We start from the raw sequence: 461,373 nt of genomic DNA on the forward strand, positions 1-461,373 counted from the left end.
ACTAAATTAAAGTATCATGTAATAAAGCGTATGCCGGTAACGTATAACAAGTATAAATACAGGTTAACGGCCACCGGGCAGCGCTAATGCTTGCCAGTGAAACTTATAATTTAACTGCGGTTAAATTTAATGTGCTCTATAATTGTATAAAGAACGACTATTGCTTATTAAAAAACTCGGTGAGCATATGATCTAACTGGTAAGCTTTTTCGGCTACGGTTGTATCTTCAACCGTAACCTTACGTTCTGCTTTTAATGATGCGGTGGCATAATGCAACACACACATTGAAAGCAAATCCTGCTTATCTTTTACCGCATAGTTTTCCTGGTATTCTTTAATGCGGTCGTTAATCAGTTTTGCTGCCCGACGTATAATTTCTTCCTCTTCCGTATCAATCTTTAAGGGATAAACACGGTCGGCAATATTTATTTTTACAGAGATTTCTCCCATTTGAGCTTGTTCACTTTACAGTGTTACTTTTTTAGTAACACAATACACTTATCTATTTCCCGCACAAATTCGTTAATTTTTTGCTTGATGTCAAGGCTTTTTTCATTTGTGTCGGAAAATGATTTAGCCAACTTCAATACACGAAGCTTTTCTTCCAGATCGCTGTTTTTATTTTGGCTCGCACTTAAAGCCACACCTAATGATTGATTTTCGAGCTTTAGCAAATCGTTTTCTTCCTGCAAAGCCTGGCAAAGCGCAATCATGCGCTCTGTTTTTTCAACTACTATACTTAACTGATCAGTTACTGACGGCATCTTTATGAATTGGTGAACGAGTGACAGGCCTGATAAACAAGCGGATAAAACACCCTATTAAACGCAGCACCCGGCATCACAGCCCAATGGCCGTTTTGACGGCAAGCACTCACGTCATTATAGCTATTCACCCAACCGCTCATTACTTTCTTATCTCGGCTCCTGCCTCTTTTCCAAAATTATAGATAAGTTTTTGCATAATAGCATCAATTGCCTTATCAGTTAATGTTTTTTCCTCATCTTGCAACATAAAGCTCAAAGCGTATGATTTTTTACCTGCCGGCAGCTTATCGCCCTGGTAAATATCGAACACATTCACATCAGTCAGCAGTTTGCGCTCAGTTTTAAGAGCAATCTGTTTTAACTGACCAAAGGTTACCTGTGTATCTACCAGCATTGATAAATCACGGCGAACTGAAGGGAACTTGGAAATTTCTTTATACACCACTTTATTTTTACGCACCAGGTTAAGCAAGGTGTCAAAATTAAAGTCGGCATAAAATACTTCTTTCTCTACTCCTGCTTTTTTAAGCGCAGCCGGCAGCACCGAACCAAATTTAACCAGTGTTTTACCGCCCCTAAAGTTGTATTGCAACCCGTAACTCAGTTCCGACGTATTTATTTCATCCGTAGTATAGTCGGTAATCCCTAAACGCGACAGCAAACCATCCACCAAAGCCTTTAAATGATAGAATGATACTGGTGAAGCTTTCTGGTTCCATTGCTCTTGTGCTGAGGCACCGGTGACGAATACGGCAAGGCGCTGGGTTTCGGTGTATTTGCCATCCTCATAGAAATAAGCTTTACCAAACTCGTAAAACTTTAAATCGGCCTGACGACGATTTTGGTTATAAGCAACAGCCTCTAAACCCGAATACAGTAATGTTTGACGCATAATGTCCAAATCGCTGCTCAGCGGGTTAAGCAGCTTAACCGCATTATCCAGACTATCAGCATATGATGAACTGGTTAATGAGTTAGACAGTATCTCGTTAAAACCGTTGCTGCTCAGCAAGTCTGCAATGGCATTTTGTACGGTATCTTTTTCGGGCCGGGCCGAATTATTTAAAGATGCGCGTATCTGCGTAGGGATCTCGATATTGTTATATCCGTAAATACGTAACACTTCTTCAATCACATCAACCTCGCGGGTTACATCTACGCGGTAAGGCGGCACCAGTAACGATAAACCTTCGGCACTTTCGTTAATTATCTCGATGTCCAATGCTTTGATGATAGCTTTGATAGTATCCTGCCCGATAGCTTTACCAATTAACCGGTCGATGTTACGGTACGTAACCTCTACACTGAACGGTTGTACCGGCGAAGGATAGATATCAGATATTTCTGAAGATACTACGCCGCCGGCAACTTCTTGTATCAAAAGGGCAGCACGCTTTAAGGCATATACGGTAATATCAGGATCAACACCGCGCTCAAAACGGAAAGAAGCATCTGTTTTTAAACCATGGCGCTTTGATGTTTTACGTACCGATACCGGGTTAAAATATGCACTTTCTAAAAATACGTCAGTAGTCGAATCTTTTACACCAGAACCTGCACCGCCAAATACCCCTGCAATACACATCGGGCCTTCGGCATTGCCAATCATTAAATCATCGGCAGATAACTTGCGTTCTGCATCATCTAAAGTAACAAAGGCGGTACCCTCAGCATAAGTTTTTACCAGCACCTGGTTTCCGGCAATGGCATCCGCATCAAAGGCATGCAACGGCTGGCCTAACTCGTGCAAAACGTAATTGGTAACGTCGACAATGTTATTAATACTGCGTACCCCAATTACGGCCAAACGTTCTTTTAACCACTGCGGCGAATCCTGTACGGTTACACCACTGATGGTTAAACTGGCATAACGCGGACAAGCCGCCTCTGCTTCTACGGTAACAGGGATAGTACGGCTGGTATTGTCTACTTTAAAGGCAGAAACATCCGGTTTACTAATTTCGATTTTTAAGAAAGCAGCAATATCGCGTGCAGTACCTAAATGCGAGGCCGCATCAGCGCGGTTAGGCGTTAAGCCAATCTCTAACAGGTAATCATCATTCAGCTTAAAATAAGTTTTGGCGGGGGTACCTACCTCAGCATCGGCGTCCAGCACCATAATGCCGGCGTGCGATTCGCCTAAGCCAATCTCATCCTCAGCGCAAATCATGCCTTCAGAAACCTCACCCCTTATTTTTGATTTATTGATTTTAAATGGCTCGCCCTGGTTAGGATGTACGGTTGTACCCACGGTGGCAACCACTACTTTTTGACCGGTAGCTACATTGGGCGCGCCACAAACAATTTGCAAATCTTCAGCACCACCTACATCAACTTTGGTCACGCGGAGGCGGTCGGCATTGGGATGCTGTTGTGCCTCTTTTACATAACCAATCACCAGGCCTTCCAGGCCACCGGGTACAGCTTGCACTTTCTCCAGGCTCTCTACCTCGAGGCCGATGCCGGTTAATATTTGCGATATATCTTCGGGCGACTTATCAGTTTGAATAAACTCTTTAAGCCAGTTATACGAAATTTTCATTATTTAGAATAATCGGTCAAAGATAGAATTTTTTTGCTTGCAGGAAGGCTGGATGAAGGGCAAATCACCGTTTGAATGGAATGCACGGTTTATACCAATTCAAAACGGCTGTTGTTAGCCTGATTAATCAGATAAACAACAGCCGTTGAAAAATTTATGTGCGAATAAAATTTGTCGGAGAGCTACAGCGCTCCTTCTTTAATCTCGTCTACCACACCTGGATCAAGCAGGGTACTGGTATCGCCCAGGTTAGCGGTATCGCCTTCGGCAATTTTGCGCAGTATACGGCGCATGATTTTGCCCGAACGGGTCTTAGGCAAACCACTCACAAACTGTATTTTATCTGGCTTGGCGATGGCCCCAATAATGCGGGTAACCGTCATAAGAATATCTTTACGGGTCAGGTCGTCATCTTCATGCCGCTCTGGACTAATCACGAAGGCATAAACCCCCTGCCCTTTAATATCGTGCGGATAGCCGACCACGGCCGACTCTACCACGCTGGAGTGCATATTGATGGCATTTTCTACCTCGGCAGTACCAATGCGGTGGCCAGAAACGTTCAATACGTCATCAACCCGGCCGGTAATACGGTAATAGCCATCATCGTCGCGCAAACAACCATCACCTGTAAAGTACAGGTTAGCATAGGTCGAAAAATAGGTTTGGCGGCAACGCTCATGGTCGCCATAAGTAGTGCGCAGCATACCAGGCCACGGGAACTTGATACACAGGTTACCGCTTACGCCGTTTCCTTCAATCTCTTTACCGTTTTCGTCAACCAGTATAGGTTGCACGCCTGGTAAAGGCAAGCCGGCATAACCGGGCTTGAGCGGAGTAACATTGGCTACCGGCGATATCATAAAACCACCAGTTTCGGTTTGCCACCACGTATCTACAATAGGGCATTTACCATGGCCAATTTGCTCGTCAAACCAGTGCCAGGCTTCTTCATTCAAAGGCTCCCCTACCGAACCTAATTTGGTGAGCGAACTCAGATCGTATTTTTTAACAATATCGGTACCAAAGCTCATCAGCGAGCGGATAGCCGTAGGTGCCGTATAAAGAATATTCACCTTAAATTTCTCAACAATCTCCCACAACCTGCCGGCGTCGGGCCAGGTAGGCACCCCTTCAAACATCAGCGCTGTTGCGCCTTGCGACAGTGGTCCGTAAACAATATAAGAGTGACCAGTGATCCAGCCTATATCAGCTGTACAGAAATACACCTCACCCTGCTGGTATTGAAAGGCAGTTTCGAAAGTGTAGCCCGTGTAAACCATGTAACCGCCGCAGGTATGCACTACCCCTTTAGGCTTGCCGGTAGAACCTGACGTATATAAGATAAACAACATATCCTCAGCATCCATCTCTTCAGCCGGACATTCAGGACTACCCTGGGTTTCTACTTTTTTTATTTCATCTTCCCACCACACATCGCGGCCTTTAATCATACTTACGGCCGTACGGCTGCGGGTTAATACAATTACTTTTTTTACCGACGGGCACTGTACTAATGCATCATCAATTACTGATTTAAGCGGTAAATCTTTGGTGCCGCGAAAACCTCCATCAGCAGTAATGACAATATTACACTCCGCATCTTTTATCCTGTCAGCTATTGACTGAGCAGAAAATCCGCCAAAAACTACAGAATGAACGGCACCGATACGAGCACAAGCCAATACGGCAATGGCAAGCTCAGGCACCATAGGCATATATATACATATACGATCTCCTTTTTTGGCGCCGTTATTTTTTAAAACGTTTGAAAACTGACATACTTTGTCGTGCAGTTGTTTGTAGGTAAGCACACGATGGGCTTCAGTAGGATCATTAGGTTCCCAGATAATAGCTGGTCGATCACCGTTTTCTGCCAAGTGTCGATCCAAACAGTTTTCGGTTATATTTAGCTTTGCTCCCTGAAACCATTTAATGTCAGGTTCCGTAAAGTTCCAGTTTAACGTATTCTCCCAAGGTTTACGCCAGTAAAACGATTTAGCAACATCATCCCAGAATTGCTCGGGATGGATTATACTATGTTGATAAACTTGCTTATACTGCTCGAATGATGTAAATTTCATAAAAGGATAAATTGGTTTCGCAAGATAGTATTTTGTTATTGACAGTTTTTACCTGTATAGTAGTTTTTTTCTGCAATAAATTTCATCACGTTAAATACAATTCAGGTACTTAATCCTAAGAGAAACTAAACTTATTTTTTTTTGCAAACAGTATTGACTTATTGACTTAATTTCCTGATATTTGCAAACTCTTTTAGAAAAAGACACATTAAAAAGTTTTGTCATGTCAAGAATTTGTGATTTAACAGGAAAAAGCCCGATGAACGGCCATAACGTTTCAAACTCGAACGTTAAGACTAACCGTAAGTTTTATCCTAACTTAAAAATCAAGAAGTTTTATATACCTGAAGAAGATAAATGGATCACTTTAAAGGTATCTACTTCGGCAGTTAAAACCATCAGCAAAAATGGTATCACTGCTTGCATCAATAAATTTGTAAAAAAAGGATACATATAGTAGATTGTTATTGGTTGATTAAGTTATTGGTTGATTAAGTTGTTTTAAACACCTCAATAACTCAGTAACCTAATAACTCAATAACCCCTAACACCAACATAAAATGGCAAAGAAAGGCAATAGAGTTCAGGTAATTTTAGAGTGCACCGAGCATAAAGAGAGCGGTATGCCAGGTATGTCTCGTTACATTACCACCAAGAACAAGAAAAACACTACTGAGCGTTTAGAGTTGAAAAAATTCAACCCAGTATTACGTAAAGTAACCGTTCACAAAGAAATTAAGTAATTCAGTTAGTTGATTTGTTGATTGGGTTGAGCAGATAATTGTTACACACTCATTCACTCATCCACTCACTTAAACATTAACAAGATATGGCAAAGAAAGTAGTTGCAACCCTGAAAACCGGTAAAGGTAAAGAATACTCAAAAGTAATTACCATGGTTAAATCACCTAAAACCGGCGCTTATTCATTCAAAGAGCTAATTGTACATAACGATCACGTTAAAGATGCAATTGACGAAGCTAAAGCTCAGTAATTAGCCCGTTAAATTAGTATATAGAAGCCGTCTTGTTTTGCAAGAGGGCTTTTTTTATATACCAGAAAGCACGCAGCTATGGTATATTTTATCATTCGATATTCATAATTAAACGTTCGGGGTTAACAAAATCTTCTGACTTAAAGGGTTAGGGGCATTTTACTTATATTTGCACCGTAGAATAGCTTAAGCATCTGCACATCACTCTATATGGGATTATTCGATTTTTTTAAGAAAAAAGAAAGTACACCGCAGCAACAGGAGGCACTTGATACCGGCCTGGAGAAAACCAAAGACAACTTTTTTTCAAAAATCACCAAAGTTATTGCCGGTAAGTCAACCGTTGATGATGATGTACTGGATGACTTGGAAGAAGTGCTGGTTACCTCGGACGTGGGTGTTACCACTACGCTTAAAATTATTGAACGTATACAAGCCCGTGTAGCCCGGGATAAATATGTGAGCACTTCTGAGCTTAACAATTTATTACGTGACGAAGTACAGCAGCTGCTGGCTGAAAATAACAGTAACGATTTTCAGAATTTTGAATACGGTAACCATAAGCCTTATGTGATTATGGTAGTTGGCGTAAATGGTGTAGGCAAAACCACCACTATTGGCAAACTGGCTCATCAGCTTAAACAAGCAGGCAGCAAAGTGGTACTGGGCGCTGCAGATACCTTTAGGGCAGCGGCGGTTGACCAGATACAGCTTTGGGGCGACCGTGTAGGCGTACGCGTGGTAGCGCAGGCTATGGGGTCAGATCCGGCTTCGGTAGCGTATGATACCCTGCGTTCGGCTGTTTCTAACAACGAGGATGTAGCCATTATTGATACCGCCGGCCGTTTACATAATAAGGTAGGCTTAATGAACGAGCTTACCAAGATTAAAAACGTGATGCAAAAGGTAATTCCGGGTGCCCCGCACGAAATTTTGCTGGTGCTGGATGCCTCAACAGGTCAAAACGCCATTGAGCAATGTAAGCAGTTTACCGAGGCTACGGCCGTAAATGCGCTGGCATTAACCAAACTGGATGGTACCGCTAAAGGCGGTGTAGTAATTGGCATATCCGACCAATTTAAAATCCCGGTTAAATATATTGGTGTAGGCGAAGGCATGAACGACTTGCAACTCTTTGATCGTAAAGGTTTTGTAGATAGTTTATTTAAAAAGTAATCGTTTGTTATTGATTACTTTGATTAGGGGGAATATTAATTAAGTTATTTATACATAGGCTCCAAGCTCTCTTATTTGGTTGCCGTGATGCAGTGAAGACGATAAGCGCATAAATGAATACAAAGACAATAAAACAGCCGGTACAGATTACGAAACCACGCGTTAACGTAGTTACTTTAGGCTGCTCTAAAAATATATACGATTCGGAAGTTTTGATGGGCCAGCTTAAAGGGCAAGCCTTTGATGTGGTACACGAAGCCGAAAATGTTGGTCAGAATGACATTATCGTCATCAACACATGTGGCTTTATTGACAATGCCAAGCAGGAATCTATTGATACCATTTTACAGTATAGCGAACTTAAGGAGCAAGGCAAAGTAGGTAAAGTTATTGTCACCGGCTGCTTGTCCGAACGTTACAAGCCTGAATTAGAAGCCGAGATTACTAATGTTGACGGCTATTTTGGCACCAACGATTTGCAAAACGTTTTACAAAGTATTGGCGCTAATTACAAATACGAATTATTAGGTGAGCGTTTGCTTACTACCCCATCGCATTTTGCTTATTTTAAAATAGCTGAAGGCTGTAACCGCCCATGCTCTTTCTGCGCTATACCTTTAATGAGGGGCAAACATTCCAGCACTCCGATGGAGCAGCTGGTAGCGCAGGCCAAAAGCTTGGCTAAACAAGGCACCCGCGAACTGATATTAATTGCCCAGGATTTAACTTATTACGGCTTGGATTTATACGGAAAGCGTAACCTGGATGAGTTACTACGCCGCTTAAGCGATGTAGAAGGCATTGAATGGATACGCTTACAGTATGCTTACCCATCTGGCTTCCCGATGGAAATACTGGATGCCATGAACGAGCGCAGTAATATTTGCAAGTACCTGGATATGCCGTTACAACACATCAGCGATAACATGCTGAAATCTATGCGTCGCGGTATCACCAAGCAAAAAACCATTGATTTGGTGAACAGCATACGTGATAAGGTACCCGGCATTGCATTGCGTACCACCTTAATTACCGGCTACCCCGGCGAAACGGTGCAAGATTTTGAGGATATGTACAACTGGGTAGAGGCTACCCGCTTTGACCGCCTCGGCTGTTTCACCTACTCGCACGAAGAGAAAACGCATGCGCATACGCTGGTTGACGACGTGCCTGAAGAAACAAAACAAGACCGTGTAGATGCCATTATGGAACTGCAACAAGGCATTTCTTATGAAAAAAACCAGGAAAAAGTTGGCCATACCTATAAAGTACTGATTGATAAAATTGATAACGGTTACCTCACTGGTCGTACGGAGTTTGACTCGCCCGAGGTAGACAACGAAGTTTTAATTGACGCTACCCAACAATATGCTACTGTAGGCAGTTTTGTTAACGTAAAGGTTGATAATGCTGAGGACTTTGATCTTTATGGACAAATTGTAAAATAACGTATGCAAACCGGGGCATTTTAAATAATGCTTCTACTTTTGAAGCCATGGACGCTACCTGTATCGATTATCAACAAACCGGCTATTTTTCTAGAACGTTAACCGACTATTTAGACGATGTGCCCGAGCTGAAATCATTTTACAGCTACCGCCCTACCCTTAAAGGTTTTGCCGGGCTTTTAGAAAACAAAACGGTTACCGCTAACCGAAGCTTATTAGCGCAGGTGCTTACCGAGCAATACAGCAAGCCGGGTAATCCCGAAATGCCGCACCTGAGCACAGTGCAAGCTAATATTGATTTGCTGAAGGATGATAATACGTTTACCATAACCACCGGACATCAACTTAACGTTTTTACCGGCCCGCTGTACTTTTTATATAAGATTGTAACTGCTATTAAGTTATGCCGTCAGCTCGAAGCTGGTTTCCCGGATAAAAAATTTGTACCGGTGTATTGGATGGCGTCAGAAGACCATGATTTTGCCGAGATTAACTACACCAACATCGGTCAAAAAAAAATACAATGGAATGAGGCGGTGAGCGGCGCAACAGGTCGGTTAGCCATTAAAACATTCCGCGAGTGCCTTAACCAGTATAAAGGTATTTTGGGCCTGGATAACCATGCACCCGAACTTGCTCAAATAGTAGGGACGGCTTATGGCTCGCATAAAACACTGGCCGATGCTACCCGCTATTTGGTTAACGCTTTATTTGGGCAGTATGGTTTAATAGTTATTGATGCCGATGACAGCAGGTTAAAACAAGAGTTTGCAGGCGTTATTAAACGGGATATTATAGAACAAAACAGCTATAAGCATATCATGGCCAGCAGTGAGTTACTGCAAAATCTGGGTGTGCATACACAAGTTAATCCACGCGAGATTAACTTTTTTTACCTGACCGACAACTTGCGCGAACGCATTGTGCAGGAAGGCGAACATTTTGAAGTACTCAATTCGAACATTCGCTTCACTAACCAGGAACTCGAAAAAGAAATTGACGAACACCCAGACCGCTTTAGCCCCAATGTGGTGATGCGCCCCATGTATCAGGAGTACATTCTGCCTAACCTGGCGTATATTGGTGGCGGTGCAGAGATAGTTTACTGGCTGCAGCTCAAAGCAAACTTTGATTTTTATGGCATTGATTTCCCGGTTTTAATTTTGCGGAACTCGGGCTTGGTTATCCGCAAAGAAACTTCTGCCAAAGTGCAAAAAATGGGACTGGTTGCAGCGCAATTATTTGAAGATGCTGACAACTTAAAAAATGAGTGGGTTAGAAAACACACTCAACACGATTTGTCGCTTAAAGAAGAATGGCGCGAACTGCAGTGCATTTTTGAAAAGTTAAAGTTGCGTGCACACAAAATTGACCCCACTTTAGGCCCATCTGCCAGCGCGGTGCAGGCCCGATTAAAACACGCCATCAATAACCTCGAAACTAAGCTAATAAAAGCCGAAAAGCGTAATTACGAAACACACTTACGCCAAATTGAAGCTATCAAACAGGAGATATTTCCGAAAAACAGCTTGCAGGAGCGCAGCGAAAACTTTGGCCTGTTTTACGTAAAATGGGGACAAGTTTTTATTGATGAATTAATCCGCCTGTTTAACCCACTCGAGTTTAAATTTACAGTACTGTCAGAATAGTACACTGTACATATTAGTTGAAGCGTGGCAAGATAAGCACTGGCTGGTTGCTATAATCATTACAATAGCATAGTTTTACCATCTATGCAAAATGTCTTTCCTGAAGTTACTTTACGGAAGTTTACCCACGATGTTTTTATCGCCATAGGCTGCACCGAGGAACATGCCCAACTGGCAACCGATGTATTACTAAAATCGGATTTGCGTGGTATTGACTCTCATGGTGTAGCCCGACTCAGCGGGTATGTACGCCTTTGGGAAAAGCAGCGCATCAATGCCACGCCTAACATCCAGATAGTGCACGAAACCCCCACTACGGCAACGGTAGATGGCGATGCCGGGCTTGGGCTGGTGGTTGCTCCATTTGCCATGCAAGTGGCTATCACAAAAGCTCAAACGTATGGCTCGGGCTGGGTATCAGTGCGCAACTCCAACCACTTTGGCATTGCCGGCTACCACGCCTTAATGGCTGTAGAACAGGATATGATAGGTTTTGCCATGACCAACGCCAGCCCATTGGTAGCCCCTACCTTTGCAAACGAACGTTTGTTAGGTACTAATCCTATGTGCTATGCCTTTCCCACCGGTAAATATCCGCCACTCATTGTTGACATGGCCACCTCTGCAGCGGCCAATGGCAAGCTCGAAATTGCCCAACGGTCCGGCAAAGCGGTTCCCGAAGGCTGGATACAGGATGCAACCGGTCAATATACAACAGACCCACACGCGCTTAAAACAGGTGGCGCTTTATTGCCCCTGGGTAGCGACCGCGAACATGGAAGCCATAAGGGCTTTGGCTTAAGCGCTACCGTAGATATTTTATCAGGCGTATTATCTGGCGCTAACTATGGCCCTTGGGTACCACCTTTTGTGGCATTTATGGAGCCATCGTCTAATCCGCCCGGGCAGGGTATCGGTCACTTTTTAGGAGCTATGCGGGTAGATGGCTTCCGACCGGCCGATAATTTTAAAGCCAACTTGGATAACTGGATTGAACGGTTTAAATCTGCTGACACGATAAACGAGACACAAAAAGTAATCATCCCCGGCGAACCTGAACTGGAAGCCGAACAAGACAGGAAAGCTAACGGTATACCGCTGGTACAAGCCGTAGTTGATGACCTGAACACATTAGCCGACAGGTTCGGAATTCAAAAGCTACAAGGTAAATAAGATTACCTTATGCAGTTTACCTAATCACTTAAACGAAAAAAGTCCGGTAAGTTAACTTGAACTTACCGGACTTTTCTATTATTAAACTATGCCTTACAGCGACAGGATATCCACAATCCGCAGCAAGTTGGCATCTACTTCGGTATTATGCTTAATAGCATTTTCAAAAGGGGTGTACGAAATCTGATGATTAATAATGCCTATCATTTCGTGGCTATGCCCGTTTAATAAAGCCTCTACAGCAGCTACACCTACCCGGCTAGCCAATACACGATCCATACAGGTTGGATGACCACCGCGCTGCATGTGTCCTAACACAGAAACACGGGTATCATAGTTCGGGTATTTTTCTTTAACTAAACGGCCAATTTCAAAAGCGCCTCCAGCCTCGTCGCCTTCAGCTACAATTAAAATCTTAGATGATTTATCCCGGCGGCCTTGATCCAAACGCTGGTAAAGTGCTTCCAGGTTAGTTTTAGTTTCCGGGATCAGGATAGCTTCAGCTCCTGATGCGATACCGGTACGCAAAGCAATCAGGCCAGAATCGCGGCCCATCACCTCTACAATAAATAAACGGTCGTGCGACTCGGCTGTATCACGAATTTTATCTACGGCTTCAACCACGGTATTGATGGCAGTATCATAACCAATGGTAAAATCAGTTCCCTGCAAGTCGTTATCAATAGTACCCGGTAAACCTACAATCGGAATACCAAACTCATTACTGAATATTTTTGCACCGGTAAAAGTACCATCGCCGCCAATGCCTACCAAAGCATCAACGCCATAACGCTTTAGTTGCTTGTAAGCCTGCTGACGACCTTCGGGAGTACGAAACTCCTCGCTGCGTGCTGTTTTAAGGATAGTACCGCCACGTTGTACAATGTTGGCTACCGACCTGCGATCCATCGGGAATAAATCACCGCTGATCATGCCTGCGTAACCACGGCGAATACCCGTAACTTCCAGGTTATAATATAAAGCTGTACGTACTACAGCCCGTATTGCCGAATTCATACCAGGCGAGTCACCACCGGATGTATAAACCCCTATATTTTTAATTTCTGCCATTGTTTTTCTCATAAGCGGCCTTGCCGCTATCTAAAAATTCAATATAATTATTAACGTCGTACTTAGCGCCTTGCGGAGGCACCAGCACATCGCCTTTTGTATTTACAATAACGTAATACGGCTGCGAATTTACGTTAAATTTCGAAGCTTCATAATCGCTCCACTTATTACCCAAAGTTTTCACCTTTTTACCACTGAATTTAGATATGTATTGCTCGGCAGCGGGCAATTCCATCTTTTCATCTACATAAAGCTCCAGCAATACAAAATCGTTGGCTAAACGTTTATGTACTTCAGGATCGGCCCAAACATCCACCTCCATTTTACGGCAGTTAGGGCAATTCCACCCGGTAAAGTCAATTAACACCGGTTTATTTAATTCTTTTGATACCTGCAATGCCTGCTCATAGTCATACCATTCATCCAGTCCTTTATGTTTACCGCGTGTAAACAGGCTTTCGTATTTCTTTTCTTTAATAGACGTGGCCTGTGCTTTTTCTGCCGGACCGCTAACCATAAGGTTGGTTAAGTCAAAATCTTGCGTGGCCGGAGGCGGCAAAAACCCGCTAATGGATTTAAGCGGTGCGCCCCACAAGCCAGGTATCATATACATAACAAAGGCAAATACAATAATAGCTAAAAAGGTACGCGGTACCGAAACATAAGGCAGATCGCTATCGTGCGAAAACTTAATTTTACCAATCAGATATAGGCCCAATAAAAATCCTAGTGCAATCCAGATAGAAAGGAAGATTTCGCGGTCAAACCAGTTCCAGTGGTAGGCCAAGTCAACGTTTGATAAAAACTTAAGCGCAAAACCCAGTTCCAAAAACCCTAAAACCACCTTTACACTATTTAACCATCCACCCGATTTAGGTAACGATTTTAAAGCCGATGGAAACAAGGCAAACAAAGTAAACGGAACCGCCAGCGCCATTGAGAAACCCAGCATACCTAAGGCAGGTGCTAAACGCTCGCCTTTAGAAGCTGCCTCTACCAGTAACGTGCCAATGATTGGCCCAGTACATGAAAACGATACGACAACCAGCGTAGCGGCCATAAAAAACAGGCCGGCCAAACCGCCTTTGTCCGAATTTTCGTCGAGCTTGTTAGCCAACGAACTAGGTAATGTTAATTCGAAGGCACCCAAAAACGACGCTCCAAACACAATCAGCATCAAGAAAAAGAAAATATTAAATATACCGTTGGTAGCTAATGAATTTAAGGCATCAGAGCCAAAAAACAAGGTAATCAGCAAACCTAATGATACATAAATCACAATGATAGATACACCATAAATGATAGAATGCATAATACCCTTACTACGCGAACCAGCCTTTTTCGTAAAAAAGCTAACAGTTAATGGCAGTAACGGATAAATACAAGGCATCACTAACGCGGCAAAACCGCCCAGTAAACCAGCAACAAAAATTTGCCAAAGCGTTTTCGGCTTCTCGGTTTCTTTTACGCCAACAGCACCGGCCGCTTTAATAGCGGTTGGTGCTGTTGCTTTATTTACGGTAGTATCGGGTTTAGCCGGTGTTATATCGGTAAATTCGATATCGGCTGTTGAAATAGTATCTGCCTGCTTAACAGTATTGGCTAAAGCTTGAACAGGTTTAAACAGCGTTAAACCTACAAACAAGCTAAATAAAATTACTATCGCCGTACGGCTGTATCTTGATGTCATTACTGGGCGCCCCTATTTATTTTACCGGAATACTAAATTCAACTTCGTCCGGCGGCAGGCATTTATGATCGTTACAGGTCATAAACTCCAGCTTTCCTTTCACCACGTAAGGTCCGGCACCTTTCAGTTTAACTTTTTGCTGAAAAACTACCGAGTTTTCGAAATAACCTACGTTCATTTTAAAGCTGCTTTCGTATTTGGTAATTGGCTTCGGCTCAGCCACCTTGCCTATCAAAGTGTAGTTTTTGCCTGGGCTAAAAGTAAACTTGGTAGGTTGCGGCCCGCCGTCTTTTAAATTTTGAGAATAGATATGCCAGCCTTCATCAACAGTAGCCTTAACCAATATCACAGCTTCGGTGCTGCTTACTTTCTTTCCGGCATAGCTCCATTTTACCGGATCTTCAATCTGAGCAAAACTTGCGGCTGCGAAAAACACCGCTACTAACGTCAATAGTATTCTTTTCATGGAAGGGGTTATTGTTTGTTTAAAAATTCTATTTCTTTTAAGTTGTACGTATGCACATGCCCGCTGTGCATTACCAGCAAGCGTCCGACAGCATCCGTGCCTTTAATTATACCTTCAAAAACCTGCTGGTGGGCTTTAAAATGATGTGTCTCATCAAGCCAGTACAATACCTCTCTATAAGCATTTTGTATCTGACTCACCTCGCCGTTCTTAAGTTTAATATACCAACGTTCAATGTGGCTGCAAATTTGAAGCAATATATACTTTATATCATAATCTGTTTGTAAGATTTGCTTCAGCGATATGGCATTAGGCACCCAATCCGGAAAAGACGCCTGGTTGATGTTAAGCCCTATACCAATAACGGAACTTTTTATTTTCTCACCCTGTACCTGGTTCTCAATTAAAACGCCACCTAACTTTTTATCTCCAATATAAACATCGTTGGGCCATTTCATTTTTAGCCGGGTGCCTACTAACGGTTGCAGCGCGCTATAAATACCGATGCTTATCGCACTGGTAAGTAAAAACTGGTCTTTGAGCAGCAAAAAGGCAGGATAAAGCACTATACTAAACGTCAGACTTTCATTTTTAACACTATACCATTTACTTTGCTGCTGCCCGCGGCCAGCCACCTGATCTTCTGCCATAATGACCGTTCCTTCGGGCACTGGCTCAGATTTTGTAAGCATTAGTTTAAGAAAAGTATTTGTAGAGTCAACTTCTTTCAGGGTTACAAAATTTTGTCCAACAAATAGTCCCGAAAAAACGTTATTTTGCAAAGTATTATAAATCTAAGTAATAAGAATTACATTCAAATCGTTCAAAATTAAAGGTTTTTAATGGTAAAAAACAAAGCATTAAATGAATCCACTTATATTTCTGAATTAGCGATTCACGGTATTCAGGAAAAAAAAGGGAATGACATTGTCAGATTAGACCTAAGAAATATAAAAAGCTCCGTATCCGATTATTTTGTGATCTGCCATGCAGACTCCAGCACGCAGGTGCGAGCCATTGCTAACAGTATAGAAGATGAAATTTTTAAGGCTACCCAAACAGACCCATGGCGCAAAGAAGGCCTGGAGCATGGGGAGTGGATACTGCTGGATTATATTGACGTAGTAATACACGTATTTAAAACAGATAAAAGAGAATATTACGGCGTTGAAGATTTGTGGGGCGATGCCGAGATAAAGTACTATAAAAGCGCCTAACCATCAGCTTTTACCCCTAAAACTAATTTAAATTGATGGTGATGTTTGAGCTCAGAACAAGATGAAAGATAATAATAAAGCTGATAGACCAAAAAATTTCCGACGGATACCGAACAGGAGAATAACCCCGAAACCTCCCCGCTTTAACTTCATGTGGCTTTATGCTATCGTGATTTTGGCGTTACTGGTGGTGCCATATATTTTAAATGGCAGCGGTGGTAAAAAAATAGATTTTAGAGATTTTGAAGCCATGCTGCAACGTGGCGACGTTGAGCGTATAGTGGCTTACAAAGATGGCGACCGTGCTGTTGCTGAGGTTTACATCAAAAACGACAGTTTAAAAGCTAAGCAGGAATATGCCGAGTTTAAAGATAAGCGCTCATTTAACATGAGCTCGTCAAGCCCGCAGTTCTGGTTTACTGATGCTTCTTTCGACAGCATGAAACAGTCAGTTCTAAATTCTGAAAAGGACATGCCTGAGGCAGCTAAAGTGCCTATTCAATTTGAGCAGCGCGAAAGTTTACTGTCAAACTGGCTGGTACAAGGCATCATTATGCTGGTGTTGTTTGCCGGTTTATGGTTATTCATCATGCGTCGCATGTCGGGCGGTGCCGGCGGTGGCCCTGGTGGTCAGATCTTTAATATCGGCAAATCAAAAGCTACGCTGTTTGATAAAGAGTCGCAGGTTAACGTAACCTTTAACGATGTTGCAGGTTTGCAGGAAGCCAAAGAGGAGGTGATGGAAATTGTAGATTTCCTGAAAAATCCCAAAAAATATACTAACCTGGGTGGTAAAATACCTAAAGGTGCGCTGTTGGTAGGTTCGCCGGGTACTGGTAAAACCCTGATGGCTAAAGCCGTAGCCGGTGAGGCACAGGTACCTTTCTTCTCCCTGTCAGGTTCGGATTTTGTGGAGATGTTTGTGGGCGTAGGTGCATCACGGGTGCGCGACTTGTTTAAACAAGCCAAAGATAAAGCGCCGTGTATTATTTTTATTGACGAGATTGATGCTATTGGCCGGGCCCGTGGTAAAAACAATATTGTAGGTGGTAACGACGAGCGCGAAAATACACTAAACCAGTTACTGGTTGAAATGGATGGTTTTGGTACCGACTCTGGTATCATTATCCTCGCAGCTACTAACCGCCCGGATGTATTAGACTCTGCTTTAATGCGCCCCGGACGTTTTGACCGCCAGATATCGATTGATAAGCCCGATTTGATTGGCCGTGAGCAAATCTTTAAAGTGCATTTAGGCCCGTTAAAACTGGCTGAAGGTGTAGATGCGAAAAAACTTTCGGCACAAACACCTGGTTTTGCCGGTGCCGAAATTGCCAACGTTTGTAACGAAGCAGCTTTGATTGCTGCCCGCCGTGACAAAGTAGCTGTTGATATGCAAGACTTTCAGGATGCGATTGACCGTGTAATTGGTGGTTTAGAGAAGAAAAACAAGATCATCTCTCCTGAAGAAAAACGCATTGTGGCTTACCACGAAGCAGGTCACGCTATTGCAGGCTGGTTTTTGGAGCATGCCGATCCGCTGGTTAAAGTATCTATTGTACCTCGTGGTGTAGCTGCTTTAGGTTATGCACAGTATTTACCAAGAGAGCAGTTCTTACACACTACCGAGCAATTGATGGACGAGATGGTAGTATCTATGGGCGGCCGTGTAGCTGAAGACATTGTGTTTGGTCGTATCTCAACCGGTGCTTTGAGCGATTTAGAACGCATTACTAAATTAGCTTACGCCATGGTTAAAATTTATGGTATGAACAACAAGGTAGGTAACCTGTCATTTTATGACCCGCAAGGCGAATACCAGTTTAACAAACCATACTCAGATACTACTGCAGAACTGATTGATGCTGAGGTACGTGGCTTAATTGACGGTGTGTATCAACGCACCAAAGAATTATTGAACGAGAAACGCAGTGGTTTAGAGCTGTTGGCTTCTAAACTACTGGAGAAAGAAGTATTGTTCCAATCTGATCTGGAAGAATTGTTAGGCAAACGTCCGTTTGACAGCCGCACCACTTATGATAAATTTGTGAATGGTGAAGCTGCTTTAAACCCGGATGCAGACAACAATGCCATTCCGGAAAGCGTTACTAACCCAGAGACTGCCCGCATAGAAGGCAGCAAAAATTAATAGTTAATTACTTTTTATATCTTTAAAGCCACTACCTAAAGTAGTGGCTTTTTTTCGTATGAAGGACAACACTACGCCTAAAGAGAGAATGTTGAAGAAAGTGCGCAAGGCATTATTGGAGCGCCGTGATAATCCCTACCCTAATCTGGAAGATCAGCCCCTGTATGAGCAGCCGGCCGATGACGAAATGCTGGAAGTAATATTTGCAGAAGAGTTTATTGCAGCAGCCGGGCAATTTATGTTTTGTGAAGATGAAATACAGTTTATAGAATCGTTGCTTAACCTGGCCGAAGAGCGCAACTGGCATAAGATTTACTGTTGGGAACCTCAGCTGCAACAAATCCTCGACCTGTATGGATATCCTTTTTATGAAACTGATAAAGATTTTGATCAGGCCGAAGTTGGTTTTACTTTGTGTGATGCCTTGGTAGCGCGCAATGGCAGTATTATGATAACTAATGCGGGCATGGCCGGCCGTCGGCTAAGCATTTACCCATCTGTACATATAGTGCTGGCTTATACCTCGCAATTGGTGCTGGATTTGAAAGACGGGTTTAAATTGATAAACGAAAAATACAGCCGCCGCCTGCCAAGCATGATTACTACCATTACCGGCCCAAGCCGTACCGCAGACATTGAGAAAACATTAGTGTTAGGGGCACATGGGCCAAAGGAGTTGTTTGTGTTTTTACTGGATGGATAAACCATTTACTTAATTACCAGCCATTTTTAACTTTATCGCTTCCGAACAATAAGCGTTCGCTTTTGATACATAATAAAGTATGACAATACTATAACTATCTCAATATAAACCTTATACACAACGGCACTGTATTAGCAACCGCTGCTATATAATGTGGTGTTATGTTCAAAATATATCTTAAAACCGCCTGGCGAAGCTTAGTAAAACAAAAAGCTGTTTCGGCTATCCACTTAGCTGGCCTCTCGGTAGGCATTGCCGTTACCTTATTACTGGGCCTTTGGGTTTGGGACGAACTGAGTTTTAACAAATCATTTAAAAATTACGACCACATTGCCCAGGTTGAGCAAAACGTCAATAACAATGGCGAGGTGCAAACCTGGTCGCCTACCCCCTATCCATTAGCGGCCGAGCTCCGCAAAACCTACGGCAGCGATTTTAAACATGTGGTACTCTCTACGGGTACAGGCAAGCATCTCCTTTTAGTAGGTGATAAAAAACTCAGACTACCGGGTATGTTTATAGAAGCCGATGGCCCTATGATGTTTAGCCTGCACCTATTGCAAGGAGACATTAACGCATTACAGGATCCCTCATCTGTTTTAATTTCGGCATCAGCGGCTAAAGCCTATTTTGGCAATAGCAATTCCCTGCAAAAAATCATTAAAATTGATAACCAAGTTGATGTTAAAGTGGCCGGTGTGTTTGATGACCTGCCCAACAATACCAGCTTTGCCGGTTTAGCTTTTATGGCCAGTTGGCAAATCTATTTTAACAATACCGATTGGATCAAAAATACTCCGGAGCCATGGCGACCTAATGCTTTTACCACTTGGGTACAATTAGCTGATAATGCAGATATTGACCAGGTATCGCATAAAATAAAGGATGCCAAAATGCGAAACCTGAGTGGCGCACTTGTTAAGCAAAAGCCAGTTTTGTTTTTACACCCTATGGCCAAATGGCATTTGTACGAAGATTTTAAAAACGGGATCAACACCGGCGGTAGCATACAATACGTAAGGATGTTCAGCATCATCGGCATTTTTGTTTTGCTGTTGGCTTGCATTAATTTTATGAACTTAAGCACCGCCCGCTCTGAAAAGCGTGCACGCGAAGTGGGCGTACGTAAAGCCATCGGCTCAGCCAGGCAACAGCTCATTTTGCAATTTTATACAGAGTCGGCATTGTTTGTAATGCTGGCCTTTGTACTGGCTTTAATATGGGTATTAATGGGCCTACCACTTTTTAATCAGCTTGCCGAAAAGCAGATTACCCTACCCTGGCAACAACCGTTATTTTGGTTAACCTGCTTAGCACTGTCTGCGCTTATTGCATTGGTAGCAGGCAGTTACCCGGCTTTATATCTGTCGTCTTTTAAACCTGTTAAAGTGCTTAAGGGGGCGTTTAAGGCCGATTTGCTTTCTGCCGCACCCCGCAAAGTATTAGTGGTAGTACAATTTAGTGTATCGGTGATTCTTATTATTGGTACCGTAGTGGTGTTTAAACAAATCCAGTATGCTAAAAACAGGCCCATTGGTTATGATAACAACAGCTTAGTTTCTATTCCCGCATCGGCCGCCGTACAGCAGCATTTTGATGTAATTGAAAGCGAGCTGCTTAACAAACATGCCATTTCGGCCATGAGTTTAGCCGGTGCCCCGCCTACCGAAATATATTCGACCAGTAGTGGCTTTGTATGGCCGGGTAAAGACCCTGATATGAATATTGATTTCCAGACTAATGATGTAAGCTTAGATTACGGCCAAACTATTGGCTGGGAGTTTGTAGCCGGGCGAGATTTCAGCAAGAAGTTCGCCACCGATTCAACCGCTGCCATCGTCAACGAAACTGCGGTTAAGTTTATGGGCTTAGAAAATCCGGTTGGCCAAACCATTACGGCAGATGGTACACCTATTCATATCATTGGCGTAATAAAAGATATGGTGATACAGTCACCTTTCGAACCTATTAAGCCTACCATTTACGGCTTATCGGCCAATCCCGGCGGTGTGGTATTGCTTAAGCTTAATCCCAACGTTGATGCAACCTCATCACTCAAACAGATTGAAAGTATTTTTAAAACCTACAACCCGACCGGCTTATTTGAATACCAATTTGTAGATGACCAGTACGCCCAAAAATTCAGCAGCGGTCAGCGTATTGGCAAATTGTCTTTCTTTTTTGCGGCACTGGCTATTTTTATCAGTTGCTTGGGCATGTTTGGTATGGCTACCTTTATGGCCGAGCAGCGCTTTAAAGAAATAGGGATACGCAAGGTTTTAGGAGCATCAGTAGCACAGGTATGGCTGTTATTGTCTAAAGAATTTATTGTTATTGCTGTAATTGCCTTGGTAATAGCCAGCCCCATTGCTTACTATGTAATGCACCAATGGCTGCAAAACTTCTATTATCGCTCGGCTATATCCTGGTGGATATTCGCGATAGCAGGTATCAGTATCACACTGATTACCTTGGTTACAGTGAGTTATCAATCTATTCAGGCGGCTTTAGCCAACCCGGTGAAAACACTTAAAAACGAATAGGTGCTTTTTTTAAAAAGGTATAACCAACAAGGGTGAACTGATTAAATCGGCTCACCCTTGTTGGTTATAGTTGAACTTTAATAGTGAGGTTAGCCTCCTGCCATTATCACGGATTGGTTGACCACAAGCCTACCTCTTTTACAAATGCACGTTGCGGAAGCTTTAGGTTATTGATAACCAGAAAAGCCAGATCTTCGGGTTGCAATACCTTTTCTGCATTGCCATCGGTAAAGTTGGCATTGATGGTCATTTCGGTAGCAATAGTGCTTGGGTTTACTGTAGTTACGCGGACATTTGATTTCCTGACCTCCTGCATTAGTGCCTCGGTAAAATTAATGATGGCAGCTTTAGAGGCACCGTAAGCACTCATTTTAGCAGCACCTTTTAATCCGGCGGTCGAGGCCACGTTGATAATATCCCCTTTACCCTGCTGCATTATTAGCGGCAGTACCTCGTGCACCATATAATAAGTACCCAATACATTAATCCGAAACACTTGCTCCCACTCTTCTACCGGTAGCTCCAGAACACTGCCTACTTTTAATACGCCGGCATTATTAACCAGGATATCTACCATTTTTAGTTCATCCGCAAGTTTAGCTACAGCAGTTTTTACGTCGGTCAGGTTGCCTACATCTGCCGTGGCGTAGCTTACTTTAATATCAGCATAATTTTGTTTGATCTCGGCAGCAAGGTTTTCCAAGTCCTGCGCTGTCCGGGCAAGAAGGCCTAAATTTACGCCCTCGGCGGCCAGGGCAACGGCCATCGCCTTGCCCAAACCTTTTCCAGCCCCGGTTATTATTGCTGTTTTTCCTTTTAATGATTCCATGTTTATAATATTGTTTAAACTAAAGTACCTACCGGCTTTAAATGTTTAAAATCAATATAACAAACCTTTACTTAGCTGTAGTTGGTTCTATTATTTAAACTGAGGAGTTACTTAGCCCCGGGAATTTACACTAATACTGCACCGCCATCAACAAGCAATGATTGCCCGGTAGTATAAGTTTGTTTTATTAAATAAACAATAGCTCTTGCAATATCCTCCGCCTCGCCAACTCTTTTAAGTAGTAATGTATTTTCTAAGTGCTGGTAAAAATTATTGCGATCACTTTCATCAAGGTTATTCCACAAGTCAGTTTTAATGATGCCCGCAGCCACGTTATTTACCCGAATAGGTGCAAGTTCTACCGCCATAGCCCTTGTAAAAGCGTTAAGTGTTCCGCACAAAGTAGCACCCAGGCAATAGCCTTTACTTGGTCGTTGCCCAAAGCTTCCGCTCATTAATGTTATTGAGCCATTTTCGCTAATTAATTTTTTACCGTATTTAATAGCGGCAAAGGCTCCCCAAAAACGAATATTAAAAAAATCCTTCGCTTGCTCAGTAACCGTGTCATCTATTATACTCTTTGTAATATTCTCGCCGGCTGTGTATATTAAATGATCAAAGCTACCTACCCGTTCAAAAAAGCTCTTAATTTGTTCTTCCTGGCTTAAATTAACTGCGTAGCCTGTGCAATGATCAGGCAACTGTGTTAAGGCATCATCTATCCTCTTTTGATTACTGGATACAATTATTACGTTAGCTCCGTCATAGGCAGCTGCTTTCGCCGTTGCTAAGCCTAAGCCCGCGCTTCCACCTAAAATAATTACCTTTTTATCTTTTAACTCATTTTGTTTATTTGCATTTTCCATGATACATTGCTTTATTTTGACCACCCAAAATTCTGCAACGTAGTTGAACATACATTTACCAAATGGTAAAAACGTATAGCGCCTTTTACAAATGGCTGGTAGCAGGAAAGGTAATACCGGTTAAACGTTGGCAAGCTTCAATAAATCCATTTTGAACAGCAGGGTTTGCTGCAGCAGGATGAAAAGCTTTACACTTTTGGTGATAAAAATACTTGCCGCTTACCAAAGCTTGCGCACTATTGCTAACCGCTAACCAAACTTGTGTTTTTGGTGCATCAGTTAAACTATCAGGAGCACCGGCGCCGCCCATTTTGGTAGCTACCCAACCAGGCTCTAAGGCATTGGCATATATTGCAGGCTGATACCTCGCTGCAGCAAAAGCCAGCAAAACGTTATGTAGTTTAGTATCAGCGTATGCCTGATAGCCGCTCCATTTTTTGTTATCCCAAGTGAGGTCATCCATAGATGGATTACCCTCGCGATGTAGCCCAGAACTCACATAAATAAGCCGTTGAGGTAAATGTATAAGGCTTGTTAAAATATAAGGCGCTAAACTATTAACTGCAAAAAGAAGTGGCAGACCATCTACCGTGTTGCCCCGACTAACCTCACGATAACCCATACCGGCGTTATGAATTACGGCATCAAAGCTGCCAAGTTTATTAACCTTTTCTGCCAGTTCTATAGTATCCTTAATACTCGACAAATCTCCAGAAAGAACGGTTTCGGCGCCAGGCGCCGCAGATATTGCCTCAGCTGCACGAGCAGCATTGCGACCATGCAAAACAACTTGATGCCCGTCGGCAATTAACAGCTTAGCAGCCATTTGGCCCAAGCCATCTGCTGAACCGGTTATAAAAATACGAGACATATTTTTTCTTATTAATACATCGCAAATCTGCGTTTTAAAATATTTACAGCACTTAACAATTGTTAAATATCAACATAGTTTCCTTCGTATTCGACTAAGTGACTGCTGAGTTATACCCAAATAAGAGGCCACGTCGGCTAACGATACCCGTAAAGCTATATCAGCTTGCTGTGTGAGAAACAGACGGTAACGTGAGCTTGAGTCAAGCCCAAGGTAACTATTTCTAAGCTCTACTTTATCTAACAAGGCCTGCTGAGTAATATAATCAATCAGGTTTTTAAAATAAGGCAAGTTTTCATAAAGTATTAACAGCCTTACTTTACTAATAGCGAGTACTTCCACATCACAGGCTGCTACAATTTCTTCATCAGCATTTGTTTGATTGGTAAAGCTTCTTAGTATAGTGCAAAACTGATTCTCTTTAAGAAAAAAATGAGTTATCTGCTTTCCTTTATCATCAGAAATAATGATTTTTAGTACCCCTTTACAGATAAAGAACATTTCTTTACAGATGTTACCTGATTTAAAAAGAGAATTACCCTCACTGTAAACTCGGCTTTCAAATGCCTCTGTAATAAGAGCCTCATCTTTTTCACTAATATCACTAAAAAGTCGGAGGTACGATACTAAGTGCGTAACCATCATTTTGAAGTTTTTTACTGCTCTGACCGGAATTAGATAAAAAATAAAGAAGCAAATATTGTTGCTACATTTTAAAAAGCAGCAACTTTAGTAAATAAACTTACGAAAAGAAAAATCCGGCGAACGCATTTCGATTTCGTTCCGGCTTGATGCCTGTTGGGCCTCAGTTGCATACACAAACATTTGCTTCTCATAATCGGCTATGGCAGCGGTCAGGGTTTGGAATTTTCCGTTAGTCATGCTCTCTGACAAATTCAGGGCATCTAACAAACCGCTGTTTACACCCTGCCCTGCAAAAGGCGGCATTAAGTGCGCTGCATCACCAATAAGTGTGATGGGTAAAGGCCGGTTATTTTTCCAAGGCAGGCCTAAAGGCAGCTTCTTAGTAGGCAAGCCAACAAAAGAAATAGTGGCCTTTAGCAATTCGTGAAAACGCTGGTCCCAATAAGCAACCCGGTTTAAAAGAAATGAACGAACTTGGTGTGCATCCCGAAAATCTAATCCACCTGCATCTTTCCACTCTTCGGGCCTTTTTAAAATAATACCGTAGGTTAACGCGCCTTGGTTATTAGGGTTAGCTACCAGTAAAGTACCCTGGCTCGATGCCATTAGCCGGTTACCATTACACCACTGGTAAAAGGCAGGACACTGTGTTTGTGGTTCAGGCACATCGCCCTGAATAATTATTGTTCCGGTTTCTTCAATTTCGGTATCAGTAACGTAATGCCTTACTTTGGACATCCCGCCGTTGGCTACAATAACCACATCTGCCCTTTGACTGATTTGATTATCAAAGTTGAGTACCCATTGTTTATGATGCACTTTGATTTTAGTTAATTTGCTATCCCATAACACTGTGCCTTCTGCTAAGCTATTAAGTAACACAGTCCTTAAGTCGTTCCTGTTAATTTCCGGGTTATCGTAGCGGTTTTCAGGTGTAATATTCCTGGTTAATAATACATCTCCTTTTACATCAACGATAGTAATGCCTATAGGTATGGCCGCCGCAAAATACTTGTCCAGCAATCCGGCTGCTTTTAAAGCTTCTTGCCCTGATCCTATATGCAAGTCGAGCGTACCACCCCAAATTCGGGTTTGTGCATCAGTATCCCGTTCGTAAACGTTTACCAACACACCCTTTTGCTGTAATAAACGAGCCATAGTTAAACCAACCGGACCTGCACCAATAATGGCAACTTTTTTATGATGGAGTAGCATAAATGTTATAATTACTTAACTACACAAAGTTGCGCATCATCTTAAGCACAAAATAGCCATATTAGCAACAAAAATAGTCGCAAAAGACTTTACAAGATGACAGCGCAGACAGTACCATTAGTATTACTTGGCCTCGCTAGGGCCATGGGTACAACCTTGCAAAACTACCGGTTAGTTATACCCGAACAGTTTGGCAGGGGCTATTGCTCGGGCTTTGTTTTTAACGAGCATATACGCCTGCTCATTGCCAATTATGAATTATACCAAGACCTACCGTTAGCAAACCCGGATGTTGATGCTGTCAAAAAAACAATATTTTTTAAGTTTCAACATATCTTTCCGGATAAAAAGAAACATATTAGCATACCTCAGCTCCATACCCACCCATCTGTTTTGATCGGTACCAGTCGTATCAATACCGATGAAGTTATTGCTATTCATACCAACACTGCCGTTATCAACATTGAAGTGGATGCTGCCTATTTAAACCACCTGTTTGGGGCAGCGCAAAGGTCGCCGTTATTGCAAAGCCTGTTAAACAATACACAACCTTTGTTATTTGAACAAATTATTTATCCTGCGTTGCAGACTGTTGTAAACAGCATACTATCTGAGCCTATAAACCCAACGTTTGAACTGTTCTTTTTTAAAATTAAAACAGAAGAACTGGTATGCAGGCTTTTAATGGAACTTGAAAAACGGGATGAGCAACCCATTTATGCTTTAAACAATAGTGACATACAAGCCGTTTACCGGGTACGAAAGAAAATACTATACACCCTGGGTTTGCCGCCCTTAATTGGCGAATTAGCTGTTGATGCCGGCATGAGCCCAACTAAATTGAAACGTTTATTTAAGCAGATTTTTGGCGATAGTATTTTTAGTTACTATCAAAACCGCAGGATGCAGGAAGCTGCCCGCTTATTGCGGGAAGAGAAACTATCTGTATCAGAAACCGGCTATCGTCTGGGCTTTACCAACCTCAGCCATTTTTCGAGAGTGTTCGAAGGATATATTGGAATGAAGCCTAAGCGGTATAGCCGGGAGTGATTTTATAGTATGTTAAACCACGGAGACGATACAGGCTCTAAAATACCAAAAAGCCTATCCATATTTGCGATGGCAGGCTTTGAGTAAGATAATTACATAAGCTAACGGTTTACCTATAAACCCCGCAGGCTTGCCAGGCAAGACACTGCGGGGGAAGTAACCGCTACGTTACAGTTCTTTGTCGCCAATTAGTTTGGCATCGCGGGTATTTTTTTGAACGGCAATGGCCGAAAACATGCTTAAGCAAAAGGCCATGGCATAAAAGCCTTTTTCGCTTCGGGCAATGCCGGCATTCCACAAGCCAATAGTTAACAGTACCATAGAGGCAATGGTGGCAAACCAGCTCAGGCCGTAATATAAGTCGGTTACAGCCAACCCTTCCGAGCGGTCGCGCACACTTTTCTGCACGGATATCACAGCAAATAAGCCAAACAGCAGGATTGTAAAATAATAACCTTTTTCATTCAAATTCATATTTGCATTCCATAAACCGATGTTATAGCCAGCCATGCCGGTAAGTAAGGCAAACCAAGAGGCGCCAATAAAGGCTGCGGTAGGTTTAAAAGGATTTTTAACGTTTTCTCCAGTTTTTAACATTGCTGCATTTTCGTTGGTGGTGTGTTGTAGCGGTTCCATTTTTTTTGTTGATTAATATGGAAGCAAAGATGTGATGTAAGACCTGTCGAGAAAACTCAATTTTCGCAAAATACTGACGATATAATTTTTACAAATTATATCTTTACCATCAATAAATCGGCTATATGAACTCATTGTCAGACCTAATTAAATTACTTACTGTTAGCGATAAAAAGCAGTTTAAGCAGTTTTTGCATCAAAAAAACAAAAGGCAGGATGTTAAAAACTTACAGTTATTTAATTTAATAGAAACTGACGATATCGATAGATTGAATAAACTTTATGATAGCAAAAAAAATAAAGACGCTTATCATGCGCTGTGCAAAAGGCTGCAAGACAACCTGCTTATATTTTTATCGCAAAAAACTTTCGAAAACACCAACTCCGATGCTCATGAGGCATTGCGGTTACTGGTGGTGGGGCGGTTTTTGTTAGAAAATGATAATATTAAAATTGCTTTTAAGTGTTTAGATAACGCTGAAAATATAGCCGTACAACTGGAACAGTTTAACTTACTGAATGAACTTTTGCTGCTTAAGTTACAGTATGCCCACCTATCCGGAGCAGAAGATTTAGAAATACTGACTGCCCGTTTTACACGCAACCAGTTGCAGATGCAGCGCGAAGCTAAATTAAACATAGCGTATGCCTTTTTGCGGCAGCAACTACAGCAAATACACTTGAACGGCAAGGTGGTTAACTTAACCGCGCTGATGATAGCCACCATCCGGAAATATAAAATTTCGGTACAGGATCTGATGACTTATAAATCTGTTTACCAAATCCTTTTTATTGCTAACGAATATGCAGCCATACAGCAAAATTATGGATTGATTGAGCGTTATATAAACCGGACAGATCAATTTATACAGAATAAGCCAGGCGATAAGCAGGCTTATCTCTTTTATCATATTTCAATTTTGTATTACCTGGCCAACTTCTATCTCCGGCAAAGGCAATTCACTAAAAGCAGGTCGTATCTCCAAAAAATGGCGGGTTTAATGGAGACAGACCAGCGGTATTACGCGCTGTTTTATTTACGCTATAAGTTACTCCAGGCACTCAACCTGTTTTTTACCGGCTCGGCTGATGATGCCATTTCCATGTTACAAGAGTCACTTTCTAAAATAAAACTGTCGTCTAAACCCGAAGAGGTGGAAGACTTACGCATATGCCTTGCCATGTTTTTAGCCCTATGTAATGATAAAGGCAGCCTGAAGCAGCTTACCTTATTAACACGTACCGATGCCTGGTATGAAAAAAAGATGGGCATGTTATGGACTATCCGTAAAAACCTGATGGAGATGTTAATACAGGCACAGTTTGCCAACATAGACCTGGCTATGTCGCGGCTCAATAGTTTCCGGCGGCGCTATAAAAAGTATTTGCTCAAAACATCAGAAGACCGGGTATTGCAGTTTTTAAAACTGGTTGAAAAGTACTTGCTCCAACCCAATGTAGTATCTGAAACTTCTTACAAAAACGCCGTCCTCAGCTTGTTAACAAAAGAAGGCGATAGTGATATTTTTACACTAAGTTTTATTGCCTGGCTTATTGCACGGTGTGAAAAGCAAACGGCATATGAGGTGGTTTTGACTGTATTGCGTGGAGAGCGAAATAGCTTTTAGATAATTAAACGTCTGCTCAATGTAACACGAAATAATGCGATCGGGAATTCCCGTTTGACAAATAATTGTTCAAAACCAATTAAGAAACCAACTACATAACTGTCTAACCTTAATTTAAGTTCATATTTAAGCTATATAAAAACCCTTTCAAAATTGTAAAAGTTGCCGTTATTTGCATTTCAATTGATATGAACAGGTTCGGAGTTATTTTTAAGGCAGCAGATAAATATTTGCATTTTATTTATTTGTTGTACGCTGTTCCTATGGTGTATTTTATGGCAATTATTGTTCCGCCATATCAATCACCGGATGAACCTAATCACTTCTCCAGAGCTGAGCAAGTGTCAAGATTAGAATGGGTTCCGGCTTACCAAGCTAAGAGAGGACCAACAACTGATACTATTGCTAACGATCCAAAAGTGCTACATCGGAGTACCGGAGGGTTTCGGGTAAGCAAAGGTATAGCAGATACCTATCAGTTTTTCTCAGATATAAATTTCAAGCCTAACGTTAAAACAAGCAACGCTAAATTAGATGCTGCTAAAGCAATCCGTTGGACAAACGATTATCATTATAAAAATTTTGCAAACACGGCAATTTACCCGCCATTGGTTTATATCATGCCCGCTCTTGGTATCAGCGCAGGTAAGCTTCTGCATCTTGGCGTTATTAAAACGCTTTATTTGTCGAGGATTTTAAATGGTATATTTTGCGTAACACTTTCGTTTTTTGCCTTAATGCTGGCAAGGCGAAGCAAAATCCTGTTATTCATTGCTTTGCTGTTCCCCATGACATTGTTCTTGTTCGGTTCGGTCACTCAAGATGCTGTATTAATTAGCTGCTCGTTTCTTTTGGTTGCTATTATAGATCATGTAGAGTCTGGCAATGATAGAGCATATAAACCGTCACTACTGGCGGCGTTGATAATTTTAATGACCATAATTACTGTAGGTAAGCCACCCTACCTCCTACTATCGGGCGCGTTTTTGTTTTTAAAGCTTAACCCTAAACAAAAAGCGGTCACCATTTTAGTCCCTACCTTAATCGGGTTTTGTTGGCTCTGGATGATTCATTCAAACTTTGCTGTCATATTTGCACCGTCCAGCCTTAGGATCAATGCTAAATTGCAAGTTTTACACATTATGCACCACCCCTTTAATTTTTTGGGGCTATTTTTTAAATATGATGGTGGTGGAATCGCATTTTTTTGCCGAATGGTTGTTGGTGTGCTTGGCTGGCTTGACACTTTTTTTTCAAGCAGCTACTATCATATCACTTATGCTATTTTAGCATTAGGCCTATATTGCGGCATTACAAGAAACTTGAAAATAAGTAATCTTAAGTTAAACCTGGCCCTTTTTATAGTGGCACTATTAACTTTGATTGCAATATTAACTGTACAATATATTACCTGGACTGCCTTAGAATCACCCTCACTTGGTGGCATGCAGGGAAGATATTTTTTACCTATTTACCCAATGTTTGCATTAAGCTTATGCATTTCTAAGTACAACGCTAAAATTGATAAATGGCAGATAGTAGCATTCGGGTTGGTACTATTGTTTCCGATACTTACCTTTTTAAACGTAGTTACCTCTATTATCAGCCGCTACTATCTTGTTTAATATGATGCTTGAAATTCCAGCTTAACCTGTATTTCAATAGATTACTCACTTATAATGCAGCTGTTAAATATACAAGATGAATGATTATCAAAGTTTTTAGTGGATTACAGAATTCTATCTGATATACTTCCAACAAATTGTAATTTCAGAATTATCACAATGGTTAACAAAGACGAACTAAAGACATTATCTATAGTAATTCCTGCCTTCAATGAGAGTAAAACTATCAGTTTAATACTTGATAGGATTAGCTCTGTAAAGCTTCCTCGGTTAATAGAAAAGGAAATTATTATTGTAAATGATTGTTCAACAGATAATACAGAAGAGGTTATCCTTAATTACATATCTACCTATCCGTTATTAAATATTGTTTATTGTAAACACAACACAAATCAAGGTAAAGGAGCCGCCCTTCATACCGGTATATTTCGGGCTACAGGTGATTTTGTTATCATTCAGGATGCAGATTTAGAGTATGATCCAAGTGAGTATAACTTATTGCTCAGACCAGTATTGCAAGGCTTTGCTGATGTTGTTTACGGATCCCGGTTTATTGGTGGCAACCCACATCGAATACTTTTCTTCTGGCATACGATAGGGAACCGATTGCTAACCTTATTATGTAATATGTTTTCGAATTTTAACCTTACTGATATGGAAACCTGTTACAAGCTTTTTGAAACTAAGCTATTACAATCTCTTTATCTCAAAGAAAAACGATTTGGATTTGAGCCGGAAGTAACAATTAAAATCTCACGCGTTCCTAAAATCAGGGTTTACGAAGTAGGTATATCCTATTACGGCAGAACTTATGAAGAAGGTAAAAAAATAGGTTGGAAAGATGGCTTTCAAGCAATATACTGCATCTTAAAATACGGAATGTTCAAAGCAAAATAAAAACAGGATCAACCTGTGCTTTAAAACTTTCAGACTATTATCTCTTAAAATGGGTTGCTATTAATGTATAGTAGCCATTTTGTTTTTTAAAGAATGAGTAACATAGGCATCATTTTATATTGCATGTATATCTCTTTAGAAATATCAGTTTAAATCAGTGATTTAGGCTTAACTGATGGCTATCCCCGATCACTATTTTCTAATTACTCATTTTTTAAACTCTTTGCTGGGTTAGCTAAAGCGGCACGAATGGATTGTGTACTTACGGTTACCAACGCGATAGCTAATGATATCATACCTGCCAGTAAAAAGATCCACCATTGTATAGTTATTTTGTAAGCAAAGTCTTGCAGCCATCTATTCATTGCAAACCAGGCAACAGGTATTGATATGATGAACGCGATACATACTAAACGCAACAAGTCAGCAGATAATAAACTGACAATGTTATTTACACTTGCACCCAAAACTTTGCGGATACCAATCTCTTTTATACGCTGACTTGCCGTAAAGGTAACCAACCCAAACAGACCCAAACACGCTATGCTTATAGCCAAGATAGTAAATATCACAAGGATGGTTCCTTGTTTTTGTTCAGTTTGATATTGTGCAGCAAAGTTTTGATCAAGAAAGTAAAATTCAGGCTTATTCTCAATATCAAAGTTCAAATAGATCTTTTTGATGTAGTTTAACGATTCACTTACATTACCTTTAGCTATACGGACATACAAGTTATCTCTATCTTTAGCTTCTGCAGGCAATGTCATCGCCATTGGAGCAATTTTATGTTGTAGCGAATAAGTGTTAAAGTCTTTAACAACGCCAACAATGGTACGCTCTACAACATGGCCCTTCTCATCCACACCTGTACGTACCCTGCGGCCAATCACTTCTTTCCATCCTAGCTCCTTTACCAAGGTTTCGTTTACGATGATTGCATCATTTACATCACTGGTAATGGTTTTAAAAAAATTACGGCCAGCAGCCATATGGATTTGCAATGCCGGAATAAAATCTTCATCAATCTGCAGGTTCTGTATAATTTTAGATTCTGCGGTCGGTTTGCCATCAACGCCGAGATTAAAGTCTCCGCCACCAATATTATTGTTACCTATAGGGTTACCAGCCACGCCTACGGCTTCTATATGCGGATTTTGTAACAAAGCCCGTTTTAATGCATCTACCTTGCCTCGCACATCGCGGTTGTTGATATGGAAAGTAAGCGTTTGCGCTTTGTTAAAGCCCAAGTCTTTTTTATTGAAGTAATTAAGTTGCTGGTAGATAATGCACGAACCAACAATCAACACGATAGTCACTACAAATTGAAACACCACCAGCGATTGGCGAAAAAAGATAGTAGCAAGTTGACTCCCCATCTGCCTTTTCATGGCAGGAATAGTTTTAAATCCCGATAAGAATAAAGCCGGGTAGATGCCACTCAACACACCAATTACAGCCGAAAAGCAGATAAATAAGCCTATCGTTAAATATTTGCCAAATTGGAATAGCGTAAGTATTTTGCCCGACAACTGATTAAAATACGGCAGTATAAATTGAATAAGTATTGCAGCAATAACAGTAGCTATAACGGTGAGCAATATAGATTCGGCAAAAAACATCATCACCAATTGCCCTCTGTCTGAGCCGACAACCTTACGTACGCCAACCTCCTTTATGCGTACAGACGAACGCGCGGTAGTCAAATTTACATAGTTAATAATGGCGACAATCAAAATAAGCAAAGCCGTGATGCTAAACACGTACACGTAGGTAATGTTGCCGTTGGCACCCAGTTCATAACTTAAATTAGAATGCAAGTGTATATCTTTTAATGGCTGAAGCTCTAAAGTAAACTTCATTGTGCCAAGCTCATGTTTAATATATTTATTAAAGAATACCTCGCCCAATGCTTCTATTTTCTTGCTATCGGCGGCGTGCTTTAAAAGTACATAGGTATACAGATCAGCGTTACCCCAGCTATTATTGTACCCTGTAAAATAGTTACCGGGATATGATCGCAGTGCTTTAAACCTTATATGAGAATTTGTAGGTAAATCTGCAATTACGCCGGTTACCAAAGTCGGAGTATCGCCCAGTTGCAACATTTTTCCTACGGCTGACGAAATGTCACCGCCAAAAATGTTTTTAGCTAAGCTTTCTGTTAAAACGATTGAGTTGGGTTTAGCCAGTGCATTAGCTGTATTACCTGATAAAAAATGGTAAGTAAAAATATTGAAGATGCTGTTATCCGAAAACATCATGTTGCCTTCGTTAAGCGTTTTGTTGTTGTACACAATGGTGCTGCCACCTTCGGGATTAATTCGGCAAACATCTGCAACTTGCGGAAAATCTGATTTTAAGGTTGGGGCATAAGGTGGCGATGTAACCGCAATATCAAATTTACCACCCTGCCATTGTCCGTGCTGTACTACACGAAAAACAAGATCAGCTTTTACATTTTGCTTGTCGTAGCTCCACTCATCGATAACGTAAAGTGCTATCAACCCAAATGCTGTGATACCCATTACAAGACCTATGATGTTTATCAGCGAAAACATCCTGTGTTTCAACAAGTTTCTCCAAGCTATCTTTAGGTAATTTTGTATCATGGCAGCGTAGTTTACAATGTAAGCTTAAAATATGCGCCATTTATATAAACTACTAGTTATCAAATATTTACACAATACTTGATAGAACACCCGTTCGCATGCGAAACAGTAGGTGTTCGGTTTTAATACATCCATTAAAAAAGCCAAGATCAAAAGCGCTTTTAATTGATGTGATAAACAAACTGATAAATTTCCCTTAACTGCACCAACATTTGATAAAAGAGTACAAAGGAAACATCACCAGTTCTACCTATTCCGAAAAAATCATTTCTGACGCCTTTCAATCCCGAACTGTTCGGCTAAATGCAACACTCTGTGTTTTTGATAGCTTAAAGGCAGTTTTTGAAGCAAAAAAAAGGCAAACCAAGTAAAAACTCGATTTGCCTTTTATGGTAGCGGGGAGCAGGATCGAACTGCCGACCTTAGGGTTATGAATCCTACGCTCTAACCATCTGAGCTACCCCGCCGTATAAGACTCTTTTTAGTTCTTGTGCTGTGCACTTCCCTAAAAAGGTTTGCAAATATAGGATTATTTACTTTCCTTTAGAAAAAATGTTAATTTTTTGCTGCACCCGCTGCAAACCCATAGTAAACCTGTTATATGTCCGATAAAAAGAAGTTCAACCTGGAGTATGAAGTTAAATCCTCGCCCCGTATTTTGTTTAATTTTTTGAGCGAGGCCAATGGGCTTTCACAATGGTTTGCTGATAAAGTTATCCTGCGCGATCAGGTATATACTTTTACTTGGGATGATGAAGAACAGAAAGCCAAACTTATAGCATCAAAAGAGAATAAATTTGTGCGTTTTCGCTGGCTGGATGATGAGCCGCAATGCTATTTTGAGATGGAAATTTTACAGGACGAGCTTACTAATGATGTGGCCCTTTGTATTACCGACTTTGCTACCGAAGACTCGCTAACCGAGCGTAAGCAAATCTGGGACAACCAAATGGACTACCTGATGAGTGTATTGGGCAGTTAACCCATTGTAAGTCTATTAATAGTCAACCTATTACCTGTATTATTTATTATATACTAAAAGGGCTGCCAGGCCGTTTTGGGGTAATATAAGCTGCCTTTTTGCTAACGGCCGCAATTGCTTAACTTTGCCTAGTGAAAAAAGTACACCTTTTAATTCTTAAGTCGTTTATCAGGCCCTTTGTGGTTACCTTTTTCATTGTGATGTTTGTGCTGCTGATGTTGTTTTTGTTTAAATACATCGACGACCTTATTGGCAAAGGCTTTGAATGGTACATCATTCTCGAACTGATGGCTTATGCCTCCATGACTAACGTAGCCATGGCCCTACCCCTGTCAGTTTTGCTATCGTCTATCATGACTTACGGTAGTTTGGGCGAAAATTACGAGTTGGTGGCCATTAAATCGGCCGGCATATCACTTACCCGGGCTATGTATCCCATGATGGTGGTAGTTACCTTGCTGAGCATTGGCGCATTTATATTTTCTGATTATATGCTGCCCATTGCCAACTTTAAGTATTTCAGTTTACTGTATGATGTGCGGCAGCAAAAAACGGCGTTCCTGATCTCCGAAGGTGTTTTTAACAGCAGCTTTCCGGGTTACTCTATCCGGGTACAAAAAAAGGATAAAGACGGCCAGACACTGCATGGTGTAATGATATATCAAAAGCCGGAAAATTCTAACGAGATGACGGTAACGAAAGCTAAAGAGGCTGCTATGTACCGTACACCTGATGATTTATTTTTGGTACTTAAGCTCAAAGATGGCATTCGTTATGAGGAAAGTGCTCCTCCCGGCAGTTTCAATAGCCGGCAGCGTTTGATGCGCCAACGCTTTGCCAGCTCTGAACAAAAGTTTGATTTAGGTGGCTTTAAGCTGAAGCGTACTGATGCTAATGGCTGGCGTAACACTATCCAAATGATGAATTTGAAGCAGCTTACGCATTTCCAGGATTCATCCATTCGTAAATTAGGCAGCGAAAATAGTACCAACTACAGCTTGGTAACGCCTTACATTAGGTATTTTAGCGTACCTAAAAAGCCATCAGTAAGTTTGGATAGCCTTAAGCCTGTAGCGGCAAAACCTATTAAAGGCATCCCGTTAGAAACCGCTTTAACAAACGCGCTTAATGAAGCCAACTCGGTTCATGAGTCGCTCCGTACCCTGGGCGACCGTTACAAAGAAGAGTCTAAAAACATCCGGAAGTTTTCTATCGAGTATCAAAAAAAGTTCACGTTGTCGGCTGCTTGTTTGGCCTTGTTTTTAGTGGGTGCGCCTTTAGGGGCTATTATCCGTAAAGGGGGTTTGGGGTTGCCGCTGGTGGTATCGGTGATCTTCTTTTTGATATACTATATCATCAGTACCATCGGCGAAAAATCGGTTAAGGAAGGGAGCATGTCACCAGTAGTGGGCATGTGGATGGCTATTGCGGTATTAACACCTATCGGTATCTTTTTATCCTACAAAGCCGCTAATGATTCGGTACTGTTTGATATGGAATCTTACAAACGTTTCTTTAATAAACTACTGAAATACAGAAAAGCCGGAGCAACACAGCCCCCCCGTTGATTTTACAAATAGCAGACGTGTTTGGCTTGTCTAAGCACTAAATTTGCAGCCATCGGAGTCAGATACACCGTAAGACGGTATCATAAAGGCACCGCCATAATTTTTTGACTACCTTAAACACTATGTTAAATACTATACCCGAGGCCATTGAAGCCGTTAAAGAAGGGAAAATAATAATTGTGGTTGATGATGAGGACCGCGAAAACGAAGGCGACTTTTTAGTGGCTGCCCGTTATGCCACTCCCGAAGCCATCAACTTTATGGCACGTCATGGCCGCGGTTTAATTTGTGCGCCTATTACCCGCCAGCGTGCTAAAGAACTGGAGCTTGAACCTATGGTAAACCGCAACACGGCCACACTCGAAACCAGCTTTACGGTATCGGTTGACTTGTTAGGCCACGGCTGTACCACGGGTATTTCGGCATCCGACCGTTCAAAAACTACACTCGCTTTAATTAATCCGGCTACACAACCGGCTGATTTAGGTCGTCCGGGCCACGTTTTTCCGCTGATTGCTAAAGATGGTGGTGTACTGCGCCGTTCGGGCCATACCGAAGCTGCTATTGATTTACCGGTAATGGCAGGTTTAGAACCTGCAGGCGTAATCTGTGAGATTATGCGCGAAGATGGCGAAATGGCCCGTTTGCCCGAACTGCTGGTAATGGCTAAAGAGTTTGATATGGTTATTGTATCTATCAAAGATCTTATTGCTTACCGCCTGAGCAGCGAAACTTTGATTGATCGTGAGGTGGCGGTGAAAATGCCAACACAATGGGGCGATTTTGATATGATTGCTTATACTCAGCGTGACTCGGGCGAACATCATTTAGCTTTGGTAAAAGGCACCTGGGAGCCCGGCGAACCGATATTGGTACGGGTACACAGCTCATGCGTAACCGGTGATATATTTGGCTCATGCCGCTGCGACTGTGGCCCGCAATTGCATAAGGCCATGGAAATGGTAAACCAGGAAGGTAAAGGTGTAATTGTATACATGAACCAGGAAGGCCGCGGTATAGGACTAATTAATAAATTGAAAGCATACCAGTTACAAGAAAGCGGACTGGATACAGTAGAAGCTAACCTGCAGCTCGGCTTTAAAATGGACCAGCGCGACTATGGTGTGGGTGCGCAAATTATCCGCGATTTAGGTATCAGCAAAATGCGTTTAATTAGCAACAATCCTAAAAAGCGTGCAGGTTTAATTGGCTATGGATTGGAAGTAGTTGAAACCCTACCTGTAGAAATATCTCCTAACCCTCATAACGAAAACTACCTGCGCACTAAGCGCGATAAAATGGACCATACCATTTTAAGGAACCACTAATTGTATAAGAGTCTAATACTCCTGTCAGATATGTAAAAGCAAAAGCCACACTGTTTATCAGTAGTGGCTTTTGCTTTTACAGGTCATCATCATAAGCTATTCTTCGTCCTGTTCATCATCTATGGATGCCGGAGCAGTTGGAGTAGGTGTTACGGCAGTAGTTGACGTGCGCCCCCTTCTGAACAGATTACGCCAGAATTCTCTGAAACTTTCAAAATCTCTTTGATAAATTAAGCCCAAACCGTTTACATACTGCGGACGATAATCTGCCGAGATGGCGTTAATAGTAGTGGTATTTAAAGTGCGGTAAGAGTACCTTGCCCGTAACTGCCCATCCGGCCTTATTAAGTATTCCGCATTAAAGTCGGTTGTCAGTTTCCTGAAATCGGAGTTGAACAAGTTAGCTGAGTTGTTACTAAACAAGTCATTACTTCCGTTGGCATTGTACAAACTACCATTCAACACTACCCTTTCTTTAAACAAGCGTAATGATGCACTGGCATCACTCTGCGACCTGATGTTTAAATCCAAGCTTTTGAAGTTGGTTGACTGGGCGATGTAACTATTCAGCTTATTAAATACAAACTCGCTGGCTGCCGAGGTGGCTGTACCTAATACCTGCTCGTTAATATTGGTACCCGTACCCGGTGCAAATTGCCGCCTTACAATTAAACTTAAGGCCTGTTGGTTACGGTTGTTGATGTCTGACAGATAAGCACCCATATCATCCTTAATAGAAGGATTGAGCGGGAACGTAAAATCAAAGCTGATAATAGGCTGCAGCAGTGTATGGGTTAAGTTAAGCTGTGCCTGTACCAGCTCCTGCCTGGTACCCTGCGGTGATTGTAAACCTGCCGCCTGGTATAAGTTGGCAATATTGGCCCGCAACTCGTAAGTAGCTTTTAAATTAATTTCAGCGTTTGACGGGCTGCCCGTCCAGCGCAACGTACCTCCTTCATTAACCTGGAAGTTTTTGCTGATAAAGTTTTTAGCAGTAAACTCAAACTTACCCGACGAAATCAGGAAGTCACCTCTCATCTCGAAATCGCCCAAGCTGTTAATATTTAACTTTAGGCCGTTAGCAACCCCACGCCCTTCCAGTAAACCTAAGTCGGTGGTAATTCGAACTAAGGTTTTTTCATCGGCCGATAAATCAAAGTTTAGGGTAACCCCTTTAAATGCGTTAGTATTGCTGATGATTTTGGTAGAGTCGGTATGGCTCACAAACCTGATAAAATCGTACTCACCTGCAGTAGACGATGTATTTAACGGAATGTTGAATACTGTACCATCTTCTGTTTTGGCTTTGATATCAATATTCATGTTATCAACAGGCCCAGTAAAACTGAAGCGTCCGGTGCCAAATGCCGTACCATAATACAAGCGGTTATCCCTAAACGTTGTATTCAGCGCCATCAACTTAGTGGCTTGCACGTTGATATCCAATAGTGGCGTGGCAAAGTCTGACAGGTCAATTGTACCATTAGCCAATGCCTTACCACCACGAGGGTCAGTGATTACCATATCATCAATTTTGATGATACTATTGGCCACCGTAAGCTTATCATTAATAGTATAAGGCACCTTCAAATAATCAACCGTTAAACCTGTATTGCTAAGTGTAATAGAACCGTTGAGTTGCGGTTTGGACGGAGCCCCTGTAAGCTTCATATCCGCCGAGATGGTTCCCTTCAGGTTAGATACCAGCGTTTTAACAAAGGGCTGAAAGATGATGGCCTCGGTTTGGTCCATACGCACATCAAAGTCCAGGTTATCACCGGTTTCTTTATTCAAATAATAAGCGCCGGCAATATTGAGGGTCTCAAGTCCGCGGTTTAAAATGTTAAGCTTTACATTGGCGCGACTGCGCTCATTGTCCAGGTCTGATTTAATTTTCACATCGCCAACCAGCGTCTGGTTCATCGTTAGCGAATCTACTCTCAGGTCTGCATCCACACCCGGCGCTTTAAGTACCGAGGTAAGCGTTACATTACCATCTAATGAGCCATGCAATAATATACCGGCCGATTTGGTGAGCTGGTTAAGGGTAGCCATGCTGAATTTTTCAAACTCTACCTGCAATTTATCTTCGCTGTTGTTAGATACAAAGCCGTTAATGTGCACCTGTTGCTCCCCGTTGGTAAGCTCAAAGTTTTGTATCTGCGTTTTTCCGTTTTGCACTTTAATGCGTACTTGCTCCGTGAGTCGCCATTTCTGTCGCTCCAGCACTACCTCTGATGGCAGAAGTTTAAGCTTGGCCGTGGTATCGCGCCCAAACTCTACCAGTCCGTACAAGTCTAACTGGTTGGTTGCATTTTTATCAGATAGTTTAACGTTGAAGTTCAGGCTATCGTTTCGCAAAAAGTTGGTAATGTTGATATCCTTGATAAACAGGCTGTCGGTCAAATCAACCTTGCTTAAGGATAAGTTGAGATTGAGCATGCTATCGGCCGTGCTTTCATCCACAATAAAATCATGAAATACAATTTTACCGTATTTCATTGTTCGCACCAAACCACTTAAGGTGGCTGTTTTATCGGCCGAATTAAAGTGGCCTACAAAGGTACCGCCTTCAGGTATTTTTAAATCGGGCATAAACATCAGCAACAGCGGATCGAGGTTTTTAAGCTCCAGCCTAAAATCAAAGTTTTGCGGTTTAGGCTTAACTATAGAAGTTTGCAGTGATGGTATATACTTTTTAGCGATAGACTTATAATAGGATGGCAACGTAGCCAGGTCAAAACTTCCGCGGATGTTGCCATTAGCCAAGTCAGATTGTAACCCAATGGTACGATTGCTGCCAAAACCGATAGCAGTCAGCTTTAACGAATCAACCACATAGTTATCTTTTGGTGTAACTACACGGGTAGGCTGCAAGCTTACGTAACCTTGCAAGTTGGATAAATCGTTGCCGGTAAAATTAGTAGTAAGGTTTGTACTAAGGGTAATGGTATCTTTAACCAACTTAAGCTTGTTTAGCCGGGCATTGCTAATGGCGGCCGTAATTTGATATTGAGGCAGCTTACTGTTTAAATCAACATTACCATTTAGGTTGAGCTTAACATTACGATCGGCTATGTTAATTTTAGCTTTAGCCACCTTACGGACAAAGCTGCCATTTAAACTCAGGTTTTGATACTTGTAGCCTTTAAAGTCTAAATACCTGAGCTTTGCCTTTACATTAGCGGCCAAATTATTTAACGCATCACCACTGCCTTTTACCTCGGCGGTTAATGAGGTACGGCCCAGCAATTTATTATCCAGCAAAGCAGCTAGGTTAAAATTCGTAGCGGTTATTTTGCCCTGATAGGCAGGTACACCTTTGGCATTAAATTGCAGGTTTACGTTCGGATCTATACGCCCCATAAGCGTTTTTAAAACGCCATTGATATAAAAATCTTTAGGCGTACCTTTAAACTGACCGCTGTAATTAATATTACCAAATTTGGTTAGCATGTCAGGCACATGCCGGTTGGGTATACCGGTAAACCTGCTGTATAAATTATCCAGGTCGCGCTTATTGGTAGCCAGTTGGTTAAAGTTTAAAACCATGTAGGTTTTATCAATATCAGGCAAGCCTTTTAAGGTAAAGTTGCCTTTTACATAAGTAGCCTGCCCGGTAGCCACCGTTAAGTTTTGCGCTTTGATGTTGTTAACCAGGCCACTGGCCCGCCCGTTAAGATCAAACTCAAAATTGGTTTTGCCCAACGAACTGGTAAAGTAAGTAATATCCTGTGATGACAGATGCGAGCTTTTAACGTCTGCATCCATGTGTACCTTGTTGTTAAAATCGCTGAAATCACTGAACGATTTAAACCGCATCCGGAAATAATCTTTCAGATTTGAATTGGGTGTTACCAGCACCAGGTTTTGCAGCCTGATCTGGTTAGTATCAACCGTGGCATTAACTGTTAATTGTTTAACCGTAAATCCGCTTTTTTCGTGCAGGGTAAGGTTTTGCAAATGTCCTTTAAACAAATGGTTTCTTAAATCCATCCCTGTAAGCACGGTCGAAAAACGGCTTATGTCCAGGTCATTAAAGTTTACCTGGTTTTTGGTTGCCGAATCAATCAGCGCGTTTTTATACTTGAAACGAAAGTTATTAACCGCTATGCGATCAAATTTCAGGGTCCAGGGTTTGCTGGCTTTTTTAGTGGTATCGGCAGGTTTGTTAAAGTAGTCAATAATAAACTGTAGGTTGGTGGTGCTGTCTTTCTGCTTTTTCAGATATACCGAACCGTTATCTAACTGGATATCTTTAAAATTGATGTCGCGCTCTTTCAGGCTATTAAATATCGAAAACTGCGAAAGTTGCACCGTTAGTCTGGGCGTACGCAGCAGTGTGTCTTTTTGCTTATCCAGCACATATAAATCTTCGAGCACTACCGACGAGAATGGCTTGATGTACAAACTCTTGATATCGATTTTAGTATGCAGCTCGTTAGAAAGGTATTTGGCGGCTTTGCGTGCGGCCCAGGTTTGCACCGGCTTGTACTGAAAAAGTAATAACATTGTACTGACAATCAGCAGCACAATGAGTACCAGGATAAGCGCTATTTTGAGTATTTTTTTAATAATTTTGACCTTTAAAAATATCCATATCCAGTGCCCGTAATATTAGGAATTGAATCTTCATGTGATGAAACTTCGGCGGCGGTGTACGCAGATGGTGTTATGTTGAGTAACATCATCGCTAACCAAACCATACACGAAGCCTACGGCGGTGTTGTGCCCGAACTGGCTTCGCGCGTTCATCAGCAAAATATCATTCCGGCTGTTCAACAAGCAATACTTAACGCAAAAGTAAGCAAAAATGATATTGATGCAGTAGCTTTTACGCGCGGACCGGGCCTTTTAGGCTCACTTTTAGTAGGGGTGTCTTTTGCCAAGGCTTTTGCCTTAGCTAAAAACATTCCGCTCATTGAGGTTAACCACATGCAGGCGCATATCCTGGCTCATTTTATTGAAGAACCGAAGCCATCGTTTCCGTTTCTATGTCTAACCGTTTCGGGCGGGCACACGCAGATTGTACTGGTGAAAGATTATTTTGACATGGAAGTTATTGGCCATACCCAGGATGATGCCGCGGGTGAGGCAATGGATAAAACCAGTAAAATATTAGGCCTACCTTACCCCGGCGGTCCCCTGATTGATAAATATGCACGTTTAGGTAACCCGGATGCGTTTCAGTTTCCGGAGCCACAAATACCCGGTTACAACTTTAGCTTTAGCGGCTTAAAAACGGCTATCTTATACTTTATTCAAAATAACGAAGCTAAGGATCCTAACTTTGTTAAAAACAACCTGGCCGATATTTGCGCCTCGGTTGAAAAACGCATTGCCACTATTCTGCTTAAAAAACTCAGCAAAGCAGCGCAAGCTTACGGCATTAAAGATATTGCACTGGCAGGCGGTGTATCTGCCAATACGGGCTTGCGGCAAGGCCTGCTTGACCTGGGTGCCAAACACCAGTGGAACACCTTTGTGCCCCGTATGGCTTATTGTACCGACAATGCAGCAATGATTGCCATTGCCGGCTATTATAAATATCTAAAAGGCGACTTTACCGACCAGCATGTGGCCCCACTGGCCCGCATGCCATTTTAAAATATAAATATGAGTATCCCCTCTTTAATTTTTTGGTTAATTTTTGTTATTCCGCTGGTGGCTTTACTAATTTGGGTAATGCGCCAGGACAAGCGCAAAGGTGCTACCGGATTAATTGTACTGATATTAACCGTGGTGATTGCTATTGTTTACATGTATTTACGTACCGGTGGTAAGTAAGGCGTTTATACTTCAAATAATCAGTGACATTCGGGATGCTGCTGTTGAGGGTTAACTTACTAAAGATTATCCTTTCTATAAATCTTTAGTTAAACTTGTGTACTCATAAACTAAAGTTGTAATGAAGTATCTGCTCGCTTTTTTATCGGTATTGCAGTTAAGTGCCTTTGCCCAAAACAAAGCCGGACTTACCAATCAACCCGATACCTCTTTTAGCAACTACAGCGCATATTTAAACGCCAAAAAGAAATATCCGGAGATTCGCTTAGTTAAAGACAGTGTTCTGCCTTCGATACAGGATGAACGCAACATTACCTATCGCACTGTGGGCAATACATCTTTGCAGATAGACGTTTTCAGGCCTAAAAAAATAAAAGGCAAACGCCCGGCAATCATTATTATTCATGGTGGCGGATGGCGTTCGGGCAATCGCACTCAGCATTACCCGCTGGCCGAACGACTGGCCGAGAAAGGCTTTGTTTGTTTTACACCTGCCTACCGCCTGTCTACCGAGGCCCTCTACCCTGCAGCTGTGTTAGATTTAAAAGAAGCTATACGTTGGGTACGCGCTAAAGCCGGTAAATACCATGTAGACACAACGCAAATTGCTGTGCTTGGATTTTCGGCAGGCGGACAGTTAGCCACATTGCTGGGCACAACCGGCAACAATCCCATTTTTACCGACCCTCAGTCTCAATTAAAAAAATATAGCACCAAGGTTAATGCCATTGTTGATATTGATGGAACGCTGGCTTTTATACATCCCGAATCGGGCGAGGGCGATGACAGCAAATCTACATCAGCAGCCACCTACTGGTTTGGCTACAACAAAACCGAAAAGCCTGACCTCTGGCGACAGGCGGCGGCCCTTACCTATGCCGGGCCTCAAACCCCGCCTACATTATTCATCAATAGTGCTGTAGACCGTATGCATGCAGGCCGTACTGATTATATTAATGATTTAAAACAAGGTAACGTTTATACGGAGGTACGTGCCTTTCCTGACACACCGCATACTTTTTGCCTGTTCGAACCCTGGTTTACGCCGACAGTAAATTACATTACAGGCTTTTTAGATAAAATATTTCCGCATAACAAAAACGACCGCTCTGAATAGAACGGTCGTTTTCAATATATCCAATACCTTAAATTAGTAAAATTTTGGCGGCGGGTTTAGTTGTGGATTTTGGCGTTGGTGCCAATACGGGTAAATCAAATCCCGGTCGCTGGCAGCATCCAGCTTTTTAACCTGATCGGTAGTTAAGTTCCAGCCTATAGCGCCTAAGTTTTGTTTAAGCTGCTCCTCATCGCGGGCACCAATAATGATGTTGGCTACCGTTGGGCGCTGCAATAACCAATTAAGGGCAATTTGCGGAACGGTTTTACCGGTTTCTTCGGCAACTTCATCCAGCGCATCAACAATTTTATACAACAACTCAAAATTGGTAGCCGGTCCGTGTGAGCCACCCTGGCTGATGCGGTTGTTTTCGGGCACGGGCTGACTGCGGCGAAATTTACCGCCTAACCTTCCGGACGACAATGGGCTCCATACAATGGTGCTTACTTTTTGATCGATACCTAACGGCATCAGTTCCCATTCAAACTCGCGGTCGAGTAGAGAATAATAAGCCTGATGTGCTACGTAGCGAGCCCAGCCATAACGCTCAGAAACCGACAACGACTTCATTAAATGCCAGCCCGAAAAATTAGAGCAGGCAATATAGCGTATCTTACCGGCGGTAATTAAATCATCCAGCGTTTTCAGCGTTTCTTCAACAGGGGTATTACCATCAAAGCCGTGCAGGTGATAAATGTCTATATAATCTGTTTTTAAACGGCGCAGGCTGTCCTCACATTGTTTAATGAGATGCGAGCGCGATGAGCCAAAATCATTAGGCCCGTTGCCCATCGGGAAAGTAGCCTTGGTAGATAGGATTGTTTGGTGACGGATGCCCTCAATGGCCTGCCCTAATATTTCTTCGGAGGCACCACCGGAATAAATGTTAGCCGTGTCGAAAAAGTTGACGCCGGCATCCATACAAAGATTAATCAAGCGTTTGGCTTCATCAACCTGCGTATTGCCCCAGGCCTTAAAAAACTCGTTGCCACCACCAAAGGTAGCCGTACCAAAACTGAGCACCGGCACAAATAATCCGGATGCTCCTAACTGTCTGTGTTCCATTATTGCTATAAGAATTTACAGGTTTAATTCCACTTACTTACCTTGCTCTTCTTTCGGAAAATCAGCCCCAACGGTAGTTTCTTCCCAAGCATCAAAATCTTTTTTCAAAACGTCCAGTTTGTTACGGGCACCTTTTAAGGCTGCCTCGCCCAACAGTAAGCGTAATGGCGGATTGTCGGACTCTACTGCTTTAATCATGGCTTTAGCAGCACGTACCGGGTCGCCGGGCTGGTTGCCGCTGTAGCCACGGATGTTATCTTTGTTAGCACCAGCAGTTTCTTTGTAATCATCAATCACAATTTTGCTATTATTAGCCGACCGGCCTGCCCAATCGGTACGGAAACCGCTCGGCGCAATTACCGTTACTTTAATACCTAACGGCGCTACTTCTTTAGCTAAAGACTCCGAAAAACCATCGACAGCAAATTTAGTAGCGTTGTAAAAACCAACAGCCGGAAAACCTACCAAACCGCCGATAGATGCTATATTTAAGATATGTCCGCTGCGCTGCTTGCGTAAAACAGGCAGTACGGCTTTGGTTACATTAGCCAACCCGAAAAAGTTAATTTCGAACATGCGTCGCACTTCCTCTTCTTCGCTTTCTTCGATAGCACCGAAATAACCAATACCGGCATTATTTACCAGCACATCAATTTGTCCAAATCTATTTTGTATCAGCTCAACCGCAGCCGAAATTTCATCAGCTTTAGTCACATCCAGCTTTACGGCAATTGCATTATCCGGATACGCATCTACAATATCTTTTACGTCGTCTGTATTTCTTGAAGCTATTGCGGCACGATAACCTTGAGCTAAAACTTCTTTAGCCAGTTCGCGGCCAAAGCCGGTTGAGCAACCGGTGATAAACCATACTTTACTCATAGTAGTTGTTGTTTAATTTAACGTTTGTGTCAAAGTAACACACCAACGCCAAAATGTTTGTCAGTTGTTTATCAGGATGAACAAGGCGCTTGTAAAAATTTAGGATACTTCGTATAAATTCCGGTTTTAAACACTAGTTACTCATTAACTTTTTTCGACATCCTGCCGCATAAGTGATAGTAAAATTTACTAATTTGCTTTTATACCTAATCACTTATGAAACGCCACGTGCTCAGCCTAACTTTTGCAGTACTAATACCGGCTGTATTGCTTTCGTTAACATTAAACGATGATGGCTTAAACAAACTCATCAGCAATATAGAGCATTACCAAGAAACGCATCCGCAAGAAAAAATCCATTTACAATTCGACAAGCCCCAGTATGCAGCGCATGACACCATGTGGTTTAAAGGCTATATTGTAAATGCCGAAGAAAATAAATTATCGGCTTTGAGCAAGGTGGTTTATGTAGAGGCTATCAACGAACAAGACTATGTATGTAAAAGGCTGATTTTACCTGTAACCAACGGTTTGTTTAGCGGAGATATTGACCTTGAGAGTACCGTATTTCTAACAGGTAATTACCGTTTAAGGGCTTATACAAAATGGATGCAAAACTTTCCGGCAGATTATTTTTTCGATAAGCTCATCAAGATAGAAAATGATGCAACCGGTAATGCTACCAATGCAAAAGCTATAGCTGAAGACAATAAACTCACTAACAGCAATTTGCCGAACAGAACACCAGGCGACCGAGTAAATGTGCAGAATGAGGATTTAGATGTGCAATTTTTTCCGGAAGGCGGCAATCTGATTAACGGATTACGCTCTCGCTTGGCATTTAAAATGACGGCAGCAAACGGTTTGGGATATAATACAGAAGGCTATATAGAAGATACTCAACATCACAAAATCACTGATATTAATGCCGAACACTTTGGTATGGGTATTTTTGTTTTGGTACCGCAAAATGGCATTACTTATCAAGCTGTCATCAAATTAAGTAACGGCACCAGCAAAGCATATCAACTCCCCGCCGCCCAGGCTCAGGGTTACACCTTATCGGTTAGTCATGTTAACCAGGGTACTCCCAACGCCGCTAATAATGCGTTATCTGTACGGGTACAGTCCAGCATCAAATCGGCGTCCGGGCAGCCGCTTACACTTTTGGCCCAGGCTAATGGTGTTGTAAAATTGGTGAGTAAAGTAAACTTAGACGGTAACGGCACTTATTCAACATTGGTACCCGAATTCAAATTGCCATTGGGCCTGGTGCAATTTACGCTATTTGATGCCGATTACGCACCTTTGGCACAACGTTTAATCTTTGTTAATAAAGATGGATTGCTCAATGCAAGCCTGGCAACCAACCAGCCGGTTTACGGTAAGCGTCAAAAAGTTGATTTACAACTAAAGGTTAACGACAACAATAACAGCCCCGTGGTAGGCGCATTTTCGGTTGCGGTAACTACGCAAAATAAGGAAACAACTATTAACGATGAGACCACTATTAAGAGCAACCTACTGTTAACATCTGATATTAAAGGTTTTGTAGAACAACCAAACTATTATTTCAACTACAAAAACGAAAGCGAAGCCTCGGCAAAAATGAAGCAGATGGATTTACTGATGCTGACGCAGGGCTGGACCCGTTTTGCTTGGAAAGATTTACAGCAGGATAATTATGCCGAATTAAAATATAAGCCTGAGCAAAGCCTTGTTTTAAAGGGCAGAGTAATGTCGTTAAAAAATGAGCCATATAGTGGAGTTGGTATTAACTTATTTGCCCCGTCGCAACTGATGCTTAGAGATACGGTAGCCGACAGCAAAGGATTTTTTGAGTTTAGTGACCTGGACATTGCCGATACCGTAAATTTTATTGTACGGACCAAAGCCCCTAAAGCGGGTAAAAATATTAAAATACTGATTGACGACGACGTACCTGCTGTTTCAAACATAAAGTTTCGTAAGGTGGCTCCATTTATGCTTACGGCTCCATTGACAAGTTTATCAAATGGTGGTAATGATCGGCCGAATCAAGCAGTGCAAGAGTCAACACTGAAAAAAGGAGTTTTACTCAAAGAGGTTCGGGTTAAGTTGCGCATGCCACCGGTTATACCTAACTCTATAGCAGACCCTCTAATTCGGCCCGATATTGTGCTGACCGAAGAACAGACCAAAGGTAAATCGGATGTGGCGCGGCTTTTATTTGGTAAGCATGGCGGCGTAAAAATTGCAAATAATTGGATTTTTGGTACAGCGCCGCCAAGAGGCAATAATCCGCCAGAAGGCAAGATGCTCGTATATTTAGATGGCCTGCTAACAGACAATCTTGACGCTGTAAGTGCAAACAACTTAGCAGGTATACAAGTTTACCGGCACGGACCTCAGGCTACCCAAATAACTCTACAACACGGCGTTGGCGGTGGCTTTTTACCTGATTTTACTCCTCTTGAAGAAGAAGGCTATTACGGCGTGGTCGTGTTAACTACTAACAGAAAATCAGGCAGAGACATAAAAGCTGCCCCGGGTCTTTTAAATGTTAAAGGACTTGGCTATGCCGTAATTAAGGATTTTTATTTACCAAAATACGACGCTCCAAATGTTGACCGCAAAGCAGACCATCGTTCTACGATATTTTGGAAACCTGATATTATTACCAATGACAAAGGTGAAGTAAACTTAAGTTTTTACACTGCCGACACGCTTGGAAAATATTTAGTCACCTTAGAAGGGCTTGACGTTAAAGGTAACCTGGTAAGAAATACCTACAGCTTTGAAGTGAAATAAAGCAATTTTAACTGTTCGTAATATGCAAAACAAGTAAGCCGCCCTTGTACAAAGGCGGCTTACTTGTCACTTATAAAGAAACTAGAACTTATTATACTTCTTCGGTCTGGCCTTCGCCTGATACCACTTCTTTGATCTTGTTTTCCAGTTCTTCGGCTAACTCCGGATTATCAATAATCAGCTGTTTTACGGCATCACGGCCCTGGCCTAAGCGGCTATCACCATAGCTAAACCACGAACCTGCTTTTTTAATAATGTTATGCTCAACACCTAAGTCAATAATCTCGCCGGCTTTAGATATACCTTCGCCAAACATAATATCAAACTCGGCTAAACGGAACGGCGGTGCTACTTTGTTTTTCACAATTTTCACCTTCACACGATTACCTGACACCTCGTCGCTATCTTTAATTTGCGATATACGGCGAACGTCTAAACGTACCGAAGCATAAAATTTAAGGGCGTTACCGCCGGTAGTAGTTTCGGGGTTACCGAACATCACACCGATTTTATCACGCAACTGGTTGATGAAGATACAGCAACATCCTGTTTTGCTGATGGTACCGGTAAGCTTACGCAATGCCTGAGACATTAAACGGGCATGTAAACCCATTTTAGAATCACCCATTTCGCCTTCAATCTCGCCTTTAGGTACTAAAGCCGCAACCGAGTCAATTACTAAAATGTCAATAGCTCCAGAGCGAATCAGGTTATCAGCAATCTCCAAGGCCTGCTCACCGTTATCCGGCTGAGAGATTAAAAGATTCTCTACGTCAACACCTAACTTTTGTGCATAAAAACGGTCAAAAGCGTGCTCGGCATCAATAAAGGCTGCAATGCCACCTTTTTTCTGCGCTTCGGCAATGGCGTGTATAGCCAATGTTGTTTTACCCGACGACTCCGGACCATAAATTTCGATAACACGGCCTTTAGGTAAACCACCTACACCTAAAGCTAAATCGAGGGTAAGCGAACCGGTCGGGATAACCTCGATAGGCTCGATTACAGAATCACCCAGTTTCATGATGGTTCCTTTACCGTATGATTTTTCCAGCTTATCTAATGTAAGCTGTAATGCTTTTAATTTATCTGCGCTTGCGTTACTCATCTTAATTATTTTCTATAACAAATATACCTATTTAAGTTAGATTACTAAAAAAATTAGTAATTTATTTTAAGTGCTGTAAATATAAAAAAGTAAAGCTTATACAAATATTTTCAGGTTTACAGACAGATATAACAAACCCTTGAGGCTTATTGTGTCGTATAAAAGTACAGCTTATATTTTATTTTATCTTCATCACTATGCCATTAAAAAAAGGCGAGTTCATCCCGGCTATTGTTAAACGCGTTGCACGCCATAGCTTTAAGTACGGCTGGCACGGTAACTATCCTACATGGGAAGCTGCCCAACAAAAAACCACCGGCTATGATGCCAACTCCGTTTTGCAGCGGGTAAGAGCAGGCGCTTTAAAAGTAAAAGAAGGCCAGTATGCTTATGAGCGCGATGGCATCAATTACCCGAATATAGAAGTGGCCTACCCTCTGTTGGCTGCTCTGTTATGGATTGCCTCTCAAAACAACAATCATTTAAGTTTAATAGACTATGGTGGTTCACTGGGTACGTCGTACCGGCAAAACTTTCCGTTTTTAAAGCATCTGCACAGCCTGCAATGGAATTTAATAGAGCAACCTATGTTTGTAGACGAAGGCCGAAAAAACTTTGAAGATGAGCATTTACGCTTTTATTACTCGCTCAACGAAGTGTTACCGCAGCACCAACCGCAGCTTTTGCTATTTTCGAGCTCGCTGCAATATATGCAGCAACCTTACGAGCTGCTTACCCAAGCCAAGCAATCAGGCATTCCATATTTAATGATTGATCGTACAGCATTTATTGACACGCCGGAAGACCGGCTTACCATACAAAAGGTGCCGCCTGCGTTTTATGATGCCTCTTACCCCTGCTGGTTTTTTAGTCAAAGCAAAATGAATAATTTTTTGCAGGATACTTACGAACCTGTTTTTGGCTTCACCTCGGGTCAGAAAGTTGTTTTAGGCCTCGAAGAACTGGACTATACCGGGCAATTATGGAAAAGAATATAGTTAATCAACGCTTTACTCTTACTCCCTTTTTAAACCGCTTATCGGATTAGTTAAAGCTGCTTTTACAGATTGTGCGCTGATGACTAACAACGCACTTACCAAAACCCCGCCTATACCCAGCATAAGCATATACCAAGGTACCATCTGCCTGTAAGCAAACCCATTAAGCCACTTTTGCATACATACCCAGGATATGGGCAGCGCAAAGAGTATGGCAATCAATATTAACCTCATAAAATCTTTAGATAATAAAACCACCACATTACTAACACTGGCCCCTAACACTTTCCGGATACCGATTTCTTTGGTGCGTTGCTCGGCCGCGTAAGCCGCTAACCCTAGCAGGCCCAGGCAAGCAATGATAATTGCTAAAGCTGCAAAACTCATGAATAATTTACCCAAGCGCTGCTCTGAACGATAAACGGTCTCAAAACTTTCGTTCATAAACGCATAATCAAGATGCTGGTTAGGCGCTAAGTCTTTCCATGCCTGTGTTATTTGCGTTAACAGTGTAGGTAAATTGCCTGAGTTGATACGTACGCTTATAGCACCTGTATCCTCCTGCAACATCATGATAACAGGCGTAATATTATCTCTTAAAGTATTAAAGTTAAAATCATTAACTACACCTAATACTTCATAAATTTTCACTCCTCCGGTTGATGGCCTGTACAACTTTTGCCGCATCGGGTTGATAGTTATACCAAGCATACGAGCCGCTGCCTGGTTGATAATAACACCCGATGAATCGGTTTGCATGTTGTTGGCAAAGTTACGCCCTGCGGTCAACGTCATCCCCATGGTGTTTAGGTAGTGCTCATCTACATACCATATCTCGGTGTACAGCGCACTTTTAGGATCAACTTTTGGGCTGCTAAAAACAGCATCCGGATTACGGTTACCGCCTACCGGCAAAAAGCTGCTCAGTGTGGCATCGGTTACTCCGGTTAATTGCTTTATACGTTGTTGTAAGAGCCGGGCCTTTGTGCCTAAAATATTGGTATGATTAATTACCAAAACCTGGTTACGGTTAAAACCCAGATTTTTATTTTGAATGTATTTAAGCTGATGATAAATAAAAAGTGTACTAACAATTAAAAATATGGACACGGCAAACTGGAATACGACTAAGCTGCTCCGCAAGTGATTTTTCTTAAAACTTGAATAAAGCGCTCCCTTTAACACTACTGCTGGTTTAAACGACGATAAGAAAAATGCAGGATAAGCACCTGCTAATACACTAACCAACAATATCATCACCGTAAATACGGGCAATACAGTTAACAAGCTATTTAAACCAACGGTAAACTGTTTACCCGATAATTGATTAAACCAAGGTAAAGCCATCCAAGCCAGCAACAGCGCTATGATTGATGCTATTGATGTTAAAATGAATGATTCGGATAAAAACTGGAAGATTAAATGCATTTTGGACGAACCCAAAACTTTTCTGACACCAACTTCGCGGGCACGTTTGGCCGAACGGGCGGTGGCCAAATTCATGAAATTGATGCACGCTACCAGCAAGATAAATACCGCAACTACAAGCAGTATGTAAACATAAGTAATACTACCATTGGCTGCCAGCTCGAACTGCCTGTTTGATTTTAAATGGATGTCTTTAAGCGCAATTAAATTATATCGAAAATAGTTACCCATTTTTTCGAAGCTATTCATATTCATTTGCGCCGACTGCGCCTCAGTTTCTCTACGTATTAATGCCGGGAATTTAGATTGCAAGGTTTGTGCATTGGCATTGGGTTTAAGCAATACATAGGTATTTACGTTATAACTAAACCAGTTGGTTATTTTGTATTCTGGCCGGGTAGCAAATGAGATAAAAAAGTCGTAGTTGAAATGCAATTGCGAAGGCAAATCGCTAATTACACCGGTAACTTTTAGGTTTAACTGGTCTTCTGCCAGCAGTGTTTGCCCTATTGCGGCTTGCACACTTTTAAAGTATCGTTTAGCGGTACTTTCGGTAATTACCACCGTATTGGGTTCTGTTAATGCACTTCTGGCGTTCCCGGCCAGCATGGGCAGATTAAAAAATTTAAAAATTCCTGGGTCTGCATATATAATTTTTTCTTCCTGTATGTTTTCGTCTCCTTTTTTTAATCTTAACCCAAAATCGTGGTACAGGCGTACTACTTGCTGCACTTCGGGATAGTTACCAAGCAAAGCTGCCGCCAGCGGTGGCGGTGTAATGGCATAGGATGAGGCATTGCCACCAAACTTAATATCGGCGTTTACCCGGTATATGCGGTTAGCATCAGGGCTTATACGGTCATAACTAAGCTCATCAATTACATACAACAGGATAGGCAAGCAAGTGGCCAGGCCCAGGGCTAAACCTAAAACGTTGATGATAGCAAACGCTTTATTCTTTTGTAAGCTGCGCCATGCCAGCCTGATGTACATTTTATTCATGACAAGTTATTAGGAAAGGTATTTTAATGATTCTTGAACGATACATCAAAACCATCGGTCATGAAAGTAGGCAAAACAGCACCAAATCGTCTGTTAAAATATGTTAATTAACTTATTATCAATGCCGCAAGCTATCATACCTTACTATTGCCGGCATATCAAACCCTTTCCTTATTGCTATATCATTTGCGACTGAAGTAGCCCCCTTTACAAAATCAGAGTGAACGCCAATTTTGATATAGTGCTGGATGTAAACTTTCGAATATCCTAATGATGTATATTCTGTCGTTCGCGATACCCCGGCAACAAGCTATGACTTTTACAGCATACCCATAACCTCATTACTCGGACGGCAGGTGTATCTGCCAAAAAACAAAGTCCCTGCACTCATCGCACAGGGACTTTGTTTTGTATTATAGAGCGAGATACTTAGATACCCAAATCTTTCATCAGCGCATCTACCTTAGCATCTAATTGCTTTTCGGTTTCTGCATAAGCATCTTTATTAGCCAATTTGGTATTTACGCTACAATAAAATTTAATTTTTGGCTCAGTACCAGATGGTCGTGCCGACACAATGCTGCCATCCTCGGTAATAAACTGTAAAACATCAGATTGAGGCAACTCGATGGGAGTTGTGGTATTATCGGTTAAATTAGTTTCTACACGTTTTTCGTAATCCTTCAGTGCAACCACTTTAGATCCGCCCAGTGTTGCCGGCGGGTTGTTGCGGTATTTATCCATCATGGCTACAATCTCTTCGGCACCGGTTTTACCTTTTTTGGTAATCGAGATCAGTTTTTCTTTATAAAAACCGTACTCCAGGTAAATATCAACTAACGCTTCGAATAAGCTGCTGCCATTATCTTTGTAAAATGCAGTCATTTCGGCAATAAAGGCACTCGATACTACAGCATCTTTATCACGTACAAATTCACCAATCAGGTAACCAAAGCTTTCTTCGCCACCGCCAATAAAGGTTTGATTACCTTCTAACTCGGTCATCACCTCGCCAATATATTTAAAGCCGGTAAGTGTGTTATAACATTTTACATCCTTGCTTTTTGCAATAGCATCAATCAGGTAAGTGGTAACAATAGTCTTTACAATATACTCATTGCCGGTAAGCTTACCTTTTTGCTGCCAGGCCGACAACAAGTAGCTGATCAGCAAACTGGCAATTTGGTTGCCATTTAGCAAAACAAACTCATTGTTATTGTTTTTAACGGCAATAGCCACGCGGTCGGCGTCAGGGTCGGTAGCCATTACTAAATCGGCATCGGTTTCCTGTGCTTTTTTAATGGCTAAAGTTAGCGCCTCGCGCTCTTCGGGGTTAGGATAAACTACTGTAGGGAAATTACCATCAGGTGTGCTTTGCTCTTCTACCAAAATCACGTTTTCGAAACCGAATTGTTTAAGGGCTTTAGGCACCATGGTAATACCGGTGCCATGCAGCGGCGAGTATACAATTTTAAGATTTTTTTGACGCTGTATGGCTTCCGGCGATACCGACAAAGTAGTAATTGCATCTAAATACAATTTGTCAATCTCCTCACCCATTAACTCCACGTTAGCATCTTTGCGGGTAAACTTCACCTCGTCAATACTGGCAATGGCCGCAACTTCTTTCATTACGGCTTCATCGTGCGGGGCAACAAACTGACCGCCATCGGCACCATAGGCTTTGTAGCCATTGTATTCTTTAGGATTGTGCGATGCTGTAAGCATTACGCCGCTTTTACAACCCAGATGCCTAACGGCAAATGATAACTCGGGCGTTGGTCTTAACTCTTTAAAGAAGTATACATGAATATCATTAGCCGAAAACACATCCGCAGTAATACCTGCTAATACGTCTGAATTATTACGGCTGTCGTGCGCAATAGCAACTTTAATAGTTTCGTTAGGGTAAGTTTTTTTAAGGTAGTTAGCCAAACCCTGAGTGGCTGCACCAATGGTGTATTTATTTATACGGTTTGAACCCGGCCCCATTAAGCCACGTAAGCCGCCCGTACCAAATTCAAGATTTTTGTAAAAAGAATCGGTTAGCTCGGTATAAGCTTTATCATCAATTAATTTCTGAACCGCCTGTTTAACATCGGCGTCGTAATTGCCCTCAAGCCATTGGTTGGCTTTCTGAAGAATGGTTGGGTCTAATTCCTGCATATGGATTAATAATTTTTCGAAATAAATGCTACCTCAAATATGATAAATAAAAGCGAGGGTAGTATTAAGAGATGTTTAAATAGTATGAAATGATAAAAAGAACAAATAAGCCGTAAAAGTTTGTGTTAAAATTCAAGTTTTACCCGTAGTACGCATAAATATAACTATCGTTGCTGTAAACGACTTATTCCAGGACTTTTATTTTTTTAAGCAATATCAAACTTAAATGAGTACCAGTTACTTCAACCTTACTTCACCACAACAGCATCTTATAGAACTTTTTATTATTAAAAATTGTTATCAGTCACCAATTGAGAATTCTATTTATGACTACCTGCTGGAATGTTAAAACAGGTTTAATTACAGCGACTTGCATACTCGCTTGTTCAAATTTATTTGCGCAAAAAGTGGCTAACTATGCTTTCGGTAAACTTGGAACCCAAGCCTACGAGCATTTTCCGTTTTGGACGGAGGACGGTAAGCGTACCCGGATTACATACACTTATGGGAAAGACAGCAAAGACTTAACTGCAACTTATGCCGGTAAGGGTAGTTACCAGGGCACCCCCTGCTTTAAGATTACCCTGCCCAACCAGCAAACTCTTTATGTAATACCATCAGCCTACAAACTACAGGTCAGAAACGCTGCTAAAACATGCAATAAAATATCTAATTGGGAATACGAAGGTCCGGTTAATGGCGTGGGTACATACTGCGAAGTATGTACTCAGGATGAAAAAGAGGCAATGTTGCTGCTCAGGAAATGCTACCTGAAATAATTAGTCTTTTTCGGTAACCGGTTTTAGATTTTCATCATCGTGCGATGAAGTCTTGATTGCAACTTTAGCTTTAGCAGTTTTAACTTTGGCTATCCTGGCAGTTTTACTAAAAACCAAAGCAGCTTTGCCGCTTTGATAGAATTTACAAAAATGGGTAATGGGGCAAATTTCGCATTTAGGCTTACGGGCTACACAAATATAGCGCCCATGCAATATTAACCAATGGTGGGCTACACCTAACGTTTGCTTAGGTAAGTACTCTACCAGTTGCTTTTCAACTGCCAATGGTGTTTTGGCATTATTGGTGAGCCCCAAACGGTTAGCCACCCTGAACACGTGCGTATCTACTGCTATAGCCGGAAGATCAAACACTACCGAGGCAATAACATTAGCCGTTTTACGACCTACTCCCGGTAGCTTTTGCAAATCATCTAAATCAGACGGAACCTCGCCATTAAATTGCTCCAGCAACATCTTAGCCATGCCGGCTAAGTGCTTAGCTTTATTATTAGGGTAACTTACACTGCGTATGTAAGTAAATATCTCCTCTGATGTTGAAGCTGCCAGGTCTTCAACCGTGGGAAAGCGTTCAAAAAGCTTAGGGGTAATCTGATTAATCCGCTTGTCGGTACATTGAGCCGATAATATTACGGCTACCAGTAACTGGTATGGATTAGCATAATGCAGTTCGGTTACCGGGTTGGGCTGGTGACTCGAAAAGTATTCAACAAATAACCGGTAGCGTTCTTTTTTTAGCATCAGGGCACAAATATAAAAAAAGCCCTGTTTTACAGGGCTCTCAGTAGTTTGTTAACGCAAGCTTCGCGAATAATTAAGAAGGTTTTCAATAGTTTCCTTTTTTGGCTTCACCTGCAACTGGTCCAGTTCGGTTCGGATAGCATGATGAAATAACAATTCATCGGCGTCCACATACTCGGTAACATCAATTCCCTCTACCATAGCTTTGTTACTAATTGCGTTTAAAAATTTTGTAGAAGTCTCGTCCATAAGCTTTGAGTGTTTATATTACACCATAACGCTTATATATTTAAAATTATTTTAAAAGACGATATAAATTTTTATTTATTTCTCGCAATCAGTTTTTCAAGCTCAGTTCTTTGGTCTGCATCATTTTACGCAGGTTGTTAAGTGCATAACGCATACGGCCCAGCGCTGTGTTAATGCTTACTTCGGTTACGTCTGCAATCTCTTTAAAACTCATATCGCCAAAATGACGCATAATTAATACTTCTTTCTGCTCGGCAGGCAACAAGTGTATTAAAGCTTTTAAATCTTTGTGGGTTTGCTCGCGCACCATACGGTCCTCAGTACTCTCGTCGTAATGGCCCAGTACTTCAAAAATATCAAAGTCATCACCACCATTTACCAAAGGTGTACGCTTTTCGCGGCGAAAATGGTCAATCACCAGGTTATGGGCAATACGGCTTACCCAAGGCAAAAATTTACCTTCTTCATTGTACTTACCTGCTTTTAAAGTATTGATTACTTTGATGAAAGTATCCTGAAAAATATCTTCGGCCAGATACTCATCTTTTACCAGTAAATAAATAGAGGTGTAAATTTTAGATTGATAGCGGCGGATCAGCTCAATGAGCCCTCCCTCATGGCCGGCTATGTATAGATGGATTAAATCCTGATCACTCTTCAAATGAAAATCCATAGAACTTCTACTTTAAAATCAATTAATTTAAATTAAACTACGTTTTAAGTAAAGTTCTATTCTATAGGGGTTCCTTTTAATTACTATATCAAATAAAGTAAATATTGTGTTAATATGCAAATAATTTTCGCTCTTATATGTTATAACACATTATAATGACAAACCCTTAACAGCCATAAAAACATCTACTTAAATAACAATTTTACCGGCAATATTTACTCCGATTATTGGTTTATATATACGTAATATACTGATTATGTGGATTGACTGGCAATTACATATTTAGATTGATTATCGTTTAATTGGTTTAATCATCATCTTAAAATAAAGCACAATATTGTACTAAACGCCATATTAAAAATTCATTAAAATTCTTTTACAAAAGGTTGAACAATACAGCATTTGCAAAATGCTAATTTATTTAGGATTTTTGTATTCAATAAATTAAAGATCGTGGTTCGTTAATTGCACGTTTATCTGTTAAATCCGTAATCATGAACTACAATAAAATATCATGAGTTTAGAAACTGAGAAAGATCCTCAAAAACATATTATCATCAAAGGTGCGCGAGTACACAATTTAAAAAACCTGGACATTGCCATACCTAAAAACCAATTAGTAGTTATTACGGGCATGTCGGGCTCAGGCAAATCGTCGCTTGCTTTTGATACGCTATATGCCGAAGGGCAGCGTCGCTATGTAGAGAGCTTATCCTCATATGCCCGCCAGTTTTTAGGCCGGATGAATAAGCCCGATGTAGATTATATTAAAGGCATTGCACCGGCCATAGCTATTGAGCAAAAAGTAATTACCAGCAACCCGCGCTCAACCGTGGGTACCAGCACCGAAATTTATGATTATTTAAAGCTGCTTTTTTCGCGGATAGGCAAAACCATATCGCCAACCTCGGGCAAACAGGTTAAAAAAGATACGGTGACGGATGTTGTAAATTTTGCTCAGGCTTTACCCGACCACAGTATGCTAACCATACTTTGCCCCCTGCACCCGCACAACAATCGCAGCCTGAAAGAAGAACTTGCTGTATTACTGCAAAAAGGCTTTGTACGGGTTGAGTACCAGGGCAAAGTATCGCGTATTGAAAGCTTACTGGAAGATGAGTCGATAGGTAACGAATCGCTGACTACGGACGACCAATTACGCATTGTGGTTGACCGCATTACCAAAAACAATGAGGATGAAACGCTGAGCCGGTTAGCCGACTCGGCACAGACCGCATTTTTTGAAGGCAAAGGCGATTGTTTTGTACGTTACCAAAAGCCGGAAGAAGAACAGGAAGGTGAAAGCTTTTTTTGCGACCGTTTTGAACTGGACGGTATCAAGTTTGAAGAGCCTACGCCTAACTTTTTCAGCTTCAATAACCCTTATGGTGCTTGCCGCCGCTGCGAAGGTTACGGTAAAATTATAGGCATTGATGAAGACCTGGTGATTCCGGACAAAAGCAAGTCTGTTTACGATAATGCGATTGCGCCGTGGCGCGGCGAAAAGATGGGCGAATGGAACCAAAACCTTATCCGCCAGGCCGATAAGTTTAAGTTTCCGATACATCGCCCTTACAGCCAGCTCAGCGATAAAGAAAAGAAACTGATTTGGACGGGCAACAAATACTTTAGAGGTTTGGATGCCTTTTTTAAGGAGGTTGAAGAGCAAACTTATAAAATACAGTACCGGGTAATTCTGTCGCGTTACCGGGGTAAAACCACTTGTCCTGAATGCCGCGGCAGCCGCTTGCGCCCTGATGCTACGTACGTAAAAATCAGTGACCATTCAATTACTGATATTGTATTGATGCCGTTAGACAGAGCACAGCAGTTTTTTGCTGAGCTGCAATTAGACGAGCATGATACTAAAATTGGCAAGCGCCTGTTAATGGAAATTACCAACCGCATTAGCTTTTTAAATGATGTGGGCTTAGGATACCTGACACTCAATCGCTTATCTAACACGCTGTCCGGGGGCGAATCGCAGCGCATTAATCTGGCTACCTCTTTAGGCAGCAGCCTGGTGGGTTCGGTTTATGTGCTGGACGAGCCGAGCATTGGCCTGCACCCGCGCGATACACAACGTTTAATCAGTGTATTAAAATCACTGCGTGATGTGGGCAATACGGTATTAGTGGTAGAACACGAAGAAGAAATTATGCAGGCAGCCGACCACCTGATTGATATTGGTCCGGAAGCTGGTACGCATGGCGGCCGTTTAATTTTTTCGGGCACTTACGATCAGATTTTGACGGATGATGACAGCCTGACTGGCAAGTACCTGAGCGGACGCGAAGAAATTGCGCTGCCCGACAATCGCCGAAAATGGAACGACTACATTTTAATTAAGGGTGCACGCGAGAATAACTTACAAAATATTGATGTAAAGTTCCCGTTAGGTGTGCTAACCGTGGTTACCGGTGTATCGGGCTCGGGTAAAACCAGTTTGGTTAAACGCATACTTTACCCGGCTTTGCAAAAAGTTTTAGGTAACTACTCGGGCGAGCAAACCGGCACCTACGATAACATTGAGGGCGATTATGCTAAAATAGAAGCTGTTGAACTGGTGGATCAGAACCCGATAGGCCGCTCATCGCGTTCTAACCCGGTTACTTATGTAAAAGCCTGGGACGAAATCAGGAACCTATATGCTACCCAACCAGCTGCCAAAGCTGCAGGTTTAAAACCATCAGCATTTTCGTTTAACGTTGAGGGGGGCCGTTGTGACGTATGCCAGGGTGAGGGTGAAGTTAAAATAGAAATGCAGTTTATGGCAGATATATTTTTACCCTGCGAAGCCTGCAACGGTAACCGTTTTAAACAACCGGTACTGGATGTAACCTACCAGGAAAAAAATGTATCCGAGGTATTACAAATGACTATTGATGAGGCCCTGGAGTTTTTTGTTAAAGAAACCAAGATCATCAACAAACTAAGGCCATTACAGGATGTTGGCCTAGGTTATGTACAATTAGGGCAATCGTCAAACACATTATCCGGTGGCGAGGCGCAACGTATTAAGTTAGCATCGTTTTTAATAAAAGGTAATAATGCCAGTAAAACGCTTTTCATTTTTGATGAGCCTACTACCGGTCTGCATTTTGCCGACATTAAAAAATTACTCAAATCGTTTAATGCGCTGCTTGAGCAAGGCAATACCATTATTGTGATTGAACATAATATGGATGTAATTAAATGTGCTGATTGGGTAGTTGACATTGGTCCCGGCGGCGGCAACCATGGCGGCAAGCTGGTTTTTGAAGGTACCCCCGAAGATTTGCTGAAAAAAACTGAAAGTTTTACCGGCCAGTTTTTAAAGGAACGGTTAGGTAAATAGCTGTTATATCACTATTCTAAGAATACATAATGATTATAATAACGATGGGCGTTCGTAATACCGACCGCCCATTGTTATTTAAAACTGATTTTCCATCTCGTCGGCGCTCGGCCCGTAACTGCCCGGTATCGGGATATCGAGCAACCGTAAATAAACACCCAATTGCCCACGGTGATGTACAATTTGCGAAAAACTCATACGGATAACTTCGTACTTAGTCCAGACACCCAAAATATGTTCGCCATTGCGAAGCGTCCATTGGGGCAGCAACTGGTCTTCAGTAACCCGCTCCAGTTGCGTACGGCCGTTAGTTAACGAACGCTCATTGTAGGCCAACAAAGCTTCAGTATTGTCAACCACTTCCTCTTTCCAATCGTTACCGGCAAAATCAAGTTCGCTGGTGTTAATGGCCATCGCTATCCAGTTGGGCAGGTCGGCTATGTGCGAGGCCAAGCGGCGGATGGTCATGCTTTTAGGGTGGGGCTGCCAGTCGAATTGGTCGTTTGGGATGCGCTCCAGCATTTTACGCGTAGTCTGGGCTTCATCATTCAGCTCTTTCAATAGCAGGGCAATAATGTTCATGGTTATGTGGTTTTGATTTATAATTCAAAGTAACCACACGGTAGTGACAACCCTATGTCAGCAGCGTTCTATAATTTTTCAAAAAATTTTTTGGCAATGCCTTTTACCTTTTCCACTAAACTCTCAGGCTCTGCAATGCTGGCGTAATCGCCAAACATCATATACCACCGGGCAAAACCTTCGAGCGAGCTGGTCAGGAAACTCATTTCCAGCTCATCCCCTATTGCGGTTTCGCCAATATAACCATGGTAATATTTTTGCTCGCCCAAGTGCAGCGCGGCCTCTTTGTGTACGCGCAGAACCACCCGGTGCAAGTTGCGCTCCTGGTAAACATTGGCTAAGTAATCTTTCAAAGAAGGATGATCTCTTAAGATGCTATCTTCTGCAAGTTGCACATCCAGCATACGGTCAAACCTAAAATCACGGTAATCTTTCTGCAGCCGGCACCAGCCAATTAAATGCCAGTAATTGTCTAAATAAAAAACACCAACAGGTTCAACGCATCGTTCAGTATGTGTTTGGCGGTAATAAGAAAAATAGTTAAGGCCAATTACCCGGCGGATAGCAATGGCTTTCAAAATAATCTGCATCGGGTTGATTTGCTCGGGCAGCTTTGGCAAAAATCTGGCTCTTAATACCTCTATATTTTCGTCAATACCGGTTAAGTAATCCTTATCAGTATTGCGCAACACTGCTCTAATCTTGTACATGGCCGATTTAAAGCTGCTGCTATTATCCTGGTCTGTTAATTTTTCTACCAGTTTTTCGGCTGTAATAAAAGCGGTAGCTTCATCAAGCGTAAACGAAATAGGCGGCAACCGGTAGCCATCGGCCAATGAGTAACCGGCGCCTGCTTCTCCTATAATGGGCACCCCGGCTTCTTCCAAAGTTCGTATATCACGATAAACCGTCCGCAAGCTGATACTAAACCGATCGGCAATGAGCTGCGCTTTAGTTATCCTGCGCGACTGCAACTGTATCAAAATAGCGGCTATACGGTCAATCCGGTTCATTGGTTAAAAGTAGCCAAAATCTATTTTCCGGGCATTACTGATGTACTGTTTGTAATAAAATCACCCTCAATGATGCTTATAGCGCAAAAGTTACAAACAATTAACCAATTTTAACATTTAGACGCTTTTTATACTAAGCTTTTAGTTATACCTTACAGCCTCAATCCTTATCATGAAATATATACTCACGGTTATCCTGTCCTGTTTTATTTGCGGCCTTGTTTCTGCGCAAACCAATTACCACATCAACGGTTCCGTAGCCGATACTATTTCGAATGTAAAGCTGCATAACACCAGCATTATGGTGCTTAACGCTAAAGACTCTACCTTGCGCAAATTTACCCGCGCTGCTGCCGATGGCACCTTCTCTATCAATAATTTGGGAAAAGGTAAATTTATACTGGTAGCCAGTTATCCAAAATATGCAGATTATGTTGAAAATTTTGCACTCGACTCTGTACACACGTCGTATAACTTCGGCCGGCTGAGCTTGATCTTAAAATCGAAGCTTTTAGAGGGGGTAATTGTAAAAGGCACCCGCGCTGCTATTAAACTTAAAGGTGATACCACCGAGTTTAACGCATCCAGCTTTACAGTACAGCCTAACGCCAAAGTAGAGGATTTATTAAAACAGCTACCCGGCATACAGGTAGATAAAGATGGAAAGATTACTGCACAGGGGCAAGCCGTACCTAAAGTATTGGTAGATGGCGAAGAATTTTTTGGCGACGACCCTACCCTGGTTACTAAAAACATACGCGCCGACATGGTTGATAAAGTGCAACTATACGATAAAGCCAGCGACCAAGCTGCATTTACCGGGGTTGATGATGGTAACAAAACCAAAACTATCAACATCAAACTTAAGGAAGATAAAAAGAACGGCTATTTTGGTAAGGTAGATGCAGGCATCGGCACCAAGAAATTTTACCAGGAACAGGTTGCGTTTAACAAGTTTATAGGTAAAAAGAAGTTTTCGGCCTATGGTACTTTAGCCAACACCGGCAAAACTGGCCTGGGATGGCAGGATGCCAATAAATTTGGCACCTCGGGCAATAACATTGAAGTTGTAGATGGCGGAATCAATATATCTGGAGGCAATGATGAATTAGAAGGCTGGAATGGCAGATTTGATGGGCAAGGTATACCAACAGCGCGTACTGGTGGTGTACATTATGACGATAAATGGAATGCTGATAAGCAGACCATCAACGCTAATTATAAAATAGGCTCATTGGGTGTTACCGGTAGCAGCAATCAACAATCACAGAACAGCTTGTCTACGGGGCTAATCCGGTCAAACACTAACCAAAATTTTAATAATTATATTTTCAGGCAAAAGGTAGATGGTACATTGGTAATTAAGCTTGACAGTACCTCTAACTTGAAAATATCAGCCGATGCTACGTTTAAACACAGCAACAGTCAAAGTGACAATGCTGCTTCAAGCGTGCGTGGCGACAGCTCCTTAATTAATACTAATAATCGCCGATTGGATAACAAAGGCGACGAGCAGACCTTTAACTTCTCGGCATTTTATAACAAAAAATTCAAAAAGGCAGGCCGCACAGTGTCTTTTTTGGTAACTCAATCGGTTGACGAAAATAAAAACAAAGGAAATTTATTATCCGAAATTAAATACTACAACGAAAAAAGCTCGCTTGATAGTGCGCGAGTGGTTGATCAGTTTAAAGACAATAACATTCAAACATCTATTTTTAATACCAACCTTACATACTCAGAGCCATTCTCTAAAACATTCTCGCTTATAGCTAATTACGGAGTTGGAATAAGTAACAGTACAGCTGACCGCAGATCGTACAACCAATCAACACCAGGTAACTATGATGTACTGGTGCCCAGTTTGAGTAATAACTATCGCCTCGACCAGTTTACTAACCAGGGTGGTGCCGTTTTTAACTACAAAAAAGACAAAACCACCTTTAACTTCGGTACTAAGGTAGCTCTGGTGAACTTTAAACAGCTCAATAAATTCACCGATAATGAATTTGACCGGAACTTTATCAACTGGAATCCACAGTTGCTTTATATGTATCGTTTTACACAGCAAAAATGGTTCAGGTTTAATTACAATGGCAGTACCCGTCAGCCAACAATAGACCAGATACAGCCCATCATTATCAATACCGATCCACTTAACGTCACCTTGGGTAATCCGGATTTAAAGCCGTCCTTTAACAATCGTTTTTCTTTTAGCTATAGCTCTTATAAAGTTTTAACCAATCGCTCAATATGGCTGAGCGCCAGTTATAATGTTACGTCTAATCCTATTGTAAGCAACGTTACTACCGATCCTAAAACGGGTTTTACTACTAACCGGTACGTAAACCTTCCGGGCCAAAGCACGTCCAGCTATTCGGCTTACGGCGATGTAGGCATGAAGCTCAAATTTTTATTCAACGTAGAGGGAGGGATAGGTTTAAATACCAATGGCAGCACCTACTTTAACATGGTAAATAACGCGTTGAACAGAACACGTTCAAATTCTTACGGCATCAATGCGACCCTCAGACGTTATATTGAAAAGAAACTTGATTTTTACGTAAGCGGCGGGCCTACTTATACCCTAGGCGAATCATCTTTGCAACCAGGAATTAACAATAACGGCTCGGGCTTTACCATTAACCATGATGTTAATGTGTACCTGCCCGGCAAACTGCAAATTGGTTTTGATGGCGGATACGAGTACCGTGCGCCTACCCAATCATTTAACCAAAGCTTTAGCCGTTACCTGCTAAATGGTTACATCAACAAATCGTTGGTTAAAGACGAAAGTTTGAAAATACGCCTTACGGTGAACGACCTCCTGAACCAAAACCGTGGTTTTGACCGCAGATCGTCAGGCAGCTTTCTTACACAAAACACTTATACCACCATCAGACGATATTTTATGTTCTCTATAGTTTATGACTTTAATAAAATGGGCGGTGCGCCGCCAAAAAAATAACATCATGAAAAGTAAACATATCTTTATTTTATGCTTAACCTTATTAGTGCGTAAGCTATCAATAGCACAAAATGCCCACTTTACCAACAGTGGCGTTATTGAGTATGAAAAAAGCGTAAATATGTACGCTATAATAAAAAAACGCATCACCAAAGAAAACGAAAGCTTTCTGCAACCGGCCTACGAGCAGTTCCGCAAATCGCAGCCGCAATTTAAAAAGCAAACCAGTACGCTCACGTTTACCGACAACCAAACTCTGTATGTGCCCAAACCAGACGAAGGAGCCAACAACTCTTTTTTTAATTCAGCCATTGTAGCGCAAAACAATACCATTGGTACCGATTTAAATAAACAGACCAGCAGTGTGCAAAAAAAGGTTTACGAAGAAACTTTTTTAGTGAAAGACAGCCTGCGTAAAATAAATTGGAAAATAACCGACGAAACCCGCGAAATAGCCGGCTTTAATTGCCGCCGGGCTAATGCATTAATTATGGACTCTGTTTATGTAGTGGCTTTCTACACCAATGAAATTGCCGTTTCGGGAGGCCCGGAATCGTTTACCGGGTTGCCAGGCATGATTTTGCAAGTGGCCCTACCTCACGAAAACATTATTTGGCTTGCCACCAAAGTAACCGATATGGCTATACCCATAAACAAGGTAGCACCGCCAACCAAAGGTAAACCGGTAGACAATAAGAAAATGCGCGCTACGCTCGAAGACGCTATGAAAGATTGGGGCACGTATGCACAGGACGAATACAAAGCCTATCAACTATAAAATAAACCAATGCCCGAAATGCTTTAAGACTTTTCGGGCATTTGTTTTATGCCTACTTTTTAAATAACCTATATATCCTGTCTCTAAACGTATGATGGAGAGGTTCAGAAAATATTTTTTGCTCCACCATTTTAATTTGTTCTTTAAGCTGCTTGCGGCCCCGAAGCTTTACTAATTGATGAACCTGCTGCTGCCTTATCACAGTGTCACTCAATTCCGGGCATAACAGTAAACGAACCTCAAAAACTAGTTGTTCGGCAGGTGGCAACTGTTTTTGAATATAATTGTCAATCAGGCGGGTTTCAGATGCAGAAGTCTTCATAAGTCAGTGATTTTTCTTTTACTTTTTCGCGTACTTTCTCGAGGCATTTATGTTTCTGTACGGTTGCCGATCGCTCGCCCGATAAGTTAAAACGCTCTGCAATTTCCCGCATGTTCAGTTTGTCGTAATAAAAAGCCTGCAGCATATCCATACATTTTTGCCCGGCGGTTTCTAAATAGCGCAGTAAACGATTAGCGGCAGGAACAACAACAACTTCTATAGCTAAATGATCATAATCTAAAACATCTTCGCTTACCGTACCTTTCTGTTTTTGCTGACGGTGATACCATAAATGTTTGGCAATACCCAACAGATAGGCTTTCTCGCTATGCTCAATTATCACCTTACTGGCAATTGCCTTTTCGTAGTAAATTACCAGTGCATCCTGAAAAACATCTTTAGCATCGTCAAGCGTTCCACCTTTCCCTTTTATATAAGCAGCCACCGCCGAAAAAACCGACAAGTATAAATGCGTTAACCATTGTTCATGATTGATGTTACCTTTCTCCATAACTCAACTGTTAGTATAACTCTATTTTCTTAGTAGTGTACGCCACTGTTCATAAATCACCAAAAATTCAAAAATTTCAGGTGATTTGTTGTAACAGTCAGGTCATTAAATTTTCATTAAGCTTATCATAGCAATAAAACTCTATCTTACCGGCTATGTTCAACTACCTATGAATGCAGAACAAACCCGCCTGCAACAACACTATGCCGGTGAAACTAATTGGTTAAAATGGGGGCCTTATTTGTCAGAAAGGCAGTGGGGTACCGTTCGGGAAGATTATAGTGCCGAAGGTAATTCGTGGGACGCCGTTACTCATGATATGGCCCGCAGCAAAGCCTATCGCTGGGGCGAAGAAGGCATTGCCGGCTTAAGCGATGACAAACAACTGCTTTGCTTAAGCATGGCGTTATGGAACGGGCAAGACCCCATTTTAAAAGAAAGGCTTTTTGGTTTAACCAACAATGAGGGCAACCACGGCGAGGACGTTAAAGAATTATATTATTACCTGGACAGTACGCCTACCCACAGCTATCTCAAAATGCTGTATAAATATCCGCAACAGGCTTACCCCTATCAATGGCTGATTGACGAAAACCGACGGCGCAGCAAGCTGGAGCCTGAGTTTGAATTAATTGATACCGGCATTTTTAATGAGGACAAATATTTTGATGTTTTTGCAGAGTACGCAAAGCACAAAGAGGAAGATATTTTAATAAAATATACTGTTTACAACCGTAGCAGTGCTGATGCACCTATACATTTGTTGCCGCAATTTTGGTATCGTAATTTTTGGCTTGAAGGCGAAAACAAGCCCAAGATGATTTATCAGGGTAATAATACCGTGCTGTTTCATGGCGGCGATTTGGGCGATTATTTTGTTTACGCCGACGGCACACCCGAGTTGTTATTTACAGAAAACGAAACTAATAATAAGCGCCTATATCAATCAGCCAATACAGCTACATATGTTAAGGATGGCATCAACAATCGCGTGGTCAATAACCAAAAAGACGCGGTTAACGCTAACCATGAAGGTACCAAAGCGGCTTTTTGGTATCAGCTCAATGTGCCGGCTAAAGGCAGCATTACTGTAAAGCTGAGATTAAGTAAAACTAAACAGATAAATGCATTTGGCAATTTTGATCAATTATTTAACATCAGGCAAGCCGAAGCTGATCAGTTTTACAGCGACGTTCAGTTTAATACAAATACCGATGACGAAAAGCTTGTACAGCGGCAGGCGTGGGCCGGTATGCTTTGGAATAAACAGTATTACAATTTTAATGTAAAACGCTGGCTGGACGGCGACCCGCAAGAACCAGCGCCGCCCGAAAGCCGTAAACATGGCCGTAACAACCACTGGAAGCACCTCGTAGCCGAAGATATTTTATCGATGCCCGACAAGTGGGAATATCCGTGGTTTGCAGCCTGGGATTTAGCTTTTCACTGTATCACGCTTGCACCGCTTGATCCTGGCTTTGCCAAAAAGCAACTGTTGCTATTGGTTAACTCCAACTACATACATCCCAACGGCCAATTACCAGCCTATGAGTGGGATTTTGGAGATGTAAACCCACCCGTGCATGCCCTGGCGGCCTGGCAGGTTTACCAAACCGACCGCCAAATAAATTTTAAAAACGACTTTACTTTTTTAGAAGAGATTTTTCAGAAACTGTTACTCAATTTTACCTGGTGGGTAAACCGTAAAGACAGCGAAGGTAATAACATTTTTGAAGGCGGCTTTTTAGGGCTGGATAACATAGGGGTATTTAATCGTAGTGCTCCGGTGCCCGGCGGCGGCTTTTTAGAGCAGGCCGATGGCACCAGCTGGATGGCTATGTACTCGCTTAACATGATGCGTATTGCCATGGAGCTGACTGCCTATAGCCCTACTTACGAAACCATGGCCATTAAATTTGCCGAGCACTTTTTGTTTATAGCAGGCTCGCTCACTAACATTGGCGAAGATGCCCTGGGCCTTTGGGATGAGCAGGACGGCTTTTTTTACGATGTACTGCGTAAACCGGATGGCGGGTATGACCGCTTACGGCTGCGCACCCTGGTAGGCTTAATCCCTATGTTTGCAGTAATTGTGTTTGATGAGGCCCGATGGCGAAACCTGCCTAGATTAACCGAGCGACTGGACTGGTTTATGCAACAACGGCCCGACCTGGTAAATCTGGTAAGCCGCTGGAAAGATACCAAGGGCAACCAGAAACACCTTTTTTCGTTATTACGTGGCCACCGCATGAAACTGCTGTTGAAACGCATGCTGGATACCAATGAGTTTTTATCGCCTTATGGTATACGTTCTATCTCCAAAGTTTACGAGCAACAGCCCTTTAAGTATATGCTCAACAACGCCGATTATTCGGTAAAATACTTGCCGGCCGAAAGTGACAGCAGCATGTTTGGCGGTAACAGTAACTGGCGCGGGCCTATCTGGATGCCTATTAATTATTTATTGATTAGCGCATTGTATCGTTTTCACGAATATTACAGCGATGATTTTAAAGTGGAGTACCCAACACACTCGGGTAAGTATTTCACCCTGGTCGAAATTGGTGATGCCTTGGGCGAAAGACTAAAATCTATTTTCCTGAAAAATGAGCATGGCGAGCGGCCCGTTTTTGGCGGTCATCCTAAACTAAACCATGATCCGCATTTTAAGGATTACATCCTGTTTCACGAATATTTTCATGGCGATAATGGTAAGGGATTGGGCGCAAGTCATCAAACCGGCTGGACGGGACTAGCAGCCTTGTTAAGATAAAAACATAGCCGTAATAATGAAGCAAACACCGTTTAAACTGTATGTGTCTGAGTTTATTGGTACTGCCTTATTACTTGCCGCTGGTTTAAGTGTAGTCATATTTAACTGGGGCAAAGGCTCAGTAATGAATTATTACATCCCCCAACCAGGCCTGCGCCGCTTGTTTACCGGATTTTTGTTTGGCACCACCGGCTGTTTAATAACCTTATCGCCGGTTGGCAAAATAAGTGGTGCCCATATTAACCCTGCGGTAAGCATCGCCTTTTGGATGTGCGGCAAGATGCAAAAACACGCGGTATTAGGTTACGTCATCAGCCAGATGCTGGGCGCCGCTGCAGGCTGTTCATTATTGCTGCTTTGGGGCAGACAGGGTGCCAGCATAGATTATGGTAATACTGTGCCCGGCAATGCCGGCCTTGCCCCGGCGTTTGCCGGCGAAGTACTTACTACGTCAGCACTAATAACTTTACTGTACGTATTTGTGAGCAGCAAAAAGCTGAGAAATTATACACCTTTCACTATTCCGTTTTTGTACAGTTTTATGGTTTGGGCCGAGTCGCCACTGTCTGGATGCAGTACTAACCCTGCTCGCAGTTTTGGTCCGGCGGTTGTTAGTGGTGTATATACCGGTTACTGGTTGTACTGGCTGGCTCCGGTAACCGGCGTATTATTAGTAATGGGCTTTGTAAAGGCGGCTAACATACACCGGCATCATTTGATAGAAGCAGCAAGGGTAAGCTATCATCAAGAACTGTCACCGGCCGGAATAAAAACTTCGTCATAAAACAAACCAGTTGAGCATTTTAAACTTTCTATTCATAATAAAGTAAATACCCAACCCACAACATATGAATCGTTTTGAAAACAAAGTAGCATTGGTGACCGGCAGCAGCCAGGGCATTGGCGCAGCATGTGCCCTTAGGTTAGCCAGCGAAGGTGCCGATGTAATATTTAACGGCCGTACACTCGATGAACGCGGCGAAGGCTTAATGAAACAAGTAACTGACATGGGCCGTAAAGCTCATTTTATTGAGGCCGACGTGAGCAAGATGCAAAACGTTGTGCAACTGGTGCAGGATGCTATTGCCGTTTACGGCCACTTGGATATTTTGGTAAATAATGCCGGGGTAGAAAAAAACAATGATTTCTGGAACGTTACCGAAAAAGAATACGATTTTGTGATGGACACCAACTTAAAAGGCGTATTCTTCGGCATTCAGGCTTTTGTAAAATATTGTAAGGATCAGCAGCGCCCGGGTGTTATTGTAAATATGAGCTCGGTACATGAAGAAATTGTATTTCCGCACTTTGCAGCTTATTGTGCCAGTAAAGGAGCATTAAAAATGCTTACCCGCAACCTGGCTACAGAGCTTGCACCGTTAAATATGCGGGTAAACAATGTGGCCCCTGGCGCCATTGCTACACCCATCAACCAGAAGCTGCTAAATAATAAAGAGCAGTTAGATAATTTATTAGAAAACATCCCGATGCGAAAGATGGGTACACCTGAGGATGTAGCTGCCTTAGTAGCATTTTTATGTTCTGATGATGCCAAGTACGTCACAGGGTCTACCTACTTTGTAGATGGTGGCTTAACCTACCATTACGAAGAGCAATAAACGTTTTACAGGCAACCTCAGATTAATGATTAATTTGAGGTTGCCTGTTTTACATAAATCAATTAAGAGTTCACCAATCGCTTGTAATCTTCGGGCGTATCAATATCAATGGCACCTTGCTCAAAAGGAACACTGATAACTTCGTTTTTGTATTTACCCAATAGCTTTTTTGCACCCTCCTGCCCTTTTAGGGCCATCAATTCCGGAACATATTTCCGGTCAAATAATACTGGTGCTCCCTCTGTATTTTGATAGGCGGAGGCGATGATATGACCATTGTTCGCCTCTTTAGCATCAATTAGTTTTTGCAATAACATCGTATCTACAAAGGGCTGATCGCATAACATAAGCAATACATTTTGTACTGTTGGATGCTCAGCTATCAACCGTTTAATTCCGGCACTTACGGATGAAGCCATGCCCTGCTGCCAATCCGGGTTATGCACTATAGTTATGGAGGCGTTACTTAGCTCTGGAGTAATAACAACTGCTTGATTAGCGCCAACCACTACGATTACATAAGTGTTAACCAGTTTTACGGCAGCTTGCACAGCCCGGTACAGTAATGTTTGTTGCTGATAAATCAGTATCTGTTTGGGCTGCCCCATTCGCGATGATGCACCTGCCGCTAAAATGATTACACCTGTCACAAATTCTCGTGGTTTACCGGTAAGCTGGCCATTTCCTCCGAATGGATTAAGGTACTCTTTTCGCGCAGTGGCTTACCCTCCCGTTGTTGCAATACTGCCTGTATTTCGGCTAAAATAGATAGCGCAATCTCTTCCGAGGTTTCCGAACCAATGTCAAGTCCCGTTGGTCCATAAACACATTGTAATTCCTCGGTAGTAGCTTCAATGCCGTTCTCATGTAATTCTTCTAACATACGTTGCAGCTTTTTTTTAGGGCCCAAACTTCCTATGTAAGTAAGTTTTAAAGGCAATAATTGCCGCAACATTGCCAAGTCATAATTATAATTGTGTGTCATCAATACAACAGCCGTGCGATTATCTACATTAAGCTGAGGCAAAGCTTGTTCGGGTTTAGCTAAAAGAACCCGTTTAGCTTCGGGAAAGCGGGTAGCTACGGCGTAATTTGTGCGTCCATCAATTACCGTGGTGTGCCAGCCCATTACTGCTGCCATTTTTACTAACGGAATGGCATCGTTACCGGCACCAAAAACCAGCAGCGATACGGCAGGTTTTAATAACTCCACAAAACCGGTCAGCTCAGTATCTGCCTGATAGGTCTGAATGGCCGACTTACCATTGACAAGTACAGCTTCGGCGTCACTGCGTAGCTGAGTTTCCAGTCCTGGGTAATTACATCGATGCTGATACTCTTCGGTTGATAGAAATAAACAGGTACCAGGCTGGGCGCCTTTGCGGTTGGCCAGCGAGAATAGCGTAACAATAACCGCATTTTGCCGCTTACCTAAAAACTGTTTAAAGAGTTGTATAGGATGATGAGCCTGCCCGGCAAATACAGGCTCAATCAGGATGTGGATAATGCCGTTGCAGCCTAAACCTACGCCCAGCTTGGCATCGTCATCATCAGTAGTATCATAGGTAACCAGCATGGGCTGTTGCTGAGCCATTACTAAGCGGGCTTTGCGCAGGGCATCGCCCTCTAAACAGCCGCCGCTAATGGCACCGGTTAACTGCCCGTCGTCGGTAAAAAGCATGCGGGCACCTGCCCGCCGGTAAGATGACCCTTCTACTTGTACTACGGTGGCTAAAGCCGTTTGCTTGCCGGCTTGCTGCGCAACATCAAAAGCCTTTACAATATCTTCTAATTCTTTCATCCTGTAGGTAAACTTAAAAAATAACAGGAATAAGAATGTAAAGTTTAATCAATATGCCGAGACAGCACGTTTAGACTCTCGATTTTAGAATAAAGAAGTTTGCTTTCCGGCTTTAGGCGTAAAAAGCGACAAATCATACTCGGGCATTTGCCTGTCGGCCAGGTAGCGGTTGCAGGCCACGCGGTACAATTGCTGGATTGACCCGGCCACCTCTCCGTCGCCGCTCATGCGTCGGCCAAACTCGCTGTCGTTTAAATGCCCATCATGGCATTCGCGTATCAGGTTTAATACTTTCTCGGCCCGGTCGGGGAAAGTTTTGTGTATCCAGTCGGTAAATATTTCGGCAATACTACCGTTAAGGCGTACCATAGTAAAACCAGCATCAACCGCGCCACGGTTAGCTGCTGCTTTAATAATGGCCGGCACCTCGTTACTGTTAAGTCCCTGAATGATAGGTGCCGTCATCACCCTTACTGGCACACCTTTTTGCGAAAGCTTTTCAACTACATTTAACCGGCCTATAGAGGTTACCGTACGCGGTTCCAACTTTTGCCGCAGCTGCTCATCAAGTGAGGTGATGGATATATTAACATGAATTAAGTTAAGCTTAGCCAGTTCAGTAATAATATCTATATCGCGCAGGATGAGGTTGTTTTTAGTAATGATGCTTACAGGGTGCTTATACTGCAAAAACAGTTGCAGCATGCGCCTGGTAATTTCCAGTTCGCGCTCAATAGGCTGGTAGCAATCAGTATTGCCCGATAAAACGATTGGTGCAGGCTTGTAGCGGCGTTTGTTGAAATATTGTTCAAGCAATTCGGGCGCATTACGCTTTACTATAATTTTTCGTTCAAAATCAAGCCCGGCACTAAAGCCGTAATACTCGTGGCTGTTGCGTGCATAACAGTAAATACAGCCATGCTCACACCCTTGGTAGGGATTGATAGAATCGCGGTGGTGGATATCCGGACTATTGGATCTGCTGACTATTTGTCTGGGCGTTTCTTCAAAAATTTGCGTTTTGCCGTTTTGCAGCATAGGCTCGTCAAGCGCCTCAATATGCTGAGCAACATAGCTGGCTTTTAGGTACTTATTATGTGTATTTACCTGTGCACCCCGCCCCTTAAAATAATCCTCGTTCGCCGCTACTGCCATAAAACAAATTTGCTAATTTATTTAGCACGTTTGCAACTTTAAATTTTTTATTTTACAATAGGCAACGGTAAACAAAAAAGCGCCTGCAAATAATATGCAGGCGCTTAACTCTTCATGGAATTTTAGAAATTTCTTTTCAACTTAGCTTTGAGTAATTGGTTGGTGCAGCGCATGGCAAGCTTCGGCGCAAGCACGGCAGGCTTCTGCACATTGCTGGCAATGGCTATGCTCATGCTTAGCGCATTCTTCTGCACACTTACGGCAGGCCTCTTCACATAATAATAAATATTGGAGTGCTATATCTGAGTTACGCTGTAACAGCCGGCTGGCTACCAAACAAATGTCTGCACAATCCCGGTCGAGCTTTATACACGGCACCATCATCTGCACATCTTTTTCATTTAAACAAGCAGTTGCACAGTTCTCGCAAGCCAATACACAATCTAAAAGCTTTTGAATAATGTTTTGATATTGATTATTTTCCATCACTTATCCTCCTTAATTTCTATTAAGAAGATTTTTTAAGAAACAATGTTTACTTAAATTTCAATTAATAAAAAAAGGGACAAAGCCTTATAGCCTTGTCCCTCTCTTAAAACTATTAACACTTATAAATTACTGGTCATCATCGTCATCACCAGGTACACTGCTTACTACGTAGATAACTTTACCGTCAGCGTTGCGCTGTTGTTGTAAGTAAATACCATCCGGAGTAACATAATATTTTTGTCCGTCGATTTTTACTTTGCGGCTATTTTCAGGCAGCTCGTCAATTACATCACCTACTTGCGGGTAATCGTTGTTATTATTGTTATAGCTACTGTTATTGTTATACTGGCCATTATCGTTGTATTGACCGTTTTCGGTATTCAATTCGCCGTCTTTACCGGCTACACGGTAAGCTAAACGACCATTAGGTTTAGTGATAGGCAAATAATAAACTCCGTTCGACTCATAATACTGCTGACCATCAATAGTAATCGGTTCAGCATCGTTGGGCAATTGGTTAATTTCGGCACCTACCGGTGGTTCAACTACAGTATATTGATTGTTGTACTGTTGGTAATAAAACCCGTTACTGTAATAGTATTGGTTGTTACCCCAATAAAACGGATAGTATCCGTAAGGCAATACGCCGATGCTTACCCCAATGCGTGGATAATAATAGCTGTTGTAATATCCGCGGTAATTATAGGCTAAGCCACCGTACGGACGGCCGTAAAAACCTCTTACGCCACCACGGTAATAAGGGCGACCATAAAAGTAACCACGATTACCAAAACCACCGTATCCCGGACGGACTATACCACCGCGGTAGCCATAACTACCCCGAGGCACTACGCCACCGATGCGGCCGCCAAAATTAGGCCTTACACTGTAATTACCACGCGGTGCAAAACCTCCACGAGAAGAAAAGCCGCCACCCACACGGCCTCCACCGCCAAAGCTACCACCGCCGCGGAAGCCACCGCCTCCACCAAAACTTCCCCCACCATGAAAACCGCCTCCACCATGGAAGCCGCCGCCGCCTCTGCCGCCACGTTGTGCATCAGCATTAAACGCCAGCGACATAGTTGTAAGGATACTCAATCCTAAACCAACCAGATATTTGTTAAAGTTTTTCATTTTTTAAACTAACCGGAAGTTGCAGCCTCCGTATCTCCTTTTCTGCATTATTCGACTGTTTAATTCATACAGAGTTTAACGCTTTATATATTATTTTTTGAGGCTTAATTACTTATTGGTAAGCCCGTAACATTTTAGCAAAACCGCATAGTATGTTTTAAGGTTATCCAATAAAACATCATGACCATGAACATCGAAAGCAACGATAATTTAAACAATCAAGAAGACTACCTTGACACTGATAACGACAAGAGACAAGATGCCGGCAACGCAGATGCTGCCAAGTTTAATACCGACGAGCAAGAAGATGCTGTAAATGACCGGGAGGATACTCAGCACACGAACGACCAGCACCTGAACAATAACACAGGCAACACAGAACCACCGCTTACTACCCAGGGAGATAGCGCTGAGATGGAAGAAAATATGGGCGGCAGTACCAACCTGTCGTTAGACCAATTAAAGAAAGAAGGCGACCCGGAAGGGATGGACGGGAAATAAACTACAAAACAAAAGGGCCTTTGCTAAGCAAAGGCCCTTTTGTTTTTGTATAAATGGTCAAATTAATGATCGTCCTGCAGGAATTTAGTTCTGCGGTAACCAGTATATTTCACTTGGTATGTTGTACTTGCGTTTGAATACAGCGTAGCCGTAAACGTAATCAGATCGGTAGTTACACCAGAACCAGGTGCTTTGATCCCGTTTTTGGTGATCTTACCATTAGTAATTACGATAGGCTTAAACACATAAGTACCGGTGATGTCTGTGCCGGTAGGCTGCGAAAATGTACCCGCGTTTAAATCAACATTAACTAAAGTTTGGTAACCATAATCGGCTTCTTTAAGCCACATTTGGGTATTTGAGTTTGCTGCTGTATTAAAAGTGCTTACCCGGTAATAATTAGGATCACCATCATCAGCTTGGACCCAAAATTCACCAGACATATCCTGCACGTTTGTTCCGCCTGCATCAATCGTGTTTTTTCGGCATGAACTGAATGCGAAGGCAAATAATATAAATGTGTATAATATCTTTTTCATGTTATCAGATGCTGATTATTGTTTAACAAAAGTTCTTACAGCCGTACCATAACCTGGATTTATGATTACCCAAGAATATTGGCTTAGCGTACCGTTTGCGCCTGGAGTTGAGCTCTCAGTTGATGAACTGGTAGTCAATCCGTCGCTGCTTATTTGCGATGGGAGGTACACACGGTTACCAACCTGATTAAGTGCCACAGCTACCAAACTTACGTTGGCTGCCCCGCCCGGATTGTTCACAGTATATACACCAGGTCCAATCTTGGTCCAAACTGCCGATTGGCCCGTCGCAGCTCTTAAATAACTTCCTGAAAAATCATTTGCTGCAGCAGTAGCGTCTGGCGACGTTACAATAACCGTACGGCTTGAGGTAGCCGAATAACCGTCTTTGTTAACTGCGGTGTAGGTTAAAGGATAAACGCCAACTACATTAGTATTTACTGTTCCTGTAGTGGTTACTTTTAAATCGTTAGTTCCCTCTTTAGCAGTAATACCTGGGTCAGTATAAGCTCCTCCTTTAGTTACCACTACATACTGGCTTCCGGTACGAGTAAATACCGGATAATAAGTAATAGTAGACACGCCAACTGTCCCTTCAGGATAATTAAAGTTATCTTTCTGACACGAAAATATGGATAGGCACATTAGCGCCGCCCCAATAAATCCTATATATTTTTTCATGATAATATTCTACTGTGTTTAAATAAATTTATTTACCCCACCATACCGGAGTAGTAATTGGCACTTCGGCTGGTGTATTGGCATTACGGCTCCGCTCAACATCCGGAAACACCAAACGCTTAGGGAATTTACCCGAAGTTACACCGGCATTTGAGTACACCCATTGCCCCGGTACATAAGCAGCATTGGTAGAATATACCGGGCTGATAGCTGGAATACCAGTACGTTGCTGGTCGAAGAAACCCTCAAGCGTATGACCTGTGCTCGGGAACGAAACCCATTTTTGAGTAATAATTGCTGTAAGCTTTTGATCAAACGTACCTGATGATGGGAAAGGATATAAACCACCACGGGCTTGTCCGGCCTGGGCAAAAGCAGCGTTTACACCGTTGTCATACAAGGCTGCCGCATTAGCGCCACCGCCATAACGAAGATTTGCTTCTGCTTGTAAAAAGTACGACTCGGCTTTAGTGATAAAAAATACCGGATCGGTAGGTTTCTGAACTGGAGTGTTTGCGTTGGCATACTCCGGGTGAGCAGATAACGAAGCGTTAAAGTCTCCCTGATTAACAGACACAACATTTGATGTACCAAAGTATGATACTGCACGCGGGTCGTTATTTTGCTTAAGGTAACTGGCCAGGGTAGTGCTTGCTCTTAAGTTTGTAGTAGCATTAAGCGCGTAAATGTTATAAGTATAAAACGGATTACGTCTGTCAGTAGCGTCGGTGTATGATGTTACACCGGCATCTGTAGTCAAAAAGTCTGCATTTCTGGCTATCAGTTTTTGATAACCGGCCTGAGCTTCGGTTGGTTTAGCATTAATCATACGCAGGTACATTTTAAGCTCAAGCGTATTAGCAAACTGACGCCATTTGGTCATATCGCCGCCAAATACAAAATCAGCCGATGCTGCAGTTCCGGATAAATTGGCACTGTAGTTGGTAGCTAATGCAGCTTCCATTTCGCCGATTAAGCCGGTATAAATGCTGTAACCGTCGTCAAACTTAGGCTGTAAACCGTCAATGCCTTTAAAAGCTTCGGTATAAGGTACCTGGTCGTAAAGATCTACCAATGTTTCGTATACAAAGGCTTTCATTACTGTAGACATTAGGTAATACTGGTTGTTACCGCTTGCTTTAGCCTTTGTGATAGCCAACTGCAAATCGTTTAACGAACCGGCAAAAAGCTCACTATAATTAGCGTTAAGGTCTGTTCTGATAACGTTGTATGCATCAATGTTACGGTACTGGCTTGCACTGTTTGACTGTGCCCAGTACTGTGACCAAATACCACCTAATATATTCAGTTCGCCTCCAATGCGTCCGGCTGCTGATATTACCGCAGACGGGAACAGAATTTGAGGGGTAGCCGCATCAACCGAAGGGTTGTTAGGGCTAACGTTTATATCTGCAATCTTACTACAGCCAAATGATAAATATGAAATGGCGAATACTAATGCTGATTTATATAAAGTTCTTCTTTTCATGTTTTCCAACTAATTAAAATGAAACCTTTAATGATGCACCCATGTATCTTAAAGGCGGCGCAGTTCTGAACTCACCAAACTCACTAGCCAAATCTATACCTTGGTTAGATACCTCAGGGTCAATAGTTTGATTGCGTTTTGGCAACCAGGTATAAAGGTTACGGCCAAATACGCTAATCATAGCACGTTGTGCACCTAATTTAGCGGCTATTGAAGCAGGCAGGCTGTAACTTAAAGTTAACTCTCTTAATTTTACATAGGTTTTATCTAAAATCCTGTTTTGATAAGCCTGTGCCTTGTTTGAGGTTGGGTAATAATAATCGTCGATGTTGGTTTCTGTGATAGGCGTAGTGTTTTCTACATAGCTTGTTGAGCCGTTAGCAGCGGTTACAGCCTGTACAGAGTTTGGCACGATGAACGGACGACGGTCATTGTACAAAGTTTTCTGATCAGCACCTACGAAGTTCAATAAGTCGGCAGTTCCTGAGTAGAAACGACCGCCCTGGCGCCAGTCTAAAGTAAAGCCCAAAGTAAATTGTTTAACTCTGATGCTGTTAGATAAACCCATCTGGAAGTCAGATTGTGAAGTACCGTAGTTTCCTAAATCGGTAGATGTTACCGGGAAACCCTGGTTGTTTACAACAATACGGCCCTGTGGATCATATACCGGTACCGGAGCCAGGAACACGCCCAAAGGCTGACCTGCAATGGCTGCTAACTGCGCATCATATGCACTGTTTAGTACCACTTTGTTTAAGCCGTTAGGTAATTCTAACACTAAATTGCGGTTGCGGGTAAAGTTGTAATTAACATCCCAGGTAATGTTTTTAGATTTAACTGGTGTACCATGTACCGATAACTCAATACCACGGTTTCTTACTCTACCAAAGTTAAGTACTGCTGTAGTATAACCTGATGACGGAGAAGTTGATACTGGCAGGATTTGGTCCTTCTTAACACGACTGTAGTAAGTGAAATCAAATCCGAGTCTGTTACTCAAGAAATTTGCCTCCATACCCAACTCAAGTTCTGTTTGAGTTTCAGGTTTCAGGGTTCCGTTATTAAGCTGGTTACTTACTGTAAAGCCAGGTACCCCGTTAAATGGAAATGCGTTGTTACCAAAACCTAAACCAATGTTAGTTGCAGTGATGGTATTGATAATACGATACGGATCAGTATCGCTACCTGTTTTACCATAGCTGGCGCGTAATTTTGCGCTGGTAAACGTTTCGCTTTGTAAACCGAATGATTGCAGGAAGTTGTAAGCTAAGCTGGCGCCCGGATAAAAATAATTGTTTTTACCCTTAGGTAATGTTGATGACCAGTCGTTACGTCCGGTTAAAGTTAAATACAAGTAATTTTTGTAACCCAAAGTAGCCTGTGCGTAAACACCTAATAAACGGCGGTGAGTGTCAGACTCAACACTGCTTGGCTGGTTAGATGTGTTAGATAACTGGTAAAACCCAGGGATAGTTAAACCCTGCACTTCGCTGCTCAAAGTACGTCCGCCACGGTCGTTGTAGTTTACACCAACTAAACCGTTGATATTAAAATCTGAAGTTATATTTGAGTTAAATAAAGCGTTAACTTTTGAATCGTATTCAAATTGTTTGAATGAATCTTCGATAACGTTACCCACATCTGCAGCACGGGTGGCACCCTCAGGGTTGGTTGGATTAGCACCGTTCCAGCTGCCAGGAGCTGGGTTGTTTACGTTGTGCCATATTCTGTCGCCAGAGTTGTTAACGTCAACACCTTGCTGAATCTGGAAGGTTAACCATTTGTTGGCTTTATATTGTAAGTTAACGTTACCATATATCCTATCGCTACGGTAACGGCTACCGTTTTCGTAAAGTGCATAATATGGGTTTTCTGCAAACGGCGTAAAGTAGTTATCAACGTTGAAGTACTGGTTTTTATAATCGCGCAAATCACGAATAGGAATATTACCCGGAATTTGCAATATTTCTTCGTAAAAACCAGAACCGATACCAGAATCGCCCTGGCCAGTGGCGACAAAGCGCGATGCTTTGCTTACATAGTTCATCGAAGCCTCTGCTGTAAAGCCTTTATAGGTAGTTGATCCCTTTAAGCTAAAGTTGTTACGTTTGTAGCTATCATTGCTTGATGGTAAAATACCATTGCTATAAACGTTACCATAAGACATGTAGTAAGTTGACGTTTCGTTACCACCACTAACCGCTACCTGGTTGTTTAATTCCAAACCGGTATCAAAAGCATTTTTGACATTGTTTTCAACAAACGAAAAAGGCTTAAGTAACTGCGAGTTATTAACAACAGCGCCCCATGGTCTAACTACACCGTCGTATTTAGGTCCCCAGTTTCCGTTTTCAGAAATATAAGATTGAGAATCCCAACCCTGACCGAAAACCTGCTGCGGATGGTAAAACAAAGCAACATTAGTAAGCGTGGCACCAATGTTTACATCAACAGTTGGCTTGCCAATTTTACCACGTTTAGTAGTAATTAAGATTACACCGTTAGAACCTCTCGAACCATATAACGCGGTTGCCGCCGATCCTTTTAAGATACTCATGTTTTCAATAGAGTTAGGATCGATATCGTTGGCATTGTTACCAAAATCAAAATTGGCATCAGATCCCGGACGTGAGTTATCAATAGGCACACCGTCAATAATGTACAAAGGTTGATTACTACCGGTAATTGACGAAAAGCTACGGATGATAACCTTAGTTGAACCACCCGGAGAACCCGAAGTGTTGGAAATACTCACACCAGCCACTTTACCCTGAACACCACTGAACAGGTTGATAGATGATGAAGCATTAATTTCGTTAGAAGTTACCGTAGTTTGAGCATAACCTAGCGATTTCTTTTCGCTGCGTGTACCTAACGCGGTAACTACAACTTCGCCTAACTGCTTTACGTTAGGCGCCAACGCAACGTTTAATACATTACCTGTTGGTACTGCCTCTTGCGGGTTATAACCAATAAAGGTAAAAACCAACGAACCACCACTGGGTAGTTTAATTGAATATTTACCAAAGGCATCGGTTGAGCTTCCGGTTTGTGTGCCTTTAACTTTAACTACAACGCCCGGAAGCGGTTGCCCGTCATCTTTAGCAGTAACAGTACCTGTTACTGTACGGTCTTGCGCATAAGTTTGCCCAAAAAAGAGCAAAACAAAGCACAGACTCATAAGTAGAATTCTCTTCATGTTGTTAATTTAAGATCTGTCAATTCAAGGGTGATAAATGTATACCCTATTAGTTAAATAATCAAATCCAAATTAACAAAAGTTAAAAAATGTTAAGAATGTTACAATACTCCCAAAAATGGAAACGAATTCTTACTATTTATGGAAAATATTTAACAATTAGTTTTAAAACCAACAAAAATTGTACAATGTTTTGAGGTCATTTAAAGCTCTTATTATACAAAAAAGGGATGTTCTATTACAAGAACACCCCTTTAACATAATGATTTTACAGATGGTTATGGCACACGCTTAAGTGCAACTACTATCGTTCCGAAGTTACCGCTAACTGTACCAGCACTTGCTGACGCTATTTTGAGTGCAACAGCGTAGGTTGTATTGGCAACAAACTGATCAGTGATTGTAAAGTCAAAACCGGCTTTATTTTGCCCTGATGGTATAGTAACCGATGCAGGCAGAGTATAAAGTGTTGTTGGCAGTGCAACATAAGTAGTTCTATTAGCCTGAGTTAAGTGTGTAGTTAACGCACCGGCATCCGTAGTCAAATTAACCGTAACGTTTGATGGCGCTGCGGCATTGGTGCCTGTATAGTTTACATCTACATGCACCTTGTCGCCGGTTTTTAAAGTCAAGAACTCGTAACGTGCTAAAGGAACTGTAAGTGTATGTGAGCTTGTAGCGATAAACGTTGGGTTAGCAAACTCTATAATGGCACCTGCACTACCCGGAGCATCAGGACCAACAATATCAGTACTTTTTAAGCACGAGCTCATAAACAGTACAGATATTGATAAAATTATCGTATTGAAGATTTTTTTCATTGTTTAATATTTTTAACTGTTTTTATCGTGCCCAGAAAATTTTAGAAGTGTATTTATCTACACTCGGAATATTTGCTGAATTATAGCTAAACTCAGTATTCGGGTACAGTAAACGGGTTGGTAATTTATCCGGCGCAGTTGACTCAGTGGCAACTGAAGTAAACGACTCTGTTGAACTACCATTATTAACGTTTACGGGGTAACCGGTACGACGATACTCGTTCCAGGCTTCATCACCAATGATAAAGTTTAAAGCCAGGTATTTTTGGGTAATAATAGCCTCTAAACGCTGTGCATTAGTAGTTGCTTTTTCGTAGTTTACCAGGTACGAGTTAGGGTTAGCAGCCTTATAAGCAGTTACTTCGGCACTTGGGTTGCGCGCAACTGTGGCACTACCCGGTACGTTACCCGTAACCGCACCAGCTGCGTTTTTATCCAGATAAGTAAATGAAGCCAATATACCGTTATTGAAAGCCGTTGTGGCATCACCGCTAATTACACCTGTTAGCATAGCTTCGGCTTGTAAAAAGTAGCTGTCGGCAGCCAAGAAAATAGGCTGACCTGCATCCGGACCTTTAAAAATACCAGCCTGGTCGTAAGTAGTAGCGTTTGTACCCTTAAACCATGAGTTTGGTGTTTGCCCACGGCCTGCAGTAGCTAATAAACTGCCCAAAGTATTAGTAAAGCTGCCCGAATTTACAGCCGATCCGTTTTTATAGTATAAGTTTATACGTGTTGGATCACTAATTTTTTGACCGTTAAAAAAGCTGATGATATAAGGGGTAGGTACATACTGTGCACCCGCAGTTTGTGCAGCATTTGCAAATGAGTAAGCATAGCTGTTCCACATTGGATTTTGTTTACCGTTTGCGCGGGTGTAACCTGGATTGACTATAGCATCATCAGTTAAAAAGCCCTTACTGTCAAAGGTTTTATTCGAGAAAGCAACTTTGCTGCCTGCTCTGATAATCAAGCGCAATTTAAGGGTATTAGCAAACTGAATCCAGCGGTTAATCTCTACCGTAGTACTACTCGAAGAACCGAACAATGGGTCGGACGTTTTGAATTGAGATGTAGCAACGGGGTTAGCATTAAACGTGGTAATGGCTGCATCACACAAATCAGCTAATGATTTATAAATGTCAGTTGCCTTATCATATTTGGGAGTCACATTACCTCCACCTTTTAACGACTCTGTGTAAGGAACATCGTTATACTGATCTACCAAACGCTGAAAAACGAATGCTTTCATCACTTTAGCTGCCGCATTATACTGTGCAAACTGTGCCTGACCTTCGGTATTGTCAATAACATACTGAATGTCGTTAGCTACGTCATAAGAGGTATTAAACAGACCGGTTTGGTCAGTAGTTGCGTAATTGTAAGAGATGATAGCACCCCAGCCGCTCACACCACCACCATTGGCTAAATAACCAACAGTTTGCGAACCGTAAAAGTTAAAGTTTACGGTATGAGCTGCTGCATAGACGATAGATTGAGGCAGCACCAAGTCGGGCGTGCCGGTAGTTGGATCGTTAGGGTTAACGTTAACATCCAAATATTTCTTACAAGAGGTAACTGTAACCGCCGCAAGAGTTAAAATAAATAAATTTAATATCTTTTTCATTGATAAAAATCTTAGAAGGTTATTGATATAGTACCACCATAGTAGCGAGAAGGCGGCGTAGTTAATGCTGTTACACCTACACCATTACCATTGTTTGTACCATCGTTTGCACTATATTCCGGATCAGTGTACACGTTGGTTTTCGGGGTCCATATAAATAAATTACGGCCTTGGGCGCTTAAGGTAGCCGCTTTAATAAATTTAGTTTTACCTAACCATGATTTTGGCAGGGTGTAAGCCAAAGAAACTTCTCGTAATTTCCAGAAATTACCCGGAACAATATAGTTTTCGTCAATATTTCTTCTTGGGCCGGCGATAGTCCAGTAAGCTGGGCCCCCATCGTGTACAGTAATATTGGTATTGGCAACGTAAGTGTTAGTATTCGGATCCAGATATGATGAATTAGGGAACACGAAACGCTCACGGTCGTAAGCAATGGTATTAATGCCTGCACCGTTAAAGTCTAAACCAGTACCTGCGCCTTGATAAATCACATAACCTGCACGATATTCGGCAACGGTAGATAGTGATAAACCTTTGTAATTTACACCTAAGTTAAGACCGAGTATTTTAGTTGGCGAAGCATTACCAAAAGCAGTAAGTGTACTGGTACCAGACGGATAACCGGTTACACGGTTAACTATAACGCGGCCTTGATTATCACGTACATAAGCACGGCCTAAGATTGTTGGCAAAGAAGAACCTACAATACCGTAAGAACCTGGAGTACCGCCGGAAATATTTAAATTTGGTAATCCTCCAAATAATTCATCAACTTGGTTATGCAAGTAGCTAAAGTTGCCACCTACACTCACTCGCCAATCTTTAGTTTGGATGGGTACTAAATTTAATGTAGACTCGATACCATAACTACTAGTAGTACCGGCGTTTAAGAAATAAGCACCATAACCAGTGGTATTTGACACATTTGCAGTTACTGTTTGATTTTTAGTTTTCTTGTCGTAATAAGTAACAGTTGCAGTAACACGGTCCTTTAAAAAGCTCATGTCAACACCAGTTTCAAACTCATAAGTAAACTCAGGTTTAATATTTGGAGCAACAATACTATTATTTAATGTAAAACCACCTAAACCGTTAAATGGATAACCAGAACCCTGACCAAAGGTGGCATCTAAACGGTAAGCACCATAAGTACTACCTCCTAAGTTTACGTTACCTACTTTCGAGTAACCTGCACGTAATTTGATAAAATCAATTTGTTCAACGTTTTTAAGAGCGGCTATCGCATCTGTCGGCACAAAAGAGACGTTAACTCCCGGATAAAAGAACGAACGGTTATTTGCAGCTAATACAGAAGTCCAATCATTACGGCCGGTCACGTTTAAAAACAAATAATTTTTGTACGATACGTTTAATACACCGTAAACAGCTTGCTGACGGGCAAGATAATTTGCCTCACCTGCCGTAGGTTGGTTTGTACTATTGGCTAAGTTGAATAAACCAGCTTGCACCAAACCACTCACTGAAGCTGATTCGGTTTTATAACGTTGCTGACGCATCCAATAAGCAGTTACCAAGTTAAATTTAAAATCTTTTACTTGGTGTTTGAAAGTAGCCTGAAACTCATTTGTCAAACTTGCGGTGTATAAGAAAGCATCAGTTACACCACCCACAATGTCAGTTTTTTTATAGTTACCAACTTCAGGACGTGCTTTGATATAATCGTTAAAACGATAAATGTCACTGTACGTTTTAGCTGAATTATTACGAGTGGCCAAACCTGTACGGTATAATAAATCCACCCATTTAGCCGGAGAATACTTCAATTCTAAATTACCGGTTAAATAGTCGTTACGGGTTTTTTGCCTGTAATTATCAATCGTAAAATAAGGATTGTTATAATAGGCATTATAATAACCGCTTGGATCGGCATACGGATCATTTCTCCAATCTTTGTAAGTAGTACTCGGGGCCTGACCTGGTGAGTTTAACAATTGATCATAAATAGTACCCGCACCACCACTTGTTTGATCGTAACGGTTTTGAGTATAATTGATACCATAAACTGCGGTAAAGTTTTTAGTAAAATTACGAGTACCGTTGATCCTTACGTTAGCCCGGTTAAATTTATCTTTAGGCAGTGTACCTTTGGTGTCAGCATACTGACCTGAAATGAACAAAGTACCTTTATCGTCGCCGGATGATATTGATAAATCGGACTGGCTGGTTAAACCATTTTGCCAGAAATTATATTTATCATTAGTCCATGAGTAAGGCACACGCTGAATGTTGCCATTAGCCAGCGGCAAACCTAAATCAACCATCTGACCGTTGAAAGCAGGTCCGTATTGCTGATTTTCGTAGGGCAAATAAATTTGCAGATCGTTATCAGAACCCGAACCAAATTTCTTTTGCAACTGTGGAAAGAACGCTACTTGCTCAACAGTAAAAGTTTGCTGAGCTTTAATATCCATAGCTCCTTTTTTACCTTTTTTGGTGGTAATGATTAATGCACCGTTTGAGGCATCACTACCATACAAAGCTGCCGCACTGGCACCTTGCAAAACCTGGATATCCTGAACATCCTCAGGGTTTAAGTTAGATAACAAAGCGTTAGGAACAATCACGTTATCTAATACAATCAGCGCCTCGTTATTACCGGTTAATGAGCGGGCACCCCTTAAAACCACGCGGAAGTTAGGGTTAACACCTCCTGTAGTTCCCGAAATTTGCAAGCCGGGTACTTTACCAATTAAACCTGCAGCAACGTTAGTTGGCTTAGCCTGCGTTAACTGCTCTGATTTAACCGTGGTTAAGCTTACACCTTGCTGGCGTCTGCTGGTTTGCAAACCGGCTGCGGTAACAATTACCTCATTAAGTTGCTGATTATTGGCTGCTAGCGAAACGCTTAACTCATTGCCGCTGCCTAAAGAAGCAGTTAATGTGGAGTAACCTACGTAAACAAACTCCAATTTTTGTGTAGAGGCAGGTACCGCCAAAGTATACCGGCCCTGGCCATTAGTTTGGGTTCCGTTCGAACCTCCTGTAGCGCGTACGGTTACACCTGGCAAAGGCAGTCCGTCGTCTTTACTGGTTACCACACCAGTAACAGTACGCGTTTGCGCAAATACCTCCGATATACAGAGCAGCAGCAAACACAAATTCACTAGTAGAATTTTCTTCATGTGTTAATTATAAAGTCAGTTAATAGTTATGCCTAAAATAGGTGAGAATTACTACAAAATCAAGCATTTGTTAAAAAATGTTAAATTCTAACCACTTTCTAAGAACTTTCTAATAAAAGTTAAATAAAATTATTTTAGTACTATGTATTGCATAATACATTCTAAAACATATATCTTTGTATTATGCTTGTAGAGAATACTCAAACCCAAATGCGAAAAGGCATACTCGAGTACTGCATACTCTGTGTAATTGCCAAAGGCGAGATATATGCTTCGGATATCATTGCTGAGCTAAAAAAAGCCCAACTACTTGTAGTAGAAGGAACTTTATACCCGTTGCTTACCCGTTTAAAAAATAATGGACTGCTCAGCTACAATTGGGTAGAGTCTACCTCAGGGCCTCCGCGAAAGTATTATGTGCTATCAACTGAGGGCCGGCAGGTGCTTGAACACCTAGACAAAACCTGGCATGAACTGGCTTTTGCCGTGCAAACATCTATTGAAGGAAGAAAATAACGACCACGCTATATATCAATCATCATGAACAAAACAATTATCATCAATATAAACGGCACCGTTTTTCATATCGAAGAACAGGCCTACGAAATGCTTAAGGAGTACATGACCGAGGTAAAACGTCACTTTTTTAACTCGGCCGACAGCCTTGAAATTACTACCGACATCGAAAACCGTATTGCCGAGATGTTTACCGAGATACTGGCCCGCGAAAACCGCCAGGCTATTATTGACCAGGATGTTGAAGCCGTTATTGCTCAGATGGGTTCAGTAAAAGATTTTGAGTATGCCGATGATGAAGGAACTGCTGCATTTGCACAAGAACCGCTTTACAATATGGGTATTAACAGCCGCCGCCTGTTCCGCGACCCGGACGATCACTTAATTGGCGGTGTTTGTGCCGGTATTGCCAACTACTTTGACATAAAATCGGTTTGGGTACGCTTGCTGTTTGCTTTGGCATTTTTGGGCGCAGGTGCCGGTTTCTTTGTTTACATTTTGCTGTGGGTCATTATTCCTAAAGCTGTTAGCCGGGCCGATAAAATGGCCATGAAAGGCGAGCCGTTAGATTTGCAGGGTTTTAAACGCAACTTTGAAGCTGAATTAAACATGGTAGGCGGTCGCCTGGCTGATATACATCACGAAGCCCGCCCATTAATTTATAGAACCCGCGATTTTGTAGGAGACTTTTTCCATCATCTAAGGGTTTTTTTAGGTGGGGCAGGGAAAATAATTATCAAACTGCTAGGTCTCGCTATCATCTTAGCTTGCGTTGCGGGCATCATCGCCCTTGTCGTTGCTTTAGTAGGTACGATGGCTTTTGGCACTAAAAACTTTTCGCTGCCTGATAATTTTTTCAATTATCCTTACATCAATCAGGTACGTGTTGCTGTTGGCATATTGGTATTGATTCCTTTAACCGTAATAATTGTGGTAGTATCATCTGCTATCTTTAATACCACAAATGTTAACCGGTCGGCAGGGTTTACTTTGCTGATTGTCTGGATCAGCGCTTTAGCCATAATAGCCTACCATGCTTCTCAAGTTCTGGCTGAGTTCAGGGATTCGGCCGGATTTACGCAAACAGTCAATTTGAAAGCCGTACCAAACCAGACTTATTACCTGCAGCTAAATGATGTGATGTTTTTTACTCGCGAAGATAGTGCGAGGCTGGATATCAAAAATAAGTTTAAAAACCTGACTTTGACTGATAACGACGATGACGAACTTTCACCACGGTCGGTTAGAATCAGTATTGAAAAGAGCGATGTCCCTTATCCTGTTTTAGTTGAAGAGTTTACCGCTCGCGGCCGTACTTACGAACAGGCACTCAACCATGCACGTAACACACGATATGTGTTTACTCAGCAAGACTCGGTTTTAAAGTTTGATACCAAACTTCGCCGTTTAAAAGCCGGGCAGTGGCACAATGAAGAAGTAAAGCTAACTTTGCGCATTCCGCTTAAAGCTACGGTAATGGTAAACGACAAGGTAAACGAATATATATCTAATTACCTGGATGTCGGTGCTTGCTTTCCGCGTCACCGCGATCATTCGCGTACCGAGATGGCTCCTTTTATCATGACTACCGAAGGCCTGCAGTGTAAACTGGATAGTGCGATTACCGCGGTACCAAATGAAGACAACAAAAACGACAACAACGACACTGAAAAAGAAGAGGTGACAACTCTTGATACCGTTAACGAAACTAAAATTGATACCGTATATATAGACAGTACCGTTACCAAGGCTGTACCAGCCAAAAAAACGGTGATTATTCGCCGTTTACATAAAAGGTAACAAGATTTACACCCCGGCCAAACAATCAATGTTCATGATGTATCTCTGGCCGGGGTGCTAAATCTTTTATTTTATCCGCTCTCCCTCCTTCTCTTTTCAGCAATAAACTACTGATTTATAACACATTGACGCACTCCGCTTACCTGTTAAATTTTCTTTCGAAAATATTTTTCAAATTTTTGTGTAACCACAGGTGCCTTTCCTGCATCTTATAAACAAATAACCGCCCGAGTTAACATCGGGCAAATCATCAAAACAAGGTTTACAAAATTAAAAAGACCAAAAATCTTTAAGTGGATAACTATTGCTCAAAATTTACAAACACACAACACCTAACCATCATGAAATCAATCATATATAGCATACTAATCGCCGTAGCATTCGTGGCCGGAGCTAATCATGCTTTTGCGCAAAGCACTCCCCCTACCGGTAAAATTACCGGCTCGGCTATTACTGAGCAAGGTAAACCTGCCGATTATGCCACCATCACTCTGCTGCGCGCCAAAGACTCTAGCATTGTAAAAAGCAGTTTAACCAACGAAGCCGGCTTATACAATATAGATCGGGTTACTGCAGGTACTTACCTTATTAAAGCCACTATTATTGGATATGATAAGTCTATAAGCGGTACGGTAACAGTTGTCGCAAATAGTGTTATTACCGTTCCGGTGCTAAAATTACAGCCTGCTACCAGCAGCTTAAAAGCGGTAAATGTGGTAGCTACTAAACCTTTAATTGAACGTAAGATAGACCGCACCGTAATTAATGTAGAAAACAGCGTACTGGCGGCAGGCAACTCGGCTATGGAAATTTTAGAACGTGCCCCCGGTGTTACCTTAGATAAAGATGACAACATTAGCCTGAAAGGCAAACAAGGCGTTACAGTAATGATTGATGGTAAATTGACTTACCTATCGTCGGCTCAGTTGGCCAACCTGCTACGTTCAACTGATGGTAACGCTATTCAGTCTATCGAAATCATTACTAATCCTTCTGCCAAGTACGACGCAGCCGGAAACTCAGGTATCATCAACATTAAAATGAAGAAAAACCGTGCAGCCGGTACCAATGGCAGCTTTGCCGCCACCGGTGGCTATGGTAACAATCATAAAGCCAGTTCATCTTTAAATTTGAATCACAAAAACGGTAAATTAAACGTATTTGGTAATTACAGCTATGTAAACAACAAACGTCCGCAGGATATCAGACTCGATCGAGCCATCAACAATGGAGGGATAACCACTTTCTTCAATGAATCGACCGATATGCTGGGCAGTCGCAGCGCGCACAACTATAAAGTGGGCGCCGATTACGAGGTGAGTAAAAAGAATACATTGGGCGTGCAGGTTAGTGGCTACAACTCAGGCTTTGATGCCAATAGCTTTAATAATACGCTCATCAGCACCAACCAGGTTACCAACATTGCCGTAACCACCACCCGCAATACTACACTGGAAAGATACAATAACCTTACGGCTAATATCAACAACCGCCTGGTGATTGATACCTTAGGCAAAGAGTTGAGCATGGATGCCGATTATTCTTACTTTAACAACCGCCAGAGTAATAACTATACTAACAATTTCTTTTATGGTGATGGCACAACCTTGCGTACCAGTTCATTGCTACGTAACAACCTGCCCACTAAAATCAATATCGGTACTTTTAAAACAGACTATACCAACCCTATCGGTAAAACCATGAAACTGGAAGCCGGTGCGAAATTTAGCTACGTAGCTACAAATAATGATTTGCGTACCGACTCTATACTAAATAATGTTTGGGTAACCGATGCCGGTCGCACCAACCTTTACAAGTACACCGAAAATATCAATGCAGGTTATTTTAACTTTAGCAAAAGCTGGAAAAAAACATCTTTACAGGCTGGGTTACGTGCAGAGCAAACCAACTCTAAAGGTGACTCAAGAGACATTAACAACATTACCTTAATAAACGAAAGACATTACCTGAGCTTTTTCCCGAGTGCGTTTATTAACCACGAGTTTTCAGACAACCATAGTTTAGGCATCAATTACAGCCGCCGCATTGATCGCCCGAGTTACGATGATTTGAACAGCTTTGTGCAAATTTTAAATGCTTATACCTATGTTCAGGGCAACCCTAACCTTAAACCACAATATACTAACTCTTATGAGTTGACTTATACTTATAAAAAACGCTTTAACGCCACCCTGGGCTACAGCAAAACCACCGATGTGATGGTTGAAGTACCCCGCCAGTTAGACGCACAAAAGGTAACTTTTATAACCCGCGACAATCTGGCCGCTCAAAACAGCTATAACCTTAACCTGAGCTTGCCATTTACACTGGCCAAATGGTGGAATATGAATAACAACCTTACCGGTTTTTACCTGGGCTTTAAAGCCAACTCACCCGAACTGGTGCTAAACAACGGCCAGTTTGCTGCGCAGGGCAACTCTATTAATACGTTTACATTAAGCAAAACCGTAAAACTGGAAGGCACTTTCAATTACCAGTCGCCGTTAACTTACGGTTTGTTCCACATCCGTACCCAATATGGTTTGGATGCCGGTATCAGCAAATCATTCGCTGATAAAAAAGCCACCTTAAAATTTTCGGTTACCGACGTGTTTAATACCCGTCAGCAAAACCTTACGGTGCGCCAGGGCAACTTAAATTTTAACGTATTTCAGAAAAACGAAACACGCGTGGCCCGTTTAACTTTCACCTACAACTTTGGTAATGCCAAAATACAAGCCCGTAAACACAATAGCGGGGCGGATGAAGAAAAAAGCCGGGTAAAATCAGGCAACTAATCCTACGCTATTACATCAATTTATATAAAACCCTCAAACGCCTGCAAGCTTTTGGGGGCTTTATATTATTACATACATTTGAACGTTAATTGCTATTAGCCATCTACACCCGAATTTATTTAAAATACATTTTTAATGAAACGTAAATTCCCCATCCGATTATTAGGTATGCTGATTTTTGCGGCGGCCTGTAATAATAATTCCCAATCAAATAAAACACCCGACGGTGCTTTAAGTACATCAAATCCTTTCTACGCGCCCAGCAAACTACCCTTCCAGGCTCCTGATTTCAGCAAAATCAAAAATGATGATTTTGTACCGGCTATGGAAGCCGGGATGAAGCAGCAACTGGCAGAAATTGATTCTATTACGAACAACAGCGCTGCACCAACTTTCGAGAACACTATTGTTGGTATCGAAAAAAGCGGACAGTTACTTAGCCGTGTCAATCATGTTTTTAATTTACTATCGGGCGCCAACACTAACCCCGAATTACAAAAGATTCAGGAAGATGAAGCGCCTAAGCTTACAGCCACTAATGATGCCATTTACTTAAACACCAAGCTATACCAGCGAGTACAGGCTATAAATGCGCAGCGCAGCCAGCTTAAACTGGATGCAGAGTCGGCAAGGTTGCTAGAATACTATGTGCAAAAATTTGAAATTGCGGGTGCCAAACTATCTGATACAGATAAAGACAAGCTTAAAGATTTAAATAAGGAAGAAGCCGGCTTAACCGCCAAATTCACCAATCAGTTGCTGGCTGCTGCTAAAGATGGCGCTTTGTTAGTGAGCGATAAGGCAGAGCTGGCCGGTTTACCGCAAGGCACCATTGATGCTGCCGCGCAGGATGCCAAAGCCGCTAAACATGATGGCCAGTGGTTAATACCCTTGCAAAATACCACCCAACAACCTAACCTGCAATTTTTGAGCAACCGGGCTACTCGACAAAAACTGTTTGAAGCCTCATGGACTCGGGCCGAAAAAGGCGATGCCAATGATACCCGCAAAACTATTTCGCGCATTGCACAAATTCGCACTGAGCAGGCTAAACTGTTAGGCTTTAAAAATTATGCTGCCTGGAAACTGCAAGACCAGATGGCAAAAACTCCGGAAGCCGTTGAACAGTTTTTAGGTAAACTGGTACCTGCCGCCACCAACAAGGCAACGCAGGAAGCCGGAGAAATTCAAAAAGTAATTGATGCGCAAAAAGGTGGCTTCAAACTACAGCCTTGGGACTGGGACTATTACGCCGAGCAGGTACGCAAAGCCAAATACGACCTGGACGAAAACCAGGTTAAGCCCTATTTGGAGCTGAACAAGGTTTTACAAGATGGTGTTTTTTATGCCGCCAACCAACTGTATGGCATTACCTTTAAAGAACGTAAAGACCTGCCGGTTTACCAGGCCGATGTACGGGTATTTGATGTGATGGACAGCAACGGCTCACAAATTGGCCTGTTTTACTGCGATTACTTTAAACGCGACAATAAATCAGGCGGGGCATGGATGAGCAATTTGGTGGAGCAGTCGGGCCTGATGGTCACCAAACCGGTCATCTACAATGTATGTAACTTTACCAAACCGGCTCCCGGTCAGCCTGCATTAATAAGCTTTGATGACGTGACTACTATGTTTCATGAGTTTGGACATGGCCTGCACGGCTTATTTGCCAGCCAGAAATATGCCAGCCTGTCGGGCTCTAACGTAGCCCGCGATTTTGTTGAATTTCCATCACAATTTAACGAGCATTGGGCATCAGACCCTAAAGTGTTTACCCGTTATGCACGCCATTACCAAACCGGTGCTGCTATGCCACAGGTGTTGGTTGATAAAATTAAAAAGGCAGCTACTTTTAACCAGGGCTATGCCTTAACTGAAGCATTGGCCGCAGCGTCGCTGGATATGCAATGGCATACCCTGCCTGCCGGCAGCCCGCTGGAGGATGTTGATGAGTTTGAAGCAGCGGCTTTAAAAAGAACAGGCTTAAATTTACCGCAGATACCTCCGCGCTACCGTTCAAGCTACTTTTTGCACATTTGGTCTAATGGGTATGCTGCCGGTTACTATGCTTACACCTGGACCTCGATGCTGGAAAACGATGCTTACTCCTGGTTTACAGAAAACGGTGGATTAACCCGCCAAAACGGACAACGTTTCCGCGACATGATTCTTTCAAGAGGCAATACCATTGAGTACGGCAAAATGTTCCGCGATTTCCGCGGCCACAACCCGGATATTAAACCATTGTTGAAGAAACGAGGCTTGTTATAGCCATCTATCTTAAATATGATGACAAAAGAAAAGCGGATGCACTACACATCCGCTTTTCTTTTATACCCGGGTTTTGATTAGTTGCTCATAAACACGGCGTTGCCAAACAGTAGTTTACCGTTTTCCCAGAAACTGCGGAAAAGCGGATCGTCAGTTAAATAAACCAGCGAGCCTCGTCCCATCGACTGCACACCGAATAATAGGCCACTGCTCAACTTCTCTTTAGCTTTTTGCCCCACAAAGCCCGATACATAGCTATCCTTTTTTAACACGCCAACATTCACGCCGCTGTTGTCCAGGTAATCATAGATATCGTCACCCAATTTTAGCGTGTAATAATAAGACGGATATCCATAACCCAGCGGATGGGTGTTATCCAGGTACACCTTATATATAGCGCCGGGTACGTTATACCGGATGGCATCCCGGTCGCGGCCGTCATAAGCTTTTAAATCAGGAGTTTTTTTATTGGGTTTTCCATCTTTGTCATCATCCTTACTTTTAAGGGCAAATCCTTTTTTGTCGGCAAACTGACCCACAGCACCCCCCATAGCAATTAGCTTACCGCCCTCGCTTATCCACGTCTGCAAACGCTCCAATGGGAAATTACTGTACCGTCCGTCCGGGAAGATGGCTACGTCATAATCGCTCAGCTTAATACGGCTCAAATCCTGGTAGCGTACTACCGAAACGGGGTACCCGATTTGCTGTTCAAAATAATGCCATACTTCACCCATATCGTTAGCAGATACGCCCTCGCCCGACACCAGCATAACGCGTGGCTTGGCAATAAATCCTACTGCGCTCGACCCTAAGTCAGCCCCTTTATCTGCAAACCCGGTAGTCAGCGGTGTTAACTTGCGGCCTAATGAAGCAGCCAGGTCATTAACTACCTGGTCAAAATTGGTAATATGGTTACTGGCGCGTGTCAAAATTAGCGATCCGGCATTGAACTTCTTACTCCCTGCTTCAAAGGCGCCCGAACTATAACGCACTTTAATACCCTTCTGTAGTAGAGCTGCCAAAAACTTAACATCCTGTACCGATTGCCAGTTAGCCACATAAGCATAAGCACGACCATTTTGAGTGTTAGTAGTGTTATTAGACGCTACATTTAAAGACGTTGTTGCCGGCTTAACGGACTCCGTTAAGGCATATGCCTTTAGTCCGTAAGCGTAAGGTAAAGACCATGCAGTAATATCGTAAGTATTGCTATCTGCAATAAATGTTTTAGGCTCAAGTAACACGTTCAGCAATACCGCCTTAGGCTGGTAAGCGTTAATCACCATATCATTAGGGCTAACTGTATAACTCTCCGTTTTACCATTAAAGTAGTTATAGCCGTTTACCGTACGGTTTACGCCGTAGCCATATTTAATTAAATTACGGTCGAGCAATTGCGCCAGTAAAGCCAGTTTATCGGCGTTTTCATTTTTGATGATGTAGGTCTTGTAAGTTCCCGGCGGATTGGTGCGACCGTTATCAAAATACTTTTTGAACTCGTCCAGCACTTTTTGGGTGTTGTTTGATACGGCTTCAACAGTACTTAATCCGTTAGAGTGATGATGCGCAATGCGGTCGGCCAAAGTAAGCGTATCACCGCTGCGGGTAATTATCGCCAAGCCACCGCCCGGCCCACCACCCTGCTCATAAGTCATACCAATAGAGCCATTGTAAAGGGGGTAAGTATCGCCGTAAGATGGGTAAAGCAAATCAAAAACTTCCTTGGTAAAATACAGCCAGCCATTCTGGTCAAAATACTTAGCGTTGTTTTTACCAATAGTGGTTTGAAACTCGCGCTGCCAGGGTGTAATGTCTTTATGAAAAGGCTCGGCTGCTGGTGCAAAATAATAGGGGTTATTATAACTCTGCTCATGAAAATCAACATGAACCTGCGGCAGCCACTGATTGTATAAACCGGCTCTGCCCTGCACCTCTTTCTGTGTTTGCCAGGCCCAGTCACGGTTCAGGTCAAAATAATAATGATTTACCCTACCGCCCGGCCAGGGTTCGATATGCTCACGCGATGACGCATTGGGGTCAGGCTGTGCACCGCGTACCTGGTTATAAAAATTCACGTAACGGTCGCGGCCATCAGGGTTCAGGCAGGGGTCAATCACCACCACCGTATTTTTGAGCCAGGGGCGGGTACGGGTATTGGCCGGGTTCACCAGGTCATACAGTGTTTGCATGGCAGCTTCACTACTGCTGGGTTCATTGCCGTGCACGTTATAGCTCAACCAAACAATAGCAGGTGCGTTGCTCAAAGTAGCCGGTCCGTTGCTTAGTCCGGCTAAATACAGGTTATGCTGTCGTACCTCTTCTAAGCGGGCCAGGTTTTCTTCGCTACCTACCACAGCCACCATTAAAGGTCTCCCCTCGTTAGTGGTGCCGTACGATTGCAGCTTTACATTTTTTGATGCCTGCGCCACGTACTTTACATAGTCTGCTACCCGGTAATGATAAGTATACTGGCTACCCAGTGGGTAACCTAAAAATTCAGCAGGCGATTGCAGGGTTTGGGCAAAAACGCCGCCCAAAAAGCTTAAGTAAAGAACAACAAATGCGTAAAGTTTTTTCATCATGATTGTATGCAATAAATCTAATAAACAAATCCATATTTGCATGGGTAGGCTTACCTAAATATTGGTTTGCACCTTTATTTTAGGTATATTTATTATCCTTTTTATTAACATGACACCTATACAAGCGCTACATAAATACTTTGGATATACCGAGTTTAGGCATCAACAGGAAGCTATTATTCGGCAACTGCTAAATGGCGGTGATGCCTTGGTACTGATGCCTACCGGCGGTGGTAAATCGTTGTGTTACCAGTTGCCCGCTGTTTTGTTGCCGGGCCTAACCATTGTGATATCACCGCTTATTGCACTGATGAAAGACCAGGTAGATAGCTTGAACATCAATGGCATACCAGCGGCCTACTTAAATTCGGGCCAAAACAACGAGGAGCAACAGGATATTATTAACCGCCTAAAAGCCGGAAAAATCAAGCTGCTTTACCTGGCACCCGAGCGCCTGTTTAGCTCCGAGAGCCGGTTGGTTACCTTTTTAAAATCGCTGCCGATAAGTCTAATTGCCATTGACGAAGCACATTGTATTTCACATTGGGGACACGATTTCCGTCCGGAGTATTTGATGCTCTCCCATTTCAAAACAGAGTTTCCGGCTATTCCGGTTATTGCACTTACCGCTACGGCCGACAAGCTTACCCGGCAGGATATACAGGATAAGCTGGCACTGCAAAACCCAGCAGTGTTTATCTCATCGTTCAACCGGCCCAATATCAGCTACACGGTATCACCTAAAAAGAACAACTATCAGCAGCTGCTCGAGTTTTTATCTATCCGTAAAGACGATTCGGGTATTATCTATTGCTTGTCTCGGGCCTCGACCGAAGATTTAGCGGCCGATTTACGCGAACAAGGCTTTACCGCCGAGGCCTATCATGCTGGTTTGGATAACGAAATTAAGGCCCGCAACCAGGAAAAGTTTCTGCGCGATGAGGTTAAACTGATGGTAGCTACCATTGCGTTTGGTATGGGCATTAACAAATCGAACGTGCGGTACGTGGTGCATTATGATTTGCCTAAAAACATTGAAGGTTACTACCAGGAAACCGGCCGGGCCGGGCGCGATGGTTTGCCGTCAGAAGCCTTACTTTTCTTCTCGGCCGGGGATGCTTTCAAACTGCAGCGCTTTGCCAAGGTAGATGGCAATGAAGAGCAAAGCCGCATTATGCTGAAAAAGCTGGACGACATGGTCAAATACTGCCAGTTGCAAACCTGTCGCCGCCAGTATTTAATGCATTATTTTAATGAGCCCTTCCCTGAGCATTGCGGCTCGTGCGATGTGTGCCTCACTGAATTTAAAAAGTTTGATGGCACGGTGCTCGCTCAAAAAGCACTATCAGCCGTAACCCGGCTAAACCAGCGCTTTGGTACCACTTATGTTATCGACTTTTTACGTGGTTCGAAAAGCGAAAAAATACGCGAAGAACATAAGCAGCTTAAAACCTACGGCATTGGTACTGATGTAAGCAAGGCCGATTGGCAACGCTATTTTGCCCAACTCATTAATCAAGGCTTGTTACAAGTTACCGACGACCAATACCCGGTACTTAAACTAACCGATGCCAGTGAGGCTATCTTAAAAGGGAATCAAAAAGTAGAGTTTATATTAGCAGAAGAAACCGCCATGGCGGCCGAAATACAAACACCGGTTTATGAGGGCGGACTTTTGCAGGATTTAAAAACCATACGCTTTAACTTGGCCATGAACGAAAATGTGCCGGCTTACATCATCCTGTCGGATGCTGCCCTGCTTGAAATGGCTACCTACCTACCGCAAAATATGAACGAACTGGGCAATGTTTCCGGGTTTGGCGAGGTAAAACTTAAACGCTATGGCGAAGCATTTTTAAACGCCATTACCAACTATAGCCAGCAGCATGGTTTATCGTCGCAAATGAGCAGTAAGCGGACTAAGCCTGCCCCTCGCAGTAAAGCGCCTCGCTCATCCAGTGCAGGTACTACTCAGCGCGAAAGTTTCGACCTATATCGCTCCGGTAAATCTATTGCAGAAATAGCCGCACAGCGCAGCTTGTCGTCAACCACCATCGAAAGCCATTTGTGCAGTTTCATACAAACCGGTGAAATGAATGTAGCCGAAATGGTTCCTCAGCATAAAATGCAGCCTATACAAAATGCAGCCGAAAGCTACGGAACTGACCGGTTGGCCCCGCTCAAAGAAGTTTTAGGCGACGGCTACACGTATGCCGAAATTAAAGCCGTAATAAGCTGGTTAAAACGTGATGCATAGATAAAGCCCTGTAGATTTGTACAGGGCTTTAAGCTTATAATTGGTTAGTAAAAATGAGCAAGACAATTAAGCCATTTTCAGTTTTTTCTGAATATCAGCTACGTAGCTTTTAAACTTTTTATCAGTATCAATTAAATCCTCTACCGTTTGGCAGGCATAAATCACTGTAGAGTGGTCGCGGCCGCCAAAAAAGTTACCGATTGATTTTAGTGAGCTTTTGGTATGCGCCTTAGCCAGGTACATTGATATTTGACGGGCCTGCACAATTTCGCGCTTGCGGGTTTGTGATTTTACCATATCAACCGGCACTTCAAAATACTCGCAAACCAGGCTTTGTATGTACTCAATCGAGATTTCTTTAACCGAGTTTTTAACAAAGTTTTTGAGCATGGACTTAGCCAGGTTCAAATCAATCTCGCGGCGCATCAGGGTTGATTGTGCCAGTAACGATACCATGGCACCTTCCAGCTCACGCACGTTGTTATCTATGTTATGCGCTACATACTCAATTACATCATCAGGTAGCTCAATACCATCCTGATAAGTTTTGTTTTTGAGTATCGCCATCCGGGTTTCCAGATCAGGCGTTTGTAAATCGGCCGATAGGCCCCATTTAAAACGTGATAATAATCGTTCTTCCAAGCCAGCCAAATCTTTTGGTGCTTTATCCGAAGTAATGATTAACTGCCTGCCCGACTGGTGCAGGTGGTTAAAAATATGGAAAAAGAAATCCTGAGTTTTTTCTTTACCGGCAAAGTTGTGCACATCGTCCATAATCAACACATCAATGGCCTGGTAAAAGTTTACAAAGTCATTAATGTTGTTATGTTTGAGGGCATCAACAAACTGCTGCGTGAATTTCTCACACGATACATAAAGCACCAGCTTATCAGGCAGGGTACGCTTAATTTCGTTACCTATGGCCTGTGCCAGGTGGGTTTTACCTAAACCTACACCGCCATAAATCATGAGCGGGTTAAACGATGTACCTCCCGGCTTGGCGGCTACGGCATAACCTGCCGAACGGGCCAAACGATTACAATCGCCCTCAACAAAATTTTCAAAAGTATAGTTCTGATTAAGTTGCGGGTCAACATGCAATTTTTTTAAACCGGGTATCACAAACGGATTTTTGATATCTTTATTTAAAGAGATCGGAACCGGCATAGATTGATTTTTAGCCTCTGCACCGTTGCCATTAGATGGCATATTGGTGGTAAAGGGCTTACTGGATGATGATTGCTCTACCACTATATTATACTCGAGCCGGCCTTCCTCTCCCAGCTGCTTTTTAATGGTTTTACGAAGCAGGCCTACGTAATGTTCTTCGAGCCACTCGTAAAAAAATAAACTTGGTACTTGTATGGTTAGTACGCTTCCCTCCAACCGCAAGGCCTTAATAGGATCAAACCACGTCTTAAAACTTTGGGCCGGAATGTTATCTTTAATAATCTGAAGGCAACTATTCCAAACGTTAGTACTCGTTTTTTCCATACATGTTAAAGATAAAATACTGATTTCCAAAACCCAACCCCAACTTTAGTTGAGACCTTTATGGAACATCGAATATTCGAAAAAAAAGCGGATTAAAAAATTAAAAATTAAATTTGCGAAGCTGATTTTTTAATGCTATAGCAACTAAAAGTAAACAGAATTTCGCTTAAAAAAAACAATCAACACAACCACAAACACCTGACAGTCAAATCAATACAGTAAATTCCTTTGATTAGCAATGAATAACTGGCAGACAAGCGTCCCATATCTTCATACCGCTGTAAGCAAGCATCAATACTTAAGCCACAATTCAAATTTAATTCACCGTTTTAACCTAATTGATTGGCAATGCGGGCAATAATATTTTAGATACAAAGAGCCATAAACCTATAGTTAACTCTTGTGATTAAAAGCAGTATAGCTTTATATACAGCTTAATGTACACAATTAAACACCCCGGCCAGCAACAGTTACCGGTTAAAATAATTCTTCCAAATCTTTATGAATCATGCCGGCAGCCACTTCATACGGATTGTTTTCTACCTGGCTCAGATGCGTCAGTAAAGCACGGCTAAAATCGAGCGCTGTGGCATTTTCGGGCAGGCCCCTTAAAGTAGTATTTAATAAATTGGCGGTATCATCTTTTAAACGTCTTACCACGGCCCAGGCCCGGCTGCTTACATATACCTGTTGAGTTATGTTATGTTGATACTCGCTGCTTAGCTCCTGTAAGGCCAAATAATGCAGCTCGGTGGCAGATTGCCCCGCATTGCTAATGCGCACCAGCAGGTTAGCCGGGTTAATACGTTCTACTAATAAGGTAACACGTTCATAAGCTTGCAAACGCAACGGCAAGGTTTGGTTATCGGCAGCTTTTTTAAGCTCGAGTACCTGCAGGCGCTCATTCTTATCAAGGTAGGGCTTTATTAAGTAAAAAGCTACCCACACTACTCCTACACCTGCAATAGTCAGTTTCAGAATATCTAACAAAATATTGTAGATTACCATAGGTCTTACAGTGTTAAACCGAAGTCATAAATAGGTTCGGGGCGACAAAAATCTGCATTTTAACTTATATTTGTACAGATAATTTTAAATAACATGAGTATTGCTGTTGATACCGCACTGGCACCGGTAACTTTTACTGAGGGCGCCGTTAAAGAACTTAAGAAGTTAAAAGACCAGCAAGAGTTGAGCGACGATTTTGGCTTGCGTGTTGGCGTTGAAGGCGGTGGTTGTGCCGGCATGAACTACATTTTAGGCTTTGACCAGCAAAAAGAAGGCGATAAAGAATACCTGATTGATGGCATTAAAGTTTATATGCACAAGGCACACGGCATGTACCTGGCAGGTATGCAGGTTGACTTTCAGGACGGCCTGAATGCCCGTGGGTTTGTGTTTAACAACCCCAATGCATCAAGCACCTGCGGTTGTGGAACTTCGTTTGCGGTATAATTAAATAAAACTTAAACAAAACAGGCAGCTTTTTTATAAGGCTGCCTGTTTTGTTTGATCGGCTAATGCTTCGTTAATTGCCTTCTTCATCCAGTGGGTGTTGCCCATATTAAAGCTAACGCTCGAGAATGCTATCTTCCCTGCTTTATCTATCACTACGTTAGTTGGATACAAATGCAGCTTATACTTATCCGCATGGTAACGACCATTCTCAATGATATGATAATTAAAGGGCTGCTTCTTTATAAACTGCTTAATGTCATATGCTTCATCTAAAGCTATCGCCACAAACAGCACGTCCGGATTATTTTTGTACGAATCTGCCAGTTCGTTTAAATCCGGAATTTCCTGCCGGCAAGGCGGGCAATTGATAAACCAAAAATTCAGCACGATTACTTTGCCTAACAACTTTTTGGTATCAATTTTTTCATTGGTGATGTCTTTGTCTTTAAAGGGCCTTAGCATATCGCCCACCTTAAAATTTTCACTTTCGTTCGGCTTGGGCAACTGCGCTCTTAAGATTTCCTTTTCTCCATTAGTCAGCTTAACTAATACATAAGATATACTATCGGTATTGGGTTGTTTCAGGGCTTTGATAGAATAGTCGCCTGTTCTGGTTAAGCGCGACCAAACTAAATAGGGATATATGACGCCATTTTCGTCTTTGATGATACTGGACTCATTAAGAGTTACACGCTTTGTAATGGAGTTAGTTTGCGCTTTGGCGACCAACCCAAAAGCAGCGAGAATCAAATAAAGTAAACCTTTTTTCATTAACTGTATTTTGTATCAAGGTACAAATGCTAACCATAAAATACAAGCGTTATCATGCATAGCAAGGTTTATAGTTTTCACTTTATTGTATGATCATCTTCTCCCATGAAATATTTCCTAATTGTACTATTGTTTATTAGCCCCATCATTACCCAGGCCCAATTAAAACCCGGATTTGATGTACAAGAGTATTTAGAATTGCTGAGGGTATCGAGGCAGCAAACCGATACACTTAAAGGCGACCTTACTCCTCGCCCTACACATTATAAAAGGGTGTATCGATCGCCGATTGGGCCGCTGTTAAACCGTTGGGAACTATGGACGGGGAACCAATCGGCCGTTCTCAGCATCAGGGGAACCACTAAAGACCAGATTAGCTGGCTCGAAAATTTTTATGCAGCTATGGTGCCGGCTGTTGGCCAGCTTCATATCAATGATAGTACCTTATTTAAATATCACTTGGCCGATCACCCGAAAGCTGCCGTACATATTGGCTGGCTGCTCGGCATGGCCGAACTTGCCAAAACAGTAATCCCTAAAATACAAGAGCTCTACCAAAAGCAGGGCATTAAAAATATAACCATTATGGGCCATAGCCAGGGTGCAGCTATTGCCTACCTGTTAAGGTCGCACCTGGCATGGTTACAACACGAAAAGGTTATACCTGCCGATATTACTTTTAAAACGTATTGCAGCGCACCGCCCAAACCCGGCAATTTATATTATGCGTATGATTATAACTACCTGACCCGCGGCGGCTGGGGCATTGCCGTAACTAATGCTGCAGACTGGGTTCCGCAAACACCATTTACTATACAAACCCTGGATGATTTTACGGCTTTAAATCCGTTTGGCGATGTGTCTGCTGCAGTAAAAGGCCAATCTATTTTTGTAAGATTATACGTAAAGTATGTGTATAACCGCTTACGTAAACCACCATTACGTGCTGTAAAAAACAATCAAAAATATCTTGGGCATATGGTGTATAAGTTTATCAAAAAAACATTACCCCAGTTTCAGGAGCCCGAATATGCACCTACTAACCAGTATACCAGCTGTGGTATCCCTGTTATTTTGATGCCTGATGATGCTTACCGGCAAAAGTTTCCGGATAATCCTAAAAATGTATTTGTGCATCACCTGTTTTGGCCTTACTATTATTTAACCGAAAAAGAATATGCTGCGCAATGAACGCAAAGCGTTAAAACTGCTTAACTGAAGACTGCCTGGCAATCAGCGAGGCAGGCAACACCAGTTTCTGGAATTTGGTTTCGGTATTGGCCGGCTCCAGCTTGCTTAGTAATAGATTGATGGCGCTTTCGGCAATTTGTTCGATAGGTTGTGCAACAGTGGTGATAGTTGGGGTGTACATTTCAAACAAATCGTAATCATCAAAACCTACCACAGCCAAATCTAGCGGAATATTAAGCTGCATTGCCTTTGTGGCTTTTAGGCCCATGCGGCACAGATAATTGGTCAGAAATAATACCGCATCCAAATCGGGGTTAGCCTGAAAAAAGCTTTTTATTTGATCAACTATGGCGTCGTTATTTTCAACAGCTATTTTTTCAACCCTTTCCGTCATGCCATAGTGCTTCATAGCTTCGTTGTATCCCGAAAGCCTGTCCTGCATTTGTGGTTGCGTTGAGTTTAGGGTAATGAGGCCAATTTGCTTAAAACCGTTTAAAATAAGATGCTCGGTAGCTTGGTAAGCACTCTCCTTATTATCAATCATCACACTGTCAACATCCACTTCGGGCAAGTAGCGGTCAAGCAATACCACCGGTTTACCACTGGCCATAATGGCCTTTATTTCACTTCCTACTCCTTCTGGCGGTACAACAATATATCCATCAACATGCCGGTCGCGAAACATTTGCATCAGCTCGCGGGCTTTGGCTGTATCATTGCCGGTACTTGAATAAATAATTTTATAACCGTTGCGGTAGGCATTACCTTCAATCAATCGAGCTATACTGCCAAAAAACGGGTTTGCAATATCTTCTACCAGTAAACCTATAATATTGGTTTTACCTGTACGCAGGCTCCGGGCTAAAGTGTTAGGCTTATAATTTACTTCCTCTACCAAGTCAAGTACGTTTTTCACTACCTTGTCACTTATCCGCTTCTCTTTTGCACGACCGTTTAATATAAATGAAACAGTAGTAATGGATACGCCTAACTGCTTAGCAATGTCATTGATTGAAACTCTCTTTTCCAAAGTATAAGTGCAATACTGTATAAATGCACAACATACAAAATATACTGCATCTTTTAGAGCAAAAAATCATTTTAGCAAGCTCAAAACCAAGTTTTTTATATGAGGTACACTTTTTTAAGAGGTGTAATGACTACGCTATTAATTTGTGCTCATCAAAAAAACTACTTAATGCATTCTCGAGCGAGGGAAGCAACATACCACGTTCACTTTTTAAGGCAGTGTATTTTGGACGGACAGCTTTGTAATCCATGATTTGTACTGAAACCGGATTGATAAGATTGAGATTGTATCCACCGCGCCGTGCAATTTCCATAGCCAGGGCAGCCCTACTTACCGTGCCACTGTTGGCTAAATGCCATATACCCGACTCGTCATCAATTAATAAATTTAAACTGGTGTTTACCAAGTCGGGCACATAAGTAGGTGATATAAACACATCATGCTCAACCATAAACTCTTTTTGCGTTTTAAGGCTGTTAATGATGTTAACCACATAGTTTTGATGATCCCATGGACTAAACAAAATACCGGTTCGTACAATTAATGCTGATGGATCATTCTTTAAAACATACTGTTCGGCCAGTGCTTTGCTTTGCCCAAATGTATTTAGCGGGTTAACCGCATCATTTTCAAAGTAGTGGTCGTTTTTGGCACCATCAAACACCATATCGCTCGAAAAGGTGAGCAACTTGATGCCGTATAGATTGCTGAAGTAGGCTAAATTTTCGGGCCCATGAGTATTGAGCTGGTAACAGCTATCAGAAGAAATTTCGGCTTGCTCAAGCTGTACAAATGATGCCGTGTTTACAATAGCCCACGGATTAAGGCGCCCTATAGTCTCCTTAATTTGCTCACGGCTTGTTATATCCAGTTCATTTTTACTGAGCAAATGATATTTGATATTACGCATATCACACAACCGGGCAAAAGCTTTAGCCAGTGAGCTGTTTTTACCTATTATCAATAAAGGCCGCTGTCTAGTATCGGCAATGGTAACGCGCGGCTTGCTTTCGTTATAAATAACGCGCATATCACGTTCCCACCAGCCTTTAACTTTTAGTAAAGGATGATCGTAATGTTGTTTCTCGGCTAACTCTTTCAGCATTTTACCCAGTGCTGTAACGCGCGGGTAACCAGACAACACATCAAATACACCTGGCTCGTAATCGCCGTTAGGCATGGTGAGCAATCGGTTCCAACCAAAAGAGCCGAGCAGCGCCCAAGCTGTTATAGCTACTAAATTCACTTTATCCTGCTCCAGCTTTTTACCGGTTTCCCAAATACTTTGCACCCAGCGCATTTGTTCTTCACGGGTACAATGTAAATGTACTTCGGTTACAGCCATGGGCAGTTGGTAACGGTTCCATGCTTCTTTGAGTAAATTGTATAAACCGCTCGAGTTAGCATTACCTACTCTAACCACTTCTACGTCGGCATATTGATGTTTACCATTGCCTCCATAGGTATGCGGCGGAAAATGAGCAATATTTTCGTCCAAATAGCGCTCTGAAGTGAGATAATAATTAAATCCCATTACGTCAGGCGGGCACGGGTTTTCCTCAAAAAACGCAAGTTCATCACAACTAATACCATTTCTTTGAAGATACAGATATAAAGGATGCCCGAGCACCACCTTGCCACAAAGCAAATCAAAGCTTAGCCAGCGACGATTATTTTCAAAATCGGCCTGGTACTGTAGTAAGGGTGTGCTATGTATCTTTCCTAAATCTTCGGTTTGCACCAGTTTAGCTTCAGGATTGATTTTTCTGATCTGCTGCATAGCCAACACCGTAGCCTTACACTCGTTCACTAAAATTTTCAGAAAGCTACGGTCGCTGTCGCCATGCGGATGCCATAAGCCATAAAGGCCGCAAAAACGGGCGGTAGTTAAGGGCTCATTAACTGGCGTATAGTACTCCAACCACGGAAAACGCTCGGCAACTTTGGCAGCATAATCGGCCAACCCGTATACAAAACTATCTTCGAGCATATTAACATACGCCGGACCACTGCCATGGTGCACTAAACCAGCAATAGGTTCAACACCACGGTTTTTTAACTGGAGCAATTTGCTTTCGGTATTACTCCAATCAATGATGGTATTTGTTTCTGGTTGGTGCTTTTCCCAAAGCACCGGATATCTCATTTTTGTTACACCTAAGTCTACAAAGAGATTTATGTCTTCGCTTCTGCTGTAATGTCCTGAGTATACGAGTTGGTCAAGATATTGGTCGCCAACCCGGTTTATAGTGCATTCAATGCCACCCCAAAGTTCCATTTTTATTTAGTTATACAAGCTTTTAGCCGGATGATATCCATCCGGCCATTTAGAGAATTTAAGTTGGGTAGCGGCACGGATGGTAAACAACAGCATTTTATGCATATCATTTACCTTTCCTTTTACCAACGCTTATTAAACTAACATCCCAAGCTTTGTTCCTAAACTTAAATTACCTGAACAGTTAAGCGCTTAACTGGCAATAGAAAAGTCGCTATTTAAATGCCTGTTTATTAATTGCATCATGTTGCTTACTGTGTTATCCCATGATTTATCGGCCAAAAACAAATCTGTTTTAGCCAGCCATGCCGAACGATCTGCTACTTCGAGTTCGCGCTCAATGGCCTCAATAAAATCATCTGCATTCACACCTATACTTACCAATTTATGGCGACCGTAAGGATTAATTACATCCTTTATAGGTGTTGAAACTACCGGTATACCTGCTGATAAATACTCAGGAGTTTTAGTTGGGCTGATAAACTTGGTCGACTCATTAATAGCGAAAGGAATTAAGGCAATATCCCATCCTGATAGATATGCAGGAAGTTCTTGATAGCTTTTTTGCCCCATGTAGTGAATGTTACTATTGGCAGGCAAAGTAGCCGGATCAATTTTCACAACCGGTCCAATTAAAATGATCTGCCAATTTGGGCGAGCATCGGCAATGCCTTTAATTAAGTCGATATCAAAACGCTCATCCAGCACACCGTAAAAACCAAGTTTTACACCTTCAATGTTGGCTTGATCAGCAGGCTGATCTTTAACCGTACGCGCTTTCAGAAAGTGCTCTTTCTCAATACTGCTCGGAAATGGATGAATGCTTGGGTGCTGCTGCTTTTTAGCTTCATACAACGACTGTCCGCCTGTAAATACCAAATCAGCCCGGCCCAAAAGTTTTTTCTCCATTTGGGTTAACTCTTTCGGCGCATTTTTAAAGGCCGACAGTTCGTCCATACAGTCATAGATGGTTAATTTAGGAGTATGCTTTTCAGAGATAGCCAAAAACATTGGCGAGTAGTACCAAAATGCAAAATTATCCAGGTTTTTACCTTGTAAAAACTGATCAACCAAATCAGTCATCGACTCAGTAACTTCTTTGTGGCTTAAGCCCTCAGGTAAATGGGGCACTCCAACAATAATATTATTGCCACGGTTGGTAAATGATATATGTCCGTCGTCTTTGGCGTCAAAAATAGGTTCCTCCAAAATATAAACGGTACTGTATTTACTAAATCTGCTTAATAAGTGCTGCGGACGCTGATAAACAAAGTCCCAACGCAGGTGGGAAAAGCAGAGTAAGTTAGAAGGAAAAGTTTTTGAGATAGCTTTCATAGGTATACTAATATTGATGGGATTTTTATTTTATAAGCATAACAACATCAGAACTTTAATGTTTAACTTCTAATTAAAAAAGGTCATAAATAAGAAACAAATACGTATTTATACTTCGCGTATTACGTATTTTTACAGGCCTATTGATGTCTTAAATAAATAAAGCATCATTATTATTTAGTAAGTCAATCCGTTTCTGGTAGAACATATACATAACTCACATTTATTCCTTTAGTTTGGGGCGACAGGCTTAAACTATGTATTTTTCTTATTACGCTATGTTATTTCATAACACTCAAAACAATTTCACCTTCAGGCAGTTATAAAACGCTTTTAAAGCAAGAACAGGGAGCCTAAGCGGGCTCCCTGTTCTTGCTTTCATGCTATTCATATTTCTTTATATCATGCTTTACCCGGATCTGTTGATTTAAGTAAACCTTCAGGCACTTTTAAGCCACCGGTATTAAAATCAATAATACCGTTACGTTCATCCTCAATATTAGTAGCTTGGGTATATACGTCGCCGGCTATGCGGCGCTTTCTCAACTCTTTTTTAAATAAGCTGATTTGCTCGGTGCGTTCGCTATCATCCTGCGGACCACCATAGTCGGCAAAACCAAATCCGCCCCATTCGCTTACCAGCAAAGGCACCTGTTTACGAAAAAAGAACGGATCGCCTACTATTAACGGAAACGCAGCTACTCCCTCTTGCTTACCTGTTACTAAATCATCAAGCATTTCTTTCCAGCGGCTTAATTCGGGCGTATACAAATGCACCGTAAGCAAGTCACTTTTTAAACGACCTTCGTAAGAAATATGTTGCCAGCCATCATTATCAACCACCAGAAACTGCGGATACGAAATTTGCATGTAGTGATACATCTGCATGATGTAAGTGCGGGTAGCCTCGTTGGTGGCAATATCCTGCGCCCCCCAGTCCTCATTATATAAACTCCAAATAATTACCGATGGATGCGTAGCAATCAGGGCCAGCATCCGCAATAGTTCCTCTTTATGATTTTCGCGGCTTTTTTCGGTAGAACGATGCGGACTCGGCACTTCTACCCATAATAGTATACCTAATTTATCAGCCAGGTTATATATGCGCGGATCAACCCCGGCAATATGAATACGTACCAGATTACAGCCCAATGCTTTCATGGCATACAAATGCGCTTTAATTTGTTCGTAAGTGGCGGCGCTGGGCTGGTACAATATCCCATCCAAATAAATGGGTTTATTATTTAAGTAAATATTGCTGCCCCGAGCTTCAATCTTACGCAAGCCAAAATGCGATTCTATTTCGGCTACGTGCCCGTTGCTGTCTACCAGTTCGGCTATCAGCCGGTACAAGTGCGGCGTTTCGGGCGACCACAAAATAGCATCGGGTATTTCTATTACCAGCCGCTGTTCTTTTTGTCCGGCATCCAGTGCCAATTGATATTCGTCGGTAGCTATTGGCGTTTTATCATCTTGCTTACGGTGATAAACTTTCAGTCGGATGGTATATAAACCAGGGTCGTGTATACGAGTAGTTAGGTTAAAGCGTACCAGGTTATCTTCTACCACACTCACAACCCCTACCCGCGACCGCAGCCTGTTGCGCTCTACCGTTTCCAGCCAAATACTGCGTACAGCACCGGTGTAAGTTTGGTACCAGATGCCTCCCCGCTTGTAAACCGAAGATTCCTGCTTACCGCGGGTAGTATCAGCATCCATAGTACTGGCAATGCGCACGGTTAAACGATTATTTTCCTGCAATATAGCATCATCAAGTTCAAACGAAAACGAGGTGTACTCCCCAAGGTGCATATCCTCCCCTTCTATGGTTTTGAGCGGAAAGCCGTTCAGCCAGGCGCGGGTTTCATAACCGCAGGCGCCAAAGGTTAACTGCAATTGGGTATTTTGCTTATCATGCCGTTCGGGCATCAAAAATTCGCGCTCGTACCAAACAATTACCCTTTCGTGCCAGGTTTGCTTGTTTGGCTCTAAAGTAGCCATGTGTGCTTCAACACTGCCGGGCCAGTGCGCACTATCGTTATACTGGTGTGCTACGTACCATGATTCACTCATGCCACGGTCGGTTGGGTCAAGGGCAAACTTCCAGGTGCCATCAAGCAGCACAAATGAATTTGGCCTGATAACCGCACGGGGCAACGGATTTAACGCATCCTCGTCAGAGAATGATTCTTCGCGGCTTTTGGTTAAACTGTAATTAGGATGAATTAATTCGCTCATATCAATAAGTATTAAGAACTCTCAAGCTTTATGCAAATTTTATTCAATTACAACCATTAAGCCTTGATTGTTTGCCATACGGCTATCATAAACTAATCAATACTTAATTACTGATAAATAATTAATTAAAACTTTATTGTTTAAAGAAAGTATATAGAATATCTATACATCGCCGATCCGGTTATATACCAGCTCATCCTCAAAAGCATTTATATTTTAGCATCAACTTAGCATGGCCCATATAGGTTATCAGGCATCACATGAACAATTTGCGCCAAGCGCACTCATTAAATACGCTACAATGGCCGAGCAGGCAGGATTCAGAGCCATAAATTCGTCCGATCATTTTCATCCCTGGAGTGAGAGCCAGGGGCAAAGCGGCTTTTCGTTTGCCTGGCTGGGCGCTGCTATGCAAGCTACTCATATTCCTTACGGTATGGTGTGTTCGCCGGGACAACGTTATCATCCGGCTATTATAGCACAAGCGGCTGCTACATTAGCCGAAATGTTTCCGGATAGATTTTGGATAGCTTTAGGCAGCGGCGAAGCTATTAACGAAACCATCACCGGCCAAAAATGGCCTGCTAAGCCCGAACGGAACGCCCGGCTTTTAGAATGCGCTCAGATTATCCGGCGCTTGTTTGCCGGCGAAACGGTTACTCACCACGGATTGGTTACGGTAGAAAATGCTAAATTATACACCCGCCCCCAAAAACCACCACTAATTTTGTGTGCTGCTGTTACTAAAGAAACTGCTGCATGGGCCGCTACCTGGGCAGATGGTATTATAACTGTACACAAACCCCATAAACAACTGAAAGAAGTGGTAGATGCATTTCGAAATAACGGAGGCGAGGGCAAACCGATGTATCTAAAAGTGCAATTGTCTTACGCTCATCACTACGATGATGCTTTGCAAGGCGCCCACGAGCAGTGGCGGGCTAATATTTTCCAGGGCAGTGTATTGGGCGATATGCCTACCACAGCACATTTTGATGCTGCCGCAGAATTTGTAAAACCTGAAGATTTAAAAGATATGGTACGCATATCGGCCGATGCTGATGAGCATATTAACTGGTTGCAACAGGACGTTAGCCTGGGGTTTGAAAAGATTATTCTTCATAACGTTAATCGCGACCAAGAAACTTTCATCCGTGATTTTGGAAAACTGGTGTTGCCGCAATTGATGCACGACACAGACGAGGAGGACCAACAATTTTAGGTTATGGAAAAAGCGATGAATGATTTTAAATCTGGCTTACCCGATGCCAATTGCTGCAATAAAGCACAGATTACGCAAACTATTTATTTAGGATGCCATAAAGTGATTTGCAAAGCCACCAAGGTAAAAGAGAACAGCTATTTCAGGTGGGAAGTAACTTACATCAGTCAGTAACAGATAATGCATTTGAAAAATGATGAATAAGATTGAAATTTTTATCTGATGCAAAAAAGGATACTAAATAGATAATTGACAATTTTTGAAACCCTTTGCCAAAAGGTATAGTTACCCTTAGGTTAACATTATTAACAAAAAGTAAATTAAACACATTGCATTATGGGAAAAGATAATAATGGAGGATATGTTCCACCAAAGGGAAAGCCATCGGGCAGCGGTCGTGAAACACATGGATTAAAAGATGCCTTTGCAGTTACTGACCCTGAAAATGAAACCGAAATTGCTTCAAAATATACCGAAGATGGAGGCGATGAACCGGCTGAGGGTGTACCTATGCGCCACCCCAACCGCCATTTACATAAAGGTGAAGATTTAGGAGAGAACGATAATAGTAATAACGGTTAAAGCTAATACCTATGGAGATTATAGCCAAAGAAGAGTTTACAGAACTCATGAACTACAAAGGCGAAAATTGCATTTCGATTTATATGCCCACCCACCGGTCGGGCGTTGAGGTAAACGAAAAACAAGATGCTATTGTATTCAAGAATGCCTTGCAACAAGTAAACACCGAGTTGCAGAATAAAGGTCTGAATTCGCAAACCATCGAAAAGTTACTGCAACCTGGATTTGAGCTGTACAACAACAGCATGTTCTGGAATAATCAGATGAACAGCCTGGCTGTGTTTTTAGGGAACGATTTTGTAAAAGCGGTACAATTACCTTTTCCAGTAAAAGAAGAGGTTTTTGTAAATCATTCTTTTCTGGTTAGCCCGCTGCTGCCGGCTATCAGCAATAAGCAAGATTTTTATTTACTGGTGCTTAGCAAAAAAGACGCTAAGTTTTACCAGGGGAATGCCTTTGGATTGCAGCGTTTAGAGGTACAAGGCCTGCCTAATGGAATGGACGATGTAGTACATTTTGAGGAAAAAGAAGACCAGCAGTTGTTTCGCCAAGGTGGTAAAGGTGGCACCGGCAGCGCCAGCTTTCATGGCCATGGTGAGGGGCAACCGGATGATAAAGTTAATTTGGCCATTTACTTCCAGGAAGTAGATAAAACTCTATTTACCGAAGTGTTGCATGATAAACATGTGCCTTTGGTGTTGGCTGGGGTGGAATACCTTATTCCAATTTACAAAGGATTAAGTAAGTATAATTATATAGCTGAAGAAGCGATTACAGGCAACCAGGAACATGAGAGTAGCCATGTTTTGTTTGACAAAGCTTGTGAAATATTGCAGCCGTACTTTAAGCAAGAAACCAACAAGGCCCTGCAAAACTATTATAACCAAATAGCTACGCCTTTAACTTCGTCGATGCCAGATAAGGTTGTACCCGCCAGCTTTTACGCTCAGATATCAGACTTGTTTGTGTGTAAAGGTGAACATATCTGGGGTACATTTAACGAAACCGACAACGTTTTAGAAATCCACGCCGAAAAACAGGAAGGTGACGAATGCCTGATTGATCTGGCAGCTGCCAAAACGTATACCAACGGCGGAGCCGTCCATCTGTTAGAAAAAGAAAAAATGCCTAAAGAAAGCGTAATTGCTGCCTTTATGCGCTATTAACAACAATCGAGTCCGGTCGCTAATCTACTTTGCGGCTGGACTTCATTTAACAATTAAAGCAAGAGACACCATGAACCAAGAAAACAATCAATTGAAAGATCAGGCCAATAAGCCACTGGAAGAAAAAGAGGGTCTGAAAGATACTAACCTATCCGGTGAAGCTATCAGAAAAGGAGCTAACGAAGTAGACCAGTTGGATAAAATAAAACAGAACGTTTCGGATGGTGGCCGCGATGCTTATCAAGAAAAGCAGGCTGGTACGCCTCCCACTACAGAACCATCAGATGAGCAGTAAGCTAACATTTAGTGTTAGCTTACTGCATTTAATTTAAAAATCAAACTTTACGTAAGTACGTAAGCCGAGTTTAGGGGCGTCGGGGTTGGCGAGGTACGAAAAACGCCTTACCAAATCAAACCTTAACACTTTAAATATATTGCCTACACCAATACTGCCTTCCATGTAAGGCCCTCTAGCCAGTGAATAAGTGGTTGCCTGACCTAAACCATTGGTTGGGAACCGTAATAGCGACGGATCATTAGCAGGGTTGTTTTCGCTGCGTACACCGCCCCATAAACTTTTAAAGTTTATAATCTCGCGCAGCTTTAACCGGCGCAACAGTGGCACCTTGTTAAACAAAAAGCCGTTAAAGTTATGGTCAATAGTCAGGCTGGCATAGTGGTCGCTCACAAATTCCTGAAAGTTCATCAGGTTGAACGACTGAAACTGGAAAGCATAACTTTGATTAGCCCGGTGTATGTCCATCAGCGGGAAAGGCACCCTACCAAACAGGTATCCACCCTCGCCGCTTACATCAGTAAAACCTAACTGCGAAAGGTAGAAGCGCTTGCTGATGTTGCCGACTACATTCTGATAATTATAATCGCCGCCTAAAAAGTCTTTTAATCCCTGAGTATAGCGAAGGGTGTAAATTGGATATTTATCAGGGATTGGTGTACGGTACAATTTACCCTGGTAAAACTTCTCATGGGGAGCATAACGTAGTTGCGCCGAAACCTCGGTAGTATGAATCAGGTTAACATTATTTAACGCGCCGCTGGGCAGCAGGTTCTGAAACTCGAGCGCTCCGGCCGGGCTTTGGTTCCATTTTTTAAAACCGATAGCGTACGAGAAGTGGTTGAGGTATTCGTGCACATAATCCAGTTTAAAAATATCGTTGTATAACCATTGGTCATTAGCGCCACGTTTAAAGGATAGCAAAAAATTGCTCTCTTGCACAAACTCCAGTTCCTGACCGGGCACTTTGGTATCATGCTGAAAACTGGCCCTGATATAATTTTGCGGGAATGAATAAATAGATTTGTTGTTAAGCGAGTAGGTAGAACTCAAAAAGTATTTAAACTTTTGGTCGCGGGTACCATAAGCGCCATAAGTTTCGAAATAATAACGCTTGCTTAAAGCCGTAGTAGTACGGCCGCCAAGCCGGGCTCTAAAACCTTCTACCGGGTTAAAGCTGTAAAAAGTATTTACCGGCCCCATCTCAAATGGGCCAAAGTTTTTATAACCTGCCAGCACTAGAGTGGCAATATCCATGGTGCGTTTAAACGACGGGATAGTTTGCAGGCTGTCTACGTTTTTATAAAGACTGGCAGATACAGCATCTAAAGTATCCGGGCGACTATTGTTCCAATACTGATCGTCTTTGGCATCAGATTTTTGAGCATAAGTCAGCGCCGGTCCGTCATAGGTTTCTTTAGGGCGGGGCTGATTAATTTTAAAGTTGTTAATAGTTACCAAACGCTCGCCGTAAACCCCGGTACCTTTTTCTTTATTAATACCAAATTCAATTTTCAGGTTACTTTGGCTTAAATGATAACGACCATCCGCGTTTTTATCGAACGACAGGAACGCTTGCATCTGGCGTACAAAGTTAAGGTCGATATTTTTGTTGACGGTTAACACTGCGTTTTGCACCGCATAGTTGCCATCCATGGTGATATATATCTTACCCTCAAACAGTTTATTAATCGTGTTACGCGGCGTAAAGCTCAGCTCAATTAATTTAGGCGACTGGTCTTTAAGCGTATCGGTAATAAAGAACTTATAAAAATCGGGAGAGTGGTCGGCTATGGGGCTAAGCAGTTGATTGCTTAATAACGACACATTGTTATCATAGATATTGATATCCTGATACATGCGGTTAAAGTAGGTGGTGAGGCCCTGGTTATCTACAAAGTTTTCATCGTATTTAACTTGCTTGTTGGCCTCAATCACCTGCTTTTGCGTGAAGGGAACTTTGCGATAATAATTATCCGAAAGCTTCTCTTCCATATATAAAGGCAGCAATGTTTTACCGCCAATAGCAGTTGAATCTTGCTGGCGAAACATAAACTGGTAATTTTTAAATATGCGCTTGTTTTTAAACTTGTCCGACAGGTTACTGAGCGAAAATATCATACGCTCGTATTGCCGGTATTCTGCATAGTTATAACTTTCTAACTGATTTTGCTTTTTATGAGCAATCACCTGCCTGATGAGCTCGACCGCAGGGTTGTTTTTATTGGTGTATTTTTTCTTTTTGCTGGCTTTTACTACCACATCACCTAACAGGCGGCTATCTTCGGTTAAAGCAAAATTCACCTCCTGCTCTTTACCGGGGTCAATAGTTTTAACTACAGTTTTGTAACCTACGTAAGTTACCTTAACCTGGTTAAAATTATCGGTAGTTTTAAGCGTGTAATGTCCGTTGTTGTCTGTAGCTACAGCCTGGGTAGTGCCGTTAAAGCTTACCGTAACAAACGGTAATGCTCCTTTGGTTTTAACATCGGTAACTACGCCTTTAATTAATGTACCCTGTGCGTAAAGGTTAGTAAAGGTGCCTGCCAGTAGCAGCAGAAAGAATATTGTTTTAGTAAAAAGTTTCATGACCGGTAAGGGTTGAGAATAAGTGCACAAAAATGGAACGATGTTGGGACGCCGCTAACTTTCAGCATTCATTATTAAATGCTACAAAATTCTATCAGGGGCAGCCTAAGGTAGAAGTGTGCAGGCAGCACGTTCGGAGTTTTTGTGTTATAGTGAACATTGGTTTAAGTACCTGCTACAAAAGTGCACCAGGTATTTAATATTCGCAACGCTTTCAAACTGGAATTACAATTCCATTATAATTATCTTACAATTCACTTACATTTAGTCACACAAAGCACATTACGTTCTTAATTATTTACGAATAACGAAAAATAAGTTTAATCAAACGTTTGATTATTATTTTACTTAGACGTCATATGTACTTGTATCAACTGAATAAATTTGCAAAAAATAATGCGCCAACTTAATATTTATTAAGGCGTGATGTAAGCAATAAAAGAGTTTTGATATCAGTTGCGTTTTTGAGATCTACCCGAATTTTCAGCAAACAGCATCAAATCATTTTTTAAGAGCATCAAAACTTTATTATATTTAATACAACGGCAAAACCTAACCTCATGGCTCATATTATTAAGCTGCTTACAGCATTGCTTATTACCAATACTATAGTTTATGCACAGCAAAAAACAACGGTCGGTAACGCTTACCATTTTACGGATAGCGTTACGGTTAAAGTGCATCCGGTTTATGATAGCGTGAGTGGTGCGCACCGATGGTTATTTGGCAAAAATTATCGTAAAGAGTGGGCAACACCGGTAAAGTTGCCGCTTATTAAAATATCAGAAGTTTACGGTGGCTTAAAGCCTTTGCGCCAGGGTGGCGGCATGCAGTCAAAATCGTTAAGGCTGCTTGATAAGCAAGGCAAAGAATGGGTAATTAGGAGCGTTGAGAAAACGCCCGAAAAGCTGCTGCCCGCTAATTTAAAAGGAACTTTTGCGGTAGATTGGTTTGATGACGCCCTGAGCAGCCAGCATCCATTTTCGGCCCTGGTGGTGCCACCCTTAGCCGAAGCCGCCGGCGTGGCCCATGCTAACCCAGTTATTGGGGTAATGGCGCCTGATGCCGCTTTAGGCGAATACAGCAAGATTTTTGATGGCCTGGTAGTGCTGTTAGAGGAGCGGGAGCCGACAGGAAAATCAGACAACACCCTGAAAATGCTAAACGAGCTTAAGGATGACTATGATAACCGCTTCAACTCCGAACAATTTTTACGTGCTCGGATGCTGGACTTATTACTGGGCGACTGGGACCGCCACGAGGACCAATGGCGCTGGGCCAGTGTAAAGAAGGGGAAAGAGAAAGTTTACTACGCCGTTCCGCGCGACCGCGACCAGGTGTTTCACGTTAATGAAGGCATCATTCCTTCCCTGGCGGCATTATCATGGATTAGCCCCACGCTCGATCATTTTGACGGCAACATTCCGAGGGTAAAATACTCTTTATTTAAAACGCGTTTTATCCAGCCTTATCCGGATGCGCAAATAAGCTATCAGGATTGGATGCGCATTGCAAACGATTTTGTGAAAAATGAAACAGATGCCGTGCTCGAAGCAGGCCTAAAACGCCTGCCGCCCGAAGTTTATCAATTACGCCACCAGGAGTTATTAGACAAACTAAAACAACGGCGCAACCATATCCCGGCCGCCATAGACGAGTATTACCGCTTCATCAACAAAACGGTAGATCTGCGTACCAGCGATAAAAATGAGTTAATAACCATTTTAGATGCGCCCGATAAAGGTATGCGCATCCAAATTACCAAATTAAATAAGAGTGGACAACCTAAAGAGGCGTTGTTATTAGACCATGTTTACCGTCCTGAGATAACCAAAGAAATCAGGATTTATACAGAAGGCGGTAATGACCAGGTTAAAATTAATGCTGCTAACTCCCCAATTCGCATCCGTGTTATTGGCGGCAGTACCGGTCAAAAGCTTTATGATGTAGAACAAGCTAACCATAAAATCAAAATTTATAATCGGGCCGATAGTGTTGCCTTTAACGGAAATGCGCATTTAATAAGCACACACTTATCAAACGACACCTTAAATACCCACTTTGTACAAAGTAACCCATACAACGTTTGGATGCCGCTGGCTACCGCAGCCATTAATGCCGACGATGGCTTTTTACTGGGTTTAGGTTTTAAATATACCCGTCGCGAGGGCTTTCGTAAACTACCTTATGCCAGTACACAGCAGTTGTTACTTACTCACTCTTTTGCTACCAACGCCTTCCGGATACGCTATGCCGGCGAGTGGATACAGGCAGTAGGCCAGGCAGATTTTACGCTGAATGCCTTTATACAAGCACCCGATAATACACTCAACTTTTTTGGCCGCGGCAATGAAACGGTATTAAACAAATTTCCGGGCTATCGCAGATTTTATCGAACGCGTTATAATACCTTCCAGTTTGACCCTGCCCTACGCTGGCGAACCGGGCAAAACAGTACCATCAGTGCAGGGCCTTCCTTGCAATTTTATCATCTGGATTTACAGGAAAACGCCGGTCGCTTTATCAATAATACCTCGTTAATCAATGCTTATGATAGTGCTTCGATAAACCGTGATAAAGCGCATATAGGTTTACTAATTAACTATACCAGCAATCAGCGTAATAACAATATTTTACCCAGTCAGGGTTATTTTTTAAATCTAAGGTTTCAGGGCTATACCGGCCTCAATCAGTACGCCAAAGCCTTCATTCAAATCAGGCCCGAATTTATTTATTATCAAAAGCTAAACGCTAAGGGCACCATTGTTTTAACCGACCGCGTAGGCGGTGGTATAAGCATTGGTAAACCGGCATTTTACCAGTCGATGTTTTTAGGCGGACAAGGCAATTTGCTAGGCTATTTGCAAAACCGCTTTGCCGGCGACCATATGTTTTATAATAACCTGCAAGGCCGTGTTAAACTGTTTGACGTTGCCAGCTACATCCTGCCCGGCCAGTTAGGCATTACCGGGTTTTATGATACCGGCCGGGTTTGGGTAAAAGGAGAAAGCTCAAACCAATGGCACACCGGTACAGGCGGAGGTTTATATTTTGCCCCGGCAAGCTTAACCGTAATCCAGGTGCTGGCTGGTCATTCGGCTGAGGGTTGGTATCCGTACGTTTCTTTAAACTTTAGGCTATAATGGGCAAAGCTTGTTATATTGTAGTAAACTTCATCTTGAAAAACGGCTCTGATGGGGTAAAAAAGGCACATTGATTAAAAATTGATTAATTTTGCTCGCTTATCATATATTAATATGGGTATCCGGCAGTTTGAGCAAAATCCGTTTCAGCAATGCATTTCCTTTCATGTACTTTTAGACCACCTGGAAAAAATAGCGCGCGAAGAAACAGGGTATGCTGCCGAACGTGCCCAAGCTCTGCTCAATGAAGCTGTAGCTTATCCTAAACTGCGCGACGGGATGAGCGAGGGGTGGGAAATTGATGAGCATATGCCTGTCATTAAACACCTCGTAGCCGACTTATTTCCTGCCGCATTAACGCAAAATGAAATAAAGGCGGTAACTATCCCCTTTCAAAATATTCTGTTTAACCGTACCGAGCGGTTAAAAAAAATATTGCATGCTGCCGGCAACAGCTTTGACATGACCATCCGCAATTTTGATGATCATCAATTTTACGTAATGAGTTGTTGCCTTATCCTCAATGAGTTCTATCAAACGCAGCTCGATTTTGGCAAACCCATGTTTTATGATATCCCTACGGCCGAAGGGGTGATTAAACATTACCGCATTATATATAATGCAGATTTTTTAGACATTATACCTACCAATAAGGCCCGAAAGCTAACGCCGGAAGATATAACCCGGTTAGTTAACAGTTACGATGATTTAGCTTTATGGATGGAGATGTTTCCGCCAGGCAGCTACATTCTCAAAGGCTTCGCGCTTATAACGCTGTTTGATGTTACGGTAGAAAACGCCGTATCAGTTTTAAAGGGTACGCTGCTCACCAACCTTAGTGAGGTAGATGTGGAACAGGATTTTGAATCGATATTTCGTTCTATTTACCGGATTCCGGATCTGCACGTAGGCTTTACCGCCTTTGATGCCGACGAGAATAAATTTAGTAGCATTACCAACATTCGCAAAATAAAGAGCTACATACTTAATGATAGTATGGAGGCTGTTTGCACCGACATTTTAGGGCCAAAATCTTTTGCTGCCATTATGGGTAAAAGTGATTTCTTTGCCGTTTCGGACACAAAGCAGTTTTTTTTAGAACACCCGGAAAGCGAACTGGCACACCAGTTTTTAAAACAAAACATTCATAGCTTTATATTGGCCCCGGTAGTTAAAGATGGGGTAACACTGGGTATTTTGGAACTAACTTCGCCCCGGCCCCATGAGCTCAACAGTGTTAATGCACATAAACTCGATACGGTAATGCCGTTTTTAGTAAACACTATTGACCGGCAAATTTCCTTTATGCAAAACCGCATTCAAGCAGTTATACAAAACGAGTATACTACCCTTCACCCAAGCGTACAGTGGAAATTCAGGAAAGAGGCGCAAAAATATATTGAGCGCCAGGAGCATCACCTCGAATATAACTTGCGAGAAGTAGTTTTTGATGAGGTGTATCCGCTTTACGGTCAAATTGATATCAAGGGCTCATCCAACACCCGTAACCTCAGCATTCAGAAAGATCTGCATAACCAGTTGGCTGCACTGATGCTGATAGTTGAAATGATGGATGAAATGCCGGAACAGGCGGCCTACATGGAAAAACTGCAGGAATTTGAAACGCTTACACATAATTTTTTAACGCTGGTACGCACAGATACCGAGCAGTACATCCAATATTTTATCGAAAGTAAAATTCATCCGCTGCTTTACTCGCTACAATCGTCGCCCATATACAGTAAGGCTATTGCCAATTATTTTAAGCAGTTAGATAAAACCAACGGCTCTTTTTATACTTACCGCCGCAAATACCACACTACGGTTTCAATCACTAATCAAAAACTGGCATCGCTGTTAGATGCGCGCCAAACCGAAGCCCAGCAGATGTTTCCGCACTATTACGAGCGCTTTAAAACCGACGGCGTTGAACATAATTTATATATCGGCTCGGCTATTTCGCCTAAGTATGCATTTGCCAAACGGCATTTGCATAATCTGCGTTTATGGCAGCTGCAAACACTTTGCGAGATGGAGCAAGCACATCACCAGCTTAAATCTACCTTACCTTACCTGCTCGAGGTAACTACGCTAATCCTGGCCTTCAGCTCATCATTGTCGATCAGGTTCCGGATGGATGAAAAACGTTTTGATGTAGATGGCACTTACAACGCCCGCTTTGAAATAGTAAAGAAACGGATAGATAAAGCCTACATTAAAGACACCAGCGAGCGCATTTGCGAACCCGGTAAAATAACTATTGTATACGCCAGCCCTAACGAAGAAACCGAATATCGCGGATACATTAAAACCATGCAGGACCGCCGGTTATTGGGCAACAAGATTGAGGTGCTGGAGGTAGAAGATTTGCAAAGTGTTTCGGGATTAAAAGCACTCCGGATAAATATATTACACGAATAAACCCACAGAGCGAGCTACTTATAGCTTGAGACTGCTGTTTGTTAACTACCAAAACCTTTATTTTCTTTTTAAGAAAACCATTTATTTCCCCCGTGTTACTATTAAGGCTACTGTGCGTTGGCAAACAGCCGCAGTGAGTTATGCAATACTTAAATTAAAGCATAAAACTTATGGAAAACACAACCAACCAAGACCCTACAGAAAAGTATGTAAGCGAACCGTTTTCGGAACAGCAGCAGGACGCTCCGGGAACCGAAACCGAATTGCAGCCTAAAGCCGATCATGGCGAAAACTCCTACAAAGGATCGGGCAAATTGACAGGCCGCAAAGCTATTATCACCGGCGGCGACTCGGGCATTGGCCGTGCTGTAGCTATTGCTTACGCACGCGAGGGCGCCGACGTTTTAATTTCGTATTTTAATGAAGACGAAGATGCCCGACAAACTGCCAAATTTATTGAAGAAGCTGGCCGAAAGGCAGTATTGGTAAGCGGCGATATCCGCGATGAAGCACATTGCCAGAAAATTATTGATACCGCTGTGGCCGAGTTTGGTCAGATTGATATCCTGGTAAACAATGCTGCTTTCCAGATGTCGCGCCAGTCGTTGCAGGAAGTGAGTACTGAGGAATGGGACCGCACTTTTAAAACCAACATTTACCCGATGTTTTATTTGTGCAAAGCGGCCGAGCAACACTTAAAGCCAGGTGCTACCATCATTAACACCACCTCGGTAAATGCTTATAAACCCCGGCCAACTTTAGTAGCCTATGCAGCTACAAAAAGCGCTATCCAAAACTTTACCTCGAGCATGGCGCAACTGTGGGCCGAAAAAGGTATAAGGGTTAATTGCGTAGCACCAGGCCCCATCTGGACACCACTCATCCCATCTACCATGACGCCTGATGAGGTAAAATCATTTGGGCAGGATGTACCGCTTAAACGTGCCGGTCAGCCCGCCGAACTGGCCGCTGCTTATGTATTACTGGCGTCAGAAGATTCAAGTTATATGACCGGTTCTACCATACAGGTAACCGGCGGCTCTCCAACCATTTAACACATTTAGTTACACCGAATATTATGCCCCAATAGCCAGTAACACGTTGGCTATTGGGGTTTTTCTTGCCTTATACATAGCAAATCGCAATAAATAATTCGATTTTTAAAATCAAAGGCTATCTTTGCTTCATAAATTCTTAAGGGGTGCCTTGCTTTGAGCAATCAAAACACAAAGACAGGCTGAGATCATACCCATTGTTGAAGTTATCCAGTTAAGCTTTTAGCAGCCGTGTTTATTACGGTTAACAATGCTAAAGCTTCCAACAGTAAACTTCAACATGCACCTGATCCGGGTAATGCCGGCGTAGGGAGAGGTAATAAAGTTAAGTGTACTGCACGCAATTTACACCCTTAGCGGGCAGATGGTTTAACGCAATTTTTATTAACAATTGAAAAATTTTTACTTAGCACTTGTGGCCCTGCTACTACCTATGCTGGCAGCCGCCCAATTTTCTGTATCCGGTAAAATTACCGATCAAACCAACGGTGAGCCTTTAGCCGGGGCAACCGTTACGCTGCAAAACGCATCATCATTAACTACCAACAGCAGCACCAACGGCAGCTACGAATTTAACAACGTAAAAGCCGGAAATTACACCCTCAAGGTAAGCTACGTAGGTTACCAGTTATTTAATCAAAATTTAAACGTAAACGGCAACCATGTCATCAACGTTAGCCTCAACACTAATAATTTTACAGCCGAAGAGGTAACCGTAAGTGCTACCCGTGCTTCGGCTAAATCGCCGACGGCCTTTACCAACCTGCGCAAACAGGACCTAGAAAAAAATAATCTTGGGCAGGATTTACCTTATTTGCTTAACCAAACGCCATCGGTAGTTACTACATCTGATGCCGGGGCTGGCGTAGGTTATACAGGTATACGCATCCGCGGATCGGACGGTACCCGTATTAACGTAACCGTAAACGGCATTCCGCTTAACGACGCCGAGAGCCAGGGCAGCTTTTTTATTAACCTGCCAGATTTTGCCTCCTCAGTAAATAATATTCAGATACAACGAGGGGTAGGTACATCAACCAATGGTGCGAGTGCCTTTGGTGCCAGCTTAAATATTCAAACCACCACCCGACAAGATACAGCCTACGCCAACATCAACACCTCTGCCGGCTCGTACGGAACGGTTAAAAACACCGTGCAGTTAGGATCAGGCCTGCTTAACGGGCATTTTAGTTTGGATGGCCGCTTATCGCGCATTGCATCTAACGGCTATATTGACAGGGCTACCTCTAACCTGCTTTCTTATTATTTAAGCGGCGCTTATTATACTAAAAACAGCACCCTGCGTGCTAATGTTTTTGCCGGTCGCGAACGCACCTACCAAGCATGGAATGGTATACCCGATTATGTTATTGGCGACGACAGCTATGCCGCTGCCAACGGGATACCCGATAACCGCCGTTATAATGAACTGGGCTTTTTAGGTAAAAACCTGACGCCATCTTACCAGCGTTCTAACTTTTATGATAACCAAACGGACAACTATCAGCAAAACCACTACCAGCTACTATACGACAGGCAGTTAAGTGACAAGCTATCATTTAGCGGTGCTTTACATTATACCAAAGGCAGCGGTTATTACGAAGAGTATAAGATTGACCAACCAGTAACTAAATATGGCTTAACCCCGGTAATGCTAAACGGTACCGCCATCAATAATACCGACCTGGTCCGCCGCTTATGGCTGGATAACGACTTTTATGGCGTAACCTACTCCTTAAAATATCATCCGCAAAAAACCCTTAACTTAATTTTGGGTGGTGCTTACAATGAGTATAAAGGTGCTCATTTTGGCAACATTGTTTACACGGCGCAAAGTGCAGGCATCCCGCCGAATTATGAATACTACCGCGACAATGCTAACAAAAAAGACTTCAACATTTTTGCCCGCGGCGAATGGACGTTAGGTCAGGTATTATTATATGCTGACATGCAATACCGTCATATTGATTACTCCTTTTTAGGCTTTGACCGTAACCTGAACAACATTCAGCAAGATGCCAAACTAAATTTTTATAACCCTAAGGCCGGTATTACTTACAACATTGATAACAGGAACAATGTGTACGCCTCTTTTTCGGTAGGTAACCACGAACCTAACCGCGACGATTTTACCAACTCTACACCGCAAAGCCGACCCAAGCCAGAAAATCTGAAAGATTTTGAGGCGGGTTACCGTACGGCAGGTAAAAACTACAGTGCAGGCATCAACGGCTTTTATATGCTTTACAAAAACCAATTGGTGCTAACCGGTGCTTTAAATGATGTAGGTGCAGCCATCCGCAGCAACGTAAAAGACAGCTACCGTGCGGGCATTGAGGTTGATGGCCGGGTAAATATATTTTCTAAATTAACGTGGGCCGCCAATGCCACCTTAAGTACTAACAAGGTTAAAAATTACCAGCAGTTTTTGTATAACGAAGACAATGATACTTACGTGCAGCAACAGTACAGTAAAACCAATCTTGCGTTTTCACCATCTTTTATAGGCGGCAGCGAGCTTAGCTTTTCGCCAATTAAAAACGGAAGCATTGCGTTACTAAGTAAATATGTAAGCCGCCAATACCTGGATAATACATCAAACACCAACACCGGCAGTTTAACCGTTAACCCGGCAGTGGCCAACAACAAGTATGCTTATCACCGCTACTTGGATGGTTATTTTGTGAACGATATACGCCTGAATTATAACTTTAAGGTTAAAGGCGTTAAAAACGTAGGCGTAAGTTTATTGGTTAACAATATATTCAGCGCCAAATACGAATCTAACGGTGCTACTTATGCAGGCATCAGCGGTGGCTATGTAAATAACTATAACTACATTTTCCCGCAGGCGCCGATTAACTTTTTGGCAGCGCTTAATCTAAGTTTTTAACCCCACCCTGCCCTCTCCGAAGGGGAGGGTTCTTTGGATTTACAGGATTGCCGGGGATGATGAATATTAAAAAGCCCTCTCCTTTGGAGAGGGTTTGGGAGAGGTCGAGGTTATGCATTTTATAGAACTTTTAAACGAACAAATACGGCAAACTACTTTTTTAGAGTGGGTTGCCGTTTTGCTGGGTGTTGCTGAGGTATTGCTGGCGCGTAACAACAACGTATGGCTTTACCCGGCAGGTATTGGTAGTTCGGCCATCACTATTTTCCTGCTGTTAAAAGTAGGATTGTTTGCCGAATCGGCTTTGAGCGCTTACTATGTGGTAATGAGTATTTATGGCTGGTATGTATGGTCGCGTCGGGCCGGCGAACCGCCGGTTAAAATTGCATACGCTACCCGCCACGAGTGGGTTATTACCCTGCTTATCAGCTTAATCGGCTGGGGCGTTATCTACCTTATCCTACATCACTTTACCAGCTCAACCGTACCAGTTTGGGATTCTTGGGTATCGTCAACCGCATGGGCAGGTACCTGGTTACTGGCCCGCCGCCGTATCGAAAACTGGCTGGTACTTAATGTAAGTAACCTATTTGCTATCCCATTACTGTTTCATAAAAACTTAGCGCTGTTTGCTGCGCTTACTATATTTTTATTTATTGTAGCCTTTTTTGGTTATTTCGATTGGCGCCGCTTATACCTGCGGCAAAAGCAATCACCAGCTTATTAATATGATTAACACTGTTCCTCACCCATCCAGCTTTCTGCAACCCGAATGGGTAAAAACCATTCGGCAGGATGCTTTTGCTGCCGAACAAGCCGGGATGCTACAGCCTCAACAGTTAGAGCTCGTTTACGAGGAGCAATGGTTTAAACTGTTAGTGCCTAAAATATATGGTGGATTGGAAATGCCGCTACCCGAACTCATCAGGCTGGAAGAAGCTTTGAGTTGGGCCGATGGCAGTTTGGGTTGGGTAATTACGCTTTGCGCCGGTGCAGGCTGGTTTGGGGGATTTATTAACCCCGAAGCTGCCCGGCAGATATTTGCCGACCCTAAAGTTTGCCTGGCGGGCAGCGGCGCATCTACCGGTACTGCGCAGCAACTGGCCAACGGCTATAACATAAACGGGCACTGGCGCTATGCCAGCGGCGTACGCCATGCTACGCATTTCACGGCTAATTGTATTATTCAGCAAAATCAGGCCGATGTATTAGGTGATGACGGCAGTCCGGTGATATCCTCCTTTGTAATTGACCACCACCAGGCCGCGCAGGTACCGGCCTGGAAATACATAGGTATGATGGGTACTGGTAGCCATGCCTTTACAATTACCGATGCCAGCGTACCGGCCAACCGGTCGTTTACCATTGATGCATCTTCAGCGGTAATTGATACGTTGTTGTACCGCTACCCGTTTCTACAACTGGCCGAGGCTACTTTAGCAGCTAACCTATCGGGTATGTCGCAACATTTTATAGATTTATGCGGACCAGTATTTGAGCAAAAATTGAAAGAGTCGGAAAGGTTAACCGAAAAAGACCGAACAGTACTGATGGAAACCTATGCATCAATTGCGGCACAATTACAAACAGCCCGTGATGCTTTTTACCAGGCAGTAGATGCCTCCTGGACGGCCGAAATTGAAGATGAAAAAACTGCTGCAACTTTGCTATACCCCGTAAGCACAACCAGCCGTCAGTTGGCACGTGTTGCCCGCGAGAGTGTAGATAAGCTTTACCCCTATTGCGGCCTGCGGGCTGCCGCGCCCGATACCGAAATTAACCAGGTATGGCGCGATTTACACACGGCCAGCCAGCATGCACTGCTTACTTTTGAGGCATCGTAACAGGTAAAATAGCCAACTGAAATTTGAAGTAATTTAAAAATCGAGCGAGGTTTCGCTGATGAGCCGGTAGATGTCGTGCAGGTTACGGCCAAGCTCTTTATAATCCAGACCATAGCCTACCACAAATTCGTTATCAATCTCAAAGCCTACATAGCGTAGCTCTTCAATAGACGTTTCGAGCTTGCCGGGCTTAAGCAGCAGCGAGCACACCCGTATTGAGGCAGGTGATTGTAATTTTAGTTTCTCGATCAGGTAACTCAGCGTATTACCGGTATCTACAATATCTTCAATAATTACAATGTGCCTGCCGCTGATGTCAACCGTCAGCTCAATATCTTCGCGTATACGGCGGGTGGTGGACGTTCCACCGTAGTATGAAGCCAGCTTGGTAAACGTAATTTCGCACGGAATAGTAATTTGCTTAATTAAGTCGGCTACGAACAAAAAACTCCCATTCAGCACGCCAATAAAAATGGGGGTTTTACCCTCATAATCTGCATTTAGTTGTTTGCTTAGCAGGTTAATACGCTTTGCGATGGTTTCTGCTTCAATTAATGGCTCAAATGTTAAATCATCAATTTTCATGGTAGTTTATTTGAGTTTTCGAGCTAATATAACCCGGCAGCAATTAAGTTTTTGTTACTATGCTTCTATATACAATTATACATAATACTGACGTAAACGCACCACGCCAATCGATATAATTTACTGTATATTTGTACTTCGCATGATAGATTACCAGGTACATACGCTACCCAATGGCATACGTTTACTTTACAAACATGCCGCCACTAATATTACCCATACTTGCTTCCTGATTAATGCCGGTGCCCGCGATGAAGCTCCGCAAAAAGATGGATTGGCACATTTTATTGAGCACCTCTTATTTAAGCAAACGGAGCGCCGCAATACCAACCAGATTTTAAACCGGCTGGAATTGGTAGGTGCCGATTTAAACGCTTACACTACTAAAGAGTATACTTGCATACATGCCTCACTGCTTAAACAGCACCTGGAACGTGCCCTTGATTTGTTTGAGGATATTATCTTCCACTCTACCTTTCCGGAAGAAGAACTGACCAAAGAACGCGGTGTAATACTGGACGAAATTGCTTCTTACCAGGACCAGCCAGAAGAAGCCATACAAGACGATTTTGAGGGCTTATTATTTAAGGGGCATACACTAGGCAATAATATTTTAGGTACTGAGCAATCGGTGAACCAACTGGGCAAAGCCGATATAAGTGATTTTATGGCGGCCAATTACAACACCCACGAAATGGTGTTTGCCGTTATTGGCGATTACGACTTTGCAAAACTGGTAAAACTGGCAGATAAATATTTAGGCCCCGTACCCGAAAACCGTTCAACTAAAAACAGGCAAAAGCCGGCACAGGCTAAAACCGAATGGTTAGCTATCGAAAAGCCGATATCACAAACACATGGGGTAATTGGAGGCATGGCGTACCATTCATCGCATGCTCATAAAAGCGGCTTACTGCTGGTAAACAATATTTTGGGCGGCATGGGTATGAGCAGCCGGCTAAACCTCGAAATCCGCGAAAAGCATGGCATTGCTTACACCATTGAGTCTAATTATATCCCGTTTACCGACACGGGTATCTTTTCTATCTATTTTGGTACCGACGAAGAAAAATCGGCCAAAGCCATTAAGCTGATTCATAAAGAACTGCAAAAGCTGCGCGACAACAAACTGGGCACCCTGCAATTACAGCAAGTCAAGCAAAAGTTTATTGGTCAGATTGCCCTGGCCGAAGAAAACCGCCTGAGCCTGATTATTTCGATGGCCAAAAGCTTAATTGATTTTAATTGCATTGATACACTGCAGCAGGTCTTTGATAAAATAAGTATGGTAACCGCCGAACAGGTCCTCGAAATCAGTAACGAGGTATTTGATCAGCAAAAGCTGATTACGCTGCTGTTTGAGCCAAAAGAGTAAACAGCAATTAATACCTTATAAACAATGTTTGGGTTGTAACATTAAGCTGCCATGGGTAGTCTAACGTTCACTTAAACATTGTTATGACCGTAAAACCTTTCCACATCTTATTAATTGCGTTTGTTGCTTTAGCACAAACCAGCTTGGCACAAACTTTTAACAAGGCCAAAATGGATAGCCTGTTTGATGCCGTAGCAGCCAACAACCGGGCTATGCTTAGTGTAGCGCTTACTCAAAAAGGCCAGCTGGTGTATAGCCGGGCCATCGGCAACAGCTGGTTAGGCGAAAAAAATATACCGGCTACCATCCAAACTAAGTACCGCATAGGTTCAATCTCTAAAGTTTTTACAGCAGTCATGATTTTTCAGTTGGTTGAAGAAGGCAAATTGCAACTCACTACGCCGCTGTCAGAATTTTACCCCTCCCTACCTAATGCTTCTAAAATAACTATTGCCCAGTTGCTTAGCCACAGCAGCGGTTTGCATAGCTTTACCAGCGACAGCTCTTACCTAACGTGGTTAAACAAAAAGATGATACCTGCCGAAATGATTGCAAAGATTAACGTAAAACCAGATTTTGAGCCCGGCAGCAAGCACCAATACAGCAACAGCAACTTTATATTGTTAGGTTACATCATCGAAAAGCTGGACAAAAAGCCTTATGCCCTTGCTTTAAAAAACCGGATTACCAGTAAAACTGGATTAAGCAATACCTATTACGGCGGTAAAATAACGGCAGCCAATAACGAAGCTTACTCTTATTACTGGAAAGACAAATGGCTGCCTGACACTGAAACTGATATGAGTATACCCGGCGGTGCCGGTGCACTGGTATCCAACCCAACGGATCTGGTAAAATTCATGAATGCCCTATTTAACAGCAAACTGGTAAGCACCGCAAGCCTTACGCAAATGCGCACCATTAACGATGGTTACGGCATGAATTTATTTGCTTACCCGTTTGATGGGCACACGGCCTACGGCCACGGCGGCGATATTGATGGTTTCCACTCGCAGGCCGCTTACTTTCCGGCTGATGACATTGCGGTAGCCTATACAGCAAACGGAGTTAACATGAATTTAAATAACATGATGATTGGTGTATTAAGTATTGCATTCAATAAAGCGTATACCATTCCCAATTTTAAGCCTGTTGCATCATCCGCTCAGGAATTGGATCAATACATAGGCATTTACAGCAGCACTCAAATACCCATTAAAATTACAATTGGTAAAAACGAAACAACACTAACAGCACAGGCTACCGGGCAATCGGCATTTAGTTTGGATGCTGCCGGTAACCGTACGTTTAAATTTGATGCGGCAGGCATTACGCTAATTTTTGATCCGGCTAACGGGCAAATGACACTTAAACAAGGTGGCCGCACTTACTTGTTAACCAAAGCAAAGTAACTACATGCTTTTGCAATATGACATGGCATTTATAACTAAGCTGCCACTGCATTTTATATCCTTTACAGAAATACGTAATTTTGCAGCATGAAACTGCCCATTGTAGCCTATGGCGATCCGGTGTTAAGAAAAAAAGCCATTGACTTTGAAACCGAGGAAACAGCCGACCTTAAACAACTGATTGCAGACATGTACGAAACCATGTATGCCGCTCACGGTGTAGGTTTGGCAGCGCCTCAGGTAGGTATTTCCAAACGTTTGTTTGTGGTAGATGCATCACCTTTTGATGATGATGAGCCCGAACTGAAGGATTTTAAAAAGGCATTTGTAAATCCGCAAATTCTGGAAGAAACTGGCGAAGAATGGCCATTTAACGAGGGCTGCCTGAGCATTCCGGACATCCGCGAGGATGTATACCGCCAGCCGATAGTTCGTATTGCTTATTTAGATGAGCACATGCAGCCGCACGAAGAAACCTACAAAGGTTTAGCTGCCCGCGTTATACAGCACGAATATGACCATATTGAAGGCAAACTATTTACCGATAAGCTAAGCCCGTTACGTAAGCGCCTGCTCGAAAAACGCCTGAATGATATTTCGAAAGGTGTAGTTAAAGTAGAATACAAGATGAAGTTCCCTGCCGCTAAAAAAGGCCGTTAATCTTCGGTGGTTCGATAGCCGTTGTCAGTTCGTTATTAGGTATTTACAAACACAAGGCCAGCTCATTTAATTGAGCTTTCTATAATTGGTTAAGGCCTTTAGGATAATGTAAATTTATTATCTTAAAGGCCTTGATTGTTTATATGAAAAAACTCTACATTTTCGCATTATCGCTGTATACAACCGTTTCCATGGCGCAAACGGATGCTGTTAAAGCCAATATTGCTAAAAAGGCCGATGCCATGCAGGCTAAACTGGTAACCTGGCGGCGCGATTTTCATGAACACCCGGAGCTGGGCAACCACGAAACCCGAACCGCCGGTATTATTGCCAGCCACTTAAAAAGCTTAGGTATTGAGGTTAAAACCGGCGTAGCTAAAACCGGCGTAGTCGGTTTGCTTAAAGGCGGCAAGCCCGGGCCGGTAGTAGCTTTAAGGGCGGACATGGATGGCTTGCCTGTTACCGAACGTACCGCAGTGCCCTTTGCCTCTAAGGTTAAAACCACTTTTAACAACACTGAAGTTGGCGTAATGCATGCTTGCGGGCATGATACGCATGTATCAATCCTGATGGGCGTAGCCGAAGTGCTGGCCTCCATGAAAAATGATTTGCATGGTACCGTTAAGTTTATTTTTCAGCCTTCTGAAGAAGGCCCCCCGTTTGGTGAGGAAGGTGGTGCCGAACTGATGATTAAAGAAGGCGTACTGCAAAACCCTAAAGTGGATGCTATTTTCGGCTTGCACATCAACGCCCAAACTGAGGTTGGTAAAATTACCTACCGCCCCGGAGGTACCATGGCGGCCGTAAATGATATGCAGATTGTGGTAAAAGGTCGTCAGGCACACGGCGCTTACCCATGGAGCAGTATAGACCCCATCGTGGTATCGGCCCAAATTATTAATAGTTTACAAACCATTGTGAGCCGCAATTTAAACGTTACCGAAAATGCAGCCGTAGTTACCATAGGTGCTATCAACGGTGGTAACCGGTCTAATATCATCCCCGAGCAGGTAACCATGATGGGCACTTTAAGGGCCTTGAGCGCTGAGGACGAAAAAATGCTGATTGACCGCGTCAAAACTATTGCCACCAAAACCGCAGAAGCAGCCGGCGCCACTGCCGAAGTTAAAATTCCGTTTAGTGTACGCTACCCGGTTACCTACAACGACCCAAAACTTACCGAAAAGATGTTACCTACGCTGCAAGCGACAGCCGGCACCGCAAATGTGTTACTGCGCCCCGCCGTTACGGGTGCCGAAGATTTTAGCTTTTTTCAGGAAAAAGTTCCGGGACTATTCATTTTTTTGGGAGGCATGCCCAAAGGCCAGGACCCGCTTAAAACCGCAGCCCACCACACGCCCGATTTTTTTATTGACGAAAGCGGCTTCAGCTTAGGCGTTAAAGCCTTGTGTAATCTTACTTTAGATTATATGGCTGGTAAGGGTAAATGACCTTCACTTACGAATAATCTTGATTTACTTAGGTTAAAACCACGTGAGTATCATGTATAAATATACCTTCCTTATAGCTTTAATAGTAATGTGTGTTTCTTTTAAAGAGCAGCACAATACCACTCAATATGATGAAATAAAAGGCATGGAGTTAATAAAAGGTGGAATTTTTATTATGGGTATAGATAGCAATCGTCTTAAAAGCTACACCATGATATTTAACATACCGAAGGAAATTATTAAGCAGGAATATCCCGCTGTTAGAGGTGTAATAGCATCTTATTATCTGGACAAATACGAAGTTTCCAATGCTCAATATAAAGTGTTTATCGAAACCAACCCTCAATGGTCAAAGCAAAACATCCCGGATAGTTTACACGACGGTAATTATTTGAAAGAGTGGACAGGCAACGAGTATCCGAAAGGGCAAGCAAACTATCCGGTAGTATATGTGAGCTGGCATGCTGCGTTAGCATATGCCATTTGGCAGGGCAAACGCTTACCAACTGAAGCAGAATGGGAGTATGCAGCAAACAATAACTCACCCGCGCCGCTCTTTCCGTGGGGCAATCAGTTTCCTAACCCTAAGAAGCAAAATTTCATCAATTCAAATATCGGGCATCCTGTCCAGGTAACTCAATATAAAAGCAACGATTACGGAATTTATCATTTAGCAGATAATGTTTCGGAATTTGTGACAGACCAATGGCGGCAAGACAAATATGCCGAACTCAACGATATTACAGGAAAGAAATATCTATTCAATAGCGAACCTAATAGTATTGTTGTCAAAGGCGGAAATTATAACAGTCCGCCCGCTGAGTTACGCACGACCTACCGTCATAAACATAACCGGACCGAATGCAGCGGGCTAATTGGTTTTAGATGTGCAAAGTCTGTCAACAAATTATACCGACGGTAAATCATGGATTGATGAATTAAATAAAACTTCAACCTGGTTTTTATCCCGCTTTTTTCAGCATCATAAAATCATCAGTAAACAATTTTTTAAAACATGCTGTTGATATATAAAAATCACGCTATGTTACTGACCACCCAACAAGCCGCCGAATGGCAGGATATTTTATTGATGAATGCCCAGGCCACGCCACACTCTCCGTCAGAAGAAAACTTAGCCGACGATGATGACGAAAGCTTTGATGATATGATGCAGGATGAAGATGACCTGTACGAAGCCCGCAATGATGATAACCTGATAGCTCCTGGAGACGATGACCACCTGCCTGACGACGACCTACAATAAAAAGGTTAACATTTTATATTAAATTACCTTACAATTGTCAGATCATAGCGATGTGATAATCGCTGAGCTGCATTTTAATTTTTCCGGTTTTGGTATCCATGCTGCGCATTTTTTTACGGTCAATCTTGGTATCCCTACCCATAAAATTAAGCGGGATTTTCAACCGTTCGATAGCAAAACCGGCCTCCATGTAATCAGGCAAAATGTCAGCATTTTTGGCGTACTGCATCAGCAAAGTGTAAGAGCCGTCTTTACGGGTATTTACTTCCGATTGCACAATGCGCACGGCTTTGGTATCCATGTATAAGGTAACCAGTACCAAGTCTGATTTACCATCCGTCGGGATCACATTAATTACCTTAAGGTTCCGGCCGTCACGCTTTTCTGTCCCGCGGTCAACAGTAATGAAAGGATGCTTAAATATCTCATTCAGCGAAAAGTCCAGCCCGCGCTTAGGCAGCAGCACAAAATCATCCGAAGAAAAAGCCATCTTTTTCCCTTTTACGTATTTAATCTGTGCCCTTTTGGTCGGCATCTTGATAAAGGGCACATCCAGGTTAAGCGTTACCGCTGCCGAAAATTGCTTTACCGAATCCATCCGCTGTTTAATGTGCATTAAATCGGCATCCACTTTTTGTGCCTGCACCCATTGGGTACTTAATAAAAACAACAGCAAAGCCAACCTCATCATCCAATATCCTTTTTTTGAAAAGTAAAAATTCCTATCGCAGCAAATGCCGCAATGTATAATATCAAAAGGGCGTTGTTTACACCAATTTTTAACCAGTCGGTTTCGTAATAAAAAAGCTGCTGCCAGGTATCAATCAGCTTAGGGAAAAACACATTATTTAAGCCCGCCAACCCAAGCTCGGCCTTTAACAGCAAGTTGGTCACTATCAAAAACAGGGCAGCTGCAATCCAGGTTTTGGCGGCTTCCTTGATAAATACAGCAAGCGTGATGCTTACTACGCTATAAAACACCATGGCTATAGCACCAGAGGCAAACGCCCAGCAAATGCGCCTAAACGCTTCTTTAGCCTCAAAAAAGTTAAGCGTACCAATGTATACCACCAAATCGCCGGTACCAAAAACGGCATAGGCAAGGGCAAAGGTGCTCAGCATCATAAAGGCAATTACAAATACCGTAAATACAATAGCGGTAATGTATTTTGCTCCTATAAACTGCCACTTTTTTACGGCCTGCAGCATCACGGCCTGCACGGTGCCATCTTTATACTCATCCGTCATTAATCCCGAAGTAATAATCATGAGGATGAGCGGCACATTAAACCACAGCGAGTTTAACACAATGTACATAATCAGGTTACCGTTAAGCAAGGTACCCTCAAAATAGAATGACTGCCGCAGGTTGTTGAGCAATAAATCGAGTATGGCGCTGCCTTGATAGTAGGCTGTAATAAAAATTAATAGCTCAATTAGCAATATGGCGCCTAAAGCATAATAGGTTTTGCTTTGCTTAAGTATTTTTAACAGCTCGGCTTGTAGTAATCGCCTCATGAAATAGGAGTTTTAACCAGCTCTTCTAACGAAAGCTCGGGTGTACAGGATGTAACCTGTATACCTTCGGCCAGCAATTCATTTAATAAACCTGGTATTTCACTGGCATTGCAGGTTACCTTAGCATCGTTAATACCCATTTTAGCTTGGTACTTTTGAAGTACGACAGATGATGCAAGGTTTTGCGCTGTTATACTAAAGTTATGGATATGGTTATTGATTAGTTGCCCTGTAGTACCAGCATTCACAATTTTACCGCCGTCCATCACATATAAGTAATGGCAGCATTTGCTCAGTTCGCCCATTAAGTGTGATGACAGCAGGATGGCGATATTATCTTTCTCCGCCAAATCGGTAATCAAACTAATCAAAGAGGCCACGCCCGTAGGGTCGAGACCCGAAAAGGGTTCATCAAGCACCAGGTATTCGGGCTCATTTAGCAAGGCAATGGCTATGCCCAAGCGTTGCTTCATCCCCATCGAAAAATTGCGTACCGGGTCTTTACGGTTGAGCGGCAATCCGACTTTGGTGAGGTATTGATTGAGCGAAGTCGTATCAGCAGGAGCGCCCTGTATTCCGGCAAATATTTTCAGGTTATCGTGGGCACTCAAGTACGGATATAAACCGGGGCGCTCTATAATACCGCCGATTGGTTTGCTCCGTGTCGAACTTACGTCAACCGTACCGGTATCAGGCTTCACCAATCCGCACAAAATCCGGAATAGGGTAGTTTTACCGGCGCCGTTATGCCCCAGCAAACCACTTATTTGGCCGGGTTGCATCCGGATAGATACATTATCTAATGCTTTGCCTGATGTGTAAGATTTACTCAGGTTGTTTCCGGTAAGCATTATATAAAGTTTTGAAGATTAAGCTCGCGATAATTAAACTTGGGCTCGTAGTATTTTTCCATAAATGTACGCGACCAAAAATATTTGCGGAACAAGAATAAAGGATCCTTTACCATAAAATGCGGAACAAAGTGATACCACTTAATTCCTAAACGGCGGTAATATAGCTGCACCTCTTCTTCCATACCCAACTCGCGCGCGGCTACCAAAAAAGCAATGCGCTGGCATTTCGATCCTTGGTATAAACGCGCAATTTTAGGAGTAAAACCATGCACAAAGAGGTAATCCTTTATACGCTTGTAGTTCTGAAAACGCGACCAGGCATCCATAATAACCAAAAAGATATGGCTGAAAGCGAAAAGCATACTACCAAACCAAAACAAGCTAAAGAGCAATGCCTCTTCCTCATAATTTTGCCTGAATTTGTGGTAATAAAACAGCGACTCAAAAACAAACAGCAGTGATGAGTAATACAGCAGGCAGCCTACATTCCAAAAAGATACAGCGTATAAAGGTTGTTTAGGCAGCGTACGTGTTTTAATCATTTTTATAAATAACGGCTATATGTTAAGCAATTAACGCTTATTACACTTTATGCAATATAATCAGTTTTAAAAAAATCTCCTAACAGGAATACCACTAAGTTATGAAGCAATCATAACCTACTTATAACCAGTGATTCTATCCCAAGATTTCCTTAATGTCATCAGCAGACAGCGACTTAATAAAACTTTCTTCGGTAGTGATGAGCGACCGGGCTACGCCCAGCTTACGTTGCTGCAGGGCCAGTATTTTTTCTTCTACCGTATCTTTGGTAATAAATTTATAGATAAACACATTTTTAGTTTGCCCAATGCGATGGGTACGGTCTATAGCCTGCTGCTCAACCGCCGGGTTCCACCACGGGTCAAGGATAAATACATAATCAGCCTCGGTTAAATTTAGCCCCACGCCTCCTGCTTTAATCGAAATTAAAAACACCTGCGTTTTAACATCCTGCTGAAAACGTTTAACTACTTCTCCCCTATTTTGCGTGCTGCCATCCAGGTAAGTGTACTTTATATTTTGCTTGTCGAAATACTGCCGGTAAATATTAAGCTGCTTTACAAATTGCGAAAAGATGAGCACTTTATGATTGCCATCGAGCACGTTGGCCAGCGTATGCACCACATCTTCAAATTTACCCGAATCGCCTTCGTAGCTTTCGTCAATCATTGACGGGTGGTTGGCAATCTGGCGCAGTTTAATCAGGCCTTGTAATACCTGGATCTGGCTTTGGGCAAAAGTACCGTCTTCCAAGCTTTGCAACAGCTCGTTGCGATACTCCGATTTTACCTTTTCGTAAACAGCGCTTTGCTCATCGCTCATTTTGCAGTAAAACAACTGCTCGGTTTTGGGCGGCAACTCGGTAGCCACCTGTTCTTTGGTACGGCGTAGTACAAAGGGCTTTATCAGTGCTTGTAATCGGTGCGCTTTGTCTTCATCCTTCTTTTTTTCGATAGGCGTTACAAACTCATTTAAAAAAAACTGCTGGTTACCCAGTAGACCTGGATTTATGAACGACATCTGTGTCCATAAATCGTTCACCGTATTTTCGACCGGGGTACCGCTCAATATCAGTTTATGGCGGGATTTAAGCTGCTTTACCGCCTGGTACGATTTAGACGACGGGTTTTTGATATTTTGGCTCTCATCTAAAATAACATAATCAAAAAAGAATGCCTTAAATAAATCTACATCAATACGGCTGATGCCATACGTAGTAACCACTACATCATAATTACCAAAAACATCCGGCGATTTATACCTGAAAGCGCCCGTATGCACCATCAGCCTTAGCGTGGGTGTAAACTTAGCAGCCTCATTCATCCAGTTGTAAATAAGCGAGGTAGGCATAATCAGTAACGAAGTACTGGTTGCGCCAATAGCCTGGGCGTCTTCTTTATTCTTTTGCAGCAGGGCAAGGGTTTGTATGGTTTTGCCCAAACCCATATCGTCAGCCAGGCATCCGCCAAAATGGTACTCCTTTAAAAACTGGAACCAATTATAACCGGCCTGTTGGTAAGGCCTTAAACTACCTGCAAAATTAACCGGCGGCGCCACGTCTTCCAATTGTTCAAAATCGTTCAGCTTCTGTAGCTTACGGTTCATGGTAATACTGGCCAGTTCGCCTTCAGCTAAATCATTAATGAGGCCAATGTGGTGCTTGCGCAGTTTTAAATCTTTATTGCCCTCGGCAAAGCTCAGCAGGTTACCGTATTGAGCAAACCACTCCTGCGGTATCACCGCAATTTCGCCCGATGGTAACACAAACTCTTTTTTGTGATTGAGAATGTGATTACGCAAGTCTAAAAACGGAATTTGATATGGGCCAAAATGCACAATGGCATGAATATCAAACCAGTCGTTATTTTCTTTTACCTGTAAATCTATTTTACTGCTGCCAAACAGGTAACGCTTTTGCCCTTCGGGCTGCTCAATATCAAAACCGGCGGCAACTAGTTGCTCATGGTGCTGGTTAAGCCACTCAAAAACCGAAAAGGACTGGTCGGCCTCATCATTCTCCTGTTTTACTTCCAGATTTTGGAAAAGGGAGGATGAGGTAGTTAACCCCATATTTTCCAGCTGCTGCAGCTTGTTTTTCTCCCAGGTTACCGAGCGCCTGATGCGGTGAAAAATATAACTGTCGCCATTGCGGTCTATCTTAACCGATATTTGCCGGCCATCACCATATGGAAACGTGTAACCTGCATATTTAAAAAATAACTGTATTTGCGATGTCCCGCCGGCCACATAAATAGGTTTAACAACGGGCCTGGCATCATACTTTTCGGTGTTGATAGTAAAGCCCTCGGCATGTACATGATGTTTTTCAATCAGCGGCGCCACAAAGCGTTCAAAATACGATTGCTCCGCACTGCGCGGAATAGCTATATAACGCTTATTTAAAAAAGGAAGCAGCTTTTTACCCTCTACATCTTTATCAAAATAATACAAGGTTTCGTCAAGCATCATCCACCCCGGATGATTGCATATAACTTCGGCTCCTTTAAACATAAACTCGATTTTCATCCCTTGGTACTTGATCGTAGGATAATACCGTATTTCGTTATCGTCGCGTTTAAAATGGAATAGCACAGTGGCCGGTTCGGTAGCAATATGCAGTTGCTTTTCGGCCGGGTAGCCCTCTTTACTCATCAAAAAAAGTTTTTTGTCATGCATCAGGCTTAAGGCCTCGGCCATTTTCTTTTCAATCTTCGGCCTGATAACATCAAACAGTTGCTCGTTAAAAACCTTACTAAAAAACTCGTAAGGCCGTACCGGCTTCTTGTGATTTTTTTTGATGATTTGACCTTGCTCTATCTCTTCCAACAGCTTAATCAGCTTTAAATCAGCATCGCTTATGCACGAGCTAAACTCTTGGGCAGTGTTGGTAAACAGGCGCTGGTGTGTAAGCGAAAACTCGCCGTTGGGGTTAAGCTGAACTATATGCGGCTCAATTAGCCACGATAAATACTCGTGGCGGGCAAGGGCATAAATAAGCTGGCAAGGTTTGGTGCTGTCAACACGTAGCATAAATCCGGTCAAAAATTTAGGAAAGCTACATTAACAAAAATTTCAAACGTAAGCAGAATTTGCAGCAATTAAAAGCCGAAAGCCCAAAATGTTAAAAATTAACAGAATGTTAATTTTTACAGGCAATGCATCACCGTCGTTTACTTAGTTTTAGCATCAAAAATTTAAATACCGCTTTTTAATATGAACAATAGTACTTCTCCGGATAAATATGACGCCTTGGTCAAACTAAGCATGGGCGATTTTAAAGCTTTTCTGTACGACTGCGATGGTACCCTGGCCGACAATATGCCTGCCCATACCGAAACTTACATTAAAGTAGCTGCCGAAAAAGGTGTAGTAATTGATGGTGCCATTATTGATGAGTTTGCGGGCTTGCCCATTGTAAACGTGGTAGAAAAAATTAACGAGCGTTACCAAAGCAGGTTTGACCCCGAAGAGTTTAAGGCACAAAAATATAAGCTGTTTTTAGAGCAATATATTGAGCACACCCAACCTATTGATTACGTAGTAAACCACTTAAAAAACCACGCTGAATTGGTTAAAATAGCAGTAGTATCGGGCAGCAGCCGTATTGCCGTTGAAAAAACACTGCAAATTTTGGGCATAGACCATTTGGTAGAGGTAATGGTATGTGCAGGAGAAACACCGCAGGGCAAACCCCACCCCGACCCGTTTTTAAAAGCAGCCGAACTGTTGGGCGTAGCACCCGAAGAATGTTTGGTTTTTGAGGACGGCAACGCTGGCGTACAAGCCGCTGTAGCTGCAGGCATGCGCTGGATACGTATTGATAAACTGCAGGTGGGTTAATTACAATGCACCCAGCTTTTGCAGGGCATAAAACAATGTTGAGCAATGCAGGGCTTGGGTAATTTTATTTTCGGCAAGCAATTGCTTCACTTCGTCTATGGTGTATTCTTCTACCACAATGTCTTCCTGCTCGTCCAGATGCTGGCCCTGTACTTTTTTACCGCCGGTAGCCAGATAGCAATGCGTTACATTGTTTGCGGTTGACGGGTTAGCGTGCAGCTTGCACAATAATTCAAGGTCGTTAAATTCATAGCCGGTCTCCTCCAACAATTCGCGTTTCATGCCCACTATGGGTTCTTCGCCGGCCTCAATTACTCCGCCGGGTATTTCGAGAGATACTACACCTGCGGCATGGCGGTACTGCCTTACCATGATAATTTTATTATCGGTGGTAAGTGCTACCGCGTTAGCCCAATCCGGGTACTCCAACACATAATAGGCCGGTACAATGCGCCCGTCGGGCATCTGGCATTTATCGGTACGCAAGGTAGCCCAGGGGCCTTTGTGAATATATTCGGAGGATAGTACTTGCCACTTTAAATCACGCGCCATGTTGTTTAAGGTATTGCTGTATCAACTGCCTTTTGCTAATGTTTTCGAACAACTGCATATGATGTTCTTGCTCGAGCAGGTCGAGCAAAGTTATTGTTTTTTGAAGTTTGTTAAGGGTTAAATCATCATTACCGAAAGGCTCGGCACTGTAGTAAAGCAACTGAGCAAGCGTGTTTATTTTAGCTTCACTAAACCGCTTTTGATGCAGCCATCGCACAAATTCATCGTTACTAAAAGCCAGTAAGTCAGCTTCCTTTACTTCGTACTCATCATTAAGCACCTCATTGTACACCTGGCGCACTTCGTCAGGTTTATCACCAGCGGCTTTAAGACCCAGCATTTTAGCAATAGCTTGCGCAAGGCGCTGCGTTTCGTTCAAAAAATAATCTCTACGATACATCAATCAATAATTTACCAGCTGCCTGAGCTGCCGCCACCGCCCGAACTACCGCCACCGAAACCGCCGAAGCCACCGCCTCCACCGCCGCCGCCCCAATCGCTGCCACCAGAAGATCCACCCCAGCCACTGCCTCTGCTACTTCCGCCGCCTAACATATTACCTGCTAAAAACCACCAGAAAGGGCTGGCGCCACCACGGCCACCAATAATCTGGCCGCCACCACCGCCACCCCTGTTTTTAATAATGATGATAATAACGATAACAATGATGGCAATAATTAAACCCGAACCAGCTCCGCCACCATCGCTTTTACGCCTGGTGCGCTGGTTGTTATTATCTTGCGGGTCGGCCTTAAATTCACCTTTGGTGTATTTGATAATATCATCAGTAGCCAGATCGAGACCCTTGTAATAATCACCTGCTTTAAAATTGGGCTTAATATCCTGCTGAATGATTTGCTGTGTAGCCGCATCGGTTAAACTCCCCTCAACCCCATACCCGGTTTGTATGGTTACTTTACGATCGTTGATGGCTGCCAACACCAGTACTCCATTGTTTTTACCTTTTTGGCCAATCCCCCAGTTACGAATAAGCAATGCGCCATACTCGCTAATATCGTAATCACCAACTGATTTAATGAGCACAACCGCTACCTGCGTAGAGGTAGAATCATTAAACGCCACCAGTTTATTTTCCAGCTTTTGCTTGTCATCAGCCGAAAGCGTGTTGGTATAATCAGTAACCAGCGTGTTGGAACGCGGCGGAAATTGCTGCCCGAAACTTGTGAGTGTCGTTAATACGACGGTAAGCAAAAACAGTATCTTTTTCAGCATGATAAATTTGTCAGTTATTCACCGTCCATAAAGGCAATATCGTCGGGTAATTCATTAGTATCACCAGCCTGGTGCGGAAAGTATTGTTTAAGCTGTCGGCCGGCACGATCAATACCGGTAACAATGCCTTGAATAACATCTCCTTTTTTAAAGCAATCGAGCATCGCTTCTTTGGTCGAATCCCAAAAATCAGCAGGCACTACCTGGTTAATGCCCGAATCACCAATAATGGCAAACTTACGATCCTTAGTAGCCAGATAAATTAAAACACCATTACGATGTTTGGTTTTATCCATTTCAAGCTTATTAAAATAGCCGGCAGCCCTTGTAAGCGGTTCTTCAGCGCATGTATTTTCAATACAAATCCGAATTTCGCCCGATGTGCTTTTTTCTGCCCGCTCAATAGCCTGCCGTATACGTTGCTGTTCGTCCTCGTTAAAAGCCATGTTTATACAATTAGTGAATGAGTGATTTGGTGAATGAGTGAATAATATTATTGAATAAATATACTATTTAATAAATGCGAATACTTACTCAATCACTAATTCACACATTCAGTCATTGGCTTAAAACTCTACTTTAGGAGCGTTTTTGGCGGCCGCATCAGCTTCAAAATAGCCTTTAGGAGAAAAGCCAAACATTTTCGAAGTCAGGTTATTGGGGAATGTACGGATCTTGCTGTTGTAAGCTTGCACAGAATTGTTAAAATCCATACGGGCAACGCTGATGCGGTTTTCAGTACCTTCTAACTGACCTTGCAATGCAGTAAAGTTGTCATTAGCACGTAGGGTAGGGTAAGCTTCTGAGGCCACCAGTAAACGGCCTAATGCAGTGCTTAGCTGGCCTTGTGCCTGTTGAAACTGCTGCACATTTTCCGGAGTCAGTTTATTAGGGTCAACCTGTATAGAGGTAGCTTTGGCACGGGCCTCGGTTACTTCAACTAGTGTGCTTTTTTCAAAATTGGCAACCCCCTTCACTGTAGCTACCAGATTGGGTATTAAGTCGGCCCGGCGCTGGTACTGGCTTTGTACCGTTCCCCACTTGGCCTTGGTATCTTCGTCTAATTGCACAATACTATTATAACCACATGAACTGAATGACATGGCTACCATAACGAACAGGATTGCGGAAAATAATTTTTTCATGTTTTGTCTTCGTTTTTAGATTAAAGTTGAACTTTGGTATTTAGAGTACAAATGCTGTACCGTTGTTACAGTTTTTACCTATAATGTCAATACGGCAATTATGTTTTATATTGAGCATCTAATACTGTCTAAATTGAAAAAAATTAACCTTTCTCTAATTCTAATATTAACACAGGCACTTAATGTAACGGCTCAAAGCCGGAGTGTGGAGAAACTGGTGTCTTATGTAAAGCCAATCATCGGTACCCAGCGCATGGGGCATACTTACCCCGGTGCCACTGTTCCGTTTGGCATGGTGCAGCTCAGCCCCGAAACAGACAGCGTAGATTACGAGCTGAACGGCAAGTACAACCCTAAGGTTTATGAATATTGCGCCGGTTACCAGTACGAGGACAAGACCATCACCGGCTTTAGCCATACCCACTTTAGCGGTACCGGCCACTCCGATTTAGGCGACTTTTTAGTGATGCCCATGGTTGGCCCCGTAAAGCTTAACCCGGGCACGGCTGACAAGCCGGGCAGCGGCTACCGCTCGCGGTTTTCGCACCTAAACGAGGTCAGCCAGGCCGGGTACTATAAAGTGAAGCTGGACGACTATAACGTACAGGCCGAGATGACGGCCAGCACCCGCGTAGGCTTCCACCAGTATACCTTCCCGCAGTCAGGCCAATCGCATATTGTGCTCGACTTAACCGCCGGCATTTATAACTACCCGGATAAAAACGTCTGGACTTACCTCCATGTGGTTAATGACAGCCTGGTTACCGGCTTCAGGCAAACCAATGGCTGGGCTAAAAACCGGGTACTGTATTTTGCCATGCGCTTTTCTAAACCTTTTGTGAGCCATGGCTTCCGCAACGAATCGGCGCGCGAGGTATACCGTGGTTTCTGGGGTAAGTTTAACCAAACCCGCAACTTCCCGGAAATAGCAGGTCAGCGCATCAAAGCCTACTTTGACTTTAAAACCGCTGAAGGCGAAAAGGTAAAGATCAAGGTGGCGCTCTCGCCGGTAAGCATGGATGGCGCCCTGGCTAACATGCAGGCTGAGGTGCCGGGCTGGAGCTTTGAGCAAACCAAAGCCGCCGCGCAGCAGCAGTGGGAAACTGAGCTGCACAAAATAGAAGTGCAAACCAACAGCCGTGCTACCAAAGAAAACTTTTATACGGCTGTATACCATACGCTGATCAACCCCACCATTTACATGGATACCGACGGGCAGTACAAGGGCGTGGACCAAAACGTACACACGGCCAAAGGTTTTACCAACTATACCACCTTCTCGCTGTGGGACACTTACCGCGCGCTGCACCCACTGTTTAATATTATTGCGCCCGAACGTAATAACGACATGGTAAAATCCATGCTGGCCCATTACGAGCAAAGCCCCGAGCACATGCTGCCGGTATGGTCAAACTCGGGTAACGAAAACTGGTGCATGTCGGGTTACCACAGCGTATCGGTTGTGGCAGATGCCATTATCAAAGGCAATACGGAGGGCATTGATGTGAATAAGGCGCTGGAGGCCTGCGTAACTACGGCCCGCAAGCGCGATTATGAAGGCATTGGCTACTATATAGATAAAGGCTACATCCCCGACGAGCGTAACGGGGTATCGGTTTCCAGCACGCTGGAGTATGCTTATGACGACTGGTGTATTGCGCAGTTAGCGCAAAAGCTTAATAGGCAGGATATTTACCGGGAGTTTAGCAAGCGTGCCCAAAACTATAAAAATGTGTACGACAAAGCCTCCGGCTTTATGCGCCCCAGGCTGGAAAGCGGCGCCTTCCGGCCCAAGTTTGATCCGCTCACCACGATCGGACAGGGCTTTATTGAGGGCAATGCCTGGAACTATACCCTGTTTGCCCCGCAAGATCCCAAAGGACTGATTGAGCTGATGGGCGGCAATAAAAGGTTTGTACCCTACCTGGACTCGCTGTTTACCATGCACCTGCCCGATAAATTTTTTGAGGAGACGGAAGACATCACCCGCGACGGCATCATCGGCAACTACGTGCATGGCAACGAACCATCGCACCATGTGGCTTATTTGTACAACTGGACCAACCAGCCCTGGAAAACCCAGGAACGGGTGCGCATGATTCTGCCTAAAATGTATAAGCCAACCCCCGATGGTTTGGGCGGCAACGATGATACCGGGCAGATGAGTGCCTGGTTTATTTTCACCAACCTGGGCTTTTACCCGCTGTCGCCGGGTAATGAGGAATACGCCTTGGGCAGTCCGGCGGTAAACGGTGCAGTACTGCACCTGCAAAACGGCAAAACCTTTACCGTAACGGTGAAAAACCAGAGCGATAAAAACGTTTATGTGCAAAAAGTGCTGTTAAACGGCAAGCCCTTAACCGGCCTTTCCATCAAACACGCTGATATCATCAACGGCGGCGAGCTTACCTTCTACATGAGCAGTAAACACGCTTAAATATCCAGTAAAGTTCAAAACTGACTTCCACAAAGCACAATCACACACCGTGATTGTGCTTTACTGTTTTATGAGGATGACAGAACACCCGCCAGGAAATTGTGTTACCGTAGTGGTAGATTTGCTTAAGCTGCTTATCTTGCCGGTAACATGATCTATCCTAAAAATAATCCGCTAATCCATCGTTTTTTTCATCACTACATAGGGCATCTGATTAAAAGTAACTTTAAGGCCTTCAATTTTAATGCGCTGGAGATAGATAAGGATAAATCTATACTGTTACTGGCCAATCATTTTGGCTGGTGGGACGGTTTTTTACTGTACTGGCTCAATTATAAACTGCTTAAAAAAAAATTTCATATCATGATTTTAGAAGATACCGTTAAGCGGGTATTTTTTCTGAAATACATGGGGGCTTTTTCAGTAGTTAAAAACTCGCGGTCGATGATTGAGTCGCTTAACTATGCATCTGAATTATTGCAAGACCCGCAAAATCTGGTGCTGGTTTTTCCGCAAGCCAGGCTTTACTCCAACTTTGTTGATGATATTCATTTTGAGCGGGGCCTGCTTAAAATTATCAAACAGGCGGCGGGCAAGTTTCAGTATGTGTTTGCCGCTACTTTTATTGAGTACTTTCAGCATAAAAAGCCTACCATCAACGTTTATGTACAAAAGCATCCGGATACAGCTGCCGGAAACATTGATGAATTGAAAGAAATGTTTCAGCAGCATTATGAATCGGCCAAACTGCTTCAAACTCAAATTGTATTATAAACGTGATTATTGCATTAGCCATTGTTTTTATCTTCCTGATTCTGCGCTTTGCCGTAACGCTGTTCAATTTTATATCAGACCCTAAACTGCGCCGGGTTAACCGCCGCTACCACGATCTAGTATCTATCCTTATACCCGCCCGCAACGAAGAAGAAAATATACTTACCCTGCTCCAATCCATTGATGCGCAAGATTACCAGGACTATGAAGTTATTATTCTGGACGACGACTCTTCCGACGCTACGTATACTATTTGCGAGGAGTTTTCCGCTACCCGTTCACATTTCAAAGTAGTAAAAGGCGAACCGCTTAAAGAGGGGTGGTTGGGCAAACCTTATGCCTGTCATCAACTATCCCAATACGCCCGGGGCAGCTACATGCTGTTTTTAGATGCTGATGAGCAAATTTATGATGGCTTAATAAATAGCGCTGTCCATCGTATGCAGTCTAAAAAACTGGCACTACTCAGCTTATTTACCAACCAGGATATGCGCTCTTTTGGCGAAAAGGCAGTGGTTCCGTTAATGCATTATATATTGCTCAACTTATTACCCGTCCGGCTCATTTACCTGCTCAGAAACCCGGCATTTGCTGCAGCCAGCGGTCAGTTCATGCTATTTAATGCCGCGCTATACCGGCAACACCAATGGCACCGCCAGTCAAAAGACCGCGTGGTTGAGGACATTGAAATCATTAAGTTGGTTAAATTAGAAAGATTACCGGCTGAAAGTCTCTTGGCTAACGGGCTTATCAGCTGCCGCATGTATACCAATTATAATGATGCTATTAAGGGATTCAGCAAAAACTTTTTGGCACCATTTAATTACAGCATCATTGGCTTTTTATGTTACCTGGTACTGGTTATTGGCGGGCCGTTACTGGTGATTATGACGCTTAATCTGCCCCTTATTTTAATGATGTGCGGTTTAATTATATTGAGTCGTATAATGATTTCACTTACTTCGGGGCAAAATGCGTGGTTTAATAGTATCTTGCATCCGTTTCAAATGTTCAATTTACTGCTTATAGGCTTGGTGGCCATTCAAAATCAGCTCACCAACAATCATACTTGGAAAGGCCGCCGAGTATGATGCCACCCCGCAAAATCGCTGTTTCTGTTGCTGTCATTATCCTGTTTCATGTGGTGGGACTGGTTGGTTTTTTTGTACTGGCTTTAACGCCGCTGTTTTTAAAACTGGTTCCTTTCCATTTGCTTTTAATGCTGTTGGTTATTTTGGCCAACCATTACCGCCTGAATAATCGCTTCTGGGCATTTGCTCTGCTTATATTTTGCTTAGGCATTTTTGCAGAATGGATTGGCGTGCACAAAAACTGGCTGTTTGGCCGGTACCAATATGGTGGCACACTTGGGGTTAAGGTAGCCGACATTCCCTTAATGATTGGCGTAAACTGGCTGATGCTTGTTTATGCCGCAGGCGTTTTAATGCAAAGGTTTAGGCTAAAATCAATGCTTTTCCGTATTTTGATTGGGGCAGCGCTATTGGTTTTGCTGGATATTTTGATTGAACCGGTTGCCATAAAATTTGATTACTGGACATGGGTTAATCACACCGTTCCGTTAAAAAACTACCTCTGCTGGTTTGGTGTTAGCGCTGCTTTTTTGTGGATTTTTGAAAGTTTTAAATTTAAAACGCAGAGCATTGTAGCCCCGATATTGTTATTGGTGCAGTTTATATTCTTTGTATTGTTACAGATAAAGGTTTAAGCCATAAGCTTTGTACCCGCACAGACGAAGTGTTATTATATTTTGTTGTAATTTTGAATTATGGGAGCATATCAGTTAAAGGTACAGATAGATCAGGATGCGGGCTTTTGCTTTGGTGTAGTATATGCCATTGACATGGCCGAAGAAATACTGGCCGAAGAGGGCTACCTGTATTGCCTGGGCGATATTGTGCATAACGACGAGGAAGTAGAGCGTTTGAAAGCTAAAGGCTTGCGCATTATTGACCATGCCGACCTGCAAAACCTGTACAACGAAAAAGTGCTGATCCGCGCGCATGGCGAAGCGCCATCTACCTATCAGTTAGCGCTCGAACACAATATTACTTTGATTGATGCCTCGTGCCCGGTAGTACTCAAGCTGCAAAACCGCATCAAAACATCGCACGATAATAAAGAAAACATCATCATATTTGGCAAGCATGGCCATGCCGAGGTAATTGGCCTGCAAGGGCAAACTAATAACGAGGCCATCGTATTCCAGGATTTAGCAGAACTGGATACCGTAGAGTTACCGCGGCAAATTACTTTATACAGCCAAACTACCAAAAGCACTGATAAATTTTATCACATTAAAGAACAACTGATTGAGCGCGGCTACGAGGTAAAAGCTAATGACACCATTTGCCGCCAGGTATCTAACCGCGACAAAGATTTACACGCGTTTGCTACCCAGTTTGATAAAATTGTCTTTGTATCCGGCAAAAAATCATCAAATGGCAAGGTGCTGTTTGAAGTTTGCCGAAAATATAATCCTAATACTTATTTTGTTTCGGCGGTAAACGAACTTAGCCCCGACATGTTTTTGCCGGGTGATGCAGTTGGCATCAGCGGTGCTACCTCCACCCCTATGTGGTTAATGGAACAAGTAAAAGCAGAACTGGAAAAATATTAATCAACCGCACTCATCAAATTCTTAAACAGAATTTTAAATAAGGAATTTATAAGGTAAAAAAGCGCTTAATAATAAGCGCTTTTTTACCTTATTTGCTTTTGCATGAACCGCAAACATTTTATATCCTCGCTTATTCCCGTCGCTGTTGCAGCTACCTCTTTAAAAGCATCGGCTAATACCGCTATCGCTGCCAAAAAGATAGGTATACCGCCTTATTTAGAACCAGGTGATGCCATTGGCATTACCTGCCCGGCCGGTTATATAAAAACAGAAGCCGTACAACCGGCCGTGCAATTAATGCAAAGTTGGGGCTTTAACATCAAAATAGGGCAAACGGTAGGCAAGCGCGATTTTACAATGGGCGGAACTGATGCCGAACGACTGGCAGACCTGCAGCAGATGCTGGATGACCCTACCATTAAAGCTATTATGTGTGCCCGGGGCGGTTATGGTGCAGTTCATATTATTGACCAGCTGAATTTTAGTCGGTTTATGGCCAATCCGAAATGGGTGATTGGCTTTAGCGACATTACGGTGTTACATAACCATATTCATACCAACTGCCATGTGGCTACCCTGCATAGCAAAATGTGCAACAGCTTTCCGGATAATTGGAGCTTGGCTGAGCCTATCCAGGTTGAAACTATTCTGTCAATTAAACAGGCGTTAACCGGGCAAAGAATGAGCTACACTTCGCCGTCATCCACATCTAACCGTCAGGGAGCGGCTGTCGCACCATTGGTTGGAGGCAATTTAAGCATTGCAGCCACACTAACCGGGACCCGGTCGGACATCAGTACAGACGGTAAAATTCTTTTTTTAGAAGATACCGGCGAATATCTGTACAACATAGACCGTATGTTGTATAACCTGCAACGCAGTGGCAAGCTCGATAAACTTGCTGGTTTAATTTTGGGTGGCTTTAAAGTAAAGCCCGACGAACCTGATGACGAATTTGGCAAAACTTTGTATGAGGTAGTTTTAGACCGGGTAAAGAGTTATAAATTTCCGGTATGCTTTGACTTTCCGGTTGGGCATCAAAAAAACAACTTTGCGTTGAAGTGCGGAATAACGCACTCTTTAAAGGTAACTCAAACCGGCGGAACGCTTACCGAAGCTTGATGACCACGTTTAAAACACCGCGCAGGTTTTGATGTTAAAGTTTGATAGCATAAGCATACAACTGTAATTCTGTAATAAAACAGAGACTTTGACCAAGCGCATTAATGATTTTAAAGTGGGAAATACTCATCTTACTTATTTCGGGCATTGCATCGTGCACAAGGTGCGGGCAAAATAGCAAACTCGCCACAAAAAAGATATTTGCTGATGAGCACCCGGCCTTAAACAATGATACCCCGAACGTAAAGATTATTTGGGATACAGCTGCCCGGAAAATTTCGCACGATATTTATTTTGCTGAGTATGGCCGGGTACACCGTTACAACCAGGATACGCTGATACTCACTTATCATGGCGGAGGCAAAGGCAACGAATGGGATAACATCGTAATGCGCCGGAGTTATGATAACGGCAACAACTGGCAACCACCTAAAATAATTGTACCCGACAATAGCCAAAACAGGTACTACGGCTTTTCTACCCCCGAATTATTGACACTTAAGAACGGATGGCTTTTGCTAGCTTACACCGGCCGCGGCAAGCCCGACGATAGCACGCACAATAATATACAGGTAACCATCAGCAAAGATGCGGGCAGTACCTGGAGCAAACCGCTAATTGTAGCCTCGGGCCGATCATGGGAACCAGCCATGATTCAGTTGCCTGATGGTACCATACAGATGTTTTTTTCGACAGAACTGTCCAGCTCTAAAAAAGCAAGAGGCAGACATGAGCAAAAGATTGTGATGGCCTCTTCTGATGATAACGGCAAAAACTGGCAAACGCCGATTGACATTGCCTTTAGCAGTAAACGGCGTGATGGTATGGCCACACCGTTGGTATTAAAAGATGGCAAGGGTGTTGTGGTAGCCTTTGAGTCTGTTTATTATCATCAGTCGCCCTGCTTTATCTGGTCGTCGGTTGATGCGCAATGGCGCTACCGGGGTTTAGGCTCTGAAAGCAACGGCAGGCGCTGGTGCGGCACCGCCAATGTGTGGGGCGGCGCCCCTTATATGCTCCAACTGCCTACCGGCGAAATACTGATATCGGTGCAAGATGCCGGCGGCCGGCCTATAGAGCGTTATACGCAATGGAAAAAAAATACAATGCTGGTACTGATAGGCAATAGCTCGGCACGGAGTTTTTCAAATACATCATGCCCCTGGCCAAACTTACCTAACAACGAAGGCGCCTACTTTAATTCAATATTCTTAAAAAACGATAGCACCGTTTTAGCAGTAAGCACCTATAATTTTAAAGATAAACACAGTGAAATATGGTGTAAAGAAGGCCATATCAAACGCGAAATACTTAATAAGGGACAGTTAGCCAAAGTACGCTGATTATTGTATCATAAATTGCTCGAACGCTGCACTGTCACCTTTAAAAGCATCAAAATCAACGGCGTGGTTAATACCGTTAACACGGGCGGTTTCTGAATGCTGCCAAAACCACCAGTTGGTATTCTTACCGGCTTTGAGTTCGGCCTTGTTGTAATGAGCTATCCACAATTTATACTCCGGGAAATAGTCTTCCAGGTAATCTTTGTAAAAACTTAAACCGGAGTAAATGATTGGTTTGACATGAGTTTTTGCCTCTACCTGCAATAAAAAGTCTGTAAGCTGCTTACGCATTTCGGCAGGCGACTTACCGTCCAACGTTTCAATATCTACCACGGCAGGCATATCGCCGCTCTCCAGCCTTACATTTTGAAGAAAGAACCGGGCTTGCCACAAACCGCTCTTTTTTGGGCGAAAGTAATGATAAGCCCCGCACCGGATGCCTGTTTTGGCCGCCTCACGCCAGTTACGTTTAAAATAAGGATCAACGGTTAACAAACCTTCTGTAGCCTTAATAAAGGCAAAGCTAACGCGCACACTGTCCTCTTCCATCGCACGCACCTTGCGCCAGTCAATACGGCCCTGCGCATAAGACACATCAATACCATGAATGTGATAACGGGTGGGAATACGTATACCAAAGCTTTTGTACGTACGGTAATGTGTTGAGGTGCCAATGTTAAACGCCCATCGCCAGGTTGACGAAAAGAAGCCTACTACGTACCCATAGTAAAATGGAGACAACAGAATAAGCAGCGCACCTGCAATCACTTTTTTCCAGGGAAAAACAGCGGGCTGGTTTGCCTTTTTTATAACTTTAGAAGGTGCCCGCCGGGATGTTTTAGCAACTGCCTTTATAGGGGTTACTTTCTTTTTTGCAGGATCGGAACTTTTAGGGGCTGGCACCTTACAAAGTTAGCACCCAAAAGTTACACTGCCAACAATCACTTCACATCAGCATCAAATGCGCTGTTTAATATTTTGCCATTGCGTTTAGTTTGCACCCATATACGGTACTTACCCGGCTGCGGAAAAGTGTAAGGGAAACTGATTTGATGAGCACTATGCTCGTTACTGCCGGCGTTGCCGTGCTTCATGCCGGCCATTAACAACTGGTTACGTTCACCCTCATTCATGGCATCCAGGCTGGCCACCATACGGTTCACACTATCGGCAAAAACCTGGGGTGCAGGTAAATATTTATCCAGTGGCTGATGAAAAGCCATCCTATCGAGCAGTGCTTTTTGAGACCCCATAGAGTAACTGCCTGAAGGATGTAAGTGGATATATACACTGCCATCATCCTTTAAAATAACGGCGTGCGCCATCATGCCCAGGTATGGCTCAAGTTTAGCCGGTTTACGGTTTTCGTCCAGCATCTCAAAGGTAAGTTCAGTGAGCTGGCCTGCTTTTAAATCTTGCCCCGGCCTTTGCACCCATACGGCCGAGGTACCATCCTGTAATTTGGTTTCAACACCGGGCGCTCCGCACATAACTGCGTTCACGCTTGGCCGGGTAAAGTTTTTATTATTTATAGGGTTGGTTATAAAATATGTGTCGTCTTTATCAGCAATCCTGCTTAATTGTGATGGGTTGCTGGCCTGACGGTATATCGTTTCCGGTATACTCAATGTATCAATAATGGTTTCTGCAAAACCGCTTAGCCGGGTAATATCTGCATATATCCAGTATTTACCTGCGGGTAAATTTGGTATCTGCGTAACAAAAGTTACTGAATCGGCCCGGCGCGGGTGCAGGTGGGCAAATACATCCAAAGCGTCAGCTTTTACCAGAAACATATGCATCAGTTTACCATGATCGGGCACCAGGTAATTCATTTTGCGGGTAAGGTTACCTCTGCGCGAACGGCTTAATTCGTTAAGCTGAGCAGTATCGATGGTAAATTTTAACAAACCGTTTTGGTTATTTAAAGTAGTGCTGGCCTGCAATGGCCTGTACAAGTACTTATTATAGCTTGCTGCAGCGGCATTCCACCAGGAATAACCTCCCCATAAAATTAATCCCAACACCACTACAGCACCGAAAGCACCTGTTACCCTGCGGCGGCGCAAGCGCTTGGTTAACTGCTCGGTAGGGTTTAACTGGCTATCGCTTACACTCGAGCTGATAATGGTCACCATCAATATTACTAAAAAAACTGCCATGGCGAAAAGACCCCAGCCTAAGCTGGCCGGCATGGTTCTTTTAGCGGTTGATACCGCCATAACCGGCACAACCACCGTACCTTTACCTTGCGGACCGGTAATGGCAAGCTCGATACTGGAAGTACCGGTGCTCATTAACCATACTTTTATATCAAAGCGTCCTCGCTCGGTAGTCGAAGGCTCGGCAACATCGGCTTTAGGCGTACCGTCTGCGCCAGCGTACCAATATACGGGCCTGGCGCTTACGTGTGTACCTTTAGCTGCACCCTCTAAATAAACAGTTACAGCAGCGGTGCCCGGTATTACGTCGGGCGGATTGATATTGGCAATTAACTTATACGGACCGGCACCACCTTCGAAGGTTACACCGGGGCTGCCCACGTGCGCCCAGGCGTTTATACAAAGGCAAATGAGCAAGCCTACAGAAAGGAAAATCTTTTTCATGAGCTTGATGCTGCTTAACGTTTAACTGATTTCATCCAACTACCCCATACCAGGCCCAACCACGATGAAATGGTGCCAATAGCTATAGCGATACCTAATCCTTTAACCATGTCGCCTGCACTTGATACAGCGTTTGGTGCAAATGCGTAACGGTATTTATGATTTGGATCTGAGCCAAAATACCAGGATGTAGTGCCGAAAAACCAGTTACGGGCATAAGTAGTGGTTAAAAAACTGCCGAACGGCCATTGAACAGCAAATAAGATAAACACAAAGGCAATGCTGATGAGTAAAGCCTTCAATAATGATAGTCCATTGAGGCGCTGATTAAAGAGGTCGATAGCCAGCGCCGGAAATAAAAGCAATAGTGGAAAATTAAAACTTTGATAATGTGTAATGTGATTTTGTACCGGGCCCAACTTAGGCTCGGCCGGAAATAGTGGCAATACCCAAACCATTATGGCCATAAAAACCATATACACCAAGGCCATATAAGTTGCCCCCCATCGGGTAGCAGAGGCTTTAGATACCGCTACCATAAACAATGGAAACAACATGGCACTTACCACATAAAATCCGCTCGCATGCATACTTTGGCGACCTAAATACTCAGAAGCTATAGTAAACAACATCACCAGTAAAAATCCTGATGACAATGTAAAGCACCATGATAAAGTTTGCTTATTAAAATTAGCAGAACCACCTGTACGATTTTGCAGCGCCATCACGCTCACCATAGCCCCAAACTGTATGGTAATCATACCTAATAGCAACACCGTATGCGGGGGCGAGAGTATTTGCACATCCAGACCAAAGGTACTGTGCCACCAGTCATCAAATGGAGCCGAAGTAATCATGGTAAAGGCTCCCCAGATACAGAATAATGCACCTAACGAACCATAAAAAAACCTCCAGAAACGTATAGATTCCTGTTTTTCGCCAGCATGGCCGGCAAAGGTTAACCGTAAAACGTGGTAGCCGGAAAATAAGCCGGCAGTAACGGCCCCCAAGTAAGTAGCCAAATGCGGCGGCGAAAACAAACCATCGCGCCCTATACTCATGTGCCAGGATATATCCCACACCAAACCTACTACAATGCTAAACGATGCAAAAACAACAGCGTAAATATAAAAAGGCAGCGTACCGGTACGAGTAGCAGTAGTTTTAGTTTCGGCTGCGCCAGCCGGATAAGTTATAGAGCTCATTGAATTTCTTAGTCAGCTTAAAACTAACTAAATAATAGTTCTCAACAAACTATTAACTGGTAAGACTTTTCAATAATTGAAATTATAAATTGCACTAGATAAATAGGTATCCCAACAATCTAATCGCACAGTGGTAAGGTAAACCAAAATGTACTACCCTGCCCCGGCTTACTATCTGCACCGATTTCGCCCCCATGTTGTTTGATAATCTCGGCACTGATGTAGAGGCCCAAGCCTAAACCAGAGATATGATAACTCGACGATTCTACCCGGTAGTAACGGTTAAACAAGTGAGGGATCTTATCTGGAGGTATGCCCGGCCCTTTATCAATAACCGATACCTTCACCATACTGTCACACTGTTCGATGTGTAAAGTAATACATTCTGAGTCGGGAGCATACTTTACTGCATTATTTACCAGGTTGGTTACCACTTGATCTATCCGGTGTTCATCAGCGCATATTTCTAACTCTACATCACCGGTAATATTTACTTTTTGCTTACCGAGTATAGCAATTGGATTGGCACATGCGCTTAACAGCTGCGATAGTATAAAATTAGTTTTATTTAAAGTGATTTGCGTTTGCTGCAGCCTGCTCACGTTCAATAAATCCTCTATAAGCGTACTTACCCGCTGTATACTTTTGCGCGATTGCAAAATGAGTTTCGGCATCATAGTTTTGGATGGATCATCTTTCATCTTATCCATTAACTGCAGTGATGCCTTCAAGCTGGTAATGGGTGTTTTAAGCTCGTGACTGGCAATGCTTATAAAATCATCTTTTTGCTGTTGTAGGCGTTTAATTTCATCAATGTCGGTGGCCGTACCTATCCATAAATCATTTATACCAAACTCATTACGCACCGGCTGTATGCGCAGTAAATGCCATCGGTATATGCCATCGGCACCCTTTTCGCGCACCTCAAATTCACCAGGAAGATTGCTGTTTATAATAGTCCGATAAGTATCAACACAATTTTGCCAGTCGTCTGGATGTATAACTTCTCTCCAGCCTAATAACTGAGTTTGTTGTACGCTTAGGCCGGTATACTCGTACCAGCGTTCGTTATAAAAAGTAACCTCGGGTTTAGTGTTGGTAGTCCAGGCAATTTGCGGCAGGGCATTAAGCATATTACGGTACCGCCGCTCGCTGGCCGCTAACTGAGCAGTACGCGCAGTTACCCGCTCTTCCAGTTCATTGTTAAGCTGAGCCAGTTTTTCTTGTGAAACCCTTAACTCTTCAATGGTAGTCATCAATTCCTCATTGGTAGATGCCAGTTCTTCATTAATGGCCTGCATTTCCTCATTTAGCTGATGCTCTTTTTCCCGGGCTGCCTGTATTTCCAGTTTCACCCGCTCACGCTCAGAAACGTTAAGGGTTATACATTTAAGAAACTGAAGCTGCCCACTGCTGTCGGTAATAGGCGCGATAGTAATTTGCCACCACGACCGCTCAGATGGCTTACCATCAGCAGCCGGCGCATCAAACATTAGGATGGGCAACTCAACTGCCTCGTGTTTTGCCACAGCATCTTCCATCCCTCTTCTTAATCTCAAAAACTGCTCGGCACTGGCAGCATCCCACGGTTTGTAAACCTCAAATGCTGGTTTGCCGATAATATCTTCTACCGGTACCTGTGATGTGCTTTTGTACAGATTGTTTACGGCTACCACTGTAAAATGGGGCGCATTAGCCTTAACTACAGAAACCGGGCTGGCCGATTGGTGGAACAGGGCCTTGAACATCTGAGATTCCGTCGTATCCATCTAATCGTTTAATGTTAAATCATTAATATATATATAACTTAAATGTTTAAAATTCTTTTCCAGAACATTAAACCACTCTATGCCGGGCAAACCTGCACACCATTAGTATTTGTGCCATGCCGCCACCACATATCCTACGATTTCTTTGCTATAAAGTTCCCAATAATGTAAAGTTTCCGCACTCGGAAGCACTGAATACAGCCCCTGCTTTTCTACTCCGGCAATATAATGACAGGGATACGGGATTACATCGATACCGCTCTTTTTAAAAATGAGCATTGCCCGCCGCATATGAAAGTCGGACGTAACCAGCAAATAAGGCGGCGGTAAATGCCGGGCAGCCAGCAACTGTTTGGTATAAGCCGCATTTTCAATAGTATTGCGCGACTTGCCTTCAATCAATACGTTGCTGTCAGCCATGTTAAAGTCTTTTAACTGGCTTTGTACCCATCGCCCCTCACTAAATCCGTCGGGATTAATGCTGGCATTACCACCAGTAATCAGCAAATGCGATGCCTTGTTGGTAGCCTTCAATTTTAGTCCTTGTATAAACCGATCAGAGGCACTGTTGAAATATCCGCTGCTATCCTGTTTTTCTGACCCGAAACCGCCTAAAATAATAGCACAACTGTAAACCGTACCAGATTTTAATGGTGCTGCCGGATACCGCCAAAGTTTGGCATACGTATTTAATAACAGCGGAACGGAAAACAAAAACAACAGCACCAGCCCGGTAAAAAGCAATTTTATCCGCAAGCGATTATTTTTTGTTACCAATGCATAAATAAGCAACGCGATAACCCAGGTGAGAGGCAGGATGGCAATAAGTAATAATTTAGATAAGATAAACATGGGGCTGTGCCAAATATTAAATCAACGCTGCAATTTAGCAAATTATAACACCATGCTACGGCAACCCATGTACAACCTGCTTACCAAACAAAACCGGCTGATAAGTTTTGTTATTGATACCAGTACAACTTGCAAAAGGGAATAATGAGTAATAATAAAGGTAATTTTTATTCAGGCACCAGTAATGTGGTATTGCCGGTACCTAATAAACAAGCCTATCCAGAGGCGTTTAAAGATAAAAGCCGCTTAACCTACTACAGTTCTTTATTTAACAGCGTAGAGATTAACAGTACTTTTTACAAACTACCACTGGCTCGCACTGTGGAGCGGTGGACGCAGGAAACGGAAGATAATTTTAGATTCACCTTTAAACTATGGCAAGGCATAACCCATACTAAAGGCGATCCCTTTTTAAGCGAAGATCTTGCCCGCTTTATTCATATCATCAATTATGCGCAAAATAAAAAAGGAGCGCTATTAATTCAGTTTCCGCCCAGTGTTAGTCGCAACCCGATCTTGCTACACCGTTTACTTACCGAAATTAAATTAGCAGCCCCGGATGCCCAATGGCCAATAGCAATCGAATTCAGGCATCGCTCATGGTATACTGATCAAATTTACGAGATGCTTGAGCAACACGGAGCGGCTATGGTATGGCATGACCTGCCTGCATCAGCCGCACCAATACAGGTAAGCAATGTGGATTTAATTTATCTACGTTTTCACGGCCCGGAAGGCGGCTACCGGGGTAGTTATACCGATGATTTTTTGAGCGAATATGCTACTTATATTACCGACTGGCTGAGTGAGGGCAAAACAGTGTACACTTACTTTAACAACACCATGGGAGCCGCCGTTCAAAACCTGGTCACATTAAACAAATTGGTAAATAGTTGTTGTTAATAGGTTGCTATGGCACAAATGAGTTTTTTTGAAGATGCCGGGCAAAGCAAAGGCTTACCAACAGAACTGCTTGACTATTACCCCGCCCTATTTAACGCTGAGGAGAGCCAGGCTTTGCTGCAAAAGTTTATAGATACGATTACCTGGGAGCAACGCACCATTACCATGTATGGCAAACATATGGTTACGCCACGGCTTACTGCCTGGTATGGCGATACCGGTAAAAATTATGCTTACTCTGGCAATAAGTTTAATCCGTTTCCATGGACGCCCGAACTTTTAGCAATCAAAAATAGAGTTGAAACAATTGCCGGTATAACTTTTAATAGCGTTTTACTGAATTACTACCGCAACGGCAACGACTCAGTTGCCTGGCACAGCGATAATGAAAATGAACTTGGCCAACAGCCTGTAATTGCCTCGGTTAGCTTTGGACAAGTGCGCAGCTTTGATATACGGCACAAGCAAAATCATGCAGAAAAATATAGTATTAAATTAGAAAACGGATCGTTGTTGCTGATGAAAGGTGATCTGCAACAACATTGGGAACACCGTATTGCCAAATCTGCAATTGCTATGAAAGCAAGGATAAACCTAACATTCAGAATAATTAAATAATATTAGCCAATGCCTCGATGGTTACAGCTGGAGCAATTGCATCATAAAATTTTAAAAGCAGCGACTACAATATCTGATAGATAGTATCTGCAGCGTAGCAATACATCTATCCTAAAACGGCTCTCTAGTTTTTACGCTACTAATAACCCTTAATTGATATAAAAAAACGTTTCTATTAACGCTTTTTCTGTAACCTACCATTCTTTTAAGCAAAATCCCAAAATTTCGGCAACTTCAACAGTAACATTATATCTTCCCAATCTACGCCAAGCTATTAAACCTTCTACTGTAATGCAAAGGTAGCCATCCGGAAAATGGCACTTTTTGTCAAGATGCTCTTATTAATACAAGCCTAATTACATTGATTTTTGCTGGCTCGGCGATAGGTATGCTTGCTATTAAAAAGGCAAATTAGCTTTGATCATAGTGTTATTTAAACAGTAACACCGTATGTTCTATCTCTTAATAAGCTTCTTTAAATACAAAAACGACCGTTTTGACTCGCCGCGTTATAATTTAATAAAGTATAGCATATTTAAAAATATGCTGGTGAATGAGATTAGTTTCTCTAAGCATTTAATTTTTAACAGCACAAGCAAACATATTGTCTAAAAGGCAGACTACGGTGACCCTAAAATTTCTTTAAAAGAAATTACGTTTCCTGATTTTCATTAAATCTAAGAGAATTATTAAAACTTTAAGATATCATGATTTTCTCTGTTAAAAGTTTGAAATCATGGCAACGCTTGCATAACTTTATTACATATTAATTAAATAAAACTTTCTATGAAAAAGTTACTGCTTTTCTTAATCCTGTTTCAACTGTCAACATTTGTATCACAAGCGCAAGATTGCGGTCAATTTCCGGCCGGAACTGTTTGCTCTCAATCACCAAGCGGCCAACAAGCTAATTGCTGCCGTTGTATTGGTGGTGCTTTACAAAATCGGAATTTCTGCAGTGCTGCACCAATTAATAAAGGTTTGATTTTTTTAATTATTGTTGGTTTAGGCATTGGATCTTTTTTGCTTAAAACGCAAATCGGAGAAAATAAAGAATTGATTTCTTAACTCTTTAAACACCTGCTGGAAGCATTTTTACTAATACATAAATTTTGAACACAATTGGTAATAATACCTTATCCCCAAAAAAGGCAAGTATACCCAAGCCTATTAAGCTATTTCTGTTTAAGGTTGCAGCTTTTTACATTATATGGAGTTTGCTTTACTCGTTTATTTTGCAGCCTCACTGTATTGTTGATACCAACTTAACCCGCAACTTAGGCACACTTACTGCAAGTGCGGTACAATTCATTTTACCAAATCACGCTGTTAATGCAGTTCACGACACTGTAGATTCTTCAATTTTTATTGATGGAAAACTCAATATTTTCATACTCGACGGCTGCAATGGGTTTGAGTTGTACGTTTTGTATGTGGGTTTCATTTTATGCTTTCCGTTTAAAAACAAATCTACGCTTACGTATATTGGGATGGGCTTAGCAGGCATTTTTTTATTAAACATACTAAGGTGTACGATTTTGTCTTATCTCAAATTTTATGAAGTAACTTATTTTAACATCGTCCACCATTATATTTTCACTATGGTGGTGTACAGCTTCATTTGTATTTTATGGTACAAATACTTTATAAATAACCTTCGTAAAGCTGGCGTTAAAAAGCAGTTAATTTAATAGCGTCTTTACTATGATATTGCAGTTTATTTTCTAAAATCTACACTCACGTTCAGACTATAACTAAAAGCGGCGTGCATCACCAGTGATGTACGCCGCTTTTTTATAATATTTTAATTACTAACTATTCCAGCACTTCATAAACCATTACCGGGTGTGCTTTATTTTTAAGTGTCACCTCTCCTATTTTCTGGCAGCTAAAAGACGCTTTAGCTTTTTGATAGGTCTCTTCGTTAATTAAAATTTGCCCTGCTTTGGCGGCCGACTGCAGCCTTTGCGCCAGGTTAACCACATCGCCAATTACGGTATAATCCAACCTTTTTAAAGATGCCGAACCAATATTGCCCGACACCATTTCGCCGGTGTTGATGCCAATAGATACCTGTGGCTTGTATGGATGGGTGCCAGTATTAATTTCCTCCAGATCGCTCAGTTGGGTTTTGATGTTTAGCGCTGCATCGATAGCACGATCGAGATGATAATCACCGCGAAATACGGCCATTACAGCATCGCCCATAAATTTATCTACGTGTCCGCCCTGGGTTATAATTTCTTGTACAATTTTATCAAACAGCCCGTTCAACAGCGCCACTACGGTGCTGGCCGGTATTTGTTCGGTAATAGAAGTAAAGCCACAAACATCAACAAACAACACGGTGGCGTTCAACACCTCGCTTTTCAACAAACTGCTTTCAAACTCCTTGTGCGTCATAAAATTCAGCACATTTTCGTCCACATACATCTTCAGGATGTTATTCTCTTTAATAGCCTTAATTGTTTGCTGCAGTTGCTTTACATGGTCAATGGTTTTTTGCATGGTTACATCCAGGTCCTCAAAATCAACCGGCTTGCATATAAAATCAAAAGCGCCCCGGTTCATGGCCATGCGTATGTTCTGCATATCGCCATAGGCTGATACCACTACAGCCTTTAACATCGGGTTAGCCTCGGGCAAATGGCCGAGCAGTGTTAGCCCATCCATTACCGGCATATTAATGTCAGACAGGATGATATCCAAATCCGGATGCTCTTTTACTTTTTGCAGTGCTTCTTCGCCGTTGCGAGCAAAAACAAACTCATATACATTTTCGCGAATCTTACGCCTGAACTTTTGCTTTACCAGCACTTCCAGGTCTTCCTCATCATCTACCACCAGTATCTTGGCCATTATTCAGCAAGCGTTTTAAGTTTTTCTTTAAGCAGGTTAAAATCAAGCGGCTTGGTTAAAAAATCATCGGCACCGCTCTGCATGGCCTGCTGATAGTTTTCATCATCACTGTAAGCGGTAATCATCATTACTACGGGCGGTGGCGGTGCATTATAATCATGCCGTATACGGCTCAATAACTCTAACCCACTCATGCCCGGCATATTAATGTCAGACAAAATCAGCACCACTTCCGAGTGTCTTTCTTCCAGATAAGAAAGCGCCTGCTCGCCCGACAGTGCAAAATCAAACGAAATATCTCCATTGCGTATCTCTTTACGAAAACGCTGCTGGAACAGCGGCTGCACATCAGCCTCGTCATCTACCACCAATATTTTCATATCCCGGCTAATATAAATATAAGTTAATTACAGCGGCAGGCTAATTGTAAACTCGGTATATTCACCTTCAGCAGTCTCTACGTTAATTTTTCCGCCGTGCCCCTTTACTATAATGTCATAACTCAGGGATAAGCCTAAACCGGTGCCTTCGCCGGTTGGTTTGGTGGTAAAAAAAGGCTGCATAATTTTATCTTTCACATCTTCGGGGATACCGGTACCATTATCCCTTACGGTAATCACTACCTCATCTTGATGCACGCGGGTAGTTACCGAAACAGTAGGCTTATAATCGCTACCATTCAATTTCTTTTTTTGCATGGTAGCGTAAAATGCGTTGGTAAACAGGTTTAGCAATACCCGGCCAACATCCTGCGGAATGATGTTTACTTTAGGCAACCCGGCATCAAGGTGAGTAACCAGTTCGGCATTAAACATTTTGTCTTTAGCCCGCAAGCCGTGGTAAGCTAAACGCAGGTATTCATCAGCCAAAATATTAATATCTGCCGGCTCTTTTTGCCCGGTGCTGGCCCGGCTATGCTGCAGCATGCCTTTTACAATACCGTCTGCCCTTTTGCCATGGTGACGGATTTTTTCCAAATTTTGCTTAATGTCTTCGGCTATGGCGGCTGCTTCTTCGGCGTCACCTCTGGCCAGTTCTTCGTTCATCTCATCAATCAGCTCCATACTCACTTCCGAGAAGTTGTTGACAAAGTTGAGCGGGTTTTGTATTTCGTGGGCTATACCGGCAGTAAGCTCGCCGAGCGAAGCCAGTTTTTCCTGCTGTATTAGTTGCGCCTGGGTAGCTTTCAGTTCTTGTACGCTTTGTTCTAAGGCTTCTTTTTGCTGAGTAATTTCGGCAGTACGCTGGGCTACCATCATTTCCAGTTCAGAGTTTTTCTCGTTAATCTGCTCAACTTCTTTTTGCTGTTTGCGAAAAGTAGCTGCCCGGCCAAATATCCACACAAAGGCTGCCAGTACAGCAAATTGTATATACTCCTCCCACAACACTTCCCCATCCTTACTAAATATTTCGAGCAACCCATAAATGAGGGTTATTGCAATTAACGGATAATGCAAATTGATTACCGGCTTCATTTTTTTAAAGTCCGGCTCATTTTGCACGTAATATACCACACCCAATAAAACAACAGCTCCGGCTATTTCATCAAAACCATCATGCAGATAGCGCTTGGTAATTAAAAAGAGCCCTACAATAATCCAACTGAATACATTGATTAAATTACCCCATTTAAGATAGAGGTCGGTGGTTTTGGTAGCTTTACGAACATCTTTAATTAATAAGAATGCAGCCAGATAACTAAAAAAATACATGCAATTACAGTGCGGTTAGTTTGGTTACTAAAGGTAATAGTTTAAACCAATTTATTAGCATAGCATGCCATTAAACAGGCATGGCGCCAATAAAATCCGGTTTAAACAGAAGTAAAACCGTGGACTTGTTTCCAGATTACAAATCATTAAATATATTTATCCTCCTAAATTAATGTGTAATGCGCTTTGAAGAAGCAGTTAAAGATATCATTGATCAGTTAACCCGGCAATTGCCCGCACAGTTAACTTATCATAGTATTCATCACATCAAAGACGTATATCAAACGGCTAAGGCTATTGCCCGGCAGGAGGGCCTATCAGAAAATGACACCCATTTGCTACTTACTGCTGCCAGCTATCATGATGCCGGATTTTTGAAACATGCACAGGGCCACGAAGAAGAATCATGCCGGATGGCCAAGGCCGCATTGCCTGCCTATGGGTACACCAGCCATAACATTGAACAAATTTGCGCAATAATTATGGCTACCCGGATACCGCAAACACCACATAATTTAGTGGAACAAATATTAGCTGATGCCGACCTGGATTATCTAGGCCGGGACGATTTTTTCAGCATCGGAAACCAATTGTTCACCGAGTTAAAAACCGCCGGCACTATCCATACCGAGCTGGAATGGAACCGGATGCAGGTAAAATTTATGGAAGCACACCACTATTTTACAGGTACTTCTAAACGGCTGCGTGACGCTAAAAAAGAAGCGAATTTAGCGTTGGTAAAGGCTAAAATTAATTAAGTTTGCGGGTAATGAAAGGTTTAAACTTGCCGCAATGGGTTATTGATGCCTTCTATACCATAACCGGCATTTTATTTTGCGGCTTTGCACTTAAAGGTTTTTTAGTTCCCAATAAGTTTTTTGACGGCGGCGTAACCGGTATCTCCCTGCTGCTGCATGAGCTTTATCATTTTAATATTGCCTATGTAATTGTACTGGTCAATATCCCTTTCATTATCATGGGCTCTGTGCAAGTAAATCGCCGGTTTGCCTTTCGTACTCTGGCTGCGGTAATTGGCTTAGGTTTATGTTTGCAGTTTGTACATTACCCGCAAATTACGAGCGATAAATTACTGGTGTCGATATTTGGCGGCGTTTTTATGGGTATAGGTGTGGGCCTAGCCATGCGGGGCGGATGTGCGTTAGATGGCATTGAAGTATTAGCTTTATACACCGGCAAGCGGATCAGCTTTACCATCAGCGAAATTATTTTAGGCATCAACATTATCATTTTTTTAATTGCCGCCGTTGAGCTGGGTTTGCCTACTGCGTTATATTCTATCCTCACTTACTATACCGCATCGCGTACCATTAACTTTGTGATCGAAGGCTTGGAGGAATATACGGGTGTAACCATCATTTCGGGCCAAAGCCAGGTAATTAAAGAGCGCCTGGTGATGGAATTAGGCAGGGGCATAACCGTATACAAAGGAGAGCGCGGATTTTTAAAAGAAAGTTTTGATGTTAGCCAGCCGGTCGACATTGTTTTTACCGTAGTTACCCGTTTGGAAGTACGTCGCCTGCGCAACCTGGTACATGATATTGACAGCAAAGCCTTTGTATTTACCAGCAGTATTAAAGAAGCGGCCGGGGGTGTGCTTAAACGCCGGGCAAGGCACTAATACTGGCTTTTTATCTTAACGCGTTTATAAACCATACTGAGGAAGATCAGCCGGGTAACAGCAAAGATCAGCCTTTGAGATTTAAAAGAATCAGTAAAAGATTTTTACCCTTTATACGTTAAAGGCCTTAATGCCGAAACCAAAATACGTTTTTGGCATTATTACCTACAGCATTATAACTTGATGGCCTTTATCAATACCAAATTTTCTGTTTCACTCATTAACGTTTTATCTTTAAACAGTTTATGAGTAACCCCTACCTACGAAAAAAGCGCTGGAAATACCTGTTAATGTTTTTTGCCGTACTTATTGCGGCCTGCTCATTGCTATACACCAAATATTTGGTAAGAAACATTGCAAAATCAGAACGTACTCGTGCGCAGGTATGGGCGTTATCTATGAAACAGGTTTTTACCACGGTTGACGAGGAGCAACTGAATTATGTGTTTCTTGTGCGCGACAGCTTAACCGTACCAGCCATTGTAACCGACGAAAAAGGTGATTTTAAGTTTACCCGTGGTTTAGACTCTACTAAAACTTTTATTAACCTCCCACCCGAACCAGGCATTGACCCTAAGAAAGCATTAGTATACGATCTGCCATATTTTCAGCAGGAGCTTGAAAATATGAAAGCCCAGCACGAACCTATCAGGGTTAAAGTATCTGGGTTTGATAATAGCTATTGGGTAGTGTATTACAAAGACTCGCAACTGCTTACTCAATTGCGGGTATTCCCTTACATTCAGCTCACCATTATTGCCATATTTTTAATTGTAGCTTATTCGGCGTTCAGTTCATCGCGTAAATCTGAGCAGAACCAGGTTTGGGTAGGCCTGGCTAAAGAAACAGCCCACCAGTTAGGCACCCCTATATCATCATTACTGGCTTGGATTGAGTTGTTAAAGGATAAGTTTGATGCTGATGACGATCCGTTGATTGTGGAGATGGCCAACGACGTAAAGCGACTGGAAGTGGTAGCCGACCGTTTCTCAAAAATAGGCTCGAAACCCGTACTTGAACCCCATTCGGTATACGATGTGGTTAAAGACTTTGTGGACTATTTTAAAGTTCGTGTTAGCGATAAAATCAGCTTTGAGCTACATGGCGACCGCTTTTTAACAGCTGAATTGAATATTCCGCTGTTTGATTGGGTGATAGAGAACTTACTAAAAAATGCGGTAAATGCCATTGAAGCACCAGGAAATATTAAAGTTTACATTACCGCCAGTAAAGCACGCAACCAGGTTTATATTGATGTTACCGATACGGGCAAAGGCATACCACGTTCAAAATTTACTACGGTTTTCAGGCCTGGATACACTACCCGTAAACGCGGCTGGGGCCTGGGGTTATCATTAACCAAACGCATGGTTGAAAACTACCACAACGGGCATATCTTTGTTAAAGATTCTGAATTGGGCAAGGGTACTACCTTCAGAATTGTACTCAGAAATACACAAGATGATTTTGAATCCACCATCTAACGAGTACGCGGCCTTTTATGCCAATTATGTGGCCTTAGCCGAAGGTAAGGATACAAATATTTTGCACCTGCTTGCAGCGCTTAAGCAAAGCACTTTTCAAACCTTCAGCAGCATCAATCCGGACCGGCAAGATTATGCTTACGCAACAGGCAAGTGGACCATCAAACAACTACTAAATCATCTGATAGACGCAGAACGTATTTTTGCTTACCGGCTGCTTCGTTTGCTCCGCGGCGACCAGACACCATTGCCCGGATTTGACGAAAATACCTATGCAGACAACGCTGACTTGAGTAACCGCACCCTATCCGACTTGGCCGCCGAATTTAAAGCCATTCGCGAAGGCAATCTATTTCTCTATAACACCGTAACCGAGACGCAGTCGCTGCTTTCAGGTACAGCCAGCGGCTCGATGGTATCTGTTAGAGCCTTGCTATACATTATTGCCGGGCACGAACTGCACCATCTGAATATTTTAAAAGAGCGCTACCTGTAAACGGCAAAAAGCCCCTTCTTATAAAGAAGCTGCTTTAAGCATTGATGTTAATGATTGATTACCAAAAGCGGTAATTATACGAGGTCTTTTTCTTCAACGTAAGTTGCCGGCTTAGCTTTATCCAACACTTCTTTTTTCTCGATGAGGTAAGAAATAAACAAACCTAATCCGCCAAAAACAGCTACCAGACTTGCATAGATGGCTTCGTTTTCGTCCATTGACTCTTTAAATACGGTCCTGTCTAATACCGAAGCCAAAAACAAGCCTAAACCGGCACCAATCAGCAATAGCCCCCATTTTAAGTTTTGAAAAGGTGCCGATTGAGGTTTGTAACGGCGGGGGTCCATGCCACGTTCAATCATGGCCAGTTTTTCGCGTTTTGATAGATAAACAATACCGAATATCATGGCAAAAAAGCCGAGTGGTACTAAAATTCCGATGAGTTCTTTAGAGACTTCCATTGTATTTGTGTGTTTAAAATGAGTAATATAATTTGCTTTGCTCACCAACTGCGGCGATTTGTAAGCTATGACCACATCAGTTTAAAGGAGGTTACACCGGTTACCAGATTTTTTACAAAATATTTTTATCTACTTTTATTTAAAATTTCCTGTAACCTTAACTGGCGGCGTGTGGTCATAGCCGTTATATAATGCAAAGCAAGTTTTCGGATATTGAATTAATTGAGCAGACACTGCAGGGAAACCAGGCAGCCTATGCCGATTTGGTAAAACGCCATCAACGCTTTGTTTTTACTTTGGCTATGCGTTTTACTAAAACGCGCGAGGACGCGGAGGAAGTTGCACAAGACAGTTTTATTAAAGCATACCGTTCTTTGCAAAACTTTCAGGGGCAAAGTAAATTCAGTACCTGGTTGTATAGCATTGTATATACCACCGCCATGACTTTTTTGCGCAAGCGCAGATTAGATACCTCATCTATTGATGATGAAAATAATCACCTTCAACTCGAAAACCAGTCGGGCGGCTTTAAAAATGACATGGCCGAAAATAAGTCGAGGTCATACTACGTAAATCAGGCTATTGAGCAGTTGCTGCCCGACGATGCCATGATTATTACCTTATTCTACAAAGGCGAACAAAGCCTGGAAGAAATAGCTGCAACCCTGGGTATGGAGCCTAATAATGTTAAGGTTAAACTATTCAGGGCACGGCAGCGTTTAAAAGAAAAGCTGGAACGTAATTTAAAACACGAAGTGAGCGAATTGATATGAACAGTATTGAGGAAAAATTGTGGAATTATCTGGACGGAAATTGTTCACCAGAAGAGCGCGAGGCTATCAGTCATCTAATTGCCACCGACCCAACATATCAGCAAAAACACCAGGAGTTGCTGGCCTTTAACCAAGAACTCGAAAATATTGAGTTGGATGCCCCGCCGATGGCCTTTACTTACAATGTGATGGAGGCCATCCGCACCGAAGAAGCCAGCAAGCCGCTCAAAGCCAGCATTGACCATCGCATTATTACAGCAATAGCTGCTTTTTTTATAGTTACCATTGCCGTTTTACTGGTAACTGCGCTGGCCAACAGCCATACATACGGCGTGCATGAAACAGTTCAAATACCGGTTAAAGTTCAAATACCAACTTTAACAAGATACTTCTCCGGCCCTGTAATGAAAGGCTTTTTGTTTTTTGATGTAGTGTTAGCACTGTTTCTTTTTGACGGATATTTGCGTAAAAAACACATTACTACACTATAACATGACAATGCTGTACAACCTGACAATGATTATGAAAAATTGTCAGTTAGGTAACTACTAACGTATATTTTAAAAATCACGTTAGCTAATATAATCTTTTTTCAAATTATAAATACCAATTATGCAATTTTGGTATAACAATTGTTATAACATATATGAATTGGTAAACTTACCAATTTAATTGTGATAAGGTTTAGGTTGAAAGTCCCCCGGTGCAAGACTGGGGGGCTTTTTATTTTGTAGCCTATCCAACTGTTTTTTTATTATTTTCTTTCTTTTCAAGTCTTCAACATCAGCTTCTCATAACAAAGCATAACTTTGTCTGTACAAAACTATATCAGACAATATGAAAAAGTTATACACTTTATTAGTGGCTGCGTTAGCCGCGGGCCTCACATTAACTTCTCAGGCCCAAGGGTTTAAAGTACCGCAGGCAAGTTCGGCCCAAACTATTACGCAAGAATTTGGCTTAGGAAAAATTACGGTGAGCTACTCACGTCCTAACGTTAAAGGCCGCAAAATTTTTGGAGGCTTGGAGCCTTATGGTAAAGTTTGGCGCACCGGGGCAAATACGGCCACGGTAATTACCTTTACCGATGATGTAACCTTAGATGGCAACAAAGTGCCCGCTGGTGAATACGCACTGTTCACCATTCCCGACACTAAAGAGTGGACGGTTGTTTTAAACAAAACTACCAAGCAATGGGGTGCGTATGAATATAAACAAGCTGACGACTTTTTAAGGTTTAAGGTAAAGCCCGGTAAAACGCCCCAACCCGTAGAAACATTTGCCATACAATTTGAAAATGTTATGCCATCAACGGCCGACTTACATTTGATGTGGGAACGTACTGACCTGGCTGTTCATCTTACTACTGACGTTGACACCCGTGTAATGGCAGGTATTGCAACTGCCATGAACGGCGAGAAAAAGCCTTACTTTAATGCTGCAACATATTACTACGAAAATGGTAAAGATTTAAACAAAGCGTTAGAGTGGATTACCGAAGCCGAAAAAACAAACACTAAAGCACCGCATATTAAACTTTGGAAAGCCCGCATACAGTTAAAAATGGGCAACAAGGCGGCCGCGGCAGCAACAGCACAAGAAGGTGCAGCCTTAGCTAAAGAGCAGAAAAACGATGAGTATGTAAAACTGAACGAAGCGGTATTAGCTCAGGCTAAAAGCTAATCCATTTAACTGGTTTTCTATAAATCAAAAACGGGTCATGCAAATTTTGCATGACCCGTTTTTGTAAATCTTATGCCTCTGGAGCTTAAGCGCTCTGACGGCCTTTAACCAATACTTTTAAAAACACGGCAGCGCTTAATAAACCTAATACAGCACCTACCGGTATGTAAATAAAGCCACGGTTAATAATGGCACCTATAAACAAACCTGCAAGCAAGCCGATAATGTAAAAATAAGAGTCGTTGTTTTCTTCTTTTGTATGATGTGCCATAGTTTTTTAAATATCTTGTAAGCAAAAGTAGTTGATTAACCTTTGTTTACAAAACTTTGTTTATTATAAGTTGCGGCGGGCAATATTAATCAGACATCAAATAAATGAAGTTTGTGGTTTTATCTATACCATAACACCTTACATTTGTAAAGCATCATTTGCTTTTTTACAGTCACTTATCACACCAAACCATCATCATACTTAAGAATGAAAAAAATCAGGCTTATTCAACTTGCAGTAGTTTTATTTATAACTATTACTACCCTATCAGTAAAAGCACAAAAACAGCCAAGAGTAAACGCTAAAAAATCGGTTGAAGAAACGGTTGAAAAAATGCGCAAGCTTATGGTTGACCCGGACAGTGCAGCCCTGTCAGCATTGGCCTCTCCCAAATTAACTTTCGGGCACTCGTCCGGAAAAGTACAAAACAAGCAAGAATTTCTCCACTCTTTTTTAAGCGGCGACACCGATTTTACCAGCCTGGAGTTTACTGACCAAACTATCATTGTTTCGGGAAGTACGGCTATCGTACGCCATACGCTTACCGGTGCCACTAATGATAAAGGCAAGGCACCCGGCACCGTTAAGTTGCTTATTATGCTGGTATGGCAAAAAGTAAAAGGCGAGTGGCTACTGCTGGCCCGTCAGGCTGTTAAATTCCCGACCGCTTAAATTAAAATACAACCAAATTATCATTATAAAAAATGAGTAATCCATCTAACCTGTTTAATTTATCAGGCAAAACGGCACTGGTAACCGGTGGCAACAAAGGTATAGGCAAAGGCATGGCTTTGGGCCTGGCCGAAGCCGGTGCAGACATCATTGTAGTATCGGGGTCTGTAGCACTCGAAGGCAGCGACGTTGAAAGAGAAGTTAAAGCTTTAGGCCGCAATTTTAAGGCTTACCAGGCCAACTTAGGCAGCCGCGAAGGCCTTTACAGCTTTGTTAATCAATTACTGGCCGAAAACCCTCAGATTGATATATTGGTAAATAATGCAGGTACCATTATGCGTAAGCCAGCTGCCGAACACCCGGATGAGTGGTGGGACAGTGTTTTATCGTTAAACCTGGATGCACCCTTTATATTGGCACGCGAGTTAGGCAAACATATGATTGAACGCGGCAGCGGCAGAGTGATTTTCACTTGTTCTTTACTAAGTTTTCAGGGCGGTATTAACGTACCGGGCTATGCAGCCAGCAAAGGCGCTTTAGCCAGTTTGGTTAAAGCTTTATCAAACGAATGGGCTGGCAAAGGCGTTACCGTGAACGGCATTGCACCGGGCTATATTGCAACCGATAATACCGAAGCTTTGCGTAACGATCCGGATCGCAGCAAAAGCATTTTAGACCGTATACCAGCCGGACGCTGGGGCGAACCTGAAGATTTTAAAGGCCCTGCAGTATTTTTAGCATCAGATGCAGGGAATTATGTAACCGGCCATTTACTCACCGTTGACGGTGGATGGATGGGCAGATAAGTTAATCACAGCAACAACTACTTTACAACATGGAAATAAGATTTGAACATAGTAAAAAAGAAGTAAGCCGCATGACAACCGAAGAGCTTCGCGAAGCTTTTTTGGTAGAAAACCTGATGCAGGCTGATAAACTAACTACCGTTTACTCGCATTACGACCGTACCATTGTTGGCGGTGTAAAACCGGTAAACAGCGAGGTTATGCTTGACAATCATCCGGAATTAAGAGCCGAATACTTTTTAGAGCGCCGGGAGATCGGCATCATCAACGTTGGCGGTAACGGCGTTGTAGTGGCCGACGGGCAAACTTACGAACTGGACAAGTTAAGCTGCCTGTACGTTGGTAAAGGCACTAAAGAGGTAAGCTTTAAAAGCACGGATGCTGAAAACCCAGCGGTTTATTACCTGCTGAGCAACCCGGCACATGCCAACTACCCTAACCGCTTAATGACTAAGGAAGAAGCTTCTCCGGTTCAGTTGGGAGAAGTTACTACCTCTAACAAGCGTACCATTTACAAATACATCCATTTGGATGGTATACGTAGCTGCCAGTTGGTAATGGGACTGACTGTACTGGAAACCGGTAGCGTATGGAATTCGATTCCGCCGCATACACATACGCGCCGTACCGAGGTTTATTTTTATTTTGATTTGCCCGATACGCAACGCCTTTTCCATTTTATGGGCGAGCCACAGGCTACCAAAAGCATTGTAATGCAAAACCATGATGCAGTTATTTCTCCACCATGGTCGGTACATTTTGGCTGCGGAACCAGCAATTATGCCTTTATATGGGGCATGGCCGGCGAAAACCAAGTGTACACCGATATGGACCCATTAGCTGTGATAGACGTTAAATAACCTACTTAGCATCATTTAAAAAATACAATAATAAAAGAGCGGATTACCTCATCGGTAAATCCGCTCTTTTATTATTTAACTAAGCCGGCTTATTAATTAGTGCCCGCAGTAGTTTTAGGTGCCTCTTTACGAGGCAGCATATCCTGGCGCTGAGCCGTATTATACACAAACGACGCAACGATGGTAGCAGCTTGCTTTAAATCATCCTCCACTAAGCGGTCGTAAGTATCCTGGTTGCTGTGGTGAGTACGGGTATTGTAATCCATACCATCCTGTATAAACTGGAAGCCAGGGATATTAACTGCATCAAACGACTGATGGTCGGTACCACCTGTATTGCTGATGGTTACTGTTGTTGCTCCTAAATCTTTGAATGGCTCTAACCAGCTTTTAAATATTGGGCCAACGGCAGCGTTACCTTGCAAATATACACCACGTATTTTACCGGTTCCATTATCCAGGTTGTAGTAAGCCGACACTTTGCTTTGTTCTGCCTTCAGGCTATCGCGCTTACCAAAATGTGCGGCTACATAACCTCTGGAGCCAAATAAACCTTGCTCTTCAGAGCTCCATAAAGCCACACGAATAGTACGCTTAGGTTTAAAACCAATGGTTTTCAAAATACGCATCGCTTCCATCATCACGGCGCTACCAGCGGCGTTATCGGTTGCTCCTGTACCTGCATGCCACGAGTCAAAGTGCCCGCCAATCATTACTACCTGGTCTTTCAATTTTTTATCAGTGCCCGGCAGTTCGGCAATTACATTATAGCCTTTCAAATCATCAGTAAAAAACTGGGTTTGCACATCGGCCTCCATCTGTACTTTTTGACCGGCACGGAGTAAGCGTACAATGCGTAAATAATCTTCGCCGCTGGTCTCTAACTCAGGCAAAGCTGCCTTAGCAGTATCTGCGTACGAGGCACCGTTGGTAGTAAACACAGTTCCATCTGTACCACGGCCCTGGCTTAATATCAAAGCCACACCTTCCTGCTGCATAAAATTGTTTAATGCACCACGCATAGCCATTGTTTTACGGCGCGCAGCCATCATAGCGGCAAAACGCGGGTCACCGGCATCCGGGCGGCCACGACCACCAGCCGGCTGGGCGGTAGCATTAGCCATTTTATCTAACTCTTCGTCGGTGTAACGCGACAGATCAGGATTTTTACTGCGCACCAAAGGGGTAGCCATATCCATCACTACAATTTTACCGGTGAGCTGGCCTTTGTACTTACTTAAATCAGTCAAGGTATCAACCTTTACCAATACCACATCACTTTTTATAGCGCCTTTAGTACTACTGGTCCAAGCCTTAGGTATTGCAATAATCGCATGGTAATACGGAACAGTGATGGCTGCATAATTTTTGTTTACCTGCCAGCCTTTACCAAATTTACCCCAAGGCTCCAGCTTAGCATTAACCAAACCGTAACTTTTTAACTCGTTAGCGGCCCAGTTCTGCGCCTTTTTCAAACCCGGCGAACCCGATAAACGCGGACCGGCCACATCGGTTAAGTAAAAAGCCGTTTTCATTACCTGCGAATGGTTCAATCCTTCTTCGCGGATTTTTTGGGTTGCAGCCTGATCAATAGCTTCCTGAGCATTAGCTACCAAACTGACACCTGCTGTTAACAGTGAAAAGAGTAAAGTTTTTTTCATATCACGATATAGTTTGTAATCATATACTACAAACCTATTCAATCAAACAGCAAAAACAGGTAACAATTAACCAAAATCTTTGTTACAATTCGCCTAAAAATAAGATTAACAGACGAAAACTTGCTTTTTATAAGAATTTACGATGATATAAAAGGAAAATTAGCGTTCAAAATCAGTTAACCAGCAACTTATACCCCCGCCCATGAACATTGATGATCTCCACATGCGGATCGTCTTTTAAATACTTGCGAATTTTACTTAAAAATACATCCATACTCCGACCGTTAAAATAATTATCGTCGTTCCAGATATTCAGTAATGCTTCTTCGCGGGTGAGCACCTGGTTTTTGTGTATGCAAAGCAGCCGAAGCAGGGCTGCTTCTTTGGTTGATAATTTCTGTTGCCCACCGTCGGAGTTAATGATCTGCGAAGTGAAATCGAAATCGTATTTGCCGATTTTAAAATGAGTAGGCACTTCCTCGGCTTTAGGAGCATCATTTGCTGCACGCTTAAGTAAGGCATTAATGCGCAGCAACAACTCTTCAATGCGGAAAGGCTTGGTGATATAGTCATCCCCGCCCAAATTAAAGGCTTGGGTTTTATCCTCAATCATGCCCTTGGCAGTGGCAAAGATGATTGGCACATGCTGGTTTATTTTACGAATTTCTTTGCCGAGAGTAAAGCCATCCTTTTTAGGCATCATAACGTCCAGTATCAGCAAATCAAAATTACCTTTGGTAAATTCTTTAAGCCCGGCATCCCCGTCTTTACATAACACTACATGAAACTTACCTTTCAACTGCAAATAGTCCTGCAATAAAGCGCCAAGGTTGGTATCGTCTTCTACTAATAGTATTGTCTTCATGCAGTTACGTTAAATTTAAGTTCAAACTCCGAGCCTTTTTCTTTTTCTGAGCGTACACTAATCATGCCCTCCAGGCGCTTTACAATAGTATTTACATAGCTCAGCCCTAAACCAAAGCCTTTTACATCGTGCAGGTTGCCGGTAGGTACCCGGTAAAACTGCTCAAATATTTTGGTTTGCTGGTCGCGGCTCATACCAATACCCTTATCGGCTACCCTGATAATTAACTGGTTGCCCTTATTTAGAGTACTAATGGTTAACTGCGGCTCTTCGCGGCTATATTTAATTGCATTATCAACCAGGTTGTAAATAACGTTCGCAAAGTGAAGCTCATCAGCCTCTATTACCGAATCGTCGGCATTGAGATGCATATCTACCTTAGCATTGCTTTTTTGGAGTTTAAGCTGCATGCTATCCACTACATCGGCAATTAATTCGTTTACTTCCACTGGTTTCTTGTCCAATTTAAAGTCGTTTTTCTCAATACGGGCTATATTTAGCACCCGTTCAATGTGACTGCCTAAACGCTCGTTTTCCTCATAAATAATATCGGCCAGCCGGGCAACACGAGATTTATCTTGGGCAATCTCCTGGTCTTTGAGCGCCTCGCTGGCAATCATGATGGTTGATACCGGGGTTTTAAACTCGTGGGTCATGTTGTTGATGAAGTCGGTTTTCATTTCCGAAATTTTTTTCTGACGCAGGATGGTAAAGATGGTATAACCAAAACAGAAAATTAACACCAGTAACAAGCCGCCGCTAATAGCCAGCAAATAAGTCATGGTATTTAAAATATGCGAGTTTTTACCCGGAAACAGCAACATGATTTTACCCGGATCATTAATCACATCTTTAGCAAAAATGGGGGTTTGATATGTGTCGTTCGCATTAAATACAGGCTTCTCGCCTTCCAGTCCGTAAGCCTTTGAAAATATAACTGAGTCGTTACTGGCCGTGCTTACCTCGTAACTAAAGGGCAAGTTAATGCCTTTGTTACGCATTTCTAAACGCAACAGTGAGTCAATCCATAACGGGTTAATACGATCTTTTAATGGCTGATCAACTTTTTTATATTCCTCCACTAAGTTTTGCATCACCGTTACATTGCTGCTTTTAATCTGTGCTACAGAATCGTTGCGCAATAACTGCCTGATTTCATTGATGCGTTTTTCTTTAAGCTGTCGGTTATGTTCACGCTGCCAAATAGGATTAAGGCGCGGCACGCCCACCATTTGCCGGCCAAACTGCGGATCGCTGTAATAAAAATAAGTGGTATCGTATTTATGTATTTTTTTGCTGCGTTTGCTATTTGCCGGAATGTTAGTAATCTCGACCGGTATTTGTCGTTGATGAATGTTTCCCTGGTCGTCCATGTATTCTTCAACATGGATGCGCACATTTACCATACCTTCCTGCGGTTGGCCCAGCAATTCGTCATCAAACTTACTGCGCATCAATATGCGCTGCAGGCTATCGCGCAGCATGGCAATTCGGCGCACATGCCTGGCACGCTCCCTGGCCTCAGCCTCTGAAGCACTCACTACTACTGAGGTAACAGCCTGCTTACGGCTTACTAGTTTAAGCCCGTCAATGTGTATGTCATCTACTTTTTTTTTTAAAAACTGGTTGGCATCCTGGCGGGTAAGTTTAGACACTACATTGCTGAGCGCCTCGCTAACATCACGGTCAAATAGTTCAGATTGCAGTTCGTACGACTGGCGCAGAAAATAGTATTGCATGGCCATTACTCCTAACAGGGCAAAACCCATCAGGCCAATAATTAATCCTATGTTCTTTTTCTTCATTACTAAAACAAAAATAAGCTAATTAGGGCTCTGCTTATTCATTTTAACAATTTTTAACAATCAACCCTAAACATTTGATTATGAATTATTTTAGATTTGTAATACTCCGTTAAATCCTACTTTAATCATGAAAAAAAATTTATTTAAACCCGGCTTCGAATTTATTTTTTCGGCGCTGATTATAGCGGCACTGGCACTACCCCAACTATTGTTTGCACAAAAAGAACGCAAAACAAACAAGGATGTCAGGATACTGATACGCGACAAAGACACTACTTACAACGGCAAAAATCTGAAGGACCTCAGCCCCGATCAAAAGCAGGAAGCACTGGCCGAAATTAATAAGATAGGCAAAAATGCCCCCGAAGGGCGCATAGCTATGAATTTTAGAGTACGCCGTCGCAATGGCTCGGATAGTTTAATTATTGATTCAATGCATACCTTTTCGCGCTTGGCACCAAGGGTCAGAACCTTGCGCAGGCGTAGCCCGGAAGAACAATCACTATCGCGCTCTTTTGAATTTAAAATGGATACCCCGGACGATGACAACGACAGAGTAATTTTTAGAAGAAGAGGCGATGTCGAAATGTTTAATGACGAAGCGCCGGGCCGGCGCCTGATGGCTTTTAACCGCCGCAATACCCAAAACTTTAACTACAGCCACACCGATAAAGACGGAATTAGCACCAACGTGAGCTATCACGTAAGTGATGCCATGGGCCCCATATTAAAAACTATAGCTGGCGTAAATACCACCGATTTAGAATTAAGCGACCTAACACTAACCCCGCAATTTAGCGCCGGAAAAACCATGATGAGTTTTAGCCTGCCCGCCAAAGGTTTGGCCGATATACAATTAACCGACACCGAAGGTAAAGCTTTATGGAAAGACAAAGCTACCACCAGCAGCTTTAACAAAACATTTACCTGGGGACTAAACGGCGTTTACTACTTGATAGTTAAGCAAAACGGCAAAACCGCTGTAAAACGTATTTTAAAAGAAGATTAATCAGCCAAAATTTCACCTAAACAAAAAAGCGTTCAGGAACTCTAAAAAGTACTGAACGCTTTTTTTATTTAACCTGATGATTACTACTTCAGCAGTTGACTAAAGTATGGGTCGGTAAAGTCATCACTGAAATGCAGAATATGAGGTAAATGCTCGAATTCGTATTTTTGATGGGTAGTGGTGAGTACTACAGCCGGCATGCCAGCATTCAGGGCAGCTTCGGCACCTTTGGGCACATCCTCAAACACCAGGCAGTTTACCGGGTCGACCTGTAAAAGTTGGGCTGCTTTTAAAAAGGTTTCGGGGTGTGGTTTGCTCAACAGCACATCATCTGCGCTCACGAGGGCCTTAAAATAATGCCTGATATTTAAATTATCGAGTACAAAATCAATATTGAACGGTATGGCTGCCGAGGCTATAGCCATGGGTATAGCCAGTTGATGAGCCTGTTCTAAAAACGCTGCTAATCCGGGCAATAAAGCCAGGTGCGGCAGGTATTCTTCCTGGTAGCGCTTCTCTTTAGCGAAAGACAATTCGGTTTTTTCATCCTCGGTAAATTTAAGCGGACCGAATACGCGCTCCAGCACTTCTGGGTTTTTGCCGTACATTTGTGCTTTTACCTCGTTCCAGGTGAAATTGCCGCCTAACTCTTCGTTAAAAATACGTTGCCAGGCTTTGGTATGATAGTCCATATCATTAATCATGGTACCGTTCATATCAAAAATCAGGGCGTGCGGTATTGCTGTCATAGGCTGCAAATAGAGCAAAATTTGCTTACAGGCCAAATTATATCCGTAAAAAACAGCTTGATAAGCTACGCTTTACTTTTTATTAACTTTGATGCACTTAAACGTACATGAATCTGAATAAATTAATAGCCTCATGGCTGGGTGTTGGTTATATTAAAGGCGGTGGTACGGTGGCTGCCATCATTACCTGTTTACTGCTCATGTGGGCACAAAGCGCCCATTCGTTTGAGCAAGTGTGGATATTACCGTTGGCCACACTACTAATTACACTGATTGGCATTTATACCGGTAATAAGGTAGAAGTTGATTGGGGGAAAGACAGTTCGCGCGTGGTGATTGATGAGGTAGCTGGCCAGATGGTTGCTTTGCTGTTTATACCATTAACCAACCTGAACTTGCTGATCGGACTTATCCTGTTTCGCTTTTTTGATATAGTGAAACCATTAGGCATCCGCAAAATGGAAGAATTACCGGCGGGTACAGGTGTGATGATGGATGATGTGCTGGCAGGCGTTTATGCGAACATTGTTTTGCAGATTATACTGTTTGGCCTCCGGCACTTTGCTTAAGTAGTATATCAAAGCAGAAAGCTAAAAACACTATCTGCTTTGATAGTTTAATGACTACTTCACCTCTAAATTCATGCTTGATGCCATGGACTCTACCGTGGCTAAATGCTGGCGTAATTTAGGCAATGTTTTGGTTGCAAAAGCTTTCACATCAGCATCTTTAGCATTGGTGGAGGCATGCTCAAACAAAGCAATGGTTTTTTTATGGTCGGCTACCATCATGGTTACATAATTTTTATCAAACTCGGTACCTGTAGTGTTTGCCAGTAAAGGGCTGGCCGGCATAGCAGGCGCAGCAGTAGAATATCCTTTTGATAAAGCTATCTTTTTAAGCTGGGCATTAGCCAAGGTGTGATCGGTTACCATTTTAGCACCGTAAGCCTTAACGCTGGCACTCTTGCCCTTTTTTAAAGCCAGCTGTCCGGCTTTTACTTCCATCATGCCGCCCATAGCAGCATTTTTAACAAAATTTGTAGTTACCGTATCGGTAGTTTGTGCCAATGCTGCCTGACTAAAAAAGCCACCAACCATTAGCATCAATAAATACTTTTTCATAGTGTATGTGATTATATATTATCATTTACAACATTAGCCAGCAACCACAAGTTTTAACTAAAACAAAAAAAGCAACCTATTACGGGTTGCTTTCTGCTTTTATTAAACTAATAAGTTATTCTAATTAAATTTTAATAAAAAAGTCTTCGTCTTTTTTACGCACTTTAGTCATTTTACTATAAGGATCGTCTGCCGCACGGTAACCGATAGTTACAATCACTGATGAAGTTAATCCTTTTTCTTTCAGGCCTAAGATTTCGTCAAATTTAGCAGCATTAAAACCTTCCATCGGGCAGGTATCAATACTTAATTCAGAGGCTGCACCAATCAATACACCTAAAGCTAAATAAGCTTGTTTATGCGACCAATTCAATCTTTGCTCATCCGACTGACGACTGATGGCACCTAATATTGTTTTTTCAAAATCGGCTACTTTTTCACGGTCAACATGGCGTTCAGCAGCTACTTCATCCATATAACGCTTTACGTAATCTTCGTCAATTTTAGTTTCGGCAGCAAACACAATTACCTGCGATGCATCAGTTAACTGCGACTGGCCGTAAGCAGCTTCTTTTAAGCGTTCGCGTACTGCCGTATCCTCTACTACAACAAGCTCATAGTGCTGCAGCCCATAAGATGACGGTGCCAACTTTACAGTTTGTAATAAATTATCTAAAGTAGCGGCATCAATTTTTTTAGAACTATCAAACTTTTTGGTAGCATAGCGCCATGCTAATGATTGTTGTAGCGACATGGTATTTGGCTTTTGTTTTTATTTTTTGTGTTTAAACACCTAAATATATAATTAGTTTGCTTTTACAAACTACGGGAGTAAACCCTGTTGTTTCAGTTCTTTACGCCGCTGTTTTTCTAAACGCTTTTGTTCTTTACGGGCCTCTTTGTCCCGCTTCTTGATGGCATCTAATGAGTCGGCAATAGCTTCTTTCCTACGGTCTACACTGTCTTTTTTACCAAATATCCGCGAGAACAAGCCTGGTTTCTTATCCTGTTCCGGCTCGACAGGATTAGCATTAACGCCTCCTTGTTCAGTGGCACCGGGTAAAACAATACCATCTTCCGGCATATCATCCGGATCCTGGCGCATCAAACTATCAGCCACAGCAGTATCAATAGGTGCAATTTTTTGGCGGAGCGCTTCTTTCAAGCGTACACTATAAAAGCCGTAAGCGCTGCTATCAGGTTGTGTCCAGCCACGCTTAGCCATCAGGTTACCAATAAGCCTGAAATAACCATGCAAACGGTACCGCAAACTACCGTCGGGTTCAAAGGCATATAGTCCGGCTTTGGGGTTGGGCACAATGCTGGCCAAATAAATGCTCTCGCCTAAAGTAAGGTCTGCTGGTGCCTTGCCGAAATAATATCTCGACGCCTCACCAATTCCGTAAATATTACGCCCCCACTCAATAATATTAAAGTACACTTCGAGCATCCGGTCCTTAGTCATGAGATTTCCGTTCTCAATCAGCCAAACAATTAATATTTCTTCCACCTTACGGGTCAGGGTTTTTTGGCGGCTCAAAAATGCATTTTTGATTAGCTGCATTGATATCGTACTGCCACCCCGCTTAAAGCGCTTGGTTTTAATATCCTCGGCTATTGATTTACGTAACGATTCCTGCACAAAACCATGGTTAGTGTAAAATGAAGGATCTTCGGCCGTCATCACTGCATTGCGCAAATCGGGCGCTATGCTGTAAAGCGGTGTATAATTAGCATTATTGGGGCCAATAGTGCGTGGCGGCATCGGCTTACCTTTTTCGTAAGGGGTATATACAAACTCGCGGTTAAGGCGGCTCAGGTCGGTTTTGCCAAACTTTAGTATCCTAAAATCCTGTTTAGCCAAACCCGACTCAAACTGCACATCATCGGGGTTAGACATGTCCAGAAACAGGTGCATATTATAACGTAATTTGCCGGCCACTTGTATGCCTTCCAACGAGTCAAAAAGCCCTTGCGGAAACGAGTCAAAAAAGTTTTGTGCATCCTGCCAGTCAGTATGCATCTTCACCGTATAAATTTTGGTGGGACGCATCTTGTATTTAATATACGGGTGGATGTTAAGCTTTTTAAGGTGGATGACAGACGAGCTGTCTAAGGCTACATACTTATCGCCTACAAATACATTAGCATCTATAGAACCACTCGGAATCACCACATCATTAGCGGATAGTGCCGGGTGGTTGATTAAAAGATTTTTAATGGCGCAATAGGTATAAACCTGCGTTTCGTCATCCCCATGTTCTACCTTGTTAAGGCGGGTAGTCAGCGTATCAAAATTAAGCTTAACCTTAAATTTCTTTTCAATCAAAGGCAGCTCTACCTTTTTACCATCGGCGTAAAGTTTAACATCAATTTCTTTATCAGAAGGATGCAGCTTTCCGGCAAAATGCCAGGTCGATTCATGATCGTTAACATCGATGGTCGAGGTTAAATCGCCATCGTCAATTTTAGCGGTTTTGGCTAAAAGCTTTACCTGGTTACTGTCATCAGCAAAAGTGATGCGAAAGTTACTCAGGTTAAGATTATCGGGAATTTTGTATAAGACCTGGTTAATCAGGTTATCGGCCAGTTCGTTTAAGCCAGATTTAGTTTTATTAGAGGTAGAGTCTCTTTTTTTACGGAACAGGAAATCAAAGTTGCGCTGCCCATTTTTGCTCACCAGGCTTAAAAAGCCATCTTTCAACGTAACGTCCGACAGTTTGATGTTACCGGCAATCAGCGGCCAAATCTTAACGCTTACTTCAAAATGGTTAATCTGCAGCAAGCTATCGCGTTGGTCGGGCACAATGCTAATGCCATCAAACACCACCGTAGTAGCGCCAACAAACCTGGCCTTGCCTATTTTTACATCTAAATTATACTCGCGTTTGGCTTTTGCTTTAGCTTTGCTGATAGCTGTTTGCAGCAAGGCTTCGCGCTTTGAATACATCACATAACCACCCACTAAAGCAATAATAAAGAGTATACCGGCAACAATGGCCGCAATGCGCAGAATCTTTTTAACGGTAGGTCGATGCATCAGTAAATTTTATCCAAAACTAATTCTTAGTCGGCTATAAAACGATTTTGAACTTCAAATATTTCTGTAACAAAAAGTATTAGTGGCGGTTTTAGTATTTTTGCACCATTCAAATATCATGCAATTAACCACAGAACAAGTTTTACAAGCCCTGAGTAATGTTGAAGAACCTGATCTAAAAAAAGACCTGGTTACCCTAAATATGATTCAGGATATACATATTAACGGTAACAAACTCAGCTTTTCGGTGATATTAACCACACCGGCCTGCCCCTTAAAGGGCCTGATTGAAAATGCATGCCGCAATGCGATCAGTCATTTCATCAATCCTGAAATTGAAGTGAGCATTAATATGACCTCGCGTGTTACTACACAGAAAAATACAGGTGTACCGGGTGTAAAAAACATCATCGCGGTAGCATCGGGCAAAGGTGGCGTAGGTAAATCAACCGTGGCTGCTAATTTAGCTTTAAGCCTGGTTGCCTCGGGCGCTAAAGTGGGCCTGATTGATGCAGATATTTACGGCCCGTCAGTCCCTATTATGTTCGGACTGGAAGGTGCACGCCCTAAGGCAAGCCAGCAAAATGGCAAAACCCGCATTGAGCCGATTGAAAAATACGGTATTAAACTATTATCGATTGGCTTTTTTACCGACCCTAACCAGCCCGTGCCATGGCGCGGACCAATGGTATCTACGGCAGTAAAACAGTTGTTTAATGATGCTGATTGGGGCGAACTAGATTACCTGGTGGTTGATTTGCCACCCGGCACCGGCGATATTCATATCACGGTTACCCAAAGTTTCCCGATAACAGGTGCTGTTATTGTAACCACACCACAGGATGTAGCTTTAGCCGATGCCAAAAAAGGTGTAGGTATGCTGATGATGGAATCTATCAATGTGCCAATTTTGGGCATCATCGAAAACATGTCGTACTTTACCCCGGCCGAGTTGCCCGATAATAAATATTATATTTTTGGACAAGGCGGCGGTTTAAAACTGGCCCAACTGGTTAATGCGCCGTTTTTGGGCGAGATACCGTTGGTAAAAAGCATCAGCGAATCGGGCGATGCAGGCAAGCCGGTAGTATTGACCGAAGATGGCATTATGGATAAAGCCTTCAAGCATATTGCCGAGCGTGTGGCACAGCAGATAGCTATTAACAATGCCGAGGCTACCAATTATGCTGATGTCATAAATCGCTAAAAAATTAATATCTTTACTTACCTAAAATAGATAATAAAAATGAGTTTAGTTGATCAGGTAGAAGCAGCCTTAGATACCATAAGACCTTATTTAGAGGCTGACGGAGGGAATGTTTCGGTGGAAGAGATTACTCCTGATAATGTAGTAAAGCTTAAACTATTGGGTTCATGCGGATCATGCCCCATGAGTATCATGACTTTAAAGGCCGGTATTGAACAGGCTATTATGAGAGTAGTGCCCGAGATTACCGGAGTGGAGGCGATTAATTTAACAGATATTGACGACCCCAACGCGGTACTGCCCGCTAACATGAGTTAATGTTAAGTAATGTTAAACCCGCTGCTAACCTTACCTAAAATATTATTTTTGCAAACCTGAACTATTTGCGCAAAACCGGCGTAAATAACTAAGAATGGTTTATAAGTGTTAGATGAAGAAGCGTTTACTGATATGGATAATTGGCCTGTTTGCAGCATTTGCAGCCCATGCGCAGGTTGCCGATAAACCTTTGGTGCAGTTTACGGGCATTACTTACAATGCCGATAGCGCCAAAGTAATTGTTCCGTATGTTTCTATCACCAACTTGTCTAACAAAAAGTCGGTTATAATTGCCAATTATAAAGGTTACTTTTCATTTGTTGCCCATGAGCGAGATACCCTGCTGTTTACTGCAGTAGGTTTTGCTCCGCAAGAGTTGGTAATACCAATGGCTGTGGCTAATAAGAGCTATACGGTGCAGGTGTTAATGAAGCCGCAGGTAATTAATTTACCGGCGTTCCACATGTTTCCGTGGGCTACTACTGACGAGTTTAAGAAAGATTTTTTGACGATGAAACTGGCCGACGATGATTTGGAGAATGCTCGCAAAAACCTGAGCAGAAACTCGCTGGCTTCCTTAGGCAGCTCTTTGCCTCGCGACGCGAACGAAATACAATCGGCTGTGGCGCAGGATATGCACAACCGCATTCAGAACTCACACTCATTAATACCCAACCCGCTGCTTAACCCTATTGCATGGGGAACGCTTATTAAGCAAATTGCTGACGGCGATAAAAGCCGGACCGGCAATTAAGCACTTTTTAGCAGCATAAATAAGTACAGCTTATGATTAGGCTGTTTGCCTGCACAAACAAGTCAATGTTACTTTAACATAAAAGCAAAAGAGAGAGGCTCCTCATGAACATCTCTCTTTTGCCTTATAATTGAGTTTTATTATCTAAAACTTAGCAGGTCGATAGTAAACACCAAAACTGCATTTCCTGGTATAGTTCCCCGTCCTGATGGTCCGTAAGCCAATGCAGAAGGTATCATTAGTTTGATACGGCCTCCTTGATTTATTTTGGGCACACCTATTTGCCAACCTTGTATAACACCATCTAACGTGAAGTTAGAAAGCGTACCACTATCAAACACACCACCGGTAATAAACTCGCCTTTATAATTTACATTATAAACTGAGCTTAATGTTGGGTATGAACCAGTACCCGGAGTTACAATTTGGTAATAAACCCCCGATGGATCTTTTATTGCTGTTATTTTGTTAGCAGAAATATAAGCTTGTATTTGGGCATCGTCGGCCGCTGCTTGTTCGGCAGCAGTTTTTGCAGAATTATCTTTTTTGCACGCCGTTACACACAAAACCAGCATGCTGCACAATAACATTAATTTTTTCATGAATTATCTATACGGTTGTTTTAATATTAAGCTCTTTCATCTGCGCGTCAGCAATTATTGAAGGCGAATCAATCATTACATCACGACCTGAGTTGTTTTTAGGGAAAGCGATAACATCACGGATCGAATCTAAACCGGCAAAAATAGAGCAAAGCCTATCGAAACCTAAAGCAATACCACCATGCGGAGGGGCGCCAAATTCAAAGGCATCCATTAAAAAGCCAAACTGCTTTTGTGCTTCTTCGGCGCTAAAACCTAAATGCTTAAACATTAAAGCCTGCAAACTGCGGTCGTAAATACGGATAGAACCGCCACCAACTTCGATACCATTAATTACCATGTCATAGGCATTGGCCCGTACCGCTCCCGGATCGCTATCTAACTGGGCGATGTCCTCAGGTTTAGGCGATGTGAACGGATGGTGCATAGCATGCCAGCGGCCCGACTCTTCGTCAAACTCTAAAAGCGGGAAGTCGAGCACCCATAGCGGCGCGAAAACATCTTTGCTGCGCAGGCCTAAACGACTGCCCATCTCTAAACGCAATTCGTTAAGCTGCTTGCGAACCTTGTCGGTATTACCGGCTAGTATGAGCACTAAATCGCCAGGCTGGGTGTTAAACGCAGCCGACCACTTTTGCAGTTCTTCTTCGTTATAAAACTTATCAACAGATGACTTTAAGCTACCATCATCATTATGACGCATATAGATTAAACCGGTAGCGCCAATTTGCGGGCGTTTTAACCAGTCGGTTAGTTCGTCTAACTGCTTACGGGTGTAGTTGGCAGCACCTTTGGCGTTGATACCCACTACCAGTTCGGCATTATCAAACACACCAAAGTTTTTGCCTTTAACAATATCATTCAGTTCAACAAACTGCATCCCGAAACGGATATCAGGTTTATCCGAACCATATAAACGCATGGCATCAGCATACTGCATACGCGGGAAAGTATCCAGCTCAATGCCTTTAATATTTTTAAACAGATGACGGGCAAGTCCTTCAAAAATGTTCAGGATATCTTCCTGCTCAATGAACGACATTTCGCAGTCGATTTGTGTAAATTCCGGCTGACGGTCGGCACGTAAATCTTCGTCCCTGAAACATTTTACAATCTGGAAGTAACGGTCAAAGCCACTGACCATCAGTAACTGCTTAAAGGTTTGTGGCGATTGTGGCAAGGCATAAAACTCACCTGGGTTCATGCGGCTCGGCACCACAAAGTCACGGGCACCTTCGGGTGTAGATTTAATCAGCACCGGTGTTTCTACCTCCATAAAATCCAAACCGTCCAGGTAACGGCGTATCTCCTGGGCCATTTTATGGCGCAGCATCAGATTATTACGTATAGGGTTACGGCGTAAGTCAAGGTAACGGTATTTAGCGCGCAGTTCCTCGCCGCCATCGGTCACATCCTCAATAATAAAAGGTGGTATCTTAGCTTCGTTTAGCACCTCTAAACCTTCAACAGCAATTTCAATTTCTCCAGTTGGGATTTTAAGATTCTTGCTGGTGCGCTCCAGTACTTTGCCGCTTACTTTAATTACAAATTCGCGACCAAGGTTACGCCCGGCTTCGCGCAAGGTTGCATCGGTGTCAGCGTTTAGCACCAACTGAGTAATTCCGTAGCGGTCGCGTACATCAATAAATGTAGTACCACCCAAATCGCGCGATTTTTGTACCCATCCGCAAAGGGTTACTGTTTTATCTAAATCATTGAGATTTAACTCGCCACAAGTATGAGTTCTAAGCATATCACCAAATATATAAAGTTTGCAAAAGTACTTTTTACATTTTGATTTTTTCTTGTTTTTTCCATTTCCGCAATAGCAGAAAACTATGCGTTAAATTATAACATTGGCAAAAAACACTTATTATTACCGCTTAAACCCTTGCATGAACAAGCTTAGGCTTAAATACTTACTCTGCATTACTGCAGTAATAGCGACCGGATTGGTATCTCGTAAAATCACATTCATTCCCCTATGGATTGGTGATGCGCTTTGGGCGGTAATGATTTATTTACTCATGAGGATGATACTTATCCAAATCCCCATCTTTAAAATTGCTACATGGAGTTTAGCTTTTTGCTTCGCGATTGAAATTAGCCAGCTTTACCAGGCACCTTGTATTAATCACATCCGGTCAACGTTGATAGGACACCTTGTTTTAGGGCAAGGATTTTTGTGGAGTGATTTAGTGGCTTACACTGGGGGAATACTAACTATTGCAATAGTAGAAAGCATGCTCAATACTAAAGCAAGTCGTTTTTAAATATGAATACGTTTTTTCTGACTGCCTTAATAACTCTAAAAAATTTCTTTTAAACGCACGACTTTACAGGCGAAAATAACATAACCGCTAACGCCTACTATTATACTTACCTTTGAGCGTATATAGCCCAATACATGATTGCACAAACACTCAGTAACCTAAAAATTACTGCACTAAACCCTATGCAGCAAGCTGCCATCAGTGCCGCTCAAAAAAACGATATCATACTGCTTTCGCCAACAGGCTCCGGCAAAACACTTGGCTTTTTGTTACCGCTACTTGGCTTGCTTAACAAAAGCATACCTACGGTGCAGGCCTTGATCCTGGTACCATCGCGCGAGCTGGCCTTGCAAATTGAGCAGGTTTTTCGTGCAATGGGAAGCGGGTTTAAAGTAAACTGCTGTTATGGAGGCCATCCGGTTAAAATTGAGCGCAATAACCTGTCAGAACCACCCGCAGTATTAATCGGTACGCCCGGTCGCATCAGCCACCACTTGCGCCGCGAAAGCTTTAGCACTAAAACTATCTATACCTTGATTCTTGATGAGTTTGATAAAGCTCTTGAGTTTGGATTTCAGGAGGATATGGCTTACATCATTAAGCAGTTACCGGCTCTAAAAAAGCGCATGCTTATTTCGGCCACAAAAATGGATGAAATCCCTGCCTTTACCGGACTGGTTAAGCCGGTGCAGGTCGACTTTTTGTCGAATGCTGCGATAGCACCTGACCTGAAATACAAGTTAGTAACCAGCGAAGCTGCAGATAAGCTAAATGCGCTGTTTGCCTTGGTTTGTAAAATTGGTGCAAATGCAACGCTCATATTTTGTAACCACCGCGATGCGGTTGAACGCATCAGCGAACTGCTTTGGATAAAAGGATTACCGAACGACATTTTTCATGGAGGGATGGAACAGGATGATCGTGAACGGGCCTTGCTTAAATTTAGAAATGGCAGCCACCGCATTCTTATTACCACCGATATGGCATCGCGCGGGTTAGACATTCCGGAGATTGAGCATGTGGTGCATTACCAGTTGCCGCATAATGAAGAAGCTTTTTTGCACCGCAACGGACGCACCGCACGTATGCATGCTAAGGGCACGGCTTACCTGATGGTAACACCAGACGAAAAGCCGGCTTACCTGACGGAAATACCGGAAGAAGAAACACTACCCGAAAATCCCAAAGCACCAAAACCATCGCCCTGGAGCACGCTATATATTGCTGCCGGTAAAAAAGACAAAGTAAACAAAGTTGATATTGTTGGCTTATTGCTTAAAAAAGGTGGCCTCGATAAAGACGAACTCGGACTGATAGAAGTATTGGATTACTCATCGTATGCTGCGGTAAAACGCAATAAGATTGAAGGGTTGGTAAACACCATTAAAGGCGAGAAAGTAAAAAACAAAAAAGTTAAGTTTGAAATTTCAATATAAAGGCATAATAGTAGTATGAGCAATAATGATATTATGAAAAAACTCCGGGTAGCCATGAAGTTTACCGACGACGATATTGTAGCCGTTTTAAAGCTGGCCGACTTTAATGTAAGTAAAGCAGAGCTAAGCGCAATTTTCCGCGCCGAAGACCATCCTAATTTTAAGCCCTGCGGCGATCAGATATTACGCAATTTTTTAAACGGCCTGATTATCTATAAACGTGGCCCAAGAGAAAAGAAACCAGCAAAGGACACCAAATAAGTGTCCTTTGCTTTTTAACTTTAATAAATACCGGCCATTCAAACAGCCGATATCAAATTATTTTTCGGCCAGTAAATTATCCGTTAGTCTTTCAAATCCGTTTGCAAATTCGGTGTAATGTATGCCCGTTCCGGGACCACTAAAACCGGTATAAATTTTACGCACATCGCCCTTTTTATCAATAATAATGGTGGTAGGAAACGCCAAGAAGTTACTTAGCATAGGCAAACTTTTAGCAGTTTCTTTTTTGTTGTTAGTATATCCGGTAAGCAACAATGGATAAGGCACATTGAAATGGCTTTTCTCCTGTAACACAGCTTTGCGGGCCAACTCAAACTCAGCGCTACGCTCGTAGGCTAAGCCCAGCACTTCAACACCTTTTTTGTGATATTTTTTATAGTAGTTTACCAGATAGGCTGTTTCGTCCATACAGTTAGGGCACCACGAACCCATAATTTGCAGAATTACTACCTTGTTTTTAAAACGCGCATCGTTAAGGCTTACCTTTTGCCCGTTTAAATCAGGAAATGAAAATTCGATTTTTTTATACTCTGGCTTTAAAACGGTAAGCGAGTAAGCATCTGGCAACTGGGCTTTAGGGTTTTTTACTGCGGTCCATGATGTAGTACCAAACAGTCCGTCAGCCATTGTTTTTGCATCCGAAAGAGTTGCAGTAAACAAAAAAGCGTGGCCGCCATCAAAGCAGGATAAGTAGAGCTTCTTGCCGCTTAGGGTACCTTCCAGGTAACGGTAATCACCGGTGGTGGTTAAAAAGGTACCCGTTACGCGGTTGCCTTTTTGCACAAACTCGCCCACGGTAGTGTCACGTTCGGCCCCTTCGCCAAATATAGCCGACCACCTGCCAGTGATTTGATAAGCCGGAGTTGCAGGCTTCTCAAAAAAACGCCACTTTACATTGTATTGTGCTGTAAATGGTATTACGGCATCACGGTTGCCCAAGTGCCTAATCCAGTTGCCGGTTAGCGTATTGGCTTTGTGCTGCAGCTTAAACTCCGAATCGAACAAAGGCATATGGATAAAAACAGAATCACCTTTAGCTCTGATATCTTTAACCTTGAAACGCTCGCCGGCGTTAAAAATAGTTAATTGTTGCCTGCCGGCAGTATCTTTTACTTCGAAATTAAAAGGCAACTCGCCGCCGGCAGCAGGCATAAGTACGCCCCTCCAGGTGCCGGCTTTAAGCTTACTTTGTGCAAACGCACCAACACTAATTATACTAATCAATAAAAGAGCAAAGTATTTTTTCATGAATACATTATAAATTACAATGCCGGCAAAATAAACTAAAAGGAAGCAAAAAGTCTACAATTTCTATAGATTTTGACGTTTAAGAGAGATTGTTAAATTTTGGGCATAAAAAAAGAGAGCCACTTGCGAAGCTCCCTTTCCCCTAATTAATTTAAACTATTGATTAAACCCAAAACAAAGAACAAAATCATCTCAACTTGGGTGCCTGAGAATTCTCTTTTTAACTAATGTTGTAACATAGGTAGATGTTACTTTATTTTAATTTTTCAGTTAGATGCAGAGTCATTATAGTAGTAACAAAAGTGAAGCCACAAATTTAGGATGGTGCCAATTATTGTATGATCTGTAGTTATACTACAAATTGTTAAGGAAAAACCCAGACAGTTTTCTACTTAACATTCATTACTTAAACGTTTTCGTTGAATTGTTGATTATCAATCTATTGATTAACAATTTACACCACCCTTCATAGATTTAAATATCAGTATTACAACTTTTAGGTTTAATTAAAAATCAAATAAAGACTTCCAAAAATCGGCCTTTATATCAAAAATAAATTTTTAAGCAGTTTATTTTTCTTAATTATTAATGCACATTTATTTAAGCAAGCAGTTATCTGCTGTTAGGTATTTTATACAATTCCACTAAAACATACACAACACCAGTGCATTATGAATGTTTTAATATACACTTAACCATTTTGCCTACACTTTTGCCCCCCAAAGGAAACGGCGAAAGAAATGGGCAAAATTTTATATTTGGCTATGTACTTTTTGCATTCATTACTTAATTGGCTGCTGCACCAAAGCTGGCTTGAATTAACCGGTGTAATTACCGGCTTAATTTGCGTTTACCTGGCGGCCATTAACAATGTATGGAATTGGCCGTTCGCTATTGTTAATACGGCCATTTATATATTCATTTTTGCAGAAGCGGCTCTGTATGCAGATATGGGGCAAAATGCTTATCTACTTATCATCAACATTTATGGATGGTATTACTGGAGCCGACAACCCCTTAATGCACCTAAGGTACCAGTGGCGCGCATCACTCAAAAGCAGGTTTTCATATTATTGACTGTTGCTGCACTACTTACACCGGCGCTGGGCCTGCTATTGGTTCACTTAGCTCCTATATTGCATTATCAGCCTGCGGCCTATCCTTATCTGGACAGTTTTTGCACTGTAATAAGTTTAACTGCACAAGTATTTATGGCACGTAAGGTTTTAGAAAACTGGCTAATCTGGATTTTTGTAGATATTATTTATGTAGGTATTTACTTAAGCAAAGGCTTACAGCCTACCGCTTTTATGTTTGCTGTATATGCCTGCATTGCCTTGAAAGGATACCTGGACTGGCGGAAAGATTACCGGCAGCAACCTGAATTAAGTGCATAAGCTACCGGCACTTTATGTTAATAAATACTCCGGCTTGCACCACCATCAACCTGAATGGTTGTGCCCGATATGTAAGACGCCTGCCCCGAAGCCAGGAAAGCTACTAAAGCCGCAAGCTCATACGGCTCCCCTATGCGGCGCAACGGAATTTGTGCTGAGCGTTCCTTCAGTGCTTGTTCCGGATCCTGATCTGGCGGCAGGGTGTGTTTAATTCTGTCGGTTAAAATAAGTCCGGGTGCCACGTTGTTTACGGTGATGTTGTGAGGCCCTAATTCATCAGCCATCATTTTTGCCATCCCTACTACCCCCATACGCATACTGGTAGAAAGTACCGAATTAGCTAATACCGATTTTACCGAACCACTGATGATGTTGACGATACGCCCTGCTCCTGCCTTTTGCATATAAGGCAATACCAACCGGCTTAAACGGGCAAAGCTAAGCAAGTTGAGTTCGAAAGCGCTTTGCCACTGCTCATCATCAAATTTTTCAAATGGCGCAAAGGGTGGACCGCCTGCATTGTTAATCAAAATATCAATTTTGCCATGCTGACTGCCTACTTGTTTAATTAAACACTCTGCATCTTCTGCCTTAGCAACATCAGCTTTGACAAAAGTAACCTGTGTGTTGCTTAACTGTCTAATTTCATCAGCTGTTTTGCTCAGTTCTTCTTCGTTACGCGAAGCAATAATCACTATAGCTCCCTCTTGCGCCAGCGTAGCAGCGATAGCTTTACCCAAACCTTTGCTGGAAGCCAGTACTAACGCTACCTTATTTTTTAGTTTTAAGTCCATGTAATCTCCGGTATATGATAGCTACAAAGTAAATCGTGTTGTGTTGATACCCTGCTGTGTTTGTTCAAAATAAACAACAGAATGTAAGCTCCTGTTTCTTACTATCAAGGCATAATCTGTAGCAATCTGTTAACTTTACAGCTAATTACCTGTTATTATTTTATGCCGCCAAACACGCCATCTAAGCTTACGTTTACTCAAAGTTTTCAAAAACTCATTCGGAGTTTTGGCTATGCATTTAACGGTATCAAACATGCAACACTTACCGAACTTAATTTTCGTATCCATCTTGTTGCTACTTTAATAACCGTTTTGGCGGGCTATGCCTTACACATTAATAATATGGAATGGCTGTGGGTTGGACTATGCATTACGTTAGTTTTAGTAACCGAACTTTTAAATACCGCTATTGAAAGATTGACCGACCTGGTATCGCCAGCATATCACCCTATAGCTGGCCACGTAAAAGATATTGCGGCAGGCGCCGTTACCATTATGACTTTCTTTGCTATAATCACAGGTGGCGTTATATTTTTACCTAAACTAATTAATTTGATACACCATGCTGCATAAAACACGGGGCATTGTGCTTAAACAAACCGACTACGGCGAAACCAGCGTTATCGTACAAATTTTCACCGAAAAATTTGGCCTGCAATCGTATATCATTAACGGCGTAAAAAAGCCTAAAGCAAAAATTACCCGTAACATGTTGCAGGCCCTGCACCTGCTCGACCTGGTGGTATACTACAAAAATACCGGCGCCATACAACGCATTAAAGAACTCAAGAATGTGCCGATGCTGCAACACCTACCATATGACGTAGTGAAAAGCAGCATTGCTTTGTTTTTGAACGAAGTTTTATACAAAGCCATTAAACAGCAAACGCCCGATGAACAACTATTTGAATATATCTTTAGAAGCGTTGAATTGCTTGATAACTTAAAAGAAGGATTGGCTAACTTTCACCTGGTATTTATGGTGGGGCTTACCCGTTACCTTGGTTTTTATCCGGATTACTCAACCGCTGCCAATGCCGATTACTTTGATATGCGCAACGGCGTATTTACCCGTTATAAGCCCGAAAGCCCGTTATTTTTATCGCCACCACACACCCAAAACTTTTACCAGTTATTACAACATGGCTTTGATAACCTGGCCGGCATCAAACTGGCTGCTGATGAACGCCGTTACCTGATTACCCGCTTGTTAGAGTATTATGCACTGCACATTGAAGGCTTTGGCAACATACACTCACACGAAGTACTGGAAGAGGTGTTGAGTTAAAGCTGATTATTCTTAGCGCTGGCCATTCGTTTAAAAATACTATTATCGGCCTTGCCGCTTTGGTTACCAATCAGGTATCCATAAGGCTTTAAGGGATCTACATTATCGCACACCACTTTAAACATACCTAACACCGGTATAGCCAGCACCATACCTGCAATTCCCCATATGGCTTCGCCCACTACAATAATCAAGATGGTAAACAAGGGATTAAGATTTACCTGATTGCCTACAATTAGTGGCTCCAGAATATAGGTTTGGGTAAATTGCACTATAGCATAAGTAATTAACACCCCGAAAACCATATTTATATCCCCACCCTGCGCAAAAGCAATTAACACTGTGATGGCCGTACCCGTAATATTCCCGGCAAACGGAACAATCTCCAGAATACCGCATAGTATAGCAAAGAAGATAGCGCTTTTAATACCTACAATGCTAAACCCGATGCCATAAAGAATCCATAGCATCACAATCATCAAACCTAAACCGGTGAGGTATTGCTGCGTTACGCAACTGGCTTCATCAATAACCTTCTCGGCAGTAGTCTTACTTTCAACAGATACCAAACGCAAAATAAAAGTTTTAAAATGCCGCCTGAAGTAAAGAAACAAGAACACATATACCATAACCAGTACTGTACTTACCAATAAACCCAGTGTAGACATCAGGGTACCAATAGCCATTCCGGCGGCCTTTTCCATGCCGCCCGATTGCTGCTCTTTTAAAATTTGCTGCTGTTGACGTGTCGAAATACCAAATTGCGACCTTACATAATCGCGCATTTCATTAAACAGATTAGTGAGCTGCTCCTGCAGTTTAGAAAAGTCTTTTAATAAATCGCCTATCTGCCAATGCAGTAAAAAGACCAAACCTGCAACCATCAACCCAAACAGCAGTAGGCTAACTAAAGACGATATACCCCGGTTGATACCCCTACGCTCTAACCAACGGCTAAGCGGCAATAAAAGCATGGCTAGTACCGCACCAAAAGTAAGCGGCACAAGCACTGATTTGGATATATACAGAATGGCGATGCTTAAAACAAACAGCAACAATAAGCGGATGGTACGTGATAAATACAGCATAGGCAAAATAATAAACAAAAAAGGCAAGGCTAAAACAACCCTGCCTTATAAAAAATACTCTTTAGCAGCAGGCTATTGCCTGCATAATATCATCTAAGATTAATATTAAATACCGGAACCTTTGCCAGAATCGATGTTCTGGTCATCCAGCACCATGCGGCGAATGTAATCAATATTAGATTGAGGCAATTCTGAGCCGGAAAGCTGTACAGCTGTGCCATCAGGCTGCAGTTCAATATCAGCATTAATATTGTTATCTATGTGTACATGTAAAATATCGCCTTCGCGTTCTACATGGCAGGTAAGTTCACGCTCTGAATAATTTATGGTGAACTCGTATTTTCCGTCGGTGGTATTTTTGAAGCTATCGGTCATGGTTGTGATCTTTAAATAAGTAACCGATAAACAACAACGATGTTTTAGTTTACCACCATTTGCACTCTAATTTGAAGTAAAAGAACCCTTTATATCTTTTTTTAAATTTTATTTTGAAGAATTAAAAAAAGACTCTATGTTTGCAGTCCCAAAACGAACGAACATTACTTGAGTAATTAAGTTCAAAACAAGGGAGCTTAGCTCAGCTGGTTCAGAGCATCTGCCTTACAAGCAGAGGGTCACTGGTTCGAACCCAGTAGCTCCCACACAAAAAAGCCTCGATTTTTTCGAGGCTTTTTTGTTTCATTCCCATCCGCAAAATCTGACTATTTCTTAGTCAGCTTTTTTTCCAAACGAAATATATGGACAAAAGCCAGGTGCTTACATCATTAAGGATCACCCCTGATGATCCTCAATGCCTATTCTGATTATTTAATTTGCTTTTGACGTGCAGCAACCTCTTTTAAAAGCAACGGGAAAGCCGGTGTAGCCATGCCGCCATGATCAAAACCCTGGAGCTGGAAAAGCCGGGTACTCTTGTGTCCTGTCAGCTTCATCATGCGGAGCATATAGGTATTTTCCTCATACCGGCCTAACAACTCCATTTCGGCATCGCCAGTAATGAGCAGCATAGGGGGTGCATCGGCTCTTACCCAATAAAGCGGCGCATACTCGTCAATAGTAGGCTGCGTATCTTTTATTCCTTGCTCGCTCCGGATGGTAAAGTGCGTAATGCACTGCCCACTAAACGGAATAAGCTCGGCTACCTGGTTGGCATCAACATTATATTTAGCCAAATATTTTTTGTTGAGCGTGATCATCATAGCCAGGTAACCACCAGCCGAGTGCCCGCTCAGGTAAATCTGCTTATTGCTGCCGCCATACTGGCCTACATGCATAAACGCCCATGCAACCGCAGCAGCGGCATCTTCAATATAAGCAGGAGCTTTTACTTTAGGCGACAGCCGGTAGCCAACACCAATTATGGCATAACCTTTATCCATTAATGCTTTAGGTATTTCTTTAGCGCCGCCGGTTATGCCGCCGCCATGAAACCATACAATAGTGGCAAAATCTTTTACATTTTTAGGGTAATAAAAGTCGAGGGTGCATTGTGAGTCGATGTAGGCGTCTTTCTTATTATCGGCATCCGGATAATAATGGATATTTTTTTCGGTTACGTAAGTTTGCTGCGCTTGCGCCCAAAACGCCGGCAAGAGTAATAACACGATGAAAATCTTTTTCATTGCAGATAAATATAATTGCGTCTGCAAATTAGTTGCTAATCCGCTAATTACATGCATAGCATTTCAGATAGTCTAAAAAAAAGTCCCGGCTATTTGCATAACCGGGACTTTAAAGCATTATAAGAAGTGATATTAAACAAAAATTTATTTAGCAAAATAGTTTCTTAGCTCGCCGCTGTTTTCCGCATAGTTCCAACGAATCTGATCTGCTTTACGATCTCCGTTCAGGTCGGCAAAAAAGAAATCGGTATTTGCGCTTTGCGAAGTACCTCTGAGCGAATAAAAAGGCCCCGCAAAAGTGCCGTTGGTTTGCGAGAAATAGAATTTAAGCTTACCCAGATAATTTCCCGCGTTCCAGTAAACTTTATCGGCCCGCCCGTCGCCATTAACATCTGCAAAGTAAAATTGCGTATCAGATGCACCGCTTGATGCACCTGAAGTAGTGTATGAAGATGAGGCTGTAAAAGTGCCATCCCCATCAGACAGATACACGGCCGGGCTGCCCGAGTTAAGCGACGGATGCCATAAAATCTTATCTTGTTTACCATCGCCATTTACATCTGCATACCAAAATGTAGTGCTGCCGGTTGTACTCGCGCCTTCATTTGCAGCAACTACCGTTCCGCTAAAGTTACCACCCGAGGTGGCCAGGTAAACACGGGTACGCCCTGAATCGAAGGTCGAATTCCAATAAATTTTATCAGCCTTTCCGTCTCCGTTTACATCCGCAAAATTATATAATGTAGACGTACCTGCACTGGTACCTTCCGGGTTATCAATTACCGAAGCACCGAAATTACCGCCGGAGGTAGCCAGGTAAACGCAGGTATGCCCCGAGTTTTGCGTTGGGTCCCATTTAATTTCATCTGCTTTACCATCGCCGTTTACATCAGCATAATAATAACGGGTAGTGGTTAAGGTTGATGCACCTGCAGTATGCACCACTGCGGGTGATTTAAAGGTACCATCGCCGTTTGATAAGAAAATTTGCGGCCTGCCGCTATCGTAAGTCGAATTCCAGTAGACTTTATCATTCTTGCCATCGCCATCAACATCAGCAAAGTAAAACTTAGTATTAGCGTTGGCGCTTTTTCCGTTTACGTCTGCGCGTGCTCCACCTAAAATGGTAGGAACAAAAGTTGCCGTTACCGGCCAGTGGTCTGATGGCCAGAAACCATTGTAGCTGGTATTAATCACTTTCCATGAGGTAAAAGCCATATTACGGTCGCTCATTATCCAGTCAATTTTACCTGTACCGGTTGATGTCCAGCCGTGAAATGTGGGGTCACCATCACTATCGCCTAAGGCATCCACCAAATCCAAGTTACTTTTTAAATAATTAATTTCGTCAGTACCTGGCTTGGCATTAAAGTCGCCGAATACAATTTCGGGTAAGTTATCTACATTATATTGTTTGATAGCTGTTACCAGGGCCTGTGAGTTTTGTACCCGTACCGATTGAGAATCAAACTGCCAATGGCTATTACTTACAAAATACCGTAAGCCAGTGCTGTTATCTATAATAATTGCCCATGTACCAGTGTTGGTTGGCCCAATTACTACAGTACCGCTGCCTTGCATAGCAAAACGGTTGTTTTTATAAAAAATGACTTTTGGTGCACCCATGCCTGCCGACTCATCAAAATAAACACCATAGCCCAACGTAGCCATTTGCGGTACAAACCAATTTTCGAATGAGTTATCAGAAAATTCTTGCATGCCAAAAATATCCGGACTGTTATCAACAATAATTTGCCGGATGATGGACTGCCGCTCAGTAATTGACTGCGGATCACTGGCATCATTATGCCGTACGTTAAACGAAAGCACTTTAATATCGGGCTGGCCGGTAACCGTCATGGCCATATTGCCTTTGTTTAATTTAGCCTCAGTACTCAATGCAGGTACATCGCCTGCATTTTCTGCAATCTGCTTTTTACAGGCTGTTAGCATAACCGACAACATACCTGCTGCCGTTAAACTGAGCCATAAGTTTTTTTTGATCATGATAATGAAGTGAAGGTATTGGTTAAGTGTATTTGAATTTATTTAACTGTTATTAAACCGGGATACAAAATGCCATCTGTACTCATTTTCAAATCCAACAGATTGGCAATTAAGGGTGCAATATCTTCTTGACCTATGAGCGGCAATACTACACCCGGTTTTATACCTTGACCAAACGCCACAAAGCCGGTTTGAATTTCTTTAAATTCGGTGGGTAAGTAGCCATGTGTTCCCCCTTTAGCTGCAGTTAAAATATCACCTGTTGCTGTAGCGCCAAAGCTCGCACCTTGATAAGCGGCCAGGGCCATGGCAGCCGTTGGGTCGCCCTGTGCGGCAGTAAGCTGCTTTTTATCTAAAACATGAAACAACCGCTTCACACCATCGGGCAATTCGTTAAGCGCTTTGTTTACTTTTTGAAGGGATACCTTATCATTCGGATTGCGTAAATGCAAAAAGGCAGAACCACCACTGGCCTGAAAGTAAGCTTTCCAATTTTCTTTGTTAGCATCATTGTACAAACCTGCTTTAGCTAAAAGCACGTTAGGGTTAAATTGGGTATGAATATCAACAAAACCATGGTCGCCGGTAACAATAAAAGTGGTGCTTTTACTTAAGCCTGCTACCTCTACAGCATCCATAATGGTTTTGACAGCTACATCTGCAGCAGCTACTGTTGACCGCACTTTATCTCCGTCGCGGCCTTCCTCGTGCTCAAAATGATCTGTTAAGGCAATATGAACGGCTAAAAATGCAGGCTTATATTTGCGCAAAATATAGGCTGCCATACGGGCTTTGTTTTGGTCGCTGTTGTAAAAATCGAGCGTGGCGCCATACTCACCAAATTTCCCGATAGCATTTTCCTGTACTTCATCAAACAACGATTTAGGATTCGACTCATTATACAATGCCTTGATCTCGTCCTTTTTTTCACCTTTATTTTTAGGCAGTATGACATACTCTGGTAAATTATAATCAATGGGTGCACCAACGGTTACCGGCCAGCTTACGCCGGCAGTTTTTAAACCGGCATCTTTAGCAGCAGTCCATAAGGTGGGCACCTTGATATCTTTGTAATACCAAAACCATTTGCCCGAAATACCTAACGGTTCAACAGGGGTATTGTAGTAAATGCCATGCTTAGCCGGCAATACACCAGTTACTATAGTGGTATGCGATGGGTAAGTTACGGTTGGGAAGCTCCCCCTTACCCCCTCAGCGTAAGCTCCTTTTTTCATGGCCTGCCGCAGGTTAACCATTCCCCAGGATGGGTCCATGTAAAATTCAGGACGCAAACCATCTATGCTGATTAATACGACGTGCTTCTCTTGAGCTGTAAGCGTTTGAATAAATAAAAAAGCAACTGCAGTTAAAATAAATTTTTTCATGTTTAGTGATTACTTTACAGGCTGATCAAATAATTGAACCGCAAACTGGCTGTCGCCATCGGTTTCTTCTTGTTTAGTATAAGGCGAAAAGGTGCGGACACTCAGCTTATTATTTTGCACCGAAAACTTATATAAACGCATCAGTCCGCCGCCGCCATTAGGGCGGCTTTGATAATCATTTAAAAAGGTTTTGATGCTATGCCCGCTATACACATCGGTACGGTAACCTTCGCCATTGTCGCCTACGTGGCCGCAAAGCATCATAAAAAGGTTAGGATTACTTTTCAGCGCCTCGTAGATAGCCTGCCCCTGTGCATTAAAAGGCCCTTGCGGTGTATTTGAACCTTTTACTGGATTAAAATGCATAATGGAGTGGCTTACCACAATTACTTTACGCGAGATGTTCTTTTTGATGATCTCATTAGCCCAGGCGTAAAGCCCGGCCTGATCCTCGTTATGGGCATCAAACTCCAGAAACACCACCATAAAATTTACGCCGCCGGCAGTAAATAAATCATAATGGCTATCATTGTTGTTGGCGTAGTGCCCGCCATAATAGGGCCGGCCTTCAAAATGGGGCACGCCAAAATATTTATTATAGCCATTGGTAGTTCCGGTTTTAGGATACTGCGACGGAAACTGATCATGGTTACCTACGGCTAACCCATACGGTATACTTACAGGATTTTCAAGCCCATATAGTGCCTTTTGGGCCAAATACCATTCGGCGCGGTTAGTTACCGGGTCATCGCCATGCTCGGTAATATCACCCATGTGAGCCACATAAGCAATGTTTTCTTTTTGTTGATTATCTTGTATCCATTTAATCTGCGCCAAAAACATATCAAAATTACCACCCAACTGGGCCTGCGCCAGATAATATTGCGTATCGGGCAAAACCGCTATCGAAAAGTCGCCCTGTTTAACTACTGCCGGTGTACCCGGCTTATTTAAAACAGTATCTGTTAGTACAATTGTGTTATTTACCGAGGCAAATACGGCATTCGCCATTAGCACACTGCCAGCAAAAGCCAGCGCTTTAAATGTGTTCATACCTTTCATATTTCAATGTGAAAATATTAAGCATTAATAACCTGGATTTTGAATCACTGCTCCCGAACTGAGATCAACTTCGGGCTGTGGGATAGGGTATAGCAACTTATTAGTGTTTACTATATAAGTGTCGGCCGTTAAATAATTTACCTGTGTTTTTAGCTTTGCGCCAAAAGCATTTAACACATCAATGGCTCTGCCGGTGCGCACTAAGTCGTGCCAGCGATGATTTTCAAAGGCCAGTTCAACACGGCGCTCATGCGCTATCACATCACGCAGTGCAGCCTGGCTTGTGGCAGTGGCAGCAGGCAATCCGGCACGCAGTCTTACTGTGTTTAAAGGAGATAAAGGAGATTTACCCTGCTCATTTTGAACTTCGGCCAGTAATAACAATGCGTCTGAGTAACGGTAAACAGGAAAGTTATCGCTTGATCCGGTTACGGCAATTAGCGGAGGATGCTCATATTTTTTGATATAAGGCACACCAATCTTACCGGCAGCCGGTGTGTAATTTACTACACTTTTGTTAGCCGAATACGTGAACAGATCGCTGGTATTGTAAGTACCCTCAGCAATCCCGATAGATGCGTCCAGGCGCTTATCATTAGCCTCATAAGTACTTATTAAATCTTGTGTTGGGGTATTCCAGCCACCAGTTGAGCTATTATTGATAACAATACCAGTAATAATTGAAGTATTGGTACTCCGCGGTAAAAAATGAAACGGTAGCGGGTTAGGTGTTGTACCTAAAACGGTTCCTTCTAAAAACTGCACATCAAACAACGACTCTTTACTGTTTTTATTAGCCGGGGTAAACGCATCAGCATAGTTGGCATTTAATGCATACCCCATACTGCTTAAGGTGGTTAATAAGGTTTCGGCATCTGCCCATTTTTTTTGGGTGGCATAAACTTCGGCCAATAACATCGTAGCCGAACCTTTAGTAGCCTCACCGGTTTGCGGAAACTTAGCCGGGGCACTCAGTTCACTAATGGCGTCTTTTGCATCCTGAATAATTTGCGCATACACAGCATCGGCAGCAACACGTGGTAAAAAAGTATCCTCAGCTTTGGTTACTTCTTTTAAAAACAAGGGCACACCGCCAAACAGCCGCACCAGTTTAAAATAATAATAAGCTCTTAAAAATTTAGCCTGCCCGTCAATAGGCTGCTTGGTTGCATCGTCAAAATCTGCCAGCTTTAAGCGTTCTATTACAATATTGGTGCGCGAAATACCGGTGTAGCAGTGCTGCCATACGGCATTCACATAATCGTTGGTAGAGGTATTGGTAAAATTAGAAATGCTTTCGCGATACAGGTAAGCCGTGCCACGGTTACTGGGGTAAGGTTGATAAATGGTGTTATCAGACCGCATCTCGGAGGTAAAATAATCGTTCACTAACACATCACGCAGCGGTGCATATGCGGCTACCGCAGCTTGTTTAAATTGGTCGGCTGTTTTGTAAAATGAGGCATCAGTATACGAATCTTTTGGGGCGAGGTCTATATACTCTTTTTTACATGCCGTTGCCGTAAGTGCAAGCAACGCAACCATGATATATATTTTTTTCATAAAATTGATTTGAATTTTGATTGCTTATTTAAATGAGGCAGAAAGGCCAACCGAAAAAGTACGCGGAATAGGGTAAGCATTTTCATCTACACCAATACCCAGGGTTGGGTCCAGTCCAGAAAAGTTGATTTCAGGATTCATGCCCGAATATTTAGTAAGTACGAAAGCCTGTTGTAGCGAAGCATAAACCCGAAGGCCCCGTAGTATAAACTTATCTTTCAGGTTAAAACGATAGCCTAACGAGATATTTTTAGCGGTTAAATATGATCCGTCTTCCACCCACTGTGAGTTTACCTGCCGCCCCATACCGGTAGTACCGGTTTTAGTACGCGGATAAATGCCTGAGCCAGGATTTTCGGGCGAACGCCAGCGATCTGCCGCAGCGGCCAGCATCACCCGCGATCCGTCGAGGTTGGTTTGATAAGCCCACTTGGCAGCATTTAACAGTTTACCACCAACCGAAAAAGCCATGCTTATATTCAGGTCCCAGTTTTTATAGGCAAAATTGTTGGTTAAACCGCCTGTAAATTTTGGTGTTGGGTCGCCTATGAAAGTACGGTCGTTTACATCGTCAATTACACCATCACCATTTATATCCTGTACTTTGATGGTACCCACATCTGATGCACTGCCGTATTTGGCAGAGTTAGCCAGGTCGGCTGCATCTTTATATAAACCCAAGAAAACAAAGCCATAAAACTCACCTAAATGGTGCCCAACCTGCTGGCGGAAGTAATCAGATGACACGGTATTATTGCGCCGTATAAAGCCCGGATCTACCAAATCTTTGATCAAATTACGATCAATCGAAATGTTTAAGTTGGTATTCCATTTAAATTTGCCGGTCAAATTCGTCGAGTTCACCGTAAACTCATGTCCCCATAATTCTATTACACCAACGTTACTTAAAATGCTGGTAAAACCAGATGCCTTAGGGATGGGCCGCTGCATAATTAAACCATCTGATATTTTGTGGTAATAATCATAAGTGAAGTTGATGCGGTTGTTCAGGAGAGCAAAGTCAACACCAATATCAAACTGCTTATTGCGCTCCCACCTTAGTTCGCTGTTAGCCAAACGATTTATAGTTTGCCCAGCTACTGATGCACCACCAAAAGCATAATAGTATTTGCCAATAGTAGCCTGAGCATCATAATTACCAAAAAAGTTATTACCGGTAATACCATAACTGGCGCGTATTTTCATCAAGTTCAGAAAGCGGAAACGCTCCATAAATTCCTCATCGCTCACTACCCAACCGGCAGAAACTGACGGAAAATTACCATAACGCTGATTTTCGCCAAAACGGGATGAACCGTCACGGCGGATGGCACCTTGTAACAGGTATTTGCCTTTGTAATTATAATTTAACCGGGCAATGCTCGATAACAATGCATACGAATTGTAAGAACTATTACCTGCCGAAAGGCTGGTAGCTGCGGTTAGATACGGAATATCATCACTCGGAAATCCTAAACCTGTTAGCGTATTATTATAACCGGAATATTTTTGGGCAGAATAACCGACCAAAGCTTCCAGGTTATGCTCGCCAAATGATTTGTTATACACTAAGTTGGCTTCAGCAGTATAAGAGCCGTTGTCAATTGAGCTGCTGGTACCTGTAGTTTGCCCAACCGTTGAGGTTACTACACCCGATTGGAAGTACTGCCGCGTTTCGCCGCCTTTGTCAACAGCTAAGTTTGTTTTGAGGCTTAAACCCTTTATAAACTCATAATTTAAATACCCATTGGCCAGTATGCGGGTGGTTTTATAATCATCGTTGGTCAAATTAAATTGGGCCAGCGGGTTAATGTAGGCTACCATACCAGCCGAGTAAGTGTCGCGGTTGTAAGTACCATCGGCATTAAAAGGAGACTTTAACGGACTGGCCTCAAATATCCGCTCAAATAATCCGCCTACACCGTCAGTACTTAAGCGATTATTATGATCTAACCGGTAACTTGGCGCTACCGAAAAGCCCATCTTGAGCCGGTTATTCAGCGAGGTAAAATCCTGGTTAATCCGTAATGAGAACAATTTGGTACCGGTGTTAATTAATACGCCTTGCTGCTCCTGGTAACCGGCAATAACCGTTGAGGTAGATCTTTCGCGGGCAGAGCGAATTGTTACATCATAGTTTTGAATAGGCGCTGTGCGGGTTAACAGTTTAAACCAGTTTGTACCTTCGCCATACTGCTCAGGGTTAAGGTATTCGGCAGGTGTTGCTGTGGTATATCCCGGTTCGTATTTACGCGAGTCTTCAAATTTTTCTTTCATGTACTGAGCAAAGCCCCGGGCATCCATCATTTTAGGCACACGCTCACCTGGTATTTTTTGTACGCCGTAATTAGCGTTAAATTCTACCTGCGAATCTCCGGGCTTAGCATGTTTGGTGGTAATTAATACTACGCCGTTAGCTGCACGCGAACCGTAAAGTGCCGTTGCAGATGCATCTTTTAATATACTGAAGCTTTCAATCTCGGATGGGTTGATGTTATTAACGCTGCCAGTAACAGGAATACCATCTACCACAAACAGGGGCTGGTTGCTGGCATAAAAAGAAGCGGCCCCACGTATACGAAACTCTACCCCACGGCCTGGCTGGCCGCTGCTTTGCGCTATTTGCACACCGGCCGCCTTGCCCTGCAGTTGCTGTGCAAACTGCATTACCGGCATATCCTGCAGCGGCGCTGCTTCAACCTGGGTAATAGAGCCGGTTACCTCGCGCGCACGTTGTTTACCGTAACTTACCGTTACTTCCTGCAGCAGTCCGCCCGGCGAAAGATTAATATTTACTGTAGTAGTTTGATTTCCGTTTACTTTTACCATGGCCGACTCGTAGCGGTTGTAACCTACAAAGGTTACCGCCATTTTATAAGTACCTTCGGGTAAGGATACGGTATAATAACCCTCGGCATTAGTCATGGCGCCGTAAGTAGTGCCCTCAATACGCACCGAAGCGCCCGGCAAAGGCTCGCCTTTTTCGTCAATCACACGGCCGCTAATTTTGCCCGATAATTGTCTGTACAACACAATGTTACCGACCTGTGCTTTAAATCCAATTTCCTGACCTTTAAATAAGCTGGTCAGTATAGCTTCAAGCGTTAAATTGCTATAGTTAGATGACTGAGCTTTTTTGTTGCTTAAGTTTAAAAATGCTTCGTCGAAGGCAAAAACCACGTTTGCCTTTTGCTCCAGTTTTTTAATTACCGACGAAAGATTTTCATTGCCGACATTAAAATTCAGCCGTTTGTTTATATCCTGAGCTTTAGTGTCTGTAGCCTTTACGGTGACCAAACCAATGGAGAGAGAAATGGATACAAGTAAGAATGTGACACGCATAAATTGCCCCCAATACTTCGTATAAAAAATCATATTTTTGAATTGCTTTGTAATAAGTTGAAATGTTGCCAAGCGTAGCAGGTAACGGTCTGCAAACCTTTACTTGCTGATGATAAAGCCGGTTCCTGCTGCAACAGGGCCGGTTTTTTGTTTTAAGTTTAATATAGAACTGCTTCGCTGCCCTCCTTTCTGTAATGCGCATTATGCATCAGGCCAATCATTTTAAGCACATCCTCGGCTTGTAGATTACGCTTGATGCGCAGTGTAAACAAGTAGTTAAGCACACGTTTGTTACCTGCCTTTAAATTGATTTTATAGATGTTTTTAAACATTAAAGCCAGTTCTTGAAACCCTACTCGGTTTAGATAAGTATCGCCGTCTTTCCAGCTTTGACTTTCGGCTGCAGTAACCATTTGCTGCATAACAGAGCCGTTTTTACGGGTATAAGTGAGTTGCTTTCCGGGGGATAAAAAGGCAAGCAGCTTTTTGCCGTGGGTAACGCCCACCCTACCGGTTGATACCGTTACTTTTAACCCTGGCAAAGCATGGTATGCTTTGATATTAAATGAAGTGCCCAGTACCTGTACTTGTATAGGCTGGGTTTGCACCCTAAAAGGTTTACGTTGGTTATGCTTTACCTCAAAAAAGGCTTCACCTTCGTCCAGGTATACTTGTCGCAAGGAGTCGTTGAAGGTGGATGGGACGCGTACCTTACTGGCTGCGTTAACCCAAATTACCGAACTGTCGGGCAAAACGAATTGCTTTACTTGCCCGGCCTGAGTTTGTATGGTAACAAACGTTGTTTTTAATAAAACTGATGGTTGAGTAAACAGGTAGGCAAGTGTACCAATAGCTGATATAAGCAATACCGTTGCGGCCACACGATACAGGTTCCACCTGCGCGTCAATGGTGGGTTAACTACTTCTCCAATTTGCCGCTGCATAGTCAACCTAATGCGTTCACGCGACTCATCGGTAAGCGACTGTCTGTTCTCCTGCCGATATGACTTATACCAGGCTTCGATCAGCGCTGTTTCAGTTTCGTTACTTTTACCTTTAAGATAACGGCTGAGTTGATTTTTAAATTGATGTATATCCATTAGCGGCTTTTCAATAACAAGTCGTTAAAAAGCCGCCAGAGTACTTATAATTTAAATTACCATTGCGTTAATTAATTGTAAAGCATCAGAAGTGCGATAGCCAGGTAGGCGGTATTTTTTTCAGGGTGGTTTTTATTAACTACTATACGCAGTCGGCGTAATACTTCGGAGATGTAATTTTTTACGGTTTGTTCTGCAAGCCCTAATTTAACAGCAATCGCTTTTACCGAATGATTACTGCTACGTAGCTCATAGATGCGCTGCAGCATTTCGGGCATATGGCTTACAGCTTCGGCGAGGGTATGCTCAAGCTCCAAATAACCGGCATTGGCATGGATAGAATCTTCCAGTATCTCTATCCGCTGCAGAGCATCCTCCATACGCTGCCTGCTAACCTTTTGCAACCTGAAATAATCAATCACACTTAAGCGCACGGCACTTAATAAATAATATTCTAACGAAATATGGATTTCTAAAACCTGCCGCCGCTGCCATATTTTAATGAAAATTTCCTGTACAACATCCTGAGCAGCAGCTTCATCACTTAAACGACTCCACGCTGCTTTAAACATTTTTTCCCAATAGCGTTCAAACAGCTCATCAAAAGCTAAATGGTCATCCTGCTTAATTTGTTGTAGTAGCGCTGCGTCCGAAAAATGTTTCATTTTAACTAATACCACAAAGCTACATGCCCAATGTTAAGTTAACTTTAACTATTAAAAAGCAGTGTTTTTGTTACAATGAAAAAAAATCAGTTACGATATGTGTTGCCGGCAGCCAACAAAATCTGACGTTTTTTGGTAATTGCTATTTAACAGCGCTAAAATATTTCAATTACAAAAACTTACTGCCAAAACTATTTGTAATTAAGTTATGAGTACCAACTCCGCTTCGGCATCGCAACTCTATAATGTAAGCCGCGGACAGATAGAGCATTACAATATGTCTATCGGCCTGCGCCTTATTTGGTTAAATAACTGCCTGGCATTTATGTTCGGCATTTACTCGGCGCTTACTATTTTCCAGTCGGCAACACCTTACTGGCATACCAAAGCGCAAATGATGAGTGTAGTTATCCCATACATTGGTGTTGCAGTAAGTTTATTTACTTTAGTAGATGTTGTTATGGGCATTGTACGTATGGGCAACGTACTTAAACACTACAACTTGGAAGGGCAAAAAGAAATGTCGGGATTACCCATGCTGGACGGAACGGCAACTGATCGCTTTTTTCAGCGACTGTCACCAGTGGCTCAATCCATATTTTTTATGATGGTATGGCTTTATCTTATATTATACGATAAGCACATCTTTTAGATAGCCAATTACTGAAAGGTGAGAACCATTTTAACTGGCGCCCACCTTTTCACATAAAATTACATCAGGCGATTTTTTTTATTAAACGTAGGCAGCAGCCGATTCTTGAGCAGGTTGCTCTTTTTTGATGTTTATTTTTTTAGAAAGCTTTTTGGCCAATTGCTTTGACTCTTTTTCAATTTTTTTATCCAGCTTTTTCGATCCCTCTCCATATTTAACAGTTAACTCTTTTAAGTCTCCAATTAATCGGGCCTGGATTTCTTGCTTCGCTTCTTTACGTACTGACTTAAGTTGATCTTTTAATTTATCTTTCATATTATTCTGTATCTGCGCATTAACAAAAGTATATGATATTACTATCAAAGCAATATTATGTTTTTGTTAAACTTTAAGCTCAATGTTAAGAAATATTGTCGTCTGAATACTTAAAATCCATTGTCACTACGCGCTTAACATTAAGATAATATTTGTTTATTTCTTTTGTAACAGACATTCATCAGTTTCTGTGTGCTTTTGATATTTCTGTCATCTCTGATGCAACAAAAAGCCAAATTTTTAATACAATTACAAGTCCTTATCATCGGCTTTTTGATGATGCTGCCATTGCAGAGTTTAGCTCAATTAACCGAAGCAACAAATTTAAGTAAGGCACAAAATTTATCATCTTATAAACCAGACTCTGCGCTGATGTTATTAAAGCAGGTGCATGCCAGGGCGGTGTCTAATCATCAAACTTTGGTGGCAGCACAAAGCCTGCAGCAAATGGGTCAGGTATGCTATGAACAAGGTCATTATGCCCAGGCGTTAGATTTTTACCAGCATGCCGAACAACTGCTCGAATCAGAAAAACAAAAAGATAAACTTGCGGGCAACTGGAGCAAAATGGGCCTGCTCTATTATTATAACCGGCAACCCAAGCAGGCCAAAAAGTTTTATTTAAAGGCTCATGAACTTTACCGCCAAACAGGCAACAGTGAAGGCCAAGCCCAAGTTTTAGGTGAATTAGGACATCTGTTTGAAAAACAGCAACAATATCAAACGGCCTTTAGCTACCAAAAGCAGGCCTTAGCTAAGTACCGGCAGGTTGGCTCAAAGTTAGGTTTAGCCAAAATTTATGAAAACATCGGAAGTATTTATGAAGACCTGGCCCGGTACGACTCGGCCTACTATTACTTTAACCAATCAGTACAACTGTACGAAAAGCAGCAAAATACGATAGATGGCATTGAGGTTATTAATAATTTAGGCGACGTTTTTCGTAAAAGCGGGCGATATCAGGATGGGCTACAGCAATCTTACAAAGCTTACCATCTGGCGCAGCAAATGCACAATACGTATCAAATAGCTGCCGCCACTCATGATTTAGGAAAGACGTACCAATTGCTCAATCGCTTGGATAGCGCCTATTATTATGCTGAACTGAGTCGTAAATTATCTTTAGAGATTTACTCTAAAGACGGTTTGAAGCAAACATCGTTTTTACAGGTGCTTTATAACTTTAATAAACAAAACGACGAAATAGCCCGGCTTAATACCATCAAAAAAACTAATTACATTATTACCGTTGCGGTAAGCATCGTAGTGCTTTTGCTGATTATTTTGGGTGTGGTAATTTTTAGCCGGCAACGGCTCAAAATAAACGACCAGAGGTTACTGGCCGAACGCAACGAAGCTATTTTTAAAACCCAGCACGAACTGATGCAACTGGAGCTTAAAAACAAACAGCTACAGGAAGAAACCTTGCAACAGCAGTTAGAACTTAAGGGTAAAGAACTATCCTCGCACACACTCAACTTAATACGCAACAACCAACTGCTTGAGCAAATGCGCAATACTTTGCAGCAAATGGTTAAAGACGATAAACGCGACCAGAAAAAACAGATGCAGCAAATGGTGCATCAAATAAATCAGAGCTTTAACCACGAGCAGCAATGGAAAGAGTTTACCGCTGCTTTGGAGCAGGTACACCAGCGCTTTTTTGAACGCCTAAAGGAAATAAGCACAGACCTTACCCCTACCGATATTAGACTGATTGCACTAATCAAGGTAAACATGGATTCGAAAGACATCTCAGGCTTATTAGGAATATCAATGGATAGCCTGCGGGTAGCCAGGCACCGGCTGCGCAAAAAGCTCAATCTTGATCAAGGCGAAAATTTATCGGCATTTATCCAGTCGCTCTAAAACTCCCCTTAGGATCAATAAGCCTCAAGCCTTAACATTTGCTTAATGTAACGGTAACTGAATGATAATGGAGAATAATAAACTTACAAATTATTATTAGTCAGATATTTACAGATACTTAGTAACGCTTGATTAACGCTCATTGTAACGGTGTTTCCTTTTTGTAACCCCCATAAAAAGGTATTTTATTTTTGAGTAACACACCTTTGCAGTATTAAATCCGGCCGAAAGTTTTCGGATTAAAATACCCTGATATGAACAAACTGTTACAAACTTTTTTGCTGCTGACGCTAAGCATTTTTGCTGCACAGGCTACTACTATTAAAGGTCATGTTTATGACAGCAAAACCGGTGAACCCTTAACCGGAGCTACTATCTCGCTCGATAAAACAAACAAAGCAACCTCCAGCGGTTTGGACGGATCTTTTAAAATTGATGATGTAAAACCAGGCCATTACACTTTACGGGTTAGTTATATCAGTTATAAAACTACATCACTCGAGATTGAGGCTACCAAAGAGAAAGATGATTACCATCACCTTAAGTTTTACCTGGAGCCGGCAGGTAAGGATTTAGCAGTTGTTTCGGTAATGTCTAAACAAGTTCGTGGCAGCGAACGTGAGGCGCGCCGCTTAGAGCAAGTATCTGTACCTATTGCCAACATCGTTTCTGCAAGAGCTATTGAAGTTTCTCCCGATCTTACAGTAGCTAACGTTATACAGCGGGTATCGGGCGTGTCTGTTGAGCGTAATAGCAACGGTGATGCACAATACGCCATTTTGCGTGGTATGGATAAGCGCTACAACTACACTTTAGTAAACGGCGTAAAAATTCCGAGCCCGGACAACCAGTACCGCTATGTTCCGCTAGATATTTTCCCAGCTGATATTCTGGAACGTTTGGAAGTTTACAAATCACTTACCCCTAATATGGAAGGTGATGCTATTGGTGGCGCTGTAAATATGGTAATGAAATCGGCTCCCGACCGACTGCAGGTTACTGCCAACGTTGCCACCGGTTATAACCAGTTATTTTTTGACCGTAAATTTATGAGCTACGATTATGGCAGTATTAACCATAAATCGCCTTATGAAATTAATGGCCGTGCTTACCAGGCTAAACCAAGCGATTTCCATAAGGGTGTCTTTAATTACAGCCTGAAAAACCCGGCACCCAATCTGGTTGGAAACCTGTCTATCGGTCAGCGCTTTTTAGATAGTAAATTAGGCATCATTGTGTCGGGTAGTTATCAAAACACTTACCGCGGCAGTAACAGCACACTATACAGTTCGTCGGTTAGCGGTACAGATGCGTACGCCACTATCACCAGTAAAAGCGACCGAAAATATTCTGAACAGCAAAAACGCTACGGCTTAAACGCCAACGCCGACTATGTTTTCAACACACACAACAAGATAAGCCTTTATAACTTTTATGCCAGGCTTGATAATATCCAGGTACGCGATGCAGTAAGCACTGCTTACAATGGCGTTTATAATCCACAAGCCGGTAACGCCGAACTTACTTACTCAACCCGCAGCCGTTTAACGGAGCAACAAATTTACAACAGCACCCTGCAAGGCGACCATAAATTATTCGACGATCATTTTAAAATTCACTGGTCGGGCGTTTACTCATCTGCCAAAAATGACGTACCTGATAATACCACCATCAGTGTAAACGGCCTGCGCCAAAATAACGTAGACAGTCGCACCGTATTGGTCACCACAGCACCTGTTACCCGCCGTTGGGAACGTAATACGGATGAAGATAAAGCCGGTTATTTAGACCTTACCTATACCGCTAATATAGGTGGTTCGCCGGTTGACTTTAGTGCAGGTGGTTTATACCGCGATAAGCAGCGCAGCAACTTTTTTAACAACTACACTTTTGCACCGGTTACGGCAACAGACCGTTACGGTGTAAACTTTCAATCTTATACAGACGTTGCCTTATCAGTTACCAACCCTGGTGGCGGCGTAAACAATCCGCTTACTTATGATGCTTCCGAAAAAGTGGGAGCCGGTTATGGTATGGTAAAGTTTGCCATCAACAAATTACAGGTAACCGGTGGTGCCAGAGTTGAACATACCAACCAGGGTTACAATATGCTTTTTCCGGCAGGCGAATTGCGCCCTAATGGCAAACAGGTATACACCGATGTATTGCCCAGCTTAAACTTAAAATACCTGCTTAACAACAACACCCAGCTACACGCCTCTTATTATCGAGCATTAAACCGCCCCGGTTTTTATGAGTTGATTCCTGGCGGTATTGCGAATGAAGATTACAAAGAAAAAGGCAACCCCGACTTGAAACGCGCCATAGCAGACAACTATGACTTACGCTATGAATTATTTTCGCCAACGGCCGGCCAATTATTTTTAGGTGGTTTTTATAAACGCATCCAAAACCCAATTGAATACACCTTTCAGGCCGATGCTACCCGCGGCCAGGATACTTATTACACACCAGGTAACTTTGGCACGGCTCATAATTTTGGTGCTGAATTAGATTATATTAAATACTTTAATAAAGTAGGTGTTAAAGCTAACTATACCTATACTAACTCGCGTATTACAACGCCTAAAACGGCACGTCGCATTAACAGCGCTAACGGTAACATCGAAGCTTACCTAGTTGATCAAACCCGACCACTATTCGGCCAGTCGGCACATATTGCCAACGTTTCGTTACTATATCGCGATGTTAAAAAAGGATGGGATGCACAATTAGCTGCGGCCTACACCGGCGAGCGCATCAATACCATCTCTCAGTTTTTAAACAACGACTTATGGCAAAAAGCCTTTATCCAGATGGATGCCTCTGCCGAAAAGCGCTTAAAACACGGCATCACCATTTTTGTCAAAGCTAACAACCTTTTAAATACACCAACCAAGCTGTTAATTAAAGGCACCAACCCTGCCAATAATAACATTGCCGAAAACCTGGTAAGCAATGGTCAGACGCTTATCCGCAACGATTACTACAAACAGAGCTACCTGATTGGCCTCCGTTACAAATTGTAAACATCCTTTAAAGATATAACACATGAAATTTCAACACATTTTTGCAGCACTGGCCTTAGCCGCCGTAGTTTTCACGGGATGTGAAAAAGCAAACATTGATGTAGATACTACCCCGGCCGATGGCTCGGCCATGGGCGAGGTATCAGGCGTATGGCTTAAAGGCAGCACCCAGGTAATTAAAGGCGATATCGTAATACCTGCCGGCAAATCGTTAACCATAGAAGAAGGTGTGACCGTGCTGATGGACACTGTGGCCAAACCGGAAATTATTGTAAAAGGCAACCTATACTCATTAGGTACAGAGCAAAACCCGGTTAAATTTACGGTAAACGAATTTTATAAAACAGCAGCCAAAAAGTTTGGTAAGTTATGGGGTGGTATACTGGCTGCACCAAGCTGTGCCGAGTTGGTATTAGACCATACTATACTTGAATATGGTGGCAGCACCACATCAGATGCATCAACTTCTGTAAAACAGGGTTTGTATAAGGCAGTAGCCGGCGAGAACCTGCCTGCATTATGGTTCTCTAATATAAACGGCAAGCTGATTGTGCAAAACAGCACCTTCCGTAACTTTCAGGAAGACTGTACTTACATTGAGGGTGGTAAAATCATCTTTGCTAACAATGTATTTTACACTACCGGCGTAACCGGTGGCGAAGCCATGAACTTTAAATCAGGCTGCGTGGCAGACTTGGCTAACAACTTAGTTTACAGCACTAATACTAATGCCTTTAAACTTTCAAACAGCGGCGACCGCCCAACACAAGCCTACATTATTGCTTACAATAATACTATGGTAAATACCGGATGGCGCCGTCCCACAGCTAAAGGCGGCTCCGTATGGGTCGAAGCTTCTGTGCGTGCTGAGTTGTATAACAACCTTTTTGTAAATATCCGTTTTGGTATTAAGCGCGATACCAAAAAGCCCGAAGACAGCCGCTCTATTTACAGCAATAACTGGTACTACGGATACGACCAAACAACCGTTAACCAATTCCAGCCAACGGCCGAAATTATTGCAGGCACCAATGATGTTATCAGTAAAACTGCTGGCGCTAACGACCCGATGCTGGTAAATTACCCATTAAGTACCTCAACCAGTACTGCGGATTATAACACCGCCTGGGATTTCCATTTACAAGCAGGCTCGGCAGCATTAACCAAGGGCAAAACCAATTTTACACGTAATTACGCTTCGGGCATTATTGTTAACGGCGTTAATTATACCTCGCCTGCACCATCTAACTATGTAGGTGCTTACGGTATCAAATAAAAACAGTTTTAATAATTATTATCTCATTACTTTAAGCGGCGTTGTTTAATAGCAACGCCGCTTTTAAATAGCACATTATAATGCATAAGCTTACCATTAGCTATATAAGCTTTTTAGCTTTCCTTTCTGCAGCCGGCACCAGCTGCCAGCCATCTTCTGGCACTAAATTACCTCCGGGTGTTGTGGTGTCGGCACTGGTTAAACCTGTAATTGTAACCCAACAGGTAAATTATGATACCGACGATCCGGCTATTTGGTACAATGCAGCCAATCCGGCACAAAGCCTGATTATAGGTACCGACAAAAACGCCGATGGCGGCTTATATGTGTTTGACCTGGACGGTAAAATTATTGCCAATAAAGTAGTAAAAGGTTTAAAGCGCCCTAATAATGTTGATATTGCTTATGGCTTGGTACTTAATGGTCAAAAAACAGATATTGCCGTTACTACGGAGCGCATGAGTCATAAGCTTCGCATTTACGCTTTACCCGATATGAAACCGGTTGATAACGGCGGCCTGGATATGTTTATCGGCGAAAACGGTTTTGAATACCGCGACCTGATGGGCATTGCCATGTACACCGCTAAAGACGGTAAAATATATGCTATTGTAGGCCGTAAAAACGGACCGAAAGAAGATGGTTATTTATGGCAATACTTATTAACCGACAATAGTACCGGAACAGTTAAAGCAACACTGGTTAGAAAATTTGGCGCTTACAGCGGCAAAAAAGAAATAGAAGCTATTGCCGTTGATAACGAGTTGGGCTACATCTATTACTCGGATGAGCAGGTAGGCGTACGCCAGTACTATGCCGACCCTAATAAAGGTAACCAGCAACTGGCCTTGTTTGCCACCAAAGGTTTTGAGGCAGACCACGAAGGCATTTCTATTTATAAATCAACCGACACTACCGGCTATATCCTGGTATCTGACCAGGGCGCTAACCGTTTCCATGTTTTTACCCGCGAGGGTACACCGGGCAACCCGTTTGAGCATCGCGAACTGAAAGTGGTACCGGTAGCTGCTCAGCAAAGTGATGGCTCGGATGTATTAAATAAACCTTTAAACGCACGTTTTAAACATGGCCTGTTTGTAGCCATGAGCGACGACAAAACCTTCCATTTTTACCGTTGGGAAGACATTGCCGGTAAAGATTTAAATGTGAAATAAGCCTTTGCTTTAAGCAACTGCTGATTCATCAGCAAAACTTCAAAATTGCATAACCGTATGGTAGCAAAGTATAGTATATCATTAAGTTTACTAAAAAATTACCCGTTTTATAGCAGGTAATATTACCTTTGAAAACTATCAAAATACTATACTGTTATGCAATATGATGTTATTGTTATAGGCTCGGGCCCGGGCGGCTACGTTGCGGCCATACGTTGTGCGCAACTGGGCTTAAAAACTGCCTGTATTGAAAAATACAGCACCTTTGGCGGTACCTGCCTAAATGTAGGCTGTATCCCTTCAAAAGCATTACTCGACTCCAGTGAGCATTACCACAATGCTGCACATACTTTTAAAACTCACGGCATTAATTTAGATAACCTTCAGATTGATTTTGGCCAGATGGTAGCTCGCAAAAATGAGGTGGTTGCTCAAACTACCGGCGGTATTACTTTCTTGTTCAAAAAAAATAAAATTACTTCTTACCAGGGTTTAGGTTCTTTTAAAGACAAAAATACTATTGTTATTAAAAAAGCCGACGGTAGCGAAGAAACCATTACTGGCAAAAATGTTATTATCGCTACCGGTTCGAAACCGTCAAGCCTTCCGTTTTTACCTGTTGATAAAAAACGCATCATTACTTCTACCGAGGCTTTAAACCTGCCCGAAGTACCTAAACACCTGGTGCTCATTGGTGGCGGCGTTATTGGCCTGGAGTTAGGTTCGGTTTATGCCCGTTTGGGTGCCAAGGTATCGGTAATTGAGTTTATGGACTCTATTATCCCTACTATGGACAAACAGTTGGGTAAAGAGCTGCAAAAAGTGTTACAAAAACAAGGTGTTGAGTTTTACCTGGGTCACAAAGTTACCGGCGCCAGCGTAAACGGCGACGAGGTAACGGTTACCTTCGACTCACCTAAAGGTGAAAAAAAAGAACTGAAAGCTGATTACTGTATGGTAGCGGTTGGCCGTGTAGCCTATACTGACGGCTTGGGCTTAGAAAACATCGGCATTACGGTTGAAGAGCGCGGCCGTAAAATTACCGTTGACGAGCACCTCGAAACTTCGGTAAAAGGTATTTATGCCATTGGCGACGTAGTACGCGGTGCAATGCTGGCTCACAAAGCCGAAGACGAAGGTACTTTTGTAGCCGAATTGATTGCCGGTCAAAAACCACACATCAATTACAACCTTATTCCGGGTGTGGTTTATACTTGGCCTGAAGTTGCCAGCGTTGGCCAAACCGAAGAGCAACTGAAAGAAAAAGGTGTTAAATACAAGGCAGGCTCATTCCCGTTCAAAGCCAGCGGCCGTGCACGTGCCAGCATGGATATTGACGGTTTTGTAAAAGTACTGGCCGATGCAACCACCGACGAAATTTTAGGTGTACACATGATTGGTCCGCGTGCGGCCGACATGATTGCCGAAGCCGTAGTAGCCATGGAGTACCGCGCCAGCGCCGAAGATGTAAGCCGCATGAGTCATGCTCACCCAACTTACACCGAGTCGATGCGTGAGGCTTGTCTAGCTGCTACCGACAACCGGGCAATCCATATTTAAGGCATTTATTGCTGATTGATTTTTATCAATCGGTATTGATATTAAAGTTGCAAGATTATTGGTCTTGCAACTTTTTTTGTTTCCTGGTGTTTTCTATCATTGAGCAACAGCTTAAGGCATTATTTAAATGAGTGTATTAATTGATATAGGTATAGTACTGCTTACCATTGCCGGCATGGAGGCACTTTCGTGGTTTATCCATAAATATCTTTTTCATGGGCCGTTGTGGTTTATTCATAAAACACACCACCAGCAGCGTCATGGCTGGTTTGAGCTGAATGACATATTCAGCATCGGGTTTGCCTTATTGTCGTTATGGCTGATGTGGCAGGGGCGCAATGCTTATAATGCCGGCTTTTTTATAGGCTTAGGCATTACTATCTATGGCCTGATCTATTTTATTTTTCACGATTGGTTTATTCACAATCGTTTTAAGGCATTTAAAACAACCAACAGCTACCTGCTTAGCATCCGCCGGGCACACAAAATTCACCATAAATCTACGGAGAAGCTACCTTCGGAAGAATTCGGGCTACTGGTGGCCAGTAAGAAGTATTTTAAGAGATAACCGGTTCACTAACTGGGAATATATTATCATAATTAGTACGTTGCTTAATTGCCTGCTTAAGCCATCTGTAATTATCTCAATAAAATTCCGAAATTTAACCCCACTAAAGTTCACATCCAACTCCCATGCTGCAAATAGAAGAAAACGTATCTCTTAAAAACTTTAACACTTTCGGTATCGAAGCTAAAGCGCGTTATTTTGTAGAGATTAACCATGAGGAGGATTTGGCTGAACTTTTTATGGATCCGCAATGGCAGCAAATCGAAAGGCTGGTATTAGGCGGCGGCAGCAACATGCTCTTAGTAAATGATTTTAACGGCTTAGTCATCCGGCTAAATATTCGCGGCATCGAGCATCGCATCAATCACGATAATGTTTTTATTGAAGCAGGTGCCGGCGAGGTTTGGAACGAGCTGGTAAATTACTGTGTAGACCACAACTTTGCAGGTATGGAAAACCTGAGCCTCATTCCAGGCTCGGTCGGCGCATCCCCCATACAAAACATAGGTGCTTACGGTGTAGAGCTTAAAGACGTATTTGAAAGCTGCCGCGCATTCGAAATTGCCACCGGGCAAATTAAAACCTTCAGCAATCCCGATTGCCGGTTTGGCTACCGCGAAAGCGTATTCAAATCAGATTTGAAAGGGCAATACATTATCACTTCTGTTAAGTTCCGGTTATCGCTTACTCCGAAGCTCAATTTAAGCTATGGCGCTATCGAGCAGGAACTGGCAAATCGCGGCATCACGCAACCAACTATTAAAGAGGTATCACAGGTAGTAGCTGCCATCAGAGTATCTAAACTGCCCGATCCATCTACTATTGGTAATTCAGGAAGCTTTTTTAAAAATCCGGTAATATCGCAATTACAGTTTGCAGATATCCAGAAACAATATCCGCAAATAGCGCATTATCCGGCTGGCGAAAACCAGATTAAGCTGGCGGCCGGCTGGCTTATTGAACAGTGCGGTTGGAAAGGAAAAGTGGTTGGACATACTGGCACCTGGAAAAATCAGGCCCTGGTTCTTGTTAATCACGGTGATGCTACAGGGAAGGAGATCTACAATTTATCGTCGCAAATCATAGACAGTGTGTATACAAAATTTGGCGTTGCGCTTGAACGCGAAGTAAATATTATTGATTAACCTACACTGCTCTACACAATACTATACACATTTGTGTACAACCGTAATTTGAATAAAATAAATACAAGATTTGTTTTATTGATTTAGTTAATTTTTTGTCGTTTAAGAATATCGTTATTAAGAAACTGAAAAACAGCGGTTTAATAAACGTTGATTTGTTTCAAAAAATCGAACTTTCTCTCTTTTAAAGAATATTTAAGTAGGTATTTATAAAATAAAGGTACAAGACCGCTATAAAAACGGTATCATGTTTGCCAATGTATCTGTACAAAACTTTAACAGATAACAGAATGACAAAGATTGAGTTTAACGCCATGGTACTGCGCCAAGCCAGTTCATTACGCTCATACGCACTGCACTTCACTCATGACGCAGATGACGCTAATGACCTTGTCCAAGACACAATGTTGAAGGCAATAACTTACTACAATAAGTTTAAAGAAGGAACTAATTTAAAAGGATGGTTGTATACCATCATGAAAAACACATTTATTAACAACTACCGTCGCTTTGTAAAAATGAGCACGTTTGTTACTAAATCTGAAGAAATATCGTCAGCTAATTTGGTTTTCAGTTCAACCAAAAACCAAGGAGAGTCTAAATTTGTGATGGATGATATCCGTCGTGCTTTAGACCGCTTACCAGAAGATTATTATGTGCCTTTCACCATGTACTTTGAAGGTCACAAATACCACGAAATTGCCGACCACCTGACTATTCCAATCGGCACTGTTAAAACCCGTATTCACGTAGCTCGTAAATTATTAAAGAAAAATCTGAAAGCATATGACAATGGCGTTAAAAAGCCAATTTATGCCGACGAAGAATAGTCGCGAAATACAGAATTCAATACAAACAAAAAAGGTTTGCTTATTTAAGCAAACCTTTTTTGTTTAGAGAAAAGTACAAATTGACTTTAATTAATGTTTATATGTTACCCTTTCTAAGCAACTCCTTCTAATATTTTAATCGCTTCGTGCGCAACAACCTGACCCGAAATTAACGCCGGAGGGACGCCCGGTCCCGGAACAGTTAATTGCCCCGTATATAGCATATTTTTTATCTTTTTAGCTTTCATGCTCGGCTTTAAAAAAGCTGTTTGCATTAAGGTATTGGCCAAGCCGTAGGCATTTCCTTTAAAAGAATGGTAATCTGCTTTAAAATCGTTCATGGCATAACTGCGCTTCACGATGATGTGATTACGAATATTTTGACCGGTTACCGCCTCGAAACGAGTAAGCATCACATCGAAATATTTTTCGCGCATCTGTTCACTGTCTTGCAGACCGGGTGCTAAAGGCATTAAAAAAAACAAGTTTTCGCAACCTTCGGGTGCTACGCTACTATCTGTTTTAGATGCACACGATACATAAAACAGCGGTTTGGTGGGCCATTGCGGTGCGGTATAAATCTCTTTAGCGTGCAGCTCAAAATCCTCATCAAAAAACAGGTTGTGATGCTCAACATTGGTCAGCTTTTTACTCACCCCTACATAATATAATAAACTGGAAGGCGACATGGTACGGCTGTCCCAATACTGATGTGTATAATTTTGATATGGTTTACTTACCAAACTCTGGTCTACATGCTCATAGTCAGCCCCGGCAATTACAAAGTCAGCCGTAAAATCGCCCTGGGTAGTGCTTATGGCTGAGGCCTTGCCATCGTTTACACTGATGTTTTTAACTTCTGTATTAAGTTTAAACTGCACGCCATAACTTTCGGCCAGTTTTACCATAGCTTGTACAATCTGGTTCATACCTCCCTGCGGATACCAGGTACCCAGCACCAAGTCGGCATAATTCATCATACTATACATAGCTGGTGTATTTTGCGGCGTGGCACCTAAAAATAACACCGGAAACTCCAGCAGTTTAATCAGCTTAGGATTTTTAAAATACTGCCGCACATGTTTGCTCATGCTGGTAAGCAGCTGTATACCTAAGCTTTTTTTAATCAGGCTTAAATCAAAATACTCGGTAACAGAATGTGATGGCTTAAAAACGTACTCGCCCATACCCACCTGGTATTTGTACTCGGCTTGTTTTAAAAACTCCTGTAAGCCTTTGCTGCTACCGGGTTCTATTCCATCAAATAAACGGTACAGGGCGTTTATATCTGCCGGTACGTCAATCGTATCATCCTTACCGTAATAAACCCGGTAGCCTGGATCCAGGCGCTTCAGTTCGTAAAAGTCGTTCACCTTTTTGTTAAAAAGGGCAAAGTAATTTTCAAACACATCGGGCATCCAATACCAGCTTGGTCCCATATCAAAAGTAAAACCCATTTCTTGCCAAATACGCGCACGGCCGCCTGGCTGGTCGTTCTTCTCCAATATCGTTACCTGATATCCTTGTTTAGCCAGCAAAGTAGCGGCGGCCATACCAGAAAAGCCGGCACCTATTACAACAATGTTTTTCGGGGTCATTACGGTTCTACAAGGCTAAAGTAACCAAATTGTTTTGTGGCCAAACAAAACAATTTGGTATAAATTAATGTACATTTGGTATAAGCCCGCACTACCTGATGAATTTGTATGACGAAACCTGCTTCGAATGCAGTAAAATTATCACCAAGATGTATAGCACGTCATTTAGCAAGGGCATTATGGCTTTTGATAAACGGTTTCGCTATCCTATTTATGCTATTTACGGTTTTGTACGATACGCTGACGAAATTGTAGATACTTTTCATGATTACGACAAGCAGCAGCTGATTGCCAACTTTAAGGCCGAAACCTTTGTGGCCATTGAGCAAAAAATTAGCTTAAACCCGGTTTTACATTCTTTTCAGCAAGTGGTTAACCACTATAATATTAGCCATGACCTGATCGAAGCATTTTTGCGCTCGATGGAAATGGACTTGGATTTAACCGCCTGCGATGGCGAAGAGTATAAAGAATACATCTACGGATCGGCTGAGGTGGTAGGCTTGATGTGCCTGAGCGTTTTTTGCGAAAACATCCCCGAACTTTATAAGCGTTTAGTGCCTATGGCTCGCAGCTTAGGCGCAGCTTTTCAAAAAATAAATTTCTTGCGCGATGTTAAATCCGACTTCGAGGACCGGGGACGCACTTATTTCCCTAACGTTGATTTTAAGCGCTTTACAGAGCGCGACAAGCAATGCATCGAAAAGGATATTGAAAAAGACTTTGATGATGCCTTTACCGGCATTAAACTTTTACCACCCGGAACGCGTTTAGGTGTTTACATTGCCTATATTTACTACCGTCAACTGTTTAAAAAAATAAGCAGAACACCGGCCAATACTATTTTGCAGAAGCGCATCCGTATATCTGATACTCAAAAAACTGCATTATACTTTAAAGCTGTTCTGCATCAAAAGTTAAAGGTGATTTAATGAAGTGGAAACCGTTTGCAGCAGCATTAGTACTTTTTATATTAATGCTGGCAAATACTTTACATGCAGATACTCCCAGTCCTAAAGTTATACGCAAACAATTGTTAGAAGCGCTCGACCGGCGCAGCCTTACCGATTCTTTATACAATACGCTTTCGGCCGAGCCCAACAAAAGCCCGCAATATCTTTGCTATTTAGGAGTAGTGCAGGCTTTAAAAGCTAAACATGCCTGGAATCCGTATTATAAGGTTAAATACCTCAACGACTCGGAAAAGACATTACAGCAGGCTATTAATCACGAACCGGATAATATTGAAATTCGTTTTATGCGTTTCTCAATTGAACATAATGTGCCTGGCTTTTTAGGTTATGGCAAACACCTGGTTGCCGATCGTGAAGAAATGATTAAACAGCTTAACGCCAAACATTATGGCACGGCCGACAAAGATGTGGTGATAACCATCATCAAGTTTTTGTTAGATTCTAAACGCTGTACGCTCCACGAAAACGAAACGCTTAAAAAACAGTTAGCCGCTTTAAAGTGAAATACGCTTACCTGCTCATCAATTTTTTGACTATCATTTTCCCAGTACTGCTATCTTTTGATAAGCGGGTAGCTTTTTATAAAAGCTGGAAATACATCTGCCCGGGTATGGCTTTAACGGGACTGGTATTTTTGTTTTGGGATGTACTCTTTACTGTTAAAGGCGTATGGTCTTTTAACCCGGCTTATATTATAGGCCTTAAATTTTTCGACTTACCGTTAGAGGAAATTTTATTTTTTTTAACAGTGCCCTTCTCATGCATATTTATCTATGCATGCCTCAATTATTATGTAAGATGGTCTTTGCCGCAAACTATCAGCAAAACTATCTCTTTGCTGGTTATCATTTTATGTGCGGCCATGCTATCGGTGTATTACAACCGCTTATATACGGCCGTCAATTTTGGCTTTTTAATGGTGGTACTCATTGTGTTGCAGTACGTGCTTAAATCAAATTGGCTCAACCGGTTTTACATGGCATACATAGTTTCACTGCTGCCATTTTATATTGTAAACGGCATTTTAACTTCGATACCTATTGTTATGTATAACAATGCCGAAAATATAGGCAAGCGGGTAGGTACTATCCCTATCGAAGATCACTTTTACTCTATGGCCCTGCTGCTTATGAATATTGGTTTTTTTGAGTATTTTAAGCGTAAAAATAAAGCTTTAACGGCATGACCAATTTACCTGCTTACACCCGGTCGCAGCTGGCCTTGCGCAATGGGCAGGACAAACCCCAGATATGGGTAGCTTATGAGGGTAAGATTTATGATGTAACCCAAAGCCGCTTATGGCTCAACGGCAAACACTATGAACATTGGGCCGGCCAAGATTTAACCGAAGAACTTGCCGCTGCGCCACATACTGCTGATGTATTTAGTCGTTTTAATGTCATAGGAATACTTAAATAACGTACCTTACACCAAAACATACAACAACACGTTTATACTTGAAAGTAAACGTTAAAATTGCAACAAATGAGAAATTTGATTTCAGTACTGAGCAGCGTTAAAGAATTGATTATTTCTATTTTTTCTCCCGTTAGCTCTAAGCCAAGCCCAGTTTACGTACCTGTAAAACAAGTAAATAAACACCCCTTTATAAAAAACTAAAGCAGCGGAAACTGCTTTAGTTTCCCTCGTTCAGTTTACTGTTCATCTGCATTTGCAGTTGAACAGCTTTTCCTATCATTCTTCCGGTAACGCCTTAAGTTCCCATTTCGGACTCTTGTATTCAACATCTAACCCCTGATGTTTCCCGCAGTAATTCATAAAAGCTTAGCTTTGCGTTCAGCTAAATAAGTCATGACATTGAGTACGCCCTATAAAAACGCACAAAACAAATACATTTTGTTCTTTTTATTGGGATGGACGTTATTAAACATTCTGCAAGCCTGTACCTTGGGTATACACTCCGATGAGGCTTATTATTGGGTATACTCCCGCTTTTTAGATTGGGGGTATTTTGACCACCCGCCTATGGTGGCAGTATTTATCCGTATAGGCGACAGCATTATACATAATGAGTTTGGCCTGCGGCTCATGACTATCATCAGCAGCACCATATCTATGTATGTGCTCTGGTTAATTGCCCGCAAATACCTGGTTAGTGCCCGGTGGTTTATACTGGTAGTTACCGGAACACTCATTTTTCACATCTATGGGTTCAGTACTACGCCCGATGCGCCATTACTGCTTTTCACTATCCTGTTTTACTACTTTTACCAGCAATACCTGGATAACGACAGTTGGGGACTGGCAGCTATTTTGGGCTTAGTAGTTGCCTGCCTATTATATAGTAAGTACCACGGGCTGCTGCTTATAATTTTTACGCTTGCCGCTAACATCGGTATATTTAAACGTGGCACCTTCTGGCTAATCCCCATACTTGCCTTAACCTTATTTGCCCCACATTTATTGTGGCAGGTAAACCATGGCTATCCGTCAGTTAACTATCACTTGTTTGAGCGCTCATCAGAAACCTATGAGTTTGCGCATACTTACCTGTATATTCCGGGGCAGTTGCTGATGGCCGGGCCGCTGGTGGGATGGTTTTGGTTTTACTATGGCTTAGGCAGACGGAGCACCGATTTATTTACCCGCTGCTTGCTGGTAAACAGCGCAGGCATTTACGTATTCTTTTTGCTAAATACCGCTAAAGGCAATGTACAGCCACATTGGACGCTGATTGGCTTTGTGCCATTGGTATTACTCGTACTCATCAGGCTGCAAAAAGATGCCTACCCAAAATGGCTTTTTAATTTGGCAGTTATTAACGCGGCCTTAATTATTGTTTTTAGATTAATGCTGGCAGCCGGGTTGCCTTTTTTAAAAAACGCCAATGCTTTTAAAAGTTATTACCGTTTTGATAAATGGAGCCGGCAGATTAAACAAAAGGCAGGGAATCACCATATCATTATCGAAGGTGGATTTCAGCTACCCTCAAAGTATAACTTTTATACCAACAGCTTAAAAGGCTTTGCCTATGATGATGTGTTTTATCGCCGCACCCAGTATGATATCTGGCCTATTGAGGATAGCCTGCAGCATCAAAAAGCCTATTATTTATCACCCTATCCTACTGCGCTTAAAGCTGATACTTTGCATACGGCCGATGGTATATGGTACGGGGCCTGGGTGCATGACGTGCGCACTTTTCAAAAAATTGACATTCGTACTGATAATTACAAAGTAAAAGCCAATCCACAACAACCTCTTAGTTTAAAACTACAGTTACTTAACCCGGGTAATAGCGCTGCAAATTTTAAGGCTACCCCCGAACAGCCGGTAGAATTAAGGGCCTGCTTTTATAAAAACGACAGTTTGTTGCATGTCATCACGGCAAAGCCGGATTTTAACCAAATCTCCATCCCGGCACATCAACAAATAAACTATACCTTGCAGGGACAAGCTCCCGTTGCCAAAGGGCGTTATATGCTCATTTTTTCTATACGTACTAAACCTTTTCCGGGCGGCAGAAACAGCAGGATTGTTAACTTTACCGTGCAATAATTTAACATTTGCTGATGAATAAAAAACTCTACTTTATATTCTTTTTACTGCTGTTAACCCGTTTTGCACAAGCACAAAGCCTAGATATGCATTTTAACGGCTTGGGCTTTTTAGACAATCGGGAATATCGTGCGTATATAGACCGCTCGCGTACCTACTCGGGCACTCGTTTAGCACTCGATTTTGGACTGAATCTGGATAGCCTCAACCACTTTGTAGTAGGTGTAAATGGCATCCACGAGTTTGGCGCCAAACCCTACTTTTTAAAGGTCGACCCGGTAGCTTATTATGAATTTAAGAGCAGCAAGTGGCTGTTTAATGCAGGTATGTTTCCGCGCGAGGGCCTGCTTACCAACTACCCGAGAGCTATTTTAAATGATACGTTAAGATATTACCGCCCCAACGTAGAAGGCTTGCTTACCCGTTACCAGGGAGCACATGGCAATATTATTATTTGGCTGGATTGGGTGAGCCGCCAAACCAGCACCGACCGCGAGCAGTTCTTGTTCGGTTCGTCGGGCAAGTATTTACCAAACGAGTTTGGCCCGTTTTACCTGTCGCATTATTTTATGTTACTGCATGATGCCGGGCCAGCGATAGGCATCCCGAACGATCATATACGCGACAACGGCGCAGCGCAGGTAAGGCTGGGTTATAACTTTGGGCACCGTACTATGTTTGACTCCCTGACTGTTGAAGCGGGCGGAATGATGTCATTAGAGCGGGTACGGCACGAAGGCGGTGGTGGCTGGAACCTGCCTTTGGGTTTTGTGGCCAGTGCTTATGCCAGCCTTGGCCGCTTTGCGCTGTATGATGAATTTTATAAAGGCGAAGGGCATCATGTTGATTATGGCGACTCTTTTTATGCAAAAACCATTTACAACAGGCTCGATATCATCTACACCCCTTTCCTGTTTAAACGTATTAAAGGTCAGTTTATCCTTAGCCTGCACCAATCTCCAGGTCATTTAGGCGATAATCAGCAAGCCTTTCGCATAATTTATGATTTGGGCCGCAAGACATTGGCTCGTTTTAAAGATGACGATTAAAATTGTGTAATTTAGTTTAGCTTAAACACATTACAACCATGACATCACCAATCTGCAGCCATTTAAGTCAAATTACTGAAGTAAAAACCAGCGACTCTGACGTTTGCGAAGAATGCGTTAAAAATAACAGCAGCTGGGTACACCTGCGTGTTTGCCAAACGTGCGGCGTAACGCTGTGCTGCGACTCGTCGCCCCAAAAACACATGACCAAGCATTATCATCATACCCAACACCCGGTGGTATCATCGGCCGAGGCGGGCGAACGCTGGCTGTGGTGCTACGCCGACGAAAGCTTTGCAGAATATGAATAGCAATTAGCCTATATTAACTTAGGTGTATAAAACAGAAAACTGTTTTATACACCTACTTCAAGGCCTATCTCACTTAATAAAGCTACAGCTTCTACTACGCTATGTACGCCCTCAATACTAATACGGAGGGTATTCTTTACTTCTTTCATATTCACCCTGCGCATATTAGTTTTTACAAAACTTAACACATGCATAAACGCCGGCGACTCAAAATAAGCCGACTGCTGGTTAGATAAAAAGTAGCCGCGCAACACATTCTTTTTAAGCGATATTTTTTCGAAGCCGATGGCTTTGCCCAGCCATTGCAGGCGTATGGTATTAAACAAATCGTTTACCTGTGGCGGTATCGGGCCAAAACGGTCGGCCAGTTGTTTTTCAAAAGCCAATAGCTCTGTTTCGTTCTCCAGCTTTGATATTTCGGTATACAGGTTATAGCGCTCGGTTAAGCTGGTAACGTACTCATCCGGAATCAGGATTTCCATATCCGTATCAATTTGCGTAAAACTCACAAATGGACGTGGCTTGTCGTCTTTAAACAATTCCTTAAACTCTTCGTCTTTAAGTTCCTGTATGGCTTCGTCAAGTATTTTATGATACATCTCAAAGCCAATCTCAGCAATAAAACCACTTTGCTCGGCACCCAATAAGTTACCACTGCCGCGGATGTCCAAATCGCGCATAGCTACGTTAAAGCCGCTGCCTAAATCGCTAAATTCTTCAATGGCGCTTAAGCGTTTGCGCGCTTCCGGCGTCAAGGTCGACAATGGCGGACTCAGCAAATAACAGAATGCCTTTTTATTGCTGCGCCCTACCCGGCCACGCATCTGGTGCAAATCGCTCAGGCCAAACATGTGGGCATGGTTAATAATAATGGTATTGGCGTTAGGTATATCCAAACCAGCCTCGATGATGGTAGTTGCCACCAGCACATCATACTCATGGCTTACAAATTTGAGCATTACATCTTCCAGGTCATCACCTTCTAACTGCCCGTGAGCAATACCAATACGAGCCTTAGGCACTAATTTACGAATCATGCCGCCTAACTGCGGCAAATCGGCTACCCGGTTGTGGATAAAGAAAACTTGTCCGTTACGGTCAAGCTCATACTCAACCGCTTCTTTAATCAGTTTATCGTTAAACACATGCAATTCGGTAACTACCGGCTGCCGGTTGGGCGGCGGGGTAGAGATGATGGACAAATCGCGCGCGCCCATTAACGAAAAGTGCAGGGTACGTGGTATCGGCGTAGCTGTAAGCGTAAGCGTATCCACATTGGCACGCATAGCTTTTAATTTCTCTTTGGTAGCTACACCAAATTTTTGCTCCTCGTCAATAATCATTAGCCCAAGGTCTTTAAACTTCACATCTTTACTCACCAAACGGTGCGTACCAATGATTATGTCCAGTTTACCTTCGGCTAAACGGGCCAGGCTATCCTTAATTTGCTTATTGGTTTTAAAGCGATTGATAAAATCGATATTAGCTGGAAAGCCCTTTAACCTGTCTGAAAATGTTTTAAAGTGCTGAGCCGCCAAAATAGTGGTAGGCACTAAAACGGCCACCTGCTTACTATCGGCTACGGCTTTAAAAGCAGCACGGATAGCCACCTCTGTTTTACCAAACCCAACGTCGCCGCAAATCAGGCGGTCCATCGGGTGCGGCGATTCCATATCTTTTTTAAAATCGTTGGTCGCTTTTTCCTGGTCGGGCGTGTCTTCGTAAATAAAGCTGGCCTCCAGTTCGGTCTGTAAGTAACTATCGGGCGAAAACGCGTTACCTTCTTTAGTTTTACGTACAGCGTAAAGTTTAATCAGGTCGCGGGCTATGTCCTTAACTTTTTTTTTTGTGGTTTTCTTTAACCGCTCCCAGGTATCTGTACCTAATTTGTTCATCTTAGGTACCGACCCTTCTTTACCACTAAATTTAGAAATGCGGTTAAGCGAGTTGATGTTTACATACAGCAAATCATTGTCGGCATATATCAGCCTAATCATTTCCTGCATCTTACCGTTTACCTCTACCTTCTCCAATCCGGCATATTTACCAATGCCGTGATCTATGTGAGTAACGTAATCGCCCGGCTTTAACTCTCTAAGCTCTTTTAGGGTAATAGCCTGCGTACGCTGGTAACCTTTGCGCAGTTTGTATTTATAGTAACGGTCAAATATCTGGTGATCGGTATAGCAGGCCAATTTTTGCTCACGGTCAACAAACCCCTCGCGGATGGATACATGGATTGGGGTAAACTTTACCGTTTTATCCAGATCATCAAAAATGGCATACAAACGTTCTACCTGCTTGGTCGAGTCGGTAAAAATTAAATTCTCAATTTTCTCCGCCTCATTATTCTTAATATTATGAATCAGCAACTGGAAGTCTTTATTAAAAGACGGCTGCGGCCTGATATCAAAGTTAACGCTGTGTGTGGGGGTGTAAAAAAACTGCTTGCCAAACTCAACCACTGCAAAATCGTGCAGCTGGTCGGCAATCATTTTTTCGTCGGTAAAGGCAAACTTAGGGTCTATCCATTCCGGATTCTGGTTTTTTTCCTCTGCAGATAGCGCCTTCCATAACTGGCTGGCTTTTTTGTAGCCTTCCTGGATAATGTCGAGCGTAAATTGTACATCCCTAATCCATACCTGGGTGTCGCCCTCAATGTATTCTAGTATAGAGATGTTGTTTTCGGTTAAAAACTTCGACTGTACGTTAGGTACAATGGTTACTGTTTTTACCTGTTCGGCAGATAGCTGGCTTTCAATCTCAAACGTGCGGATCGACTCAATAAAATCGCCGAAAAATTCTACACGGTAAGGCAGATCGTGCGAAAAAGAAAATATATCCACAATACCGCCGCGGATTGAAAACTGCCCAGGCTCGTATACAAAATCAACCCGTTCAAAATCGTACTCAATTAAAAACTCATTAATAAAGTCGATGCTCAGCTTATTATTTACAGCTATTTCAAGCGTATTTTTTTCGAGGGATGAGCGGTCAATTACTTTCTCAGCAACAGCTTCGGGATAAGTAACAATAATTTGCCCAAACTCGGTGGAGTGGTTTAGCTCGTTTAATACCTCGGCACGGGCCAGCACGTTACTACTGTCGGGCTGGGTAAACTCAAAAGCCTTGCGATAGCTGGACGGAAACAGCAATATTTCTTTGCCCGTAAGGTTTTCTAAATCAGCCTGAAAATAACTGGCTTCTTCACGGTCGGGTAATATAAATAACTGGTGCTTGTGCTGCAAAAAATACAGCGCTACAGCCACCGTAGCATCGCTCGAACCTACCAGGCCCCGCAATTGGATACGCGGACTTTTAGAACTGTTTGATGCTTGCGCCAGTTCTTTAATACGCTCGTCGGTTTTATACCTATCTAATATGTCGCGAATATTCAAAACATTGCAAAGATAATCTCCCCAACTACCTAAAAGGGTGATTTATTGTAAAATATTTAAAGAAGGAACTGAACTACTCCATATTTGTTTTGATGCCGCAATGCACAAAAAAATACGTCACAAAAACTACTTCTTTAAAGAGTAACAGGCAAACAATTGGCTGCACATAATCCTTTTACGCTATACAGATACTTAAAATACATCAACTTAACCACTAATACCATGAAAAACGCTGTTATATCCGGAATCATCATTGGAGTTGTGAGCGGACTTTGGCTATTTATTATGCGCTGGACCGGCCACAAAATGTTAGACGACCAATTAACACCTATCGAATACATCTCTATACTAATACCGGTTTTAGGAGTATTTTTTGGATTGAAAGGATACCGCGACGACGAACTGAACGGTCGGATGAATTTTTTACAAGGCTTGATACAAAGCTTCAAGATTTTGCTGATTGGTGGGGTAATTGCAGGGTTTGCCGGTATAGTTTATATTAATTACGTAGCGGCCGAAGATAATTTCCGAGATTTTTCGGGCCGTCTATTCGGGGCCTTGCTCATTGGTGTACTATCATCACTGGCAGCCACTTTATTACTCATGACTAAATCAAACAATTCTATAGATTAATAAAATCTAAATATGTTGATGGCGAAAGCTCTGCACTTGCAGGGCTTTCGCTGTTTATAGGCAATTCTGTCCGCCTTTTTGTAACAAATAGTTGTTTGGTAAATCTTATATTTAGAACTATAAACTTAAGCTATCATGCAACAAAATTCTTTTTCCATGTTGTCGGGCATCACGCCCGAAGAGTTTCTCTTTTTACAGCAAGCTACTGTTGGTTTGAACGACCAGCAACTCAACAGCTTTAAAATGCTGTATATGGGCAAACGCCGTAACCCTACAGATATATTATTATTCACGCTTTTAGGCTTTGTAGGATTCAACGGAATTCAACGCTTTGTAGTAGGGCAAATTGGTATGGGAATTATTTATATGATAACCTTTGGTTTTTGTTGGATAGGCACTATCGTTGATTTAATTAATCATAAAAGTATAGCTAATAATTACAACAAAGACATGGCTTACGAAGCCCTGCAAATGGTAAAAATGGGTGCATAAACTACATGCAAGGCAACCTATAGGTAAATTATTAATTGCAGCCGGCGCATTGTTATTGATTGCCGGTTTACTCTGGTACTTTTTTACTGATAAACTGCGCTGGATTGGCCACCTTCCCGGCGACATCCGTATTGAGCGCGAAAATTTCAGTTTTTATTTCCCTGTTACTACGTTGGTGTTGCTCAACCTCATCATCTTTATTTTAGTGCGGGTTTGTAATTGGATAAGCAACAGCTAACTTGCCGCCGTTATGAAGTTAAACGAATTAACCGCTTATCTGGAAAGCATTGCACCGCTGGCTTACCAGGAAGATTATGACAACTCGGGCCTGATAGTAGGCCATGGCAATCAAGAACTTAGCCGGGCGCTTATTTCTTTGGATTGTACCGAGGCCGTAGTAGACGAAGCCATTGCTACTGGCTGCCAGCTCATCATTTCGCACCACCCCATTGTATTCAAAGGGCTTAAAAAATTCAATGGCAAATCGTATGTAGAGCGTGTAGTGCAAAAAGCTATTAAGCATGATATTGCCTTGTACGCCATCCATACCAATTTAGATAATGTGATGGATGGGGTGAATGCACGCATAGGCCAAACGTTGGGTTTAAAAAACATGCGTATACTTTCGGCTAAATCGGGCATACTCAAAAAGCTGGTTACTTATGTACCGCATAGCCATGCTGATGCCGTGCGCAATGCCTTGTTTAGCGCAGGCGCAGGCAACATTGGCAACTATAGTGAGGTTAGCTTTAATGCCGGAGGTACAGGAACCTTTAAAGGCAACGAAAGCGCCAGCCCGTACGTTGGTCAGCTCAACGAGCGGCACCAGGAAGCAGAAACCCGGATAGAAACTATATACCCGGCCTACCTGGAAAGTAAAATACTGATGGCGTTGTTTTTAAACCACCCTTACGAAGAGGTAGCTTATGATTTATATACCCTAACCAACCAGCACCAGCAGGTAGGTGCAGGCATGATAGGCGAACTCGAATATTCCGTAAGCGAGCAGGACTTTCTTGCTCAACTAAAAACGAGCATGAAAGCAGCTGTGATCAGGCATACCGAGTTAAAAAACAAACCGGTAAAAAAAGTGGCAGTTTGCGGTGGCTCAGGAGGCTTTTTATTAAAGCAGGCTATTGCTGCCGGGGCCGACGTTTTTGTTACGGCCGATTACAAGTATCATGAGTTTTTTGATGCGGAAGGAAAGATAGTTATTGCCGACATCGGACATTTTGAAAGTGAGCAATTTACGCAGCAACTATTGCATGAAATAATACAGAAAAAATTTAGTAACTTTGCGGTCCGTTTAACAGAAATTAATACAAACCCCATAAAATATTTTATTTGATGGAACAAACCGTAGAACAAAAGCTAAAAGCTTTGTATGACCTACAAACTATCCACACCAAGATTGACAGAATACGCCAGGTAAGAGGTGAATTGCCTATGGAAGTTGCCGACCTGGAAGATGATGTGGCCGGTCTGGAAACCCGCATTCAGAAAATAAAAAATGAACTGGATGATTTGGAAGACGATATTGTAAACCGCAAAAACGTTATCCGTGATGCGCAGGCCAATATTAAAAAATATGAAGCTCAGCTAAACGACGTTAAAAACAACCGTGAGTACGATGCAATCTCGAAAGAGGTTGAAATACAAGGCCTGGACATCCAGGTGAGCGAGAAAAAAATCAGAGAGTATGGTTTTGAAATTACTTCAAAAACTCAAATCTATGATAAAGCGTTAGCTGAACTGGAAGGCCGCCGTGCTGACCTTGATGCTAAAAAAGCAGAGCTGGATAATATTACTTCTGAAACTGAAAAAGACGAAGCTGAGTTAAACAGCCAGGCCGAAGTAGCTAAACAAAATATTGAAGAGCGTTTACTGATAGCCTACTCCCGCCTGCGTGGCAATGCTAAAAATGGCCTGGCCGTAGTAACTATTCAGCGCGACTCTTGCTCAGGTTGTTTTAACCAAATCCCGCCGCAGCGTCAGTCTGATATTCGTCAGCGCAAAAAAATCATCGTTTGCGAACATTGCGGTCGTATATTGGTTGATGAACAAATGGCGCTCGAAGAAGAAGAGCACGCATAATCAGCTTTTAACTAAAAATGATATATAAGGCGCCTTAACAGGCGCCTTTTTTTGTAATGAGTAAATATTTTCTACCTATCCTGCTCTGCCTAATCAGCACTCGTACTTTTGCCGGTTTTGATGCTAATGCCAATTGTAACCAAGCGTATAAAAATATATTGAGCTTTAAGCTTAAAGCTGCCCGTCAGCAAATAGATCACGAAAAAGCCATCCATCCGCAAAATAGCTTCACCATTCTGCTCGACGATTATTATGACTACTTCTGGATGCTGAGTACAGAAAGCAAAAATGATTATGACCGCCTGAAAAGCAATAAAGCCGACCGCTTGGATAGGCTGGATGATGAGGACAAAAATTCGCCCTGGCGCAATTTTGCATTGGCGCAGGTAAACCTGCATTGGGCACTGTTAAATGCCCGCTTTGGCGACAACACAGCAGCCGGCTTTGCCATTAATAAAGCACACCGGCAATTACAGGACAACCAAAAGAAGTTCCCCACATTTTTGCCGGACGATATTCCGTTAGGTGTGGTAAACGTGGCTTTAGGTGCCCTGCCCGACGGAGCGCTGAAAAGCATTTTAAATATTTTTGGCATCAAAGGCAGTATCAGCAACGGCATCACTATGCTGCAGAACACTATTGCGCAGTTGCCGGCATCAAACTATGCGATGTTTTATGATGAGGCGGTGTTTTATACTACCTACTTACAAACCGATGTAGTGAACGATGAGCATGCATATACAAAAATGCTTAAATATACTGCCCGTATGGATAACAGCAGCTTGCTGAAGAGTTATATTGAAGGCTATATTGCACTGCGGAGCGGGCACAGTAATGAAGCCATCAGTTTTTTAGACAAGCGTCCGGATGGCAATGAATATCAACCTTATCCTTACTTGGATTACCTGATGGCTATTGCCAAAATGAATGTATCAGATAATTCGGCCAACGATTATTTTAACAAATTTTTACAGACCAATAAGGGTGTAAATTTTATTAAAGACAGCTATTTACATTTAGCCTGGGATGCCTTGCTCGATGGCAATACTAAACGCTACACTGCCTTTACCCAACTGGTAAAAACCAAGGGTTATACTTATAATGACAAAGACAAACGTGCTTTAACAGAAATTGCCGACCCGCAATATAACCCCGATTTACTGCGGGCCCGGTTATGGTTTGACGGGGGTCTGTATGCTAAAGCATTAGCATTGCTCAAAGAGCAAAACGCTGATAAATACACAACTACTCATGATAAAGCCGAATACCATTACCGCCTCGGCCGTATTTATGATGCCATGCAGCAAGACAGCAACGCCTTAAACAGCTACCAGCAAGCCATTAACTTAGGTAAAGGCACCAATTATTACTTTGCGCCAATGTCGGCTTTACGGGCAGGCAATATTTATGAGCAGCACCATGATATCAGCAGGGCCAATACTTACTATAACATGGCTATCGGCTTTAAAAACCATCAGCAAGAAAACAGCATTGAGCAAAAAGCTAAAGAAGGCTTAAAGCGTATTAAGCCTTAAGCTTATTGAAATAGCTGCACATTAAATAGGGTTCCGGCTTCAAAACTATCCTGTTCGGCAGGTAAGCTCAAATAGCCCTCGGCCTGCATCAGGTTAACCATATCGCCGGAGGTTGAGGTGTTTACCGGTGTGGCTATCATTTTACCATCCTGGTTAATCAGCTTAACTAACACGTGGTGTATTAATGCCGGTTTAAAGGTTATCGTTTTACTGATGGCTGCCTGTACTACCGGGAGTTTAATATTTAACGAACTATATAACCAAGCGCGAAAATAAATCTGATAACAAATCCAGGTAGATACCGGGTTGCCCGGAAAGCCAAATGCCAATACTCCGTTGTCGAATTTACCAAACAGCAAAGGCTTGCCAGGCCTTTGTGCAATGCTATGAAACAGCGTATGCATGTTTAGCTGCTGCAACACCTGCGGCAAAAAATCAAACTTACCTTTAGATACCGCACCCGAGAACAATAGCACATCGTAGTTTTCTATTAATCCGGTTAATTGCTCAACCATCAACTTGGGTTCGTCAGGTAGATGATACCTATTCGCTGTAATAACCTCCTGGGCTAAGCCGGCTATCAGCATGTAACTGTTAGATTGCCTGATTTGATGAGGCTCGGGCTTTTCTGTAATTGCAACCAATTCATCGCCAGTTGAACAAACTGCTACTTTAGGTAATTGGTAAACGCTTAGTTTGTTTAATCCTACTGATGCTGCAATGGCGATAATAGCTGGCGTAATTTTAGTTCCTGGTTCAACTAAGGTCTGTCCCTCCTTTTCGTCTGCACCCTGTAAATGAACATTTTGATAGGCGATAACGGTATCCAATTGTACCTGAGCTACCTGGTTTTCCAGCAGGATATCCTCATAACGGATCACCGCGTTACAACCAACCGGCAACATAGCACCGGTCATGACCTCGATACAATGATCACGATTTTGCAACTCCAGTTGTGGATGACCTGCAGGCTGTATAGCCTCGACAGAAAACTCCCGCCGGCCCTGCTCAAACGCTGATGTATTAATGGCAATACCGTCCATAGTGGCCCGGTTAAAGGGCGGAAAATCACGGTCGGCAATGATGGTTTTCGCTAATACACGCCCTCTGGTTTGCAGCAAATCTATCTCTTCAACAGCTAAAGGCTTAGCCTGAGCATAAACTTGATTTAAGGCCTCTTGTACAGTAATCATCATGTTATCAATTAAGGGTTATGAACGCACCAGGTATTCATCATCAAACTCATCCTGCCAAAAATCCATACCGCCTAACACGCTGTAAATATAGGCTGTTGGGTACTGCTGTTGCAGCATCTGCGCGGCCTTGCTGCTCCGGGCACCTTTTTGGCAAAATAACACTGTAGGTATTGTATTATTCAATGCAATTTCAGCAGGCTTAAGTTGATGTAACGGGCAAGACGTTGCTCCTTTTAAATGCTCTTCTGCAAACTCATCCGGTTCACGTACATCAATCAACCGGAAACTTTTACCCGATTCATACCAATCGTACAATTCTTCTACCGATAGTTGCTGCACGGTTTGACAGGATACAGGTTCGTAACTGTTTTGCAATGTTTTGATCGTTTTATTTTCAGGATTCAGCTTCAGTTTTACCTTGTATTGCTCGTCGCTCAAAAAGTCATATATCTGCAAATAGCCTGACAAGGTATGTCCGATCCCGGTAATTACTTTAATGGCTTGTAAAGCCTGCTGCATACCAATAATGCCCGGCACTACGCCCAGCACACCGGCGGTATTACAATCAGGTATTTCGTTAGCTGCTGGAGGCTGCGGGTACAAGCACCGGTAGGTTGGCCCACCCTGGTAGTTAAAAACACTTACATACCCTTCGTATTGCTGCACCGCACCATAAACAAAGGGTTTATTCAATATTACGCACGCATCATTCAATAAATACCGGGTACTAAAATTATCGGTGGCATCAATAATTACATCATACTGCCCAACAAGTTTTAAAGCGTTGCCAACGGTTAAAGCTTCGTTGTAGATTTGAATATCAACCTCGGCATTCAATGCTTTCAGTTTTGCATGAGCCACCATAGCTTTACTCTGCCCAACTTCAGCTTCGGTATACAATACTTGCCGGTGCAGGTTGGAAAGGCAGATGGTATCAAAATCGATAATACCAATAGTACCTACGCCCATACCTGTTAGATATTGTAAAGCCGGTACACCCAACCCTCCGGCACCTACCACCAACACCTTAGCCTGCGCCAGTTTTAATTGCGCTGCCTCGCCAAAATTAGTTAGCTGCGTTTGGCGTAAATAGCGTTCGCGGTTTATCGGTTTGTTCAATGGTAAACAGATTATGATTTAAATATGCTGAGACTTGCAGAACTGTTTAAAAACAGCTTATCCGCCCAGTACAGACATTGAGGTATGAATATCGCCCTGACTGGCCAGCTCTGCGGCATAGCCATCGCGCTCACGTTGGCTTACCGCCTGAATAATTTCTTGCTCCAAATCAGCCGCCGAAACGCCTTTTCTTAACACATCGCGCAAGTTAACAACCGGTGGGCCATACAGGCAGGTACGTAACTCGCCGGTGGCCGACAGTCTTATCCGGTTACAGGTACCACAAAATGTACGGCTAAACGAGGGAATAATACCAAAGCTACCCGCATAACCCGGAATTTTATAATTTACCGAAGTAGAGTTAGCATCACTGATCAGGCGATTAATATCTGTATACTGACCGGCAACATATTCATATATCCGCTTATAATCCCAATCTGATTGCACCTGCGAACCGTCGCTGCCATTAAAAGGCATCTCCTCTAAAAAGCGCACCGACAAAGCGTAATTTTTGGTCAGCTCAATAAAGGGTATAATATCTTGTATGTTTTTATTTTCGGCTACTACGCAATTCAGTTTTATGTCGAAGCCGCTATCCAATAGTTTAAAAATACTGGCATATACGCCGTCAAAATTATCTCGCCGGGTAATCTGCGCAAAACGTTCGCGGCTTAGTGAGTCTAAACTAATGTTAATTTTGCGGATGCCGATCTGCAAAAGTTCTGCCTGGTACCGTTCGGATAATGTACCATTGCTGGTTACCGTAATTTCTTTCAGGTTATCGGTCTGGCTCAACTTTCTTAAAAAAGGCATGATACCGTTGCGCACAAAAGGCTCGCCGCCGGTGATGCGTATTTTAGAAACCCCAAGTTTGCAAAACACGGACGACAGATACAGCATCTCGTCAAAAGTCATTAAATCTTTGCGGCGGGCAAAGTCAATGCCTTCTTCGGGCATGCAGTAGTAGCACCTGAAGTTACAGCGGTCGGTAACCGAAAGCCGCAGGTAATTCAGTTGCCTGCCATATTTATCTATCAATACACGTTCGCTCATTACATTAAGGATGGGCATTTACCCACACACTATTATCTTCGTAAAATTCTTTTTTCCAGATCGGCACTGTCTTTTTCAGCTCATCAATTAAAAACCGGCAGGCCTCAAAAGAAGCATCACGATGAGCAGACGAAACTCCAATAACTACTACGGGTATGCCTGGATCTTTTGCACCCACCGCATGCACAATGGCCAGCTTTACCAAAGGCCATTTGCTAAAAGCCTCATGCGCTATATGCTCCATCTGGCGAATAGCCATAGCATCATAGGCTTCAAAATCAAGCCTAACGACGTCTTTGCCTTTTGAATGATTACGCACCGTTCCTACAAACAGGTTTACCGCACCAGCTTCGGGCGACTGCAGGTAGGCATATGCCTCATTCAAATCGATATGTTCAACTAATTTAATTAACACGTTATTATTTATAGTGATTATCCGCCACTCACGGGTGGTATCAAGGCTATTTCCTGCTCAGGCGTTAGAGCATCTTCGTCCTGCGCATACTCGCTATCAACAGCTACAGCCATAGATGATAAACTTTGCAATGCAGGATATTGCTGCCCTAACCAATCTTTTAATGCCTTAACCGTATTAATACCGGCAATTTCCGGAATGTTAATCCGGCTTTGGCCGGTAATTTCGCGGGTGATGCCAAACAATAATACTTTCATGGGTATAGTTTACTAACTTATCAAACCGGCAAAGGTTTGTTGTTGAGTATAAAGTTACGAAAGCTTGTGCAATAATAAGTCAGTGGCTTGTAGACTTACCTTGTCGCCAACCTTTAAATTTTTAGTTTGTGAAGAATGTTTTACCCCAACTAAACGCTGTTGTACTAATATTTTCAGCGCTTCGGTCTCTATACCAACTACCTCTCCTGTTAAATAGAGATTATCGCTTTCAAGCTGCCAGCCAAAAACCTGAGCCGCGCTGCCGCTTTGCAGCAATTGCCCGTGCTCAATTTTAATTACATGAGTAGCCAGCTTATATATTTCGGGTAAATGATGGCTCACCAATAACGTAGTTAGGTTATATTGTTGATGTACTTTCAATAACTCCTGCTGCAATTGCAAGCGCGTTGCATCGTCTAAGGCCGACAAAGGTTCATCTAACAGTAATACTTCCGGCTCTCTGACCAACGCGCGTGCCAGGGCCACCCGCTGCTTTTGCCCGCCCGATAGCACATCAGGTTTAAGATTGCCCCAGGCCTGTAAATTCATGATTGCCATTAACTCCTGCACGCGCGCCGGCGACTGATGCGTCGGCAAAGCATAACGCAGGTTTTCTTCTACTGTCATATTGGGGAATAGCGCGTAATCCTGAAATACGAACCCAATGTTTCTTTTTTGTGGCGGCAGGTTTATTTTTCTATCCGTATTAAGCCAGGTTTGTCCGTTTACTTCAATGATGCCTCGCTCGGGTTTTAATAAACCGGCTATGATGCGTAACAAGCTTGTTTTACCGGCGCCCGATGGTCCGTATAATGCGGTAAAAGACTGACTGCTGATTTCGGTATCTATCCTCAACTCGCCGTTACCTTGGGGCAGATGCAGTTTTTTATAGATGTTAATTTTAATCATGCGGTAAGTCGGTTTCGGGTTAAATGTTTGTTAACCACGTATACGGCCACCAAAATACAGAATGACATAGCCAGCAGAATACCGGCATAAATGTGGGCTGCTTTAAAGTTGAGTGATTCAACCTCATCATAAATAGCAATCGAAGCTACTTTAGTAATACCCGGAATATTGCCACCAATCATCAGCACCAAACCGAACTCTCCCAGCGTGTGTGCAAAGCTCAATACAACGCCTGTAAATAAGGCAGGCTTGATGTTGGGCAATAAAACGTGTATAAAAGTTTGCCACGACGATTTACCTAATGTTTGCGAAGCCTCGCGCAAGCTGCCGGGCAAGGCTTCTAATCCTGCTTGTACCGGGTGTACCATAAAAGGCAAACTGTAGATGATAGAACTAATTACTAAGCCAGTAAACGAAAACACCAAACGTATGCCTAATACATCGTTTAAAAATTTGCCGAATCCGCTTGCAGGACTAAAAGCCAGCAATAAGTAAAACCCTAATACGGAGGGTGGCAGCACTAAGGGTAGGCTAACCATAGCTTCGACCGCCGGTTTGAGCTTGAATTTACTTTGAGCCAGCCATGCGGCAATAGGGATCCCGATAACTAATAAACAACCGGTAGTTATGAGTGCCAGTTGAAGAGTTAGCCATAGGGGTTGATACAGCATGGGATCTATTAAGTTTAAAAGGTTGAACCGATTGGGTTAACGGTAACCGTAAGCCTTAAATATTTGCTTGGCCTGTACGCTAAACATAAATTTGCAAAATTGGTTAGCAGCAGCCAAATTTTGCCCCTGTGAGGCTTTTAAAACCACTACTCCCTGAGCAATGGGATGGTAAAGTTTGCTGTCAACCTCCGTCCACCGGCCAACACCCTTTTGGGCAGAGTCTAACACTACCGATTTTGCTGTAAAAGCAGCATCTACTGCGCCGGCTATCAAATACTGGTTTACCTGGGCAATACTTTCGCCGTACACCAGTTTAGGCTTTAATGTAGCAAAGGTATGTGTCTTCTGCATAGCCTCTTCGGCAGCAGTGCCATAAGGCGCCAGTTTAGGGTTAGCAATAGCAATCTTTTTAATAGCAACATTACTCAGACCGCTTAAATTGTTACCTGACAATCCGTTTGCCTTACTCCAAATAACCAAAGTACCGTATGCGTAAATTTTAGGCGCTGCGGTAGTCAGCTTTTTTTGGTAAAGCTCTTGAGGGTACTTCATATCGGCCGACAAAAAAACATCAAAGGGTGCCCCCTGCTCAATTTGCGTGGTTAGTTTACCAGACGAACTTACAATTAACTGAGCTTCGATACCGGTTTTTTGCTTAAATGCTTTAGCCAGCTTTTCTGATACAAACTGCGCATTAGCGGCAACGGCTACCCTTAGGGTTTGGCCTATCCCGGCAAATGGCATGCATAAGCATAATACAACAAATTTTAAACGCGCCGACTTCATTTTATTTTGAATTTAAAACTACTACTTCTAAGGCTGTAACCTGCCTTACCCAACGGGCATGCTTTTTTTCGCCTGGAACAATAATTTGAAAAGGGCCATCCTCCTCAGGCAATGGCTTTTTATCGGCCCGGTCGGCAACAATAATTGTACGATTGGCAAACAGCGGGTCAACCTCCGATAAAGCATAAATAGCCTTGTAATTATCGGCAGCTGTTACTACTAAGCAACTTACAATAGTTTTGCGCTTAGCAGTATCGCCCAGCACAATACCAGCTTTAGTTAATAAATCGGCTATGGTTACGCCGCTGTACCGGTGTACCTTTTCATCATGTGCCTTGGCCATTACTATAGCCTGTTTCATGTCTTGAAACATACCTTTACTCATAACCAGCGGCTGTATACCTGCACCGGTGATTGTGATGGTTTGAGCATGGATATTAAACGAGGTGAAGAAGACAATGAATGCGATGAGGTAGATTTTTTTCATTCAGGATTAGTGTAATTTGAAGCAAGATAACAGAATTTTTATGATCTGTATTTTTGCAGGTTATGGATGGCCTCGTCGCGCTGCTCGGGAAAGTTGATATTCTCAAAATCGTGCGTGTCTGGCGCCTCCAGCAGTTCAATGTTTGTATTTATCAATACCTTACGTGGACAAGCATATCCCTGGCTCAAAAATTGCAACATTACCGGGTAAGCCCGCGGCTCCCAAATAGTTATCAAGGGTTCGGGGAAACGATTATCACTATCTATAAAACAAGTGGCCAGTTTAGAGGGATTTCGGTTTTGTACCAGATAGGCTAGCGTATTGGCGGTGAGGTAAGGTAAATCGCAAGCAACCGTTAACCAGGCCGCGTTGGGATTATGCATCAATGCAGATAAAATTCCACCAAATGGCCCCAAACCGGCGAAGCGATCTAAAATAACCGGTAGTTGTTCTTCCTGATTTACATCCTGATTATGAGCGTAAGACACTAAAGTTTCGTGGCAAAAAGGGCTTAGCATATCGTGTACATGCAAACGCTGACTTTTACCAAAGTATGCCAAACTACCTTTATCGGTTTGCATACGTCTGCTTTGCCCGCCGGCTAACACCAGTCCGTTTAATGCAGGCTGACGATTCGACAAGTATTTATTTAAAAATTGAGTAATGGCTAAAGTATCAGCCAGCCTTAAAATAGGTAAGGCGGCACCTACGGGCAAATGCTCGTTGATGTATGCCGGAATTTCGGAAACCCCGTCGGCCAACAAAACCAATTGTACATTGGTCAGTTTATCCAGTTTTTTTTCCAGCGGTTTGGCAGGGTCTATAATAATAATTTGAGCGTTTGCTGTAAAGTGATTACCATTAACTAAAACCAAATCTGCATCGTTAAACAAACTCCGATTTTGAAAGGCATTGAAGGTTTGCTTATATGCGAAGTTGCGGTAAGTGATTTTATCTGTAAATTCTAACGCAGCACCATGAGTTAACGATGAGTTGTCGTCTGCAGCAGGTGCGTTATGGTCTGCATCAGCAAAAGCTATTTGATACTTGGCATATAACTCCTGGATAATACGATTAGCGAGGTTACGGATATTAGCGCACGGCGTACCTAAAATAGCCAGCTCGTTGCGATGGTATTCGCCTAAATTGGGCCGGGTGAGCTTAGGATGCTTATGATAATTTTGCAAAGAAGTCACTTTTGCCTCCGGTTTTTTCAATTAACTTGGTTTCTTTAATAATAATGTGGTGAGAAAACGCCTTACACATATCGTATATAGTTAGTGCTGCTACGCTGGCCCCGGTGAGGGCTTCCATCTCGACGCCAGTTTTTGAGGTGATGGTTGCTGTACAATTAATCACTATTTCTTGCGCATCATTTACATCAATAGTTACTTTACAGTTTTCTAAAGATAAAGGGTGGCATAGCGGTATTAAATCTGACGTCTTTTTTGCCGCCATTGTACCGGCTATAATAGCTGTTTGAAACACTGGCCCTTTCTTAGTTTGTATATCCTCATCGTGTAAGTGTTGCATAATTTCATCACCCAAAATAACAATGCTTTGTGCGGTGGCCGTGCGTTTAGTGATTTGCTTATCGCTCACATCAACCATGGCCGGTTGATTGTTTTGAGGATTGATATGAGAAAAAGACTTTCCGGTGTCAGACATAAAAAGGTACAGTAAGATGCAAAGCTAAGTATACAGATGATAAATAGTATTGGTGTTATTCTGTTTGCTGTGCAGGCATTTAAATATCCATTAAAAATAAAAGCTACTATTGGGCATATGAGCTCAACAGTAGCTTTTATAATTAAATATTTGCTTGTTATAGTTTTATAACAGCTGATCTAATTGCATAGGCAAGTTTCTTAAACGCTTACCGGTGGCATGATAGATGGCATTTGACACAGCTGCGGCCACACCAACAATACCAATTTCGCCCAGTCCTTTTACACCAAGCGGGTTAACGATATCGTCGTGCTCTTCTACAAAAATCACATCAATATCTTTGATATCGGCATTCACCGGCACATGATATTCGGCTAAATTATGGTTCATAAAGCGGCCAAAATTGTTGTCCATTACGGTATCCTCGTGCAACGCCATACTTATTCCCCAAACTACACCACCTAAAATCTGGCTCCGGGAAGTTTTAGTGTTGATAATACGCCCTGCGGCTACGGCATCAACCACACGGGTAACATGCACAGTACCTAAGTCTTTATCTACTTTTACTTCAACAAATACTGCAGAATGTGTAAAACGCGAATATTTGTTTTGCTCGAGCATATTAGGCAACGAAGTAGTATCAGCTTCCAGATAGTTCATCTCACTTTTTTGCAGCACTTCGCTGAACGTAAGGTATTTTTGTGTGTCTGCTTTTAGCTGGATGCGGCTATCGCTAAAACTTACATCTTCTTCATTTACATCGCTAAAAGGCGAGTTCTCCAGCTTTTTCGACAACTTAAATAATTTAGTTTTTAAGTCATCACATACCAATTTAACAGCTGAGCCAACACTTGCCATTGTCCACGAGCCACCTTGTAACGGTGACATAGGCAACACGCTATCCCCTAATTTAAAGAGTACGTCCTCCATAGCTACACCTAAAACTTCAGCAGCTATCTGAGTCATGACGGTATAAGTACCTGTGCCAATATCGGCAGTAGCACAACCTACTGTCAGTTTGCCGTCGGCAGACAGCATAGCTTTAGCACGAGATGGCATCTGGTTAGCTTCCCAGCAACCAGTAGCTACGCCCCAACCTACCAGGTTATTCCCTTCAACAGTAGCACCCGCTTTTGGATTACGCTTGCTCCAGCCAAAGCGTTCCGCTCCCTGGCGATAACACTCGCGCAGTTCTTTGCTTGAAAAAGGCTTATCCAGGTTCTGGTCTTTTTCGGCATAATTCATCAGCCTAAACTCCAACGGATCAATACCTGCTTTAACAGCCATTTCGTCAATAGCAATTTCTAAGGCATACATTCCCGTTACGCCGCCGGGCGCGCGCATATCCAAAGGCGTAAATAAGTCGAGCGGAACTAACTGGTGATCTAACGTTACGTTATCGCACTGGTACATCTGCCCCGACCAGTTCACAATATTTTCGGTATACTCTTCGAACGTTGATGTTTCTGAAACGCACTGATTGATGATGGCCTGCAATTTGCCATCTGCTGATGCACCTAATGATATTTTTTGCAGTGTGGCCGGCCGGTGACCGAACGAAAACATTTGCTGACGCGTTAGCACTACTTTAACCGACCTTTTCAACTCTAATGAGGCCAACACCGCCATATATAACTGGTATTGCGGACGCAACCCGGAACCAAAGCCGCCACCCATAAAAGGTGAAATCACCCTGGCTTTGTCGTCTGACAGACCAAAAACACTTTTAATGTAACTTTGGCTGTTTAACACGCCTTGAGTTTTATCATAAATCGTCAGCCGGTCATCGTCTCCATAAATAACGGTTGAAGCAAACATTTCCATTGGGTTATGATGCTCATAGCCATGGTAATAATCTTCTTCAACAGTAATGGCTGAATCTTTTAATGCTTTTTCTGCATCACCGCGTGGCTTAGGTACAGGGAATCGATGCTTTTCGGGCTTTTTAGCTTTATCTAAATTTTGCTCCAACCCAACACTAAGTTCCTCTTTTACTTCATATTCGAAATGAACTAAAGTGGCAGCATAACGGGCCAATTCGAAAGTTTCGGCAACTACCAGCGCTATGGGTTGCTGGCTGAATAAAATTTCGTCACTCTGCAGCGGTCGGAAGGGTGAACCTCCGGGCGGCGCATCTTGGTCGCGATAACTACGGTCAAACCAAGCTAAGCCAGGCACGTTTAAATGAGTAAAAACCGTGAGCACTCCTTTTTGACTTAGCGCCTGCCGGGTGTTTACTGCTGTAATTTTACCTTTAGCTATCGGACTTGATATTACATAACCATGCAATATCCCCGTGCCCATGTTAAACTCGGCTGCGTACTTAGCATTGCCGGTTACCTTGGCACGGCCGTCTACCCGGCTAATAGGTTTACCTATATATTTACCGCCATCTCCGGGCTCGAGGTTTTCGGCGCTTACGCCCACCTTTTGTAATAAACTCATACTTGTTCCTCCAATCCGGCAGCTTCTGTAAGCGCTCTTACTATTGCCCGTTTTGCCAACTCAATTTTAAATGTATTATCGCCGTAGCCTTTGGCACCTTGCAGTATCATGTCGGCAGCCTTTTCAAAAGCTTCTTTACCGGCCAAACTACCGGCTAATAAAGTCTCCGCTTCCATACTTCGCCATGGCTTATGAGCAACGCCGCCCAAAGCCACCCGGGCTTCTACAATCTTGCCATCCTCTATCTTCAAGGCCGCGGCAACCGAAACCAGTGCAAAAGCGTAGGAAGCACGGTCGCGGATTTTAAGGTACTTGTAATGTGTTGTAAAATCTTCGGCAGGTAAATCAATTGAGGTAACAATATCACCAGCCTCTAAAGTATTATCTAACTCAGGTCTGTCTCCGGGCAAGCGATGAAAATCTGAAAACGGAATACTACGCTCGCCGTTTTTACCGGTGATATTTACCGTTGCGTTTAATGCGGCCAAAGCTACGCACATATCACTCGGATGTGTCGCGATACAAAGCTCGCTCGTACCTAAAATAGCCAAAATACGATTATAACCGCCTATAGCAGAACAGCCAGATCCGGGTTCACGCTTGTTACAAGGAGTGGCGGTATCATAAAAATAATAACACCGGGTTCGCTGCATTAAGTTGCCGCCATTGGTAGCCATATTACGCAACTGAGGCGATGCCCCCGCCAGTATAGCCTGCGACAATAAAGGATATCGTTTTTCTACCTCGCCGTTCCAGGCAGTGTCTGCGTTGGTAACCAAAGCCCCTAAACGCAAACCACCCGCAGGGTTGTTTTCTATAGTGTTAAAGGCTAAATGTGTAATGTCGATAATATGATCAGGACGCTCGACATTTTCTTTCATCAAATCGAGCAGGTTTGTACCACCCGCAATAAACTTCGGACTATCGTGCTCATCTAACTCGGCAATGGCAGCATCCGGATTGTTAACACTAACAAACGTAAATTTATTCATGACTTAACTCTCCCTTCGCTTGTTCTATAGCATCCAATATGTTAGTGTAAGCACCGCATCTGCAGATGTTACCGCTCATTAATTCACTTGTTTGCTCACGAGTATCTGCCTTACCTTCATTAATTAAGCCCACTGCCGAGCAAATTTGGCCTGGTGTACAGTAACCACATTGGTAAGCATCATGATCAACAAAGGCTTGCTGCATAGGATGTAGATTATCGCCTTTAGACAACCCTTCGATAGTGGTCACCTCACATCCTTGTTGCATTACCGCTAAAGTGAGGCAAGAATTAATTCGCTTTCCATCAATCAGCACTGTGCAAGCACCGCACTGTCCATGGTCACACCCTTTTTTTGTGCCTGTCAGTCCGATATATTCGCGCAAAGCATCAAGCAAACTCACCCAAGGTTCAATCTTTAAATGCACCTCCTGACCGTTTACCTTAAGACTGACAGTTTGAGCTGCATCAGGGTCTGGGACTGCATGAGACAGCGGCCAAGCATTGCCCTGCTGTATTTGATCAATAATTGTATTCATAAAGAATGTGTTTGGCTAATCTTTGAGATATAATACAAACAACATAGCCCGATAGATTAAGTTCTAATTAAGTATTGGGTAGATATAATTTAAATTGATTCTAGGTAGAGGTAGTTGAGTTGTAGCATCCAAGAATTGATGGAGACGATAACTCAGCTTGTCAGATCAACTGCTTAAAAACTGCCTGTATTAAAAAGATGTGGAGTTAAGATTTTGTAACTACTAAGAATATAGCAAGACGAGCCTGCGGCGGGAATAGCTTGAATGACCATTGCAAACTGCAGTTGAGGATTATTCCTGATGTTGTAATACCCTTCCCATCCCCGCTCCCAATCTTCCCCAAAACGCAAAAGCCCCTTGTCTACCAAAGACAAGGGGCTGATAAGCGAAAAGGATTGGGCGCCGACCTACTCTCCCACGTGTTACCGCAGTACCATCGGCTCAGGCGGGCTTAACTTCTCTGTTCGGAATGGGAAGAGGTGGACACCGCCGATATAGGCACCTGAATATTTTAATGTTGCTTTGGGTGGTTGGGTTATGGAGTTTTTCAACTATCTAACCATTCAACTACGGAACCAAGGTCAACAATGACATTGTATTGAAAGAAGTGATTGTTTGCGGGAAAACAACGGTGATTGTTGTTTTGATGGTTGGTGGTTTAACCGGAAAGGGTTAAACCACCGTTATCTGTTGTCGAAGAAAGCTTCGGGCAATTAGTATTACTCGGCTATGATGTCACCACCTTTACACCTGTAACCTATCAACGTGGTAGTCTACCACGACCCTCAATGGAAGTCTCATCTTGTGGCTAGTTTCGCACTTAGATGCTTTCAGCGCTTATCTATTCCAAGCGTAGCTACTCTGCAGTACAGCTGGCGCCATAACAGATTCACTAGAGGCTTGTCCAACCCGGTCCTCTCGTACTAAGGTCAGCCCCACTCAAACTTCCAACGCCCACAACAGATAGGGACCGAACTGTCTCGCGACGTTCTGAACCCAGCTCGCGTGCCACTTTAATCGGCGAACAGCCGAACCCTTGGGACCTTCTCCAGCCCCAGGATGTGACGAGCCGACATCGAGGTGCCAAACCTCCCCGTCGATATGAGCTCTTGGGGGAGATCAGCCTGTTATCCCCAGCGTACCTTTTATCCTTTGAGCGATGGCCCTTCCATGCAGAACCACCGGATCACTATATCCGTCTTTCGACCCTGCTCGGCTTGTCTGCCTCACAGTCAAGCAAGCTTATGCTATTGCACTCCACGTACGGTTACCAAGCGTACTGAGCTTACCTTTGAAAGCCTCCGTTACCTTTTTGGAGGCGACCACCCCAGTCAAACTACCCGCCAAACAATGTCCTCCGCTGTGCAGAGTTAGACACCAAATACAGAAAGGGCGGTATTTCAAGGTTGGCTCCATGAGTCCTGGCGAACCCACTTCGCTGCCTCCCGCCTATCCTACACATCCTGTATCCGATATCAATGTTAAGTTGTAGTGAAGGTGCATGGGGTCTTTCCGTCCCGTTGCGGGTAACCGGCGTCTTCACCGATACCACAATTTCACCGAGCTCATGGCTGAGACAGCGCCCAGATCGTTACACCATTCGTGCAGGTCGGAACTTACCCGACAAGGAATTTCGCTACCTTAGGACCGTTATAGTTACGGCCGCCGTTTACCGGGGCTTCGATTCAATGCTTCGCCTTGCGACTAACATCCCCTCTTAACCTTCCGGCACCGGGCAGGTGTCAGGCCTTATACGTCATCTTTCGATTTTGCAAAGCCATGTGTTTTTGTTAAACAGTCGCCTGGGCCTTTTCACTGCGGCTGCCATTGCTGACAGCGCCCCTTCTCCCGAAGTTACAGGGCCATTTTGCCGAGTTCCTTAGCCATGAATCACTCGAGCACCTTAGGATTCTCTCCTCGACTACCTGTGTCGGTTTACGGTACGGGTTTTGATAACCTGAAGCTTAGCAGGTTTTCTTGGAAGTCTGATTACCATCACTATCACGCCACCCGAAGGCTTTGTGTACTATCAGCTTTCAGCAAATCTGGCGTACTTTACTACCAAACCTATACCTACGGCCTTTAACGTTCTATTCCGTCAGAACGCGGATGTGTCACTACTCCGTCACTGCATCGCAGTTATCAAAAGTACGGGAATATTAACCCGTTGTCCATCGGAATCTCCACTCGGATTATCCTTAGGCCCCGACTAACCCTGATCCGATTAGCGTTGATCAGGAAACCTTAGTCTTTCGGTGGGCGGGTTTCTCTCCCGCCTTATCGTTACTTATGCCTACATTTGCTTTTCTACAATCTCCACATGCGCTTGTCGCGTCATGCTTCACTGACGGTAGAATGCTCCCCTACCAGTGTATATAAATATACAATCCATAGCTTCGGTATACTATTTAATGCCCGTTTATTATCCATGCCCGACCGCTCGACTAGTGAGCTGTTACGCACTCTTTAAATGAATGGCTGCTTCCAAGCCAACATCCTAGCTGTCTGTGCAGTCGGACCTCGTTAGTTCAACTTAATAGTAATTTGGGGACCTTAGCTGATGGTCTGGGTTCTTTCCCTCTCGGCCCTGGACCTTAGCACCCAGAGCCTCACTGCAGCGTATATTACTCAGCATTCGGAGTTTGTCTGGATTTGGTAGGATTTGACTCCCCCGCACCCAATCAGTAGCTCTACCTCTGTGTAACTTTACCGCCACGCTGTTCCTAAAAACATTTCGGGGAGTACGAGCTATTTCCCAGTTTGATTAGCCTTTCACCCCTACCCACAAATCATCCGGAAACTTTTCAACGTTTATCGGTTCGGTCCTCCAGTACCTGTTACGGCACCTTCAACCTGTCCATGGGTAGATCACAAGGTTTCGCGTCTACCTCCTCTGACTGCACGCCCTATTCAGACTCGCTTTCGCTTCGGCTTCGTGTCTTAAACACTTAACCTTGCCAGAGAAGAGTAACTCGTAGGCTCATTATGCAAAAGGCACGCCGTCACAGAACAAGTCTGCTCCGACCGCTTGTAAGCACACGGTTTCAGGTTCTATTTCACTCCCCTGTTCGGGGTTCTTTTCACCTTTCCCTCACGGTACTGGTTCACTATCGGTCTCTGGGTAGTATTTAGCCTTACCGGATGGTGCCGGCAGATTCCTACAGGGCGTCTCCGACCCCGCAGTACTCAGGATACTACTAGGTTATTTATTATTACGCGTACGCAGCTCTCATGCTCTATGGCGGGCCTTCCCATACCCTTCCGCTTCTGTTAAATATACCACATCGTAGTCCTACAACCCCCAACTTGCCGTAACAAATTGGGTTTGGGCTGTTTCCCTTTCGCTCGCCACTACTCAGGAAATCACTATTGTTTTCTCTTCCTCTGCTTACTTAGATGTTTCAGTTCAGCAGGTTTGCGCATTTATGCAATCCATCTTCAATGGATTAGGTTTCCCCATTCGGAAATCTGCGGATCAATTCATATTTGCTAATCCCCGCAGCTTATCGCAGCTTATCACGTCCTTCATCGCCTCCCAGAGCCAAGGCATCCCCCGTGTGCCCTTTCTTACTTTCTTCTATCTATACCGCTTTTGCTCGGTATGATATGTCTTTATGTTCGTTCGTTATTTGTATCGGGTATCAGGTAATTAGTATCAGGTATCAAAACTTGCATCCTGCTACTGCTACTTTATACTTGCTACTCCATACTTACAACGTCCTTCACTGTTGTTTTCTCGTTTACAATTACTTCTTCCAATATGTCAAAGAACTTTTGTTTTCATCTGTAGCGGAATCTCATATTCAATGATCCCTGTAGAAAACAGCGTGGAGAATAACGGATTCGAACCGTTGACCCCCTGCGTGCAAGGCAGGTGCTCTAGCCAGCTGAGCTAATTCCCCAAAAAGATGTCAACCCCTGTAGTAGTCCCGAGCAGATTTGAACTGCTGACCCCTACATTATCAGTGTAGTGCTCTAACCAAACTGAGCTACGAGACTTGGTGTTATTAATAACAGCCATCCCGCTTTCTCCTCTGTGTTGATTAGATAAAGCTTTCTGATATGGCTTCTTCTTCTGGGTTTTTCTTCCTCTTTTTCTTCTTTTACTTTAAGAATGACATGTGCGTAGCAGAATCCTTTACTTCCAGATTGCTTCCTTTTAGATCTCTTTCAGCCTTTAACGTTACTGGCCTTTATGGATACTGCTCCAGAAAGGAGGTATTCCAGCCGCACCTTCCGGTACGGCTACCTTGTTACGACTTAGCCCCAGTTACCGGTTTTACCCTAGGACGCTCCTTGCGGTTACATACTTCAGGTACCCCCAGCTTCCATGGCTTGACGGGCGGTGTGTACAAGGCCCGGGAACGTATTCACCGCGTCATTGCTGATACGCGATTACTAGCGAATCCAACTTCACGGGGTCGAGTTGCAGACCCCGATCCGAACTGTGAACAGCTTTTTGAGATTGGCATCCTGTTGCCAGGTAGCTGCCCTCTGTACTGCCCATTGTAGCACGTGTGTAGCCCCGGACGTAAGGGCCATGATGACTTGACGTCGTCCCCTCCTTCCTCTCTACTTGCGTAGGCAGTCTGTTTAGAGTCCCCACCTTAAATGCTGGCAACTAAACATAGGGGTTGCGCTCGTTGCGGGACTTAACCCAACACCTCACGGCACGAGCTGACGACAGCCATGCAGCACCTAGTTTCGTGTCCCGAAGGACTGATTCGTCTCTGAATCATTCACTAACTTTCAAGCCCGGGTAAGGTTCCTCGCGTATCATCGAATTAAACCACATGCTCCTCCGCTTGTGCGGGCCCCCGTCAATTCCTTTGAGTTTCACCCTTGCGGGCGTACTCCCCAGGTGGAATACTTAACGCTTTCGCTTAGACGCTGACCGTATATCGCCAACATCGAGTATTCATCGTTTAGGGCGTGGACTACCAGGGTATCTAATCCTGTTTGATCCCCACGCTTTCGTGCCTCAGTGTCAATCACACTTTAGTAAGCTGCCTTCGCAATCGGTGTTCTGTGACATATCTATGCATTTCACCGCTACTTGTCACATTCCGCCTACTTCAACTGTATTCAAGCCCATCAGTATCAAAGGCACTGCGATAGTTAAGCTACCGTCTTTCACCCCTGACTTAATAGGCCACCTACGCACCCTTTAAACCCAATAAATCCGGATAACGCTTGGATCCTCCGTATTACCGCGGCTGCTGGCACGGAGTTAGCCGATCCTTATTCTTACCGTACATTCAGCTCGATACTCGTATCAAGGTTTATTCCGGTACAAAAGCAGTTTACAACCCGTAGGGCCGTCTTCCTGCACGCGGCATGGCTGGTTCAGGCTTGCGCCCATTGACCAATATTCCTTACTGCTGCCTCCCGTAGGAGTCTGGTCCGTGTCTCAGTACCAGTGTGGGGGGTCATCCTCTCAGATCCCCTAGACATCGTCGCCTTGGTGGGCCGTTACCCCGCCAACTAGCTAATGTCCCGCATGCCCATCTTTATCCTATAAATATTTGATCAAACTATAATGCTATAACTTGATGTTATGCGGTGTTAATCTCTCTTTCGAGAGGCTATCCCCCTGATAAAGGTAGGTTACATACGTGTTACGCACCCGTGCGCCACTCTCATAAGCCCGAAAGCTTAATCCCGTCCGACTTGCATGTATTAGGCCTGCCGCTAGCGTTCATCCTGAGCCAGGATCAAACTCTCCATTGTAAAATGTTTTGTTTATGATCCAGACCCTATTACTCAAAATAGAAATCTGATTATTAATTGTATCTTTATACAGTATCCTAACCGTAACTAACTTCTGAGAAACTCTAAATGGTTTTCTTTTTCTTTCTTAGCAAAGATTAGTAGTTCCCTACCGCTCCCGCTACGCTACATGTTACTTCTTAAAAGAACTTTTCGCCTCGGTCTCTCACTCCGGCTTTATATCTGCTTACCACAACTGGTAAGTGACTTTCTAACTGTTTTCCCTATCTTCCGATTGGGAGTGCAAAGGTAATCATCTTTTCTACTTTAACAAAAAAAAGTTTTTCTTTTTTTTTGACCAGGTTTCGCTTGGTTTGCCAACCCCGTTTCGATTCAGTCTCGCCGGCTTAACGCCCTGCTTGCCTGATGATTACTTCCCGCTTTTCAATCTTCCCCGCTCATTGCGATTGGGAGTGCAAAGGTAAAAATAGTTTTCACTTTCTATGAAAAAAGTTCAATCTTTTTTTGAGGTTGTTTTTGAAGGCCGCTTTGCCGAACTTTCATGATTAAATATACTAATCACGTCTTAGTCTTTAAGCTTCGGCAAGTTCAGCTTTCGCTTTATTTACCTACCTCGTTCATTCCCGCTATCCTTTCAACTCACCCCCCCCCTTCCTTGCGATTGGGAGTGCAAAAGTAGCGTTTTTATCCTTCTTTGCAAAAACAACTTCGCTTTTTTCTTGTTATTGCGCGGTTTGGACTGATTAGCAGAGCGATAAAATTCCAGCCCCATCGCTCTGGGGTACATCGGAGGTTTATGTTACATGCCGTTTGGTTTATAAATAATTAGAAGCCTACCTTTGTGCGCTATGGCCAACCATACTTCTTTCCCAAAAGGCTTTATTCATTCATTACAAGACGTACCCGGTTTTGACGAGCAAGCTTTCGCTGCCGTTCATCAAAATACGATTACGCCTACATCTGTGCGTATTAACCCTCATAAACAGATTCAGTTAGCCAATACGCAACCGATTCCCTGGTGCCGTGATGCAGTTTACCTGCAGAGCCGGCCGTCTTTTACATTTGATCCGCTGTTTCACGCGGGTGCCTATTATGTGCAGGAAGCATCATCAATGTTTATTGATCATATTATGCGAACTATATATAATGCAGATGATAGCCCCTTTAAGGTGTTAGACTTGTGTGCCGCCCCCGGTGGAAAAAGCACTTTGATCAGTTCTGCCATTAGCCGGGATGACTTATTGGTATCCAACGAGATTATTAAAACGCGTGTACCCATCCTGACTGACAACTTAAACCGGTGGGGAAATTCAAACGTGATTGTCACCAACAACGACCCTAAATCGTTTGCCCGGCTCAAAAGCTTCTTTGACATTATTGTAGTTGATGCCCCGTGCTCGGGCTCAGGCATGTTCCGCAAAGACCCGGCGGCTATGGAAGAATGGTCTGAAGCCAATGTTGAACTTTGCCAGCAAAGGCAGGAACGTATTTTGGCCGACGTATATCCGGCCTTAACCGAGGATGGTTACTTAATATATTCTACTTGTTCTTATTCTTACGAAGAAGATGAGGCTGTATTGGATTGGTTATGTACCGAATTTGATTTTGAAAGCATACAAATCCCGCTCGAGTCGTCGTGGAATGTTGTGGAAAGCAGGTCGGCGCAACACAAAGCCTGGGGATACCGCTTTTACCCGGACAAAGTGAAAGGCGAAGGTTTGTTTGCAGCCTGTTTGCGTAAAAAGGAAAATACCGGAGAGTTGCCAAGCTATCGACCAAAAAATCAAAGCAAACCCAATTACAAAGAGATTGACTTACTGAAACCTTACATCAATCAACCGGGCGAGCAATACTTTTTTAAGCTGAATGATGACTGGCTGGCCATCGGCAAGCCACACCGGGAAAGCCTGGAAATATTGCAGCAATACTTATATCTAAAAAAATCGGGTGTACGATTGGGAAAATTAGCCGGTAAAGAATTAATACCTGACCACGAACTGGCATTAAGCCTCATCATCAACAAAAATGCTTTTATACAAACCGAACTTACTTACGACCAAGCCATCGCTTATTTGCGCAAAGACAACATTGAAGACCTCGACATTCAAGAAAAAGGCTGGAGCCTGATGACCTACCAGGGGTACGCCTTAGGCTGGGCCAAACTTTTACCCAACCGCATTAATAATTATTATCCTAAAGAGATAAGGATTTTGGCTCAAGCTCCAGCCCCTAAAGGGGGAGGTCCTGAGACGCAAGAATAAAAATACAAGCTATCCTACTTTTCAAAAGCTCCCCCTTTAGGAGGCCGGGGGGGGGGGCTTGGGCTGGAGGTTAGGATTTTAATATTCCCCCGTACTCAACATCACCAATGTACAAGCCGACAGCGTTTCGATACCACGCTCATTAGCTAAGCGGCGCAATTCGGCGTTTTCGGTACCCGGATTAAATATGATACGCTTAGGGTGGGTAGCTAAAATATAATCGTACAACGGCGGCTGATTTTGCGGCCCTACATATAAGGTGATGGTATCAATATCATCATGTACCTCTTCAGGTTTCTCGATAACGACACCGGCAACCTCACCCTTTTTTATACCCACATTTACAATGGGATGCCCGGTACGCACCAGGCGGTTGGCTGCCAAATAGGCATAACGGCTACTGTCGGGCGTTGCGCCTAATATTAAAGTTTTCTTTTCTCTAACTAACATGATTTATACGGTTTAATAAGGCTATTTGGCCGGTATGATAAATTTGATGTTCAATTAAGCCTTTGACCATCTCTTGATAAGTAGGTCTAGGCTCAAACACACCACGTGTATCATCAATTAAATTATTCCACTGATCGTTAGAAAAAGCTTGCAGCGCTTTAACCAAATTGCTGTTAGCCTCATCTAAATCTGTAACCAACGCATTCCAGTTTTGTTCAGATGCCTCACCCGGCTCAGGCCAGTCGCCCCTTGCAGGTTCTGCTGCTGTACTACCGTTTAAACGGCTGGTCACTTCTTCGGTCCAGGCCATCATGTGTAACACTAAATGAGCTATGGAATGCGCCGCACCTGGCAGCATAGCAAATGCGGCTGTCCAATTACATTCGGCTATCAGCGTATTAATGGGCTGCCCATACCAAGGTTTACCTACAAAAGTATTTTCTAATTGTTGCTGGAGTTGTTCTGCCACGGTCATATCATACAGCCGACAATTATAATACCACAAGCCTCGGTTGGCAGCAGATAAAGTATGAGTGAACACCCCTTTTACAAAAGCGATATAAATTTTTAATTTTATTTAAAATGTTTTGCCGGGCTGTTCGTCTGCCATAGTAACAAAACATTATACATTGGTTTCCGCCTTAATGCCCGATAATAAAAGAAACTTAACCCTGCAAGCTATTAAAGATTATGGCAAGAGCTTGCTGTTGTTTATTAGGCGGCGGGTAAAAAACGATGCTGATGCCGAAGACATACTGCAGGATGTTTGGTACCAGTTGAGTATCGTAGTAAATGCCGCCCCCATTGAGCAAACCGGCGCATGGCTTTACCGCGTAGCGCGCAATAAAATTACCGACAAATACCGCAAGCGTACCGAGTGGCTACTGGACGATTTACTGCCTGAAGATAACGACGGAGAAGGCGAAACAGATTCGGGCTGGATGGATATGCTGATGAGTGAAAGCCAAACACCGGAGAGTGAATACATACGCAACCTGTTTTGGGAAGAGCTTTTTACCGCGTTAGACGAGTTACCCGCCGAACAAAAACAGGTGTTTATATGGCAGGAACTGGAGCATAAAACCTTTGACGAAATTGCGGACGAAACCGGAGTTAAGGTGCAAACGCTGGTATCGCGCAAGCGTTACGCGGTACTGCACTTGCGCAAAAGGCTCAAACAATTGTATGATGACATGAACGATTTTTAAAGAATTAAAAATGAAAAAAATATTTTATAAAGGACGGTTTGTATTTATCCCTTTAATGGCTGCAGCATTTTTATCGCTGATTAGCTTCATCGTGATGCAGCTTTGGAATAATTTGCTGCCCGAGATACTGCAGGTGCGGACTATTACTTTTTGGCAGGCCATGGGCTTGTTTGTGCTATGCAAAATTCTGTTTGGGTTTGGCAAGCCGGGCGGCTTTGGCAGGGGCGGGTTTGGGATGCGTGCTAAAATGGCCGAAAGGTTAGAGCAAATGAGCTCCGAAGAACGGGCACGTTTTCAAGAACAGTTTGGTGATCGCATGTGCCGCAAACGTGGCCGTTGGGGCCGTGCCGACTGGCCAGAAAATGAACTTAAAACTGAGGCTGATAAAAATGCACAGTAGTTTAAGACTGCTATATGCCAGTTGCAAGAAGCAGGTGTACAAACTGCTTACGACTTTGCCCTACTTTTCGCAACTGGCATTTAATGTGTTGAGCAGCGTTTAAGCCATTATTTTGGCAGCGGCAACAACGCAGTTAATCCCATCAATAGCGGCCGAGATGATACCCCCGGCATAACCGGCTCCCTCACCGCAGGGATATAAACCCTGTATTTGCGGATGCTGCAAGGTTTCGCGGTCGCGGGGTATTTTTACCGGCGATGAAGTGCGCGACTCTACACCTACCAATAAGGCTTCGTTAGTATAATACCCTTTCATTTTACGACCAAAGGCAGGTAATGCTTTCTGTAAACGCTTATGTATCCAGCTGGGCAGCACTTCTTTTAAATCGGTACTGGCAACGCCCGGCAAATAAGAGTTTTTAGGTATATCGGCAGATATGCGTCCTTCTACAAAATCAATCATACGCTGGCCCGGAGCCACCAGGTTACCGCCACCCGCAGCAAATGCCAACTGTTCAACCTGCTGCTGAAATTTTAACAATTTAAACGGATCGCTTTCATCACCCGCTACATCCTCCAAATTAATTTGCACTACGGTACCCGAGTTGGCGAAGGGGTTATTCCGTTTAGACGGACTCCAGCCGTTTACTACAATCTCGCCCGGCTCAGTTGAGCATGGGGCAATGATGCCGCCTGGGCACATGCAGAACGAAAATACCCCGCGGTCGTCTACCTGCTCCACCAAACTGTAATAAGATGGCGGCAGGTACGGGCCACGCACATCACAATGATATTGCGCTTTATCTATAATATGCTGCGGATGCTCGATGCGCACCCCTAAGGCAAAAGGCTTGGCTTCAATTAGAATATTCTGGCGCTGCAGCATTTCAAACACATCGCGGGCTGAGTGCCCGGTGGCTAAAATGACAGCCGCGCCATTAATGGTTTCGCCGGAGGCGGTTTTAACACCAGTGATTTTACCGAAGCTGATATTTAATTCGGTTACCTTGGTATCAAAAAGTATTTCGCCGCCTGCGTTTAAAATGGTTTCGCGCATGGCCGTGATAATTTGCGGCAATTTATTGGTACCGATGTGCGGCCGGGCATCTACCAAAATATCTTCGTCGGCACCATGCGCTACAAACATTTGCAGTACCTGGTTAACATCACCGCGCTTAGTAGACCGGGTGTACAATTTACCGTCGGAATAAGTACCGGCCCCGCCCTCGCCAAAACAGTAGTTTGACTCGGGATTTACCAACCCTTGCTTATTAATATTGGCTAAATCGCGGCGGCGCTGTTTTACATCCTTACCGCGCTCAATAATAATAGGTTTAAACCCCGACAGCACACACTGCAAAGCGGCAAAAATACCGGCCGGACCGGCACCCACAATAATAATGGGCTTTTTATCTTTTACGTTGGGATAATCAATGTTAAAATTAACTGGTGCTGCGAGTTCATCCACAAATACCTGTAAGTGCATACGGTAAACTACCTTGCGCCCACGGGCATCAATAGAACGTTTGCGGATTTTTATGGCCTGAATGCGTTTAAGCGGAAGCTTAAGCTGTTGAGCAGCCATTGCTTTTAAGGCTTCTTCATTTTCGTGTTCCTCGGGCAGGCACACTACTTCAATCTCTTTCATCATAACCGTAAGCCGGGTTTTTATCCCGGACGGTGCAAAGATAAACAATGTTATGGTGTCATTAAAACGTTCGGCCCTGTACGTTCAATGTTCGGTAACGAACACTTGCATATCACTTAAAATATTTAACAACTTGATTATCATTAATTTAAAAACATGGTGCCAAAGTTGGCATAAGCTTACCAACTTATAATATAAAGCCATGATTATTGAGAACAGCTTAAACAGGATATGGGAAGGATGCTTACAGCAAGACCGCAAATCACAAGAATCATTATATAAAGTTTTAGCTGCGCGTATGCTGGCCGCCTGCATGCGCTATGCTACCGACCGCGACGAGGCTGAAGACATTATGCAGGAAGGTTTTATTAAGGTTTTTACCTCGATGCATAAATACCGTAACGAAGGCAGCCTGGAAGGATGGATTCGCCGTATTATGGTACACACCGCCATATCTCGCTTTCGTAAACAAAAACCCATGTTATTAACCGATGCATTGCCCGAAGGTGTAACCTTAAATATGAGCTATACTGAGCAAGGCCTGGAAGCTAAAGAACTGCTGAACATGATTAGCGAACTGCCAAGCAACTACCGTAACGTATTTAACCTGTATGCTATTGAAGGTTACTCGCACCAGGAAATTGGCGAAACCCTGGGCATTACCGAACTGGTATCGCGCACAACTTTGCATCGTGCCAGAGGCGTGTTAAAAGAAAAACTTAACCGTATTAAAAGTTATGAATACCACTGCATGGCCAGCTAAAATATGCCGCTAATGTTCAACATGAATCTGGTTTTTCAGTGCTTGCTGATGACAATTATTGATATGTTGCACCAATTGCTCGAAAGGCTTTTCGCCAGCCGTGCCGCAATCAAATAAGTGAATAAAAGCCGATGGCTTTAAACTTTCAAAGTAATCAATCAGCGTGCAAGCATACACAATCTGGCAGGGGCCTTTAATATGTTTTATTAAACGCTCAATTCCTTTTTCGATGCCTACGCTTGTCGCATGATTAGAAATCAACTCCCCTTGTGGAAAAACCACCACTAAATTTTCGGGTGTGTTTAATAAATCAGCAGCATAGTGTAATGATTTCAGCATCTCCCGCGTCCCCTTTTCAATCGAGAAACCACCGAACAAATTAAACAGCATCCGCTTTTCGAGATGATCGTGCTGCATCATAATATACAGCTTACGCTTCAGGTGCCAATAGGCTAAATAGTTACCAAAAAAACCATCCCACCAACTAAAATGATTGCAAAGTAACAACACCGAATGCCCCGGTTTTGGCTCAAAAGGGGTAACTACAATGCGGTTAAATGCCTTGCGCATGCGGTAGCGCATATACTTGGCAAACCAGTTACTAAATAAATCGTTGCGGCGTGCGGGTATCATAGTTTACAGTTTACCAGGTATTCATCTAATTGCGGCGTAACCAGCCAATGCCCCTGCGGCACCTCGTGTACCTGCGGACTTTGAAGCTTACTTATAAAATTGGCGGCGGAGCTTACCGGGAATAGCATATCAAACTTACCGAACACAAGGTGGCATTTGATGTTATATTGATTAATTAAACCCGTTATTTTAACCACATCGGGCTGCAACTGTTTGATGTGATTTAAAGTGTAATACACATCCTGCCGCTTTTGCGGTGTGTCCATTTCACTGTAAGCTATCTTGTAAAGACTCTCGTCAATAAACTTTACCCGTTTTAAACCCTTCAGCACACCCGGAGCCAGCCATTTACTTTTGGTAACGGTTTTAAAAAGATACTTACCGGCCGGGTTATGCATTAAAAACCTAAAGCCTTTGTATACCGATAGTCCATCGGGTGCCATCAGGATAATTTCGTCAATCCACTCAGCAAATTCTTCAATTAATATCAAAGCTAGGTTGGCCCCAATCGAATAGCCCATCAAACTAATGCGCTGCAGACCGCCATGCTGGTTAAACCAGGCCTGCAAGTAAGCTCGCATCAACTCCCTGGGCATTCCGGATAATATCTGTTGCTCGGTCCAGCTATTTAACTGGGTTTGCCCATGAAAAAAATGGTCAAAACTGTACACCCGGTATTTGCTGAGTACTGATTTTTGTAACACCTCGAACTGCCGCCCCGTCATGCCATAACCATGAAAAGCCAGCATAGGCTTATTGCCGGTGCCATATTCGTGGTAATGAATTTGTCCTAATTCGGGTAGTTGTAAAAAAGCCATCAACTGGCAATTATAATGATTGCGTCCGACTTTTTATCTATTCGCAGCTTTTATTCGATTTATGTACCCGTCTGCAATAATGCCTTAAACCCAATCGCTAACAATTTTGGCCGACAACAACGCCAGCGGTATGCCGCCACCGGGGTGCACACTGCCTCCGCAAAAATACAGGTTCTTGATTTTAGCCGACCGGTTGGCATGGCGCAAAAAAGCCGCAAACTGGCTGTTTGAGCTGGTGCCATATAATGAGCCTTGATAAGATGATGTGCGGCTTTCTATACTCCGCGGGTCTAAAATACTTTCGTCAACAATCAGCGGGGCAATGTCTTGGCCCAACTGGTGCGAGAGCTTTTTGATAATGTTACGCCGGGCATCGGCAATCAGGCTTTCCCAGTCCTGTCCAGTGTTAGCCGGCACGTTAATCATCACGAACCAGTTTTCGCATCCGGATGGCGCATCACTGGTTTCGTATTTAGAACTGATATTGAGATACACCGTTGGGTCGTGGTAAATAGTTTTCTGTTTCCAGATGGCATTAAACTCCGCCTCATAATCGGCACTAAAAAGTATGTTGTGCAAATCAAGTTCCGCAAATTGTTTGCGGATACCCCAATAAAAAATCAAAGCTGAGCTGCTGCGCTCCTGGTTTAATATTTTTTCGGGAAAAAGATTGGGATGCTTGCTTAGCAGTTTGCGATAGGTAAACCAAACATCCATATTGGAGATTACTATATCAGCCGTCATAAACTTACCGGCAACTGTAATACCGGCAGCTTTGCGTTTCTCAAGCACAATCTCTTCTACAACTGCTCCAAAATTAAACTTCACGCCTAAATCCTGAGCTAATTTAACCAGGCTTGTGGTAATGCTGTACATGCCGCCCTCCGGAAAGTAAGCGCCAAAATATTGTTCTAAGTGAGGGATAACATTTAAAGTAGCAGGTGCCTGGTAAGGGTTAGACCCGTTGTAAGTGGCATAACGGTTAAAAAATTGCACCAGCCGTTTGTCTCCAAAAAAGCTTTCGTTGGCCTTGTTCATACTCCTGAAAGCATCAATCTGAAAAAATCGAAGTATCGACTTAACCGTATTCAAGCTTAAATAAGTTTTTAAGCGGTGCAACGATTGCTCCAGAAACACATGATTAGTGATTTCGTAAATGCGGCGACTATTTTGCGAATACTTTTGTAATGATGCGGCAGGCTCGCCGGTTTGTTTGTTTACTTCGTTAACCAGTTTGCCGGGGTCGGCATAAGCGTTGATGCGAGTACCGTCGTCAAAAAAATAACGACAAACGGTATCCAGTTTTTGGTATCTGAAATAGTCCGTCGGGTTTTTACCGGCCAATGTAAATAATTCATCTACATATTGAGGCATGGTAAACAAACTTGGGCCGGCATCAAAACGGTAACCTCCCTGTTCAAACTCGGATAATTTGCCACCCGCATAATGATTGGCTTCATATACTTCAACAGCGTAACCTTTAACAGCTAAGCGTATAGCCGTAGCTATTCCGGCTATACCGGCACCAATAATCAGGGCTTTTTGTTGAGGCATTGGGCAAATATAGATTACTGCGCAACAAAAAAGCAGAACCTATTGTAGTTCTGCTTTTTTGAAAAAATCCGTTTCAATATTAGTTTACACTAATTACCATTAGCTATGGGCAGCATCATGCACGCCTTCGCCAATTTCCTCAATTGTTTTTTTGTTAAACGCTTCCAAGTCGGCCGGTGTACGGCTGGTTACTAAGCCTTTATCGGTTACAACTTCTTCATCAACCCACTCGGCACCGGCATTTTTCAAATCGGTTTGCAGTGATGGGTATGATGTTAGCTTGCGCCCTTTTATCATGCCGGTTTCAATCAGCATTTGCGGACCGTGGCATATAGCTGCTACAGGTTTACTTTCGTCTAAAAACGCAGATACAAATGCCACTGCATCTTTATTTTGGCGTAATTTATCCGGGTTTAATACACCGCCGGGTAACACCAGGGCATCATAATCATCCGGGCTTACATCACTCAGCACTTTATCAACGTCTACTTCAATACCCCAATGGTCTTGGTCCCACGCCTTAATTTTTCCGCCTTTAGGCGATATAATGTGTACGGTGGCACCAGCGGCCAGCAAAGCCTCTTTCGGACTGGTTAACTCCACCTGCTCAAATCCCTCTTCAGTCAGGATAGCTACTTTACGGTTACTTAAATTTGCCATTTCTTTTGTCAATTTAATGATGCTCTTCTGCATCGTCCTTAATACTACATCAGGCAAAATGTAAAGTTTTCAGAAATTTAATTTAATGGTGTTGCAACGCGTAATTCATAAAATTGCTGGTTAACCCATAATCTTCGGTTCCTTTACGACGGATAAAATAAAAGTTACGGGTAATTTTTAGCCCTTCTATCGGAACCTCTACCAAATCACCTTCGGCCAGCTCGCGCACAATGGATGGGCGCGGCATAAAACCAAGACACTGGTCGGCCAGCAAAAAGTTTTTCAATGCTTCTGTTCCTCCCAATCTTATTTTTACCAAAAGTTCGGCAGGCTTAATATGATGATCGGCTAAAGCTTTCAACAATGCATTCAATGTTCCCGATCCGCGCTCGCGCAAGGCCAAGGGTGTTTTCAAAAACTGCTTTAAGGTTAATGATTTGCCCGAAAGCGGACTTTTAGCCGAACATACCGGTATTACCTCATCGCTCATAAAAGGCTGATAAGATACGTTGGTTAACTTATTATCTACCTCAATAATTCCGATATCTACCTCGTGATTTAATAAAGCGTTAAGTATATATTCTGAATTACGATTTACTAATTGCACCCCTACGCTGGCGTATTGCCGCTGAAAACCGGACAAAATAGGTGGTAATATATATAAAGCAATAGTAGTACTTGCTCCTAAGCGCAAATGCCCAGCAGCCTGGGCCTGGTTACTCAATACTGATAAATCATATTCGGCCTTGCGCTCAATCTCGGTAGCCTGCAACAAATACTCATTCAACTTTTTACCGGCTTCGGTTAAAATAATGCTGTTGCCCCGGCGTTCAAACAGGGGTAATTTATACTGGTCTTCAAGTGCTTTGATATGCTTGCTGATGGCCGGCTGGGTAATAAACAGCACCTGGGCTGCTTTTGAGAAACTCAAATTGGCAGCAACTTCTAAAAACACACGATGAGCAAAGGATATCATACAAACAGCAATGTTAAATCAAAATTATGTTATTTAAACCGTAACGCGTAGCAACAATCATACAAGGGCATAAACACCTTATAACTACCTTTGCCATACTTTTCCTTAAAACATTCATGCAGCTCCATAAACGCCACCTTACGCTACTGCTTGCAGTTATATCTGTCGCTTTTATATTTATATCATACCAGCGCGGTATGAAGGCCGATGTTGCCGGCGACTATTATATTTACTGGCAAACCGGCAAGCATTTTTTAAGTGGCGAAAAATTATACACACCAGGTTTAGTTGATGGTGGTTTTACCTACCCACCTTTCGCAGCTTTGTTTTTCAGCCTGTTTTCTGCTTTTCCGTTTCATATTTCGGCTTTTGTGTTTACTTACCTGGTTAATTACGGTTTGTGGATGGCATCAATTTTTCTGACTAAAAACATTTTTGAGCTATATTATCCTCAAAGCAATACCACCTGGCCTTTAATCTTAGCCTTTCTGTTTTCCATCGGTTTTTACTGGCACAATTACATATGGATGAATGCCAATTTACCGGTGTTGTGCTTAACGCTGCTGGGCATAAGGCATTATCAACAAAAAAAATTTGGCCTCAGTTATGTGTTTTTTATGGCCGGAACCTTTTTTAAAATTACTCCGGTACTGTTCCTGGCTTTTGCAGCCATTAAACGCGGGCCTAAAGACTGGCCTAAAATTATACTTATCGCCTTACCATTTATCATTATACCTGCCTTGTTAAGAGGTTGGCCCACCGGACTTAACGACTGGCAAGGTTACTACGCAGCTTTTGTTGCACCATTTTCGAAAGGACAGATTGACGAAAATATTATAAGTCTGGGTATACCGGCCCTGCTCGAAAAGCTGGATACCGGCAATGCAGCCGTCGGGTTGTCGCCTTTATTTCACTTATCGCCAAGCATTTTAAAAACTATTATTTTATACTTTCAGATAATTGTGATGGGGGCATTAACTGCCAAGTTTGTTTACGACCGGTATGTTAAAAAAGAAGAAGCATTTTCGGCGGCAGATTACAGCCTTATTTTTTTAGTTACACTTTTACTGCCCGGCCGGGTGTGGGCACACCACCACGTTTGTGCTATTTTTATTTACACCTATGTTTTCCATACCTTAATACACGAAAAGCGAACTGTGCTACTCGTTGTCACCTGCGTACTTTGCCTGCTTACCGATGTAATTTCGAAAGCCATTATTGGCCAAACGTTAACTGATGTCTTTAAATTTTACAGCTTCATCACAGTGGTGATGATTTGGATGTTCATCTTATGCATAACACTTAATATGCCTGGCAAACGCAAATATGCCTTAAGCGCTGTTTAAAATTGATTATAAAGTTTTGTAAATTATTCTATTTTGCAGCGCTGATTTATTGATTTGACCTGCTATGACGTATTGCCTGGGCATTAAAGTAAAAGAAGGACTGGTAGCCATTGCCGATACCCGCATTACATCGGGTACTGATGTAACTACTAAAAAGAAACTCACCACTGTACAAAAAGATAAGTGCTCGTTATTTATCATGACCAGCGGTTTACGCTCGGTACGCGATAAAGCCATTATTTATTTTGATGAACTGCTGGAAACTAACCTGGAGCAGTACAACAAACTATATAAGGTGGTTAATGCCTTTGGAGAACAAGTAAAGCGCGTTGCTGAAGAAGACCGAGAGCCTTTAGAAAAAGCCGGCTTTAAGTTTAACCTGAACACCATTATTGGCGGACAGATGAAAGACGATGAAGAACACAAGCTTTTTTTGCTATACCCCGAAGGTAACTGGGTAGAGTTAGGTAATGGTGCCCCATACGTCATCATTGGTAATGCAGCGCAAGGCAAAGCCATATTAAACCGTATTTTAAAAGGAGATACCAGCATGAAACTGGCGCTAAAAGCCGGCTTTCTGTCTTTTGACTCTACCCGCATCAGTGCGGTTGATGTAGGCTTTCCTATTGATGTGGCTTTGTATAAGAATGGCAGCTTTAATATGGTAGATTATCATTATGAAAGTACCGATCTGGAAAACGTATCGGCCCAATGGCACGAAGAGTTAAAAAAGGCGCTCAACAATACCTCAAACCAATGGATTGACAACGCGTTTAACCAATTGGAAAACAACACTATTAATAAAACCGACCCGCATGAAGTTTAAGGTTACCGGGCAATTGGGTTACGAAGTAACTGCGCCATCAACATTTATACTCAATATACATGCATTGCGCACCCCGGCCCAAGCCATCCTCGAAGAAACTTTTACGGTTGAACCTTATTTTAAAATTGAAGAGTTTTCGCACTATACCGAAAACCGTTTTATCAGGCTCGAAGTTACCGAGCCTACCATGTTAAACATAAGCTACAGTGCCCTGGTTGATACTTCTTTTAAGTTAACGCCGGCTGGCCAGCTTACGCAAGTTCCAATTGCAGATGCAGACCCCATGGTGCTGCCTTACATTTTTCCGAGCCGTTATTGCCAGTCGGACAAACTGTTTCGGTTTGCCAACAACAAGTTTGGTAAATTTAATAATGCATTTGAAAAAGTAGTAGCACTTACCCAATGGATACATGATAACGTAGAATACCTAAGCGGTTCTACCAACTCGCAAACTTCAGCATATGATACGGTTACCGAATTGGCCGGAGTTTGCCGCGATTTTGCGCACTTGGGTATTGCGCTTTGCCGGGCTTTAGATATACCAGCCCGCTACTTTACAGGCTACGCCTACCAGCTTAATCCACCCGATTTTCATGCTTGTTTTGAAGCTTATTTAGGAGGCAAATGGATTATTTTTGATGCTACCCAACTGGCGCCATTAAATGGCTTGGTAAAAATAGCTACCGGCCGCGATGCTGCCGATGCAGCTATTGCTTCTATTTTTGGCAACGTAAACTGCCTCTCGGTGTCATCCGCCTGCGAGCTGGCCGATCAGAATTTTGAGCCTGTTTTTTATGATAGTAATAATCCGGTAGGTTTAACTTACTTATAGCAACCTAATGGCTTTAACGCTGTTAATTGTTAAAACAGCACTTTGAGCCCGTCCGTATTTACACTCGATAACTATCACACCTTATGCGACCAGTTGGCGGCTCAGGATGCCGACCTGGCGGCCATTATCAGTCAATATGGATATCCGCCTTACTGGTCGAGGCCCAATACTTTCGAGTCGTTGGTACATATTATACTGGAGCAGCAGGTTTCGCTGGCATCGGCATTGTCGGCGCTCAACAAACTGAAAGAAAAGATACAGCAAATTACCCCGAGCAGGGTACTTTTACTAACCGACGAAGAACTTAAAGCCTGTTATTTCAGTCGGCAAAAAACCGCTTATATACGTTACCTGGCCGAAGCATTGCTCAGTAAACAGCTTGATTTACATGAGTTGGTGCAGTTGAGTGATGATGAAGTACGCACCCGGTTAACTGCTTTAAAAGGTATCGGCAACTGGACAGTAGATATTTACCTGCTGATGATTTTACACCGGACTAATATATTTCCGGTAGGAGATTTAGCTATTATCAATGCAGTAAAAAAACTAAAACATTTACCTGTCGCAACGCCCAAAGAAGAAATTTTAGTATTAGCCAATGCATGGCAGCCCTACCGCAGTATAGCTGCCATGCTGTTATGGCATTTTTATTTGAGCAAGCCTGCTTCAAACCCTAAAAAGCAGATGCTGTAACTTATTGTGCGCTTCGCTCTTTTTCCTGGTATGCCTGTACAATATCAATGGCGCCATGTACGGCATCACTTAAAACTGTAATAAAAGCGCCAGGTTTGGCTAAATTAATAGCATAGCTAATAGAGTCAGTTTTATCGTCTAACACGTTAATCGGTATATCCGGGTTAACCTCTTTAATTCCTTCTTCCAGTAAGCCTAAAATATTTTCGCGGGTACGGCCACGAAGATGGCTTTCCTGCCGCATTAAAATATGATCGAACATACTACCGGCAATACGGCCTAATTCGCGTATATCTTCGTCGCGGCGATCTCCTGTACCGGCTATTAAGCCAATTTTTTGAGGTGAGTCAATACTGGTCAAAAACGTTTTGATACCCTGATAACCGGCGGGGTTATGGGCAAAATCAACCATAAACCTAAACTCTTTAAAGTTAAAGATATTCATGCGACCCGGCGTTTGCGATGCCGAAGGCACAAACGTATGCAATGAGTTTTTGATATCCTCCGTTTTAAACCCGTAAAGGTAGGTTGCCAGCGTAGCCGCCATCACGTTCTCAATCATGAAAGGCACGGTACCATTAAATGTTACCGGAATTTCAGAAACACGTTGTACGCGAATTTTCCAATCACCTTTTTTAATGGTGATAAACCCGTTTTCGTAGATACAGGCAACACCGCCTTTGTGGCAATGCGACTTAATTACCGGATTGTTTTCGTTTAAACTAAAGTAGGCAACATGACATTTAGCTTTGCGACCAATGCGCACGCAATATTCATTATCGGCGTTAAGCACGCCCCAACCGTCTTCTTTTACAGCATCAATCACCACACTTTTTACCTTCATCAGGTCTTCTAAAGTATGAATATCGGATATACCGAGGTGATCTTCCTGAATATTGGTGATTACCCCTACATCACAGCGACCATAACCCAGGCCCGAACGCAGTATGCCGCCACGGGCACTTTCTAGAACGGCAAAATCAACGGTAGGGTCTTTTAAGATGAACTCCGTGCTTTGCGGGCCGGTAGTATCACCTTTAACCAGCATCGTGTTTTGCACATAAATGCCATCTGATGTGGTGAAGCCTACCCGGTAACCATTATTTTTCACAATGTGGGCTATCAAGCGGGTAGTGGTGGTTTTACCGTTAGTGCCGGTAGTGGCAATAATAGGTATACGGGCCGATTTACCCTGCGGATAAAGCATGTCTACCACATGGCCCGCCACGTTGCGCGGCAAACCTTCACTTGGCGCAATATGCATCCTGAAACCTGGTGCCGCATTTACTTCCAAAACCACACCTCCGTTTTCAGTTAAAGGTACGGTCAGATTTTCGGCCATGATGTCAATGCCGCAAATATCCAGGCCTATTACCCGGGCTATACGCTCGCAAAAGAAAATATTTTGCGGGTGTACCTGGTCGGTCACATCTACAGATGTACCGCCTGTACTTAAGTTAGCTGTAGATTTTAAATAAACCACTTCGCCGGCCGGTGGTACGGTATCTAAAGTATAACCTTTCTTGGTCAGCAAATCCATCGTATCTCTGTCAACTGAGATATGAGTCAGCACGTTTTCGTGCCCGTAACCACGGCGCGGGTCGTTGTTTTCCACGTCGATAAGTTGCTGCACGGTTAGCTCGCCGTTGCCGGTTACGTGTGCAGGTACCCGCAGTGCGGCGGCTACCATTTTATTATCAATCACCAGCACCCGAAAGTCATAACCGGTAATAAATTTTTCTACAATTACTTTGCGCGATATACGGGCGGCGTGCTCAAACGCAGCAACGGCACCTTCTTCTGTTTTTACGTTGATGCTTGCTCCGCGGCCATGGTTACCATCCAATGGTTTAAATACCAAAGGGAAACCAATTTTCCGTATAGCCTCTTTTACCTCCTCTTTGCGGGTAATAGTCATACCTGCGGCTACGGGTATAGCCTGCTCCTGCAATATGCGCTTGGTTTCTTCTTTGTTACTAGCCAAGTCAACAGCTATGCTGCTGGTGTGTTCGGTCATGGTGGCGCGTATGCGTACCTGGTTTTTACCATAACCCAACTGTACCAGCGATTGATTATTTAACCTGATCCACGGGATGTCGCGCGAAATGGCTTCTTCCACTATCGAGCCGGTGCTTGGTCCTAAGCGGGTGTTTTCGCGAATCTCGCGCATTTTCTGGATGTCGGTTTCCAGGGTATACTCTTCACCTTTAATCAGGGCTTCAGCAATGCGTACTGAAGCTTCGGCAGCGTAAACACCAACTTTTTCTTCAAGATAATTGAATACTACATTATAGGTACCGGGTGTTTTGGTTTCGCGCGTGCGGCCAAAACCAGTATTCATGCCTGCTAATGTTTGTATTTCAAGTGCAATATGTTCTACCACATGCCCCATCCAGGTACCTTGCTCCACACGAATAAAAAAGCCCCCGGGTATTCCCGGCGAACAGCGGTGCGTCTGTAAACTTGGTATCAATGCCTTCAGACGCTCCAAAAAACCATCAATGGTATTGGTGGGGCGGTTCTCCAATTCTTCGAGATTAAGCCGCATCTGGATTAATTTTTTCCGGCTTATACTCCAGATATTAGGGCCGCGCAGCACCTGAATCTTTTCTATTTTCATGCGTTAGATAGTAGTTATGGCAAGGTAAATGTAAGGATTGTCTATAAATTTAACGCTTGTAACAATTCAATGCAATTTTTGATGCTATAAAGCGATTTTATTTTATAATAAATACAGTTTTACTGCATTTTTCTATTAATTTGTAAATATTGACTATTTAAGATACAGATGATTGTTCCGAAAGGTAAATTGATAATAATAGGTGGAGCTGTTGATATGGGTACGAATATAAGTGCCGAAGAGCATATTTTACAGCCCGATTATATCAAATTTTTTGAGCGGGGAATACTCCGTCGCATGATTAACGAATCAGCTAAACAACTGGGCTCTAAAATAGAAGTGATTACTACCGCTTCGCAAATTCCGGAACTGGTGGGTCAGGAGTACATCAAAGCTTTTAATCAATTGGAGATTGAAAATGTAAATGTAATTGACATCCGCAACCGGGAAGACGCCAGCAACCCAGTTTATCTGGAACGTATACGCCAGGCCGACATTGTGATGTTTAGCGGCGGCGACCAGCTGCGCTTGAGCTCTATATTCGGCGGCACCGAGTTTTTACAAATCTTAAAAAGAAGATACCAAAACGAGCATTTTATTATAGCCGGTACATCGGCAGGTGCTGCTGCTGCATCTACCAATATGATTTACCGGGGGCAGAGCAACGAAGCACTTGTTAAAGGCGAGGTGCAGATTACCGCCGGATTGGGTTTTATTGACTCCGTTATTATTGATACCCACTTTGTACAACGGGGGCGTATTGGCCGTTTGTTTTATGCCGTAGCCAGCAACCCCGGCATTTTAGGTATTGGCTTAGGCGAAGATGCCGGGTTATTAATTACTGAAGGATGCATGATGGAAGCCATTGGCTCGGGCCTGACTATTGTAGTTGACGGCAAAGGCATGTCGGCCACTAATATTTATGATGTGGAAATGGGAGCCCCGGTATCTATTGAGGGCTTAAAGGTGCACGTGATTTCTATTTTTGATAAATATGACCTGGCACAGCATCGCCTGATTATGAAAAAGAAAACCAAGGTTGAAGAGGGCGTGTACTTACAAGTGCCCGACCGGGATTAAACTTATACCCAATAAAAGCGAAAGGGCTGCCATGAAAAATGGCAGCCCTTTCGCTTTTATTAACAGGCTATAGCGTCACTCATAACTATGCTGCTCAAAATCATAGTCTGATTGATTGGTGATAATTTTCTTTTTTCTTTCAATATCTGCCCCTACCTGGTGGTCAAATAAGTTGTCGGTTACAATCACCTCTTTATCTTTATCCCGGTCGGCATAATGAATGTTGGCCTCAGCAATTTTTGCTACGGCTACATCATAAGGCCCCTTAGGCGACATCAGCTTTACAAATACCGGCAAACACTCAAATAAGATAAACAAGTAGCCTATAAAAGACTGCGCCATATAGGTGTCTAAATCCTTGCTGCCATCCTCTCTAAAAGCCAGTTGCCCCAAAGCCCAGTTACGGTCAGAAAACCCAGCTACGTTAGCCAAACTATCTAACTGCACATTACTGAACAAACGGGTACTGTTCAAGCCTTCGTAATCTTTGCGCTGACCCAGATACTGCTCCAGGCGGTCTAACTCTTCGGTTACGGTTTTGAGGCGGTTTTGCTTTTCTGTCAAAATACCTTCTTTTTGCTTGGCATATGTGCCGTAACCTATAATGCCTGAAGTTTGGTCGTTCTTATCACCAAAAACTTCCTGATTTAGTTGTACACGCGAACGGTTAATATCGCGCTCTAAAGAGTCTTTTTCTTTTTTAAGCTCGGTACTCTTTCCCATTTCCATGGCATACTTCTGCTTGTAAGTTTTTTGCAGCGTATCAATTTTACGGGTTTGCCCTTTCAAATAAGCCCCTTTTAGTTTATTCCGAATTTCTTTGTCAAATATCTTGAGCTCCAGCGGACGCGATATTACAATACCGATCATGATGGCCAACAGTATACGTGGCGTAGCCTGCAGTATCTGCATGTTAATACTACCCTGTTTATTAATACTGGCTACAATGTAACGGTCCATATTAAAAATGGCCAGCCCCCAAATAATACCGAATAACAAAGCAAAAACAGGTGCTAAAACATTACCGCTAAACACAAAGTACATGGCGTACCCGCCCGACATACAGGCAAATAAAGCAGTAAAAAATATAGTGGCCCCAATACCTACATACTTATTATGCTCAATGGGGTACTTTTTTAAGGTTTCAATGTGCGCTCCCGAACAGAACCAAAAAAAGCGTGTAACTTTTTTCATCAACACTAATCTACAAATAAAATTTTCTAACCTGTAAGTAAAACGCCGTCAAATGCTGATTGTTACAAAATGCAGACGGAATATTTATAGATTAAAAGCCTACCTTTGAACGTTATCATTTAAAGCATTATGAAAGAAATAACTGTTGAAGAGCTGAAAAGAATGAAAGAAAACGGTGAGGATTTTCAGCTGATTGATGTGCGCGAAGACTTTGAGTATCAGATGTCGAATCTGGAAGGCGAAAATATTCCGTTAGGCGGCGTTTTAATTGAAACTGATAAAATCAGTAAAGACAAACCTGTAGTGGTGATGTGCCGCAGCGGCAAACGCAGTGCCATGGCCATTATGCAGTTAGAGCAGCAAGGCTTTACCAATCTTTACAACCTGCAGGGTGGTATATTAGCCTGGGCCAGCGAGATTGATCCGAACATTAGCGTATACTAACTGATGGGTTCTAAACTATTTCTGAGTGTTGTATACAACATAGGTATTTTTGTATGTCTGTATATTGTGTACTGGGGCTATTCGCATAAACAATATGCATCTTTGATAGGTGCGCTGTTTGTGGCAGTAATGTTTATTATCCTCAAAATAAGACTGCTTAAACAGGTGAGGGCTACCGAACGCCCTGTAAAAGAATAGCAAAACGCCATGTCTTTTTAGTAATGTTTGGGATGATGTTATTGAACTAATCCCAAACCTGTACTATTCGTCAGCACCCATTTACCCTCTTCTAACTGCGGCATAGTAAAAGGGTTGTTGCTGATGAGCAGTGGCCCATCTAAATCGGCCCAATTACATTGCGGGGCCAGGGCGGCGGCGGCTAAGGTGGCGCAACTGGTTTCGCTCATGCAGCCCATCAATATTTTCATACCCAGTACACGGGCCCGGTCAATCATCTGTTTGGCCTCAAACATTCCGGCCGATTTCATGAGCTTAATGTTAATACCATGATATACGCCATGTGCTTTGTCAATATCGCTCAGGCGCTGTACCGACTCATCACCCAATATAGGAACAGGACTGCGTTCTGTAAGCCAGGCATTACTATCAGGGTCTGTTTTAAGCATGGGCTGCTCAATCAGTTGTACACCCTGCTCTTGCAGCCAGTAAACCAAATCCAGGCTGGCTTCACGATCCGTCCAGCCTTGGTTAGCATCCACATATAAAGGAACGTCGGTAACCGAACGCACTATTTCAATCAGCTGCTTATCATCAGTGCTTCCTAACTTCACCTTTATAGCTTTATAACCGGCAGCTTCTTCTACCTTTTGCCTAAATATTTCCGGCGTATCTATGCCGATAGTATAGCTGGTTATCGGCATATTTTCGGGCTGGCTTCCCAACAATTGCCAGCAGGGCTGGTTTAGCAATTTGCCTTCCAGATCATGCAGGGCAATATCAATAGCAGCTTTTACGGCTGGGTTGCCCGGCTCGATGGCATCCAGGTAGTTAATGATTACTGCATAGTCAAAAGGCAATTTAAACTGGCTAACGTCTACTCTGTTTAAAAATGCGGCAGCACTTTGTAAGCTTTCGCCCATATATGGCACCATCGAGGCCTCACCATAGCCCACCTGCCCATCATGCTCTAATTGCAGTAGCATCAAAGGCGTTGAGGTACGCGAAAACTTAGCAATGGTAAAACGATGCTTTAAGTGCAGTTCGAAAGGGGCAAACGTTAACTTCATAATAAAATTTAAAGCTAACGAAATTACTTGTGAATGATGCTACGCACTGTGTAGCTTGTGCCGGGTTTGTATCTTTGCCCTCATGCCGGCAACTATTTACAACCCGTTTACCCGATATAACTTTAGCAACCGCAACTGCTTTTTAACCGGGCAGCCTCTGCAAAGTGAAGAAGAAAAAATACAGGTTTTTCCGGCCTGGCTAATGAGCCGCTATAACCTTGAAGATAAAGCCATTAAATTGCTCGACGAAAGCTATACCGGCTATAAAGATTTAAAACTGCCTTGCCTGGCCAGTATTAACGACCAGTACATTACACCGCTGGAAACCGAGATAGAGGCCGCTTTTACCCAAGGCTATGATGCGGTGAAAGCATTGGAGCCGTTAAAGCTGTTTCAGTGGGCGGGTAAATTATTGTACGGTATTATTTTTAACGAGATGCAGGCCGGCATCAGGCAGCAGCATGCCCAAGGCGATGCATTCCACTTGTCGCAGGCATTGGGGCATAAGTTTGGCAACTTGCTGATGATGTTGCAAAGCATCAATTTGCCTATTGTTTTTGATGAGTTCGAACCATTCAGCCTGTTTCTGTTCAGGGTAAACAATGCCGAAAATGAGTTTGGCTACCGCGATGAAATTAACACCCTGACGTTTTCGCTCCGCATCAATGATTTTGGGTTGATTATCTGTTTGCAGGATAATGGTTCCAACTTGCGTTACCACCAGGAAATGTATGATCAGCTTAAAAACGACACGCTGCACCCCATACAGTTTGAAGAATTTAATGCCCGGGTATTTTATTCGGCCTTTTTATTCAACCGTTTGCCCGAATATGATGTACTGCCGGTAGGCAATGATATTTTTATAGAGGCTGCCCCTTTACGCGGCACCAGCAGCCGCCCAATGTTTGATGAATGGACTAACAAAACCTATGGCCAGGTGCTGGAAAGCTTTTGGAAAAAATGGGGATTTTTACTTTTAGAAATCATCAAGAACCCGGAACATCCCAAAAGCTTTTTGTTTACGCCTGATGGATACAAAATTGGTGCGGAAGCGGTGGAATTGCCGTTGTGAGTTTTTAGAATATAGAGTCAAGAGTACAGAGTTTTCATTTAGTATTTGGAATTCGAAATAAAAAGATAAAGGCGCTAATTTTAGGATTAGCGCCTTTATCTTTTTATAAACCTAATTGGTTTATAAATATCTTTATTACATCGTGATTTAGTAAGATGGTAATCATCACGCCGCTGATGGCACCAAAAAAGTGAGCATCGTGGTTAATAGAATCGCGTGACTGTTTAGAAGCATAAGCACAATACACCAGGTACACTACGCCATACAATAAAGCGGGTATTGGAATAGGTAACGGAAAGATAATCATCCGTGCCATTGGATTAAAAAGGATAAAACTAAACACTACAGCACTGATAGCGCCAGATGCCCCTAAACTATAATACCAGTAATCTTCTTTGTGCTTGCTTACCGACGGCAAGTCGCTCAAAACTAAGCTGGCCATATACAATAGAGCAAACTGCCAGTGACCTAAGATAGCCTCGAGCTGAAAAGCAAAAAAGTAAAACGACAGCATGTTAAACAGCAAGTGCGACCAGTCGCGGTGAATAAAACCGCTGGTAATCACCGTCCACAGCTTTTGGCCGCGGGCTACGCTGTAAGGATGAAGCATAAACTCGCCATACATCTTCTCGTTATAAAAAGCCATTAACGACAAGATAATATTAAGCGCAAAAAGAGCTGAGGCCACCGGTGCCAGGACTAAATATTGTTCCATTTATTGTAAGTCAAGTTGGGTATTGGTAAGCAGTCGCCCTACCGGGTAACGCATATAGGTATTTTCGTAAAAAGGTGAATTGCGGTAAATATACTCCAGTTGTGCAGGCCCGCTTTGTGCCAGCTGCGGAGTTTTTGTTTTCTCTTCGTCCAGTTGCTTTTGCAGTTCCGGGTGCTTTTTAAGGTAATCAAAAGCAATATCCTCAAAAACGTAATCAGAGTAGTGCTCCTTTTGGTTAAGCATCGAATCAAAAAAGCCCCAGGCAAAAAATGAATCTACGCCCTGCGGCTCCAGTGTTTCTACAATATAGCGGTTAATGGCCTGGTTGGTGTAAACTACGTAATCGCCCTCATAAAACTTAACCCGGTTATTGTTAACGGTATTCAGCTTTACGCTGTTGTGCAGGTAATGCCCCTCATAAGGCCGGGTACCGGTTTTATAATCGGCGATGTAATAAGTTTGCAACGTTAGCGTGGTATCATGTTTTAACCGGCGCATAGCTACCTTGTTCAGCTTAAACAAATCAATAATTTTGCCCCAGGCCTGCGGAATTATATAGGCTACCGGCTTATCGGCCGTTAAGGTTGGCTTATAAGTATTGTAATATTTAATTTCTTTGGTGTAAGGCTTGCTCCGGTCATAGTACAAGCGGTTAAACCCGCTGATGTCGCTGGGTTTGTAACCGGCCTGGTAGCCTTTAAAAGGTATCATCTCAAACTGCTGCTCGTCTAAATCCCAGTTGAGCGCAAAAGTTTTTTGTTGCTTTACCTGCTCATCCGCGCGTTGCTTAAGCTCGCCTATTTGCCCGGCATCACGCTGGCAAACGTCAATCAGGTGCTGCATAAAGTCGTAGGTGGCATACACCTTTTTATCGTACGGTTTTAGCATATGCGTTTCGGTAACGTAACTGATAATGTTATGCTGCACCGTATAACCGGTAGAAAAACGCGGCGTTTCTAAAAAAGCCACGATGCCTGAGTCGGGCGTGCGCTTTATACTTTCTACGTACGGAATCATTTCGTACCCGCTTTTGGCCATGCGTTTATATAATTCCGGCGACAGTGTTTTAGCGGTGTATTCGGCTAGCAAGGGCTGTTGCTTATCTTTTTGGGTTTCAATCAGCGTCATCACGTACTGGTAATCGGCACCGTTACTGGCATGGTTATCTAAAAACACCTCCGGCTGCCAGGTATTCAGTATCTGCATAAAAGCCATTGCATTGCGGCTATCAGCTTTGATAAAATCGCGGTTTAAATCCAGATTGCGGTAATTTCCCCTGAAGCCATAGGCACGCGGTCCGTTTTGACTAATACGCGAAACCCCACGATTTAAACTGCCATCAATATTGTATAAAGCAATAAAGCAAACCACCAAATTAGTAGGTAGTTTCTTTTTTTGCAGCAAGTCGCGCACCAGCATCATGCTCGCATCAATACCTTCCGGCTCGCCGGGGTGTATGCCGTTGTTAATTAAAATTACCCGTTTGTTTTGCTGTTTAATTTTTGCCGGATCAAAAACGCCGCTTTTTGATACTACCACCAGCGTCAGCGGTTTGCCAATATCGGTACTGCCGTAATTAAACAGTTTTACCTGTTGCGGGTACTGTTTAACCAGTTTAGGGTAATAGGCCATTACCTCAGCATAGGTAGCCGTATAGTTTTTATCTTTACTTAGTTCGAAAGGGGTAAGCTGGGCTTGCAACCGCCCCGCAAAAAGGCTTAAACCTATAAGCAGCAGCATTTTTTTCATAGCATGGCAAATGTAAGTTTTTGTTGATGACTTGCATGTTTTACATCGCGCCGGAGCAAAAAACTATAAAAAAAGGCAAACAAGTATAAACCAAATTATCTTGCCTTATCAGCAAATAATACGATGAACCAACTGCATATATTGAACGGCGACGCTACCTACGAAAAATTTATACAAACCGGCTTGGACGGGGATATACTGGTTTGGCGCGAGGTATTCTCCGAAGGCCCGCTTTCGCCAGTGATAGATGCGGCCTTTTGGCAGCAACGTGCCCAGTGGATAGCCGATACTTTTGAGGATGCCCCAGCCAGCTACCAGGATATGGTAATTTCAGAACTGGAAAAGCTCAGCCGCCCTTACGAAGATATTACGCTGTGGTTTGATTTTGACCTGCATTGCAAGGTAAACCAATTAGGCGTAATGCAGCTATTGCAGCAACAAGCCGACCTATCCGGCCCCAACATATACCTGGTGAGCCCTGACGGCTATCCGGGCGTGGAAAATTTTAGGGGAATGGGACAACTGTCGCCTGAGCAACTGGAAGACCTGTACGATAACCGCCTGCATTTAACCGATTATGATTTTACCCTGGCTAAAGAGGCCTGGCAAAAATATAATCTTTTTGATGCGCAGGCTTTACAGGAGTGGCTAAACAGTGTTCCCTTTTGGGGAAGCCTGCATCATTTAAAAACAGCGTTGACGGCACAAGTCAAACGCCTGCAAACCGACCACCAGGGGCTAACCTATATTGCACAAATTTTGCTCAATTTATATGAGCATGGAGCTACCAGTCGCGATAAACTATTCGAGGCATTTTGGAACCAGCATGCTATTTATGGCATGGGCGATGCAGAGTTGGACATTTATTTAAAACAACTGCAAAGCCGCGGACTGGTTAACCTTAAAGATTAAGCACCTTGCTGCCATTAGGATTTAGTTTCAACTTTTATCAATTTTGCCTGCATGAATAACCTGCCGCCGTTAGCCGAGCGTATGCGCCCCAAAACGCTTAATGATTATGTAGGGCAACAGCATTTGGTTGGGCCAGGGGCGGTATTGCGCAAAGCCATTGAGTCGGGCAACCTGCCGTCGATGATATTTTGGGGGCCGCCGGGCGTGGGTAAGACTACGCTGGCTTATATTATTTCGCAAAGCTTATCGCGGCCGTTTTTTGCGTTAAGTGCCATCAATTCGGGCGTAAAAGATGTACGGGAGGTGATTGAAAAGGCTGCCTTACTTAAAAAAGGCGGACAAACCCTGCCGGTGTTGTTTATTGATGAAATTCACCGTTTTTCTAAATCGCAGCAAGACTCATTACTGGGTGCGGTAGAACGCGGCATTGTTACCCTGATTGGCGCCACTACCGAAAACCCCTCGTTCGAGGTAATTTCGGCTTTACTATCCCGCTGCCAGGTGTATATTTTGCAGCATCTGCACGAAGACGACCTGATTAGCCTGCTCAACAAAGCTATGCAGCAAGACGAGGTGCTTCAACAAAAAAATATTACCATCCATGAGCATGAAGCTTTGCTGCGCCTATCGGGCGGAGATGCGCGTAAGCTGCTCAATATTTTTGAACTGTTGATTAATGCTATTGATGCACCTAAGATTGTAGTGACCAACCAGGCCGTCTTGGATAATGTGCAGCAAAATATGGCCTTGTATGATAAGGCCGGCGAGCAGCACTATGATATAATTTCGGCCTTCATTAAATCTATGCGTGGCAGCGACCCTAACGGCGCTGTGTATTGGCTGGCCCGGATGCTGGTGGGTGGCGAAGACCCTTCGTTTATAGCACGCCGTATGCTTATCCTGGCCTCAGAAGATATTGGCAATGCAAACCCCAATGCTTTGCTGCTGGCACAAAGTTGTTTTGAGGCAGTGAATGTGATTGGTATGCCCGAGGCACGTATTATCTTATCGCAAACTGCTGTTTTTTTAGCTACGTCGGCTAAAAGCAATGCCAGCTATATGGCCATTGGCGAGGCTATGTCGCTGGTAAAACAAACCGGTGACCTGCCCGTGCCGTTACACTTGCGCAACGCTCCTACCAAACTCATGAAAAATATTGGCTACGGTAAGGATTATAAGTATGCCCATAGCTACGAAGGCAACTTTACCGACCAGGATTTTTTACCTGATGCTATTAAAGGCACCAAACTTTACGACCCGGGCAATAATGCCCGCGAAAACGAAGCCCGCGAAAAGCTCCGCAAGCTTTGGGGCAACCGGTATAAATATTAATTGCTTTAACCGCTATTTGGACCGGCTTTTGACATTTGATAATAAATTAACAAATAAGCAGATTAAACCGTTTACGCCAATACTTTTCTAATTACTTGTTATTATTTGGCCAGTAATCTGCCTGGTTATTATTTATCTAAATAAATTTAGAATGTATGTTTACGATTAGAAAAGCCACACCGGCGGATGCCGACCAGATTATAAAAATTGCTCATCAAACCTGGTGGCCTACTTACAGTCAAATTTTATCTACTGAGCAAATCTCTTATATGCTGTCGGCCATTTACCTGTCGGACAAAGTTGCCGACCAGATTGCTACCCAAAGCCAGATCTATTTGGTTTTAGAAGAAGACGAACAGCCAGTAGCGTTTGCCTCCTATTCCGTTCGTGAAGATGACGCGGAGGTTTACAAATTACAAAAACTCTACTGCCATCCCAGCACCCAGGGTAAAGGCTACGGCAAGGCCTTGATTGATTATGTTGTTGATGTTGTACAGCAAGCCAGTAAAAAAACACTCGAACTGAACGTTAACCGAGGTAACAACGCCAAAACTTTTTACGAGAAAATGGGATTTGAAGTGGCTTATGAAGAAGATATCCCGATTGGGCCTTACTGGATGAACGACTATGTGATGCGTAAACTGTTGTGATGGCTAAGCATCCCTGATAAATAGAAGCAGCTCCGTTTGCTCATCAGGATTTACGGTTCCGTCACGATAAAAACCCATCTTATCAAGCAAGGCAACAGACCGCTGGTTGCCGGCTGCCGTAATAGCCGCAATATGTTTTTGCTGTAGATGCCCGAAGGCATGTTGTATGGTGGCCGTTGCAATTTCGTACCCATAGCCCAGGCCTTCGTATTCGGGCAGTAATGCATAGCCTATATCCAAATACTCTAAATATGGCCGCTTCAATAATCCGCACATGCCTATGGGAGTCTGGCTATCTTTCAGTTCTACCAGGTAAAGCCCAAACCCGCTTACTACGTAGCTTAACAAAGGGCCTTGCAATAAGTAACTTTGTGCATCGGCTACTGTTTTAATATTACGGTCGCCAATGTATTGCAGCCATGTGGGGCTATTTAGCAGCTCTACTATAAACGGGGCATCGGCCATCATAAAATGGCGCAGTGTAAGCCTTTCCGTTTGCAGCACAATCGTCATATCGCAATTAATGGATTAAAGGCAAACGTAATAAAAAAACCACAAGTGCAATACTTGTGGCTTTACAAAGCTTGGTTTGAGTAGCCTTAACGCTCCAGTTTAGCAATGCGCTTTGGCGCGTCTTTACCGCCTACTATACTGCGCGAGCTTAGTGCTATGGCACGGATGGTAGCTGTAATATTGGCTACATCCAAAGAACTAAATTCATCTTTTACCGAATGATACAATTTATCGGTATCAATCTGATCGGTAGATATGGTATGCGCCGGTACACCCAAACGTGCCAGGGTGGCGTTATCACTCCGGTAAAACAGGTTTTGCTCCGGGTATGGGTCCGGGTAAAACTTGAAAGCCGTTCCGTCTAAGTTGCGCTGCAAAATTTCGCCAAAATCAGAACGCTCATAGCCGGTAATAAACGCCGTGTTTTGGCCAAATTTCGAAGTTTTACCAATCATTTCTATGTTAAACATGGCCACTGTTTTATCAGGGTCAAGCTGTTTTGAGAAATACTGCGAGCCAAAACCGCCAATTTCTTCGGCCGTAAAAGCTACAAAAATAAGGGTGCGCTCATTGTTATTCAGCTTTTTATAATACTTGGCCAAGCTAATCACAGCCGTAGTACCCGAGGCATCATCATCAGCACCATTGGCAATGCTATCACCTTCCATTGAACGCAAAATACCCAAATGGTCATAATGGCCCGAAAAAACCACATATTCATCAGGCTTGCTTTTACCCGGCAGCATCCCCACCACATTATAGATTGGAGGGTTATCCATCTTAGTTTTAAAAGTAACCTCAAAGTTTTTAACCTCGCCAAAGTTACCCAGCACCATAACCACCTGCTGCGTATTGTTAGCAGCAATAGGTTCTTTCATGCTGATATTATCACCTGCAAAACGGCTGTGCAACTGCTTAAATATAGGCTCAAATTGCGGATCAATCAGTATCAGCGTTTTTTTACCGCTGCGGATGTAGTTACGGTATTCGGTCTGAAAGTTTTGCCCGGCCGCAATTTTTACAATCTGTACATCGGCATTGCTTTTCCAATTAAAATCAGCACCGCCGGCTATCGCAATATTATTCGCAGCAATGGATTGCCCGTCAATACTTACCTGCATTTGTGTAGGCGTAGTGCGGTAAACAGTAAAACTCTGGCGGTAGCCTGTATTACCTTTAAGCGGCTGCAAACCAATCTTTTTAAATTCACCTTCAATAAAAGTGGCTGCTTTATCAATGCCCGGAGTGCCCGTTTTGCGGCCTTGCATATCGTCGGCACTCAACGTTTTAATTAAACGCTCCACGTCATTTTGCTGTATCAGCTTATTTACATCCTGCGCAAAGCTGCTCAAACCCGAGGCCATAAGTGCCAGGGCAATCGTATATTTCTTAATCATTACTTTACTTTGGTTGATAACCATTTACTTCTAAATTCTTTTTGTGCGGCCGAAAGCTCTTTACCGGCTGTTTCGTAACTAACTACCTCGTACATCGGGTTTTCTTGCAAGGTTACATTAGTTTGGTGATTGCCGGCCCGGTCCTTATAAGTGTAAACTACCGGATCACCTATCTTCTTACCATCTAATGCCGCGGTGTAGGCCTGTAAATCTTTTACTTCTTTACCATCTACTGTCAGGATGGTAGCACCGGCATCAATGCCGGCTTTATAAACCGGCGTACCCATAACCGTATTACCTTGTACGTAAAGCCCGCCGTCTGCAGGGCTGGTACGTAACATTCCGGCCCAGGCTTTACCGGCCTGCGCTTTGCGCAATATTAAACCTGCTTTATCCAGTAATTGCTGATAGTTGTTCTTTTCGGCCCCGTAAATATATCTTTTAAAAAAGTCGGCGGCAAAAGCGGGGTTCTTGGTTACCGAAGCCAGTACGGCCTGCAGGTCGGGGATAGTATATGGTTTTTCGGGTTTACCATGGGTTAGCCACATGGCACGCATATAGTCGTCTAATGTTAAATTAAATTCGCTGCGTAGCCTTAAATCTAACGCCAGCGCCGTGGCGCCGCCGTAAGTGTAATAGCTGGTGAATATATTAGCATTGTTATTAGGGTCGATAGACACACCGGCATCAGCAAAAACAGCGTAACGGCTCATCTGCGCCGGCGAGTAGTTGGCAGCGGCGGGCGTATTTAAAACGGTATTTACTAAACCGGCTATGGTGCGTGTATAACCTTCCGGGTTACGTAAACCGGTACGCACCAACAGCATTTCGCCATAGTATTGGGTAAAGCCTTCGGCAAACCAAAGCTCACTGCTCATGTTAGAATGCTCAAAATTAAACGGCTCTAACGATTTTGGACGTATGCGCTCCACATTCCAGCTGTGAAAATACTCGTGTGCAAAGGTTCCCAGCAAGCGGTTTTCGTTACCGGCAATTTGGGGTGTAGTTTGCACAATGCTGGTAGAGTTGCGGTGTTCCATACCGTCTCCGGCGTTGGTAGCTGCTACGTCATGTAAAAATACGTAGTTACCGTAATCATAAACCGGCAGCTCGCCAAAAACGGCCTGCGCTTCCAGCGTAATCTTTTTTACCATTTGACCAAAGGCATCAACAGTGGCCTGGTCATCGCTGCTATGCGTAGTAAGGCGGATGGTTTGGCGCTTACCACCGGGATTGGCCACATCCCAACTTACGCTTTTATAATCAGCCAGCGAGGTTGGGCTGTCCATCATGTATTGCATGTTGGGTGCCGAGTAAGAACCATCGTTTTCGGGCTTTAACTGCGTGGCTACCTTCCAGCCATATTTTTCGGTATTATTAAACTTAAAACGCACCGGGCGATTTTCCATGCCCTTAACCCAGGCAAATGCTGCCGGCATATTAAAATGGGCGGTACTAGCATCTATACCTACATAGGTGCCGTCCATATAGTTACCAAACAAGGTATAGTTAATAATTACGTTACTGCCGTGCTGGGCTATTTCATAAACATCGCCTTCTACCTGCTTTATAGTTAGCGGTGTGTTTTTTTCGCCATAAGCTTTTACGTTATAAATATTTTTGCCAAACTCGTGGGTAGCATAACGCCCCGGCGACGAGCGGCTCATCCTGAAACGCATGACGCCAGCAGGCACCTGCGGAACCAGCATACCAATTTCGGCCTCGTGGTGTACTGCATCAGGAAATGATACAGTATATACAATTTCATTTTGTGCAAATGCCCCGGCCGACATTAAAAGGGCCAGTGCTGATGAGTAAAGTTTTTTCATATATCTGCCGTTTGCAGCCCTGAAAGTAAAATAAAAATAGCAGATATATGCCCAAGAGAATCTAAAAGGCCAATTAGCGCCAAATTTTTACAATTAAGGATACTTTAAAAACTAAACCTGCGTTCAACAGCCATATGTAAGGCGACTGGTAAAACAGTAATATTTTACTTTTGCTTACTTTTACCAAACTGATATTACAGCCAGTAAACTAACATATGCTTACATATATCTGGCTCGTACCATCAGGTTTTATACACCTTTATACATCCTAAATTTATGAAGATCATTATTCATGGGGGTTTTTTCAGCGAGTCGGGTACTAACCAGGAAGTTAAACTGGCTAAACAGGAATCATTAAAAACAATTGTGCAACAGGGATATGATTACCTGCAAACCCATAGCGCTGCCGAAACTGTGGTTTACACCGTGGCTTTACTTGAAGATGATCCGCTGTTTAATGCCGGCACAGGTTCACAAATACAGAGCGATGGTCACATCCGGTTAAGTGCCTCACTCATGGATGGAAAAACGCTTAAGTTTTCGGGCGTAATCAACATTGAGGAAGTTAAAAACCCTATTTATATTGCCCAGATGCTGCAAGGTGCCGAAGACCGGGTTTTAAGCGGCAACGGAGCACAACATTACGCCCGCGAAAACGGCTTTGATTATTATAACCCCGAAATACCGCAACGCCGCCAAGAGTATGAGAAAAAACTGAATGATTCTATACGCTTAGGTACGGTAGGCTGTGTAGCGCTGGATGCCGAAGGCAATTTGGCTGCCGCGACCTCTACCGGTGGCAAGGGCTTTGAAATATCGGGCCGGGTGAGCGATTCGGCTACACCTGCGGGCAACTATGCTAATGCTCAGGCAGCAGTATCATGTACCGGCGTTGGCGAAGACATTACCAGCGGTGGTTTGGCTACTAAAATTGTTACCCGCGTTACCGACGGCATGAGCTTACAGCAAGCCACCGAAAAAACTTTAACTGAAATGAAACCTTTTGACGGCTTTGCAGGTATAATAGCGCTCACAGCAAAAGGCGATGTACATTACGCTGATACACACCCATATATGGTTTGGGCAGCGTTTGACAATGGCGTGAAAGTTTTTAATTAAATTACACTAACGTTTCCTGAACTTTATTAAAATAACTCTATTTTTAGATATTGATTAATTTATTTTACCACAACTCAAACATGAGTTCTATGAAAGTATTCTTACCCGCACTGTTTTGTTTATTTGGTTTTTCGGCTTCGGCACAATGGCTCCCCTTTTTAAAGCACAAACGCTACCCAGCGTTGCCCGAAGTTTGCAGCGCACCTGTACAGGTTAAAGCGCAAGCTTTTAGCAAAGCAGTTTTAAAGCCCGGCGTTTTAGGCTTAACTTCTTACGGTCTGTCGATGAATGAGTATACCGTAATGAAAACAGCACAGCATCAAATGCGGTTTAGAGAGTACGAAAATGCCAGCTATAGCTTTAACGAATTAGCTAAGATATATGTACAGCTAAATAAAATGTCGGAAGCTAAATGGTTCTTTCTGCAAAGCAACAACTTATCGCGCCAGCAAAATAATGACCGTTTAACTATTGCCAACCTCATTGAGCTGGCTTCGGTAAAATCGACCATTGGCGACTTTGAACTGGCCCAACAGGACTTAGAAGAGGCCCGCAGCCTGGCCACCGCCCACAACTGGCAGGATGACTTAGTTAATGTACAAAAAAGCGTAACCGGCTTGCAACGTAACAAACTTATTGCATTAAAATCCGAAGCCCGAATTGCTCAAACTGCTGAGCATAACTTGTAGTAAATCAGTTACGATGCATTTATGGCTAACCTTATTTTTATATTTACTTAAAATATAGATTAGCCTTAAAACATTGTTCACAAAAATATATTTGTATACAGGAGACAGCTAAATTGCTGTCTCTTTTTTATTTACTTTGGAAATTGTATAATATAGGCACCAATATTGATGTTTTGTAAAAAAGCTATAGACTTAAAAACCATAAAAGAAATGTTCAAAAGATTATATATGTTCCTGGTGATGGGTACGGCCCTGGCCTGCCAGGCATCTACATCGGCACCAGGCAACGTAGACGGCTCCACTAATCTGCAGCCCGATCAGGTTCAAAGTCAGGTAGCTAAGGAGGTAGCCTCGTTAATTTCGAGCTATAATTACAAAAAAGTTCCGCTTAACGATTCGTTGTCAACAGTTGTATATAACCGTTATATCAAAGCACTTGACGAAAATCACAACTATTTATTAGCCTCAGATATTAAAGATTTTGACCGTTTTAAAACCGCGATTGATGACGATTTGAAAGCAGGTAACCTGAACGATGTGTTTTACATTTTTAACGTTTACCAAAAACGCTATTTGGAGCGCATTAATTACTCGCTGAGTCAGTTGGATAAAACTTACGATTATTCTAAAAACGAGAGCTTCACTTACGACCGCGAGAAAGAGCCATGGATGGGTAGCGAAGCAGATATGAACAAATTGTGGGCACAACGTGTAAAATACGATTTGCTTAACCTTAAACTGGCGAGCACTGATGCATCAAAGAATAAAGAAACTTTAAAAAAGCGCTATCAAAATCTGATTGCTCAGGCCAAAAAGCTTTCTAATCAGGATGTATTCCAGTTATTTATGGATGCTTTTACCGAGTCGGTAGATCCGCATACCAATTACTTTAACCCGGCTAATGCAGCTAACTTTAATATTGAAATGTCGCGCTCGCTGGAGGGCATTGGTGCATCGCTGCAATCAGAAAACGAATACATTACCATTAAAAGCATTGTAGCAGGTGGCCCTGCCGATAAAAGCCGTCAGATTAATATTGACGACCGCATTGTTGCCGTTGCCCAAGGCAAAACAGGCGAGTTTCAGGATATTGTAGGCTGGCGCATAGAAAATGCTATTGCTTTAATACGCGGCACCAAAGGTACAACCGTTCGTTTACGATTACTACCTAAAGGTTCGGGCGCTAAACCACATATTGTGGAAATGATGCGCGAAAAAATCGTATTGAAAGATCAGTTAGCCAAAAAAGAAATTCGTACTTATAATCAAAACGGCAAAACGGTAAAAATCGGTATTATTAATGTACCTGCATTTTATATCGACTTTAATGCTTACCGCGCTAAAGACCCGAATTATCAAAGCACCACACGCGACGTTAAATTGATTCTAGATACTTTGAAACGTGAAAACGTAGATGGAGTGATTTTGGATTTACGCCAGAATGGTGGTGGTTCATTGATTGAGGCAATTGAACTTACCGGCTTGTTTATTAAAGATGGCCCGGTAGTTCAGGTTCGTGATACCCGCAACCGTGTTGAAGTTAATGAGGATGAAGATTCATCAGTTGCTTATGCCGGCCCGTTAGCAGTGATGACTGACCGTTTCAGCGCTTCAGCATCAGAAATTTTTGCCGGTGCCATACAAGATTATGGCCGCGGCTTAATTATTGGTACTCAAACGTATGGTAAAGGTACCGTACAAAGCGCTATTGAGTTAGATAAAGTAATTAACCCGTCTATCAGAGACATGATTACTTCGATGACTAAGAAGGCAAACGGCACTGGTGCAGAATCAAGATTTGGACAGTTAAATTTAACCGTTGCTAAGTTTTACCGCATCAGCGGAAGCTCGACCCAGCACAAAGGTGTATTGCCGGATATCAGCTTTCCATCTGTAATTCCTTTAGATAAATACGGCGAGGATACTGAACCATCAGCTTTACCTTTTGATATGATTGCCAAAAGTAATTATACCAAGGTTGGTGATTTGAGCGGCGCTATACCGCAGTTAACTAAGGCACATGAGCAACGTATGGCTAACAATGCTAACTACAAGTATCTGTTAGAAGATATTGCTGATTACAAAAAACGCCAGAACGAAACCAGCGTTACTTTAAATGAGCAGCAGCTTAAACAACAGCGTGATGCCGACGAGCAAAAAGCGTTTGAGCGTAATAACCTGCGCCGCGCCGCGTTAGGTTTAAGTGCGCTGCAAAAAGGCCAGACCCGTCCTAAAAACGAAGACCTGGACTTCTTAAAGATGGAAGCCGGACAGATTTTAACAGACTTTATTAGCCTGGATAAGACCGCCCGATATACCAACAACTTAGGTGCTCCTGCGCAACAGCCGCAGCAACCCAAATAAGCAATTAGAGATAATTGTTATAAAACGAACAAGGCCCGGCAAATCTGCCGGGCCTTGTTCATTAAAAGGTATTTTTCATTTAGCTTTAATAAGCACAATATTAGGTTTTGAAGGCACCTTCATTCCCTCACCTAAATAAAAGCCGGTGTGCGGCGGCTGATTATAGCTGGTGTTTTGCCAGGCAATACTTAAACGATATTGAGGATCATGCATTAAGGTTCTGAAACGGTAATGGGTTGGGATGGTAGTGGTATAGATGCGTAATTCTTTACTGTCCGGTGTACGCCAAATTACTTCTTCACGCCAATCACCGTAAAGGTCAGCGCTCAAACATGGTGTGGCTTTAGTGCCGTTATTGGCTACGCAACCATTGGCGGTTAGTACATTTACGGTGGTTTCATTTTTCCAGTCCCATTTGTCAATCCGGTTTTTGTCTAACAACTCCCGGGTGAGATCGCCATCCCACCAAACCAAGAAATTGGTTGACGATGGTACTCTATCGGTTATGGTTTGGCCATGTACATCGCGTAAACCGCCGGGACCACCCCAGTTTTCAAAGCCAGGGTGGGTTGGATCAATGTCAGCAGCAACGCCCCTGCCTACGTCTACACCCGGTGCCATGCTAAATAATATTTTGCCGGTTGCTGCATCAAACATGGCTACACCTGGCGTATTAAGCGACTTGGTCTTTTCTTCGTTTTCATGAATGCCGAAAACCTCCAGGCCAGGATGCTCCGGATCAATATCAGAAAGATGGATGGCATCGCCATGGCGCAGGCCGGTAGTGTACAAGCCCTTACCATCATGGTCAACCGTCATGGCACCGATGCAAATTTCGTCTTTGCCATCGCCATCAACATCTGCCACGCTCAGGTTATGATTGCCCATGCCAGAGTACGGGTTATTAGCATCCTTGCTGTCAAATACCCAGTGGGAGGTTAATTTGCCATTGCGCCAGTTCCATGCTGCTAATACCGACCGGCCATACCATCCCCGAACAAAAACCGCACTTGGATGCACGCCATCCAAATAGGCAACACAAGCCGTAAAACGGTCAGATCTCCCTCCGGTAGTATCATTACCTCCATTCCCCCCTATACCGCCCCATCCATTTAATGGATAGCGGTTAGGCACATAATTAACAGTTGCCATGGCTGCACCTGTTTGTCCGTTAAATACGGTAAGATATTCCGGCCCTTTCACAACTTTTCCGTAAAACGGACTAACCGGCGGGCTAAGCGTGCGCCAGTCTTTTGTGCTGTCGCCAACAGGTTTGCCTAAGCCATCTATGGTGCCATCAGCAGTTTTACACATCATTTCAGCTTTGCCGTCGCCGTCAAAATCATATACCATAAATTGAGTGTAGGCAGCCCCGGCCCTGATATTTTTACCCAGGTTTATACGCCACAATCGTTTGCCATTAAGTTTGTAAGCATCAATAATATCTGTACCGGTAATGCCAGTTTGGGGTGGGTTTCGGGCATTCCCCGGCTCCCATTTTAATATGATCTCGTACTCGCCGTCGCCGTCTAAATCGGCTGCGCTGGCATCATTTGCGCTATAGGTATATGCGGGGCCGCCTGTCTTTTCGGGAAGAGGCACATCCAAAGGAATGCTGAGGTACTGCTGCACCGGATAATCTTTGGCAAGCACCGCTACCCCACTGCCAGTAGACAACTCCTTGCCATTAAGTACAGATTTTACCACATAAGTTTTCGTGTCGGCATCTGCTGCTACGGAATCAGTAAAGTTGGTTACCGATAATGGTTTACCGGAGTTTATACAGATGGATTTACCTCTAATTGTACGGTATAAATTATACTTGATCTGGTCCGGTTCCGTGCCCAACATACGCCAGCTCAAAAACACCCTACCGCTGCCCATATTAACCGCTACCAGTCCCCGGTTTAGATACTCCATCTGGCGCTGAGCAACAGCCTGACAGGTCATCAATGCAGTGATCCAAGCAAAAGCATATATTAATTTCATATCAGGCAATTATTACTAATGAGCTTTTACTATCACAATGTTGGGCTTAGCCGGCGCTTTCATGCCGTCGCCCAAAAAGAAACTGGTGTAAGGCGGCTGATTATAACCCACGTTTTGCCAGGCAATACTCAGCCTGTATTGCGGATCATGCATCAGGGTACGAAACCGGTAATTAGTTGGGATGGTAGTGGTATAAATGCGCAGGCTTTGGTTATCAGCGGCGCGCAATATGACCTCTTCGCGCCAGTCGCCAAACAAATCGGCGCTTAAGGTGGGGGTAGATTTGGTTCCGTTGTTAGACTGATAACCAGTTGCTACTAATAAATTACTGAGCGTGCTATTCTGATAGTCCCATTTCATTACGCGGTTCCCATCTAACAGTTCGCGCAATAAATCGCCGTCCCACCAAATGCCAAAGTTAATAGTGCGCGGAGCTGCACCTATGCTTTCGCCTTTGGCCGAGCGCAAACCTTCAATATTACCCCAGTTTTCAACTCCCGGATAGCGCGGGTCAATATCAGCCGACATGCCACGGCCTACATCTTCGTCAGGAGCGCCTTTCCATAAAATTTCGCCGGTACGGGCATCAAAAAATGCGATACCCGGCCCCTTGGTATTATCTTCTATCTCGTGCACGCCAAAAGCTTCCAAACCCGGCCGCGAGGGGTCTAAATCGCTCACATGAACAGCATCACCATGGCGCAGGCCAGTGGTGTACAAGCCCTTACCATTATCGTCTACACACATAGAACCGTAAACAATTTCGTCTTTACCATCGGCATCCACATCTGCTACCGTTAAATTGTGGTTACCCATGCCCGAGTATGTATTGGTTCCGTCTTTGGTGTCAAAAACCCATCTCGAAGAGAGCTTTCCACCACGCCAGTCCCAGGCAGCAAGCACTGTACGGCCGTAATACCCCCGGCACATCACAACACTCGGATGTACCCCATCCAGGTAAGCTACGCAAGCCAAAAAACGGTCTACCCGGTTACCTGTATTATCATTGCCGCCGTTGCCACCCCGGCCCCCCCATTCTCCTATATTACCGCGGCCTGGCAGGTAATTGGTAGTAGCCATGGCTGCGCCTGTACGACCGTTAAATATCGTAAAATATTCCGGCCCATCTAATATGCGACCTTGGGCATTGGCATAGCGCTTTGTTGAATCGCCAATAACTTTGCCTTTACCGTCTATAGTCCCGTCGGCTGTTTTGCAGGCAATTTCGGCTATACCGTCACCATCCAGGTCGTACACCATAAATTGTGTGTAGTGGGCTCCCTCGCGTATGTTATGACCTAAGTTTATTTCCCAGAGTAAAGTACCATCCAGCTTGTAAGCCTGCAGTATAGGCGGATCGGTTAACCCGGCCGAGGAGTTATCACGGCCGCGGCCGGTTTGATGAAGTATAATTTCATACTGCCCATCGCCATCCAGGTCGCCCACACTGGCATCATTAGGGATGTATCCTTTAGGATTTTTAAGCGGTAACTGCCAGTACTGCTGTGCGGGTGAATGGGCCTGCAAGGCATAGCTCTTGCTGGCATCTCCTTCTTTGGTGTTAATTACCGCTTTTACAAACCAAGTATTAGTTACCGTACTGTCTACACGCTCTTCGGTATAACTGGTGGCCTCGGCTAAGGGCGCAGCATTTACTTTTACAGCAGGCTTATTTCCTGCCTTATGGTATAAATTATAAGCTATATTATCTGGTTCGGTGCCCAGCATACGCCAGCTTAAAAAAACCTTGCCGGCACCTTGATTTACTGCTACCAAGCCTCGGTCAAGGTATTCCATTTGCCGTTGGGCAACAGCCGTTACTCCCAAACCTAAAAATGTAATAAGCGCTAAAGCACGCGCTTTAGGTAAAAGTTGATTCATGAAACTGACGGAAATTTATTGATTTATAGCTATTAAAAGCTAATACAAAATAAGGATTGTACATGCGGCACAAGTGTCACAAAAGCCTTACATGGCACAGGTAATGAGATTTTTACAGGCCAACTTCCATAAAAAATAAGCAGGCAGCTCTAACGAATCAGAACTGCCTGCTTACTAACTCTTGACTGCCCCCTTATAATTTAAATGGCAAGTATAAACCGTTTGAAGATAGCAGTTTTGTACGTGCTGTTGATGCAGCAGGATTATTATCACTCAGTAATTTTTGATATACTTTTTCGGCTACGTAATTGGGATCATTACGGCGTAAGGCTACACGCAGTAAATCGCCCCAACGCTGACCCTCATATGCCAGTTCTAATGCATCTTCGTTGATGATGGCGTCTTCCATTCCGGTAATATCATTATTAGTATAAAGGGTAGCCGGCAAAGCAACCAGGTTAGCACGGGTGCGCGTGCCTACCTGCCTGGACCACTGCCCGCGGTAATAAGGTGTTTCGCCCTGGCGTGCATCGTAATTATATGGGTATGGCTGATCGGTTTGCTGTATGTTAGTTACATCAGCAGGAACCGAACTTGGCTGATACAAGGGCCTGATACCTACGTTAGTTAAAGCATAGGCCACCTTCACCTTTCCGTCGCGATTAGCAGCTTCGGCTAAATGCAGGTTAAGGGTACCAGCACGATATAATAACCAACGCCCTTGCTTTTGCAAAATGTTGATAGACATTAAAGAACCTTCGGTCAGGTAATTATACAGGTACTTCATAATAACCGGTTGTCCGTTTATGTTGCGTACAGTAACGCGCCCGCGCTGATCGAACGGGAAGCCATTGCTTTGCACCTGCGAATTCCAATTGCGCATGGCAAGCTTTGATGCGGTTAACAGGTAACGCCCACCCTGGTTAGAAAACAAATCAATAAAAGGATTAGTCGGCTGGAAGTTCTTGTCGAAAGGTAAAGACCATATCCATTCGCCGCTGGCCGGGGTATCTTGTGTGGTACGGCCAAAAATAGAACGCCAGCCGGTACTATTTACATCACTAATGGAGGTAGAGTCGGAGTTACGGCCGCCATCATAACGAATAACTACGTCGTTATTATTACCATCAGCATAACAGGCTTTGTATTGCCAGTAATAAAGATTGTTGGCAAAATCAAAATTACGACCACCTTGCTCTGCCAAATACTTGTATTGCTCTGCGGCCTTAGTGTAGTTACCTCTCCATAAATATAAGTCGCCGAGCAGAGCGCGCTTGTTAATAAAAAACAAGTTGGTCGGATAGCCATCAACCGTTGTATTAAGCGATGTACTGCTTGAGCCGGTAACCGCTGTGGTGGCTGTATACACATCCAGATAACCGTTAGCCATAGTGGCAATCAGTTTATCAAGCATATCATTAAATGACAGGCGTGGAAATTTACTCTCATCTTTCAATGCCTCAACAGTTTCTAAAGCATCGGTAACATAAGGTACCGAACCAAAATGCATACCTAACTGCAGGTATAGCCAGGCGCGCACAGCGCTAACATCTGCGTAAAGCTGGTTATATTCGTCGCGGCGCATTTTTGCCTGACCAATCATGATGTCGAAATTTTTCAAAGCATCATTACAGTTCAGAATAATACGGTAAAATGGCTTTGGATCTGCCCATGGGTTATTGGCTGATACCGTATGCGTGCTTATTTCGCGCAGGTATTGATCGGCGTTAGCCGTTGGGCTCATCAAATCGCCACGCAACTCATTAAGTACAATAAAGCGATCGGCAATACCCATAATCTGCCCGTAAATGCCGATAACTGCAGCATTGGCATCCGAAACGTTTCGATAATTATTGCTAATATCTACCTGGTCTTGCGGTGGTACATCCAAAATTTTCTTGCACGAAAACGTCAGCATGAGGCAAGCCAGCAGTACTATTTTATTTATAAAGTTTAATGAAAGTTTTTTCATATTAATAATCATCAGCTTATGAATTATATACCTATGCGAACGCCTAACTGTACAGTTTTAAACTGAGGTTCGAGGGTAGTATCAATACCATTAGTTAGCAAATTGGTTGTAGCCGCAAACTCCGGATCATACCCCAGGTATTTAGTGAAGGTGAGCAGATTGTTGCCCGTTGCATAGATTTTAAAATACTTAAATGCTTTATACTTAAATGGCACATCGTAAGTAACAGATACGGTACGCAAACGCATATACGAACCATTTTCAATCCAGCGGTCTGAGAATGATGAGTTACCCGACGGATCACCGTATGAAGCTCTTGGTATACTGGTTACCTGTCCGTCAGCACGCCAGCGGTTAATGATAGCCAACGACTGGTTTTGCGGTCCGCTTGCCGATTCGAGTTGACGACGGGTGTAATTGTACAGGCTGTTTCCTTTAGTAAAAGTAACCAAGGCATTTAAGCTAAGGCGTTTGTAAGTAAAGCCGGTAGTAATACCGCCTGTAAAATCAGGGTTAGGGTTGCCAATTACCTGTTTATCATTATCATCTATAATTTTGTCGCCGTTCACATCAATAAACCTTACATCACCACCTTGCTGTGCTACTAAGTTACCCGCTGCGTTACGGTAAGACATACCGGCAGCAGCCGCTTCGGCGTTAGAGGTATAAACCCCATTTGTTTTATAGCCGTAAAACACACCAGCAGGCATACCTACCTGGGTTAATATGGTAGCACCGGCATAGCTGGTTTGCATGCTGTTGCCAGGCAGTTTAATTATTTTATTGCGGTAAGTGGCAATGTTGAAACCTAAGTCCCACTTAAAATCGGCATTGTTAATGATGCGGCCATTTACCGATAGCTCTACACCGCTGGTTTGCATTCCACCGTTATTGGTAACTGCATATACTAAGCCTCCGGCACTGGATGTAGGCTCTTGGGTAATCATTTTGGTGGTGGTGTTTTTGAAATAATCGGCAGTAATACTTAAGCGCTCTTGTAAAAACGAGGCATCAAAGCCAAAATCGAGCTTTTTGTTAACCTCCCATTGTAACTGAGGATTGCCAAAGTTTGCCCTTACCAAACCTTGAAGGCCCAACAAATTTTGTGATATATAATACTGACGTGCAGCATAGTTACCAATGTCGTCGTTACCCACCCAACCATAGCTTGCTCTAAGTTTTAACAACTCAAAGAAGTTAAGATCAGACATGAATTTTTCTGACGATACGATCCATCCTGCAGACACTGATGGCAACAAAGCCATTTTTACGCCACCCAGCGAAACACCGTCTGCGGCTTGATTGCCAAAACGCGAAGAGGCATCGAGTGCAACGTTTAAACCTATAATATACTTATTGTATAACTGGTAGTTTGCATTTAAATAGTTGTTAAACCAACGATACTTACCAATATCACCACCGGTACGGCGCAAAGCCGGGTCGCCGGTACCTACTGATATCAGCTGGTCTATTGCCGAATTATAGCCGAAATTGAAGTTATCATTGGTATTATATTGTGCAAACCTTGTCCCTAAGCTTACATTAAGCGCATGTATACGGTTAAAGATTCGGTTGTAGTTTACCCGCGTGTCATTATACAAATTAAACAAGCGCTGTACGCGGCTGCCTAAACGGCTATCAATAATAGCGGTAGCAGTAGTATCGTTAGCCACGCCTACTCGCGGTATAAAATAGCTTTCGCGCACCTTATCAGCAGTTACACCGATAAGTGTTTGTGCCGAGAAGTATCTGGAAAACTGGTACCTGAAATTAAAGTTACCGAAGAACCGATAATTCCGGTTCATTTCCTGTGAGTTCAGGGTCAGTGCCTCTGGGTTGCTAAAACCAAAGATATCTACATCAGCTAAGTTGGGCGACTCTACACCCTGGCTGTTTACCTGACGCACTCTGAGCAAAGGTGATTTGATCAGGCTGGTATAGAGCGGACTTGTTTTAGGACTTAAGCCCTGGTCGCGCAGTTTTTGCTCGTTGTAATTAAACGACAGGTTAGCGGTTACCGTAAACTTCGGACTGATTTTTAAATCAGCGTTAAACCTGGTATTAAACCGGGCTACGTCTGTTAAACGGGTGATGCCTTTATTGTCGCCGTAACCCAGCGATAACACATATCGTGCAATATCGTCACCGCCCGATACCCGCAGGTTATAATTTTGATTAAAACCATTTTTGAAAGCCTGCTTTTGCCAGTCGGTATCATTATGATAAGTATTGTAATCTGCATTAGACGGGCTATCGTTAAAATAAGGCATTGCAGCAATCTGGCTGGCGTTTAACCCGCTGGTGCGCATTACGTCTGACAAGTAGGTACGGTAATCGCCGGCACGCATTAAAGGCAAAAGTGAGCCCGAGTTGATGTAATTGTAACCGCTGTAAATACCTAAGTCTATCTTAGTTGCCAAATCGGGGTTACTGTTAGTAGTTAATAAAATTACACCGTTACCACCTTTGGTTCCGTAAGCTGCGGCAGCTGCATCTTTAAGTATAGTAATGTTTTGCACATCGTGTAAGTCAATGTTACTGTACGGGTTGTGCACGTGGCCACCAATGATAGAGTTACCGAAGTTATTGGTGTCGTAAATCATCCCATCAACCACTAATAGTGGCGCGTTGCTACCGTTTAAAGAGTTAAATCCCCGTAAAAACAAACTGGCACCGGCATTAGGTGTGCCCGACCGGCGTATCACATTTAAACCAGCAACTTTACCCTGTAAATAAGTATCAGGCAGTTCCAGGCTGGTTGGTTCCCAGGCGCCTAAAGTATTTACGCTGTTTACGGCGTTTGTTGTTTGATTTAATGGCGTTGGCTTAAACGGAGTATTAGCCACATCATATACCGAATTATAATTATCTTCAAATAGTAATACGTCCGGTATTTTAGTACGGCCTTTTAAAGCTACTTCTTTAGGTTGATAGCCTTGCCCGCCAACAATTAAAAGCACATCGTAGTTAGGAACGTTAATTGTAAAGGCACCCTTTTCGTCGGTAATGGCAGCACTGTATTGCGGAACGCTTACGTTAACACCAGATACCGGTTTGCCGGTAGCAGCATCTTTAATGATACCACTTATTTTGCTACCCTTAGCCCGGTTAAGTGAGTCGGTTTTATAACGGGCAATACTATCGGCCATTTGCCTGGCCGTTAGGGTATCCGTTTCCTGCGCTTTGGCTTTGATACCACACAACAGGCAAAAAAACAAGATTAAACCAATTGATTTAGTAAAAATTTGCATAGTAAGGTTGTCTGGTTGTTATAGTATGGGTATCAGTTTTACGTAATCCAGTGTAAGTGCATTCAGGTTGGTAGTACTAACATTAGCTCCCTGCAAATACATATTAACCGAACCATATTTGGCTACCGTTAAAGTGCCGCCTGTTGAATTGATGTTGGTATTACTACCCGTTGCGCCGGTTAATGTTACTTCTGAGTAATTAACAGGCAGCGTTGCCGAGCTGGTAGTAGTATAGGGGAAGGTAACTGTAAACGGCAAGCTCACTGTGCCGGCACTAACTATTGGAGTTATTGGTCCGAACGCCAGACGTTGCTGCACTGTTGGCCGCGGGTCTGAGTAAGCAATATCATTAATAGCGCGCCATACCACCCGGTACTGGCAGGTGTTTAGATTGCTTAATTTATAAGCTACGAAGTAAGAGGCCGGCAGGTTTGCACCCGATACCAGCAAGTCTGAAAACGGCACACCAACGTTATCCACTTTGGTGCGGAAAGCGATATTACCCCGCGTATCTGTACGCTGAAAAAACGAGGGCTTTTCGCCTTGGATAGTGATGGTCGGAATTTTATCAGCTAAGGCAAAGTTTACACTGTTCATCACGTAAACAATACCGTTACTGGCCTGATAGGTTTGTACAATAGCGCTTTTATTAATAGGCACTCTCACGCCGTTTACCGAGGTTAAAAATGCCGGCAAATCAGCTGGTTGCACTACTCCTCTTACCGCTACATCCTTAAGCACATTAAATGCAGAAAGGATATTCATGGTGGTATCGGTTGAGTTAGTAACTGTAGCAAAAAAGCGGCTTACTTTATTACGCTCAGCATTATAAGCATCATCAGTTAATACAATATAAGTATACAAACTATCTTCGTGAGCCAGATTAGCTACCCGGTTAAAATATTTGTTTTGCGAAACTACACCTGTACCAGCTACCAATATAGGCCTACCCGTTGCCGGATCAATGCTTGACACGGTAGCTTTAGAGGTATCTACAAAAGTTGTATCCTGGCGCTGCAGGTAAGCCTTTTGCAGTGTACCTACTGTAGTAAGGCTTTTTACAAAATCCCAAATAGTTAATTTAGGGGTAAGCGGCTTATTAATAACGTGTAAAACCCCGTTGGCCACATATTGGTTAGCGGCTGTAATACTGGCATCTTCTACCGTAGTAGGTGTAAATGTTACGTTTTTGCCATTAAGGGTGCGTATCCGTGCCGAGGTATTAATAGAAGATGTTAAGTATGTTTGGTTTGCAATATGGTTAGCTACAAATAAACGCAGTTTAGCGGTGTCGGCTACGGTTGCGGCGTCAATGCCCTGCAGCGCCTGGTTATCAGGTGCCCAAACAGTATAGGTTTTAGACGCTGCTAAAATTTTATCATATCCTATTTTAGTTAAGTAACCGGCAAAAGTGCTTAGGTTACTGTTCTGCTGTATTTGCTGCATCAGGTTCTTATCCAATTGCTGGTCGGCTATGGCAGTACGGTCATCCCATTGCTTTTTGCAGGCCGATAACGCCACTGTGAAAAGCAGCAACACCAACAAGGGTCTTTTAATATTCATTATAGAGCAATCAGTTTAAGTTTATAAATATGTTTAGTGTTGCTTAATATACCAGCGAACCGTCTTTAGCAAACTTTGGAAATATCTGGCTGGCCATGTCAATTGGTCTAAACTCAATCAGGTCCAAATTGAGCACATGATTGGCACTGCTTGGCGCAGTAGCAATAAAGCGTATGGTATGCCTGTCGGTAGTTGGTATGTTTATTACGCCTAATAACCTGCCCACGTGGCCATTATTAGGGCCGCCAGTAGCCGTTTGTGCGGTATAGCGTTTAAAGCCTTTAGCCTCCAACTGCGCATCTGTTTCGGTATCGGTTACAGTATTGTTTTGATTAAATGTATTGGAGAATATGGCCTGCCCGTCAAAGGTTACCCCTACAGTACCACCGTTACTTTGCTTATAATCAACCCATACTTTATAACGGCCTTTAACCAGCAACGGCGTTCTGAATTCTATAAAAGCTACGCCTGCTGAAACCCTGAACCGACCACCACACAGCAAGAAATCGTTTCCGAAATATTGTGAATTATCAGATAAAGGCGGTACGGTATAAGTAATTACGTTACCAGATAAATTAGTGGTTACCGGAAAATCTACATCAATCAACTGATCTGGTGTGAAAGGGGCAGTTTTACCTGGTACACGGTACAGGCCTGGCGTACGTCTGATTTCGGGTTGATCGGCTACATCAAAATAAACCGGTGTAGGCTTGCGAACTTTAATGGCATAATTTGCTTTTACTGAATGCAAAACGCCATTAGAGGCCGAGTTATCGCTCAATGTACGATCAAGCACAACACCAGGCTCCAGCACACCATTAAAGGTTATATTATTTAGTAAAACATCCTGTCCGCTTAACTCACTGGTGGTTACCTCTAAAGGCGCTAAGGTGGTGTGCGACGAAGAAGCTACAATATCAGACAAATAAGATAACTCCGGAAAAACGCGGTAAGCAACGTAAAGATACAAGCTATCCTGAGGGTTTTTAGGATTGCCGGTGGTGGAGTACCTCCTTTTTAATGCATCAAAATTAGCAAAGCCTGCCGCGTTGAATACAGCGTTGGTTTGCGCAATAAGCGTTAAATATTTGCGGCTTGTATTAGTTTGGGCTGATGCCGCTACGTTGAGCGAATCATAAAAACCAGTAGCTTTTAAAGCTTCGGTAAATATAGAATACTTAGTATCCTGCTCTACCATTTGCGCCAGTGTTAAAGGCGCCGGACTTAATACGTTATCAATTACATGAATAATACCATTACCTACACGTGTGTTACTTTTTACCAGGTTTGCCTGTTTGTTAATAACAATGTTGGTTACCCCATTATTATTAGCAGCCCCTGTTATTAAAAACTGCCCGTTTGTAGTAGGCGAGCGCATTTTACCATCTGTAAACAGCTGCGAGCTGATGGTATCGGCAATCAGGCTGATACTGACAATTTTTTTAGCTGTGGCTTCATCAATGGCATCAACACTGGCTTTGTTATTTGCTTTTAAATAAGCATTTACACCGGCATTGTTGGCTGCAAAAAGGGTGTAAGCACCGTAGGTATTTAAAAAGCTGGCATAACCTGCCTTATCTACAATTTGCTTAAACAGCGAAAACTGATCGGCATTTTGATCAAGATAGCTGTAAATATTTACGGTACTGGTGGTTGAGTAGTTGATGTTTTGCCTGCGGCAGCTACTCATTGTTACTGCTAAAACGCCTAAGGCTATCACCATAGCCGGCATAATCCTATTCATTATATTTTTCATCGCTTTCACCATTAAGATTTTTACTATTTATAGAATGGATTTTGTATGAGGTTAGGATCGGTTTGGATCTCGTACTGGTAGATGGGGAAATACAAACTATTAGGGTCTTTAAGTTTATTTAGTGCCGATTGCTGCACAGCCGACGGTACAACACGCACCGCTGCCGAATTTAAAATATCCAGCCTGGCAAAATTGTTGCGTTTGGCGTTACGGAGTAAATCATACCAGCGCTTACCTTCGTAAGCCAGTTCGCGTGCGCGTTCGGCCAATACGTAATCAGTTAATCCGCTAACATTTTCGGGGCCTGGAGTTTGCGCAGACGCCGGTAAAGCATTAGCCCGGGTACGGATCGTATTAATGATGTTTAATGTTTCAGTACCACGGCCGGAGTTTGCACACGCTTCTGCCTTCATCAGCAAAACATCAGCATAACGGTAAACAATCCAATGCGCGTAAGAAACATCGGGCGAGCGCACGGTGGTACTGTTGATGCCTACGTATTTATAAATGGTCTGATCGCTGGTTCTAACGGCAGCGTCAATCCCCCTGATGTCTTTGTTGTTATCATCAATTGGGTCAACAGTAAAAAACTCGTCAATCACGATGGGGTTAGCCATGTACCTTTTGTTTACCACACCAAACATGGAGTAAAAGGGATTCAATAGTTGGGGGTCATACTGTAACTCAAAAATCCCCTCGTTAGAGTTACCCGTTACAAACAATGCATTAAACCAAGCATTGGCATTATTACCGGCCACCAATCCATACCGGCCCGAGCCGATAATTTTATCGCAGGCGGCTATGCAATCGGCATAATTGTCCATCCATAAATACACATCGGCTTGAAGAGCATTTACGGTAAACTTGGTAATGCGGCCTTTATTTGAAGCATTGTCGCCATAGCTTGCGGTAGCATAGCTTTCGGCCAGTTTTAAATCGGCAACAATTTGCTTTAATAAATCTGCCTGTGGTGTTTTTGCCAACTGTACCAATTCATTATCTGAAGAGGTAGATTTTAACTTAAGCGGCGCGTCACCAAAGCTGCGTACCAAATAAAAATACATTAATGAACGTAAGGTTAGGGCCTCGCCCAAATAAGCGTTTAATTGCTCCTGCGTTAAAGTATTGTCCACATCCCTTACTCCCGGACCAAAATCAAGCACTGTATTACACAGGTTAATTACACGGTAGATGTTACGCCAGTCGGCCACTGTATTTGACGGCAGTATATTTGCGTTTATCACGTTCAATTCATCCGGAGTTGCGCCAATACCCGGCATAACCATATCACCCCGTATCTCTCCCCAGATAAAAAAAGATTCGGCAGGTGCAGGCCTGTTATTTGGAACCGCTCCGAACGGAATCAGCATCGAATTGTAGCAGCCAATCACGGCCGCCTGCAATTGCTCTTTAGTTTTCCAAAACTTGTCACGCGTTACACCGTCCTGAGGACTAAGCTCCAGGTACTTTTTACAAGAAGTAACCGAAAGGGTTAAAACAGTAAATAGTAGGGTTTTTAAAAGTCTATGTTTAAACATAACAATATGTTTTAATATTAAAATGATGCGGTTAAACCTAAAGTAACTTGCTTAAGCGGCGGGGTGGTAGATACGTCACGGGCGCTCTGGAAGATCCCCTCGCCTCTTGTTGCTACCTCCGGATCCTGACCGGTATATTTAGTTAATGTGAGCAGGTTTTCGGCAGTTACATATAAGCTCAGGTTTTTAGTTTTTAAGCGGCGAGCCAGTGCTTTATCAAAAGTGTAACGGGCAGTAATAGAACGGAAACGCAAAAACGTGCCGCTTTCAACATACCGGTCTGAGGCTAACCAGTTATAACCTGTTCTGTATAAAGCGCGTGGTATGTCGGTTTCGTCGCCAGGAGCGCGCCATCTTCTTAACACCGCGGTACTTTGATTGTTAAAGCTATACATAGATGTGGTGTTCATTTTAGTGTCGTTAATAATCTGGCCACCTGTACGGAAGTTGAAGTAAGCCTGGATTTTGAAATTACCCTTAATAGTGAACGTTGGGCCAAAACCGCCTACAAATTTGGGGTTACCATTACCTAAATAAACTACGTCCTGATAGTTGATGTTACCATCGTGGTTAATATCCTCATAAACAGCATCGCCTGGCTGGAAAAGATAATCGGTAGCAGGATAGTTAAAGCGCATTTGAACCGGCGAACCATTAGGGCTCAAAATTTTGTTACCATTAGCATCACGCGCTATAGTAGCATCAGCATCTTTATAAACGCCTTTGAACTTATAGCCGTAAAAAGAACCTAAGGGGTTATTGATTTGTAACAATGACAGATACTGACCGTTTTGAGTAACATTTCCGCTTGAGGTTGGGTAGTAAGGCGAAACCGAACGTAATGAGTTGTAATTACTCGAAATGTTAAAGTTAAAGTCGAAAATGAAATCTTTTGATTTGTAAGGCGTACTAAACACACTGAACTCAAAACCCTGGTTATCTAAAGTGCCTACGTTTAACAGCACCGAGCTGTAACCATTAAATGATGAAATTGCCAGGTTAGGGGTAAGCAAATCTTTGGTACGGTTACGGTAAACACCAAAATCAATATTTAAACGGTTATTAAACATAATAATGTTTACACCGGCATCCACACCCTGCAACGTTTCCCACTTAAGGTTATCTAACTGTATGTTGTTAGAATATAAACCTGACAAGCCTAAGTAATTACTGGATGTAGGCGTGTAAGTATTATAAAAAATATACGGATAACCAGCTGTGTTAGAACCCGGTGTACCACCACTTACACCATAACCACCACGTAAGCTTAACTCATCAAGCCATTTAGTGGTTTTTTTCATGAACGGTTCGCCCGAAACACGCCAGCGGCCTGATACTGACGGAAACAAGCCGTAACGATTGTTACTGCCAAAAATGGAATTTCCGTCGCCACGTAAGGCCACATTCAGGATGTAACGGTCTAAGTATTTGTACTGACCGTTAATTAAACCTGCCAGAGTGCGTACCTGATCCATGGGCGATGTAATACTGCCTATATTTACACGGCCCGCAACAGAGGCATCCTGTAACTCATCAGATGCAGTATTAGTAATTACCTGCCCTTGGGTAAACGACTTAACATCGCTGGTTTGTAATGATACTAAACCGGTGAAAGAATGCTTTTCATTAAGACGCGGGGTGTATACAAAATTGGTTTTACTGGTAACCGCATAAGTGTCATAATCGGCATTGTACGCCCGGTTAACTGTACTTTCGGTAAATGGCCTGCCTGTAGCAACTTGTGGTAAAAAGCGTGTTTGGCGGCTGTTGTTTATATCAAACTGTACATCAGTGGTAGCACTCAGTACGCTCGGGATAATATTATACTGAATGTAAAAGTGAGGGATGATACGATCACTAACCAAATTATTTTGGGCAGCATTAGCCATAGCCACCGGATTGTAAACCTGCCCCCCTAAAGTGTACTGGCCTTGTATATTTGATGCCGGCGAGAAATAATTAGGAGTTAATACTCCATACTCATTATACTCGTAAATACTGGTGTTAGGCGCTCTTAAAGCAGCAACCGACCGAACGCCGTCTGCCCCTGTACCATTACTGGAATTAGCGAAATTGTAATCGGTATTACTATGCGCGTATGATACGAACGTGGTAAAACGTATTTTATCAGATACGATATAATCGAGGTTTAATCGTGTATTTAAACGATTTAGACCGGTACCAATGGTAGTACCTACCTGTGAGTTATAACCTACCGAAGCAAAGTAGCGGGCTTTATCACCACCACCTGATATGGATAGGTTATTATCAACGATGTTACCAGTACGCGATATGGCTTTTACCCAATCGGTATTTTGGCTGTAGTTTTTGTAGTAATAATAGTTTAACGGATCATATTCAAACTCCTTGGTGGTAAAGGTATTTAAAGGTGCACCGTTTACATTCATCACCATTTCCGGAATTAATGTAGAATACTGATCTCCTGATAAAAGCGGGATGCCGGTTGGCTGCTCGGTGACTGTACCTTTAAAGGTGTACGAAATAGTCGGTGCACCTCTCGATCCGCGTTTGGTGTTGATAATTAACACTCCGTTAGCTGCGCGTGCACCCCAAACGGCCGTAGCTGCTGCATCTTTCAAAATGGAGATATCACGGATATCAGATGGTGCGATACTTAACAAATCCGCATATTGCGTATTATCAGCCGTAGAAAAGTTGAAACCTGCCGGAACGGTAGTTTCGAAAGGCACGCCGTCAACTACAATCAGAGGATTGGTGGCACCATTAATAGAACTGGTACCCCTGATTTTGATGGACATACCTGCACCCGGATCGCCCGAATTGGAAATAATGTCTACCCCTGGTAAACGACCTTGAATAGCCTGGTCAATAGTGGTAGCCTGCAACTCTTCAACATCCTTTGCGTTTAAAGTTACTGTCGACGTGGTTTGGTCGCGTTTATCAATAAACAAACCGCTGCCATTGTTTACTTGCTGCCGGCCGGTTACGGTTACCGCAGTAAGTTCGTTACGGTTAGATTCTAACGTGGTATTGAATACGCGGCGGGTGCCAATGTCAAGCGTTTTAGGTTTATAACCAATAATCGAAATAACTATTTTGTTATTAACATCACTAACCTTGATGGCAAAATTACCATCTATATCGGTAGCGGCACCGGTAATGGTACGCTTGTCTTTGTCTTGCTCTACAACAGTGGCCCCAATTACAGGGAGCTTATCTTTAGAATCAATGACACGCCCTTTGATCAGGATTTTTTCGCCCGTTTGTGCCTGTGCATTGATTGCCCAACAGGACAGCACAAACACAACTGTGAAAGTAATTAGGTTAAAAGTTCTTCTCATGTTAAGCCCTAATCTTTAAAAATTGTATCTTAAGTAGTTATCAATTTGGTGAAACAGCGCCCGGGTACCCAAGTAGTTGCTGTTTGCGGCTATAGTAGTGGCCGAACGTCCGAGATAATCGCGCACGGTAATGCTGCCAGGCTGGTTGGTGATGGACAGGTTAACATCATCGCCATTAGCATTTTTCAATAAAGTTGGGAACGAACTGCCATTAGGGCTTTTTTTGCCGTCGGTGGCTATGGCAATGCCATTCAAAATATGCGTTAGAATAAAGCGGGCAACCTTTGCTTTATCGTCTATAGAAGACGGATTGTAATTGGGCACACCCGTACTTACTGTACCTGGTAAAATACCATCCTTAACAGCCTGTTGTATGGCCGCTTTTGTAGGAATGAAAATGGTATAATTTGCGCCTAACTGTAAACCTATAATTTCCAGGTTGGTAGGGTTATAAACAGTAGAATTTATTAAGTATTGATAAAAATCATAATAAGGCGATGTGGCTGTAGTCGCGTTTTTACCAATTTGCGAAGCCAGTGTGCCTACCGGGTAATCTAAGGCACCACTGCCTAAAAAGTAAACCTTACCATTGCTATAGTTGCGCGAGCCGGTTACACTAACAACCTGATTTTTCTCGACGTTACCACCAGCAAAAACCGTATTGTTATTATAACGCACATATTCGCCGCCGTAAGACTCAACAACACCTTGTCCGGTTAAGCTGTTTAATTCATTGTCAGGGGTTTGTACTACATGCAGATTTACAATACGTTGTAGTAGGTCGCGCGGGTTAGCACCGGAACTGGTTGAACCATTTACAGTAAGTGTAAATTGTGCAGTGTTGGTATTGTAATCATAACCTAAAGCCCTGAAAGTAGCATCGGGCACCATAAACACTGTAAATTTCAGATTCGGGTTAGCCACTACTGTTTTGAGGTTTAAATCCAGTATGCGGGTCATGATAGAATAGGCAGGATCGAGATAAGCACGGGCATAAACGGTGCTGAACACGTTAGCTGCCTGTACCTGGTTAGTACCGTAAAACACGCCGTTACTACAAAACTTTTTGTCGACCACGTTGCTATTGACGTTAAACCTTGCAGGCTCACCCAAAGTGTTTGACGCCGAAGAAAACTTTGTTGGCCACACCGTTGAAGGGAACATGTGGGCATTTAAAAAATCGGCAACAATGTTGTTGGGTAGCTTATCAACAGAGCCGTAAAATTCCAAAAGCACATTGTTCAGGTATTGCGTTAATGCAGTATTATTAGGCGCAAATAACGAGTAACCATCAGACTGACCGTCATTATCTTCTACTTTCCTAAAATTTTCATTCCCTAAAGCGTAAGCTAACAAGCTAGAATACTGCTTAATATAAACCTTGTTATTTTTACCTGTTATAATGCTGTATCTGCTCTGGGCATCACTGTTTTGCAGGTAAGTGACCATGAATTTTTCGAACAGGTCTCTAAACTGGCTGTACTGGCTGTTACTGGCTAACTGCTGCTCAATGTTGGGTAACGGCAGTACTACACGGTCAATTTCGTGTATAACACCATTTTCGGCAACAATGTCTTTGTTTACCACGGAGGCATCAACCACGTTAAAGCCGCTGTAAGTGCTCGACGGAAAGAAAAAGTTGTAATCTGTAGCCGACAAACTTTTAGTCGACATATAAGGAGCGAAAAAATAAGGGATGTACTTATTGTTGTTGTCGCCAAATATAAAGCTGGTTCCGTTGTTAGATGCATTACGGTTTGATGAAAGCAATACGGTAGATGCTCCATCAGGGCCGTTACCCGTATAAAAGCCGTCATAATAAGCCGTACGGCGTTTGTAAGCATTATTAGTTATCCAGCCTTGAGGCGACTGGTAATCGGCCAGGTGATTAGTTTGAAAAGCATTGAAAACCAGACAATAAGTAACAATCTTGCGCGCTGTTACAGAATCCAGATTAGCTAAACTTACATTATTTTCAGAAAAATACTTTTGAAACGCAGCATCATTAGGCGCAAAAAACGTCCAGTAACCGGCTGCACTCAAAGTGCCTTTATAACCAGACTTATCAATAACTGCCAGTAAACTGGTAAAGTTCCCCTTCGATTGCAGCACCTGGTAAATAGGTGGCTGTAAGTTATCAGGGCGGCCGTAATATTCATCAAAAGCTTGCTTGCGGCAACTGCTCAAGAAAATTAAGGCACTAAAAAGTACACATAAATTTTTTAGTAATTTATACATCATAAGAAATCTGATACGTTATATCAAAAAAGAAATTCGAAAGCGGCAGAACAGCCGCTTTTGCTGTAGCTATTTACAGAGAATAAATGTCTGTCTGACACATTTTAAATCAGGCAACAAAACAGCCGAAGAAGTACTGAGTAAATTTTTTTCCATATGTCGGTTTTAAATAATTGGCTTAACTGGTAATAAGTGTATGATATTGGCAGAGAGCTATATCTTATTATCAGAACCTAAAATTATCTACTTGGCTATGTTAAACCATCCTGCACTGTCCTATACTTATTAATTTTTTTAATACTTTCTTACTAAAAGCTTTAAGCATTAATAATATTTTAAAATACAGCTAAGTATTTTAAAATAAAGGCAATGCTGATCATTTAAATACCACATAAACTGTAACTTACCTGTGACCATCCGGCTCATAGCTTTCTAATTTTATTCTAATCTACCCGAAGTTTAACCTATAAATATTAATATGTTTAAACACACAAACAATATTTCAAAGGCATTCATCAAAACCTTTACTTATTATAGAAAAGTTATGCTGTTAATAAACGCTAATTGAGACGGTAATGAGCAGTCAGATTTGCCACTCATCTGTCAGCGTTACACTACTGTATAAATCATCTCGTTAAATAGTCCGAGCCATAGCCAATTGTAAAAGCACCTTTTACATAATTTAAAGATGTCGTAATGATTAAATATTACTTTTGATACCGCCCAAGGCTAATTTATATTAACCTTGCGAACCCTGATTAATACTCCTGCTCGACCAATTTTGAGCTAACCTCTTTATTCTGACTACCTGTTTTATGCACCGGATAAAAACTATACTTTTTACACTATTACTCCTATTAAATTTTGGCTGGGCATTTAGTGCTTACAGCCAATCAACGCCGGGGTTATGGCATGGCATTGAGCGTACCGTACGTTACAAGCCTGATGGCACTGATTTTATAATCAGCAACGGTACACGTCGCTTTAACCGGGCTGTCTACGGCACTAACACCGCTTTCCGGATCGAGGCTGGCGATTTACCTGAATTTGCGCTTTACCTGCCGGGCATGGGCGGCAACTTAAGGTTAGGATTAATTAAAGGTAAAAACAGCAAATGGCTGATTAACGCTCAACATATTGAAGCCCGCTACCGGCCGGGCAGTATGCTATACATTATACAAGATTCTTTATTAGGCCAAGGGACTTTGAGATTGCAATTGCTTGCTGCCGCAGGCAGTGAACACTTGATTTTAAAAGCTGACTTAACCGGAGTTGATGCTGACTTTAAATTAATGTGGGTATATGGTGGCGCTACCGGAAAAAAATTCTCGCGCGATGGTGATATCGGCGCTGATCCCGAATCTTCATTTTACTTAAAACCAGAGTATTGCGAAAACAATGTTTATCAAGTATCAGGCAATACCTTCCGGCTCGGTTTTAAAGGCAAATCCACTACCGAAGCTACCCGTTACGAAAACGAACAAAGCCCCGCTAAACAAAATCAAACCATTATATCAAAAAACACCATCTCAGGTATATTCCCCAACTCAAGCATAATAAAACAGGCAGATGCTGCGCAACAAAGTTCGCCGTTAACTTTACTTAACTCATCGGCAGGCAGCCAGCCTGTAGTTTGCGGAGTTATTACTTATTTTCAGCAATCGTTATATTGGATGATTGGCCCTGGCCGAGCCGAAAATACCTATGCACAGATTGCCGGCCTGATACAGCAAGCTGAAGGCGCCCGGGTTAAATTAACTTTGCGCGTGCAGTTAAAAACCCCCGATCCTTACATTAACACCTTAGGCGGCGCACTTGCTATTGCAGCTGATGCCATTTGGGAAACACCATCTTACCTGCACGGTGCGGTGGCTTGGCGCATGCGGCTGCCTGCCTGGCGTGGTGCTTACGCGGCCGATGTACTAGGCTGGCATGACCGCGCCTTACAACATTTTAGCAGTTATGCCCAATCACAAATCCTTACGCCCGAAACAGGACCAATAGTTGCTGACACCGCCTTGCACTTAGCCCGGCAGCAGGAAAAACTGGGCAACGCTATGTTTAGTAGCGGTTACATCAGCCGCAACCCTGGCGGCGATATCCGCCCGCATCATTACGACATGAACCTGGTATTTATTGATCAGCTAATCAACCACTTTTACTGGACCGGCGACCTTAACCAGATAAAAAAGTTTTGGCCCACTATTAAACGACATTTAGATTGGGAAAAGCGAAACTTTGACCGTGATGGCGACGGCCTCTACGATGCTTATTGCTGCATTTGGGCCAGTGATGCGCTGCAATACAGCGGAGGCGGCGTAACTCACTCATCGGCTTATAATTACCGGGCAAACCTAATAGCTGCCCAACTGGCCCGCATTGCCGGCGACGACCCGGCTCCGTATGCGCAAGAAGCTCAACATATTAAAAATGCCGTTGCCCAAAATTTGTGGATACCTAACACCGGAACTTACGCCGAGTTTAAAGATCTTTTAGGCAACCGCCTCCTGCACACCTCGCCCGGCCTGTGGACCATTTACCACGCTATTGACGAAGGCCTGCCCAATGCCATGCAAGCTTACCAAAGCTTGCGCTACATAGACACTCAAATACCGCACATACCTGTTGTAGCCAAAGGGCTGACCGGCAATTATTATTTGCCTGCTACCACCAACTGGCTGCCCTACACCTGGTCGTTAAACAACGTTGCCATGGCCGAAACCATGAATACCGCTTTGGCTTACTGGCAGGGCGGCCGTGCGGCCGACGCATTTACCCTGTGGAAAAGTGCATTGATAGAAAGCATGTACCTGGGCGCCAGTCCGGGCAACTTTCAGCAATTGTCTTTTTACGATGCCCAACGCGGCGAACTGTACCGCGACTTTGCCGATCCTATAGGTGTTACCGCGCGTACCGTGGTTGAGGGGTTATTTGGCATCAAGCCCGATATGCTTCATCAGCAGCTTACTATTAAACCCGGCTTCCCCGCAGCCTGGAATTACGCCTCTTTGAAAACGCCCGACATTAACATTAACTTTTCGCGTACAGGTTTGATTGACAGCTATACCATCACATCAGCTTTACCTAAACCGGCTGCACTAAATTTAGAATTAAACGCCCGATCGGTAAATATTGATCAGGTATTGGTAAACGGGCATCCGGTTAACTGGAACTGTATCACATCGGCAGTTGGTCAGCCTGCCATACGTATCGAAGCGGGGCGACAGCCGCAGTATAAGATTACGATTAAATGGAGTAATGAATATCCGGAAGCGGTAAGGCTATCAACTAACTATGTGGCTAACCAAACATACCAGCAAACATTTGGCAAAGCATCTGTTGTTGCGGTAAATGACCCTCAGGCTATTTTGCAGGAAAGCAAAATGGTTAACAATTATATTAACTTTAAACTTAAGCCTAACCAGCGAGAACATACCTTTTTTGTGCAACTGAAACAGGGAGCGATGGTTTGGTGGCAACCTGTTAATTTTAAATCTTATATGCACCCGTTAGCTATTCAGTTTGCGGCACAACAAGAACCCAATCGTTTAAAATTCAATATCCATAATCTTGCATTTAACGGCACAGTTAGCGTTCAGGTTAATCCGGAAATCAGCACAAAATTTGAACAAACTGTCAGCTTAAACGGTAAGCCTAAGGACACACCGTTTAATATCGACGCTAAACACTTAATTGCAGGCAGTAATCACCTCCGTATCACCTATCAGAAACTAACGATAGATACGACTATCATTAACTGGAACATCAGCGCCTCAAAACCTGGAAATATGCGTACGGTTGATATAGGAGCCCATTTCAACGACGACATTAAACACCTATTTATCAACCAGTATTTGTTGCCAAGGCCGCAGAGCGTTACCCTGCAACTGCCCACTCAAGGTATAGGTAACTGGTGCTACCCGCTCACTACCGCTAATATTGACGACAGTGGCTTACGCAAAGCTGCCGGGATGCAAAACCGTTTCGAAACATCACAGCATATTGTTTTTGCTACACCCGGCAACACCGGTAAAAATATAGCTTTTACCTCTCAATGGGATAATTACCCACGTAGCGTTCAAGTACAGTTAAGCGGCTCGGCGTCTCATGCTTACTTGTTAATGGCCGGCTCCACTAACCCGATGCAAAGCCGCTTAATTAACGCTCAAATTACAGTAACGTATGCAGATGGCGATAAAGAAGTACTACAACTTAAAAACCCTGAAAACTGGTGCCCTATTGAGCAGGATTATGATGATGACGGCTTTGCCTTTAACCCCGGCATAACCAAACCATTGAGGGTTTATTTAAAAACAGGAATTACTTCGGTAAACAGCAAAGAATATACGACCATAAAAGGTTATACCAACAAAGCAATTGATGGTGGTGCTGCCACTGTATTAGATGTCGTCCTCAATCCAGACAAAAAGCTAAAAAGTCTTGAACTTAACACCGTAGCTAATGATGTGGTAGTTGGCTTGATGGGTATCACACTTGTTAATGGTCAGTAAGATATTGAAAGTTCTGCTTTGCAAATTATTCACGCTGATAACAACTCACAAAAAGACGATTTTGAAGGGTTGATATACAATGCTCTTTAACAACCAAATTTTAATTTTTGATCAGTATTGCAATAAAACATGACGTTTTTAACCACTGACACCTATAAGGAGCAATGTTTAATTTAAGCGTGTAAGGTCAGTGTAAATTACCTTCTTTAATAAAACGATAAATTTAATGGTAGTAAACAGTGCTATTTTAACTATTTGTTTAGTATACACTTATGCATTTAAGAAATTTACAAATCTTCAATGAGTATAAATTTTTTATTTGTAAATTATATTTTTTGCCTAAATTGCATAAAAAAAGAGGTTTACTTAACACTTTAATAATCTACCACTATGAAGGCCCTATCAAACGAACTTAGCTCACAAAACCTGCAACCAAAAGGCCAACAAAATAATTACTATTTGTGGGCTATGCTGCTTTTAACTGTGTTGCTGGCAGGCGTTGCTTACTACGACAAATTTGTCACTGGTTTAATTAACTAAGCCCTACATTAACTCATCATATTAACCCATAAATCGGATGTTCATTATTCCGGTTTTGGGTTATTTTTGTTTATAGCAGTTTGTAATCGCATACGTTGATTAACTCCTTAACTGCGATCTTTTTCCTATCAAAGCGTCTGCGCTACTTGCAATTACCATAAAATTTTACTTACTTTGAAACAAAAAGTACTTTTGTGGAAGAAAGTAAATTACACGAAGATTTAGCCTCTATACGCAATATGATGGAGCGCTCGTCCAGGTTTTTATCCCTGAGCGGTTTATCGGGCGTTATGTGCGGTATTTATGCACTCATTGGGGCAGCTTTGGCCTACGCCGTTATTTATCAACCCTTTAGCTTATCCGGCTACCGTGATTATAGCCAAGGCGACCATTACACCATGGCGGATACTTCGGTTATTTTATTCACACCTATTGTAGCTCAATTGCTGTTTATAGCATTCAGCGTTTTAACAGCATCATTAGTTACCGTATACATGTTAACCCGACGCAAAGCTAAAAAGCAAGGCCAGGTTTTGTGGGGCAAATCCAGCAAAACATTTGTTTTTCAAATATGCGTTCCGCTGCTTACGGGTGGCATGTTTATATTAATTATGCTTACCCGTGGTTATATCGGCATTGTTTCGCCGGCTTGCCTGGCATTTTACGGCTTAGCCTTGGTAGCAGCCAGTGCATACACCTATACCGATATTAGGAACCTCGGCCTTTGCGAAATTGCACTTGGTATTGTTGCAGCAATTTTTCCGGGTTACGGCCTGTTATTTTGGGCACTCGGTTTTGGAGCATTACATATTATTTATGGCACTTTATTGTATTCTAAGTACGACGGGTGAAAGTTGATTTTAACAAACTGGATAAAGCCTTTGAGAACCGGGTAAGGCTGCAAATTATGAGTGTGCTCATGGTAAATGACAACTACGACTTTACCTCGCTCAAAGAACTGCTGGAAGTAACCGACGGCAACTTAGCATCAAACCTTAAAGCACTTGAAAAGGAAGAATATATTAATATTCAAAAAAGCTTTATCGGCCGTAAACCAAATACCAACTATCAGGCATCAGATAAAGGGCGTAAGGCCTTCCAAGAACATTTAGCAGCATTAGAGCAACTCATTCAACAACAGAAGAAGTAATTTATCAATGCGGTTACCACAAATGTTATCAACATATTAAATTTAAAAATATCCGGTATACCGATTTGGTTTTTGGTATAAATAGTAACTATATTTGTTTATACCGCTAAACAGTAATCCTATGAGCCGCGAAATAATTGAATTTTCAGACTTGATTGATGAGCAATTCGAGCCTGTTGCTGCCAGCACTGCTGATTTTTGGCCTGCTGTAATGCATTGGTTTGCCAACCCTGCTCCTAAAGCAAATGCTTCAGATCACCTTTCTGAAACGGTGATAGACCAATTAGGGGAGATCAAAATTGCCTGACTGCTTTTACAAGGCTAAATTTAATATGCCTTAAGGTATACAACAGGCTATTGCTTAACTTTGCAGCCTGATGAGAAAAGGTGCTCCCAACAAGCAGTTCGAAAACGTAACTGTAATTGATATAGCCGAAGAAGGCAAAGGTGTAGGCAAAGCCGAAGATTTTGTGCTGTTTATTGAAAAAGCTGTACCCGGCGATGTGGTAGACGTAGAGGTTTACCGTAAAAAGAAAAACTTTGGCGAAGCAAAAATCATAGGTCTCAAGCAGCCTTCCGAACATCGCACCGAACCTTTTTGTGAGCACTTTGGCACCTGCGGCGGCTGCAAATGGCAGCACATGACTTATGAGGCGCAACTGCAATTTAAACAGAAAGCAGTTACCGATGCCTTAAGCCGCCTGGCTAAAGTTGATATTTCGCATACACTGCCAATCGTACCCTCTCCGGCCGACCGTTACTACCGCAACAAACTCGAATATACTTTCAGCAACAAACGCTGGTTAAACGATGGCGAAAACCGGACCGATGATCCTATTGAGATGAGCGCGCTGGGTTTCCATATTCCGGGCCGGTTTGATAAAATATTGGATATAAACCATTGTTACCTGCAGGCAGATCCATCTAACAATATCCGTTTAAAAATCCGCGATTATGCCCGCCAGCTTCAGATGAGCTTTTATGACATTAAGGCCCATACCGGCGCCTTACGTAATTTAATTATTCGCACATCATCTACTGGCGAGTTGATGGTGATAGTGGTGTTTGCTTATGCTACCGAAGACGAGGTAAGTAGTTTGATGGGATACGTAGAGCGAGAGTTTCCGCAAATTACTTCGTTACTGTATATCCTTAATCAAAAAAAGAACGATACCATTTTTGACCAGGAGGTCGTGGCCTGGAAAGGCCCCGAATATATTCATGAGCGCATGAATGATATTCAGTTTAGGATAGGGCCTAAATCATTTTATCAAACTAATGCCATACAGGCACAACGGCTATACGAAATTGCCCGCGATTTTGCCGGCTTTAAAGGCACTGAGTTGGTGTACGATTTATATACCGGGGCTGGCACCATTGCCAACTTTGTGGCCGGCCATGTGCGCGAGGTAATTGGCGTTGAGTACGTACCGCAGGCTATTGAAGATGCCAAGGTAAACTCAACCATCAATAACATCGGCAACACAAAATTTTATGCTGGAGATATGAAAGACGTGCTGAACGCCGACTTTGTAAGCCAGCATGGCAAGCCTGACGTTATTATTACCGACCCGCCGCGTGCCGGCATGCACGCCGATGTAGTGGAGCGCTTAATGGAGATTGAGGCCCCCAAAATTGTGTACGTAAGTTGCAATGCGTCTACACAAGCCCGCGACCTGATCGTGTTAAAAAACAAGTATAATGTTACCCAGATACAGCCGGTAGATATGTTTCCGCATACGCAACATGTAGAAAACGTGGTACTGCTTGAATTAAAAGACCTATCGGAGTTTACGCTGCCGCTAACAGAACAACAACCCGAGGCTAACACCGAACAATTAGCTAATTAAAGCAACATGAATCCAGAAGAATTATTAAACGATAATAACAATCAAAAAAAAGACAGCCCGCTAAGGAGTTTGGAGATTGACCTGCGTTTATACAGCGAGTCAATACGCGAAATAGCGGTTGAAATTATGGTTGAGGGCTTATCAGGCTATCCTATTTTTGTTGCTCACCAGCACGAGGTAAAACTTGGCGAAATGATACTGGATAAAGAAGAACTGAATACCGATTGGAACATCCATGCTTCGACGCTGGAGGAATTTGTGGAGAAAGGTATTATTAAACAAGAGTTGAAGCAGCGCTTTATAGATAACTACAAAAACCCTCACGAGTTTATGTGTGTGTTTACCATTGTTCCGGAAGGTGCTAACTTTGTATTTTTTCCGTACGGCAGAGAATAATTATATCTTTGACCGAAGTATTATTTATAGCTAATAGATTAACTATTTAACTTATACATACTACCTGTTAAAACCTGATTTGCCATGCCCGATAAGCTTTTAATTCTGAACCATCAGCAAATACAACAAAAACTTGATCGTATTGCTTACCAGATACTGGAAGATAATTTAGAGGAGCAGGAAATTGTACTGGCAGGTATCATTCCGCAGGGCAGCGTTATTGCCCGGCGCTTAAAGCAAATACTGGATAATATTGCACCGTTTAAAAGTACGCTGCTCAATATCGAGATTGATAAAAATAGCAGTACGTTGCAATTCAAAACCGACACTGATCTCAGCACCTGTAGCAATAAGGTGGTTATTTTAGTTGATGATGTTTTAAACAGCGGCAAAACATTGGCCTATGGCTTCGGGGTATTTATAGATGTGCCGCTCAAAAAACTACGCACCGTGGTATTGGTTGATCGCAATCATAAAAATTTCCCGGTAAGTACCGATTTTTCAGGCATCGCGTTATCTACTGTACTTAAAGATCACGTATATGTTTCGCTTGATGAAAAGGGTAAAGAAGACGCCGTATTTTTAGGATAACAAACCACAAATATTTTAAATAAAACAGCCTGTCGCTTGAAAACGGCAGGCTGTTTTCATGAGGTATCCCTTCTTATCTTAAACCGTAAAATATCCTGATTCCTTGAGTGACCTTGCGATTACCGTCGAAGGCAAAACCATAGTCAACCCTGAATATAAAACGCTGAACGCCCAGGTAAAACTCAGAATAGCTGCCTTTTACCTGTTGAATGTTAGTATTGTTACCCACGCCCGAATAAGAGTTGTGCGGTTGCTGGGTAAGGTAGTTTACACCAACAACCTCCTCTAATTTAAGCTTACGTATAAAAGGAACTTTGCTGAGGAAGTTTCCTGCAAAATTATGCTCATAGTGCGCCTCAATAAATGCACGATCGGTGCTGTAGGCATAAAATGGCAAAAAGTGAAAGTTACCAATAGTTGGATTGAACACGGTACCCTGGTTACCAAAAAAGTGGTTATAATCCATAAAGTACAGGCTGCGATGATTCAGGAATGTTCCGGCAGTAATTTTAAATGCCGAAAATCCGATCAGGCCCACTTTCAAATGGTCATCAAATACATCAAGTGATGCAAAATCGTAATTAACATCCGAGCCTAACACGCCACTCACACCTTTACGGTAATTTAAACGTATCTGAGGGTACTTGGATGGCTCGTAATATTTACCATCGGGCCTGATGACATACTGCTGCCTGATAGTATAAGTTAATGATGCTTTTATGGTAAGTGCTTGGTTGGTCGGAAAAAGCTGTGACTCTACCTCGGGCGGCATGGCTAAAGGGTTGTTGGCTGTATAGCTCTTATCCGGTACATCCTTAATATGGTTAAAAGATACGTTGTACATTTGCCTGCGGTCGGCGTACGAAGCCTGGGCATTAAACAATAACCCGTTGGCTAACTCGCGCTGCCAGGCTACTGCACCAAACTTGGTACGATACAGCTTTACATAGTTGTTTTCGTACAGTAACGTACTCAAAGTATTAAAGAATAATGAGCGTGTGCCTGCGTTATTCAAATCCAATACATCAGTTCCAAAACTGGCCGACCATGTAGCTTTGTACTCCGGATCATAGTTGTAGGTTAAACCCAAATTAGCACTAAACAGCTTGGCTGCAAAACCATACCTAAGGTTAGGCGTAACCGTAAACGACTGCCCGTTATCAAACCCTTTAATATAATGCACTTTGGCACTTATACCCCAACCTTCAACCGTGTTATAAAACACCGTTTGGTAAGGCGGGTAAACATATAACGATTGCCTGGTTTTACGGTCGTAATACTGATACCCAAAAATGATATTACTAAACCAGCTGATCTGGTTATCTGCCCGGTTAACAGAGTCGAGATACCGGGGCTGACTTTGTATATAAGCAATACTATCTTTCCGCTTGTAATCTAACGCTTCCAAATCAGTAAGAGGTACTGGTCTGTTGCCAGCCCAATAACGAGCAGTCTTGGCGTTAGCCTGCGTATCAATCCGCATCACCTCACCGTTAAAAAAACCTTTCGGAAATTTAGGAGTGAGGTTATAATTATTATAGATAGCCAGGTAATAACCTTTAAATTTAAAGCCCAGCACATCCCCTTTAAAATCAAACAAAGTCGAAATAGGCATCCAAACACTGTCTCGTACGGGGATATATTGCTGGCTAATATTCAAGGTATCTACAAAATTGATGTTTGCGTCTTTCTTAGTCAAAAACAGATCAACCCCATAAATACGCCAATCGCCATCTACAATATAAACGTTACCCTGATAAACGGCTTCGTTGTGGCGTTTAGGAATTACCTGTATTTTATAAATACGACGCCCGCTTTTTACCGAGGTGCCTAATAATTTGTAATCATAAAACGATAAGGCATTATCAGCAAAAGGCGATACAAAAGCACGCGCACTCAGGCCCTGAATATCAAAACTATTCTGGTAAAAATCAATCTGCAAATCAGAAGCTTTATTGTAGCTGAAAGCGGTATTCTGACCTGCCGTTTTAGATGCGATCATCTTTTCGCGTATCCAATCCGGGTTTTTAAAATTGTACTGCGAAATAGATTCTGATTGGTAAATAATACCTTTTTTGTTAGTATCAATTTGTAAAGCGCGGGATACATCGCGGGTAAACAATTTTTTTGGCGCGCTTACCAAACGCTGCACGCCTTTTACAAATACCCTGCACGAATACTCATCTACCTGTTTCAAATAATATTCGCGTTTCTCTATCACTTTACGCATCAGGCCAACGCCTGGGTCACGCTCATTGCCTGTACCGGCTTCGGCTTGCAGGGCAAATGGTTCATTAGCTAAAGTAACGTTCAGTTCCTGGTTCTGGTTGGTAATAGTCACCTTTTCAACCCGCTCCAGGTTACCCACAAACCTAAAAACCACCTGGTAAGTGCCGGGGCTTAATATAAATTCGTAATCGCCGCTCTCGTTGGCAGTACTACCATATGTAGAATTACGAATATACACCGAAGCAAAAGAAACCGGGTTCTTTTGCTCGTCGGTAATACGGCCAAATAAACGATAGGTCTGTGCAGAAACCTGCAAAGTAACGGCTATAAAAAAAACAATAAATAAATATGTTTTCATAAATGAACTTAATACGTATATATACCGTTTGCCTGTAAAATGTTTGTTTTACTGCTTAAATAATTTACCGGTGGTAGTAAACAGCATTCTAAATAACTGATATTGCTTACCTTTGTAATAAACACATACCGCCATGTATAACACTTTAAAACCGGTTTTGCAGCAAGAGTTAGCAGACATTGAAAAAGCCGGACTATATAAAAGAGAACGCATCATTACATCGCCGCAGGGGGCAGACATTGAGGTGTTGGGAGGACAGGAAGTAATAAACTTTTGTGCCAACAATTACCTTGGGCTTTCATCACACCCTAAAGTAATTGAAGCTGCTAAAAAAGCTATTGACGACCATGGCTATGGCCTATCTTCGGTACGCTTTATTTGCGGTACGCAGGATGTGCACAAAGAGCTGGAAAAAAAGCTTTCGGAGTTTTTAGGCACCGAGGATACGATTTTGTATGCGGCTGCCTTTGATGCCAATGGTGGCGTTTTCGAACCTTTGTTTAACGAGCAGGATGCTATCATCTCTGACGAATTAAACCATGCGTCGATTATTGACGGCATACGTTTATGCAAGGCCCAGCGCCAGCGCTACAAACATGACGACATGGCCGATTTGGAAGAAAAGCTGAAAGCAACCCAAAACCTTCGCCACCGTATCATCGTAACCGACGGCGCTTTTTCTATGGATGGTACCATTGCGCAACTGGATAAAATCTGTGACCTGGCCGACCAGTATAAGGCTTTAGTAATGATTGACGAATGCCACTGTTCAGGTTTCTTGGGTAAAACCGGTCGCGGCACTCATGAGCATCACAACGTAATGGGTCGTGTGGATATCATTACCGGCACCTTAGGCAAAGCTTTGGGCGGAGCCTCGGGTGGTTTCACCTCGGGCCGTAAAGAAATTATTGATATACTGCGTCAGCGTTCACGCCCTTACTTGTTTTCAAACACCCTGGCACCATCTATTGCCGGCGCATCAATCACGGTGTTAGACATGCTGAGTGAAACCACCGAGCTACGCGACAAATTGCACAGCAATACGCAGTATTTTCGTCAGAAAATGACGGAAGCCGGTTTTGACATCAAGCCCGGGGTACACCCTATTGTACCCGTAATGCTGCATGATGCCAAGCTATCACAACAATTTGCCGCCCGTATGCTCGAAGAGGGTATTTACGTAATTGGTTTTTATTACCCGGTTGTACCGCAAGGCAAAGCACGCATTCGCGTACAAATATCTGCTGCCCACAATCAGGAACATTTAGATAAGGCTATTACGGCCTTTACCAAAGTAGGCAAGGAGTTGGGTGTGATTAAGTAGGCTTTAAAATTGCTTATATTTGTGTAAGAAGTAAATGTAATTATGGCAAAGCTGGTGTTGGATATTGAGCCTGCAATAATTGATGGTATTACAAAAGTAGCTGAAAGAAAAAAGGTAAGCGTATCTGCTGTAGTTGAAGATTTATTTAAGCAAGCAACTCAACACGAGTTATTGGCTGATGAAGCTTCAAGCGCTGAAAAGCAAAAAGTAGAAGACGAAGCTTTTTTGAAGAAGATAAAAGACATTCCTGTCTCTGAAAGTATCAAAAAGATTACCGGAATACTAAAAGGCTGTACAGATGCAGAGATTGCAGATGCTAAATATTTGTATCTGAAAGAAAAATATGGGTTATAAAAAAGCTTTTATTGATAGCGACGTATTGCTTGACTTGCTTTTAGAGCGGGAGCCTTTTGTACACTACACCAGTGTATTACTGGATATCTCCACAGACAAAATTACGCTTTGTACCTCGACATTGATTATTGCTAATATTTATTACATCGCTGCTAAAAGCATTAATAAAAGCTTTGCTCAGCAATCCATACAACAGCTCACTAAACTACTTCCGTTACTGTCGTTTGAAGCGAGACACGTCATGTCGGCTATTAATAAAGACAGTACCGATTTTGAAGACGCCATACAGTATTACATTGCCAACCAGAATAATTGCGACGTAATTATCAGCAGCAATCTCAGACATTATAAAAACTTTGATATTCCTGTTTTAACGGCTGAGCAATTTTTAAAAGAAACATTATAAAATGCAAGATTTAATCAATCAATATACCACCGAAGTGGAAGCTTTTAACCCGGCAAATGCCGACGATTTAGAAGCGTTCCGTATCAAATATTTAGGTACCAAAGGACTCATCAAAGACTTATTTGAACAGTTTAAAAATACCACACCTGAAGAGAAACGTACTTTAGGTAAAGTACTTAACCAGTTTAAACAGCTAACCGAAGGTAAGTACCAGTTATTAAAAGAACAGTTTGAGTCTGAAACAGGCAGCGTAAAATCAGAAATAGATTTAACCTTACCTGGCGAAGGCTTCACAGTAGGATCGCGCCATCCGTTGTCGCTGGTTCGTAATGAGATTATCGACATTTTTAAGCGCCTGGGTTTTGTGGTAGCCGAGGGGCCGGAAATTGAGGACGATTGGCACAACTTCTCTGCACTTAACTTTCCGGAAGAACACCCGGCCCGTGATATGCAGGACACCTTCTTTATCACGAAAGATGGCAGCAAAGACAGCATTGCTCTGCGCACGCATACCTCATCGGTGCAGGTACGCATGATGGAGAGTGGTAAACCGCCTTTCCGCGCTATTATGCCTGGCCGGGTTTACCGCAATGAGGCTATTTCTGCCCGTGCACATTGCTTTTTTCACCAGGTAGAGGGTTTGTACGTAGACGAAAATGTATCTTTTGCCGATTTGAAGCAAACCTTGTTTCACTTTGTGCAGGAGTTATATGGCGAAGGAACCAAAGTACGTTTCCGCCCGTCATACTTTCCGTTTACCGAACCCTCGGCCGAGATGGATATTTCCTGTACTATTTGTAAAGGCGCAGGTTGTAATATGTGCAAATATTCTGGCTGGGTAGAAATTTTAGGCTGCGGCATGGTTGACCCTAATGTACTTGAAAACTGTGGCATTGACAGTCAGAAATTTACCGGCTTTGCCTTCGGCATGGGTATTGAGCGAATTACTAACCTTAAATATGTAATACGCGACCTGCGCTTATTTTCAGAGAACGACGTTCGCTTTTTAAAGCAGTTTAAAACAGATATTGTATAATGAAAAAACTGGTGTACCTGCTATTGGTGTTGATTGGATTTGCAGGATGTGGTAAAGACGACCAAAGCTATGTACCCAGCGTGGCAGTTAATTTTCAGGCTCCATTAACCGATCCCCGCTTAACCAAACTAAACAGTGCCGGCGGTGCTGTACTCGTTAACGGGTATGGTGTAGCCGGCCTGCTGATTTACCGTACACCCGGTGGTAGCTACGTGGCATTTGATCGTTGCAGCAGCTATCTGCCCGAAAAAAAATGTGCAGTTACGCTTGACGATACAGGCCTTACCGCAACCGATCCCTGCAGCGGGTCTAAGTTTTTATTAAGCGATGGCTCACCGGTAAAAGCCCCTGCAACACGATCGTTACGTGCGTATAGCGTATCCGTCAATAATTTTAACATATTTGTATCTAATTGATACATGGAAGCCGACAAAATCAAAGAAAGTATTAAGCGTTCATCGCAAGAGCTGTTTCGTAAGTTCGGCTATCATAAAACCAGCGTTAACGAAATTGCGAAAAAGACCAAAATTGCAAAGGCTACCATCTACAAATATTTTGATAGTAAAGAAGCCATTTTGCATTCGCTGCTGATGGATTACATACAGGTAAGTGTTGATGAACTGATTCATACCGATACACCCGAACTGGACGAAGAGACGCACCTTACCAACCTGATTATGAAAACCTGCCGGCTATCCTATACCGTTTGTAATGAATTCATCGGTTGGGATTTTATACGCGAATCTACCAACTCACAAGAGTTTCTGCGCAACCTATCTAATGAGCTTGAAGATTTACTGGTAAGCTCTTTTATGCACCTAACGGGCATGCGCAAGCACGATAGCTACCAGCAACGCATCCGGTTTTTAATTAAATGCAGTAAAAACATTGTTTTTAGTTTTGCCTTTACCTCAGTAAGTGATAGCGATGTGCGCAAAAACTTCGTTTCTTTCCAAAAAGACATCCTCCCCTATTTAGTTAAGGCAGCCATTACCATTAACTAAACAGAAGCAACATAAACTAAATTTCACTTAGCTGTAAAGCAGAATTTTTCGGTTATTCTTCATTAGTTGGATTACGCTTTACCATGTTAGGGTTAAAGCGAGGTTTGTAAACTGGTTTAGCCGGAGCGTCGTTGGTTGCTTCCGGTTTCTCCATTTCTGCTACCCCTTTATCAGCCTCCTTATTTACACCGGCTTCTTGTTCGGCCGACGTTTGTTCTGAATTATTTTCCGCAGGTTTCGTAGTGGTTACTCCAGCTTTAAAACGAGGTTTAAAACCCGGCTTGGGTGGAGGTACTGGTTCGGCTGGGCTTTCAGGTTGTTTATCTGATGGCGCTTCATTTTGTACTACCAAAGGTTGCGCTGGTTGTTCAATGCTTTCAGCTGGTTTGACGGCGGTTATTCCAGCTTTAAAGCGTGGCTTAAAGCCTAATTTAGGAGCGTCAGGTGCTTGCGGAACATCTTCTTCAATGGTTGACGCTGAGTTTTCAGAAACCTCTTTTTCAGAACTTGGCGCAGTGCTTTCGTCCAATGGCTTTACAGCACTTACCCCTGCTTTAAAACGTGGCTTAAAGCCAAGCTTAGCCGGTGGTACTGCATCAGCGCTTGTCGACTGTTCCGCATCAGCATATCTTTCGACTTCTTTATTAACTTCCGGCTGGTCTTCTTTAGTCTCAACCGGTTTATTGGTGGTTACACCTGCCTTAAACCGCGGCTTGAAGCCTATTTTAGCCGGGGCCTCAGGCTGCTCACCTACCGGCGCATTTGGCAATGCTGTGGCATTCTCATCGGGCTCATCATTCCCGATATTATCAGCAGGTTTTGCCGGGATATTTTTAGCCTGAAATCTGGGCTTGTAGGCCGCCGGTTTATCCACACCCTCTTTAGGCGGCTTATCAGCAGCCGCAGGTTCTGCTTTCGGCGTTTCGGTTACCGGCGGCATTGGTGGCGCAGCCTGCGTTTTAAATTTAGGGGTAAAGCCTAATTTAGGGGCTTGAGTCTGCGGCGAAGGTTCAGTAAGCGTGTCTGCTACCGTTTGCTCGGCAATCTGGTTTTCGGACCGTAACTTTTCAGCTTTTATCTCGGGTGGTAATGGATATTGATGCCTTAGCTTGTTAAACCAGAATTTTTTGGTGTGGTCGAAACTCTTTTCGCCCATCTGCTCGTAGTGTAATTTAAATTCCGAAAATAAGCCCGGATCACCTTGTTGCAAGGCATCCAGACTTATCTTCTTCTTCTTAAAAAACTCTTCGAATAGCATTATTTAAATTTTATCCATAAACCTAAATCCTGTTTTTCAAAACTTGGTTCCTGGCTCTTGTTTCCTGGCTCTAACCTCTATTCCGCCATGTTATGATAAACGGCCTGCACATCGTCGTCTTCTTCCAGCTTATCAATCAACTTTAGTACGTCGGCGGCATCTTCTTCGCTAATTTCGGTAGTCGACAAAGCGATACGCTCCAATTTGGCCGACTTAAGCTCAAAGCCCATGCCTTCCAGCGTTTTCTGCATTTTGCCAAAATCTTCATAAGCAGCATGAATAACAGCAACGTCTTTGCCTTCCTCATCTGTCTCTACAAATAACTCTTCCAAACCGGCATCAATCAATTCAAATTCCAGTTCTTCCAAATCACGCTCTCCCGGATCAAAACGAAATACTGATTTGCGGCTAAAAACAAAGTCTAAAGAACCGGTTTTGCCTAAAGTGCCACCTACCTTTGTAAAATAGCTGCGTACATTGGCTACGGTGCGGTTAGTGTTATCGGTAGCAGTTTCTACCAAAACGGCCACGCCATGCGGTGCATAACCTTCATATACTAACTCTTCGTAATCTTTTTCGTCTTTGCTCGAGGCACGTTTAATGGCTGCCTCAACGCGGTCTTTAGGCATGTTAACCGCCTTGGCGTTTTGCATAGCTGTACGCAACCTCGAGTTACTCTCGGGGCTGGGACCGCCATCTTTAACAGCCATTACAATCTCTTTACCCAAGCGCGTAAATTGTATGGCCATCTTGGCCCAGCGCTTAAATTTTCTTTCTTTACGGAACTCAAATGCTCTTCCCATAATATATTTTAACCCTTTGGATTTTTATGATTTTAATTCAATTCCACCGATGAGCTACATTAAATCAGATATTGTCTATTCAAAGAGATTTCTTTAAAAATCAATTTAATCTTTTTAAAATCAGTGAAATCAATGTATGAACTACAAATTTAAGGTATTCTTTAAGTTTTTCAGCATTTCGGCAGTCATGCGCGGCAAATCGTATTCCAGTTGCCATTGCCAGTCCTGCTCGGCTTGACTATCATCTACCGATTGCGGCCAACTGTCGGCAATGGCCTGACGGGGATCGTGCTCGGCATAGCTAATGGTAAATTCCGGAATATGCTGTTTAATTTCGGTAGCGAGCTCTTCGGGCGTAAAGCTGATTCCACCCAGATTATAGCTCGACCGGATGCTGATGCGTTCGGCCGGTGCTTCCATCAATTGCAAAGTTGCCCTAATGGCGTCTTCCATATACATCATCGGCAACTTGGTGCCAGCCGACAAAAAGCTTTGATAGGTGCCCGTTTTTAAGGCTTCATAAAATATATGAATAGCATAATCGGTAGTGCCGCCGCCCGGAGCCGCTTTCCAGCTAATGAGTCCGGGGTAGCGAATGCTGCGTACGTCCAACCCATATTTAGTGTGGTAATATTCGCACCAGCGCTCTCCCGCCAATTTACTGAACCCATAAACCGTATTGGGATCCATCACACAATACTGCGGCGTATCTTGCTTAGGCGAACGTGGGCCAAACACGGCAATGGAGCTTGGCCAAAAAACTTTGGCTGTTTTAAATTCAACTGCAAGGTCGAGCACATTAATCAGGCCATTCATGTTTAAATCCCAGGCCAGCTTAGGTTTTTGCTCACCAACTGCCGACAGGATAGCTGCTAACAAGTAAACTTGTGTAGGCTGATGTTTTTGAAACAAACCTCGTAGTGTTTCTTTATCCAGAACATTGGCAAACTCAAACGGGCCGCTATCTTTAATAGCATCAACCGGGTTATTAATATCTGAGGCTATTACCTGTTGACCACTATGTTGTTTACGCAGGGCTATCACCAATTCGGTACCAATCTGGCCGTTAGCGCCAATTACTAAAATTTTTTCGCTCATGCAGTAGCTTTTAAAACGCGCAAAGGTAAAAATTTGCCGATAATCCGACCCGTTGTAATTGGAGTAAAAGCATGGTCTATTTGCTATAAAATCCACCAATTTGATATAGATTTCAACCTAATGATCAAATTTTGTTTACATTTGAGAATTAACGTTTTTTAATTACTAAAAGTTTAAACAAGACAATGAAAGTCGCAGTTGTAGGCGCCACCGGCTTGGTAGGCACTAAAATGTTGCAGGTTCTCGAAGAACGCAACTTTCCGGTTACAGAATTAATCCCCGTGGCATCCGAAAAAAGTGTAGGTAAAGAAGTTACCTTTAAGGGTAAGCCATATAAGGTGGTTACTGCCGGCGATGCGATAAAGCAAAAGCCTGATATTGCGTTGTTTTCGGCCGGTGGCAGCACCTCGTTAGAGCAAGCCCCATTATTTGCTGAGGCTGGCATTACCGTAATTGACAACTCATCGGCCTGGCGCATGGATCCTACCAAAAAACTGGTAGTGCCCGAGGTAAATGCCGACGTATTAACTGCCGAAGATAAGATTATTGCTAACCCAAACTGCTCTACCATACAAATGGTGGTAGCTTTAAAACCGCTGCACGATAAATATAAAATTAAACGCGTAGTGGTATCTACCTACCAATCTGTAACTGGTACAGGCGTTAAGGCGGTTGACCAGTTATTTAATGAGCGCAAAGGTATTGATGGCCCTAAGGTTTACCCATACCAGATTGACCTGAACGTATTGCCGCATATTGATGTTTTTCAGGATAACGGCTATACCAAGGAGGAAATGAAGATGATACTGGAAACCAAAAAAATTATGGGCGATGACAGTATCCGCGTAACAGCTACTACAGTACGTATACCGGTAATTGGCGGTCACTCAGAATCGGTAAACATCGAGTTTGAAAATGATTTTGACCTTACCGAGCTTCGCGAGTTATTAAGCAACTCGCCTGGCATTATCGTGGTAGATGATGTAGCTAACCTGAAATACCCGATGCCCCTGGACGCTCACGAAAAAGACGAGGTATTTGTTGGCCGTCTCCGCAGAGATGAAACGCAGCCTAACACTTTAAATGCTTGGATTGTATCAGACAACCTGCGTAAAGGTGCTGCTACCAATGCTGTGCAAATAGCCGAATACCTGGTAGCCAAAAAATTAGTAGGCGACGCTGTTGAAGCTTAATCGGCAATTATCAACTAAACAAAAATGGGGAAGTGTAAGCTTCCCCATTTTTGTTTAACCGCATATTTACATCTGCATAAGCTTTACATTCTTGCTCTAACTAACCATTTCGGTAACCGTTTTTTCGATGATGTCACAACAGGTATCCATTTGCTGGGCGGTAATTACCAGCGGCGGCGAAAAGCGGATAGTATGCCCATGAGTAGGCTTGGCCAGCAAACCGTTATCTTTTAATTTCATACATACATCCCAAGCCGTAAAATTTAGCCCGCCTGCAATATCGATAGCATTTAGCAAGCCCCTGCCGCGTACAGCGGTTATTATTCGCGGGTAACTGTTTTGCAACTGCTGCATACGTTCCCTAAAAGTCAAACCCAATTCAAAAGCATTTTCAGGCAGTTCTTCATCAGCAATAACTTTTAAAGCGGTAACTGACACGGCAGCAGCCAATGGGTTACCCCCAAAAGTAGAACCATGTTCGCCCGGACGAATGCACAGCATCACATCATCATTAGCCAGCACAGCTGATACCGGCAGCACGCCGCCGGCCATCGCTTTACCAATAATCAACACATCGGCTTGCACATCATCATAATAACTGGCTAATAGTTTACCTGTACGGCCAATGCCGGTTTGTATTTCGTCGGCTAATAACAGCACGTTATATTGTTTACACAGGTTGTGCACCGCCGCCAGGTACCCTTCCTGCGGCACAATTACACCAGCTTCGCCTTGTATGGGTTCTACTAAAAATGCACAAATATCAGGATTGCTTTTCAGCTGAGCCTCCAAAGCTTCTAAATCGTTATAAGGTACGATAGTAAACCCGGGCAGGTAAGGGCCAAACTGATCTTTAGATTCAGGACTGTCTGAAAAAGAAACAATGCCTGTAGTGCGCCCATGAAAGTTACCCCCGGCCACTAAAATGTGGGCCCGGTTATCAGCAATACCTTTATGCTGGTAAGCCCATTTCCGGGCCAGCTTAATAGCTGTTTCAACCGCTTCAGCGCCCGAGTTCATAAACAGGGCCTTATTATAACCAAATAGCTGGCAAACATACTCTTCGGCTTTGCCTAACTGATCGTTATAAAACGCGCGGGACGTTAACGTAAGCTGTTGTGCCTGCGTAACCAGTGCATTAATAATGCGCGGATGGCAATGCCCCTGGTTTACGGCACTATAAGCCGATAAAAAATCGAAGTACTGCTTTCCTTCTACATCCCATAAGTAAACACCCTCGCCCTTAGATAATACTACCGGCAACGGGTGATAATTGTGTGCACCGTAGCGCTCCTCGGTATCTATAAAATCTTGAGTGTGAGATAAAGTAAGCATAAACGTAATTAAGTTAGCATTATAATAATAACGCTTTGCGCCGACTGATATTGGGCTAAAGCGGCCCTTAAGGTAACAAATATGTAGCTGATAACCTGCCAGGGAGTTAAAAATCGTATTTTAAGTATATTGCGTGGTAAAAACTAATTAACAAAACTGGCTTTATCTTTAAGATGAATAAATTTTTACTTCCTGCATTGGCTATGGCATTTACAGCTACGGCTTATGCACAAACCCCTGCCCTAACCGTAAAAGATTACGAGCATGCCGAAAGTATGATGGGCTACAATACAGCACCCTACGTTGATGGTGCCAACATACGCCCAAACTGGCTGCCTGGCGATAGGCTTTGGTACCGGGTATTAACCGCTAAGGGCGCCGAATTTGTAATGGTTGATCCGGCTAAAGGAACACGCAGCCCGGCATTTGATCATCAAAAAATGGCTGCGGCACTATCAACAGCAACCGGAACCCAATACAGTGCCGATAAACTGCCTATTCAGGCTATTATGCCATCTGATGATGGCAAGTCGGTATCGTTATATGCTAACGGCAAGGCTTGGAAAGCAGATTTGCAAAACTATACGTTAAGCGAAGACGCGGGACAGCGTATGCCACGGCCCATGGCCATGGGCCGAAGAGGTGGCGGGTTTAACGAAGCAGCATCGCCGGATGGCAAAAAGACTGCTTTTATTAAAGATTACAACTTATGGGTACGCGACCTTGCCTCGGGCAAAGAAACCCAGTTAACTACCGATGGTGTAAAAGATTTTGGCTACGCTACCGATAATGCCGGATGGAAACATAGCGACCGGGCAATACTGCAATGGTCGCCCGACTCCAGGAAAATTGCCACTTTTAAACAAGACCAGCGTAAGGTGGGCAACATGTACCTGGTTACGACTAACGTGGGTACACCCAAACTGAGCAGCTGGAAATATCCTTTGCCGGGTGACAAAGAAATTGCCATGATTTACCGCTGTATTATTGAGGTAGACCAGCCTAAAGTAATCATGCTTAAGGTGCAGCCGGACCCACACCGCGCCACGTTGAGCGATGATATAGCGAGCAGCGGTACTTTTGATGATGTAAACTGGACGCCCGATGGCAGCCAGCTGGCATTTGTATCTACCTCGCGCGACCATAAGCAGGAAAAAGTGCGCATTGCCAACGCTGCCACCGGCGATGTGCGCGAGGTTTTTGAAGAGGTAGTGCCTACACAGTTTGAATCGGGCTGGGATGCCATTAACTGGCGCTACCTGCCCAAAAGCAATGAGATCATCTGGTTTTCGGAACGCGACAACTGGGGCCATTTGTATTTATACAATGCCCAAACCGGCAAAGTAAAAAACCTGATCACTCAAGGTGATTTTGTGGTAAAGCAATTGCTTAAGGTTGATGAAAAAAACCGGCAGCTCTACTTTTTAGGGGGCGGCCGCGAAGCTGGCAATCCTTATTTCAGTTACCTATACCGCGTTAATTTCGACGGTAAAAAGCTCACTTTACTAACGCCTGAAAACGGCAATCACCAAATTACGTTTTCGCCTACCGAAAACTATTTTTTAGATATCTATTCAAAGCCGGATGTACCAGGTGCAATGGTAATGTGCAGTCTGAACGGCAAACTGGTGGCTACTTTAGAAAAAACGGACATATCACGGCTAACAGCTACCGGCTGGAAAGCGCCTACAGCTATTACTGTAAAGGCGGCCGATGGCAAAACCGACTTGTACGGACTGATGTTTACGCCAACCCGGCTCGACCCTGCAAAAAAGTACCCGATTATCAATTATATCTACCCCGGACCACAAGGTGGCAGCGTAGGCAGCTGGTCATTCTCGGCGGCGCGGGGCGACCACCAGGCACTGGCTGAACTGGGTTTTGTAGTAGTACTGATAGAAGGCACCAGCAATCCTTTACGCTCCAAAAGCTATCATGACATGAACTACGGGCATATGTCTGAAAACACTTTACCCGACCAGGTGAGCGGCATGCAGCAACTGGCACAAAAATATCCGTATATAGATATTAACCGTGCTGGTATATGGGGGCATTCGGGTGGTGGTTATGCTACAGCGGCAGCCATGTTTCGCTACCCTGATTTTTTTAAAGTAGGTATCTCAGAATCGGGTAACCACGAAAATCGTAACTACGAGGATGATTGGGGCGAGCGTTATATTGGTTTAGAAACTAAAGATGCCAGTGGTAAGTCTAATTACGAAGATCAGGCCAACCAAAACTTTGCCAAAAACCTGAAAGGCAAGCTGATGCTTGCGCATGGCATGATGGATGACAACGTGCCACCTTACAATACTTTACTGGTTGTAGAAGCGCTTGAAAAAGCTAATAAGGATTATGACCTGGTTATTTTTCCGAACAGTGCACATGGTTATGGCCCATACAGCCCCTACATGATGCGCCGCCGCTGGGATTACTTTGTGCGTAACTTATTGGGCGCCGAAACACCTAAAGAGTATCAGTTAAAAACAAAATTTGATCCGCGTAACGGGCAGTAATTTACCGCAAAAACAATGGGTGCTTACACTATAGTTAACAATAATTTCTTAGCGGCAGACCAAGCTTCGGTATTGATAACCGACCTGGCCATACAGCGGGGCTATGGCATTTTTGATTTCTTTAAAACCATAAACGGCAACCCCGTTTTTTTTGAAGACCACTTAGACCGCTTTTATCGTTCGGCTAGTGAAATGCATCTTACCGTTATGCAAAACCGCGATGAGTTGAAAGCACTCTTGTTTGAGTTAATGAATCGGAATAATCTGCCAAATTCGGGCATCCGCATTACACTTACCGGAGGTTACTCACCCGATGGTTACGAGTTGGTGAGCCCCAACCTTATCATTACCCAGCAACCGCTAAAAATAAACACAGAGATTAACCAGCAAGGCATTAAACTGATTACCTACCCGCACCAGCGACAAATGCCACAGGTTAAAACTGTAGATTACCTCATGGCGATCTGGCTGCAACCATTAGTTAAAGAGCGCAAAGTTGATGATTTATTATACCATGACAACGGTTTGTTACGCGAATGTCCACGGTCTAACTTCTTTTTAATTAACAAGCGCAACGAGATATTGACCAGCGATATTCAGGTTTTAAAAGGTATCATTCGTAAACAATTGCTTAGTTTAAACGGGCAAGGCTTCACGGTATACGAAAAGCCAATTACGCTGACCGATTTAGAAACCTGCAAAGAAGCCTTTATTACCAGCACAACTAAAAACATTTTACCGGTTACTGAAATTGACGGACAACTTATCGGCGACGGTCGGGCAGGCGAAACAACAATAGCCTTATACCAGGCCCTTCAAAAATTGATTGTTGCCAACAGGAACTGACCATATTTACACCAAACAAAAAAAGCAGCCCTCAAAAGAGCTGCTTTTTTGTTATCGCTTGAAATTTTATTTATTACTTTTTGTCGGGAGCCTTGTTAATCAAATCCATAAACTGATCAAGTTTAGGCGTAATGATAATTTGGGTACGGCGGTTCTTAATTTTACCGGCCTCAGTATCGTTATTAGCTATCGGATTAAATTCGCCACGGCCGCCTGCAGTTAAACGCTTAGGATCAACATTGTAGTTATTTTGCAGTGCCTGCACTACCGATGATGCTCTTAAAGCACTTAAATCCCAATTGTTGCGGATGTTAGGTTTCGCGATCGGCACATTATCAGTGTTACCTTCTACTAACACATCATAATCTTTATAGTCTGTTATAATTTTAGCAATCTTGCTTAACGTTTCACCGGCTTTGTCGGATATTTCGTAGCTGCCCGATTTGTACAGCATATTGTCTGATAGCGAAATATACACTACTCCTTTTAATACCTGCACGTCAACATCTTTCATTTCCTCGCGGCTTAGCGAGCGGGTCAGGTTATTAGTTAATACCATGTTAAGCGAGTCGCTTTTATTCTTACTGGCAATTAGTTGCTGTATGTATTTGTTAGAAGAGTTAATCTCGTCAACCAGTTTAGATATATTGGTATTGCCTTGATTGGACGAGGTTAAACATTTATCTAACGCCGCCTGTAAAGCCCGCATATTTGACCTTTCGCCGGCTATCTGGTCTTCCAGGCTTTTTGCGCGGGTATTTGCATTGGCTAAGTCCTGCTGGCTGTTTAAAAAACGTATATTTAAGTCTTTGTGTTTAGCCTGTAAACTATCGTAATTGGTTTGCAAAGCCGTATACTTTTTGGTGCTTACACAACTTGATGCTAAAACAATGGCTAATAGTGCCACAGGCAATCTTAAAATTTTCATAGTATCTGATTTTTAATTTAAACAATGAACGTTAGGGTGACAAACTACCTTACATAATGTAACGGCCACCAGTAACTTTTAACGGTAAATCAATTTTGTTTAACAAAAAATCAGCCAAGTGGTTTATCGAACCAAACTCGACCCGCTAACATTGCTTGTTAGTGAAACAATTAAACCAAGATCAAAAGTTAATTTTACAACACTATTATACGGGCTAAATTTATTAGGGTAGCCATGGCACTTTTATTGTTAGCTTTGTATTGCTATGCATAAAACGGTATCCAATAAAGGCATCATTGTCTCGCTTTTAGTTATTTCCGGCTGGATAGTTTCTACCGTGTTGCTAATGCAGTGGCACGTAAAGTTCAGTAATCCATTACTTTATTTGTTTATTTTATTGCAGGTGCATTTATATACCGGCTTGTTCATCACCGCACACGATGCCATGCATGGTACAGTATCATCAAAAAAGGCTGTTAATAATTCGATAGGTTATTTAACCACGTTTTTATATGCGGCTTTTTGGTACCCCCAGTTATATACCAAACATCATAAGCACCACAGTCATGTACACACGGATGAAGACCCAGACTACCATCATGGCAGCTTTTGGGCTTGGTACATACGGTTTATCCGCAATTATTTATCTATATGGCAGGTGGTATTTATGGCAGCCCTGTTCAACATCCTCAAAATATGGATCCCGCAGGCTAACCTGATTTTGTTTTGGGTAGTACCGTCATTGCTGAGCACATTGCAATTGTTTTACTTTGGCACCTACCAGCCACATAAAGGTGAGCATGACAACCCATATCACTCACGTTCACAAAAAAAGAATCACGTATTTGCCTTTTTGGCCTGTTACTTTTTTGGTTACCATACCGAGCACCATGCTTCGCCGGGCACACCCTGGTGGATGCTGTGGAAAACCCGGTAGCTTATTATAAATACATCATTATCTCCGGGTTATTTACGTTGTCCCCTGATTTTGGGAACGTTTATGAGTTTACACTCGATTGACAAAGAAATTCAGATATTTGCGGCCTGATAGGCATCCCCTTAGGAGCCTGGTGGATTAATGAAAAAAGGAGTTTTATTAGTTAATTTAGGTACGCCCGATAGTCCGGAAACCCGCGACGTTCGGCGCTATCTCGACGAATTTTTAATGGATGAACGGGTAATTGACATTAACGCCATTAGCCGTACCCTGCTGATTAAAGGGATCATCGTTCCTTTTCGCGGCCCTAAATCTGCTAAATCATACAAAGAGATTTGGACACAAGAAGGCTCGCCGTTAATGATTTACACAGTTAGAGTTACCGAAGCCTTAAAGCAACGTTTAGGCGACGATTACCATGTGGAAATGGCCATGCGCTACCAAAACCCATCTATACAATCGGCGTTAGACAAGTTGCGTGCCGCACAGGTAACATCTATACAGGTTATACCTCTGTTTCCACAGTATGCCTCTGCCTCAACAGGTTCCGTTCATCAAAAAGTAATGGAAATTGTAAGCAAATGGCAGGCTATTCCAAGTATTAGCTTCATCAACTCTTTTTACGATAATGAACTGGTAATTGAGGGCTTTGCCCAAAATGGCGCTAAACACAACCCTGCCTCTTACGACCATGTACTGTTCAGTTTCCATGGCCTACCGCAACGCCATATGCTTAAAGCGGATGAAACCAAGCAACATTGCCTCAAAGCTGCTAATTGCTGCGATACCATTACCGGCGCTAACCGCTTTTGTTACAGTGCACAATGCCACGCTACGGCCCGCTTAATTGCCGAAAAGCTAAATATTCCGAAAGAAAAATATACGCTTACCTTTCAGTCGCGACTGGGCCGTGATCCCTGGATGCAACCTTATACCAGCGAAGTAGTAGCCGAAATGGCAAAAAAAGGCATTAAGCGTATGCTCGTATTTTGCCCTGCATTCGTGGCCGACTGCCTGGAAACCATTTTCGAGGTATCGGTAGAATATGATGAAGAGTTTAAAGCCTTAGGCGGTGAGCATATCCAACTGGTAGAAAGCCTAAACGATTCACCTATCTGGGTAGACGCTTTGGAGCAAATGGTTAGAGAAGGCTAATAATACTGCTACCAAAATCAACTACTTGATTTTGATGTTTTGCATGATGATGTTTGTAGCCCCCTGGCTTTGGGCTACAAAAGTACGTGCAGCATTTTCAGACATCTCACGAACCTTTTCGTCGTTAATTAACCGATCAACTACCTGATCCAGCTGCTCTTGCGTACTAATGCTGAAACCGGCATGCAGGCTAATTAAATCAATAGCTTCTTTAAAGCGCGCATAATTAGGGCCGAATATTACCGGCAAACCAAAGGCAGCCGCCTCTAAGGTATTGTGTATACCAACTCCAAAGCCGCCCCCTATATAGGCAACATCTGCATACTGATATAAAGCAGACAGCATACCGATATTATCAATGATTAAACATTGGTAATTATTAATTGAGGTACTACTTGCCTCTATTTGCGAGTAGCGGATAGTTTTGCCAACAGGGAGAGTTTGTAACAGTTTACTGATCTTATCTTCACTAATCTCATGCGGTGCAAATATAAACTTCCACCCAGGATATCGTTTTACCACTGATGCCAGCAAATTTTCGTCGGCCGGCCAGGTGCTGCCTGCAATAAAAACAGGTGCAGCAACTTTGAAGCCCTTTATAACCGGCAATGCTTTAGGGTGTGCGGCGTTAGCCCATACGCGGTCAAAACGGGTGTCGCCGCTTAACAGTACATTTTTAATACCCAGTTTATCAAGTGATTGTACCGAAGCGGCATCCTGCACAAAAAAGCAGGTTACTTTACGCAGCATTGCACGGTGCAAACCACCATACCATTTAAAAAAAGCCTGCTGCGGTCTGAATATTGCTGATATGACATACAATGGAATTTGCACGCGGTGCAGCTCATTAAAGTAATGATACCAGTACTCGTACTTGGTAAAGATGGCAACTACCGGTTTAATGGTATCAATAAACGTACGGGCATTTTCCGGCGTATCAATGGGCAGGTAATACACTGCATCAGCTAAAGCTGTGTTTTTGCGTATCTGATAACCTGAAGGCGAAAAAAAGGTAATCACTATCGGGTAAGTAGGATATTTTTCCTTTACGGCTTCAAGAACCGGGCGCCCCTGCTCAAACTCGCCTAATGACGCAAAATGAAACCATATACTTTGCTTAACGGGCATTACCCGCTGTTGCCTGCGACCGTTGACCCATGCTTTTGCCTTTTTGCTGAACAAAGCAGTGCAAACTGCCAGCATGTAATACAGCTTTATACCAAGATTATATAAAATAAGCATCATGAGTAAAACTCTTCTCTCAAAAAGCCGTAAAAGTAGGCAAATAGCACAAAAATTGGGTAATAAGCATTTCTGCAATTCAACTTTAAATACCTATTATTGCCTAAAAAACACATTTTGTTATGAAGAAAATATTAGTAACCGGGGGCTTAGGCTTTATTGGTTCGCACACGGTGGTCGAACTGGTACAGTCCGGTTATGAGCCTATCATCATTGACGATTTATCCAATTCACACATCAGCATATTAGACCAGCTTACTACTATTTTGGGTTTCAAACCTAAATTTCATCAAATAGATTTGTGTGATGAAGCAGCGGTGCTCAACTTAGCCACTTCCGAGCCTGACGTAGATGGCATCATTCACTTTGCAGCATTTAAAGCCGTTGGCGAGTCGGTACAATTGCCGTTGAAATATTACCGTAACAACTTTTACTCTCTTTTAAACTTGCTGAACGCTTATTACGGCAAGCCACTCAATTTTGTATTTTCTTCAAGCTGTACCGTTTATGGCCAGCCCGACCATTTGCCTGTAAACGAAGATGCGCCTGTAAAGGCAGCTCAATCTCCGTACGGCAACACTAAGCAAATTGCCGAAGAGATCTTGAAAGATATGATTGCCTCGGGCAGCAATTATAAAGTAGTGTCCTTACGTTATTTTAACCCGGTGGGTGCCCACGAGTCGGCCCTGATTGGCGAGTTACCTATTGGCGTACCTCAAAACCTGGTTCCGTTTATTACTCAAACAGCCATTGGCAAACGCGAAAAAGTGACCGTATTTGGAGATGACTATAATACACCTGACGGCAGCTGTATCCGCGATTACATTCACGTAGTAGATTTAGCCAAAGCTCACGTAGCGGCCTTAAAACTGATGGAAGAAGAAAGCTTCAAAGGGTATGACGTGTTTAACATTGGTACAGGTAAAGGCACCAGCGTGTTAGAGGTGATACATGCCTTTGAACGGGCAACCGGCGTTAAATTACCTTATACTATTGGCCCACGGCGCGGCGGCGACGTAGAGCAGGTTTGGGGCGACGTTACTAAATCAGAAGAAGTGCTTAAATGGCGTGCCGAGCTTGACGTAGATACCATGATGGCATCAGCCTGGAAATGGGAAAAAGCCATTGCCGAAAAATCATTGTAATTAAATACATAATGAAAAAAATTATCATTACCGGTGGCGCGGGCTTTATTGGCTCACATGTAGTACGCCGGTTTGTAAAGTTCCATCCGGAATACCAGATTATCAATTTAGATAAACTGACCTACGCCGGTAACCTGGCTAACCTGAAAGACATTGAGCATGAGCCTAACTACAAATTTGTAAAAGGCGACATTGTGGATGCCAACTTTATTAACGAGCTTTTTGATATTGAGCAGCCGGATGCAGTAATACACCTGGCGGCCGAATCGCACGTTGACCGCTCTATTAGTAACCCGCTGGAATTTGTGATGACCAATGTGGTAGGTACCGTAAACTTGCTGAACGCTGCCCGCTACCACTGGAAGGGCCGTTACCCAGAAACCCGTTTTTACCATGTATCTACCGACGAGGTGTATGGTACTTTAGGCGAGGATGGTATGTTTACCGAGGAAACGGCTTATGATCCGCATTCTCCATATTCGGCTTCTAAAGCCAGCTCAGACCATATGGTGCGCGCTTACCAGGATACCTATGGTATGGATGCCGTAATTTCTAACTGCTCTAACAACTACGGTTCTTACCATTTCCCCGAAAAGTTGATACCGCTTTCTATCCATAACATTAAGCAAAACAAGCCTATTCCTATCTATGGTAAAGGCGAAAACGTGCGCGACTGGTTATGGGTTGAAGACCATGCCCGTGCGATTGATGTGATTTTCCATAATGCAAAATCTGGCGAAACCTACAACATCGGCGGCCATAACGAGTGGAAAAACATTGACCTGATTAAGCTTTTGTGCGAAATTATGGACAAGAAATTAGGTCGCGAGCCTGGCACCTCTGCACAGCTAATTACTTATGTAACCGACCGTGCCGGCCATGATTTACGCTACGCTATTGATGCTACCAAACTTAAAAATGAGTTAGGCTGGACACCAAGCATCACGTTTGAAGAAGGTTTGGAAAAAACCGTTGAATGGTACTTAGCTAATGATGAATGGCTGAATGACGTTACCTCGGGCCATTACCAGCAATATTACGAAGACCAGTATACTAGCCGCTAATTTAAGCTGCATATAGTTTACACATAAAGCAGGCGTTTTTAAAACGACCTGCTTTTTTTGCATTATGTGTACTTACAATACGTGGCAATAGCTTAAAAATCACTCCTGATTTTGTTTATTTGTATTCACTCACAGATATATCATGTTTATCATTAATAAGCGCTTTTTAACCGTTGCTTTAATTACTATATGCAGTTTTACTGCTACTGCCCAGTTGATGCAGAAAAAGCAGGAATTTACAAAGGCTGATACATTAAGAGGGATGCTTACCCCCTTGCGTACCTGTTATGATATCAATTATTATCATTTGGATACCCGGTTCGACATTGATAAAAAGTATATCAGCGGCAGCAACTTGTTTAAATTTACCGCCACGCAAAACTTTAATAAACTGCAGTTTGATTTATATAGCAACCTTAAAGTAGAAAAAGTAGTTTACAAAGGCCAGAACGTACCTTTTACGCGTGAGTACAACGCCGTGTTTGTGACCTTTCCAAAAACGATCATAAAAGGTAGCCATGATGAGTTTACAGTGTATTACTCGGGCAACCCTACCATTGCCAAACGGGCGCCCTGGGATGGCGGCGTAGAGTTTAATACCGACTCGTTAGGCAAGCCTTGGGTGGCAACGGCTTGCCAGGGTGCTGGCGCCAGTATGTGGTGGCCAACCAAAGACCACCAGGCCGACGAGGTAGATAGCATACTCATCAGTATAAGCGTACCTACAGGATTAAAAGACATATCAAACGGGCGATTACGCAAGACTGTTACCCTACCTGATGGTTACACCCGTTTTGATTGGTTTGTAGCCAATCCTATCAATAACTATGATGTAGCAGCAAACATAGGCGATTACGTACATTTTGATGATACTTACGACGGTGAAAAAGGCAAACTTACTTTAGATTACTGGGTATTGCCTTACCACGAACAACTGGCCAAAAAGCAGTTTGAGGCTAACGTTAAACCCATGCTTAAAGCTTTTGAACATTGGTTTGGCCCCTACCCATGGTATAAGGATGGCTACAAACTGGTAGAAACACATCATTTAGGGATGGAGCATCAAAGTGCAGTGGCTTATGGTAACAAATATCGCAACGGCTATTTAGGACGTGACCTGTCGGGCACCGGCCGTGGTTTAAACTGGGACTTTATTATTGTACACGAAAGCGGGCACGAATGGTTTGGTAATAATATTACTTCAAAAGATTTGGCAGATATGTGGATCCATGAAAGCTTCACCAACTATTCTGAATCGCTTTTTATTGAAACTTATTATGGCAAACAGGCCGGTTTAGAATACGTGCAGGGCACCCGCAAAAACGTGCGGAACGACGAGCCGATCATAGGCCCTTATAACGTTAACAAAGAAGGCTCGGGCGATATGTATTACAAGGGTGGCAACATGTTGGCTACCGTTAGGGCTATTATTAACGATGATGCAAAATGGCGTAAAATATTGCGAGGCCTCAATGGTACGTTCTATCACCAAACGGTTACAACACCGCAAATTGTTAATTACATTAATCAGCAGTCGGGGCTAAATCTTACACCGGTGTTTGACCAGTACCTGCGCTACACCAATATTCCAACACTTAATTTAAAGTTTGAAAATGGCAAGGTTTACGCCAAGTGGACCGCCGATGTTAAAAACTTTAACATGCCCATTAAAGTACGCACCAAAGGCGGCGAATACCAGTTTATTAAACCTACTACAACCTATACACCAGTTAACATACCAGGCGCTACTAAAGACAACCTGGAAGTAGACACACTGGAGTTTTATGTCAAAGTGGACAAAGGAGCTTAATAGGCTTTTAAAATTCAGCCAGCATTAAACAAAAAACAAACAGGTATTAAATTTTCACAAGCCAATTCTGAGCAAAGAGGCCCTGATTGAAATTGTTCAATCAGGGCCTCCTTTATTCAAAAGCAACTTTTTGAGTATGTTTTGCTTGCCTTAAAACTGGCGTAGCAGTATCAATTTGCAATTACCGATCAGGCAACATTGACGGCGCATTTGCTTGTCAACTTCCTGATTGCTGCATAAGCTTATATCCCATTAAAGTGGAACAGACAATTGTTTACCGTTGTATGTTACCGTTTTAATAGCACTGTTAGCTGCCATACCTGTGTTAACACCGGTTTTAACTATACAAACCTTAAACTTACGCGAAGCCAACATGCCCGGAAACTGACCTTTGCGTGCAGCAATGGTTAGCTGCTTGCTTGCATCGTTCCAGCGGAACTCAATGGTACTGTAGGCTCCTTTTTCGTAATTATAACTATCTTTTTCGTCCTCGTACAGCGTAAAACTACCATTGGCACCAGGATAGATGCGCATTTCCAAATTATCCCAGCTTTTTTCGCCGGAGTACTGCACGCTTGGGCCCCACGGCAACACAGAGCCGGCCTTTACGTATAGCGGAAGAATATCTTTAGGCACTTCCCTATCAATGGTTTGTCCGCCTTTATGCTTTTGGCCGGTCCAAAAATCCCACCAGTCGGCTCCTTTGGGTAAGTAAACAGGCCATGTTTTAACATCGGGCTTGGTTACCGGCGTTACCATAATAGAGTGGCCAAACATATACTGGGTTCCCAAATCGTGCGTTTTTGCATCAGCGATGAAATCCATAATCAATGGGCGCATAAAGGTGCCATCGTTATGCGACACATCCCACGAGGTGCTGTAATTGTAAGGTAGCATGCGGTAGCGGAGGTTGATCATCTTTTCCTGACCATCAAAACACCAATCGCCGCGGTTGCCAAAGTTAAATATCTCGCGCGGCACTTCGGTACCATGTGAGCGCATCATGGGACAAAACGTGCCAAATTGCATCCAACGTAAATACAACTCCTGAAATTCCGGATTTTTTGCGCCGCCGCCTTTGTTCCATCTGCCTGCAAAAAAGCCGCCAATGTCACTGTTCCAGTTGGGTATGCCCATCAGGGTATAATTAAGCGCTGCAGGTATTTGCTTTTGTAGCATTTCCCAGGTAGAGCCAACGTCGCCGCTCCAGGTATTTGAGCCATAACGCTGCTGCCCAACAAAGCCTGAGCGAGTCAACAAAACCACCCTCTTATTTTGATTGGTTGCTTTTTGATGAGTTGCAATACCACTGTTATGCATTATAGAAAAAGCATTTTTTACACTGCGGTAAGAGCCTAAATGCGTTGGTAAATCAAAATCGGAGTCTTTCACATTAATGTGATCCGGCTCGGTAGAGTCGAGCCACCATCCATCATTATTAATGAAACTGAATATCCTTTGATTTAAATACTTCCAGTAAATATTTAAGGCTTCGGGGTTGAATACATCATAAGGTCTAGCACCGCTTTTGGGCGGCCAGGTATCAAAATTAATGATCATTTTTTTTGAGTCCAGCTCTTTGCGTTGGTCTGTTTTAGGGCCAAAGCCAGGCCAGGTAACAATCATCAGCTTGGCGTTAAGCTTGTGGATTTCGTCAACCCATTTTTGCGGCTGCGGGAACCGTTCCGGGTCAAAACGCTGCGAGTTCCAGGCACTATCTGAGCCGTTATACTCCGGCCAGTACCGCCAGTCTTGTATTATTACGTCGATAGGCACTTTTATCTCGCGGTACTTTTTAAGCACATTCAGGCTTTCGTCCTGATCTTTATACCGCTCTTTGCTCTGAAAAAAGCCGTAAGCCCATAATGGCAGCATCGGCGCTTTGCCGGTTAGGCTGCGCACTTCTTTAATTACCCCATCAGGATTTTTACCATACATAAAGTAATAATCGGCACAATGCCCCAGGCTTTCGAAAGACAAATCGCCTGGCTTGTCGGCAAAATCAGATATCGAGTAATTATCCCAGTAAACGCCATATCCCTTGGCCGACATAAAATATGGAGAAGACGTAAACGTGTTTTCGTTTTTTAAATGATAGGTGCCGTTACGTCGGTTAAATTTGTTGTCCATAATTTGGCCAACACCATAAATGGGCTCGGTTTTATCCAGCACAAATGATCCTTTAACAGTATAGGATGGTGTACCCGCATCATCTTTGGCAGTAAAGGTAGTAGTACTGTCTTTCAGTAACTCCTGGCCGGCCTTGTTGTAAAATACAATGCTGCCATTAGTTTGATTTACGGTAACTTTTAAATCGGCCGATTGCAGGATGAGCTGTTGCCCGCTTTTACTTTGAGCAACATTAACACCTTCCGGAGATTTAATAACTACCAGACTCTTCTTTTGATAAGGTTTGTTTAAAGGCGTTTTATAAACCCGTACAATTGACGAAGAATAAAACTGAACTTCAACATCGGCATTGCTCAACCTGACTTTTGCAACCGGATTATATTTTGAACCCTGCGCCATAGCGGTTGAAACGGCAAGTAATAATGCTACTGCACCTAACCATTTCTTTTTTGTCATAAATACGTTTATTTGGTAGCGCAAATGTATATCCGGCAATTAAAAACAGGTAGCAATGAGGTTGAAACTTTTAACACAATTGTTGAAATATCAGTTAGTAGTGGCATTTTTTGGTTGTTTCAACGATGCAATATACTGTGAAGGCGTCATCCCAAATTCTTCCTGAAAACATTTGGTCAAATAACTGGAAGTATTAAAGCCCACCTGATCGGCAACCTCGGCAACGGTAAGCCCATCTTCTAAAAGCTGGCTTGCGCGTTTTAGCCTAACAGACCTTATAAAAGTAGTAGGTGTTTTACCAATAATGTGAACCAGCTTTCGGTATAAACCGGTACGGTCCATTCCCATATCCCTGCTCAACAACTCCACGGTATAAGCCGGGTTGTTGATGTTATTTTGCACATAGGTTAATGCCCGCTGCAAAAGCTTTTCGTCAGCTGCTGTTAACAGGCTATCTGTATCTGTTACTTTAGTTACCTTTTCTTCCTGGTGCTGTTTACGCTCCTCCTGTATAGTTAATAACCGGCGCATGTTAAGCAATAGCACGTCCATATTTAACTCATTCTCGGCAGCCTCTACCGGCGAAAAAACATCCTTAGATAACTGGCTAACTAAATCCTGCAGATCAAGGGCATTATTCTGAATTTCTTTAAGCTGCAGTTTCAGCCGGCCTTCATCCGTATGTTTCAAAATTTTATTTAACGGATTGATAATCTGCGTTAAAGGTTCTTTAATTTCGGCATTTACATTCATAAAAAACGCAGCCTTCATGTGGTCGAGCTTTTCTTTTTGCTCGCGTATGAGCTTAGTACGCTTCTTATTTATATAATACCTGATGCTTACAACAATTGCACCAACGGTAAAAACAACATAGATGAGGTAAGCCCACCCAGTTTGCCATAATGGCGCCTTTACTATTATTTTTATTTCGGTATAATTATTCTGCCAGTTGCTGTTATTATCGGCCGACCGCACTTTAAAGTAGTAAGTGCCCGGCCCAACATTAGTATAGCTAAAGCGGCCATTACCATTTGCTGACTTTAGTTCCTGCTCTTTCTCGTCAACACCGATGAGTTGGTAACGATAATAGGTTTGCGTAGGGTTAACATAATTTAAGGCAGAAAACTCCAAGCTAAAAAAATTTTGGTCGTGTTTAAGCGTAATATTACGGGTGTGCAAAAGCACATCCTTAAGAATTACATTACCGTTATATCGCACTCCGCTTTTCACTTCTTTATTAAAAAGCAAGAAATCAACAAACAATGGTGGTGCTTGCGGCTTAGGTATTAAGCCGTTACTTACCGGCAAAACATTAAAGCCATCGGTACCGCCCCAATAAAGGCTGCCATTGGGCGCCTTATAAGCCGCCCGAGCCCAAAACTCGTTGGCAATAACGCCATCAAAACGGTTAAAGCCCGAAAACGAGTAGGTAATTTTACCGTTGGCCTCTTTTCCTAACTGAATACGCGTAAGCCCTCCGGAGGTAGATACCCAAATAGCACCGTCGGGCGTTTGCAGTATTGACTGAATAAAATTATTGACTAATCCATCTGTAGTATAAAATGACCTGATCTTTCTCATTTTAACGTCCCACAACTGCAAGCCATCCTGCGAACCCAGCCAAATTTGCTTATTGCGATTTATCCATATCGCATTGTAATCTTTGTTATCGGGCTTAAACTCAATTTTTCGGGTTTGCGTATTATAAATAAAAAAGCCACCGGGGCAAATGCTTGCCAGCAAGGTTTTATTGATGGATACTGTTTGGTAAATATTTTTGTACGCAACGGCCTTGCTTACTTCTTCCTGATGGTACACCCCTGTCTGTTTATTAAACATCCCAAATCCAGCGCCGCTTGTACTTAGGATGAGTGTTGAGTCGGTATGCGCTGCAATTGCCTGGATAGCGCGCGGCGCGGCTGCGTAAGCATGTATCTTTTGAGTTGCATCTATATAAAACAGGCCCTGTGTATGAGTGCCTATCCATACGCCATCCTGCTTATCCCGAAACAAGGCAGTACATATCATATTACTGCCGGCTGGCAGTCGGTTAATACCTCCGGTGTGTTCATTGTATATAAAAAGCCCCTGCAAGGTGCCTACCAAAATACTGCCGTTGCCAAATTCGGCGAAAGCAGTAACGTTAAGGGTTGTTCCATCAGGCAATTGAAAGATAGATTTCCCGACGTTCTTAAATTTAAACCTGTTAGGATGATAATACAGCAATCCGCGATTAATGGTACCCAACCACATACCACCTTGGTTATCATGAAAAATGGTACTTACTTCCGTACTAATTATCTGCCCTTCAACCAGGCGTAGTTGAGGTATAAATTCTTTCCGGGTAAGGTTGGCATCAAACCTCCACATGCCTTCATTGCCACTAACCCATATATTTCCGTCGAGCCCGACCGAAAGGTAATTGAGCCATTTACCGGTTTGTAAAATGGTGGTCCATTTTTTTTGAGCAAAATCGTAGCTTAACATGGCTCCGCCACCTGTGCCATTACGTAACTGAAAAAACTGATGCTTGGCCGGAATGACAAAAGAAGTGGCACCGTATTTTGAGCGCTGGTCTGTACTTAGCGATTGCTGGCGGTACAGCTCTTTGCCTGATTGCATATCAAAGCAAACCAAAATGCCCGAACGATAAAACAGATACAGTTTTTGACTAAGCACTGCCACGTCATATACCTGGTCTGCACTTCCGGGCAATTGCGATACCTGCCGTGTAAAAAGCTTGGCTTTAGTTTGGCCTTCGGTTAAATAATATAGATCATCACTACCGGTTATTATCCACATACGATGATCTCTATCCATAAAGAAATCGCTGATGGATTGTTTGATACCTAAAGATTGTAGCAGATGATTGGGTGAGCTAACAAAGCGCTCATGGTTTACATCGATAATTAACAGCTGATGGTAGTTTTTAAGCCACATATAGCCATTAGTACCCATGTATGTATGATGAAAACCTGTATACCCCGAAAGTTTGAGGCTATTTTGTTGGTTGTAATGCAGATACTTAAACTTGGCACCATCGTAAATGTTAACCAGACCCTGCGTAATAATGGCCATTCTGCCATCAGGCAATTGGGCAATATTACGCACTTGGTTACCAGACAGTCCGTTATTAACGTCTACCGGCGTAAATGCATAATTGGGCGTAGCGCATACCCAAATCCAGCTGCAGCAACATAATACAATAGAAAAAAAGAGGCGCATGAGTAGAGATGCGTATGGCTTATAAAAACTGCAATATAATATAAGTACCGCAAAACGATGTAAATACTACATTATGTAATCAAATTGTGGCTGCATACTGTTTTTATTATGCCTGTATCTCTATTTATATAACAGAACAGCCGCTTTGCAATCAAATACAAAGCGGCTGTTCTGTGATATATCATTTATTTTAATAACCGGGGTTTTGCGTTAAACTACTATTGGCATCTCTTGCACTTTGCGGAATGGGTAAAATTCTGTGAATGTCTGTTAGAGAAACCGTTGGGTAAGACACGTAACCAAATGCCTGTTTAGGGCGGTTAATTACCAGATTTAAACGGGTAAAGTCAAAGAAACGCAATCCTTCAAAAGCAAGCTCTTTTCTTCGTTCATTTAAAATATCAGTAGTTAGCTGCGTGCCCGAAGAAGTATAACCGGCAAAGGATGGGTCGCGCAGGCGAGCCAGCTGATTTAAGTAGGTTAGCGCCTTGGCCTGGTCATTAGTACGGGCGGCAGCTTCAGCCAAAGTAAGAATAACTTCAGCATAACGAATCACCTTTGTTTCGTCTTTATCAGTATTTGAATAATTAGGAAACTTGTTGATAATGTAGGCTTGCTGCCCTCCCCTTGTACCATTTAAAATTAATGTCCTTCGCAAATCGGAAGCAGTGTATGCGTTATACAAGTCGTCAGTCGCCTGTATATCACCGTAACCTGCCTGCGAAAATATGGCATCTAAACCTGTGTTACCTAAGTTGCTTGATGCGTTTTGATTTAACTCGAAAATGGTTTCTAACTTGCCGGTTTGCGCAGCCGGGTTTGCCCAAAAGCCGGTAAATGCAGCAGCGTTTTGCGCCAGTGTATAACCTCCTTTATCTACCACTAACTGAGCAGCGGTAAGTGCATTGGCATAATCGCCTTTATACAAATAAGCCCGGGCCTCTATGGCTTTGGTGGCATATTTAGCGATATAATTGGAAGTGATGGCGTGATACGAAGTTGATGCTTCGGGCATTAAGGCATAAGCGCTATCCAAATCACTGATGATCTGCGTATAAACCGCGCCTACAGTAGCTCTGGGAGTTTTAATATCAAACCCGGTTATGTAAGAAGGGTTTTTTACAATAGGCACAGCATCGGCAGACGGGTTTACCGTATAAGGTGCACCAAACCAGTTTACCAACTGCAGGTACAATAAGCCCCTGGATGCATATGCTTCACCAATTAGCTGGTTGTTATCGCTGGAAGCTGCAAGCTTTTTTCCCTCGTAAATAATACGGTTAGCCTGCAATATGGAGTAGTAGGCCCTTGAGTAAATATTAGTTGGCTCAGCGGTGGTTGATATAAACTGGTAATTATTTTCCAGTAAATAACGCCCGGAGTTAGTTACGTTCACATAAGTATTGTCGGCAAGCAAATCTCCTAAAACCGGTATATCTCTGCCAAAAAGCTGTGTTGCTTTCATCACATTGTACATACCGTTTACAGCATCAGCCAGGTCATTAGTAGTCTTGATAGACTCTGTTACGGTTACGGCAGTAGTGGGTTGTTCATCCAGAAAACTTTTTTTACAGGCTGATACAGCCACTGCTACAGCCAAAAGTATATAAGTAATATTATTAAGTTTCATCTTATTCTCAATTAAAAGCCAACATTTAAACCAATGGTAACTGTTCTGATTTGGGGAATATCTTGAGTGTTAAATCCGTTGATAGGCACCTCAGGGTCAAAAGGCAAGCGTTTATCGTATGTTTTTGTCCACAAATTGGTACCACGCGCATATAAATACAGCTTGCTTATACCCGAATTTTTTAAGAATGCCAGTTGCTTAAAGTCATATCCTAACGAAACGTTTTTTAGTCGGATGTAATCACCATAGTACAAAAAGCGGGAAGAGAAATTTGATGAGCTTGACGATGATCCGCCACCGTAAACGTTTTTAGGAACGTCTGTGATTTGACCCGGTGTTGTCCAGCGGTTTACCCAGGTATACTGATATTTATTAGCTCCTGTAATGTAAGTACCATCGTTCAGATAATAAGCCCAGGAGTCGCTGATGCGGTTACCAAAGTTACCGTAAAAGTCAACAGTTAGGTTAATGCCTTTGTAATTAAAAGTATTACTGAAACCGCTCGTAATTTTAGGGTCAGCATGTCCGTAAGGTACACGTGCCGCTGCACCATAATTGGTGGTAGTGGACGTGCGGTCAGCATCTGCATACCACAGCGGGTTACCATTAGCCGGGTCAACTCCTGCATAAATACGGGTATAGTAAGTGTAATAAGAGTAGTTGTTAGCCAACCAGTAACTACCATTGGCCTGATTGTTTTGGGCCAGCTTAGTCATGCGGTTGGCATTGTAGGCAGCATTCAGGTTAACATTCCAGGTAAAGTCTTTAGCTTTAATCGGTACACCTTTAAGTGTAAATTCCCAGCCTCTGTTTTGTAACGCACCTATGTTTTGTGCCTGACCGGCCTGAACACCGCTGAAGCCGGTTTCCCAGGGTATATTTACCACCTGCAAAAGACCATTTACTTTGTTGTTATAGTAATCAACGTTAAATACTAAACGGTCGTTAAAGAAACCAAAATCGACACCGATATCGAATTTTTTTGAAGATTCCCAGGTAAGATTAGGATTACCTACTGTACTGTAGGCTTGTCCGTTTGCTAAGTTATAGTTAAAGCCATAACCAGCTGTTGGTCGCCATTGGTAATTACCCAAGGCATTCGCGTTACCTGTGGTACCGTATGATGAGCGAATTTTAGCTGTAGTAAACACCTTTTGATTTTGAAAGAAATTTTCACCATCGATATTCCAGGCACCGCCCACTGAATAAAAATTACCAAACTGATTAGTGGTGCCAAACCTCGAGCCGCCGTCGCGTCTAAACGATCCGCTTAATGAATAACGGTTTTGATAATTAATATTTGCCCTTGAATAAATAGCATCAAAGGTGTAATTTGACATATTTTGAGCTGCCGTTGTTGGTGTTGCAGCATTTGAAACAGCGGTTAGAGTTGGTTGCGTAAGCGGATAACCAGTTGCATAAGCCGTATTAAAATAGCTGGTTGATCTTTGCGCTTCATAACCTACGGTAGCATCTACATAAAAATCCTGTACTCCTGCAATGTTGTAGCGATAATCTAATTGATTACGCACTAACCAGTTAAAATAACGCCCATACTGGCTTGTGCCGGATCCGTTTAAACTCCGGGCATCACCCATCTGAGCATTCAGGAATGATGTTTCTTCGTTGGTTTGATAATCGATACTTGCATAACCAGTATACTTTAACTGATCCCAAATGTTCCAGCGTACGGTTTCGGCACCAAGGAGCCTTACGTTGTTGATACCTCTTTGGTCATGCTCAGCAATGTAAAGAGGGTTTGAGTTACTTGATGCAGGAAAATTTCCGTTACCGTTCACCGAAGAGTTGATACTGCCATCAGCATTATAAGCTAACTGGAACGGCCTTAAAAAATAAGCAGATGCCAACGGGCTGCTGTAATAAGCGCTACCCTGCAGAGGCGCATTTTGCTTGATGCTCGAAACGTTTAAGTTGGTAGAAATCGAAAATCGGTTATTGATTGTATGATCCAGGTTCAATGTACCCGATACCCGATTTAAATAAGACTTTAAGACCGTTGCATCCTGTTTAAAATACCCGATAGACGAAAATATACGCGTTTTTTCGTTACCTCCATTAACCGACACGTTATACTGCTGCTGGCTACCTTTTTTAGTAACTAAATCGTACCAGTTATTGCCCGGAGTGTTTAGAGCATATGTATTATTTAAAGTAGAAATTTGCGCATCGGTGTAACCAGCATTGGCAAAAGCCTCATTAAACATAGAACGATACTGATCTGGCGTTAAGATTTTGCCAGCATCAGAAAGAGGAAGGTTTGAACTAACACCCGACTCGGCATCAAAACGCACCGAAGTTTTACCTGATTTACCCCTTTTTGTATTAATGATAATTACGCCACTTGATGCACGGGAACCGTAAATGGCTGTTGCAGCAGCATCTTTTAAAACAGTAATATTTTCTATATCGTTATTATTGATACCGGCAAGAGGGCTTAAGGTTGCTCCTCCCCTTTGAGTTAAATCACTGCCGCCGTTTACAATCATCCCATCAATTACATATAAAGGCTGCGAGGCGGCTAAGCTGGTAATAGAGCTGACACCACGGATACGTACCTGGTTTAATGCACCTGGTTGCCCGCTATTGATTTGAACGTTTACACCGGCAATCTGGCCCTGCAAAGCCTGTTGAAATGTAGAGAACGGCTTATTCTCATTTGCAGCACCACTAACAACGCTTGCAGCACCCGTATACGATTTTTTTGCTTGTGAGCCGTAGGAGTCTTTAATTACTACCTCAGCCAGCATTTTTGTATCAGACTGCAATTTTATTGTAGAGAGTGCACCGGATGCAATAGTGACTTGCTGCGAAATATAGCCCACCGAAGTAATATTTAATACCTGCCCGGCAGCAGCATTAAGGGAGAAACTGCCGTCGCTACCGGTGAGTACTCCTGTTTTTGTGCCCAGCACAACTACTGAAACACCCGGAAGAGGCTGACCATCATCAGCACCAACAACAACACCAGTAATTTTTCGATTTTGTGCTATTGCATAATGAATAGCGAAAAGATTTAATGTAAAAAGAACAAGTAAAATTTTTTTCATCTGTCAAAAGTTTATTCAAGTGAATTAAATCATGACAAATTACCATCAAAAACATAAAAAACCTATTAGTTTAACAACAAGCAGACTATTTTAGTAGATTTTCAATAAAATCAGATTTTACGATATCATTATTAAGATATTTTTAAACTATTAAGCACAAAAGATTAAATTTTACTCTTAAAAAAGAGAAAAATTTAATCTAATGGTAATTATTAAGCAATAAATCTAAACAATCAATCAAAAAAAACAGTTGAAAATATAAAAACCCCTTGAATTACCTTTAAATTATTCATAGCACGATATTAAAAGATGCTATTTGAAGAGCATATAACATAAATACCAAAACAAAAAATTATAGACCTTAAAGATGAGTGAGGATGATGGAAAAAATTAAAAATTAGTGAAGCAACGGCAAGATAACGCAAACTGTGCTTCCACTTTTCACTTCGCTCACCTGATAGTTTTAACAGGCTTACAATACCCATCTTGCGCCCGGCGCAAATATATTTGAAGTTACTGTATCAACAAGTCAGCTTATATTACTACTTAGCCTAACTTGGCCAAAGACCTAACCAGACAAATGCAATAGCATTTGTAAACAATATGGAGCAACGTTAATATCATCAAAGCTAATCAGCCTCTTATATGTAACCCTATAACTACTATCGCTGCATTTATACTTTACGCACTGAACACTTACATTTATGTTAAACAAGATTCGCTTTACAGGTTTTGCTCTGTTATACCCGTTTAAATAAAATCCAATCCCGAAAAGCTTTTGTTCAGGATAGCGCTGTTATCCACCTCGAGCCACTTGTTTAACAACGTGCCATAAACTTCTCTAAAATCAACCTGATATTTCAAATCGTCGTTTTCAAGATTAGTCAAATCAGGAGCCTGGTTGTAAATACCTGCTTTATTAAGTTTGCCGCCAAATAAAAATACATTATTTGCCGTGCCATGGTCGGTGCCATTGCTGGCATTCTGTTCAACACGGCGGCCAAACTCCGAAAAGGTCATTACTAAGGTATCGTCCAGCTTGCCGGTCTGTTTCAAATCCTTGATAAACGCGGCTACTGCATCAGCATATATTTTTAATTGCCGGCCCTGCTGGTTTTGCTGCCCCACGTGGGTATCAAACCCACTAAGCGACACGTAATACACCCTGGTTTGCAAGCCCGAATTAATAAACTTAGATACATTTTTGAGCTGATAGCCTAAACCTGTATTGGGGTAAGTGGCCGTTACATTGTAAGTTTTGGTTGTTTTCTGTATATAATCGGCTGATGAGTACGTCTCAATCATGGTTTTATACAGGTAACCCAAATTATCTTCATGCAAATGGTCATTATCCGGTCCATGCATCAGGTCTTTAAAAAAGGGCTCGCGCGTGGTCTGGAAAAGCTTGTTGGGATCTTGTACAGCAATGCCTTTTAAATTGGCCCCTTTTAGCGCTAACGACAGTGTATCATCTACCTCAATGGCAGTGTAGGGGCTTTTGCAATTCTGACAACTGGCATCCAGGTATCGGCCAATCCAACCGGTGGTTAAAAACTGGTCGGTATCGCTGGCTGTTTGCCAGATATCCATCGACCTGAAATGCGACCTGTCGGGATTAGGATAACCTACCGAATTAATTACACTCATCCATCCCTGATCGTAAATCTCCTTTAATGCCGACAGGTTAGGATTGAAACCCTGCATGTCATTCAGCTTAATCACATCGCTGTTATTAATAGCAATAGTTTTGCGTTTTTGGTAATACACATCGTTGCCGAACGGAATTACGGTATTGAGCCCGTCATTACCGCCAGAAAGCTGAATAATTACCAGATTTTTATAACCGGTAATGGACGACGTTGCCATTACCTCCAGCGGTTTCAAAAAGGTGGGTATTAAAAATGCTCCGGATGCTAAAGCACTGCTTTTTAAAAAATCTCTTCTTTTCATAACTCAATGAATGAATAGCTGGTGCCGTCAACGTTTATTACTGCACCATACACGTTAGTGCTATTTAACATAACTGATATTCGGGGGTCGATACTACCTGTATCACCATAGCCTTAATATCTGGCGCCTGGTTAATTTCGGCAATAATGCGGGGATTGAGTGGTGGCTCTAATAAATATTGGGCAACTGCCTCGTGTGGCACTTTTAGAGGGATGCTTTCCAAAAATTTATTCCAGTCGGGCTGAGCCTGCACCCGCTTAATTACATTAAGTTGCTGCTTGCGTTGTGAGGCCAGGTAAGCTTCGTCTTCGGGCGACGCCTTTCCGGCAAAATCAATCAGGCCGGCATTTAATATTGTTGAAGGTATTTTGATCCGGTACATAAGCGATGAGCTATCAATCCAGCTGCGTCCGCCTGGCCAGCCGGCCACATTAGGCGGCCTGAACAATATTTGACCCAACGTGCGCTGAAACTGTATCAGTACATCAGGATTTTGATAGCTGATATTAAACCTACGGTTCAAATCTGCCAGTAATTCTACCGGCGATTTAATTAGATTACCTATGTTTTTATCCTCGTAAAACCAGGGTGCGGTAAATACATGCTCCAGTAATGCTTTAATATCATAACCCGATTGGTAAAATATACCCGCCATTTCATCTACATGGGCATCCTCAGGTATTTCGTTCACCAAGTAACGGTACAACTTGGTACTGATGTAACGGGCAGTTTGTTTATTGTTGAGGATGATGTCGATAATATCTTCTCCGCAAAAGTTACCTGTTTTGCCCATAAACGTTTTGGGCTTCTCATCATGGATGTTGGGCCTAAAAGTATACTCCCCGTTTTTACTATTATAAGCCCAACCCGTAAATGCCCTGGCCGATTCTTTGATATCCTGCTCGGTGTAATGCCCGCGGCCAAGCGTAAACAGCTCCATCAGCTCGCGGGCAAAATTTTCGTTAGGGTGCGCTTTGGTATTTTGCTGGTTATTTAAAAACTGCAGCATAGCCGGCGATTGAGATACTTTAGTAAGCAGTGTTTTAAAATTATCAAGGGCGTAGGTACGCTGTATGTTATTAAGCTCTTGCTGATAATAATAGTTACCAATATTGCAGGCAAAATGGTTATGCCAAAACAACGTCATCTTCTCGCGCAGTTGCGCTTTGCTGGTGCTAAGCTGTTGCATCCAGGCAATGTTTAATGCTTTTTCTTGCTGGTTACGTTTTTCTTGCAATGCCTTACGTTGCTCTTCAGTTGGATCTTTGATGGGGTTTAAATCCAAATTTTCGGTAACTGCAACAAGTGGAGCATTTGATTCAGCATCCTTAAATATTCTTTTTACAGCCTTTTTAGGGCTCCAGTTGTGTTGCGTCTGCAGTTCATTGTAGTTGATGCCGAATCCGGCCCGTGCGTACAAGTGTTTAATGAGCCTTGTATTATCCATAACGCAATCAATAAAGTAGATTTATTACGATAATATTTATCTGGATATATTAATATTTTTCTTGCAAGTTCAATACAGTTTACGTACTCCACTTACTGCTATTTAACGTGCAGGCAAAACGTTAATTATACAGCAAACCTGCATTTTAATATCTTTTTAATGTGGTATAGCGTATAAATGCTTCGACTTACAATTTAATACTAATAATGTTTTAATCTTTTTCTAATAAACAGTTAATACATATATTAGTACAGCGTAACCTTATTATAATTATATGCAAAAAAACCTTACCTTGCTGCTTTTAGCACTCTTTTCGTGGGCAATGTCCTTGGCCCAAACACAAAAAATCGTTTCTAATGCACCTACTTACGGTAAAATTGACATTGCCGATCTGGAATTAAAAACCTGCGACTTTGAAAAAGATGCCAATGCTATGGTACTATCAGACAAGGCCGAACTTTATTACGATGATAATTTAAATATCGTTGTTGAGCGGCATAAGCGCGTCAAAATTTTTTCGGATGCCGGAAAAAAACAGGCAGACATTAGGATAGAGTATTACGGCGGCAACCGCTACGAATTTATTACCGGATTACAGGGCGAGATATTTAACCTTGTAAACGGAAAAATTGAAACAACCAAGCTGGACAAGAAGCAGATTTTTACGGAAAACGTAGATAAAAGCCGGATGGCTATGGTGTTTTCATTCCCGAACGTAAAAGCCGGATCAGTTATAGAGTACAAATACAAGCAAACCATCAACTCGATGAGCTATTTGCCCGAATGGTATTTCCAGTCAACTGTACCTATCCGTTACAGCGAACTAATTACCAGTATACCTGAGTGGTTCTATTTTACCCTACAGCAGCGTAACGGACAGCCGTTTACTAAATTTAACCGCAGTATTGAGTCGCGTTCCATTAGTAATGGATCGAACACGCCTCTAATTTTTTCGCAAAACGTCACTCAATACGTAATGGCCAATGTGCCATCGGTGGTACATGAGCCTTTCATGTCATCGGAGATTGATAATATGCAGGGCCTGTATTTTCATTTAACCTCATTTATGCCGCCGGCAGGCTTTACCCGTAATTTTTCAGACACCTGGGCTAAAGTAGGTGGCACTTTAGCTGACGACGAAGATTTTGGCTCTCAGTTAAAACGCAAGCTTCTTGGCGAAAGCGCCATCATTGACAAAGCCAAAACCTTAAAAACAGACAATGAAAAAATTGCCTATGTTTTTAACGAAGTAAAAAACGCCATGAAATGGAACAGTATTGACCGCTGGTACACTAACGATGGTACTGTTAAAGCCTGGGAAAAAAAGATAGGCAACTCCACCGAGGTTAATTTGATTTTATATCACTTACTAAAACAATCGGGAGTTAAAGCTTACCCGATGGTGGTAAGCACCCGCGAGCATGGTATGGTAAACCCAGCCTACTCGTTTTTATACCAGTTTAACCGTGCTGTAGTGTATATACCTGTTGACAGCACCAAGCGTTACATTCTTGATGCTACCGGTAAATACAACTGTTACCAGGAAACTCCAGCCAACCTGCTTGGATCTTACGGTTTATGTATTGATAAAGAAAATAAAACTTACGATCTGATACATCTTACACGTGCTACACCGGTAAAACAAGTAGTACTGGTAAATGCACAAATTTCGCCGGATGGTAAAATGGACGGCACGGCCAGCATCAGCAGCTACAGCTATGACCGCTTTAACCGTGTTGAAAATTATAAAACCAACGGCGAGAAAAAATATATTGATTACCTGCGCGATAACAACAATACTTTGAGTATAAGCTCTCTTAAGCTCGACAATATGGAGGTGGATACACTGCCTTTAAATCAAAACATCACCTTTAAACAGGAGCTAACCGGCTCAGATAAAGATTATATTTATTTTAGCCCTAACCTGTTTTCTTCTTTCAAAGCCAATCCGTTTTTGAGCGAAAACCGCGTGAGTAATATTGATTTTGGCCATACCCGCTTTTATAATATAACCGGTTTATATAAAGTACCGGAAGGTTATAAGGCCGATGCGCTGCCTCAAAACATAAGCCTCGTAATGCCCGACAAAAGCATTACCTGCCGCAGAACGGTAGCTGCAAATGATGGTACCATAGTAGTAAGGTACATTATCAATTATGAGAAACCTTTGTATTTCAAAGATAGCTACCCCGACCTGCGGGAGTTTTATAAGCGCATGTACGAGATGTTAAACGAGCAGGTGGTACTTAAAAAGTCGTAATCAGTAATGTTTATTAAGCAAGTTAAAACTGCGTGTTTGTGGTTGGTAGTATTAACCGCAAACACCTTTGTGTTAAACGCTCAGGATAAAAGTATCCCCAAGGAGCTTTATCTGGCAGCAACTCTACCCGATTCATTGAAGCAGGATGCCAATGCCGTTATAAGATATGCCAATACCGAAGTAATAGTTAGTGCACCAGGCCGGCTGGTTAAAAAGCATCACAGCTTGGTAACCATACTTAACGAAAAAGGTGACAAATATGCGCAGCTTGTACAAAGCTACGACAAGCATTTTAGCAGCATTGGCACGATGCAGTTGCTGGCTTATGGTGCTGATGGCAAGCTGATAAAAAAATACACCAAAAGCGATGCTTACGACCAGTCTGCTGCAGATGGAATTTCCATTATTACCGACTATCGTATAGCATCCTTGCAGCATCGTATTGCCAGCTACCCGTCAACCATAGAGCTGATTTACGAAACTACCATGAATAGTTACCTTGACTTATTTGAGTGGAACGTTCAGCCGCTCGAAACAGCGGTACAGCAGGCAACCTATAAGTTTGTAATTAACCCTCAGGTTGGTTTCAGGTATAAAAATAAAAACACACGTTTGCAGCCTCAAAAGCAGTCGGACGGTAAAAATGATATTTACACCTGGCAGGTGAGTAATTTAAAGGCACAAACTCCCGAAGAAGACGTTCCTGGCTGGGCCGTTACTCCACGCATTGCTTTTGCCGCCAATAAATTTGAGTACAGTGGCCTGCCCGGCGATATTAGTAATTGGCAAAACTACGGACAATGGCAGCTGGCGCTTAACACCGATGTTTGTTCTTTAAGTCCGCAGCGAGAGCAAGAAATTAGACAGATGACTTCCGGTTTAAAAACCGACCAGGAAAAGGCCCGGTTTTTATACAATTATGTGCAGCAAAATATGCGTTATGTAAGCATACAATTGGGTATTGGCGGTTTAAAGCCTTTTGCTGCCGGTTTTGTAGATCAGAAAAAGTATGGCGACTGTAAGGCATTAACCAATTATATGTATGCACTACTAAAAGCAGTTGGCATACGTTCGCACTATGCTATGGTAAATGCGGGTACTAATGAAGAGCCTGCTGATTTGGACTTTCCTGCCGATCCGTTTAATCACGTAATTTTATGCATACCCTTTAAAAACGACACGACGTGGCTGGAGTGCACCAGCTCTACGCAGCCTTATGGCAAACTTGGTGCGTTTACCGAAAACCGTAATGCCCTACTGGTTACCGAACAAGGTGGCAAATTGGTTAATACGCCGAAGAGTACTACGGCCGACAACCAATTTAATAGCCTGGTGCAGGTTAAATTAGATGCAGATGGCGGTGCTATTGCCAGCGTTAAAATCAAAAGCTCGGGAGAGTATCGTGATTTGTTTGTAGGTGGGTTACCATCCATCAGTCAGGATAAACAAAAAGAATACCTTATCAGATCGCTCAACTTTAAGCAGCCCTCCGTTTTTGAGGTAAAGTTAGGAGCCGACAGTGCTGGCATTAAAGAAGTAAACTTTGACCTGGAGTACGACACTTTTGCAGAGGTATCTGCCGGTAACAAAAAGTTTTACCGCCCGCGGGTATTTGACTTATGGCAATTAACCCTGCCTGCGTTAGATAAACGCCGCAACGATTTTTATTTTGATCACCCAATGCAAAAGTCTTGTACCACCGTAATTAATTTACCCGAAGGGTTTGAAGCCGAGTCGGTACCGGAGAATGTGAGCCTTAAATTTAGTTATGGCACTTACGAGGCTTCTTATGCTTACGATACAGCCAAAAATCAGGTAACCAGTAAGGTAACTTTTAAATTAAACAAGCAAGTTGTTCCGGCTGGTAAGTATACCGAGATGCAGCAGTATATGGACAATATTGCACGGGTACAAAACAAAAAACTGGTCATACATCGTAAAGCCTAATTTTAGCTTAAATTTTTGTGCAACAAACGTCTAACAAAAACCAAACGTTAGCCAGCTTGTTGTAAAAACATACTTAATACGAAACGTTATGGATAAGCTGGAATTAAAGGGAGGCTGGAACGAGCTTAAAGGCAAAATTAAACAAGCCTATGGCGACCTCACCGAAGATGATTTAACTCACGAAGAAGGCAAAGACGACGAAATGCTGGGTAAGCTACAGCAAAAAACGGGTAAGAGCCGCGATGAGTTAGTAAAGTGGATTAATAGTTTATAATAATAAAATGGGCCGGGCAACCGGCCTTTTTTATGTTGAATACTCTCGTTAATCACCTATTAAGTAACAACTTACATAAAATATATCAGACAAGCTGATATAAGTAACATCTTACACTGTTTGGTCGTATCAAACACAATGATTGTAATAATTGTTGTTCCACTCTTTGTACGATACTCAAAATAACATGTTCTCTATTAAAAATATTTTGTCTGCATTGTTTGCTGTTGTAGTGATGATGCTTGTGCCGCTGCGTGGGCAGAGTTTTTCTATATTAGCTCATGAAGCTATTATTGATGCCGAGTGGGATTTAACACTAAAAAAGATACTTCTTAAAAAATACCCCGATGCCACGCTGGATGACCTGATTAAGGCGCACTCATACGCCTATGGCGGCAGTCTGGTGCTTGATATTGGTTACATGCCCGGTGGTAATGCCTACTTTACCGATTTGATGCATTACGTACGTAGCGGCGATTTTATTACTAACCTGCTTCACGAAGAACATAGCCTCAATGAGTACGCTTTTGCCTTGGGTGCCTTGTCGCATTACATAGCCGACCAGTACGGCCATAGCATGGCTACCAACGTTACCGTGCCCGAACTATATCCTAAGCTAAAAGCTAAATTTGGCAATGTAGTTACATATGACGAAGACCACCTATCGCACAGCCGGATGGAATTTGCTTATGACGTAGTGCAGGTAGGCCGCAGTAATTATGCCTCGGTTGCCTATCATGATTTTATTGGGTTTAATATTGCTAAAGAGCCGCTGCAACGGGCGTTTTTAAAAACTTACGGGCAGGATTTAAGCTCACTGTTTAAAAATTTTGAGTCGAGCGTATCTATTATGCGCTGGGGAGTGAAAAACCTGTTCCCTGCCATGACCAGGCAGGCCTGGAAATCTAAGAGAGATGAAATTGTTAAAGTAAATACTAAAGCCACCAAACGCACTTTTAGATACAAAATGAGCAGCCGCATGTACCGGACCGAGTTTGGCAGCGACGGTAGTTCCAAACCCGATTTCAAAGCCCGCGCTTTAGCTTTTTTAATCCGGATCTTACCCAAAATTGGGCCTTTAAAAACGTTGAAATTTGTTTATCCCGGCCAGCAGGGCGAAAAACGCTTTGTAAGTGTTTTTGATACCATTATTCGAAAATACGGTACAGCTCTGCAAACCTGGGATCAGCAAGGATTGCTTTTAACCGATATTAATTTAGATACCGGCCACCCGCAAAAGTTTGGTGAATATAAGCTCTCTGATAAAAGTTACTGCGAGCTGTTGTGTAAACTACAAAAAGAGCAATTTATGTACATGGACAAAGAGTTGCAGCAACACCTGATTACTCATTTTGAAGATGCCGAAGGGCTGCATCAATTATTTAAAGATCATCCCGAAGATATAGCCGGAGTGCAGCAAGCCATAGCGCAATTAAGAACTTTTAATGTGCAGGAGAATAAAATTAAAAACACGACCGGTTCATCAGCGACTGATTAAAGCTAGAAAGCTCGTTTTGTTAAACACAAAACGAGCTTTCTATAATAAATGCCTCATTGATTAGTCTTTCTTTTTTGAAGATGACTTTACACAATTAGGTACAGTTTTACCGTTTTTTTCTTTGGTGCCTTTCTTTTCGTATCCTTCCCAGCACGATCCTTTTTTTTCTTTAGTTGCCATAATATTAAATGTTGGTTGTCTGTAATTTACCAATTACCGTTCCAAATATTAAAAGCGGCGTATAGATGTTGAGAATTTACAGCATTTGCTATAAAGGCAAAAAGGCTGCTCTAACTAAAGAGCAGCCTTTTTACTTATTATCGTGTTGAGCAGTTAATTACTCTGCACTATCGCGTAATGCCTTAATGCGATCATGCGACTCATTGATTGCCTGTGACTGGCGGGTAAGCAGTTGGATAGCTTCTGATGACAATTCGCTCTCTGGCATCAACGCTTCGCGGTATGCTTTTTTAATGGCATCTTCGCCGCGCTCACACTCTTGTAAAACTGCTTTACGGTCATGACCTGAAAACAATGCTTTTACTTCGATCCAGGCGCGGTGTAATGTACCTGATGCGCTGTTACCTGTATCAGTATCGGCACCATGTTGTACGCCTAATGCAGTTAATTCTTGTGCAAACTCACGGCTTTGAGTGCTGTATTGCTCAAATAATGTTTTTAAATCAAAATCGCCATCGCCTAAATCTTTTAAAGCGCGTGTAAAACCGTCAGCACGGTCGTTATTGATTTCAATTAAATCACTTATTACTTCTGTTGCTTTTGTGGTAGATTCCATGGTATATGTATTTTATATTATTGGTAAGTCAACAATAATAATATTGGTTGGTTTTAATTATAGAGCGATTAAATTTAATCCGTTCTTTAAAATCTATATTTTACACTTAAAGTTTGTTTGTTGGGTTTCCACGTATTTATGAGGAAACGATACTTTAACATTAATAAAATTTGTTAGTTATGACCGCTAATCAGCATAAAAAAGAAGGTGATATCAATACTGATCAGAAGGTAAATCAGTAAAAAAATTTAGAAACAGAAGCCTCCATTAGCGAAGGTGACGAGGTAAAAAAGCCGAAAAACGCATGCAGAATTTACAAAAAAATTCATCACCACCTGACGATAAGAAGGATGCTTGATGCCAGCTGCTAAAATGCCGTAAAATTATTTAGCTTAGCCGGCACCCTAACAACACCTGTCCCATCATGAAAACAACTTTAATTTACAGCTTGGCGCTCTCATCAGCATTGTTTGTTTTTGAGGCCAACGCCCAAACGGTTACCCTGGATTATTATTTTAATCACGAAGCTCATAAAGACAGCAAAGGTGAGCCCGAACGTTTCCACTATTTGTGGGAAGAAACCGACAATAACGGTTACTCTATTTTAGGCGAAAACTTCAAGTCTCAGGGATTTAAGCTAAAATCACTCGAAAATGCACCTACAGCAACAAACCTTAAAGGCACCAGTGTTTACATCATCGTTGACCCCGACAGTAAAAAAGAAAGTCCCAACCCTAACTATATCCAGCCCACAGATGTAAAAAACATTGCTGCTTGGGTAAAGCAGGGTGGCATATTGGTCATGTTTGCTAATGACAGTGCTAACGTTGAGTTGCCTCATTTTAATAAGCTGGCTAACACCTTTGGTTTTAACTTCAATAACGATTTACAGAACCATGTGGTAGACGATAACCATTTTGAAGATGGAGGTATTATCATCAAAAACAATCCGGTGTTTAAAACCGCAGGTAAAATTTACATGAAAGATGTGTGCTCCATCAGCACCACCGGCAATGCCAAACCTGTTTTAAAAAATGCTGCCGGGGCTACCCTGATTGCAACAGCCCAATACGGTAAAGGAACTGCCATAGCCATTGCCGACCCTTGGTTGTATAACGAATATACCAACGGCCGCCTGCCTGCTAAATACGGTTTTGAAAATGACAAGGCTGCACAAGATTTAGTAGCTTGGCTTAAACGTTTAACAGCAGAATAACAGAACAAATAAATCTTACACAAACAGTAGCTTTTCTGGTTATTAGAAAAGCCTTGTTTATATGATTTCCTCAAGGCTTAGTTATGCCCATTAACCAACCAGATTATGATGCTGTAATAGTAGGTTCGGGCCCTAACGGGCTTGCTGCTGCCATACTTTTGCAACAGCAAGGGTTGCGGGTGCTTATTATAGAAGGTAAAGAGAGTATTGGTGGTGGCTTACGTACAGCCGAACTAACATTACCCGGTTTTAAGCATGACATTTGTTCGGCAATTCATCCCTTAGGAGCCAACTCTCCATTCTTAACAAAGCTACCTTTAGCGCAATTTGGCCTGGAGTATATTTATCCTGATGTAGCAGCCGCACATCCGTTAGATGACGGTACTGCTGCCATGCTTACCCATTCGGTAAATGATACCGCCCGACATCTGGGTGTTGATGAGCAGGCTTACTTAAAGTTGGTGCAGCCCCTAATAAAATCATGGAATGCTATTGCACCTGATGTATTGGGGCCATTACATTGGCCCAAACATCCGCTGGCTATGGCACAGTTTGGCGCTAAGGCATTGCTGCCGGCTACTGCTTTGGCTAAATTGTTTGCCGGTACGCCTGCCCGGGCTCTTATTGCAGGTATGGCGGCACATGCCATACAGCCTTTAGGTAATTTAACCACAGCTGCCATAGCTTTGGTGTTGTTGGCGCAAGGGCATATTAAAGGCTGGCCATTGCCTAAAGGCGGTTCACAGCAAATAGCCAATGCAATGGCAGGCTACTTTAAATCAATAGGCGGCAAAATTGAAACCAGAATATTTATCAGCAATATGAGCCAGTTGCCTTCGGCGCATGCTGTATTGTTTGATGTTACGCCGCGGCAATTACTACAGATTGCCGGTCACCGGTTTTCGTGGGTGTATAAAAAACAATTGGCTCGTTACCGGTACGGCATGGGCGTGTTTAAAATAGATTGGGCGCTTAATGAGCCTGTGCCTTTTACCGCCCCGGAATGCCGGCGCGCCGGCACCTTGCATTTGGGCGGTAGTTTTGAGCAGATAGCATCGTCAGAATTAAGTACGTCTAAAGGCAACCATCCGGAGCAGCCGTACGTATTATTTGCACAGCAAAGTTTGTTTGATAATAGCCGGGCACCTAAAGGTAAGCATACGGCCTGGGCTTATTGCCACGTACCACATGGATCTGAAAAAGATATGACCCACATTATTGAAAGCCAGGTGGAGCGTTTTGCCCCCGGTTTTAAACAATGTATTATTGCCCGCAGCACCATGAATACCCGGCAAATGGAAGAATACAACCCCAATTATATGGGTGGCGATATTAATGGCGGACAGTTAGATATTGCACAACTGTTTACCAGGCCGGCATTGAGGTGGTCGCCTTATCGAACATCGGCTAAGGGGGTATACATTTGTTCGTCGTCAACGCCGCCGGGTGGCGGTGTACATGGTATGTGCGGTTACTATGCTGCAAAGCGGGCTTTAAAAGAAGTATTTGGGATACGAATCAACACCTTAAATTAGCTTTATTAAAAGTCAATTTAAATTATCTTAAAGTTTTTTATACTGTGTTAAAGCATTAAAAGTTCAAACATTTAGCATACAAAATAGTTAATCATCTTACATTTAATTGTACAGGATACCAAGCAAATATGTTAAGCTTTCATGTTTGCAGATACCTGCGTTTGTAATATTTAAAACGGTTTTATAAGTTGGACAGCTTTACTAACGAAAACTTTTCTTTTTCTCACGAAAGTCTACAGCGCGATTTTGAGCTACTTACTAAAGCGGTAGATGCAAGTATATCGGGTATTATTATTTCAGATAATCAACAGCCCGATAACCCTATCATTTATTGTAATGCTGCATTCGAAAAGATGACCGGTTATGTGCGTAACGAGATTATTGGTCGTAATTGTCGTTTTTTGCAAAAAGATGACCGTAATCAAAAAGAGCGGAAAATATTAAAAAATGCCATTGCCGAAGGCAAGGATAGCGTAGTAGAGATCAGGAATTATACCAAGAGTGGTGTTTTATTTTGGAACGAACTGTACTTATCACCCATTAAAGATGAGCAAGGTAACATTACCTATTTTATTGGCGTGCAGCACGATATTACTCAACGTAAAAAAGCGCAGCAGGACTTACTACAAGAACAGGAGAGCTTAGAGCGCAAAGTAGAGGAGCGTACAAGGGTCATTAGGGAAAGTGAAGAATACTTGTCGAGCATATATCAAACCGTACGAGAAAGCCTGATTGTTTTAAATCCGGAATTTAAGGTATTGAGCGTAAACGAGCATTTTTTACGCACTTTCAAGGTATCAACATCAGAAACCGAAGGTGAGCTATTGTATGATTTAGGTAACGGACAATGGGATATTCCCAAGCTTAAAGAGTTGTTAGAGCAAATTTTACCTACCAATAATCCGGTCGAAAATTTTGAAGTAGAACATAATTTTCCGCAGATTGGCCGTAAAACTATGCTGGTTAACGCTCATCGTATCGAGCTGGAAGGGCAGTATAAAGACAGGATATTAATTGCCATTGAGGATATAACCGAGCGGCGGGATATTGAACGCCGTAAAGATGATTTTTTATCTATTGCCAGTCATGAACTTAAAACACCGCTAACTACCATTAAAGGCTATGTGCAGATGATGGAGCGGTTTATGCCTGATGCAGCCGACGATAAGTTTAAAAACATTGTTAAAAAAACCAGCACTTATGTAGAGCGTTTAAACTTGCTCATCGGTGAATTACTGGATGTATCGCGTATACAAAACGGAAAAATTGAATTACATAAAGAGCCTTTTGATTTTGACAGGATGCTGCATGATACTGTTGAAGGTATGCAGGCTGCCAATAAAGAATTTGATATTGAAATAAAGGGCACCTCCGTAAATAACTATGTTGGAGACGAATTGCAACTGGTACAGGTAATTAATAATCTGTTATCAAACGCTATTAAGTACTCGCCCAATGCGCATAAAATTATAGTGTATGCTTCGCTGGTAAGCGATTTTTTAAAAGTATCAGTAACTGACTACGGCATGGGCATCAGCATTGAAGATCAAAAAAATATATTTGAGCGTTTTTATCGCGTAGGCGATATTCAGCAACATTTCCCGGGTATGGGTATCGGTTTATATGTATGTGAACAGGTAATTAAAAAACATGGCGGTACCATTTGGGTAGAGAGTGAAAAAGGAAAAGGCTCAACTTTTAGTTTCACACTTCCGTTAAACGAAAGGAAGAATGATGAATAAAAAAGTTTTAGTTTGTGATGATGACGAGGGCATCCTGGATATGGTTTCGTTTGTGCTGGAAGACAGCGGTTTTCAGGTAATTGCAGAAAGCAATAGCCTTAACGTGTCCGGCTTGATTGAAAAGGAAAAGCCCGATTTATTATTATTGGATTTATGGATGCCAGTACTCTCGGGCGACCAGGTGTTAAAAATGCTGCGCAGTAACCCGGATACAAAAGATCTGCCGGTCATTGTGATATCCGCCAGTACAGAAGGACAAAAAATTGCTCAGGAAGCTGGTGCGAGCGCGTTTATAGCCAAGCCTTTTGATATTGATCAGCTCATTAACAGAGTAGAAACGATATTGCAATAAATTTTTAAACTTGGGATATGAAATATGGATTGATACCGGCGTTTGTCTTATTCTTAACGGCAGGCAGCGTTAAGGCACAAACTGCCGAAGCTGCGCATTTTGCCAAACCTCAAAGCAGCAAAAATATTTCGGCCCAGGTTGGCCAAAAGTTGGCCGTGTGTGATACTGTTTATGATTTTAGAGTGGTAAATCCAACCACTACCTTACTCAACTTAGGCGGCCGTTACCCTCAACAAAACCTCACCGTAACTATCAAAGGTGATGCAGTAAAAGTTAATCCGGCCTTAATGAAGGGCAAACCGGTATGCTTTTATGGGGAGGTTACTCTCTTTAAAAATCGCCCAGAAATGGTTGTTTCTGCGCCAGAGCAAATTATGGATATCAAAAAATATCAGTAGCTCCTTCGTCGTGTGTAATGTAAGATAGCATCAAACATGGCATATCATTCAGACAACAGTATAAGCAAGAACTTGTTAACACCATTAATTACATCAAGATAAAAAAGATAAGAGCCCAGTATTACCGGGCTCTTATCTTTTTTATGGCTTTTGTGAGCCAATGCAACTTTTAATCCTACTTATTAGCAGTTATAGTCGACTATATTATTGTGCCTGTTCAGTAACCGGCGCTGCAGCAGGATCGGCAGACTCATCATCAATTACCACACCCATAGCGCAAAATTTGTCGATACGTTCACTTACCAGTTCTTCGATATTACGGTCTTTTAACGCTTTGATATCTTTAATCAGTTGTTTTTTTACGATTGCAGCCATCGCCACCGGATCTTGGTGTGCACCACCCAGCGGTTCTTTAATGATCCCATCTATCAGCTTGTTTTTGAACATTTCGCTCGAGGTTAGTTTTAATACCTCAGCAGCACGTTCTTTATAATCCCAGCTGCGCCATAAAATAGATGAACAAGATTCTGGAGAGATAACCGAGTACCAGGTATGTTCAAGCATATAAACTTTATCGCCCACACCAATACCAATAGCACCGCCTGATGCGCCTTCGCCAATAATTACACAAATAACGGGCACGTTAAGCACCGACATCTCCATAATATTACGGGCAATGGCCTCACCTTGTCCGCGCTCTTCAGCTTCCAGACCCGGATAAGCACCCGGCGTGTCAATTAATGTAATAACAGGCTTGTTAAATTTTTCGGCCATTTTCATTAAGCGCAACGCTTTGCGGTAACCTTCAGGGTTAGCCATACCGAAATTACGGTACTGCCTATCTTTAGTGTTACGCCCTTTCTGGTGACCAATAAACATCGCGGTTTGCCCCCCTATTGATCCCCAACCGCCAATAATGGCTTTGTCGTCGCCAAAATTACGGTCGCCGTGCAGTTCAATAAAATCATCACACATCAGCTCAATATACTGTAATGTATAGGGTCTGTCCGGATGCCTCGAAATCTGCACCTTTTGCCAGCCGGTAAGGTTAGTATATAATTGTTTCTTCGTGTCGTCAAACTTGTCTTGCAACTCATTTATCGTAGCCGACATATTTACCTTAGTTTTCTCTTCTGCCTGTTTTATTTTTTCAATTTGCTGCTGCAAATCAGCCAATGGCTTTTCAAAATCAAACGTAATCTTCATAATCCTCTGTAACGGGGGGCTAAGTTAAGTAAATTGAACGTAGAAATCTTATTTCTGGTTTTTAAGCTGCCAAAACTTGGTAAGCTGCGGTTGAGTCAACGAATTATAGGTGTTATAGCAAGCCGTTAAAACAGAGGTGCGGTATTCTCCTTCGTATAATCCATAACGGTTGCCATAAAAAGTAATGCTGCCTTCGTCGAGCTTTTTGGTACTGAACATTTCATCCAGCTTTTTCTCGTTGCGTAAAACAGACTGTCCTATTTCTGTTTTTTTAAGCTGCAGGTACTTGCTTATTTCTGTAAGGCGGGTTACCTGCACCGGCAATAATTTAAGTTCCTTTTTGTACTTTAACACCTCATCGGGCATTGGATAACCATTCATGGTTGCCGGCAGGGCCATTTCGGCCAGCGCAGGCCCCTTTTTATAATCAGCGTACTGTTTTAAAGTCAGCGTTTTTATAACTGATGGAGTAACACTGCTATCTGTTTGAGCAAATAAAGCTTGGCAAACACTCAAACATAAAAACAAACAAAGTAGTGCTTTATTCATAAAATGCAGTTTAAACTAAACTACAAAAGTGCTTAATAATTTAATTAAAGCAATGCGTTAATGTCATAATGTGTACCAATTGTAACATCCGCATTACAAATTAATCCATTGGCATAGTTATGTCTCTAAACCATATATACAATGTAATTGATTATGAAAAAGACCATTTTAAGCATAGCGTTAGTAGCCTCGTTAATCAGCAGTTTAAGCAGTTGTATGGTATCTAATGATCGTCGTGGCAGGCATCGTGACCGCGGCCACCATGATCGCGGATGGCACCGTGGCCCGTACGATAGTAATTACGGCCGCTACTAAAATAAAAGCCCGGGTTTCGTGACTGATTTCCCGGGCTTTTTTATATAAAAAATATTTAATGCAATCTATTAAAGTTATACCTCTTCGGTACCAACAGGTAAATCCCTGCGCGACCATTCGCTCCATGATCCTACGTAAAGCTTAGCGCCCGGTAACCCTGCCTGTTCAAGCGCAAGTAAGGTATGGCAGGCCGTTACTCCCGAACCACAATGTACAATAACCTGCTCAGGCTGCTTGCCGTTAAGCACTTTTTTGTAGTTTGCTTTTAACTCTTCGGCTGGTAAATATTGGTTTTCCGCATTCATGTTAGAGATGTATGGCACATTGATAGCGCCTGGAATATGCCCTGCAACCAGATCAAGCGGCTCTGTGCGGCCTAAATAGCGGGGTGCTTCGCGTACGTCAATAACTATATTATCTGGGCTTTGTACCGCTTTAGATACCTCTTCTAAAACTGCCATGCCGGTAAAATCATGTGCAGCCTGGTATGTTGCAGGTTCGGGCGTTGAAGGAACATCCGTAGTAACTGTTAAACCAGCTTTAACAGCCGCTTGCAGTCCGCCGTTTAATACTTGCACTTTTTGATGACCAATGGCTTTCAGCATCCACCAAAAACGGGCAGCAGGGTTGGCCGCACCTTTATCATCATAAACAATCACATGGCTTTGCGACGTAATACCTAAACGGCCGAGCAACGCTGTAAAATACTGAAGCGATGGCAAAGGATGGCGTCCGCCAAAAGCCGGATTTTCGGGATGAGCCGCCAGTTCGTCTAAGTCAATATACAATGCGCCTTGCAGATGCCCCTGTTCGTAGCGCTCGCGGCTATTGCCAAATCCGCGGGCATCTATTAAGATGTAACTATCTTTATTTAATGATTTAAGTTCGGAAGCTTCTATTATTGGTAGCATAAGTATGGGTGTGTAAAGTCAAATATAAAAAAGGCAGTTTAACTGATCAGGATATTCTCTACAAATTTTGACGATACCGTGGTAGGCTCACCATTATCAATACTGATGATTAATGACTGGTCGAAAGCAATTTGCTCGATGAGCCTGATTTGAGTACCGATACTGATTTTGAGTTTGTGCAGATACTGTAAAAATGCACTGCTGGTATCGCGTACAGCAGCTACCCGGTAAGTACTGCCCGTTTTACCATCAGCCAGCGAAGCCGAAAAAGATTTTGCCATTTTGCCGTTAGCTTTAGGGATAGGGTCGCCATGCGGGTCATACTCCGGGAAACCTAAAAACTTGTCCAAGCGGTCGGCCAAATCAATTTGTCTAATGTGTTCCAGCTCTTCGGCAATGTCGTGTATCTCGTCCCAGCGGTACTCCAGCTTTTCCAGCAAAAATACTTCCCATAAGCGGTGTTTCCTGATAATTTGAATAGCGTCTTTTTGCCCTTGTGCAGTGAGCTTTACACCTTTCTTTTTATCATATTCAATCAGCTGCTTATCGGTAAGCTTACGAATCATGTCAACTACCGATGCCGGGTTATTACCCAAAGCTTCGGCAATGGCACTGGTTGATATTTTACTTACCGAGGGCATTTGCGATAACCTGAATATAGCCTTCAAATAATTCTCTTCCGAAAAAGTGTTCATGATAGCAGCATTTAGCAATATCAAACTTATAAAAATTAAACTAACAAATAATAAAATTAGACAAACCTAATTTTATTATTTAGGTTTACTGTATTATTAGTTTAGACATGGCGAAACACATTTACCTGATTGTATATTTAATTACCTGCACCATTGCAGCTTTTGCGCAGCAAGGCACTTTGCGTGGGCAAGTGATACATGACCAACAACCCGTTGATTTTGTGTCAATGATACTATCAGGTAATAAAGCAGGGACACATACTGGCACTAATGGACAGTACACTATTCAGCATATAGCACCCGGAATTTACACGATAGGCGCGTCGGCAGTAGGTTTCCAAAAACAGCAAAAAACAATTACAATTAAGCCGGGCGAAACGTTGGTAGTTAATTTTGATCTCCAAAAAGCAGAATCGCAACTGAATGATGTGATAGTGACGGGTGTGAGCCGGGCTACCGAGGTACGCAAAAACCCGGTGCCGGTAGCCGTAATGAGTAAAAAGGATATGGACCGGCATGTGAATAACAATATTATAGATGCCATAATTAAAGGTGTGCCCGGCGTAAGCGCGGTAACCACCGGCCCCAATGTATCTAAACCGTTTATACGTGGTCTGGGCTACAACCGTGTGCTCACTTTGTACGATGGCATACGCCAGGAAGGCCAGCAGTGGGGTGATGAGCACGGTATTGAGATTGACCAGTACGGCATTACCCGCGCTGAGGTAGTTAAAGGCCCGGCCAGTTTATCGTACGGCTCGGATGCCCTGGCTGGTGTAATCAACCTGATACCCTACCTGCCGGCAATTGACAATAACGCTCTTAAAGGCGATTACACGGCCGATTACCATACTAACAACCAGCTGATCGGCAACTCCTTAGGCTTGGCTTACAAACGCAATGACTGGCGCTATACCCTACGCAGCAGCGGTAAATGGGCACAAAATTACAGCAACAGTGTTGATGGTAGGGTTTATGGTACAGCCTACCGCGAACTTAACCTATCAGCCATGGCAAGGATCGACAAAAAGTGGGGTTACACACAGCTGGCAGCTACGCTATTTAATAACAAGCAGGAAATACCCGATGGCAGCCGTGATTCGCTTACCCGGCGTTTTACCAGGCAGGTACTGGACGAGGGTGATGATGTTAAAAACCGCCCAATAGTGCCGGATAAAGAACTAAGCACTTACCGCCTCAACCCGCTTTACCAGCATATACAACATTACCGTTTGTACAGTAGCAGCCGTTTTAACGTTGGGGATGGCAATATTAATGTTTTGCTCGGGGGCCAGCAGAGCATCAGGCGTGAGTATAACCATCCAACCAAACCACAGCAGGCCGGCTTGTACGTAATTTTAAACACCTTGAATTACGACGTTAAATATAATCTGCCGGCCATGGCCGGTATAGAAACCTCGGTAGGTATAAACGGCATGTACCAAACCAACCGAAGCAAAGATGCCACTGACTTTCCGATTCCGGATTATAACCTGTTTGATGTAGGCACCTTTTTATTCGCCAAAAAAACTTTCGGCCCGGTAGATATTTCGGGAGGGATACGTTATGATAACCGGCATATCAACTGGAATAACTTTTTTGTGGCTGATAACCCACGAAATGGATTTCAGCGCCATGTGACCGGGATGGATACCGTAGGTACTTATTTACAGTTTCCGGCTTTTAGTAAAAATTACACCGGCATTTCGGGCAGTTTGGGTTTAACTTACAATGTTAGCGAACGGTTGCTGCTTAAAGCCAACATTGCCCGTGGATACCGGGCACCTAACATTACCGAGATAGGCTCAAACGGCCTGGACCCGGGCGCACACATTGTTTATTTGGGTAATCGCACCTTTAAACCTGAGTTTAATATACAGCAGGATATTGGCATCATTACATATTTAAAAGACGCCGACATCAGTGCCGAGCTTTTTAACAATTTAATCTACAATTACATTTACCAGGCCCGGCTGAATGATGCCGACGGGAAGCCGGTGGTTATTGTGCCTGGCAATAACACTTACCAGTATCAACAATCAGAAGCCCGGCTGTATGGTGCGGAGGTAACCGTAAATCTGCACCCCGAAAAACTGCCGTGGCTTTGCTGGAATAACAGCTTAGCCTACGTTAAAGGATTAAACCAGAATAAGGCATTAATTGCGCAGGAGGGTGACGCGGCTAAGTATCTGCCATTTATCCCACCATTGCATTTACGCTCGGAGTTGCGTATCAATATTCAAAGTAGTGCAAAAACTATACTAAAGCCCTACTTTAAACTTGAGGCTGATGCCTATGCTGCCCAAAACGAATTTTATGCACTGGATAATACAGAGACAGCTACTCCCGGCTACACTTTATGGAACGCAGGCTTTGGTTCGGGCATCAGGAATAAAGCAGGAAAAACGCTACTTGATATTTTTGTACAGGCAGATAATATCCTGAACAAAGCTTATCAATCTAACCTTAACCGTTTAAAATATTTTGAGTATTACCAGTCGTCGCCCAACGGGCGTAGTGGCATTTATAATATTGGACGTAATATCAGTTTTAAAATTATTGTTCCGTTTTAAAATTCAGGCACCGGCTGTTTTAGAAAACAGATTGATAATTAAAACACCCGCAATAATAAACCCCATACCAATGATGGCCGGTGTGTCCAGCTTTTGCTGATAAAAGAAATAACCGGTTATTGAAATGAGAATGATGCCAACGCCCGACCAAATGGCATAAGTAACACCTACGGGAATGCTCTTTAACGTCATGCTCATAAAATAAAATGCCGACGCGTAGCCCAATATTACAACTACCGATGGCCAAAGCCGGGAAAACTGGTCGGACGCTTTTAATGCAGTAGTTGCGGCCACTTCGGACAGGATAGCAATAAGCAGGTAGACGTACTTCATGACCAAATATACAGTACAGCACCTGTATTGTGCTTAATGTTGTTTAGGTTTAATGGTTTCAGTTTTTTTGCAGTTCTGCATTAAATTGAACCAGTAGTTTAAACAAATCGTTAAATTCGGTTAGCGGTAAGGTTTTGCTGATGTCGAATACATCATGATAGGCTTTGATGCCGCCCATGGTGTACATAAAAATAGCAGGTACTCCTTTTTCGGTAAACCAGTAATGATCACTGTTAGCTGCCTTACCCCTCGGATTAATTTTAACCAGGTAATTCCCTTGAGCGTTTACTTTTTTAAGTAAATCAAAGTATTTAGGATATACGGTAGCATTAACCACGGTAATGCCTTCATTACCGGTTCCCATAATGTCCATATTAATTAAGAGTTTGATACTACTTAGCGGGATAAGCGGATGCTCGGTAAAATATTTTGAGCCTAATATACCCGCCTCCTCACCGGCAAAACAAATGAAGGCAACCGTGTATGGTTGCGGATGAGCCGCATAATATTTAGCCAGGCTCAGCACCATGGCCATACCGCTGGCATTGTCATTAGCGCCCGGAAAATAAGTATCTCTGCCCATGCCGCCCAAATGGTCATAGTGCCCGGTAATTACAATCACCGAATCAGACTTAGCCGTGCCTTTGACCCAGGCACAAATATTACCGGTTTTAAAATCAGGGTTGAGTTTATTTTCAATATCCAGACTGATGCTGGCAGGTGGCTGGTTTAAGGCTTTCTTGTCAACCTGTATCAGGGTATAATCGGCCGCCTCCTGCGCTACCGACCAGGTTAGTTTATCTTTTACGACTACGATAATCCGGCTTTCGGCATTTACATAAGTAACGCTATCTTGCTGTACAAGGTTGCCCGCAGCTTTTACTCCCCGGCTTTCAGGCCCTACAATAAAATCACGCCCAGGCATGAGTGTTTTACCGTTGATGCTTACCTGCATTTTGCCCGGAAAAGTATTAACCGGAAAATTAAACGCCTGAACATAATTATTACCGGCCATAGGTTGTAAACCAAAGCTTTTAAACTGCCCGGTAATAAAACGGGCGGCTTTACTCATGCCGTCGTTAGTATAGCCCCTGCCCCAAAAATACCGGGAGGTTAAGGTATCCACCATACGGCGGGCAAAAACAGAATCTTGTGCAAACAACAGGTTCGCTGTAAAACAAAGCAATAAGGTAAGCCTGATTTTCATCATCAAGTAAAGGTATTATTCTGCTAAAATTACAAAAGAATATCCTTTTTTAAGGTCAGTCCTTTCGCTCATGCGGAAAATGCTTACCACGACTTGCCCTATTGCTATGTTCATTACGAGACAGGAAACAACTGCTTAAGCTCCACAGTAAACAGCATAAAGCAAAAGCAAGCAGTTTAATTTGCATACATTATATTTTTTTGGTGAGCAATTCAGCAAAGAGCCAGTTTATGGCTGCATAGCTATTTGGTATTGTCCGGAGGATAGCCGCCTACCCGCCCAAAGTGCCGCTCGTGTTCGATTACCGCATCTGTACCAAAGGGGTGGCCGCCAAAACCATTCCGCATCATGGCAATAGACTTGGGTGATACTTGTTTGCTATCTCTTGAAGCAATTAACTGCATGACCGATTGGGCAATTACCGGAATGGATACCTCCATCTGCATAGCATCACTCACCAGCCAGTTTACCTCGCCGGTATCCTCCACATACGACGGTACATTGAAGCCCTGCTTTTCATCATATAACTGTTTCATTAACTCAATGAGCCACGAACGTATCACTGAACCATGATTCCAGGTGTGTAAAATATCGCTAATATCCAGCTTTTCGCGATAGTGGTCGAGCAGGGCCATACCCTCGCCTATGGCCTGCAGCATGCCAAACTCAATACCGTTGTGCACCAGTTTTACAAAATGCCCCGAGCCTGGTCCACCAGTGTGCGAATAACCATTAGGTACTGAGATATCTTTGAGTAAACCTTCTATCTGCCCTACGGCCTTGGCGTCGCCCCCAACCATAAAGCAAGCCCCATTGCGGGCACCGCTGATGCCGCCACTGGTACCGCAGTCAATAAAATATAAATTTTGCTCGGCCAGTTTTTCTGCTCTGCGGATAGAGTCGCCCCAATAAGAGTTGCCACCATCAATGATAATATCTTCAGGCGATAGCAATGGCACTAAGCTCTCAATTACCCCATCAATGGCTGGCCCGGCTGGGATATAGATAAAGATGCGGCGCGGCATGGGTAGCTGATCTACCAAACTTTGCAAATTATGCGATAGCACTAAATTTTCCTGTTCAATATCTGTGGGTAGGTGCTTATCGTATCCAATAATGGTGTAGCCTTTTTCAGCTGCTTGTAAAGCCAGATTGGCTCCCATTTTACCTAAACCAATAACGCCGTATATTTTGCTGTCCATGTTTTACAATTTGTTAGCATTACTACAATTAAGCTGTATTATAGATTGCCTTACGTATCTTTTTAAAGATCGCGCAGATTACCCCTCGTGCATCAATTAACTATAAGCGGAATAACAATGATTATCTTGACAATAAAGACACGAATACCACTTTTAAAATCACACCCTTAGTATTCATATAATTTGTTGATAACCAACCCAATGTTAACAAATAAATCATGCTTAATTAACGTTTATATGAATAAGTATCACTTATTTTTATAGACCCTAAAAAGGTCATATTTAACTAACCCAACATTTATTATTATGACCTGGAGAAAATTTAGCGGCGAAGTGCTGCAGACCCCCATTTTAAACGAAGTTGAAAATACCATTGAGCGCGAAACCAGTTTGGGCAACAAACTGAAAGTTTGCATTGGTACCGACTCGCAGGTAAAAGGTGCGATAACCGATTTTGCCACGGTAATTGTTTTTTTGCGCGAACAACGCGGCGGCTTTATGTACATACATCAGGAGCGCACCAGCAAAAAGATGAGCATTAAAGAGCGGATGCTGAATGAAGTACAAAAATCAATTGATATTGCTTACGAGCTCTGCGACCTGCTGGATTTGTATGATGTAGACCTTGAAGTACATGCCGATATTAACACGAACCCCATGTTTAAATCGAACCAGGCCCTGCACGAGGCTATGGGCTATATTTTAAGTATGGGCTTTGTATTTAAGGCTAAGCCCGAAGCTTTTGCCAGTTCTTATTGCGCCAATAAAATGGTACAATAAAGTACTATACTGCTTAATATTAAAACAGAATTGTTTGCAGTGTGTTAATGGGTTGTGAAAACTTACGAACGCCGCTGGGAACAATTTATGCCTATCAGTTTAGATGAGGCCTGGGACTTTTTTTCGTCGCCGCTAAACTTGCAAAAAATTACGCCGTCCGAAATGCGGTTTGTAGTTACATCACCTTACAGTGCCGATACCAAAATGTATGCAGGCATGATTATCACTTACAAAGTGACTCCGCTATTTGGTATCAAACTTAACTGGATGACTGAAATTACCCACGTGGAGGACAAAAAGTATTTTGTAGACGAACAGCGTTTTGGCCCTTATGCCTTGTGGCATCATCAGCATCATTTTAAAGAAGTGCCCGGCGGTGTGCTGATGACTGACATTTTAAACTATGCCATCGGATACGGACCAGCAGGACCTTTAGCCAACAAAATACTTGTTAAAAATAAAATTGAACAGATTTTTAGATACCGCAATAAGGCTATCGTAGATTTATTCGGCAAGTAATAAGTAATACTATACTAAAGCAGAGCCTTGAACGATGCCACGGCTTTCAATACGCTGATCAATAAAATACTGTATTTCCGATTTTTTCAGTTGCCAGTTGGGGGCAATCAGCAGTTCGCGGTCTGACAGGCCAAACAAGCGCTGTACCACAACATCTGGCCGTACCAGTGGTAACAGGTCACATAAAAAGTCGGCGTATTCATCCAGCGTAAAAAGCTTAAACGGCTCACGCTTATATTTTACCCCCATCACTGAACCTTCTACAATATGCAGGTGATGAAACTTTACAAATTTGATTTGCGGAAAGCGGTTAATTTCATCAGCATAACGCAGCATCATTTCGCGTGTTTCCCAAGGGAAGCCGAATATGGTATGTACGCAAATGTCCAGTTTGCTGTTTTCGACTAATTTGAGGGCTTTTATTAAATCATCGTGCGTACAGCCGCGGTTAATCTGGTTCAGGGTGTCGTTATAAATCGATTCCATACCCATTTCCAGGTCAACATCAAAGCGGTCAGTATAACTTTCGAGCAGGGCTATCTTTTCGGCATCAATACAATCTGGACGGGTACCCACCGATAGGCCTACAATGTTTTCGGGCTCAATGCTCAATGCCTCATCATATAACATTTTGAGGTAATGAGCAGGCGCGTAAGTATTGGTATTAGGTTGAAAGTAGATGATAAACTTATCAGCTTTGTTGCCTTTACGGGCACGCTCCATGCCCTGTATTACCTGCTCGCGCAGGGTAGGTGCCTTACGCGAAACTGACGGCGTAAAAGAATCTACGTTACAATAAGTACAACCGCCGTAGCCTTTAGAACCATCGCGGTTAGGGCAGGTAAAACCACCATCAACAATAACTTTAAATACCCGCTGCCCCTGGTATTTGTTACGCAGCCAGGCACCGTAATTATTATACCCTTTAACCCCTTGTTTTACTGTAGCTTCTGTTACTTGCATTGAAATTCAAAGATACGGCTTTTTAACGCGTTGCGCACCGTATCTTATTTTGAAATTACACTATGCTTATAAAAGCAATACTTGCCTAATAGCGCTTTTCTACTTTATCATAAAACCCACCGAACGAGTTATTTTTAACGGCATCTTCTTTAAAGAAATCACCCGGAAACCCTAATGGTATCCTGCTGATCTCGTCCAAGCGTTTTTTCTGCTCTTCATTCAGCGTTACATCTATGGTCTTTAGGTTTTGCTTTAACTGGTCAACCTTGGTAGCGCCAACAATGGGGATGCACGAAAAATTTTGCTGCATCATCCAGGCTAAAGCCACATGAGACGGGTCGGCTTGCAGTTCTTCAGCTATCGTCATTACCTCACGGGTAATGCGCTCTGCATTGGCATCCCTGCGGTTACTTTCCGGCTTTACGCGTCCGTTTTCGCCACGCAAATATTTACCGGTCAGGGCACCTCCGGCCAATGGCGCCCATGGAGTAACCGTCATCCCGTAATGCCGGGCCATTGGTATAAGTTCGCGCTCTGGCGTGCGCTGTATCAGGCTATACTCTACCTGTAAGGCAATAAACTGGCTCCAGCCCATCAGCTCGGCCAGGGTGTTACCTTTGGCCACCATCCAGGCGGGCGTATCGCTGATGGCAGCGTAGTTAATCTTGCCCTGACGTACCAAATCATCCAGGCCGCGTAAAACTTCGTCAATGGGCGTTATATCGTCCCATATGTGCAGGTATAACACATCTATGAAATCAGTTTTTAAACGCTTCAGGCTTTCCTCTACGCTGCGCATCATATTCTTGCGATTATTGCCCGATGCGTTGGGGTTAGTGGTATTATCCTTAAGGGTATATTTGGTAGCTACTGCAAAGTAATCACGGTCGTGCATGGCCAGGTAATCGCCTATTATTTTTTCGCTGGTGCCTAACTTGTAAACATTAGCCGTGTCCAAAAAATTTCCGCCGGCATCGGCATAGGCATCTAAAATATCAAAGCTGGTAGCGCGGTCGGCTCCCCATCCCCCCTCAGTGCCAAAACCCATGGTGCCCAAACATAACTCTGAAACCTTAAGGCCCGAACGACCCAATAATTTGTATTTCATAGATGATGACTCCCGTTAGCAGGAGTATTTAACAAAGTTAGAAAAAGCGGGTATCGGTGAAACGATAATTTGATAATTAAAAGGATAACTACAGGGTGACCGACGCAAAACATAATACGGCACTACTTGTAAAATATAGACTAATTGAACACGATATTATGAAAATTGTACATACCAAAGGCCAGGTGAATATTGATGACCTGACTGAGTTTTTACAGCGAGACTTGAACAGATTGTTCCAGGAGCGCAGGCAAGAGGATATCCAGATAGAAGTTGTTAGTAATGAGCAAGGCGTCCAGATAACCTGCCCGAGCTTATATGATAGTTTTTTGTTCGATATCCAATTGGTTGCAGACGATGAAATACACATCATAAAATCTGAACATTATACCGATGATGTGAACGTGCTTACACTGGAAGACATCATCAATAATCTTTTGATGAAATACCCGGGGAGAGAAGGTATAAGTTATATTGGAGAAGAATCATAAAACAGAACAGGCGCCCTGTTGAGCGCCTGTTCTGTTTATTATTTTAAAAACGATGTTCTTATCCGTGAATCCAGCTGAATTTATATTCTAACATCGGATTCTTCATTCTTTCTGCAATACGCATTAAACGATTGGGCAAACCAACAACATAGTCGCGGGCTTTTTCACCAGCTTCATTTAAATCAGATAATCCTTCAATCTGCCATTCTTCTATCAGGGTTTTCAAAATATCTACATAATCAACTGCAGTGTAAACTTCTAAACGTTGTGCAGCGTCTGTAAAGTGACCAAATGTTTGACCAATTTTTAAGCCAACTTCTCTTAAAAAATGAGCAGGCATCACAATCTTTTTGCGCATCATATCTTCAAAAGCGATCATGCACTCATTAGCATCAACCTCAAAAATCTTTCCAATAAAATGTTTATAAGCTTTAGCGTGGCGAGCTTCGTCAGAAGCTATCACACCACACATTTTGGATAACAATGTGTCACCATCTTTTTTAGCAAGAGACGCAACACGTCTGTGCGACACATTAGTTGCCATTTCCTGGAAAGAAGTATAAATAAAGTTGCGGTAAGGATCAGTGCCTGTACCGATGTCAAATCCATCAGCAATTAAGTATTGGGTAGAAACCTCCATAGCACGCATATTTACCCTTCCAGACAAGTACAAATATTTGTTTAACAAATCGCCGTGTCTGTTCTCTTCAGCCGTCCAATGACGCGTCCAGGTCATCCAACCACTATGCTGTTCCTTATCAACACCGTCAACCATGCTTAACCATGATTCATAAGTTGGCAACGCCTCTTCGGTAATTGTATCACCTATCAAAACCGCCATTAAATCATAAGATAAACCCTTGGCGCTTTCCTGAAGATCACGTATTTCTGAAAAAAAAGTGTCACGCGTAGAATCGGGGAGCAAATCTGATGGTTGCCAGATCTGATCTATGGGTTTAAGGAAGTCATTCATCTTCTCAAGCATATAAACTTCAATATGCTTCATAACCTCCCGGCGCTTCTCTTCAAAAAATCTCATAATTGTATTTGGGAGTAAAGCTAACTATAAATAACAACTTTTACACTAAGTATGCTAAAAGTTGACATCAATAGACGCTACTCAATTTGCTTAAATGGTTTGTTATTAACGATAAGCAAATATGCTGCCATATAAGGAAGCAGACAAAATTACATCCGGTTACGTGCTATTGAGAACAGAAGCTTATTGCGTGAATTTCATGTCGAGACCATTGAAACTTCTATATCTGACTGGCGCGTATTGAAACGCTGATATCTAATGTTTACCGTACTTATTCCTGATGTTGTAGTACCCATCCCGCCTCCCTTTCCTCCCGGGCGTATAAAACGCAAAAGCCCCTTGTCTACCAAAGACAAGGGGCTGATAAGCGAAAAGGATTGGGCGCCGACCTACTCTCCCACGTGTTACCGCAGTACCATCGGCTCAGGCGGGCTTAACTTCTCTGTTCGGAATGGGAAGAGGTGGACACCGCCGATATAGGCACCTGAATATTTTAATGTTGCTTTGGGTGGTTGGGTTATGGAGTTTTTCAACTATCTAACCATTCAACTACGGAACCAAGGTCAACAATGACATTGTATTGAAAGAAGTGATTGTTTGCGGGAAAACAACGGTGATTGTTGTTTTGATGGTTGGTGGTTTAACCGGAAAGGGTTAAACCACCGTTATCTGTTGTCGAAGAAAGCTTCGGGCAATTAGTATTACTCGGCTATGATGTCACCACCTTTACACCTGTAACCTATCAACGTGGTAGTCTACCACGACCCTCAATGGAAGTCTCATCTTGTGGCTAGTTTCGCACTTAGATGCTTTCAGCGCTTATCTATTCCAAGCGTAGCTACTCTGCAGTACAGCTGGCGCCATAACAGATTCACTAGAGGCTTGTCCAACCCGGTCCTCTCGTACTAAGGTCAGCCCCACTCAAACTTCCAACGCCCACAACAGATAGGGACCGAACTGTCTCGCGACGTTCTGAACCCAGCTCGCGTGCCACTTTAATCGGCGAACAGCCGAACCCTTGGGACCTTCTCCAGCCCCAGGATGTGACGAGCCGACATCGAGGTGCCAAACCTCCCCGTCGATATGAGCTCTTGGGGGAGATCAGCCTGTTATCCCCAGCGTACCTTTTATCCTTTGAGCGATGGCCCTTCCATGCAGAACCACCGGATCACTATATCCGTCTTTCGACCCTGCTCGGCTTGTCTGCCTCACAGTCAAGCAAGCTTATGCTATTGCACTCCACGTACGGTTACCAAGCGTACTGAGCTTACCTTTGAAAGCCTCCGTTACCTTTTTGGAGGCGACCACCCCAGTCAAACTACCCGCCAAACAATGTCCTCCGCTGTGCAGAGTTAGACACCAAATACAGAAAGGGCGGTATTTCAAGGTTGGCTCCATGAGTCCTGGCGAACCCACTTCGCTGCCTCCCGCCTATCCTACACATCCTGTATCCGATATCAATGTTAAGTTGTAGTGAAGGTGCATGGGGTCTTTCCGTCCCGTTGCGGGTAACCGGCGTCTTCACCGATACCACAATTTCACCGAGCTCATGGCTGAGACAGCGCCCAGATCGTTACACCATTCGTGCAGGTCGGAACTTACCCGACAAGGAATTTCGCTACCTTAGGACCGTTATAGTTACGGCCGCCGTTTACCGGGGCTTCGATTCAATGCTTCGCCTTGCGACTAACATCCCCTCTTAACCTTCCGGCACCGGGCAGGTGTCAGGCCTTATACGTCATCTTTCGATTTTGCAAAGCCATGTGTTTTTGTTAAACAGTCGCCTGGGCCTTTTCACTGCGGCTGCCATTGCTGACAGCGCCCCTTCTCCCGAAGTTACAGGGCCATTTTGCCGAGTTCCTTAGCCATGAATCACTCGAGCACCTTAGGATTCTCTCCTCGACTACCTGTGTCGGTTTACGGTACGGGTTTTGATAACCTGAAGCTTAGCAGGTTTTCTTGGAAGTCTGATTACCATCACTATCACGCCACCCGAAGGCTTTGTGTACTATCAGCTTTCAGCAAATCTGGCGTACTTTACTACCAAACCTATACCTACGGCCTTTAACGTTCTATTCCGTCAGAACGCGGATGTGTCACTACTCCGTCACTGCATCGCAGTTATCAAAAGTACGGGAATATTAACCCGTTGTCCATCGGAATCTCCACTCGGATTATCCTTAGGCCCCGACTAACCCTGATCCGATTAGCGTTGATCAGGAAACCTTAGTCTTTCGGTGGGCGGGTTTCTCTCCCGCCTTATCGTTACTTATGCCTACATTTGCTTTTCTACAATCTCCACATGCGCTTGTCGCGTCATGCTTCACTGACGGTAGAATGCTCCCCTACCAGTGTATATAAATATACAATCCATAGCTTCGGTATACTATTTAATGCCCGTTTATTATCCATGCCCGACCGCTCGACTAGTGAGCTGTTACGCACTCTTTAAATGAATGGCTGCTTCCAAGCCAACATCCTAGCTGTCTGTGCAGTCGGACCTCGTTAGTTCAACTTAATAGTAATTTGGGGACCTTAGCTGATGGTCTGGGTTCTTTCCCTCTCGGCCCTGGACCTTAGCACCCAGAGCCTCACTGCAGCGTATATTACTCAGCATTCGGAGTTTGTCTGGATTTGGTAGGATTTGACTCCCCCGCACCCAATCAGTAGCTCTACCTCTGTGTAACTTTACCGCCACGCTGTTCCTAAAAACATTTCGGGGAGTACGAGCTATTTCCCAGTTTGATTAGCCTTTCACCCCTACCCACAAATCATCCGGAAACTTTTCAACGTTTATCGGTTCGGTCCTCCAGTACCTGTTACGGCACCTTCAACCTGTCCATGGGTAGATCACAAGGTTTCGCGTCTACCTCCTCTGACTGCACGCCCTATTCAGACTCGCTTTCGCTTCGGCTTCGTGTCTTAAACACTTAACCTTGCCAGAGAAGAGTAACTCGTAGGCTCATTATGCAAAAGGCACGCCGTCACAGAACAAGTCTGCTCCGACCGCTTGTAAGCACACGGTTTCAGGTTCTATTTCACTCCCCTGTTCGGGGTTCTTTTCACCTTTCCCTCACGGTACTGGTTCACTATCGGTCTCTGGGTAGTATTTAGCCTTACCGGATGGTGCCGGCAGATTCCTACAGGGCGTCTCCGACCCCGCAGTACTCAGGATACTACTAGGTTATTTATTATTACGCGTACGCAGCTCTCATGCTCTATGGCGGGCCTTCCCATACCCTTCCGCTTCTGTTAAATATACCACATCGTAGTCCTACAACCCCCAACTTGCCGTAACAAATTGGGTTTGGGCTGTTTCCCTTTCGCTCGCCACTACTCAGGAAATCACTATTGTTTTCTCTTCCTCTGCTTACTTAGATGTTTCAGTTCAGCAGGTTTGCGCATTTATGCAATCCATCTTCAATGGATTAGGTTTCCCCATTCGGAAATCTGCGGATCAATTCATATTTGCTAATCCCCGCAGCTTATCGCAGCTTATCACGTCCTTCATCGCCTCCCAGAGCCAAGGCATCCCCCGTGTGCCCTTTCTTACTTTCTTCTATCTATACCGCTTTTGCTCGGTATGATATGTCTTTATGTTCGTTCGTTATTTGTATCGGGTATCAGGTAATTAGTATCAGGTATCAAAACTTGCATCCTGCTACTGCTACTTTATACTTGCTACTCCATACTTACAACGTCCTTCACTGTTGTTTTCTCGTTTACAATTACTTCTTCCAATATGTCAAAGAACTTTTGTTTTCATCTGTAGCGGAATCTCATATTCAATGATCCCTGTAGAAAACAGCGTGGAGAATAACGGATTCGAACCGTTGACCCCCTGCGTGCAAGGCAGGTGCTCTAGCCAGCTGAGCTAATTCCCCAAAAAGATGTCAACCCCTGTAGTAGTCCCGAGCAGATTTGAACTGCTGACCCCTACATTATCAGTGTAGTGCTCTAACCAAACTGAGCTACGAGACTTGGTGTTATTAATAACAGCCATCCCGCTTTCTCCTCTGTGTTGATTAGATAAAGCTTTCTGATATGGCTTCTTCTTCTGGGTTTTTCTTCCTCTTTTTCTTCTTTTACTTTAAGAATGACATGTGCGTAGCAGAATCCTTTACTTCCAGATTGCTTCCTTTTAGATCTCTTTCAGCCTTTAACGTTACTGGCCTTTATGGATACTGCTCCAGAAAGGAGGTATTCCAGCCGCACCTTCCGGTACGGCTACCTTGTTACGACTTAGCCCCAGTTACCGGTTTTACCCTAGGACGCTCCTTGCGGTTACATACTTCAGGTACCCCCAGCTTCCATGGCTTGACGGGCGGTGTGTACAAGGCCCGGGAACGTATTCACCGCGTCATTGCTGATACGCGATTACTAGCGAATCCAACTTCACGGGGTCGAGTTGCAGACCCCGATCCGAACTGTGAACAGCTTTTTGAGATTGGCATCCTGTTGCCAGGTAGCTGCCCTCTGTACTGCCCATTGTAGCACGTGTGTAGCCCCGGACGTAAGGGCCATGATGACTTGACGTCGTCCCCTCCTTCCTCTCTACTTGCGTAGGCAGTCTGTTTAGAGTCCCCACCTTAAATGCTGGCAACTAAACATAGGGGTTGCGCTCGTTGCGGGACTTAACCCAACACCTCACGGCACGAGCTGACGACAGCCATGCAGCACCTAGTTTCGTGTCCCGAAGGACTGATTCGTCTCTGAATCATTCACTAACTTTCAAGCCCGGGTAAGGTTCCTCGCGTATCATCGAATTAAACCACATGCTCCTCCGCTTGTGCGGGCCCCCGTCAATTCCTTTGAGTTTCACCCTTGCGGGCGTACTCCCCAGGTGGAATACTTAACGCTTTCGCTTAGACGCTGACCGTATATCGCCAACATCGAGTATTCATCGTTTAGGGCGTGGACTACCAGGGTATCTAATCCTGTTTGATCCCCACGCTTTCGTGCCTCAGTGTCAATCACACTTTAGTAAGCTGCCTTCGCAATCGGTGTTCTGTGACATATCTATGCATTTCACCGCTACTTGTCACATTCCGCCTACTTCAACTGTATTCAAGCCCATCAGTATCAAAGGCACTGCGATAGTTAAGCTACCGTCTTTCACCCCTGACTTAATAGGCCACCTACGCACCCTTTAAACCCAATAAATCCGGATAACGCTTGGATCCTCCGTATTACCGCGGCTGCTGGCACGGAGTTAGCCGATCCTTATTCTTACCGTACATTCAGCTCGATACTCGTATCAAGGTTTATTCCGGTACAAAAGCAGTTTACAACCCGTAGGGCCGTCTTCCTGCACGCGGCATGGCTGGTTCAGGCTTGCGCCCATTGACCAATATTCCTTACTGCTGCCTCCCGTAGGAGTCTGGTCCGTGTCTCAGTACCAGTGTGGGGGGTCATCCTCTCAGATCCCCTAGACATCGTCGCCTTGGTGGGCCGTTACCCCGCCAACTAGCTAATGTCCCGCATGCCCATCTTTATCCTATAAATATTTGATCAAACTATAATGCTATAACTTGATGTTATGCGGTGTTAATCTCTCTTTCGAGAGGCTATCCCCCTGATAAAGGTAGGTTACATACGTGTTACGCACCCGTGCGCCACTCTCATAAGCCCGAAAGCTTAATCCCGTCCGACTTGCATGTATTAGGCCTGCCGCTAGCGTTCATCCTGAGCCAGGATCAAACTCTCCATTGTAAAATGTTTTGTTTATGATCCAGACCCTATTACTCAAAATAGAAATCTGATTATTAATTGTATCTTTATACAGTATCCTAACCGTAACTAACTTCTGAGAAACTCTAAATGGTTTTCTTTTTCTTTCTTAGCAAAGATTAGTAGTTCCCTACCGCTCCCGCTACGCTACATGTTACTTCTTAAAAGAACTTTTCGCCTCGGTCTCTCACTCCGGCTTTATATCTGCTTACCACAACTGGTAAGTGACTTTCTAACTGTTTTCCCTATCTTCCGATTGGGAGTGCAAAGGTAATCATCTTTTCTACTTTAACAAAAAAAAGTTTTTCTTTTTTTTTGACCAGGTTTCGCTTGGTTTGCCAACCCCGTTTCGATTCAGTCTCGCCGGCTTAACGCCCTGCTTGCCTGATGATTACTTCCCGCTTTTCAATCTTCCCCGCTCATTGCGATTGGGAGTGCAAAGGTAAAAATAGTTTTCACTTTCTATGAAAAAAGTTCAATCTTTTTTTGAGGTTGTTTTTGAAGGCCGCTTTGCCGAACTTTCATGATTAAATATACTAATCACGTCTTAGTCTTTAAGCTTCGGCAAGTTCAGCTTTCGCTTTATTTACCTACCTCGTTCATTCCCGCTATCCTTTCAACTCACCCCCCCCCTTCCTTGCGATTGGGAGTGCAAAAGTAGCGTTTTTATCCTTCTTTGCAAAAACAACTTCGCTTTTTTATTGTTATTGCGCGGTTTGGACTGATTAGCAGAGCGATAAAGTTCCAACCCTATCGCTCTGGGGTACTTCGGAGCTTAAAACGAGAGTCTATATATATGTATGTTATATACATAACGAGTATTCGATGCCTTGCTCAGAGCTTATTGATTACACACAATTGTTAATTGTCAATCATGCTCTTACCTTTCGTCGGTTGTTTGTATAAGATGTTGACCTCAAGTTCGACCGGTTATAGCGAATTATTATAAAACCATCTCGTATATCCTGTATATACATTAATACAACATACATATAGCTACTCATATATCGACCGATTACATCAAATAGTTAAAAGATGTTAAATACGACAACGGCATACTTAACAACGCTACCCACCGTTTAATTTAGCGGTCAAATAATAATTGACTGATTTACATTATATAATTATCTTTGCAGGATGTTTAAAAAGCAACGTGCTATTATTGGTAGCCTGTTAATATCGTCGATACTTGTTGCCGGCAGCTGTAAAAGCAGCTACGAAAAGCTGAAAGCAAGTAATGACAGGGCTAAACAATACCAACAGGCCGTAAAATTCTACAACAAAAAAAATTACTCTAAAGCTTTAGAGCTTTTTGAGTTGTTAACTCCAAAATACCGGGGACTGAGCGAGGCGGAAGATTTATTTTATTATTACGCCTACGCTAATTACTATACTAAAGATTACACGTCGGCCCGTTATCACTTTAAAAACTTTGCCGATTTATACCCTACCAGTACCCGTGCAGAAGAATGCAGGTATATGCATGCTTATTGTTTTTACCTCGACTCGCCTAATGCTTCTTTAGACCAGGAAAATACCAGTAAGGCCATTGAGTCACTTCAGTTGTTTATTAATCTTTACCCTAAAAGTGAGCGTAGTACCGAGGCCAGCAAACTGATTCAAAATTTACGAGACAAGCTGGAAACTAAAGCTTACGAAAATGCAAAGCTTTATTTGGATATTGGCGACTACCTGTCGGCAGTAATGGCATTTAATAATGCATTACGCGACTATCCGGATACTAAATATGCCGAAGAAATGGAGTTTCTAATTGTAAGGGCTCAATATCTGTACGCCAAAAACAGTAATCAGTTACGCCAGGAAGAACGTTTTACCCAGACTATGACGTATGCAGACCAGTTCACCGAAAAATATGCCAACAGTAAATACGCAAGAGAAGCTACCGATTATCGTAAAGATAGCGAGCGCGGTATTGTAAGCGCCAAACGGTATTTAGCCGAGTTAGCTGCCGAAGGCAAGCTGGCCAAGAAATTGGCCGATCGGGATACTGCAAAAGCACCGCAACAACAGTCTATTCAAGATAAACATAACCAAAGAAGTCCGCAACAATAAAAATATATACATGAGCAACGCCATCAATAATAAGCCCACTGTGGCCAGCAGCACCGTAACCCGCGATTTACGCGACCTGGACAAAACAACAAATAACTTGTACGAGTCTATTGTGGTGATGTCTAAACGTGCCAACCAAATTTCTAACAATATTAAAGAAGAGTTACACCAGAAGCTTTCTGAGTTCGCTTCTTCGAATGATAACCTGGAAGAAGTTTTTGAAAACCGCGAGCAAATCGAAATTTCTAAACACTATGAGCGTTTGCCTAAACCTACTTTGGTGGCCGTTCAGGAGTTTTTAGAAAACAAAGTTTACTTCCGTAACCCTAACAAAGAATAGTTATCGTACGTTGATATAAAGAAGCCGGCTCTTAAACAGCCGGCTTTTTTGTTTGTCTTAATTGTTGTTCTCTTCGTTGTTGTTGTATTTAATGTACAACTCCTCCACCAACACCATTGTGATGGCTAACAAAGGTGTAGCCAGTATTATACCCAATGCGCCCGACAAAGTGCCCATTAGCAATTGCGCTATAATGAGCAGTGCCGGCGGCAAGTTAATCATGCGGCGCTGAATAGTAGGTGTGATGATATTACTTTCTAACGTTTGTATTAAAATATACAATGCCGCTACAATGATGGCTGTTTGGGTGCTATCAACAAAGCCGAGCAGCACGGCCGGCACCATGGCCATTAACGGTCCAAAGTTGGGTATAAAGTTAAGGATGCCCGCAATTACAGCCAGTGCTAACGCCATAGGTATACCGATTATACTTAAACCAATAAATGTGAGTACAGCTATTAAAACCATGGCAATCATCATCCCTTTAAGCCAACCTTTTAGCACAAAGCTCAAACGGTCAATCACCTGCTTGGCTTTAGGCTGTCCCCTTTTAGGAACCAGGTTTACAATACCATTTTTATATAATGATGGGCTAACGGTAAAAAATATGCCTAAAAATATGATAATGTATATATCGCCCAGTACCCCAAAGCTGGTACGGAAAAAGTTTTGTGCTGTGGTCACTACTTTTTGCGAGTCATCTCCAGATATCTTATCCAGCATTTTGGCACCTAAGGGATACTGCCTTATTTGGTTTTGCAACTTTTGAACTAAAGCCGGAAAATCCTGACTTAACGAACTTACCTGTTGCTGAATTTTTGTACCCATAAACCAAAACAGTAAGCCAACAATAATAAAGGTGCCAATTACCGAAATTAACATACAGGCGCGCCGGCCAAGCGGCGTATACCGTTCAATAACATCGGCCAGGCCGTTAAAATATACAGCAATCAGGGTGCCTGCCAATACCATAAGCAGTACATTAAAAGCCACTTTTACAATTAAGATAACAATAGCCAACAAGGCTACGATACCGGCCGCAATAAATACACGCTTGATATACAGATTATTACTTTCGGGAGAGTTATTTTCGGTCGAAATCATACCCTATTTAAGAAATCAACAACTTTATTGTTTGACGCTAATTTGAGTAACAACAGCGAATACATAAGTCACAGCTTAAGCATACCTTGCAATTTGTTGTTTGTTTAGACAATAATTTCCAATCTTTGCGAGGTCAAAACTTTTAGTTATAGACTATAACCAAACAGATTATGCACTACGAACTTAATAGCATTCCGGAACGTACCGAAAAACCCCGCGAAAGCGGAATGACCATGGTGATGGATAAAGGTTTAAGCTTGCGCCAAGCCGAAGACTTTTTGGAGGTTTCGGGCATTTATACCGATATTATTAAACTAGGATGGGCAACGTCTTATGTTACTCCTAACTTACAAGAAAAGCTTAATCTTTACAGGCAGGCAGGTATTCCTTTCTATTTTGGCGGTACATTGTTTGAGGCTTTCATTGTGCGTAACCAGTATGATGACTACTGCCGCATGCTGGATAAATTTGGATTAGAGTACGCCGAAGTATCTGACGGCTCAATTACCATTGAGCACGATCTTAAATGTGAATACATCCGCAAACTCAGCGAGCGTATTACGGTGATATCAGAAGTAGGTTCTAAAGACGTTCAAAAGATATTTGCACCCTACAAGTGGATCCAGTTGATGAAAGCTGAATTGGAAGCAGGATCTTACAAAGTAATTGCCGAAGCACGCGAAAGCGGCAACGTAGGTATTTACCGCGACTCGGGCGAAGTTAGACAAGGCCTGGTAGATGAAATACTAACCCAAATACCTGCCGATAAAATTATATGGGAGGCTCCGCAAAAAGCACAACAGGTTTGGTTTATTAAATTGCTGGGCAGTAACGTAAATTTAGGCAACATCGCTCCTGCAGATATGATTCCGTTGGAAACTTTGCGCCTGGGATTACGCAGCGATACTTTCGACCATTTCTTAAATCAATAACAGGTGTTGCCTGTTACGGATTAAAAAGGCACCTTCGAATAAAATTATTGATTAGCCATGGCCATAAAACAATACGGATTAATTGGGTATCCGCTCACGCATTCTTTTTCCAAAAAATACTTTACCGAAAAATTTGAGCAGGAAAAGATTGAAGACCATGTTTACGACCTCTACGAGATTAAAAACCTGAGCGACTTTCCCGAACTATTGCGTGCTAATCCGGGCCTTTGCGGCCTAAACGTTACCGTGCCGCATAAAATCGGCGTTATGTTTTATTTGGATTGGGTACACCCCGAAGCTAAAGAAGTAGATGCTGTAAACTGCATACGCATCACTTCCGAAAGCCCGATAGCGGCTGCATTTTCGGGCGAAGTAGGGATTAAGGATCATGAGTTCAGGCTGGAAGGTTTTAATACCGACGTTTATGGTTTCGAAATGTCGCTTAAACCGTTATTAGGCTCACAACATACACAAGCTTTGGTATTGGGCACCGGTGGTGCATCACGTGCGGTAAAATATGTATTAAATAAATTAAATATTTATACCAGGTTTGCATCGCGCCAGCAAGAGGCAGACCATATCGTATACCAAGACCTGACGCCCGAAATTATCTCCAAATATAAGCTTATCATCAATACTACACCGCTGGGCATGGCGCCCGATACAGATAAATGTCCTGATATTCCTTATGGAGCTTTAACATCCGAGCATTTACTTTATGACTTAATTTACAATCCGGCCGAAACCCTGTTTTTGAAAAAAGGACGTGAACAGGGTGCTGTTACGAAGAATGGATATGAGATGCTATTGCTGCAGGCAGAAAAATCGTGGGAAATATGGACCTCCAGAGAACAAAACCCATGAAAATATTTGCGGTAATATGGATATGCCTGGCAGCCGGCCTCACCGCTTGTGAGCAAAAAGCCGAATACTCGCCTAAGCCACGCGGATATTATCGCATCTACTTCCCCAAACGGGAGTACAAGCAATATGAGTCTGACTGTGCCTACACATTTACCTACCCTACTTATGCCAAGGTAGAGCCCGACAATGCACCCGGAGCCAAGCCTTGCTGGATTAACCTGCAGTTACCACAGTTTAACGGCACGCTGCATTTAAGTTACCAGCCCATTACTTCAAAAAAAGTGTTTGATGCTTTAATTGAGGATGCCCATACTTTTGCCTTTAAGCACACCGTTAAAGCTACGTCTATTGACGAAGGAATTATCCGCTACCCCGACCGCAAGGTATATGGCATATACTATACCATTGATGGCAACGCAGCGTCATCAGCTCAGTTTTTTTTAACAGACAGCACCCGCCACTATCTGCGCGGGGCCCTGTACTTTAATACCGAGCCCAAGCTTGATTCTATACAGCCGGTGCTCAACTTTGTAAAAAAAGATATGGCTGTTTTAATCAAGAGTTTCCGGTGGAAGACTGATGGCAAGCCCTAATTTCTCTAAGTAAAGCTTAACTCTATCTACTCCACTATAATTTATAGCTTTGCGTATGGCTACAATACAGGCATTTCCTAATAACCCTTATCAAGAAAACACTTATCTACTATATGATGATAGCGGCGAATGCGCTATTATCGATCCGGGTATGTATACCGCTGCCGAGCAAAATGCAGTAGTAAATTTTATTGCCCAACACCAGTTAAAGCCGGTAATGCTGCTTAATACCCATTGCCATATAGACCATGTATTGGGTAACAAATTTATTTTTGACCAATACGGCTTAAAGCCGCAATTTCATCAAGGCGAGATGATAGTGTTAGAAGCTATGCCCGTTTGGGCGCAGCAGTCGGGTATACGTTATGAATTGTCGCCCCTGCCTGATACCTATTTGCCGGAGAGCGGTACTATATCATTCGGTAATACTACACTGCAACTAATATTTGCTCCGGGCCACTCGCCTGCTCATTTGTGTTTTTACAGTGAGGCCGACCAGTTACTGGTAGGCGGTGATGTACTCTTTAGAGGCAGCATTGGCCGTACGGATTTACCGGGTGGTAATCATACGCAACTCATCAACAACATACAACAAAAGCTTTTTGTATTATCTGATGATTGTACCGTATATCCGGGACATGGCCCCGAAACTACCATCGGCTTCGAAAAGGCGACTAATCCATTCTTTTAACGTACCAGGCACTTAACCTTACAACCTGGTAAACAAAATAGTATCTTATTTTGTCCGTTAGATGATGAGCGGTTTAACCATAGATACTCAGCCTTAAAATTTGTAATTCCGGTTTATTGCAGCAGCAACATTTTATCATATTGCATATAATTTTATAAAAGCCCTTGAACACCTCGATTTATATAGCGCAACGATATCTTTTTTCGCGCAAAAAGATGCATGCCATCAATATCATTTCGGGCATATCTATGCTGGGTGTGTTTGTGGGCAGTGCAGCGCTCGTAATTATTCTGTCGGTTTTTAATGGCTTCGAAAAGGTTATCCTTTCGTTATACAGCAATTTTACACCCGAAATAAAAATAGAGCCGGCGCAGGGTAAAACCTTCAATCCTAATACCGCTTACTTTAATCAGCTCAGTCACAACCAGGCACTTTTTTCATATACCCAAACTCTGCAAGAAAAAGCACTCATCCGTTACGGCGACCGCCAGTTTATAGGAACGCTCCGCGGCGTAAGCAAAGACTTTTTAAAAAATCCGCAGTTGGATAGCACCATCCAAAATGGCTCTTTTACGCTAAATGTTGCCGGCAACCCATTTGTGGTAATTGGCGCTACTGTACAAAACAGTTTGGGGGTAAATATTAATAACCCGATGGCACAGCTGCAAATTTATTCGCCGCGCCGTAAAGTAATTAATGCCGTAAACCCGGAGGATGAGTTTGTGAGGCGTGGCATAAACGTATCGGGTATCTTCTCCATCCAGCAAGATTTTGATGATATTGTGGTAGCCCCCTTAACCTTTACCCGCGACCTGCTTGACGAACCCACTGATGTTTCATCCATCGAGCTTAACTTTAAAAAAGGCACTAATATTAACCAGCAGCAAGAGGCTATTCAGGAAAAATTGGGCAACGGCTTTTTAGTAAAAAACAGGTTTGAACAAAATACCGAGCTTTATAAAACACTGAAAACCGAACGCTGGTCGGTATTTTTGATATTGGTTTTTATATTGATTATTGCCATTTTTAACATCATTGGCTCTTTAACCATGCTGGTGATTGATAAACGTAAAGATATTGCCATACTCACCAGCCTGGGTGCAGGCAAACCACTTATACAAGGCATCTTCTTTTTTGAAGGCATGATGATTTCCATCTCAGGGTGCGTATTGGGGATGCTGGCCGGCCTTATTTTTTGCGTATTGCAACAGCAATACGGCTTTATTAAAATGGGCGGACAGATGATGGTGATTGACGCTTATCCAATCCACTTAAAAATTTACGACTTTGTTATCGTATTTTTAACCGTGAGCGGCATTGCCGTTATTGCATCGGGCGTTAGTGCACGCTTAAGCGTAAAAGGGTTAGACGAAATTAAACAGGATTTATAACTTTGTAACATGCAGTACAGGTTTGTAAAATTGATGGTGATAATGCTGGCAGTAATTTGCTGCTCCTGTAAACGCAACCTTAAATCAAACGGGCAAGGTGAAGTATTTAAAGGCTTGTACAGCTTTGGCCCCGAAATTAAATCGTTTAAAAATTGTGATGACACCCACGAATACTGGGTAGCCGACAGCTCGGCACAATTAGAGCTGCAATATTCACAAATGAACTTCGAGAAACCCTATGAGCCGGTATACGTGGAGGTGGAAGGCGAAAAAATACCATCAGGCAACGATGGTCAGGGCTCGGAGTATGATAGCACGCTGGTAGTACGTAAGGTGCTCAAAATCACAAAAGAAATACCGCAGGATTTGTGTAATTAAAGTCATTAACCGCTTCAGGTTTTACCCGATGGATACTTTATAGTACCTGCCGTAAAACCAAACAGCTGTTTTTGCCTTTAACATTGGAGCGTTTCGCTTTAACCTGTTTCACTCCCCTAAAAGAGATTACAATGGAATCAAAACGTCAACAAAAATTTGCCGGTGTTTTACAACAAGACCTGGCCGCTATATTTCAGCGCGAAGGCATGAGCTTTTTGCCTAATACACTGGTAACTATAACCAAGGTACGCGTAACGCCAGATTTAGCCATAGCCCGTGTGTTTTTAAGTTTCTTTAACAATACCAACACGCAGCAGTCATTACAAACGGTTAAATCGCATGCTTCCGAGATCAGGTATAAACTTGGCGCACGTATTAAAGATCAGGTAAGGGTAATACCCCAGCTTGAGTTCTTTGTGGACGACACCAACGAATACGTAGAGCGTATGGACAAAATTTTTGATAAAATAAGCAAAGAACCACGCCAAAGCGACGAAGGTCAGGAATAAGCATGGACAGGCACGGGCAATTAGCCAGCTTTATACAAAACCACCCTAACCAGATAGGTAAGGTGGTAGATATTGACTTGGCTAGTGATCGCCTTTTGGCATTAGACTTTACCGAAAATAACCTGCAGCTTACAGCTGATGAAGTAGCAGACACGCCCAGGTTTAGTGCCTGGGTAAACCGTAAGCTGGCGGAAAGCGGTTGCCGCTATGGTATAGGCGGATACTTTGAACACCGCACTTTATATGCCCGTAGCAGCCTGTTTAACACAACGGATACCGAACCGCGCCGTTTACATTTAGGTACAGATATTTGGGGACCTGCCCATACTCCGGTTTACGCGCCTTTAGCCGGCAAAGTGCATAGTTTTCAGGATAATGATAATTTTGGTGATTATGGCCCAACCATTATATTGAAACATGATTTAAACGGGCTGGCACTTTACACCCTTTATGGCCACCTGAATCGTGCTGCATTACAGGACTTGGCTGTAGGTAAGCCTATAGGTTTAAACCAACAGATTGCCTGCTTTGGGCACGAAGATGAAAATGGCCATTGGCCGCCGCACTTGCATTTTCAGCTGATGTTTGATATGCAGGGCTTAGCTGGGGATTACCCCGGTGTGTGCCGGTATTCTGAAAAAGATAGTTACCAGAAAAATATTCCCGATCCAGATTTAATTTTACAATTTTCAAAAGCAACTATAATGTGATTAGACTGTTAGCGTTTTAATTAAGTAATTGATTTAAAATGTTAAAAGCTTTCTTATTAAATATATTTCTTTTGATTTGCTGTTGCTTGTCTGCAATAGCCCAACCCACATTTAAAGGGGGTGCCTCGGCTTTAAACAGCTTTATAGAAAGTCATATCATCTATCCCGAGTTTTCGAGCCAAAACTGTATTGAGGGTAACATTCAGGTAAGTTTCAGTATCGACCAAAAAGGCAATGTAACTGATGCCCGGGTACAGCAAGGCCCAGGTATTGATTTAGATGATGAGGCCCTTCGAGTGGTTAAGCTTACATCGGGCAAATGGCAAATTCCGGCTAATTATAACAATGCTGTAAGGGTGGTATTACCTATACGCTTTAGGCCAGATTTTGCCAAATGCCAGCGCCGTACCACTGCTATGATGACGATGGACCAGGCTATTGTAGCCTACCAACGCCGCCAGGAATTGGAAAATGCCGTTACTAATTACTACATCAACAAATACACAGGCAAAGCTGATCCTCAAAAAGAACGCGATATTAATGCTCTAAAAAAGGAATTAGGTATTGATGAAGACCTGTGGAAAGACCTGCTGGATCAGGCTAATGAAAAACTAAAACAGGGCGACCAGGAAGGTGCGTGTAAAGACTGGAAATTTATTAAAAACACCGGCAGCGATTTAGCCGATGCTTTTATTGCTAAATACTGCAAGTAGTGTATTTATTGGCTAAATAAAACGGGATTTTCTTATCAAGTCGTAAACCCAATGGCCATGCCATTTAAGTCCTATCCTGTTGCTAACTTGCTATCTCTAAAAATCTTCGCCAATAAAAGTTTCTACTTCTGTAACTTTATATTTTGTTCCGGACAATTTTTCCAACAGATATAAATGCTTATAAGGAAACTTTTTGCTCCAGGTTGGCCACAATGTCTCTTTACGGTTTTTCAACCACCCAATTGATTTCGGATGGATACGCTTGGCATATTTTTGATCGACAATGAGCACCTTCGTTCCGCCCTTTGTTGCGAATTGATATTTTGCGCCGGAAGCGGTACCTAAATAAATGTCGTAAAGATTGCCACTGTCTGGCGAAATGCTCAATTCACTAAAAGACCTCTTGAATACCCCATTGCTGGCATCTTCTTTAAAGAAAACGAACAAATTGGGTTTGGTTTGAGCATTGATATCTAATACAGACAGATAGCAAGCCACAACAAGCATAATTACTTTTTTTAAACTATTCATATTGCCTGAATATTCTGCCGGCGCTTTTATAATCACGCGATTTATTCCATCCAACTATCATCAAACGTAGCCAAATAAAACAACCATCCGTACAGGTATTTCCGTACTGCTTAAAAGCTGTTTATTGCATGGCTATAATCAGGGCTAAATAACTGAAATTATCCTTTTTCTGCTTATCGGCAGAGAAAATCAGCTACCCCTTATTTCACCTAAACCTGTGAAATGAGGGGTAGCTAAACTAGTTTTAATCAAATCAGCTCATCTTCAACTGCTATGTTGCGTAATATCAGGTGATTGAATTTTGATCGATTAATTGACCATACTACTGAAAAACAACCATTTGAGGCTCATTAACTGTTGTTGTCGTATTAACAACCGGTGGTTTCTCTAACCTGTTTAAATCATACATCAACAGATGCATATGCTCGTTATATTTAACAATTTGACTATCATCAAAACTGCCATCGTCAATACAGTACATAAAAACATGTCCGGAAATTACTTTCAGGGTAAACGGAAAATAGGTTCTGTTAGTGTTGACAGGATCATACACCGCTGATCGTACTTTCGCATCGCCGTTGATATAAATGGTATTTTTAGCATCCTCCTGTTTAATGGCATGGTAAAACGGTGCATAAGGATTATTCGTATAATCCCAATTAGTTCTTCCATACAGAAAAACAGGTATTTGCTTTTCATTAACATGCCCTATATGCCATTGCACATAGCCGGGCGAATCTGCTAACAGAGACAATACAGGATCGAGGTAAGTACCAGATCCGAAAGTATACGTGCTACCCCTTTCTGCAAAAAGCGATACGCCTCTAATAATACGCCCATCGCTGCGCGGTTGAAAGTTTAACGGAAAAAGCGATTCGCCTATTCCGAACTCTGCCGAATAATCCGATTCGGTTAAGGTATCAAAGTTTAGCAGATTGCTAATATTCTGGTCGTATTTTAATTTAACCTGTGCAGCGGCGAGATTTTCACCGGCGAAAGGGCTAACCTCGATCAAATGATCCCAATAACCGGCGGCTTTGGCTCGTTTTACAAACTTGCGAATAGCTGCCTTCTGATAAGCAGCCAGAACACCACCATTAATGGTTACTGCGTTAAAATAATTGTCCAGGTCAGGGTCTGCTTCTGTGAACGATGGTGACGAAGCATATTCAATAACAATTTTGCCATCGTTTCCTGTAGTTAAAAGCTCAAAATTTACCTTTGTGTTCACACTGCTGCCTGTCGCAACCGTACTTGTAATCACCGAGGGGTCATGTTCTTCCTGATTCAGGATCGTTCCGTCAGAGTTTAAATAAGTAACCCAGAAGCGCGCATTCGGTATATTGGGTTTGATGAGGTTATCCCAAACCTCAAAATCAACCGGAAGCTGACCTTCGGGGTTGAATATGATAGTGGATGTGTTATTTGACATAATCGTTGCGTTGATAGTGATGAAAAAAGCTAATTAAAGCTGTTGATGCTGTGTAAGGTTAGCATACTTACTATCCTATATTCATCCTTAATTAACATCTTCGGTCATTGGTAATTACACAAAATTTTGACGTGTAAAATCACAATAACGGCTACAAAAGTAGCGGAGTCAGCTACCGACTCCGCTATTGTTAATTTAACCTACAATTTGATACTGGGCATCAAACAAGGCGTAAGGCCGCCTGTTGGCTCTGTCTTCAGGAAGGAGTCCAACCATGAACAGTTGACCGCTGAACGTAACATCACCGGGGTATTCGAATGTTGTATTCCAGGTATTTCCACCATCAATAGAATACTGCATGGCAAAAGTAAAATCCGGTTTACGATATATAGCCACTAATGAATTTGGCATTATACTCAGTCCACCGCTAATTTCTCTATGTGTTACGTTAGAGTATAAAAAGGTGTTGTCTATAGGGTCTTCCTGTTCGTTAAAAATCAAGAGGAAGTCACCTGCCGGTAAATCACTCGTTCCAATCAACTCCGGCAACTGGTTTTTACTGTAAAATCCGCTATACGCCAGAGCCTTTCCACTCGTTTGGCGAACAATCATCCTACCAGCTGAACCTGCAGGTATTGATTGATTAAACAATACACTGTTTAAAGCCCCGGTTGTATCTGTCGAATAAATTAACCGGTCATCAACAATAACATTGCTGGTTTTCGAGGCTACCTCTAAATCTGTTAAACCTACAGGTGTAGTTAAGGCAATAGAATTTGATACCGCCGCAGAGGGATTACGTTTAGCACTACCTTTTACACGGTATTTCAAACCGCCGACTACTATGTTATTCTCATACAGAAACACGCTTCCGGAAGCCGACACATTCGCCCATATACCATCTGCTATCGAATATTCGTGGTAAGTTATCGGAAATAACTTGTTGCGGTTAAAAGTAATCTGCTTGGTACTATCATCTACGATGACACTTTCAGGAGCGGATGGTTGATTACCTTGAATATCATCGGCAATGGCAGCTACCACAGCTTCTGCAATAGCAGCCTGCCCCTGTCCGCTCGGATGAACACCGTCATTCAACGTAAGATTTAAAGCGTTAACATCTACTAAAATATCATAGTAAGGATCGCTAAGCTGCAGGTTATTAAATACCTGACGTTCATACTCAAAGCCTTGCGCACCAGTAAGTCCGTTTGAGGCAACAAAAGTAACACCATCACTTCCAAAGGCAGCAGTTCTTGGCAACAGCGGCATGGTTAATACTTTATAGTCAACTGTTGGATTGGCTGCACGACGAGCAGCAAAATATTGCTTCATCATAGCATGCGCCGTTGCACCATCTGATCCGAACCCTGCAATCTGGTTAGTTGCTTCCCAGGCCAATAAATACTTTTTGTTGTATTGCTGATCGGCAATCACCGGATCCACTTTAGCACCTGAATGAAGTAGCATGTCATAAATTGCTTGGCCGTAACCTCCAAAATTATAGGCGGTATAAAGTTCACCCAATTTGTGGCGGGCTACACCAGTAAACGACGGGTTGTTTTCATTTAAAATAAGCCCGTATTCATCTCCGTTACCTGCCACAATACTATTGCCGTCAGATACCAATAAAACTTTATTGTTGCCGGAAACCGGTGCAGATACTTCTTTAAAATTGAACATTTGCGGATTTAGTAACCCGGAAGTAGTAGCTCCTCTGAGTGCGAGGTGCACATACAAATCGCCCTGATAAGTATATGGGTAGGTAAAAATAGTAACCATTTCCTGGTTAGTTTTAATTTTTACTAACGTAAACTGCCCGGTTTCTCCATCGCGGTAAATACGTAACTTTTGTGCATCAGCCTCCTGGCCGTTTAAAAATTCGTAGTGTCCGTTTGTGCCGTCAGTATAATTAACTTCCAAGCCAGGGCTTAGCGCAACGCACAGTAGCTGCGTTGACAAGTCACCTAATGTTGGTATTGTTTTAAAGCCAAAGCGTCCGTCCCAATAGGTTAGATACATGTAATCAAACTGGATGAACCCAGACTGACCGGCCGGTATTTTTTTTGCTGTTAGTACCCCATTGCTTGTCCAGGATGTACCCGATCTTTCTTCGGCACCTAACTTCCACCATTTACCATCTGGCTGTATATTATCCACCAGATCAAACACAACGTCTTCCAGTACCGATGTGGATTGATAAAGTTCATTATTAGTTAACCAAGCCGACGCCATCATTCCGGTTCGTGCTTTTTCACGAACGGCAAAGTCGCCCGCATTAACGTCCGCTTCTAACACAAGGCTATTGCCCGATATATCTATATAGGTGGGGTTAACCGCTGTCTTATTCAAGGTATATTCCTGCAATGACTGGCCTGTTGCATCAGTAGATTTGTCCCAGCTTAGTTTTGCAATACCTGCAGAAATAATGTAGCGCAAATTGCTTGGCGCAGCAAGCCTGCTTTGAGTAAAGGGAGCTGCATTAGTAGCCCAGGCTGATGCACGGCGTATTGCCGTTTCTTTAAGCCTAACGCCCACTTTACCGGCCGGGATACTTACATCACCTACTAATAATTTATTAGGCGTAGTTAGCGGGGTAAATATTAATGGGTTAGCAGTAATATCCAAGCTACCTTCATAGTCTGCTAATGTTTTTCCGGCCACAATGTTTACTTCGAGCCAGTTACTTAGCACATCATCTACAACTATAACTTGAGGTGTAGCCTGTTCAGCTTTAACAAATCCAGGCATAGCTGTTAAAAGGTCATATAGTTCATTAACCGACTCTTTTATTTCAATACCGTCTTGCACATTAAATTTACCGGCTACATAAGGTCCGGCCTGGTCAGACGGTTGGGGATTGTAATTGATAACTTTTGACATGTTTTTAAAATGGATATGTGTATGGATAATTATTTGAGAAAAGGGGAATTGCAGTTAATGCAACTTCGATGCTTAGAACATCGCTGCCTTGATAAGCACCCTGAATATGCAATGCGTTTGCAGTGTAAGTGTCCAGGCTATCGACAGCAACGTCTACCGAAAAAACTTCGTTTAACGGCGGCCCCGTTATTTGGGCCGTAACCTGCGAATTGTTTTCCTGCGTAATACTGATTTCTATAGTAGAAGCTGTATTAGCAGTTTGGTTTGTAATAATGAATGGTTCCATTGATTATTTGATTGATTTTTAAAGTTGAATTATCACACAGCGCTGGTATGCTTGCTTTTGCAGATCTATATTTAAGGCAATAGCTATCCTATCCGCTATTTTGAAGCGGTTAATTCTCTGGTTGCACAAATGATTATAGATTGTTTGGCTGCGAAAAGAATTGGACTGGTCTTTTGCCTCGCTGCCCCATAGGCAGGTTTATACTAATCCTGATCCTTTAAAGTGTAAAGCAGTTTGCCCAGCACCATATTTGGTAAATACTTTAATGTAGCGGTGGGTAAGGTTAGCCAGTTTACCGCTGATGATTGTTTCGCCGAAAAATTTGATGCCTTTATTGTAGCTCTTGCTAACAATAATATCCTCACCCGAAGCTACCAAGCGGACAATCATGCCGGATGTTAAGCCATATCCACCAGCTCCACCTCCGGGCGGATTAAACTGACCAAATTCAAGAAAGAATCCATTTGAATTGTAGTAATTATCAAGATAAATTCCATCGTTGTTTTCAGAAAACTGTACAAATAACTTGGATGTATCCGGATTAGCTGCTACCTCTAACTGTATCCAGCTACCGTCGCCCCCAAGTTGTTTTGATGCCGTTGCACCTGATATGTCCGCTGCGCCTTCCTCAGCAACCCAAGTACCATCGGTATCTGTGCTTACATTAGCCGATACGAAGTTAGTCCATTGTAAATACTCCCCTTCCTGGCCCGGTACTATAGTTCCGGCAATGGCCGGACTACGCACCACCTTACTGGAATTTTGCGTGGAGGTAGCTTTTGTTCTGAAACGCCAAAAACCAGCCTCACGAATATAATTCTCTAATTGAACCGGCCCGGCGTAATTTCCCCATGGCCTTAAACCTTCAGATACTTCGATCGCAGTATCTCCAAGTGGGTGACTGGCTGTGATAGTGCGCAGGGTTTCGTCAATAATCAGGGTTACCGGATCGGGAGTCACCAAGTTTTCAGGATTAATTTCTGTTGAAAGTAGTCCCCAGCCTCCCGGAAAAGGATCATCCGTAATATCCTGTTCTCCGTATCCGAATTTGATTTCCAGACCATCACGCACAATAGCAAAACGCGGGGTTCCTCTAAAGCTGCCTAATGGTATTTCGAACCAAGCCGGTCCGGCAGGCATTAAATCTGATAGTGTATCGTTAATTTTAAGTTGAGCAGGGGCAGTTAAGTGCGCTGCCATTTTAATGGCCTCACTATTTACGCTTTCGTATCTCATCAGTCCAATTGGCGTATATCTGTCAGGCTGAGCATACAAGGTATTGTCCCAGTAAGCCTGATTAAAATACGGCTGGTCGTAAAACATATACGGAACCTCTGTGCGCGCTCCAATACTGGCAGGATGCAGCATATACCTGCAAAATATTTTGTCTTGCGAAAAAGCTGCAGCTGTTGCGTTAGCCAGATAGGCATCTACCCAGGGACGATAAAATTTCTGCATACCGGTATGATCCAATAACGGATAGCGCATATCCGAGCCCAGGGTAAACGACGCTTCAACGGGCGGTATAAAGGCCATACCATCAACCGGTGGAAAGCTCAATTCGGCCAGATAAGTACTTTCTTTATAATCGTTTGCTGTAATATCACACACCCCTTGCATACGCTGGTCGGGTGGTAAGGCAAGTATGTCATTCCACAACTGAGCCGTTCCCGCAAAACCAAAATCGCGATATTGGAAAGAAGAGTAAAAATGCATATTGTTACCCATCGCCAATTTACCCATTTTTTGGCTTACCGTGTTGATGGCTCGGTTAGCCGACATAGCATGATTTAAGCTATAATCGCCCCCGCAAAAAAACACGATACCATCAAAAGGCCGGGTGTCATACACATGCTCAATGGCATCAGTGCCTTCTTGCTGACTAAATGCCCAAGAGGTATAATCACCATCGCCTACGCTAAATTCATTGATCCATACATTACTAACTTCGTGATCATTGTACGGAAATAAAGTTCCAGACCAGTAATAAAAGTCGCCCATTCCTAGCGCAGTAAGGGCATTGCGCGTTGCAGTAATTAAAGATGGGAACAGGAAATAATCTGTGTATACTGGTTTACTATCAATTCTGAACAATGATTGGCGGTTCCAGGTATCAGTAAAAAGTTTAACCTTCTGCTCAACAGACCCGCCGTAAACCATGCCCACCATAAAAGGGATATTGACAGCATCACATGCGTCCATCAACTGCCTCAGATAAACATTATCCTTGAAGTTATCATCTGTGGAGCTATACTCTTCCAGATGAAGCCAAAGCAAATTGTAACCTTGATTTTTAACAGATTGTATCCAGCTCAAATGATCTTTTGCAAATCCGCCCAACGAAACCATTAAGTGACAGCAATAATACTTTTGGCTGTTGTAGTTGGTTGGCACGATACGCACAAAAGAGGTAACAATATCGGATATACGCCCGTTACTGTCGTCGTAGGTAGCTGAGCGTATCTTTTTGCTTGATTTAAAGGTGAGTGGGCCGGTATAAACCGGGCTTCCTGCTGTCGGCACACTACCATTTAGTGTATATATTTTTTTCTTTGCCATTTTTAAATTTTGAAATAGGATTTGAGATTAGCTCGTAAACACCTATGCAGTGACGCTTTGATGTAGCTGCTAATTGCCTTATTCTAAGCAGATCAATATTATTCGAAAGCAGACCTTGACTGCATTTCAAATAAACATTTAGGTATCTGGTCGTTTTTTCATTTACTATAGCTTTATAGATACAAATCAATTAAATATTGACTATATCAATTTTTACATATACAAATGTACATAATATATTTACATTTGTATATTAACTATGCTATTATTTTTAGCAAGAAAAAAAACACACTGATTCCCAATTTATTAATATCAATAAAGAAAGTAAGACAACAATATATCAGTACTCAAAGCAAAAAATGATTAGAATAAAAATGTATTGATTAACACTAATATTTCAAGTTGGATATTCTTGAAGCAATAGTGTAAATAAGAATATTAACTATTTTCGATATAGAGTTAAAAAATTCTGCATTACTTAAAGTTGAGCAACGATAAGATACAAACTAACTATTAGCGCAAATACGAATAACAGTCCTTTGCAGTTATTAGCAGCAGTCAGCCCATCATGATTGTTCTCTTGGTAAATAAACATGACAGTGCATATGATAGACCAGCTACTATGCAGACCTAAGCCCACCCTATTATAGCAGGCCAACCTATAATGTATTCAGTCTTAAAATTTTGGTGATTTTAAGCGTTGATACCCATCAGAAAAATTAAAAAGTTGATTTTAAATTAGCCGCTTTGTGCTCCTAACAATAGCTCGTAATCCAGCCCAAATTACTTTGGCATTTTAAATAACAAACAGTTATTTACTAATTATATACGCACGCGTCCAACCTATTTTTTTAACTAATAACGATGCGCTTAATTACTTTTAACGAGAAGAAGGGTGTAAGGAGGAACTCGTTGTCAGGCTGTATGCTTTATCTGTAAGGATTTATTTTAACAACCTCATTCCAGATCAAATTACTTATTACCCTCATTCCCTTATTACATGGATGCTGCTGTACACCTATATCAGAAAATAAGCCGTAGGCCAGGTTAGATCTGTCGTAGCTTACGGCTGACAAGCTAACGTAAGGCGTGTATAGTTTATAAACCTTGTCTATTGCTGGAACACTCCACAAGGGGCCAACGCTTAGCACAACCGTTTTGCTACCATCAGCGGTAAAATATTGCACTAATTTCTGATAGCTTTTGCGAAAAGCCTCCGCATCCATATGCGCATGGTCAACGTTTTCGCCCACCCTAACAATAACCAGGTCAGGATTAATTTCTTTAATATCCTTTAGGCTTTTGTTAAAATCATAATTAATATATGCCGATTCAAAATCATTAAATATACGTACAGTAACTTTACTATTGGGCTCCATCTGTTTAAAGCGTACAGTAAGTCTGTGCACATAATCAGAGTCGGGCGTAGAGGCGGCCATACCACATAAGGTATTCCAACCTACCGCTGGCGTTATAGGGGCTATTGTAATACTATTACCTAAAATAACGATGTTCTTAAAAATAACCTGAGATTTCGGCTGATCGTTAAGCGGTAACGTTAGTTTATAATCTTGGTCTTGAGGTATAACCGTATCCGTTTGCTTCTTGCAGCTTACTACTGCAAAAATCACAGACATCAGTATGAAGCATTCATAGCTAAACCATTTTAACATATTTTATAAAAAGTATTATGATTTTCCCACTTCCAGTTTCTTTTTTTATCTGATAGCCGCTGTTCCGGTAAATAGCCGGAGTTATCAGTATGCTTTTTTTTTGGAAGTGAGCTGAATATTTACTGGTACTGCACATTTACAATGGCACCTTTAGTAATAGTTTTCATATTTGTAGCATTGCTGCTACTCGGACCCAACGAGCCGGAAAAACTGCCGGATACCGTCTTGTTCACCACATCAATAGAGGTGATTGTAATGCTACCGTTACCTCCGGCTTTGGTGCTCCAGATAGTATATGGTCTATTATTATCTTCAGGAATTTGGGAAATTTTTGGCGGCACAGTGTAGGTAATGAATGAACTTGTGGTGCTGTTGCAGGTATAGTTGCCCGGACCGGTTACATCACCGGCATAAACAGTTACTAAATTGCCGTTGACTGTAGTACTGACACTTATTGTTTGCTTAGACGGTGAGTAGGAAGCCCCTGGCAAGGTAGAATAGCCATCTGTGCCATCTACCGTGCAGGAGAAAGGATAAGGAGGAGGTGTAGTGGTTAAACCGATAGTACCAACCGAGATATCTTGCCCTTCGGTTACGGCAATGCGGCGGCTATAAGGCGCGTATAAGTTGTTAACTGCGTTAGATGCAGCAGTTACATAATAACTGCCGGGTGTAACATTATTTATCTTGAAATTACCACTGGCATCGGGCACAACCGTATACCTCAAGGTAGCACTGCCAATATAAACAGCCTGTACATAAGCCACAGAACCTGCCGGAGATACGCTGCCGCTGATACTCCCGGGTGCCGCCGCTTTAAAAACCAGTGTGCCGGCATCCGTATTTTGTGCGGTAGCAACCGTTATTGCCGGGCTAACCGGCGCTACATACCCCAGGGCGGCAGTAAAATTGAGGGTATATGTACCGGGGGCAACAAAGCTGAACAAAAAGCTACCAGTACCAGTTGGAGTGGCATAATAAGTACTCCCTCCGCTGGTACTCATTAATGAAACTGAAGTGGCTGCTCCGGCCGGACTAATCATGCCACTGATACTACCAGGCATTTGCCGCAAGGAAACATCTCCTAAAGCGGTGTTCTGGCCGCCAACAATGGTGACTGGCTGATTTACAGATACGTAACCAGAAGTTGCGGTAAGCGTTAGCACATAATTACCCTGCAATAAAGCAGCAAAGTTAAAATTGCCTTGAGCATCGGCGGTGGTACTGTAAATTGTACCAGCCCCGGTAGCCGTAAACAATTGTAAGGTAATATTGCTCACAGCTGTAGCAGGGCTAATAGTACCTGAAAGGCTACCCTTAGTATCAGTCGGAACCGTTGCTGTAGTTACAGGTGCAACGGCCGCATCTTTTTTTTTGCAACTGCACAAACCTATAGTAAGGCTAAATAATATAATGAATATTATTTTCATGAGATAAGGCGTAGGTAAATGCAGTTTGATGCTTAATAGCCTGTTTTATTTAAAAAGGATTATGCACCGAAATTACAGCTGTCTCAATTAACCATCAATCCCCCAGTTTGGGGGATTTTTAATGTAGGGATTGTCATAAACATCCGGTTTCTGTACATTTATAGACTTAGTAATGCACTTTTGCAACTAACCTTATGCAATTTGACACCCTTGTTAATTATTTTTTACCAGCCGGCATAAAGCAGAACAAAGCACACCCACTATATAATGAACTTCGGACTGTAGTGAGTACTGCACTGGTTGCTGTACCATTGATGTTGCTGTTTCCACCGCTGATGCTTTATTTAGGTAAGCCTGTTGGCGGATTTTTACTCAATGATTTGCTGGCTATTATTCTGCTGCTGTCAATCAAATTTTTTGGCCATTACCGCATCCCAATGACGCTAACGGCGGTGGTAACTTACTTCATTATATACGATTGGATCAAAGATTCTGGCTTAATTTACTCAGTCAACGTAAACATTCTGCACATGTACCTGCTGGTTGCTATATGGGCCGATAAAAAGTTTGGCTGGTATGCCGTATTCAGTAACTTGGTAGCATTTTCCTTTATTTATTATCGCACTTTGCATGCTGGTATAAATACAACATCAGCCAGTTGGCTGGGTGAGCCATTGTATCCGTTTGCAGTTAATTGCCTGATTACTATTTTTTTTGGTGGCTTTTTAGCTTATCAGCAATATGATCAAGAACGCGACCGGGCTAAGATACGTGCCTTACAAGATCAGAAAATATCAACATTAGATGAAGCAGTAAAAAAGCGTACCGAACAATTAAACAGCATGCGCGAAACCATTGCTAATGATTTTCATGACCAAACAGGCAATATGCTTTCTGCAATTACCCGCCAGGCATCCCTGTTAAAAATTAAGCTTAAAGCCGAACATGATGTACAACCCATAGTAAAGAGCATTATAGATAACAGTAACGAGCTTTATGCCAGCAGCAAAGATTTTCTTTGGCACTTAAACCATAACAGTGATGACCCTACCGAGCTTTTTGATTACTTAACCGGGTATGGGCAGTTGTATTTTAATCAGTTTGATATAGCTTTCTCGGCTAAGGCCGAACTTGGTTCTCTGTTACAATTTGAATCTTATGCTGCATTAAATTTGATATATATTTTTAAAGAGGCAATGACTAATGTAGTAAGGCATGCAGCAGCAACTGAAGTAAAACTGGCTATGCACCTCGGAAAAGAATCAGTGATGTATCTACTGGAAGATAATGGTAGCTGGAAAGAGGCCGACAATAACCAACAACATTATGGGCTCAGCTATATGGAACGCCGCTGCCAAAAGAATAATTTTGGATTTGCTTTACAAAAATCTTCATCGGGCACCCGGATTGAAATTATTGTTCCGGCGCATCAATTAAATACAATCTAAATGAACAGGCGTATTAGTATTATTGAGGACAACAGCAAAATCAGGGAAGGATTTGCCGCTATCATTGATAGCGCTGAAGACTACATCGTTGCTGGACAATATAGCAATTGTGAAGACGCATTTAAAAACCTATCAACGGATGCGCCCGATTTGGTATTGATGGACATTGATTTGCCGGGTATAGATGGCATTGAGGGTACACTACGCATTAAGAAACAGCGCCCGGATTGTATTGTATTAATTATAACGGTATTGGAAGACAGCGACAAAGTATTCCGTTCATTGTGTGCCGGTGCCGGGGGCTATATTGTCAAAAACTCTGATGGAGACGATATTATACAGAACATTACAGAAGCATTTGCAGGAGGCGCCCCAATGAGTCTGCATATCGCTAAAATGGTGGTACAATCATTTAAACGTTCTTTTGATTCTCCACTTTCTGACCGGGAACAGGAGGTACTGCGCCGGATTGCGGAAGGAAAAAGCTATTCTAAAATAGCCCTTGATTTGTTCATCAGCAAAGAAACTGTTAGGAGCCATATTAAAAATATCTACCAAAAATTATCGGTAAGTTCTAAAGTGGATGCTATTCGCATCGCCGAGATTAAAAAGTGGATTAATTAGACCTTCCAGCTATATTTCCACATTTAAATGAACATTACTTTGTTGTAATCACAAATGACAGTTATACACATTGCACTACTTAGATTGTTAAGTGAATTGTTCATTGTCATGAATGTGGGCAGTCGTTAAGAGAATACATAGCTTTATGCTTTCTAACATAAACACACCTGAGATTTTAGGCAATGTGGCTTGATAGCAGGAGGGCTAATCTTATGCCTCGGGTGATTTACATTAACCGAAAATCACCCAATTTGGGGGATTGACCTGAGGTAAAAGTTTGATAACTTTGAAATATTGACCTAATAGTAGATAAAGAAATAACTAGTCTAATCACTTGTATGAATCAGATTAAGCGTTTTGTTGCTAATAACGGTAAGTTAAGCTGGCCGTGTTGTAACAGTTAACTTACGTGTAATATTTTTTATGCTCACCCGGCTCCCTCCTTTTCAATTTCAAATATTCGCTATTTAAGGCTGATTACATCTGGTATGCTTTCTAATTCAAATATTTCAAAATGCAGCATCTTCGTTATCTGCTTGTTAATGCAAGGCTTGCTGTTTGGCTGCAAAAAAGAAAAGCAACCGTCTGATGATCTCAGTACGCGGCCTATAGTAACCACCATGGAATTCTACAGTTACAATGGGGAGCGATACACCAGTGGGCCACACTATTACAACCGGTTTATTCTCAATAATTTGGGGGTACCGAACAGTGTAATTTTAATCAACGGGCACAATTTTAGTGAGGATTTTAAGCAAAGCAGTGTATTGTTTAACAATGTCAGCGCCTCTGCTATCCAAGGCGATTCGACTACCATTTATGTAGCCATTCCGGATCAGGTACCTCCCGGCCCGGTAAGGCTCACCATAAATACTAATGGCAAAAGCATCGTTCATCCTACTCAATTTACGGTTGAAGCCCCTGACCCACATATAACCGGACTCAACACACCGGCAGGCATGCGGGGGAGCCAGTTGGTTATTTACGGCGAAAACTTTAGTACTACAGCAGCCAAGACTAATGTGACCATTAATGGTACCGCAGCGGTCATTGATTCAGTAAAACTTGACGCAGTTTATTTTAAAGTACCGGTTAATGCCACCTCCGGCAAAATTGTACTGACTACATTTGGCAAAGCATTATCATATCCGGACGATTTTACGGTTACCTCGTCCACTTTTACAACAATCAGTAATATCGGCTTACGTTTTTTGTCGTTAGATGATGCTGGCAACTTTTACGGCACTATTAAAAATGCAATTTACAAGGTTACGCCGGGGGGCATTTCATCCATAGTCACGAAATTAAGTGGTGTTGATTACAATTTAATTTCCGGAGCCTATTTTGGTGGCTGCACAGCCGACAAGGCCGGAACAGTTTACTTTATTGCCCCATTTGTATTGCATGACAATTACCCGAATTACAATACTGATTATCTCTCTAGGGTAATTAAAGTATTACCCGATGGCAGCCTGAGCGAAATAGCGGGAGGAGGCTACCCGGCTTTCACTAATGGGCAAGGTAAGACGGCTAATTTCAATTCACCTTATAATCTTATACTGGATGCTTTGACCGGTAATTTCTATGTAAATGATACTTTTGTCATCCGTAAAGTAACGCCATCAGGATTGGTGAGTACGATTGCCAATGCGCTGCCTAGTTATGGGCCAATAACATTACCCGGTTTTACAAGCGTAAGTGGCATAGCCATACACCCGGAAACTGGCGATTTATATTTGGTGAGCCTGAGTTCGAATACTATAGGTAAGATCACACCTGGCGGAACAATCAGCACAATGCCCATCACAGGGGACAAAATAAGTACGGGCGGTCAGCAGAATGCTGTCATCAATTTGGCCATCACAGCTTCTGGAACACTCTATTTATCAGTGGGGAGTAATCTGTATCAGATTAAAAACGGCGTAGCGACCAACACTTACGGAAATCCGGCTGGCGGCAATATCTGGGGTATGACTTTAGACAAGGCTGGGAACTTATATTTAAGCGCAACAGAATTATTTAACAGGTACAACTACAATCCTAAAAATTGGCTTTACAAGGTTATACTTTAATAGCAAAATGTCTGCTGCCATTTTGTTATTAAAGTAATGTATAAAAACAAGTTGCTTAGAGCCACCCTGAGCAATTAAATTCCGTAACTACCGGTAAGCGCTTTTTTTTCTATACTTTTTGCAAACAGCGGTGTTTCTTCATGATTGTGTGCATCTGAGGCGAGCTGGCGGTCATGAGCAGCCTGCGCTAATGTTGTATTATGCGCTTTTATAAACTCGAAGAATTCAGGAGTAGCAGTCGCATGTATTTCATTGATATACTCGCAGGTATTTTCATTTATCTTAACGGCCTTCAACTCCCATAACACCTGAACTTTACTGCGTCCGTGTGCAGATATAGCATCAGAAACAGATAACATCCGGCAATAATCAGCCCTGTATTCTGTAGCCACATAATGCTGAATAACCAGTGCACCGCCAATAGTTTCAACATTGATAGACATGGGTTCGCCATTCATGGTACGGGTAAAGCCGGCAGCAATATGAGCCGTTGAACATCTTTGATACTCTTCATCGGGCAGGTTAAATAACCAGTCGGCAATGTTCACTTTCTCAAACGGCGCATTGATGATAGCTTTAACTGTTGAATGAGATAGCGCGTTTTCTGAGTTTTGTAAGATTTCCATAATGTTGTCTTTTGTTCAGTAAAACAAAGGTCGCCATTCAATAATAATCGTCTAAACTCTTATTTCCGATATAGTTCATTGATAAAACCGATTATCTTACTATTTTCAAGAATGGAACTTCGTCAACTTAAATACTTTATTAAAGCAGCAGAACTCCAAAATTTTACAGAAGCCGCTGGAGCTTTGTACATTACTCAAAGTACCTTGTCGCAACAAGTAAAACAATTAGAGGATGAACTGGGCATACCATTATTTGACCGGATTGCCAAGCGGGTGCGGTTGACAGAAGCCGGAAGGATGTTTTTGCCGTATGCTAATAAAACAATTAGAGATGCCAGCGATGGTAAAAACATATTAAAAGATTTGATGAGCCTTAGTACAGGCACATTGAATATTGGGGTTACTTACGGGTTAACAGATCTGCTGGCCAAAGCGGTCCTGAATTTTTCAAAGCAGTTTCCTGACATTCACCTCGAAATTATTTTTGGCACCACACAAGACCTACTGAAGAAACTTGATCAAAGCCATATTGATATGATGTTGTCTTTCTCACAAGAAGAGAAACCTGGAAGCTATAAGATTGAGCGCCTCTTTTCTTCGTGCCTGGCGCTAATCGTACATGCTAATCATCCTCTGGCCATAAAACAACAGATCGCTTTTGAAGAGTTAAAAGATCTGTCGTTGATTTTACCATCCAAAGGGTTTAGTATTCGGAACCATTTTGACCATTTGCTATCCCATCACGATGTGGACATTAATATGCAAATGGAAGTCAATGATATCAATATGCTTTTACAATTAGTGGATAGCGGTAATTGGGCAACTATACTCATGGAGTCTTCCATTTTTAATCATCCGGAATTAAAAGCGGTAAAACTTGCAGGTAACAGCATGACGAGACAGGCCAGTATTACCTGGCCAATAGGTGTTTACTGCAAAAAGCCCGCACTCTTATTAGCTCAACAATTAGCTGTATATGCAAATAATTACCAATCTTAACAAAATATTATTAAACCATTTTGACAAGTATATACTTGGTAAAACTGACTTATAAATTAGTTGTATAACCAATATAGGACAAGCAATAAAGTATATAGATGTAAAATTCTATATAGCAAAAAAGCCCCGCAGATGTGCGGGGCTTTTTTGCTGAGACTGGGCCAAATTCGAACCAATCAGCGGAATTTAATAGTGTTAATAGTGCTGGAGGGTAATTAAATATGATTACATTTTTTTCAGGACAACACAAGCTCCGCCACCGGGTGCTAATTTTACACGAATGGTGTTGGTTGAATTAACATCCTGCGTTTTTGATACGTACCCTTCTTTATGTGTGCGATAGTCAGAATCTGCGCTATCCTGAATAATAAGGGCTTTGTAATTCCCTTTACCAAGAAACGACAATGGTATGGTAATCTCACGCGGTTGCTCATCGGTGGCTGCACCTATAAGCCAGGTACCGTCTGCTGCCTGGCGGGCCATGGTGATGTGTTCGCCAATAACACCGCTAAGTGTCTTGCTTTCTCGCCAAGGCATCTTTTGTGATGCATAAAACTCAAGCAATTCAGGATGTTTTTTATAATTTTCTGGTATATCAGGAATAACGGTTACACCGGAAAATACAATAAGCGTACGCGCAGCTTCACCTACCAGAGTAGACGGAACGGGCGAGGGTTCATCCACACGACCAGCCTGGGTTAAATCGGCCAAGCCATTGTTCATGTCTATAGGCCCTGCAAGCATGTTAACAAAAACAGATGTAACAAACGTTTTAGGGCTAAACACCTTGTGCCCATCAAGCTGAGCCTGGCAATATTCACGGGTAACTGCGTTGGGCCACGTACGCATTTGTCCGTTGGGATGTACGGGGCCATCATGAAAATCACACAGCAGATGATACTTTGCACATATTTCGGTGATGAGCTGGGTCCGGGTATTTTTTTCTTCCGGGCCACCTGTCATAAAGCCGTACTTTATGCCTGCCGCGCCCCAGTCGCTGTATTGCTTTAAAGTTTCCTCAAGTGGATACTTGCGGCCGCCAATGTCATTGATGTAAAGCCAAACGCCAACATTCTTCGACTTACCATAGGCGATGATTTCGTGTACCTGGGCAACCTTGCCACCTTTTAAAGGGTCAGAGTTTTGATTAAACTCCGGCCCATACCAATCAGCGTCTAACAGCAAATAACGCATATTATTCGCTGCAGCAAAATCGACCATACGCTTCCACGATGGTAGAGACATTTTATATTTGAAAGTGTCCACTTTTGCTCCATTGATGCGCCAATCCCACACAGCAACGCCAGGCTTTACCCACGAAAAATCATACTTTTTTTGTGGTGGCTTATTTAATAATTCGATCAAATGGGAGTCTACCAACACTCCAGGGCTGCGACCGAACATAAGCACCCGCCAAGCCGATGTGGCCTTGGTGGCAACCCTTATCTGCTTCTCCCCTTTGGTTGCTTCCAAAACAAGCGGTTCACCAGTTGCTAATTCAGCTTCGTGAATTGCCATATATGCGTTATCGTTTGCTTTGATAGTCATCACAGGTAAGCGCTTTCCGGCAATATCGGTTAACTTTTCCGGACCTTTATTAGCATTTTCCCCGTTGTAAAACCAAGCGATATAGTCATCAAAAAAATTGAACTGAGTCAATTCATCTAATTTTTTTCCTTCCGGAAATATGTACCGGAAAGCCACACCATCATTATAGGCACGTGCCACAATCTGATAAGCTTTAAGATCAATGGTTACTTCATTGTACCGGTCGGGCACAATGGCACGTTTACCCCATACCGGCTTCCAAACAGTGTTAACTGCACGATGGGGTGACCGGATAAATTGTTGCGGAGCAATTTCAGCCAAGCCTAAGGCCGATGGATTGATCAATACCCTTCCGTAGGCTGAAAACGTGTACGAAACAGACTTTTTGTACGCATAAGTAAAAGAAAGCTGCAGTTTACCGTCGGGCGATTTAAGCGTTTCAACCTCCTTTTTTGTTTGAGCTGTAACTGCATTTATACCTAAGGTAAACAACGCAATGATGAAGCACTTTAATTGTAAATATGTAGTTTTAGTCATAATTTCTTTAATACCCAAAGCACATTCACGCCCTGAGCACTTATAATAAAATCCATAAGCCAAAATTAATTTATTTTGACTTATGGATTCGCCTATGTTTAGTTACTCCGGGTGCCCTCGTAATACAGGGCATTTAGCCGGAATTTCATATCCGGTATAACCGGATATCAGCCTATTACACTCGCTTTAGTAATCAACTTTCAATTACAGCTTGTATCATAGTCATTTGTTGTTGACTGCTAATAGCCCGGATTTTGGATCAACTGCTTGTTTTTGTTAATCTCATCACGAGTGATCGGACGAAAATAAAGTGAATTGTTCCATGCCCGGTTTTCTAAAACATTGTATTCTGATGGTGTGTAAGTATAATCGTAAATTGTGGGATTATAAGCATAAGGGAAGGATAATGATTTTCCTGCCTTAAACTTTCCGGTAATGGTTACGATGGATACTTTTCTGCCCAATGTTTCGCTTGCTATCAGCCATCTGCGTACATCATGATATCGTTGCTCCTCAAAAGCCATTTCAACACGACGCTCGTGACGGTAAATATTGCGTAGCGTAGCCTGATCTACGGCTGTAACTGCAGGCATCCCTGCCCGGAAACGAATTTTGTTGAGCCAGGACACTGCGGTGCTAGTTTCGCCCAGTTCGATGGAAGCCTCTACATAATTTAGCACGGCTTCGGTATACCTGAAAAATGGCCAAGGAATAGTTTGCGGCATATTTTGATCAACCACGTTGGCGTCCGGATCGGTAAATTTGCGGTAATAGTAACCTGTATATGAACCATTCCAGTTTTCTATAGAGCTGTTTTTAGTATCCAGACCACTAAAAGTACTTGTTTTTCCGTCTATAACGAGGTCATAAGTTCCGGTTTGAATTTGATTGGCCGGATCAACATTGCCAGATACTTTATCGCGAGGTTTCCAGTTAGCGCCATCAAACAAAATGGTGGCATACAAACGGGGGTCGCGATTTTGATATGGGTTAGCCTTCGCTACTGCGTTGGCCCAGCTAAAGGGTGTACCATCAACCATTTCATAATCATCAACCAACTGGCCTATAGGCGTATTGCCGCCCCAGTTATGGTATCCGTTGGGCCCGTTGTACAAATTTGGCGTAACCGCGTAATTAGGCGATAAAAAATACTTGGCAAAAATTAGCTCAGAAGCACCAGCAGGGTCAACATTAGTTGCTTTGCTTGCGCCCCCCATAGCAACGCTTACATGATTGGTTGTGCCTTGTGCAGGCGAAGCAGGGCTTGATAAATTAAGCTTATAACCACCCCGGCTATCGGCATCCATTACTGCTTTTGACGCAACTTGCGCCAACCGATAACGGTCTGCCTGACTACCCGACATGTAGCACAACAGAGGCAAAGCCTGATCTGATATACCACTTAGTTTTGCGGTAAGTTTGGCTCTGTCATGCAAGTCGCTTGCTGCGTAGATCAACACTCTTGATTTAAGAGCCAATGCAGCTAATGCAGTGGCACGCCCCTTATCCACCGACTTACCAGCTAATAATTTAGCTGCGCCATCACAATCCTTTACAATAAAATTTACGCATTCCTCATACGTATTTCGTTTAATTAACAAGTCATCAGTGATGTTATAAACATTTGTTATGATTGGAACGCCGCCATAAAAGCGCAACAGCTGCTGATAATAATAAGCCCTTAAAAAATAGGCTTCGCCTAAAAGCTGGTCTTTCTTTGCCTGATCTGATAAACTATTATTTCCGCTAACTATCCGGTCAATTGCTGTGTTACAAGTTCTAATGTACAGATACATTCTGTCCCAGTTCCACGAATCATCTATCCATCCGGTGGTGCTTGGACTTACATTACCAGTGTTTACCACATCTATACCACGGCCAGAGTGATTAAACAGAGCCTCATCCGAAACAGATGCAAGCATCTGCTCAGAAAATCCGCCATTAACCAAACCTTTATAGGCGTCATACATGTAAGCCTCAGCTAAAACAGGGTCGCTCCAAACTACGTCTGCCGATAATTGGTTGGGAGGGGTTACGTTCAGAAAATCTTTTTTACAGGCTGCACTCATCAACATAATGAATACCAGCATATACAGATTTTTATTTTGTGTAATCTTTTTCATGTCTTAAATTTTTTCTCAAGAATTACCTGCCTGTATGTTATAAGGTTAACCTTACGCCCATATTTATAATTTTAGCTTGTGGATAGTATTGTCCGCTGGAATTGGTTGATTCGGGATCCCATATTTTGATCTTGTCAAAAGTTGCCAGGTTAATACCATTTGCATAAATTCTTAAAGCGTTAATGCCTACTTTTTGTAACCAAGGCTTAGGTAAGGTATAACCCAGCTCCACGTTCTTGATTCTGATATAGTTGGCATTAATTACATAATAGGTATTATCAGATGCGCTAGTAGTAAAATAGGTAGCACCACTGTTGGAGTCGGACAAACGCGGGTAAACATCGCTTGGCTGATCGATGCTCCATCTTTTTTGATATGACCAGTTCAGGTAATTTCCGATGCTGCCCGATTCAGTAAGGCCTATTTTCTGCAACCCACCAAGGGCCCCCTGCATCAGCACACTTAAGTCAAACCCCTTGTACTGCAGATAAATGTTAACACCTCCTGTAAAAGTAGGCGTGCCGTTCTTATCCATCCTTACCCTGTCATCTGCGTTAATTTTACCATCGTTATTAATGTCTTTAAATTTCATATCACCCGGCCTTAAGCTCGAGTTTGATATGCCCAAACCACTGTAATTAAGTGTATTAGCATTAATGGCTACCTGATCTTTAAATACTCCGTCGTACTGATACAGTAACCAGGCATCTGTTGGATGACCTGTAGCGCGTTGCCAATCTGGTGCACCAGGCGTTTCATCAAAAAACAAGATTTTGTTTTTAGCATAGCCACCGTTTACGCCCACGCTGTAGTTTAATTCTCCGGCTTTATCATTATAAGTTAAGCTAAAGTCAAATCCCGAATTTTTAAGCTTACCAAGGTTTACCGGAGGGAAGTTATAACTCGGTATACCAGCACTCCCGGGGATAGAACCAATTTTTGGTGCTAATACATCCGATCGGAGGTTATAGAAATAATCAACTGTTAAATTAAGCCTGCTGTTCAGGAAACTGGCATCTAAACCAATATCGGTGTTATTGGCAACTTCCCAGGTAAAATCATAATTCGGAACGGAGCCTTCGTAAACTGTTGTTACCGGCCGGTCGCCAAACATATTGGTACTGGTAGCTAAAAGCGTTAAATATTGGTATTCTTTCAGCGCTCCGCTGTAGTACGCCTCGGCGCCCATCTTGCCCCAGGATCCTCTTAATTTTAAGTTGTTAACAAACGATATATTCTTTTTAAAAAAGTTCTCTTCTGATACTCGCCAGGCAGCCGAAACACCCGGAAAGAATCCGAAACGATGAGTTGGTGGAAATATGTAAGACCCGTCTACCCGCCAAAGAAACTGTGCTATGTACTTTTCTTTATAGTTGTAGCTGGCAGAACCAAAATAACTTAATCTGGCGCTTTTGAAAACGTTGTTGACGCCGATGGTTTGCCCTGACTCCTGACCAAAAGATAATACCGGAATTTGTGAGGATATAAAATTACTCCTGAAAGCGTTAAAGCCGCTACTATTAGCTGTTTGACGCTGCACACCTGCCAGCAATGCAATACTGTGTCCGTTTATGTTTTTATCATAATTAATAAGCCCTGTTAAATTTACGTCGAGCCTGTTAGAACTGCTTTCTGACAGATTTGGAGTACGGAATTGATCCGGGTAAAAATCTTTTCGTTGTAATTGCGGGCTTCCGTCATTTTGCAAGCTCACTTTATCCCAGGCGTATAATTGGTAAGGTGTGCGCCATAAGGTGCGCCTGTCCCAATATTTATCCAAAGAAGCAGTACCTGTTACCTTCAACCCATCAACGTGAGGTATCCTGATTTCTAATTTACCTGTAGATTGTAAATAATCACGGGTGGTTTTGTCGTACCCGGAAAGGTTAGTTGATGCCACTACCGGATTAATTCCATTCTCAATATCTGGTCCGGGCAAACCATTAGGCCAAATAGCCACATCGGTTGGTCTGCCACGCATCATAAATCTGAAGATATTACCGGCACTCACTGTTGGGTAATTAGGATTTTCTTCTCTCCCGATAACGCTGATGCCGGTGGTAATGTATTTAGTTATCTTTGATTCTACATTGATGCGCATATCGTACTGCTTGTATTTTGTAGCAGAATTTTTGTAAAACCCATCTTGATTTAGATAACCCAAAGACACCAAATACTTGGTATTTTCGCTACCACCCGAAAACTGCAGGTTATGCCTTTGCTGAGGTGCCCAGTCTTTAAACACGGTTGAAAACCAATCTGTATTAGGATAACGCAAAGGATCAGAACCATCAGCAAATTTTTGCACGGCCAACGGAGAAAACGGAGCATTAATATTACCGTTACCGTCTGGTCGGGTATAGGAACCGGTAGCTTTTAAAGCCTGCCATGCCGCACCCCAGTATTGTTGATTTAGGCCAGAGTTGAAAACCTGGAGTTCGTTCATAATCTCGGCATACTCTGAAGAATTTGCCATCTTGGGCGTACGTGTAGGACGCTGCAGACCGTAATAAAAATCATAAGTTAATTGCGGCTTACCTGACTTTCCTTGTTTGGTAGTTACCAAAATAACTCCGTTACCCGCGCGCGATCCGTAAATTGCAGCAGATGCATCTTTTAAAACAGACACGCTTTCAATATCGTTTGGGTTTATCCTATCAAGTCCTCCTGCTCTTCCGGGCACGCCGTCAATTACAATTAACGGATCGGTATTTCCGCCAGATAATGAGTTTATACCGCGTATGCGAATACTCGACCCATCTCCTCCGGGCTCCCCGCTCGGTTGTATAGCTACCACACCTGATAAGCGGCCGGCCAAAGAGTTAGATAAATTTACAGATGATGATTTAGTAAGTTCAGCCCCTTTTACATCAGATACAGCGCCAGAAACAACCACTTTTTTCTGCACGCCGTAACCCACCACTACAATCTGTTCCAAATCTGACGAAATAGGCACTAATCTTACAGCTTCCAGATTTGCTTTTGCCGGTATTTCCTGTGATGCATAGCCAACAAAAGATATAACAATGATAGCATCATCAGCTACGTTACTGATCACAAAACGACCTTTATCATTAGTTAAAGTAACTGATTTACTTCCCTTTACTGATATGGTAGCGCCTGGTAATGGTGCACCTCTTTCGTCAACTACGCTACCCTGTACAGTAATGTTTACTGGAGTTGCTTTTCGGGCTGCATCAGGCAGCGCTTGTACAACAACTACCGTTTTATCTACAATTTTGTATTGAACCGCCAAACCATCAAAGCAAGCAGACAAGGCCTGCTCTATGGTTGCATTGTCAACGTTTACGTTAACAACAGTTTTTTTCAGGTTAAAGTTATTACTGATAAAAACATAACCGCTTTGCTTTTTTACCTGCTGCAATACGCTGTATAAGCTTGTGTTTTTGTTATGTAGCGTAATGTTCTGACTGTATCCTTTGGCACTTGCCTGTACAAGGGCTATGATCAACAGAAGTGTTGTTAATTTCATAACCATAATTATTTTATTCCATCGCTGTTTATATAAGCGCACAGCAATGCCGTTAGCACTAAATTTCATTAATTTTGTGTTCTTAGGTTAATATCTAATTAGTTCTCCCATTAATTTATTCGTTCACAGAAATCTGAACGAAAATGTTAACCAAGTACCAATACCGTGGAAGTGCTTCGACTCGCTTCCGCGGATTTTTTACTCAGCTTGATTGCGCTAAATCATTCGTGTAATTGCTTCCTCATAATCTTTAATTTAAGTTTAATAATGGTTTATTATTGGATTTTACCAGTTGGGGGCTGGTGTTTGGAGGCTTTGTTTGATACGATGATGTTCTTGCCTTCTACTCTGAAGGCTATTTTCAAGTTATCTAAAACTTCAAGCACTTTTGCCAGGTTCATATTACGGTAAACCTCACCTGTGATATCAGTTTTAGGAACATCATCTTCGTAAATCACTTTGACATCATACCATCTCGACAATTGCCGCATTACAGCTTTTAAAGGCAAATGCTCAAAATGGAACAAACCACTTTTCCAAGCTACCATAGCATCAACGTCGCAATCTCTAACCATGATTTTATCGTCAACGGCACTGGTGGTAGCTTGCTGGCCGGGCTTAATATTCATAAAATTCCTGCCCTTTTCAATTCTTATGCTGCCTTGGGTCAACGTCGTACTTACAGACGCTTCATCATCATAAGCGTTAACGTTAAACTCGGTTCCTATATCGTTAATAACCTGGTCATGTGCTAACACCTTAAAGGGATGAGCCGGGTTATGGGCAACAACAATATAAGCTTCTCCGGTAACTGTAATCTTTCGTTCTTTGCCTGTAAAACTGGTTGGAAAAGTAACTGAAGAAGCAGCATTTAACCATATTTTCGATCCATCAGACAGCACTAACGGGTAAGGCGACTGCTCTCCGCAGTTTGTAGACAGTGTGTTAAAAGTGGTTCCCCCGTGATCTGAAGAAGCGCCATTAAGATAAGAGATACTGTCGCCCTGTAATTGCACACTTGTATTGCCTTGCTGTGCAAGTTTGCCGCTCATACCATTGGTGAGTACAATTTTTTGCCCGTTAGCCAACGTTAAAGTAGCCTGATTACGACCCGGCAACGCATCGTGTTTTAATTTACGGACAACTTTATCTTGCTGAGGTTGTATTTGCGACCTTAAAAAGAAAATGCCTAACGATACAACAATTAAAGCACAGGCAGCTGCAATATATCGCCAGACAGGGAGCTTTCGTGTTTGGGCATATTTTTCAGATTGCAGGGCAGCAGTATCCTGATCCATATACTGCGCTAATAGATCATCAAAATTTTGCGTACCAAGAAGCCCGAAGAAAGCCTCAAGCTCATGCTCCGTAGCCTTTCCAGACAGATATCGCTCAATAAGTTTTCTTTTGTAAAATTCGTCTTCGATAGGCATCGATTGTTTGGCTTATATTATGCTTGACGATTAGCACATGCCTGTAGGGTACGGTAATTTGTATAAAAAAACTACTTAATATATAAGCCGCTGTAAATTAGCTAATTATTTTTAATGATTATTAAATAAACATATAGTTATGACCATAAGTAAGTGCAGTCCGAGTTCGTCATCGGCTGCGTTTTTCAGGATTTTCATTGAACGCACCATGTGCTTTTTAACCGTATGTTTAGATATACCGAGCACATCCGCAGTCTCGTCATAAGTAAGGTTTTGTTGTCTGCACAACTTAAAAATCAGCCGTGTCTGTTCGGGCAAATCATCAACTACCTGATTTATAAATGCTAAATAATCTTTGCTCAACTGATCATTTTCGCATTGATTATGAGCAACTTCATAAGTTGAAAGTATCATATGAAGCGCATTTTGCTCAACTGATGCTCGTCTTAAAGTGTCAATGGCTTGTCGTTTAGCTACAGTTAGTAGCCAGGCTACCGGTTCTTCGATGGTCACAGCTTGATGACGTTGCTCCCAGCATTTCAGAAAAACGTTTTGGCATACATCATCCGCTAATTCATTCGATTTTAAATACTTTTTTAGGAATCTAAAAATCACATCATAATACCGATTATAAATTTCGGTAAATGCATTTTTATCACCTCCCTTTACAAGAGACAGCAATTCCTGTGGAGTAAATAAACAATAGTCCCTCATTGCTAAGCCAATCAATAAACTTACAAAAATAAGTGTACTCTTTTGCAGGCCGTTTTAGATAATTTATAACCTACTGCAAGTTAAAGCTGTTACTGTATCAGCAGTCCGTAAGATACGAGACTTGGGCGCTACTTTGGCTAAGCCTGTAACCAGAGATTTTCTGAGGCTTGCAGGATTTTTTTAAAGCGTTGGGAACAGATGATTGGTTTAAACAACATCCTCTGATAGACTGCTGGCGTAAAGCGCATTGGATATAATTCGAACCGTCAAAAAATTACTACTTGATATACGTGACTAATCAACCCGATATACGGTTAAAGTAAAGATAGCTGTGCTTTGATATGCAAGTGCTCCAAAAAAAGCTAAATTCCGGCTCGATATAATGCATGTTCATTCAATAACCACTTTATTCTTCGGTAGTAGCCTAAAGCTACCGAAAATATTAATGCCGAACTATGATCTTTGTAGACGATGAATAATTTATCGAAATAATTCTACAAGTTTATTCGTAATAAATCTTTCATCGCCGGAGGCGGCGATAATTTTTCCCGTTTGATCTATCAAAACATAGTAGGGAATGGTGTGTGTACCATACAACTCGCCGACAATAGCAGGTACATTGGGGGCGGGAAACCTATCTATAACTTGTGTCCAAGGCATTTTCTCTTCATCCAGTGCTTTTGTCCAGTTGCTCCATTTGCGATCGTCAGATATACCAATCAATTCCAAGCCCTTGCCATGATATTTTGCGTACACTTTTTTCAAAGCCGGAATGTTTGCCCGGCATGGCACGCACCAGCTCGCCCAGAAATCCAGCAAAACTATAGACCCCCTTGTTGACGAAAGAGTAACCTTAGTGCTATCTCTTTTTAATAATGTAAAGTCCGGCGCAATCTTACCTATCAAAACACTTTTTCCTGGCAACCGGCTATAGAGCGCTTGATAATATGAGGATGCCTTAGCGTCCCCTGTAAATTTTGAGAGCATCGAACTCAAATAAGGAGTTGACTTATCTGGCAATTGGGTAAAAATTTCATTGAAAATAAAAATACCTGGAATAGACATTGGATTCAGGCGAACATAATTGGCAATCCAGCTTTTTGCTTTTTCCGGGAATGACTTTTGAATGGCTGCCATTTTGGAGGTAAGGTAGGCTGCAGAGTCCTTATTCATAGAAGGTAATTTACCAGCAAGAGAAAGATATTCTTCCTGTCCTGTTTCTTTTGCATACGTATTATAAGCATCGGCTAAAGGCGAGCCGATCTCATTAACCCGTGTTATTACTGGATAATCCTTCCCATTGGAATATTGATGCATTGTTCCGGCAGTATCAATATCGAAAGAAATATGCGAAACGTCTACAAAAGCCGGGAACATCCAATTGCCAGGTTTAATTTTGAATAACATTCGTCCCGGAGAAATAAACTTCCCATTCAATATAAATTTTCCCTTAACGATAACAGCACTATCTACAATTTTTTGATCAGGTGTAAGCCCATATATTATGCCCGAATCTATTCCCTTAATTTTTCCATCAATCGTGAATGTCGTTATTTTATCGGTTTGTGCTTTGGCATGTATAATAAAACACATTAAGAAAAGGAAGATTGTCGTTTTGTACAATTTGTTCATGTGATTTTGGTTTATAGATTGTAAATATAATACTCCTATTATTATTAACCTGAACTGTTGATTGCCTTAGTTATAGTTCTTAAAAATCGTTGGAGCAGCGTAGCATCTTCCGTAAAAATTTCTGCATCAGCTAACATTCCTTCTTTTAATATAACATGTCCAGTGTGGGGCGCTAGAATCCACTTGCAGGCATTAATAATTCCCTCCACAGAGTGGACTTAATTCGAACCAATTGATAGAAGATCTGAAGATGTTGAAAGCTCTATGATCATCATTTCTTTACGCTATCAAACAGTAAAACAAACTTGGTTAAATTAACTATGATTTCTTTAATGAATAATTATTAATCACTGACGATATTCTGTTTTTCTATTGAACAATCTCAAAAAAGCGCCATTCGTTACGGTTTGTTATGTCATAGCCGCTGGTATATACCGCCATGTGAGGTAGCTCGATAGCTAGTGGTAAGTATCCCGAAAGTCCCTTTACTTTGATGGTAGTATCTTGAATATAGTACGTATACCTTTTCGGTTTTTGCACCTTTGATTTCCTATAATCAGGTTCTCTATCCTGCCATGACTTAACTAAAACCGTATAAGGGAGGAACTCGATCAGCGTGTGTCCGTACTCCATATATCCTCCATCCACAGTCTTTAAACAGCTCTCACTTTTTTGATAAAACTTCTTACCTACAAGGTAATGTTTGATAAAGAAGTTGCTGGCTTCTGTGGTCATATAAACGTGCCTGCTACTGTAGTTGGACATGGGTACTTGGGCAAAGCTGTAAGCCATAGAAACAGGCTTACCCTTTTTATTAAAGACAAGCGTTACCGTGTCCGTGACAATGCTCTTCGGTGTAGATTCATCATTTGATTTTCTATCCAGGAAATATATTCTGTTCTTGCTGTTGCGTCTTGTTGAAGATTTAAGATGACCTGTCAAGCCTTGCCGGACACCATCAATTTTTAGTATACCATCTGCAATAACGATATGAGACGTGAGCTTTTCTAACGAACGGTCATATAATCTATAGCTTGTTGTGAATGACAATGTTTGGCTATAAGATACCTGAACGGTTATAGCAGCAAATAATATCATCAAAGTGAATTGCAGGAGCAGTCTCATGATGTGATAACGTTAAAAAAACGTTTGAATGTCAAAATAAAGTACCATCATTATACTGTTACGTCTTTTGATACAAACCAACCTTTTGCATACTGGTACAAATAAGATTGGTCCAATCTACTTTTATTTTTTAACTTCACCTTCACCGAGTTAGACTTCTTGAGCAATGCATTGTATTTATCTTATCACAAGATAATTTCTTAATTAATTTGAACCAACTACTTTAGCATCATTTAAAAGAGCGATATATGTATGCTCTATGCTTATTATCGATCAAAACAATCTGGTTATCAGTATTCATGACCACTTTGCCATTGGCAGATATCTACTTTGCATCCTGCTGCAAAGCTTTTATGCCGTTCGAATCCAGGAAATTGAAAAGGGAGCGACTTGGATAAATGTATGCATTGTCATTGAAGCTAATGGCCTTCTTCAGACTACTAAATATCAATTTGCCGTTATAAAAATAAAACTAGCATCTCCCTTTTTTTAATGCAAAAGATACTCATTCCAAGGTCTGGATGTATTGGAATTGGATGTTAGTGCGCTATAGCTGGTTTCAATCAGGTAACGACCTATAAGGCCGATCTTTCCATTACGTTTCACGACATAAGACTGGACCTTATAACCGATGATAGAATCGACCGGTCCACCAATAAACGATGTGGGTATATGCTCAAAATTTTTCCAAACGGTCTTGTAGATATTTAAACTGCCACCTGTTTTTTTGCTATTAAAGATGGCGTTACCGGTTCGCCATCATCATAGTAAGGTTCTTTTCCCAAGAGACCTTTGCCAAATCCAAAATAGGTATATTCAAAACTTGATGATATAAATTCAATCCACCATGGTCTAATGGCGAAGACTCTCTGTTTAAGAGGAACAACATAATTACCAGACCTGTCTATAACACCAAATCTTCCATTCAACATGACAACACCAAACCCTTTATAAAATGGGATATGCTTGTTGAAAGTGTGTATTGAAGAGACATTCTCCGGTATAAATGTTTTTATATTGATAGGAGAGATGTTCATATACCGGTATGATCGAGTCATTTTCAATAATGCCCTGCGAGGTAAACAGGAGAAGCTCAATGTTTATTGAATCAATCTTAGGTGAAGGGCCTGATTGGGCAGGAATAGGATTTATTGAGAAAAGCCATACCACAAATGCCACTTTAATTCTAAGCCAGTAATACAAAACTCAAAGTAGCTGTCAGGCCCAATAAAGGAATTACGTTAGTTAATCAAAGTAAACGTATTAGAGTGATAGAAGTGTTTTTTTGCCTACAGTATGACAGTAGTAGTGCTTATAAATGCAGGCATTACAAACGACTACCAAAATGGGCGCGAACCGAAAATGCTCCCTACTTTGCAAAATCTTTAAAAGCAAGCTTTAAATAATTGCTTCAAATTATCATTTAACAAAAAATGCCATCAAATTTTACTTTGATGGCATTTGCTCCTGAGGCTGGGCTCGAACCAGCGACCCTCTGATTAACAGTCAGATGCTCTAACCGGCTGAGCTACTCAGGAATCTTTTCCGGTTTGGAGTGGTGCAAAAGTATAAACTTTGCGGATATTTCACAATATTTGCACAAAAAAAAATTAAAATATTTTTACATGAGTTTATTAGTCATTGGTACTGTGGCATTTGACGCTATTGAAACCCCCTTTGGAAAAACAGATAAAATTGTTGGCGGCGCTGCAACCTATGCAAGTTTGGCGGCTTCGTACTTTTATAACGATGTAAAAATTGTAGCCGTAGTGGGCGATGACTTTCCGCAAAGCGAAATTACCGACTTTAACAATCACCACATAGATACCGAAGGTTTACAAATAAAACAGGGCGAAAAGTCGTTTTTTTGGAGTGGCCGCTACCACAACGATATGAACAGCCGCGATACGCTGGCTACGGAACTGAACGTACTGGCCGATTTTGACCCAATCATCCCAGAGGCTTACCAAGACTGTGAATACTTAATGCTGGGCAACCTTACACCACAAGTGCAGCAAACGGTAATTAACAGGTTAAAAAATCGCCCTAAGCTTATTGTGATGGACACCATGAATTTTTGGATGGACATTGCCTTGGATGATTTGCTGGAAACTATTAAAATGGTGGACGTACTTACGATTAACGATGCTGAGGCGCGACAGTTAAGCGGAGAGTACTCATTGGTTAAAGCCGCCCACAAAATATTAACCATGGGGCCCAAATACCTCATTATTAAAAAAGGCGAGCATGGTGCACTGCTGTTTCATGAGGATAAAGTTTTTTCGGCACCGGCCCTGCCTTTAGCCGAGGTTTTTGACCCTACAGGTGCAGGCGATACTTTTGCCGGTGGTTTTATCGGTTATCTGGCTAAAGTTGGCACTATCAATTTCAACAACATGAAAAATGCGATCATTTTTGGCTCTGCACTGGCTTCGTTCTGTGTAGAAAAATTTGGCACCGAGAAAATTAAAAATTTGTCTGCCGAAGAAGTAAGCGCCCGCGTGCAGGAGTTTATCAACCTGGCGCAATTTGAAATACAGTTGTAATTACCAATTAAGCCTTGCCGTTTTTATTTTCCGGCAAGGCTTAATTTATTTGCAGAGACAGCTATAGGGCAAATCAGAAAAAGCTGACTAAACCAGCAATCTGCATCCGGCAGCTGGCCGACTATATCATTTTTTTTGCAGCGTTTGATTTATAGAACCGGCCATGAATAATATTCTTTGCATGTTTATCCGGTTAAGCAATGAATGCCTGAATAAAAAAGCGCTTTTCGGCTGGGCGTTGCCGCCTTTTTTATAGTGCAAATTCTAGGTTGTTTAAACGCCGGTTTACCCTGCCTGATTGATTGTACAGGGACTACAGCACGACGGCAAATCGCGATGAAGGATTGAAGATTTCTTCTTGTATCCGAACCACGTCATTGTAAATCATGATCATGGTGTAAAAGCAAAACGGCTATCTTTATGTGATACTAACTTTTAATTATCAAATAGTTAACGCAGCATCAATCCACCTTTAGGCCAATATTCAGAAATTATCACCAGCCACCAAGTGCTTGGCACCTACAGCTACAATAGTGTGGCCTGTTAAAAATTGCCTTAGCTTAACCAGTTTATCGGTATTAATTAAATCAACACCACATTGCAAAAGCGCGTTCCATACAACCGGATTATCGGGCGATTTCCAGAGACGTACTTTTTTTCCGAATTTATGGGCAATGTTAACAAATCTGCATAGGCGTTGCTTTTCATAAAATGGCAAATCGCCTTTACCTCGCCATTGAATCAGCGAAGAATACTTACAACTGGCAGTTTGATAAATGTTTTGGGCCGTCGTATCGCGGGCAACGGTTTTTAAATCTTCATCAATAAAAGCCCAACGTGAGCTTTGTGCCTTAAGCGTTTTTACCGGTTTATGGCCCGACAGCACAATGGTAATTTCCCGTTGAATAAAATGCCCGTCCTCAACGCCAGACAATACCGAACGGTACTTTTGCAATAGTTGATTTAGCACTTCGTAAGTGCGCTCTCCGTTTGACTTAATATCGATCATTAAGGTGAGTGGGTAGGCCGGGCGGCGGGTAGTTGAGTCTGCCCCTTTAATACAATTCATCAACGGGTCGAGGTAAAGGCGCTCTAAGGTATTATGCTTTTTGAGTGACGGCAGCAGGTGTGCTACAATTAACTTGTCGTGCCGCAGGTAAACGTCGGCCTCAACATGGGTGTAACCGTTATTCAAGGCATCATACAGCGGGCGTTTGTGCCAGTAATCATTATGGGCAAAAGCGCAGGCAGATACAGAGTATTGCGCCTTAGCAAAAGCGGTAATACTCAATAATCCAATCAGGAGAATTAATTTCAGATGCTTCGGGCAAAAACATGCAAGCTGCATAATTAATTTTTATACCGTAAAGTTACTTAGGTTATACTTTAATATTATTAGCTCATCATCAATTCTAATGATGATTTAATGTTAATACGTAAAATATGATAAGCAAGTTAGGACTTAAAAAGATCTTGATTTTGAAAATCGTTTTAGCAAAAGCCTGTAAAAAGCAAAGCCCCCTGATGGGCAGGGGGACTTTTACTAACCAATTATAAACCTAAATTATGAGAAGAGCTGTTGGGGAAGGACTCGAACCTTCAAAGAGTAGTTAGCCCGCTTCGGGTTTCCCATAATCTCCGCCACCGGGACAAGGAGGTGTGTCTGCCAAAAATTTCACCACCCAACAGTATATTTTTTTATAAAGAACAAACAAGTTTTCTGACTTGCTTAATACAAATTTAAGACCGACTATAGTTTTTTGCAAATATTTCAACGGAATATTTGCATTTTTAGTTGATTTTTAATTATCCTTGTATATAAATACCTAATTACAAATTTATGCCGCATAGAAAAGCTCAAAATTTAGAAATTGATAATTTGGATATCCAAATTCTGTCTATTTTGATGAAAAATGCTACCACACCTTATACCGAGATAGCCAAAGACCTTATTGTATCTGGTGGTACGATACATGTAAGAATGAAGAAACTGGAAGAAATGGGAGTAATTAAAGGCGCAAGCCTGGAAGTTAACCCACAGAAGCTGGGCTTTGATGTTACGGCCTTTTTAGGTATTTATTTAGAGAAAGGTTCACAATACCAGGAAGCTGTTAAAGCGCTTAAAGAAATTCCGGAAATTGTTGAGCTGCATTATACTACCGGCGAGTGGAGCATTTTTGCCAAAATTGTTTGTCATGATACCAATCACCTGCGCGAGGTTTTGAATGAAAACATCCAGGGCGTACCGGGCATACAACGTACAGAAACCTTTATTTCGCTGGAAGAGCCGATTAAACGTCAAATCACTTTAGATTAATCTTATACAACGCCTTTAAAAGTAAAACGGCAATAATTAACATTAGTTAATTATTGCCGTTTTGTTGCTGTTGCTTATTTAAACCGGGCCTTTAAGGCGGCCAGTTTGCTCTGCATATCGCCTTCCGGCTCTTTTTTGCCACGGCTGGGCTGACTGGCCTGACCAGCAAAAGCAGGCTTGCGAGCCGGACCGTTGTTTTTATTCTCCTCGGTTTTCATGCTTAAAGAAATTCGCTTACGGTTAGCATCAACCTCGGTAACGGTAACTTCTACCTGCTGATGCACTTTAAGCACTTCGTTAGGGTCTTTAATGTATCTGTTTGCTATCTGGCTCAAATGAACCAAACCATCCTGATGTACACCAATATCTACAAAGGCACCGAATGCGGTAATATTGGTTACAATACCAGGCAATTTCATGCCTACTTTTAAATCACCAATCGCGTTTACCCCTTCGGTAAAGCTAAACGCTTCAAACTTTTCGCGCGGATCGCGGCCGGGTTTGGCCAGTTCGGTCATGATATCATTCAGGGTAGGTAAACCTACTTTGTCAGAAGTATATTTTTGCAGCGGGATACTTTTGCGCAACTTTTCATTCGTCATTAAATCGCGAATGGTGGCGTTGTTATCTTTCGCAATCTGCTCTACCAGGCTATATCTTTCCGGGTGCACGCCACTGGCCTCTAACGGGTTGTCAGAGCCCTGGATGCGTAAAAATCCTGCTGCCTGCTCAAATGCCTTTTCACCCAAACGCGGAACTTTTTTAAGTTGCGCGCGGTGCTTGAACGCGCCATGCTGGTTACGGTAATCTACAATGTTTTGTGCCAGTTGCGGACCTAACCCCGACACGTACGATAGTATCTGCTTAGAAGCCGTATTAAGCTCCACCCCTACTGCGTTTACACAACTGATCACGGTATCATCCAGCGAAGTTTGTAATTTATTTTGGTCAACATCGTGCTGGTACTGCCCCACACCGATTGATTTAGGATCGATTTTCACCAGCTCGGCCAGCGGGTCCATCAAACGGCGACCGATAGATACCGCTCCACGCACGGTAACATCTTTATCCGGAAACTCTTCCCGAGCTGCTTCTGATGCAGAATAAATGGAAGCGCCGCTTTCGTTCACCATTACAATTAACGCGGCTGGCAGTTGCAGGTTACGTACAAACGTTTCGGTTTCGCGACCAGCCGTGCCGTTACCAATGGCAATGGCTTCTATCTTATAAGTTTCAAACAGATATTTGACAGTCTTTTCCGCTTCGCGGACTTGCCCGGCGCCGGTATGCGGAAATATGGCAGTATATTCTAAAAGCTTTCCCTGCTCGTCCAGGCAAACTAATTTACAACCTGTACGAAAACCGGGGTCAATAGCCATTACCCGTTTTTGCCCCAGTGGTGCAGCCAACAATAACTGACGGGCATTTTCGGCAAATACGCGTATAGCTTCTTCGTCGGCTTTTTTCTTAGTCAGCAAACGGGCTTCCGTTTCCATCGATGGTTTCAGCAGCCGCTTATAGCCGTCGGCAATGGCCAAACGCACCTGGTCTGATGCGGCGTTGTTAGCTTTTACAAACGTGCGGTCTAATAATGCAATGGCATCATCCTCCGGCGGCATAATATCAAGGTATAAAATTTCTTCTTTTTCGGCACGGCGCATGGCCAGTATACGGTGCGATGGTGCCGCTTTAACCGGCTCGGTCCAATCAAAGTAGTCTTTATATTTGATGCCGGCTTCTTCTTTACCGGGTACCACTTTACTCTGAAAGGTTCCCTTCTCTACAAACATCTCGCGCAGTTGGGTCCTCACCTCGGCATTCTCGCTAATGGTTTCAGCAATAATATCCCGTGCACCGGCTAGGGCTTCTTCCAGGCTATTTACGCCTTTCTCACCGTCTACATACTTTTCTGCTTCTGCAGATAAATCCAATTTTCCTTGGGCCAACACGGCCTCAGCCAAAGGCTGCAAACCTTTTTCGCGTGCGGCGGTAGCACGGGTTTTACGTTTAGGGCGGTAAGGTAAATAAATATCCTCGAGCAATACCATGGTTTCAGCCTCTTCAATCTGCTTTTGCAGTTCGGGCGTTAACTTGCCCATATCAGTCAGCGATTTCAGGATGGCGTCCCGGCGTTTATCCAGCTCACGTAGTTGTTGTATGCGGTCGCGTATGGTGGTTACCTGCACCTCGTCCAAACTCCCGGTAAGCTCTTTACGGTAGCGCGAAATAAATGGCACGGTGGCACCTTCATCCAGCAGGTTTACGGTGGCTGTAACTTGTTTAGAAGCTACCGCAAGTTCCTGCGCTATTTTAATGTAATGATCAATCATGTTCACTTTTCAATTACGAACCGCGAAGTTAATGAAAAATACAAGCCCCCCGGACCCCTAAAGGGGGAGCATTTTAGTAATAATGATTTTCTTAACTTTGTATTATCGTTAACTATTAACACTCCCCTTTTGGGGGCTGGGGGGGCACATGGATTCTTATCAAATGCGGAAGTTTGAGTTTAGGCTGGAGGATATTTATAAAAAAACCGAATGGTTACAATATGAATTGCCGCTCCACGAATTTATTGCCCTGTTCCCGATAGAGTTTAAAAACGACATCCCGCAGCGCCCTCACTGGCCTGAAGATTTTGACCTGGACCGAGACACCCGCCTGGCTATTATGGTGGCATTCAGGGAATCGTTCAGTTAATCTTAATAAAAACAAAGGCCGGATGAGTGACGTCACTCATCCGGCCTTTGCATAATAGAATAATACAGCTAATTACATTACTAGTTCGGCCAAAGCATCCTTGGTAAATCCTTTTAAATCTTCGGTACGGCCTTCGCGTATTTTTTGTACCCAAAATGGGTCTGACAATAACGGGCGACCTACGGCTACCAGGTCAAAATCACCACGGTCCATCCGGCGCAGCAATTCATCCAGCGAACTTGGGTCCGAACTTTCGCCTGCAAAGGCTGCCAAAAATTCGCCGGTTAAACCTACTGAGCCTACAGTTATGGTGGCCTTACCGGTCAGCTTTTTAGCCCATCCGGCAAAGTTCAAATCAGACTCGTCAAACTCCGGTTCCCAGAAACGGCGCTGCGAGCAATGGAAAATATCAACCCCGGCATCCGCCATCGGGTTTAACCACGCTTCCAGTTCTTGCGGAGTATGGGCCATTTTACTGGTATAGGCAGTAGGCTTCCATTGTGACAAGCGTATAATCACGGCAAAATCTTCGCCCACACGTTTACGCACCTCTTTAATTACTTCAATGGCAAAGCGGCTACGCTCGGGCAGTGTTGCACCGCCATAGCTATCGGTCCGTAAGTTAGCACCTTCCCAAAAAAACTGATCAATTAAATAGCCGTGCGCGCCGTGTATCTCTACACAATCAAAACCCAGGCGCTTGGCATCGGCAGCAGCCTGACCAAAAGCCGCAATAGTATCGGCAATATCAGCATCGGTCATGGCACGGCCGTTATTAAAGCCGGGACTGTTTAAACCTGAAGGCCCTTCAAACGGCTCGGCCGGTACCCAGCCCGATTGGTGGTTAGGCATTACGCCCATATGCCATATCTGCGGCCCCATAGCGCCACCTGCCTGGTGCACATTGTTAATCACATTTTGCCATCCGCCCAAAGCCTGCTCACCATAAAAGTGCGGAACGTTTTTGTCGTTTGATGACGAAACACGGTTGATCACTGTTCCTTCAGATAAAATCAATCCAACTTCACCTTCAGCACGTTTACGGTAGTAAGCGGCCACTTCTGCGGTAGGCACACCATCTGGTGAAAATGACCGCGTCATGGGTGCCATAACGATACGGTTTTTAATATTTAAAGATTTCAGGGCAAATGGCCTGAATAAGCTATCGGTTTTCATGTATTATGTATAAAAATTAAACTTCTGATTGTATAAGCTGACTAAGCTCTGCAAAGGCATCTTCGTTGCGTTGGTAATAAGTCCATTGCCCTACCCTGGTGGCTTTAACCAAACCCACGCGCTGCAACGTTGACAGATATTCGGACACGGTTGATTGGGTTAAACCGGCTTTTTGCTGTATTTGCCCTACACAAATGCCATGTGCGTAACCATAAACTGCCTGCTCCGGAAAGCTTGCTTCGGGCTGCTTTAACCAGTTTAAAATCTGCAAACGGGTTTTGTTGGAAAGCGCCTTGAATACCTCGACCTGATCCACGCACAAAGATATATCGGCTTTTCCCGATATACCAAAATCATTTCAACTGTGACACTAAGCTGATATGTAGTTTAATAATCAAACGAGCTCAAGAAAACAATCCAAATCTTTGCAAACAAAAAAGGCCCCGCACAAATGCGAAGCCTTTCCTTATTACTATATAATAGCGTAACTTATTTAGTTACGTACATCACTTCTTTTACTGCTTTAACTACACGCTCTGGATTTGGCAGATACTCCTGAATTAAAGTTGGTGCGTATGGAAGAGGCACGTCGCCACCCATAATGCGCAGAATAGGTGCATCTAAGTAATCAAATGCATCTTTTTGCACTTTAAAGGCAACCTCCGTAGCAATTGAACCTAAAGGCCAGCTTTCTTCTACCAATACCAAACGGTTAGTTTTTTTAACCGATTCAATTACGGTATCATAATCGATAGGACGCACAGTACGTAAATCGATCACTTCAGCGTTTATACCTTCTTTTTCTAATTCAGCAGCAGCAGCATTAACCACTTTCATGATTTTACCAAAACCTACTAAGGTAACATCAGTACCTTGTTTGGTTACCGCAGCTTTACCAATCTCAATGTAGTAAGTTTCTTCGGGCACCTGGCCTTTGTCACCATACATTAACTCCGACTCCATAAAAATAACCGGATCCGGATCAAGGATAGCTGATTTTAATAAACCTTTAGCATCATATGGGTTTGATGGTACTACTACTTTTAAACCCGGGCAGTTAGCAAACCAGTTTTCAAAACATTGGCTGTGCTGAGAGCTTAGCATACCTGCGTTACCGGTTGGGCCGCGGAATACAATAGGCACCGGGAACTGGCCACCACTCATGCTCATCATTTTAGCAGCAGCGTTGATGATCTGATCAATTGCTACCAATGAGAAGTTGAATGTCATAAACTCGATGATTGGACGCAAGCCGTTCATGGCCGAACCAATACCTATACCGGCAAAACCAAGCTCAGAGATTGGCGTATCAATAACACGTTTAGCACCAAATTCGTCAAGCATACCCTGGCTAACTTTGTAAGCGCCGTTATACTCAGCAACTTCTTCGCCCATCAGGTATATTTTATCGTCGTTGCGCATTTCTTCGTTCATAGCTTCACGAAGCGCTTCTCTGAATTGTATTTCTCTCATTATATATTTAGAATGAAAATTTTTCTGGGAGCAAATATAATTAATGCGACTTTAAAAACAACTTGTTTTAACGGATATAAAGCAGCCTATATCAATTTAACATTAACACTCACTAAGCTGAACTGTTTACACAAAAAAAAAGCAGGCCAGAGCCTGCTTCGTCATATTTTTACAGCAATTAAATTATTTTTTTCGCTCGCCTTTCATTTTGCCGGCCAGTTGCACAGCCTCGTAAGCGTTTACAATACCTCCGCTTTTGCATAAGGTTGTAAAATCAACTTTTTCGGTTTGGCTACCTGGTTTTAGCACCATGGTACCAGTAAGCGGTTTGGCCGATTGCATAATGATTTGTTTTAACTGTTTAGCGCTTAAGTCGGGATAGTACTCCAGTAGTAAAGCAGCTACACCGGCAGTAATTGGCGATGCAAAGCTGGTACCGTCAGCCGTATTAAACTCAGCGTCTTTATCAACCGAGGTTACTTTTACACCAGGTGCAAATACATCTACATTATTTTCGCCATAGTTACTGAAAGTGCCCGGCAGGCTTTCGCCCATTTTAGCTGATGATGCACCTACACTTAGCAGGTTAACCGCATCCTTAACCGAGCCATCCTCAAATATATCATTCGGGAACTCCGGTTTAGCATCTACATCCTGATGGTCATTACCAGCAGCTTGTACCAGCAACACGTCATGGTCAGCAGCATATTTAAAGGCGTCATCCACCCATTTTTTGTGTGGCGACAGCTTTTTGCCAAAGCTCATGTTTACCACTTTAGCACCGTTATCAACCGCATAGCGGATGGCCTTCGCAATATCTTTATCGTACTCATCGCCGTTGGGCACGGCTTTAATGGCCATAATACGCACATTATCTGCCACCCCGTTAATACCATAGTTGTTATCGCGTACGGCACCAATCAGTCCGGCTACACCGGTACCATGAGAGGCATCATCAAATTTTAAAATATTGCTGCCATACGGCTTGGTATCCCAAACATTTGGGTCGTCACCTACAATACGTTTGCGGGCCTCTAAATCCGGGTTAATATCATTGTTGAGTTTAGTTAAATACTCCGTCAGCTCTTTTATAATTTTATCGTTGCTGGCTGTTGGTCCTTCTTCCTGAAAAACAGAAGTCCAGATGCTTTTACTTTGCGCAATGGTATCATTAGCCGTTTGCAGTTTGCTCAGGCTGGTTAGGGTAAAGTTACCGTTAGAGGGCAGGTTCAGACCGCGTTTTACGTAACCGCTGGTAATCATCAGCACGTTCATCATCTGCGATAACTGCTTGCTCTCACTGGTTGATTTGGTTATTGTAGAATCATAAGTGGCTTTAACCGTTTGCCAGTAAGCAAATTCCTTTTTATCGGGTGCAGTAGCCTCTGTAAGCGGCAGGTATTTGTCTTTTAAACGGTTATACTCACGTACTTCTTCGGTAGTTTCGGTAAAATCACATTTACCACCAGGGCCACCTAAAAAATCCCACCCGTGCATGTCGTCAACGTAACCGTTACCGTCATCATCTTTACCGTTTCCGGCTTTTTCTTTTGGGTTTACCCATAAAACACTTTTCAGATCAGCTTGTGCAGTGTCAATACCGCTATCAATAGTAGCTACTACTACGGTTTTGCTTTTTTTACCTTTAAGTGCCTGGTAAGCTTTGTTTAAGCTGATGCCAAAATAACCGTCGGATTTTAAATCCATGGTATGCCAGTTTTTTGGCAGCTCGGGCTCGGCAACAGGAGCGGTTTGGGCATGGGCTATGCCGCCGCATAGTAAAGATCCGCATAAAGCGTATCCTATAAGATGTTTATGATAGTTAGTCATTCTTGAAATTTGCAGGCAAGATATTATAAATTAACTTTAACTCTTTTTGTAAACGACAAAGTTTGAGATTAATTGCAGCATAGCAGTATACCTGTAAAAACTGTATACCAAAACACTATCCCCGTGCGTTTTAAGTTGAAACGCAATCACAGCCTGACACTTTGACTATACCATTCTTATTGCTTAAAAGCTTACTTTACGCAGACAAAATAAAACTATAAACATGGCAAATTACTACTTATTCATTGTCAATATGTTACATTTATTTTTTTCCACAGCCGTGCAATGTTGAAAACTATATTGTAGCCTAAGCCCTTATAATTGTAACTTAAATTCAGCTACTCACTATTGTATGCCTAATTTTTGCTATATTAATAGTATAGTTGTTAAAATACGATCAGATGGAAGAAGAATATGAATTTGGTTTTACTGAAGACCCCAAGTTTTCGGTAGAACGCTACGAGGAGATGATCCGCAATCATGATCAGTATTTTTTCGATGCGCAGGCATTTGAAAACATTATTGATTATTACATTGAGAAAAACGACCCGGTGAAGGCGCTTCAGGTAGTGGAGTATGCCCGTAACCAGCATCCGTTTGCTGCCGTATTTTTAATTAAGCAGGCTCAGCTTTTAGTAGTCACTAACAAAGTTTCTGAAGCTTTTGCCGCGCTGGATAAAGCTGCGCTGCTCGAAGCTTCGGATGCAGATATCTATATTATTCGCGGTAACTTGTACGAAAGCATGGACCGGTACACCGAGGCCATTGAGAATTACGCCAAGGCCCTAACCATGGCCGAAGAAACCGACGATATACTATTGCATATGGCTTATGTTTACCAAAACATGGGAGATTATGAGCAAGCCATCCATTATCTTAAGGAATGCCTTAAGCAAAATATGGAAAACCAGGATGCATTGTATGAATTGGCTTTTTGCTATGATGTAATTGACAATCAACAGGAAAGCATCCAGTTTTACCAGCAATATATTGACAATGAGCCTTATAGTTACGCAGCTTGGTATAACTTAGGCAATGCATTTACTAAATTAGGCTTATTTGAAAAGGCTATTGATGCTTACGATTACGCCATTTTAATTAAAGATAATTTTGCATCGGCTTACTTTAATAAAGGTAATGCACTGGTAAACTTAGAAAAATATGCTGAGGCTATTGAAGTATACCGCCAGACTTTTGAGTACGAACAACCCAATGCCGACACGTATTGCGCCATTGGCGAGTGTTACGAAAAGCTCGAGCAAATGGATGAGGCCCGCTCTTTTTACAAAAAGGCCGTACGAATGGATAGCAAACTGGCTGATGCCTGGTTTGGTATTGGCGTAACGCTTGATTTTGAAGAGCGCTATTTTGAAGCCTTGCACTTTTATCGTAAAGCACTTGATTTAGATGCGCTTAATGCCGATTACTGGTTTGCTATTGCCGATGCCGAATATAAACTGGGCCATTTAGCCGAAGCTGAAGTTGCTTATGATAAAGTGGTTGAATTAAACCCCCTGGATGTGGATGCCTGGCTGGATTACTCTTCGATACTTTACGAGCAAGACCGGTTGCATGACGCCATTGAAGTAATTGCTGATGCTATTAAGCACAACCCGGATGCTGCAGAATTATACTATCGTATGGTAGCTTACTTGTTTGCCAAAGGCGATTATAATGAAGCCTTAAGCAACCTGGAACTGGCTTTAACTACAGACCCGGATAAGCACTACATTTTGTTTGATTACCTGCCGCAGTTGCAGAAAAACAAAGTGATTTTAGATATCATTTCACGTTATACCAAATAATCACATATTACTTACATTACTATTAAAGGCGGCACCATTAATGCCGCCTTTTTTTGTGCATTTACGGCTGATGATAATGCCCGGATAGTTTCGGCTTTTATTGATATTTTTGTACATGCTTAAAGGCAAAAAAATTATTTTGGGCGTATGCGGAAGCATTGCGGCTTATAAAACAGCTTCGTTGGTACGGCTGTTAGTAAAGGCCGAAGCCGAAGTGCAGGTAATCATGACGCCGGATGCTACGCAGTTTATTACGCCGCTCACCTTATCTACCTTATCTAAAAAACCGGTTCTGGTTAAATATTTTGATGCGGATACCGGCAGCTGGAATAACCATGTTGAGCTGGGCCTTTGGGCCGACTTATTTATTATTGCACCGGCTAGTGCCAATACGCTGGCTAAGATGGCTAACGGGCAATGCGATAATCTTTTAATGGCTACCTACCTGTCGGCCAAATGCCCGGTGTATTTTGCCCCGGCTATGGATTTGGACATGTGGCGGCATCCTGCTACCCTTAATAATGTCAATAAGCTGCAAAGCTATGGTAACCTGCTTATCCAGCCAGGCACAGGTGAACTGGCCAGCGGGCTGCATGGCGAAGGACGGATGGCCGAGCCCGAAGCTATTATAGACTACATCACCTCAAGAATATCAACGCATCTACCTTTATCTGGCAAGAAAGTGCTGATTACGGCTGGACCAACTTACGAAGCAATTGACCCAGTACGCTTTATCGGCAATCACTCATCAGGCAAAATGGGTTTTGCCATAGCTGATGAAATGGCTAAACAAGGTGCCACCGTAACTTTGGTTACCGGCCCAACAGCACAAACCAGCAAACAGCACAACATTACCCGGATAGATACCGTATCAGCAGCTGATATGCTGGAGGCGTGTACACAACAGTTTGACACTACTGACATTTGCATCATGAGTGCTGCCGTGGCCGATTATACGCCGGTAAATGTATCAACGCAAAAAATCAAAAAGCAGACTGACAGCTTTAGCATCGAACTTAAAAAGACGACTGACATTTTGAAAACGTTAGGGCAGCGCAAGCGTGCCGGGCAAATTTTAGTGGGCTTTGCTTTAGAAACTCAAAACGAGGAGCAAAACGCTGTTGAAAAACTGCAAAAGAAAAACCTGGATTTGATTGTACTAAACTCACTGAATGATAAAGGTGCAGGCTTTCAGTTAGATACTAACAAAGTAACCATCATTGATCGGGAACTGCAAAAAACAAGTTTTGATACTAAAAGCAAAGAGCAGGTAGCTGCTGATATTTGCCAAAAAGTGATAGCATTAGCGGTATGATAAAAAAGCTGGTTTGGTTGGTTTGGATGTGTGCAATAAGCTTAACTGCTGCTGCCCAGGATTTAAATGCCCGCGTAGAAGTATTGTCGCCTAAAATTGCCACCACCAACAAGCGCATCTTTAATTCGCTCCAAACTGCCATGCGCGAATTCTTGAACGGCCGTAAATGGAGTGTAGACGCTATACAACCTCAGGAAAAAATTGACTGCAGCTTTATACTCACTATAACTGCCTGGGACAACGGCACCAGTTTTAGCGGCGAATTGCAGGTACAATCTACCCGCCCGGTTTACAATGCCTCTTACAACACACCGCTGCTGAGTATAAACGACCGCGATTTTGACTTCTCTTACACTGAAGGACAGACCATCGATTTTAATAATCAGACTTTTGAGAGTAACCTGAGCTCGGTGATGGCATTTTATGCCTACATGATTATGGCGTTTGATTATGATAGCTTTTCGAAATTTGGAGGTACGGCCTATTATGCAAACGCACAAACGGTGGTCATTAATGCGCAAAGCTCATCATACAAAGGCTGGAAAGCGTTTGACAATAATACCAACCGTTACTGGCTGTCTGAAAACACCATCAACAAAACCTACATCCCGTTGCGCGAATTTTTATATACCTATCACCGCTTGGGTTTAGATGCCATGGCCGATAATGCTACTAATGGCCGCAAGGTCATCCTGTCGGCCCTACCGGTTCTTACCCAATTAGACCGGATACGTGTGGGCGCTACCCTACCTACAGTACTTTTTTCCGCCAAGCGCAGCGAACTGGTGGCCATCTTTGCAAAGGCCAGTCCGCAGGAAAAGGTGCAGGCCATGAATATTTTAAACCAGGCCGACCCGGCTAATGGCACTTTGTATCAAACACTGCAACAATAATTTACAAAACTCTTGCAAATACGAAACTCATCGTAGATATTTGTACGAAGACATTCGTACAAATGAATATTAAAACAACAGAGAGCGAACTCGAAATTTTGCAGGTGCTTTGGCAAAAAGGCAACTGTACGGTTAGGCAAGTACACGAAGAACTGTCTAAAAACAAAGAATCCGGCTATACGACTACCCTTAAGTTGATGCAAATTATGCATGATAAGGGCTTGGTAACGCGCGACTCATCTGCCAAAACACATATTTACAGTGCTGCCGTAAGCGAAAAGCATACGCAGAAATCTGCGGTCGAAAAAATGATTAATACCCTCTTTAAAGGTTCTGCGGCAGATTTAGTAATGCAGGCCTTGGGGCATCATAAAGCATCGAAAGAAGAAATAGACGAGATTAAAGCCTATCTGCAAAAATTTGATAAATAATAAAGCATAAATATCATGGAGACAATCATCGGTAATCTGAGCGATTCTATTGGCACATCCATTTTGTATTCCCTTTTACAGGGACTGTTTGTTTATTTCCTGTTAAGGACTATATTTTTGATTTTTACCAACTTAAAGGCGGTTCATAAATACAATCTTGCCCTATCCGCTTTTGCGGCCGTCTCTTTGTGGTTTATGGTTACGCTGGCTACCCACCTTTACCAACAGACCTGGCTATATTATCCTGCAAAAAAGGTATCCGATCATTTCAACTTCGATTCAGCGCTGGCTTCGCTGAGAGAACTTCCAGTGAGTTATTATGATGTATATACGTTTTCGTTTAAACCTTATCTTCCGTACCTCAGTATTTTTTATACTGCCGGGTTACTGCTTCAGTTTACGCTGATCGCCTACCGGCACAAACAACTATCCAGACTAAAGCAGACGCTGATTACCGATACTTCGCTGAATGAACAAATAGAAAGACTATCTGCAAGATTAGGTTTTAGTAAAAAAATCAGGGCAGGTATATCAAAGCGGGCTATCGTACCCTGCGTGGCAGGTCACTTTAAGCCTATACTATTTTTACCGGCTTCTATTTATACCGGCCTGAGTGCAGAACAGATAGAAAGCATTCTGTTACACGAATTGGCCCATATCAAAAGGAATGATTATTTAATTAACTACATACAGCAAGTATTTACAGGATTATTGTTCTTCAACCCTTTCGTCATTCTGCTGAATCGCACCATTGCTGCCGAACGTGAAAACTGTTGCGATGACGTGGTGATTGGCATAACGGAGCAACCCTTAACTTATGCGCAGGCGCTGCTTAATTTGCAACAAGCCGCACAACCCATCCGGCTGACTTTAGCCGCCAAAAGCAAAGGCTTTTTATTGCTTAACCGTATACAACGCATTATGAAAACCGAAAAGCCGGTAAGTAATTTTAAGCCACTGATTTTATCTATCATTTTATTGGTTGGCGGCATGGTGAGCATTGCCTGGTTTAAGCCGCAACTTAAAGAAGGGAAAATAACAGTAAGAGTAAAAAAGCAGTTGAGCGATCATCAACCTCAACAAGATATTGTCGTTTTGCATGAAAACAGAATTGTCAGGACAAGCAAAAAGAAAATTAGTGCTCACCTACTTATATCGTCAGATACTTCACGTTTCAGAGATAAAGAAATGGAACGGATACTGGATGAAATGGATAAGTACAGCGCTAAACGAGATAAGTATTGGGACAGTTCAGTTTACAGAGATTTAAACACCAACCTGGCTGAAAAAATTGAATTACTATACAAACACTACAACCATCCCCAATTAAAAGAAAAGGTACAGCAAATTCCCGCTGACCAGTATCTTTTGGCTGATAGCATTGATGCTTGGGCTGCACACATGAAGCTAATTGCCCAAAGCGACGACTTTAAAAATACAGAGGCCAGCATTTTAAAAAAGTATGGCATATCGAAAGGTATAGATGGGTATACCAAGAGTCAGCAATGGCGAAAATACAAAGACGAATGGGAGCAGACTAAAAAAACAAAATATAAGAATGAAATTGATGCATTGGATAAAATTATAAACCAAATGCATTCAAAAGAAATTACTGAACGTGATATTTCCCGTGCAAAATCAGACAGCATACATGCTGTATTCGACACACCTGAAATTACATTACTGAAAGGCGAAATCAAAGCACTTCAATCACAAGTGCGTGCATACAACAATAGCTCGGAGTTAAAACAGATTGATGAAGCGTATCGAAGGTTACACGATACATTAAACGTTTATATCAAGACCCCCGAATTCCAGCAACGCATACAGGCCTGGATTAAGACGCATCCCGACCAACCCGACTTTACCAAATGGGTTCGTTAAACAGGACATTTAATTATTGATTTAGCGTAAGTAAAAACGCAACATTAGGCATTGCTTTTGCAATTAAGTATCTTTGTATACAAGGATAAATCTTCATGCTGCATCAGCTCAACATACATAATTACGCTTTAATTGATAACCTGCAAATTGGCTTTGACGCCAGTTTAAATATCATTACCGGCGAAACAGGTGCCGGTAAATCTATCATTCTGGGTGCCCTATCGTTGATATTGGGACAACGTGCCGAAAGTAAATATTTCTTTAATCAACAAAAAAAGTGTGTTATTGAGGGCACATTCAAAATCAGTGATTTTCATCTGAAAGCTTTTTTTGAGGAGAACGACCTGGACTATGAGGCCGAGACTGTTTTGCGGCGCGAAATTTCGGCCGATGGTAAGTCGCGTGCTTTTGTGAATGACACACCTGTCAATCTGGCTACTTTAAAATTACTGGGAGAACAGTTGATTGATATCCATTCGCAGCAAGCCACCCGCGAAATTAACGACCCTGCTTTTCAAATGCTGGTGGTTGACGGTGTGGCCAAGCACCAGGCTTTGCTGCAATCGTATCAGTCCGATTTTAGGGCCTACCGCAAAGCCGTGAATAAGTTACAGCAGCTGATTACGGATAACGATAAGGCTAAAGCCGACTTAGATTATTACCAGTTTCAGTTTGATGAACTGGACAAAGCAGGCTTGTCGGCGAATGAGCAGGAAGAACTGGAACAGGAGCTATACGGTTTAAACAATGCCGAAGAAATAAAACGTAAACTAAACGGCGCACTTTACTTGCTACAAGAGGGTGAGGCAGCCATTACGCTGCAGCTTAAAGAGGCGGGACAGCAGATATCATCGTTAGATAAATTTAATTCGGAAATTGCCGGTTTGCATGAGCGACTAAATAGTTCGCTGATTGAAATTAAGGATATCGCTTCGGAGATTGAAATCATTGAGCAGCAAACCCAAACCAACGAAGCCCGTGCCGACGAAATTAACACCCGGTTGAGCTTATTGTATAACCTGCAAAAAAAGCACCGGGTAAGCAACAACGCCGAACTGCTGGCTTTGCAACAGGAGTTATCGGGTAAGATACAGCAGGTACTTTTTGGCGATGAAGAAATAGAATCGTTACAGCAGCAAATCAACCTGCAGAAAGAAGACCTGCAGCAACTGGCCGCCCAGCTGTCCGAAAATCGCATTAAGGCGCTGCCCGATATTGAAGCCCAGGTGATGGACACCCTGGCCGAAATGGGTATGGGTAATGCCCAGTTAAAAATTGAGCATACTTACACGGCAGATAAAGAGCTTACTAAAAATGGGTTCGACCAAATCCGCTTTTTGTTCACCGCCAATAAAGGCCACAACCTGGCCGAAATGAGCAAAGTAGCATCAGGCGGCGAGTTGTCTCGCTTAATGCTCAGCATTAAATCCATCATTGCCCGGTATACCGCTTTACCCACTATTATTTTTGATGAGATTGATACGGGTGTATCAGGAGAGGTGGCTAACAAAGTGGGTATTATTATGGAGCGGCTGGCACACAACCTGCAGGTTATTACCATTACTCACTTGCCGCAAATTGCCAGCAAAGGCGAAAGCCACTACTTTGTTTACAAGAACAACGAAACGGCTACCACTTACACTCAAATACGCCAGCTTACTGAGCAGGAACGCGTAGTAGAAATTGCCAAAATGCTGAGTGGCGACAACCCGGGCAAAAGCGCTTTGCAAAATGCCAAAGAGTTACTGAAGAGTTGAGTTAATGAAAAGACTGCTGGTTGTACTTGTGTTTGCATTGGCAGCTACCCTGTCATTTGCGCAAACTCAAAAAACAGTCCGAATTGACACCATTAATGTGAAGGGCATTGTTTATTCGCCTGATGGTAAACTTGCCCCGGAAATCATCTTAACGGCTCAGGGACCTAATGCCAACATTGATAACGGTGCGTCTCACATCATTCTGTATGTACGAACTGATAGCACAGGCCGATTTAAACTTAGCGGGCTGTTACCTAACGACATCATCACTGTAGAAAATTTGAAATATTACAGTAAATATTCCGTGTCGGGCAGCAGATTCATCACCATTAATCTACCGGCACCCAGGCAGGCTGAAAGCATAACTTCAACGGTTATGGCTAAAAGGCAAAAGCCCGAAACAATACCTGAATTTAAACTGGAAGATTTTTATAAAGACATTAGTGTAAATGGGCCTCCATCCTTCCCCGGAGGAAAAGAAGGTTTTACCAAATACATTCAGCGTAAATTAAGCTATCCAAAGAAAGCTATCCAAAACAATATTGAAGGAACTGTCGAAGTGGCTTTTGATATAAACCGTGATGGTTATACTCAAAACCTTAAACTTTTAAGGGGAATTGGTTATGAATGTGACGAGGAAGTAATGCATGCAGTAGCCAACTCTCCACGCTGGATAACCGGACGAGTGTTTGGACGGCCGGAATCACTCACACAAACAGTTGCTATACAATTTAAACTAACTGATAAATAATTTTTACCTTTACCGCCCGATAAACAACCAGAAACAACATGGCTTATAATTTATTAAAAGGTAAAAAGGGTATCATTTTTGGCGCCCTTGATGAAAAATCAATTGCCTGGAAAACAGCCCAGCGCTGCGCTCAAGAAGGTGCTGAATTAATATTAACCAATGCTCCCATCGCTTTGCGTATGGGTACTATTAATAAACTGGCCGAAGAGGTTAATGCACCGGTAATTCCGGCCGACGTAACCAGCGAGGCTGATGTAGAAAACCTGTTTGTAAAAGCTAAAGAACACTTTGGCGGTGGCGTTGATTTCATCCTGCACTCTATTGGCATGAGCATCAACGTGCGTAAAAATATCCCATATACCGAAAACAACCTGGATTTTACCCATAAAGGCTTAGACATTTCGGCAGTAAGCTTACACCGTGTATTGCAGGCTGCCATGAAACATGATGCCATTAATGAGTGGGGCTCGGTAGTAGCCTTAACTTACATTGCCGCGCAACGTGTATTCCCTAACTATAATGATATGGCCGATGGTAAAGCCATGCTCGAAAGCATTGCCCGTAACTTTGGTTATTACTATGGTGTAAAAAAGAAAGTACGTGTTAACACCGTATCCCAATCACCTACCTTAACTACGGCCGGTTCGGGCGTTAAGGGTATTGATGGCTTTATCAATTTTGCCGAAAAAATGAGTCCGTTGGGTAACGCTACGGCTGACAATTGTGCTGACTATTGTGTGAGCCTGTTTTCCGACTTCACCAAAATGGTTACTATGCAGAACCTGTTCCACGATGGAGGTTTCTCGTTCACCGGTGTAACACAAGACGTAATTGAAAGAATGGGAGAATAAGTTATCTCGTTGATATATTCTTAAAAGCCGTAGTTTAACTGCGGCTTTTTTATTTCACCAAACAACTAACTATTTAGTTATATTTGATTTAATGAAACGGTTGCTTGCTTGCCTTCTTTTTTTCCTGCCCGCTTTAGCTTGGGCGCAGTATACGGTTACGGGCAAAGTCATCAACCTGTATGACAAAAAACCTATTGAAAAAGCCAGTGTATTTTTAAGCAATACCACGGTAGGCAGTGCCACTTCGGATGATGGCAGCTACACCTTAGCAAACGTAAAATCCGGCCAATATGAGTTAATTGTATCGGCTGTTGGGTACGAAACCTTTACCAAAACCATCGTGGTTAATCAACAGCTCAATATTCCCTACATTGAACTTACTCCTAAAACCATCAGCTTAAATGCCGTTGTTGTAAAGCCCGACCCCGACTGGCAGCAGAACTATAACATTTTCAAACAAGAGCTCTTAGGTTCTACTGATTATGCTGAGCAATGTAAAATTCTCAACCCTGATGTACTTAACATCGACTTTGACAAAAAGAGTAATACACTAACTGCCACATCCAACGATTATCTGGAAATAGAAAACAAAGCCTTAGGTTACAAACTCAAATACCGGCTCACTGATTTCATCCGGAACTTTGCCAGCGGTTCGCTTTACTATCAGGGAGATACCTTTTTTATTCCGTTAGAAGGTTCAAAGTCTCAGCAAAAGCGCTGGAACAAAAACCGGCTGAATGCCTATCTGGGTTCTTCGCAGCATTATTTACGTTCGGCCTTGGGTAACCAACTATCAGAGGATGGTTTTAAAACCATGCAACTCATCCGCAAGCCAAATCCACAACGCCCGCCTGATAGCTTAGTGAAAGCCAAATTGCGCCAATTTGGAAGGATGATTATGTCAGGCAAGCAATTTGTCATTCAAAATAACGACTCACTCCGTTATTGGCAGGAAAAGAACAAGTTACCCAAAATGGTCGAATACCTGGTCACTAAGCCGCTACGAGCTGATAGTTTAATTAAGCGGACTGACTTGAAAGGCATTTATGCCTTAGGATACAAAGACATCTTATATGTTATATACACTAAAAAACGCGGCAATACCGGCTACGTTACTACCTCACTTAAAGCACCGGACTATCCTACCAGCTTAATGAACTTTACCGAACCCTATGCTTTTTTTGATGCAAATGGCATTATCGCTAACCCAACATCCGTAGTGTTTGAAGGCAACTGGAGCACCGACCGGATAGCCAAACTTTTGCCCTATGATTACGACCCAAACAGCGCAAATAATCCGTAGTACCTACCATAAACGACAAAAGCCGCTAATTTCTCAGCGGCTTTTGTCGTTTTATTCGAATTTTAAATTATCCTTGTTGCTCTGCTTCCGGAGTTTTGCTTTCACCATTGTTTTTGGAAGAAACTTTAATCTCGTTAGCTTCTTTGTCAAAATCAACCTCCAAGATATCACCTTCGGCTAATTCGCCTTTTAGTATTTCTTCTGCAATTGGATCTTCCAGGTATTTCTGGATAGCTCGTTTCAACGGACGGGCACCAAAGTTTTCGTCGTAACCGCGGTCGGCAATTACTTCTTTAGCGTTCTCAGTCAACTCAATTTTGTAACCTAAACCATTGATACGGCCAAATAATGAAGCCAATTCAATGTCGATGATTTTATAGATATTCTCTTTAGTTAAAGAGTTGAATACAATTACGTCATCAATACGGTTTAAAAACTCAGGAGCAAAAGCACGCTTCAAAGCGTTTTCAATCACACCTCTTGAATGTGCATCAGCTTGGTTTGCCTTGGCTGCAGTGCTGAAACCAACACCTTGGCCGAAATCTTTCAACTGACGTGCACCAATGTTCGAGGTCATGATGATAATGGTGTTTCTGAAATCCACCTTACGACCTAACGAATCGGTTAACTGACCTTCGTCTAAAACCTGTAATAGAATGTTAAATACATCCGGGTGAGCTTTTTCAATCTCGTCCAGCAATACTACAGAGTATGGCTTACGACGAACCTTTTCAGTCAGTTGTCCACCTTCTTCGTAACCTACGTAACCCGGAGGCGCACCTACTAAACGCGACACGGCAAATTTTTCCATGTACTCGCTCATATCAATTTGAATCAGCGCATCCTCAGTGTCAAACATAAAGCGGGCTAATTCTTTAGCTAACTCTGTTTTACCAACACCGGTTGGGCCTAAAAAGATGAACGAACCAATCGGCTTTTTAGGATCTTTTAATCCGGCACGGGTACGTTGTATAGCACGGGTCAATTTCTTAATCGCATCATCCTGGCCAATTATTTTGCCCTGGATGCTGGTACCCATGTTCAGCAATTTCTGGCTATCGGCCTGTCCAACTCTTTGCACTGGTATACCAGTCATCATAGATACTACCTCAGCAACATTATCTTCGGTTACCGTGTAACGTTTTGATTTAGTTTCGGCTTCCCAGGCAGCTTTAGCTTGCTCTAGTTCTTCCAGTAAATGCTTTTCAGTATCGCGCAGTTTTGCAGCTTCTTCATACTTCTGACTACGCACTACACGGTTTTTCTCAACCTTAATGTGCTCTATCTTTTGCTCAATATCCAAAATATTTTGAGGCACATGGATATTGGTTAAGTGCACGCGTGAACCTGCTTCGTCTAACGCATCAATAGCTTTATCTGGTAAAAAGCGATCGGTGATATAACGGGCAGTTAAGCTCACACAAGCGTTGATCGCTTCAGGAGTATAAGTGACACCATGGTGCTCTTCATACTTATCCTTAATGCGGGTCAAAATTTCGATAGTTTCATCTGGAGAAGCCGGCTCCACCATTACCTTTTGGAAACGACGGTCTAATGCGCCATCTTTTTCAATATACTGGCGGTACTCATCTAAAGTGGTAGCACCAATACATTGAATTTCTCCGCGGGCCAAAGCTGGTTTAAACATATTCGAGGCATCCAGTGAGCCAGAAGCACCACCAGCACCAACGATGGTATGAATCTCATCGATGAATAAAATTACATCCGGAGATTTTTCCAGCTCGTTCATCACGGCTTTCATGCGCTCCTCAAACTGGCCGCGGTACTTGGTACCTGCCACCAATGAGGCCAGATCTAACGTAACTACGCGCTTGTTAAACAACACACGCGATACTTTACGCTGAACGATGCGCAAGGCCAAGCCTTCGGCAATAGCCGATTTACCTACACCCGGTTCGCCAATTAAAATCGGGTTATTCTTTTTACGGCGAGACAAGATTTGTGAAACGCGTTCAATTTCTTTCTCGCGGCCCACAATCGGATCTAACTTACCTTCTTCAGCAGCTTTAGTTAAATCGCGGCCAAAGTTGTCAAGCACCGGGGTTTTAGATTTAATGTCCGAAACCTTTTTAGGCTGGCTAAATGATTCTTCTTCTTTAAAATCATCATCACCACCGGTTGATGATCCGGGCATCTCATCAGTGATATTTTTATGCGATTCTACTTCACCTTTAAAAATTTCGTAGTTCACATTAAACTGCATTAGCAGTTGTGAGGCAATGTTATCTTCGTCGCGTAAAATAGACAAAAGCAAATGCTCAGTGCCTATTATATCGCTCTTAAATATTTTTGCTTCCAGATAAGTGATTTTCAGCACTTTCTCTGCTTGTTTGGTTAAAGGTATGCTGCCTATATGCACATTGGTGCCGGTTGTACCCTTTACAGCATCTTCAACAGCGCGGCGTAGTTTGGCGGTGTCCACATTTAAGCCTTTCAGCAATTTTATGGCTATACCGTCACCGTCGCGGATTAATCCTAATAGCAGATGTTCAGTCCCGATATAGTCATGTCCAAGGCGCAAAGCCTCCTCCCGACTATAGGAGATAACATCCTTAACACGTGGCGAAAATTTAGCTTCCATCGAGTACCTTTCTATATAAATGTTTTGGTTTAACATCCGGATGTATAGCTTTTAGGTACGCATTCGGAAATATGTATGTTAATATCAACAATGTTGCCAACATTGTGCAACACTATGTATTAATTGTTAACAAAATGTAATGTAAGGTTGCAGCCATCAGATTACTTGATTTTTGGGCAACAACTTTTATAAAACAGGGCTTTTGTTAGAGGTATTAATACATGCAATTTAGTATTTGATTTAATTTATTTGAAAAAGTTTAAAAAATAATGTACTCCGTTAGTTATTTGCCATCCATCATCTGCCAATTCGCCACTGTACACGACATTAAGGCATAAGCGCTTCTGCCGTCACTGTCAATTAGTTGAATAAAACAATTTAAAACCGGGTACCAATCCTTATACCTTAATTAACGTAATTTGTTGCTTAACTATGCACAATTAAAAACTAAAGTTTTGTTATTGGTAAAGTTGCTGTAAGTAACTCAATTAATAGATATTTGCCTTTTTAAATTTACAATGGCCGACGAAAAAATAATATTCTCGATGGCAGGGGTAAGCAAGATTTACCCGCCTCAAAAACAAGTGCTTAAAAACATTTACCTGTCGTTTTTCTATGGCGCTAAAATTGGCGTTATCGGCTTAAACGGCTCGGGTAAGTCATCACTGCTTAAAATCATTGCCGGGCTAGACAAATCTTTCCAGGGCGAAGTGGTCTTCTCGCCGGGCTATTCGGTAGGTTACCTGGCGCAGGAGCCCCAGCTTGATCCGGATAAAACCGTACGCGAAGTAGTTGAAGAAGGTGTTGCTGAAATTACCGGCATCTTAAAAGAATATGAAGAAATCAACGAAAAATTTGGTTTACCTGAGTATTATGAAGATGCTGACGCCATGGATAAACTGATGGCGCGCCAGGGCGAACTGCAGGATAAAATTGATGCGGTAAACGCCTGGGAACTGGATACCAAACTGGAACGCGCCATGGATGCCTTGCGTTGCCCTGACCCGGAAACCAAAATTGGTGTACTGTCCGGAGGTGAACGCCGCCGCGTGGCCATGTGCCGCCTATTATTGCAAGAGCCGGATGTATTGTTACTGGATGAGCCTACCAACCACCTGGATGCCGAGAGTATTGACTGGCTGGAGCAGCACTTAAAACAGTATAAAGGTACCGTAATTGCTGTTACCCACGACCGTTACTTCCTGGATAACGTGGCAGGATGGATACTGGAACTTGACCGCGGTGAGGGCATCCCTTGGAAAGGTAATTACTCGAGCTGGTTAGATCAAAAAGCTAAACGCCTGGCTCAGGAAGAAAAAACCGAAAGCAAACGCCAGAAAACTTTAGAGCGCGAGCTGGAATGGGTGCGCATGGCCCCCAAAGCACGCCATGCTAAGGGTAAAGCACGTATTGCCAACTACGAAAAACTGGCATCCGAAGAAACCAAAGAACGCGAAGATAAATTGGAGCTCTTTATACCACCGGGCCCGCGTTTGGGTAATGTGGTGATTGAGGTAAATAACGTAACCAAAGCCTACGGCGACAAAGTGTTGTTTGAAAACTTAAGCTTTTCTTTACCACCAGCGGGTATTGTGGGCATTATTGGCCCCAACGGAGCGGGTAAAACTACCCTGTTCCGATTAATAACCGGGCAAGATCAGCCTGATGCCGGCACCTTCCGTGTTGGTGAAACGGTTAAGTTAGGTTATGTTGACCAGATGCACGATGATTTAAAAGCCGACAAGTCGGTTTGGGAAAACATAACCGATGGGCAGGAATCCATCTTATTAGGTAACCGTCCCATAAACTCCCGTGCGTATGTATCAAAATTCAACTTTAACGGTGGCGACCAGCAAAAAAAGGTAGAGGTACTATCAGGCGGAGAGCGCAACCGGGTACACCTGGCTATCACACTGAAAAAAGGATCGAACGTATTGTTACTGGATGAGCCCACCAACGATATTGACGTAAATACGTTACGGGCGTTGGAAGAAGCATTAGATAACTTTGGTGGTTGTGCAGTAATTATCAGTCACGACCGCTGGTTCCTGGACCGCATCTGTACCCACATTCTGGCTTTTGAAGGCGACTCGCAAGTATACTTTTTTGAAGGTAACTATAGCGAATACGAAGAGAACCGCAAAAAGCGCCTGGGAGATGTTGCCCCTAAGCGTATCAAATACAAAAAACTGGTAAACTAAAGTTTAGTTAGTTTGCAACCTGGCGGCTAACCGGTAATTGTACTTACCGGTTAGCCGCCTTTTTTATTTAATAATGCTGTTAAACCGCAAACGGGCTAACAAGTTCTGTATGGTTGAAAGCAGAGCGGCGAGGCGATTTTTTGCTGAAGTAACATCTGCCGATAAAAAATATAAGGGCGATAATCAGTATCAGCTTAAGCCAGAATTTAATAATTCGTAAAAAAAGCATTACACCAATAATGCAGCAAAGTACTACCGTTACCCATGATGTTTGGCTCATTAACAGAACAGACAATAACATAATTTTAAAAGCTATTTTGCAATACAAACTTACCATTTTACAGCTTAGCTAAAGATGTTAATGTGCAGGCTACCTCTACAATAAAATACTTATTGGCTATTTTAGGACAGCATCAGTTCGGCGTAATTATTTACGCCTTATTTACTTACCCTAAAAATGTCCATATCCTGTTCGGAGTAAACATTAAAACGTCAGCCGCTTTTTTCGGCATGGTATAAGGTGCATACCTATAAATTACATATCCTGTAGTGGTAATTTGTTTGCCTGCCTAAAACCCGTTAACAGTTTCTTAATAAAACAATTGAA

Annotated in this window: 373 protein-coding genes, 8 tRNA genes and 6 rRNA genes; 193 read left to right on the top strand and 194 right to left on the bottom strand. The window is 42.7% G+C overall.

Translation table 11 applies throughout. From position 1 onward, the window contains the following. Window positions 1-157 precede the first annotated feature (157 nt). The 4 genes from AAGR14_RS19630 to acs all read right to left on the bottom strand — a co-directional run bounded on the left by AAGR14_RS19630 (window position 158) and on the right by acs (window position 5,394). Complete coding sequence (locus AAGR14_RS19630; RefSeq protein WP_342645943.1) at window positions 158-451, bottom strand: cell division protein ZapA; 294 nt, start codon at window positions 449-451, stop codon at window positions 158-160. Between the two features lie 23 nt (window positions 452-474). Continuing rightward, window positions 475-765, bottom strand: a complete 291-nt coding sequence (locus tag AAGR14_RS19635) for a hypothetical protein (protein WP_342645944.1) — start codon at window positions 763-765, stop codon at window positions 475-477. Between the two features lie 142 nt (window positions 766-907). Further along, complete coding sequence (pheT, locus tag AAGR14_RS19640) at window positions 908-3,310, bottom strand: phenylalanine--tRNA ligase subunit beta (protein ID WP_342645945.1); 2,403 nt, start codon at window positions 3,308-3,310, stop codon at window positions 908-910. Window positions 3,311-3,492: 182 nt separating this feature from the next. Beyond that, window positions 3,493-5,394 (bottom strand): acetate--CoA ligase, encoded by a 1,902-nt coding sequence (gene acs / locus AAGR14_RS19645; protein WP_342645946.1) that lies wholly within the window; start codon window positions 5,392-5,394, stop codon window positions 3,493-3,495. 223 nt (window positions 5,395-5,617) lie between these two features. Here acs and rpmB point away from each other — a divergent pair, with 223 nt between their 5' ends. From rpmB to AAGR14_RS19680, 7 genes are all read left to right on the top strand, one after another. Further along, a complete protein-coding gene (gene rpmB / locus AAGR14_RS19650; RefSeq protein ID WP_342645947.1) occupies window positions 5,618-5,851 on the top strand; it encodes a 50S ribosomal protein L28 in 234 nt (77 codons plus the stop codon). A gap of 103 nt (window positions 5,852-5,954) precedes the next feature. After that, entirely contained in the window at window positions 5,955-6,137 is a 183-nt protein-coding gene (rpmG, locus tag AAGR14_RS19655) for a 50S ribosomal protein L33 (RefSeq protein ID WP_074490316.1), read from the top strand. An 86-nt stretch (window positions 6,138-6,223) separates the two neighbouring features. Then, the gene (locus tag AAGR14_RS19660; RefSeq protein WP_342645948.1) at window positions 6,224-6,388 is read left to right on the top strand and encodes a DUF4295 domain-containing protein; all 165 of its coding nucleotides are present in this window, start codon (window positions 6,224-6,226) and stop codon (window positions 6,386-6,388) included. Window positions 6,389-6,598: 210 nt separating this feature from the next. Beyond that, window positions 6,599-7,564 (top strand): signal recognition particle-docking protein FtsY, encoded by a 966-nt coding sequence (ftsY, locus tag AAGR14_RS19665; protein WP_342645949.1) that lies wholly within the window; start codon window positions 6,599-6,601, stop codon window positions 7,562-7,564. A 113-nt stretch (window positions 7,565-7,677) separates the two neighbouring features. Further along, window positions 7,678-9,012: a 30S ribosomal protein S12 methylthiotransferase RimO gene (rimO, locus tag AAGR14_RS19670; RefSeq protein WP_342645950.1), complete on the top strand. Its 1,335-nt coding sequence runs from the start codon at window positions 7,678-7,680 to the stop codon at window positions 9,010-9,012. Window positions 9,013-9,059: 47 nt separating this feature from the next. Further along, the gene (bshC, locus tag AAGR14_RS19675) at window positions 9,060-10,661 is read left to right on the top strand and encodes a bacillithiol biosynthesis cysteine-adding enzyme BshC (RefSeq protein WP_342645951.1); all 1,602 of its coding nucleotides are present in this window, start codon (window positions 9,060-9,062) and stop codon (window positions 10,659-10,661) included. A gap of 84 nt (window positions 10,662-10,745) precedes the next feature. Next, the gene (locus tag AAGR14_RS19680) at window positions 10,746-11,834 is read left to right on the top strand and encodes an Ldh family oxidoreductase (RefSeq protein WP_342645952.1); all 1,089 of its coding nucleotides are present in this window, start codon (window positions 10,746-10,748) and stop codon (window positions 11,832-11,834) included. A 93-nt stretch (window positions 11,835-11,927) separates the two neighbouring features. Here the strand turns inward: AAGR14_RS19680 and pfkA are convergent, their stop codons facing one another. From pfkA to AAGR14_RS19700, 4 genes are read right to left on the bottom strand one after another with little or no spacing between them, the layout of a single operon-like run. Then, a complete protein-coding gene (gene pfkA / locus AAGR14_RS19685; protein WP_342645953.1) occupies window positions 11,928-12,905 on the bottom strand; it encodes a 6-phosphofructokinase in 978 nt (325 codons plus the stop codon). Then, a complete protein-coding gene (locus tag AAGR14_RS19690; protein ID WP_342645954.1) occupies window positions 12,892-14,595 on the bottom strand; it encodes a cytochrome c biogenesis protein CcdA in 1,704 nt (567 codons plus the stop codon). The genes pfkA and AAGR14_RS19690 overlap by 14 nt, the downstream gene beginning before the upstream one ends. A 16-nt stretch (window positions 14,596-14,611) precedes the next feature. Further along, entirely contained in the window at window positions 14,612-15,061 is a 450-nt protein-coding gene (locus AAGR14_RS19695; RefSeq protein ID WP_342645955.1) for a protein-disulfide reductase DsbD N-terminal domain-containing protein, read from the bottom strand. Between the two features lie 8 nt (window positions 15,062-15,069). Continuing rightward, the gene (locus tag AAGR14_RS19700) at window positions 15,070-15,843 is read right to left on the bottom strand and encodes a biotin--[acetyl-CoA-carboxylase] ligase (RefSeq protein ID WP_342645956.1); all 774 of its coding nucleotides are present in this window, start codon (window positions 15,841-15,843) and stop codon (window positions 15,070-15,072) included. Window positions 15,844-15,903: 60 nt separating this feature from the next. Here AAGR14_RS19700 and rsfS point away from each other — a divergent pair, with 60 nt between their 5' ends. From rsfS to AAGR14_RS19720, 4 genes are all read left to right on the top strand, one after another. Next, window positions 15,904-16,278: a ribosome silencing factor gene (gene rsfS / locus AAGR14_RS19705; RefSeq protein ID WP_342645957.1), complete on the top strand. Its 375-nt coding sequence runs from the start codon at window positions 15,904-15,906 to the stop codon at window positions 16,276-16,278. 61 nt (window positions 16,279-16,339) lie between these two features. Next, window positions 16,340-18,427 carry an ATP-dependent zinc metalloprotease FtsH gene (ftsH, locus tag AAGR14_RS19710; protein ID WP_342645958.1) on the top strand — a complete coding sequence of 696 codons (2,088 nt, stop codon included), beginning with the start codon at window positions 16,340-16,342 and terminating at the stop codon, window positions 18,425-18,427. A 58-nt stretch (window positions 18,428-18,485) separates the two neighbouring features. After that, window positions 18,486-19,130 carry a lactate utilization protein gene (locus AAGR14_RS19715; RefSeq protein WP_342648710.1) on the top strand — a complete coding sequence of 215 codons (645 nt, stop codon included), beginning with the start codon at window positions 18,486-18,488 and terminating at the stop codon, window positions 19,128-19,130. A 161-nt stretch (window positions 19,131-19,291) separates the two neighbouring features. Next, a complete protein-coding gene (locus AAGR14_RS19720; protein WP_342645959.1) occupies window positions 19,292-21,673 on the top strand; it encodes an ABC transporter permease in 2,382 nt (793 codons plus the stop codon). Window positions 21,674-21,779: 106 nt separating this feature from the next. Here AAGR14_RS19720 and AAGR14_RS19725 read toward each other — a convergent pair whose 3' ends face one another. From AAGR14_RS19725 to AAGR14_RS19745, 5 genes are all read right to left on the bottom strand, one after another. Beyond that, window positions 21,780-22,502, bottom strand: a complete 723-nt coding sequence (locus AAGR14_RS19725; RefSeq protein ID WP_342645960.1) for a 3-ketoacyl-ACP reductase — start codon at window positions 22,500-22,502, stop codon at window positions 21,780-21,782. A gap of 125 nt (window positions 22,503-22,627) precedes the next feature. Next, window positions 22,628-23,368, bottom strand: coding sequence for an SDR family oxidoreductase (locus AAGR14_RS19730; RefSeq protein ID WP_342645961.1), 741 nt, complete (start codon window positions 23,366-23,368; stop codon window positions 22,628-22,630). Between the two features lie 85 nt (window positions 23,369-23,453). After that, window positions 23,454-24,239, bottom strand: a complete 786-nt coding sequence (locus AAGR14_RS19735) for an SDR family NAD(P)-dependent oxidoreductase (protein ID WP_342645962.1) — start codon at window positions 24,237-24,239, stop codon at window positions 23,454-23,456. Window positions 24,240-24,308: 69 nt separating this feature from the next. Beyond that, window positions 24,309-24,884: a Crp/Fnr family transcriptional regulator gene (locus AAGR14_RS19740; RefSeq protein ID WP_342645963.1), complete on the bottom strand. Its 576-nt coding sequence runs from the start codon at window positions 24,882-24,884 to the stop codon at window positions 24,309-24,311. Window positions 24,885-24,968: 84 nt separating this feature from the next. Further along, window positions 24,969-26,099, bottom strand: coding sequence for an NAD(P)/FAD-dependent oxidoreductase (locus AAGR14_RS19745; RefSeq protein ID WP_342645964.1), 1,131 nt, complete (start codon window positions 26,097-26,099; stop codon window positions 24,969-24,971). A gap of 96 nt (window positions 26,100-26,195) precedes the next feature. Between AAGR14_RS19745 and AAGR14_RS19750 the strand changes: the two genes are divergently transcribed. Beyond that, complete coding sequence (locus AAGR14_RS19750) at window positions 26,196-27,149, top strand: AraC family transcriptional regulator (protein ID WP_342645965.1); 954 nt, start codon at window positions 26,196-26,198, stop codon at window positions 27,147-27,149. Window positions 27,150-27,317: 168 nt separating this feature from the next. On the opposite strand, the gene yiaA is transcribed toward AAGR14_RS19750, so the two are convergent. Continuing rightward, window positions 27,318-27,785: an inner membrane protein YiaA gene (gene yiaA, locus AAGR14_RS19755; RefSeq protein ID WP_342645966.1), complete on the bottom strand. Its 468-nt coding sequence runs from the start codon at window positions 27,783-27,785 to the stop codon at window positions 27,318-27,320. Window positions 27,786-27,910: 125 nt separating this feature from the next. Between yiaA and AAGR14_RS19760 the strand changes: the two genes are divergently transcribed. The 3 genes from AAGR14_RS19760 to AAGR14_RS19770 all read left to right on the top strand — a co-directional run bounded on the left by AAGR14_RS19760 (window position 27,911) and on the right by AAGR14_RS19770 (window position 31,935). Then, a complete protein-coding gene (locus AAGR14_RS19760; protein WP_342645967.1) occupies window positions 27,911-29,413 on the top strand; it encodes a hypothetical protein in 1,503 nt (500 codons plus the stop codon). Between the two features lie 188 nt (window positions 29,414-29,601). Further along, the gene (locus tag AAGR14_RS19765) at window positions 29,602-31,038 is read left to right on the top strand and encodes a DUF2142 domain-containing protein (protein WP_342645968.1); all 1,437 of its coding nucleotides are present in this window, start codon (window positions 29,602-29,604) and stop codon (window positions 31,036-31,038) included. A 159-nt stretch (window positions 31,039-31,197) separates the two neighbouring features. Beyond that, the gene (locus AAGR14_RS19770; protein WP_342645969.1) at window positions 31,198-31,935 is read left to right on the top strand and encodes a glycosyltransferase family 2 protein; all 738 of its coding nucleotides are present in this window, start codon (window positions 31,198-31,200) and stop codon (window positions 31,933-31,935) included. Between the two features lie 203 nt (window positions 31,936-32,138). Here the strand turns inward: AAGR14_RS19770 and AAGR14_RS19775 are convergent, their stop codons facing one another. Together AAGR14_RS19775 and AAGR14_RS19780 are read right to left on the bottom strand one after the other, a co-directional pair. Next, window positions 32,139-34,460, bottom strand: coding sequence for an FtsX-like permease family protein (locus AAGR14_RS19775; protein ID WP_342645970.1), 2,322 nt, complete (start codon window positions 34,458-34,460; stop codon window positions 32,139-32,141). A 474-nt stretch (window positions 34,461-34,934) separates the two neighbouring features. Next, window positions 34,935-35,011, bottom strand: a tRNA-Met gene (locus tag AAGR14_RS19780). Between the two features lie 134 nt (window positions 35,012-35,145). Here AAGR14_RS19780 and AAGR14_RS19785 point away from each other — a divergent pair. From AAGR14_RS19785 to AAGR14_RS19795, 3 genes are all read left to right on the top strand, one after another. After that, a complete protein-coding gene (locus AAGR14_RS19785) occupies window positions 35,146-35,526 on the top strand; it encodes an START-like domain-containing protein (protein WP_342645971.1) in 381 nt (126 codons plus the stop codon). Between the two features lie 131 nt (window positions 35,527-35,657). After that, window positions 35,658-37,094: an LptF/LptG family permease gene (locus tag AAGR14_RS19790; RefSeq protein WP_342645972.1), complete on the top strand. Its 1,437-nt coding sequence runs from the start codon at window positions 35,658-35,660 to the stop codon at window positions 37,092-37,094. 122 nt (window positions 37,095-37,216) lie between these two features. Beyond that, complete coding sequence (locus tag AAGR14_RS19795) at window positions 37,217-38,422, top strand: bifunctional 3,4-dihydroxy-2-butanone-4-phosphate synthase/GTP cyclohydrolase II (RefSeq protein WP_342645973.1); 1,206 nt, start codon at window positions 37,217-37,219, stop codon at window positions 38,420-38,422. 96 nt (window positions 38,423-38,518) lie between these two features. Here AAGR14_RS19795 and AAGR14_RS19800 read toward each other — a convergent pair whose 3' ends face one another. Next, window positions 38,519-42,934, bottom strand: coding sequence for a translocation/assembly module TamB domain-containing protein (locus AAGR14_RS19800; protein ID WP_342645974.1), 4,416 nt, complete (start codon window positions 42,932-42,934; stop codon window positions 38,519-38,521). Window positions 42,935-43,027: 93 nt separating this feature from the next. Here AAGR14_RS19800 and tsaD point away from each other — a divergent pair, with 93 nt between their 5' ends. From tsaD to AAGR14_RS19815, 3 genes are all read left to right on the top strand, one after another. Beyond that, on the top strand, window positions 43,028-44,029 hold the full coding sequence (gene tsaD / locus AAGR14_RS19805; protein WP_342645975.1) for a tRNA (adenosine(37)-N6)-threonylcarbamoyltransferase complex transferase subunit TsaD: 1,002 nt from the start codon (window positions 43,028-43,030) through the stop codon (window positions 44,027-44,029). A 9-nt stretch (window positions 44,030-44,038) separates the two neighbouring features. After that, window positions 44,039-44,209 (top strand): hypothetical protein, encoded by a 171-nt coding sequence (locus AAGR14_RS19810; RefSeq protein ID WP_342645976.1) that lies wholly within the window; start codon window positions 44,039-44,041, stop codon window positions 44,207-44,209. 121 nt (window positions 44,210-44,330) lie between these two features. Continuing rightward, window positions 44,331-45,326: an alpha/beta hydrolase gene (locus AAGR14_RS19815; protein WP_342645977.1), complete on the top strand. Its 996-nt coding sequence runs from the start codon at window positions 44,331-44,333 to the stop codon at window positions 45,324-45,326. A 33-nt stretch (window positions 45,327-45,359) separates the two neighbouring features. Here AAGR14_RS19815 and AAGR14_RS19820 read toward each other — a convergent pair whose 3' ends face one another. Both AAGR14_RS19820 and AAGR14_RS19825 read right to left on the bottom strand, forming a co-directional pair. After that, window positions 45,360-46,391 carry an aldo/keto reductase gene (locus tag AAGR14_RS19820; RefSeq protein WP_342645978.1) on the bottom strand — a complete coding sequence of 344 codons (1,032 nt, stop codon included), beginning with the start codon at window positions 46,389-46,391 and terminating at the stop codon, window positions 45,360-45,362. Window positions 46,392-46,424: 33 nt separating this feature from the next. Continuing rightward, window positions 46,425-47,273, bottom strand: a complete 849-nt coding sequence (locus tag AAGR14_RS19825) for an oxidoreductase (protein WP_342645979.1) — start codon at window positions 47,271-47,273, stop codon at window positions 46,425-46,427. A gap of 216 nt (window positions 47,274-47,489) precedes the next feature. Between AAGR14_RS19825 and AAGR14_RS19830 the strand changes: the two genes are divergently transcribed. Next, entirely contained in the window at window positions 47,490-50,063 is a 2,574-nt protein-coding gene (locus AAGR14_RS19830) for a hypothetical protein (protein WP_342645980.1), read from the top strand. A 91-nt stretch (window positions 50,064-50,154) separates the two neighbouring features. On the opposite strand, the gene recA is transcribed toward AAGR14_RS19830, so the two are convergent. Beyond that, window positions 50,155-51,171 carry a recombinase RecA gene (gene recA / locus AAGR14_RS19835; RefSeq protein ID WP_342645981.1) on the bottom strand — a complete coding sequence of 339 codons (1,017 nt, stop codon included), beginning with the start codon at window positions 51,169-51,171 and terminating at the stop codon, window positions 50,155-50,157. A 197-nt stretch (window positions 51,172-51,368) separates the two neighbouring features. On the opposite strand from recA, the gene AAGR14_RS19840 reads away from it, so the two are divergent. After that, the gene (locus AAGR14_RS19840) at window positions 51,369-52,169 is read left to right on the top strand and encodes a methyltransferase, TIGR04325 family (protein ID WP_342645982.1); all 801 of its coding nucleotides are present in this window, start codon (window positions 51,369-51,371) and stop codon (window positions 52,167-52,169) included. Window positions 52,170-52,187: 18 nt separating this feature from the next. On the opposite strand, the gene AAGR14_RS19845 is transcribed toward AAGR14_RS19840, so the two are convergent. Both AAGR14_RS19845 and AAGR14_RS19850 read right to left on the bottom strand, forming a co-directional pair. Beyond that, a complete protein-coding gene (locus AAGR14_RS19845) occupies window positions 52,188-54,599 on the bottom strand; it encodes an ABC transporter permease (protein ID WP_342645983.1) in 2,412 nt (803 codons plus the stop codon). A gap of 429 nt (window positions 54,600-55,028) precedes the next feature. Continuing rightward, entirely contained in the window at window positions 55,029-56,765 is a 1,737-nt protein-coding gene (locus AAGR14_RS19850; protein ID WP_342645984.1) for a phospho-sugar mutase, read from the bottom strand. Between the two features lie 326 nt (window positions 56,766-57,091). On the opposite strand from AAGR14_RS19850, the gene AAGR14_RS19855 reads away from it, so the two are divergent. Further along, window positions 57,092-57,544 carry a hypothetical protein gene (locus tag AAGR14_RS19855; RefSeq protein ID WP_342645985.1) on the top strand — a complete coding sequence of 151 codons (453 nt, stop codon included), beginning with the start codon at window positions 57,092-57,094 and terminating at the stop codon, window positions 57,542-57,544. Here the strand turns inward: AAGR14_RS19855 and nth are convergent, their stop codons facing one another. From nth to AAGR14_RS19870, 3 genes are all read right to left on the bottom strand, one after another. Beyond that, a complete protein-coding gene (gene nth / locus AAGR14_RS19860) occupies window positions 57,545-58,303 on the bottom strand; it encodes an endonuclease III (RefSeq protein ID WP_342645986.1) in 759 nt (252 codons plus the stop codon). It abuts the gene before it with no gap. Between the two features lie 51 nt (window positions 58,304-58,354). Beyond that, window positions 58,355-58,552, bottom strand: a complete 198-nt coding sequence (locus AAGR14_RS19865) for a hypothetical protein (protein WP_342645987.1) — start codon at window positions 58,550-58,552, stop codon at window positions 58,355-58,357. An 88-nt stretch (window positions 58,553-58,640) separates the two neighbouring features. Next, window positions 58,641-59,225 carry a sigma-70 family RNA polymerase sigma factor gene (locus AAGR14_RS19870; RefSeq protein ID WP_342645988.1) on the bottom strand — a complete coding sequence of 195 codons (585 nt, stop codon included), beginning with the start codon at window positions 59,223-59,225 and terminating at the stop codon, window positions 58,641-58,643. Between the two features lie 514 nt (window positions 59,226-59,739). Here AAGR14_RS19870 and uvrA point away from each other — a divergent pair. Then, entirely contained in the window at window positions 59,740-62,562 is a 2,823-nt protein-coding gene (gene uvrA / locus AAGR14_RS19875) for an excinuclease ABC subunit UvrA (protein ID WP_342645989.1), read from the top strand. A gap of 78 nt (window positions 62,563-62,640) precedes the next feature. Here uvrA and AAGR14_RS19880 read toward each other — a convergent pair whose 3' ends face one another. Together AAGR14_RS19880 and AAGR14_RS19885 are read right to left on the bottom strand one after the other, a co-directional pair. Then, complete coding sequence (locus AAGR14_RS19880) at window positions 62,641-63,144, bottom strand: DinB family protein (protein WP_342645990.1); 504 nt, start codon at window positions 63,142-63,144, stop codon at window positions 62,641-62,643. A 68-nt stretch (window positions 63,145-63,212) separates the two neighbouring features. Then, window positions 63,213-64,157: a YafY family protein gene (locus AAGR14_RS19885; RefSeq protein WP_342645991.1), complete on the bottom strand. Its 945-nt coding sequence runs from the start codon at window positions 64,155-64,157 to the stop codon at window positions 63,213-63,215. A 172-nt stretch (window positions 64,158-64,329) separates the two neighbouring features. On the opposite strand from AAGR14_RS19885, the gene AAGR14_RS19890 reads away from it, so the two are divergent. Then, window positions 64,330-67,125: an outer membrane beta-barrel protein gene (locus AAGR14_RS19890; protein WP_342645992.1), complete on the top strand. Its 2,796-nt coding sequence runs from the start codon at window positions 64,330-64,332 to the stop codon at window positions 67,123-67,125. Window positions 67,126-67,129: 4 nt separating this feature from the next. After that, window positions 67,130-67,903, top strand: a complete 774-nt coding sequence (locus tag AAGR14_RS19895; RefSeq protein ID WP_342645993.1) for a GLPGLI family protein — start codon at window positions 67,130-67,132, stop codon at window positions 67,901-67,903. 52 nt (window positions 67,904-67,955) lie between these two features. Here the strand turns inward: AAGR14_RS19895 and AAGR14_RS19900 are convergent, their stop codons facing one another. Continuing rightward, entirely contained in the window at window positions 67,956-68,225 is a 270-nt protein-coding gene (locus AAGR14_RS19900) for a hypothetical protein (protein ID WP_342645994.1), read from the bottom strand. Further along, window positions 68,206-68,736 (bottom strand): sigma-70 family RNA polymerase sigma factor, encoded by a 531-nt coding sequence (locus tag AAGR14_RS19905; RefSeq protein WP_342645995.1) that lies wholly within the window; start codon window positions 68,734-68,736, stop codon window positions 68,206-68,208. The genes AAGR14_RS19900 and AAGR14_RS19905 overlap by 20 nt, the downstream gene beginning before the upstream one ends. A 169-nt stretch (window positions 68,737-68,905) precedes the next feature. Between AAGR14_RS19905 and AAGR14_RS19910 the strand changes: the two genes are divergently transcribed. The 3 genes from AAGR14_RS19910 (at window position 68,906) to AAGR14_RS19920 (ending at window position 73,128) form a co-directional block, all read left to right on the top strand. After that, complete coding sequence (locus AAGR14_RS19910) at window positions 68,906-71,509, top strand: glucosidase (protein ID WP_342645996.1); 2,604 nt, start codon at window positions 68,906-68,908, stop codon at window positions 71,507-71,509. A gap of 16 nt (window positions 71,510-71,525) precedes the next feature. Further along, complete coding sequence (locus tag AAGR14_RS19915; protein ID WP_342645997.1) at window positions 71,526-72,293, top strand: aquaporin; 768 nt, start codon at window positions 71,526-71,528, stop codon at window positions 72,291-72,293. 64 nt (window positions 72,294-72,357) lie between these two features. Beyond that, window positions 72,358-73,128 (top strand): glucose 1-dehydrogenase, encoded by a 771-nt coding sequence (locus AAGR14_RS19920; protein WP_342645998.1) that lies wholly within the window; start codon window positions 72,358-72,360, stop codon window positions 73,126-73,128. A 62-nt stretch (window positions 73,129-73,190) separates the two neighbouring features. Here AAGR14_RS19920 and AAGR14_RS19925 read toward each other — a convergent pair whose 3' ends face one another. From AAGR14_RS19925 to AAGR14_RS19945, 5 genes are all read right to left on the bottom strand, one after another. Continuing rightward, complete coding sequence (locus AAGR14_RS19925; RefSeq protein WP_342645999.1) at window positions 73,191-73,778, bottom strand: nucleotidyltransferase family protein; 588 nt, start codon at window positions 73,776-73,778, stop codon at window positions 73,191-73,193. Further along, complete coding sequence (locus tag AAGR14_RS19930; protein WP_342646000.1) at window positions 73,775-74,929, bottom strand: XdhC/CoxI family protein; 1,155 nt, start codon at window positions 74,927-74,929, stop codon at window positions 73,775-73,777. Before AAGR14_RS19930 ends, AAGR14_RS19925 begins: the two co-directional genes overlap by 4 nt. A gap of 84 nt (window positions 74,930-75,013) precedes the next feature. Beyond that, window positions 75,014-76,084 carry a PA0069 family radical SAM protein gene (locus tag AAGR14_RS19935; protein WP_342646001.1) on the bottom strand — a complete coding sequence of 357 codons (1,071 nt, stop codon included), beginning with the start codon at window positions 76,082-76,084 and terminating at the stop codon, window positions 75,014-75,016. Between the two features lie 141 nt (window positions 76,085-76,225). Beyond that, on the bottom strand, window positions 76,226-76,570 hold the full coding sequence (locus AAGR14_RS19940; RefSeq protein ID WP_342646002.1) for a four-helix bundle copper-binding protein: 345 nt from the start codon (window positions 76,568-76,570) through the stop codon (window positions 76,226-76,228). 129 nt (window positions 76,571-76,699) lie between these two features. Then, window positions 76,700-77,710 carry a DUF6515 family protein gene (locus AAGR14_RS19945; protein ID WP_342646003.1) on the bottom strand — a complete coding sequence of 337 codons (1,011 nt, stop codon included), beginning with the start codon at window positions 77,708-77,710 and terminating at the stop codon, window positions 76,700-76,702. 180 nt (window positions 77,711-77,890) lie between these two features. On the opposite strand from AAGR14_RS19945, the gene AAGR14_RS19950 reads away from it, so the two are divergent. Then, the gene (locus tag AAGR14_RS19950; protein WP_342646004.1) at window positions 77,891-78,211 is read left to right on the top strand and encodes a hypothetical protein; all 321 of its coding nucleotides are present in this window, start codon (window positions 77,891-77,893) and stop codon (window positions 78,209-78,211) included. Between the two features lie 62 nt (window positions 78,212-78,273). Here AAGR14_RS19950 and AAGR14_RS19955 read toward each other — a convergent pair whose 3' ends face one another. The 7 genes from AAGR14_RS19955 to AAGR14_RS19985 all read right to left on the bottom strand — a co-directional run bounded on the left by AAGR14_RS19955 (window position 78,274) and on the right by AAGR14_RS19985 (window position 89,713). Then, window positions 78,274-78,750 (bottom strand): lipid-binding protein, encoded by a 477-nt coding sequence (locus AAGR14_RS19955; RefSeq protein WP_342646005.1) that lies wholly within the window; start codon window positions 78,748-78,750, stop codon window positions 78,274-78,276. A 15-nt stretch (window positions 78,751-78,765) separates the two neighbouring features. Beyond that, entirely contained in the window at window positions 78,766-79,431 is a 666-nt protein-coding gene (locus AAGR14_RS19960; protein ID WP_342646006.1) for an immunoglobulin-like domain-containing protein, read from the bottom strand. Window positions 79,432-79,459: 28 nt separating this feature from the next. Then, window positions 79,460-80,920, bottom strand: a complete 1,461-nt coding sequence (locus AAGR14_RS19965; protein WP_342646007.1) for a SusD/RagB family nutrient-binding outer membrane lipoprotein — start codon at window positions 80,918-80,920, stop codon at window positions 79,460-79,462. A 13-nt stretch (window positions 80,921-80,933) separates the two neighbouring features. Further along, on the bottom strand, window positions 80,934-84,119 hold the full coding sequence (locus AAGR14_RS19970; protein WP_342646008.1) for a SusC/RagA family TonB-linked outer membrane protein: 3,186 nt from the start codon (window positions 84,117-84,119) through the stop codon (window positions 80,934-80,936). A 278-nt stretch (window positions 84,120-84,397) separates the two neighbouring features. Next, a complete protein-coding gene (locus tag AAGR14_RS19975) occupies window positions 84,398-84,940 on the bottom strand; it encodes a DUF1735 domain-containing protein (RefSeq protein WP_342646009.1) in 543 nt (180 codons plus the stop codon). Window positions 84,941-84,962: 22 nt separating this feature from the next. Continuing rightward, entirely contained in the window at window positions 84,963-86,567 is a 1,605-nt protein-coding gene (locus AAGR14_RS19980) for a SusD/RagB family nutrient-binding outer membrane lipoprotein (protein ID WP_342646010.1), read from the bottom strand. Between the two features lie 11 nt (window positions 86,568-86,578). Next, window positions 86,579-89,713 (bottom strand): SusC/RagA family TonB-linked outer membrane protein, encoded by a 3,135-nt coding sequence (locus tag AAGR14_RS19985; RefSeq protein WP_342646011.1) that lies wholly within the window; start codon window positions 89,711-89,713, stop codon window positions 86,579-86,581. Window positions 89,714-89,896: 183 nt separating this feature from the next. Here AAGR14_RS19985 and AAGR14_RS19990 point away from each other — a divergent pair, with 183 nt between their 5' ends. The 4 genes from AAGR14_RS19990 to dcp all read left to right on the top strand — a co-directional run bounded on the left by AAGR14_RS19990 (window position 89,897) and on the right by dcp (window position 97,101). Further along, entirely contained in the window at window positions 89,897-90,229 is a 333-nt protein-coding gene (locus AAGR14_RS19990; protein WP_342646012.1) for a PadR family transcriptional regulator, read from the top strand. 24 nt (window positions 90,230-90,253) lie between these two features. Continuing rightward, on the top strand, window positions 90,254-92,029 hold the full coding sequence (locus tag AAGR14_RS19995) for a PspC domain-containing protein (RefSeq protein WP_342646013.1): 1,776 nt from the start codon (window positions 90,254-90,256) through the stop codon (window positions 92,027-92,029). 341 nt (window positions 92,030-92,370) lie between these two features. Then, window positions 92,371-94,827, top strand: coding sequence for an outer membrane beta-barrel family protein (locus AAGR14_RS20000; protein WP_342646014.1), 2,457 nt, complete (start codon window positions 92,371-92,373; stop codon window positions 94,825-94,827). A gap of 135 nt (window positions 94,828-94,962) precedes the next feature. Beyond that, window positions 94,963-97,101 carry a peptidyl-dipeptidase Dcp gene (gene dcp / locus AAGR14_RS20005; RefSeq protein WP_342646015.1) on the top strand — a complete coding sequence of 713 codons (2,139 nt, stop codon included), beginning with the start codon at window positions 94,963-94,965 and terminating at the stop codon, window positions 97,099-97,101. A gap of 77 nt (window positions 97,102-97,178) precedes the next feature. Here dcp and AAGR14_RS20010 read toward each other — a convergent pair whose 3' ends face one another. Next, on the bottom strand, window positions 97,179-99,686 hold the full coding sequence (locus tag AAGR14_RS20010; protein ID WP_342646016.1) for a M14 family metallopeptidase: 2,508 nt from the start codon (window positions 99,684-99,686) through the stop codon (window positions 97,179-97,181). Window positions 99,687-99,795: 109 nt separating this feature from the next. Between AAGR14_RS20010 and recQ the strand changes: the two genes are divergently transcribed. Next, complete coding sequence (gene recQ, locus AAGR14_RS20015) at window positions 99,796-101,943, top strand: DNA helicase RecQ (protein WP_342646017.1); 2,148 nt, start codon at window positions 99,796-99,798, stop codon at window positions 101,941-101,943. Between the two features lie 66 nt (window positions 101,944-102,009). On the opposite strand, the gene dnaA is transcribed toward recQ, so the two are convergent. Further along, window positions 102,010-103,437, bottom strand: a complete 1,428-nt coding sequence (gene dnaA, locus AAGR14_RS20020; protein ID WP_342646018.1) for a chromosomal replication initiator protein DnaA — start codon at window positions 103,435-103,437, stop codon at window positions 102,010-102,012. Window positions 103,438-103,914: 477 nt separating this feature from the next. After that, a complete protein-coding gene (locus tag AAGR14_RS20025) occupies window positions 103,915-104,445 on the bottom strand; it encodes a hypothetical protein (RefSeq protein ID WP_342646019.1) in 531 nt (176 codons plus the stop codon). 93 nt (window positions 104,446-104,538) lie between these two features. Between AAGR14_RS20025 and AAGR14_RS20030 the strand changes: the two genes are divergently transcribed. Beyond that, the gene (locus tag AAGR14_RS20030; RefSeq protein ID WP_342646020.1) at window positions 104,539-104,892 is read left to right on the top strand and encodes an iron-sulfur cluster assembly accessory protein; all 354 of its coding nucleotides are present in this window, start codon (window positions 104,539-104,541) and stop codon (window positions 104,890-104,892) included. A 33-nt stretch (window positions 104,893-104,925) separates the two neighbouring features. Here the strand turns inward: AAGR14_RS20030 and AAGR14_RS20035 are convergent, their stop codons facing one another. After that, a complete protein-coding gene (locus AAGR14_RS20035; protein WP_342646021.1) occupies window positions 104,926-105,666 on the bottom strand; it encodes a TlpA disulfide reductase family protein in 741 nt (246 codons plus the stop codon). A 105-nt stretch (window positions 105,667-105,771) separates the two neighbouring features. On the opposite strand from AAGR14_RS20035, the gene AAGR14_RS20040 reads away from it, so the two are divergent. After that, window positions 105,772-106,857: a lipase family protein gene (locus AAGR14_RS20040; RefSeq protein WP_342646022.1), complete on the top strand. Its 1,086-nt coding sequence runs from the start codon at window positions 105,772-105,774 to the stop codon at window positions 106,855-106,857. 10 nt (window positions 106,858-106,867) lie between these two features. Here the strand turns inward: AAGR14_RS20040 and AAGR14_RS20045 are convergent, their stop codons facing one another. The 4 genes from AAGR14_RS20045 to AAGR14_RS20060 form a co-directional block, all read right to left on the bottom strand. Continuing rightward, a complete protein-coding gene (locus AAGR14_RS20045) occupies window positions 106,868-107,887 on the bottom strand; it encodes a substrate-binding domain-containing protein (RefSeq protein WP_342646023.1) in 1,020 nt (339 codons plus the stop codon). Window positions 107,888-108,017: 130 nt separating this feature from the next. After that, window positions 108,018-110,165 carry a family 1 glycosylhydrolase gene (locus tag AAGR14_RS20050; protein ID WP_342646024.1) on the bottom strand — a complete coding sequence of 716 codons (2,148 nt, stop codon included), beginning with the start codon at window positions 110,163-110,165 and terminating at the stop codon, window positions 108,018-108,020. Window positions 110,166-110,357: 192 nt separating this feature from the next. After that, window positions 110,358-111,500, bottom strand: a complete 1,143-nt coding sequence (locus tag AAGR14_RS20055) for a glycosyltransferase family 1 protein (RefSeq protein ID WP_342646025.1) — start codon at window positions 111,498-111,500, stop codon at window positions 110,358-110,360. A gap of 402 nt (window positions 111,501-111,902) precedes the next feature. Further along, window positions 111,903-113,738, bottom strand: coding sequence for a sugar-binding domain-containing protein (locus AAGR14_RS20060; RefSeq protein WP_342646026.1), 1,836 nt, complete (start codon window positions 113,736-113,738; stop codon window positions 111,903-111,905). A gap of 232 nt (window positions 113,739-113,970) precedes the next feature. Between AAGR14_RS20060 and AAGR14_RS20065 the strand changes: the two genes are divergently transcribed. The 5 genes from AAGR14_RS20065 (at window position 113,971) to AAGR14_RS20085 (ending at window position 117,003) form a co-directional block, all read left to right on the top strand. After that, window positions 113,971-114,960: a TIGR03885 family FMN-dependent LLM class oxidoreductase gene (locus AAGR14_RS20065; RefSeq protein ID WP_342646027.1), complete on the top strand. Its 990-nt coding sequence runs from the start codon at window positions 113,971-113,973 to the stop codon at window positions 114,958-114,960. A 3-nt stretch (window positions 114,961-114,963) separates the two neighbouring features. Continuing rightward, window positions 114,964-115,134 (top strand): hypothetical protein, encoded by a 171-nt coding sequence (locus AAGR14_RS20070; protein ID WP_342646028.1) that lies wholly within the window; start codon window positions 114,964-114,966, stop codon window positions 115,132-115,134. A gap of 162 nt (window positions 115,135-115,296) precedes the next feature. Further along, window positions 115,297-115,542, top strand: a complete 246-nt coding sequence (locus AAGR14_RS20075) for a hypothetical protein (protein ID WP_342646029.1) — start codon at window positions 115,297-115,299, stop codon at window positions 115,540-115,542. 11 nt (window positions 115,543-115,553) lie between these two features. After that, the gene (locus AAGR14_RS20080; RefSeq protein ID WP_342646030.1) at window positions 115,554-116,708 is read left to right on the top strand and encodes a hypothetical protein; all 1,155 of its coding nucleotides are present in this window, start codon (window positions 115,554-115,556) and stop codon (window positions 116,706-116,708) included. Between the two features lie 70 nt (window positions 116,709-116,778). Further along, window positions 116,779-117,003, top strand: a complete 225-nt coding sequence (locus AAGR14_RS20085) for a hypothetical protein (RefSeq protein ID WP_342646031.1) — start codon at window positions 116,779-116,781, stop codon at window positions 117,001-117,003. A gap of 33 nt (window positions 117,004-117,036) precedes the next feature. Here the strand turns inward: AAGR14_RS20085 and AAGR14_RS20090 are convergent, their stop codons facing one another. Further along, window positions 117,037-119,592, bottom strand: coding sequence for a DUF5686 family protein (locus AAGR14_RS20090; RefSeq protein WP_342646032.1), 2,556 nt, complete (start codon window positions 119,590-119,592; stop codon window positions 117,037-117,039). 560 nt (window positions 119,593-120,152) lie between these two features. On the opposite strand from AAGR14_RS20090, the gene AAGR14_RS20095 reads away from it, so the two are divergent. The 6 genes from AAGR14_RS20095 (at window position 120,153) to AAGR14_RS20120 (ending at window position 130,948) form a co-directional block, all read left to right on the top strand. Next, window positions 120,153-122,735 carry a BamA/TamA family outer membrane protein gene (locus AAGR14_RS20095; protein WP_342646033.1) on the top strand — a complete coding sequence of 861 codons (2,583 nt, stop codon included), beginning with the start codon at window positions 120,153-120,155 and terminating at the stop codon, window positions 122,733-122,735. A 114-nt stretch (window positions 122,736-122,849) separates the two neighbouring features. After that, window positions 122,850-125,156, top strand: a complete 2,307-nt coding sequence (locus tag AAGR14_RS20100) for a GAF domain-containing protein (RefSeq protein WP_342646034.1) — start codon at window positions 122,850-122,852, stop codon at window positions 125,154-125,156. A gap of 170 nt (window positions 125,157-125,326) precedes the next feature. Further along, on the top strand, window positions 125,327-126,211 hold the full coding sequence (locus tag AAGR14_RS20105) for an SDR family oxidoreductase (protein WP_342646035.1): 885 nt from the start codon (window positions 125,327-125,329) through the stop codon (window positions 126,209-126,211). Between the two features lie 391 nt (window positions 126,212-126,602). After that, complete coding sequence (locus tag AAGR14_RS20110; RefSeq protein ID WP_342646036.1) at window positions 126,603-129,104, top strand: TonB-dependent receptor; 2,502 nt, start codon at window positions 126,603-126,605, stop codon at window positions 129,102-129,104. A gap of 112 nt (window positions 129,105-129,216) precedes the next feature. Then, window positions 129,217-129,831: a nicotinamide riboside transporter PnuC gene (pnuC, locus tag AAGR14_RS20115; protein WP_342646037.1), complete on the top strand. Its 615-nt coding sequence runs from the start codon at window positions 129,217-129,219 to the stop codon at window positions 129,829-129,831. A gap of 1 nt (window position 129,832) precedes the next feature. Then, complete coding sequence (locus AAGR14_RS20120; protein WP_342646038.1) at window positions 129,833-130,948, top strand: acyl-CoA dehydrogenase; 1,116 nt, start codon at window positions 129,833-129,835, stop codon at window positions 130,946-130,948. 33 nt (window positions 130,949-130,981) lie between these two features. Here the strand turns inward: AAGR14_RS20120 and hpt are convergent, their stop codons facing one another. After that, window positions 130,982-131,533, bottom strand: coding sequence for a hypoxanthine phosphoribosyltransferase (gene hpt, locus AAGR14_RS20125; RefSeq protein ID WP_342646039.1), 552 nt, complete (start codon window positions 131,531-131,533; stop codon window positions 130,982-130,984). Between the two features lie 145 nt (window positions 131,534-131,678). Here hpt and AAGR14_RS20130 point away from each other — a divergent pair, with 145 nt between their 5' ends. From AAGR14_RS20130 to AAGR14_RS20155, 6 genes are all read left to right on the top strand, one after another. Beyond that, a complete protein-coding gene (locus tag AAGR14_RS20130) occupies window positions 131,679-132,908 on the top strand; it encodes a pitrilysin family protein (RefSeq protein WP_342648711.1) in 1,230 nt (409 codons plus the stop codon). Window positions 132,909-132,991: 83 nt separating this feature from the next. Then, a complete protein-coding gene (locus tag AAGR14_RS20135) occupies window positions 132,992-134,320 on the top strand; it encodes a serine hydrolase domain-containing protein (RefSeq protein ID WP_342646040.1) in 1,329 nt (442 codons plus the stop codon). A gap of 87 nt (window positions 134,321-134,407) precedes the next feature. Continuing rightward, window positions 134,408-134,980, top strand: a complete 573-nt coding sequence (def, locus tag AAGR14_RS20140) for a peptide deformylase (protein ID WP_342646041.1) — start codon at window positions 134,408-134,410, stop codon at window positions 134,978-134,980. A gap of 143 nt (window positions 134,981-135,123) precedes the next feature. Further along, window positions 135,124-136,431, top strand: coding sequence for an amidohydrolase (locus AAGR14_RS20145; protein WP_342646042.1), 1,308 nt, complete (start codon window positions 135,124-135,126; stop codon window positions 136,429-136,431). Between the two features lie 52 nt (window positions 136,432-136,483). Further along, the gene (locus AAGR14_RS20150; RefSeq protein WP_342646043.1) at window positions 136,484-137,353 is read left to right on the top strand and encodes a formylglycine-generating enzyme family protein; all 870 of its coding nucleotides are present in this window, start codon (window positions 136,484-136,486) and stop codon (window positions 137,351-137,353) included. Between the two features lie 120 nt (window positions 137,354-137,473). Beyond that, entirely contained in the window at window positions 137,474-137,695 is a 222-nt protein-coding gene (locus tag AAGR14_RS20155; protein ID WP_342646044.1) for a hypothetical protein, read from the top strand. Between the two features lie 37 nt (window positions 137,696-137,732). Here the strand turns inward: AAGR14_RS20155 and AAGR14_RS20160 are convergent, their stop codons facing one another. From AAGR14_RS20160 to AAGR14_RS20180, 5 genes are all read right to left on the bottom strand, one after another. Beyond that, a complete protein-coding gene (locus AAGR14_RS20160) occupies window positions 137,733-138,386 on the bottom strand; it encodes a hypothetical protein (protein WP_342646045.1) in 654 nt (217 codons plus the stop codon). Continuing rightward, window positions 138,383-139,213 carry an ABC transporter permease gene (locus tag AAGR14_RS20165; RefSeq protein ID WP_342646046.1) on the bottom strand — a complete coding sequence of 277 codons (831 nt, stop codon included), beginning with the start codon at window positions 139,211-139,213 and terminating at the stop codon, window positions 138,383-138,385. The genes AAGR14_RS20160 and AAGR14_RS20165 overlap by 4 nt, the downstream gene beginning before the upstream one ends. After that, complete coding sequence (locus AAGR14_RS20170) at window positions 139,210-140,064, bottom strand: ABC transporter ATP-binding protein (RefSeq protein ID WP_342646047.1); 855 nt, start codon at window positions 140,062-140,064, stop codon at window positions 139,210-139,212. The genes AAGR14_RS20165 and AAGR14_RS20170 overlap by 4 nt, the downstream gene beginning before the upstream one ends. Continuing rightward, window positions 140,064-140,609, bottom strand: coding sequence for a hypothetical protein (locus AAGR14_RS20175; protein ID WP_342646048.1), 546 nt, complete (start codon window positions 140,607-140,609; stop codon window positions 140,064-140,066). The genes AAGR14_RS20170 and AAGR14_RS20175 overlap by 1 nt, the downstream gene beginning before the upstream one ends. Window positions 140,610-140,745: 136 nt before the next feature. Beyond that, the gene (locus AAGR14_RS20180) at window positions 140,746-143,640 is read right to left on the bottom strand and encodes a DEAD/DEAH box helicase (RefSeq protein WP_342646049.1); all 2,895 of its coding nucleotides are present in this window, start codon (window positions 143,638-143,640) and stop codon (window positions 140,746-140,748) included. A gap of 183 nt (window positions 143,641-143,823) precedes the next feature. On the opposite strand from AAGR14_RS20180, the gene AAGR14_RS20185 reads away from it, so the two are divergent. Then, on the top strand, window positions 143,824-144,450 hold the full coding sequence (locus tag AAGR14_RS20185) for an HAD family phosphatase (protein WP_342646050.1): 627 nt from the start codon (window positions 143,824-143,826) through the stop codon (window positions 144,448-144,450). Here the strand turns inward: AAGR14_RS20185 and AAGR14_RS20190 are convergent, their stop codons facing one another. The 5 genes from AAGR14_RS20190 to AAGR14_RS20210 form a co-directional block, all read right to left on the bottom strand. Next, complete coding sequence (locus AAGR14_RS20190; protein ID WP_342646051.1) at window positions 144,451-145,002, bottom strand: NUDIX hydrolase; 552 nt, start codon at window positions 145,000-145,002, stop codon at window positions 144,451-144,453. It abuts the gene before it with no gap. After that, window positions 144,992-145,402, bottom strand: coding sequence for a hypothetical protein (locus AAGR14_RS20195; protein WP_342646052.1), 411 nt, complete (start codon window positions 145,400-145,402; stop codon window positions 144,992-144,994). Before AAGR14_RS20195 ends, AAGR14_RS20190 begins: the two co-directional genes overlap by 11 nt. A gap of 11 nt (window positions 145,403-145,413) precedes the next feature. Continuing rightward, window positions 145,414-146,235 carry a TPM domain-containing protein gene (locus AAGR14_RS20200; RefSeq protein ID WP_342646053.1) on the bottom strand — a complete coding sequence of 274 codons (822 nt, stop codon included), beginning with the start codon at window positions 146,233-146,235 and terminating at the stop codon, window positions 145,414-145,416. Between the two features lie 14 nt (window positions 146,236-146,249). Then, the gene (locus AAGR14_RS20205) at window positions 146,250-146,681 is read right to left on the bottom strand and encodes a TPM domain-containing protein (protein WP_342646054.1); all 432 of its coding nucleotides are present in this window, start codon (window positions 146,679-146,681) and stop codon (window positions 146,250-146,252) included. Between the two features lie 120 nt (window positions 146,682-146,801). Beyond that, a complete protein-coding gene (locus tag AAGR14_RS20210) occupies window positions 146,802-147,380 on the bottom strand; it encodes a LemA family protein (RefSeq protein ID WP_342646055.1) in 579 nt (192 codons plus the stop codon). Between the two features lie 157 nt (window positions 147,381-147,537). Here AAGR14_RS20210 and AAGR14_RS20215 point away from each other — a divergent pair, with 157 nt between their 5' ends. The 7 genes from AAGR14_RS20215 (at window position 147,538) to AAGR14_RS20245 (ending at window position 155,694) form a co-directional block, all read left to right on the top strand. Next, a complete protein-coding gene (locus tag AAGR14_RS20215) occupies window positions 147,538-149,817 on the top strand; it encodes a GH92 family glycosyl hydrolase (RefSeq protein WP_342648712.1) in 2,280 nt (759 codons plus the stop codon). A 150-nt stretch (window positions 149,818-149,967) separates the two neighbouring features. Then, entirely contained in the window at window positions 149,968-150,591 is a 624-nt protein-coding gene (locus AAGR14_RS20220; protein ID WP_342646056.1) for a 1-acyl-sn-glycerol-3-phosphate acyltransferase, read from the top strand. A 2-nt stretch (window positions 150,592-150,593) separates the two neighbouring features. Beyond that, entirely contained in the window at window positions 150,594-151,682 is a 1,089-nt protein-coding gene (locus AAGR14_RS20225) for a glycosyltransferase family 2 protein (RefSeq protein WP_342646057.1), read from the top strand. Next, the gene (locus tag AAGR14_RS20230) at window positions 151,679-152,317 is read left to right on the top strand and encodes a carotenoid biosynthesis protein (RefSeq protein WP_342646058.1); all 639 of its coding nucleotides are present in this window, start codon (window positions 151,679-151,681) and stop codon (window positions 152,315-152,317) included. Before AAGR14_RS20225 ends, AAGR14_RS20230 begins: the two co-directional genes overlap by 4 nt. 60 nt (window positions 152,318-152,377) lie before the next feature. Further along, entirely contained in the window at window positions 152,378-153,229 is an 852-nt protein-coding gene (locus tag AAGR14_RS20235; protein ID WP_342646059.1) for a 4-hydroxy-3-methylbut-2-enyl diphosphate reductase, read from the top strand. A gap of 102 nt (window positions 153,230-153,331) precedes the next feature. Beyond that, window positions 153,332-154,351 carry an LD-carboxypeptidase gene (locus AAGR14_RS20240; protein ID WP_342646060.1) on the top strand — a complete coding sequence of 340 codons (1,020 nt, stop codon included), beginning with the start codon at window positions 153,332-153,334 and terminating at the stop codon, window positions 154,349-154,351. A 104-nt stretch (window positions 154,352-154,455) separates the two neighbouring features. After that, the gene (locus AAGR14_RS20245; RefSeq protein ID WP_342646061.1) at window positions 154,456-155,694 is read left to right on the top strand and encodes a sialidase family protein; all 1,239 of its coding nucleotides are present in this window, start codon (window positions 154,456-154,458) and stop codon (window positions 155,692-155,694) included. On the opposite strand, the gene AAGR14_RS20250 is transcribed toward AAGR14_RS20245, so the two are convergent. From AAGR14_RS20250 to AAGR14_RS20270, 5 genes are all read right to left on the bottom strand, one after another. Beyond that, window positions 155,695-156,597, bottom strand: coding sequence for a glycoside hydrolase family 25 protein (locus tag AAGR14_RS20250; RefSeq protein WP_342646062.1), 903 nt, complete (start codon window positions 156,595-156,597; stop codon window positions 155,695-155,697). A 38-nt stretch (window positions 156,598-156,635) separates the two neighbouring features. Then, window positions 156,636-158,300 (bottom strand): hypothetical protein, encoded by a 1,665-nt coding sequence (locus tag AAGR14_RS20255; protein ID WP_342646063.1) that lies wholly within the window; start codon window positions 158,298-158,300, stop codon window positions 156,636-156,638. Between the two features lie 14 nt (window positions 158,301-158,314). After that, window positions 158,315-159,505 carry a hypothetical protein gene (locus AAGR14_RS20260; protein WP_342646064.1) on the bottom strand — a complete coding sequence of 397 codons (1,191 nt, stop codon included), beginning with the start codon at window positions 159,503-159,505 and terminating at the stop codon, window positions 158,315-158,317. A 119-nt stretch (window positions 159,506-159,624) separates the two neighbouring features. Continuing rightward, window positions 159,625-161,274, bottom strand: a complete 1,650-nt coding sequence (locus tag AAGR14_RS20265; RefSeq protein ID WP_342646065.1) for an ATP-binding protein — start codon at window positions 161,272-161,274, stop codon at window positions 159,625-159,627. Window positions 161,275-161,376: 102 nt separating this feature from the next. Further along, entirely contained in the window at window positions 161,377-162,126 is a 750-nt protein-coding gene (locus tag AAGR14_RS20270) for a YdcF family protein (protein WP_342646066.1), read from the bottom strand. A gap of 144 nt (window positions 162,127-162,270) precedes the next feature. On the opposite strand from AAGR14_RS20270, the gene AAGR14_RS20275 reads away from it, so the two are divergent. The 3 genes from AAGR14_RS20275 (at window position 162,271) to AAGR14_RS20285 (ending at window position 164,715) form a co-directional block, all read left to right on the top strand. Beyond that, window positions 162,271-163,029, top strand: a complete 759-nt coding sequence (locus AAGR14_RS20275) for a DUF72 domain-containing protein (RefSeq protein WP_342646067.1) — start codon at window positions 162,271-162,273, stop codon at window positions 163,027-163,029. A gap of 9 nt (window positions 163,030-163,038) precedes the next feature. Next, on the top strand, window positions 163,039-163,647 hold the full coding sequence (locus AAGR14_RS20280; RefSeq protein ID WP_342646068.1) for an alpha-ketoglutarate-dependent dioxygenase AlkB: 609 nt from the start codon (window positions 163,039-163,041) through the stop codon (window positions 163,645-163,647). A 786-nt stretch (window positions 163,648-164,433) separates the two neighbouring features. Beyond that, window positions 164,434-164,715 (top strand): hypothetical protein, encoded by a 282-nt coding sequence (locus AAGR14_RS20285; RefSeq protein WP_342646069.1) that lies wholly within the window; start codon window positions 164,434-164,436, stop codon window positions 164,713-164,715. A 747-nt stretch (window positions 164,716-165,462) separates the two neighbouring features. Here the strand turns inward: AAGR14_RS20285 and AAGR14_RS20290 are convergent. Genes AAGR14_RS20290 through AAGR14_RS20300 form a run of 3 tightly spaced genes read right to left on the bottom strand, consistent with a single transcriptional unit; the run spans window position 165,463 to window position 168,218 of the window. Next, complete coding sequence (locus AAGR14_RS20290; protein WP_342646070.1) at window positions 165,463-166,506, bottom strand: adenylate/guanylate cyclase domain-containing protein; 1,044 nt, start codon at window positions 166,504-166,506, stop codon at window positions 165,463-165,465. Then, on the bottom strand, window positions 166,506-166,886 hold the full coding sequence (locus AAGR14_RS20295) for a response regulator (protein ID WP_342646071.1): 381 nt from the start codon (window positions 166,884-166,886) through the stop codon (window positions 166,506-166,508). The genes AAGR14_RS20290 and AAGR14_RS20295 overlap by 1 nt, the downstream gene beginning before the upstream one ends. A 27-nt stretch (window positions 166,887-166,913) precedes the next feature. Further along, window positions 166,914-168,218 carry an ATP-binding protein gene (locus AAGR14_RS20300; protein ID WP_342646072.1) on the bottom strand — a complete coding sequence of 435 codons (1,305 nt, stop codon included), beginning with the start codon at window positions 168,216-168,218 and terminating at the stop codon, window positions 166,914-166,916. A gap of 179 nt (window positions 168,219-168,397) precedes the next feature. Between AAGR14_RS20300 and AAGR14_RS20305 the strand changes: the two genes are divergently transcribed. The 4 genes from AAGR14_RS20305 to AAGR14_RS20320 all read left to right on the top strand — a co-directional run bounded on the left by AAGR14_RS20305 (window position 168,398) and on the right by AAGR14_RS20320 (window position 171,837). Further along, window positions 168,398-168,976: an HD domain-containing protein gene (locus AAGR14_RS20305; RefSeq protein ID WP_342646073.1), complete on the top strand. Its 579-nt coding sequence runs from the start codon at window positions 168,398-168,400 to the stop codon at window positions 168,974-168,976. 11 nt (window positions 168,977-168,987) lie between these two features. Continuing rightward, on the top strand, window positions 168,988-169,857 hold the full coding sequence (locus AAGR14_RS20310) for a YitT family protein (RefSeq protein ID WP_342646074.1): 870 nt from the start codon (window positions 168,988-168,990) through the stop codon (window positions 169,855-169,857). 245 nt (window positions 169,858-170,102) lie between these two features. Further along, the gene (locus AAGR14_RS20315) at window positions 170,103-171,341 is read left to right on the top strand and encodes a HAMP domain-containing sensor histidine kinase (RefSeq protein ID WP_342646075.1); all 1,239 of its coding nucleotides are present in this window, start codon (window positions 170,103-170,105) and stop codon (window positions 171,339-171,341) included. Then, window positions 171,319-171,837: a DinB family protein gene (locus AAGR14_RS20320; protein WP_342646076.1), complete on the top strand. Its 519-nt coding sequence runs from the start codon at window positions 171,319-171,321 to the stop codon at window positions 171,835-171,837. Before AAGR14_RS20315 ends, AAGR14_RS20320 begins: the two co-directional genes overlap by 23 nt. 74 nt (window positions 171,838-171,911) lie before the next feature. Here the strand turns inward: AAGR14_RS20320 and AAGR14_RS20325 are convergent, their stop codons facing one another. After that, window positions 171,912-172,298 (bottom strand): DUF6249 domain-containing protein, encoded by a 387-nt coding sequence (locus AAGR14_RS20325; RefSeq protein WP_342646077.1) that lies wholly within the window; start codon window positions 172,296-172,298, stop codon window positions 171,912-171,914. Window positions 172,299-172,489: 191 nt separating this feature from the next. On the opposite strand from AAGR14_RS20325, the gene AAGR14_RS20330 reads away from it, so the two are divergent. From AAGR14_RS20330 to AAGR14_RS20340, 3 genes are all read left to right on the top strand, one after another. Continuing rightward, on the top strand, window positions 172,490-173,071 hold the full coding sequence (locus tag AAGR14_RS20330) for an RNA polymerase sigma factor (RefSeq protein WP_342646078.1): 582 nt from the start codon (window positions 172,490-172,492) through the stop codon (window positions 173,069-173,071). Next, window positions 173,068-173,562, top strand: a complete 495-nt coding sequence (locus AAGR14_RS20335; RefSeq protein WP_342646079.1) for a hypothetical protein — start codon at window positions 173,068-173,070, stop codon at window positions 173,560-173,562. The genes AAGR14_RS20330 and AAGR14_RS20335 overlap by 4 nt, the downstream gene beginning before the upstream one ends. A gap of 346 nt (window positions 173,563-173,908) precedes the next feature. Next, window positions 173,909-174,754, top strand: a complete 846-nt coding sequence (locus tag AAGR14_RS20340; protein WP_342646080.1) for a DUF2911 domain-containing protein — start codon at window positions 173,909-173,911, stop codon at window positions 174,752-174,754. 85 nt (window positions 174,755-174,839) lie between these two features. On the opposite strand, the gene AAGR14_RS20345 is transcribed toward AAGR14_RS20340, so the two are convergent. After that, window positions 174,840-175,025: a hypothetical protein gene (locus AAGR14_RS20345; RefSeq protein ID WP_342646081.1), complete on the bottom strand. Its 186-nt coding sequence runs from the start codon at window positions 175,023-175,025 to the stop codon at window positions 174,840-174,842. A 207-nt stretch (window positions 175,026-175,232) separates the two neighbouring features. Here AAGR14_RS20345 and AAGR14_RS20350 point away from each other — a divergent pair, with 207 nt between their 5' ends. The 3 genes from AAGR14_RS20350 to kduI are packed head-to-tail and all read left to right on the top strand — an operon-like array spanning window position 175,233 to window position 177,363. Beyond that, window positions 175,233-175,697 (top strand): nuclear transport factor 2 family protein, encoded by a 465-nt coding sequence (locus AAGR14_RS20350; protein WP_342646082.1) that lies wholly within the window; start codon window positions 175,233-175,235, stop codon window positions 175,695-175,697. 32 nt (window positions 175,698-175,729) lie between these two features. Next, window positions 175,730-176,503 (top strand): SDR family oxidoreductase, encoded by a 774-nt coding sequence (locus tag AAGR14_RS20355; protein ID WP_342646083.1) that lies wholly within the window; start codon window positions 175,730-175,732, stop codon window positions 176,501-176,503. A gap of 29 nt (window positions 176,504-176,532) precedes the next feature. Beyond that, a complete protein-coding gene (kduI, locus tag AAGR14_RS20360; RefSeq protein WP_342646084.1) occupies window positions 176,533-177,363 on the top strand; it encodes a 5-dehydro-4-deoxy-D-glucuronate isomerase in 831 nt (276 codons plus the stop codon). Window positions 177,364-177,455: 92 nt separating this feature from the next. On the opposite strand, the gene AAGR14_RS20365 is transcribed toward kduI, so the two are convergent. The 3 genes from AAGR14_RS20365 to AAGR14_RS20375 form a co-directional block, all read right to left on the bottom strand. Beyond that, the gene (locus AAGR14_RS20365; RefSeq protein WP_342646085.1) at window positions 177,456-179,024 is read right to left on the bottom strand and encodes a M20/M25/M40 family metallo-hydrolase; all 1,569 of its coding nucleotides are present in this window, start codon (window positions 179,022-179,024) and stop codon (window positions 177,456-177,458) included. Window positions 179,025-179,196: 172 nt separating this feature from the next. Beyond that, window positions 179,197-179,889, bottom strand: coding sequence for a response regulator transcription factor (locus tag AAGR14_RS20370; protein WP_342646086.1), 693 nt, complete (start codon window positions 179,887-179,889; stop codon window positions 179,197-179,199). Then, window positions 179,886-181,694: a HAMP domain-containing sensor histidine kinase gene (locus tag AAGR14_RS20375; protein ID WP_342646087.1), complete on the bottom strand. Its 1,809-nt coding sequence runs from the start codon at window positions 181,692-181,694 to the stop codon at window positions 179,886-179,888. Before AAGR14_RS20375 ends, AAGR14_RS20370 begins: the two co-directional genes overlap by 4 nt. A gap of 127 nt (window positions 181,695-181,821) precedes the next feature. Between AAGR14_RS20375 and AAGR14_RS20380 the strand changes: the two genes are divergently transcribed. Beyond that, window positions 181,822-182,703: a T9SS type A sorting domain-containing protein gene (locus tag AAGR14_RS20380; RefSeq protein ID WP_342646088.1), complete on the top strand. Its 882-nt coding sequence runs from the start codon at window positions 181,822-181,824 to the stop codon at window positions 182,701-182,703. A gap of 83 nt (window positions 182,704-182,786) precedes the next feature. Here AAGR14_RS20380 and AAGR14_RS20385 read toward each other — a convergent pair whose 3' ends face one another. Beyond that, window positions 182,787-183,452: an HAD family phosphatase gene (locus AAGR14_RS20385; RefSeq protein WP_342646089.1), complete on the bottom strand. Its 666-nt coding sequence runs from the start codon at window positions 183,450-183,452 to the stop codon at window positions 182,787-182,789. Between the two features lie 107 nt (window positions 183,453-183,559). Between AAGR14_RS20385 and AAGR14_RS20390 the strand changes: the two genes are divergently transcribed. Further along, window positions 183,560-184,021: a phosphatidylglycerophosphatase A gene (locus AAGR14_RS20390; protein WP_342646090.1), complete on the top strand. Its 462-nt coding sequence runs from the start codon at window positions 183,560-183,562 to the stop codon at window positions 184,019-184,021. A gap of 54 nt (window positions 184,022-184,075) precedes the next feature. On the opposite strand, the gene AAGR14_RS20395 is transcribed toward AAGR14_RS20390, so the two are convergent. The 3 genes from AAGR14_RS20395 to AAGR14_RS20405 all read right to left on the bottom strand — a co-directional run bounded on the left by AAGR14_RS20395 (window position 184,076) and on the right by AAGR14_RS20405 (window position 187,616). Continuing rightward, window positions 184,076-184,576 carry a DUF4142 domain-containing protein gene (locus AAGR14_RS20395; protein WP_342646091.1) on the bottom strand — a complete coding sequence of 167 codons (501 nt, stop codon included), beginning with the start codon at window positions 184,574-184,576 and terminating at the stop codon, window positions 184,076-184,078. A gap of 124 nt (window positions 184,577-184,700) precedes the next feature. Continuing rightward, window positions 184,701-185,330, bottom strand: coding sequence for an NAD(P)H-dependent oxidoreductase (locus AAGR14_RS20400; RefSeq protein ID WP_342646092.1), 630 nt, complete (start codon window positions 185,328-185,330; stop codon window positions 184,701-184,703). Between the two features lie 69 nt (window positions 185,331-185,399). Next, the gene (locus AAGR14_RS20405) at window positions 185,400-187,616 is read right to left on the bottom strand and encodes a biosynthetic peptidoglycan transglycosylase (RefSeq protein WP_342646093.1); all 2,217 of its coding nucleotides are present in this window, start codon (window positions 187,614-187,616) and stop codon (window positions 185,400-185,402) included. A 118-nt stretch (window positions 187,617-187,734) separates the two neighbouring features. Here AAGR14_RS20405 and AAGR14_RS20410 point away from each other — a divergent pair, with 118 nt between their 5' ends. From AAGR14_RS20410 to AAGR14_RS20420, 3 genes are all read left to right on the top strand, one after another. Further along, entirely contained in the window at window positions 187,735-188,823 is a 1,089-nt protein-coding gene (locus tag AAGR14_RS20410; protein WP_342646094.1) for an Mrp/NBP35 family ATP-binding protein, read from the top strand. 39 nt (window positions 188,824-188,862) lie between these two features. Next, the gene (locus AAGR14_RS20415) at window positions 188,863-189,141 is read left to right on the top strand and encodes a NifU family protein (protein WP_342646095.1); all 279 of its coding nucleotides are present in this window, start codon (window positions 188,863-188,865) and stop codon (window positions 189,139-189,141) included. Between the two features lie 112 nt (window positions 189,142-189,253). Further along, window positions 189,254-189,895 (top strand): hypothetical protein, encoded by a 642-nt coding sequence (locus AAGR14_RS20420; RefSeq protein ID WP_342646096.1) that lies wholly within the window; start codon window positions 189,254-189,256, stop codon window positions 189,893-189,895. Window positions 189,896-190,035: 140 nt separating this feature from the next. Here AAGR14_RS20420 and AAGR14_RS20425 read toward each other — a convergent pair whose 3' ends face one another. Next, window positions 190,036-190,497, bottom strand: coding sequence for an FKBP-type peptidyl-prolyl cis-trans isomerase (locus AAGR14_RS20425; RefSeq protein WP_342646097.1), 462 nt, complete (start codon window positions 190,495-190,497; stop codon window positions 190,036-190,038). A 7-nt stretch (window positions 190,498-190,504) separates the two neighbouring features. Continuing rightward, a complete protein-coding gene (gene aspS, locus AAGR14_RS20430) occupies window positions 190,505-192,250 on the bottom strand; it encodes an aspartate--tRNA ligase (protein WP_342646098.1) in 1,746 nt (581 codons plus the stop codon). 142 nt (window positions 192,251-192,392) lie between these two features. On the opposite strand from aspS, the gene AAGR14_RS20435 reads away from it, so the two are divergent. From AAGR14_RS20435 to AAGR14_RS20445, 3 genes are all read left to right on the top strand, one after another. After that, a complete protein-coding gene (locus AAGR14_RS20435) occupies window positions 192,393-192,770 on the top strand; it encodes a DUF2809 domain-containing protein (protein WP_342646099.1) in 378 nt (125 codons plus the stop codon). 134 nt (window positions 192,771-192,904) lie between these two features. Continuing rightward, the gene (locus AAGR14_RS20440; protein ID WP_342646100.1) at window positions 192,905-194,206 is read left to right on the top strand and encodes a DEAD/DEAH box helicase; all 1,302 of its coding nucleotides are present in this window, start codon (window positions 192,905-192,907) and stop codon (window positions 194,204-194,206) included. Window positions 194,207-194,239: 33 nt separating this feature from the next. Next, on the top strand, window positions 194,240-194,467 hold the full coding sequence (locus AAGR14_RS20445) for a DUF1456 family protein (RefSeq protein ID WP_342646101.1): 228 nt from the start codon (window positions 194,240-194,242) through the stop codon (window positions 194,465-194,467). A 57-nt stretch (window positions 194,468-194,524) separates the two neighbouring features. Here AAGR14_RS20445 and AAGR14_RS20450 read toward each other — a convergent pair whose 3' ends face one another. After that, window positions 194,525-195,736, bottom strand: coding sequence for a TlpA disulfide reductase family protein (locus tag AAGR14_RS20450; protein WP_342646102.1), 1,212 nt, complete (start codon window positions 195,734-195,736; stop codon window positions 194,525-194,527). Window positions 195,737-196,476: 740 nt separating this feature from the next. On the opposite strand from AAGR14_RS20450, the gene pnuC (AAGR14_RS20455) reads away from it, so the two are divergent. Then, window positions 196,477-197,133 (top strand): nicotinamide riboside transporter PnuC, encoded by a 657-nt coding sequence (gene pnuC / locus AAGR14_RS20455; protein ID WP_342646103.1) that lies wholly within the window; start codon window positions 196,477-196,479, stop codon window positions 197,131-197,133. Between the two features lie 17 nt (window positions 197,134-197,150). Here the strand turns inward: pnuC (AAGR14_RS20455) and AAGR14_RS20460 are convergent, their stop codons facing one another. Further along, the gene (locus AAGR14_RS20460) at window positions 197,151-197,927 is read right to left on the bottom strand and encodes an SDR family oxidoreductase (RefSeq protein ID WP_342646104.1); all 777 of its coding nucleotides are present in this window, start codon (window positions 197,925-197,927) and stop codon (window positions 197,151-197,153) included. A 162-nt stretch (window positions 197,928-198,089) separates the two neighbouring features. Between AAGR14_RS20460 and AAGR14_RS20465 the strand changes: the two genes are divergently transcribed. Continuing rightward, window positions 198,090-198,500, top strand: coding sequence for a diacylglycerol kinase family protein (locus tag AAGR14_RS20465; RefSeq protein ID WP_342646105.1), 411 nt, complete (start codon window positions 198,090-198,092; stop codon window positions 198,498-198,500). Beyond that, entirely contained in the window at window positions 198,490-199,215 is a 726-nt protein-coding gene (gene recO / locus AAGR14_RS20470) for a DNA repair protein RecO (RefSeq protein WP_342646106.1), read from the top strand. The genes AAGR14_RS20465 and recO overlap by 11 nt, the downstream gene beginning before the upstream one ends. On the opposite strand, the gene AAGR14_RS20475 is transcribed toward recO, so the two are convergent. Next, window positions 199,212-200,303, bottom strand: a complete 1,092-nt coding sequence (locus tag AAGR14_RS20475; protein WP_342646107.1) for an AI-2E family transporter — start codon at window positions 200,301-200,303, stop codon at window positions 199,212-199,214. The two genes, recO and AAGR14_RS20475, sit on opposite strands and share 4 nt — an antisense overlap. A 105-nt stretch (window positions 200,304-200,408) precedes the next feature. Continuing rightward, a complete protein-coding gene (locus AAGR14_RS20480; protein ID WP_342646108.1) occupies window positions 200,409-200,678 on the bottom strand; it encodes a hypothetical protein in 270 nt (89 codons plus the stop codon). Between the two features lie 191 nt (window positions 200,679-200,869). On the opposite strand from AAGR14_RS20480, the gene AAGR14_RS20485 reads away from it, so the two are divergent. Continuing rightward, a tRNA-Val gene (locus tag AAGR14_RS20485) sits at window positions 200,870-200,944 on the top strand. Between the two features lie 162 nt (window positions 200,945-201,106). On the opposite strand, the gene AAGR14_RS20490 is transcribed toward AAGR14_RS20485, so the two are convergent. The 8 genes from AAGR14_RS20490 to AAGR14_RS20525 all read right to left on the bottom strand — a co-directional run bounded on the left by AAGR14_RS20490 (window position 201,107) and on the right by AAGR14_RS20525 (window position 213,049). After that, window positions 201,107-201,925, bottom strand: coding sequence for an alpha/beta hydrolase (locus AAGR14_RS20490; protein WP_342646109.1), 819 nt, complete (start codon window positions 201,923-201,925; stop codon window positions 201,107-201,109). 144 nt (window positions 201,926-202,069) lie between these two features. Next, window positions 202,070-203,932, bottom strand: coding sequence for an FG-GAP-like repeat-containing protein (locus tag AAGR14_RS20495; protein ID WP_342646110.1), 1,863 nt, complete (start codon window positions 203,930-203,932; stop codon window positions 202,070-202,072). A gap of 38 nt (window positions 203,933-203,970) precedes the next feature. Then, window positions 203,971-205,317: an ectonucleotide pyrophosphatase/phosphodiesterase gene (locus AAGR14_RS20500; RefSeq protein ID WP_342646111.1), complete on the bottom strand. Its 1,347-nt coding sequence runs from the start codon at window positions 205,315-205,317 to the stop codon at window positions 203,971-203,973. A 9-nt stretch (window positions 205,318-205,326) separates the two neighbouring features. Then, window positions 205,327-206,370: a metallophosphoesterase gene (locus AAGR14_RS20505; RefSeq protein WP_342646112.1), complete on the bottom strand. Its 1,044-nt coding sequence runs from the start codon at window positions 206,368-206,370 to the stop codon at window positions 205,327-205,329. Window positions 206,371-206,403: 33 nt separating this feature from the next. Beyond that, window positions 206,404-207,942 (bottom strand): RagB/SusD family nutrient uptake outer membrane protein, encoded by a 1,539-nt coding sequence (locus AAGR14_RS20510; protein WP_342646113.1) that lies wholly within the window; start codon window positions 207,940-207,942, stop codon window positions 206,404-206,406. 24 nt (window positions 207,943-207,966) lie between these two features. Continuing rightward, complete coding sequence (locus AAGR14_RS20515; RefSeq protein ID WP_342646114.1) at window positions 207,967-211,317, bottom strand: TonB-dependent receptor; 3,351 nt, start codon at window positions 211,315-211,317, stop codon at window positions 207,967-207,969. Between the two features lie 125 nt (window positions 211,318-211,442). Then, window positions 211,443-212,384, bottom strand: a complete 942-nt coding sequence (locus tag AAGR14_RS20520; RefSeq protein WP_342646115.1) for a FecR domain-containing protein — start codon at window positions 212,382-212,384, stop codon at window positions 211,443-211,445. A gap of 71 nt (window positions 212,385-212,455) precedes the next feature. After that, window positions 212,456-213,049, bottom strand: a complete 594-nt coding sequence (locus AAGR14_RS20525; protein ID WP_342646116.1) for a sigma-70 family RNA polymerase sigma factor — start codon at window positions 213,047-213,049, stop codon at window positions 212,456-212,458. A 208-nt stretch (window positions 213,050-213,257) separates the two neighbouring features. On the opposite strand from AAGR14_RS20525, the gene AAGR14_RS20530 reads away from it, so the two are divergent. Next, complete coding sequence (locus tag AAGR14_RS20530) at window positions 213,258-213,701, top strand: hypothetical protein (protein WP_342646117.1); 444 nt, start codon at window positions 213,258-213,260, stop codon at window positions 213,699-213,701. A gap of 81 nt (window positions 213,702-213,782) precedes the next feature. Here AAGR14_RS20530 and AAGR14_RS20535 read toward each other — a convergent pair whose 3' ends face one another. Beyond that, window positions 213,783-214,016, bottom strand: a complete 234-nt coding sequence (locus tag AAGR14_RS20535; protein WP_342646118.1) for a hypothetical protein — start codon at window positions 214,014-214,016, stop codon at window positions 213,783-213,785. Window positions 214,017-214,235: 219 nt separating this feature from the next. Between AAGR14_RS20535 and AAGR14_RS20540 the strand changes: the two genes are divergently transcribed. The 8 genes from AAGR14_RS20540 (at window position 214,236) to AAGR14_RS20575 (ending at window position 225,468) form a co-directional block, all read left to right on the top strand. Then, complete coding sequence (locus tag AAGR14_RS20540) at window positions 214,236-215,885, top strand: tetratricopeptide repeat protein (protein ID WP_342646119.1); 1,650 nt, start codon at window positions 214,236-214,238, stop codon at window positions 215,883-215,885. Between the two features lie 254 nt (window positions 215,886-216,139). Then, window positions 216,140-218,914: a TonB-dependent receptor gene (locus tag AAGR14_RS20545; RefSeq protein WP_342646120.1), complete on the top strand. Its 2,775-nt coding sequence runs from the start codon at window positions 216,140-216,142 to the stop codon at window positions 218,912-218,914. Window positions 218,915-218,936: 22 nt separating this feature from the next. Continuing rightward, window positions 218,937-220,190, top strand: coding sequence for a right-handed parallel beta-helix repeat-containing protein (locus AAGR14_RS20550; protein ID WP_342646121.1), 1,254 nt, complete (start codon window positions 218,937-218,939; stop codon window positions 220,188-220,190). Window positions 220,191-220,270: 80 nt separating this feature from the next. Continuing rightward, window positions 220,271-221,365: a phytase gene (locus AAGR14_RS20555; protein WP_342646122.1), complete on the top strand. Its 1,095-nt coding sequence runs from the start codon at window positions 220,271-220,273 to the stop codon at window positions 221,363-221,365. Window positions 221,366-221,521: 156 nt separating this feature from the next. Beyond that, the gene (gene lpdA / locus AAGR14_RS20560) at window positions 221,522-222,925 is read left to right on the top strand and encodes a dihydrolipoyl dehydrogenase (RefSeq protein WP_342646123.1); all 1,404 of its coding nucleotides are present in this window, start codon (window positions 221,522-221,524) and stop codon (window positions 222,923-222,925) included. A gap of 127 nt (window positions 222,926-223,052) precedes the next feature. Beyond that, window positions 223,053-223,493, top strand: coding sequence for a sterol desaturase family protein (locus tag AAGR14_RS20565; RefSeq protein ID WP_342646124.1), 441 nt, complete (start codon window positions 223,053-223,055; stop codon window positions 223,491-223,493). 125 nt (window positions 223,494-223,618) lie between these two features. After that, the gene (gene murB / locus AAGR14_RS20570; RefSeq protein ID WP_342646125.1) at window positions 223,619-224,638 is read left to right on the top strand and encodes a UDP-N-acetylmuramate dehydrogenase; all 1,020 of its coding nucleotides are present in this window, start codon (window positions 223,619-223,621) and stop codon (window positions 224,636-224,638) included. Window positions 224,639-224,928: 290 nt separating this feature from the next. Then, complete coding sequence (locus AAGR14_RS20575) at window positions 224,929-225,468, top strand: sigma-70 family RNA polymerase sigma factor (protein WP_342646126.1); 540 nt, start codon at window positions 224,929-224,931, stop codon at window positions 225,466-225,468. Window positions 225,469-225,581: 113 nt separating this feature from the next. Here the strand turns inward: AAGR14_RS20575 and crtI are convergent, their stop codons facing one another. Then, a complete protein-coding gene (crtI, locus tag AAGR14_RS20580) occupies window positions 225,582-227,066 on the bottom strand; it encodes a phytoene desaturase family protein (RefSeq protein ID WP_342646127.1) in 1,485 nt (494 codons plus the stop codon). A gap of 179 nt (window positions 227,067-227,245) precedes the next feature. Between crtI and AAGR14_RS20585 the strand changes: the two genes are divergently transcribed. From AAGR14_RS20585 to AAGR14_RS20615, 7 genes are all read left to right on the top strand, one after another. Then, complete coding sequence (locus AAGR14_RS20585) at window positions 227,246-227,998, top strand: phytoene/squalene synthase family protein (RefSeq protein WP_342646128.1); 753 nt, start codon at window positions 227,246-227,248, stop codon at window positions 227,996-227,998. Then, a complete protein-coding gene (locus AAGR14_RS20590; RefSeq protein WP_342646129.1) occupies window positions 227,998-228,543 on the top strand; it encodes a hypothetical protein in 546 nt (181 codons plus the stop codon). Before AAGR14_RS20585 ends, AAGR14_RS20590 begins: the two co-directional genes overlap by 1 nt. Further along, window positions 228,540-229,226, top strand: a complete 687-nt coding sequence (locus AAGR14_RS20595) for a lycopene cyclase domain-containing protein (protein WP_342646130.1) — start codon at window positions 228,540-228,542, stop codon at window positions 229,224-229,226. The genes AAGR14_RS20590 and AAGR14_RS20595 overlap by 4 nt, the downstream gene beginning before the upstream one ends. After that, window positions 229,223-229,459, top strand: a complete 237-nt coding sequence (locus AAGR14_RS20600; RefSeq protein ID WP_342646131.1) for a cytochrome b5 domain-containing protein — start codon at window positions 229,223-229,225, stop codon at window positions 229,457-229,459. Before AAGR14_RS20595 ends, AAGR14_RS20600 begins: the two co-directional genes overlap by 4 nt. Before the next feature lie 393 nt (window positions 229,460-229,852). Beyond that, window positions 229,853-231,559, top strand: a complete 1,707-nt coding sequence (locus AAGR14_RS20605) for a glycosyltransferase family 39 protein (RefSeq protein ID WP_342646132.1) — start codon at window positions 229,853-229,855, stop codon at window positions 231,557-231,559. A 14-nt stretch (window positions 231,560-231,573) separates the two neighbouring features. After that, entirely contained in the window at window positions 231,574-232,608 is a 1,035-nt protein-coding gene (locus AAGR14_RS20610) for a hypothetical protein (protein ID WP_342646133.1), read from the top strand. 38 nt (window positions 232,609-232,646) lie between these two features. Then, a complete protein-coding gene (locus AAGR14_RS20615) occupies window positions 232,647-232,919 on the top strand; it encodes a UBP-type zinc finger domain-containing protein (protein ID WP_342646134.1) in 273 nt (90 codons plus the stop codon). A gap of 44 nt (window positions 232,920-232,963) precedes the next feature. Here the strand turns inward: AAGR14_RS20615 and mfd are convergent, their stop codons facing one another. Next, a complete protein-coding gene (gene mfd, locus AAGR14_RS20620; RefSeq protein WP_342646135.1) occupies window positions 232,964-236,317 on the bottom strand; it encodes a transcription-repair coupling factor in 3,354 nt (1,117 codons plus the stop codon). A gap of 222 nt (window positions 236,318-236,539) precedes the next feature. On the opposite strand from mfd, the gene AAGR14_RS20625 reads away from it, so the two are divergent. The 6 genes from AAGR14_RS20625 (at window position 236,540) to AAGR14_RS20650 (ending at window position 241,071) form a co-directional block, all read left to right on the top strand. Then, complete coding sequence (locus AAGR14_RS20625) at window positions 236,540-236,950, top strand: DUF4199 domain-containing protein (RefSeq protein ID WP_342646136.1); 411 nt, start codon at window positions 236,540-236,542, stop codon at window positions 236,948-236,950. Between the two features lie 135 nt (window positions 236,951-237,085). Next, entirely contained in the window at window positions 237,086-237,442 is a 357-nt protein-coding gene (locus AAGR14_RS20630) for a TM2 domain-containing protein (RefSeq protein WP_342646137.1), read from the top strand. Next, window positions 237,435-237,680: a DUF2905 domain-containing protein gene (locus AAGR14_RS20635; protein WP_342646138.1), complete on the top strand. Its 246-nt coding sequence runs from the start codon at window positions 237,435-237,437 to the stop codon at window positions 237,678-237,680. The genes AAGR14_RS20630 and AAGR14_RS20635 overlap by 8 nt, the downstream gene beginning before the upstream one ends. A gap of 12 nt (window positions 237,681-237,692) precedes the next feature. Then, window positions 237,693-238,790 carry a Nif3-like dinuclear metal center hexameric protein gene (locus tag AAGR14_RS20640; RefSeq protein WP_342646139.1) on the top strand — a complete coding sequence of 366 codons (1,098 nt, stop codon included), beginning with the start codon at window positions 237,693-237,695 and terminating at the stop codon, window positions 238,788-238,790. Continuing rightward, window positions 238,790-239,536, top strand: coding sequence for a C4-type zinc ribbon domain-containing protein (locus tag AAGR14_RS20645; RefSeq protein WP_342646140.1), 747 nt, complete (start codon window positions 238,790-238,792; stop codon window positions 239,534-239,536). Before AAGR14_RS20640 ends, AAGR14_RS20645 begins: the two co-directional genes overlap by 1 nt. Before the next feature lie 56 nt (window positions 239,537-239,592). Beyond that, complete coding sequence (locus AAGR14_RS20650) at window positions 239,593-241,071, top strand: tetratricopeptide repeat protein (protein ID WP_342646141.1); 1,479 nt, start codon at window positions 239,593-239,595, stop codon at window positions 241,069-241,071. 2 nt (window positions 241,072-241,073) lie between these two features. On the opposite strand, the gene AAGR14_RS20655 is transcribed toward AAGR14_RS20650, so the two are convergent. The 19 genes from AAGR14_RS20655 to AAGR14_RS20745 all read right to left on the bottom strand — a co-directional run bounded on the left by AAGR14_RS20655 (window position 241,074) and on the right by AAGR14_RS20745 (window position 259,337). Beyond that, the gene (locus tag AAGR14_RS20655; RefSeq protein ID WP_342646142.1) at window positions 241,074-242,267 is read right to left on the bottom strand and encodes a molybdopterin molybdotransferase MoeA; all 1,194 of its coding nucleotides are present in this window, start codon (window positions 242,265-242,267) and stop codon (window positions 241,074-241,076) included. 15 nt (window positions 242,268-242,282) lie between these two features. Beyond that, entirely contained in the window at window positions 242,283-243,386 is a 1,104-nt protein-coding gene (locus tag AAGR14_RS20660) for a HesA/MoeB/ThiF family protein (RefSeq protein WP_342646143.1), read from the bottom strand. Between the two features lie 57 nt (window positions 243,387-243,443). After that, window positions 243,444-244,457: a GTP 3',8-cyclase MoaA gene (gene moaA, locus AAGR14_RS20665; protein ID WP_342646144.1), complete on the bottom strand. Its 1,014-nt coding sequence runs from the start codon at window positions 244,455-244,457 to the stop codon at window positions 243,444-243,446. Then, window positions 244,444-244,854, bottom strand: a complete 411-nt coding sequence (locus AAGR14_RS20670; protein ID WP_342646145.1) for a molybdenum cofactor biosynthesis protein MoaE — start codon at window positions 244,852-244,854, stop codon at window positions 244,444-244,446. The genes moaA and AAGR14_RS20670 overlap by 14 nt, the downstream gene beginning before the upstream one ends. Before the next feature lie 17 nt (window positions 244,855-244,871). Further along, window positions 244,872-245,111 carry a molybdopterin converting factor subunit 1 gene (gene moaD / locus AAGR14_RS20675; protein ID WP_342646146.1) on the bottom strand — a complete coding sequence of 80 codons (240 nt, stop codon included), beginning with the start codon at window positions 245,109-245,111 and terminating at the stop codon, window positions 244,872-244,874. 54 nt (window positions 245,112-245,165) lie between these two features. Continuing rightward, a complete protein-coding gene (locus AAGR14_RS20680) occupies window positions 245,166-246,020 on the bottom strand; it encodes an ATP-binding cassette domain-containing protein (RefSeq protein WP_342646147.1) in 855 nt (284 codons plus the stop codon). Then, a complete protein-coding gene (gene modB, locus AAGR14_RS20685; RefSeq protein ID WP_342646148.1) occupies window positions 246,017-246,691 on the bottom strand; it encodes a molybdate ABC transporter permease subunit in 675 nt (224 codons plus the stop codon). The genes AAGR14_RS20680 and modB overlap by 4 nt, the downstream gene beginning before the upstream one ends. A gap of 36 nt (window positions 246,692-246,727) precedes the next feature. After that, window positions 246,728-247,435: a molybdate ABC transporter substrate-binding protein gene (modA, locus tag AAGR14_RS20690; RefSeq protein ID WP_342646149.1), complete on the bottom strand. Its 708-nt coding sequence runs from the start codon at window positions 247,433-247,435 to the stop codon at window positions 246,728-246,730. A 43-nt stretch (window positions 247,436-247,478) separates the two neighbouring features. Beyond that, on the bottom strand, window positions 247,479-247,964 hold the full coding sequence (locus AAGR14_RS20695) for a molybdopterin-dependent oxidoreductase (protein ID WP_342646150.1): 486 nt from the start codon (window positions 247,962-247,964) through the stop codon (window positions 247,479-247,481). 38 nt (window positions 247,965-248,002) lie between these two features. Next, complete coding sequence (locus AAGR14_RS20700) at window positions 248,003-249,181, bottom strand: NTP transferase domain-containing protein (RefSeq protein WP_342646151.1); 1,179 nt, start codon at window positions 249,179-249,181, stop codon at window positions 248,003-248,005. Beyond that, complete coding sequence (moaC, locus tag AAGR14_RS20705) at window positions 249,135-249,632, bottom strand: cyclic pyranopterin monophosphate synthase MoaC (protein ID WP_342646152.1); 498 nt, start codon at window positions 249,630-249,632, stop codon at window positions 249,135-249,137. Before moaC ends, AAGR14_RS20700 begins: the two co-directional genes overlap by 47 nt. 165 nt (window positions 249,633-249,797) lie before the next feature. Then, window positions 249,798-252,077, bottom strand: coding sequence for a xanthine dehydrogenase family protein molybdopterin-binding subunit (locus AAGR14_RS20710; RefSeq protein ID WP_342646153.1), 2,280 nt, complete (start codon window positions 252,075-252,077; stop codon window positions 249,798-249,800). Continuing rightward, entirely contained in the window at window positions 252,074-253,069 is a 996-nt protein-coding gene (locus AAGR14_RS20715; protein ID WP_342646154.1) for a xanthine dehydrogenase family protein subunit M, read from the bottom strand. Before AAGR14_RS20715 ends, AAGR14_RS20710 begins: the two co-directional genes overlap by 4 nt. Then, entirely contained in the window at window positions 253,062-253,607 is a 546-nt protein-coding gene (locus AAGR14_RS20720; RefSeq protein WP_342646155.1) for a 2Fe-2S iron-sulfur cluster-binding protein, read from the bottom strand. Before AAGR14_RS20720 ends, AAGR14_RS20715 begins: the two co-directional genes overlap by 8 nt. A gap of 394 nt (window positions 253,608-254,001) precedes the next feature. Continuing rightward, window positions 254,002-254,113, bottom strand: a 5S ribosomal RNA gene (gene rrf, locus AAGR14_RS20725). Between the two features lie 187 nt (window positions 254,114-254,300). Further along, window positions 254,301-257,185 (bottom strand): 23S ribosomal RNA (locus tag AAGR14_RS20730). 250 nt (window positions 257,186-257,435) lie between these two features. After that, a tRNA-Ala gene (locus tag AAGR14_RS20735) sits at window positions 257,436-257,509 on the bottom strand. Between the two features lie 22 nt (window positions 257,510-257,531). Further along, a tRNA-Ile gene (locus tag AAGR14_RS20740) sits at window positions 257,532-257,606 on the bottom strand. A gap of 212 nt (window positions 257,607-257,818) precedes the next feature. After that, window positions 257,819-259,337: ribosomal RNA gene (locus tag AAGR14_RS20745) — 16S ribosomal RNA — on the bottom strand. The 16S, 23S and 5S rRNA genes sit together here with 2 tRNA genes alongside, the layout of an rRNA operon. An 848-nt stretch (window positions 259,338-260,185) precedes the next feature. On the opposite strand from AAGR14_RS20745, the gene AAGR14_RS20750 reads away from it, so the two are divergent. Further along, a complete protein-coding gene (locus AAGR14_RS20750) occupies window positions 260,186-261,598 on the top strand; it encodes an RNA methyltransferase (protein ID WP_342646156.1) in 1,413 nt (470 codons plus the stop codon). 78 nt (window positions 261,599-261,676) lie between these two features. Here the strand turns inward: AAGR14_RS20750 and AAGR14_RS20755 are convergent, their stop codons facing one another. Continuing rightward, on the bottom strand, window positions 261,677-262,048 hold the full coding sequence (locus AAGR14_RS20755) for a CoA-binding protein (protein WP_342646157.1): 372 nt from the start codon (window positions 262,046-262,048) through the stop codon (window positions 261,677-261,679). Further along, the gene (locus tag AAGR14_RS20760) at window positions 262,038-262,517 is read right to left on the bottom strand and encodes a DinB family protein (RefSeq protein ID WP_342646158.1); all 480 of its coding nucleotides are present in this window, start codon (window positions 262,515-262,517) and stop codon (window positions 262,038-262,040) included. The genes AAGR14_RS20755 and AAGR14_RS20760 overlap by 11 nt, the downstream gene beginning before the upstream one ends. A 175-nt stretch (window positions 262,518-262,692) precedes the next feature. On the opposite strand from AAGR14_RS20760, the gene AAGR14_RS20765 reads away from it, so the two are divergent. Both AAGR14_RS20765 and AAGR14_RS20770 read left to right on the top strand, forming a co-directional pair. Next, on the top strand, window positions 262,693-263,256 hold the full coding sequence (locus AAGR14_RS20765; RefSeq protein WP_342646159.1) for a sigma-70 family RNA polymerase sigma factor: 564 nt from the start codon (window positions 262,693-262,695) through the stop codon (window positions 263,254-263,256). A 10-nt stretch (window positions 263,257-263,266) separates the two neighbouring features. Further along, window positions 263,267-263,656: a hypothetical protein gene (locus tag AAGR14_RS20770; protein WP_342646160.1), complete on the top strand. Its 390-nt coding sequence runs from the start codon at window positions 263,267-263,269 to the stop codon at window positions 263,654-263,656. A 99-nt stretch (window positions 263,657-263,755) separates the two neighbouring features. Here the strand turns inward: AAGR14_RS20770 and AAGR14_RS20775 are convergent, their stop codons facing one another. Beyond that, window positions 263,756-265,306, bottom strand: coding sequence for an FAD-dependent oxidoreductase (locus AAGR14_RS20775; RefSeq protein ID WP_342646161.1), 1,551 nt, complete (start codon window positions 265,304-265,306; stop codon window positions 263,756-263,758). 199 nt (window positions 265,307-265,505) lie between these two features. Here AAGR14_RS20775 and AAGR14_RS20780 point away from each other — a divergent pair, with 199 nt between their 5' ends. Beyond that, window positions 265,506-266,066 carry an RNA polymerase sigma factor gene (locus AAGR14_RS20780; RefSeq protein WP_342646162.1) on the top strand — a complete coding sequence of 187 codons (561 nt, stop codon included), beginning with the start codon at window positions 265,506-265,508 and terminating at the stop codon, window positions 266,064-266,066. A gap of 9 nt (window positions 266,067-266,075) precedes the next feature. Here the strand turns inward: AAGR14_RS20780 and AAGR14_RS20785 are convergent, their stop codons facing one another. The 5 genes from AAGR14_RS20785 to AAGR14_RS20805 all read right to left on the bottom strand — a co-directional run bounded on the left by AAGR14_RS20785 (window position 266,076) and on the right by AAGR14_RS20805 (window position 270,707). Next, a complete protein-coding gene (locus AAGR14_RS20785; RefSeq protein WP_342646163.1) occupies window positions 266,076-266,699 on the bottom strand; it encodes a lysophospholipid acyltransferase family protein in 624 nt (207 codons plus the stop codon). Beyond that, window positions 266,696-267,517 (bottom strand): alpha/beta hydrolase, encoded by an 822-nt coding sequence (locus AAGR14_RS20790; RefSeq protein WP_342646164.1) that lies wholly within the window; start codon window positions 267,515-267,517, stop codon window positions 266,696-266,698. The genes AAGR14_RS20785 and AAGR14_RS20790 overlap by 4 nt, the downstream gene beginning before the upstream one ends. A gap of 84 nt (window positions 267,518-267,601) precedes the next feature. Next, complete coding sequence (gene crtD, locus AAGR14_RS20795; RefSeq protein ID WP_342646165.1) at window positions 267,602-269,071, bottom strand: 1-hydroxycarotenoid 3,4-desaturase CrtD; 1,470 nt, start codon at window positions 269,069-269,071, stop codon at window positions 267,602-267,604. A gap of 99 nt (window positions 269,072-269,170) precedes the next feature. Then, on the bottom strand, window positions 269,171-269,731 hold the full coding sequence (locus tag AAGR14_RS20800) for a type 1 glutamine amidotransferase domain-containing protein (protein WP_342646166.1): 561 nt from the start codon (window positions 269,729-269,731) through the stop codon (window positions 269,171-269,173). 82 nt (window positions 269,732-269,813) lie between these two features. Continuing rightward, window positions 269,814-270,707, bottom strand: coding sequence for a LysR substrate-binding domain-containing protein (locus AAGR14_RS20805; protein ID WP_342646167.1), 894 nt, complete (start codon window positions 270,705-270,707; stop codon window positions 269,814-269,816). A 116-nt stretch (window positions 270,708-270,823) separates the two neighbouring features. Between AAGR14_RS20805 and AAGR14_RS20810 the strand changes: the two genes are divergently transcribed. From AAGR14_RS20810 to AAGR14_RS20825, 4 genes are all read left to right on the top strand, one after another. After that, the gene (locus AAGR14_RS20810) at window positions 270,824-272,053 is read left to right on the top strand and encodes a glycosyltransferase family 87 protein (RefSeq protein WP_342646168.1); all 1,230 of its coding nucleotides are present in this window, start codon (window positions 270,824-270,826) and stop codon (window positions 272,051-272,053) included. 64 nt (window positions 272,054-272,117) lie between these two features. After that, a complete protein-coding gene (locus AAGR14_RS20815) occupies window positions 272,118-272,879 on the top strand; it encodes a peptidase (protein ID WP_342646169.1) in 762 nt (253 codons plus the stop codon). Next, window positions 272,869-273,711: a transglutaminase family protein gene (locus AAGR14_RS20820; protein WP_342646170.1), complete on the top strand. Its 843-nt coding sequence runs from the start codon at window positions 272,869-272,871 to the stop codon at window positions 273,709-273,711. The genes AAGR14_RS20815 and AAGR14_RS20820 overlap by 11 nt, the downstream gene beginning before the upstream one ends. A 42-nt stretch (window positions 273,712-273,753) precedes the next feature. After that, window positions 273,754-274,404: a DNA-3-methyladenine glycosylase 2 family protein gene (locus AAGR14_RS20825; protein ID WP_342646171.1), complete on the top strand. Its 651-nt coding sequence runs from the start codon at window positions 273,754-273,756 to the stop codon at window positions 274,402-274,404. Window position 274,405: 1 nt separating this feature from the next. On the opposite strand, the gene cphA is transcribed toward AAGR14_RS20825, so the two are convergent. Further along, window positions 274,406-277,024: a cyanophycin synthetase gene (cphA, locus tag AAGR14_RS20830; RefSeq protein ID WP_342646172.1), complete on the bottom strand. Its 2,619-nt coding sequence runs from the start codon at window positions 277,022-277,024 to the stop codon at window positions 274,406-274,408. Between the two features lie 216 nt (window positions 277,025-277,240). Here cphA and AAGR14_RS20835 point away from each other — a divergent pair, with 216 nt between their 5' ends. After that, window positions 277,241-278,104: a cyanophycinase gene (locus tag AAGR14_RS20835; protein ID WP_342646173.1), complete on the top strand. Its 864-nt coding sequence runs from the start codon at window positions 277,241-277,243 to the stop codon at window positions 278,102-278,104. Between the two features lie 75 nt (window positions 278,105-278,179). Here AAGR14_RS20835 and AAGR14_RS20840 read toward each other — a convergent pair whose 3' ends face one another. After that, on the bottom strand, window positions 278,180-279,298 hold the full coding sequence (locus tag AAGR14_RS20840; RefSeq protein ID WP_342646174.1) for a DUF4407 domain-containing protein: 1,119 nt from the start codon (window positions 279,296-279,298) through the stop codon (window positions 278,180-278,182). Window positions 279,299-279,427: 129 nt separating this feature from the next. On the opposite strand from AAGR14_RS20840, the gene AAGR14_RS20845 reads away from it, so the two are divergent. Together AAGR14_RS20845 and AAGR14_RS20850 are read left to right on the top strand one after the other, a co-directional pair. Next, complete coding sequence (locus tag AAGR14_RS20845) at window positions 279,428-279,742, top strand: rhodanese-like domain-containing protein (RefSeq protein ID WP_342646175.1); 315 nt, start codon at window positions 279,428-279,430, stop codon at window positions 279,740-279,742. Window positions 279,743-279,745: 3 nt separating this feature from the next. After that, window positions 279,746-279,940 carry a DUF6358 family protein gene (locus AAGR14_RS20850; RefSeq protein WP_342646176.1) on the top strand — a complete coding sequence of 65 codons (195 nt, stop codon included), beginning with the start codon at window positions 279,746-279,748 and terminating at the stop codon, window positions 279,938-279,940. A gap of 38 nt (window positions 279,941-279,978) precedes the next feature. Here the strand turns inward: AAGR14_RS20850 and AAGR14_RS20855 are convergent, their stop codons facing one another. After that, window positions 279,979-280,989 (bottom strand): dipeptide epimerase, encoded by a 1,011-nt coding sequence (locus tag AAGR14_RS20855; RefSeq protein WP_342646177.1) that lies wholly within the window; start codon window positions 280,987-280,989, stop codon window positions 279,979-279,981. A gap of 82 nt (window positions 280,990-281,071) precedes the next feature. Here AAGR14_RS20855 and AAGR14_RS20860 point away from each other — a divergent pair, with 82 nt between their 5' ends. Beyond that, entirely contained in the window at window positions 281,072-282,061 is a 990-nt protein-coding gene (locus AAGR14_RS20860; RefSeq protein ID WP_342646178.1) for a hypothetical protein, read from the top strand. A gap of 103 nt (window positions 282,062-282,164) precedes the next feature. On the opposite strand, the gene AAGR14_RS20865 is transcribed toward AAGR14_RS20860, so the two are convergent. Continuing rightward, window positions 282,165-282,776, bottom strand: a complete 612-nt coding sequence (locus AAGR14_RS20865) for a rhomboid family intramembrane serine protease (RefSeq protein WP_342646179.1) — start codon at window positions 282,774-282,776, stop codon at window positions 282,165-282,167. Further along, window positions 282,777-284,525 (bottom strand): M14 family zinc carboxypeptidase, encoded by a 1,749-nt coding sequence (locus tag AAGR14_RS20870; RefSeq protein ID WP_342646180.1) that lies wholly within the window; start codon window positions 284,523-284,525, stop codon window positions 282,777-282,779. Between the two features lie 123 nt (window positions 284,526-284,648). Between AAGR14_RS20870 and AAGR14_RS20875 the strand changes: the two genes are divergently transcribed. From AAGR14_RS20875 to AAGR14_RS20885, 3 genes are all read left to right on the top strand, one after another. Next, on the top strand, window positions 284,649-285,437 hold the full coding sequence (locus AAGR14_RS20875) for a DUF1835 domain-containing protein (protein ID WP_342646181.1): 789 nt from the start codon (window positions 284,649-284,651) through the stop codon (window positions 285,435-285,437). A 51-nt stretch (window positions 285,438-285,488) separates the two neighbouring features. Continuing rightward, window positions 285,489-286,769, top strand: coding sequence for a replication-associated recombination protein A (locus AAGR14_RS20880; RefSeq protein WP_342646182.1), 1,281 nt, complete (start codon window positions 285,489-285,491; stop codon window positions 286,767-286,769). A 155-nt stretch (window positions 286,770-286,924) separates the two neighbouring features. Further along, complete coding sequence (locus tag AAGR14_RS20885; protein WP_342646183.1) at window positions 286,925-287,419, top strand: GNAT family N-acetyltransferase; 495 nt, start codon at window positions 286,925-286,927, stop codon at window positions 287,417-287,419. Window positions 287,420-287,422: 3 nt separating this feature from the next. On the opposite strand, the gene AAGR14_RS20890 is transcribed toward AAGR14_RS20885, so the two are convergent. The 3 genes from AAGR14_RS20890 to AAGR14_RS20900 all read right to left on the bottom strand — a co-directional run bounded on the left by AAGR14_RS20890 (window position 287,423) and on the right by AAGR14_RS20900 (window position 291,158). Then, window positions 287,423-287,932, bottom strand: a complete 510-nt coding sequence (locus tag AAGR14_RS20890) for a GNAT family N-acetyltransferase (RefSeq protein ID WP_342646184.1) — start codon at window positions 287,930-287,932, stop codon at window positions 287,423-287,425. Between the two features lie 86 nt (window positions 287,933-288,018). After that, window positions 288,019-289,329, bottom strand: a complete 1,311-nt coding sequence (locus tag AAGR14_RS20895) for a M20/M25/M40 family metallo-hydrolase (RefSeq protein ID WP_342646185.1) — start codon at window positions 289,327-289,329, stop codon at window positions 288,019-288,021. Next, entirely contained in the window at window positions 289,329-291,158 is a 1,830-nt protein-coding gene (locus AAGR14_RS20900; protein ID WP_342646186.1) for a M61 family peptidase, read from the bottom strand. Before AAGR14_RS20900 ends, AAGR14_RS20895 begins: the two co-directional genes overlap by 1 nt. A gap of 276 nt (window positions 291,159-291,434) precedes the next feature. On the opposite strand from AAGR14_RS20900, the gene AAGR14_RS20905 reads away from it, so the two are divergent. The 3 genes from AAGR14_RS20905 (at window position 291,435) to AAGR14_RS20915 (ending at window position 295,330) form a co-directional block, all read left to right on the top strand. Next, the gene (locus AAGR14_RS20905; RefSeq protein ID WP_342646187.1) at window positions 291,435-292,277 is read left to right on the top strand and encodes an isoaspartyl peptidase/L-asparaginase; all 843 of its coding nucleotides are present in this window, start codon (window positions 291,435-291,437) and stop codon (window positions 292,275-292,277) included. A gap of 89 nt (window positions 292,278-292,366) precedes the next feature. Next, window positions 292,367-292,966 carry a hypothetical protein gene (locus tag AAGR14_RS20910; protein WP_342646188.1) on the top strand — a complete coding sequence of 200 codons (600 nt, stop codon included), beginning with the start codon at window positions 292,367-292,369 and terminating at the stop codon, window positions 292,964-292,966. Between the two features lie 210 nt (window positions 292,967-293,176). After that, on the top strand, window positions 293,177-295,330 hold the full coding sequence (locus AAGR14_RS20915) for a carboxy terminal-processing peptidase (protein WP_342646189.1): 2,154 nt from the start codon (window positions 293,177-293,179) through the stop codon (window positions 295,328-295,330). A gap of 75 nt (window positions 295,331-295,405) precedes the next feature. On the opposite strand, the gene AAGR14_RS20920 is transcribed toward AAGR14_RS20915, so the two are convergent. The 9 genes from AAGR14_RS20920 to AAGR14_RS20960 form a co-directional block, all read right to left on the bottom strand. Then, on the bottom strand, window positions 295,406-297,319 hold the full coding sequence (locus AAGR14_RS20920) for a rhamnogalacturonan lyase (protein ID WP_342646190.1): 1,914 nt from the start codon (window positions 297,317-297,319) through the stop codon (window positions 295,406-295,408). 15 nt (window positions 297,320-297,334) lie between these two features. Then, window positions 297,335-299,200, bottom strand: coding sequence for a rhamnogalacturonan lyase (locus AAGR14_RS20925; protein WP_342646191.1), 1,866 nt, complete (start codon window positions 299,198-299,200; stop codon window positions 297,335-297,337). 193 nt (window positions 299,201-299,393) lie between these two features. Further along, the gene (locus AAGR14_RS20930; protein WP_342646192.1) at window positions 299,394-301,172 is read right to left on the bottom strand and encodes a RagB/SusD family nutrient uptake outer membrane protein; all 1,779 of its coding nucleotides are present in this window, start codon (window positions 301,170-301,172) and stop codon (window positions 299,394-299,396) included. A gap of 23 nt (window positions 301,173-301,195) precedes the next feature. After that, on the bottom strand, window positions 301,196-304,423 hold the full coding sequence (locus AAGR14_RS20935) for a SusC/RagA family TonB-linked outer membrane protein (RefSeq protein ID WP_342646193.1): 3,228 nt from the start codon (window positions 304,421-304,423) through the stop codon (window positions 301,196-301,198). An 18-nt stretch (window positions 304,424-304,441) separates the two neighbouring features. After that, window positions 304,442-305,986: a fasciclin domain-containing protein gene (locus AAGR14_RS20940; protein WP_342646194.1), complete on the bottom strand. Its 1,545-nt coding sequence runs from the start codon at window positions 305,984-305,986 to the stop codon at window positions 304,442-304,444. 43 nt (window positions 305,987-306,029) lie between these two features. Next, window positions 306,030-307,730, bottom strand: a complete 1,701-nt coding sequence (locus AAGR14_RS20945; RefSeq protein ID WP_342646195.1) for a fasciclin domain-containing protein — start codon at window positions 307,728-307,730, stop codon at window positions 306,030-306,032. 35 nt (window positions 307,731-307,765) lie between these two features. Further along, window positions 307,766-309,280 (bottom strand): RagB/SusD family nutrient uptake outer membrane protein, encoded by a 1,515-nt coding sequence (locus AAGR14_RS20950; RefSeq protein WP_342646196.1) that lies wholly within the window; start codon window positions 309,278-309,280, stop codon window positions 307,766-307,768. Between the two features lie 17 nt (window positions 309,281-309,297). Further along, window positions 309,298-312,603, bottom strand: a complete 3,306-nt coding sequence (locus tag AAGR14_RS20955) for a SusC/RagA family TonB-linked outer membrane protein (RefSeq protein WP_342646197.1) — start codon at window positions 312,601-312,603, stop codon at window positions 309,298-309,300. 15 nt (window positions 312,604-312,618) lie between these two features. Beyond that, window positions 312,619-314,844 (bottom strand): fasciclin domain-containing protein, encoded by a 2,226-nt coding sequence (locus AAGR14_RS20960; RefSeq protein ID WP_342646198.1) that lies wholly within the window; start codon window positions 314,842-314,844, stop codon window positions 312,619-312,621. A gap of 812 nt (window positions 314,845-315,656) precedes the next feature. Here AAGR14_RS20960 and AAGR14_RS20965 point away from each other — a divergent pair. The 8 genes from AAGR14_RS20965 (at window position 315,657) to AAGR14_RS21000 (ending at window position 323,879) form a co-directional block, all read left to right on the top strand. Next, complete coding sequence (locus tag AAGR14_RS20965; protein WP_342646199.1) at window positions 315,657-319,352, top strand: DUF4450 domain-containing protein; 3,696 nt, start codon at window positions 315,657-315,659, stop codon at window positions 319,350-319,352. Window positions 319,353-319,742: 390 nt separating this feature from the next. Then, window positions 319,743-319,892, top strand: a complete 150-nt coding sequence (locus AAGR14_RS20970; RefSeq protein ID WP_342646200.1) for a hypothetical protein — start codon at window positions 319,743-319,745, stop codon at window positions 319,890-319,892. 194 nt (window positions 319,893-320,086) lie between these two features. Next, the gene (locus AAGR14_RS20975) at window positions 320,087-320,743 is read left to right on the top strand and encodes a hypothetical protein (protein WP_342646201.1); all 657 of its coding nucleotides are present in this window, start codon (window positions 320,087-320,089) and stop codon (window positions 320,741-320,743) included. Continuing rightward, on the top strand, window positions 320,740-321,042 hold the full coding sequence (locus AAGR14_RS20980) for a transcriptional regulator (protein WP_342646202.1): 303 nt from the start codon (window positions 320,740-320,742) through the stop codon (window positions 321,040-321,042). The genes AAGR14_RS20975 and AAGR14_RS20980 overlap by 4 nt, the downstream gene beginning before the upstream one ends. A gap of 121 nt (window positions 321,043-321,163) precedes the next feature. Continuing rightward, entirely contained in the window at window positions 321,164-321,349 is a 186-nt protein-coding gene (locus AAGR14_RS20985; protein ID WP_342646203.1) for a hypothetical protein, read from the top strand. Window positions 321,350-321,419: 70 nt separating this feature from the next. Then, complete coding sequence (rlmD, locus tag AAGR14_RS20990; protein WP_342646204.1) at window positions 321,420-322,892, top strand: 23S rRNA (uracil(1939)-C(5))-methyltransferase RlmD; 1,473 nt, start codon at window positions 321,420-321,422, stop codon at window positions 322,890-322,892. Between the two features lie 6 nt (window positions 322,893-322,898). Then, window positions 322,899-323,288 carry a hypothetical protein gene (locus AAGR14_RS20995; protein WP_342646205.1) on the top strand — a complete coding sequence of 130 codons (390 nt, stop codon included), beginning with the start codon at window positions 322,899-322,901 and terminating at the stop codon, window positions 323,286-323,288. A gap of 84 nt (window positions 323,289-323,372) precedes the next feature. Continuing rightward, complete coding sequence (locus tag AAGR14_RS21000; protein ID WP_342646206.1) at window positions 323,373-323,879, top strand: phosphoribosyltransferase family protein; 507 nt, start codon at window positions 323,373-323,375, stop codon at window positions 323,877-323,879. A gap of 73 nt (window positions 323,880-323,952) precedes the next feature. On the opposite strand, the gene AAGR14_RS21005 is transcribed toward AAGR14_RS21000, so the two are convergent. Continuing rightward, complete coding sequence (locus AAGR14_RS21005; RefSeq protein ID WP_342646207.1) at window positions 323,953-326,466, bottom strand: DUF5686 family protein; 2,514 nt, start codon at window positions 326,464-326,466, stop codon at window positions 323,953-323,955. 133 nt (window positions 326,467-326,599) lie between these two features. Between AAGR14_RS21005 and kbl the strand changes: the two genes are divergently transcribed. Genes kbl through AAGR14_RS21035 form a run of 6 tightly spaced genes read left to right on the top strand, consistent with a single transcriptional unit; the run spans window position 326,600 to window position 330,590 of the window. Next, window positions 326,600-327,790, top strand: a complete 1,191-nt coding sequence (gene kbl, locus AAGR14_RS21010) for a glycine C-acetyltransferase (RefSeq protein WP_342646208.1) — start codon at window positions 326,600-326,602, stop codon at window positions 327,788-327,790. 42 nt (window positions 327,791-327,832) lie between these two features. Continuing rightward, window positions 327,833-328,144, top strand: coding sequence for a DUF6364 family protein (locus tag AAGR14_RS21015; RefSeq protein ID WP_342646209.1), 312 nt, complete (start codon window positions 327,833-327,835; stop codon window positions 328,142-328,144). After that, window positions 328,134-328,550, top strand: a complete 417-nt coding sequence (locus AAGR14_RS21020) for a PIN domain-containing protein (RefSeq protein ID WP_342646210.1) — start codon at window positions 328,134-328,136, stop codon at window positions 328,548-328,550. The genes AAGR14_RS21015 and AAGR14_RS21020 overlap by 11 nt, the downstream gene beginning before the upstream one ends. Before the next feature lies 1 nt (window position 328,551). Next, complete coding sequence (gene pheS, locus AAGR14_RS21025) at window positions 328,552-329,586, top strand: phenylalanine--tRNA ligase subunit alpha (RefSeq protein WP_342646211.1); 1,035 nt, start codon at window positions 328,552-328,554, stop codon at window positions 329,584-329,586. Further along, a complete protein-coding gene (locus tag AAGR14_RS21030) occupies window positions 329,586-330,002 on the top strand; it encodes a hypothetical protein (protein WP_342646212.1) in 417 nt (138 codons plus the stop codon). Before pheS ends, AAGR14_RS21030 begins: the two co-directional genes overlap by 1 nt. A 3-nt stretch (window positions 330,003-330,005) precedes the next feature. Next, window positions 330,006-330,590, top strand: a complete 585-nt coding sequence (locus AAGR14_RS21035; RefSeq protein WP_342646213.1) for a TetR/AcrR family transcriptional regulator — start codon at window positions 330,006-330,008, stop codon at window positions 330,588-330,590. Window positions 330,591-330,642: 52 nt separating this feature from the next. On the opposite strand, the gene AAGR14_RS21040 is transcribed toward AAGR14_RS21035, so the two are convergent. The 3 genes from AAGR14_RS21040 to AAGR14_RS21050 form a co-directional block, all read right to left on the bottom strand. Beyond that, a complete protein-coding gene (locus AAGR14_RS21040; protein ID WP_342646214.1) occupies window positions 330,643-331,848 on the bottom strand; it encodes a hypothetical protein in 1,206 nt (401 codons plus the stop codon). Between the two features lie 77 nt (window positions 331,849-331,925). Further along, entirely contained in the window at window positions 331,926-332,651 is a 726-nt protein-coding gene (locus AAGR14_RS21045; RefSeq protein WP_342646215.1) for a YebC/PmpR family DNA-binding transcriptional regulator, read from the bottom strand. Between the two features lie 141 nt (window positions 332,652-332,792). Beyond that, window positions 332,793-333,749: an NAD-dependent epimerase/dehydratase family protein gene (locus AAGR14_RS21050; RefSeq protein ID WP_342646216.1), complete on the bottom strand. Its 957-nt coding sequence runs from the start codon at window positions 333,747-333,749 to the stop codon at window positions 332,793-332,795. Window positions 333,750-333,934: 185 nt separating this feature from the next. Here AAGR14_RS21050 and AAGR14_RS21055 point away from each other — a divergent pair, with 185 nt between their 5' ends. Then, entirely contained in the window at window positions 333,935-334,942 is a 1,008-nt protein-coding gene (locus tag AAGR14_RS21055) for an aspartate-semialdehyde dehydrogenase (protein WP_342646217.1), read from the top strand. 96 nt (window positions 334,943-335,038) lie between these two features. On the opposite strand, the gene rocD is transcribed toward AAGR14_RS21055, so the two are convergent. Beyond that, window positions 335,039-336,277: an ornithine--oxo-acid transaminase gene (gene rocD / locus AAGR14_RS21060; protein WP_342646218.1), complete on the bottom strand. Its 1,239-nt coding sequence runs from the start codon at window positions 336,275-336,277 to the stop codon at window positions 335,039-335,041. A gap of 173 nt (window positions 336,278-336,450) precedes the next feature. Here rocD and AAGR14_RS21065 point away from each other — a divergent pair, with 173 nt between their 5' ends. Together AAGR14_RS21065 and AAGR14_RS21070 are read left to right on the top strand one after the other, a co-directional pair. Further along, window positions 336,451-338,793 carry a DPP IV N-terminal domain-containing protein gene (locus AAGR14_RS21065; RefSeq protein WP_342646219.1) on the top strand — a complete coding sequence of 781 codons (2,343 nt, stop codon included), beginning with the start codon at window positions 336,451-336,453 and terminating at the stop codon, window positions 338,791-338,793. Window positions 338,794-338,808: 15 nt separating this feature from the next. After that, window positions 338,809-339,639, top strand: a complete 831-nt coding sequence (locus AAGR14_RS21070; protein ID WP_342646220.1) for an aminotransferase class IV — start codon at window positions 338,809-338,811, stop codon at window positions 339,637-339,639. Window positions 339,640-339,712: 73 nt separating this feature from the next. Here the strand turns inward: AAGR14_RS21070 and AAGR14_RS21075 are convergent, their stop codons facing one another. Next, a complete protein-coding gene (locus AAGR14_RS21075; protein ID WP_342646221.1) occupies window positions 339,713-340,567 on the bottom strand; it encodes an OmpA family protein in 855 nt (284 codons plus the stop codon). 265 nt (window positions 340,568-340,832) lie between these two features. Here AAGR14_RS21075 and AAGR14_RS21080 point away from each other — a divergent pair, with 265 nt between their 5' ends. Together AAGR14_RS21080 and hemH are read left to right on the top strand one after the other, a co-directional pair. Next, window positions 340,833-341,504 (top strand): fatty acid desaturase, encoded by a 672-nt coding sequence (locus tag AAGR14_RS21080; RefSeq protein WP_342646222.1) that lies wholly within the window; start codon window positions 340,833-340,835, stop codon window positions 341,502-341,504. A 141-nt stretch (window positions 341,505-341,645) separates the two neighbouring features. Then, window positions 341,646-342,659, top strand: coding sequence for a ferrochelatase (gene hemH, locus AAGR14_RS21085; protein ID WP_342646223.1), 1,014 nt, complete (start codon window positions 341,646-341,648; stop codon window positions 342,657-342,659). Between the two features lie 21 nt (window positions 342,660-342,680). Here hemH and AAGR14_RS21090 read toward each other — a convergent pair whose 3' ends face one another. Further along, window positions 342,681-343,904 carry a glycosyltransferase N-terminal domain-containing protein gene (locus tag AAGR14_RS21090; protein ID WP_342646224.1) on the bottom strand — a complete coding sequence of 408 codons (1,224 nt, stop codon included), beginning with the start codon at window positions 343,902-343,904 and terminating at the stop codon, window positions 342,681-342,683. 119 nt (window positions 343,905-344,023) lie between these two features. On the opposite strand from AAGR14_RS21090, the gene galE reads away from it, so the two are divergent. The 3 genes from galE (at window position 344,024) to AAGR14_RS21105 (ending at window position 347,920) form a co-directional block, all read left to right on the top strand. Further along, window positions 344,024-345,046 (top strand): UDP-glucose 4-epimerase GalE, encoded by a 1,023-nt coding sequence (galE, locus tag AAGR14_RS21095; RefSeq protein WP_342646225.1) that lies wholly within the window; start codon window positions 344,024-344,026, stop codon window positions 345,044-345,046. Window positions 345,047-345,057: 11 nt separating this feature from the next. After that, the gene (gene rfbB / locus AAGR14_RS21100) at window positions 345,058-346,110 is read left to right on the top strand and encodes a dTDP-glucose 4,6-dehydratase (protein WP_342646226.1); all 1,053 of its coding nucleotides are present in this window, start codon (window positions 345,058-345,060) and stop codon (window positions 346,108-346,110) included. Between the two features lie 142 nt (window positions 346,111-346,252). Beyond that, the gene (locus tag AAGR14_RS21105) at window positions 346,253-347,920 is read left to right on the top strand and encodes a M1 family metallopeptidase (RefSeq protein ID WP_342646227.1); all 1,668 of its coding nucleotides are present in this window, start codon (window positions 346,253-346,255) and stop codon (window positions 347,918-347,920) included. 252 nt (window positions 347,921-348,172) lie between these two features. On the opposite strand, the gene AAGR14_RS21110 is transcribed toward AAGR14_RS21105, so the two are convergent. The 6 genes from AAGR14_RS21110 to AAGR14_RS21135 all read right to left on the bottom strand — a co-directional run bounded on the left by AAGR14_RS21110 (window position 348,173) and on the right by AAGR14_RS21135 (window position 361,826). Beyond that, window positions 348,173-350,506, bottom strand: a complete 2,334-nt coding sequence (locus AAGR14_RS21110) for a TIM-barrel domain-containing protein (protein ID WP_342646228.1) — start codon at window positions 350,504-350,506, stop codon at window positions 348,173-348,175. A gap of 90 nt (window positions 350,507-350,596) precedes the next feature. Then, the gene (locus AAGR14_RS21115; RefSeq protein ID WP_342646229.1) at window positions 350,597-353,731 is read right to left on the bottom strand and encodes a helix-turn-helix domain-containing protein; all 3,135 of its coding nucleotides are present in this window, start codon (window positions 353,729-353,731) and stop codon (window positions 350,597-350,599) included. A gap of 190 nt (window positions 353,732-353,921) precedes the next feature. Beyond that, window positions 353,922-355,361: a RagB/SusD family nutrient uptake outer membrane protein gene (locus AAGR14_RS21120; RefSeq protein ID WP_342646230.1), complete on the bottom strand. Its 1,440-nt coding sequence runs from the start codon at window positions 355,359-355,361 to the stop codon at window positions 353,922-353,924. An 11-nt stretch (window positions 355,362-355,372) separates the two neighbouring features. Beyond that, the gene (locus AAGR14_RS21125) at window positions 355,373-358,429 is read right to left on the bottom strand and encodes a SusC/RagA family TonB-linked outer membrane protein (protein ID WP_342646231.1); all 3,057 of its coding nucleotides are present in this window, start codon (window positions 358,427-358,429) and stop codon (window positions 355,373-355,375) included. Between the two features lie 750 nt (window positions 358,430-359,179). Next, window positions 359,180-360,379 (bottom strand): DUF1501 domain-containing protein, encoded by a 1,200-nt coding sequence (locus tag AAGR14_RS21130; RefSeq protein ID WP_342646232.1) that lies wholly within the window; start codon window positions 360,377-360,379, stop codon window positions 359,180-359,182. A gap of 64 nt (window positions 360,380-360,443) precedes the next feature. Beyond that, window positions 360,444-361,826, bottom strand: a complete 1,383-nt coding sequence (locus AAGR14_RS21135) for a DUF1800 domain-containing protein (RefSeq protein WP_342646233.1) — start codon at window positions 361,824-361,826, stop codon at window positions 360,444-360,446. Between the two features lie 274 nt (window positions 361,827-362,100). Here AAGR14_RS21135 and AAGR14_RS21140 point away from each other — a divergent pair, with 274 nt between their 5' ends. From AAGR14_RS21140 to AAGR14_RS21155, 4 genes are all read left to right on the top strand, one after another. Continuing rightward, window positions 362,101-364,086 (top strand): DUF3857 domain-containing protein, encoded by a 1,986-nt coding sequence (locus tag AAGR14_RS21140; RefSeq protein WP_342646234.1) that lies wholly within the window; start codon window positions 362,101-362,103, stop codon window positions 364,084-364,086. A gap of 6 nt (window positions 364,087-364,092) precedes the next feature. Then, window positions 364,093-366,033, top strand: coding sequence for a DUF3857 and transglutaminase domain-containing protein (locus AAGR14_RS21145; RefSeq protein ID WP_342646235.1), 1,941 nt, complete (start codon window positions 364,093-364,095; stop codon window positions 366,031-366,033). A gap of 88 nt (window positions 366,034-366,121) precedes the next feature. Beyond that, window positions 366,122-366,307: a CsbD family protein gene (locus AAGR14_RS21150; RefSeq protein WP_342646236.1), complete on the top strand. Its 186-nt coding sequence runs from the start codon at window positions 366,122-366,124 to the stop codon at window positions 366,305-366,307. A gap of 187 nt (window positions 366,308-366,494) precedes the next feature. Next, complete coding sequence (locus AAGR14_RS21155) at window positions 366,495-367,805, top strand: zinc dependent phospholipase C family protein (RefSeq protein WP_342646237.1); 1,311 nt, start codon at window positions 366,495-366,497, stop codon at window positions 367,803-367,805. A 337-nt stretch (window positions 367,806-368,142) separates the two neighbouring features. Here AAGR14_RS21155 and AAGR14_RS21160 read toward each other — a convergent pair whose 3' ends face one another. Next, window positions 368,143-368,601, bottom strand: a complete 459-nt coding sequence (locus AAGR14_RS21160; protein WP_342646238.1) for a PA2169 family four-helix-bundle protein — start codon at window positions 368,599-368,601, stop codon at window positions 368,143-368,145. A 424-nt stretch (window positions 368,602-369,025) separates the two neighbouring features. Here AAGR14_RS21160 and AAGR14_RS21165 point away from each other — a divergent pair, with 424 nt between their 5' ends. The 5 genes from AAGR14_RS21165 to AAGR14_RS21185 all read left to right on the top strand — a co-directional run bounded on the left by AAGR14_RS21165 (window position 369,026) and on the right by AAGR14_RS21185 (window position 373,844). After that, window positions 369,026-369,817: a DUF4350 domain-containing protein gene (locus tag AAGR14_RS21165; RefSeq protein ID WP_342646239.1), complete on the top strand. Its 792-nt coding sequence runs from the start codon at window positions 369,026-369,028 to the stop codon at window positions 369,815-369,817. Between the two features lie 83 nt (window positions 369,818-369,900). Next, window positions 369,901-371,352: an NAD(P)/FAD-dependent oxidoreductase gene (locus AAGR14_RS21170; RefSeq protein WP_342646240.1), complete on the top strand. Its 1,452-nt coding sequence runs from the start codon at window positions 369,901-369,903 to the stop codon at window positions 371,350-371,352. Between the two features lie 188 nt (window positions 371,353-371,540). After that, window positions 371,541-373,094 carry a PAS domain-containing protein gene (locus AAGR14_RS21175; RefSeq protein WP_342646241.1) on the top strand — a complete coding sequence of 518 codons (1,554 nt, stop codon included), beginning with the start codon at window positions 371,541-371,543 and terminating at the stop codon, window positions 373,092-373,094. Then, window positions 373,084-373,446: a response regulator gene (locus AAGR14_RS21180; RefSeq protein WP_342646242.1), complete on the top strand. Its 363-nt coding sequence runs from the start codon at window positions 373,084-373,086 to the stop codon at window positions 373,444-373,446. Before AAGR14_RS21175 ends, AAGR14_RS21180 begins: the two co-directional genes overlap by 11 nt. Before the next feature lie 17 nt (window positions 373,447-373,463). Beyond that, complete coding sequence (locus tag AAGR14_RS21185; RefSeq protein WP_342646243.1) at window positions 373,464-373,844, top strand: hypothetical protein; 381 nt, start codon at window positions 373,464-373,466, stop codon at window positions 373,842-373,844. 204 nt (window positions 373,845-374,048) lie between these two features. Here AAGR14_RS21185 and AAGR14_RS21190 read toward each other — a convergent pair whose 3' ends face one another. Continuing rightward, a complete protein-coding gene (locus AAGR14_RS21190; RefSeq protein ID WP_342646244.1) occupies window positions 374,049-375,050 on the bottom strand; it encodes an acetyl-CoA carboxylase carboxyltransferase subunit alpha in 1,002 nt (333 codons plus the stop codon). Window positions 375,051-375,098: 48 nt separating this feature from the next. Further along, a complete protein-coding gene (locus tag AAGR14_RS21195) occupies window positions 375,099-375,599 on the bottom strand; it encodes a hypothetical protein (protein WP_342646245.1) in 501 nt (166 codons plus the stop codon). Between the two features lie 153 nt (window positions 375,600-375,752). Between AAGR14_RS21195 and AAGR14_RS21200 the strand changes: the two genes are divergently transcribed. Next, window positions 375,753-375,914, top strand: a complete 162-nt coding sequence (locus AAGR14_RS21200; RefSeq protein WP_342646246.1) for a hypothetical protein — start codon at window positions 375,753-375,755, stop codon at window positions 375,912-375,914. A 74-nt stretch (window positions 375,915-375,988) separates the two neighbouring features. On the opposite strand, the gene AAGR14_RS21205 is transcribed toward AAGR14_RS21200, so the two are convergent. Continuing rightward, window positions 375,989-376,825 carry a sulfurtransferase gene (locus tag AAGR14_RS21205; protein WP_342646247.1) on the bottom strand — a complete coding sequence of 279 codons (837 nt, stop codon included), beginning with the start codon at window positions 376,823-376,825 and terminating at the stop codon, window positions 375,989-375,991. Between the two features lie 38 nt (window positions 376,826-376,863). Continuing rightward, window positions 376,864-377,520: a metal-dependent transcriptional regulator gene (locus tag AAGR14_RS21210; protein ID WP_342646248.1), complete on the bottom strand. Its 657-nt coding sequence runs from the start codon at window positions 377,518-377,520 to the stop codon at window positions 376,864-376,866. A 107-nt stretch (window positions 377,521-377,627) separates the two neighbouring features. On the opposite strand from AAGR14_RS21210, the gene AAGR14_RS21215 reads away from it, so the two are divergent. After that, on the top strand, window positions 377,628-380,093 hold the full coding sequence (locus AAGR14_RS21215) for a TonB-dependent receptor (protein WP_342646249.1): 2,466 nt from the start codon (window positions 377,628-377,630) through the stop codon (window positions 380,091-380,093). Between the two features lie 3 nt (window positions 380,094-380,096). Here the strand turns inward: AAGR14_RS21215 and AAGR14_RS21220 are convergent, their stop codons facing one another. From AAGR14_RS21220 to AAGR14_RS21230, 3 genes are all read right to left on the bottom strand, one after another. Further along, window positions 380,097-380,426 carry an SMR family transporter gene (locus tag AAGR14_RS21220; RefSeq protein ID WP_342646250.1) on the bottom strand — a complete coding sequence of 110 codons (330 nt, stop codon included), beginning with the start codon at window positions 380,424-380,426 and terminating at the stop codon, window positions 380,097-380,099. A gap of 58 nt (window positions 380,427-380,484) precedes the next feature. Continuing rightward, entirely contained in the window at window positions 380,485-381,636 is a 1,152-nt protein-coding gene (locus tag AAGR14_RS21225) for a M28 family peptidase (RefSeq protein ID WP_342646251.1), read from the bottom strand. A 239-nt stretch (window positions 381,637-381,875) separates the two neighbouring features. Then, window positions 381,876-382,835, bottom strand: a complete 960-nt coding sequence (locus AAGR14_RS21230) for an NADP-dependent phosphogluconate dehydrogenase (RefSeq protein WP_342646252.1) — start codon at window positions 382,833-382,835, stop codon at window positions 381,876-381,878. 306 nt (window positions 382,836-383,141) lie between these two features. Here AAGR14_RS21230 and AAGR14_RS21235 point away from each other — a divergent pair, with 306 nt between their 5' ends. Next, window positions 383,142-383,615: a ribonuclease H-like YkuK family protein gene (locus AAGR14_RS21235; protein ID WP_342646253.1), complete on the top strand. Its 474-nt coding sequence runs from the start codon at window positions 383,142-383,144 to the stop codon at window positions 383,613-383,615. Between the two features lie 54 nt (window positions 383,616-383,669). Continuing rightward, complete coding sequence (locus AAGR14_RS21240) at window positions 383,670-384,134, top strand: SRPBCC family protein (protein ID WP_342646254.1); 465 nt, start codon at window positions 383,670-383,672, stop codon at window positions 384,132-384,134. A gap of 9 nt (window positions 384,135-384,143) precedes the next feature. On the opposite strand, the gene AAGR14_RS21245 is transcribed toward AAGR14_RS21240, so the two are convergent. Next, window positions 384,144-385,097, bottom strand: coding sequence for a TIGR01212 family radical SAM protein (locus AAGR14_RS21245; protein ID WP_342646255.1), 954 nt, complete (start codon window positions 385,095-385,097; stop codon window positions 384,144-384,146). A gap of 85 nt (window positions 385,098-385,182) precedes the next feature. Beyond that, window positions 385,183-386,205 (bottom strand): aldo/keto reductase, encoded by a 1,023-nt coding sequence (locus tag AAGR14_RS21250; protein WP_342646256.1) that lies wholly within the window; start codon window positions 386,203-386,205, stop codon window positions 385,183-385,185. Window positions 386,206-386,363: 158 nt separating this feature from the next. Here AAGR14_RS21250 and AAGR14_RS21255 point away from each other — a divergent pair, with 158 nt between their 5' ends. Beyond that, complete coding sequence (locus tag AAGR14_RS21255; RefSeq protein WP_342646257.1) at window positions 386,364-386,696, top strand: hypothetical protein; 333 nt, start codon at window positions 386,364-386,366, stop codon at window positions 386,694-386,696. A 58-nt stretch (window positions 386,697-386,754) separates the two neighbouring features. Here AAGR14_RS21255 and AAGR14_RS21260 read toward each other — a convergent pair whose 3' ends face one another. The 6 genes from AAGR14_RS21260 to AAGR14_RS21285 all read right to left on the bottom strand — a co-directional run bounded on the left by AAGR14_RS21260 (window position 386,755) and on the right by AAGR14_RS21285 (window position 393,447). After that, window positions 386,755-387,735 (bottom strand): acyl-ACP desaturase, encoded by a 981-nt coding sequence (locus AAGR14_RS21260; RefSeq protein WP_342646258.1) that lies wholly within the window; start codon window positions 387,733-387,735, stop codon window positions 386,755-386,757. Window positions 387,736-388,111: 376 nt separating this feature from the next. After that, window positions 388,112-388,223: ribosomal RNA gene (gene rrf / locus AAGR14_RS21265) — 5S ribosomal RNA — on the bottom strand. A gap of 187 nt (window positions 388,224-388,410) precedes the next feature. Then, window positions 388,411-391,295, bottom strand: a 23S ribosomal RNA gene (locus tag AAGR14_RS21270). Window positions 391,296-391,545: 250 nt separating this feature from the next. Then, a tRNA-Ala gene (locus tag AAGR14_RS21275) sits at window positions 391,546-391,619 on the bottom strand. A gap of 22 nt (window positions 391,620-391,641) precedes the next feature. Next, window positions 391,642-391,716: transfer RNA gene (locus AAGR14_RS21280), tRNA-Ile, on the bottom strand. A gap of 212 nt (window positions 391,717-391,928) precedes the next feature. Further along, a 16S ribosomal RNA gene (locus AAGR14_RS21285) occupies window positions 391,929-393,447 on the bottom strand. A 1,155-nt stretch (window positions 393,448-394,602) separates the two neighbouring features. Here AAGR14_RS21285 and bamD point away from each other — a divergent pair. Both bamD and AAGR14_RS21295 read left to right on the top strand, forming a co-directional pair. Further along, window positions 394,603-395,538, top strand: coding sequence for an outer membrane protein assembly factor BamD (gene bamD, locus AAGR14_RS21290; RefSeq protein WP_342646259.1), 936 nt, complete (start codon window positions 394,603-394,605; stop codon window positions 395,536-395,538). Between the two features lie 10 nt (window positions 395,539-395,548). Continuing rightward, a complete protein-coding gene (locus AAGR14_RS21295; protein WP_342646260.1) occupies window positions 395,549-395,878 on the top strand; it encodes a DNA-directed RNA polymerase subunit omega in 330 nt (109 codons plus the stop codon). Between the two features lie 57 nt (window positions 395,879-395,935). On the opposite strand, the gene AAGR14_RS21300 is transcribed toward AAGR14_RS21295, so the two are convergent. Beyond that, the gene (locus AAGR14_RS21300; protein WP_342646261.1) at window positions 395,936-396,982 is read right to left on the bottom strand and encodes an AI-2E family transporter; all 1,047 of its coding nucleotides are present in this window, start codon (window positions 396,980-396,982) and stop codon (window positions 395,936-395,938) included. A 170-nt stretch (window positions 396,983-397,152) separates the two neighbouring features. On the opposite strand from AAGR14_RS21300, the gene AAGR14_RS21305 reads away from it, so the two are divergent. The 9 genes from AAGR14_RS21305 to AAGR14_RS21345 all read left to right on the top strand — a co-directional run bounded on the left by AAGR14_RS21305 (window position 397,153) and on the right by AAGR14_RS21345 (window position 403,763). Then, the gene (locus AAGR14_RS21305) at window positions 397,153-397,914 is read left to right on the top strand and encodes a phosphosulfolactate synthase (RefSeq protein ID WP_342646262.1); all 762 of its coding nucleotides are present in this window, start codon (window positions 397,153-397,155) and stop codon (window positions 397,912-397,914) included. A gap of 57 nt (window positions 397,915-397,971) precedes the next feature. Then, window positions 397,972-398,778 carry a shikimate dehydrogenase gene (locus AAGR14_RS21310; RefSeq protein ID WP_342646263.1) on the top strand — a complete coding sequence of 269 codons (807 nt, stop codon included), beginning with the start codon at window positions 397,972-397,974 and terminating at the stop codon, window positions 398,776-398,778. Further along, window positions 398,775-399,371, top strand: coding sequence for a gliding motility lipoprotein GldD (gene gldD / locus AAGR14_RS21315; protein ID WP_342646264.1), 597 nt, complete (start codon window positions 398,775-398,777; stop codon window positions 399,369-399,371). Before AAGR14_RS21310 ends, gldD begins: the two co-directional genes overlap by 4 nt. Window positions 399,372-399,426: 55 nt before the next feature. Further along, window positions 399,427-400,062, top strand: a complete 636-nt coding sequence (locus AAGR14_RS21320; protein WP_342646265.1) for an MBL fold metallo-hydrolase — start codon at window positions 399,427-399,429, stop codon at window positions 400,060-400,062. 164 nt (window positions 400,063-400,226) lie between these two features. Continuing rightward, entirely contained in the window at window positions 400,227-401,453 is a 1,227-nt protein-coding gene (locus AAGR14_RS21325; RefSeq protein WP_342646266.1) for an ABC transporter permease, read from the top strand. 9 nt (window positions 401,454-401,462) lie between these two features. Continuing rightward, window positions 401,463-401,831: a hypothetical protein gene (locus tag AAGR14_RS21330; RefSeq protein ID WP_342646267.1), complete on the top strand. Its 369-nt coding sequence runs from the start codon at window positions 401,463-401,465 to the stop codon at window positions 401,829-401,831. A gap of 131 nt (window positions 401,832-401,962) precedes the next feature. Further along, entirely contained in the window at window positions 401,963-402,340 is a 378-nt protein-coding gene (rbfA, locus tag AAGR14_RS21335) for a 30S ribosome-binding factor RbfA (RefSeq protein WP_342646268.1), read from the top strand. A gap of 2 nt (window positions 402,341-402,342) precedes the next feature. Continuing rightward, window positions 402,343-403,050, top strand: coding sequence for a peptidoglycan DD-metalloendopeptidase family protein (locus tag AAGR14_RS21340; protein ID WP_342646269.1), 708 nt, complete (start codon window positions 402,343-402,345; stop codon window positions 403,048-403,050). A gap of 86 nt (window positions 403,051-403,136) precedes the next feature. Beyond that, complete coding sequence (locus tag AAGR14_RS21345) at window positions 403,137-403,763, top strand: TonB family protein (protein WP_342646270.1); 627 nt, start codon at window positions 403,137-403,139, stop codon at window positions 403,761-403,763. 96 nt (window positions 403,764-403,859) lie between these two features. Here the strand turns inward: AAGR14_RS21345 and AAGR14_RS21350 are convergent, their stop codons facing one another. The 7 genes from AAGR14_RS21350 to AAGR14_RS21380 all read right to left on the bottom strand — a co-directional run bounded on the left by AAGR14_RS21350 (window position 403,860) and on the right by AAGR14_RS21380 (window position 414,557). Then, window positions 403,860-404,348, bottom strand: a complete 489-nt coding sequence (locus AAGR14_RS21350; protein ID WP_342646271.1) for a hypothetical protein — start codon at window positions 404,346-404,348, stop codon at window positions 403,860-403,862. 268 nt (window positions 404,349-404,616) lie between these two features. Then, the gene (locus AAGR14_RS21355; RefSeq protein WP_342646272.1) at window positions 404,617-405,726 is read right to left on the bottom strand and encodes a hypothetical protein; all 1,110 of its coding nucleotides are present in this window, start codon (window positions 405,724-405,726) and stop codon (window positions 404,617-404,619) included. Window positions 405,727-405,921: 195 nt separating this feature from the next. Next, window positions 405,922-408,609, bottom strand: a complete 2,688-nt coding sequence (locus AAGR14_RS21360) for an SGNH/GDSL hydrolase family protein (RefSeq protein ID WP_342646273.1) — start codon at window positions 408,607-408,609, stop codon at window positions 405,922-405,924. 4 nt (window positions 408,610-408,613) lie between these two features. Beyond that, complete coding sequence (locus tag AAGR14_RS21365) at window positions 408,614-408,895, bottom strand: hypothetical protein (protein ID WP_342646274.1); 282 nt, start codon at window positions 408,893-408,895, stop codon at window positions 408,614-408,616. A gap of 198 nt (window positions 408,896-409,093) precedes the next feature. Further along, window positions 409,094-411,454, bottom strand: coding sequence for an endo-1,3-alpha-glucanase family glycosylhydrolase (locus AAGR14_RS21370; RefSeq protein WP_342646275.1), 2,361 nt, complete (start codon window positions 411,452-411,454; stop codon window positions 409,094-409,096). A 929-nt stretch (window positions 411,455-412,383) separates the two neighbouring features. Next, window positions 412,384-413,091 carry an SGNH/GDSL hydrolase family protein gene (locus AAGR14_RS21375; protein WP_342646276.1) on the bottom strand — a complete coding sequence of 236 codons (708 nt, stop codon included), beginning with the start codon at window positions 413,089-413,091 and terminating at the stop codon, window positions 412,384-412,386. A 155-nt stretch (window positions 413,092-413,246) separates the two neighbouring features. Beyond that, complete coding sequence (locus AAGR14_RS21380) at window positions 413,247-414,557, bottom strand: carboxypeptidase regulatory-like domain-containing protein (protein WP_342646277.1); 1,311 nt, start codon at window positions 414,555-414,557, stop codon at window positions 413,247-413,249. 194 nt (window positions 414,558-414,751) lie between these two features. On the opposite strand from AAGR14_RS21380, the gene AAGR14_RS21385 reads away from it, so the two are divergent. From AAGR14_RS21385 to AAGR14_RS21395, 3 genes are all read left to right on the top strand, one after another. Further along, the gene (locus AAGR14_RS21385) at window positions 414,752-416,005 is read left to right on the top strand and encodes a histidine kinase (protein ID WP_342646278.1); all 1,254 of its coding nucleotides are present in this window, start codon (window positions 414,752-414,754) and stop codon (window positions 416,003-416,005) included. Beyond that, window positions 416,006-416,629: a response regulator transcription factor gene (locus AAGR14_RS21390; protein ID WP_342646279.1), complete on the top strand. Its 624-nt coding sequence runs from the start codon at window positions 416,006-416,008 to the stop codon at window positions 416,627-416,629. It begins immediately after the preceding gene. Window positions 416,630-417,249: 620 nt separating this feature from the next. Beyond that, window positions 417,250-418,701 (top strand): IPT/TIG domain-containing protein, encoded by a 1,452-nt coding sequence (locus tag AAGR14_RS21395; RefSeq protein WP_342646280.1) that lies wholly within the window; start codon window positions 417,250-417,252, stop codon window positions 418,699-418,701. Between the two features lie 74 nt (window positions 418,702-418,775). Here the strand turns inward: AAGR14_RS21395 and AAGR14_RS21400 are convergent, their stop codons facing one another. Continuing rightward, window positions 418,776-419,327 (bottom strand): hypothetical protein, encoded by a 552-nt coding sequence (locus AAGR14_RS21400; protein ID WP_342646281.1) that lies wholly within the window; start codon window positions 419,325-419,327, stop codon window positions 418,776-418,778. 111 nt (window positions 419,328-419,438) lie between these two features. Between AAGR14_RS21400 and AAGR14_RS21405 the strand changes: the two genes are divergently transcribed. After that, window positions 419,439-420,326, top strand: coding sequence for a LysR substrate-binding domain-containing protein (locus AAGR14_RS21405; protein WP_342646282.1), 888 nt, complete (start codon window positions 419,439-419,441; stop codon window positions 420,324-420,326). Window positions 420,327-420,551: 225 nt separating this feature from the next. Here the strand turns inward: AAGR14_RS21405 and AAGR14_RS21410 are convergent, their stop codons facing one another. From AAGR14_RS21410 to AAGR14_RS21440, 7 genes are all read right to left on the bottom strand, one after another. After that, window positions 420,552-422,411 carry a glycoside hydrolase family 97 catalytic domain-containing protein gene (locus AAGR14_RS21410; protein WP_342646283.1) on the bottom strand — a complete coding sequence of 620 codons (1,860 nt, stop codon included), beginning with the start codon at window positions 422,409-422,411 and terminating at the stop codon, window positions 420,552-420,554. 239 nt (window positions 422,412-422,650) lie between these two features. Continuing rightward, window positions 422,651-424,534: a RagB/SusD family nutrient uptake outer membrane protein gene (locus AAGR14_RS21415; protein WP_342646284.1), complete on the bottom strand. Its 1,884-nt coding sequence runs from the start codon at window positions 424,532-424,534 to the stop codon at window positions 422,651-422,653. A 37-nt stretch (window positions 424,535-424,571) separates the two neighbouring features. Then, a complete protein-coding gene (locus AAGR14_RS21420) occupies window positions 424,572-428,006 on the bottom strand; it encodes a TonB-dependent receptor (RefSeq protein ID WP_342646285.1) in 3,435 nt (1,144 codons plus the stop codon). Window positions 428,007-428,302: 296 nt separating this feature from the next. Continuing rightward, window positions 428,303-429,460 (bottom strand): FecR domain-containing protein, encoded by a 1,158-nt coding sequence (locus AAGR14_RS21425; protein ID WP_342646286.1) that lies wholly within the window; start codon window positions 429,458-429,460, stop codon window positions 428,303-428,305. Between the two features lie 111 nt (window positions 429,461-429,571). Next, on the bottom strand, window positions 429,572-430,189 hold the full coding sequence (locus AAGR14_RS21430) for an RNA polymerase sigma-70 factor (RefSeq protein ID WP_342646287.1): 618 nt from the start codon (window positions 430,187-430,189) through the stop codon (window positions 429,572-429,574). A gap of 465 nt (window positions 430,190-430,654) precedes the next feature. Next, window positions 430,655-431,806, bottom strand: coding sequence for a TlpA disulfide reductase family protein (locus AAGR14_RS21435; RefSeq protein ID WP_342646288.1), 1,152 nt, complete (start codon window positions 431,804-431,806; stop codon window positions 430,655-430,657). 369 nt (window positions 431,807-432,175) lie between these two features. Then, window positions 432,176-432,931, bottom strand: coding sequence for a hypothetical protein (locus AAGR14_RS21440; protein ID WP_342646289.1), 756 nt, complete (start codon window positions 432,929-432,931; stop codon window positions 432,176-432,178). Window positions 432,932-433,190: 259 nt separating this feature from the next. Between AAGR14_RS21440 and AAGR14_RS21445 the strand changes: the two genes are divergently transcribed. Then, window positions 433,191-433,424 (top strand): hypothetical protein, encoded by a 234-nt coding sequence (locus tag AAGR14_RS21445; RefSeq protein WP_342646290.1) that lies wholly within the window; start codon window positions 433,191-433,193, stop codon window positions 433,422-433,424. A gap of 214 nt (window positions 433,425-433,638) precedes the next feature. Here AAGR14_RS21445 and AAGR14_RS21450 read toward each other — a convergent pair whose 3' ends face one another. Beyond that, window positions 433,639-433,968, bottom strand: a complete 330-nt coding sequence (locus AAGR14_RS21450) for a hypothetical protein (RefSeq protein ID WP_342646291.1) — start codon at window positions 433,966-433,968, stop codon at window positions 433,639-433,641. A 427-nt stretch (window positions 433,969-434,395) separates the two neighbouring features. Beyond that, a tRNA-Asn gene (locus tag AAGR14_RS21455) sits at window positions 434,396-434,469 on the bottom strand. An 87-nt stretch (window positions 434,470-434,556) separates the two neighbouring features. Here AAGR14_RS21455 and AAGR14_RS21460 point away from each other — a divergent pair. Further along, a complete protein-coding gene (locus AAGR14_RS21460; RefSeq protein ID WP_342646292.1) occupies window positions 434,557-435,477 on the top strand; it encodes a PfkB family carbohydrate kinase in 921 nt (306 codons plus the stop codon). 484 nt (window positions 435,478-435,961) lie between these two features. Here AAGR14_RS21460 and AAGR14_RS21465 read toward each other — a convergent pair whose 3' ends face one another. Together AAGR14_RS21465 and AAGR14_RS21470 are read right to left on the bottom strand one after the other, a co-directional pair. Continuing rightward, window positions 435,962-436,768, bottom strand: a complete 807-nt coding sequence (locus tag AAGR14_RS21465; RefSeq protein ID WP_342646293.1) for a phosphatidylinositol-specific phospholipase C/glycerophosphodiester phosphodiesterase family protein — start codon at window positions 436,766-436,768, stop codon at window positions 435,962-435,964. Window positions 436,769-437,053: 285 nt separating this feature from the next. Beyond that, window positions 437,054-437,165, bottom strand: a tRNA-Asp gene (locus AAGR14_RS21470). A gap of 152 nt (window positions 437,166-437,317) precedes the next feature. Here AAGR14_RS21470 and AAGR14_RS21475 point away from each other — a divergent pair. Then, a complete protein-coding gene (locus AAGR14_RS21475; RefSeq protein WP_342646294.1) occupies window positions 437,318-437,794 on the top strand; it encodes an Lrp/AsnC ligand binding domain-containing protein in 477 nt (158 codons plus the stop codon). A gap of 74 nt (window positions 437,795-437,868) precedes the next feature. Here AAGR14_RS21475 and AAGR14_RS21480 read toward each other — a convergent pair whose 3' ends face one another. Then, window positions 437,869-440,124 carry a Tex family protein gene (locus AAGR14_RS21480; protein ID WP_342646295.1) on the bottom strand — a complete coding sequence of 752 codons (2,256 nt, stop codon included), beginning with the start codon at window positions 440,122-440,124 and terminating at the stop codon, window positions 437,869-437,871. A gap of 148 nt (window positions 440,125-440,272) precedes the next feature. On the opposite strand from AAGR14_RS21480, the gene AAGR14_RS21485 reads away from it, so the two are divergent. Further along, window positions 440,273-440,494: a hypothetical protein gene (locus AAGR14_RS21485; RefSeq protein ID WP_342646296.1), complete on the top strand. Its 222-nt coding sequence runs from the start codon at window positions 440,273-440,275 to the stop codon at window positions 440,492-440,494. A 72-nt stretch (window positions 440,495-440,566) separates the two neighbouring features. On the opposite strand, the gene AAGR14_RS21490 is transcribed toward AAGR14_RS21485, so the two are convergent. From AAGR14_RS21490 to AAGR14_RS21505, 4 genes are all read right to left on the bottom strand, one after another. Next, window positions 440,567-441,670 carry an NADH:flavin oxidoreductase gene (locus tag AAGR14_RS21490; protein ID WP_342646297.1) on the bottom strand — a complete coding sequence of 368 codons (1,104 nt, stop codon included), beginning with the start codon at window positions 441,668-441,670 and terminating at the stop codon, window positions 440,567-440,569. Between the two features lie 16 nt (window positions 441,671-441,686). Further along, window positions 441,687-441,986, bottom strand: coding sequence for a metalloregulator ArsR/SmtB family transcription factor (locus tag AAGR14_RS21495; protein ID WP_342646298.1), 300 nt, complete (start codon window positions 441,984-441,986; stop codon window positions 441,687-441,689). Between the two features lie 173 nt (window positions 441,987-442,159). Beyond that, window positions 442,160-443,143, bottom strand: a complete 984-nt coding sequence (locus AAGR14_RS21500) for a pyruvate dehydrogenase complex E1 component subunit beta (protein ID WP_342646299.1) — start codon at window positions 443,141-443,143, stop codon at window positions 442,160-442,162. A gap of 183 nt (window positions 443,144-443,326) precedes the next feature. After that, a complete protein-coding gene (locus tag AAGR14_RS21505) occupies window positions 443,327-444,973 on the bottom strand; it encodes a S8 family serine peptidase (protein WP_342646300.1) in 1,647 nt (548 codons plus the stop codon). Between the two features lie 401 nt (window positions 444,974-445,374). Here AAGR14_RS21505 and AAGR14_RS21510 point away from each other — a divergent pair, with 401 nt between their 5' ends. The 9 genes from AAGR14_RS21510 (at window position 445,375) to AAGR14_RS21550 (ending at window position 455,963) form a co-directional block, all read left to right on the top strand. Then, the gene (locus AAGR14_RS21510; protein WP_342646301.1) at window positions 445,375-446,778 is read left to right on the top strand and encodes a tetratricopeptide repeat protein; all 1,404 of its coding nucleotides are present in this window, start codon (window positions 445,375-445,377) and stop codon (window positions 446,776-446,778) included. A 115-nt stretch (window positions 446,779-446,893) separates the two neighbouring features. Then, entirely contained in the window at window positions 446,894-448,093 is a 1,200-nt protein-coding gene (gene coaBC, locus AAGR14_RS21515; RefSeq protein WP_342646302.1) for a bifunctional phosphopantothenoylcysteine decarboxylase/phosphopantothenate--cysteine ligase CoaBC, read from the top strand. Further along, a complete protein-coding gene (locus AAGR14_RS21520) occupies window positions 448,090-448,986 on the top strand; it encodes a DUF4835 family protein (RefSeq protein ID WP_342646303.1) in 897 nt (298 codons plus the stop codon). The genes coaBC and AAGR14_RS21520 overlap by 4 nt, the downstream gene beginning before the upstream one ends. Before the next feature lie 62 nt (window positions 448,987-449,048). After that, window positions 449,049-449,417, top strand: a complete 369-nt coding sequence (locus AAGR14_RS21525; RefSeq protein ID WP_342646304.1) for a BlaI/MecI/CopY family transcriptional regulator — start codon at window positions 449,049-449,051, stop codon at window positions 449,415-449,417. Between the two features lie 15 nt (window positions 449,418-449,432). After that, window positions 449,433-451,301: a M56 family metallopeptidase gene (locus AAGR14_RS21530; RefSeq protein WP_342646305.1), complete on the top strand. Its 1,869-nt coding sequence runs from the start codon at window positions 449,433-449,435 to the stop codon at window positions 451,299-451,301. A 95-nt stretch (window positions 451,302-451,396) separates the two neighbouring features. Continuing rightward, window positions 451,397-453,058 carry a DNA repair protein RecN gene (gene recN, locus AAGR14_RS21535; RefSeq protein ID WP_342646306.1) on the top strand — a complete coding sequence of 554 codons (1,662 nt, stop codon included), beginning with the start codon at window positions 451,397-451,399 and terminating at the stop codon, window positions 453,056-453,058. 4 nt (window positions 453,059-453,062) lie between these two features. After that, window positions 453,063-453,809 carry an energy transducer TonB gene (locus AAGR14_RS21540; protein ID WP_342646307.1) on the top strand — a complete coding sequence of 249 codons (747 nt, stop codon included), beginning with the start codon at window positions 453,063-453,065 and terminating at the stop codon, window positions 453,807-453,809. Window positions 453,810-453,847: 38 nt separating this feature from the next. Next, window positions 453,848-454,660 carry an SDR family oxidoreductase gene (locus AAGR14_RS21545; RefSeq protein WP_342646308.1) on the top strand — a complete coding sequence of 271 codons (813 nt, stop codon included), beginning with the start codon at window positions 453,848-453,850 and terminating at the stop codon, window positions 454,658-454,660. 91 nt (window positions 454,661-454,751) lie between these two features. Then, complete coding sequence (locus tag AAGR14_RS21550; protein WP_342646309.1) at window positions 454,752-455,963, top strand: carboxypeptidase-like regulatory domain-containing protein; 1,212 nt, start codon at window positions 454,752-454,754, stop codon at window positions 455,961-455,963. 67 nt (window positions 455,964-456,030) lie between these two features. Here the strand turns inward: AAGR14_RS21550 and AAGR14_RS21555 are convergent, their stop codons facing one another. After that, window positions 456,031-458,565, bottom strand: a complete 2,535-nt coding sequence (locus tag AAGR14_RS21555; protein WP_342648713.1) for an ATP-dependent Clp protease ATP-binding subunit — start codon at window positions 458,563-458,565, stop codon at window positions 456,031-456,033. Window positions 458,566-459,083: 518 nt separating this feature from the next. On the opposite strand from AAGR14_RS21555, the gene ettA reads away from it, so the two are divergent. Then, window positions 459,084-460,766 (top strand): energy-dependent translational throttle protein EttA, encoded by a 1,683-nt coding sequence (gene ettA / locus AAGR14_RS21560; protein WP_342646310.1) that lies wholly within the window; start codon window positions 459,084-459,086, stop codon window positions 460,764-460,766. The last annotated feature ends 607 nt before the right edge of the window (window positions 460,767-461,373 follow it).

This window comes from Mucilaginibacter sp. CSA2-8R (assembly GCF_038806765.1).
GTDB lineage: Bacteria > Bacteroidota > Bacteroidia > Sphingobacteriales > Sphingobacteriaceae > Mucilaginibacter.

Excerpts from the sequence above, each read along its gene's own strand:
- AAGR14_RS19630 (WP_342645943.1), bottom strand. The coding sequence starts at position 451 with ATGGGAGAAATCTCTGTAAAAATAAATATTGCCGACCGTGTTTATCCC.
- AAGR14_RS19635 (WP_342645944.1), bottom strand. The coding sequence starts at position 765 with ATGCCGTCAGTAACTGATCAGTTAAGTATAGTAGTTGAAAAAACAGAG.
- pheT (WP_342645945.1), bottom strand. The coding sequence starts at position 3,310 with ATGAAAATTTCGTATAACTGGCTTAAAGAGTTTATTCAAACTGATAAG.
- acs (WP_342645946.1), bottom strand. The coding sequence starts at position 5,394 with ATGAAATTTACATCATTCGAGCAGTATAAGCAAGTTTATCAACATAGT.
- rpmB (WP_342645947.1), top strand. The coding sequence starts at position 5,618 with ATGTCAAGAATTTGTGATTTAACAGGAAAAAGCCCGATGAACGGCCAT.
- rpmG (WP_074490316.1), top strand. The coding sequence starts at position 5,955 with ATGGCAAAGAAAGGCAATAGAGTTCAGGTAATTTTAGAGTGCACCGAG.
- AAGR14_RS19660 (WP_342645948.1), top strand. The coding sequence starts at position 6,224 with ATGGCAAAGAAAGTAGTTGCAACCCTGAAAACCGGTAAAGGTAAAGAA.
- ftsY (WP_342645949.1), top strand. The coding sequence starts at position 6,599 with ATGGGATTATTCGATTTTTTTAAGAAAAAAGAAAGTACACCGCAGCAA.
- rimO (WP_342645950.1), top strand. The coding sequence starts at position 7,678 with ATGAATACAAAGACAATAAAACAGCCGGTACAGATTACGAAACCACGC.
- bshC (WP_342645951.1), top strand. The coding sequence starts at position 9,060 with ATGGACGCTACCTGTATCGATTATCAACAAACCGGCTATTTTTCTAGA.
- AAGR14_RS19680 (WP_342645952.1), top strand. The coding sequence starts at position 10,746 with ATGCAAAATGTCTTTCCTGAAGTTACTTTACGGAAGTTTACCCACGAT.
- pfkA (WP_342645953.1), bottom strand. The coding sequence starts at position 12,905 with ATGGCAGAAATTAAAAATATAGGGGTTTATACATCCGGTGGTGACTCG.
- AAGR14_RS19690 (WP_342645954.1), bottom strand. The coding sequence starts at position 14,595 with ATGACATCAAGATACAGCCGTACGGCGATAGTAATTTTATTTAGCTTG.
- AAGR14_RS19695 (WP_342645955.1), bottom strand. The coding sequence starts at position 15,061 with ATGAAAAGAATACTATTGACGTTAGTAGCGGTGTTTTTCGCAGCCGCA.
- rsfS (WP_342645957.1), top strand. The coding sequence starts at position 15,904 with ATGGTAAAAAACAAAGCATTAAATGAATCCACTTATATTTCTGAATTA.
- ftsH (WP_342645958.1), top strand. The coding sequence starts at position 16,340 with ATGAAAGATAATAATAAAGCTGATAGACCAAAAAATTTCCGACGGATA.
- AAGR14_RS19715 (WP_342648710.1), top strand. The coding sequence starts at position 18,486 with ATGAAGGACAACACTACGCCTAAAGAGAGAATGTTGAAGAAAGTGCGC.
- AAGR14_RS19720 (WP_342645959.1), top strand. The coding sequence starts at position 19,292 with ATGTTCAAAATATATCTTAAAACCGCCTGGCGAAGCTTAGTAAAACAA.
- AAGR14_RS19725 (WP_342645960.1), bottom strand. The coding sequence starts at position 22,502 with ATGGAATCATTAAAAGGAAAAACAGCAATAATAACCGGGGCTGGAAAA.
- AAGR14_RS19730 (WP_342645961.1), bottom strand. The coding sequence starts at position 23,368 with ATGGAAAATGCAAATAAACAAAATGAGTTAAAAGATAAAAAGGTAATT.
- AAGR14_RS19735 (WP_342645962.1), bottom strand. The coding sequence starts at position 24,239 with ATGTCTCGTATTTTTATAACCGGTTCAGCAGATGGCTTGGGCCAAATG.
- AAGR14_RS19740 (WP_342645963.1), bottom strand. The coding sequence starts at position 24,884 with ATGATGGTTACGCACTTAGTATCGTACCTCCGACTTTTTAGTGATATT.
- AAGR14_RS19745 (WP_342645964.1), bottom strand. The coding sequence starts at position 26,099 with ATGCTACTCCATCATAAAAAAGTTGCCATTATTGGTGCAGGTCCGGTT.
- AAGR14_RS19750 (WP_342645965.1), top strand. The coding sequence starts at position 26,196 with ATGACAGCGCAGACAGTACCATTAGTATTACTTGGCCTCGCTAGGGCC.
- yiaA (WP_342645966.1), bottom strand. The coding sequence starts at position 27,785 with ATGGAACCGCTACAACACACCACCAACGAAAATGCAGCAATGTTAAAA.
- AAGR14_RS19760 (WP_342645967.1), top strand. The coding sequence starts at position 27,911 with ATGAACTCATTGTCAGACCTAATTAAATTACTTACTGTTAGCGATAAA.
- AAGR14_RS19765 (WP_342645968.1), top strand. The coding sequence starts at position 29,602 with ATGAACAGGTTCGGAGTTATTTTTAAGGCAGCAGATAAATATTTGCAT.
- AAGR14_RS19770 (WP_342645969.1), top strand. The coding sequence starts at position 31,198 with ATGGTTAACAAAGACGAACTAAAGACATTATCTATAGTAATTCCTGCC.
- AAGR14_RS19775 (WP_342645970.1), bottom strand. The coding sequence starts at position 34,460 with ATGGGTATCACAGCATTTGGGTTGATAGCACTTTACGTTATCGATGAG.
- AAGR14_RS19785 (WP_342645971.1), top strand. The coding sequence starts at position 35,146 with ATGTCCGATAAAAAGAAGTTCAACCTGGAGTATGAAGTTAAATCCTCG.
- AAGR14_RS19795 (WP_342645973.1), top strand. The coding sequence starts at position 37,217 with ATGTTAAATACTATACCCGAGGCCATTGAAGCCGTTAAAGAAGGGAAA.
- AAGR14_RS19800 (WP_342645974.1), bottom strand. The coding sequence starts at position 42,934 with ATGTTATTACTTTTTCAGTACAAGCCGGTGCAAACCTGGGCCGCACGC.
- AAGR14_RS19810 (WP_342645976.1), top strand. The coding sequence starts at position 44,039 with ATGAGTATCCCCTCTTTAATTTTTTGGTTAATTTTTGTTATTCCGCTG.
- AAGR14_RS19815 (WP_342645977.1), top strand. The coding sequence starts at position 44,331 with ATGAAGTATCTGCTCGCTTTTTTATCGGTATTGCAGTTAAGTGCCTTT.
- AAGR14_RS19820 (WP_342645978.1), bottom strand. The coding sequence starts at position 46,391 with ATGGAACACAGACAGTTAGGAGCATCCGGATTATTTGTGCCGGTGCTC.
- AAGR14_RS19825 (WP_342645979.1), bottom strand. The coding sequence starts at position 47,273 with ATGAGTAAAGTATGGTTTATCACCGGTTGCTCAACCGGCTTTGGCCGC.
- AAGR14_RS19830 (WP_342645980.1), top strand. The coding sequence starts at position 47,490 with ATGAAACGCCACGTGCTCAGCCTAACTTTTGCAGTACTAATACCGGCT.
- recA (WP_342645981.1), bottom strand. The coding sequence starts at position 51,171 with ATGAGTAACGCAAGCGCAGATAAATTAAAAGCATTACAGCTTACATTA.
- AAGR14_RS19840 (WP_342645982.1), top strand. The coding sequence starts at position 51,369 with ATGCCATTAAAAAAAGGCGAGTTCATCCCGGCTATTGTTAAACGCGTT.
- AAGR14_RS19845 (WP_342645983.1), bottom strand. The coding sequence starts at position 54,599 with ATGAATAAAATGTACATCAGGCTGGCATGGCGCAGCTTACAAAAGAAT.
- AAGR14_RS19850 (WP_342645984.1), bottom strand. The coding sequence starts at position 56,765 with ATGCAGGAATTAGACCCAACCATTCTTCAGAAAGCCAACCAATGGCTT.
- AAGR14_RS19855 (WP_342645985.1), top strand. The coding sequence starts at position 57,092 with ATGACTACCTGCTGGAATGTTAAAACAGGTTTAATTACAGCGACTTGC.
- nth (WP_342645986.1), bottom strand. The coding sequence starts at position 58,303 with ATGCTAAAAAAAGAACGCTACCGGTTATTTGTTGAATACTTTTCGAGT.
- AAGR14_RS19865 (WP_342645987.1), bottom strand. The coding sequence starts at position 58,552 with ATGGACGAGACTTCTACAAAATTTTTAAACGCAATTAGTAACAAAGCT.
- AAGR14_RS19870 (WP_342645988.1), bottom strand. The coding sequence starts at position 59,225 with ATGGATTTTCATTTGAAGAGTGATCAGGATTTAATCCATCTATACATA.
- uvrA (WP_342645989.1), top strand. The coding sequence starts at position 59,740 with ATGAGTTTAGAAACTGAGAAAGATCCTCAAAAACATATTATCATCAAA.
- AAGR14_RS19880 (WP_342645990.1), bottom strand. The coding sequence starts at position 63,144 with ATGAACATTATTGCCCTGCTATTGAAAGAGCTGAATGATGAAGCCCAG.
- AAGR14_RS19885 (WP_342645991.1), bottom strand. The coding sequence starts at position 64,157 with ATGAACCGGATTGACCGTATAGCCGCTATTTTGATACAGTTGCAGTCG.
- AAGR14_RS19890 (WP_342645992.1), top strand. The coding sequence starts at position 64,330 with ATGAAATATATACTCACGGTTATCCTGTCCTGTTTTATTTGCGGCCTT.
- AAGR14_RS19895 (WP_342645993.1), top strand. The coding sequence starts at position 67,130 with ATGAAAAGTAAACATATCTTTATTTTATGCTTAACCTTATTAGTGCGT.
- AAGR14_RS19900 (WP_342645994.1), bottom strand. The coding sequence starts at position 68,225 with ATGAAGACTTCTGCATCTGAAACCCGCCTGATTGACAATTATATTCAA.
- AAGR14_RS19905 (WP_342645995.1), bottom strand. The coding sequence starts at position 68,736 with ATGGAGAAAGGTAACATCAATCATGAACAATGGTTAACGCATTTATAC.
- AAGR14_RS19910 (WP_342645996.1), top strand. The coding sequence starts at position 68,906 with ATGAATGCAGAACAAACCCGCCTGCAACAACACTATGCCGGTGAAACT.
- AAGR14_RS19915 (WP_342645997.1), top strand. The coding sequence starts at position 71,526 with ATGAAGCAAACACCGTTTAAACTGTATGTGTCTGAGTTTATTGGTACT.
- AAGR14_RS19920 (WP_342645998.1), top strand. The coding sequence starts at position 72,358 with ATGAATCGTTTTGAAAACAAAGTAGCATTGGTGACCGGCAGCAGCCAG.
- AAGR14_RS19930 (WP_342646000.1), bottom strand. The coding sequence starts at position 74,929 with ATGAAAGAATTAGAAGATATTGTAAAGGCTTTTGATGTTGCGCAGCAA.
- AAGR14_RS19935 (WP_342646001.1), bottom strand. The coding sequence starts at position 76,084 with ATGGCAGTAGCGGCGAACGAGGATTATTTTAAGGGGCGGGGTGCACAG.
- AAGR14_RS19940 (WP_342646002.1), bottom strand. The coding sequence starts at position 76,570 with ATGGAAAATAATCAATATCAAAACATTATTCAAAAGCTTTTAGATTGT.
- AAGR14_RS19945 (WP_342646003.1), bottom strand. The coding sequence starts at position 77,710 with ATGAAAAACTTTAACAAATATCTGGTTGGTTTAGGATTGAGTATCCTT.
- AAGR14_RS19950 (WP_342646004.1), top strand. The coding sequence starts at position 77,891 with ATGACCATGAACATCGAAAGCAACGATAATTTAAACAATCAAGAAGAC.
- AAGR14_RS19955 (WP_342646005.1), bottom strand. The coding sequence starts at position 78,750 with ATGAAAAAGATATTATACACATTTATATTATTTGCCTTCGCATTCAGT.
- AAGR14_RS19960 (WP_342646006.1), bottom strand. The coding sequence starts at position 79,431 with ATGAAAAAATATATAGGATTTATTGGGGCGGCGCTAATGTGCCTATCC.
- AAGR14_RS19965 (WP_342646007.1), bottom strand. The coding sequence starts at position 80,920 with ATGAAAAGAAGAACTTTATATAAATCAGCATTAGTATTCGCCATTTCA.
- AAGR14_RS19970 (WP_342646008.1), bottom strand. The coding sequence starts at position 84,119 with ATGAAGAGAATTCTACTTATGAGTCTGTGCTTTGTTTTGCTCTTTTTT.
- AAGR14_RS19975 (WP_342646009.1), bottom strand. The coding sequence starts at position 84,940 with ATGAAAAAAATCTTCAATACGATAATTTTATCAATATCTGTACTGTTT.
- AAGR14_RS19980 (WP_342646010.1), bottom strand. The coding sequence starts at position 86,567 with ATGAAAAAGATATTAAATTTATTTATTTTAACTCTTGCGGCGGTTACA.
- AAGR14_RS19985 (WP_342646011.1), bottom strand. The coding sequence starts at position 89,713 with ATGAAGAAAATTCTACTAGTGAATTTGTGTTTGCTGCTGCTCTGTATA.
- AAGR14_RS19990 (WP_342646012.1), top strand. The coding sequence starts at position 89,897 with ATGCTTGTAGAGAATACTCAAACCCAAATGCGAAAAGGCATACTCGAG.
- AAGR14_RS19995 (WP_342646013.1), top strand. The coding sequence starts at position 90,254 with ATGAACAAAACAATTATCATCAATATAAACGGCACCGTTTTTCATATC.
- AAGR14_RS20000 (WP_342646014.1), top strand. The coding sequence starts at position 92,371 with ATGAAATCAATCATATATAGCATACTAATCGCCGTAGCATTCGTGGCC.
- dcp (WP_342646015.1), top strand. The coding sequence starts at position 94,963 with ATGAAACGTAAATTCCCCATCCGATTATTAGGTATGCTGATTTTTGCG.
- AAGR14_RS20010 (WP_342646016.1), bottom strand. The coding sequence starts at position 99,686 with ATGATGAAAAAACTTTACGCATTTGTTGTTCTTTACTTAAGCTTTTTG.
- recQ (WP_342646017.1), top strand. The coding sequence starts at position 99,796 with ATGACACCTATACAAGCGCTACATAAATACTTTGGATATACCGAGTTT.
- dnaA (WP_342646018.1), bottom strand. The coding sequence starts at position 103,437 with ATGGAAAAAACGAGTACTAACGTTTGGAATAGTTGCCTTCAGATTATT.
- AAGR14_RS20025 (WP_342646019.1), bottom strand. The coding sequence starts at position 104,445 with ATGGTAATCTACAATATTTTGTTAGATATTCTGAAACTGACTATTGCA.
- AAGR14_RS20030 (WP_342646020.1), top strand. The coding sequence starts at position 104,539 with ATGAGTATTGCTGTTGATACCGCACTGGCACCGGTAACTTTTACTGAG.
- AAGR14_RS20035 (WP_342646021.1), bottom strand. The coding sequence starts at position 105,666 with ATGAAAAAAGGTTTACTTTATTTGATTCTCGCTGCTTTTGGGTTGGTC.
- AAGR14_RS20040 (WP_342646022.1), top strand. The coding sequence starts at position 105,772 with ATGAAATATTTCCTAATTGTACTATTGTTTATTAGCCCCATCATTACC.
- AAGR14_RS20050 (WP_342646024.1), bottom strand. The coding sequence starts at position 110,165 with ATGGAACTTTGGGGTGGCATTGAATGCACTATAAACCGGGTTGGCGAC.
- AAGR14_RS20055 (WP_342646025.1), bottom strand. The coding sequence starts at position 111,500 with ATGAAAGCTATCTCAAAAACTTTTCCTTCTAACTTACTCTGCTTTTCC.
- AAGR14_RS20060 (WP_342646026.1), bottom strand. The coding sequence starts at position 113,738 with ATGAGCGAATTAATTCATCCTAATTACAGTTTAACCAAAAGCCGCGAA.
- AAGR14_RS20065 (WP_342646027.1), top strand. The coding sequence starts at position 113,971 with ATGGCCCATATAGGTTATCAGGCATCACATGAACAATTTGCGCCAAGC.
- AAGR14_RS20070 (WP_342646028.1), top strand. The coding sequence starts at position 114,964 with ATGGAAAAAGCGATGAATGATTTTAAATCTGGCTTACCCGATGCCAAT.
- AAGR14_RS20075 (WP_342646029.1), top strand. The coding sequence starts at position 115,297 with ATGGGAAAAGATAATAATGGAGGATATGTTCCACCAAAGGGAAAGCCA.
- AAGR14_RS20080 (WP_342646030.1), top strand. The coding sequence starts at position 115,554 with ATGGAGATTATAGCCAAAGAAGAGTTTACAGAACTCATGAACTACAAA.
- AAGR14_RS20085 (WP_342646031.1), top strand. The coding sequence starts at position 116,779 with ATGAACCAAGAAAACAATCAATTGAAAGATCAGGCCAATAAGCCACTG.
- AAGR14_RS20090 (WP_342646032.1), bottom strand. The coding sequence starts at position 119,592 with ATGAAACTTTTTACTAAAACAATATTCTTTCTGCTGCTACTGGCAGGC.
- AAGR14_RS20095 (WP_342646033.1), top strand. The coding sequence starts at position 120,153 with ATGGCTCATATTATTAAGCTGCTTACAGCATTGCTTATTACCAATACT.
- AAGR14_RS20100 (WP_342646034.1), top strand. The coding sequence starts at position 122,850 with ATGGGTATCCGGCAGTTTGAGCAAAATCCGTTTCAGCAATGCATTTCC.
- AAGR14_RS20105 (WP_342646035.1), top strand. The coding sequence starts at position 125,327 with ATGGAAAACACAACCAACCAAGACCCTACAGAAAAGTATGTAAGCGAA.
- pnuC (WP_342646037.1), top strand. The coding sequence starts at position 129,217 with ATGCATTTTATAGAACTTTTAAACGAACAAATACGGCAAACTACTTTT.
- AAGR14_RS20120 (WP_342646038.1), top strand. The coding sequence starts at position 129,833 with ATGATTAACACTGTTCCTCACCCATCCAGCTTTCTGCAACCCGAATGG.
- hpt (WP_342646039.1), bottom strand. The coding sequence starts at position 131,533 with ATGAAAATTGATGATTTAACATTTGAGCCATTAATTGAAGCAGAAACC.
- AAGR14_RS20135 (WP_342646040.1), top strand. The coding sequence starts at position 132,992 with ATGACCGTAAAACCTTTCCACATCTTATTAATTGCGTTTGTTGCTTTA.
- def (WP_342646041.1), top strand. The coding sequence starts at position 134,408 with ATGAAACTGCCCATTGTAGCCTATGGCGATCCGGTGTTAAGAAAAAAA.
- AAGR14_RS20145 (WP_342646042.1), top strand. The coding sequence starts at position 135,124 with ATGAAAAAACTCTACATTTTCGCATTATCGCTGTATACAACCGTTTCC.
- AAGR14_RS20150 (WP_342646043.1), top strand. The coding sequence starts at position 136,484 with ATGTATAAATATACCTTCCTTATAGCTTTAATAGTAATGTGTGTTTCT.
- AAGR14_RS20155 (WP_342646044.1), top strand. The coding sequence starts at position 137,474 with ATGTTACTGACCACCCAACAAGCCGCCGAATGGCAGGATATTTTATTG.
- AAGR14_RS20160 (WP_342646045.1), bottom strand. The coding sequence starts at position 138,386 with ATGATGAGGTTGGCTTTGCTGTTGTTTTTATTAAGTACCCAATGGGTG.
- AAGR14_RS20165 (WP_342646046.1), bottom strand. The coding sequence starts at position 139,213 with ATGAGGCGATTACTACAAGCCGAGCTGTTAAAAATACTTAAGCAAAGC.
- AAGR14_RS20170 (WP_342646047.1), bottom strand. The coding sequence starts at position 140,064 with ATGCTTACCGGAAACAACCTGAGTAAATCTTACACATCAGGCAAAGCA.
- AAGR14_RS20175 (WP_342646048.1), bottom strand. The coding sequence starts at position 140,609 with ATGATTAAAACACGTACGCTGCCTAAACAACCTTTATACGCTGTATCT.
- AAGR14_RS20180 (WP_342646049.1), bottom strand. The coding sequence starts at position 143,640 with ATGCTACGTGTTGACAGCACCAAACCTTGCCAGCTTATTTATGCCCTT.
- AAGR14_RS20185 (WP_342646050.1), top strand. The coding sequence starts at position 143,824 with ATGAACAATAGTACTTCTCCGGATAAATATGACGCCTTGGTCAAACTA.
- AAGR14_RS20190 (WP_342646051.1), bottom strand. The coding sequence starts at position 145,002 with ATGGCGCGTGATTTAAAGTGGCAAGTACTATCCTCCGAATATATTCAC.
- AAGR14_RS20195 (WP_342646052.1), bottom strand. The coding sequence starts at position 145,402 with ATGTATCGTAGAGATTATTTTTTGAACGAAACGCAGCGCCTTGCGCAA.
- AAGR14_RS20200 (WP_342646053.1), bottom strand. The coding sequence starts at position 146,235 with ATGCTGAAAAAGATACTGTTTTTGCTTACCGTCGTATTAACGACACTC.
- AAGR14_RS20205 (WP_342646054.1), bottom strand. The coding sequence starts at position 146,681 with ATGGCTTTTAACGAGGACGAACAGCAACGTATACGGCAGGCTATTGAG.
- AAGR14_RS20210 (WP_342646055.1), bottom strand. The coding sequence starts at position 147,380 with ATGAAAAAATTATTTTCCGCAATCCTGTTCGTTATGGTAGCCATGTCA.
- AAGR14_RS20220 (WP_342646056.1), top strand. The coding sequence starts at position 149,968 with ATGATCTATCCTAAAAATAATCCGCTAATCCATCGTTTTTTTCATCAC.
- AAGR14_RS20230 (WP_342646058.1), top strand. The coding sequence starts at position 151,679 with ATGATGCCACCCCGCAAAATCGCTGTTTCTGTTGCTGTCATTATCCTG.
- AAGR14_RS20235 (WP_342646059.1), top strand. The coding sequence starts at position 152,378 with ATGGGAGCATATCAGTTAAAGGTACAGATAGATCAGGATGCGGGCTTT.
- AAGR14_RS20240 (WP_342646060.1), top strand. The coding sequence starts at position 153,332 with ATGAACCGCAAACATTTTATATCCTCGCTTATTCCCGTCGCTGTTGCA.
- AAGR14_RS20245 (WP_342646061.1), top strand. The coding sequence starts at position 154,456 with ATGATTTTAAAGTGGGAAATACTCATCTTACTTATTTCGGGCATTGCA.
- AAGR14_RS20255 (WP_342646063.1), bottom strand. The coding sequence starts at position 158,300 with ATGAAAAAGATTTTCCTTTCTGTAGGCTTGCTCATTTGCCTTTGTATA.
- AAGR14_RS20260 (WP_342646064.1), bottom strand. The coding sequence starts at position 159,505 with ATGAGCTCTATAACTTATCCGGCTGGCGCAGCCGAAACTAAAACTACT.
- AAGR14_RS20265 (WP_342646065.1), bottom strand. The coding sequence starts at position 161,274 with ATGGATACGACGGAATCTCAGATGTTCAAGGCCCTGTTCCACCAATCG.
- AAGR14_RS20270 (WP_342646066.1), bottom strand. The coding sequence starts at position 162,126 with ATGTTTATCTTATCTAAATTATTACTTATTGCCATCCTGCCTCTCACC.
- AAGR14_RS20275 (WP_342646067.1), top strand. The coding sequence starts at position 162,271 with ATGAGTAATAATAAAGGTAATTTTTATTCAGGCACCAGTAATGTGGTA.
- AAGR14_RS20280 (WP_342646068.1), top strand. The coding sequence starts at position 163,039 with ATGGCACAAATGAGTTTTTTTGAAGATGCCGGGCAAAGCAAAGGCTTA.
- AAGR14_RS20285 (WP_342646069.1), top strand. The coding sequence starts at position 164,434 with ATGAAAAAGTTACTGCTTTTCTTAATCCTGTTTCAACTGTCAACATTT.
- AAGR14_RS20290 (WP_342646070.1), bottom strand. The coding sequence starts at position 166,506 with ATGGCCAAGATACTGGTGGTAGATGATGAGGAAGACCTGGAAGTGCTG.
- AAGR14_RS20295 (WP_342646071.1), bottom strand. The coding sequence starts at position 166,886 with ATGAAAATATTGGTGGTAGATGACGAGGCTGATGTGCAGCCGCTGTTC.
- AAGR14_RS20300 (WP_342646072.1), bottom strand. The coding sequence starts at position 168,218 with ATGTATTTTTTTAGTTATCTGGCTGCATTCTTATTAATTAAAGATGTT.
- AAGR14_RS20305 (WP_342646073.1), top strand. The coding sequence starts at position 168,398 with ATGCGCTTTGAAGAAGCAGTTAAAGATATCATTGATCAGTTAACCCGG.
- AAGR14_RS20310 (WP_342646074.1), top strand. The coding sequence starts at position 168,988 with ATGAAAGGTTTAAACTTGCCGCAATGGGTTATTGATGCCTTCTATACC.
- AAGR14_RS20315 (WP_342646075.1), top strand. The coding sequence starts at position 170,103 with ATGAGTAACCCCTACCTACGAAAAAAGCGCTGGAAATACCTGTTAATG.
- AAGR14_RS20320 (WP_342646076.1), top strand. The coding sequence starts at position 171,319 with ATGATTTTGAATCCACCATCTAACGAGTACGCGGCCTTTTATGCCAAT.
- AAGR14_RS20325 (WP_342646077.1), bottom strand. The coding sequence starts at position 172,298 with ATGGAAGTCTCTAAAGAACTCATCGGAATTTTAGTACCACTCGGCTTT.
- AAGR14_RS20330 (WP_342646078.1), top strand. The coding sequence starts at position 172,490 with ATGCAAAGCAAGTTTTCGGATATTGAATTAATTGAGCAGACACTGCAG.
- AAGR14_RS20335 (WP_342646079.1), top strand. The coding sequence starts at position 173,068 with ATGAACAGTATTGAGGAAAAATTGTGGAATTATCTGGACGGAAATTGT.
- AAGR14_RS20340 (WP_342646080.1), top strand. The coding sequence starts at position 173,909 with ATGAAAAAGTTATACACTTTATTAGTGGCTGCGTTAGCCGCGGGCCTC.
- AAGR14_RS20345 (WP_342646081.1), bottom strand. The coding sequence starts at position 175,025 with ATGGCACATCATACAAAAGAAGAAAACAACGACTCTTATTTTTACATT.
- AAGR14_RS20350 (WP_342646082.1), top strand. The coding sequence starts at position 175,233 with ATGAAAAAAATCAGGCTTATTCAACTTGCAGTAGTTTTATTTATAACT.
- AAGR14_RS20355 (WP_342646083.1), top strand. The coding sequence starts at position 175,730 with ATGAGTAATCCATCTAACCTGTTTAATTTATCAGGCAAAACGGCACTG.
- kduI (WP_342646084.1), top strand. The coding sequence starts at position 176,533 with ATGGAAATAAGATTTGAACATAGTAAAAAAGAAGTAAGCCGCATGACA.
- AAGR14_RS20365 (WP_342646085.1), bottom strand. The coding sequence starts at position 179,024 with ATGAAAAAAACTTTACTCTTTTCACTGTTAACAGCAGGTGTCAGTTTG.
- AAGR14_RS20370 (WP_342646086.1), bottom strand. The coding sequence starts at position 179,889 with ATGAAGACAATACTATTAGTAGAAGACGATACCAACCTTGGCGCTTTA.
- AAGR14_RS20375 (WP_342646087.1), bottom strand. The coding sequence starts at position 181,694 with ATGAAGAAAAAGAACATAGGATTAATTATTGGCCTGATGGGTTTTGCC.
- AAGR14_RS20380 (WP_342646088.1), top strand. The coding sequence starts at position 181,822 with ATGAAAAAAAATTTATTTAAACCCGGCTTCGAATTTATTTTTTCGGCG.
- AAGR14_RS20385 (WP_342646089.1), bottom strand. The coding sequence starts at position 183,452 with ATGACAGCAATACCGCACGCCCTGATTTTTGATATGAACGGTACCATG.
- AAGR14_RS20390 (WP_342646090.1), top strand. The coding sequence starts at position 183,560 with ATGAATCTGAATAAATTAATAGCCTCATGGCTGGGTGTTGGTTATATT.
- AAGR14_RS20395 (WP_342646091.1), bottom strand. The coding sequence starts at position 184,576 with ATGAAAAAGTATTTATTGATGCTAATGGTTGGTGGCTTTTTTAGTCAG.
- AAGR14_RS20400 (WP_342646092.1), bottom strand. The coding sequence starts at position 185,330 with ATGTCGCTACAACAATCATTAGCATGGCGCTATGCTACCAAAAAGTTT.
- AAGR14_RS20405 (WP_342646093.1), bottom strand. The coding sequence starts at position 187,616 with ATGCATCGACCTACCGTTAAAAAGATTCTGCGCATTGCGGCCATTGTT.
- AAGR14_RS20410 (WP_342646094.1), top strand. The coding sequence starts at position 187,735 with ATGCAATTAACCACAGAACAAGTTTTACAAGCCCTGAGTAATGTTGAA.
- AAGR14_RS20415 (WP_342646095.1), top strand. The coding sequence starts at position 188,863 with ATGAGTTTAGTTGATCAGGTAGAAGCAGCCTTAGATACCATAAGACCT.
- AAGR14_RS20420 (WP_342646096.1), top strand. The coding sequence starts at position 189,254 with ATGAAGAAGCGTTTACTGATATGGATAATTGGCCTGTTTGCAGCATTT.
- AAGR14_RS20425 (WP_342646097.1), bottom strand. The coding sequence starts at position 190,497 with ATGAAAAAATTAATGTTATTGTGCAGCATGCTGGTTTTGTGTGTAACG.
- aspS (WP_342646098.1), bottom strand. The coding sequence starts at position 192,250 with ATGCTTAGAACTCATACTTGTGGCGAGTTAAATCTCAATGATTTAGAT.
- AAGR14_RS20435 (WP_342646099.1), top strand. The coding sequence starts at position 192,393 with ATGAACAAGCTTAGGCTTAAATACTTACTCTGCATTACTGCAGTAATA.
- AAGR14_RS20440 (WP_342646100.1), top strand. The coding sequence starts at position 192,905 with ATGATTGCACAAACACTCAGTAACCTAAAAATTACTGCACTAAACCCT.
- AAGR14_RS20445 (WP_342646101.1), top strand. The coding sequence starts at position 194,240 with ATGAAAAAACTCCGGGTAGCCATGAAGTTTACCGACGACGATATTGTA.
- AAGR14_RS20450 (WP_342646102.1), bottom strand. The coding sequence starts at position 195,736 with ATGAAAAAATACTTTGCTCTTTTATTGATTAGTATAATTAGTGTTGGT.
- pnuC (WP_342646103.1), top strand. The coding sequence starts at position 196,477 with ATGGGCAAAATTTTATATTTGGCTATGTACTTTTTGCATTCATTACTT.
- AAGR14_RS20460 (WP_342646104.1), bottom strand. The coding sequence starts at position 197,927 with ATGGACTTAAAACTAAAAAATAAGGTAGCGTTAGTACTGGCTTCCAGC.
- AAGR14_RS20465 (WP_342646105.1), top strand. The coding sequence starts at position 198,090 with ATGCCGCCAAACACGCCATCTAAGCTTACGTTTACTCAAAGTTTTCAA.
- recO (WP_342646106.1), top strand. The coding sequence starts at position 198,490 with ATGCTGCATAAAACACGGGGCATTGTGCTTAAACAAACCGACTACGGC.
- AAGR14_RS20475 (WP_342646107.1), bottom strand. The coding sequence starts at position 200,303 with ATGCTGTATTTATCACGTACCATCCGCTTATTGTTGCTGTTTGTTTTA.
- AAGR14_RS20480 (WP_342646108.1), bottom strand. The coding sequence starts at position 200,678 with ATGACCGATAGCTTCAAAAATACCACCGACGGAAAATACGAGTTCACC.
- AAGR14_RS20490 (WP_342646109.1), bottom strand. The coding sequence starts at position 201,925 with ATGAAAAAGATTTTCATCGTGTTATTACTCTTGCCGGCGTTTTGGGCG.
- AAGR14_RS20495 (WP_342646110.1), bottom strand. The coding sequence starts at position 203,932 with ATGATCAAAAAAAACTTATGGCTCAGTTTAACGGCAGCAGGTATGTTG.
- AAGR14_RS20500 (WP_342646111.1), bottom strand. The coding sequence starts at position 205,317 with ATGAAAAAATTTATTTTAACTGCAGTTGCTTTTTTATTTATTCAAACG.
- AAGR14_RS20505 (WP_342646112.1), bottom strand. The coding sequence starts at position 206,370 with ATGAACACATTTAAAGCGCTGGCTTTTGCTGGCAGTGTGCTAATGGCG.
- AAGR14_RS20510 (WP_342646113.1), bottom strand. The coding sequence starts at position 207,942 with ATGAAAAAAATATATATCATGGTTGCGTTGCTTGCACTTACGGCAACG.
- AAGR14_RS20515 (WP_342646114.1), bottom strand. The coding sequence starts at position 211,317 with ATGATTTTTTATACGAAGTATTGGGGGCAATTTATGCGTGTCACATTC.
- AAGR14_RS20520 (WP_342646115.1), bottom strand. The coding sequence starts at position 212,384 with ATGGATATACATCAATTTAAAAATCAACTCAGCCGTTATCTTAAAGGT.
- AAGR14_RS20525 (WP_342646116.1), bottom strand. The coding sequence starts at position 213,049 with ATGAAACATTTTTCGGACGCAGCGCTACTACAACAAATTAAGCAGGAT.
- AAGR14_RS20530 (WP_342646117.1), top strand. The coding sequence starts at position 213,258 with ATGAGTACCAACTCCGCTTCGGCATCGCAACTCTATAATGTAAGCCGC.
- AAGR14_RS20535 (WP_342646118.1), bottom strand. The coding sequence starts at position 214,016 with ATGAAAGATAAATTAAAAGATCAACTTAAGTCAGTACGTAAAGAAGCG.
- AAGR14_RS20540 (WP_342646119.1), top strand. The coding sequence starts at position 214,236 with ATGCAACAAAAAGCCAAATTTTTAATACAATTACAAGTCCTTATCATC.
- AAGR14_RS20545 (WP_342646120.1), top strand. The coding sequence starts at position 216,140 with ATGAACAAACTGTTACAAACTTTTTTGCTGCTGACGCTAAGCATTTTT.
- AAGR14_RS20550 (WP_342646121.1), top strand. The coding sequence starts at position 218,937 with ATGAAATTTCAACACATTTTTGCAGCACTGGCCTTAGCCGCCGTAGTT.
- AAGR14_RS20555 (WP_342646122.1), top strand. The coding sequence starts at position 220,271 with ATGCATAAGCTTACCATTAGCTATATAAGCTTTTTAGCTTTCCTTTCT.
- lpdA (WP_342646123.1), top strand. The coding sequence starts at position 221,522 with ATGCAATATGATGTTATTGTTATAGGCTCGGGCCCGGGCGGCTACGTT.
- AAGR14_RS20565 (WP_342646124.1), top strand. The coding sequence starts at position 223,053 with ATGAGTGTATTAATTGATATAGGTATAGTACTGCTTACCATTGCCGGC.
- murB (WP_342646125.1), top strand. The coding sequence starts at position 223,619 with ATGCTGCAAATAGAAGAAAACGTATCTCTTAAAAACTTTAACACTTTC.
- AAGR14_RS20575 (WP_342646126.1), top strand. The coding sequence starts at position 224,929 with ATGACAAAGATTGAGTTTAACGCCATGGTACTGCGCCAAGCCAGTTCA.
- crtI (WP_342646127.1), bottom strand. The coding sequence starts at position 227,066 with ATGACCCCGAAAAACATTGTTGTAATAGGTGCCGGCTTTTCTGGTATG.
- AAGR14_RS20585 (WP_342646128.1), top strand. The coding sequence starts at position 227,246 with ATGGCTTTTGATAAACGGTTTCGCTATCCTATTTATGCTATTTACGGT.
- AAGR14_RS20590 (WP_342646129.1), top strand. The coding sequence starts at position 227,998 with ATGAAGTGGAAACCGTTTGCAGCAGCATTAGTACTTTTTATATTAATG.
- AAGR14_RS20600 (WP_342646131.1), top strand. The coding sequence starts at position 229,223 with ATGACCAATTTACCTGCTTACACCCGGTCGCAGCTGGCCTTGCGCAAT.
- AAGR14_RS20605 (WP_342646132.1), top strand. The coding sequence starts at position 229,853 with ATGACATTGAGTACGCCCTATAAAAACGCACAAAACAAATACATTTTG.
- AAGR14_RS20610 (WP_342646133.1), top strand. The coding sequence starts at position 231,574 with ATGAATAAAAAACTCTACTTTATATTCTTTTTACTGCTGTTAACCCGT.
- AAGR14_RS20615 (WP_342646134.1), top strand. The coding sequence starts at position 232,647 with ATGACATCACCAATCTGCAGCCATTTAAGTCAAATTACTGAAGTAAAA.
- AAGR14_RS20625 (WP_342646136.1), top strand. The coding sequence starts at position 236,540 with ATGAAAAACGCTGTTATATCCGGAATCATCATTGGAGTTGTGAGCGGA.
- AAGR14_RS20630 (WP_342646137.1), top strand. The coding sequence starts at position 237,086 with ATGCAACAAAATTCTTTTTCCATGTTGTCGGGCATCACGCCCGAAGAG.
- AAGR14_RS20640 (WP_342646139.1), top strand. The coding sequence starts at position 237,693 with ATGAAGTTAAACGAATTAACCGCTTATCTGGAAAGCATTGCACCGCTG.
- AAGR14_RS20645 (WP_342646140.1), top strand. The coding sequence starts at position 238,790 with ATGGAACAAACCGTAGAACAAAAGCTAAAAGCTTTGTATGACCTACAA.
- AAGR14_RS20650 (WP_342646141.1), top strand. The coding sequence starts at position 239,593 with ATGAGTAAATATTTTCTACCTATCCTGCTCTGCCTAATCAGCACTCGT.
- AAGR14_RS20655 (WP_342646142.1), bottom strand. The coding sequence starts at position 242,267 with ATGATGATTACTGTACAAGAGGCCTTAAATCAAGTTTATGCTCAGGCT.
- moaA (WP_342646144.1), bottom strand. The coding sequence starts at position 244,457 with ATGCCCATCCTTAATGTAATGAGCGAACGTGTATTGATAGATAAATAT.
- moaD (WP_342646146.1), bottom strand. The coding sequence starts at position 245,111 with ATGAAAGTATTATTGTTTGGCATCACCCGCGAAATTACCGGCCAAAGC.
- AAGR14_RS20680 (WP_342646147.1), bottom strand. The coding sequence starts at position 246,020 with ATGATTAAAATTAACATCTATAAAAAACTGCATCTGCCCCAAGGTAAC.
- modB (WP_342646148.1), bottom strand. The coding sequence starts at position 246,691 with ATGCTGTATCAACCCCTATGGCTAACTCTTCAACTGGCACTCATAACT.
- modA (WP_342646149.1), bottom strand. The coding sequence starts at position 247,435 with ATGCCATTTGCCGGGATAGGCCAAACCCTAAGGGTAGCCGTTGCCGCT.
- AAGR14_RS20695 (WP_342646150.1), bottom strand. The coding sequence starts at position 247,964 with ATGAAAAAAATCTACCTCATCGCATTCATTGTCTTCTTCACCTCGTTT.
- moaC (WP_342646152.1), bottom strand. The coding sequence starts at position 249,632 with ATGTCTGACACCGGAAAGTCTTTTTCTCATATCAATCCTCAAAACAAT.
- AAGR14_RS20710 (WP_342646153.1), bottom strand. The coding sequence starts at position 252,077 with ATGAGTTTATTACAAAAGGTGGGCGTAAGCGCCGAAAACCTCGAGCCC.
- AAGR14_RS20715 (WP_342646154.1), bottom strand. The coding sequence starts at position 253,069 with ATGAATAAATTTACGTTTGTTAGTGTTAACAATCCGGATGCTGCCATT.
- AAGR14_RS20720 (WP_342646155.1), bottom strand. The coding sequence starts at position 253,607 with ATGAATACAATTATTGATCAAATACAGCAGGGCAATGCTTGGCCGCTG.
- AAGR14_RS20750 (WP_342646156.1), top strand. The coding sequence starts at position 260,186 with ATGGCCAACCATACTTCTTTCCCAAAAGGCTTTATTCATTCATTACAA.
- AAGR14_RS20755 (WP_342646157.1), bottom strand. The coding sequence starts at position 262,048 with ATGTTAGTTAGAGAAAAGAAAACTTTAATATTAGGCGCAACGCCCGAC.
- AAGR14_RS20765 (WP_342646159.1), top strand. The coding sequence starts at position 262,693 with ATGCCCGATAATAAAAGAAACTTAACCCTGCAAGCTATTAAAGATTAT.
- AAGR14_RS20770 (WP_342646160.1), top strand. The coding sequence starts at position 263,267 with ATGAAAAAAATATTTTATAAAGGACGGTTTGTATTTATCCCTTTAATG.
- AAGR14_RS20775 (WP_342646161.1), bottom strand. The coding sequence starts at position 265,306 with ATGATGAAAGAGATTGAAGTAGTGTGCCTGCCCGAGGAACACGAAAAT.
- AAGR14_RS20780 (WP_342646162.1), top strand. The coding sequence starts at position 265,506 with ATGATTATTGAGAACAGCTTAAACAGGATATGGGAAGGATGCTTACAG.
- AAGR14_RS20785 (WP_342646163.1), bottom strand. The coding sequence starts at position 266,699 with ATGATACCCGCACGCCGCAACGATTTATTTAGTAACTGGTTTGCCAAG.
- AAGR14_RS20790 (WP_342646164.1), bottom strand. The coding sequence starts at position 267,517 with ATGGCTTTTTTACAACTACCCGAATTAGGACAAATTCATTACCACGAA.
- crtD (WP_342646165.1), bottom strand. The coding sequence starts at position 269,071 with ATGCCTCAACAAAAAGCCCTGATTATTGGTGCCGGTATAGCCGGAATA.
- AAGR14_RS20800 (WP_342646166.1), bottom strand. The coding sequence starts at position 269,731 with ATGGCAAATTTAAGTAACCGTAAAGTAGCTATCCTGACTGAAGAGGGA.
- AAGR14_RS20805 (WP_342646167.1), bottom strand. The coding sequence starts at position 270,707 with ATGATATCCTTTGCTCATCGTGTGTTTTTAGAAGTTGCTGCCAATTTG.
- AAGR14_RS20810 (WP_342646168.1), top strand. The coding sequence starts at position 270,824 with ATGCAGCTCCATAAACGCCACCTTACGCTACTGCTTGCAGTTATATCT.
- AAGR14_RS20815 (WP_342646169.1), top strand. The coding sequence starts at position 272,118 with ATGACGTATTGCCTGGGCATTAAAGTAAAAGAAGGACTGGTAGCCATT.
- AAGR14_RS20820 (WP_342646170.1), top strand. The coding sequence starts at position 272,869 with ATGAAGTTTAAGGTTACCGGGCAATTGGGTTACGAAGTAACTGCGCCA.
- cphA (WP_342646172.1), bottom strand. The coding sequence starts at position 277,024 with ATGAAAATAGAAAAGATTCAGGTGCTGCGCGGCCCTAATATCTGGAGT.
- AAGR14_RS20835 (WP_342646173.1), top strand. The coding sequence starts at position 277,241 with ATGGGTACGAATATAAGTGCCGAAGAGCATATTTTACAGCCCGATTAT.
- AAGR14_RS20840 (WP_342646174.1), bottom strand. The coding sequence starts at position 279,298 with ATGAAAAAAGTTACACGCTTTTTTTGGTTCTGTTCGGGAGCGCACATT.
- AAGR14_RS20845 (WP_342646175.1), top strand. The coding sequence starts at position 279,428 with ATGAAAGAAATAACTGTTGAAGAGCTGAAAAGAATGAAAGAAAACGGT.
- AAGR14_RS20850 (WP_342646176.1), top strand. The coding sequence starts at position 279,746 with ATGGGTTCTAAACTATTTCTGAGTGTTGTATACAACATAGGTATTTTT.
- AAGR14_RS20855 (WP_342646177.1), bottom strand. The coding sequence starts at position 280,989 with ATGAAGTTAACGTTTGCCCCTTTCGAACTGCACTTAAAGCATCGTTTT.
- AAGR14_RS20860 (WP_342646178.1), top strand. The coding sequence starts at position 281,072 with ATGCCGGCAACTATTTACAACCCGTTTACCCGATATAACTTTAGCAAC.
- AAGR14_RS20865 (WP_342646179.1), bottom strand. The coding sequence starts at position 282,776 with ATGGAACAATATTTAGTCCTGGCACCGGTGGCCTCAGCTCTTTTTGCG.
- AAGR14_RS20870 (WP_342646180.1), bottom strand. The coding sequence starts at position 284,525 with ATGAAAAAAATGCTGCTGCTTATAGGTTTAAGCCTTTTTGCGGGGCGG.
- AAGR14_RS20875 (WP_342646181.1), top strand. The coding sequence starts at position 284,649 with ATGAACCAACTGCATATATTGAACGGCGACGCTACCTACGAAAAATTT.
- AAGR14_RS20880 (WP_342646182.1), top strand. The coding sequence starts at position 285,489 with ATGAATAACCTGCCGCCGTTAGCCGAGCGTATGCGCCCCAAAACGCTT.
- AAGR14_RS20885 (WP_342646183.1), top strand. The coding sequence starts at position 286,925 with ATGTTTACGATTAGAAAAGCCACACCGGCGGATGCCGACCAGATTATA.
- AAGR14_RS20890 (WP_342646184.1), bottom strand. The coding sequence starts at position 287,932 with ATGACGATTGTGCTGCAAACGGAAAGGCTTACACTGCGCCATTTTATG.
- AAGR14_RS20895 (WP_342646185.1), bottom strand. The coding sequence starts at position 289,329 with ATGATTAAGAAATATACGATTGCCCTGGCACTTATGGCCTCGGGTTTG.
- AAGR14_RS20900 (WP_342646186.1), bottom strand. The coding sequence starts at position 291,158 with ATGAAAAAACTTTACTCATCAGCACTGGCCCTTTTAATGTCGGCCGGG.
- AAGR14_RS20905 (WP_342646187.1), top strand. The coding sequence starts at position 291,435 with ATGAAGATCATTATTCATGGGGGTTTTTTCAGCGAGTCGGGTACTAAC.
- AAGR14_RS20910 (WP_342646188.1), top strand. The coding sequence starts at position 292,367 with ATGAAAGTATTCTTACCCGCACTGTTTTGTTTATTTGGTTTTTCGGCT.
- AAGR14_RS20915 (WP_342646189.1), top strand. The coding sequence starts at position 293,177 with ATGTTCAAAAGATTATATATGTTCCTGGTGATGGGTACGGCCCTGGCC.
- AAGR14_RS20920 (WP_342646190.1), bottom strand. The coding sequence starts at position 297,319 with ATGAAATTAATATATGCTTTTGCTTGGATCACTGCATTGATGACCTGT.
- AAGR14_RS20925 (WP_342646191.1), bottom strand. The coding sequence starts at position 299,200 with ATGAATCAACTTTTACCTAAAGCGCGTGCTTTAGCGCTTATTACATTT.
- AAGR14_RS20930 (WP_342646192.1), bottom strand. The coding sequence starts at position 301,172 with ATGAAAAAACTTTCATTAAACTTTATAAATAAAATAGTACTGCTGGCT.
- AAGR14_RS20935 (WP_342646193.1), bottom strand. The coding sequence starts at position 304,423 with ATGCAAATTTTTACTAAATCAATTGGTTTAATCTTGTTTTTTTGCCTG.
- AAGR14_RS20940 (WP_342646194.1), bottom strand. The coding sequence starts at position 305,986 with ATGAATATTAAAAGACCCTTGTTGGTGTTGCTGCTTTTCACAGTGGCG.
- AAGR14_RS20945 (WP_342646195.1), bottom strand. The coding sequence starts at position 307,730 with ATGAATAGGATTATGCCGGCTATGGTGATAGCCTTAGGCGTTTTAGCA.
- AAGR14_RS20950 (WP_342646196.1), bottom strand. The coding sequence starts at position 309,280 with ATGTTTAAACATAGACTTTTAAAAACCCTACTATTTACTGTTTTAACC.
- AAGR14_RS20955 (WP_342646197.1), bottom strand. The coding sequence starts at position 312,603 with ATGAGAAGAACTTTTAACCTAATTACTTTCACAGTTGTGTTTGTGCTG.
- AAGR14_RS20960 (WP_342646198.1), bottom strand. The coding sequence starts at position 314,844 with ATGATGTATAAATTACTAAAAAATTTATGTGTACTTTTTAGTGCCTTA.
- AAGR14_RS20965 (WP_342646199.1), top strand. The coding sequence starts at position 315,657 with ATGCACCGGATAAAAACTATACTTTTTACACTATTACTCCTATTAAAT.
- AAGR14_RS20970 (WP_342646200.1), top strand. The coding sequence starts at position 319,743 with ATGAAGGCCCTATCAAACGAACTTAGCTCACAAAACCTGCAACCAAAA.
- AAGR14_RS20985 (WP_342646203.1), top strand. The coding sequence starts at position 321,164 with ATGAGCCGCGAAATAATTGAATTTTCAGACTTGATTGATGAGCAATTC.
- rlmD (WP_342646204.1), top strand. The coding sequence starts at position 321,420 with ATGAGAAAAGGTGCTCCCAACAAGCAGTTCGAAAACGTAACTGTAATT.
- AAGR14_RS20995 (WP_342646205.1), top strand. The coding sequence starts at position 322,899 with ATGAATCCAGAAGAATTATTAAACGATAATAACAATCAAAAAAAAGAC.
- AAGR14_RS21000 (WP_342646206.1), top strand. The coding sequence starts at position 323,373 with ATGCCCGATAAGCTTTTAATTCTGAACCATCAGCAAATACAACAAAAA.
- AAGR14_RS21005 (WP_342646207.1), bottom strand. The coding sequence starts at position 326,466 with ATGAAAACATATTTATTTATTGTTTTTTTTATAGCCGTTACTTTGCAG.
- kbl (WP_342646208.1), top strand. The coding sequence starts at position 326,600 with ATGTATAACACTTTAAAACCGGTTTTGCAGCAAGAGTTAGCAGACATT.
- AAGR14_RS21015 (WP_342646209.1), top strand. The coding sequence starts at position 327,833 with ATGGCAAAGCTGGTGTTGGATATTGAGCCTGCAATAATTGATGGTATT.
- AAGR14_RS21020 (WP_342646210.1), top strand. The coding sequence starts at position 328,134 with ATGGGTTATAAAAAAGCTTTTATTGATAGCGACGTATTGCTTGACTTG.
- pheS (WP_342646211.1), top strand. The coding sequence starts at position 328,552 with ATGCAAGATTTAATCAATCAATATACCACCGAAGTGGAAGCTTTTAAC.
- AAGR14_RS21030 (WP_342646212.1), top strand. The coding sequence starts at position 329,586 with ATGAAAAAACTGGTGTACCTGCTATTGGTGTTGATTGGATTTGCAGGA.
- AAGR14_RS21035 (WP_342646213.1), top strand. The coding sequence starts at position 330,006 with ATGGAAGCCGACAAAATCAAAGAAAGTATTAAGCGTTCATCGCAAGAG.
- AAGR14_RS21040 (WP_342646214.1), bottom strand. The coding sequence starts at position 331,848 with ATGCTATTCGAAGAGTTTTTTAAGAAGAAGAAGATAAGTCTGGATGCC.
- AAGR14_RS21045 (WP_342646215.1), bottom strand. The coding sequence starts at position 332,651 with ATGGGAAGAGCATTTGAGTTCCGTAAAGAAAGAAAATTTAAGCGCTGG.
- AAGR14_RS21050 (WP_342646216.1), bottom strand. The coding sequence starts at position 333,749 with ATGAGCGAAAAAATTTTAGTAATTGGCGCTAACGGCCAGATTGGTACC.
- AAGR14_RS21055 (WP_342646217.1), top strand. The coding sequence starts at position 333,935 with ATGAAAGTCGCAGTTGTAGGCGCCACCGGCTTGGTAGGCACTAAAATG.
- rocD (WP_342646218.1), bottom strand. The coding sequence starts at position 336,277 with ATGCTTACTTTATCTCACACTCAAGATTTTATAGATACCGAGGAGCGC.
- AAGR14_RS21065 (WP_342646219.1), top strand. The coding sequence starts at position 336,451 with ATGAATAAATTTTTACTTCCTGCATTGGCTATGGCATTTACAGCTACG.
- AAGR14_RS21070 (WP_342646220.1), top strand. The coding sequence starts at position 338,809 with ATGGGTGCTTACACTATAGTTAACAATAATTTCTTAGCGGCAGACCAA.
- AAGR14_RS21075 (WP_342646221.1), bottom strand. The coding sequence starts at position 340,567 with ATGAAAATTTTAAGATTGCCTGTGGCACTATTAGCCATTGTTTTAGCA.
- AAGR14_RS21080 (WP_342646222.1), top strand. The coding sequence starts at position 340,833 with ATGCATAAAACGGTATCCAATAAAGGCATCATTGTCTCGCTTTTAGTT.
- hemH (WP_342646223.1), top strand. The coding sequence starts at position 341,646 with ATGAAAAAAGGAGTTTTATTAGTTAATTTAGGTACGCCCGATAGTCCG.
- AAGR14_RS21090 (WP_342646224.1), bottom strand. The coding sequence starts at position 343,904 with ATGATGCTTATTTTATATAATCTTGGTATAAAGCTGTATTACATGCTG.
- galE (WP_342646225.1), top strand. The coding sequence starts at position 344,024 with ATGAAGAAAATATTAGTAACCGGGGGCTTAGGCTTTATTGGTTCGCAC.
- rfbB (WP_342646226.1), top strand. The coding sequence starts at position 345,058 with ATGAAAAAAATTATCATTACCGGTGGCGCGGGCTTTATTGGCTCACAT.
- AAGR14_RS21105 (WP_342646227.1), top strand. The coding sequence starts at position 346,253 with ATGTTTATCATTAATAAGCGCTTTTTAACCGTTGCTTTAATTACTATA.
- AAGR14_RS21110 (WP_342646228.1), bottom strand. The coding sequence starts at position 350,506 with ATGACAAAAAAGAAATGGTTAGGTGCAGTAGCATTATTACTTGCCGTT.
- AAGR14_RS21115 (WP_342646229.1), bottom strand. The coding sequence starts at position 353,731 with ATGCGCCTCTTTTTTTCTATTGTATTATGTTGCTGCAGCTGGATTTGG.
- AAGR14_RS21120 (WP_342646230.1), bottom strand. The coding sequence starts at position 355,361 with ATGAAACTTAATAATATTACTTATATACTTTTGGCTGTAGCAGTGGCT.
- AAGR14_RS21125 (WP_342646231.1), bottom strand. The coding sequence starts at position 358,429 with ATGAAAAAAATTTTACTTGTTCTTTTTACATTAAATCTTTTCGCTATT.
- AAGR14_RS21130 (WP_342646232.1), bottom strand. The coding sequence starts at position 360,379 with ATGAAAAGAAGAGATTTTTTAAAAAGCAGTGCTTTAGCATCCGGAGCA.
- AAGR14_RS21135 (WP_342646233.1), bottom strand. The coding sequence starts at position 361,826 with ATGGATAATACAAGGCTCATTAAACACTTGTACGCACGGGCCGGATTC.
- AAGR14_RS21140 (WP_342646234.1), top strand. The coding sequence starts at position 362,101 with ATGCAAAAAAACCTTACCTTGCTGCTTTTAGCACTCTTTTCGTGGGCA.
- AAGR14_RS21145 (WP_342646235.1), top strand. The coding sequence starts at position 364,093 with ATGTTTATTAAGCAAGTTAAAACTGCGTGTTTGTGGTTGGTAGTATTA.
- AAGR14_RS21150 (WP_342646236.1), top strand. The coding sequence starts at position 366,122 with ATGGATAAGCTGGAATTAAAGGGAGGCTGGAACGAGCTTAAAGGCAAA.
- AAGR14_RS21155 (WP_342646237.1), top strand. The coding sequence starts at position 366,495 with ATGTTCTCTATTAAAAATATTTTGTCTGCATTGTTTGCTGTTGTAGTG.
- AAGR14_RS21160 (WP_342646238.1), bottom strand. The coding sequence starts at position 368,601 with ATGGAATCTACCACAAAAGCAACAGAAGTAATAAGTGATTTAATTGAA.
- AAGR14_RS21165 (WP_342646239.1), top strand. The coding sequence starts at position 369,026 with ATGAAAACAACTTTAATTTACAGCTTGGCGCTCTCATCAGCATTGTTT.
- AAGR14_RS21170 (WP_342646240.1), top strand. The coding sequence starts at position 369,901 with ATGCCCATTAACCAACCAGATTATGATGCTGTAATAGTAGGTTCGGGC.
- AAGR14_RS21180 (WP_342646242.1), top strand. The coding sequence starts at position 373,084 with ATGATGAATAAAAAAGTTTTAGTTTGTGATGATGACGAGGGCATCCTG.
- AAGR14_RS21185 (WP_342646243.1), top strand. The coding sequence starts at position 373,464 with ATGAAATATGGATTGATACCGGCGTTTGTCTTATTCTTAACGGCAGGC.
- AAGR14_RS21190 (WP_342646244.1), bottom strand. The coding sequence starts at position 375,050 with ATGAAGATTACGTTTGATTTTGAAAAGCCATTGGCTGATTTGCAGCAG.
- AAGR14_RS21195 (WP_342646245.1), bottom strand. The coding sequence starts at position 375,599 with ATGAATAAAGCACTACTTTGTTTGTTTTTATGTTTGAGTGTTTGCCAA.
- AAGR14_RS21200 (WP_342646246.1), top strand. The coding sequence starts at position 375,753 with ATGAAAAAGACCATTTTAAGCATAGCGTTAGTAGCCTCGTTAATCAGC.
- AAGR14_RS21205 (WP_342646247.1), bottom strand. The coding sequence starts at position 376,825 with ATGCTACCAATAATAGAAGCTTCCGAACTTAAATCATTAAATAAAGAT.
- AAGR14_RS21210 (WP_342646248.1), bottom strand. The coding sequence starts at position 377,520 with ATGAACACTTTTTCGGAAGAGAATTATTTGAAGGCTATATTCAGGTTA.
- AAGR14_RS21215 (WP_342646249.1), top strand. The coding sequence starts at position 377,628 with ATGGCGAAACACATTTACCTGATTGTATATTTAATTACCTGCACCATT.
- AAGR14_RS21220 (WP_342646250.1), bottom strand. The coding sequence starts at position 380,426 with ATGAAGTACGTCTACCTGCTTATTGCTATCCTGTCCGAAGTGGCCGCA.
- AAGR14_RS21225 (WP_342646251.1), bottom strand. The coding sequence starts at position 381,636 with ATGATGAAAATCAGGCTTACCTTATTGCTTTGTTTTACAGCGAACCTG.
- AAGR14_RS21230 (WP_342646252.1), bottom strand. The coding sequence starts at position 382,835 with ATGGACAGCAAAATATACGGCGTTATTGGTTTAGGTAAAATGGGAGCC.
- AAGR14_RS21235 (WP_342646253.1), top strand. The coding sequence starts at position 383,142 with ATGACCTGGAGAAAATTTAGCGGCGAAGTGCTGCAGACCCCCATTTTA.
- AAGR14_RS21245 (WP_342646255.1), bottom strand. The coding sequence starts at position 385,097 with ATGCAAGTAACAGAAGCTACAGTAAAACAAGGGGTTAAAGGGTATAAT.
- AAGR14_RS21250 (WP_342646256.1), bottom strand. The coding sequence starts at position 386,205 with ATGAAATACAAATTATTGGGTCGTTCGGGCCTTAAGGTTTCAGAGTTA.
- AAGR14_RS21255 (WP_342646257.1), top strand. The coding sequence starts at position 386,364 with ATGAAAATTGTACATACCAAAGGCCAGGTGAATATTGATGACCTGACT.
- AAGR14_RS21260 (WP_342646258.1), bottom strand. The coding sequence starts at position 387,735 with ATGAGATTTTTTGAAGAGAAGCGCCGGGAGGTTATGAAGCATATTGAA.
- bamD (WP_342646259.1), top strand. The coding sequence starts at position 394,603 with ATGTTTAAAAAGCAACGTGCTATTATTGGTAGCCTGTTAATATCGTCG.
- AAGR14_RS21295 (WP_342646260.1), top strand. The coding sequence starts at position 395,549 with ATGAGCAACGCCATCAATAATAAGCCCACTGTGGCCAGCAGCACCGTA.
- AAGR14_RS21300 (WP_342646261.1), bottom strand. The coding sequence starts at position 396,982 with ATGATTTCGACCGAAAATAACTCTCCCGAAAGTAATAATCTGTATATC.
- AAGR14_RS21305 (WP_342646262.1), top strand. The coding sequence starts at position 397,153 with ATGCACTACGAACTTAATAGCATTCCGGAACGTACCGAAAAACCCCGC.
- AAGR14_RS21310 (WP_342646263.1), top strand. The coding sequence starts at position 397,972 with ATGGCCATAAAACAATACGGATTAATTGGGTATCCGCTCACGCATTCT.
- gldD (WP_342646264.1), top strand. The coding sequence starts at position 398,775 with ATGAAAATATTTGCGGTAATATGGATATGCCTGGCAGCCGGCCTCACC.
- AAGR14_RS21320 (WP_342646265.1), top strand. The coding sequence starts at position 399,427 with ATGGCTACAATACAGGCATTTCCTAATAACCCTTATCAAGAAAACACT.
- AAGR14_RS21330 (WP_342646267.1), top strand. The coding sequence starts at position 401,463 with ATGCAGTACAGGTTTGTAAAATTGATGGTGATAATGCTGGCAGTAATT.
- rbfA (WP_342646268.1), top strand. The coding sequence starts at position 401,963 with ATGGAATCAAAACGTCAACAAAAATTTGCCGGTGTTTTACAACAAGAC.
- AAGR14_RS21340 (WP_342646269.1), top strand. The coding sequence starts at position 402,343 with ATGGACAGGCACGGGCAATTAGCCAGCTTTATACAAAACCACCCTAAC.
- AAGR14_RS21355 (WP_342646272.1), bottom strand. The coding sequence starts at position 405,726 with ATGTCAAATAACACATCCACTATCATATTCAACCCCGAAGGTCAGCTT.
- AAGR14_RS21360 (WP_342646273.1), bottom strand. The coding sequence starts at position 408,609 with ATGTCAAAAGTTATCAATTACAATCCCCAACCGTCTGACCAGGCCGGA.
- AAGR14_RS21365 (WP_342646274.1), bottom strand. The coding sequence starts at position 408,895 with ATGGAACCATTCATTATTACAAACCAAACTGCTAATACAGCTTCTACT.
- AAGR14_RS21370 (WP_342646275.1), bottom strand. The coding sequence starts at position 411,454 with ATGGCAAAGAAAAAAATATATACACTAAATGGTAGTGTGCCGACAGCA.
- AAGR14_RS21375 (WP_342646276.1), bottom strand. The coding sequence starts at position 413,091 with ATGTCTGTGATTTTTGCAGTAGTAAGCTGCAAGAAGCAAACGGATACG.
- AAGR14_RS21380 (WP_342646277.1), bottom strand. The coding sequence starts at position 414,557 with ATGAAAATAATATTCATTATATTATTTAGCCTTACTATAGGTTTGTGC.
- AAGR14_RS21385 (WP_342646278.1), top strand. The coding sequence starts at position 414,752 with ATGCAATTTGACACCCTTGTTAATTATTTTTTACCAGCCGGCATAAAG.
- AAGR14_RS21390 (WP_342646279.1), top strand. The coding sequence starts at position 416,006 with ATGAACAGGCGTATTAGTATTATTGAGGACAACAGCAAAATCAGGGAA.
- AAGR14_RS21395 (WP_342646280.1), top strand. The coding sequence starts at position 417,250 with ATGGAATTCTACAGTTACAATGGGGAGCGATACACCAGTGGGCCACAC.
- AAGR14_RS21400 (WP_342646281.1), bottom strand. The coding sequence starts at position 419,327 with ATGGAAATCTTACAAAACTCAGAAAACGCGCTATCTCATTCAACAGTT.
- AAGR14_RS21405 (WP_342646282.1), top strand. The coding sequence starts at position 419,439 with ATGGAACTTCGTCAACTTAAATACTTTATTAAAGCAGCAGAACTCCAA.
- AAGR14_RS21410 (WP_342646283.1), bottom strand. The coding sequence starts at position 422,411 with ATGACTAAAACTACATATTTACAATTAAAGTGCTTCATCATTGCGTTG.
- AAGR14_RS21415 (WP_342646284.1), bottom strand. The coding sequence starts at position 424,534 with ATGAAAAAGATTACACAAAATAAAAATCTGTATATGCTGGTATTCATT.
- AAGR14_RS21425 (WP_342646286.1), bottom strand. The coding sequence starts at position 429,460 with ATGCCTATCGAAGACGAATTTTACAAAAGAAAACTTATTGAGCGATAT.
- AAGR14_RS21435 (WP_342646288.1), bottom strand. The coding sequence starts at position 431,806 with ATGAACAAATTGTACAAAACGACAATCTTCCTTTTCTTAATGTGTTTT.
- AAGR14_RS21440 (WP_342646289.1), bottom strand. The coding sequence starts at position 432,931 with ATGAGACTGCTCCTGCAATTCACTTTGATGATATTATTTGCTGCTATA.
- AAGR14_RS21445 (WP_342646290.1), top strand. The coding sequence starts at position 433,191 with ATGCTTATTATCGATCAAAACAATCTGGTTATCAGTATTCATGACCAC.
- AAGR14_RS21450 (WP_342646291.1), bottom strand. The coding sequence starts at position 433,968 with ATGAACATCTCTCCTATCAATATAAAAACATTTATACCGGAGAATGTC.
- AAGR14_RS21460 (WP_342646292.1), top strand. The coding sequence starts at position 434,557 with ATGAGTTTATTAGTCATTGGTACTGTGGCATTTGACGCTATTGAAACC.
- AAGR14_RS21475 (WP_342646294.1), top strand. The coding sequence starts at position 437,318 with ATGCCGCATAGAAAAGCTCAAAATTTAGAAATTGATAATTTGGATATC.
- AAGR14_RS21480 (WP_342646295.1), bottom strand. The coding sequence starts at position 440,124 with ATGATTGATCATTACATTAAAATAGCGCAGGAACTTGCGGTAGCTTCT.
- AAGR14_RS21485 (WP_342646296.1), top strand. The coding sequence starts at position 440,273 with ATGGATTCTTATCAAATGCGGAAGTTTGAGTTTAGGCTGGAGGATATT.
- AAGR14_RS21490 (WP_342646297.1), bottom strand. The coding sequence starts at position 441,670 with ATGAAAACCGATAGCTTATTCAGGCCATTTGCCCTGAAATCTTTAAAT.
- AAGR14_RS21500 (WP_342646299.1), bottom strand. The coding sequence starts at position 443,143 with ATGAGAGAAATACAATTCAGAGAAGCGCTTCGTGAAGCTATGAACGAA.
- AAGR14_RS21505 (WP_342646300.1), bottom strand. The coding sequence starts at position 444,973 with ATGACTAACTATCATAAACATCTTATAGGATACGCTTTATGCGGATCT.
- AAGR14_RS21510 (WP_342646301.1), top strand. The coding sequence starts at position 445,375 with ATGGAAGAAGAATATGAATTTGGTTTTACTGAAGACCCCAAGTTTTCG.
- coaBC (WP_342646302.1), top strand. The coding sequence starts at position 446,894 with ATGCTTAAAGGCAAAAAAATTATTTTGGGCGTATGCGGAAGCATTGCG.
- AAGR14_RS21520 (WP_342646303.1), top strand. The coding sequence starts at position 448,090 with ATGATAAAAAAGCTGGTTTGGTTGGTTTGGATGTGTGCAATAAGCTTA.
- AAGR14_RS21525 (WP_342646304.1), top strand. The coding sequence starts at position 449,049 with ATGAATATTAAAACAACAGAGAGCGAACTCGAAATTTTGCAGGTGCTT.
- AAGR14_RS21530 (WP_342646305.1), top strand. The coding sequence starts at position 449,433 with ATGGAGACAATCATCGGTAATCTGAGCGATTCTATTGGCACATCCATT.
- recN (WP_342646306.1), top strand. The coding sequence starts at position 451,397 with ATGCTGCATCAGCTCAACATACATAATTACGCTTTAATTGATAACCTG.
- AAGR14_RS21540 (WP_342646307.1), top strand. The coding sequence starts at position 453,063 with ATGAAAAGACTGCTGGTTGTACTTGTGTTTGCATTGGCAGCTACCCTG.
- AAGR14_RS21545 (WP_342646308.1), top strand. The coding sequence starts at position 453,848 with ATGGCTTATAATTTATTAAAAGGTAAAAAGGGTATCATTTTTGGCGCC.
- AAGR14_RS21550 (WP_342646309.1), top strand. The coding sequence starts at position 454,752 with ATGAAACGGTTGCTTGCTTGCCTTCTTTTTTTCCTGCCCGCTTTAGCT.
- AAGR14_RS21555 (WP_342648713.1), bottom strand. The coding sequence starts at position 458,565 with ATGGAAGCTAAATTTTCGCCACGTGTTAAGGATGTTATCTCCTATAGT.
- ettA (WP_342646310.1), top strand. The coding sequence starts at position 459,084 with ATGGCCGACGAAAAAATAATATTCTCGATGGCAGGGGTAAGCAAGATT.